Below are 364720 nucleotides of genomic sequence, written 5' to 3' on the forward strand. Positions count from 1 at the left end.
TGGGTTACCTGAACCAGCCGCGGTTGAGCGAACAGCGCTTCGTGCCCCATCCCTTCGACCCGACGCCGGGCGCGCGGTTGTACCGCACCGGCGACCTGGCCCGCTGGCGCGCCGACGGCGTGTTGCTGTTCCTGGGGCGCAACGACTTCCAGGTCAAGATCCGCGGTTTCCGGATCGAGCTGGGGGAGATCGAGGCGCAGCTCAAGGCCTTGCCATCCGTGACCGAAGCGGTGGTGCTGGCCGACGCCCAGCAGCGCCTGCTGGCCTACTTCACCGCCACCAGCGCCCAGGACCCCAGCGAATTGCGCGCCCGGTTGGCCGCGGTGCTCCCGGACTACATGCTGCCCGCCGCGTTCGTCCAGGTGGACGCGTTCAGCCTCACCGCCAACGGCAAGCTGGACCGTCGCGCCTTGCCCGAGCCGGGAGAAGCTCACTTCGCCCTGCACCGCTACGACGCGCCGCAGGGACCGGTGGAAACCCGCCTGGCCGAGCTCTGGGCCCAGGTCCTGGGCGTACCGCGTGTCGGTCGCCAGGACAATTTCTTTGCCCTGGGCGGTCACTCCCTGCTGGCCGTGCAGATGGTGGAGCAACTGCGTACGCAAGGCTGGTCCCTCGACGTGCGCACCTTGTTCGCCACGCCCAATGTCGCCGCGCTGGCCGTCGCCCTGGCGCAACGCCCGCAAGCTTCTGACCAGGCCCCCGTTTCGGCGGGCACCGCCATTGCCCCGGGCTGCACCCGCATCACACCTGAAATGCTGCCCTTGGTGGACCTGACCCAGGCGCAGATCGACCGTATCGTCGCCAATGTCGAAGGCGGCGCGGCCAACGTGCAGGACATCTATCCGATGGCTCCCCTGCAAGAGGGCCTGTTCTTTCATTACCTGCTCCAGGACCAAGGCGATACCTACCTGCTGCACACCACCCTGGCGTTCACCGACGAGGCGCGGCTGGATGGGTTCTGCCTGGCACTGCAGCAAGTCATCGCCCGCCACGACATCCTGCGGACCGCCCTGGCCTGGGAGGGCCTCGACGAGCCGGTGCAGGTGGTCTGGCGCGAGGCGCCGTTGCCCATCGAGGTCCTGCGCATCACCGAAGCCGATGCGCTCACCCAACTGCTGGCCCACACCGACGCCCGCACCCGGCGCCTGGACATCCGCCAGGCGCCTCTGCTGCGGGTGGTGAAGGCATTCGACGCCCGGGAGCAACGCTGGTTACTGCAGGTACTGCACCACCATCTGGTGCTGGACCACACCACGCTGGAACGCATGGTCGAGGAGATCGTCCTGATCCAGCAGGGCCAGGCAGCGCAGCTGCGTGAGCCGGTACCGTTCCGCCATTTCGTGGCCAACGCTCGACGTGGCCAGGACACCGACCGGCAGCAGGCTTTTTTCCAGCGCATGCTGGCCGACGTCAGCGAACCCACGGCACCGTTCGGCCTGCTCGACGTTCAGAATACCGGCGCCCTCGACGAGGCCCGCGGGACATTGGAACCGGAACTGGCGCGGGCCCTGCGCCAGGCGGCGCGACGCCACCAAGTGAGCGCCGCCAGCCTGTTCCACCTGGCCATGGCCCTGGTGCTGGGCAAAGCCACCGGACGCGCCGACGTGGTGTTCGGCACGGTCTTGCTGGGTCGCTTGCAAGGCGTGCCGGGGGCCGACCAGGCGCTGGGGGTGTTCATCAATACCCTGCCCCTGCGCATCGACTTGGCGAACAGCCCGATCGGCGACAGCCTGCAGCACACCCACCAGGCGCTGATGGCCTTGCTCGAACACGAACATGCGGCCCTGGCCCTGGCCCAACGCTGCAGTGGCGTGCCGGCGGGGACCCCGCTCTTTTCCGCGCTGCTGAATTTCCGCTACAGCCTGCAAGACACGCCCCACCAGAGTGTCGAAGGCATGCGCGTGCTGAGCACCGCCGAACGCACCAATTATCCCTTCACGTTTTCCGTGGACGACCTCGGCGAAGGTTTCAGCGTGACCGCACAGATCGCCGGGGCAGTGGGTGCTCAGCGAGCCTGGGACTTCATGCACCAGGCCCTCGCCAGCCTGGTGGATGCCCTGGAAAACAGCCCGCAACGGCTCGCCCGGACCCTGAATGTCCTGCCGGCACAAGAACACCTGCGGCTGGCGCGTTTCAATGCCACGCAGCGCCCGCGGCCGGAACGGGCCTTGCTGCACGAACGCTTCGAAGCCCAGGCGCGTCTCACTCCCGCGGCCGACGCGGTGCGCTGCGACGCGCGCGTGCTCAGCTATGGGCAACTCGATCAGCAGGCCACTCGCCTGGCCCGGCACCTGCGGGCGCTGGGGGTAGGCCCCGACGCTCGGGTCGGCATCCACCTGCGACGCAGCCCGGAACTGATCGTCGCGCTGCTCGCCGTGCTCAAGGCCGGCGGCGCCTATGTGCCCCTGGACCCGGCCTATCCCGCGCAACGCCTGGCCTACATGCTCGATGACAGCGCGCCGGTGGCGATACTGACCATGAGCGATGCGCCACTGGACCTTGTCCTTGCCGCTGACTGCCAGCGCCTCGATGTGGACCGCGCACTGCGCAGCGACGAGACGGACGCCGCAGCGTTGGCACCGGCATTGGAGGCACCGGCATTGGAGTCCCGCCACCTGGCCTACATGATCTACACCTCCGGCTCCACCGGCCAACCCAAGGGGGTGATGATCGAGCACGGTAACGCCCGCAACTTCCTCGACTGGGCCTTGCGCAGCTTCGACCCTCAGACCCTGGAACACAGCCTGTTCAGCACCTCCATCAACTTCGACCTGTCGGTGTTCGAATGCTTCGTGCCGTTATCCTGCGGTGGCGTGCTGGAACTGGTGGACGACGCCCTTGCCCTGCTTGAACGGCGCCCGGCGTTGAGCCTGCTCAACACCGTGCCGTCGGCTGCCGACGCGTTGCTGCGGGCCGATGCCCTGCCGGCTTCGCTGCAAACCCTCAACCTGGCCGGCGAAGCCCTGCCGCGCCACCTGGTGGAACGGCTGTTCGCCGACAGCGAGGTGCGTCGGGTCAATAACCTCTATGGCCCCACCGAAACCACGGTCTACTCGACCTGGGTGTCGATGGACCGCGAACAGGGTTTCGTCCCGCACATTGGCCGGCCCATCGACAACACCCAGGTGCATGTCCTGGACGAGGCCTTGCAACCGCTGCCGATCGGCGTGATGGGAGAGCTGTACATCGGCGGCGCAGGTGTCGGGCGCGGCTACCATCGCCGACCGGAACTGACCCGCGAGCGCTTCCTGGCCGATCCGTTCAGCGACGATCCGGCGGCTCGCCTGTACCGCACCGGCGACCTGGGCTTCTGGGACGCCGACGGCCAGCTCCATTACCTGGGGCGCAACGACTTCCAGGTCAAGATTCGCGGCTTCCGCATCGAACTGGGGGAAATCGAAGCCGCCCTGCTCGCCCTGCCTCAGGTGGCGGCCGCCGCCGTGCTGGCGGTCCGGCGCGGCGCTCGCGAACCGGCCCTGGTGGCTTATGCCGTCGCGGCCGAGGACAGCGCGCCGCTGGTGCCCGGCGCCTTGCGCGACGCCCTGGCGAGCCGTCTGCCGGGGTACATGGTGCCGGCGCTGATCGTGCCCCTGGATGCCCTGCCCCTGACCCCCAACGGCAAGCTCGACCGCGCGGCCCTGCCGGCACCTGGGGAAGAAGCCTGGGCCGTCCAGGCCTACGAGGCGCCGCGGGGGGAACAGGAAACGCTCATGGCCGAGATCTGGTGCGACCTTTTGGCCGTCGCCCGGGTCGGTCGCCACGACAACTTCTTCGAATTGGGCGGACATTCGCTGCTGGCGGTGCAATGGGTATCCCGGGTGCGCCAACGCCTGGGCCTGGAGTTGTCCCTGGCCACCTTGTATGCCCACCCCACCGTGGCCGAACTGGCCACTCTCATGGGCAGCGCCTCACGCTCCGCGCTGGCACCGATCGCCGTGCTGCCGGAAGCGGCCGTCCGGCCCCTGTCCTTTGCCCAGCAGCGCCTTTGGTTCATCGCCCGCCTGGACGCCCAGGCGAGCGCCGCGTACCACATCAGTGGTGCCCTGCGCCTGGACGGCGAACTGGACGAAGTCGCCCTGCGCAACGCCCTGACCCGCATCGTCGAGCGCCACGCCGTACTGCGCACGCGCTTCATCGAGCAGGACGGCGAAGTGAGGCAAGTCGTCGACCCGCAGCCGCGCTGGAGCTTCTCGCGCCTGGAGCCGGAAGCGAGCGATCTGCAGGCGGTCCTGGCGAGCGATGCGGCGCAGCCGTTCGCCCTGGACGAAGGCCCCTTGCTGCGAGTGTTGCTGGCGAGCCAGAACCCCGGCAGTCATGTGTTGCAAGTGACCCTGCACCACATCGTTGCCGACGGCTGGTCCATCGGCGTGCTGATCGACGAACTGTCGCTGTTGTACCGGGCGTTTCGCCAAGGTGCGCCGGATCCACTGCCGGCCCTGGCGATCCAGTACGCCGACTATTCCGCCTGGCAGCGGGAATGGCTGGTGGGCGAGCGCCACGCCGAGCAACTGGCCTATTGGCTGGAGCATCTGCGCGACGCACCGCAACGGTTGGACCTGCCCAGCGATCGGCCACGGCCGCCGCGCCAGGATTTCTCCGGGGCACGCCTGGCCGTGGCGCTGGACGCGCCGTTGAGCGCCGCGCTCAAGGCCTTGAGCCGCCGCCATGGCACGTCGCTGTACATGACGCTGCTGGCGGCCTGGGCGATCGTGATCGGGCGCCTCGCCGGACAGGAACGCGTGGTGATCGGCACGCCGGTGGCCAACCGCACCCGCAGTGAAGTCGAGCCATTGATCGGCTTCTTCGTCAACACCCAGGCGCTGTGTATCGACCTGGGCGGACAGCCGGACGTCGGCCAGTTGCTGGCCCAGGTGCGCCAGCATGCGTTGCAGGCCCAGGCCCACCAGGACGTACCTTTCGAACAGGTGGTCGAAGCCCTCAACCCGCCGCGTTCCCTGGCCCACAGCCCGGTATTCCAACTGATGTTCGCCTGGCAGAACGCGCCCCGCGGCGCCCTCGACCTCGACGGGCTGAGCCTCGCGCCCTTGGCTGCCGAGCAGACCACCGCGCCGTTCGACGTGTCCCTGGAACTCTACGAAGCCCAAGGGTGCATCGTCGGCGGGCTCAACTACGCCACCGCGCTGTTCGATGCCGACAGCCTGCAACGGCACTGGGGTTACCTGGTCAACGTGCTGCGCCAGTTGTGCGCCGACGATCGGCAGCCGCTGGCGCACCTGTCCCTGGTGGATGCACAGGAGCGTGAGCGCCTGCTGCACCAGCTCAACCCGGCCCCGACCCCGTTCCCCCAGGCGGGCTGGGTGCATGAACCGTTCGAACGCAGGGCACTGGAGCAGCCCGACGCTATCGCGGTCGAGTTGCATGGGCGCGGGCTGAGCTACGCCGAGCTCGACCGTCAGGCCAATCACCTGGCCTGGCGGATGATCGAACAAGGGGCCGGCACCGGCCAGCGGGTGGCCATCCACCTGCCGCGCAGCCTGGAGATGGTGCTGGCAGTGGTTGCCACGCTCAAGACCGGGTCGGCCTATGTGCCGCTCGATCCCAGTCAGCCCCTGGCTCGTCGCCAGGGCATCGTCGAGGATTGCCAGCCGTGCCTGCTGCTGTGGGATGACCAGCGTGTCGAAGGGCTGCGAGTCGGCGACACGTGCACGCCGCTGTCGGTTCGACTGGCGGCTACGGCGGACCAGGCCCTTGCCGCGCCGCCACTTGGACAACCGTCCCTTTCGGACCTGGCCTACGTCATGTACACCTCCGGCTCCACCGGATTGCCCAAGGGCGTGGCCATGGGTCACCTGGCCCTGAGCAACCTGTTGGCCTGGCAAGCCGCACAGGCGCTGCCCGGGCCGGCCCGGACCCTGCAATTCGCCGCCTTGGGGTTCGATGTCGCGTTCCAGGAAATCTTCTCGACCCTGGGCAGCGGCGGTACCCTGGTGCTGCTGGAAGAAGCCCAGCGCCTGGATCTCGCGGCGTTGCCGCACTGGCTTGCCCAGGAGCGCATCGAGCGGCTGTTCCTGCCCTATATCGCCCTGGCGGGCCTGGCCGACAATTGGGCCAGCGACCCCGTGGAACTGCCCGCCCTGCGCGATGTGGTGGTCGCCGGCGAAGCGTTGCGCATCACCGGCCCGTTGCGCGAGCTGTTCAAGCGCCACCCGCGCGCGCGGCTGCACAACCACTACGGCCCGACCGAAACCCACGTGGTGTGTACGCACACCCTGCCCGACGCCCCCGAGCAGTGGGCAGACGTGCCGGCGATCGGGCGCCCCATCGCCAACACCCAGGTGTGCCTGCTCGATGCCAACGGCCACTGGGTCCCCCAAGGCGTCGCCGGCGAACTGCACGTCGCCGGCGTGGCCCTGGCCCAGGGCTACCTGAATCGGCCGGACCTGACCGCCGAGCGCTTCATCGCCCATCCGTTCGATGCCGCCCCTGGCGCGCGTCTCTACAAGACCGGCGACCTGGCGCGCTGGACCGCCGAAGGTACGCTGCAATACCTGGGACGCAACGACTCGCAAGTGAAGATCCGTGGCTATCGCGTCGAACTGACGGAGGTGGAAAGCCGCCTCGACCAGGTACCCGGTGTGCGCGAATCGGTGGTGGTGATGCTGGCGGGGGACGGGGGCCATCCGCGTCTGATCGCCTACTTCAGCGCCACCGAGCCACTGTCGCCCCTGGCCTTGCGCAGCCAGCTGAGCGAACGCTTGCCCGAATACATGCTGCCCAGCGCCTTCGTACAGCTGCAGGCACTGCCGCAGACCGGCAATGGCAAGGTCGATCGGCAGCGCCTGCCGGCACCGGCTCCCGAGGCGTTTGCGCAGACCGAGTACAGCCCGCCCCAAGGCGAACTGGAGACCACCCTGGCGGCGATCTGGAGCGAACTGCTGGGGGTCGAGCCCATCGGCCGCCAGGACGACTTCTTCGCCTTGGGCGGACACTCCTTGCTGGCCCTGCGATTGCTGGCTCAAGTGCGTCACCGGCTGGGCCTGGAAGTGCCGCTGTCGGCGGTCTTCGCCCAACCGAGCTTGCACGCCCTGGCCAGCGTGCTGCAGGACGCCGGGCACAGTCGCCTGGGCCCCTTGCAGGAGGCCGACCGCAGCCAGCCCTTGCCCCTGTCGTTCGCTCAACAGAACCTCTGGCTGATCCAACAGCTCAATCCGGATTCGACGGCAGCCTTCAACATGCCGGCAGGCTTGCGGCTGCGTGGCGAACTGGATATCGAGGCGTTGCGTCGTGCCCTGGATCGTATCGTCGCCCGTCATGAAAGCCTGCGGACCCGGTTCGTGAGCCTCGCCGGCCAGGCGCGTCAGGTGATCGACCCGCCACGCTCGCTGGCCCTGGAGGTCGTCGACCTGAGCGTGCCCGGCGCGGCGGACTGGCAAGCGCTGTGCGCCGAGCAGGCCAATCAGCCGTTCGACCTGACGAGCCAGTGGCCGATCCGCGCCCGCCTGTTACGCCTGGGCGCCGATGACCATGTCCTGCTGGTGACCGTGCACCACCTGGTCTCGGACGGCTGGTCCATGGGCGTGCTCACCGAGGAGTTCTCCGGTCTTTACCAGGCCTTCAGCCAGGGCCGGGGCGATCCCCTGCCGCCCCTGGCCCGCCAGTATGGCGACTACACGCTGTGGCAACGCCAATGGCTGCAAGCAGACGAACTGCAACGCCAACGCACCTATTGGACACGACACCTGAGCGGCGCGCCGACTTGCGTCACCCTGCCCACCGACCGCCCTCGTCCGGCCCGGCAGGACTACGCCGGGGCCAGCCTGCCGGTGCGCATCGAGCCCGGACTGACCCAGGCGCTCAAGGCCCTCGGACGGCGCCATGGCACGACCCTGTACATGACTTTGTTGGCGGCCTGGGCCGTGGTGGTCAGCCGATTCTCGGGACAATCGGAGGTGGTCATCGGCTCGCCCGTGGCCAATCGCAACCGGGTCGAGCTCGAATCGATGATCGGCTTCTTCGTGAACTTCCAGGCCCTGCGCATCGACCTGGACGAAGCGCCCCGGGTGGACACGTTGCTGGCCCAGGTCAAGGGCCTGGCGTTGGCCGCCCAGGAGCACCAGGACATACCGTTCGAACAGGTCATCGAAGTACTCAACCCGCCTCGCTCACTGGCCCACAACGCCATTTTCCAATTGATGCTGGCCTGGCAGAACGCTCCCCAGGGCAACCTGGACCTGGGCAATGGCCTGCAGTTGCACAGCGTCGGCGCGCCGGTCAGCACGGCCAAGTTCGACCTGGCCCTGGATGTCCATGAAGTGGGCGACGCCATCGAGGGCGGATTCAACTACGCCACCGCCCTGTTCGATGCCGATACCGTGGACCGTCACTGGCATGCGTTGCTGGCGGTATTGCGGGCGATGGTGGACGACGATCGGCAACCCGTGGCCGGCATCGACCTGCTCAGCCAGGCCGAGCGCGACCAGTTGCTGCACGGCTTCAATCCGCCGCCGCCCGGCTTGCCGGCGCCGGTCGGTGAGCGCCTGCACCAGCGCTTCGAGGCCCAGGTGGCTAGCCGTGGCGACGCGGTGGCGGTTCAGTTCGGGACGCAGAGCTTGAGCTACCGGGCGCTCAACGAACGGGCCAATCGCCTGGCCCATCGCCTGCGCGAGCTGGGCGTGGGCCCGGATGACCGCGTGGCGATCCTGGCCGAGCGGGGTCTCGACCTTTTGGTCGGCATCCTCGCCACCCTCAAGGCCGGAGGCGCCTATGTGCCCCTGGATCCGGTCTATCCGGCGCAGCGCCTGAATTTCATGCTCGACGACGGCGCGCCGCGGGTGCTCCTGGCCCTCGAAGCACTGCCGGCAACAGTGCGGGCTCCGGCATCGTGCGTCACCGTTTCGCTGGACCCGGACGCCGGTGGCTGGAGCCATCTGCCTGGGGCGAACCCGGCAAGCGATCCCCGGGCCAGCGACACGGACCTGGCCTATATCATCTACACCTCGGGTTCCACCGGCGAACCCAAGGGCGTGATGATCGAACATCGCGCGGTGCTGCGGCTGTTCAGCGCCACCGACGCCTGGTTCGGCTTCAACGACCGGGACGTCTGGACGCTGTTCCACTCCTTCGCCTTCGATTTCTCGGTCTGGGAAATCTGGGGTGCGCTGCTGCATGGCGGCCGCCTGGTGGTGGTGCCCTACCTGACATCCCGCAGCCCGGAGGATTTCTACCGCCTGGTGGTGGAAACCGGCGTCACCGTGCTCAACCAGACCCCCAGCGCGTTCTACGCCTGGATGAAACACACGGGCGGCGAGCCCCACCGCCTTCGCTACGTGATCTTCGGTGGCGAAGCCCTGGACGGCGCGGCCTTGAGGCCGTGGTTCGACCGGCCGGACAGCCAGGCCACACGCCTGGTGAACATGTACGGCATCACCGAGACCTGCGTGCACGTCACCTACCAGTTGATCGAACCCGCGCTCTGCGCCACCGACGCCGGGCTGGTGCCCATTGGCCGGCCGATCCCGGACCTGCGCGTCTACCTGCTCGACGCCGAGGGCGAGCTGGTGCCCCGGGGCGTGGTGGGCGAATTGCACATCGCCGGGCCAGGCCTGGCGCGTGGCTACCTGAATCGGGCAGTCCTCGATGCCGAGCGTTTCCAGCCGGCGCGCTTTGCCGGCGGCCACGGCGAGCGCCTGTACAAGACCGGAGACCTGGCACGCTGGACCGCCGACGGCGTGCTCCAGTACCTGGGCCGCAACGACCAGCAGGTCAAGGTGCGCGGTTTCCGCATCGAACTGGGGGAAATCGAAGCGCGGCTCGCGGGCTTGGATGGCGTGCGCTCGGCGGCGGTCCTGGCCCGCCAGGACGAACCCGGCGACCCGCGCCTGGTCGCCTACCTGCTGGCCGAACCAGGCCAGCACCTGGAACCCGGGCAATTGCGCGCGGCACTCGCCGAGCAGTTACCGGCCCACATGCTGCCCGGTGCCTATGTCCAGCTACCGCAGTGGCCACTGACCGCCAACGGCAAGCTCGACCGCCGCGCCTTGCCGGCGCCCGACCGGCAAGCCCTGCAACGGCAGCCCTATGCTGCGCCACAAGGCGCCACGGAGCTACGCCTGGCGCAACTCTGGTCGCGATTGCTGGGCGTGGAACAGATCGGCCGGGACGACAATTTCTTTGCCCTCGGCGGCCATTCGTTGCTGCTGGTGCAACTGCTCGATGGCCTGCGCGAACAGGGCATGGACGTGGCCGTGGGGGCCTTGTTGAGTGCCGAAAACCTAGCCGCGCTGGCCCGACAGGTGGTCACCCCGGAGACCTCCCGCGCAACCGCCCAGGGGCTGCTGTGCATTCGTGCCGGCTCGCCGGAGCGGGCACCGCTGTTTTTCATCCATGAAGGCACTGGCGAAGCGCTGCCCTATGCCAGGCTGGCACGGCACCTGGATCCGGAGTTGGGCCTCTACGCCGTGCAGGCGGCCGCCGAACTGGAGGATGGCATCGACAACGTGAGCCTCGCCCGCCGCTACATCGACCTGCTGCGCAGTGTCCAACCCCAAGGCCCGTACCGTTTGGCGGGCTGGTCGGCAGGCGGCGTGCTGGCTTATGAAATGGCTCGCCAGTTGCTGGGCGAGGATTGCCCCGTGGCCTTCCTCGGGCTGATCGACAGCAGCGAGCCGGGCGCCTTGCGCGCCGCGCCGTTGGCACTGACGTTCGATGAAGCCGGCCTGCGTCAGCAACTGATCGGCTACCTGGCACAGCATTGGAGCGGTGAAGACGCTAGCGGCCAGGCTGCGTGGCACACCGGGCTCGACCTGGATGCGCTCATCGCCTCGGCCCAGGCCCGGGGCTGGCTGCCATCGGGCTTCGACCGTGAGGAACTGACCCGTCGGGCACGCCTCAACCTGAACCTGCGCAACGCCATGGTTCGCTACCGGCCGGCGCCCCTGGGCCTGCCCGTGCATTTGTTCCGGGCCGCGTCGGGGCATCCGGGGGCCGACCCGAGGGACCTGGCCGCCGACTGGCGTGCGCTGCTGGGGGTCGACCTGATAGATCGGCGCGTCGAAGGCGACCACTGGTCCATCATGCGCGACCCCGAGCACCTGCGGCAGTTGGCCCAGGCCTTGGAGCAGGTCCTGGCGCAGACCGAGGGGCAGCCTGCGCAAACGGCCGGCGTGCGTGCCAGCCTGGTGCTGCAGACCGGCGCTGCGCATGCGCCTTGCCTCTTCATGATCCCGGGGGCCGGCGCCAACGTCGCCAGTTTCGTGCCCCTGGTCCGGCACCTGGGCCCGCACTTGACCGTGATCGGGTTGCAGGCCCGCGGTTCCGATGGCCGGCGCGAGCCCCATGCCTCGGTACAGGCCGCGGCGAGCGCCTATGTCCGCGAGATCCGTGCCCGAGTCCCCCAGGGTCCCTACTACCTGCTGGGCCATTCCTTCGGCGGCTGGCTGGCTTTTGAGGTCGCCCGTCAATTGCAACTCGAAGGGGCAGCGGTGGCACCGGTGATGTTGATCGACAGCCGCCCGCCAGGTTCGCGCATGGCCAGGGATCGGCGCGCGGCCCTGGGCCGGTATGTGGCGTTGCTGGAGATGGACACCGGGCGCGACCTGAACCTGGACATCGACACCCTGGCAAGCCTGGAAACGGACGAGCAATGCGCCCAATTGCTGGCGCGCATGCAAGCCGTCGGCCTGATGCCGACGCAGGCTCGTCCCGAAGCCTTGCGCGGGCCGTTGCGAGTCTTCCAGGCCAACCTGGCGACGGACTATCGACCGGCACCGGCCTACACCGGCCCGGTGGTGCTGTTCAGCGCCGCAAAAGCTCGCGTCGAACCAGGTCCAGCCGAGCCCGGCTGGGAGGCATTCGCTGCGGACTGCCGACGCCATGTGCTTGCAGATTGCGACCACCTGTCCATCCTCAAGACGGGGGCGGCGTCGACCTTGGCCGAACACCTGCGTCGCTACTGGCCCGCCCTGGAGAAATCCCATGCTCATGAGGGTTGAACCGGCGATGCGGCCCTGGCTGTGGGCGTGGGGCGGCCAGGTCGCCTCGACCCTGGGGGCGGCGCTGGCGGCGTTCAGTCTGGGTATCTGGTTGCTGCAGCAGCATGCCAGTGTCACCGACTACGCCTGGGTCATTGCGCTGTCGGCCCTGCCCGGCCTGTTCCTGGCCCCATTGGCCGGTTGGCTGGTGGATCGCTGCGAGGCGCGGGCGCTGCTGCTGGGTGTCGAGGTCTGCGGCGGCCTGGCGGCGCTCATCCTCTGGTGGCTGTTCGAACACGACGCACTGGAGCGCTGGCAGGTGTACACCTTCGCGGCGATCAACTCGAGTGGGCAAGTGGCGCGCATGCTGGTCTGTCAGGCGGCGATCCCGCGGATCCTGAGCAGCCCGAAGGCGATCGGCCGGGCCAACGGCCTGATGCAACTGATGGTCGGCTTGCCGCAACTGATCGCCCCGACCCTGGCGGCGCTGTTGCTGACCCGCGTGGGAGTGCCCGGCGTGTTATTGCTGGACCTGGGGACCGTACTGTTCTGCGCAGGTGTGCTGGGCTGGCTCGCCGTGGTCGCCCCCCCCGTACGCGCCAGCCGCCAGGCAGGCGCCCTGGTCACAGACGGATTGCCCGCGGTCCTGATGGTACTGCGTACGCGCCCGGCACTGGGGGTACTGCTGGCCTACCTGGGCCTGGAGCACCTGATGCTCGGCCTGGCCTCGGCCCTGCTGTCGCCCCTGGTCCTGGAGCGTCATTCGGTACTGGTATTGGGCACGCTGATGACCTGCGGCGGGCTGGGCATGCTCGGTGGTTCATTGTGGGTGGTCATGCGCCCGCCGGTGCGGCTGATCCGCACGGTCCTGGTGGCCGACCTGTTGCTCGGCGCCAGTGTCCTGAGCATCGGCACCAGCACTTCTCCGGCGGTCCTCTACGTGGCGGCCTTCGTGGCGTTCGGGTGCTTCTCGCTGAGTACCAGCAGTGACCAGAGCTTCTGGCAGCGCAGCCTGCCCGGAGCCCTGCTGGGTCGGGTGTTGTCCGCACGGCAGATGGTCTGCCTGCTGGCGATGCCGATGGGTGCCCTGGGGGCTGGCGCGCTGGCGGACCACTGGGCGATTCCCTGGATGAGCGAAGCCGGCGACATGCAGGCCAGGCTCACCCTGGCGATGGGCACCGGCAAGGCGGGCGGCCTGAGCCTGCTGTTCGCTGTGGCGGGCCTGCTGTATGTGCTGCTCGCCAGCCTCGGCCTGGCCACCACGCCGCTGCGTCGGCTGGAACCCGGGTGGACAGAGCCTCGCCCGGCCGTTGTCGGCAGCGGATGAGTGTGCCGGCCCCGTCCAGGCTCTGTACAAAAACTCTATGGAGCCCAGGGCCGCTCGGCCTCCGGGGAGATAGCACCGCGTCGGGGCACATCGCACCTGTCCATGCTGGCGGACTCCCGCGCCAGGGCACCCATCAGTTGGGGCAGCAGGTAGCCGCTTTCATATTCGCCCTGCGTCCTTTGCGGCGCATCCGTCCAGGACGTCGAGGCGTAGCAATCGTTTGTGTCGTACATGGGGTGGACCTCCTGGCGGGTGGAGAAACCGCAACGCCTCACCCGGCCATTGCTTGATCGCAGTCTGAACCTTGGGCCGCCGTTGGAGAATGACCAGCAACGGCATGACTCGATTGCAGCGGATGCAACAATGACGGCTTGCTTGCATCAGGCGCCGCCCTGTCATGAAAAGCCCCGGGACCTTGAAGTGCCCGGGGCCTGGTGTGCGCGGCAATCGACTAGTTCTTCAAAGCGTCGAACGCCTCCAGGGAATGCAGCGAGTAGATGTACGCAGCGCCGGCGTTGAGGGATATCGCGGTGGCCAGTGCGGCGGCCACTTCTTCCCGGCTGGCGCCGGCCTTGATCGCCGCTTGCGTATGGGTCGCGATACAGCCGTCGCAGCGGGTGGTGACGGCGACCGCGATGGAGATCAACTCTCGCGTCCGGGCATCGAGCACATCATTTTCAGCCGCCGCTTCGCCGAGTGCCATGTAGGCCTTGGCCATTTTCGGATTGCTTTTGCCCAGCGCGCCAAAGGATTTCTTGATGGTGGGCAGCAATTGGGACCAGTCATTGAACATCGTGTTAACTCCTGAGCAGGTTGGTGTACTGTTTCGACGTGCTCAGTTTTTCATCACCACGCGAACCGGTTTTGTTCGATCCGCTCAGTTTTTTTCGCGAAGCTCTCAAATGAATGCAATCGATAAACTCATCAGCCTGGCCAACGTCCGCGGCAGCCTGGACCTGCGTTGCCAGTTCCAGGGCGACTGGGCACTGGAGCATGGGCCGCAAGCCCTGGGCAAGGCGCCGTATCACATTGTCCTGGCGGGGGAATGCCGGGTGGAGTTCCCCGATGGCCAGCGATTGCCCATGCGCGCCGGCGACATCCTGCTGTTGCCCCGGGGCAGCCGGCACGTCATGCACAGCCCCGGCAGGACCGTCGCGCCAACGGTGCCTGAGACCGTCCTGGGCGGCGTATTACCGATACACCGCATTGGTCGTGCCAGCCCGGACCTGGACATGATTTGCGGCGGCTTTCATTTCAACCGCGCGTCGCTGCTGTTCGCCGCCCTGCCCGATTACCTGGTGATTCCCAGCGCCGCCTTGCCGGCCAACGGAGCGTTGCCGGCGCTGGTAGACGTCATTCGCGCAGAAGCGGACGGGGATCAGGCGGGGGCGCGTTTTTTGCTGGATGCGCTTTCCCAGGCATTGTTCACCCTGATTTTGCGGGCGCACCTGGCAAGCCGGGGGCCGGACGCCGGTTCACTGGCCTTGCTGGGGGACAAGCGCCTGGGCAAGGCCTGGCGGGCAATGCTGGACGACCCGGCCCATGAATGGGCGATCCAGGACCTGGCCGAGATGGCCAGCATGTCCCGGGCATCGTTCATGCGGGCATTCGTGCGGGTGGCGGGTGTTTCGCCATGGGTACTGCTGACCCAGTTGCGAATGGAGCTGGCGTTCAGCCTGCTGAGTCAATCGCACCTCGGTTTGAGCGACATTGCCCAGCAGGTCGGCTATCAGTCCCAGGCGGCGTTCAGCAAGAAGTTCAAGGAGATCTATGGCGAGGCGCCCGGGAAGGTGCGCCGCGCAATCTGATGGACTCCGAGAGGGACAGTCCCTTCACACCTCCAGCACCAGCGTCTCGCTGCCCTGGGCCGGTACCGCACAGCAGATCAGTACTTCATCGTCTGCCAGCGGCATGGCCGGCGTGTTCAGGTAATGCACTTGGCCACGGGTCATGCGGGTCTTACAGGTGCCGCAGGAACCGCCCCGGCAACTGAATTCCGGGCTCAGGCCCCGTGCCTCCGCCAGTTCCAGGAGCGTTCCGCTTCCGGGTTCCCAGCGGCCTTCCTTGGCCGAAGTGGCGAACAACACCTTGACCGGCTCACTCGCCACCGGCACTTGCTGCGCCGCCGGAGTACTGATCTCGACGTCCCGCACCAGGGTGGAAGGACCGAAGGTTTCGGCGTGGATCCGGTCGTCCGGGATACGCAACCCCCGCAAGCCGTCATACAGGGCCTGGGTAAAGCTGCCGGGACCGCACAGGTAGTAGTCGTAGTCGTCGAGGGGCAGCAGTTGCTTGAGCAGTTCGATATCGATCCGGCCCTGTGCGTCGTAGCCCTTGCCGGCCTCGCCCCCACTGGGCGGTTGGCTGACCATGCGCAATACCCGCACCTTGCCGCCGGCCCGGGCCGCCAGTGCGTCGATTTCCTCACGAAAGGCCAGGTCGGCCACCGAACGGGCGCTTTGTACCACCCAGACCGGGCGCATCCGATTGATGCGCAGCCCCTGGTAGACCACCTCGCGCAGCATCGACAGCAGCGGCGTCACACCGACGCCCGCCGCCAACAGCACCAGGGGCCGCCGTTCGCCTGGCTGGACGGTGAAGTGCCCCTGCGGTGCCCGGGCTTCAAGGGCATCGCCGACCTGGATCCGGTCATGCAGATGGGAGGACACCGACCCGTCGCGCTTGACGCTGATGCGCAGGAAATCATCCGAAGGCGCGCTGGAAACGCTATAGGTCCGGATCACCGGGGCATCCTGCCCATCCAGCCCGACCCGCACGGGCAGGTGCTGGCCGGCCTCGAAACGGGGCAAGCCGACACCGTCGGTGGCTTGCAGGTAGAACGAGCGGATGTTGTGGCTCTCGTCCACCACCCGGGCGACCTGCAATGCGCGCCAGCGGGTACGCAAGGCCTCGGCCTGCAGACGCTCATTGGCCTGTTCCCAGCTGCCGGTCATCAGCGAGTTGGGCGAGTCACCGTCGGCCTGCTCTTTCCAGCGCAGCGCGATGGCCGCCCGGCGCAGGACAACGCGCTGCGGCGTGAAGCGCCACAGCCGCTCGGCGCCCTGGAACGCGGCGATCTCGGGCGCATCCAGCAGGACCTCGGCGGTCCCGCTCATTTGCAAAAGGTCACCGGTGGAGAAATCGATGAACACCAGCCCCGCGCGCGGATTGACCAGGATATTGCCCAGTGTGTTGAAAAACAGGTTGCCGGAGAAATCCGGAATGGTCAGGGTCCCGGCTTCATCCATGTGCACGAAACCGGGTTTGCCGCCGCGGTGGGAAACATCGACCTGGCGTTCGCCGTCGCGCTCGACATAGGTGGCGACATGGAACGAATCGGCTGACGTGACCAGGGTGCGCACCGCCGGATCCGCCACCGTCAGTTCGAGGGCCGCCGAGGGCCGCTCATCGACAAAGGAATACTGGCGCAGGTTGATGTAGCGCGGGCAATTGCCATAGGCCTGGCGAACCGTGATGTCCACGCCGCGGTCGCGACGACGGGCGATGGTGCCGTTCATGCGGTTGCGTCGGCGAGTGTGCAACTCGATGCCCAGCAGGCCGATGGCGTCGCCCTCGTTCAGCCCGGCCTGGGCCGGATCTTCCGGTTGCGGGGTGAGGTCGATGTGCAGTATCTGCGGATCGGGTGAGTGCATGAAGCCCGGTTGCCCCGTGCGCAGGGTGGCCCACGCATCGCCTTGGGGATCCACCGCACCGAGCACGACGAAAGGCAGTTGGGCATAGAACTCCCGATGCTGGTCCGGCATCCATGTCCGGGACATCTGCCGCTGGCCGACCCCGACCATCATTTCCACTGCGCCGACGGAGCGTTGCAGGGTCAGTTCACCTTCGTGCCAGGGGGAGACGGTTGATTTCGAGGCGTTGTCCATGGGTCTGTCCTCGCGGCCGCAGGGATGCCCGCTGCGGTGTGGGTGGGTTCGCGCCTCATGCAGAGGTGCCCGTTGTCGTGGGCTCATCTTCTGCCGTTCGCGGGCACGGCGGAATACGCACGAACCGCAATCCACCCTTTCATGAAATGCAATAGCGCCGCTCGGGAAGCCGCGCCATCGCAGGCAGCCATGGCCTACCAGAGCGTCATCGTATAGCTGACGATCAAGCGGTTCTCGTCCAGGTCGTTGCCGAAGTTCGAGCGTACCGAGGCGTTGCGCCACTTCAAGCCCAACCCCTTGAGCGTGCCGTCCTGCACCACATAGGCGATGTCCGTGTTGCGCTCCCACTCGCGACCCTCGCCCGGTGCGGCGCGTTGTACGTTGTCGCCACTGATGTAGCGCGTCATGAACGTCAGTCCAGGCACACCAAGGCCGGCGAAGTTGTAGTCGTAGCGAGCCTGCCAGGAGCGCTCGTCGACGTTGGCGAAGTCACCGATCTGGACGAAGTTGACCAGGTAAGGGTCGCTGCGGCTGATATACGGAAACGGATCGTCACCGCTCATGCGCTGGTAGCCCAGGCCCAGCGCATGCGCACCGAGGCTGTAGGTGAACAGCGCCCCGAATGCCTGGTTGTCGAGGTCGCGGAAACTGCCGTCTTCGGTGCTGCGCGAATAGCGCACGTCGCTCTTGAGCGCCTGGCCTGCCCCCAGGTCCAGGGTATGGACGAAGCCGAGGTAGTTCTGGCGATAGATGTCCTCCAGCTTCCCATAGCGATACTGCGCCGTGAGGTTCGCCAGGAACTGATAGTCCGCCCCGGCGAACTGGAACCGGTCGCTGGTGCCGCCGATACGGTTGGCGGTCAAGTCCTGGTAATCGGTGGAATCGACGAAGTTGATCCGGGTGAGCTGTCCACCGGTCAGTTTCAGCCGGTCGATTTCCTGCACGTTCACTTGGCCGCCCTTGAACGTCCCCGGTAGCAGGCGGGTGTCGTTGGAGTTGACCACCGGATCCTTGATTTGCAGCGTACCCAGCTTGAGGGTGATGTTGGACAGACGCACCTTGGCGCTCACGCCCAGTTCGCCATAGCGGTCCTGGGAACCGCCCGACGAGTCGGCAGGCAGCAGATTGGTACCGGCCGTGCCACCACCTGAGTCCAGCTTGAAACCGGCCATGCCCAGGGCGTCCAGGCCGAACCCCAGGGTGCCGGCGGTATAGCCTGACTCGATGCGCAGCAAAAAGCCTTGCGCCCATTCCTCGGCCTTGTCCCGTGCACCTTCCTGGCGGAAATCGCGGTTGAAGTAGAAGTTGCGGGCTTCCAGGGTGCCCTTGCTGTCGGCGAGAAAATCGGCATGGGCGGTCGGCACGCCCATCAGGTTCAGGCCCAGCACGGTGCCGATGGGAAGGTGAAGTGGAATGAATCTGCAATAGCGCATGCGTGCTCCCTTTATCGGCGCGAGCGAACCCGCTCGGGGTGCGTTTGCGCGCGCCTCGTTATTGTTGTGTGAAGACGTGGTTCTGGGACTCGGCGCAGTGGGCTGCGTCGTGGGGCGGATTCTTCGCGGGGTGGTTTGCAGGCGTCAAACGGGAAAAAAGCCGGATCGGACATAAGAAAATTTGATGCCTGCCTGGCGCCGATCTGGAGTAACAATTGCAATGAACAAGAACGTCTGCGCCAAGAGAGCCGTCATGAACCTCAAGTTCCTCGAAACCTTCGTCTGGGTTGCCCGCCTGCAGAGCTTCAGCCTGACCGCCGAAAAGATGTTCAGCACCCAGGCAGCGATCTCCAGCCGGATCGCTTCCCTGGAGGATGAACTGGGCCTGCGCCTGTTCGTGCGCGACTCGCGCGGTGTCTCGCTGACCCCGGAAGGTTTCAAGGTGCTCACCTACGCCGAACAGATGCTGGAGGTCCAGCGTGCGTTGAAACAGTCGCTGGACGACACCAGTCCCCAGCAGGGCCTGGTGCGCATCGGCGTGATGGACACGGTGATTCACACCTGGCTCAGCCCGTTGATGTCGATGCTGATGCAGGCTTTCCCGGCGGTGGAAATCGAAATCACCGCGGACGCGGCGCGCAATCTCTGCGAACAATTGCACAAAGGCTACCTGGACATCGCTTTCCAGACCGATACGGTACGCCACGAAAGCGTGCGCAACCTCGACCTGGCGCATTACCCCATGCACTGGATCGCTGCCAGCCAGTCGATCTACGCCCGCCCCTACGGATCGCTGGCGGAAATGGCCGGCGAGCGCATCATCACCTTCGTCAAGCATTCCCGACCGCACCAGGACGTGCTCAACCTGCTGTATGCCCATGGGGTGAATGCACCGCGGGTCAGTTGCGTCAATTCGGTGTCGGCGATGACCCGGCTGATCCGCGATGGCTTCGGCATCGGTGCCTTGCCGGCGGCGCTGGTGGCCAAGCCCCTGGCAAGCGGCGAGTTGATCCAGCTGGAGCCCGGTACATCCCTGCCCCAACTGGACGTGGTGGCCTCCTGGCGCGTGGGGGTGGGGCTGGAGCTGATCGAGAGCATCGTGCAGATGAGCCGTCAGGTGGTGGGACAATATGCCCTCGATGTCGGGCCGCAACGGATGGTGGCGGCACCCGGCCTGGCCAGCGCGACGCTGGAATAACTTTTCCTTGTCGGGGGGTAACAGGATTCCTTGTTGGACGTCGACACCCCGGGGCTCTTAGGGTCTGTACGCAATGTCTTGAGACGAAGGTCAGGCAGTTTTCAACGCAGCCTGAACGAGTTCAAGGCTTTTCCTACAGACCCGACTTGAACGCCCCGACGTGCCCATGGAGCCCCTTCGATGACCCATCCCACCCCATCCTTCGAGCAACTGCAGCGCTACGAGCCCCTCGCCCTGCGCCAAAGCATCGCCGCCGGTGCCTACCAGGGCCATACCAGCGGCCTGGGCCAGGGACGGGTGCAAGCCAACATCGTGATCCTGCCCCTGGACTGGGCCAATGAGTTCCTGCGCTACTGCACCCTCAACCGCCAGGCTTGTCCGGTACTGGACGTGACCGCACCCGGGGATCCGTTTTTCCGCAACCTGGGCACCGCCATCGATATCCGCCACGACGTCCCTCGCTACCGGGTCTACCGGCACGGCGAGCTGAGCGAAGAGCCGCTGGACATCGGGCACCTGTGGCAGGACGACATGGTCGCCTTCGCCATCGGCTGTTCGTTTTCCTTCGAGCAGCCGCTGCTGGAAGCCGGCATCCGACTCAGGCACATTGAACTGGGGCGAAATGTGGCGATGTTCCGTACCGACATCGACACCCGCCCCACTTCGCGGCTGTCCGGCAAGCTGGTGGTGAGCATGCGCCCCATGAAGGCCGCCGCGGCGATCCAGGCGATCCAGATCACCAGCCGCATGCCCGATGTCCATGGCGCCCCGGTGCACATTGGCGATCCATCGCTGATCGGTATCCATGCCCTGGATACCCCGGACTTCGGTGACGCCGTGCCAGTGGCGGCGGATGAGATCCCGGTGTTCTGGGCCTGTGGCGTGACCCCGCAAGCGGTCATCCAGGCTTCTCGCCCGCCACTGTGCATCACCCACGCGCCGGGTTGCATGCTGGTGACGGACCTGTGGAACAGCGCGTTGTAACCTTGAAAGCGGCCCCTACCTATGACAGGACACCCGATGACCACCGCACGGCAATCGATCCAGCGCTACATAGACGCCAAGGACGGCAACCGCCCGCACCTGCTGGCCCAGGCCTTCACGCCCGATGCCACGCTGGACATGGACATGGACATGCGCACCGCCACCCTCTCGTTTCCGGCCCACACCGAGGGCCGCGACGGCATCGGCGACGTGCTGGTCCGCGGCTTTGGCCAGACCTTCGAAAACGTGTACACCTTCTGCCTGGAATCCGCGCCACCGGCAAATGTCGCCACCTTCCAGTGCAAATGGCTGGTGGCGATGTCGGACAAACACAGCGGCGAAGTCCGCGTCGGCTGCGGTGAATATGACTGGCGGTTCGAAGCCGAGTCGGGCCTGGTACAGCGCCTGGCGATCACCATCGAACACATGAAGACCCTGCCGGCCAGCGAACTGGCGGCGGTCATGGCCTGGGTCTCGACGCTGGACTATCCCTGGTGCAGCCCGGCCGCCGCCGTCCGCCATGCTCCGGACTCAGGCGAGCTGGATGAAGTGATCCGCTACGTGACGGCCAGGCGCATTCAACCGCGCGCCGACGCGTTCGGATAACCTACGCTGGCAACAAGCCCCATGACATCGCCCTGCGTCATCGCACCAAGGAATCGCCACGTGAACATCAAGTTTCTGGAAACTTTCGTCTGGGTCGCCCGCCTGAAGAGCTTTCGTCTCACCGCGGAAAAACTGTTCACCACCCAGGCGTCCATCTCCAGCCGGATTGCCGCGCTGGAGGATGAAATGGGCGTGCGTCTGTTCGTTCGCGATTCCAAGGGCGTGTCGCTGACATCCGAAGGGCAGCGGGTGCTGGAATATGCCGAGCGCATCATGGACACCATGCAAAGCATGAAGGCGGTGATCAAGGATCCACGCCAGGTGCGCGGCCGGATCCGCATCGGCGCCATGGACACCGTGATCCACACCTGGCTCAGCCCGCTGGTGACCCGGCTGATGCAATGCTACCCGGCCCTGGAGATCGAATTGTCGGCCGATACCGCAAGCAACCTGTGCTCCCAGCTGGAAAAAGGCTACCAGGACATCATTTTCCAGACCGATATCCTGCGCCTGGACAGCGTACGCAACGCCCTGCTGACCCGCTACCCGATGCATTGGGTGGTCCGCACCGGCTCGGTCTACGATCGGCAATACGCATCGCTGGAGGAGCTGTCCCAGGAACGCATCGTGACTTTCTCGCGCAACTCCCGGCCTCACCAGGACATTCTCAATCTGCTGCACTCGGCGAACATCGTCTCGCCACGCATCAATTGCGTGAACTCCGCCTCCGCCATCACCCGCCTGGTTCGCGATGGCTTTGGCATCGGCGCCATGCCCGCGGCCCTGGTACAGGGCGAACTGGCCCAGGGTTCGCTGACGCTGCTGAACGGCGTCCCGCTGCCCTCGGTGATGGACATCGTCGCCAGCTGGCGCACCGGCGCCGGCATGGAACGGGTGGAAGATATCGTCAGCCTGACGCGGGATGTGGTGGGTGACTTCGTTGCGCAATTACCTGAGGGGTACAGGTTGATTGCAGAGTAAGCGTGCAGGCTCGCTTCCACATGGCAGTGACAGGGAAGCTCGCGCGCCTCACTTCTTGGCCGAAACGTGTCCCCAGGTCCTTTTTCAACCGAAATAACGCGCTATCCCAACACCGGTTCCGCGGTCCGGGTCCAATTCAACCCTACCCAACTGCACGATTTTTCCATCTGCTTGCAAAGCTATAGTGTCTGCTTTATCCATCCCGCCAGTCAGTTTATTCATGACTTTGCCCTGCACACCGAACGTCAAATCCAAAGCGCCGCTGGAAAGATAACGCATCAAATGGAATGCCCCGCCTGTGTAACTGCCCACCAGAATTTTATTGTCGGGTTGAATGGCCACGCCTTCGCCACGAGAGTAATACGGAGGCCCGGTCAGGATGGGCACTCCATTATTGAAGGTACTGTCCAGACTTCCATTGATATTGATCCGGGTTACCAAGGTAAAATAACCCTTCTCTTCTACAATTACGGCCCCCACTGCCACGATTTTTCCATCTCGCTGCTGTACAGCACTTAAAACGTATGCATATTGCGTATTCTTCAGATCGATTGTAATCGTGCCATCCTCACCAAAATCAGGATCTATTGCTCCATTATTAAGATAACGTACGAAGCATATAACGCCAGTGCCTGAACCCGTTGAATTATCTGATCCTGCCACCAGCAATCGTCCATCCGGAAGCACGATCAGAGAAGGGTTTTGCACCTGTTTTGCACGGGCAATACCGCCACTGCCAAAGCCAGGATCGAAGTCTCCCCTGGTGTCGAGGCGAACAAGCAGTTTTTCGTAACTTGATACCGATAGCAGGATTTTTCCGTCCGCTTGAATCGCCAGTTCATCAGCCACATCGCCTCCGGGGGAAAAATCCAAAAAGACAATTCCCCGCGAACCAAATGAAGCGTCCAATTCCCCATTCGGTAGCACTTTGCAAACAAAGATCGTTTGGGCTCCGATATCCCCGAAGCTGCACGATATAAATGCACTGTCATCCGACGCAAGTTCAAGGACACACCTGACTATGCGGTAGCCAGAGACAACGCTGACGACTTTCACACCGCCTTCACCGAAAGAATCGTCCAATCTGCCATTACTTAAAAATCGCACCAAAACAAGGTCACCTCGGTTGTGATAGTACCCCGCACTGAATATCTTTCCGTCCGTGCGTAAGCGCGATGTACTCAGCAAGCGAAGTGTGGGAACCGTGACGGGAGGAAAATAGAACGCGTTACCTTCCTCACCAAAGCTGGGATCAAGGCTGCCCGGCGCTTGAGTGGCTTTTTGCGTAGTCATGTCTGCCTTCTCTCAGAAGAACAATGAGCTGACAGTATGAGGCCATGATTTTGTATCTCTACTGTCAGAGTTGACAGTAGAGATAAAAGGTTTATGGCATTGAGTTGTCTGAAAGCTCAGACACTGGGACGTGGGATATTCACATTGAGTTTGCCTGATGCACCATTATCGCGGGCAAACCCCGGCTGAGCGATTTGCTGCAACCGATGCAATCCATCAGCCAACGGCAGAAGCGAAAGTTGTTCGAGCGGAATTCAGGCCTCCCTTTCCACGAGCTCATTTATCGGCGTCATCCCCAGCTACTTTTCTCCCATCACCGCCCTGCCAGTCCAGGCTGTCAGTGAACTGCAATATCGGCGACTTATCCTGAGATGCGCGTACGGCGGCGAAACGCTGTTCGTACAGGCCGCCCACTTGGAACTGCTCAGGGAGTCCGCCATGAAAATCAGTGTGTTCGGAAGTGGGTACGTGGGATTGGTGCAAGCTGCCGTCATGGCTGAAGTGGGCCATGATGTGGTGTGCATGGACATCGACGAGCGCAAGGTCGAGCAGCTTCGCCAGGGCCAGGTCAGTATTTTCGAGCCTGGACTGGCAGCGCTGGTACGTGAGGGGCTGGAGGCCGGACGGCTGCATTTCACCAGCGACGCAGCACTTGCCGTGCAACATGGTCAGGTGCTGTTCATCGCAGTGGGTACGCCCTCCAGAGAGGACGGAGCCGCAGACCTGAGCCAGGTACTGGCCGTCGGCGAGGCGGTAGCACGTCATCGTAAACAACCGATCCTGCTGGTGGAAAAATCCACGGTCCCCGTGGGTACCGGCGATCTGCTGAAGGCGCATATCGACAAGAACCTGGTCAAGGAAGGCCGCTTGCTGCAATTCGATATCGTATCCAACCCCGAATTCCTCAAGGAGGGATCGGCAGTGGCCGATTGCCGCCGGCCGGACCGCATCGTCATCGGCTGTGAGCGCGACGAGGTGAGGGAAACCATGCGCGACCTGTATGCTCCCTTCAACCGCAACCACGACCGGATCCTGTTCATGGACCTGCGCAGCGCCGAGCTGACCAAGTACGCTGCCAACGGCATGCTGGCGACGAAGATCAGCTTCATCAACCAGATGGCCGAGCTGGCTGAACACCTGGGCGCCGATATCGAGTCCGTGCGCCTGGGCATCGGCGCCGATTCGCGCATTGGCTACCACTTCATCTACCCCGGCTGCGGTTACGGCGGCTCATGCTTTCCCAAGGACATGCGTGCCCTGATCCATACCGCCGAGCAGGCGCACTGCTCCAGCGACCTTTTGCAAGCGGTGGAAACCATCAACCAACGGCAGAAGCAAAAGCTGTTCGAGCGCATCAAGGCGTTTTACCAGGGCGACCTGCGAGGCAAGACCTTCGCCTTGTGGGGCCTGGCTTTCAAACCCAATACGGATGACATGCGCGATGCACCGAGCCGTACCCTGCTCGAATCGCTCTGGGCCGCAGGGGCCAGTGTCCGGGCGTTCGATCCCGAAGCCATGCAGCAGACCCAGCGGCTTTACCCCAACGAATCGAAGCTGATGCTGATGGGCACGCCGGAATCAGTGCTGCCGGGTGCCGATGCGTTGATCATCTGCACCGAATGGCAACCGTTCAAGGCGCCGGATTTTGACCTGATCCAGCAAAAACTCAAGGCGGCGGTGATCTTTGACGGGCGCAACCTGTATGACCCCGACCGCATGGCAGACAAGGGCTTCACTTACTTTCCCATGGGCCGTGGACAGTCACACAACCTGCCTATCGCCCGACAAGCCTGGTTCCAGTCGTTCAAAAGCGCTTGAAGAGTTACCTCAAAATAAATGCATTGAAACTGCATTAATATGAATTTGTAACTCAGGGGGCCCGGGGGCAGACTGTGCATGTTCCTCACCCCCAACTGTTGGAACACTTAAAGGGCTTTCTGGGATTTTCCCGTAAGCCCATTTTTTTGTTCGTTTTTTGGATTTTTGCTGAATGCTTGCCCGCTGGTTCCCCGCTGCGATCAATACCCGTCCCACCGAATGGAGCCGCGCCGCCATCGGCATGGCGTTGGGAACGATGTTCAGTGTCTGGCTTTGCAGCCAGGTGTACGGCCTCGAAGTGGCGCAGCACCTGATCGGGCCGCTTGGCGCCTCGGCCGTGCTGCTGTTCGCGGTGTCCTCGGGCGCCCTTGCCCAGCCCTGGTCGATTTTTGGCGGATACCTGTGTGCCTCGGTCGTGGCGCTGCTGGTGGCTCATGTACTGGGACGCACGCTGGGCAGCGCCTGCCTGGCGGCCGGCACTGCGCTGGTATTGATGTGCTGGCTGCGGTGCGTGCATCCTCCGGCGGGTGCGCTGGCCGCGACCATGGTACTGGCCGACCCGTCCATCGTTGCCCTGGACTGGCAGGGCGTGGCCGCCGCCATGCTGGCCGGCTCCGGCCTGCTGGCCAGCGCGCTGGCCTACAACAACCTGACGCAGGTGCGCTACCCCAAGCGCGCCAGTGAGCCGGTGGCGGTCATCCCAGCCGATCATCCCCCGGTCGATCGACATGCCATCACCGCCGAAGACTTGAAGCTGGCGTTGGCGGAAATGGAAGCATTCTTCGACGTAACCCCCGAAGATCTCGAACAATTGATCCACGCCAGCGAGCGAAATGCCCGGCGCCGCAGCATCACGGAGGTGCTGTCGGGTCGCGGCTGACCCTGTGGCTGCTATAAATATGCAGAAAGGACCTGCACGTATGCCGGTTGTGCGATGCAAATTTGCACTGTTACGATCCCGACCGGGTACGCGCGACATCATTTATAAAGAACAATAAAAGCAGGGAGTTAGCGATGACAGCTCAGGTTTCATCCAAAGCCACAGGGACTGTAGAAGTGATGGCCTGTGACGTATTGGTCGATGTGCGCAACCACATCGGCCACTTGACCCTGAACCGGCCCGCTGGCCTCAATGCCCTGACCCTGGACATGGTGCGCAGCCTGCAGCGACAGCTCGACGCCTGGGCCCTCGATCCGCAGATCCGCGCGGTCGTCTTGCGCGGTGCCGGCGACAAGGCATTCTGCGCCGGCGGCGACATCCGTTCGCTGTACGACAGCTACAAGCAGGGCGATTCGCTGCATGAAGACTTCTTCGTCGAGGAGTACGCCCTCGACCTGACGATCCACCATTACCGCAAGCCCATCGTGGCCCTGATGGACGGGTTCGTCCTGGGCGGCGGCATGGGCCTGGTGCAAGGCGCAGACCTGCGGGTGGTCACCGAACGAAGCCGACTGGGCATGCCGGAAACCGGCATCGGTTATTTCCCGGACGTGGGCGGCAGTTACTTCCTGCCGCGCATTCCCGGCGAGCTGGGTATCTATCTGGGAGTCAGCGGCGTGCAGATCCGGGCGGCCGACGCCCTGTACTGCCGGCTGGCCGACTGGTACCTGGAAAGCCGCAAGCTCACCCAGCTCGACGAGCGCCTCGACCGCCTGGAGTGGAGCGACATGCCGCTCAAGGACCTGCAAAGCCTGCTGGCGAAACTCGCCGTGCAGCAACTGCCAGCCCCTCCCCTCGATGCCCTGCGCCCGGCCATCGATCATTTCTTCGCCCTGCCCGACGTACCGAGCATGGTCGAACAACTGCGCCAGGTGACGGTCGCCAACAGCCATGAATGGGCCCTGGAAACCGCCACCCTGCTGGAAACCCGTTCCCCCCTGGCCATGGGCGTGACGCTGCAGATGCTGCGCCGGGGCCGGCACCTGAGCCTGGAAAACTGCTTTGCCCTGGAGCTGCACCTGGACCGGCAATGGTTCGAGCGTGGCGACCTGATCGAAGGTGTACGCGCGCTGCTGATCGATAAAGACAAAAAACCGCGCTGGAACCCGCCCACCCTGGAGGCGCTGGACGCCGGCCACGTGGCGAGTTTCTTCGACGGCTTCGACGACCTCGGGAATTGAGTCCATGCACGACCTCGAACTGACAGAAGAACAAGTGATGATCCGCGACATGGCCCGGGACTTTGCCCGTGGTGAAATCGCGCCCCATGCCCAGGCCTGGGAAAAGGCCGGCTGGATCGACGACAGCGTCGTGGCAAAGATGGGCGAACTGGGACTGCTGGGCATGGTGGTGCCCGAAGAATGGGGCGGCACCTACGTCGACTACGTGGCCTATGCGTTGGCGGTGGAAGAGATTTCTGCAGGTGACGGCGCCGTCGGGGCACTGATGAGCATCCATAACTCGGTGGGCTGCGGGCCAGTACTCAACTACGGCAGCGACGAACAGAAACAGACCTGGCTGGCCGAGCTCGCGAGCGGCCAGGCCATCGGTTGCTTCTGCCTGACCGAGCCCCAGGCCGGCTCCGAGGCCCACAACCTGCGCACCCGCGCCGAATTGCGAGACGGCCAGTGGGTCATCAACGGCGCCAAGCAGTTCGTCAGCAATGGCAAGCGGGCGAAGCTGGCGATCGTCTTCGCCGTGACGGATCCTGAACTGGGCAAGAAAGGGATCTCGGCGTTTCTGGTGCCGACCGATACGCCAGGCTTCATCGTGGATCGCACCGAGCACAAGATGGGCATTCGCGCGTCGGATACCTGCGCGGTCACCCTCAACGACTGCACCGTTGCCGAGGCCAGTCTGCTGGGCGCCCGGGGCAAGGGCCTGGCCATCGCCCTGTCCAACCTGGAAGGCGGTCGCATCGGCATCGCGGCCCAGGCCCTGGGCATCGCCCGGGCGGCGTTTGAAGCGGCCCTGGCCTACGCCCGGGACCGGACGCAGTTCGACAAGCCCATCATCGAGCACCAGAGCATCGCCAACCTGCTGGCCGACATGCACACCCGCCTGAACGCCGCCCGCCTGCTCATCCTCCATGCCGCCCGCTTGCGCAGCGCCGGCAAGCCCTGCCTGTCGGAAGCCTCTCAGGCCAAGCTGTTCGCCTCGGAAATGGCCGAGAAAGTCTGCTCCTCGGCGATCCAGATCCATGGCGGGTATGGGTATCTTGAAGATTATCCGGTGGAGCGCTACTACCGCGACGCGCGGATCACCCAGATCTATGAGGGGTCGAGCGAGATCCAGCGGATGGTCATCGCCCGGGAACTCAAGCACTACCTGGTTTAACAGCAGGAGAAGCATTGCGAGCAAGCTTGCGATGCAGGGGTGCAGTTGATGAAGACGTCGACTGCGCCGCCGCTCATCTGGAAAATTCGCTACCTGTAAGCTCCTACAGTAGCCACCTCCCGCCATCCAGGTCCTAATGATTTCGTCGCTGCATCAGTCCGTCCCTGCTCGGCTTCGGTCGCCGGCTGGACGGGCCTGTCCAGCCTTGGCCGAACAGGAGCCGAATCATGACAGACCAAGCAGGAGATGTACTTGTCGAGAACCACCGAGGCGTGGATATCTGGCGAAGACAATACGACCCTTATGGCGGTCCAGCAAATTACTTTTATGTTTACAGAGGCCGCCAGAGCCCGATGTATAGCGACCCGGGCACGCTGAAAAAGGACCTGGATATTGAAATTGACAAGGACCTAACCGCAAAAAAATAGAAACCGCTTGCCCGGCTGAACGGCCCCCGCCCATCGCGAGCAAGCTCGCTCCTACAGGGCCTGGCGGTGTACACACATGTTCCGTACACCCTGGGTCCCCTACAGGAGCGTGCTTGCTCGCGATGGCGTCAGTCAGGGTTACGGTTATTTGTCCTGGAACTGGGGCGCGCGCTTGTCCACGAACGCCGCCATGCCTTCTTTCTGATCCTGCGTGGCGAACGCCGCGTGGAACACCCGGCGCTCGAAACGCACGCCTTCGGACAGGCTCACTTCAAAGGCGCGGTTGACGCTTTCCTTGACCATCATGCTGACAGGCACCGACTTGGACGCGATCAGGGCGGCGGTCTTCAGGGCGTCATCCAGCAGTTCGTCGGCCGGTACGATCCGCGCCACGATGCCGCAACGCTCGGCCTCCACCGCGTCGATGAAACGCCCAGTCAGGCACATCTCCATGGCCTTGGCCTTGCCCACCGCGCGAGTCAGGCGCTGGGTGCCGCCCATGCCTGGCAATACGCCCAGGTTGATTTCCGGCTGGCCGAACTTCGCATTGTCGCCCGCCAGGATGAAATCGCACATCAACGCCAGCTCACAGCCGCCCCCCAGGGCGAAACCGTTCACCGCCGCGATGATCGGCTTGCGCCGGTTGGCCACGCGGTCGCTGTCGCTGAACAGGTCGTCGAGGTAGATCTGCGGATAGGTCAGCTCGGCCATTTCCTTGATATCTGCACCGGCGGCGAAGGCCTTCTTCGAACCGGTCAGTACGATGCAGCCGATCCTGGGGTCCGCTTCCAGGCTGTCCAGGGCGTGGTTCAGTTCGCTGACGATCTGCGCGTTCAAGGCGTTCAAGGCCTGGGGACGGTTGAGGGTGATCAGGCCGACGCGGTCCTGGATCTCCAATAGAATCGTTTCGTAGTTCATGCAGCACTCCTGTTCAAAGATTGCGCGAAATGACCATGCGCTGAATGTCGCTGGTGCCTTCGTAGATCTGGCAGACCCGTACGTCGCGGTAGATGCGTTCCAGCGGGAAGTCGTTGAGGTAACCGTATCCACCCAGGGTTTGCAATGCCATGGAGCAGACTTTCTCGGCCATTTCCGAGGCGAACAGCTTGGCCATGGACGCTTCCACCAGCGCTGGCTGGTCGTTGTCCCGCAAGGTTGCGGCGTAATGGACCATTTGCCGGGCCACGGCGATCTGGGTCGCCATGTCCGCCAGGCGGAACGCCACGGCCTGATGCTCGATGATCGGCTTGCCGAAACTCTGCCGTTCGCGGGCATAGTCCCGGGCCGCTTCGAACGCGGCCCGGGCCATGCCCACCGCCTGGGCGGCAATACCGACGCGTCCGCCTTCCAGGTTCGCCAGGGCGATGCGATAGCCTTCACCCTCCTCCCCCAAGCGATTGGCCAGCGGCACCTTCACGTCCTCGAAAAGGATCTGGCATGTGTCGGATGCGTGCTGGCCGAGCTTGTCCTCGACCCGCGCCACGCTGTAGCCCGGCGAGTCGGTGGGCACGATAAAGGCACTGATGCCGCGCTTGCCGGCGCTCGGATCGGTCACCGCGAATACGATCACCACCCCGGCATTCTGCCCCGAGGTGATGAATTGCTTGCTGCCGTTGAGCACGTAATGGTCGCCCTCGAGGCGCGCCCGGGTCTTCAGGCTGCTGGCGTCGGAACCGGCCTGAGGCTCGGTCAGGGCGAAGGCGCCGAGCATCGCGCCGCTGGCCAGGGGAACCAGGAACCGGGCCTTTTGCTCATCGGTGCCGAACTTGAGGATCGGCACGCAGCCCACCGAGTTATGCACGCTCATGATGGTCGAGCAGGCCCCATCGCCCGCGGCGATTTCTTCCAGGGCCATGGCATAGGCCAGGTAACCGGTGTCGCAACCGCCCCACTGTTCCGGCACCAGCATGCCGAAGAAACCCAGTTCGGCCATCTCGGCGATGGCCTCCCTGGGAAAACGGTGCTCGCGGTCCCAGTCGGCGGCAAATGGTTTCAGGCGTTCCTGGGCGAACTGCCGGGCCATGTCGCGGATTTGCGTCTGTTCTTCAGTGGCAAGCATGGTCACTCCTTAATACAGGCATTCGACAGCCATGGCCGTGGCTTCGCCGCCACCGATGCAGATGGCCGCGACGCCGCGCTTGAGGCCTTTCTGGCGCAGGGCCGAAAGCAGGGTCACCAGGATCCGCGCGCCGGACGCACCGATCGGATGCCCCAATGCGCACGCACCGCCATGGACGTTGACTTTGTCGTGGGGGATTTCCAGCTTGCCCATGGTCACCAGCCCTACCACCGCAAAGGCTTCGTTGACCTCGAACAGGTCGACTTCATCCAGCGACCAGCCGGTTTTCTTCATCAGCTTCTTCACCGCACCGACCGGTGCCGTGGGAAACAGGCTCGGGGTGTCGGCGAATGCCGCATGCCCATGGATCACCGCCAACGGCTTCAAGCCGCGCTGTACAGCCTGGCTCTGGCGCATCAGCACCAGGGCGGCGGCACCGTCGGAAATGGAACTGGCATTGGCCGCCGTCACGGTACCGCCCTCGCGGAAAGCCGGTTTGAGGGAGGCGATCTTGTCGATCCGCGCCTTGGGCGGCTGCTCATCATGGCGCACGGTCACCTGCTCCTTGCCGACCATCACCTGCAACGGCACGATCTCGGCATCGAAACTGCCGTCCTTGATTGCTTGCTGGGCACGGGTGGTGGACGCAATGGCGAAGGCATCCTGGGCCTCACGACTGAAGCCGTTGGCTTCGGCACAGTCTTCGGCGAAGGTTCCCATCAGGCGCCCCTTGTCGTAGGCATCCTCCAGGCCATCGAGGAACATATGGTCGAGCACCTTGCCGTGGCCCATGCGCAAGCCGCTGCGAGCGCGATCGAGCAGGTACGGCGCGTTGGACATGCTCTCCATGCCGCCGGCCACGACCACATCGGCGCTGCCGGCCACGAGCATGTCATGGGCCAGGATCGCCGCCTCCATGCCCGAACCACACATCTTGTTGAGGGTGGTGCAGCGGGTCGACTTGTCGAGCCCCGCCCCCAATGCCGCCTGGCGTGCCGGCGCCTGGCCCTGGCCGGCGGCGAGCACGCAACCGAACAGCACTTCCTCGACCGCGTCCGGCGAGATATCGGCACGCTCAACGGCGGCCTTGATGGCGGCAGCCCCCAACTGTGGCGCGGTCAGGCTTTTCAGTTCGCCCTGGAAGCCGCCCATGGGGGTGCGGACAGCGCTGACGATGACAATCGGATCGTTGGACATGGAAAACCTCCTATTTGGCTGCCATGCGCAAGGCACCGTCGAGACGGATCACCTCGCCATTGAGCATGCTGTTTTCAATGATATGCCGGACCAGCGCGGCGTACTCGGTCGGTTTGCCCAGCCGCTGCGGGAATGGCACGCCGGCGGCCAGGGACTGGCGCACTTCGGGGGTCATGCCGGCCATCATCGGTGTTTCGAAAATACCGGGGGCGATGGTCATCACCCGGATGCCGAAGCGCGCCAGCTCCCGGGCTGCCGGCAGGGTCAGGCTGGCGATGGCGCCTTTGGAGGCAGCATAGGCCGCCTGGCCGATCTGGCCGTCGAAGGCAGCCACCGAAGCGGTGTTGATGATCACGCCACGCTCGCCGTCGGCATTGGCCTGCGTTTCGGCAATGACAGCCGCGGCCAGGCGCAGCAGGTTGAAGCTGCCGATCAGGTTGACGTTGATCACCTGGCTGAAACTGGCCAGGGCATGCGGACCGTTCTTGCCGAGGATTTTCTCTGCGCGCACGATGCCTGCGCAGTTCACCAGCCCGTTCAGGCCGCCAAAGGCATCCACCGTGGCCTTGACCGCCGCTTCGGCCGCGGCCTCGTCGCTGATGTCCGCCACCACGCTGTGGCAACCGAGTGCCTGGGCCTGAGCGGCCACGGCGTCGGCATTGAGGTCCACCAGCATCACCTTGGCACCGGCCTTGACCAGCATTTCGCCGGTGGCCGCGCCGAGGCCGGACGCACCGCCGCTGACGAGGAAAATCTTGTTGTCGATCTGCATCATGGTTTCCTTTGGTTCAAGCTGTAACGTTCTGCGCCGCAGCCCAGGGGGTGTTCTCAGTTGCTTTCCCCATCGCGTTGTCGCCTTAAAGCGGGCCAGGCAAGGCGCAGGCCGCCGGGAATGGTTGTTCCCTTCCCAAGGCCAGCCACGAAGCCTGGCCCGCTTTAAGGCACAACCCGAAGGGCTGGCGCGGTGGGGGAACTAACTGAGACCCCCCCCTAGGGCCTTGGCAATCTCTTGGTTGCGCAAGATAAAGCGCTGCAACTTGCCGCTCGGGGTCTTCGGCAAATCACTGACAAATTCGATTTCACGAGGATAGGCGTGCGCCGCCAGGCGCTTGCGCACGTACTGGCGCAACTCTTCGGCCAGTTCCGGCGCGGCACGGTACTGGGCGCCCAGCACCACGAAAGCCTTCACCAGTTCGGTCCGCTCCGGGTCGGGCTTGCCGATCACGGCCGCCTCCACCACCGCCGGGTGCTCGATCAACGCGCTTTCCACGTCGAACGGGCCGACGCGGTAGCCGGACGTGGTGATGACGTCGTCGCTGCGTCCGACGAAACTGATGCTGCCGTCGGCGTTGAACTCCACCGTGTCGCCGCTCAGGTAGTAGTCGCCAACGAAGGACTTGGTGGGACCGCCCTCGTAACCGGCGAACCAGCACATCGGCGACTGGCTGCGGTCGATGGCGAGGATGCCTGGCTGCCCCACCCCCAGTTCCCGCTGGTTTTCATCCAGCACCACGATCCGGTGGCCCGGCGAGGCGAAGCCGGCCGCCCCCAGGTGCACCGGATGCTCCAGCCCGTGGTGGTTGCACAGCACCATGCCCAGCTCGGTCTGGCCGTAGTGGTCATGGATCACCACATCGAGGTGATCGGCGAACCAGCGGATCACTTCCGGGTTCAGCGGCTCGCCGGCACTGCTGACGACCCGCAGACGGCCCTTGATCGAACGTGCGAACTGCTCGCCTCCGGCAATCAACAGGCGATAGGCCGTGGGCGAGCCCGTCAGGTTAGTGATGCCGTACTTGTTGATCACCCGGCAGGTGCTTTCCAGGGTGAACGGGCCGTCGTAGAAGGTGATCGGATGCCCCATGGCCAGCGGCCCGGTCACACCGAAATAGATGCCATAGGCCCAGCCCGGATCGGCGACATTCCAGAAAGCGTCCTCGGGGCGCAGGTCCACGGCGTCACGGGTGTAGCTCTGGAAGGCCACGATGGCCTTGAGCGGCACGGACAAGGCCTTGGCCGGCCCGGTGGTGCCGGAGGTGAACATCATCAGGAACGGGTCTTCGCCGGTGAGCATCACCGGTTCGCACTGGCTGGAATGGTTGTCCACTTCGGCCCAGAAACTGTAGTCGCCACGCACGATGCCCCGGCCTTTCTCGCCGCCCACCGTCACCACCGTGGGGCAGCCATCGACGTCAGCGAGCTTGGGACGGTTGACCGCGTCGGTGACCACCATGCGTGCCCCCGAGCTCCCGAGGCGGTGCTCGATGGCCTTGGGGCCGAACGCGGTGAATAGCGGTTGATAGACGGCACCGATACGCCAGGTGGCAAGCACCACGATCAGCAATTCGGCGGTGCGCGGCAGCAGCCCGGCCACCTTGTCGCCCTTGCCCACGCCCTGGGCCAGCAGGAAATTGGCGAAACGCGCGGCGTTGTCCTGCAGGTCTCGGTAGGTCCAGGTCGCGTCGCTGCCGTCGCGTCCCTCCCAGAACAAGGCGATGCGTCCCGGCAAGGCATGCCGGTCGCAACATTCGACGCAAGCGTTCATCGCTTCGAGCGAGCCGTGCAACGCGGCATTGACGGTGTTCAGGTAATCGAACTGCGACGTGGCGGACGAGTAATCGCGCATGACCAGAATCCCTCTGTACTTTTTATTGGTGGGGGAACCGTAAACAGGCAAATACTCGCGCCGAAGGGAGGGGGCGGCAATGGTCAAAGCCATCAAGTTGCATGACTGGTTTGGCCATGGTCCGGATCGCCAGCACGGGCGCACCGCGAGAACGCCCTGGGGTAAGCGGATTCAATGCGTCCAGGCCGATAGTTGCGGGATCGACGATCAGTGAGGTTCGTTGAGGATCAGGCTTCGATAATGCCCGGGGTTGGACCCGGACCACTTGCGAAACGCCTTGTAGAACGAACTGGCATCGGCAAACCCCAGGCGCGCGGCGATCTCCACGAAACTGATGGAAGGCTCGGCCAGCCAGGCAATCGCCAGTTCCTTGCGCACACTGTCCTTGAGGCCCTGGTAGGTCTGCCCCTCCTCCGCCAGGCGTCGACGCAGGGTCGAGGCGGAAACGCAAAGCTGCTGGGCCAGGGCCTCGGTTTCCGGCCACTGTTCGGCGGGCAGCTGGCGCAGGTCGTGCCTGATACGGCTGGCGAGGCTTTGCGGGTCGCGGTATTTGACCAGGATATTGGCCGGGGCGCGGGCGAGAAAGCGCTTGAGCTCATCGGCATTGCGCCGGATGGGCTGGTCCAGGCATTCGGCGGCAAAGATCATCCGGGTCCGTGGCCGGTCAAAGCGCAGGTTCTGGGAAAACATCACACGGTAGTCGTCGCAGAAATCCGGCGCCGGGCAACGCAGTTCGATGGAAAGAATCGGGATGCGCCGCCCGGCCAGCCAGCAGGTCACACCATGGACGATCATCCAGTACGTGAAATAGGTGAAGGCCCGGCGTGGCTCCCGGTCGTCCTCCAGCAGGACGATTTCCGCCAGGCTCTGCTGGCGGGTCCACTGCGCCGGCAAGTGTTCGAGCATCAGCGACAGGAACCCCAGCCCCGCCGTCAACCCGGCGGCCAGGGTGGGCTGGGCCATGGCGCACTGGCAGAGAAAGGCCAGGCTGCCGGACTTGAGCCGGCGCGGGTCCATGCCGAAGAACTCGTCGTCCAGTCGCTTGGCCAGCAACCGCCAGAGCCGCGCATAGGCATCGGCTGGGACCCGGGCCTGGGGATCGTCCAGCGACATGGGCTCGATGCCGACCTTGTTCAGCACTTCATCCGTGGCCGCTCCGGGGGCGCAGCTTTGCAGCAGCGCTTCGCGCACCAACTGGATGGAGATGGTGTCTTTTTCGGACATGGCGCCAGTGTTCACAGGATCCGGTAGAGCAGCCGTTCTATCCGCACACGGCTGACCCGCTTGAGGAACTTGGCCACCGCCGCCGGGTAATCCGGCAAGGCTTCCAGGTCCAGGTAGCGCTCGATCCGATGAGTGTGCCGGTAGATCTGTTCGAGTTCGGCCTGGCGTGGTGCCAGCAGCTCGCCCTTGGGATCGTCCAGCAGCAAGGCGTTTTCCAGGTCCAGGCGAAAGGCCCGGGGGTTGAGGTTGTTGCCGGTCAGCAAGGTATAGCGCTCGTCGACCCACATGCCCTTGAGGTGATAGCTGTTGTCGCCATCGCGCCACAGGTGCAGGTTCAACAGGCCGCTGTCGATGTAGCGCTGGTGCCGCCTGGCGAAGCGCCGCAGGCTGATCTCATACAGGTAGGGCAACGCGGCGATGATCTTGAACGGCTCGCTCGGCGGGATGAAGAAGTCGTTGGCGGTCTTGTCGCCGACGATGATGTCGATCCTGACGCCACGGGCCAGGGCTCGGTTGATCTCGCGGGTCAGCGCCAGGGGCAGGTTGAAGTACGGGGTACAGATCGTCAGTTGGCGACGACTGCTGGCGATCAGCTCGACGATGACCCGGCTCAACGGATTGTTCTTGCCCACCCCCAGCAACGGACTGACCGACAGGCCGTGCCTGTCGAGGCTGCCGGCGCTGGTGTCGTAGGCCGCGTGCTTGAGCCGGCTGCGCAGGTCGCCGATGTCATTGCGCAGGCTGCGGGTGCTGGGCAGGTTCGGCAGGTCCAGGCGGTGCACGGCCTTGGACGCGATCAGGCCGTGCTGCACCAGATGGTGCATCGAGTCGGCCAGGGCGGCGTTGTGCAGCAGGTGATAGCGGTCGTAGCGATACTTGTCGAACTTGTGCAGGTACACATTGTTCAGGCTCGCGCCGCTGTAGAGCACGCAATCGTCGATCACGAACCCCTTGAGGTGCAGCACCCCGAACAGTTCGCGGGTCTGCACCGGCACGCCGTAGATCGGCACTTCACTGGCATGGGTGCGCGTCTGCTCCTGGTACCACGCCGAGTTGCCCGGCTGTTTCTTGGCGCCGATCAGCCCGCGCTGGGCCCGCAGCCAGTCCACCACCACGACCACTTCCAGTTCGGGACACGCGGCCTTGGCGGCATGCAGGGCATCGAGGATTTCCTGGCCGGCCTCATCCTGTTGCAGGTACAGGGCGACGATGTAGATGCGCCGGGTAGCCTGGGCGATCTTCTCCAGCAGGCAGCGGCGGAATTCGGCCGGGCCATCGAGGATGGCCACGGCATCGGCAGGCAGTGCAAAGCTGCGCAGCTTGGGCAGCAAGGGGCGTTTGAAAAGCGACGGCATAGGGCTCGCAATAAGATCGATTCCAAAGAACGGATGAGCTTACACCATGGACGAGGCCGGGTCTTCCCGTCGTCATGAAAAAAACATTTGACCAAGGAGAACGATCGTTCTACTGTCTATCCCATGAATGAAATCATTAGCAATGACACACGAGACATCATCCTCGATGTCGCCGAAAAGTTGATCTATAAAAGTGGCATCGCGGCCACCGGCATGGATCTGCTGGTGAAAACCGCCGGCGTCTCCAGGAAAAGCGTTTATCGCTACTTCGCCAACAAGGACGACCTGATCGTGGCCGCCCTCAAGCGACGGGACGAACGCTGGATGCACTGGTTCAGCACCGAGGTCGACAAGGCCCCGACCCCGGCCGCACGCCTGTCCAACCTGTTCACCGTGCTCAAGGCCTGGTTCCAGAGCGAGGGCTTTCGCGGCTGTGCGTTCATCAATACCAGCGGCGAAACCGGCGACCCGCAAGACCCGGTCCGCCTGGTGGCGAAGCTGCATAAACAGAAACTGCTCGACTACGTCACCCGACTTTGCACCGAACAAGGCGTCGAGCACCCGGACGCCCTGGCCCGGCAGCTGCTGATCCTGATTGATGGCGCCATTACGGTCGCGCTGGTCATGGGCGATCACAGTGCCGCCGATGATGCCCAGGACATGCTGCACACGTTGTTGTTGGAAAAGAAGCAATAAACCTGCCCCGTTGAACTTTGTGAACTTGATTCATCACCCCACTGGAGATTTGCCATGTCATCTTGCGCTGAAGTTCGTCCACCGTTGCCGCCCTTTACCCGTGAATCGGCCATCGAGAAAGTCCGCCTGGCCGAGGATGGCTGGAATTCCCGTGACCCGCAGCGGGTATCCCTGGCCTATACCCTGGATACCCAATGGCGCAACCGCGCCGAGTTCGCCCATAACCGGGAAGAAGCCAAGGCATTCCTGACGCGCAAATGGGACAAGGAACTGGATTACCGCCTGATCAAGGAACTCTGGGCCTTTACCGACAACCGCATCGCCGTGCGCTACGCCTACGAATGGCACGACGATTCGGGCAACTGGTTCCGCTCCTATGGCAATGAGAACTGGGAATTCGATGAACAGGGCCTGATGAGCAACCGGTATGCCTGCATCAACGACATGCCGATCAAGGAAAGCGAGCGCAAGTTCCACTGGCCGCTGGGACGCCGCCCGGACGATCATCCGGGCCTGTCCGAGCTGGGGCTGTAGTCCTTAAACGCTGCTGCGAGGGACCGTTGCTCGCGGGCAACGGTCCCTGGCGGCCGGCCAGGAAGCCAGCAACGTAGCGGCTGGCGGCACACGCCTCGACGCCGCCCCCACCATCAGTTCGTTGCCGTGGATATACTCGATGGAGGGCGCAATGCAGCCGCCCATGCCGAGATACTGGGGTCGCTGCCGCGCAAGGATTCGCTCGAATCGAGGCAGAAACAGACGAGCGGATCGTGCCCGGCGACAGACAAGCGGCCTGATGACGGGGTTGACCCCGATACCATCAGGCATCACATTGCCTGGGCCGCCGGCAGATCCGGCGGCAGTTGCGTTGTGTCGCAGAGTTTGTGGAGCCCATGACCGCGTCGATTCCGATCCGTCCCCCCTGCCCGCCCGGCGTTTGCGATTGCGGCCGCGATGCGTTGCTGGAAACGCCCGGCGCAGACTTGCGCATCCTTTGCCTGAACCGCCAGGAAGAAAAGCGCCTGCTCGAACGCCTGGAAAGCATCCAGGACCTGGCCGAACTGGAACGGTTGCAGCAGCGCCTGTATGAGAATCTCGGGGTACGCCTGACCATAGAGCCGGGCTACAACGAAGTCAGGACCATGCGCGGCATCGTCATCGAATTCCAGCAGCAACCGGGGCTGTGCCGCAAGATTCGCCAGTCGATCCCCGCTGCCATTCGCCGCGCGCTGGAGAAACGTCCGCAAATCGCCTGGCGACTGCTGGACGCCCACGACCTGTTCCGCGACACCTGATTGACGGGGTGCCTGGCGGGCCTGTTTCACGCCGCGACCGAACAGCCCTCCCCCCATGCTGACGCCTGGAAATGGCTCCCTCCCTGGAGCTCTACGACGGGTCAGAAATCGACGGTCGCTGACAGCAGGTAGGTGCGCGGCGTCGACAGCGTCAAGCCTGGTTCGCTGTCGTCCGAGGCACCGGCCGAGCTCCAGTAGCGTTTGTCCGCCACGTTCTCGATGTTGGCGCGCAAGGTGATGTTCTTCTCGTCGACCTTGAATGTATAGCGGGCGCCCACGTCGAAACGGAACCAGGAGTCGATTTCCTTGACGTTGGACTGGTCCAGGTATTGCGAGCTGGAATAGATGCCGCGACTGGTCAGGGCCAGGCCCTGCATCGTCGGCACGTCCCACTCGGCTCCTAGGTTGACGTTGAATTTGGGGGTGGCCGGGGCCCGGTTGCCATCGAAAGCGCCGCCCGTGGTATCGGTCAGCTCGCTGTCGATGTACATCACACCTCCGAGCAGGCGGGTGCCCTTGATTGGCTCACCGAAGACACTCAGTTCCACGCCGCTGTTCTCGCGCTTGCCATTGGGTCCGAAGACACGGGTGGTGGCATCGGTGGCATAGGCCGGCTGCTTGATCCGGAACAGCGCCGCCGTCAAGGCGAATGGACCTGCGTCATACTTGGCCCCCACTTCGACCTGGCGACTGATGAACGGCGGGAAAATCTCGTCCTCGTTTATCGAGGTCGACGGTGCGATCTTGCCCTGGCTCAGGCCTTCCATGTAGTTGGCATACAAAGACAGTCTGTCGGTGGCCTTGAACAGGAGGCCACCCGACGGCGAGACCTTCTCTTCGTCGTAGGCCGTGTCGCCTTTGACATGGTTGGTCCAGTCATCCACCTCCACCCGCTGCCACCGGGCACCGAGGGTCAACAACAGCCGGTCATCGAAGAAGCCCAGGGTGTCGGACAGTGCCACGCCGCTGAAGTGGTTCTCGGTGTAGACCTTGTCGTCCTGTCGCGTAGGCCTGCTGGGGGTCGGGGTCTGTACCGGGTCGTACAGGTTGCTGCGGCCGTTGGCATAGCGGGCGCCGCCATTGGTGAAGTCCATGTAGAAATAACTGGCGGCCAGGTTGACCTCATGGCTCACCGGCCCGGTGTGGAACCAGTTGCGAACCCCGGCCGTGGCCGTCCGGACATTTTCGTCCCGGGTGAAATCCCGTGGCTGAACGGTGAAGTCGCCGGCGTCATTGCTCACCGAGACGTTATGGCGAAGGAAGTCATGGTTGCTTTTACGCGCTCCGACACCGCCATACAGCATCACGGCATCGTTGACATCGAATTCGGCGTTCACCGTACCGAAGGTGTCTTTGGTCCGCGCCTTGGTCCAGGGCTGCGCATAGTTGTCGCGCACGTCGCTGGCATGGGGAACCTGGGCATTGGCGCCCACTTGTACGCGCTCCTGCGGTGCATCCGTATCGCGCTCGGTATGACCAATGTCGGTGGACAGACGCAGGCGTTCGCCGCGGAAGTCCAGGCCCAGCACGGCCATCTCCCGATCCACGCTCTGGTGGTCCCACTCGGTGTCGCCGGACTGCTTGACGCCGTTGAAGCGGATGCCGAACTTGTTGTCTTCGCCGAACCGCCGACCGACGTCCACCGCACCGCCCAGTTGGTTGTTGGAGGCGTAGTTGCCGGTGAACGAGGTGATGGGCTTGTCGCTCGCGCGCTTGGGCACCACGTTGATGCCGCCGCCCACGCTGCCACGTGGCGAGATTCCGTTGATCAGTTGGGTCGGGCCCTTGAGGATATCGACCCGGTCGGCCATTTCCATGTCGATGGTGTATGTCGGCAAGACACCGTAGAGATCGTTGTAGGCCACATCACTGTTGAACAGACTGAAACCACGGATGGTGAATTGCTCATAGCGGCCACCCGCCGGGTTGGTGGAACGAACCGAGGGGTCGCTGGCGATCAGGTCGCCCAGGGTCCGCGCCTGTTGGTTCTTTACCGTCTCGCTGGTGTAGGTGGTCATGCTGAACGGCGTTTCCATGAAATCCCGCGAGCCCAGCAAGCCCTGTGAGCCACGACGCGCCACCTGGCCGCCGGCATACACGTCGCCTCCCGAGGTAGCACCGGCTCCGAGAATCGAGGTGGGCGCCAGTTGCAGGCTGCTGCCTTCCGGCGCGGGCACCAGGACATAGGCCTGTTCACCCACCGGTTGCAATTGCAGGCCGGAGCCCTGCAGCAGACGGGCAAAGCCCTCCTCAACACCGTATTCGCCCGCGAGGCCGGGGCTGTTGCGGCCGCTGACCAGGGACGGATCCACCGACAGGTTGACCCCCGCCAGACCGGCGAACCGGGTCAGTGCGGCGCTGAGGCTGCCGGCCGGCACCTGGTAGCTGCGCCGGGACGCATCCTCGGCCTGGCTGGTGGCGATGAAGAATGGGCTGGCACTCAGGCTCAGCATCAGGCTCAGGTTCAACAGCGGACGCCAGCCGGCAACGGCCGGGCGAAAACGCAAAGGTACTGCTACGGACATTGGAGGGAGCTCTCGTTTTTGTTCACTTGCCTTGAATGACAAGCGAGACAAAAAAAGGGGACAGGCTTCAGGCGATATTTTTACGGGGGACCAGCGTGACCCAGTACCGGGTGCGCATTTGCACATCCAACGGCAGGCTGGCCGCCAGCAGCGCAAGGATCTGATCGGTGTTTTCCAGGCGGAAGCTCCCGGTCACCCGTAGCGACTCCAGGCTCTGGTCCCAACGCAACACGCCCGGACGATAACGGTCCAGCTCTCGCAGAAAATCCCCCAACGGCTGGTTCTGCGCCACCAGCACGCCGTCACGCCAGCCCAACTGAGCCACATCGAAGGCACTCACAGGCCCTGCGCCGGCGGCCTGTAAACTGACCTGCTGGCCTTTCTCCAACGTCAGCGACAGCCCATACAGCGGCTGCAGTTGCGCTGAACCGCTGAGCAACGACACCTGGCAACTGCCCTGGCTCAACCGCACGCAGACTTCGCCATCCCTGAGGGTGATCGTCCCATAAGGTGCCTGGACGGTCAGCGGCATATCGCCCGCGACCTTAAGGGCCATCTCGCCTTGGACCAGAAGCACTCGCCGTGCCTTGAGATCCAGGTCCACGGCGCTGTCGGTGTTCAACTGCAATACGCTGCCATCCACCAGCGACCAGCGCCGCTGTTCTCCGGTGGCGGTATGCAAGTCGGCCCGCCAGGCTTGCAGCGGCAGCTCTCGTCCCAGCATCCAGGCGGCCGGCACCAGTGCAGCGACGCCCAAGGCCCGCTTGAGTACATCGCGCCGAGGCAGGGATGGCCGATCCAGGGTCGCCATGCCCAACTCGGGAGGCACACCGGCGAATCGCTGACGCAATCGCAGGGCCTTCTGCCAGGCCGCCTCATGCTGGGCACAGCTGTCCCGCCAACGCTGCAGGCCGGCGGAATCGAATTTACCGTCACCAACGTCCATCATGGCCAACCAGCGAGCCGCCGCCCGGGCCACTTCCCGGGCTTCGGGGCAAGGAGCCGGGTTCATCAGAAGTCCACCAGCAGGCAATGCTCGTAGGCCTGGGCCATGTAGCGCTTGATGGTGCGCTCGGACACCTGCATGCGCTCGGCGATTTCCCGGTAGCCCAGCCCTTCGAGCTGGCTCCACAAAAAGGCCCGCCGCACCAGGGGCGGCAGGCCATCGAGCAACTCATCCAGGGCGTGCAGGGTTTCGAGCAGCAACCAACGTTGTTCGGGAGACGGTACGCACGCTTCGGGCAAGCTCGCCAATGCGTCGAGATAAGCCTGCTCCAGGTTGCGCCGGGTGTAGAAATTGCTCAGCAGCCGCTTGCCGATCGTCAGCAGATAGGCGCGAGGCTCGTGCAGGTCGGCCAGGGGCTGGGCGCTGGACAGCACTCGCAGGAAGGTATCCTGGCGCAGGTCCGCGGCATCCCAGGCGTTGCCCATGCGCCGCCTCAGCCAGCCTTCCAGCCAGCTGCCGTGATCACGGTACAACGTATGTAGGGACTGCTCCGCCGGCGTAGCTGCATCAAACATGTCAAGAGGCCCTGCGCATGGAATGTCTCAAATGAGACTGATTCTAATTAATATTCATGCGCTAATCCAAGTCCTTTATGCCCCATGAATGCATAAAGCCCTGCTCGCCGGGCGATGACTCGGCCTTGCCGAGAAACGACAACGCCCTTGCAAGCAAGGGCGCGGGTGCGGCAAGACGGGTCAGTGGCTGGCGTGCAGGACTTTCGGCACCTCCGGCATGGCCGAAGAGTGATGGTTGATGATCTTCCACTGCCCATCCAGGCGTTCGTAGAGGAAGGTATAGCGGGCCTGGACATCCCGCTTGCTGCCGTCGGCGTTGGTGAGCGTGAAGGTGTAGACCCCACTGTCCATGGCCGCATCGGGGCCCATATGACGGATCTCCCGGTAATTGATCGTTCCCACCGGCTTGCCGGTCAGGAAGTGATCGAAGTAGTCCTGGATCTGTGCCGGTGTGGTGCGCACCTTGTTGGACAGCGTCGGCTGCAGGATGGCGTCCGGCGCATAAAGGCTGGTCATTGCCCTGGCACTGCCGGTCTTCAGCGTGGTGTTCCACTGGTCGAAGAGCGCAGCGATTTCGCGATCACCCACGTCTTTCGGCTGTTCGGCCACGGTACGATACACGTAAGGCGTGGCATCGGCCGCATGGACCAACGGCGAGGTCAGCACAAAAAAGGCGGCAAGGGCGAAGGTTTTCATTTTCATCGTGGGGCTCCTTTGGGTTTCAATGACCCCACTTTGCCGGCCGCCCGCACCGCCGCCATCGGCCAACCGGTGCCGATCGACTATGCCGTTCGGCAGATGGGCCCCGCCACCGACACGCTCTAGGCTGTACATGCAAAGCCAACGATTGACGACCAGGCAAGGCGGTTTTCAACGCAGCCTGATCGTCGCGCAGGTACTTTTCATGCAAGGCTTGATACCGCCTCGCGACCGAATCGGTCCCTTTGATACCGGAGCCCCCATGCAAAGCCCTCCCCATGATCCCGGCAGCGCCCTGGCCATTCGGACCCAGTATCGCCAGTCGCAAAGCCGTGCCGCGCGCCTGGGCCTGCTGCTGGGCACCGGCCATGAACTGACCCGGCTACCGCTGGCCCAGATGCGCCAGCGCGTGGTGCAACGGGCCTGTGCGTTCATGGCCATGGATCACGGCCTGCTGTTGGAGTGGACGGCGGATGACCCGCTGCGCACCCTCGCCAGCCATGGCAGCGGCGAGCGCCTGGAACGGCTCGCCAGCCTCGCCCATTCGCCTTCGGCCGACCCGCAATGGCTGGAGTGCCCCGGCAGCGTCCTGCCGCAAGTGCTGCGCGTGCCCTTGCGCACCTCCGACGGCGCGGTATCCCGAGTCTTGCTGCTGGGCAACAGCGTGACCATCACGGCGCCGGACAACGAAGACATCGACTCGCTGCAACTGCTGGCGACACTGTTGGCCGCGCATCTGGAGAACCATCGGCTGCTCGAAGCGCTCCAGGCCCGGGAGCGCACCATGTCGGAGCTGGTCCATCGCCTGTTCAGTGCCCAGGAGGACGAGCGCAAGCGCGTGGCCTACGACCTGCACGACGGCCTGGCGCAGAATCTGGCCGGCCTGCATCAACGCTTGCAGGGCTTCGCCGGGCGCTGCCCCTCCCTGCCTCCGGAGCTGGCGAACGAGTTGCAGACCATCCTGGCCCTGGCCAAGGGCTGCGTCGGTGAAGGCCGGCAATTGATCGGCGGCCTGCGCCCCCATGTGCTGGATGACTTTGGCCTGTACAAGGCTGTCGACAAGGAAGCCGATCGCCTGCGCGAGGCGGGACTGGCGGTGAGCTGGGACGATCACAGCGCCGCCCGCCTGCCCGGCGCGGTAGAGATCGCCCTGTTCCGCATCGCGCAGGAGGGTATCAACAATATCCTCAAGCACGCCCAGGCCAGCCATGCGCGCCTGGGCTTGTCGGTGAGCGACGGCCAGGCCTGCCTGCGGGTCGAGGACGACGGCCGTGGCTTCGCCCTGCGGCAACCTGTCGAAACCAATGGCCGCTGCCACCTGGGGCTGGCCGCGATGCAAGAGCGCGCCAGCCTTCTGGGAGGGCAATTGAGCTGTTCGAGCGACCCCCTGGGCGGGACCCGACTGCTGATCCGCGTACCACTGCCCGCCCATGGAGAGCAGCCATGACCGCGCCCATACGCCTGTTGCTGGCCGACGATCATGAAGTCACGCGCACCGGGTTCATCGCCATGCTCGCCGCAAGCGAAGGTTTCGAGGTGGTCGGCCAGGCCCGAGATGGCCAGGAAGCCCTGGACCTGTGCGAGCGGCTGCGCCCGGACATCGCCATCCTCGACATCCGCATGCCGGTGCTCAACGGCCTGGGCGCGGCGCGCCTCCTGCGACAACGCCAGCCCTTCATCAAAGTCATGATCTTCACCATGGACGACAGCCCCGACCACCTGGAAGCAGCCATCGATGCCGGTGCCGTTGGCTACCTGCTCAAGGACGCCAGCCGCGAGGAAGTGCTGGATGCCCTCCGGCGGGTGGCCCGGGGCGAAGAGACCTTGAACAGCGCCGTCAGCGCCCGCTTGCTGCGGCGCATGGCCGAGCGCGGAGGCAGCGCCGCCGCTCAATTGCAGGCCCTCACGACCCGGGAACGCCAGGTGCTGGGCCTGGTGGCGGGCGGTTTCAGCAACCGGGAAATCGGCGAAAAGCTCGGCATCGCCCCCGGCACCGCCAAGGCCCATGTGGAGCGGGTCATCGGCAAGCTGGGCGCCGCCGACCGGACCCAGGCCGCGGTGCGCGGCATCGCCCTGGGCCTGGTGGCGCAACCCGCCGGGCAATGGCCATGAAGCTGCGGATCACGCGTCGCTGGGACGACTTGCCCCTGCGAGGCAAGGCCCTGGTGGTGATTTCCCTGCCGCTGGTGGTGCTGTTGCTGTCGCTGGTGCTGATCTACTTCACCGAACGCCAGACTGCCCGCGCCGAGGAGGACGTTCGCCGGGTGTTGCGGGTCCAGGGTGATATCCAGGCGGTCCATACCCTGCTGGCCGAAGCAGCGGCCAGCGTGAGGGGCTACCTGTTGACCCGCCGCGAGGACTTCCTGCCCGGCTACGAAAAGGCCACGTCGCTGATCCAGGCCGCCCTGCAACGCCTGGACCACAACATCCGCGACGCCAGCGTGCGCGATCATCTGCAGACCATCACGCCGCTGATCGAGGAGAAACTCGACGGATTGGCGGCGCTGCGCAACGGCAGGACCGATGACACCGAGGCCATCACGGCGATCCTGATCGAAAACAAGCAGGTGCTGGACGTGCTGCGCGAACAGATCAACGCCATGCGCATCCGTGAGGACGCCCTGCTCGACGAACGCAGCGCCGCCGCCTCGGCCACCCGCATGCGCCTGCTGTTCGCCACGTTGCTGGCGGCGGTGTGCGGTCTGTTCGGTGCGATAGTCGCGGTGCTGTTCCTGTCCAAGGGCATCGTTGCCCGGGTGCAGCAGGTGCAAGGCAACGCCCAGCGCCTGGCCCTGGGCCAACCCTTGCTGCCGCAACCACCGGAACAGGACGAGATCGGGCAGTTGGGCACCCGCCTGGTGGAGGCCGGGCAACTGCTGGCCGAGCGCGAGCGGGCGCTGCGGGACAACGAGGAACGGCTGCGGCTGATCATCGACGGCGTGAAGGACTACGGGATCTTCGCGCTGGATGCCCAGGGCCACGTGATCACCTGGAATGCCGGCGCCGAGCGGATCAAGGGCTATACCGAACAGGAAATCCTCGGTCGGCATTTTTCCCTGTTCTACCTGGCCGAGGAATGCCCGGCACATCCGGACATGGCCCTGCGCGAAGCCACCCGCGACGGCCATTACATGGAAGAAGGCTGGCGCTGTCGCAAGGATGGCAGTCGCTTCTGGGCCAGCGTGGTCATCACGGCCCAATACGACGCCACCGGCGCCCTGCGCGGTTTCTCCAAGATCACCCGGGACATCACCGACCGGCGTGCCGCCGAGATCGCCCTGGGCACTGCCCGCGAAGAAGCGGAAAGCGCCAGCCGGGCCAAGAGCGAGTTTCTGTCGCGCATGAGCCATGAGTTGCGCACGCCCCTCAATGCCATCCTCGGCTTCGCGCAGTTGCTGGACATGGACTCCACGGCCGGGCAGCGCCCCCAGGTCAGCCATATCCTGCGCGCCGGCCAGCACCTGCTGGCGCTGATCAACGAGGTGCTGGACATCGCCCGCATCGAGGCCGGCCGCCTGCCGCTGAATATCGAGCCCATCGCTCTGTCGGCGGTCCTGCACGAGGCCCTGACGCTGGTTTCGCCCATGGCCGCCGACGCCGGCATTCGTCTCGTCGAACTGCCGCCGCTTCCGGAGGGCACTGGTGTGCGGGCCGACCGTCAGCGCCTGGTCCAGGTGCTGCTCAACCTGCTGTCCAACGCCATCAAGTACAACCGTCCCGGCGGCGAGGTGCGCATCGAAGTGACCGCCCAGGCCCATCAGGTCAGCATCGCCGTCAGCGATACCGGGCACGGCATTGCCCTCGATCAACTGGCGCAGTTGTTCAAGCCGTTCGAACGCCTGGACGCCGATCCCCAGGTCGAGGGCACCGGCCTCGGACTGTCCCTGAGCAAGAGCCTGCTGGAAATGATGCAGGGCAGCCTCCAGGTGCACAGCGTGCCGCAACAGGGTTGCTGCTTTACCCTGCTGTTGCCGGCCGCCCAGGTGAGCGACAGCCATTCGGCGCCCATCGCGCCCCTGGCGGTGGCCCGCCCACCCGTCCAGTACCACGGCAAGGTCCTGTGCATCGAAGACAACCTTTCGAGCCTCGCGCTGATCGAGACCCTGATGCAACGCCGTCCGGGCATCCAGCTGCTGTCGAGCATGCAGGGCCAGATGGGCCTGGACCTGGCGCGCCAGCACGCGCCGCAACTGATCCTGCTGGACGTGACCCTGCCGGACCTGGAGGGCCTGGAAGTCTTGCGTCGCTTGCGCCAGTCCCCCGCCACTGCCGCGACGCCGGTGCTGATGATCACCGCCGACGCCAGCGACCTGACCCACCGAGCCCTGCAGGATGCCGGCGCCACGGCGATCCTGACCAAACCCATTCACATCCAGGCCTTCCTGGCCCATCTTGAGCACTATCTGCCGGAGCCCGCATGAACCGCGACCTGCGCATCCTGATCGTCGACGATCAGCGCCCCAACCTGGACCTGATGGAGCAATTGCTGGCCCGCGAAGGCCTGCATAATGTGCTGAGCAGCACAGAACCGCTGCGCACCCTCGACCTGTTCAACAGCTTCGAGCCGGACCTGGTGATCCTTGACCTGCACATGCCCGCCTTCGACGGCTTCGCCGTACTGGAACAGCTCAACCGCCGCATACCGGCCAACGACTACCTGCCGATCCTGGTCCTGACCGCCGACGCGACCCGGGACACCCGTCTGCGGGCGCTGGCCCTGGGCGCGCGGGACTTCATCAGCAAGCCCCTGGATGCGCTGGAAACCATGCTACGCATCTGGAACCTGCTGGAGACCCGCGCGCTGTACAAGGCGTTGCGCACCTTGATCCCATCCCAGCAGATCGAACTGCTGCGCCAGCATCGGCCCGCCGACCCGGCCTAGGCGCTGTACCGCGAACCTTGCGTGGACGGTTGTCCGCAGCTCATTTGATCCGATAGTGGAAGGTATTGCGCACCGCCGGCACGGTCACCGCCTTGCCATCGATGATCCGGGGCTGATAACGAAAGCCCTGGGCCGCGGCCAGGGACGGACGGATGAACAGTGGATGGCAACCGTCGAGTACCTTGGGATTATCGATGCGCCCATCCGGCGTCACGCTGTATTCCACCGTGCAGTCGCCTTCCAGGCCTTTGTCCAGGGCACGCTGCGGATAATCCGGGGCTTGCTTGCTCAACGGCTGGTAGCTGCGGCTGTCGGCGGCAGCCAGGCGGGCCTGCTCGGCCTGGTGTTGCCGGGCCAGTTCATCGGCCTGCCTGGCCTGGCGTTGTTGTTCGGCGGCCTGCTGGGCTTCCTGCAAGTGCCGCTCATGCTCCGCACGCCGCTCGTTCTCTACGCGCTCGCGTTGCTGTCGGGCCTGTTGCTCGCGTTTGTGCTCCTCTACCCGTTTGCGCGCCAAGGCTGCCTGTTCCAGTTTTCGCGCCTGGAGGCTCGGGTCCGGGATGGGCTTGGCCGTTTCGGGCCGGGGCATCTCGGCCGGCGCCGGGACGGACTCCACCGGTTGCGCTGCCACAGGTTCCAGCGGGGCCGGGGCGGCCGCCTCGGGCGCGGGGGCCAGCATCACCCATTGCGTGCGTAGCACCCGGGCTGCCTCCGCGGCAGGCTTTTCCACGCTCCAACCCAGTACCAGCAAGGCCGCCACGGCAGCGTGCAGGGCCACGGCGAGCCCGGCCGCCAGGCTGTTTTGCCAGAAACGGTGGCTGGCCGCTACCGGCAGGTTCATGGAAGAACTGTGCATGATCATCGCCGTCATTGCGGCGCCTCGGTCACCAGTCCCAGGTTGCTCACGCCGCCCTGCTGCAAGGCGGCCATGGCGGCGACGACCCGGCCGTAATCGGCATGATCGTCGGCCCGGATATACACCTGGGTGTCGCTGCGCTCGGCAACCACCTGGGCCACCTTGGCCCGCATCTGCTCAAGGTCCACGGCGCTGTCGGTCTGGTGTCGGGTGTCCAGTTCGTCGCCCAGGTTCCAGTAGTAGCCGCCTTCGGCCTTGACCGACAGGGTCAGGATCCGCTGGCGACTGTCGTTGGCCAGTGCCTCGCTCGCGACCTTGGGCAGTTCTATCTTCACACCCTGGGTCAGCATGGGCGCGGTGACCATGAAAATCACCAGCAGCACCAACATCACGTCGATGTAAGGCACCACGTTCATTTCGGCCTTGGGCCCGTGCTTGCGTTGTGGCTTGACTAGCATCTGCCCTCTCCTTTCAAGCGACCGAAGCCAGGTTCACCGGGGCGCCGTGCAGCTTGCGATGCAGACGGGCCTGCAACTCGTTGCCGAAGGCGTAGTAGCAGGTCAGCAGGGTCTGGCCACGGGCGGCGAACCGGTTGTACGCGATCACCGCCGGGATTGCGGCGAACAGGCCGATGGCCGTGGCGATCAGCGCTTCGGCGATGCCCGGCGCTACCGTGGAGAGGCTGGCCTGCTGTACCTGGGACAGGCCGAGGAATGCGTTCATGATCCCCCAGACGGTGCCGAACAGACCGATGTAGGGGCTGACCGAACCGACGGTGGCGAGCAATTGCAGGCCCTTTTCCAGTTGCACTTCCTGCTCGCTGATCGCCACTTGCAGCGAACGCTCCACCCCTTCGAGCACCACCTCGGGTTGGCAGGAAGGCTGGTGGAACTGAGTGAAGGCCAGCAGGCCTGCCTGGAAAATCGGCGTGATGCCGCCGTCCACGTCCCTGGCCTGGGCACTTTCGCGGTACAGGGGCAACAGGTCCTGGCTGCTGCGAAAACGCTGCATGAAACCCTTGAGCTGTCGCTCGTTGCGTTGCAGCACCGTGCTGCGCTGGATGATCAGGTACCAGCTCGACAGCGACGCCAGCAACAGCGTGAGCATGACCGCCTTGACCAGCAGACTCGCGTCGCCGATAAGGCCCCAGATCGTCATGTGTTCCAAAGTGGCTTGCATGGGTAGAACTCCTGTCTGGCTGCTATTCGATGAAATGTTCGTGACCGGTTGATGACAGCGTCGCTCAAGGCAGGCGCAGCGCCCTGGCGATATCGGCCCAGGGCACGAACTTGAAGTTCTGGGCCTGTTCGGGCATGCGCTTGCGTCCGTCCTGGACCACCAGCATCCCCTGGCTCCAGGGCCCGCCGAGGTTGACCGAAGTGACTTCCAGGCCGTCGGTTTCCGAGGCGCCGTCGATACCCGCCGCCGCATTCAAGCCGACCCGGAAAGCACCGCGTACGGCGAAAGGCGGCGCGGCATCGAGCACCAGGTAGCTGTCGTTGCCCTGGCTGGACACCACCAGGTAATCGCCGCCGTCGCCTCGGTACAGGGCCATGCCTTCGACGTCGGCGTGCAGTTGCGGGCCGACTTCGATCACGCGGGTCAAGGTGGCCGGCTGGTCGGCCCGGGCATCCACGGCCCAGACGCCGACGTCTTCCTCCCCCAGGAACAACCGCTGATGGCGCTCATCGGCCACGCAGCCTTCAGGCTGGCTATCGACGCTGAACTGGCGCACCAACTCGCCCTTGACCAGCCCATCCGGGGCGCTGAGGCGATATTGCAGGTAGCGGCCGTCCTTGCCGTTGACGAAGGCATACAACTCGCCCTCGGCGGGCTGGAACAGGCAGATGCCGTAGATGTCCTCCAGCGGCGTGGGGACCTCGCCCGCTTCGCGCAGCTCGCCACTGGCGCGGTCGATGCTGAACAGGCTCAGGCTGTTGCGGTCGCGGTTACTGGCCACCGCCAGGTCGACGGTTTGCATGCCGAGTTTGAAATTGGCCCGCAAGTCGACGTTGTTCAGACGCCCCACCGACAGCTCCTGCAGCAATTTGCCTTGCAGGTCGTAGGCGAGCAGCCCTTGCTTCTTGTTGGTGCCCAGCACCCGGCTCGCCCCGGGCGTCGTCGGGTGCACCCAGATCGCCGGGTCATCCGCGGCGTCGCCCTGGCGAGCCACCGGTTCGCTCTGGGCGACGGCAGCCACGCTGGGCAACACCGGCGCCAGCGCTACCGGCGCCGGTTGCCAGCGGATTTCGCCCTGGTACAGCTGGCCGTTGTCGTCGTCCCGCAGTAGCACTTCGAGCGCGTCTTTTGTCAACCGTGCCGCCAGGCCTTCCGGCTCTTTCAGGCCTGCCAGGGCCAGGATGCCCTGGGACGTCCATCCCGCGTCCGTTTGCTGGTACAGATGCAATTGCGCGGCGTCGGGATCGAGGCCCAGCATGCCCCCCGGCATCACCGCCATGGCACCTGCCGTCTGCCGGATATCCCCGAACGGCGTGCGCATCGCCACGGGCATCCGCACGGTCTCGGCTTCAGCGGACGCCGGATAGGCCCACCAGCCGACCCGCTCTTCGTTGACGAACAACTGGCCGGCGGCGTCCTGCACCTGGCAGGTCTTGGCGTCCGGTGGCAATGGCAGACCGCGCACGCGCTGGGGCTTCGCACTCAATTGCCCGTCGGCGCCTACCAGCCATTGTTCGCCCTTGCCCTCTTCGCCCACCAGGAACACGAACAGGTTGCTCGCCTCATCGCGGTACAGGCACAGGCCGTTGACCGGAAAGTCCCGGGTGGGCAGGTACACCGGCGCCCCCCATCGGCGGCCCTTGGGGTCGAGGTTGACCAGTACCGCCTGCTGGCGCGTGCTGTCGAGGCTGGCGACCAGCACGTCGGTGCCGAGGGTGCGGCTGTCGAGGCCTTCGAAACGACCCTTCAGGCGCGCCAGTTCGCGACCTCGGGCATCGAGCAGCAGCAGCCCGTCGCGCCCGGCGGCCAGGCGTTCGCGGGTCTGCTCGCCGGGCAGGAACGTCAGCGCATCCAGGGAAAGTGCCTGGTTCGGCGCCCAGGGTTGCAGCGTCAGGCCGGGGCTGGCTGGAGCCGCCAGGGCCGGGCCGGTGGCCAGGCCGATCAACATTGCCAGCCAATAGTGCTTGGAAAAACCGATATTCATATCCAACGCAAAATCCTTGTCATCGAGCCGGGCTCAAAGTGGTTTTTATTTACCTTGTGGCGAGAGGGTTTCGCTGAGTCCCCTCGCCACAGAAAGATCAGCCCCGTCATTCAGAAATGCGTGAAGGTCAGCCCCAGCTTGTAGGTCGGGCCGTACTCCTCGTACTGGCCGTTGTAGGAGCGATGCCCGGTGTAGACGAAATACGGCTCGTCGGTGAGGTTCTGGGCCTCCAGGCTGACCTGCAGGTTCTTGGTCAGCGAATAGCGGGCGCTGAAGTCGACGAAGGTCTGGGCATCGACGTGCAGGTCGTGATCGCGGTCGCCGATGGACGCCAGTTCGAACAGATACGCCGACTTGTAGTTGGCCGACAGGCGCAGGCTCAGCTTGTCGTCTTCCCAGCCCAGCATCAGGTTGCCAACCGTGTCGGACTGGTTCGGCAGATCGATGCTGCGCTTGCGCTGGGTACCGCTGGCCTGGTCGAAGCCTTCGATTTCGGCATCCGAACGACTGAAGGTGGCATTGGCACCCAGCAGCAGGCCGTTCCAGGGCGCCGGCAGCCAGTCGATTTTTTGTGAGTAGGCCAGTTCCAGGCCATACAACTTGGCGCTGTCGCCGTTGGCATAGCTGTGGGCTTCGGCAAAATCCGTCCAGGCGCCGGTGCCGGCCAGGTCGGTGTTGTAGACGAAGTGCTTGATGTCCTTGTAGAACACGAAGGCCGAGACGGTCCCGGCATGGCCCATGAAATGCTCGATGCCCAGGTCCAGGTTGCTCGACTCCAGCGGCTTGAGGTCCGGGTTGCCGAAGGTTGCCTCGTCATCGTCGATGACGAAGCCCGGCGCCAGTTGCCCAAAGGTCGGACGCACCACGGATTTGGTCCAGGCCGCACGGACCTGGGTGTTCTTGTCCAGCTGGTAGCGCGCGTGCAGTCCTGGCAGCCAGTGGTGGTACTTGCGACGGGTCTGGGTGTCAGTGAATACGCCGTCGGTGGCGCCGGTGCCCTTGGCTTCGAATTCGGTGCCTTCGTAGCGCATGCCGGCGATGAAGCGCCAGTCGTCGATGTCGACGGTGTTCATCAGGTACGCGGCATTGATGTCTTCGCTCATCTTGAAGTCGTTGACCCGGGACTCCTGCTCGTCGAAAAACGCATCGCGATCCAGGCCGCCCAGCAATTGCTTGATGGCACCGGGGCTGATGCCCGGTCCGTAATGCCCGAGGCGGTAGTCCACATTGCCTTTCTGGAATTGCCCGAGGTTGAGCTGTTCGTCGGTGAAGCCCAGGTCATCGAAGTCTTCATAGACCCAGGCGTCCAGGTCGTTGTCCTTGTCGCGCCGGCTCACCTTGCCGCCGAACTTGACCTGGGAGGCATAGCCGCTCAAGTCATAGTCCCGGGCCAGGTCCAGGCGCAGGTTTTTCTCGGTGTCGGTGGTTTTCTGTTCCTCCCAGTCCACCTTGTCGAGGCTGAAGTTGGTCGGGTCGTAGAATCCCGGGCCGATGATCGGCCGCGGCTTGTCGCTGTCGTAGAAACCACCGTCGAAACCGTCGATACCCTTGAAGGTGGCGCCGGCGATATGGCCCGGGCTGTCCTCGCTGGAGCGGCTGTAGCCGCCCTGGCCGCTGAGGGTCCAGAGGCCGAACATGCGCTCGCCACCCAGCACGTAGGACTGGATTTCCTGGGTTTCCTCCCGCTGCTTGAGTTTGCGCTCGCCTTCGGCAGCCCCCACCTCGCCCGGCGCTTGCGGGTCGTCGAAGGCAATGCTGGCGGCATTGCGCACTTCGCTGTCCTTGTAGCGGCTGTACAGGGTGCGCAGGTAATAGCTGCTGAAGTCGTCGGGCTTGTAGTCGAAGTTCAAACCGCCCCCGGCCCGTTCACGGCGGATGTCGTAGTCGCGCTGTTCGAACTCTTCGAGCCGCGAGCCTTGCTCGAAATCCCAGGCGCCCCCGGTTTCGACGTTGTCCGAACCGAAGTCGCGCTTCTGCCAGCTGAGCGCGGCGGCCACACCGAAGTTGTCGATGCCATCGCCCAGGCTGAAGCGGTCGCTGGCGGCACCGGAGAATTTCGGGCTGGTCTGGCCGGTGTTCTTGTCGTAGCTGGCTTCGCTGCTCCCGGTATAGAACAGGCCCTTGTGGTCGAAGGCCGAGAGGCTTTTCACATCCACCGTGCCGCCGAGGGAGTTGGCGTCCATGTCTGGCGTCAGGGTCTTGATCACCGACAGCGACTGCACCAGCTCCGATGGCAATACGTCCAGCGCCACGGCCCGTCGTTCGCTTTCCGGGGCCGGCACCAGCGTGCCGTTGATGGTCACACTGTTGAGGTCCGGCCCCAGGCCCCGCACGCTGACAAACCGTCCCTCGCCCTGGTCGCGCTCCACGGCGACACCGGGCAGGCGCTGCACCGCCTCGGCGACGTTCTCGTCCGGCAACTGCGCCACGCCGTCGGCATGCACCACGCTCTTGATGCTGTCGGCGCTGCGCTGTTCCTTGAGGGCCTGATCGATACTGGCCGCCTGCCCCACCACTTCAACGTGTTCCGTGGCGCCGGCGGACTGCTCTGCGGCGTTCAGTCGTTCACTGGCGATGGCCATCGCCAACGCGGTGAACGTGAAGCCCACGAGCCCGGCAGTGCTTGTGCGGTGATGCATGATGGTCCTCCCCGGAATCCGAAATCCGCCAGGCAATGGCCCGGCAACTGGGAGGGCACGCTAGGGCCGGGCAATGACGGTTCTGTGACAGCGGGGCCGAGCCAGAGGACGATATCGGCGATTCAGACGGGTTGGTCGGCCGAAGTGAGCTGAAATGACCTCTTCCCTGCGGCCCGATGAAGCTGAAGACGCTGACCTCGTGGCGAGGGGATCGATCCCCGTTGGGCTGCACAGCAGCCCTGTAGCGCTGATTGCATGGCGCGACAGGTATGCCGGCCGGGAGCGCATCGCCTCCCAACGGGGATCAATCCCCGCGCCACAATGGGAGAGATGCGGCCTCCCTGCAGCAAAAAAACCGGACAACCGATGAGCTGATTCGACCTCCCCCAGGCATTCGCCCGTCGTCACCGCACTGTCACATTCATCTGCTGTGCTGGGCCGCATTCCGCTTCTGGCAAAGGATTCCGGCCATGTTCTGCGTGCTCCGCCCGCATCGTTTCAAACTCGCCCTGCTGCTCTTGGCCGCCAACCTCGGGTTGATCCTGCACCTGGCCTGTGGCGAGCTCAAACCCGTCGCACAATGGGTCTGGCTGGACATCCTGGGCGAAGGCGGCTCGGCGCTGCTGGCACTGGTCTGGCTGGGCCTGGTGCTCAAGAGCCGGCCGGCCGGCCGTGTGACCAACTACCTGATCCTGGGCCTGGGCTGCATCTTCTTTTCCTGGTGGATCGACAGCCTCGACGAGTTCATCCATCTGCCCGACAGCATCACCTGGGATCATTGGCTGGAATCCGGCCCGATGCCGGTGGGCATGATCCTGCTGACCCTCGGCATCTACCACTGGCACCGCGAGCAACTGGCAATCAACGGCCAGATGGAAAAGCGCGAACGACTGTTCCGCGAGCACCGCTTGTTCGACAAGCTCACGCCCCTGGGCGGCGCGGACTTCCTCAAGCACGAATTGTCCGCCTGCCTGGAAGATAGCCGGCGCCGCCAGCAACCGCTGTCGCTGCTGGCCCTGGACCTGGACAACTTCACCGCCATCAACCAGCGTTTCGGCCACGGCGAGGGCGATGCAGTGCTTCAGGCCGTCAGCCAGTTGCTGGTGCTGAACCTGCGCCGCCAGGACCTGCTGTGCCGGCTGGCTGGCGATCGTTTCGTGGTGCTGTTGCCCGACACCGGCGAAAGCCAGGCCCGGCGCCTGGCCGCAGAGTTGCAGGACGCGGTGCGCAGCCTGGCTCACAAGACCCGGCAACACGGCGAACGCCTGCAACTGCTGGCCAGTGCGGCGGTGGTGATGGCGTTCGACGAATCCCCCGAGGCCCTGCTCAAACGTCTCAACCTGGCGCTGGCCCAATCCCGGCCCACCCTGGCGAAAAGCGCCTGAGGCTGCGCCATGACCATCAAGACCTGCTGGTACGAGACCGACTGCCGCTTCATTCCGGGGCACTATCAGCCTGCCGCGCTGATCGACCTGGCGCTGTCGCGGGACATCGACAGCCATCGCCTGCTGCGCGGCACCGGGTTGTTCCATGACGATATCCTGGCCGGCCGCAGCCGCATCAGCCCGCAGCAGTTTCTTGGCCTGATCGAGAACAGTCGGCGCCTGCTGGATGCCAGCGACAGCAGTTTCCTCTTCGGCCAGCGGCTGTTACCCGGGCACTACGGGCCGGCCAGCCATGCCTTGCGCCATGCGCCGAACCTGCACCAGGCCCTGCAGACCCTGATCGAGCAACAGGCGCTGCTCAGTCCGCTGGCCGCACCACGCCTGCTGCTGGATGAGCATTACGCCTACGTCCACTGGCTGGACAGCTGCGGCGCCCATGACCAGTGGCGCTTCGTGCTGGAAGCGAGCATGACCTCGATGATCGCGATGAGCACCTGGCTGAGCGGCGAACGCCTGCCGTGGCAATGCAGCTTTCGCCACAGCGAGCCGCGTTATGTGGAGCAATACTGGGTGCATCTGGGGGAACAGACACAGTTCGACCGGCCCCTGGACCTGATGCGCCTGCCCCGCCACTGCCTGGCCCAGCCCTGGCCCGACGCTTCGGCCACCGCCGGCCAGGTGGCACGGATCGAAGCCCGGGAACAGCTCGATCACCTGGGCTTCACCGCCAGTTTCCTCGACTGCGTCTACGAGTACTTGCGTGCCCATGTGCGCCAGACCCCGAGCCTGGAGCAGACCGCCCAAGCGTTTGCCATGAGCCCGGCCACCCTCAAGCGCAAGTTGCACAAGCACCACACCGGGTTTCAGCAACAGGTGGACCGGGTGCATACCCATGTGGCCTTGTACCTGTATCAGGTCAAGGGCTTCAGCAATGAAGAGGTGGCGCAGTACCTGAGCTTCAATGACACCGCGAACTTCCGGCGCTCGTTCAAGCGCTGGACCGGCAGCACGCCCAACCTGATTCGCCAACTGCTGATGCTGGGCTGACACCTATTGGTTGCCAAGGTCGGAGCGACCTGTGGCAAGGAGCTTCATCCCCTTGCCACAGAGGTGATGCCGGACGGTGCCGGCAATGATTGTGCGAGCCTCAGTGCCCGCGGATGTAGTGTTCCAACTGCCGGATCAGATCGGCCTGTTCGACGATGGCCTCTTTCACCAGGTCGCCGATGGACAACAGCCCGATCAACTGCCCATTGTCCAGCACCGGCAGGTGCCGCAGATGGCTGTCGGTCATGACCTCCATGCAGCGATCGATGCTTTGCTGGCTATCGGCGGTGATCACCGGCGCACTCATGATCGTGCGCACCGGCGTGCCTACCGAGGAGCGTCCCTGCAGCACCATCTTGCGTGCATAGTCCCGTTCGCTGAACACGCCCACCACCTGGCCGTCTTCGATCACCGGCAGCGCACCGACATTTTTCTCGGCCATGATCCGCAGCGCCTCAAGCACCGTCTGCTCCGGCGCGATGCTATGGACCTGCTGGTTCTGCACGCTCTTGAGTCTTACCAGTTGAGCTGCGGTTTTCATTGCTTCCCCCCGACCTGCGGCTTGGTACGTTCGCTTAAGGGCCCTTGTGGCGAGGGAGCAGGCGCCCTCGCCACAAGAGCGGATCAGTGCTCGCCAATCTCCACCACGTCGCCGTTGAGTCGCACCGGCCATACCCGCAGGCGTTGTTCCGGGTACTCCAGGCAATGGCCGTCCTCCAGACGGAAATGCTGCTTGTACATGGGCGATGCGATCACCAGTTCACCCTTGATACTGCCCAGCAAGCCGCGACCGATGACGTTCGCGCCGGACTTGGGGTCGCGGTTGTCGATGGCGTAGAGCGGCCGGTCCACCTGCTCCGGCAAGTACAGCAGCGCCACCTGGCTGCCGTCGTGCCAGGCGACCACGCCGGAATTGGGCACCAGGTCCTGGCGACTGCACAGGGGCCGCCACTGCACCTGGGTCTGGGCGACGGGAATACGGACGACATTTGACTGGCTCATCAGAGCACCTCCTCGGTGACGGGAATCAGGTGAAGTTCGCCGGCATGAACCGGCCGGCGCTGGCCGCGTTCCCTGACGAAATGGACATCCGGGTCGCCGCGGCCATCGTTGACGAAGGTACGGAAACGCTTGAGCTTTTCCGGGTCTTTCAGGGCATTGGCCCACTCGCATTCGTAGCGGTCGACCACCAGTTGCATCTGGGCTTCGAGCTCGGTGCCCAGGCCCAGGCTGTCATGGATGATCACGTCCTTGAGGTAGTCCAGGCCGCCCTCCAGGCTTTCGCGCCAGACCGATGTGCGCTGCAGCTTGTCGGCGGTGCGGATGTAGAACATCAGGAAGCGGTCGATGTAGCGGATCAGGGCTTCGTCGTCCAGGTCGGTGGCGAACAGCTCCGCATGCCGTGGACGCATACCCCCATTACCGGCCACGTAGAGGTTCCAGCCCTTCTCGGTGGCGATCACGCCGACGTCCTTGCTCTGGGCCTCGGCGCACTCGCGGGTGCAACCGGATACGGCGAACTTGAGCTTGTGAGGCGAACGCAGGCCCTTGTAGCGATCTTCGATAGTCAGGGCCATCTGCACGCTGTCCTGCACACCGTAGCGGCACCAGGTGCTGCCGACGCAGGATTTCACCGTACGGGTGGATTTGCCGTAGGCATGCCCGGTTTCGAAGCCGGCCTCGATCAGCTCGGCCCAGATGTCCGGCAGCTGGTGCAACTGGGCGCCGAACAGGTCGATGCGCTGGCCACCGGTGATCTTGGTGTAAAGGTCATATTTCTTGGCGACCACGCCGATGGCGATCAGCTTGTCGGCGGTGATCTCGCCACCGGCGATCCGGGGCACCACCGAATAGGTACCGTTCTTCTGCATGTTCGCCATGAAGGTGTCGTTGGTGTCCTGCAACGGCACCAGTGACGGGTCCATGATCGGCTGGTTCCAGCAGGAGGCCAGGATCGAGCCAACCGCCGGCTTGCAGAGGTCGCAGCCGGTGTGCCCGCGACCGTGCTTGGCCAGCAGCTCCTCGAAACTGATGATGCCTTCCACCCGCACCAGCGCGTACAGCTCCTGCCGGGTGTAGGCGAAATGTTCGCACAGGCTCTTGTCGACGCTGACGCCACGGGCGACCAGCTCGTGTTCGAACACCTGCTTGACCAACGCGGCACAGCCGCCGCAACCGGTGCCGGCCTTGGTGTCGCACTTCAGTTGTCCGAGATCGGTGCAACCGCTGTCGATGGCCGAGCAGATCGACCCCTTGGTGACGTTGTGGCACGAGCAGATCGTGGCGGTTTCGGGCAACGCCGCCGGGCCCAGTGTCGGAGCGCCGGCAGACGACGGCAGGATCAGGCTGGCGGCATCCTTGGGCAGCGCGATGCCGTTCTGCATGTATTGCAACAGCGTGTCGTAGTAACTGTTGTCACCCACCAGCACCGCGCCGATCACTCGCTTGCCGGCGGCGTCCACCACCAGTCGCCGATAGCTGGCGCTGGTTTCGTCGATGAACTGGAAGCTGCGCGAGCCTGGGGTGTTGCCATGGGCATCACCGATGGAACCGACGTCCACGCCAAGCAGTTTCAGCTTGGTGGACATGTCGGCACCGGTGAACGGCTCGGCATTTTCACCGCACAGTCGTGCCGCGACACTGCGGGCCATCTGGTAACCCGGAGCGACCAGGCCGAAGATGCTGCCGTTCCAGGCGGCGCATTCGCCGATGGCGTAGATGTCCGGATCGCAGGTCATGCACTGGTCATCGATGACCACGCCACCGCGTGGGCCGATGGGCAATCCGCTCTGGCGCGCCAGGGCGTCCTGGGCACGGATACCGGCGGAGAACACGATGAAATCGGTTTCCAGGAAATCATCGTCACCGAAATTCATCCGGTAGCGATACTGCTCACCGGCGGTAATGGACTGGGTTCCCTTGGACAGGTGCACACCGACACCCAGCATCTCGATACGGGCCTTGAGCGCCAGGCCGCCCCGCTCGTCCAGTTGCACCGGCATCAACCGTGGCGCGAACTCCACCACATGGGCTTCCAGGCCGAGGGTCTTGAGGGCATTGGCCGCTTCCAGGCCCAACAGGCCGCCACCGACCACCACGCCGCGACGGGCATTGCCGGCAGCGGCGCGAATGGCATCGAGGTCCTCGAGGGTGCGATAGACCAGGCAGGCATCGCCTTGGGCACCCTGGATCGGTGGCACGAACGGGTAGGACCCGGTGGCGAGTACCAACTTGTCATAGCTGATGCGATCCCCGGCAATCACCACCTGGCGCGCCTGGCGATCGATCTCCTGGACCGGTACGCCCAGGTGCAGGGTGACGCCTGGCGTCTGGTACAGCGACGCTTCGCCGAGGGCCAGGGACTCGGCATCACGACCTGAAAAATACTCGGACAGGTGCACACGGTCATAGGCACGCATCGGCTCTTCGCTGAACACGTGCACGCGGTAATGGTTGAGGGCACCGCGCTCGATCAGTTGCTCGACGCAGTGATGGCCGACCATGCCATTGCCGATCACGATCAGCGTTTGCAGCTTGTTCAGGGAAGCGACGTTGGAATTCATATAAAGCACCCGACAAAAGCCCATCACGGTTTTTGAAAGCAAAAAAAAAAGACGCCTGAAACCTTGCGGTTCCAGGCGTCTTTGCCTGTTCTGTGCGGTATCGGCCCGGCGACTGCGCCTCGACCTACCGTTATTTCCCCGACCTGCTGGCGTTCGATCTTCGTTGACCGACGGGGCTGCCCACTCGATTGCATTCGCGGTGGGCCTGGTCACCCTCCTGCAGCGAGCGTGCCAAACCTTGCGTGCAACGCCTCGGTCATGCCCAGAGTGCCCAGCCGCCCCTTGTGGAATCGGGTCCTGCAGCGAACCTGTCGCCTTGGTGAGCCATGGCCAGGACCTGCGCCGCCACCGCCGACGCCTGCCTTCCCATGGTGCGAATCCTCACCTGCGGCTTCATAAAAGTGCAGCTATCCCTGCCTGGGCAAAAAATGCTGAACCATCGCCAACTCGGATTTTCACAATAGACAGGAGCCGGCCACGGCACTGCCCAGACCCAGCGCAGCCGCCAGGCCAGGTTACTGTCCAACCCGAAAGAGGAGATCAACGATGAAAGTCAATGAAATCATGAGTCGGGAAATTCGCACGGTTTCACCCGATACGCCGCTGCGCGAGATCGCACTGATCATGCGCCAGGCCGACATCGGCGCGCTGATCATCAACCAGGACGACCGCATGGCCGGGATGATCACCGACCGCGACCTGGTGATTCGCGCCATGGCCGACGGCATGGACCTGAACACCCCGGTCAGCCGGATCATGAGCGACGAGGTGCGCTACTGCTTCGAAGACGAAGAAGTCGACCATGTCGCCAAGAACATGGCCCAGCTGGAAAAACGTCGCCTGCCGGTGGTAAACCGCGACAAGCGGCTGGTGGGCATGGTGTCGCTGGCCAACGTCGCCAGCTGCAACGCCGACAAGCTCAGTGCCAACCTGCTGCGGGGCGTGGCGCGGCCTCACTGATGCTACCGCACCGGCCATCGGGCAGAGATCATTGAATTGGAAGAAACGCAATGGATGAGCCAAACCCGCCGGTGGTGGTGATCTGCGGCGGCAGCGCCGGTGTCGGTCGCGCGACGGCCCACCGGTTCGCCGCCGCCGGTTATCGGGTCGGCCTGCTGGCCCGGGGCGCCCAAGCCCTGGCCGACACCGAAGATGAACTGCAGCAGCGCGGCACGCGGACCCTGGGCATCGGCGTCGACGTGGCCGACGCCGCGGCCGTGCTCGAAGCGGCGCGACGCATCGAGCACGAGCTGGGCCCGGTGCAGGTCTGGATCAACTGCGCCATGACCACGGTGTTTTCCCCTGTCCGCCAACTCAGCGCCGAGGAAATCCAGCGGGTGACGTCGGTGACCTACCTGGGCACCGTCCACGGCACGATGGCGGCACTGGCGCTCATGGAGCCGCGTGATCGCGGGGTGATCATCCAGGTCGGCTCGGCACTGGCCTACCGCGCCATTCCGTTGCAGGCGGCGTATTGCGGGGCCAAGTTCGCCGTCCGCGGGTTTACCGACTCACTGCGCTGCGAACTGCTTCATGCCCGCAGCGGTATCCGCGTCTGCATGGTCCAGCTGCCCGCCATCAATACCCCACAGTTCGATTGGGCACGCAATAAACTCGACAAGCGCCCGCAACCGGTTCCGCCCATCCACGATCCGGACGTCGCCGCCCGGGCGATCCTCAGCGTGGTACGACGCACGCCCAGGGAACTGTGGTTGGGCGCGGCGTCGGTGAAGGCCATTGTCGGTACTTGCCTGATGCCCGGCCTGCTCGACCGCCTGCTTGCCCGCAGGGCCTGCACCGGCCAGATGACCCGGGAAGACGACGACGGGCAACGGCCGGACAATCTGTTCGAGTCGCAGCAATCGCTGCACCGGATCCAGGGCCGGTTCAGCGGGCAATCACGGGCAGACGCACTGGCCTTGAGCTCCACCCAAGTGTCCGCATTGCTACTGGTGGTCTGCGGTCTCCTGGCGGTCACCCTGCTGCTGTTCTGAGCCTGCGTAGCGAAACCAGCGATAACCATAGCCACAAAGACTCATGCTGGCACCCTCGGGCGCGGGATATGGGCTGTCTGAAACGATTTCCTCGAAGCCCTCCAGGTCCGTCTGCAAACGTACCTCGACAGTCTCTGGGCCGAGATTGGCCAGCATCACCGAAGTGGCCTGGCCGACATGGGCAATGGCGAATACGGCGCGATGGTCTGCCGTCAACAACTGCGCCTCGCCGTTCCCCACTTCCGACAGCCCTGAGCGAGCCCATAGCAGGCGACGTGTGCGAGCCAGCAGCGACTCGGGGTCGTCCTGCTGCCGTGCGACGTTCAGGTGCGTATAGGCGAACGGCCCGTGTTCGATCAAAGGAGCAGCCAAATGATGGGCCGAGGAAAATCCCGCGTTGGCTTCGGCGTTCCATTGCATGGGAGTGCGCACCGAAAGCCGCTCGGGGCGCGACAAGTCATCGCCCATGCCGATCTCCTCGCCATAGCGCACGATTGGCGTACCGGGAAGCGACAACAATAGCGACTGGGCCAGTGCCTGGCGGCGCACGTCACCTTCGAGCATGGGGGCCAGGCGCCGGCGAATCCCGCGCCCATACAGGCGCATGTCCGGCTCCGGCGCGAAGGCCTGCATCACTTCCTCACGTTCCTCTTCGCTCAGACGCTCCAGGTCCAGCTCGTCGTGATTGCGCAACCACACCGCATAATGGGCGCCGTCCGGCGGGGCGGGGCGGCGGGCAATGGCGCGTTGCAACGGTTGCGCCTCGCCCCGGGCCAGCGCCAGGAAAATATGGTTGTTGACCCAGAAATCCAGCACCAGCCCCAGACGATCCCCCGCTCCGAAGTAGTGGCTGTAACGTTCTGGCTCGACATCCACCTCCCCCATCAAGATCCCTTCGGGGTTGATACGGATCATGCATCTGTAAAGCCTTTCGAGCAGCCAGACCCCCTGCTCCTCGTCACCGCCGCCGGCCTGTTCCACCAGGTGCGAAGCGGCATCCAGGCGAAAACCGGCGATCCCCAGCTCCAGCCAGTGGACCATGATCCGTTCGATGTCCTCGACAACTCGCGGGTTGGCAAGGTTGAGGTCCGGCTCATGCCGATAGAACAGGTGGCGATAATACTGTCCGGCCTCTTCGTCCCACTGCCAGATGCTGTCCTCCACCGAGGGAAAGATCGGCTGGTTGCCATCGTCCACGGGGGTATCGGACCACAGGTAATAATCGCGATAGACACTGTTTCTATCGCGCCGCGCCCGCTGGAACCAGGGATGCTGGTCGCAAGTGTGCTGCACCACCAACTCGAGGATCACCCGTATGCCGCGCTCCCCGGCCTTGACGATCAACTGGCGCAAGTCCTCTTCGCTGCCGAAACGAGGGTCCAGCGCCAGGAAGTCGCTGACATCGTAGCCTGCATCCTTGAATGGCGAGCGGTACAGCGGCATCAGCCAGAGCGCCCCTACCCCCAGTGCCTGCAGATAATCGAGCTGGCGGATGATGCCCTTGAGGTCGCCCCGGCCATCACCATTGCTGTCGTAGAACAAGGAAGGATCGATCTGGTAGATCAAGGTGTTGCGGTGCCAATTGGCTTTCATTGCAGGCTCCTCAACGGCACAGGATCAGCGCCTGCTCAGGGTTCAATCGACCGCTGAACGGCTGGCCTTCGCCCTGCCCGTCGCTGGCGATTTCCACTCGCCAGGGGGTGGCCAGGGGAAAGGCGTGTTCACTGTCGGCGAAATTGATGCACACCAACCTTTCGTCAGCCTCGTGATGGCGCCGGTAGGCCAGGACCTGTGGATGCGACGGCAGCTCTTCCCAGTCCCCCAGGCACAAGGCCGTGCTGCGCCTGCGACAAGCCAGGAGCCGTCGGTACAGCGCCAGGGTGGAATCGGCGGCGCTCTCCTGGGCTTGTACTGAAAGAACGTCGGCATCCGCGGCAAAGGGCAGCCAAGGCGTCGGTCCCCAGCCATGGGGTGCCTGGACGGTCCATGGCAATGGCGCCCGGCTGCCGTCCCTCCCGCCAGGGTCGACGCGCGTCCGGGCGGTAACGACGGTATCCTCCAGGCCCAGTTCCTCGCCCTGGTAGATGAAGGGCGTGCCGCGCAAGGTCAACAACATCACGGCGGCCGCACGGGCACGGCGCAGGGAGCCGCCATAGCGGCTGCGATGACGGCTGTTGTCGTGATTGGACAGCACCCAGGTCGGCCAAGCCTGCAACGGTCCGAGGTCGGCTTCCACCTCGCGTATGCACATGCGCAACACCACCGGATCCCAGGGGGCGTCCAAAGGCGGAAAATTGAAGGACATGTGCAATTCGTCGCTGGCGCCGTAATAGGCAGCCACCCGGGCGGTGGAGCGAATGTTCACCTCACCGATCAGGACGCGGTCTCCGGGGTAGCTGTCCACCAGCCGGCGCAGGCCGCGCAGCACCTCATGGCTGTATGGCTGGTCGTTGATCTTGACCATGGGTTCGCCGGCCAGGCAGCGCGGGTCGTCGGCGAAACTCTGGTCCTTGCCCACGCAATGCACGACGTCGACGCGAAAGCCGTCCACCCCGCGCGCCAGCCAGAAATGCAGCACCTGGTGCATGGCCGCCACCACTTGGGGGTGGTGCCAATTGAGATCGGGCTGCTGGGGCAGGAAGAAGTGCAGGTAGTACTGCTGACTGGTTTCATCCCAGGTCCAGGCGCTGCCACCCTCTATGGAAGCGCGCCAGTTGTTGGGCTGGTCGCGCCAGATATACCAGTCGCGCCTGGGATTATCACGACTGGCCCGGGACTCGATGAACCACGGATGCTGGTCGGAGGTGTGATTGGGCACGAAATCCAGGAGCACTTTCAGGCCGCGCTCATGGGCCTGGGCGATCAACTCGTCCAGGTCGGCCAGGCTGCCGAACAACGGATCGACATCGGTGTAGTCGCATATATCGTAGCCGGCATCGCACATGGGCGAAGGGTAGATCGGCGACAACCACAGGGCGTCGACCCCGAGGCGTTGCAAGTGATCCAGGCGCGTTATCAGTCCGGCAAGGTCCCCTACGCCATCGCCGTTGGCATCGGCAAACGAGCGAGGATAGACCTGATAGACCACAGCGCTCTTCCACCAGGGCGAATGGAAGGAGTTGGGCATGTCGCCTCCTTTTATCGCGATGTCGGGAGCGCAAGACCGCAGCCCCGCCTGGCGTCCCCCGTGTCACAGACCGTATTGCAGGCCTTGGTTAAGAACCGGGAAACGAACCGAGGGTTCATTTTTTGATGGGCAGGCCGGGTTGCGAAGGGGCAAGCCATCCGGACAATCCCCGTGGAACGCGGCGGCTCCGGATGGTGATCCGATGAGGCAGCGGGTCAGCTTGCGGGCGCGTCAAGGGTCCGCGTGACCATCGCGACGATGTTCACGAAAAGCTCCTCCTTGGCCTGCGCCGCGCTGAGCTCACCGCCGGCCGCCGCGTTGGACAACGCCTCCGCGGCCCCGAGCATGGCCCGCAGGGCCGCCTGGCCGATGCCCCGGGGGCCGGCGTACGGCGCCAGGACATCACGGCACTTCTTAAGGAAAACCGCCTCGTACTCGCGCTTGATGCGCTCCAGCTCAGGCGAACTTTCCAACGCCGCCACCACCCCGGGAATCTCCCGACCCTGTTGCTGTACGCAGTCGACATAGGCAGAAGCGATCACCGCCGCCCGGCCCTGCAGGGTGGGTTCGCTCGCCTCCAGGGCCGTCTCCATGAGGGCGCTCTGGCGCGCGTCGTAATCCTGGTAAAGCGCGGCCAGGAGCCCTGGCCGGGTGACGAAGTGGTCGTACACGATGGGCTTGGTCACGCCGGCCTGTTCCGCGAGTCGCGCCAGGGTCAGCGCTTCGCTGCCCTCCTCGCGCACGAGCCGCCAGGCGACATCCAATAACTGCCGTTGCCGGTCCTCCCGGGAAAGACGGCGACGGGGAGGAACGGAAGATGAGGGTTGTTCAAGGCTTGACATGCTTACTTTACCAACCGTAACTTACCAAAGGTAACTTAACCGAAGCATAACGCGTTCCCGTCCTTACCGCAGCAGGAGATTGACCATGCATGCACTCATTGTCGTTGCCCACCATGATCCCCACTCCCTGACCCATGGCCTGGCGGCGAAGATCGCCGAAGGCATCACCCTCGCCCATGACACCGATACGTTCGAGATCGCCGACCTGGCCGCCGAAGGCTTCGATCCACGCTTCGGTTTCGCCGACCATGCGGTCCATCATCGCGAAGCCTTGCCCCCCGCGGACGTGCTGGCCGAACAGGCCAGGATCGACCGGGCCGATGCGCTGGTATTGGTGTACCCCATCTACTGGTGGTCGATGCCGGCATTGCTCAAGGGCTGGATAGACCGGGTATTCTCCAACGGCTGGGCGTTCGACTTCAGCCTCGACAAACCCTTTGTCAAGAAACTGCAGCGCCTGAAGGTGCATCTGGTGGCGGTCGGTGGTGCCGATGCCGACTCGTTCCGGCGTCACGGCTATGACGAGGCCATGACCGTCCAGATCGACCACGGCATCTTCGACTACTGCGGTGCGCGGGTGATCAGTTCCCAGCGCTTGCTCGAATCGGAAACCCTGGATCCGGCGGCGCACCTGGAGGCTGCCCAGGCCCTCGGCCAGCGCCTGTTCGCCCGGTCAGGGGAAACCGCACGGGAACAGGCCGACGCCGAATGTGCCTGATCACGGGCCGGGATCAGAGCGTGCGACTGCCGGCGGCGGACAGGGCGGCATCGCGCTTGTAGATATCCGGAATGTACACCGGCTGCCCCTGGCTGTCCGCCTGCACGGTCCAGTAACCCATCAGGATCGGCACGGGCTTGGCCAGCCTGAACTCATGGGTCTGTTCGCTGGCCAGCAGCGTCTCGGTGCGGGCGCGTTCGGGGGGGCTGAGCAACCAGTCGCGCAGGCGCATCACTTGTTCGATGCGCACGCAGCCCGAACTGAACGCCCGCGGGCCTTTGCTGAACAGCGCCTGGCTGGGGGTGTCATGCAGGTAGACGGAAAACGGATTGGGAAAACGGATCGCCATCTTGCCCAACGGGTTCCTCGGCCCGGGGTCCTGGCGCAGCATCAGATCGCCAGGATGGTCCCAGTCGATATCGGCCGCCGCCAATGGCAGGCCGTCCCGGTCGATCACCCTCAGGTTCTGCCGCCCCAGGAATTCCGGATCGCGACGGATCTCGGGCAGTTTGTCTTCCCGCAGTATCGTCGGGGGAATGGTCCAGGTGGGGTTGAGCGTCAGGCGCGTGACCCGGGATTTGAGCAACGGCGTTTCCCGCCCCGCGCGACCGACCTGGGTCCGGGTCTGCCATACCGGCACGCCGCCCTGGTAAACCGTCAACTGGGCTGCGGCCACGTTGACCAGCACGCTGTCCGGCTCCAGGTCCTGGGCCATCCAGCGCATGCGCTCCAGATTGATGCGCAACTGTTCGCGGCGCATGGCCGGGCTGATATTCAACTCGGTGACGGTCCACGGTCCGACCACGCCGTCGGCCTGTAGCGAATGCTGCAGCTGGAAACTTTTCATCGCCGCCACCAGCTCGGGGCTGTAATGCTCGTCGACATCCGGCGGCAACGCGCTCAGGTAACCTTCGTTGAACAGCCGCTGGGCCAGCGCCGGGACGCGGGCGTCGCGTTTGTCCGGCTGCAACAGAGCGCCGCCGGGCACCGGTTGCCAGTCGGCCAGGGGTTGCTGCCGTTGCAAGGCGTAGGCCTGACGCAAGTTGCGATACAGCGCCAGGCTCGGCCGGGCTTGTTCGAACGCGCCGGCCAGGTCGTGCAGGCCGACCACGGCAATGTTCAGCAGGACCGCCTGACGGTCCAGAGGCTGCGGGTCGGCTTTCCATACCGGCTCCAGGCGGTCCTGGGGCAGATAACCGAAACGCAGATCCCGCAGCGCTTGCAGGTAGCGCTGGCTGATGGCGATGTCAGCGCAGGCATCGTTCGAGGAGGCTTCGGCCGGCAGGCTGTAACGAGACGGGTCCAGGCCGTCGTCGGCCAGTTGCTGAAGCTGCGTTCCCAGCGCCGCGCGTCGTTCGTCGCTCGACCAGACTGCCTGGCCTGCGTTTTGCTCATAGAACGCCTGCAGGTTCATGATCGTCGGAAAGTCGACAGCCGCCGCCAGAGCCGGGCAAGTGACCGATAATTGCGCCAGCGTGGTGTGTACAGGGGCCGGATCGCCGAACGAAACATCACCGGCCGTCGCGACCAATGGCGAAGCGAGGCATAGGAAGCTCAAGTAACATGCGGACTTTTTGAACAACTGCTTAACTCCAATCCATGGCCGTCTCGATGACGGTGACTTTTGCGACAGGTAAGACCCGCCATCATGATACAAACCAACAAATACGGACGGGATGCCGCGAATAAATACCTGCGTGGACATTTTTCGTCGGCGCTGACCTTCACTCGTCGATTCTGTCTGCTCGTGACCGGCCTGGGCGTCCTGTGCAGCCCGGCGCTGGCGGAGAAGGCAAAGGCTCAAACCCTTTACAACAGCCTCGCCCACGCAGCGCCGGAACTCAATCCCCAGGCGCTCAAAAGTGCCTTGAGCGCCATGCAATGCGCGGTCGCCAATGGTGCGCGCCAGGCCCGCCACCTGGCTGTGATCGATTATTCCCAACCCTCCACGGCCCGGCGGCTGTGGATCTTCGACCTGAGTCAGAAGAAGCTGGTGTTGCGCGACCTGGTGGCCCACGGGCAGAAATCCGGGGAAAACTTCGCCACTCAGTTTTCCAATCGCCTGGGCAGCTACCAGTCCAGTCTCGGACTGTTTCGTACCCAGGAAAGCTACCAGGGCGCCCACGGCTATTCGTTGCGCATGGACGGCCTGGAACCTGGCTTCAACGACCTGGCCCGGGACCGTGCCATCGTGATCCATGCCGCCGACTACGTGAACCCGCTGTGGAGCGCGCGCCAGGGCCGTATCGGACGCAGCCAGGGCTGTCCCGCCGTACGTCCCCAGGTGGCGCGGCAGGTGATCGATCGACTCAAGGGTGGGCAGTTCATGTTTTCCTGGTATCCGGATCCGGGCTGGCTGAAGCGTTCGGCGTATCTGAACTGCCAGCCGCAACAGGTTGCCAGCATCCTGGCCAGCAGTGGCGGCTGACCCGCACAGGCTTGCTCGGGCCAGGGTTGCAGTCGAACGGCCGGTGGTTAAAATGCCGGCCTTTCGAATCCCTGGCGTTGTCCGATGAACCCTGAAGCCCTTCACACCCTTCAAACGCATTTGCTGACGGCCCTGGCCTCCCTGCCCGACGAAACCCGGCGCCTGTTCCATGGCCGCGGACGCTGCTGGCCGGGGCTGGAACAGGTCACGGTCGACTGGCTGCAAGGGGTGGTGCTGGTTTCGTTGTTCAAGGAGCCCGAGCCGACGCAACTGGACGATCTGATGTCCATGTTGCTCGCCCTCGCTGCCTCGTCCACCTGGCAGCACAGCACCGCCCATACCCTGGCGGTCCAGCACCGCTATCTGCCCCAGAGCCTGACCCAGTGGCTGGTGGGGGAACCGGTGGATGAGTGGACGCTGACCGAAGGTGGCCTGCGCTACCGCATCGACCTGGGCAAGAAGCAGAACAACGGCTTGTTCCTGGACATGCGCTATGGTCGAGACTGGGTTCGCGCCCATGCCAGCGGTAAACGCGTGCTGAACCTGTTCGCCTACACCTGTGGTTTCTCGGTGGCGGCCATCGCCGGCGGTGCCCGGCAGGTGGTGAACCTGGATATGTCGCGGGCGGCACTGAGTCGCGGACGCGACAATCATCGCCTGAACGGCCATGACCTGGGCCAGGTCAGTTTCCTGGGCCACGACCTGTTCAAATCCTGGGGCAAGGTCATCAACAGCGGCCCCTATGATCTGGTCATCATCGACCCACCGACCTTCCAGAAAGGCAGCTTCCTGTTGACCAAGGACTACCAGCGCGTCCTGCGGCGGCTGCCGGAGTTGCTGGCACCCCACGGCACGGTGCTGGCGTGCAGCAACGATCCGGCCACCGGCCCGGACTTCCTCATCGAAGGGGTCACCCGGGAAGCGCCAGGCCTGGCGTTCGTGCAGCGCCTGGACAACCCACCGGAGTTTCCCGACGCCGATATGGCCTGCGGCCTCAAGGCCCTGGTGTTCCAGGCCCCCTGAGGACAATTGCCCACTGGCGCCGCCCCGCAAAGCCGTTGCGGCGAAGGGGCTCGCCCCCCTTTCGCCACAGGATCGATCAGACGCTCGCCGTGGGCGGCGATGGCGGTCGCAATGGCCACCAGGGATCGACCAGATCAGTGGTCAGGCGGCGTGCCAATACTTCGATCTCCCGGCTCTTGACCGAACGATAGATCGCCATGGTCCTGCGCAACTGGTCCTCGGTGAGCATCACCGGCTCGCCAGCCGCCCAGTTCACATCCGCGACGCCTTCGAGCGCGACGCGTCGCCAGACCGTGCCGTTGGCTTGGGGTATCTCTTCGAGAGCGCTGGGCAGGCCAGCTTCCGGCCGGGCTAGATTATCCAGCAGTACCCGAGGCCAATGGGACGGGTCCACCGGCTCGCTGAAAGCATCCACCAGGTCCTCCTCCACCCGGTCCCATATGGCCAACCCTTCTGACCATTCGTGAGACATCAACCCCAGGTAGGGACGCCAGGTCATCTCTCCTACCCGAGGTGCCTGGTCGTTGCTGTTGAAGGTGTCCTGGGCGTCGCTGAGCCAATCGATGAACCCTTCCCGGGTGATGGCTGCGTAACGCTGGGCATCGTCCGGATAACGGCCCCTCAATACCTGGTTCCAATAGCTGTAGTGATCACTCACGAACCTGGCGAAAGGCACGCCCTGGTGTTCGAGGCGAGCCCGCTGGATCGATTCGAACGACAGGAAGTGCAGCTCCAGTTCGGCGACATCCGGTTGTTGCCTGTCCAGAATCCGCGCTTGCAGGCGGGTACGCAACTGCCCCAGTTGCAGATCGAAGTCCGGCAGCCGGGCGGCCAGATCGGCATAGAGCGCTGGTGAGCCGATATAGAACTGCAGGATGGCCGCCGCCCGCTGGCGATCGCCCAGCGACAGCCCATCGGGCGCATCGGCATCGGCATCGCGGATGGCTCCGGAGAACCAATCGATGAACCGGCGCCCTCCAGCATCGTCCCGGGCGGCTTCCAATGAGCGCTGAAGGTCGGGAAAGATATTCAGCCAGTCATCGGCGGTATAACGGAAAGCTTCGGCGTCCAAGGCACGCAGCGCCTGGATCTGCGCGCTGGGCAATGGATTGTCTTCCAGCCACAGACCGAGGGTGTTTTCCCTCGGCATGTTCGCAAGGGTCGGGATCAGGTCATCCTGGATGTTGGTGATACGGTTGCCTTTCAAGTCGACGAAAATCGGGTCGGCCGAGGGCCTCGAGAGTACGGCGAGCGCCAGGGGAGGCACCCGATCGAGCCCGGCATTGGACAGTTCCAGCTCGGTCAGGGACGCGAGTTCCGGCAGGTCTGGCAGTTCGCGGCAGTTGTTGCCACTCAAGCGCAGGTCTTGCAGGCCGGTGGCGGTACGCAGGAACGCGCTGCCCTCTTCATCCAGGCGCAGGCCACAACGCACCAGGTCCAGCCCTCGCAAACCGGGTAACGCGGTGATGGCCCGCAGTTCTTCGAGGGTGAAGCTCAGGTTGTCCGACCATACCAGCTCACGCAGCGCGGGCAACTCGGCCAGGCGGCCGATGGCTGCGACCAGGTTGGCGCTGGCCATGGCATCTCCTGCGCTGCCTATCTGCGACAGGTGCAGCTCCCGCAGGCTGACTGCACGCCCTTCGCCCAAAAGCGGGGCAAAGACATTGGCGTCCATGACCAGGGGATTGGCCCCTAACGAAAGCTCCATCAAGGACGAGAACTCGCCCACGGCCACGGGGACCGCGGTGAGTTGATTGCCGTGCAGGCGCAAGGTATCGAGATTGGGGAACAACCGCAGGAAATCCGAAGGGTCCTCATTCAGGTTCATATGGGCCAGGTTCAGTTCCTCGATATGTTCGAAACGGACGCTGATGGGAGGAAGCCGGCCGATGTCCCACCCGGACAGGCGCAATATCAGCTCGCTGTCTTCCCTGCCCGGCTCGGGCTCACGCCGCCACGCCCGCCGGATTTCATTCGCCACGCCGCGGCGCGAAAAGAGCACGTCTGCCCGCTGGTACTGGCTTTCGGCAGGATGATGGATGCCCTCGAAGCCCTCCCATTGCTGCAATCCCGTGTCCAGCGTGACCCACTCGGTGCCTAGCCGGATGACCAGGTCGTCCAGGCTGATGCCTTCGCGTTCGGCCTGTTCGGTCAGGCTCCACTGGAGTCTTTCGAGGGCCTCGCCTGCGTAAAAGGGAAACAGTTGCTCCAGACGCGCCGCCAGGCTGGCGCGCCAGCGCAGCAATGGCAAACGCCCACGGCCGCTGAGGGGATATCCCAGCCCCCCGTTCATCCATTGCGGCCGATAGGCGCCGCTGTCGAGGTGCTTGAGCGCCAGATAGGGGCGCAGGCCCTGGCGATCTTCAAGGGCAAGGTCCAGCAGTTTCCTGCGAAGCCGTGCCGCCTCCCAGATATTCAAGCCCAGCGCCGTTCGAGCCCCGTCCGGCATTGCCCTGAGCAATGCTTGCTCCAGGCTCGAGGCTCCGGCCAGCTCGGCCCCCTCCTCATCGAAAGGCCAGTATTGTCCGTTTTCCTGACGGATCACTTTCAGAGGCCCATCGCTGCCCATCACAAGCGGCTGTGCCAGTTCCCCGGACGCCAGGCTCAGGTGAAGCTTGCCCTGCAACTCAGGCATGTCGCCCAGCAGCCCCATGACGATCCGGTCCCGGTCAGCACCGCTTTCACCGCGTTCCAGGTCGCGCAGGGCCTGGGTCAGGCGCAGTTCGCTCTGGGCCTGCGCACACTGCTTGCCCAGGCTTCCCGTCACCCGCCCCTCCCGCAGTCGCATCCGCTCCTGGCCATGGGATTGACGCGCAAGTTCGTTGGCCATGGCGCGCGAAAGTCTTGCAAAGGCCCGCCCCACCGGGGCTGCCAATGGATCAAGCTCAGGGGTCGGGACCATGGCCGTACTTATCCGCCCGGCATGGCGCTCCAGATGATCGGCCCAGCGTTCAGCCAACAGGTCGCTGAGCTCGGCCGGCCGCGGGCCGATGGAGCTTTGTCCCAGCAACCTGTCCCGCTCCTCCACGCTCAGGCCAACCAGGATGCACTCGGCCCAGGCGTCCTGCTCCAGGTCCAGGTTGCTCAAATCCAGTAGACGCGTCGCGCTCGCTTCGCCCGCGATGTGAACGCCCATGCCGTCGCGATAGCGCAGCGCCAGTTTTCCCGGCCAACCTGGCAAGTCCATCAGCGTGTGGACGATCTGATAAGGCAGGTTATTCCCTGGCGCCTCGCCGCGACGCAAACGTGCGATGGCATGCTGCACCCACTGCCAGTTTCGGGCCTCGTTCAGGGCCTCGGCAAGCAGGGCCGGCATCGGATGCCCACCCACTTGCAGATAACGCAGGTGATCCTCGCTGATGCCAGCCTGCCGCTGTACGGTCAGGATCGTATCGTCGTCCAGTTCGCCCGGGGTTTCGGCAAAGTTTCGCAGCAATTGGAGATTGCCCCGCTGCAACGGATTGCGGTGCGCCCATTGCCAGCCGCGACTACGGCTCCATTCCAGAAGTGGCGTCACGCCCCGATGGTCAGCAGGCAGACGCAGGTGCAGGGCATCGCCGGTGCCCTGCACTTCGTAATAGTGGCCGTCGACCTGTACCCAGGCTTCGTCTTCGTTACGCCAGACACCCCAGGCGTCCTGCTCGGCCTCCACGGGCGGCAAGCGCCGCGCCCGATATGGCGTGACATCGCCATTCCACAGCCGCGTGCTGCCATCACGCACCGGCATGGGTTCCACCGCGCCGCCGACGAACCCCAGGTAAGCGCCCTGGGCGACTCCGAACAGCACATTGAAAATGTGTTCGATCCCCTCCTGGGCGTGCCCTTCGTTGAAAGCCTGGATACCCTCGAATACCTCATAGATCAGGCGGACCCCGCCGACCGCCGCCGCAGCCATCCCCACCGGGGCACAGAACGGGATGAAGCTCGCCGCGAGCATCAGCGAGCGCTCGGCCAGGCTTTCCCAGTATTCAAGCCGGGCCAGCCAGGCCTGCCAGTCCTGGTCGCGGGTCGGCACCATCAGGGCCGAAGCGTTGCCCAGGGTGTGGGCCCGCCATTCGTGGTAACGGCCATGCCAGTGGTCTCCTCGCAGATGACCGACGTTCCAGGCCACGCGGGGCGCAGGCACCCGAATGCGACGCGTGTCCCGGTCCTCCCCAGGCTCGCCGTCGCGCCAGCCGACGATACGGGCATGGATCTCCTCGAAGAGGTTGGGGTTGTCCTTGATTTCCCACTCCACCTGATCATGCAGGGTTGCGCCAATACTGGCCTGCAACCGCACCGGGAAGTACCGCATCAGGCCCTGGCGGTAGCTGCGCTTGCGGACCCGTTCGGTCAGTTCTCTGGCCATGGCGTGGATGCTGGGAAACTGCTTGAGGGGCGCGACCTCATCATGGGGCAGGTGCAAGACCACCGGCCGATTGCCCTTGGCGTCCCCTTCCAGGCCCCAATACACCCGGGCACCGAACAGTGGCGCGGACAGCACCTCCAACGCCTTGACCTCGCAGGCCAGGGCGACGACGGTGTCCTCCAGCCGTACACCGGCATGGGCCAGCAGGCGCTCGCCGGTTTCATCCAGGCGACCATCCAGCTTCGCCTCATAGGCGTCGTAGGCAAGCAGGCTGCGGGCATAGGTGATGTACGCCTGGGCGACCGCTGGAATGCCGGTGGCGATGCGTGGCAGCCACTGTTCCAGCAAGCGCTGGTAGGCGCCCCCCACATCCACCCGTCGGCACAGGCTCGCGAAGCTGGCCGGCGTGATGGGCAACGCCGTGGTGTCCGACGCAATGCCGTCGCGGGAGAACTCGCCGCGCCGCCCCTGGATATACAGACGGCCGTGCTTGTCGAACTCGCTGCCCTGGCGGGCGTCCGCCGGCGGATAGTTGCGCATGGCTGCCTCGACCACCGACAGCGCCGGATCGGTCACGTAGGGGCCGCGCCTGACCCGTGCCCGACGTACCGCATCCGAAGCATGCCGGCTGCCATTGACCGGGCGCCACGCCCGCACCTCCGGCTGGGCCTGGAGCAAGTGGCGCGCGAAAATCTCGGGGGGCGGCAGGTCGATCAGTAGCGCATTGAGCGCATCGCTGTCGCGCTGCAGTTGCCGGACCAGCACCTTGAAGCGTTCCTGCCGGGGCCGCGAAGCGTTTTTCAGCCAGGCGGGCAGCCTGGCCTGGATAAACTCGACATGAGTATCGAGGGTAGACATGGTGGACCTCCATCCTTGGGGGCGATTGGGATATCGACATGCAACGAACCCAGGATCCTCGCGAAAATGATCGGGTATTGAAACCGTTCAACCGTTGCAAGGGGTTGCGGGTCCGTGTCCATCGTCACACCAGCAAGGTCAGCCAGGTCGACGCCAGCAACAACAGCGCCATGACCCGGTTGAACCGTCCCATCGCCACAGCGGAGCGGCAGAATCTCGCGGCCCCGCGGCCCAGGAATGCCCAGACGGTCATGCATGGGACCGAGATCGCGAAGAACGCCAGGGACAACCACAGCACCCGGGTCGTGCGATCGATCTCGGCGCCAGCGAACACGCTGACCACCGCCAGGGCCATCATCCAGGTCTTCGGGTTGACCAACTGCAAGGCAGCCGCCCCGGCCAGGCCAAGCCGAGGCCCTTCCACCGGGCGGTCGGGGTCGATGGCCTGGGCCGGCGCGCTGAAAATCTGCCAGGCCATCCAGCTCAACCAGGCGATGCCGGCCCAGGACAGCAGTGCCTGGAGGGTGGCATGGCGCGCCAGCACGTCCCCCAGGCCGGTGCCCACCAGCAGCACCAGCAGCGCCGCTGCGGCGCAGGCACCCAGGATGATGGGCGCGGTGTTGGAAAGGCCGAAGCGCGAGCTATGGCTCAACACCAGGATATTGGTGGGGCCCGGGGTGATGGAGGCAACGAAGGCGAACAGGGCAAACGGCAGCAACTGGTCCATGGGACAACGTCTCGGTGAATGATCGTGAGTCGATCATCCCCAAGGGCGCGATGTTCAGTCTGGAACGTTTGAGCAGCGCTTGCGGTAGTCCGCCGGGCTCATGCGATAGGCCCGCTGGAACCAGCGGCCCAGGTGGCTCTGGTCGGCAAACCCCAGCGACGCCGCCACCGCCACGGCACTGTCGCCACGGGCCAGCAGGCGCCGGGCACGGGCCAGCCGCAGTTGAATCAGATAGGCGTGCGGCGCCAGGCCGAATGCCGCCTTGAAGGCACGGGTCAGGCGAAAACGATCCACACCAGTGACCCGCGCCAGGTCATCCAGGCCGATGTCTTCACTCAAGTGGGCGTGCAGGTAGTCGCGGGCCTGCTGCGCCACCAGCGGCAACCGTGGATCGGGGTTGATCCGTGCCCGCCAATGCAGATGTCCGGTGAGTTCGGCCAGCAGGGTGTCGAGGGCAGTCTGGCGAACGATGCGGATTTCCTGCTGGTGCAGGCTCTGGAAGGCCATGGCGGTGGCATGGGCCAGTCGGGTGTCCTCGGCCAGCGTGGTGGCGAACCCCAGCTGCGCGTTGTCTGGCGCCACGTCGAACAACGAACGCAATTCACGCTCCAGCCAATGGGGCTCCAGGTACAGGGTGCGATAGGTGAAACCGTCGATGTGGGGTGCATTGCCGTCGTGCAGCTCCCCCGGTTCGAGGAGGAACACCTTGCCCGGCGTGCTGTTGTGCTGCTGGCGACGACAATGAAACTGCTGCACGCCCTGCTCGGTCACCCCCACCAGGTAGGTGTCATGCCAGTGGGGATCGTAGGCATGCCCCTCGAAATGCGCGCGCACGGTCTCGATACCGGACGTGACGTCCTGCTTGAGATCGATCCAGTTGCGCGAGGTCATGGGCTGGCCCTGTCGTGTGTATTGGCCCGGAACAGGTTAAACGCCACGGGCGACGGCGTCTGGAAGATTTGTGCAGCGATCAGGCATCCGGGGCAAGCGCCGGCAGCACCGTTTCCACCGCCAGGCGCGCCAGCTCGGCGTCCTGCTCGGCCTTGACCCCGGACACGCCAATGGCCCCGATGCACTGTCCGTCATGGCGGATGGTCACCCCGCCTTCGAGCATCCCCTGCAGGTGCGGTGCGCTGAGAAAAGCCTGGCGACCGCCATTGATCATGTCTTCGTAGAACTTGCTGTCACGTCGGCCCATGGCGGCGGTGCGGGCTTTTTCGGTGGCGATGTAGGCCGACAACGCCGAAGCCTCGTCCAGGCGCAACAGCCCCAGGGGGTGGCCGCCGTCATCCACTACGCAAACCGACACTGCCCACTGGCGCTGGTGAGCCAGCTCCTTGGCGGCAACCAGCAACTGCGCAACGTCTTGCTCGGTCAGAACAGCTTTGATCTTCATGAAACACTCCGATGGCAACGCAAGGGTCCGCATCGAAGTATGTCCTGTGAGGACATTGGAGCCAACCCATTGCCGCCCATAGGTTCGATTCAGGATCCCTCCCCGCTAATGGATCCATTGATCAGAAAGTTATCGCAACTCAGTCAATAATCATTTGACAGAAAAACTAGTTAAGAGAGTTAATGGATCCACAGAACAACAAAATCAGCCTGGAGATCCATCATGTACCCTAAGAATGCCTGGTACGTTGCGTGCACCCCCGATGAAATCGCCGACAAACCACTGGGTCGTCAGATCTGTGGCGAGAAAATGGTTTTTTACCGAGGACAGGCAGGCAAGGTCGCCGCCGTCGAAGACTTCTGCCCACACCGCGGCGCCCCGCTCTCCCTGGGCTACGTGGAGAATGGCAACCTGGTGTGCGGCTACCACGGGCTGATGATGGGAGGCGATGGCAAGACCGTCGAGATGCCCGGCCAGCGAGTACGCGGCTTCCCCTGCAACAAGACTTTCGCAGTGCAGGAGCGCTACGGGTTCATCTGGGTCTGGCCCGGTGACCAGGCGCTGGCCGACCCGGCATCGATACACCCACTGGAATGGGCGCAGAACGCTGAATGGGCCTATGGCGGCGGCCTGTTCCACATCCAGTGCGACTATCGCCTGATGATCGACAACCTCATGGACCTGACCCACGAAACCTACGTGCACGCATCCAGCATCGGTCAGAAGGAGATCGACGAAGCGCACCCGGTCACCACGGTCGAGGGCGACGAGGTCATCACCGCCCGGCATATGGAGAACATCATGGCCCCGCCGTTCTGGCGCATGGCCCTGCGCGGCAACAACCTGGCCGACGACGTGCCGGTGGACCGCTGGCAGATCTGCCGCTTCACGCCCCCCAGCCACGTCATGATCGAAGTCGGCGTCGCCCATGCCGGTCACGGCGGTTACCACGCGGCGCCCCAGTTCAAGGCGTCCAGCATCGTCGTGGATTTCATCACACCGGAAACCGAGACCTCCATCTGGTATTTCTGGGGCATGGCCCGGCATTTCCAGCCGCAGGACGAGGCGCTGACGGCGAGCATTCGCGAAGGCCAGGGCAAGATCTTCAGCGAAGACCTGGAAATGCTCGAACGCCAGCAACGCAACCTGCTGGACCACCCGCAACGCAACCTGCTCAAGCTCAATATCGACGCTGGCGGCGTACAGTCGCGCCGGGTGTTGGAGCGCTGGATTGCCCGAGAGCGTGAGGCCCGGGCCGGACTGATCGCCAGCACTGCCCAACCCCAGCTCGCGGAGGGCCGGTCATGATCGAAGTCCTGGTCGCCGCACGGCGCGAAGAAGCCCTGGACATCTGCAGCTATGAGCTCAGGCGTGTCGATGGCCAGCCACTGCCGGCGTTCACTGCCGGTGCCCATATCGATGTGCACTTGCCCGACGGCCTCGTTCGCCAATACTCGCTGTGCAATCATCCCGAGGAGCGGCACCGCTACCTCATCGGCGTGCTCAAGGACCCGGCGTCACGCGGCGGCTCCCGCGGCCTGCACGAGCAGGTTCAGCCGGGTACGCGGTTGACCATCAGCGAACCACGCAACCTGTTCCCCCTCGCGAGCCAAGCCCGCCGTCATCTGCTGTTTGCCGGCGGCATCGGCATTACACCGATCCTGTGCATGGCCGAACACCTTGCCCAGGACGGTGCGGACTTCCAACTGCACTATTGCGCCCGGTCCCTGGATCGGGCGGCCTTTGTCGAGCGTCTGCGGCAATCGGCGTATGCCGATCGGGTGTTCCTGCACTTCGACGAAGCGCCCGAAACGGCGCTGCAGGCCGCCCAGGTGCTGGCGATGCCCGACGATGATCTGCACCTTTATGTGTGTGGCCCCGGCGGCTTCATGCAACATGTGCTGGACACGGCAAAAGCCCAGGGTTGGCAGGAACCCTGCCTGCACCGAGAATACTTTGCCGCGACGCCTGTCGACACCGGCGATGACGGCAGCTTTTCGGTGAAGCTGGTCAGCAGCGGTCAGGTGTTCGACATTCCGGCGGACCGCAGTGTGGTTCAAGTGCTGGAAAGCCATGGCATCGAGATTCCGATCTCCTGCGAACAGGGCGTCTGCGGCACCTGCCTGACCCGTGTGCTGGAAGGCGTGCCGGAACACCGGGACATGTTCCTGACCGAGGCGGAGCAAGCCTGCAACGATCAGTTCACCCCCTGCTGCTCCCGCTCGAAGACTTCCTTGCTGGTGCTGGATCTCTGACCTGCCGGACAACCCCGCGCCCCTGTGGAAGCGAGCCTGCTCGCAATGGCGTCCCATCAGTCGACGAGGCGGCTGGATGCGCCGCCTCGGTCGGCTTGTCGCCCGGTGCAAGACCCCAGGGGCTGCTTTATTCAGGACGCAGTATCACCGTCATCCGCTCATCCGCCGAGGACGAGCCGAACACTTCGGCGTAACGCAAGGTGGCATTGGCATGTTCGCGCATGATGGCCTCGGCCCGGGCCCCCTGGCGATGAATCAAGGCGTCGAACACCGAATGGTGCTGCATGTGGGCATAGTTGAAGCGCCGATACTCGCCGGCCATGTTCTGTCGGTCTACCGCCAGGGCGGTGACTGACGCGAACGGTAAGTGGTCGTTGCGCGCCAGCGCATGGGCAATCGCCGGGTTGTGACTGCCTTCGACGATAACCCGGTGAAAGCGCATGTTGAGATCGTGATAGACCTCCAGGTCCTCCTCGGTCACATAGCCCTTGGCGAACAACGCATCGCCTTGGGCCAGGCATTGCTCCAGGGTGGCACGGTCCTCGTCACTCAACCCCCGCTCGGCCGTCTGCCGCGCGGCCAGGCCCTCCAGCACACCACGCACTTCCACGGCCCCGGCAATGTCCTGGGCGCTGACCGAGCGCACCTGGAAGCCCCGCCCGCCAAAACGCACCAGCAGCCCTTCCTGCTCCAGGGTCCGGAACGCCATGCGCACCGGCATTCGCGAGACACCGAACAGTTGCGCAGTAGGGATCTCCATCAACCGTTCACCGGCCGCCAACTCGCCAGAAGCGATCATCTTGCGCAACGCAATCAGCACCGTTTGGCCGGGCTTACTCATCCAGGGACTTCCAGGCAATCAGACAGCCGCCATAGTAGAAGGCCCGGGACAGTGTGTCACGGCGGGACTGAACTGGATCGGAAAAACACCTGGACCGAAGGCCCATTGAAGATCCCTCTACAGGAACATTGGAGATGTCCACCTTCGCGAGCCAGCCCGTTCCTCCAGGTACGGGCATAGCCTCATGCCCGCAGGATCGCAGGGTCCTCGCCGCGATACAGCGCCTCGACCTTCGCCGCTCGCCACTGCAATACCGCCCGCTGATTGAGCGACCCCTTGTCGGTGATCTCGCCGCGGTCGATGGAGGCCGGCTCATCGAGCAATGCGATCCATTCCACGCGGCTGGCGTTGCCGCTGGCCTGGCGATTCAAGCGCTGCAACCAGTCGGCGAACCATTGGCGCACCGGTGCGCTGGCAAGCACCTGGGCATCGCTGGCGGCCGAGCCCAGGCCCGACAGGCGCCGGCATTCGGGCAACCGCGGGAAGACCAGCGCCCCCAGGCACTCGCGATCCGGCGCGGTCACCACCAGGTCCTGGACGTAAGGCGTCCCTTCCAGGACCGCGCGGTTACGCAACGGCCCCACACTGACGAAGACCCCGGAAGACAGCTTGAAGTCCTCGGCGATGCGCCCATCGAACATCAGCCCCAACTGCGGGTTGCCGGGATCGGCCAGCTTGATGGCATCTCCCGAGCAATAGAAGCCGTCCTCGTCGAACACCTCGGCGGTCTGCTGCGGCGAGCGCCAGTAGCCCGGCATGATGTGCGGCCCGCGAAAACGCCCCTCGAACTTGCCGTCCACCGGTACCAGCCGTACCTCGCAACCCGGTGCCGGCAGGCCGATGTAGCCGGCCACGGACAGCGGCCCGGTGGTGAAGGTGCAGGACGGCGACGCCTCGGTCATGCCCAGCCCCGCCATCATGCGGATCCGTTCGCCGCAATGCTGCTCGGCCACCTTGTCGAGCCGGTCCCAGGTGCTTTGGGACAATCCCGCCGCTGCAAAGAAGAACAGGCTGATGCGGTCGAAGAAACGCTCACGCAAATCGCCGTCCTGCTCCAGGGCGCTGACCAGCTCTTCCCAGCCCTTGGGCACGGTCAGGTAGGCGGTCGGGGAGATTTCCTTGAGATTGCGCAAGGTCTCGGCGAAGCCCTGGGCGGTGGGCTTGCCGTCGTCCAGGTAAAACGTACCGCCGTTGTACAGCACGATGCCGACGTTGTGACTGCCGCCGAAGGTATGGTTCCAGGGCAACCAATCCACCAGCACCGGCGGCTCCTCGCCGAACACCGGGAACGTCTGCAACAGCATCTGCTGATTGGCGCAGAGCATGCGCTGAGTGGTGATCACTGCCTTGGGCAGCTTGGTCGAACCGGAGGTGAAGAGAAACTTGGCAATGCTGTCGGGCCCGGTGGCGGCAAAGGCGCGCTCGGCCTCGACACCACCGGGTTGCGCCAGCAGGCTGGCGAAACGAGTCCGGGCGCGCCCGGGGATTTCTCCACGCGCGGTAATCAAGGGAACGCCGGCGGGTAACACTGCATTGATCGCGCGTTCGAAAGGCGCCGCGTCGCTGACGTACACCAGGCCCGGCTGCAACAGGTCGCAGACGTGCCGCAGCTTGGCGAAATCCTGGGACAGCAATGAATAAGCCGGTGACACCGGGCAATAGGGAATACCGGCATACATGGCCCCGAGGGCCATCTGCAGATGCTCGATGTCGTTGCCCGATAGCAACACCAACGGTCTCTCGGCGGACAAGCCGTAGCCCAACAGGCCTTGGGCGATGGCCCTGACGCTGTCGAGCATCTCGGCATAGCTGACTCGACGCCAGTCACCACCGGCCACGCGGGCTGCGATGAACGTCTGTTGCGGGCGGGCCTGGGCCCAATGCACCAGGCGGTCGAGCAGGCGCGCCGGCAAGGGCTCCAGGGCCTCCAGGGAGCGCATGTGCAAGATGCCCTGCGCCTCGCTGACCTCGACGGCGGGATGACCGATCGACACCTGGCGATAACGCCCGGCGTCGGGTCGGGAGGACGATCTGGACTCGGAACTCACGTGCATTTCCTCCACCAAGGCACGCTCGGGTCGCGCTGAGCGAGCGGAGCGTGGCAGCGTCTGGCTGCGGCCTTGTCATTATTATTGGCCTGCGTCGCGGCGGTGGTCTTCAAGCCTGCCCGCCGGCGACGCAACGGATTTCAGATCGGGTAATGCCGAGGTCCGTTCTGCAGCGTCACCCAGCGCAACTGGGTGAAGTGCTCTATGGAGGCCTTGGCACCAAAGCTGCCGTAGCCGCTGGACTTGACCCCACCGAAAGGCATCTGCGCCTCGTCGTGCACAGTCGGGCCGTTGATATGGCAGATGCCGGACTCGATGCGTTGTGCCAGGGCCAGCGCACGGCTGGTGTCGCGGCTGAAGATCGCCGCCGACAGGCCGAACTCGGAGTCATTGGCCAGGCGCAGCAATGCTTCATCGCCCTCGCCGCGCAATACCACCGCCACCGGACCGAAGGACTCTTCACGGTACAGGCGCATGTCGGCGGTGACGTCATCGAGCAGGGTCGGTTGCAGGATGCAGCCGTCCAATTGCCCGCCCGCCAGCAGCCTCGCGCCTTTGGCCAGGGCATCGTCGATCAGGCCCTTGATGCGCTGGCCGGCACTGGCGTCCACCAGGGAACCCAGCACCGAGCCGTCGGCCGCGGGATCGCCGGCACGCAACGTAGCGATCTTGGTCGTCAATCGGCTGATGAAAGCCTCGGCCACGCTCGCATCGACGATCAGCCGCTCGGTGGACATGCAGATCTGGCCCTGGTTGAAATACGCACCAAAGGCTGCCGCTTCCACCGCGGCGTCCAGGTCGGCATCGTCCAGCACCAGGAACGGGGCCTTGCCTCCCAGTTCCAGCAACGCCGGCTTTAGATGACGTGCCGACAGCTCGCCGACGATACGCCCGACGTGGGTCGAGCCAGTGAAATTGACGCGACGTACCGCCGGGTTGGCAATCAGCCGCTCGACAATGGCCGGCGCATCGGCCGGTGCATTGCAGATGACGTTGACCACACCGTCCCCCAGGCCGGCGTCCTGCAGCACCTGGCCGATCAGCCGGTGCACCGCCGGGCTGACTTCCGAGGCCTTGAGCACCACGGTGTTGCCACAGGCCAGGGGCATGGCGATAGCGCGGGTGGCGAGGATCACCGGCGCGTTCCACGGTGCGATGCCCAGCACCACGCCACAGGGTTGACGCAAGGCCATGGCAAAACTGCCGGGCACGTCCGAGGGGATGACTTCGCCATTGATCTGCGTGGTCATGGAAGCGGCTTCGCGCAGCATATTGGCCGCCAGGTGCACATTGAAACCGTACCAGTTGGCCATGGCTCCGGTTTCGCCGGCAGCGGCGATGAACTCGGCGCTGCGGGCCTGCAACTGTTCGGCCGCGCGCAACAGTCGGGTGCGTCGCTCATTGGGCGACAACGCCGCCCAGCCCGGAAACGCAGCGTGCGCGGCAGCCACCGCGGCGTCGGCGTCTTCCAGGGTAGCGGCGGCCACGCGCGACACCACTTGGCCGGTAACCGGGTTGCAACGTTCGAAAGTCCGACCGTCACGGGCGGGGCACGACTGGCCGCCGATCAGCAGGGGCACGTCCAGCATGGTGATTCCTCTTTATTGTCTTTATCGGGAATACGTTCACAGTAGCGTCGAGGGCCCTCGGCGAACAGCCGCCGGGCCCTGCTCGTTCAGCGCTTGTAAGCCTGCAGGCCCGGCTTGATGCTCTTGTCGTCCAGGAACTGCTTCATGCCCTGCTCCCGGCCGCCCTCCTTGTCCAGCAGGCGCGACTGGTCGAGCTTGGCGTACAGGTAGTCTTCGTTCTGCTCCCAGGTCAGCTCGCGGCAGCGCTTGAAGCCATGCTTGGCCGCTCGCAGCACCACCGGGTTTTTCTCCAGCAGGTTGCGCGCCAGCTCCACGGTGACTTCCCGCAGTTGCGCCAGGGGCACGCTTTCGTTGACCAGGCCCATTTCGGCGGCTTTCTGCCCGCCGAAAGTCTTGCCGGTCATGATGTAGTACAGCGATTGGCGATGCCCGACGGTATCGGCCATGGCCTTGCTGACCAGGTTGCCAGGCGGGATGCCCCAGTTGATTTCCGAAAGGCCGAAGGTAGCTTCATCGGCGCAGATCGCCAGGTCGCAGGCCACCAACGGGCTGAAACCGCCGCCAAAGCACCAGCCATTGACCATGGCGATGGTGGGCTTGGCGTACATGCGCAGCAGCTTCCACTGCCATTGGGACGCCTCGCGGCGGATTTTTTCCTGGAGGATCTCCGGACCGGCATCCACTTCGCGGAAGTATTCCTTGAGGTCCATGCCCGCGGTCCAGGAGTCCCCGGCGCCGGTCAGTACCAGTACACCGGCGGCCGGGTCCTGCTCCAGGGTTTCCAGCACGTCGACCATCTCGCGGTTGAGGGTCGGGCTCATGGCGTTGCGTTTTTCCGGGCGATTGAGAGTGACCCAGGCGATGCCCTCCTCGATCTCGACCTTGACGGTTGTCCAGCGACCTTCGTAGTTGCTCATGACACGTGCTCTCTTGTTCTGGGCTGAAGATGAGCTGAAACTAAACCGCAAATTTAGTTATGTCAATTAACTATTAATCAATTTATCAGTGTGCCGTTCTCAGGATCGCTGCAGGCCGGATCAACAAATCTGTAATCCACCGTAGCCAGGGCCGCCTAACCCCGGCAAACTGGATAGCCTTGTTAATCACTCACCTTGAGGATGCTCTTTTCAATGGCCAAGTCTGCAAAACTTGCCGAAGCCGCCGAGGCCGTGACCGATGTCGCTGCCGTGCAGGCGCCGCTGGACTCCGCGCTGGACGAGCTGATCGGTTACGCCCTGCGCCGCGCTCAGTTGAAACTGTTCCAGAACCTGATCGGCCGGCTCGCCGTTCACGATCTGCGGCCTGCCCAGTTCTCGGCGCTGGCGATCATCGATCAGAATCCGGGCCTGATGCAGGCCGACCTGGCCCGGGCCCTGGCCATCGAACCACCACAGGTGGTGCCGCTGCTGAACAAGCTGGAAAGCCGGGCGCTGGCCGTGCGGGTACGCTGCAAGCCGGACAAGCGCTCCTATGGGATCTTCCTGAGCAAGACCGGCGAAACCCTGCTCAAGGAACTCAAGCAGATCGCCGCCCAGAGCGACCTGGACTCCACGGCGGCCCTCTCGGGCACGGAGCGCGAAGAACTGCTGCGGTTGCTGAAGAAGGTCTACCAGTCATGAAGAACGCACTGTGGCGAGAGGCTGAACGGTCTCGCCACAGTGGCCTGGAGCCCTACCAGATCGGCACGCTGTAGGTCACCAGAAAGCGGATCTGGTTCTCGTCGCGAAACGCCGCAGCCGCGGGAAAATCATTGCGATAGATGGACTTGCGCGCCAGCAGCCCGACGTTTTTCAGCGGGCCACTCTGGATCACATAACCCAACTCCATCTGCAATTCCCGCTCCTTGCGATCCTCGGCATTGTAGGCGGCCAGCTCGATGTGATCGCCGCGCACGTAGCGCAATCGGGTCCGAAGGCCCGGCACGCCTACTGCGGCAAAATCATAATCATGGATCGCTTGCCAGGTGCGTTCACGGGCGTTGAGGAAATCCGAGCTCATGGTCATTTCACTCAGGCCCATCAACTCGGTGCCGGACACATAAGGCGTGGCGGTATCACCACTGGCATGCATATAACCCAGGCTGACGCTGTGCCCGCCCCAGCGGTAGCCGAACAGAGCCGAGACGTTGCGGTTATCCACCTTCCCGGCCTTGGCGGCGCCGTCTTCGCCACTGAAGAAGCTGCGCAGGTCGGTGGTCAGTACGCCGTCGCCAAGGGGCAGCTTATGCAATAGCGCCAGGGTCTCCTGCCGGTACAGGTCCGCCACTTCGGCGTGATAGACCCGCAGGCTGAGCGCCTTGTCGACCTGGTAGTCCCCCCCGGCGTAAACCAGGTGCGAGGAAGTGGCCGCGCCATTGAAGCGCCGGTTGGGGGACGCGATGCTCATTGCCTGGTAGTCGGTGGAGTCGCGCCGGTTGATGCGATCGATATAGCCAGTATTGAGTGTCAAACCGTCGATGTCCTTGGAACTGAGCGTCGTTCCTCGGAAGGTCTGTGGCAGCAGCCGCGACGGGCTGGCGAACGCAAACGGCAGGAAGATCGACACATCGCCTGTCTTCACCGTGGTCTGGCCGAAACGCAGCTTGCCGGTCAGGGCCAGGCGCGAATACTCATCCGGTGCCCGCCTGTCGCCACTGGACACCGGCAACAGCTCGGTACCGCTGCGGTCCGGCGAGGAGTCCAGCTTGATGCCCATCAATCCCCGGGCATCCAGGCCGAACCCCACCGTGCCGGGGGTGAATCCCGACTCCACGTTCATGATCACCCCTTGGGCCCACTCCCTGGCGGCGGTCTTGGCGCCGTCATCCTTGTAGTCGCGATCCATGTAGTAATTGCGCAGTGTCAGGGTGCCATGGCTGTCGTCGATCAATCCTTGGGCTGACGCGGTGACCGAAGACAGGCTCAGCCCGAAACAGGCCAGCAGATGAGCGAAACGTGTGACAGGGGCCGCTACACAAGCGCCCCGGGCAAGATTGGGCATGTTCGACGTCCATTATTGTTGTTGTTTTGTTCGCACCCCTCCGGCTGGAAGGGATGCCGGACAAGAGAATGGAAACCCCTCGGCATTCTCGTCAATCCAGAATGACCGATAATCGAACATTAATATCGTTAACTTGTTTTGCCGTTTTAGTGCCTTTTTCCCTCAAGGCCATGATTTAACGGAAAAAATATCGATTTCCAGCCCGTTTCTTCAGGCCATTCATTTTTTAGTTAGCTTTGTTAATCTAAATCCCGCTGCCTCGCCGGCTCCATCACCGGCCCCCGACAAAAACAATAAGAGGACTTGTCATGAACCATCCGGCGCGTCGTGCAACGCTGACCATTGCCTTGTGTTTCATCGTTGCGTTGATCGAAGGTTTCGACCTGCAATCGGCCGGCACCGCTGCCGCCGGTCTGCGACAGACGTTTGCCCTGGACCCGAAAATGATGGGCTGGGTATTCAGCGCCGGCATCATCGGGCTGCTGCCAGGCGCCTTCTTCGGCGGCTGGATCGCCGATCGCATCGGCCGCAAGAAAATCCTGGTGGGTGCTGTGCTGCTGTTCGGGGTCTTTTCCCTCGGCACAGCCCATGTCGAAAGCGTATCCAGCCTGCTGCTGGTGCGCTTCATGACAGGCCTGGGCCTTGGCGCCGCCCTGCCCAACCTCATTGCCCTGTGTGCCGAGGCGGTGGGCGAACAGCGACGCGGCACCGCCATCAGCGTGATGTACGCAGGCGTTCCGCTGGGAGGAGCGCTGGCGGCGGTGGTCGCCATGCTGTCGGGCGAACATTGGCAGATGACGTTTTTCATCGGCGGCCTGGCGCCGCTGCTGGTGGTGCCATTGATGCTGCTGTGGCTGCCGGAATCCAGTGCCTTTCGCCAGGCACGGGCTGCTGGCCCGCAAACTCGCGGCTCCACTGGCCAGGCGCTGTTCGGTGAGGGTCGCAGCCGGACCACCCTGTCCCTCTGGATGAGTTACTTCTTCACCCTGACGGTGATGTACATGTTGCTCAACTGGCTGCCTTCGTTGCTGCTGGAACAAGGTTTCAGCAAGCCCCAGGCCGGCCTGGTGCAGATGCTGTTCAACATTGGCGGTACCCTCGGGTCGTTGCTCGGTGGTTGGTTGCTGGACCGCTGCAACGGCATCAAGGTGGTGCTGTTCGTCTATGCCGGCTTGTTGAGCGCACTGGCCGGAGTGGGTTTTTCAGTCGGCATCGTGCCGATGACCATCGCCGGATTCGCCGCCGGACTGTTCGTGATGGCGGCGCAACTAGTGCTCTATGCGTTGGCGCCGCCCTCCTACCCCACCGCCGTGCGGGCGACAGGCGTCGGGGCGGCGGTGGCCATCGGGCGCCTGGGCTCGGTGGCAGGCCCCTTGGCCGCCGGGCAGATCCTGGCGGCCGGCGCAGGAACGACCGGCGTCCTGTTGGCGACGTCCCCCGGATTGGTGATCGCCGCCCTGGCGGCCATCGGTGTGATGACCCGCGCGGTGTCGGCAGGTGAGGTGCAAGCCGCGCGCTGACAAGGAGGCAGGACGAGGGCCGATGGAGTCAATCCGTGGTGCTGGCCGCCAGCACGCTCAGCGTGCGGCGCCGGGGATTCCAGATACTGAGGCACCACACGCCCCACCACTCCAGCCCATCTTCGAAGTAATTGCTCCAGGGATCACGTGCCGGATCGGGCTCGTCGCTGGCCAGCCAGTCGAGGTTGAAGTTGTCGACCCAGGTCAGCACCTCGGCCCCCTCCTCGAGCCCGAGCACATCGAGCCAGTCCTTGAACAGCGCCTGTGGGCTGTCGTCGACGAAGCGAGTGCCGTAGGGCGGCTCGCAAAATGCTTCGTACAAGGCAAAAGGCGGCGGGTCGTGCGCCGCCTTGTCGGCATGCAGGAGTTGCTCGATCTCTTGCCGGTCCAGGGGCCTGGGCCTGGCCTTGTCCAGATCCCAGCGCATATCGGGAGGCGTGGCGCCGGCAAACCGAGGATCAAGGATCAACTGGCGATGGCGCTCCAGCCACTGGTTCATGATGGACCGGAACAGCAGGTCCACCGCCTCGCGGTGGAGCGCTGGGGTGACCGCCTCACCCGGTTCGGGAGCGAGCACCAGGAAATCGAAGGCGCAGCCGGCCTTTTCCATCCGCTGGCGCAAGGCGGCGCTGGCTTGCCTTTCAACCACATTCAACATGACGGGCTTCCTCAACCTTTGACACACACCACCTGACGCAAGGTGTGCACGACCTCGACCAGCTCACGCTGGGCGTGCATGACCTGATCGATATCCTTGTACGCCATGGGGATCTCATCGATCACCGCCTCATCCTTGCGGCACTCCACATGAGCGGTGGCGCGAACCTGGTCTTCGACGCTGAAGCGTTTTTTCGCCTGGGTGCGGCTCATGACCCGGCCCGCGCCATGGCTGCAGGAGCAGAACGATTGCTCGTTGCCCAGCCCCCGGACGATAAAGCTCTTGGCCCCCATCGAACCTGGAATGATCCCCAGCTCGCCCTTGTGCGCCGACACCGCGCCCTTGCGAGTGACCAGGACGTCGCGCCCGAAATGGCGTTCCTTCTGCACGTAATTGTGATGACAATTGACCGCTTCGAGCGCCACCTCGAACGGCTTGGTGATGACCTGGCGGGTGGCGCGTATCACCGCGTCCATCATCAGCGCGCGATTCTGCCGGGCGAAATCCTGGGCCCAGCCCACCGCTTGCACATAATCGTCGAAATGCCGACTGCCCTCCTCGAAATAGGCCAGGTCGCGGTCCGGCAGGTTGGCGAGGTGTTGGCGCATGTCGGCCTGGGCCAATTGGATGAACAAGCTACCGATGGCGTTGCCCACGCCGCGCGAGCCGCTGTGCAGCATGAACCAGACCCGGTTGGCTTCGTCCAGGCATACCTCGATGAAATGATTGCCACTGCCCAGGGTGCCAAGGTGCTGGCGATTGTTGCTCCGGGCCAGCTTCGGGTACTTGTCGGTAATCGCCTTGAACCGCTCGGCCAGCGCGCCCCAGGCCTGGTCGGCCTGTGGGGGAACGCTGTTCCAGGCGCCTTTGTCCCGCCCGCCGTGACTGACCGTACGCCCGTGGGGCACGGCTTTCTCGATGGCGCTGCGCAGGCCATGGAGGTTGTCCGGCAGATCGGTCGCGGTCAGCGAGGTACGGGCGGCGATCATGCCGCAACCGATGTCTACCCCGACCGCGGCAGGAATGATCGCACCCACGGTGGGAATCACGCTGCCTATGGTGGAGCCCTTGCCCAGGTGCACGTCGGGCATCACCGCCAGGTGCTTGAAGATGAAGGGCATCTTCGCCGTGTTTATCAGTTGCTGGCGGGCCTCGGCTTGAACCGGCACGCCCTGGGTCCAGAGCTTGACGGGCTTGCCATTGGCGACTTCCAGCAGTTCGTAGGTTCTTTCTTCCATGGTCCGGCTTCTGTTCGATGGGCGAGCCGCTTTCATGGGCGGCTCACGACTTTGACAGCCAGCATGAACGCAGATTCAGGGGGATTTGTCGAAGGTCGGCGTCCCAGGGCGCTTTCAACAGCCGCCGCTGCAGTCGAATCCTTTATGATTGGCCGGCTAAAAACCACGGAAATGGACTTATTTGGCACAAAATCGATCCCATACGATGAGGAGTGTCCCAAGCGGTGCCGGACGGTATCGTGCCAGGGACTTCAACAGAGCGTGAAACCGTTGCCCCAGCGGGGCAAAAATTGCGCATCATAGGCGCCGTCCGCTCAAGGGAGATTTACATGCGTGCCATTTCATCCGCCATGCGTCTTGTGGTGCTGTCGCTGGGCCTGGCCTTCGCCGCCGGTGCCGCTGCCACCGAAGAGACGCAACTGGTCGAGTCCATCAATCTCTACCGCAGCCAATCCCAGAGCTGCGCCGGCCAGGCCTCGCTGGAGTTGCCGCCGCTGGCGATGGATTCGCGACTGATCCTGTCGGCCAATGGCATTGGCGATCTGCAGCAAGCACTGGCGCGGGCGGCCTATCCGATGGTCAACGTGCAGGCCATCAGCCTGTCGGGCCCGCGGGATGCCCAAGCGGCGATGAAAGCCGTGCAGGAGAGTTTCTGCCAGGTAGTGCTCGACCCGCAGTTCGTCGACATCGGGGTCAGCCGCATGGACCGCGAATGGCGAATCGTACTGGCGCGCCCGCTGCTGTCGGCGCGCCTGGGCGACTGGCAGGCCGAAGGCCAGAAACTGCTGAAGCTGATCAACAGTGCCCGCGCACAGCCGCGCCGCTGTGGCACGCAAGCCTTCTCGGCCACCACACCGCTGTCGTGGAACGCCACCCTGGCCCTCGCTGGCGTGAGCCACGCCCGAGCTATGGCCAACAATAACTTCTTCGACCACAAGGACCGAGACGGCCGCATGCCCGGCGACCGCGCCGAACTGGCCGGCTATCTCGGCCAGCTGATCGGCGAGAACATTGCTGCCGGACAGGACACCGCCCTCAAGGTGGTGGACGGCTGGCTGGCGAGCCCAGGACACTGCGCCAACCTGATGAACCCGCAATACCGCGAGCTGGGCGCCGGGTACGCCACCGATCCGAAAAGTGATGCGGGAATCTACTGGACGGCCATGTTTGGCACGCAGTAGGGATTGGCCCGGGCGCCGTTATCGCGTACCCCGCGCAACGGCATCCCACCCCATCAAAGCGGCTCCTGCCGCAACGTCTGCCGCAAATGCTGCATGAACCGGCTCAACGACGGTGACTGGGCCACCGGCTTGCGCTGCAGCAGTCCGATGGAGCGCTTACCGGGCTGGTCGATGGCAATCACCGAGCATTGCTCACCGATGTTGAACACCGCCGTGCAACTGGCCGGCAGCAGGGAAAATCCCAGGCCTTCGCGCACCAGTCCAGTGGCCGTGCTCATGTGGGCCACCTCCCACGCCGGTTCCGGCTCGACATTCAAATAGCGCAACGCCGCATCTGCCAGGGGACGGATGCTGGTATCGGGTGTCAGGGCGATATAGGGCTGGCGCTTCCAGCCGTCCAGACTGTCGCGTTGATGATCCTTGTGCGCCAGCAATACCAGGTTGTCATCCAACAGGCGTACGAAGCTCAGCCCGGACAGGTCGTCCGGCAATGAGGTGATGCCTGCGTCCACCTCGCCGCGCTGAACCCAGCCCATGATTTCCCCCGCACGGCCGTCCAGCACACTCACTCGTATTCCCGGGTGCTCGCGCTGGAACGAGGCAATGACCACGGGCAGGAAGGACGCGGCAGCGGTGGGCAACGCCCCGAGGCGCAGGGTGCCGCGGCTCAGGCTGAGAGTATCGCGAGCGTCGCGCACGGCATCGTCCATGTCCCTGAGCATCCGCCTGGCCTGGGGCAGGAAGTGTTCGCCGGCCGGCGTCAACTCGACACTGCGGGTGTTACGCGCCAATAACGCCAGCCCCATGGTTTCTTCCAGCCTGCGGATGCTGTAGCTCAGGGCTGGCTGGGACAGATGCAACTGCTCGGCGGTACGGGTGAAACTGGAGGTTTCGGCAATCAGGATGAAGGCGCGAAGCTGTCTGAAGGAAACGTTCATGGGCGCACTTATAAAGATACTGGATCAATTTATCTTACCTTTAAAATTCACAGAACAATGCGTTGCAGCCACCATGAGCCATCGCCTCAGTGGACATGGACATGACAAAAACAATCCTCGTCGGGTGCGGCGCCGGTTTCGCCAATGACCGTCCAGATGCCGCGCTGCGCCTGGCCCAGGACCTGGCGCAACGAAGCGGCCAGCGCTACATCATGCTCGAGCTGCTGGCCGAGCGGACCCTGGCCGAGGCGCAACTGCGCAAAAGGCTCGATCCCCAGGCTGGATACGCGTCCCGGCTGTTCGACTTCCTCGAACCGATGATGCAGGTGTGCATCGAAGCCGGGATCCCCATCATCACCAACGGCGGCGCCGCCAACCCCAGGGCGGCGGCACAACGGTTGCGGGACAGCCTCGGGGGACGCTACCCCGGGTTGAAAATCGCCTGCGTGCTGGGCGACGACCTGCTGGAGCAAAAGCCAGCACGCTACGATCGCTGGCTGTCCCTGGCTCCGGCGGAACACGACCCGGTGTCGGTGAATGTCTATACCGGCGCCGACGGCATCGCGACGGCGCTGGCCGAAGGCGCCGGTGTCGTGCTCTGCGGTCGGGTAGCCGATCCGTCGCTGGCGGTGGGGGCGATACGACACGGGCTGGGTTGGGCCGCCGACGATTGGCAGAAGATGGCGGTTGCGACCGCGGCCGGGCACCTGCTGGAGTGTTGCACCCAAGTCACCGGCGGCTATTTTGCCCATCCAGGGATGAAAGATGTTCCGGATCCGGCCAACCTCGGCTGCCCGATCGCCGAGATCCATGAGAACGGTCGCCTGATCCTCGGCAAGACCCGCCATTGTGGTGGACGGGTCAGCGAACAGACAGTCAAGGAGCAACTGCTGTATGAAGTGCACGACCCACAGCGATACCTGACACCAGACGTCGTGCTGGACCTGGGCCAGGCACAGGTGCGGTCGTTGGGCGACGACCGGGTGGAAATCAGCGGCCTGCTCGGGCATCCGCGTCCCGACACACTCAAGGGCCTGGTGGGCGTGCGCGGCCTCTGGTTCGGCGAGGCGGAAATCTCCTATGCCGGCCCTGGCGCCGTGGCCCGTGCGGCCCTGGCCCGGGAAATCCTGTTGCAGCGCTTCGACAGGTTGGCACCCGGCGTGCAGCCCTGGATCGACTTATCCGGCATCGCCAGCCTGTTCAACGACCATGATGGCCGCTATCTGCAACAACGCCTGGCCCAGGCCCCAGCGCTCGACGATGTACGCGTGCGGGTTGGCCTGACCCATTCCCAGCGATCTCTGGTCGAAGCTCTCCTGGCCGAGGTGGAGTCGCTCTATACCAACGGACCGGCCGGTGGCGGAGGCGTTCGTCGCCACCTCAGCGAAGCCGTCACGACCCGCAGCTTCCTTCTGCCGCGAAGCGAAATCCATACGACCTTGGAGTGGCACTGATGAACACGGTCCTGCTCGCCGACTACGCCCACGCCCGCGCCGGAGACAAAGGCAACATCCTCAGTGTCGCGGTGTTTCCCCACGATCCGGCGCACTACCCATGGTTGGTACGCGAGCTGAGCGCGGCGCGCGTCGCCGCGCAATTCGCCACGCGACGGCCCTCCCGGGTCCATCGCTACGAGCTGCCGAACCTCAAGGCACTCAACTTCGTGCTCGAAGATGCACTGGAGGGGGGCGTGAACCTGAGCTGCGGCCTCGACCGCCACGGCAAGAGCCTGAGCTACCTGTTATTGGCCCTGTGCCTGCCCGAACCACCGGGCTGACCGCTCTTCCACCCGAACCGCCGACAACAATAAAAAGCGAGGTCGCAACATGATCACTCTCCTGGGATTCACGATGATGCTGGGCATCATCGGGCTGATACTGATGCGCCGGATCAGCCCCGTGGTGGCTTTCACCACCCTGCCCGTCGCCATCTGCCTGCTGGCCGGTTTCAACCTTGGACAGATCGGTGAATTCATCAAGGCCGGGCTGGCCACGGTGGCCCCGACGGCCGCGTTGTTCCTGTTCGCCATCCTGTTTTTCGGCATCATGCGCGATCGTGGATTGTTCGACCCGCTGGTCAACCTGCTGATCCGCAGCACCGGCGGCAAGCCCCTCGCCGTGGCGTGGGTCACGGTACTGGTGACCTCCGTCGTGCACCTGGACGGGGTCGGCGCCGCCACTTTCCTGCTGACCATTCCGGCGTTGCTGCCTTTGTACAAGCGGCTGAACATGAGCCCCGCCATGCTGCTGTGCCTGGTGGGTACCACGGCGGGGGTCGTGAACATGGTGCCTTGGGGCGGCACCACGGCCCGGGCCGCCGCTGTCTCCGGGTTGGATGCCACCGAGCTGTGGCTGGGGCTGCTGCCGGTGCAGATGGTGGGTCTGGCCTGCATGCTGCTGGTGGCGACAGTGCTGGGGCTGCGGGCCCAGCGCCGTCGCCCCCTGTCGTTGGGCGCGGCGGCCACATGCGACCTGGATGAACTGCAACTCCAGGGCCGTGAGTTCAGCCTCTCTCCCCGGGACCTGCGCTACTGGCTGAATGTGATCCTGACCGGCGGGATCCTGGCGTGCCTGTTCACCGGCATCTTTCCGCTCTATGCCTGTTTCATGGTCGGCCTGGGTATCGCCTTGCCATTGAACTTCCCCTCCCTGGATGCACAGGCCGAGCGTCTCAAGGCCCATGCGTTCGATGCGCTGCAAATGGTGCTGGTGATGATGGCCGCCGCCGTGCTGCTGGGCGTGCTTTCCGGCGCCAAGATGTCCGATGGCATGGCCTTGGCATTGATCGATATCCTGCCAGCCGGTTCGGCCCAGTACCTGCACGTGATCATCGGTATGTTCGGCGTCCCCCTGGGCATGATCTTCTCGCCGGACGCCTACTACTTCGCCCTGTTGCCTGTGATCAAGGACGTGGCCGCCGCTGCCGGGGTCCCCCTCGAGGCCGTGGCTCGCGCCATGCTGATCGGCGAGAACACCGGTTTCTCCATCAGCCCGGTGGTACCCAGCGTCTACCTGGCACTGGCCCTGAGCGGCGTGGAACTGCGCAAGCACATGGCGTACACCTTTTTCTGGGCCTGGGGCGTCAGCCTGGTAATGCTGGCTTTCGCCGTGGCGACCGGGGCGATCCAGGCGTGAGCCCAACCAGGCGTGCCGATTTCAATGCGTGTCGAAAATCAGCGACCGGTGCACCCCCGACCCCGCCCGCACGCCATCACCGACGGCCAGCGCCACCGAGCCGAAGGGCATGGCCGCATCACCACAGACGAACACCCCCGGCACGCTGGTTTCCCGGGTCATGTCGCTCTGGATGAAGGCGCCAAGCGGGCCGTCTTCGAAATCGCAGCCCAGGGTCGCGGCCAGGGTGCCGGCGACGCGGGTGCGCGGCAAGACGAACAGGCCATCGAGGGCCACCACACACCCATCGACCAGTACGGCGTCGGCCCGCTCGCCCTCGATGCGCCGCACCCGTTGCGATACCAGTGTCACGCCGCGCCGCTCGAGGCTCGCCCGTTGTTCGGGGTCAGGCTCGAACGCGCCGTTGAGCAGGAAGGTGGTGGGCCCCCAGTCCGGCAGCATCAAGGCGTGGTGCAGCGACATTTGCGAAGTCGCCAGCACGCCTATGGGCCCTTGCTCCAGCTCGTAGCCGTGGCAGTACGGGCAATGGAAAACACTTCTGCCCCAGCGCTCGGCCAGGCCTTGCACCGCCGGCAGCTCATCGGTCACTCCCGTGGCCAGCAGCAGGCGCCGGGCGCTGTAGCATTGCCCGCCGGCGGTTTCCAGGCTGAAGCCATCCCCTTCCTTGCGGGCGCTGACTGCGCAATCGGCAAGCCATTGCACCGTTGGATAGGCCATCAACTGCCGACGAGCATCCTCGGCAATGTCTCCGGGGGCACGACCGTCCTGGCCAAGGAAGCCATGGGACGTCGCGGCGAAGCGGTTTCGACGCTGGCCGGCATCGATCACCAGCACCCTGCGCCGGGCGCGAGCCAGTTGAAGACCTGCGGACAGACCGGCATAGCTGCCGCCGGCGATGATGACGTCGTAATCCATGGTCGTTCTCCAGCGTGATTTGGAAGGCGTTGCAAAAGTCTCGACACATCGTATGTTTCTTGAAAAGCAGCTGTCAACGATCTCGTAACTTTTGCAATTACAGGCGATACTCGGCACCGCATCGACTTCAGAACCCCAAGCGATCATGAGAAACGACACCCGCCTGTCCCGCATGCTTCACGTCCTGATCCATATGGATCGCCATCAGCAATCGGCCACCTCCGACACCATCGCGCAGATGCTGGGTACCAATCCCGTCGTGGTGCGCCGCACCATGGCCCTGCTCAAGGAGCAGGGCTACGTCACCTCGGAAAAAGGCCACCGTGGCGGCTGGACCCTGAGCAAGCTCTTGTCGGAAATGACCTTGCTGGACATCCACCAGGCCCTGGGCAACACCACGATCTTTGCCATCGGCCTGTCCACCGATCACCCGCAGTGCCTGGTGGAGCAAGCCGTCAACGCGGCGCTGACGGATGCGTTCGATGAGGCGCAAGCCTTGCTGCTCAAGCGCCTGGGAAGCATTACCCTGGCGCAGTTGGCGGAGGATTTCGACCAGCGTTTTCGGGAGGGTTGCGGGGCAGGCACCGATGGCCTTTCCCCTGTGGAACGCAACGGGCATTGAGAAGGCTGAGCGCCGCTGTCACGATCGCGCCGCCATCGCCCATAAAAAAACGCCGCTCGATGAGCGGCGTTTTTTTCCTGACCAGACAGCGTCCGGTTTACAGCGCCATGTCGGCCGCCGGATTGGCTTCACGGGCGGCAGCCGGTTTGGCCGGAACCACGGCAGCGCCTGGCTTGCCGATTGCCGGCGGCGGGTCCAGTTGCAGGACCTCGCTGGTGTACGTCCATTCCTGAGCGACGCGCTCAGGGCTTTCGTTGAGCTTGGTGCCGTAGCTCGGCACGATCTGGCGCAGTTTTTCCTGCCAGGCCGGGGTGGCGACCTTGTCCTTGAAGACTTTCTCGAGCACGGTCAGCATGATCGGCGCAGCGGTCGAAGCGCCTGGCGAGGCACCCAGCAGGCCGGCGATGCTGCCATCCTGGGACGCGACCACTTCGGTACCGAGCTTCAGGACACCGCCCTTCTCCTCGTCACGCTTGATGATCTGTACGCGCTGGCCGGCTTGCCACAGGCGCCAGTCTTCCTGCTTGGCCTCAGGGAAGTATTCCTTGAGGGCATTGAAACGATCTTCATCCGACAGCATCAGCTGGCCGGCCAGGTACTCGACCAGAGGGTACTGCTCGATACCGACCTTGGTCATCGGCCACACGTTGTGGGTGGTGGTGCTGGTCAGCAGGTCGAAGTACGAACCGTTCTTGAGGAACTTGGTGGAGAACGTCGCGAACGGGCCAAACAGGATCACACGCTTGCCATCGAGCACGCGGGTGTCCAGGTGCGGCACCGACATCGGCGGCGCGCCGACCGAAGCCTTGCCGTAGGCCTTGGCCAGGTGCAGTTGGGCGATGGTCGGGTTCTCGGTCACCAGGAACGAGCCACCTACCGGAAAACCGGCGTATTCACGGGCTTCCGGAATGTCGGACTTCTGCAGCAGGTGCAGCGCACCGCCACCGGCGCCGATGAAGACGAACTTGGCGTCGGTCTCGGTTTCGGTACCGTCCTTCAGGTTCTTGTACGAAACGCGCCAGCTGCCGTCTTCATTGCGGGTGATGTCTTCCACTTCGCTGGACAGCTTGAGGGAGAAGTTCGGCTTGGTTTGCAGGTAGGTCGCGAACTGACGGGTGATCTCGCCGAAGTTCACGTCGGTGCCCAGGGGACTCCAGGTGGCTGCCACTTTCTGGCTCGGATCACGACCTTGCATCATCAGCGGAACCCATTTGCTGATCTGCTCGGGATCTTCGGAGTACTGCATGCCGGCGAACAACGGGCTGGCCTGGAGCGCTTCGTAGCGCTTCTTCAGGAACGCGATGTTCTCCTCGCCCCACAGGAAACTCATGTGCGGCGTGGAGTTGATGAACGAGCGCGGGTTCTTCAGTACACCGTTCTTGACCTGCCAGGACCAGAACTGACGGGAGATCTGGAAGGCCTCGTTGATTTCGATGGCCTTGGAGATGTCGACCTTGCCGTTCTTGTCTTCCGGCGTGTAGTTCAGTTCAGCCAGCGCAGAGTGGCCGGTACCGGCATTGTTCCAGCCGTTGGAGCTCTCTTCGGCAACACCGTCCAGGCGCTCGACCATTTCCATGGTCCAGCCCGGCTCCAGCTCATTGAGCCAGACGCCGAGAGTCGTGCTCATGATGCCCCCACCGATGAGCAAGACATCCACTTTTTTTGGCTCGGCGGCGTGCGTGGTCGCAAGACCCATCGCCATCGCCAGGCCCAGTAGCGCCGTGTGTGTTTTCTTCAACATGTGTGTATCCCTAGGATGGAACGCCATTCCGTCCTCCCGTCTGCTCAAGGATAGACCACGCCCATGGCCGGCTGCGCCAGCATGGCGGTTATCGAGAAGGACTGGAGGAAGGACCTACAGGGCCGAGCAGTGCGTCGGCCTCTCATTTATGTCTCTCCGGCGCTGACTTCTTGTAGGTCTTGGCTTCAGCTGGGTGAGGGACACTGCAAAACGGTCGTCATCGGGCCTGGCGTGGCCGTGCCCGATTGTCGCAGCGGGGGGAGTTTACATAATGAAATAACGAGACCGAAGCCCCTTTTTCATATTCCTGACAAAAGCGCTGGGTAAAATCGGGCATTTTGATGGCCCAGCGGGACTGGCATTGACGCGCAAGCCCCGCAGATCCCGGCCTTCAGAAGTATTTCAGGATCGCGATGTCACGGCGGCGCTGTTTGACCCCTGCGAACCAACGCGTGGGGAAAAACAGCACGACCGCCAGCAGCACGCTCCACAGCCAGACCATCGGCAGGTGGTCGAAGCCGTAATAGGCGCCCTGGTTGGTCCCCCAGATGGCCACCGCCACCAGGTACAGCGCCTTGAGCACGTAAAGATGCAGCAGATAGAAAAACATCGGGGCGCCGCCATAGATCGCCAGTAGCGCGATGCTGCCCCGCTGCCGGGCTTTCTCGAAAAGCGCCAGCAGTATCAAGCCCACGCCCAGGGTCGGCAGCAGGAACATCAGGGACGGCGGATACTTCGTCGCACTCAGGAAGCTCATGACGGTACGCAGCGCATCACCGGTCTGGACCCAGGGCTTGTCGCCATACACGTTCAGGTAACGGATCAAGACAAAGGCCAGCAGCAGGCCGATGCCGACCTGCAACAGCCGGCGCAGCCGCACCGCAGGCGCAGTGTCCTTGCCGAACCACGGCCCGATGGCCCAGCCCAGCAGGATCACGCCGATCCATGGCAATACCGGATAAGTGGTGCGAGCCCGGGTGAATTCGGTGATATCGATGAACGCGCGCTGGTGAAGAATCGACCAAGGCACGAAAAATGGCGAGTCAGGCCCCAGCACCACGCCATCGAGCAGGTTGTGCCCCGCGACGATGACCACCCCCAGGGCAATCAGCCAACTGCGCTTGAGGTGCAACAGAGCGGCCAGGACGATCATGCACAGGCCAATGCACCAGATCACCTGCAGCCATAAGGTCCTGGGCGGGAATTCGGCGTTCCAGGCGAAACAGACAAAGGTCAGTTCCAGGAACACCAGGAACAGGCCGCGCTTGAGCAGGAACAACGACGTCTGGCCCGCGGTGTGTTTCTGGCTGTAAAGCCACGCCGACAGGCCGGTGAGGAAAATGAACACCGGGGCGCAGAGCGTGCTGAGCAGGCGGGTGAAATACAGGTCCGGGGTGACGCTCAGTGCGTCGATGGGGTCGCTGACCTGGCGGTGCAGCAGAAAGGTCTCGCGGACATGGTCCACCAGCATCAACAGCATGACAAAACCGCGCAACGCATCGATGGCGAGCATGCGGACGTGGGTGGCGGCGGCGCTGGAGGCCAGGGTGGGCGCGCTGACGCCGGACGGACTCGTCGCGCGTGGGAATAGGCTCATGGCATTACTCGGATGCAAAGGGATCGTGGGGGTCCACGCCTGGCGAGGATGAGAATCCCTGCCAAACGAAAGCGGATAACATAACATGAAATCCGCTTAACCCATCAACCCTGGGCCTTACCCGAGCATCTGGCTCAACACCGCCCGCAGCTTGCCGGGCTTGACCGGCTTGTTGAGCAGCGGTGCGTTCAGCTTGCGCAAGGCGCGACGACACTGGTCACTGCGGTCGGCGGTGATGATCACCGCCGGGATCGGCTGCTGGAAGTGCTCACGCAGGTGCTTGACCACTTCGCAGCCCACCACGTCATGATCCAGATGAAAATCCGCCAGGATCAACTCCGGTGCATGCCCTTGCAATACATCCAGGGCCCCGGCTTCGTCTGTCGCGATCAACACGTCGCAACCCCACTGCCCCAGCAATGCGGCCATGCTCTGCAGGATACTCAGTTCATTGTCGATCACCAGCAAACGGCGGCCCGGCAACGGGTTGCCGGCCATCGCCTGTATGGGCATCTGCGACACGGGCAGCGGTTTGTCCACGGACAGCGGCACCTCGATGCTGAACACCGAGCCGCGTCCCGGCCGGGAGCGTACCTGGACCCGATGACCGAGGATATTGGCGATCCGTTCGACGATCGCCAGCCCCAGCCCTACCCCTTTGCGATCGGCGGCCCGCCCCACGTCCAGTTGGTTGAACTCGAGGAAAATCGACTCCAGGTTATCCGCCGCGATGCCGCGTCCCGTGTCCCAGACCTCCAGGCTCACCCACCCGCCCCTGCGCCGTGCCGCCAGGAGAATGCCGCCATGATCGGTGTAGCGACAGGCGTTGCTGAGCAGATTGCGCAGGATGCGCGTTATCAGCCGCAGGTCGGTCAACACCGCTTCATCGATAAAGCGCACCCGCAGCTCCAAGCCCGCGGCGCCGGCCACCGACTGGAACTCCGACACCAGCGGTGCCAGCAACTCATCCAGCCGATACGACGCCGGGTCGGGACGAACCGCCGCCTGGTCCAGCCGGGAAATGTCCAGCAAGTCGGTGAGCAGGTCTTCCGCGCCTTCCAGGGCCTGATGGGTGCGCTCCACCAGCAATTGCTCGGTGGTGGGCAACGCGCGCTCGCGCAAGGTGGCGATCAACAGGCGTGCGGCATTGAGCGGCTGCAACAGGTCGTGGCTGGCGGCGGCGAGGTATTTGTCCTTGCTGCGATTGGCGGCCTGGGCGGCGTCCCGGGCCTGGCGCAGTTGCTGCTCCACCAGCTTGCGCTGGGCGATCTGCTGCTGCAGGTTGTGGTTGGCCTCCAGCAGTGCATCGGTGCGCTCGGCCACCCGCTGCTCCAGCTGGTCGTTGAGCTGCTGCAGGCGGTACTTGGCCTGCTCCAGCTCCTCCAGGCGTGCCGCCAGCTCCGGATAATGGCTCTTGCGTGTCGAGTGGTTGCCCAGGCCCAGCAGCCCTGCCAGGGCTTTCTGTTGCTCGTCAGAGGGCTTCGCCATAGACGACCTCGACATCCCGCTGGCTCGACTCCCGAGGGTTGGTAAGGATGCACGGGTCATCCATCGCGTGTTGCGACAGGAACGGAATATCCGAGGTGCTCACCCCGTGCAGCCCCAGGGTTTCGTGGAAACCGATGGTACGCTTGAGAGCAATCAGGTGCTCCACCAGCCGGGTGCGGATCTGCCGGTGGTTGAGCCCCCGGCAATCGATGCCCAGTGTCTCGGCAATCACCTTGAACCGCTCCGGCGCCGAGGTGTAGTTGAATGCCACCACATGCTCCACCAGCACCGCATTGCACAGGCCATGGGGCAGGTCCAGGAAACCGCCCAGGCTGTGGGACATGGCGTGTACTGCGCCGAGGATGGCGTTGGAGAAGGCCAGTCCGGCCTGCATGCTGCCGAGCATGATCTTTTCCCGCAGCGCGATATCCGCCGGGTTGGCGATCATCTGCACCAGGTTGTTGTTGATCAGGCGCATCGCCTCCAGCGCGTGGGGGTCGGTCAGCGGTCCGTGCCCGGTGGACACGAAGGCCTCGATGGCGTGGACCAGCGCGTCGATACCGGTACAGGCCGACAGGAACGGGTCCATGCTCAGGGTGGTTTCCGGGTCGATCAGCGACACGTCCGGCACCGCCGCCTTGCTGACGATGGAGAACTTCATCCGCTCCTGCTGGTTGGAGATGATCACGAACTGCGACACGTCCGCCGAGGTGCCGGCCGTGGTGGGAATCAGGATCAGCGGTGGGCTGGGTATGTGCAGGGTGTCGACACCTTCGAACTCGAGGATGTTGCGACCATGGGCAACGACGATGCCGATGCCCTTGCCGCAATCCATGGGGCTGCCGCCACCGACCGCGACGATGACATCGCAGTGGTTCTCCCGGTACAGCTCGGCACCGAGCATCACTTCCTCGACCCGGGGATTGGGTGAAACGTCACTGTAGATGCAGTAATCGATGCCCAGGGCCTGGAGGCTGGCCTCGACGTCCCCCACCCAGCCGGCGGCGATGACGCCTGGATCGGTGACCACCAGCACCTTGCGCGCGCCGAAGGTCTTGGCGTAATTGCCGACATTGTGCCGACAGCCGGCACCGAACATGATTTCTGGGGATACGAACTTGCGCAGTGGACTGAGGCTCATCTTCACAGGTGCATGGCTCATTGGTAAGCCTGTTGTTATTGTCTTGGGATACCCTGAGCCTAAAGCATCCCACCGTGATTGCAATCAGACCATTGGGTAGCCCGGCCTGAACGCGTCAGGCCGGGCCCGCACTCATCGGTTGGCGAAGTACATCGTCACTTCGAAGCCGATACGCAGGTCGGTGTACGCGGGTTTAGTCCACATGGGTCTTTCCTCTTCTTGTACCGGGCGATTCCGGCAAGGTCATTAAGGCATCCAGCGCCCCAGGCTCGAATGCTACTTTCGAAGCGGTGGATGGGGTGCGTTGGTATGGGGTGGATGACATGCCACTACCTACCCCTTGTGGGAACGAGCTTGCCCGCGATGAAGTCGAGACATTCAACACGCAGGTTGACTGATCGGCCGCTATCGCGAGCAAGCTCGCTCCCACAGGTGCAGCTGTGCTATCGGGTTAGAAGAACCCCAGCGGATTGATGTCGTAGCTCACCAGCAGGTTCTTGGTCTGCTGGTAGTGGTCGAGCATCATCTTGTGGGTTTCACGGCCGACACCGGACTTCTTGTAGCCACCGAACGCGGCGTGGGCCGGGTACAGGTGGTAGCAGTTGGTCCAGACGCGCCCGGCCTTGATGGCCCGGCCCATGCGGTAGGCCCGGTTGATGTCGCGGGTCCACAGGCCGGCACCGAGGCCGAACTCGCTGTCGTTGGCGATCGCCAGGGCTTCGGCTTCGTCCTTGAAGGTGGTGATCCCTACCACCGGGCCGAAGATTTCTTCCTGGAACACGCGCATCTTGTTATGACCCTTGAGCAGGGTCGGCTGGATGTAGTAACCGCTCGACAGGTCGCCTTCCAGGCGCTCGGCCGCGCCGCCGGTGAGCAGCTCGGCGCCCTCTTCCCGGGCGATGTCCAGGTAGGAAAGGATCTTGTCGTATTGCTGCTGGGAGGCCTGGGCCCCCACCATGGTCTCGGTGTCCAGCGGGTTGCCGCGCTTGATCCTGGCGATTTTCTTCATGACTTCGGCCATGAACGGCGCGTAGATCGATTCCTGCACCAGGGCCCGGGATGGGCAGGTGCAGACTTCGCCCTGGTTGAAGAACGCCAGCACCAGACCTTCGGCGGCCTTTTCGATGAAGGCCGGCTCGGCCTGCATGATGTCTTCGAAGAAGATGTTCGGTGACTTGCCGCCCAGTTCCACGGTGGACGGGATGATGTTTTCGGCGGCGCATTTCATGATGTGCGAGCCCACCGGGGTGGAACCGGTGAAGGCGATCTTGGCGATACGCTTGCTGGTGGCCAGGGCCTCGCCCGCTTCGCGGCCGAAACCGTGGACGATATTCAACACACCGGCCGGCAGCAGGTCGGCGATCAGCTCGGCAAAAACCATGATGGACAGTGGCGTCTGCTCCGCCGGCTTGAGCACGATGCAGTTACCGGCGGCCAGGGCCGGCGCCAGTTTCCAGGCCGCCATCAGCAGTGGGAAATTCCACGGAATGATCTGCCCGACCACGCCCAGCGGTTCATGGAAATGGTAAGCGGTGGTCAACTCGTTGATTTCTGCCGCCCCGCCTTCCTGGGCGCGGATGCAGCCGGCGAAATAACGGAAATGATCGGCGGCCAGTGGCACGTCGGCGTTGAGGGTTTCGCGAACGGCCTTGCCGTTGTCCCAGGTTTCGCTGACCGCGAGGATCTCCAGGTTCTGCTCGATACGATCGGCGATCTTGAGCAGCACCAGGGCGCGGTCCTGGACAGAAGTCTTGCCCCACGCGTCGGCGGCTGCATGGGCGGCATCCAGGGCCTTGTCGATGTCGGCGGCACTGGAGCGTGGGAATTCGGCGATCACTTCGCCATTGACCGGCGAGGTGTTGGTGAAATATTCGCCATGGACCGGCGCGACGAATTCGCCGCCGATGAAATTGCCATAGCGCGGTTTGAAGGAAACGACGGCGCCTGGGGTTCCGGGTTGTGCATAGATCATGATTGGGCCTCTGCCTGGTCGATGCCTGTCACGGGACAGGCGATAGGCCGATGGTAGAGAGCCCCGGAAGCCGGACGAATGCGTCGTTGGCAGGGGGGGCTCTCGTTATTTGGTCGTAGGTTTTGCTGCGATCCGAGGATGAGCGGGGCTTCTTTGTGCGAGCGAGCTTGCTTGCGATGAGGTCGGCAGCTCCAGCATGGAGGGTGGCTGATCGACCGCTATCGCGAGCAAGCTCGCTCCCACAGGTTCTGCATTTACCAAGGTTGGCTCAGCGCTTGGCCACCAGGTCCTTCGGCAGCTTGAAGGTCCAGAGCATGCCGCCCTGGTTGAAGTCCTTCACCCGCTTGGCCACTTCGCCGCCCCACAGGGGAACCGCGCCGCCCCAACCGGAAACCACGGACACGTATTGCTCGCCGTCCATCTCCCAGGTGATGGGCGAGCCCAGCACACCGGAACCGGTCTGGAATTCCCAGACCTTTTCCCCGGTCTTGGCGTTGAAGGCCTGCAGGAAACCTTCAGGCGTACCGGTGAAGACCAGGTTGCCCTTGGTGGTCAGCACCCCGCCCCACAGTGGCGCGAAGTTCTTGTGGCGCCACACTTCCTTGCCGGTCTTGGGATCGATGGCACGCAGCACTCCGATATAGTCATCGTTCAACGGCTTGATGGTGAAACCGGCGCCGAGGAAGGCCGCGCCTTTCTTGTAGGCGATGCCTTCGTTCCAGATGTCCATGCCCCACTCGTTGGACGGTACATAGAACAGCCCGGTGTCCTGGTTGTAGGCCATGGGCATCCAGTTCTTCGCGCCGAGGAAGGCCGGAGCGACGAACACCGAGCTGCCCTTCGCTTCACTGCCCGGCGCCCCCGGACGACTGGCCTCGTTGTAGATCGGCCGCCCGTCCTTGTCCAGGCCGCTGGCCCAGGTGATCTTGTCGACAAACGGGAAGCCACGGATGAACTTGCCGTTGGTGCGGTCCAGCACGTAGAAGAAGCCGTTGCGGTCGGCGGTGGCCGCGGCCTTGATGTCCTTGCCGCCTTCCTTGTAGTTGAACGAGATCAGCTCGTTGACGCCGTCATAGTCCCAGCCATCGTGAGGCGTGCTCTGGAAGTGCCATTTGATGCTGCCATCGTCCGGGTTCAGGGCCAGGCGCGACGAGGAATAGAGGTTGTCGCCAGGGCGCAGGTGGGAGTTCCACGGGGCCGGGTTACCGGTGCCGAACAGCAACAGGTTGGTTTCCGGGTCGTAGTAGCCGCCCAGCCAGGGCGCCGCGCCACCGGTCTTCCAGAGGTCGCCCGGCCAGGTCTTGCCGGCCTCGCCACCGGAAATGCCATTCTCGACCGCCTTGCCGTTCTTGTAGACGTAGCCCATGTGGCCTTCCACGGTCGGACGGGTCCACAGCAGTTCGCCGTTCTTCGGGTCGAAGGCACTGATCTGGCCCACCACGCCGAACTCGCCACCGGCCACGCCGGTGATCAGCTTGCCATTGACGATCAGCGGAGCGGCGCTGATGGAGTAGCCTTCCTTGTGGTCGGCCACCTTCTTGCTCCACACCACCTTGCCGGTGTCCTTGTTCAGGGCCACGAGCTTGGCATCCAGGGTGCCGAAGAACACCAGGTCACCGTACAGGGCCACGCCACGGTTGATCACATCGCAGCAAGGGCGGATGTCGTCGGGCAGGCGCGCATCGTACTGCCACAGTTTCCGGCCGGTGCGGGCGTCCACTGCGAACACCCGCGAATAGGAACCGGTGAGGTACATCACCCCATCCTTGATCATCGGCTGGGCCTGCTGGCCGCGCTGCTTTTCGCCGCCGAAGGAGAACGCCCAGACCGGACGCAGGTCCTTGACGTTGTCGACATTGAGGGTATCGAGGGGACTGTAGCGCTGACCCTGGACGCCCAGTCCGTTGGTCACGACCTGCTGTGGGTTCTTGGGATCCTGGAGGATTTCCTGGTCGGTCACGGCGGCCAGGGCCGAACCGGACAGCAGCATGGCACTGAGCAGCAGGCTGATGGCGAAGGGTTGGCGACGTGCGGGATGAGTCATGACGGCTACCTCTGCGGTTATTGTTATACCCGGGAAATTTTCCCGGTCTGCCGCAGATTCTTGGGCCCGGCGGCGCCGCCAACAATTGCCCGCTGTGTTGAGTTTCCTAGTTCCTTGGTACATGTGGGGCCATTGCCTGTGCCCACAACTCCTGCGACGGCCCCCTCGCCACAGAGGGTTTGCTCAGCCGAGGGTCATCGGGCATCGACCCGCTTCATCCCCGCGCGTTCATAACGCGGATAAAGATGGCTGACACTGCGGATCAGCTCATAACGGGTCAGGCTGATCCCGGCAAATCGCTCGGGGATGGGGCTGCGGATCATCTCGGCCATGTCGTCGCCCCGGGCGGCGCCGTCGCGCATCAGTTGGTCGAGCCAGCCCAGGTAATCGCGCATCTGCGCAAAGGGCCGGAGGTCGCCTGCCACCGGACCATGGCCGGGCACCAGCAGTTTCCAGGGCAAGGCCTGCAAGGTGTCCAGGTCCTTGAGCCAGACCTCCAGCCCCGGGCTGTTGGGGGTGGTCAAGGCTCGCTCGTAGAACACCAGGTCGCCGGCGAACAACACGCCGGTGGTCTCGTCCAGGATCGCCAGGTCGGCCCCGGTGTGCCCGGCCAGTTGCAGAAGGCGCAGGGAATGATCGCCCACCACCAGCCTGCCGGGCTCCAGGACCTGGGTAGGCAATACCACCTCGGTACCGCGCATCCAGTCGCCTACCAGCCGGTACATGTTCTCGGCCATCGCGTCGCCCTGCTGGCGCAACAGCTCCCCAGTCCCCGCCAGGGCGGCGATGGGCACGTCGGTGAACGCCTGGTTTCCCAGGACATGGTCGGGATGATGATGGGTCAGCAGTACGCGAATCACCGGTTTATCCGTGGTCGCCGCGATGGCCCGGCGAAAGGCCTCGCCATAACGCCTGGACGGCCCGGTGTCGATCACCACCACCCCCGCATCGGTCACGATGAAACCGGTGTTGACGATGTTGCCGCCATTGCCCTTGGCAAAATTCTCCGTACTGCCTTCCAGCAGCCAGGTGCCCTCGGCGATCCGCCGGGGCTGGAGGGTATAGTCTGCCCCGGCCCAGGCTGGCCCGTTCAGGCAGATGAAGATCAGCAGCAGCCAACGCATGGCGCGCTCCTTGTGGTCAGGGGATCGCCGCCTCGAACGTGTTGCCGCTGTTGTCGCGCAACGACAGGCGGGTCTGTCCGGGGCCCTGGATGTCGAAGCCCAGGTTGGGGTTTTCGCTGACCGCCGGGAACAATTCCAGGCGCGCCAGCACCCGGCCTTCGGCGTCCAGCAGTTGGGCCTGGTCGAGAAAGAATTCCGGGATGCCGCTCACCAGGCCGTTGTCCATCGGGTGGGCCACCTGCAGGCGCAGGCGGCTGGTGTCGCCCCGGGGGTAGCGCGCCCCGAGCACTTCGCCCAGGTGTTCCTCCCACCCCGGCTGGGTCCGCACCACACTGGGCGCGGTGCAGCCGCCCCCGGCCGCGTCGATCAGGGTCGAGCCGACGTGCCACAGGCCGTCGCGGGTCTGTACGGCGGCCCGCAGTGGCGTGGCCTGTTCGATACGGATGCGAATCGACAACCAGGGCAGCACCCGCTCTCCCGGTTGGAAATCGACGATCTTCGGCAACGGGTTCAGCTCGGCCCAGGCCAGTATCCGAACCACGTCTGCGGCAAAAGCCCGCGCATCGATTTCCAGCGGTACCTGGCGCGCATCTTCGGCAAAGGGCGGCGCCAGCAGCCGGACCCGGTCATCGAACACGAACGGTGCGTCACCCAGCAATTGCTTGTGATAGAAGGCCCACATCACCGAGGGCACCGGATCCTTGCCGGGCTCGACCGCCGCCTGCGCCATCAACGACAGGCCGCACCACAGCAGGCAACACCCCAAGCGATAAGCAGGCCATTTCATCCTGGTGCTCCTATTGGTACATCTCGGGCACTTCGTAACGCAGGCCGTAATGGGCGTAGACAGCCTTGAGGCTGCCGTCGCGGATCAAGCCTTCCAGTGCTTCTTCCACCGCATAGGCCAACTGGCGATTGCTTTCATGCACCGCCATGCCGATTTCCCACCGCTGCTTGCCCATGTTCGGGTAGGCATTCTCGGCGAGGGCCAGCTGCGGGTCGCGCGCCTGGTGCACTTGCCAGTCCACTTCGCCGCGCATGGCCATGACGGCATCGACCTCCCCGGCGTGCATGGCCTTGAACGCCTGGCCGACACCAGGGTAATGGCGGGTCCTGGCGCTGAGCATGCCGTTGAATACCGAAGTCAGGTAGAACGACGGCACGCTGTCGACTTCGACACCGATAGGGTGCTGCTGGAATACCGCGACGCTGCCTACCGAGTCCAGCCGACGGCGGTCATAAGCCACCTGCCAACACTCCTGCTGATAGGGTCCGAACATCACCACCTGGGCATTTTCCAACTCACCGACATCGTTACGCCTTTGCACGTAATCGTGATCGTAGGGCACCCGCATCATCAGGTCGGCCAATTGTCGGTCGTGGAGCGGGCTGCTGCGCCAGATGTAATCGCGCAGGTCGTCGTCGAGCTTCTCGCCGGGGGGCGCCCAGATCAGTTTCAGCCGCACACCCAGCGCCTTGGCCAGGGCCTGGGCCAGTTCCACATCGACGCCCCTGGGCTGGCCGTCGTCTTCGAAGCTGTAGGGCGCGAAGTCCTTGTAGACCGCCACCTTCAACTCCCCGGCGGCAATCATCTGGTCAAAGCTGCGCACCTGGGCCTGAACCGCCTGGGCACCCAGCAAAACATAGCAGATTACCCAGGCGAACCAGCGCATGGCGGTCACTCCTCGACGTGCACGCTGTCGAGGTAGGTGCGCACCGCCCAGAGCGCTTCCTGGCTCAGGTAGTCGGCCATTTTCGGCATGTAGACCCGGCCATCGCGCACCGCACCGTGGCGCACGCGCTCGACGAACCACTCGTCACCGGCTTCGGCGGCGTCCAGCATGCGCAGGTCGGGTGCGATCCCGCCGGACTTGGCTTCCAGGCCATGGCACGCGGCACAGTTCTGGTTGTACGCCGAAGCGCCGATCTCCACGGCCTTTTCACGTTCGGGAGAATTGCGATAAGGGTTCTGCGAGGCCCAGCCATCGCCGTCCAATGGCAGGTTGGTGTCCTTGATCGGGGTCAGGCCCTTGGTTTCCACTGCCTGGGGCACTACGTTGCCATGGGCCCATGCGGAGCCTGCGCCGGTCAGCCCCATCAGCAATGCGGTAGCGATGATGGCGTTGCGTTTTGTTGTCATTGTTATGCCCTCTGGATTGCACGCCGACCTCTCTGCAGAGGCCGTGCCGTCATCTTAGGAACCGTGCCGCACCAGCCGAATGCTGCTTTGGTGGCCGGGTCCTAGTTCCTTGGTATCGGGTCATCCGACGCAGGTCGCAAAGACAGCCGGTTCAGGAAGTCTTCCCGGCAAGGGCGGGACTTTTTCCGTATCGGCCGGCCCCCGGCGCGACCGAACCTAGTCAGGCCAAAACCTCCACTGGGAACCGCCACCATGACAATAAGAACGCTACCCGCCCTCTCCCCCCTGACCGTGGCCTTGCACGCCTTGCTGCTGGCCGGCAGTCTCTCGTTGAGCCCCATGGCCAGCGCCGCCACGCCGGGAGTCAGCTGGGAGGACATCGCCAACGACCACCTGACCACCCGCGACGTGCTGCAATACGGCATGGGCACCAACGCCCAACGCTGGAGCCCGCTGGCCCAGGTCAATGACAAGAACGTCTTCAAGCTCACGCCCGCCTGGTCCTATTCGTTCGGCGACGAAAAGCAGCGCGGCCAGGAATCCCAGGCCATCGTCAGCGACGGCGTGGTGTACGTCACCGGCTCGTACTCGCGGGTGTTCGCCCTCGACGCCAAGACCGGCAAGCGCCTGTGGACCTACAACCACCGGCTGCCGGACAACATTCGTCCTTGCTGCGACGTGGTCAATCGCGGCGCAGCCATCTATGGCGACAAGATCTACTTCGGTACCCTGGATGCGCGGGTGGTCGCCCTGGACAAGAACACCGGCAAGGTGGTCTGGAACAAGAAGTTCGGTGATCACTCCGCCGGCTACACCATGACCGGCGCCCCGGTGCTGATCAAGGACAAGACCAGCGGCAAGGTGCTGCTGATCCACGGCAGTTCCGGCGATGAGTTCGGCGTGGTCGGGCAATTGTTCGCTCGCGATCCGGACACCGGCGAGGAAGTCTGGATGCGGCCCTTCGTCGAAGGCCACATGGGTCGCCTCAACGGCAAGGACAGCACGCCCACCGGCGATGTGAAGGCCCCATCCTGGCCAGACGACAAGACCACCGAAACCGGCAAGGTCGAGGCCTGGAGCCACGGCGGTGGCGCCCCGTGGCAGAGCGCCAGTTTCGACCCCGAGACCAACACCATCATCGTCGGCGCGGGCAACCCCGGCCCGTGGAACACCTGGGCCCGCACGGCCAAGGACGGCAACCCCCACGACTATGACAGCCTCTACACCTCCGGCCAGGTGGGCGTCGACCCGAGCACCGGCGAAGTGAAGTGGTTCTACCAGCACACGCCCAACGATGCCTGGGATTTTTCCGGCAACAACGAGCTGGTGCTGTTCGACTACAAGGACAAGGACGGCAAGGTGATCAAGGCCACCGCCCATGCCGACCGCAACGGTTTCTTCTATGTCGTGGACCGCAACAACGGCAAGCTGCAGAACGCCTTCCCCTTCGTCGACAACATCACCTGGGCCAGCCACATCGACCTCAAGACCGGCAGGCCGGTGGAGAATCCCGGCCAGCGTCCGGCCAAGCCGTTGCCCGGCGAAACCAAGGGCAAGCCGGTGGAAGTCTCGCCGCCGTTCCTGGGCGGCAAGAACTGGAACCCCATGGCCTACAGCCAGGACACAGGACTGTTCTACGTCCCCGGCAATCAGTGGAAGGAGGAATACTGGACCGAGGAAGTGAACTACAAGAAAGGCTCGGCCTACCTGGGCATGGGGTTTCGCATCAAGCGCATGTATGACGATCACGTCGGCAGCCTGCGGGCGATGAACCCCACCACGGGCAAGGTGGTCTGGGAGCACAAGGAGCCGCTGCCGCTGTGGGCCGGCGTGCTCGCCACCAAGGGCAACCTGGTGTTCACCGGCACCGGCGACGGCTTCTTCAAGGCCTTCGATGCCAAGACCGGCAAGGAGCTGTGGAAATTCCAGACCGGCAGCGGCATCGTCTCCCCACCCATCACCTGGGAGCAGGACGGTGAGCAGTACATCGGCGTGACTGTCGGTTATGGCGGCGCGGTGCCGTTGTGGGGCGGCGACATGGCCGAGCTGACCAAGCCGGTAGCCCAGGGCGGGTCGTTCTGGGTGTTCAAGATTCCGAGTTGGGACAAGGCGACGGCGCAGAAGTAGCCCGTCCCCACCTGAACTGCGATCGATATACCAACCCTCTGTGGGAGCGAGCCTGCTCGCGATAGCGCCGCGGCAGTCAACATTACTGCCAGCTCATGCTCCGCCATCGCGGGCTAGCTCGCTCCCACACCGCTCTGCGAGCTAGCCGCCATGAACTACCTGCCTCTTGTACTGCTGCTGATCGCGGCATGTACCAACGCCGACGACCTCGACACCCCGCTCACCCTCAACGGCTGCGTCATTGCCGAAGCCAGCCAATGCCCCGGCGCCAACCTGCGGGGCGCAAGACTGGCGAACCAGGACTTGCGCAAGATGAACCTCAGTGGTGCCGACCTGCGTGACGCCGACCTGCGGCACGCGCGCCTGGACCTGGCGAACCTTGAGAAAGCCCAGCTACAAGGCGCCAACCTGACCCGTGCCAGCCTGCAGCAGAGCAATCTGCGCCTGGCCGATTTCAGCGGCGCCACGCTCAAGGCGATCCAGGGATGGGGGCTGTTCGCCCAGGGTGCGCAGTTCCAGCGTGCCGACCTGACCGGCGCGTATCTTCAGTTCGCCCGCTTGTCCGGCGCTCGCCTGCACGATGCCAACCTGCAAGCCGCCGACCTGGAAATGGCCTGGCTGAGCAAGGCCGACCTCAAGGGCGCCGACCTGCGCGACGCCAATCTGCAAGAGGTCAAGCTGGGAGAAAGCAACCTGGAGCAGGCTGACCTGAGTGGGTCGCGTCAGCATTACGGGAATTTCCAGGACGCCAACATGCAGGGTTGCAAGGGATGCCCGCAATCCTGGGATCGATGAGAGCCTTTCGGCACACACCTGTGGCAAGGGGATTTTTTATCTCCGTTGGGCTGCGAAGCGGCCCCAGTTCGGTTAACTCGGCGAACCGACTGAAGAGGGGCCGCTTCGCAGCCCAGCGGGACGTTGCGACGTTCCGCCAAATCCCCTCACCACCGTTGACCGTCGCAGTGGAACCCGGGATTCATCCCGCCACCCGCACCACCCCCATATCAATCCCCAAGTGCACCAGCTCGGCATGCGAGCTGACCTGCAACTTGCTTTTGAGCAGCGTGAGATGGTTGGACACCGTCTTGGCGCTGATGCACAGCTGTTCGGCGATGGTGCGCGCAGGCGTGCCTTTGGCGAGCATGACGAAGATCTCCAGCTCTCGCTGGGTCATGCATTGCAGGCGCGGGTCGGCGTCATGCCGGGAGCTGGCGCAGGCCAGTTGTGTCGCCAGGGACTGTTCGATATAGGCATGGCCGGCCAATACCCGTCGCACCGCCTCCACCAGCACCTGGGGCGCCGAGTTCTTGGTCAGGTACCCCGAGGCGCCGGCATCCAGCGCCTGGCGTACCAATGGCAGTTCGTCATGCATGCTGAAAAACAGCACCCGCAGTTGCGGCAGGCGCTGACGCAGGCGCCGGGTGGTTTCCAGCCCGCTGATGCCAGGCAGGCCGAAGTCCATGATCACCAGATGCGGCACCTGCTCCTGCACCTGGCTCAACGCCTCTTCGCCGGTGGTCGCTTCCCGAACCTGCAGGTCCGGCATCAAGGCTCGCAGAAGGCTGGCGTAGCCCTGCCGGACCACCGCGTGATCATCCACCAACAAAATGTTCATCGTGCCTCCAGGGGAATATTCAAGGCCAGCGCCCAGCCGGCACCGGGCTGGCAGATCACCCGCAGCTCGCCGCCCAGGCTGCGGGCCCGTTCGCACATCGAATGCAGGCCGACACCCGGTCGGGGCGGCTGCTGTGCCCCTCGGCCGTTGTCCCGCACCAGCAGGCGCAAGCGGCCGGCACGCTGGCCCAGGCGGATCCTTACCCGGGTGGCATTGGCATGGCGGGCGACATTGGTCAGCGCTTCCTGCAACAGGCGATACAGGTGGGTCTTGTCCGAGCCGGACAATGCCGGCAAGGCCCCTTCGATGCGCAAATCACAGGCAATGCCATGGGTGTCGCGGCATTGCCGTGCCAGCAATTCGACGGCTTCTTCCAGCGGCAAGTGCTGCAGCACCACCGGATACAAGTCGTGCACCAAGGCCCGGAAGCCCTGTTGCAGGTGTTCGCAATCCGCTTCGAGCTGGCTGACGGTCTGCTCCAGCACGGTCGGCTGGCCGGTGACCAGGCGCAGCAGGCAGGCCCGGGCGCGGATGCCCGTCACATACTGGCCCAGGTCGTCGTGCAGCGCCTGGGCCAGATGCGTACGTTCCTGCTCCTGCACGGCCAGCAGTGCCTGGGTGAGCCGGGTGTTATCGGCCTGGGACTGGGCCAGGGCGGCGGTCATCCGATTGAAGTGCCCCGCCAGTTGCCGCGCCTCCGGTATGCCTTCGGCGGGCAAGTGCACATTCAGGTCGCCGTTGGACACCTGGCGCAACGCCCCCAGCAGTTGGTCGAGCATCGACATGACCCGGCGCACCGCCCAGCGAATCACCAACAGGCTGAGCAACAGGGCCATGGCGCAGACGCCCAGCAGTTGCACCAGTGAATCGAGGATTTCGTCGATTTCGTCCCGCGGATCGACAGCGATCCAGGCCCGCCGCCCATCACGCAGATCCACCACCTGCGGCGCCGGGCCATCGGCGAGCAGTCGATGGCCGAGCCAGGCCTGCAGCCCGCTGTCGGCACCTGCCGGAAATTCTTCCCCTGGTGCCAGCCAGCGTATCCGTACATGCCGCAGGCTGCCGGTCAGGCGTGTCTGCAGGCTGGCCGGGTCGCGCTCGGCGGTTTCCTTGAGGTAATGCACCACCGATTCGGCCGATTGCAGCTCGCGCTTCACATCGGTCATGGCCTGCTGCAGCGACAACAGGGAGCACGCCAGGGTCACCAGGGCGAAAAACACCGTGACCCAGAGATTGATGCGCCAGAGGGCCGACATGACTAGCGTTCCGCCCCGAAGTTGACACCCATACCCTGTGGGAGCGAGCTTGCTCGCGATGACGGCGGCACAGCCAATACCGAGGCCGACTGAACCACCGCTATCGCGAGCAAGCTCGCTCCCACAGGAGGGCCTGGGCGGTGACAGGCTTTGGGACGATCCACCCCGATCAGACTCAGGATCAGCAGAAACGGCAGCAGCAGGGCCTTGAAAATCCGCACGGTCTGTCCACTCCTGGTCGATGACGATTGCCTGCATCCTAAAACCCTGGCGGCGACGGCGAGCTACTACCTTGGTACTGCCCCGGCGGTACTTTCTGCATATTTCCCCATGCCCCCGGCCTTCCTATGCTGGCGCTACCCGCAATGGAGGATGTCATGCGCCGGCTCGTCAGTTACGCCCTGGTTTCACTGCTGGCAGCGGCAACCGCTCACGCGAACGATGCCGCGCCACTGCAAGTGCGCATCGGCTACCTGGGTTATCGCCCCGATCCAGGACCGTTGTTGTCCAATGTGATTACCGAGCCTGCCGACGCCGGGCTGCGCGGCGCCGAGCTGGCGATCGTCGACAGCAACAGTACCGGGCGTTTCCTGAAGCACGATTACCGCCTGCAAAGCGCCAGCGTCGACAGCCCCGAAGCGCTGGTGCAAGCCGCTCGCGCGCAACATGAACAGGGCCTGCGGCTGTTCGTGGTCAACGCCCCGGCCGACAGCCTGCGCCAGCTCAGCGCCGCCCTGCCCGACAGCCTGCTGTTCAATGCCGGCAGTCCCGACGACAGCCTGCGCACCACCGATTGCCTGGGCAACGTGCTGCACAGCCTGCCCGACCGGGCCATGCTCGCCGATGCCCTGGTGCAGTTCAGCGTCGTGCGCAAATGGCAGCGGGCTTTGCTGATCGTCGGCCAGACGCCCGACGACCAGGCCTACGCCGCCGCCCTGCGCCGGGCCATGAAACGCTTCGGCATCAAGACCGTCGCCGAAAAAGCCTGGCAGTTCGATAACGATCAGCGCCGCAGCGCCCAGGCCGATATGCCGTTGTTCACCCAGACCGCCGAATACGACGTGGTGCTGGTGGCGGACGAACGCGGGGATTTCGGCGAATACCTGCCCTACCAGACCTGGTACCCGCGGCCGGTGGCCGGCACCCAGGGGCTGGTGCCCACCGGCTGGCACAAGACCGTGGAAACCTACGGCGCGGCGCAACTGCAGAAGCGCTTCGAGGCCCTGGCCGGCCGCTGGATGAACGACCGTGACTTCGCGGCCTGGATCGCCGTGCGCAGCATCGCCAGCGCGGTGAGCAAGCTGCGCCAGGACGACCCGTCGGCAATCCGCCAACTGGCTCTGAGCGATCAATTGCCGCTGGACGGCTTCAAGGGCCGCAAGCTCAGCTACCGGCCATGGAATGGCCAACTGCGCCAACCGATTCCCCTGGTCCAGCCGCGGGCCCTGGTCAGCACCTCCCCCCAGGACGGCTTCCTGCACCCCTCCAACGAAATGGACAGCCTGGGCTATGACAAACCCGAAGTGAGCTGCCGTTACCCCTGATCGATAACAACAATAAGGAAACCGCCATGCCTCGCCCCTTGCTCCAAGCCTGCCAGGTCCTCACCCTGGGCATGGCGTTGTTCGCCGCCGGTCCCGCCGCCGCGAGCATCGCCTGGGTCTCCAACGAGAAGGACAACAGCCTGAGCCTGATCGACCTGCAGCGCCTGGAGGTCATCGAGACCCTGCCGGTGGGCCAACGTCCACGGGGCCTGTTGCTGTCCCACGACAACCGTCTCCTGTACATCTGCGCCAGCGATTCGGACCGGGTCCAGGTGATGGACGTGGCCACCCGCAAGATCGTCAAGGAGCTGCCCTCCGGCAAGGATCCGGAACAGTTCGCCCTGCATCCCAACGACCGCTGGCTCTACGTCTCCAACGAGGACGACGCCTTGGTGACGGTGATCGACACCCAGACCTCCGAAGTGCTCGGCCAGATCGGCGTGGGCGTCGAGCCGGAGGGCATGGCCGTCAGCCCCGACGGCAAGTGGGCGGTCAACACCAGCGAAACCACCAACATGCTGCACTGGATCGACACCAGCACCCAGACCCTGGCCGACAACACCCTGGTGGACCAGCGGCCGCGTTTCGTCGAGTTCAGCCGCGATGGCTCGCAACTCTGGGCGTCGGCGGAGATCGGCGGCACCCTGACCATCCTTGATGTCGCGACTCGCCAGGTGCTCAAGACCCTGACCTTCCAGATCAAGGGCGTACACCCGGACAAGGTGCAACCGGTGGGCATCAAGCTCAGTGCCGACGGCCAGCTCGCCTTCGTCGCCCTGGGCCCGGCCAACCATGTGGCGGTGATCGACGCCAAGACTTTCGAAGTGCTGGACTACCTGCTGGTGGGCCGCCGGGTCTGGCAACTGGCGTTCACCCCGGACCAACGCCAACTGCTGGCGACCAACGGCGTGAGCGGTGATGTCTCGGTGATCGATGTCCAGAGCCGCAAGGTGCTCAAGTCGGTGAAAGTCGGGCGCTATCCGTGGGGCGTGGTGGTCACGCCATGAACGCCTTGCAGGTCAGTGACCTGAGCTTCGCCTATGGCGCCCGCGAAGCCCTCAGGCAAGTCGGTTTCGCGCTGCCCGCCGGGCAGTTCGCCGCGCTGTTGGGCCCCAACGGAGCTGGCAAGTCGACGCTGATCGCCCTGCTCACGCGCCTCTACGATGTGCAGCGAGGCGAGATCCGTGTCGGCGGCCACTGCTTGCAGGCTTCGCCTCGGGCGGCCTTGCGTCAGTTGGGCGTGGTCTTCCAGCAGAGCACCCTGGACCTGGACCTGAGCGTCGAGCAGAACCTGCGTTATCACGCCGCCCTGCATGGCCTGTCGCGGCGCCAGGGAGGTTCCAGGATCGACGCCGAGCTGGCCCGCCAGGGCCTGGCTGAGCGACGCGACGAACGAGTGCGCAATCTCAATGGCGGTCACCGTCGTCGGGTGGAAATCGCCCGGGCACTGCTCCATGAACCACGCCTGTTGCTGCTGGACGAGCCCAGCGTCGGCCTGGATCCGGGCAGTCGCCAGGCCCTTGGCTTGCATGTCCGGCAACTGTGCAGCGAGCAAGGCATCAGCGTGCTCTGGACCACCCATCTGCTGGATGAAGTGCAGCCCGGCGACGCACTGCTGATCCTGCATCAAGGCCGCCTCGTCGCCAGTGGCCGAGCCGATGCCGTGAGCCAGGCCCATGGCGGTGACCTGGGCTCGGCCTTTACTCGCCTGACCACGCCGGGAGTTTGCTCATGAATGCGTATTGGCAATGTTTCAGCGGCATCGTGATACGCGAATGGCTGCGCTTCATGCTGCAACGCACGCGCCTGCTCAGTGCGCTGGTCCGCCCGCTCCTGTGGCTGCTGGTCTTTGCAGCCGGCTTTCGGGCGGCACTGGGCATCGCCATCATCGCCCCCTACGACACCTACATTCCCTATGAGGTGTACATCGTGCCTGGGCTGGCGTGCATGATCCTGTTGTTCAACGGCATGCAAGGCTCGTTGTCGATGGTCTACGACCGGGAGATGGGCAGCATGCGGGTGCTGCTGACCAGCCCCCTGCCCCGGGCATTCCTGCTGGCGAGCAAGCTGCTGGCGACCTCGCTTATCTCATTGCTGCAGGTCTATGCCTTCCTGGCCATTGCCTGGCTGTATGGCGTCCAGCCCCCGGTCGAGGGCCTGCTGCTGGCATTGCCGGCGCTGCTGCTGGTGGCCCTGATGCTCAGCGCCCTGGGCTTGCTGCTGTCCAACGCTATCCGGCAGCTGGAGAACTTCGCCGGGGTCATGAACTTCGTGATCTTCCCGATGTTCTTCCTGTCTTCGGCACTGTACCCGCTATGGAAAATGCTCGAGGCCAGCCCCTGGCTGTACTGGCTCTGCGCGGTGAACCCGTTCACCCACGGGGTGGAACTGGTGCGGTTTGCCTTGTACGGGCAGTTCAACCTGCTGGCAATGGTGGTGTGCCTGGTGCTGACCCTGGTGTTCGCGCTGCTGGCGGTGTGGACGTTCAATCCGCAGCATGCGGCGTTGCGCAAGGCAGGTTAACCGTGCCTGTCCCTCTGTGGGAGCGAGCCTGCTCGCGATAGCGGTGGTTCAGTCGGCCTCGGTATTGGCTGTGCCGCCGTCATCGCGAGCAAGCTCGCTCCCACAAGGTCCGGTGGCGATCCCCAGCCTGTGACAGGAGCATTTTTACGACTTTAGTACTGGTTTTCCTGTCTATGGTCGCATTCACAAGACCGCGACCCTGGCATGTAATGCACCCATAACAACAAGGATCAATCCCCATGCTCCGTTTGCTGGCAATCGTCTTGCCGTGCCTGTGGCTGAGCGTCGCCCAGGCCGACGACACGCTGTTCTCGCCCCAGGGCTATCGCATCGACCGGTATCGCAGCCCCACGCCCGCCGAGGTCCAAGGCGCGCAGACCATCGATACCCAGGCGTTGCAGCGACTGCTCCAGCAAGCCTCGCCTCCCGTGCTGGTGGACGTCTACCGTCGGCCCTGGGTCCAGGGCCGGTTCATCGACAACGAACCCCACGCCAACCTCCCCGGCAGCCTGTGGCTGGCCAATACCGGCGACGGCCACCTGGATCCGACCTGGCAGGACTACTTCGCTCATTACCTGCGCAAAGCCACCGCCGGGCGCATGGACCAACCGTTGGTCTTTTATTGCCGCTCCGATTGCTGGTTGAGCTGGAACGCGGTAAAACGCGCCGCTGCCATGGGCTATAAGCATCTGTACTGGTATCGCGATGGCCTCGATGCCTGGGAAGCGGCCAACCTGCCCTTGCAGGCCGCCCGACCCGAACCTTTTCCCTGATGCACAAGTGCGAGTCAAAAGCGTGCTGCAACTGCCCCACAACAATAACGAGGTGAATGGCCATGTATAAAATCCTGATAGCCGACGATCACCCACTGTTTCGCGAAGCCATCCACAACGTTATCAGCGACGGCTTCCCTGGCAGCGAAGTCATGGAAACCGCCGACCTGGACAGTGCCCTGGCACTGACCCACGAGCACGACGACCTGGACCTGATCCTGCTGGACCTGAACATGCCCGGCATGCACGGCCTCAATGGCCTGATCAACCTGCGCAACGAGGCGCCGACGATCCCCGTGGTGATCGTTTCCGCCGAACAGGACAAGCAGATCGTCCTGCAGGCCATCACCTACGGTGCGGTGGGGTTCATTACCAAATCCTCGCCACGTTCGCAGATGACCGACGCCATCGAACAGATCCTCAACGGCAACGTGTACCTGCCACCGGACATCATCCGCACCCAGAAGAACCCGGTAGGCCGGCGCCTGAGCGAAACCCCGGCGTTCCCGCCCGAACTGCTCCAGGCCCTGACCCGCAAGCAGCTGCTGGTACTCGAGCGCATGACCAAGGGTGAGTCGAACAAACAGATCGCCTACACCCTGGACATCGCCGAGACCACGGTCAAGGCCCACGTCTCGGCCATCCTGCGCAAGCTCAATGTGCACAACCGGGTGCAGGCGATCCTCAGTGCCGGGGATATCGATTTCGGGGCTTATCTGCGGCGTTGACACACATCCCTGTGGCGAGGGGATTAGCGAAACGTCGCACCGCCCCGCTGGGGCGCGAAGCGGCCCTGAAAACTGACAACCGGGGTCTGCCAGGCAGACCCGGGGGGAACAATCCCCTCGCCGCAACAGCGTTCGGCTCAATGGTTGCGGGGCTGGCCCAACAAATGACTCATCGCCGTCTTGAGCTTCATCGGCCGCACCGGCTTGTGCATCAAGGTGTGGCCGCGCTCACGGATCTGCTGCTTGAGCTCGTTGCTGTAGTTGGCGGTGATTAACATGGCCGGGATCGCCGAAGCCCGTTGAGCGTTGATACGGGCCACCGCGTCGACGCCGTTCTGATCGTTGTCCAGGTGATAGTCGGCGATCAACAGGTCCACCTCGGCGTGGGCGCAGTCCACCTGGCCCGCCAGGTCCTGCTCCGACAGCGCGGTCACCACCTGGCACCCCCATCCTTGCAATAGCGTGCGCATGCCGGCGCAAATGGCCGCGTCGTTGTCCAGCACCCAGATCCGCGCGCCGCGCAAGCGTTCGAGCATGGGTTCGCTCATGTCCAGGCAGGGCTGCGGCGTGGGCGCGGTGGCGCTCAGAGGCACGTCGATGGAGAACATCGAGCCCTTGCCCGGCCACGAACGCACCTGGATCCGGTGCCCGAGGATACCGGCGATCTTTTCGACGATCGCCAGCCCCAGGCCCAGGCCGCGGTCCTGGTCCGGGCGCTGCACATCGCCGCGCTTGAACTCCTGGAAGATTTCCTCCAGGCGTTCCTCGGCGATGCCGATGCCGCTGTCCCAGACCTGGATCGAGACCTGCCGTCGATGCCGTCGGCACCCCAGCACCACCCGGCCGCTGGGGGTATAGCGGATGGCATTGCTCAACAGGTTGCGCAGGATCCGCGCGAGCAACTGCATGTCGCTGCGCACCAGGACCGAACACGGTACGAAGCGCAGCCCCAGCCCTTCGCTACGGGCCACCTGGGCGTATTCGGCGGCGAGGTTGTCGAGCAGCTCGCTGAGGGCGAACGGGGCGACATCCGCCTTGATCACCCCGGCGTCCAGCTTGGAGATATCCACCAGGGTGCCCAGCAGGTTTTCCACGTCCTGCAGGGAATTGCTGACGTTGCGCACCAACTGCGCGTTCGCCACCGGCTCGCGGCGTTCGAGCAAGGCGCTGGTGAACAATCGCGCGGCATTGAGGGGCTGCAGCAAATCGTGGCTGACCGCCGCGAGGAATTTGGTTTTCGACAGGTTGGCCTGCTCGGCTTCGCGCTTGGCCTCGCGCAAGCGCACCTCCACCCGACTGCGCTCGTCGATTTCTCGCAACAGTTGGTCATTGAGGGTGGTCAGTTCGGCGGTGCGCTCCTGCACCCGTTGCTCCAGGTTCTGGTAGGCCTGGTGCAGCGCCTCGGCGGTGCGCCGCCGCTCGGTGATGTCGCGGATCAGCACGAAGATCCCCACCACTTCGCCGTTGGCCAACCGGTTCGGCACGTAGGAGCGCAGCATGTAGCGCTCCTGGTTGTTGATGTTGGTCTCGGCGAATTCGAACGTTACGCTCTCCCCCGCCAAGGCCCGGACCACATAGGCCTCCAGGCGCTGGTAATGCTGCTCGCTGTGGGCCTCGCGCAGGCTCTGGCCGAGCATCACGCCCCGGGGCCAGCAGTACCATTGCTCGTAGACCTTGTTGGTGAACTCATAGACCAGGTCGGCATTGAGGTAGGCGATCAATGCCGGGACATGGTCGGTGATCAGACGGATCCAGCGCTCGCTTTCACTCAGCGCCTCGGCATGCTGGTAACGCTCGGTGATGTCGGTGAAGGTATTGACGTAGCCGCCGGTGGGCAGCGGATGGGTACGGATCTCCAGGACCCGGCCATCGGACAGGCGTTGCTCGCACTCGTGGATCAACCGACCGTTGCCGTCGCGGCTGGCGGGGGTCAGCAGTTGCAGTTCGCTGTCGGCGATCACCTCGTTGAACGGCCTGTGGGCGGCTACCGGGGCCAGGCCGCTGAGTTCCAGGAAACGCCGGTTCCACAGTTCCAGCACGCCTTGGGCGTTGACCATCGCCACGCCCTGGGACAGGTTGTCCACCGCCCGCTGCAACAGATGGGACTTCTGCGCCACGGCCTGTTCGCGACGCACGGTTTCGCTGAGCTTGACGTCGGTGATATCGGTGAACAGTATCACCCGCCCGCCTTCCTGGGTCGGCCGTTCGCTGACCTGCAACCAGCGCCCGTTCTGCAGCCGGTAGAGCACATGCTCGTCATCCTGCCCGCGGGTTTCCTCGCTGAACAGGCCGTTGGCGGTCATCAGGCGCTTGACCTCGCCAAGACGCATCCCGGCGATGATCCTCACCCGGCTGTGGGCCCAGAACGCCTTGAAGCGGCTGTTGAACAGGACGATGCGCTGCTGTTCGTCGAACAGCACGAAGGCATCGGAAATGCTCTCGATGGCGTCGATCAGGTGCCGGTGGGCCATCTCCGCGCGCAACCTTGCCTCGCCCAGCAAGTGATTACCGGCCTTGAGCTCGGCCATGGCCTGGTTCAGGGCGTCGGTGCGTTCGCGAACCTGCTCGGCCAGGACCACCGAATGCTGGAACGCCGCATACGGGTCGCTGCCTCGGGTCACACCGGACTCCACGCGCTCGATCAGGGCATCGTTGATACGCCGCAACTTGCGGTTTTCGTGCTGCAGCTTGGCGAGCTGCGCCTGCAGCTCAGCGATGGCCGGGGACGCGATGTCGGGCAATGGCAACTCCGGTGAAGGTCTGGTTGATATGCATGCCATTGAACTGTTCTCCATAGGTGTTGAAGCCCATCACCCGTTGTTCACGCAGGAACTGCCCGATCGGCTCCAGGCCGCCACGATCCTCCAGCTCCAGGCGCCGGAGGAAGCAATCGCAGCCGATGGTCAGCAAGAGGTCGCCGAGGCGCGACTTAAGGCCGTCGAACAGGTCTTGCAGGTTGTCCAGCAGAGGCCCCGGGGTCATGGCCGTCAGGACGATGCCGTTCTCCACCGCGCAGTAAAAACTCAGGCTCAGGTCCGGATGCACCTGCTGGATGGCGCGCACGTAGTACTGGTCGTTGATGCGCACCGCCAGCGGATGGGCGGCGAACACCCGGTAATCGAGGTCGCCGACCGGCACGCCGATGTGCCGGGCGTATTCCTCGGCGGCGGGTTCGGCGTTGAGCTCATAGACCCGCCGGGAAGCGCTGTCGGCGCCGGTCACCACCAGTTTCTCCTGGCGGGGCAGGATGTGATGGGTGGTGAACACTTCGAACTCCAGCCAGGTGTTGACCAGCACCACCACGGCGGCGCCGCTGTGGAACTGGCCTTCGAAGTACACGTGGGTGTGGGTGAGGTAATTGTCGTCTCCGGCCGAGCCGCCGAAATGCGGGATGTCTCCCAGGGCGGCACTCAACGCCGCCAGCACCATTTCCTCGCGGCTCGACAGGCCATCGAGCAAGGTCAGCGCGAAGCTGTGGCCCTTGATCGGCGCCAGGGCATTGCTGCGACAACCGCCAGCCAGTCGTTCGACCATCTGCTGGGCGTCGATCAGGCTGAAATGCTCCATTTCACCGATCAACTCGGCGGCGATGGAAAAGTGCCGGTGGTCGAAGCCCACCGCTGTCACGCAGTTGCGCCCGTAGCCCAGGGACGTGATCTCCCCGGCGCTGGTGCACCCCACCAGGCGAATGCCACCGAAACTGCGCGAAAGCGCCTGGCCGAGGGCCGGCAGATCGTATTCGGCTGAACAGAAGAACAGTACGAACCCCAGATAGGGATGCAGCAACTGCCGCGCCAGCTCCTGGGCCACTTGCTGGACGTCCGTTGCCTGGGACATTGCGCTGACCACGCCTTCGTTCCGGGCCTGTGGCATCTTCGCCTCCGACGGGTGCGTGATAGGAGTCTTGAGTGTACGAAGCCGCGCCAGGGCGACGAATGCTACTTGGGTAGCGGGTGCACGCTTCCATGGGAGGAGAACGGTGGCGGTCCCGACCGCGATGCGCACGGTGGGACCGCCACGAAACTGGCTCGATGACTGATCGCTCCCACGCTCCGCGTGGGAGCGATCATGACCTCAGTGTCTCAGGCGCATCGTACAGCCCCGCGGGGTGTGCTTTTCGCCCGGCGAATCGGTGTCACCAGGTCAACACAGCGCCCACCGCAAAGGTATCGGTGTCCTCGTTCTGGGCGCTGGTGTCGTGGCCATTGATTTCGAACTGGTTGTACTCGGCCACGAGCTTGAGGTTGTCGTTGATGTCGTGGAACAAGGCGATGCCACGGGTTTCGTAATCGGCGCCGCTGCCCACCACCCCGTTGCCGTCGTCATCGGTCTTGCCATAGGACAGCGCCAGGCGATTCTTGCCCAGCTTGTACGAGCCCTGCAGCAGGTAGCCCTTGCTGTCGACATTGCGCAACGTGGCTTCGCCCGCGTTGTTGGTGAAGAACGGGTTGATGCCCTTGGCCTGGAATCCGGAGCCGGTGAGCGACAGCCCGCCCATCTTGGCCTGCACGCCATAGCCCACCCCCTTGGAAGTCACGGACTCGACGGTGGTATCGGTGTTGTCCGAGGTCTGGTAGCTGCCGTTGAGCCAGCTGTAGATCTTGGCTCCGGCGAGGTCGAACTGGTAGGTGATCTCGCTCTCGGTGCGTGGGTTTTCCTGGTAGGCCTTGCCGGTGGCGCTGTTGTCGTTGGTGTCCACCGGGTCCATGATCCCCACCGCCATGCGCAGTCCGTCCACCACCGGCGTGCGATAGGTGATCTGCGAGGTGGGGAACGGATAGGGATAGCCGCTGCCGATGTTGCCGAACGACACGCCACCACCGTCCACCAGGCCCAGGGTATCGCTGACCTGGCCGTAGCCGGCCAACAGCTCGTCCAGCAGGATGTTGGAACGGGCGAACAGGCCGAAGTCCTTGCCGATCAATACCTCGCCCCACTCCGGGTTGGCCACGGTGCCGTAGAACTGGCGCACGTCGATGGCGGTGTCGGTGCCGTTGGTTTCGCTGTCGTTGATGGTCACCCAGAACGATGCGCGGGCGCCTAGCTTGAGGTCATCGACCTGCTTGCCCATGTTGAAGCCCAGGTAGTTGGGCAAGAACCCCATCTTGACCCGCGACTGACGACGGTCGAATTGCTCGCCGGCACGATCCACGTCGCTGTTGACGTAGAAAGCATTGATATAGCCGTCGGTGGAAAAAGTGGTCTGGTCCTTGTCGTACAGCATGATTTCAGCCTGGGCCCACGGCGTCAGGCCGAGGGTCGAAAGGCCGGCGATCACCGCAGGCAAAAAACGGTGGCGGGTATTGTTATTGTTGTGCATGGCGCGCTCCGCAACAGGGGACAGGATGTCGGAGGCGATTATCGAAAGGCTGCAGGCCCCGCCATACGCTGCCTTGGGGGCAATTGGCGAGTGCTTTGGAAGCGCCGGGCTGGCGCGGCATTTTGGATGTAAGACGGCGAGGCTGACGGGCGCGGCAGTTTGGGCGTAAGACTGCGTTGTCGGCGGGCGCGGTACTTTGGGCGTGGGCCACTGGATGGCCTGGGAGGGTATAAGGTGGGTGCTCAATACCACCGACCTTGTGGTGAGGAGATTTATCCCCTCACCACAAGGGCCTGCTTTCGCTGGCCTGCGCGGCAGGCCCGCCGCCGTCGCCTCAGAACCTCGGCTTGACGATTTTCCAGTCCGGCCGGTAGCGCTGCATCTGCCGCACATCGTCACGCTGACGAATGCCGCAACGCAGGTACTGTTCATGCAGCAGGCCCAACTGGTCTCGGTCCAGCTCCAGCCCGAGCCCCGGCGCCCGGGTAATTTTCACGCAGCCATCGACGATGGGCAGCTTGCCGCCCTGGATGACTTCTTCGTCCGGCTCCTGCCATGGGTAATGGGTGTCGCAGGCGTAGTCCAGGTTCGGCACCGCTGCCGCCACGTGGGCCATGGCCATGAGGCTGATGCCCAGGTGCGAATTCGAATGCATCGACACCCCAAGGCCGAAGGTGGCGCACATCTTCGCCAGCACCTGGGTGTCGCGCAGCCCGCCCCAGTAATGGTGATCGGCCAGGACGATCTGCACGCTGTCCTGGGCGATGCTGCGACGCAGCTCGTCGAAGTCGGTGACCACCATGTTGGTGGCCAGGGGCAGCCCCGTGCGCCTGTGCAGTTCGGCCATCCCCGCCAGCCCTGGCGTCGGGTCTTCGTAATATTGCAGGTCATCGCCCAGTAACTCGGCCATGCGAATGGAAGTCTCCAGCGACCAGTTGCCATTGGGGTCGATGCGCAAGGGATAACCGGGAAACGCCTGCTTCAACGCCTTGATGCACGACACTTCATGCTCCGGCTCCAGGGCACCGGCCTTGAGCTTGATGCTCTTGAAGCCGTAGTCCTGGATCATGCGCCGGGCCTGGGCGACGATCTGCCGTTCATCCAGGGCTTCACCCCAGCTGTCCGGCGGGTACGGTGAATCGATGTGCTCGGCATACTTGAAGAACAGGTAGGCACTGAACGGCACTTGATCGCGAATCGCCCCGCCCAGCAGGTCCACCAACGGTACGTTCAGGTAACGGGCCTGAAGATCCAGGCACGCCACCTCGAAGGCCGAATAGGCATTGCTCACTGCCTTGCTGGCGTGGGATCCCGGCGCCAGCTCCGCCCCCGCGACGCTCGCCGGGCGGTGGGCCGCCACGGTGGCCTGGACAATGGCCCTCAGCTGATTGAGGTTGAACGGATCCAGGCCGATCAGCTGGCTTTGCAGCTGTTGCTGGATCGCCAGAGCCGGCGCATCGCCGTAACTTTCTCCCAGGCCGATGTAGCCGTTGTCGCTCTCGATTTCGATGATCGAGCGCAGCGCGTAGGGTTCGTGGATGCCGCTGGCGTTGAGCAGCGGCGGATCACGGAAGGCGATGGGTGTGACGGTGACGCGTTTGATCTTCATACAGCGGCTCCCGATGGGCCAGGGTTCAGGGCTTGTGATTTTTCCGATGAGTCGGCGTGGGTCGCTGCTTCGGGCCGACCGGACAACGAGTCAGGCTTGTCCCGACGCGGCGCGGTGCGGGCGAAAAAGATCACCACGGCCGCCACGAGCGAGGTGATGGCCAGCCCGTACAGGCCGCCTTCGATGGAACCGGTGGTCTGTTCCAGGAAGCCGAAGGCCGTGGGCGCGACGAAACCGCCGAGGTTGCCGATGGAGTTGATGAGGGCGATCACCGCCGCTGCGATGCGCGCGTCCAGGTAGCCCTGGGGGATGGGCCAGAACAGTGCCGAGGCCGCCTTGAAACCGATGGCCGCGAAGCAGATCGCGACGAAGGCGAACACCGGACCACCGGTGGTGGACATGAACATGCCGAAGGCAGCGATCACCAGGGTCACCGCGACCCAGGCCTGCTGGAACTTCCAGCGGCTGGCCAAGGCGGCGAAGCCATACATCGCCACGATGGAAATGATCCACGGGATGGAGTTGAGCAGGCCCACCTGGAAATCCCCCAGGCCGCCCATTTTCTTGATCATGCTCGGCAGCCAGAAGGTGGCGCCGTAGATGGTCAGGGCGATGGAAAAGTAGATGAAACAGAACAGCGCGATCTGGCGGTCGGCGAGCAACTTGAACACCGACGGCTTGATGACCTGGGCGGCTTCCCTGGCACGTTGCTCCTCGGCAATGGCGGCGATCAGTACGGTCTTCTCTTCAGCGGTCAGCCACTTGGCCTGGCTGGGGTGCGATTGCAACCAGAACCAGACAAACCCGCACAGGGCGATGGAGGCGAAACCTTCGATCAGGAACATCCATTGCCAGCCATGCAGGCCCATGCCGCTGATGTGCAGCAAGGCACCGGACACCGGTCCGGAAATCACCGAGGCGATGGCCGAGCCGCTGAGGAAGATCGCCATGGCCTTGCCGCGTTCGTTGGCGGGCAGCCATTGGGTGAAGTAGTAGATGATGCCGGGGAAGAACCCTGCTTCCGCCGCGCCGAGGATGAAACGCAAGACATAGAAACTGGTTTCGCCGCGCACGAAGGCCATGGCCATCGCCGCCGCGCCCCAGGTGAACATGATCCGGGTCAGCCAGGCCCGGGCGCCGTAACGTTGCAGCAGCATGTTGGATGGCACTTCGAACAGCGCATAGCCGACGAAGAACAGCCCGGCGCCCAGGCCATAGGCAGCGGCGCCGATGCCCAGGTCGGTTTCCAGGTGGCTGCGCACGAAGCCGATGTTGACCCGGTCGATGTAGTTGACGATGAACATCACCACCACCAGGGGCAGGACATGACGTTTGACCTTGGCGGCAGCGACCGCGAGGGTGCTGTCATGCGTGGAGTCCGACAGGTTGTTCAAGGGAGCCTCCCATTCATTGTTTTTGTGGAGAACGGCCCGATGATGGACGGCTGGTATTGTTCCCGTCTAATCTAACTTGGCACTTGATTGATACCTGGATTGAATCAATGTTTGAACTGGCCCAACTGCGCTGCTTCACCACCGTGGCGACCGAGCTCAACTTCCGTCGCGCCGCCGAACGGCTGAACATGACCCAGCCGCCCTTGAGCCGGCAGATCCAGTTGCTGGAGCACCACCTGGGGGTCGAGCTGTTCACCCGCAGCACCCGCAGCGTCGCGCTCACGGCCGCCGGCCGGGCTTTCTTCATCGAGGCGCAGAATCTCCTGGAGCAGGCGCAACAGGCCGCCGTGGCCGCCCGGCGGTTCGCCCAGGGCGATATCGGTTCGGTGACGATCAGCTTCGTCGGCAGCGCCGTCTATGAGTTCCTGCCCAGGGTCATTGCCGAGGCACGACTGAAACAGCCCCAGGTCAAGATTGTCCTGTCGGAAATGAATACCTACCAGCAGCATGAGGCCCTGCGGGCCCGGCGGATCGACCTGGGCATCGTCCGCTCCCCGCTACTGGAGACCGGCTACGCCACCGAGTGCCTGGTACGCGAACCCTTCGTCCTGGCGGTGCCTGCCGGCCACCCGCTAGCCCGCGCCGACTCCGTGAGCGTCCAGGATCTCGACGGCCAACCGTTCCTCATGTACTCCCATACCGCCTACCCGCCCTTCAACGAACTGCTTACCGGCATGCTCCGCTCGGCCCGGGTCGCGCCGCAATTCGTGCAGTGGCTGGGCTCGTCGCTGACGATCCTGGCGCTGGTCAACGCCGGCATGGGCCTGGCGCTGGTGCCGCGCTGCGCCACCAGCGTGGTGTTCAAGCATGTCGTATTCCGTGAAATCGACCTGGGTGAAGGGGTGCAGAGCGAACTGCACCTGGTATGGAGAGAGGACAACGACAACCCGGCGTTCACCATGTTGCTGGACGGCATTCGGGGAGCGGTTCGCGAGGGGCTGTGAATGCGCCGCCAGCCCAGGAAGGCCCTCGCAGTATCGTTGTCCCTCCCCGGTGTCCTCTGACCAGACCTCGCCGATTTCACAGATGGCCCGGCTGTACGACTATTCCCGTAGCCTTCGGCAAGTTGTACGATGACCGACGAGCACAATTCAAGCAAAGTGCTCGTGCATTGCCGATACCTACAACAACAAGGAAATCTTCATGAAAAAAGCGACATTGATCGTCAGCTTCTTATGCCTGTTCAGCGGCTACGCAGCGGCAGCCACCTCATCGGCCGAACAGGAAGTGGCCCAGGCCGTCGACCACCTGACCCAGGCCATGCTGCACAAGGACATCCCGCAACTCCAGGCCCTGGCCGCCGAGAACCTGACCTATGGGCATTCCAGCGGCAACATCCAGGACAAGAAAGCCTTCATTGCCGACATCGAAACCGGCAAGAGTGCGTTCAAGACCCTGGAAATGAAGAATCAGAAAATCATCCTGTCGGGAGACACCGCCCTGGTGCGTAACCACTTTTCGGCCCAAGCGCTCAAGGGCACCGAAGTGGTCCCAACGGAAATCGAGAACTTCCAGATCTGGCAGAAGCAGAAAGACGGCAAGTGGTTGTTGATCGGTCGTCAGGCATTCCGGTTCTGATCGCTGACCGAACGCAAACCTGATCGCTTCATTGTGGCGGGGGGGATTTATCCCCTCGCCACAGGTTTTTGCTTCAGGCTTCGGCCCACTGCTGCCGGTACGTCAACAGGAAGTCCACGAAAGCACGCACCCGTTGCGGCACATACCGGCCGTGAGGATAGAGCAACGTAAACGGACGGGATCGGCCACTGTAGGGTTGTAGCACCTCCACCAGGCTCCCATCCGCCAGTTCCTTTTCTACAATGAATCGATACGTCTGAAACAACCCTGCCCCATGCCTGGCCAGGCTGACCCCACCCAGCACATCATCCGAACAGCAGTAGCCGCCCTGGCCGAACACTTCGCGCTCCCGGCCGTCGACATTGAACAACCAGGAGATGCGACGACCGCTGCTGGGCAATTCGAACTGGATGCATTCGTGAACGTCCAGGTCTTCCAGGGTCTGTGGGGTCCCGGCCCGACGCAGATAGTCCGGGGAAGCGATGACCACCAGCTTCGCATCTTCCAGCAGGCGGGCGATCATGGAGGAGTCCGGCTGGGCCCGCACCCGGATAGCCAGGTCGTACCCTTCGGCCACGAAATCGATGTTGCGGTTGCTCAAGTGGACGTCCACGCTGACTTGCGGATACAGCGCCCGAAAGGTCGGCAATAATGGCAGGATGCGGTGGTGACCATACGTGGTGGGCAAGCTGATGCGCAGTTGCCCGGACGGTACCGACTGCGCCCCCATCATTTCCTGCTGCGCCTCCACCAGTTGCGTCAACGCCTGGCGGCATTGCTCGAAGTAGGTCCTGCCGGCTTCGGTCAGGCGGATGCTGCGGGTGGTACGCACGAAAAGCCGGGAGCCCAGGCGCTCTTCCAGGCGAAAGACCGAACGGCTCACCGCCGCGGGGGTTACCCCTGCCAGTTGCGCCGCAGCGGTGAAACTGCCCGCCTCTGCCGCCAGGCAAAACAGTTCTATGCTGCCCAACTGCAGGTCTTCGAAATGACGTTTCATGATTGATTACACCGCGTATCAACTGAATATGCCGAGGCCCTGTTTATCAGCCTGTGGCGTATAAATACAGTGAGTTCGTTGACGTGGGAATTTCTCCTGCGTCTTTTTGATCAGCAGGAGTGCGACATGCCTTTCGTCAATGTGCGAATTACCCGAGACGGCGTTACCCGCGAACAAAAAGCCCAGGTGATCGCCGAAATCACCGATACCCTTCAGCGCGTACTGGGCAAGGATCCACACCTGACCCATATCGTGATCGAGGAAGTCGATACGGATAACTGGGGGTACGCGGGAATGACGACGACCCACTATCGAAGTCTTCCCAAGGAATGACAGATCCCTTCCGAGCCCGGTCCATTGACCGGGCTTTTTTCTGCCTGCCAGTCTGACAAATCCATGGGAACGAGCTTGCGTTGCCCTTGCCACTCATTACATGAGGTATCAACTCAAGTACCAGAACCCATATTTATCAAGCATCGATGCAGCAATACCCTGACCACAACCACCGCCCACACGGGCGCCCGGTTCCATTCAATGTGATCAGGAGTCAATCATGAGCATCAACAAAACCGTCATCGTCACCGGCGCGTCCAGCGGGATCGGCCTGGGCCTGGTCAAGGCATTCCTGGACCGGGGTTATAACGTGGTGGGCAATGCGCGCTCCGGGGCCGGCCTGGACAATGCCGCCGCCCTGCTCGGTCATCCGGCCGCCTTCATCGGCGTGGTGGGCGATATCGCCGATCCTTCGACCGCAACGGCACTGGTCGAAAGAGCCATCGAGGCGTTCGGCGCCGTCGACGGATTGGTCAACAACGCCGGCTTCTTCCTGCCCAAGCCCTTTGTCGAATACAGCCCCCAGGACCTGGACGCGTTGCTGGACACCAACCTCAAAGGGCTCGTCTTCGCCAGCCAGGCCGCGGCCGCCCATATGATCAGCCGCCAGCAAGGTTTCATCATCAACATCTCGGCCGCCGTGGCCCTGCAGCCCAACATCCAGGTACCGGCGGCGTTGCCGGTGCTGATCAAGGGCGGCGTCAACCAGATGACCCGCGCCCTGGCCCTCGAGCTGTCGCCCTACAACATCAAGGTCAACGCCGTGGCCCCCGGGATCGTCGACACACCGATGCATGATCCGGCGCACCGCGAGTTCCTCAACGGCCTGGCCCCGGCCGGACGCGTAGGCACCATCGAAGAGATCGCCCAAGCCGTGCTGTACCTGGCCAGCGCAGACTTCACCACCGGCGCGATACTGCCAGTGGACGGCGGCATGAGCACGGGCAAGTGGTAATAAAGAAAAACCCCGGAGGCAGGACCTCCGGGGTTTTCATGACGCACTGGATTCAGAGCGTGTAGGAGATGCCGGCCTGCACGGTCCGCGGAGCGCCCGGGTAGGCGTAGACGCCACCGAATGCTCCCTCTTCGTAGTCGGCATCAAACAGGTTCTTCAGATCCAGGTTGAGGCGGATCCGCTCGTTGACCTTGTAGAAACCGAGCAGGTCCACGACGCTGTAGCTGTCCATGCTAAAGGTACTGGCCGCGGTATTGCCGGCCCGCTCGTCGACGTACCGGGCACCGACACCAAGGCCTAGGCCCTTGAGGCCACCGTCCTGGAACTCGTAGACGTTCAACAGGCTGAAGGAGTTCCTGGGCACGTTGAGCAAGCGGGTGCCGGACGGGATGCTGGTGTCCTTGGTCACTTCGGCATCCACATAGGCGTAGCCACCGATCATTCGCCATTGTGGTGTCAGGTTGCCCGCCACATTCAAGTCGAAACCGCGGCTGCGCACTTCGCCGGCCGCCACTTTGAAGTCCTGGTCCAAGGGATCGGGGGTCAGTACGTTACGCTTTTCGATCTGGTACACCGCCGCATCGACACTCAACTGGCGGTCCAGCGCTTCCCACTTGACGCCCATTTCGTAGGACTTGCCCTCCTCCGGCTTGAACCCACCGCCTGCACGGCTACGGCCAGTGTTAGGTTTGAACGAACGGGCGGTATTGGCATACACCGCCACGGTGTCGGTCAGGTCGTAGATCACGCCCAGTCGTGGAGTGGTCGCGTTATGGCTGGCATCCCAATCCCCATTGCGGGTGGTGAAATTCTCGTACCGATGCTCGAACCGCTCGATGCGCGCGCCGGCCAACACCTTCAAGCGCTCGGTCAGCGCCACCTGGTCCTGGATGAATACACCCAGGGTCTTGAGGTTTTCCTGGTCATTGGTCGGCGTGCGGGTCAACGCCGGGCGTGGCTGGCCGTACACCGGATCGAAGATGTCGATCGGGTAGGCACCGGCGGCGCCGGAGGAACGCTGGATGATGGACTGATAGTCGTAGTCTTCGTACTCGATACCGGTCAACAGTGTGTGTTCGAACCCTGCGGTGGAGAAATGCCCGGTGAGGTTGAGCTGGGTGTCACGATCGGTCCACTCCAGCTTGCGGTAGTTGAAGTTGCGGCCCAGGGTGCGCCCGTCGGCAGCGATCCCGTTGCCCTCCACCGCGTTGCCCTGCAAGGTGCCGTCGAGCCACTGGGTTCCGCCAGCGAGGGTCCAGTCGTCGTTGAGCATGTGCTCGAAGCGTACCTGCAGCATGTTGTTGTCGTTGTGCAGCTTGCCGGCGTCCTTTTCGCCGAAAAACGTATCCCGCGACGCAGTGCCGCGCTGGCCGGCGTAATGGGTCAGGCCACGGTCCAGCGGCGCATTGTTGCGCATGAAATCGCCTTCGAAGGTCAGGCGCGTGGTGTCGTTGACCTGCCAGGTGACCACGGGCGCAATGCCATAGCGCTCGGTCTCGACGTGATCGCGGAAGGTATCGCCGCCCTCGCCGATCACGTTCAACCGGTAAGCCAGGCGGCCCTCTTCGTCCAGCGGTCCGGAGGCATCCAGGGTGCCACGACGCATGCCCTGGTCATTGACCTGGCTGCCCAGGGTCACCGTGCGCTCGGCCAACGGCTGCTTGGACACCACGTTGAAGGTACCGCCCGGATCGCCACGACCGTAAAGCATGGTGGCCGGGCCACGCAGGACCTCCAGCCGCTCGATGGTGTTGGCGTCGGGCATGTTCGGGTAGCCACGGTTGATGGGGAAACCGTTGCGGTAGAACTCCCCCGTGGTAAAGCCGCGCACGGTAAACGTGGTCAGGCCCTGGCCACCGAAGTTGTTGGCCCGGCCTACGCCGCCGGCGTAATCGAGGGCATCCTGCAGGCGCGTGGCACTGAGGTCTTGGACCACGTCGCGGGATACCACGGAAATGGACTGTGGCGTTTCATGAATCGCGGTGTCGGTACGGGTGGCACTGGCCGAACGGGTGGCGTGATAGCCCTTCACCGGTCCCTGTGCCGATTCATAGTCGGCGCTACCGACGATATCCGTGGCTTGCAACTCAAGGGAAGCCGGCTTGGCAGGGACTGGCTGTTCAGCCCAGGTGGAAACGGAATAAGCCTGGAGCACACACAGTGAAACGAGAATCCGACGCATCGATGCACAATCCTAATGGAAAAAAGCCTCCGCATCGGGAGGCTGACAAGAATGTGTCGCGAACGATACAGCAACTCATTTCTGTTTGATATCTATTCCCATTAGCGAAAATATTTTTTTGTGACCGGTCAGTCCGTCATCGCGAGCAAGCTCGCTCCCACAGGGATCTTCGGTGCCCCCCGGCTCTGCTCCGTGGGAGCGAGCTCGCTCGCGATGGCGCCAGAACAGTCTCCCCATGCTCTACTGGCCCGCCACAATCGATTCCTGCTCCACCCGCTGGAAGAACACCTGCGCACGATGATCCTGAGTATGGGCCACATTCAACCGCAACCAGTCGCACGCCTCCCCTTGGGGCAGGAACGTCGAACCCAGGGACAACTGGATCTGCAATTGCCGGGCGATCTGCTGCACCCGTTGTGCCGTCAGGTACCGAGGCCTGGCCCAGACGAACATCCCCCCCATCGGCTCGGCAAACACTTCCCAGTGGGCCGGGTCCAGGTGGCGCAGCGTACTTGCCATCTGCTTGTTCAGACGCTGGCGCAAGCGCTGGATCAGCTTGCGATAGGCACCGTTGGCCAGCAATGTCGCTACCACGTTTTCCGCCAGCAGTGAGCAACCGATGCCGGTAATCATCTTGACTTCGGCCAGACGCCGGATGATGTCGGGCTGGGCGACCACATAACCGATGCGCAGCGAACTGGACAAGGTCTTGGAAAAACTCGCCAGGTAAATCACCCGGTCCAGTGCATCCAGGGAGGCCAGGCGGGACGTCGGGCCATTCTGGAAATCGGCGTAGATGTCGTCTTCGATGAGGCGAAAGTCATGGGCCGTCGCCAGTTGCAACAGACGATAGGCCACGCTCGGCGCCAGGCTGGTGCCGGTGGGGTTCTGGTACATGCTGTTGATGAAGAAATACGAGGGTTTGTGCTCGCCGAGAAGCTGTTCCAGGCGGGCGATGTCCGGGCCTTGGGCGGTTCTCGGCACCGCCACGGTCCTGACCCCCTGCAACTTCAGCAGATTGAACAGGTTGTAGTAGCCGGGACTTTCCACCAGTACCAGGTCGCCGGGCTTGAGCAGGGTTCGCACCAACAGGTCGAGGCCCTGGCTGGCGCCTTGGGTGGTGATGATCTGTGCCGGGTCGACGTGAATGTCGATCAGGCCCAGGCGTTTTTGCAGTTGCAGGCGCAGATGATGCGAGCCCAACGGGCTGCTGTAGTTGAACAATGCGTGGTTGTCGCTGCGCACCACCTGGCGGATCGCCTGGCCCAGGTCGGTATCGTCGCGCCAGGCGTCGGGCAGCCAGCCGCAACCGAGCTTGAGCTGCGTCGACGCGTTGTCGAACAGCGACCACGGCCCATCCCCCGGCTCTGTGTCCGGCTCGGCGGCGCGGGCCGCCTGTTGCGCCACGAAGAATCCCGAGCCGTGGCGGGACTCCAGCACCCCACTGGCGACCATCTGGTCGTAGGCCTTGATCACGCAAGACAGGCTCACGCCGTTTTCCCGGGCCAGGGAACGAATGGAGGGCATCCGCGCGCCAGGACGGATGTGCTGGGCGTGTATCCACTCCCCGAGGTGTGTCACCAGTTGCCGGATCACTGGGGTCCCGGCATTGCGATCGATGTTCAAGTCCATGGCGCGTGCCCTTGGCGGTCTCGTGGCTCAAGTGTTTCCATAATTCGAGGGAACAGTTAAACACAAAAGGCACCGTTCTGTTCCTTGTCCGTCTGCGGCCCGGACTTGATAGTCCCTCACACGTGCAGACCATCAGGACATACGCTTGAACACACCGGATCGACACTCATGGGGACTGGCCTTCGGCCTTTGCCTGATCACCCTGGCGGTCAACCTCCAGGCGCCGCTGTACACCACCTATGCGCAAGCCTCCGGCCACGGTGCCGGGGCCACGGCGGTGGCATTCTCCTGTTATGTGCTGGGGGTGCTGCCGGTCCTGCTCGCCCTTGGCGGCTTGCCCGACCGGGTCGGGCGCAAGCCGCTGATCCTGGTCGCCCTGGGCCTGTCGATGGTGGCCACCGTGATGACCTCGCTCTGGCCGAACCTGATCGCCCTGGGACTGGCGCGCCTGATGATGGGACTGGGTACCGGATTGGCCTCGGCGACTTCCACCGCCTATATGAGCGAACTGCTGGCGAATGGCGACCCACGCGCCTTCGCCAATCGGGTCACGGCCAGTACGTCCCTTGGGTTCGGCCTGGGTGCCGCCCTGACCAGCCTGTTCCTGTTGGTATATCCCAGCGTGGTCCCCGGCAGTTTCTGGTTGCAGCTGGCCATGGCCACCGTGGCGATCGTGGTGGTATGGCGACTGCCGGACCCTGCCGCAAGGAACCGCCATGCGCCAATGCTACGCCTGCCCCTGTTCCCGGCCGGCAGCCTGCCCTACAGCTTCTCCATGCTGCTGGCCTGGGCCACCTCGGGCCTGGTCATCGCCATCCTGCCGTCGGTGCTGGCAACCCATGATCTGCAGCGCTGGTCGGGCCTGTCGACGTTCACCGTGATCAGTTGCGGCCTGCTTTTCCAGCCCTGGGTACGCCGCCTGCAACCGGCCAGGGCCACGAGCCTGGGCCTGTTGATCCTGCCTGCGAGCTACGCGTTGCTGGCCTGGGGCGCGAGCGTCGGCTCCCTGCTCGCCGTGTTGGCGGGAGCATTGGGTGCCAGCAGTGCTTGTTACGGTTTCCTGTACCTGGGCGGGTTATCAGCCGTCACCGCCATGGCCGGCATGGAAAAGGCGCGGGTCACCGCGGGGTTCTTCCTGTTCGCCTATGTTGGCTTCAGCATCCCGGTCGTGGTGACCGGGCTGTTGGCGGATGGCTTCGGCGCCAATGTGGCGTTGATACTGTTTGGCATAGCGTTGAGCGTCGGAGCGTGCGTCACCGGGCTGGTCGTCGTTCGGACGCAGGCCAGCGTGGCCAGTTTCTCCCATGGATAACGCAGAAACCCTGTGGCGAGGGGATTGATTCCCGCGCCACACGGTGGGGTCGACTTGACGGCTGATAGTCCCAACGACCGTCTCGGTAAAGTCGTATACCATATCCCCATCTCAGCCATCCGACCGCCGCCGTGACTTTATCCAAGTTCAACCTGCCCGACCTGGGCAATACTCCCTCCACCTCGGAAATCATCACCCGCCACCTGCGCGATGCCATCGTGGCCGGGCATTTCGCCGAGGACGAACCGATCCGCCAGGACGACATCGCCCGGCAGTTCAACGTCAGCAAGATTCCCGTGCGCGAAGCCCTCAAGCGACTGGAGGCCGAAGGGCTGGTGATGTTCCAGCGTAATCGCGGGGCAATGGTGACGCGCATTTCCGAGGCAGAACTGGCACAGATGTTCGAGGTGCGGATGCTGCTCGAAGACAAGGTGCTGCGCCTGGCGATTCCCAACATGACCGAAGAGACCTTCGCTCGGGCCGAGGGCATCTGTCGCGAATTCATCGGCGAAGACGACGTGGGGCGTTGGGCCGAACTCAACTGGCAATTGCATGCCTGCCTGTACGAGCCGGCGCAGCGGCCGTTCATGGTCAGCCTGATCCGCTCGGTGCACGACAAGCTGGAGCGCTACCTGCGCATGCAGATGAGCCTGTCGGCCGGCAAGGAACGCGCCGACCACGAACACCGGGAGATCGTCGACGCCTGCCGGGCCGGGGATGTAGAGCGGGCCGTGAAACTGCTGGACGAACACATCGCCGGTGTCTGCAAGACCCTTTTCGAGTTCCTGCCGTCCAGTCATTGAGGGACCGGCGCTGTGCCGATTTCGTCATCGGCGGCGGATAAAAGCATCAAGCCGCCGGCCCCCGGCACGGGCGACGCTTGCGTTCACTCATCTGAATGGACGTGGCCCACCCATGAAGCGCATCACCGTGATCGACTCCCATACCGGCGGCGAACCGACCCGACTGGTCATCGACGGGTTTCCCGACCTGGGCCAGGGCAGCATGGCCGAACGCAAGCAGCGCCTGGCGAGCCTGCACGACGCCTGGCGCACGGCCTGCGTGCTGGAGCCGCGCGGCAGCGACGTGCTGGTGGGCGCGCTGCTCTGTGAGCCGCAGGACCCCAGCGCCTGTGCCGGAGTGATCTTCTTCAACAACAGCGGCTACCTGGGCATGTGCGGCCACGGCACCATCGGCCTGGTGGCGTCGCTGGCCCACCTGGGACGGATCGGGCCCGGCGTGCACGCCATCGAAACCCCGGTGGGCACCGTGCAGGCGACCTTGCACGAGGACCGCTCGGTCAGCGTGCGCAACGTGCCCGCCTATCGCTACCGCAAGGCGCTGACCCTGGAGGTTCCCGGAATCGGCCCGGTGACGGGTGACGTGGCCTGGGGCGGCAACTGGTTTTTCCTGATCGCCGACCACGGCCAACAGGTGGCGGGCGATAACCTCGACGGGCTGACCGCCTACACCTATGCCGTGCAGCAAGCCTTGGAACAGCAAGGCTTTCGTGGCGAAGACGGCGGCCTGATCGATCATGTCGAGCTGTTTGCCGATGACCCTGACGCTGACAGCCGCAACTTCGTGCTCTGCCCCGGCAAGGCCTATGACCGCTCCCCTTGCGGCACCGGTACCAGCGCCAAGCTGGCGTGCCTGGCCGCGGACGGAAAGCTGCAAGCGGGCCAGACCTGGCGCCAGGCGAGCGTCATCGGCAGCCAGTTCGAAGGTTGCTACGAAACGGCGGGCGAACGCATCGTACCGACCATTCGCGGCCGGGCATTCATCAGCGCCGAAGCCTCGCTGATCATCGAGCCGGACGACCCGTTCGCCTGGGGCATCCGTCCGTGAGCGAGGGCGCCGTTGCCGACGTGATTGTCATCGGTGCCGGCATCATCGGCGCCGCCTGTGCCCGGGCGCTGGCCCAACGAGGCGTGCGGGCCCTGGTGCTGGACGCCGGTTGGCACGGCGCCACTGCCGCCGGCATGGGCCATTTGCTGGTGCTGGACGACAACCCGGCGGAACTGGCCCTGAGCCAATATTCGCTCGGCCGCTGGCGCGAGCTGGCCGATGCCCTGCCCCCAGGCTGCGCCTGGCGCAACAACGGCACCCTGTGGCTGGCGGCCAATCCCGAGGAAATGGCGGTGGCCCACAGCAAATACCTGAACCTGCTGGCCCATGGCGAAGCCTGCGAGTTGATCGGCCAGGCCAGCCTGCAGCAGCGCGAACCTGGGCTGCGCAAAGGCCTCGAGGGTGGCTTGCTGATCAACGGCGACGCCATCCTCTACGCTCCGGCGGCCGCCCGCTGGATGCTGGACAATCCGCTCATCGATCAGCAGCGCGCTCAGGTCGTCGAAGTGGATGGCCGGCGGGTACGCCTGGACGACGGTCGCTGGCTGCGCGCCGACGCGGTGATTCTCGCCAACGGCATCCAGGCCACCGACCTCTGCCCGGAACTGCCGATCGAGCCGAAGAAAGGTCACCTGCTGATCACCGATCGTTACCCCGCCACCGTTACCCACACCTTGGTTGAACTGGGTTACGTCACCAGCGCCCACAACGCCAGCGGCCCTTCCGTGGCGTGCAATATCCAGCCCCGACCGACCGGCCAGTTGTTCATCGGTGCGTCGCGGCAGTTCGGTACCGTCGACCCGCAGGTAGAAGGCTGGATGCTGGCCAGGATGCTCAAGCGCGCCGTCGAGTACCTGCCGGGGCTGGCGCAACTCAACGGCATCCGCGCCTGGACCGGTTTTCGCGCCGCCAGCCCGGACGGCCTGCCACTGGTGGGGCAACACCCGCAGCGCAAGGGCTTGTGGCTGGCGGTGGGCCATGAAGGGCTGGGGGTCACCACCGCACCGGCCACGGCCGACCTGCTGGTGGCTCAACTGTTCAACGAAACGTCACCGCTGGCGGCACGCCCCTACCTGCCGCAGCGTTTCCTGGGAGAACCGGCCCATGCCTGAATTATTCCTCGATGACCGGCCGCTGTCGGTCGCCACTGGGACCAGCGTCGCGGCCGCCCTCGCCCTGGGTGCGGACGGCTGCAGCCGGACCTCGGTCAGCGGACAACGCCGCGCGCCGTTGTGCGGCATGGGCATCTGCCAGGAATGCCGGGTGCTGATCGACGGCCAGCGGCGCCTGGCCTGCCAGACGCTGTGCCGCGATGGCATGCAGGTGCGAACCCGACCATGAACCAAACCACCGACCTGCTGATCATCGGCGCCGGCCCCGCCGGCATGGCCGCAGCCCTGGCCGCCGCCGGCAGCGGCGCACGGATCGTGCTGCTGGACGACAACCCGTCACCGGGCGGACAGATCTGGCGCGACGGGCCCCAGGCCAACCTGCCGTCCGCGGCGCGACGCCTGCGCGCCCGACTGCAGGCCTGCGCCAACGTGCACTGCCATGCCGGCACCCGGGTGATCGCGGAGGTTGGCGACAAGACCTTGCTGCTTGAAGATGCCGAACGTGGCTGGCAGATCACCTATGAGCGCCTGGTCCTCTGCACCGGTGCACGCGAACTGCTGCTGCCCTTCCCCGGCTGGACGCTGCCCGGGGTGACCGGTGCCGGCGGCTTGCAGGCATTGATCAAGGCTGGCTTGCCGGTACGCGGCGAACGGCTGGTGATCGCCGGCAGCGGGCCGCTGCTGCTGGCCAGCGCCGCCACAGCCAGGCACCAGGGCGCGCAGCTCGTGCGGATTGCCGAGCAAGCCAAGCGCAGCGCCGTGGCCGGTTTTGCCGCACGACTGCCGCGCTGGCCGGGCAAGTGCCTGCAAGCTGTCGCTCTGTTCGACCGACACTACCGCACCGACAGCCATGTGCTGCAAGCCTATGGTCATGATCGGCTCGAAGGCGTGCGTCTGCTGCAACAGGGCAAGACGATAGAGCTGGCCTGTGATCGCCTGGCCTGTGGTTTCGGACTCATCCCCAACACCCAGCTCGGCCAGGCCCTGGGCTGCGAGCTGGCTGGCAATGCCCTCGCGGTGGACGCCTGGCAAGCCACCAGCCGCCCCGAACACTACGCCGCCGGCGAATGCACCGGTTTCGGCGGCAGCGAGCTGGCGCTTGTGGAAGGCAGCATCGCCGGGCATGCGGCGGTGGGCGATACCGTCGCGGCCCAGGCGCTGTGGACCCGTCGCCGCTACTGGCAAGGTTTTGCCACGACCCTGAACAAGGCGTTCGCCCTGGATGACAGGCTCAAGTCATTGGCCCAGGCAGACACCCTGGTCTGCCGCTGCGAGGATGTGCCCTTTGGCGAGTTGACGGGCCATCGGAACTGGCGCGAGGCGAAACTCGCCAGTCGCTGCGGGATGGGCGCCTGCCAGGGCCGGGTCTGCGGTGCCGCCCTGGAACACCTGCTTGGCTGGACCCCGCCGGTGCCGCGTCCGCCTTTCAGCCCGGCGCGAATCGAAACACTGCTGGACCTGGGGGCCTCTTCGAGCGACTGAGCCTGCCTGCGATTGCGGCGTGACAGCCACCCGATTTTCGAACGACACTGCGCTATCGCGAGCGTCCTCGCGCCCACTCCAAGACGATGCCGGCCATGTACCCCTCGTTCACTTCTTTCCCGCCCTGCGACCTGGACACCCTGCTGCACAGCCTGCAACCCATCGCACCGTTGCTCGATACCCTTTCGGACGTGGTGTTCTTCATCAAGGACAGGCAGGCACGTTATGCCTTCGTCAACCAGACCCTGGCCAGACGCCGCGGCTTCAAGCACAGCGGCGATCTGCTGGGGCTCACCGCCGAACAAGTCTTCCCCGAACGATTCGGGCCGCTGTACACCGAACAGGATCGGCGGGTGCTGGCAAGCGGCCGAGAGCTGGCGGACCAACTCGAACTCCACCTGTACTACGGCAACCAACCGGTATGGTGCTTGACCCACAAGCTTGCCCTGCGCGATGCCGATGCACGGATCGTAGGCCTGGCGGGCATTTCCCGGGACCTGCAATTGCCCCAGTCCAGCCACCCGGCGTTCCAGAAACTGGCGGCGGTGGATGCCCATATCAAGCAGCACTTCGCCCGCGCCGTCAGCCTGGCGGAACTGACCGCAATCGCCGGCTTGTCGGTGGCGCAACTGGAGCGTCACTGCAAACGCATCTTCCAGCTCACGCCCCGGCAGATGATTCACAAGGCGCGCCTGGAAGAAGCCTCGCGGCTGTTGCTGGACAAGGACCTGCCCATCACCGAAATCGCCCTGCGCTGTGGCTATACCGACCACAGCGCCTTCAGCCGTCAGTTCCGCGCCTTGACCAGCCTTTCGCCCAGCCAGTATCGGGAGAACCAGCGCTGAATTGTTCCCTCTCGGGGCACGAGCGCGCCGCGCTGCTCCTATCTGTAACACCCTGGACCAGGTTCGCCCACGGCCTTGTAGGGCGCCTGTTTGAGCGAAAGCCCTCTAGATCAACCCTCTGACGCGTCGCCAGGCGACACAGCCTGAACAGGCATGGGGATTGCTTATTTAATATCGTATACGAAATCCTCAATACGATATTTCAACGCACCCATTCGACAGCGAGGCATCTATGAAGAACCCTGCATTGGCCGTAGCGTTAAGCGTTGTACTGACCCCTCTCCTTGTTTCCCCGGCCCAGGCCGACAAGCTCGACGACATCATCGGTTCGGGCAAGCTGCGTTGCGCCGTGACCCTGGACTTCCCGCCCATGGGCTCGCGCGATGAAAGCAACAAACCGGTAGGCTTTGACGTGGACTATTGCCACGACCTGGCGAAAGTCCTGGGCGTGGAAGCCGAAGTGGTGGAGACGCCCTTTCCGGACCGCATCCCGGCGCTGATTTCCGGCCGCGCCGATGTCATCGTCGCATCCACCTCCGACACCCTTGAGCGGGCCAAGACCGTTGGCCTCACCGTGCCTTACTTCGCGTTCCAGATGGTAGTCCTGACCCGGGACAACACCGGCATCAACAGCTACGCCGACCTCAAGGGCAAGGCCCTGGGCAATACCAGCGGCACCTACGAGGCCATCGCCCTGGAAAAGGACCAGAAGAGTTGGGGTAGCGGCAGTTTCCGCGCCTACCAGTCGCAGAACGACACGCTGCTGGCCGTTGCCCAGGGGCACATCGATGCCACCGTGGTGACCAACACCGTGGCGGCCGCCACCATCAAGTCGGGTAAATACAAGAACCTGAAGATCGCTGGCGACGCACCTTATGTCATCGACTACGTCTCCCTCGGTGCCAAGCGCAACGAGTATGGCCTGATCAACTACCTCAACCTGTTCATCAACCAGCAAGTGCGCACCGGGCGGTACAAGGAGCTGTTCACCAAATGGGTCGGCACTGACATCCCGCCCACCGACCTGACCGTTCCCCAGGTCTATTACTGAGGAGCGGCGCATGCCAAGCACGCCTGTGCGCATCGAAGGACGTTGCCTGGTGGAGGGAGCCGCCCAGGGCACCCTGCTCTTCGCCGACGTGGGCCTGAGTTTCTGGGGCGGTGTCGACCCGGCCAGCGGCGAGGTCATCGACCGCCATCATCCGCTGAGCGGCGAGCGCCTGGCCGGGCGCGTGCTGGCGATTCCCGGCGGACGCGGCTCCTGCACCGGCAGCAGCGTGTTGATGGAACTGATCAGCAACGGTCATGCCCCCGCCGCCCTGGTGCTTGCCGAGGTGGACGAGATCCTGGCCTTGGGCGTGCTGGTGGCGCAGGTGATCTTCCAGCGTTCATTGCCGGTGGTCTGCGTTGGACGCGAAGCGTTCGAGCGCTTGCGGGGCCAGGGTTTCGTGCGTGTCGAAGACAACCGCCTGACCCTGTCCGGCCGTCGTCCCGACGATGGCTGGCAAGGCCGCGAGGGATTTACGCCGTCCTGCACACCGACGCACATCCAGCTCACCGAACGGGACCGGGCCTTGCTCGATGGCACCCACGGCAAGGCCGCCCAGGTGGCGATGCAGATCGTGCTGCACATGGCCGGGATCCAGGCTGCCACACAACTGCTGGACGTGACCCAGGCCCACATCGACGGTTGCATCTACACAGGCCCGGCGAGCCTGCGTTTCGCCGAGCAACTGGTGCAGTGGGGGGCAAAGGTCTGCATCCCCACCACCCTCAATGCCATTTCCGTGGACCAGCGCCGCTGGCGAGAACTGGGGGTCGATCCGGCGCTGGGCGAGCCGGCCAGCGCCCTGGGGGATGCCTACATGGCAATGGGCGCGCAATTGAGCTTCACCTGCGCACCCTACCTGCTGGACACCGCTCCCAAGGTCGGCGAGCAGATCGTCTGGGCCGAGTCCAACGCAGTGGTCTACGCCAACAGCGTGCTGGGCGCCCGCACTCAGAAGTACCCGGATTTCCTCGACATCTGCATCGCCCTGTGCGGCCGCGCGCCGTTGTCCGGCTGTCATCTCGACGCCCAGCGCGAGGCTCAACTGATCATCGACGTGCCGGCCATGGAGGTCGCCGACGACAGCTTCTATCCGCTTTTGGGCTATCACATCGGCCACCTGGCGGGCCGGCGAATCCCGTTGATTCGTGGCCTGCAAAATGCCGCTCCGACATTGGACAACCTCAAGGCCTTCGGCGCCGCGTTCGCCACCACCAGCGCCGCGCCGCTGTTCCATATCGCCGGGGTGACCCCGCAAGCGTTGGACCCCGACGCATGGGATCAGGCCTTGCCGCTGGAAACCGTGGCCATCGCCGGCCTGCTTGCCAGTTGGCGCGAGCTGAACAACGCCAGGGACAACCACGTGGATGTGGTGTCCCTGGGCAACCCGCATTTTTCCCTCAGTGAGTTCGCCGCACTGGCGGCGCTGTGCGCGGGACGCCGCAAACATCCGCACGTGGTGCTGGCGATCACCTGCGGCCGCACCGTGCTGGAACAGGCCCGGGCCGCGGGGCATATCGAGCCCCTGGAGGCCTTTGGCGCAACGCTGGTCACCGATACCTGCTGGTGCATGCTGGGCGAACCCGTCATCCCGCCACGGGCCACCACGTTGATGACCAATTCCGGCAAATACGCCCATTACGCGCCAGGCCTGGTGGGACGCGGCGTGCACTTCGCCAGCCTGGCCGAATGCGTCGAGGCAGCCTGCACCGCCGCCACCGGCGGACAGCCGCCGCGCTGGCTGCAACCTGCCACTGGCCGAGGATCCCGCCCCCATGTTTGACTACAGCTTCCAATGGCGCCCCGCCCTGCGGGCCCTGCCCGACATGCTCGCCGGCGCCTGGGTGACGTTCGAGACCGCCGCCCTGTCGATGATCTTCGGCGTGCTGATCGCCCTGGTCCTGACCGTGATGCGCCAGGCGCGCAACCCTCTGCTGCGGGGCGTGGGCAATGGCTGGGTGTCCATCGCCCGCAACACGCCCTCGCTGTTCCAGATCTACATCCTCTACTTCGGCCTCGGCTCCCTCGGCCTGCATGTCAGCTCATGGCTGGCGCTGCTGGCCGGGATCACCTTCAACAACGCCGGCTACCTGGCGGAAAACCTGCGCGGCGGTCTCAAGGCGGTACCCGATACGCAGATGCGCGCGGCCCGCTCCCTGGGCATGAGCGCGTCCCAGGCCTACCGGATGATCATCGTCCCGCAGTTGTTGCGCATCGTGTTCTATCCGCTTACCAACCAGATGGTCTGGGCGGTGCTGATGACCTCCCTGGGCGTGGTCGTCGGCTTGAACAACGACCTCACCGGCGTGACCCAGGAATACAACGTCAAGACGTTCCGGACCTTCGAGTACTTCGCCCTTGCGGCGCTGCTGTATTACCTGATCGCCAAGGCGATCGTCGGATTGGCCCGGCTGCTGTCCTGGCGTCTGTTCCGTTATTGAGGGTTCGTCATGTTCGCCACCAGCCTCACGCTCAACGACCTGCTGTTCCTGCTCGACGGCGCCTGGGTCACAGTGCAGTTGACCGCTTGGTCGATCCTGCTGGGCACCCTGGCCGGGCTGCTGTTCGGCCTGCTGCGCGCGCTGATGCCCCGAGCCAGCCTGCCGCTGGCCTGGGTGCTGGACGTGTTTCGCAGCGTGCCGTTGCTGATCCAGTTCGTGCTGTTCAACTCCCTCAAGAGCATCGCCGGCCTGGACCTCAGCGCGTTCGCAGTCGGCTGCATCGTGCTCGGGATCTACGCCGCGGCGTACTTCACCGAAATCGTGCGCGGCGGCGTGCTGGCGGTGCCCCTCAGCACTCGGCGGGCCAGCCGTTCACTGGGCCTGAGCTACCTGCAGGACCTGCGCTTCATCGTCCTGCCCATCGCCACGCGGGTCGCGTTTCCCGGCTGGCTGAACCTGGTGCTCGGGGTCATGAAAGACACCGCCCTGGTGATGTGGATCGGCATCGTCGAACTGCTGCGGGCCTCCCAGACCATCGTCACGCGCATTCAGGAACCCCTGCTGGTGCTGTGCATCGCGGGCCTCATCTACTACGTCATGAGCCTGGTGGTCGCCCGCCTTGGCGCACGCCTGGAAAAAAGGTGGCAGGAAAATGATTGAGATCGAAAACGTACACAAATCCTTCGGCCACCTGGAAGTGGTCAAGGGGGTGAGCCTGACGGTGGACAAAGGCGAAGTGGTGTCGATCATCGGCGGCTCGGGCTCCGGCAAGTCGACCTTGCTGATGTGCATCAACGGCCTGGAACCGATCCAGAAAGGCAGCATCCGCGTGGACGGCGTCGAGGTCCATGCCCCGTCCACCGACCTCAACCGCCTGCGGCGCAAGATCGGCATCGTCTTCCAGCAATGGAACGCCTTCCCCCACCTGACCGTGCTGGAAAACGTCATGCTGGCCCCGCGCAAGGTACTGGGCAAGAGCAGGCAGGACGCCGAGGCCCTGGCGGTTCGCCAACTCGAACACGTGGGCCTGGGGGACAAGCTCAAGACGTTTCCGGGCAAGCTTTCCGGCGGTCAGCAACAGCGCATGGCCATCGCCCGGGCCCTGGCCATGTCGCCGGACTACATGCTTTTCGACGAAGCCACCTCGGCCCTGGACCCGCAGCTGGTGGGTGAAGTGCTGGACACCATGCGCATGCTCGCCGAAGACGGCATGACCATGGTGCTGGTGACCCACGAAATCCGTTTTGCCCGGGACGTGTCCGACCGGGTGGCGTTCTTCTGCAACGGCCGGGTCCATGAAATCGGACCGCCGGACCAGGTGATCGGCAATCCGGTGCAGCCGGAGACGGCGGCGTTTCTCAAGTCGGTGAAATAGCGGATGGCCCTGTCGCGAGCGAGCTCGCTCCCACACTGTTTTGTGTACACGACAGCCCCCCCTTTTGGGAGCCAGCTTGCTCGCGATGAAACCCAGCCAGACAACACAAGGACTTGATCCATGCGCTCATCGAAAATCATCCATGTAGTCAGTTGCCACGCCGAAGGCGAAGTCGGCGATGTCATCGTCGGCGGCGTCGCCCCACCACCCGGTGCCACGGTGTGGGAGCAGTCACGCTGGATCGCCCGGGACCAGACCCTGCGCAACTTCGTCCTCAACGAGCCCCGTGGCGGTGTGTTCCGCCACGTCAACTTGCTGGTGCCGGCCAAGGACCCGCGGGCGCAGATGGCCTGGATCATCATGGAGCCGGCCGACACCCCGCCGATGTCCGGCTCCAACTCGCTGTGCGTCGCCACCGTGTTGCTGGACAGCGGCATCCTGCCCATGACCGAGCCCCAGACCCGCCTGGTACTGGAGGCCCCTGGCGGCCTGATCGAAGCGGTGGCCGACTGCCGCGACGGCAAGGTGCAACGGGTCGAGATCAAGAACGTGCCCTCCTTCGCCGACCGCCTCGATGCCTGGATCGAAGTCGAAGGCCTGGGCTCCCTGCAAGTGGACACCGCTTATGGCGGCGACAGCTTCGTCATCGTCGACGCCCAACGCCTGGGCTTTGCCATTCGCCCCGAGGAAGCCGCCGAGCTGGTGGCCGTGGGCTTGAAGATCACCCGCGCCGCCAACGAACAACTGGGCTTCGTGCACCCGTTGAATCCTGACTGGTCACACATCTCGTTCTGCCAGATCGCCGCGCCCATCGTCCAGGAGAACGGCATTGCCACTGGCGCCAACGCCGTGGTGATCCAGCCCGGCAAGATCGACCGCTCCCCCACCGGCACCGGCTGCTCGGCACGCATGGCGGTGCTGCACGCCAAGGGCTTGATGCAGGTGGGCGAGCGATTTATCGGCCGCTCGATCATCGGCTCCGAATTCCACTGCCGCATCGACTCACTGACCGACGTGGCCGGACGCCCGGCGATTTACCCGTGCATCGCCGGACGGGCATGGGTCACCGGGACCCATCAGCTGTTGCTCGACCCGGCCGATCCGTGGCCACAAGGCTATCGGCTTTCAGATACCTGGCCTGGCGCATGATTTTCCGATTGTGCAAGTCCTCTTGCCACATACCGCTAACCACCGGAGACAACCCATGAGCAAACGCATCAACTGGAGCGGCGTATTCCCCGCTGTCACCACTCAATTCAACGAAGACTTTTCCATCAACCTGGAAAAGACCCACCAAGTGATTTCCAATGTTATCCGCGACGGCGTATCCGGCCTGGTGGTGTGCGGCTCGGTGGGCGAGAACACCTCCCTGAGCGCCGAGGAGAAGATCGCCGTGACCGAAGTGGCGGTGGACGCCTCCCGTGGCCGGGTCCCGGTGATCTGCGGCGTAGCCGAGTTCACCAGCGTGCAGGCGGCCAAGGTCGCCAACGCGGTGCGCAAAGTCGGGGTCGACGGGGTGATGCTGATGCCGGCGCTGGTCTACGGCTCCAAGCCGTTCGAAACCGCCGAACACTTCCGCTATGTGGCCCGGCATGCCGACGTACCGCTGATGGTCTATAACAACCCGCCGATCTATAAGAACGACGTGACGCCGGACATCCTGATCTCCCTGGCCGACTGCGACAACGTGGTGTGCTTCAAGGATTCCTCCGGCGACACCAGGCGCTTCATCGATGTGCGCAATGAGGTGGGAGACCGCTTCGTGCTGTTCGCCGGCCTTGACGACGTGGTGCTGGAAAGCCTCGCCGTGGGTGCCGAAGGCTGGGTCTCGGGGATGTCCAATGTGTTCCCGAAGGAAGGCGAGACCATCTTCCGGCTGGCCCGCGCCGGACGCTTTGCCGAAGCGATGCCGATCTACGAGTGGCTGATGCCGATCCTGCACCTGGACGCCCGCGCCGACCTGGTGCAGTGCATCAAGCTGTGCGAAGCCATCGCCGGTCGCGGCAGCGCCCTCACCCGCCCACCGCGGCTGGCCTTGCCGGAAGAGGACCGGGTGTATGTGGAACAGATCATGGCCAAGGCCATGGCCAATCGGCCGGCGTTGCCGGATGTGGGGCTTTGACCCCGGGGCATGGCGCCAACTGGCGGTGACTGGGACGCCGCCATCGCGAGCAGGCTCGCTCCCACAGGGTTCTATGATGAATACACGATAGTGGGCGCATGGGACTCAAACTGTGGGGGCGAGCTTGCTCGCGATAGCGGTCGGCCTGAACCGGCTATGCTGGATATGCCGCCTTCATCGCGAGCAAGCTCGCTCCCACGATGTCTGTGGCGGACACCACAGGGAGACCGCCCATGAACTATTTCCTGGCCCAGGCCCTGAACAACCAATGGGCCAATCACCGGCTGCTCAGCACCTGCGCGCAGTTGAGCGAGGCTGACTATGCCGCGCCGCGCACGGGATTCTTCCCGTCCATCCAAGCCACGCTTTGCCACATCCTGGAAGTGGACCGCTATTACCTCACCGCCCTGGAAGGCGACCGAGACGGCCAGATAAAGGATTTCTCCGAAACCCTGGCCTTTGCCCCACTGGTGCATAAGCAGACCCAGACCGACCAGCGGCTGGTGGCGTTCTGCGAAACCCTGCGGCAAACAGACCTCGCCCGCTGCGTCGACCTGGTCCGGGCCGACGGTATCGTGCGCGAACGAATCGACCGGCTGCTGTTGCACCTGTTCGAACATCAGATTCATCATCGTGGGCAGGTCCACACCATGCTCAGCGCCACCCATGTCGAGCCGCCACAACTCGATGAGTTCTTTCTCGATTGCGACCGCCCCTTGCGCAAGGACGAGGAACAGCGGCTTCAGCTCGATGAACGGCGGGTCTGGCGCGCTTACTTGCCGGGTTGAACCGCCCCCACAGGAGACCTTGCCATGAACGTTATCCTTCGCTGCATCGGTTTGGCGTCGATGCTGATGGCCACGGCAGCACTCGCTCACCACGGCTGGAGCGAATATGACGCCAGCACCCCCTTGGAACTCGACGGCACCATCAAGGAATCCGGTTACTCCCATCCCCACGGCTACGTGCGCCTGCAAACCACCGACAAAACCTGGACCGTCGTGCTGGCCCCGCCGTCGCGCATGGAGAATCGGGGCCTGACCAAAGACAGGCTCAAAGCGGGTAACCGGGCCACCGTGGTCGGCTATGCAAACCGCAACAAACCCGACGAATTGCGCGCCGAACGCATCACCATCGACGGCAAGACCACCGAGTTGCGCTGATGCAGGCCTCCCCGGCGGGTGCGACCCAAGGCTGGATGGACCAACTGGCGGATTCATCCCTGGCGGTGGCCATGCGCGGCGAGCTGTGGCTCTACCCGCTGGTGGAAGTCGTGCACATCATCGGCTTTTCGGTGCTGGTGGGCGCGGTGGTGATGTTCGACCTGCGCATCCTGGGGTTGTCCAAGGGCATCGCCGTGACCGCCCTGGCCCGTCATCTGCTGACCTGGGCCCTTGCGGCCCTGCTGCTCATCGTGCCTGCCGGGCTGATGATGTTCAGCGCGCACCCCCATGACTTTGCCGGCAACGACGTCTTCGTCCTCAAACTCTGCCTGATCGCGACGGCGGGCCTCAACGCCCTGGTGTTCCACGTTGGAACCTACCGCGGCGTCCAGCAATGGAATATCGGCCACAAGGCACCCGGCCTGGCCAGAATCCAGGCACTGCTGTCCATGGCGCTATGGTTCGCGGTGATCTGCTGTGGCCGGCTGCTGGCCTATACCTGAAAAAAGGCGATGGCCACTCCGACCATCGCCAAATCGCCCCACCTCAGGCGCCCTCAGATCCGTGCGGGTGACACGATGATCTTCACGTTGTGCTCCTTGTTGTTGACCAGTTCCTCGAAGCCCTGCCCAACGATCTGCTCCAACTTGATACGTCCGGTCACCAGGGGCGAGATGTCCAGGCGTCCGTCGGCGATAAAGGCGATCACGTCGGCGAACTCGCCGTTGTAGGCCAGCGCCCCGAGCACCTGCTTCTCGGTGGAGACCAGTTCAAAGAAGTTGAATGAACTCGGCTCCTCGAAGATCCCCACCAGGACGCATTTGCCGGCCTTGCGGATCAGGTCGATGGCCAGCTTGGCGGTGTGCTTGTTGCCGATGCACTCGAAGCTGACGTCTGCCCCCAGGCCGGCGGTCAACCGCCGCACTTCGGCCAGGGCGTCGCATTCGTTAGGATCGATCACGTGGCTGGCCCCGACTTCCAGGGCCTTGGCCTTGCGGGCGCTGGACATTTCCAGGGCAATCACCTGGGCCGCGCCGGCAGCCTTGGCACACATGATGGTGCACAAGCCGATGGTTCCGGCGCCGACCACCACCACGTTCTGCCCCAACAGGCTGCCAGCCTTTTTCACCGCGTGCATGCCCACCGCCAGCGGTTCGATCAGCGCACCGGCCTCGGCCGGGAATCCGGCGGGCAGCTTGTACAGCAGGTTGGCGGGAACATTGACCAGCTCGGCGAATGCGCCGTTGTTCATCAACCCGGTGAAGGCCAGGTTTTCACAGATGTTGTAGAGCCCATGGGTGCAGTAATAGCAGGTGCCGCAATGCTGGCAGGCATCGGCCGCCACCGGTTCGCCGACACTGAAACCCTCCACACCGGCCCCCAGTTCGACGATTTCGCCGCAGAACTCGTGGCCAAGGATGCACTGGCCCTTGATACCGGTCAGCGGATGCGGTGCATCCACCGGGATGAACACCGGCCCGGCCACGTATTCGTGCAGGTCGGAGCCACAGATACCGCACCACTGCACCCGAATCTGCACCCAGCCGGCGGGCGGCGAAACCGGCAACGGTACGTCCTCGACGCGGATATCGTTGCGACCGTGCCAGACGGCGGCGCGCATGCTGCGGGCAGGCGTGATTGAAACATTCATGATAGTGCCTCCAAGGCTTGGGGCGACGACCCGGTCGGCGCCCGCTTGATCAGTTCTGTTGAACGAATTCGAGAATCAGCCGGTTGACCTGCTCGGCCGCTTCCATCTGCACCATGTGGCCCTGCCCGGCGAGCACCTCGACCCGCGCCGCCAGCCCTTCGCTGTGGGCCGCCGGAATGATTGCGTCGTCGCTACCCCAGATCACCAGGGTCGGTACATGGCCGGCCTGCACCACTTCGCGCAGGTCCACCTGCTGGCGGCCGTCGGCGAACAGCGTCGCCGACAGTTGCCGCAGGGCGGCGTCCACGCCTTCCAGGCGCTTGTACTTGAGCATGTCGTCGAGCATCTGCCGCGTGACCAGCTCGGCATTGGAGAACAGTTGCACCAGTGGCGGCTTGAGGGCGTTGCGGTTGGCCGCCTCGACGAAGCCCTGCAGGTAGCTGCCATTGATCTGCGTGCCCAGCCCGGCGCTGCCGATCAAGGTCAAGGACCGTATCCGCTGGGGCATCAGGCGCGCGGCATTCAACGACACCGCCCCACCCATGGAATGGCCCACCAGATGCACAGCATTGATATCCAGGTGATCGAGCAAGGCCAGCACCACGCCGCTCAGCTCGTCCAGGTCGCCACGTTGCAGGGTTTTCGACGATTCGCCATGGCCCGGCAGGTCCAGGGCAATGACCCGACGCCCGACGGCCAGTGCTTCATGGTTGAACAGCCAGTTGTTCAAGTCGCCGCCAAAACCATGCACCAGCACCAACGGCACACCGCCCTCGCCGCGTTCGAAATAGCGAATCACCCGTCCGTCCAATTCGACTTTCTGAGGTGCCGGACCGCTGTCTTCATCGGCTGCGTCACCGGGCACGAAGCTGGATTGGAACTGCTCGATGACCGCGTCGATCTCGGCGTCGCTGGCCTCGCCTTCCACGACGATGCCGAGCAAGGCGCCCACCGGCAGGGTTTCGTCCTGGCGGGCGACTTGCCGGCGCAACACACCGCCAAACGGGGCCTCGACACTGCTGGAGATCTTGTCGGTCTCCACGTCCAGCACCTCGTCGCCCTTGGTGATGGCCTGGCCCTCTTCCTTGAGCCAGGCATCGACCCGGCCCTCGGTCATCGACAGCCCCCACTTGGGCATGGTCAGGGTATGAATCTGGCTCATCAGCGCTTGCTCCACTCGATCACATTGAGCACGGCGCTCTCGATCTTCGCCGCATCGGGGATGTACAGGTCTTCCAGGGCATCGGAGAACGGCACCGGAGTGTGGGGCGCGGTGACCATTTCAATCGGCGCCTTGAGCGCCCCGAAGGCTTTTTGCGCCACCAGTGCCGAGATATCGGTGGCCATGGAGCATCGCGGGTTGGCCTCGTCGATGACCACCAGCCGCCCGGTCTTTTCCACGCTTTCCAGGATGCTGTCCTCGTCCATCGGGCTGGTGGTGCGCAGGTCGATGACTTCGCAGTCGATACCCCGCCCCGCCAGGCTGCGGGCCGCATCCATGGCGATATTCACCGTGCGGCCATAGGAGACCAGGGTCACGTCCTTGCCATCGCGCAGGAAATTGGCTTCGCCAAAGGGAATGGTATAGAGCTCTTGCGGCACCTCGCCCTGCATGCCGTACAGCAATTTGTGCTCGCAGAAGATCACCGGGTCGTTGTCGCGAATCGCCTGGATCAGCAGCCCCTTGGCGTCGTAGGGTGATGACGGGCAGACCACCTTCAGCCCCGGGATATGCGTCCACAGCGAGGTGAGCATCTGCGAGTGCTGGGCCGCGGCGCGCAGGCCGGCACCCACCATGGTGCGGATCACCAGGGGCGTGGAGGCCTTGCCGCCGAACATGTAGCGAAACTTCGCCGCCTGGTTGAGGATCTGGTCCAGGCAGCAACCGGCGAAGTCGACGAACATCAGTTCGCACACTGGCCGCACGCCGCAGGTGGCGGCACCGACGGCGGCGCCGACATAGCCGATTTCCGACAGCGGGGTATCCAGCACGCGTCCGGGAAACTGGTCGTAAAGCCCCTTGGTGACGCCGAGCACTCCGCCCCAGGCGTCGTTTTCACCGGGCGCACCGGCGCCGCCGGCCACGTCCTCGCCCATGATGAAGACACTGGCGTCGCGACGCATTTCCTGGGCCAGGGCCTCGTTGATTGCCTGCTGGTAGCTGATTTTTCTCGCCATGATGGGATTCTCTATTCTTGTTTTGAGGAAGGCGTTCAGGGATAGGAGACGTACACGTCGGTGAGCAGGTCCGCGGCCGTGGGCTTGGGATCGGACTTGGCCTTGTACACCGCGTTCTCGATCAGCAGCTCCACTTCCTTGTCGATCTGGTCCAACTGCTCTGCCGACAGCAAGCCGGCCCGGGTGGTGCGCTCGCGGAACTGCATCAGGCAGTCCTGGTTTTCGCGAAAATGCTTGACCTCATCGGGTGCCCGATAAGTCTGGGCATCGCCCTCGAAGTGCCCGTAGTAACGGGTCAGCTTGACCTCGATCAGCGACGGTCCTTCCCCGGCCCGGGCCCGCTCGATGGCGGCCCCGGCGGCTTCGTGCACGGCAAAGAAGTCAAAGCCGTCCACGGTCACGCCCGGCATCCCGAACCCGGCCGCGCGGTCGGCGATGTGATCGCAGGCCACCGACCAGTTGGACGCGGTGGCTTCGGCATAGCCGTTGTTTTCCGCGATGAACAGGCACGGCAGGTTCCACACCGACGCCATGTTCATGGCTTCGAACACCGCGCCCTCGTTGGAGCCGCCATCGCCGAAGAACACCACGGCGACGCTGTCGGTGCCCTTGAGCCGGGCCGCCAGCGCCGCGCCCACCACCAGGGGCGCGCCGGCACCGACGATGCCATTGGCGCCGAGCATGCCTTTCTCGAAATCAGCGATGTGCATCGAGCCGCCCTTGCCTTGGCAGACGCCGGTTTTCTTGCCGTAGATCTCGGCCATCATCCCGTAGACGTCCACGCCCTTGGCGATGCAATGGCCATGGCCACGGTGATTGGAGGCGATGCAATCGTCATCGCCCAGGTGGGCCATGACCCCGGCGGCCGAGGCTTCTTCGCCGGCATACAGGTGGACGAACCCAGGGATCTCGCCCGTGGCGAATTCCACGTGCAGGCGCTCTTCGAAGGCGCGGATGGTGCGCATGACCTGGTAGGCGTGCAGCAATTGATCGTGGGTGAGGGTTGTCGACATTTTTATTCTCCAGGGGTGTCTTGAAGGTTTTGGGGGTGTTGCGGGTGTTCGCGGCCGATGGCCAGCAGACGGTGCTGCGCGGCGTAGGCCAGCACCGCATTGACATCGATACTCAGCGGGCCGCCGGCATCGAGGGTGACCGTGGGCCGGTCGTTGACGTTGAATTCGATTTCCCGTTCGCCATCCAGGGCCAGGGTGCCGCTGGACAGCGACAGCCCGTGGGCAATGCCAGGCTCCAGCGGGCCGGCGGCCAGTACGCCGCAGCCCTGCAGCAGACCGGGAGCCAGCGGTACCAGCAGCGCCTCGGGCGATTGCGGGTCCAGGCGCATCCAGGCCCCTCCCGGCGCCTGGCGCGACACCGGGAACCACAGGCCGCACAGCGCCGACAAGCCCACGGACTGCGGCTCGGCGAAGGTCACGAAGACCTCGGCCAGGTCCGCCGCCCGGCTGATGGCCCGGGCGCCGACAAACCGCAGCGGCGACACAGCCACATCCACCAGGGCGACTTCCCGCAGGCCACGCTGGGCCTCGCAGACCAGAAGCCGCTTGTTGCGGCGCAAGCCGATCTGCGCGGGGATCCGGCCGCTGGCGTACAGGCCGCCGGCCAACCCGGCGGTGGTCGCCTCGCGCAGCTCGGGGAATGCATTGTTGGTACCGGTGGACAGGGTCAGCAGGGGGATGTCTCCCACGTGCGCCGCCACCGCCTTGTGGGTGCCGTCGCCGCCGAGTACGGCGATCAACGCCACTCCCCGCTCGGCCATCAGGCGCGCGGCATTGCGCGTATCCTCGACCGTCTGGCGCAGGGTCAGGTCGAGGAACTCCAGGGCCGGCCAGTGGCTGCCACGGGCCTGCCGGCCATGACTGTTCTTCAGTACGGCGGCGGCGATGCCGGTCATGTCGGTGGGCATCAGCACCTGCTGGATGCCGGTGGCACCGAAGGCCGCCAGCAGGCGCTGGATCACCGAGACCTTGTCGGTGCTGGAAAACAACCCGGCATTGGCGGTCAGGCGACGCACGTCCCGACCCGAAGCGGGATTGGCGATGATGCCTACGGTCAGGGGCGGCCGGTTCATGGCGCCACCCCGTTGCGGGCAGGAAAAGAACCTGAGCGATAACCCATGCGAACCTCGTTTTTATTATTGGAAGACCCGTCGGGCGGGTTGAAGGGGATAGAGCAAGGGCGGTGCCAGAACCGCGCAGAAGCGGCGAGACAGGCGAGCCAGAGCGGCCGGCTTCGGATCAGCCCGGCCACGGATCCGGTCTGGGTGAGACGTGGCATGTCAGCCTGCACGAGCCAGCCGTGAGACTGTGAGACGTGGCGTCTCACAGCGGGCCTGTCGTCCGTCGTGCTTGTCTGCGCCAGGGGAACGGCGCTTAATGAGCGCACAACGATAAGAAGCTGAACCGGAGGCCCGTATGCTTTCCGCTCACTCCCGGGCGCATGTGGATTGCGTCAGCCGCGTGGTGAAGAACGCGGACCAGTTGCCCCAACGTCCCGTCCCGGACCTGATCCTCGATTCCTGGCGCCGCTCCATGGAGCAACACCACCTGGACCCTGGCTCGCTGCAGGGTCCGCGCATCCTGTCCGAGGACGTGCTCCGGCAGTGTCGCGAGCGCTCGGAGCTGTTTCTCAACATCGCCAGTGAAGAAGTGACCCGCCTTCACGGCCGGGTGCGCGATGCCGACTACTGCGTGCTGCTGACCGATGCCCAAGGCCAGACCATCGACTACCGGGTGGAAACCACGATCCGCAACGACTGCCGCAAGGCCGGGTTGTACCTGGGGACCTGCTGGTCGGAAGGCGAAGAAGGCACCTGCGGCGTAGCGGCGGTGCTCACCGCCCGGGCCCCGGTGACCGTGCACAAGCGCGACCATTTCCGAGCCGCATTCATTGGCCTGACCTGTTCCGCCGCGCCGGTATTCGATCCCCAGGGAGAACTGCTCGGGGTGCTGGATGTGTCGGCGGTGCGCTCACCGGATGATCGCCGTTCCCAACACCTGATCCGCCAGATGGTGGTGCAGAGCGCCCGGGAAATCGAACAGGCGTTTTTCATGAGCAGCGCCCAGGGCTACTGGGTGTTGCGGGCTCATCACAACGCCGGCTATGTCGACAGCCAGCCCGATTTCCTGTTCGCCTGGGACGACGACGGTTGCCTGCAGGCCCTCAACCCCGCCGCCCGCCAGTATCTGCTGCAACACTACGGCCAACTGCCGCAGCACATCAGCCAGGTCTTCGATCAGCAGCAATTGCACCGCGCCCGTGACGAAAGCCTTTACCCACTCGATCATGCCCTGCATGGCCGCCTGAGTGCGCCCCGCCATCGGGCGGTTCCGCGACCCAGGGTGGCGATGGCTCCTTCCGAGCTGGATCCGCGCCTGGCCGACAGCCTGCGCCTGGCGGTGCGCGTCAAGGATCGCAACCTGCCGGTGTTGATCCAGGGTGAAACCGGTTCCGGCAAGGAGGTCTTCGCCCGTCAGTTGCACCAGGCCAGCCAGCGCCGAGAGCGCCCCTTCGTGGCATTGAACTGCGCGGCGATCCCTGAAAGCCTGATCGAGAGCGAACTGTTCGGGTATGTCGCCGGGGCGTTCACCGGCGCCTCGGCCAGGGGCATGCAGGGCCTGCTGGAACAGGCCGATGGCGGCACGCTGTTCCTCGACGAAATCGGTGACATGCCCCTGGCCTTGCAGACCCGCCTGTTGCGGGTGCTGGCCGAAGGTGAAGTGGCGCCCCTGGGGGCCTCGCGGCGCAGGGCCGTGGACATCCAGGTGATCTGCGCCACCCACCGCGACCTGGAAACCCTGGTGGCTGCCGGCGAGTTTCGCGAAGACTTGTATTTCCGCCTCGGAGGCGCCCGCTTCCAGCTTCCGCCGTTACGCGAACGCACCGACCGGCTGGCGCTGATCAATCGCATTCTCGAAGAAGAATCGATGCGCTGCTCAGGCTTGCTGCAGCAGTTGAGCGGCCCGGCCCTGGAATGCCTGCTCGGCTATCACTGGCCGGGCAACATCCGCCAGTTGCGCCATGTGCTGCGCTACGCCTGCGCGGTATGCGAGGCCAGCGTGATTTTGCTCAGCCACCTGCCCGAGTCGTTGCAGGGCCCGGGCGCTATGGCCGATACGCCGGAACCGGTGGCCTGTGCGCAGCGCCAGGCCTTGCTCGACGCGCTGGTGCGTCATCGCTGGAAGCCCACCGCCGCGGCCCGTGCCCTGGGCATTTCCCGGGCCACCCTCTATCGACGGGTGCACCAGCATGGCATCGAGATGCCCGGCAGAAGCCCGGCATGAATCCATTCGCGACACCGCCTAGCGTTGCGCCAGTTCATGGCGCACGCATTGCTCGTAATAGGTCTGCTTGACCGCGGCCGGCTTGAGGCGCGAAGCGCTGTTGTAGGTCTGCTCGGTAATGCCCAGGGCCGTCATGCGCATCCACGGCCGGGGAAACTTGCGCACCTGCAGTTTTTTCCGGGCGCCGTAAAGGGTGATCCCGGACAGCTTCGAGGCCTGGGCCCCGGCCGCGATATCCGAACCCCAGCGGCACACCGACAGCTGGTTTTTCGTCAACGCCCTGGCCTGGGCTTCGAGCGAGACGATCGCCAGAAGAAATGTCGCCACGACCCACATAGAAATGCGCATAGATTTGTCGCCCAACGTTCTGAAATAGAAGAAGTTTGACGACCTTGCCATGAGCAAGGGGCCAGTATTCGGCCGAAGCGGTTCATGGTGACTGCACGCCTGGGGGGCTGCCAAACCAGCCGTTTCTGCTGCCTGGCGCCTGAGCGCGACACATCACCCAAACAACTGTAGATTAGATCTATAACTTATTGAAAATAATGGAAATTTATTAAAAAAGACGACCCTCTCAGAGGCCGTCTTTTTTCTATAAATAACTTTATGTTTTAAAAACAAGATATTGAAATATAACGACTTTACATAGAAAGGCCTCAAGCCTGACGCCCCATGGCAAGGGAGCACGCTCCCTCGCCACGGCTCACTGGCCTGCCTTCGCCTCTTGCAACAGTTGCTGGATCACCTGCTCCTGCTCACCATAACGCCCTTCGCCAAAATGGCTGTAACGCACCTGGCCCTTGGCATCGATGAAATAGTGGGCGGGCCAGTACTGGTTGTTGAAGGCGCGCCAGATCGCATACTGGTTGTCGATAGCCACCGGGTACTGGATATCCAGCTTGCGCACCTGCTGGCGCACGTTGTCGATGATTTTCTCGTAACCATATTCCGGTGTGTGGACGCCGATCACCACCAATCCGTCCTTCTCATACTTTTTCGCCCAGCCGTTCACATAAGGCAGCGTGTGCTGACAGTTGATGCAGTCATAGGTCCAGAAATCCACCAGCACTACCTTGCCGCGCAAGGACTCGCTGCTCAGCGCAGGCGAGTTCAGCCACTGCACCGCGCCGTCCAGCGAAGGCATGGCCCCCTGGGATTGAAGGTTCGGCATGGGTGCGGCGTTGGCCTTGCTGACCACGTAGTCGATCGCCTTGGGCACGTTCTCCAAAAGGCCTTTCTCCAGAGTGGCTGCGCCCTGGGAGGACGTATTGGCCAGCAGACGATCATCGACACCCGTGCCAATCGCCACGGCAGCCAGCAACACCACGGCTCCGGTGCCGCGGCGCAACCAGGTCGTCACCGGGAGGGAGAGCTTGAGGCGTCCCACCAGCCCGCGTCCGGCGAGGATCAGCACACCCAGGGACAAGGCGCTGCCCAGGCCGTAAGCCAGCAATAACAGGCTGGTCTGCGCATTGGCGCCTTGCAGCATGGCCCCGGTCAGGATCACGCCGAGTACCGGACCGGCGCACGGCGCCCAGAGCAATCCGGTGGCCACCCCGATGAACACGGACGCCAGCGGCCCGGCCACCTGCCCGGCACCGGCATCGATGCGATTGCCCAGGTTCACCAACGGCCGCGCCAACCAGGTGCCGACCCGGCTGAACATCAGCGACAAGGCGAACAGCACCATCACCCCGAGGGCCACTTGGCGGCCGACGCTGCTGGCGCGCAGTACCCACTCACTGCTGACCACCGCCAGGCTCGACACCAAGGCGAAGGTCAACACCATGCCGCCCAGGGTCAGCAATACCGAACTGCGGGACCGGTCGGCACGGGCGAACAGAAACGGGACGACCGGAAGAATACAGGGGCTGAGGATCGTCAGGATCCCGCCAAGAAAAGCGATCAGAAGCATGGCATCACCTAATAATGGATGAACGGATAAGCAGCCAGGTCGGATCAATCAACCGGACATGATGTGGCCTGCGGGGCTGCGCAACAGCCCCTGGAGAGGCCTGAAACAGCGTTGCGCAGCCCCAAGGCCCGTGGCGATCCAGTGACATGAATCCAGTTGCAACAAACGGTTGGAGAGCATTCCTGATCTTTTTCATCAGTTTTCGTTATTGCAGTTTTCGGAAATTTTGCGGTAGTCCAACGCCTGCTTGTGGCCCGCTGAGTCCAGGTAGGTCATCCGGGCGTTCACCACACCGCAGGTCGGGTTGGCGTCTTCGGTGAGCGACAGCACCTTCTGGATATCCAGGTGGGAGCCGTAGGCGTAGGTTTGCGCCGGAACATTGCTTTCGGCTCGGGCCGACAAGGTGCAGATGTTCAGTGCGGCGAAAAGACAGGCGGCGTAGATGGCTTTGGTGTTCATGGTGCGTTCCTCGATTCGTTCAATGGGCTGACTTGTGTCGAGGCTCGTGGTGTCGCCTCGTTGGAAGCCATTGAATGCCACCGAGGTATCGCGCCTGTATCGAGCCAGGCGGCTTTTTGCATCGCTGTGTATCCGTCGCGCGCCAGATACACTGCAATACAAACCGTCGCGAGCCAGGCCGGCCGGTGTCTGTAGACTGACCACCAACGAAACGCCATAAGGGGCTGTACACCATGGATCATGTCGACCATGTGTTGATCGTGGATGACGATCGCGAGATCAGAGAGCTGGTGGGCAACTACCTGAAGAAGAACGGCCTGCGTACCACCGTCGTCGCCGACGGCCGGCAGATGCGCACCTTTCTGGAAACCACCCCGGTGGACCTGATCGTGCTGGATATCATGATGCCGGGCGACGACGGGCTGGTGCTGTGCCGGGAGCTGCGTGCCGGCAAGCACAAGGCCACGCCGGTGCTGATGCTCACCGCGCGCAACGACGAGACCGACCGCATCATCGGCCTGGAAATGGGGGCCGACGATTACCTGGTCAAACCCTTCGCCGCCCGGGAGTTGCTGGCCCGCATCAACGCGGTGCTGCGCCGTACCCGCATGCTGCCCCCCAACCTGGTGGTGACCGAAAGCGGGCGCCTGCTGGCGTTCGGTCGTTGGCGCCTGGACACCACGGCCCGCCATCTGCTCGATACTGACGGCACCATGGTCGCCCTGAGCGGCGCCGAATACCGGTTGTTGCGGGTGTTCCTCGACCATCCGCAGCGAGTGCTCAACCGTGACCAGTTGCTCAACCTGACCCAGGGCCGGGATGCCGACCTGTTCGATCGCTCCATCGACCTGCTGGTCAGCCGGCTGCGCCAGCGCCTGCTGGACGATGCCCGCGAGCCGGCCTACATCAAGACCGTGCGCAGCGAAGGCTATGTGTTTTCGCTGCCGGTCGAGATCCTCGAGGTTTCGGCATGAACCTGTCATTGCGCTGGCCGCGGACCCTCGCGTCGAGGCTGTCGCTGATCTTCCTGATCGGCCTGATCCTGGCCCAGGGCCTGTCTTTCGGTGTCCAGTACTACGAACGCTACCAGAGCGCCAAGACCACCATGCTCGGCAACCTGGAAACCGACGTTTCGACCTCGGTCGCCATCCTCGATCGCCTGCCCGCTGCCGAGCGTCCGGCCTGGCTGCCCCGCCTCACCCGGCGCAACTACAACTACCTGCTCGATGAAGGCCTGCCCGGCCAGCCCATGGTCCCGGAAGACGCACCGATATCGGTCAGCTCGATCCAGGACGCCATCGGCCAGGCCTATGCGCTGACCTTCACCGACATTCCCGGCCCGCAAAAGCACTACCAGGCCCATCTGCGCCTGGGCGACGGCAGCCCGCTGACCATCGACGTCCGTCCGGCCATGACGCCCCTGTCTCCCTGGCTGCCGGTGGTGTTGCTGGGGCAGCTGGCATTGTTGATCGGCTGCACCTGGCTGGCCGTGCGCATTGCCGTCAGGCCCTTGACCCGCCTGTCCCAGGCCGTGGAAACCCTTGACCCCAACGCCCACGGCGCGCGCCTGGACGAAAAAGGCCCGACCGAAGTGGTCCATGCCGCCAAGGCGTTCAATGCCATGCAGGAGCGCATCGCCGCTTACCTGAAAGAGCGCATGCAACTGCTGGCGGCGATTTCCCACGACTTGCAGACGCCCATCACCCGCATGAAGCTGCGCGCGGAGTTCATGGACGATGGCATCGAAAAGGACAAGCTGTGGAGCGACCTGGGCGAAATGGAACACCTGGTGCGCGAAGGCGTCGCCTACGCCCGCAGCATCCATGGCGCTACAGAAGCCAGTTGCCGCATAAACCTGGATGCGTTCCTCGACAGCCTGGTGTTCGACTACCAGGACACCGGCAAGGACGTTCAATTGTCGGGCAAGAACGCCGCCGTCATCGACACCCGCCCCCACGCCCTGCGCCGGGTGTTGGTCAACCTGGTGGACAACGCACTGAAATTCGGCGGCTCGGCGCAGATCCACGTGCAATTGACCGGCAATGGCCAACTGGCGATCCAGGTCCTGGATCGTGGCCCCGGCATCAGCGAGCACGAATTGAGCGAGGTGCTCAAGCCGTTCTACCGCGTGGAAAGCTCGCGCAACCGGGAAACCGGCGGAACGGGCCTGGGATTGGCTATCGCCCAGCAACTGGCGATCGCCATGGGCGGTTCGCTGACCTTGAGCAATCGCGAGGGCGGCGGCTTGTGCGCCGAGCTGCGCTTGAGCCGCGAAACCGCTCCGGCCAGCTGAACGCCCACAAGGCCTGGCATCCGGGTTTGTATGCCAATGTGTCTGCCGTCGCCGGGCACACACGAACTTGCAATCCCCCGCGTTCCCGACACAACCCGCTTACACCCGCTTGAAAGACTCCCCGAGCCCCGGCCACTGAAAGGGTCGGGAACCACACCTCAAGGAGTCTTGCCATGCCTGCCACCACCACGCCATCCACCCTGCGTTTCCAGGGTCGCTTCCCGATCTTTGCCTGCTCTGACTTCAAGGGCGTCCCCACGAGCGACGGGTACGTACTGCCGTTTGGCCTGACCTGCGCCACCACCATCATCCGCCTGGTCGGCACGCCGGGCCGGGCCAACACGCGTGCCCAACCTCTGCAACACGCAGCGTAATCGGGGAGATCGTCATGTATCCAAGCATCCTTAAAGCCCTGCCCACTCGTCTCGATCACGCCGGAGCATGGCTTGCGCCACTGGGCCTGCGCCTGTTCCTGGCTTGGGAGTTCTTCGAGTCCGGCCTGGAAAAATGGAACGGTACGAACTGGTTCAGCGAAATCCAGTCCGCCTTCCCATTTCCCTTCGACCAGTTGCCCGCCAGCTGGAACTGGGAGCTGTCGATGTGGGCCGAACTGCTCTGCGCCATCGCCCTGCTGATCGGCCTGAGCACCCGTCTATCGGCGCTGGTACTGATTATCGTCACCGTGGTGGCCACCGCCGCCGTGCATTGGCCCGCGGACTGGTCAAGCCTCAGCGAGCTGGCCCAGGGCTATGCGATCACCAATAAAGGCCATGGCAACTTCAAGCTCCCATTGATCTACCTGGTGGCGTTGATGCCGCTGCTGTTGCAGGGGGCGGGGAAACTGAGCGTGGATGCGCTGCTACAGACTGGCCTGAACCGTCGAAACGACGCCTGAAAACAAACCTTGTGGGAACGAGCTTGCTCGCGATGGCGGCGTATCGGTCACGGTTGATGGCGACCCGTTGGCATCGCGAGCAAGCTCACTTCTTACAGGGTTTGCGTTTCAATCGGCGGCGAGTGTCTTGCGCCCACCACACCTTCCTCTCCCATGCGCTTGAGCAGCGCCAAGGCGCTGTCCATGAATTCGAAGGCATTCGCCCCCGCTTCTTCGGCCAGTCCCAGCAATTGCGCCCGTGCCTTCAGTTCCGGAAATTGCTCGATACGCTGCAACAACCGCCAGGCCAAGGGGCTGAGTTCAGAAAAGCGCACGTCGAGCCCAGGGGTACGCCTGACCAACAGCAAGGTTGGCTGGGATGGCGGTGTCGACGGCTGGTAATCCGGCGCCAGGCGATGCACCGGCCATTCATACGCCAACGGCCAGGCCAGGGGCGAAAGCTGCAAGGGCCGGTCGAGGCACAACGTTTCGTCATCGTTGGGCAAGGCTTGGGCCGGCGATTGCAACAGTGCCATTTCGACCCACTCGTAATGCGCCAGGTCAGCCATGAACGGCGGTTCCTCGGACACCGGCCGGGCCGACAGATAGTCCACGAACTCCCTGGCGATCTCTGCGAACCTGGGCGTGACGCAGCGATGCTCGCGCAGGAAGCGGCGTACACAGGCACGCCAGCGGTCCTGCCCCAGCACGCTCACCAGCACCGGAAAGGTGCCACTGAGTAACGAGCGCATGTTCTCGAAGATCAGGTCGCGATAGACCTGGGCCCGCTCCACGTCCATGCCGGACGGGACCGGACACCGCTCCGGATCGCGCAGGTAGCCGGTCAATGCCTGCTGCTGTTGGTGCAGGGTCTGCCGGAGTTCAGCCATGGATCACCGCCTGCCGGTCGGCGGTTTGCCGCTGCAACTGGCGGATGATCTGCAATTCGGCTACCAGCGCGGCGTAGGGTGGGAAGTTGAAATCCCGTTCGAGCAAGGTCGGCTGGATGCCGAAACGCGCATAGGCCCTGGCCAGCAGCGTCCAGACCACCGGCTTGACCGGCGCGCCGTGGCTGTCGATTTTCAGTGTGTCGGATTCGTCGTAATGCCCGGCCACATGCATCGCCACCACCCGCCCGGGATCCAGGCCGTCCAGGAATGCGCAGGGATCGAAACCGTGATTGACCGAATTGACATAGACGTTGTTGACGTCGAGCAACAGGTCGCAATCCGCCTCGCGCAGCACTGCCTGGGTGAATTCCAGCTCGCTCATGTCCTGGTGGGGGGCGGCGTAGTAAGACACATTTTCCACCGCCAGGCGTCGCCCCAGGACATCCTGGGCCTGTCTTATGCGGGCCGCGACGTGATGCACCGCCTCCTCGGTGAAGGGCAGCGGCAGCAGGTCATACAGATGCCCGTCATCGCCGCAGTAGCTCAGGTGCTCGCTGTACAGCGGCACATCGAAGCGCTCCAGGAAACCGCGCACCTGGGCGAGAAACGCCAGGTCCAGCGGAGCCGGCCCGCCCAGGGACAGCGACAGGCCATGGCAGGACAGTGGAAAACGCTCGGCCAACCCATGCAAAGCGGCGCCATGGGCGCCGCCGATGCCGATCCAGTTTTCCGGCGCGACCTCCAGGAAGTCGAAATCACCGGCAGGCGCCTCGCGCAGTTCATCGAGCAAGGCCCGGCGCAAGCCCAGGCCGACAGAGGTCTGGGGGAATGAAGCACCAGCGGCAGGACGGTTGAAGCTATGGCAAAACTCTCGGGACATGGCACATCTCCTTGAAAAACAAGAGAGGGAGAGCCACGACGGATGGGGGCACGTCGCCACCGACCTGTGGCGAGGAGCGTCAACCCCTCGCCACACAAACACGCCTGCCCCATTCATGTGCCAGTCGGGGCTCCCCAAAGGCGGAGGATCAGGACTCGATTGCCGCCCCGCACTTGCCCTCGCCGCATTTGCCTTCGGCGCTCTTGGCCTGGGCCGACAGGTATTGCTTGGCTTCCGGCAGGGATATGCCGCCGTCGTGGTTGGCGTCGATCTTGTCGAACTCGGCCGCGCGCTCCGGTGCGGCGGCGATGAACTCGTCCCGCGAGACCTTGCCATCGTGGTTGGTATCGGTCTTGGCGAACTTGTCTTCGCCGCACTTGCCTTCGGCAGGTTTCTTCACCGTATCGGCCGCTGCCAGGGTATAGCCCTGGGCCAGGTCGTTCATGGTCAGGGCAGAAGCCGCCGAGGACAGGCCAAGGCCACCGACCAGGGCCAGGCCGAGTGCCAGGGACGAATTGCGCGAGAAGTTGAGCATGGGGTATTTCCTCCAGGGATTCGATCGCCAGTCACCGGCACCGCGTATGGGTCCCGGCTGGCTGGCGTAGTTAATCGTCGGTGTGTATCCGGCCTGTGTCCCGGACCCGCCCCTTCGTCAAGCAGATGTATCCGCCCTGCCCCGGTACACACTGAGATACACGCCCGGCCCTGGCACCCGCCCCGGAAAAAATCTAAACCTTGCGCGGCCTGTGTCGGTCAAGTCTGTAAGCACGCCAACCGCTGCACGCCGCTCCAAGCGGCTCGCGGCCTGAAACGAGGGACAGACATGAGCATGACCGTCGGTGATTTTCTGGTGGAACGTCTTTACGAATGGGGGGTTCGCCGGATCTACGGCTATCCGGGCGATGGCATCAACGGCGTCTTTGGCGCGTTGAACCGGGCCAACGGGAAAATCCGTTTCATCCAGGCCCGACACGAAGAAATGGCAGCCTTCATGGCCTGTGCCCACGCCAAGTTCACCGGCGAGCTGGGGGTATGCATCGCCACCTCGGGGCCTGGCGCGTCCCACCTGGTGACCGGACTCTACGACGCCCGAATGGATCACATGCCGGTGCTCGCCATTTGCGGCCAGCAGGCCCGCGCCGCCCTGGGCGGGCATTACCAGCAGGAACTGGACCTGGTCAGCCTGTTCAAGGATGTCGCCGGGGCGTTCGTGCAGCAAGCCAGCGTACCCGCCCAGGTCCGCCATCTGGTGGACCGCGCCGTGCGCACGGCCGTGGGCGAGCGCCGGGTCACGGCGTTGATCCTGCCCAACGACCTCCAGGAGATGCCCTACGCGGCGCCAGCCCACAAGCATGGCACCGTGCATTCCGGCGTCGGCTATCGCAAACCCAGGGTCGTGCCCTACGAAGAAGACTTGCGCAAGGCCGCCGATGTGCTGAACGCCGGCAAGAAAGTCGCCATCCTGGTGGGCGCCGGAGCGCTGCAGGCCACCGATGAAGTGATCGCCATCGCCGAGAAACTCGGTGCCGGCGTGGCCAAGGCCCTGCTGGGCAAGGCGGCGGTGCCGGACGACCTGCCCTGGGTCACCGGCTCCATCGGCCTGCTCGGGACCGAGCCCAGCGACAACCTGATGGCCGGTTGCGACACATTGCTGATGATCGGCTCCGGCTTCCCCTACGCCGAGTTCCTGCCGCCCGAGGGCCAGGCCCGGGGCGTGCAGATCGACATTCAGGCGGACATGCTCAGCCTGCGCTACCCCATGGAAGTCAACCTGCACGGCGACAGCGCCGATACCCTGCGGGCCCTGCTGCCACTGATCGAAGAGAAGACCGACCGCAGTTGGCGCGAGAAAATCGAGCACTGGCGCCAGCGCTGGGACCAGACCCTGGAGAAGCGCGCCCTGGTCAGCGCCAAGCCGATCAATCCGCAGCGGGTCACATTCGAACTGTCGCCCCGGCTGCCGGATCGCGCCATTGTCACCTGCGACTCAGGCTCCTGCGCCAACTGGTATGCCCGGGACCTCCATATCCGTCGCGACATGATGTGCTCGTTGTCCGGCGGCCTGGCGTCCATGGGCGCCGCCGTGCCTTATGCCATCGCCGCGAAATTCTGCCATCCGGACCGACCGGTGATCGCCCTGGTGGGAGACGGCGCGATGCAGATGAACAACATGGCGGAACTGATCACCGTGGCCAAGTACTGGCGGACCTGGGGCAATGGCGCCTGGGTCTGTGCGGTGTTCAACAACCGGGACCTGAACCAGGTGACCTGGGAACAGCGGGTCATGGAGGGCGACCCCAAGTTCGAAGCCTCCCAGGACATTCCCGACGTGCCCTACCACCTGTTCGCCGAATCCATTGGCCTCAAAGGCATCCTGGTACTGCATGAGGATGATGTGGCCGGCGCCTGGGAAGCCGCACTGGCGGCGGATCGCCCGGTACTGATCGAATTTCGCACCGACCCCGACGTCCCGCCGCTGCCTCCCCATATCAAGTTGGAACAGGCGAAGAAATTCGCCAGCACCCTGCTCCAGGGCGATCCGAACGAGGCAGGCATCCTGGCGCAGACGGCCAAGCAGGTGCTGAGCGGGCTCCTGCCGGGGCACCGCAAGGACAAGCAATAGCGCCAAGCGCTCGCGCAGCGCGCAATCCGCGGCTGTACATCGGCTGTCGGGCAATTAAGTTAATTGTCCGACAGCCGATACAAAGTCGTGCGGGATATTTCGCGTTTTGCCGATGGCTTGTTTATGACTGAAGATGCTGGTGACCATTCCACCGACCTGTCCCCGGGGCTGCCGACCCGTAGCTTCACCCGACGCACCTTCCCGGCCATCATGCTCCTGCTGTTTGTCATGTCCGCCCTGGCGATTGGCGTGCTGCTCAACATCACTCAGAACCAGGATGAGCGCGCCCGGGAACAGAGCCTGTTCTTCGCCCAGCGGGCCATCGAGGGGATCCGCACCGCAATTGCACGTGACCTGAGTGACTACTCCAAGTGGAGCGACGCCTACCGGCACCTGCATGTGACGGTGGATAAGGAGTGGGCCTACGACCAGGAGAACGTTGGTAGCAGCGTTTATTCGCTTTACGGCTACCAGGCGGTATTCGTCGTGTCCCCGAGCGGGAAAACCGTGTATTCGGTGATCGACGGGAAAATGGACGAGGTCGATGCCGATACCTGGCTGGCCGGTGACCTGCGAGGGCTTGCGAAACTTGCCAGGGCCCCGGAAAACCACGATGAGGTCGTGGTCAAGTTGTTGCATCACAACAATGCGCCGGCATTCGTCGCCGCCTCGGCCATCACCATCGGCACCGACAACAGCGTGCCCGAGATACCAGGGCCGCCCAGCCTGCTGTTATTCGTGAAAGTCCTGGACGCGGCTTCCCTACAGGCCCTGGCCCGGGATTTTGCCTTGCCCGATGCGTTCATCACCGCAACCCAGGGGCCGCAGGGCACCGCCCAGCTAGCCCTTGATGACCAGGCCCTTGACGGCCAAGGCCAGGAAGCCCTCGCCTGGCGACCGGCCACTCCCGGCCACGACCTGCGCAAGGTCTTGCTGCCGCTGCTGATCGTGGCGTTGCTGATCCTGGGGATCCTGGCGCTCGCCGTGTTGCGGCATGCGCTGATGATGCTCCGTGCCCAGCAGCGCCAGTACGACAGCCTGCTGGCCCACCGCAAGGCCCTGGAGCGCAGCGAAGAACGCTTCCGGGACATTGCCGAAGTGTCGTCCGACTGGCTATGGGAGGTAGACGCCAAAGGGACATTGACCTACCTCTCGGAACGCTTCGAACAGGTGACCGGTTTCAGTCCCGGCGAATGGCTGGGTAAACCCTTGCACAGGCTGCTGCATCCACACGGCGGCAGCATTTCCATCGCCCAATGGTTACTGGGCGGCGCCAGCAGCGGTTCGTCTTCCCCGCTGCTGTGCGAGTACACCGCGCGCAACCAGCGCATGCGTACCTGCAAGCTCTCGGTGCGGGCCATCGAAGCCGGCGCCCTGGGATTTCGCGGCACCGCCACCGATATCACCGATGAGCTGCGGGCACTGGCCCAGATCAAGCATCTGTCGCTGCACGACCCGCTGACCGGGCTCGCCAACCGCAACCGGTTGTTCGACTGCCTCAACGAACACCTGGATCCGGCAAGCGGCGTCCCGCTGGCCGTGTTGAACCTGGACATGGACCGATTCAAGCCGGTCAACGACTCCCTGGGGCATGCCGTGGGCGACAAGGTGCTCAGGGAAGTGGCGCATCTGCTTGTGCAGAACGTGCGCGGCACCGACCTGGTGGCTCGCCTGGGGGGCGATGAATTTGTCATCGTCATGCCTGAGCCGGGCGATTCGCAGGACCTTGAGCAACTGTGCGCGCGCCTGATCGACTGCATGCAGCGCCCCATGCACCTGGACGGCAATACCCTGTACCTGGGGGTGAGCATCGGCGTTGCCTGGGCGCAAGCCGGTGAAACCCGCGCCGACGAGCTGCTGCGACAGGCCGACATCGCCCTGTATGCGGCCAAGGCTGCCGGCCGCAACACCTGGCGCGTGTACGTGGAAGCGATGGGCAACGTGGCCCGGGACCGCCGCCGCTATGAGCAGCAATTGCGCGATGCCATGCACCACGGCCAGCTGGAGTTGCGCTACCTGCCCCGCTTCGATGTGAATGCCGAGCAGTTGCATGGGTTCGAAGCCCAGATGTTCTGGCACCATCCCGAAAAAGGTGAACTGAGCGGCAGCGACTTCATACCCGTCGCCGAAACGTCAGGCCAGTTGGAAGAGCTGGGGACGTGGATGCTGACCAATCTCTGTGAGGAAGCGGCAAGCTGGCCGACGCCGGTCAACGTGTCGCTGGCGGTTTCGCCCAAATGGTTCAGCAGCGGCTTCCTGCTCAACCAGGTGCAAACGGCCCTGGATACAAGCGGCCTGGCACCCCATCGACTGACCCTGGAAGTGGCCGAGGGCATCCTGCTGGTGGACCACAAGACTGTCGCCACGACCTTGCATGCCCTCAAGGATGTCGGTGTGCTGATCAACATCGACAAGTTCGGCACCAACATCGCCTCCCTGCGCGAAGTGCTGAACCAGCCGTTCGATGGCATCCGTTTCGATCGCAACATCCTCGCCCAGCTGGGCCTGGAGCACGACGAGGCCGGAGTCCTGGCGATGATCCGCCTCAGTCGCAGCGTCGGCCTGATGGTCACTGCCGAAGGCATCGAAAATGCCCGGCAATTCAGGCAACTATGCAGTGTGGCCTGCGACCACGTCCAAGGCCCCTATTTCGGCTCCGCCCTGGCCCGCTCGGAAATGGCCTCGTTCTTCACCACACCGCGCTGGCTGTAACCCTCCCACCGCTATCGCGAGCCAGCTCGCTCCCACAATGGGCTCTGTGGTGCATGCAAACGAACACCCCGCTTCCCTGTGGGAGCGAGCTTGCCCGCAATGACGCCAGCACAGCCCACCTCACTGCAAGCTCAGCCCCCTACAAACTCAACCGCCCCCGCTCTTCCTCGGTCAGACGCTGCCTTGACTGCTCGTCCAGGGGGCCGGCGCCCAGTACCTGCACCGGGCTGGCCGGGTCGTAGGCCCTTGGGGTTTCGCGGCTGGCGCCGTCCCGGGACGGCGCCAGTTGTTCGTTACCGAAGCTCACCACCTGCACGGTGAACACCGATGCCTGGTTCTGCCGCGCCGCATTCTGTTGCTGGCGGGCCACATCTTCAGCCGCCTGGGTGGCCGAGGACGCCGCCGAGCTGGCCGAGGTGATCGCCCCGGTGTTCACCGAGGCCGCCAGCGGCACCCCGGTGGACTTGCCCTGGGTCTGGATGTTGGCCGCGTTCACTACGGTCAGCGCCGCGATGTTGACGTTGCCCGATACCCGGATTCCGGCCTCGCCCGCATCGATGGTGCCCAGCGGCGCGATCAGGTCGATATCCCCCGGCGCCACCTCGGGAATCGGGTTGAGGGTGGCGATACCGGCACCCGTGCTCGGCACTGACGGCGACAAGGACACATTGCCCCAGGTGTCGTACAAGCGCTTGGGCGGCGTATAGACCACGGTGGTTTTCGAACCCCGGCCGGCGTTGATGTCGCCCTGGGCCGACCAACCGAGGATCGAGCCGCCGAAGGTCGTCATGATCCGGCTCTGGCCCAGCAGGATGCTGTTGCGGGCGTACAACTGGATATCCCCCTCACCCTGGGTGATGACCCCGGCGGTGGACGGCGGTGCGTTGCCCTCGATGCCGAATGTCTGCCCGCCACCCGGTGTGAGCATCTGGATACTGCCACCGAAGTCGGTGTGCACGCCTGCCCCGCCGAACAGGGTGATGTCGCCCTTGTAGGTGATCGGATTGCCCGCCACGTCCTTGGTCGGGAACAGCCATTCGATCGCTTCCCGTCCCCGCAGGTAGCTGCCTTGGCGCACACCGCCGGCTTCGTTGTACTCACGGCCTGCGGCCTTGAGCTCGGCGAAGTACACATTGCGGGCAAACACACGCTGCTGCTCGGCTGGCAGCGCCGCGAAATAGGCGCGGGCCTGCTCGCTGTCGCCGCTGAAGCCGAAGCGCTGCTCCAGCCAATCCACCAATTCAGCTTCATAGGTCTTGGCGACCTTGCCGTCCTGGTTCGCCAGGGGCACGCCGGCCAGGGCCTGGTTTGCCGGGTCCAGGTACGCCTTGACGAAGCGCTGGTAGTCCGCCCCGTCGAGACCCGTGCCGGCTTGCAGCACCAGGCTCGCCCCAGGGCGCGAATCACCCGGTACCACGGCGCCGAGGCTGGTGATGCTGACCTTGTCTTCCATCAGGATATTGCGCCCGGCGGTGATCTCCAGCAGGCCGGGGCCGGCGACGTTGAAGTTGCTGTAGAGGATGTCGCGCCCGGCCGAGACGATGGAGATGTCGGTGGGGTTGTTGTGGATCAACAGATTGCCGGTACTGGTGTAGTTACCCAGGAAGAAGTCGCTGTTCAGCGAGCCGCCCAGCGGTATACCACTGCTTACAATGTCTCGTCCGGCCCTCATCCAGACAGCCCCCATGCCTTCATAGGCAATTTGCCCGAATCGGCTATCGTTCTCGGAGGTGTACCTCATCGTTCGTCCGCTCGCGACGGCCAGCAAATCGCCGGTGAGTGCATAGAAGCGAGCAGGATCTGCGTTGCCGGCCCACTCGCTGGAAGCGCTGCTGGTATCGAACGCAAGCAACGGCAGGATATTCGCGCTGGGACGCGCACGATTGGCATCGGCGGAGAGATTGCTGAGCGCCACACTACCATTGACGAGCCCGGCAAAAGCCGGTCGCAACGGTGTGGCCAGGGCCTCGGAGGCAGCACCGGAACGACTGACCGACATGTCGCCACCGTAGATGGAATCGCCGGCCATGAACTGCAGCTCACTGTTGATGCCGGGAGCGAGCAGCAGCGCTGGGCGGTCGTTGCCGTTGTAGCCATTATCATAGAGCGCTGAGGACTTCCCGTAATAAAGGCTGCCGCTGGCTGCCACAGCCCTCAGGATGGACGGATATACCACCGCCAGGTCGGTTGCGATGCTGGATGTCAAAGGTGTCAGGTTGCCTCCCGACGACCACAAATCGACCGCAGTATTGGCCGTCCACAACGTGAACCAGCTCAGGCCTGATCCGTCAGTCGCAGCGTTTTTGAAGGGCGACCCACTCATCATCGGCGCCCGGCCCGGATCGGCGACATCCATCACGACAAGGTCGCCCGAAGTTGCCAGATCAAAGGTAGCGTCCCCCGGCATGAGGGTCAGTCCACCGGTGGCAAAGCCTCGTGTGGATTTGAAGGAGTCGTAGGCTCGGGTTTCTCCAGGTGACTGTGCCGAGACGGCGTCGCCGTATTGAAGGTCGATTCGACCGATGGCGCCGCTGTCGACCTGCACGTGGCCCCGCAGGTTGATCACCGCACCGTTCAGATGCCCGTTGGCGATCAGACTCTCGGGGTTCAAAGCCCCCCCCACTCGCAGATTGAGATCGCCACCGCCTGTCAGTTGCAGCCTGCCATCGGCGCCTACACGCCCGGTACTGCCCACGGCAAGAACCAGCCCTTGACTGCGGCTGTTGCTGCGCGGTTCGAGAAGACTCCCCGTCAGTCGATCGAGTATCCCGGCATCGCCTGCCACTTGAACATTCAGGTCGCCGCCGCCAAGCGTACCGAAACCGGTAAAACCGACCATCAGATCGGCCATGCTGGGGTCCTGCGCAGCGGTGTAGCTGCCAAAATTGATCCACCAGGCGGGCGGTTGTGCCCCGGCACCCGTGGCAACTGAGCCGTTGCCTTGGCGCCACAGCCAGTTACCAACGTTGACCGTGTCGTAACCGGTATCGAATGAGTTGGGCCGCCCATAACTGCTGCTGGAAACATCCATGGCGTTGCCGGTCATGTCACCACCGACCTTCAGGGTCAGGTTACCGCCAGAGTCAGGGTACCAGGCGCGATAGACACTGTTGACGCCGCCGTCCACGAATTGCTCGTTTTCGCCTGTCTCGTCATTGAGCACCGTACCTCCTGCCCCCAACGCCTTGGGCTGGTTGTACGGATCGCCGGCGTAGGTTGCGCTGGCCGAGCTGCCGGCGGTGTAGACCCCGTAAAGAGAATCCATCCTCAAGTCACCTGCCGACAGCAACTCAAGGTCTGCCGTGCCGGTGCGAATGACGCTCCAGCGCTGACTGCCCGGCTTATAACCCGGAGGACCTCCCACTTCACAGCGAGACGGATCGTCGATGCACAGGTTCGGATCGCCGAACCCTGCGAAGTCCACGGGTTGCCCCACCATGCTGGTGTCACCAAAAAACTCCAGCGATCCTGCTTCGGTCCACACCATATTCGGCACGCCAAACACGCCGTAATGACTGTCGGCCAGATGCAGATCGCCTCTGGCCGACACGGGCTTCACGACCCGGCTGTCAGCCGCCTGTGTATCGGCCCCCGCCACGAGGCGCAACGACCAGGATTGCGAACCCTCGGCCAGCATCGGGGCGATGGCCCAGTTGCTCCCCGCCACTTCCGGACGCAACTGCACCGACTCCACACCGGCCGGCAGCTTGATGTCGGTACCTGAAGGGATTTTCGAGCCCACGCTCAGTGCCAGGGCGCCATTGAGACGCTGCACATTGGTCAAACCGTTGCTCGCGTCCGCAATGCCTGGCAATGCAACGCCTTTAGGCCAGATCAGGCTGCCTATGGTTGCGCTGGTGCCCAGCAGGCTGCCAGCCCCCAGGACTGTTCCTGCCTCAAGGGTCTGAGCCGAAGCCAACAAGGTGCCGGCTGCGAACAACAGGTTACCCGAGGCGTCATGCACCGCCGCGGCCAGCACCGTACCGGCCGGCAGCTCCAGTGGTTGATCAAGCGTCGCGGCGACCGGCAGGCGTGTTCCCGCCGCCAGGGTGGCACCCTTGAGTGGCACATCGAAGTTGAGCACCGAGCCTGCCGGAAACGCCGTGTCGTCCGCCAAGGTCACACCGGTACCGGGCACGACGATATCGCCCGCGGCGAAATCGATGCCCGGCAACAGCACCCAGCCCTTGTCATCGTTGGTGGCGGGCGGCCGGGCGAAACCGTCGGTGATGCTGCCATAGATGTTCAGGTCCCCTCCGGCGCGCAGGGTCAGTGCACCCGACTCACCGGAGCCGTACACGGCGGTTTTACGAGCGCGCGGATTCACACTGGCGTAGCGATAACCGGACAGGTCCAGGTCACCCCGCACCACCAGGTCACCGTCGGCCGTCGCGCTGACAATCTCCACGCCGGGCCGCAGGTGGAACGCATCGGCATATCGAGCGTTGTTCAGACCGGCGAGCTTGCGTTGCATCAAATCGCCGTTGGCCAGGGCCGCGTTGATGAAAGCGATACTGTCCTGGTGCTTGCCATCCAGGTACGCCTGGTCGATGACCTGATAAGGCCGACCGCTGGCCGCCGGATCGCTGCCGTAGGCTGCGTCGTTGTACTGCCAGGTACCGTTGACGGCAATCGAACGAGCGCCCTGGATATCCAGGCCACCGCGGGCGTCAATGGCGATGTCGCCCTGGGTCGGAGCCGAGCCGGCACGTCGCGCATTGAGTTCCAGCGTGCCACGGGCACGGCCGTCGTGCTGCCCGGCGGGCGCCGCAGTGCCATGCCGCAGATCGATACGTGCACCCTCGGCCAGGGTCAGCACACCGCCGCGGGAAGTCAGGTCGACGATGGCACGGTTCGGTGAATCGATGATCTTGCCGTAGCTGTCCACCCGCAGACGGGCGCCGTGGGCATCGAGCACCGCGTTGCTGCCCAGGGTCAGGGAACGCCCGGCCGCGAGCCGGATGCTGCCGACCCGCTCGCCACTGGCGTCGACCTTGCCGTTGACCAGCAGGCTGCCATTATCCAGCGACACGCTGATGGCCGAGGCCCTGAGTTCGTTGCCGATCACCAGGTCGCCTTGCTTGAGCTGGAAACCACGGGAACCGAATACCTGTCCTTCGTTCAACCGTTGGTTCAACGCAGCGAACTGCTCACTCAGGCTACCGCCCCCGCCCAGGCGCTGGGCCTGGATTTCCACACCGCCGGCCAGGTACGGCATGGCGGTGCCTGCAGCGTCATATTCGCCTGTGCTGCCACCCAGAATCCGCCCCTGCAAATCAACGATCCCGGCGGCCTCGTCCAGGGCCACCGCGCTGAGCCGGCCAGCCTGGTTGTTGCGAGCCGAGAAGTCGATGCTGGCCCCATCAGCCTGGCGGATGATGCCGTTCTGGCTTTGCAGGATCACCTCGCCACCGGCGCTGTAGCGTGTCACGTCGTTGAAAGTCACTGCGCGACCAGCCACGTCGATCAGCGACTTATCGGCCAGGGTCAGGTCATCCGTCGCGCTGAGGGTGAGCTTGCCGCCAGGCAGCACCACGGCACTGGCCAAATTGAGGCTCGCGCCTTTGATGGACAACTCGCCCCCAAGTCCGGAGACAGTGCCCTGCCTGGCGGTCGTGCCGGTCACGTTGACCGCCCCGCCCGCCGTGATGCGGTTGACCGAACCGGCTTCACCGGTGAGCAACGGGGTGAGAATATTCAAATTGCCGCCGCTATAGGCGTAGCCTGTTTTGGCGTCATAACTCCCCTGGCTTCGATACACCGCCAGGCTGCCCTTGTGGTTGGCGGTCAGACGCTCGCTGGCGCTGAGGTTGACGTTGGCGAATCCCAGCGCCAGGCGATCCAGGGTAGTGACCGAGCTGGGCTGGGCAAAGTCGCCGTAGCCCAATTCGATGCGCTGGGCCTGGATGTCCAGGCGACCGGCACCGGTACCGGCCCCACCGGCGATCACCGAACCCGGCGCGCCGACGGCACCGTTCCAGATCAGGTTCGCGGTGCGGATGGTCGCCACGTCGTCGACACTGCCGGCGCCATAGATGGCCGGGGTGCTGAGCATCAGGTTGCTCAGGCGTGACTTGCCTGTTGTCAGGTCATAGGTGTCCAGGCTGACGGTGCCGTAGAAATTCAGCGCCTGACTGGCCGTCAGTTCGAGGGTTTCCAGGGACGGAGCGCCATACTGGGTGTCGCCACGCAACAGGCGATCGAGCACCGTCTGGCTCAGGGTCAGGCCGGCAGGCAATACGTTGCGTCCCGCCGCATCGCTCAATGCCTGGGCGGTGCCGACATTGATGTTACTCAGGGCCAGGGTCAGGTGACGGGTGCCGTAACGCACCTGGTCGTCCAGTTCCAGGCTGCTGCCGGAGGCTGCAACGATGCTGCCTTCGGAGTGAATCCGGGTCACGCCGCTGCACGGTGTCAGGCTGCACCCGCCGATGTTGACCGAGCCCATGGAGCCTGACTGCGGAGCCAACACGTTGAGCAAGCCGTTGGAGGCCGCCAGCATGTTGTAATTCTGGTTCCTCACATTGAGGTTATAGATAAAGCCATCACGGGCATCGTATGCCGCCTTGCCCTGCCCGATAGTGTTGATGGCGGCGCCTTGCTCCACCAACAGCTCGCCGCCGTCGGCCAACAGGAAAACCTCGGGCGCTGCCAGCGTCGCACCTTCACGCAAGGTCACGCTGCGCGATACCCGCTGTGGCGTGATGTAATTGCCACCTTGGCCATATAGCACTGAAAACTGGCCGCCAATCACCTGCCGTGACGCATCCAGCGCATTGAGACTCTCGGCATCGAGGGTCACACCCTCGAAGCCGGTCGTGGCCCCCCGCCCTTCGGCGACCACCTCCAGTGCGGTACCGTTGCTGGCAACCACCGCGACGGTGCCGCCGAATCCCCCGGCCTGAGGCGCGAACCTGCCGACGCCCTTGAAGGTGAAGGCCTGGTCTCCAGCGCCCGTCGCCAGGTTCAACTTCAAGGTCTTGGCATCGACCGGCAACAGGGCCCTGGGGACGCCCAAGCGCGTGGCGTCGGCCACGGCAAACTGGGCGTAGCTGGTTTCGTTGTATTGCGAGTAGCGACGCAGCACATCGCCCGACGTCAGGATGAGCTGGCTGGACAGACTGTCACGCTGCCCGGTATTGGCCACCGATAACACACCAGCGGTAGTCCAGGAGCCGTTGCGCATCTGCTGCGCGCCCATTGTGACGCCTTGCCCCGCCAAGCCATTGACCTCGACCCGGAACGCCCCCGGCAGCAAGGCATAGGTGGACGGCATCAGGGTATACGTACCCGCCGGCAACCCAGGAACGCCGGCGCCGATGGTGATCTGCTGCCCTACCCTCGGATCCACGGCGCCGCCCTCCGGAGCGACCGGCGCGTACTGGCTCTGGTTGCCTGGCACGATGGCGTAGACCGGGTTGCTGGACAGGCCAGGCAAGGTGAATCCGCCGTTGGCACCCATTTGCACCAGCGGATTGAAACGCGCATCGGTCGAGCCACCGCGGCCGGAAATGAAACCGGCGCCAAGCAAATCACCTCCACCCGAAAGATCCAGTTCCGAACCCGCCTCGGCCGCCACCGACCTGCCACCGAGAATCACGCCGATTTCGAGATCACCGTTGGCGGAAGGAACCCCTCCTTGCCCCAGCAACACGACTTTCTTGCCGGCGTACTGATAATCTTGACCATCGACGGTGCCACCATACGGCAGCACCAATCCCTTGCCACTGACCGACGTCAGACTGCCTGGCAACAACTCCACCCGATCGGATACCCCTTCCGAGCTGTTCGTGCCGATTTCCAGCAACCCCAGAGGTGCCCGGACGACACCACCTTGTTCGATCTTCGCACTGCCCAATTGCAAGCGGCCAAATACCGAATAAGGCACTTGGGGTGCGATCCGGGTCGTACGGCCGATGACCAGGCTGCGCGCCGGATCATAGAGTTTGGTGCCACTTCCGGACTCAGCGCCCCAGCCATATCCCGCCAACACCCGTGCGCCAACCCCGGTCGCCGGATACAGTTGCGCGGCCCGCAGGATCATGTCCGAGGGGGTCAATAACTGAGTGGTGAAGCCCTGAGGCAAATCGTCGCCGGAGAACCCGGCCAGCAACCGCATATCGCCCCGACTGTTCAACTGCACCCGGTCAAAACCGCCGCGCTCCATCTCGACGGAGCTGCCATCGGCCTGCAGCACAGTGCCTTTGCTGCTGAACATCACGTTGCCCTGCACATCCAGCAGGTCGGCATTGACTGCAAAGACCGATTTGTTCGCCAACAGCGATACACCGCCCTCGATCACCGGTCGGCTGTAGTTGTCCTTGTTCGGTTGACGTCCCGCCAGACCCGATAGCAGCACGTGCGAGGCGTTGAGCCGGACTTGGCTATGGGTTGGTGCAGTTGCACCCAACCCGAAGCTGCGGGCATACAGACTCAGGCTCTGCCCCAGAGACAGCGAAACGTCACCGTCGACACTCAACAGCCCATTGCTCAGCAGGGCCAGGCTGTCGAAACCGCCCGACCGGACCTGGTCCACACCCAACCGCCCATGACCATAGACCAATGAATCCGCCACGGTCTGGGCACTGCCACCCGGCAAACTTGCCTGAGCGGACTGCCCCAGCACCAACTCACGCACCTTCAGCACTCGATCATTGACGGCATTCTTCACGTAGTAGGGCGTTTCCAGCGCCACCGACAGTTTGCCACCCGCCGCCCCCGCCCCACCCGAACGGGCGCTGAAGGCGCCATCCAGGTACAACCCGTTGGCCGATGCCAGGGAAATACTGCCGCCATTGCTCGCCACCGTCGTGCGGCCCTGGCCGGGAATATCCAGCACGGCCTGGCTGCCATCCGCCTGCAGGCGCGCGCCCTCGCGCACCACCACGAACAATTCGGACGCCGAGGCCGATCCTTTCGCGACATCGATCTGGCCACCGATGACAATCTGCCCGCCATCGCGTACCAGGCCGTAGGTCTGGCCACGCATATCGCGGGCGGTCACGGCCCGACTGGAGACGTCGATCAGCGCCTGCTCGCCAAGCCAGATGGAACGGCCATGCCCCTGGGCATTGACCGGGTCGCTGACCGTTTCATTGACGCCCAACCCGGTAAGGCTGACCCGCCCACCCCAGGCATTGAGCGTGCCATTGGCGGTCAATTGCCCGATGCTTCGCACATCGATGCCCTGGCCGGGATCGACGCTGATCACGCTGCCTGTGCCAAGGTTCAATACGGTATCGGCCATGTCGGCGGCACTGGCATTCGCGGTACCGGCATTGAGGCTCAGGCTCGCGCCGCGACGCTGGGTCAGCACCCCCTTGATCGCGTCTTCCTGGTACAACTCAGGCGTCCAGCGCTGCAAGGCACCGGCCGGGTCTGCACCGCTGCCGGTGCTCAACGCCTGCTCGTCAAAACGGTACACTGGCATCGTCACATCGACCCGGGTCCCGTCTGCCACGGTCAGGCCCTGGTTGCCGGTGATGTCATAGGCTGAAAAGCCCTTATCGAAGAAATCGCCGTCCAGTTGCAAAGTGCCGGGTTCAAGGGACGAACCGCTGTTGCCGATCAGCACCTTGTTGGCCGCCAGTTTCAAGGTCCCGCCACCGCTCACCCCGGTGCCACGCAACTCACCGTCCAGGTTCAGATCGCCGTTGCCGGACGACGCCCCCGTAGCCGCCATCAGGGTCAAGTCACCGCCCTTGCCGCCCCGGGTCTTGCCATCGGCCATGATCGCAGCGCCGGAACTGACGTCGATCAGGCTGCCCCGGCGCACATCGATATCACCACTGCTACGCACGGACACGCTGCCGCCGTTAATGAACGGCAGGCCTTGGCGGTCGTGGCCGTCGAGCAGCAGATTGCTCCAGCGTCCGGCGGTGTCCAGCTTGACGCCTTCGCCCAATGTGACCGTCGCCCGCTGTCCTGTAACGGGTGAAAGCGTGACGTCTCCCATCTGGAAGTTGTCGGTCCTGACCTGCTTGAGGATGTTACCCAATACAATGCGACCACTGCGGGCCGTCAGGTCGGCGTTCACTTCCACCTGCGGCGCATAAAGCGTGATATCCCCGCCGTCGGCTACCGTGAGTGCGCCGTCGATCTTGATGCCTTCAGCCGCCGCTACCTTGACTGCGCCGAGCTGGAAGCCATTGAGCAGCGCGTTATCCAGCACCAACTTGCCTTGCCGGTCGTTGCCGACCGCCGAGGTCAAGTCCAAGCCTGCGGCAATCTTGTCGGTCACCTTGCCGACGGTGACCTGATCGAAGGTGGGGTTCAAGCCACTGTTGATCACGCCACTGGCCTTGTCATAGATCGGCGTGTAGCTGCCCACCCACAACTGGGCCCGACGGGCCACGGCGTTTTGCGATTGCTGGTAGCCGTCGAGGTTGAGGTTCGGCGCCTGGGTCTGGCGCTCGCCCTGGTAGACCTCGCCGACGATCTGGCCTTCCAGTACCGCGTTGCGGGTCGACACCACCAGCTTGCCGGCGTCGCGGCCGACGGTGTAACCGGCCTCGAAGCGCTCGCGGGGGGCGATCAGCGGGTTGTAGTAGTAATCGGTCTGGCCCCAGCGTTGACTGTGGTCTTCGTAGCCCTTGTAGATGCCGGTGTAGAGGATGTCACCCGGCGCCCTGGACAACTCATACAAACGCCCGTCAGCGCCCTTGAGCCAGGACTGGCGCAGGTAGCCGCTCTGTACGTCCAGGGTACCGCCGGACAGGTTCAACTGGGCCGCCTGCTGGGTCACGACATCGTTGCCGGTAAACGTCAGGCTGCCACCCTGGGCCGCCCATTCGCCGACACTGTGCCCTCGGGTGCCCAGGTAGCCGCCGACTTCCAACAGACCACCCGCTGTGTACCAGCGGTCAGTTGCGTAACCGTTGGTGCCCGCCGGCACGTAGACCAGGTCACGCACGTCGACCCAGACATCGTTGTTGGTCAGCTTGCCGCCGTCGCGGTTCACCGGTGCGTCGCGCTGCTCGTTGCCCTGTACATTGACCTTGATGGAATTGGACTCCATCGCCACCTTGACGCCGATGGCACCGGACACGTCGATCACCGCACCATCGCGCACCAGGCTGCGCCCGGCGGCGCTGACGGCCACCTGGCCGCCGGTGGCCAGGGTGATGGAGCCGTTCTGGAAGTCGACACTGGCGCCACTGACGATCTCGACCCGGGACTGGTCGCTGCGGTCCACTACGCTGCTGAGGTTGTTGAATTGACCGGTGATCAGGTTGTTCGGCGTGCCATCGAGGCCTGCCGGTCCGGCATTGCGCTGGCTGTCCAGGGCGCTGCCGCCCGCAGCATCGAGCAGCACCGCCGTGGCGCTGCCCTGGCCCAGCGTCACGCTGCCGGTGCTGTCGTTGAAGGCGTTGAGCAAGTGCACGGTGCCGCGGGTGTCCACCGAACTCGTCGCGATGGCCACGCCGTTCTGCTCAACCCGGTGTCCGGTGAGGGTGATATCGCCAGTACTGGCCTGGATCAGTCCGCTGTTGATCACCGTGCCGGCGCTGCTGCCGGGCTTGAGGGACGTCGCCACCTCGTTGCCACGGGTGGTGGAACGCAGGTTGCCGCTGGTGCCCTGGCCCCGGCGGATATAAAAACTGTCGCCCGCCGCCAGGGTGGTCTGGCCCTTGGCGGTGATGATGGAACCGGCGTTCTCCACCTCGGAGCCCAGCAACAAGGCATAACCACCACCGGCCGTGGAGGTAGCGGCGCGGTGGGTTTCGATCAGCGCGCCCTGCTGCACTTCGACCTTGCCCGCCGCGTCGGTGAAGGTCGGTTGGCTGCCGGTGGCATCGACGTACAACCCACGCTTGCTGAATTGCTCATCGCTGATATTGGCCGCTACCGCCGCCAGATTGCGCACGTTGACCTGGCTGCTGCCGCTGAAAATGATGCCGTTGCGGTTGACCAGCATTACCGTGCCGTCGCCCTTGATCTGGCCCTGGATCTGGCTGGGTCGCGCTTGAGGATCGTTGACCCGGTTGAGCACGGCCCAGTCCGCATGCTGCTGGAAATCCACCGTGGTGTTGCGTCCGACGTTGAAGGTTTCCCAGTTGAGAATCGCCTTGTCGGCGGTCTGCTCGATCGTCACCGTGGTCTTGCCGCCGGCCTGGGTCTGCTTGGGCCCCTTGGCGTTGAGCCAGCCCTGGGTCAGGCTGTTATCGACCTTGAGGCCGCCCTCGCCCAATCCATCCGGCACAGTCTGCACCTGCCCGAACGCCGCTTGCCGCCCCGCCGCTTGCGCCGCCTGCTGGGCCGCGATGGCGGCCACGGTGTTGTTGAGGTTGGTCAACGAACGCTGCAACTGCGCATTGGCCCGTTGCTGTTGCGCCAAAGGCGGCGGCATGCCTGGCTGCGCCGTCGCGGGCCGCCCCGCGCCACCGGCCTGGGAGGCGCCCTTGGCGGCAAACCAGGCCGAACTGAACGCCGTCGCCGCCTGGGCATTGCTGGCCACCATCAGCAGCGCAATGGCCTGGGCCAGCGGCTTGAGTCGCAACATCGACAATTCGCCATCGCGACGTGGAGCCTTCAGGTTCGTCTGGGGTTTGCAGCGCAGCATCCTACTCATCCTTTCGGGTTCGCTCTAAGGGGTCGCAAGGCATTGCCATCAAGCTGCCAGCCTTGGTTATAGGGGTTAGGCGGTTACAGCCGCTCGGGACCGAACGGTTGTCATGAAAATTTCATGTGGCTGTGTTGGTCGGGGCCTGACGCAGAAGATCAGCAACGGCTTGCGCCGTTGCTGATCGTGTTGCATGGAGCTAGCGCGATTCGTTACAGCGGACGACCGATGCCGTTGCAGACGTTCGCATTGCCGATGCTCAGGGCATTGGTTGCGGTTACGAAGCTGCTGCGAATGGCGGTTTTCCAAGTCGCTGGAAGCGGTACAAAGCGATTGGCGGTGATGGCGGCGTCGTTGCTGCTGGCTGCCGTGGCGTTGTAGTGACGGGTGAAGAAATCACGCACCTGGGTGGTCTGGGTTGCATCGGCGTAGCACTGACTGAAGATCAGGTTGGTGAAGCCCAGGATCGGATAGCCGGAGGATGGGTAAGCCACTACGCTTGGGTCGTTCGGGTTGGTGGTTGCGGCGAACACGGGCACCCAGGCGTTCGGGTTGGCGCGGTTGGCAGCGGCAGGAACTGGAACAGCAGCGATGGCAGTCGAAACGTTGGCTGGGGCTGGGGACACACCGGCAACGCGAGCGACCTTGGTGGCGTCATCCAGACCGGCCAGGGAGGTAGCGGCGTAATCCGGGCTCATGTAAGTGATGCGACCTTGGGCAGCGTTCAACGCAGTCATCACAGCCTGGCTGCCGGTGGCAGACACGGCGCCGGTTGGCAGACCGCCGCTGTAGCTGGAAGCGAAGTTGGTGGTGACGGCGAAGGTGCCGGTTTCAGCGCACTTGGCGTTCAGGAAGCGGGTGAACAGCTCGGTGGTGCCGCTGCTCTCGGCACGGTAGACCACGGTGATCGCACCGGTACGACCCGAGCCGGTGATCTGGCTCCAGTCGGTCAGGCGGCCGGAGAACACGCCGCACAGCTGGTTGACGCTCAGGTTGACGTTGGCGGTGCCGGTCTTGTTGAACGGAATGGCGACCGAGGTAGCCACCGAAGGCACCTGGATCAATGGACCCCAGGCGGCGCCGTGGGCAGTGACGTAGTTGCTCAGCTCAGTGGCGCTGAGCTTGGAGTCGCTGCCAGCCCAGTGCACGTTCTTGCTGGTGTTGCCCGCTACGAACTTGGTGTAGTCGTTGTTCAGGAAAGCAGCCTTGCCAGCACCGCTGCCCACGCCGATGTAGGGAGCAAAACCAGCGGTCAGTACGCCGGAAGTCTGGTACAGGGGCTGAGGCAAGGTCGCACCACCGCCGTTGACATCAGCCATGGCGGCCTGGGCGGCGCAGAGGCCGGCGAGGGTCAGGGATACCGCGAGAACGTTGCGCTTAAACATGAAGAATCTCCTTTCATCGTGTTCGTACGTAGGTTGATTGACGCGTGCTTGCCGTCATGGCGCTCCGTCCTGTGCCAGTGGCGATGGGGTGAGGCCATGGGTTAGAAATTCGCAGTTTCCGGTGACAGATAAAGGAAAAAACCTCGGGAGCCGAGGGCTGTTTTTCGAGTTTTTTCCTCGGGTGTTCGGGGGCTCTGCGCCGTGGGTTCAGGCGGTTTTTCCAGGGGGACGACAAGGGTTGGCCGTGGAGTGGCGGCGAATGGTTGCCGAACGGCGGAAGATGACAGAACGAGGAACCCGAGTTTGGCGAGAGCGAGGCTCGGGAGGTGTCGACGGCGTCTGTGTCTATTTTGCTCGGTGTGCTTTTCTGGCGAGGGGATTTATCCCCCTTGGGGTGCGAAGCGCCCTTCACAACGCGCGCGGGTGTGCCAGGCGGGTTGGCTCGGTGACATGGGGCTGCTGCGCAGCCCTGCGGTGAAAGATCCCCAGAGCAGCGGTGCTTGCCACAAGGTTTGTGTCAACCAGACGAGGACGGTTTATTGAACCAGTTGGTTGATCTCGATAATCGGCAGCAGCACCGCCATGACGATTACCAATACCACCCCGCCCATGACCACGATCATCAGCGGCTCCAGCAACGCGGTCATGCCCATGGCCCGACGTTCGATGTCCCGGGACAGGGTCTGCGCGGCGCGTTCGAGCATCGGGGGCAGGCAACCGGTCTTTTCGCCGCTGGCGATCAGGTGGATCAGCAACGGCGGAAAGACCTTTTCCACCCGCAGGGCGGCCGCCAGGTTGACCCCTTCGCGGACCTTCGCCGTGGCATCGCTGACACTCAGGCTCAGGCGGTCGTTGGACAGTGTCTGTCGCGCCGCTTCCAGCGCCCGCAGCAGCGGCACCCCGGCGGCGCCGAGAATCGCCAGGGTGGAGGCGAAACGTGCCGTATTGAGCCCCAGCACGAAACGCCCGATCAACGGCAGGCGCAACACACGCGCGTGCCAGTTCAATCGTGCCCGAGGGTTGCGCAGGTATATCCGCCAGCTCCAGAACCCGCCCGCCAGCACACCGAAACACAGCCACCCCCAGGCGCGGATGAAGTCGCTTGCGGTGAGCATGGCCAGGGTCAGGCCGGGCAGGTCCTGGCGCGCCTGGGAAAACGCGCTGACCACCTGGGGCACCACATAGCTGAGGAGGAAGATCACGATGCCGATGGACACCAGCCCCACCACCCCCGGATAGATGAACGCCGTCAGGATCTTGCCCCGCAGGTTGTTGCGCTCCTCGATGTAGTCGGCCAGCCGCTCCATGACCTGGGCCAGGTCACCGGACTCCTCGCCGGCGGCGATCAGTGCTCGATAGATGTCCGGAAAGTCCTTGGGACGCGCCGCCAGGGCTTCGGCCAGGCGCATGCCGCTGCGCACATCGGCCCGGACTCCACTCAGGGTCTGGGCGATGTGCTTGCGCTCGGCCTGTTCCACCGTGGCACTCAACGCAGCTTCCAAAGGCAGGCTCGCCCCCAGCAGGCTCGCCAGTTGCCGGGTGGCCCAGGCCAGGTCGTTGTCCGAGAGCCGGGCCGCGAATAACCCGCCACCGTGGGCTTGAGGTGTGTTGCGTTCCAACTGCACCTGCAATGCGGTCAATCCACGACTGCGCAGCAGGCTGAAAACAGCACCCTGGCTATCCGCTTCCAGGTGTCCGGTCTCGATCTTGCCCTGGGCGTCGGCCGCCTCGAAACGATAGCGATTCATCAGGCGTCCCGTGTCACGCGCAGGATTTCTTCAGGAGCGGTCACGCCGCCACGAACCCAACGCTCGCCATCCTCGCGCATGCTGAACATGCCGGCCTGGCGAGCGGAGGCGCGCAAGGCCTGCTCCCCTGCCCCCTGGTGGATCAGCGTGCGGATGTCATCGTCGATGCAGAACAGTTCATGGATCCCGGTGCGCCCGCTGTAGCCGGTCTGGCTGCAGGCGGCGCATCCTACCGGGCGCCAGGTGCCGGGTGCCGCCGGATCGGGTTGTTTGCACTGCGGGCACAGCCTGCGCACCAGTCGCTGGGCCAGCACCCCGAGCATCGACGAGGCCAGCAGGAACGGCTCGACTCCCATGTCGATCAGACGGTTGATGGCCGACACGGCGTCGTTGGTGTGCAGCGTGGCCAGCACCAGGTGACCGGTCAGGGAGGCCTGCACCGCGATCTGCGCGGTCTCCAGGTCGCGGATCTCGCCGATCATGATGATGTCCGGGTCCTGGCGCAGGATCGCCCGCAGGGCCAGGGCGAAGGTCATGTCGATCTTGGCGTTGACCTGGATCTGGCTGATGCCCGGCAGGTCGTATTCCACCGGGTCTTCCACTGTCAAGATGTTATGAACGCTGGCGTCCAACCGGGCCAGGGCGGCATACAGGCTGGTGGTCTTGCCACTGCCGGTGGGGCCGGTGACCAGGACGATGCCGTGGGGCTGACGGATCAGGTGATCGAGCTTGCCCAGTACATTCGGGTCCATGCCCAGGGTCTCCAGTTGCAGGCGCCCGGCCTGCTTGTCCAGCAGCCGCATCACCACCCGTTCACCATGGCCCGTGGGCACGGTGGAAACCCGGATATCGATAGGCCTGCCGGCCACCCGCAAGGCAATGCGGCCGTCCTGGGGCAGGCGTTTTTCGGCGATATCGAGCTGGGCCATGATCTTGATTCGCGACACCAGCGCACCGTGCAGGGCCTTGCGCGGCGAAACCACGTCCCGCAGGGTACCGTCGACCCGGTAGCGCACCACCGAATGGCTCTCGTAGGGCTCGATGTGAATATCGCTGGCCTCATCCCGGGCCGCCTGGGTCAGCAAGGCGTTGATCATGCGGATCACCGGCGCGCCGTCCTGGGTATCGAGCAGGTCGGTGATCTCGGGAATGTCCTGCATCAAGCGGTCGAGGTCCACCTCGTTTTCCGCCGCGCCCACCACGGCGGCAGCGCTGCCGGTGTCGGCGTAGGCGCTGTTGAGCAGGCCTTCGATGTCGTCTTCGCGCACCCGCTCCAGCCGCACCTCGCCGAACTGACGACGGACTTCGCTGATGGACCAGCCCGGCGTGGAAGGACACACCATCAGCACGGCCCCCTCTTCGCCCTGGCGCAGCACCAGGCGTTGGGCCTTGGCCCAGGCGTATGGGAGAGTGTTCATGCCGACACCTCGCCCCCAAGAAACACACATGCCGCCTGTGGGAGCGAGCTGGCTCGCGGTAGCGGCGGGACGGTTGCAATGAGGTTGAGTGAACTGCCGCCAGCGCGAGCCGGCTCGCTCCCACAGACTCTTGGGCTGGCCTCAGCCTTGCGCATGCCGCGAACACTCAGAGGGCTGATGTTCATTGACGAGAATCTCCCTCGACCGGCACCGCCTTGATCGCCGCCCTCGGGGTTTGCAGCCCGACCGGCGCCGCGCCGGGGATCGCCTTGGCCGAGGCCGGCAGTTGCGGCGCCTGCATGTCCGGCATGGCCCAACTGCGCTCCGGTTGCAGCAGGCCCTGGGCGCGGCGCATGAAGTCGTAGCGATTGAGGGTGATGCCGCGCCCCGCCGCCGTGTCACGGATAATGTAGGGCCGCAGGAACACCATCAGGTTGGTCTTGGTGATCTGCCGCCGCTCATTGCGAAACAGCGCACCGATGCCAGGGAGGGTCGACAGCCATGGCACCGCGTCGTTGCTCTGGCTGTAGCCATCCTGAAGCAACCCGCCCAGGACCATGATCTGCCCGTCGTCCAGCAGGATACTGGTGTCGATGGCGCGCTTGTTGGTGACAATCCCGGTGGTGCCGGAGGCGCGGTTATCGACGCTGCTGACCTCCTGATAGATATCGAGCTTGACCGTGCCGCCCTCGGAAATCTGCGGCCGCACGTTGAGCTTCAGGCCCACTTCCTCGCGTGTCACGGTCTGGAACGGGTTGTTGCTGGTGCCGCCGCCCCCGGTGACATAGCTGCCACTGACGAAGGGGATGGTCTGGCCGACGAAGATACTCGCGGCTTCGTTGTCCAGGGTCAGCAGGTTCGGCGTCGACAGCACGTTGGTGCCGCCCTTGCTTTTCAAGGCCCTGGCCAGGACTTTCAGGTCGAGGATCTTGCCAATGCCGGGAATGTCCACGGTGCCGTTGGCCACCCCCAGGTTCAGGCCCGGGGGCAGTACGTCGATGCTGGTCTTGCCGTTGAGGTTGAGCCCCGTGCCGCCGAGATTGACGCCTCCGATCACGCCGCTGCCACCGAGATCGCCGGTCTGCCATTGCACGCCGAATTCGCTGGCGTCGTCCTCGCCGACCTCCACGATCAGGCTTTCGATCACCACCTGGGCCCGGCGCTGGTCCAGCAGGTCGATGACTTCCCGCAGGTTGCGGTAGAGCGGATCCGGCGCCGAGATCAGCAAGGTGTTGGTGGTGGCATCGGCCTGGATGGTCACACCGCCGGCGCTGAACGCGGTGCTCTGCTCGTTCTGTGTCGAGGCTGAAGCCTGCCCGCTGCTGCCCTGGCCGTATCCGCCGCTGGTGGGGGCGACCGCGCCGCTGTTCCCGCTGCTGCCATCACCGCTGCTGCCCTGGCTGCCCTGGCCGTTGGTGCTGGCGCCCATGCCGCTGAGCACCGAGCGCGAGTTGTCGTGGCCCTCGGTTTCGCTCTCCCCGGTCAGCAGGCCGCGCAGGGCCTGGGCCAGTTTGCCGGCCTGGGCGTTGCGCAGGTACACCACGTGCAGGTTGCTCGGATTGTTCTGGGCATTGTCGAGCTTGTAGATCAGGTTGCGCGCCAGCTCGGTGCGCTCGGGGCTGCCAGCGCGAATGATGATGGCGTTGGAGCGCGGGTCGCCGATCACGTTGATCTTCTGGGTCTGGTCACCGCCCTGGGTTTCCAGCAGGTCGGAGACCATCTGCGCGATGTCCACGGCAATGCCGTTCTGGATGGGCACCACGTCGGTGTCGATGGCGCTGGGGGTGTCGATGCCTTCAATGAGCTGCGCCACCCGCGTCAGGTTCTCGGCGTAGTCGGTGACGACGATGGTGTTGTTGCCGGGGTACGCGTTGATCGGGTTGTTGGGCGAAACGATGGGCCGCAACACCGGGATCAGGTTCACCGCGTTCTCGTATTGCAGGCGAAAGGTGCGGGTCAGCATGCCGTTGCCGGCCGGTTTGTCGGCACTGTAGATCGGCCCGCCCAGCAGCTTGGCATCGGCTTCGGGCACCACTTGGGCCACGCCGCCCACGTCCACCACACTGAAGCCCTGCATGCGCAGCGCCGCCAGCAGCATGTCGTAGGCCTGATGGGCGGGCACCTGGCCCTCGGATACCAGGGTCAGGTTGCCCTTGACCCTGGGGTCCACCAGGAACTGCTGCCCGGTCGAGCGGGACAAGGCTCGCACCACGGCCTGGATATCGGCCTCGACGAAGTTCAGCGTGACGGGTTGATCCCCCAGCGGATTGCGGCCAGGCGTGTTGGCGCGGGCTTCGCGACTGCGGGACGTGAGATCGACCGGATGCCTCGCCGCAGGTTTCTGTTCCCGCGAGGCCTGGGCCCGCTGCCGGTCCAGCAACGCGTCGCCCGTGCGCTGGGTATTGCCCAGCGGCATGCCCAGCTCACTGTCCACCAGCAAGGGTGGCTGCGAGGCTGGCGGCGTGCTGTTGCAGGCGCTCAGCGCGAGCAACAGCAACGGCGCGGCCTTGTGCCAATGACGTGGATATCTGGCCCCCTTCATGAAGCTTCCTTAGCGCCTTGCGCCTGATCCATGCGAACGGTTCCGGACAATGTGCCGGCGGTGTCGGTGTCGTCGGAACTGGCCGGGCCCGTGCGTTGCAAGCGGGCCTCGATCACTTCCAGGGAAAATCGTCCGGGATAGCTCAGCAACCAGTCGATCGCGCCATCGGCCGGAGCGTCCTGGAGGGTCAGTTGCCAGGCGTTGTTACCCGGGTCGGCAGCCTGCAGCTGGTAATGTTCGCCCAGTCCGCTGGCCTCCAGGGTCTGACGCAATGCCGACTCGACCGACTGCCCCTGGGCAGGCCCGCCGACATCCCGCAGCAGCACCTCCAGCGCTTCGGTCTGCGAACGCAGCTTGGGGGTTTCGGCCTGCCAATAGGCGATGGTCTTGAGCGGCGGCTGGATCAGGACCAGCCAGACCAGGCAGCTGCCCACCACCAGCGCCGCCAGGGACACGGCGCGCCGCTCTCTCAACGCCAGGCCCTGCCAGGCGCCCTTGAGACGCGAACGCAGGGTCTGCCAGCGAACCTTCAGTCGGGTCAGGGAGGGGTTACTCATCGTCGGCTTCCGAGGTGTCGTCGGGGGTGTCCGCGGCACCCGTACCGTTCGAGGCCGTACGCAACAACCAGCCCTGCTCGATGGCGACGACGTCGATGCCGGCCTGGGCCAGGGGCATTTTCCAATCGTCCGCGGCGGTGGCTTTCTGCGCATCGGCGACGACGGTCAGGCGTAGCTCACCGTTATCGAAGACCAGGGTTTGCACGTTGCCGCCCATGAAGGGCATGGCGCTGCCGGCCTGTCGCACAAGGGCAGCGAAGCGCCGGGCCGGATCGGTGGCCGAGCCCTCGCGACGGGCAGCGATCTGCTGACGCGCCTGTTGCAATGGGTTGAGGACCACCGGCAACTGCGGAAACGCCTGCTTCACCCGCTGGGTCATCTGCGCCTTGAGCCGTTGCCCCTGGGCTGCGTGGCGGGCGGCGTAGAGATTCAGACCAACGACCCAGACCACCAGGGCCAGCGCGCAGATCGCCGCCGCCCGGCCCCAGCCCCCACGTCCGGTCGTGCGCTGGTTCAGCCCCCCATGCAAGCCCCAGCCCGGCACGGCACCCGCCAGGCGCTGGCTTGCCGGCAAGGTCGCGATGGAAGGCTGCGGCGGCGACTCTCCCACCCAGTGCAAACCCGGCCCGGCGTCCATCAGCCATGGGTCCGCGCTCTCCCCGACCAGCGGCTGTATCTCGGCATGCTGCGGGCCATGGCGCACCAGCAGATGTCCGTCTTCGATACAGGCCACCGGTCCGGCCAAGGCCGGCAAGGCGTAGGCCGCCGGGTAAAGGCCGCGCAACCTCAGGCCGGCCTGTTGCAGGAGGCCGCCGAGCAGGTTGAGCGACTCGCGGTCCAGCCAGGCAATCGACACCTGTCCATCGGGGTCCCGAGGGCCGTGGGCGACCTGCATCCGCTCGCAGGCCCCGAGCATCAGGGCCTGGGCCGCGCAGGTCACCGCCGCGCTGATTTTCGCCGCCGGTAGCGAAGGCAGTTCCAACCGGGTCAGCAAACTGTCCCGGGGATGAAGGAAGCATTCTACCGACAGGTGTTTGGCGCCCTGCCCCAAGGCCCGGAGGCTGCTGCGCCCGTGTTCGCTCACCCGCCCCTGGCGGTCCAGCCAGGCAAACGCCAATGGCGTGTCGAGGTCCAGGCTCCCCAGCGGCGCCAGCGCTACCCGCAGCCGCTTCATACACCCACCCGTGACCAGATCACCTGGGGCAGCCGATCCGGGCTGCGCTGCAGCAACGCGTCCAGTTCGACCCGACGCTGACCGCTGCGGGCCTGACCGCGCAAGCGGAACCAGTCGCTGGTGATGCCGACCTTGACGGCGGTGGTTTCCAACTGCGGCATGCGCAGGCGATTGACGAAATCGCCGCGGTTGATGAACCAGTGGCCACCGTCGCGCTCGGCCACCAATGCCTGGGCCTGTTGCAGCGACAGTCCGGGTACGTAGGCAGCCAGCACCTGGGCGCTGGCGGTATTGCCGTTGAGCCAGGTGTTGGCCGGCAGCACGGTGACATGGGGCGCCAGGGTTTCCAGTATCTTGGTCGTGACCCCCTTGAGGCCGTGCAGATCCTGCAACGTGCGTATCATCGGCCGCGTGGGCGCCAGCGGCTTGCCGCCGGCGTGGGGCGAGGTGTCGCGACCGCTGTCGAAGGTGTGAGCCGTCGTCGCGGCATCCGTGCGCTCGGTGTCCGGCAATCTCGGGTACCCCGCGATGACGCGTTCGACGATGCGCCCGCGTACCGCCGCGGCAACACCCAGTTGCTCGCACAGCCGTTCGAAGGCCCGTAGTTGCTCCGGGTCCACCCGCTCGTTGGCGACGAGGTTGCGCAGGTTGAACTTGCCTTGCTCGTCTTCCAGGTGTCCTTCGAACGGCGTTTCGACCGCGCTCGAACCCGGTAGCACGATGGGTTTCGCCCAAGGCTGGCCGAAACGCGTCAAGGGATCACGCTGGCGGGCCTCCCACAGCAGTTGGCGGCTCCATTGCAGGCCGTCTTGCAAGCGTGCCGTTCCCTGGATACGTAGCTGTTCGGCCTCCACGCTACGGGTGAAGAGGGTCTGGCGGGCCAGCATGCCGCCAGCGATGACTGCCACCACCGCGGCGATCAACAACGCGCTGATGACGGCCATGCCACGCTGCTTCGCGCCGTTGGGCGAATCCGTGCGCATCACGTTCCTTACAGCTGCCAGGAACCGATGTCGGCGTTGACCCCGTCGCCGTCGGGCTGGCCGTCGGCGCCCAGGGAAAACACATCGACTTCACCATTGGCACCGGGGTTGAGGTAGTTATAGGGACGACCCCACGGATCGTTGGGCAGGCGCTCCAGATAGGAACGCCAGGTGCTGTTCTTGGCATCGGCCGGCCGCTCGACCAGGACCTTGAGGCCCTGGTTCATGCTCGGGTAGCTGCCGTGGTCCAGACGATAGAGCTTCAAGGCCTGCATCAGGCCGCCAATGTCCTGTTTGGCCGCCGTCGCCCGCGCCTGGTCAGGCCGGTCGAGCACCTTCGGCACCACCATCGCCGCCAGGATGCCGAGGATGACCACCACGACCATGATTTCTATAAGGGTGAAGCCGCACTGCCCGCTGGGGCCTTGGGGACGGGCAGTGTAACGGGCGATCTGCATCTCGACGGTCCTTCGCTGGATTCGATTCGAGGCGCAGTGTTGCAAGAAAATATGTCAGTGATATTGAAATTGGTCAGGAGCTTGCGTCTTCAATCGGTCACGAACCCCGGCTAGCCTTGCAGGCTTGCCTTCACCGATCGAGTCCTAGCCATGTGCCGCCCCGCTCCGCAAGCCGGCTTCACCCTGATCGAAGTGCTGGTGGCCCTGGCGATCATTGCCGTGGCCATGTCGGCCGCGGTGCGCGTGGCCGCAGTGATGACCCAAGGCAATGGCCTGTTGCGCGACAAATCCATCGCCCTGCTGGCCGCCCGTACCCAACTGGCGCAGTTGCGTCTGCAAGACCGCTTCACCCCGGGCACCCGGGTATCGGACTGCGACCAGGGGCGACTGCTGCTGCGCTGCGAGCAGAGCCTGCGCCCGGCGGAGAACGGGCGGATGCTGCGGGTCGAACTGAGCGTGTCCGACCGCAGCCGCGAGGCGCCGCCACTGGCCCGGCTGGAGACGCTGGTCGGTCGGGAAAAATGAGCGCCGGACCTGCGTCCGCTCGCTGTTCAACGACGTATCAGGGAAGGCAGGCTCACCGAATCCGGCAGTCGGGCCAGGGGTAGTCGGGTCTGCTGGTTGCCGCGTTCGATCACCACCGCTTGCGCCTCGATCGACACCAGGCGTATGCCGGGGGCCACTCTCTCGCCCACCAGGAAACCGCGGGGTGGCCCGTCGTTGAGGCTGAGGATCGCCACAGCCGCGCGGGCACCGGCCATGACGCCGCTGACCTTGATGTCCACTGATGCCGGCTGGCTGGAAAACCACTGCAACGCCGGGTTTTCGGAACGCTCGGCCATGCGTTGCGGCGTCACGTCCGGTGTGCGGGATTCGGCGGATGTCGTCAATAACGAAGACCAGGTCGCCACCCCGGCCAGCGCCGCCAACAGGCCTAGCGCCTGGACGATCTGCGCCGGCGACACACGCTCTATGAGGGACATGACCTGGCTCTCCTTGTATTGATTCCGGCGTTCAGCGTACGCGTCAATTCTCTCCGTTTTATTTCACATGCTTATCATCTTCGCCGTGCAGGATGACGCTCAACGCAAAGGAGCGCGCCATGGGCCGGGACAGGCTGCGGGGATTCACCCTGATCGAATTGATGGTGGTGCTGGTGATCGTCGGAATCGCCAGCGCCGCCGTGAGCCTGAGTATCCGGCCCGATCCGTTGAAGTTGCTGCGCCAGGACGCCGAACGTCTGGCGCAATTGCTGCAACTGGCCCAGACCGAAGCCCGCGTCGACGGGCGCCCTATCACCTGGCGCGCAGATGCCAAGGGGTTCGGCTTCAGCCGTCGTGCCGACCAGGGGACCGGCCTGGACCGTTTCAAGGACGATCCGCAACTGCGCCCGCGTCGCTGGCAGAGTTCCTCCCTGCAAGTCGATATCGAACCGGGGCCACGTGTCGTCCTGAACGCCGAATGGATTGCCGAGCCCCTGCAGATTCGCCTGTCGGATGGCCTCAACAGCCTCACCGTGCAACGCAGTGACGCCGGACGGATACAGGTCCGATGAACAACCGGGAGACAGGTTTCACCTTGCTGGAAGTCATGGTGGCGATCCTGCTGATGGCGGTGGTCAGTCTGATCGCCTGGCGCGGGCTGGACAGCGTGACCCGGGCCGACAGCCACCTGCAGGCCAGCACCGAACAGACTGAAGCGCTGCTACGGGTGCTGAACCAGCTGGAGCGCGACGTGGCCCTGCGCGCCAGTACCGAGTTGAGCGAACCGATGAAGCCCGGCGTCGACGACGAACCCTCCACCGCCCCACCCGCCCTGACCGTGCGCAGCACCGAGGGTCGGGGGTTTCGCCTGGATGTCATCCGTGTCTCCGCGACCCAGGAAGGCCAGCTGCAACGGGTGCGCTGGTGGCTCAAGGGCGACACGCTTTACCGCGCCCAGGGCCCGGCCCGCAGCCACTACCCACTGCCCGCCCCCGGACCGGGGGTGGCCGTGCTCAGCGAAGTCAGCGATGCCGCATTGCGGTATTGGGACGTGGAAAAAGGCTGGCGCAAGCTCAGCGGCAACCGCCGGGACAACCCGACGGGCATCGAAATCAGCCTGACCCGCCGGACACCCCAGGGCCTGGAGAAATACCGGCAGGTGCTGGGGCCTTTGGAATAAGCCCCTTGCCATCGCCTGGACGCTCGATTTCGCGGGCGCGCGCCCATAGGGATAGAGATGGCGCCGAGATCTTCACCCGGATTTCCGTGGCAGCGAGCCTGCTGGCGATAGCGGTAGGTCAGTCAACCTCTTCGCCCACTGAACCCCCTTCCCGGGCAGGCTCGCACACGGTCCTCCTCACAGATCAGCTGATGGCGCCATCCACGAGGGCTTGCGCCTCGCTCACCAGTTGCTTGAGGTGTTCATCGCCAATGAAGCTTTCGGCGTAGATCTTGTAGATGTCCTCGGTACCGGACGGACGCGCCGCGAACCAGCCATTTTCGGTCATGACCTTCAGGCCGCCGATGGCCTGGTCGTTGCCCGGGGCATGGCTGAGGATGCTCTGGATCGGCTCACCGGCCAGTTCGGTGGAAGCGACCTGCCCTGGCGAAAGCTTGCTCAACAAGGCCTTCTGCTGCGGGCTGGCCTTGGCGTCGACGCGCACCGAGAACGGTTCGCCCAGCTCATCCGTCAGGGCGCGGTAGGCCTGGCTTGGATCACGACCGGTACGGGCGGTCATTTCCGCCGCCAGCAGCGCCGGGATCAGGCCGTCCTTGTCGGTGCTCCAGACACCGCCGTCCTTGCGCAGGAACGAAGCCCCGGCGCTCTCTTCGCCACCGAACCCCAGGGAACCGTCGAACAGGCCATCGGCGAACCACTTGAAGCCCACCGGCACCTCATAGAGACGACGACCCAGGCGCCGGGCGACGCGGTCGATCAGCCCGCTGCTGACCACCGTCTTGCCTACCGCCGCATCGGCGCGCCATTGCGGGCGGTTCTGGAACAGGTAGTCGATGGCGACGGCCAGGTAGTTGTTTGGAGCCAGCAGTCCACCGGACGGCGTCACGATGCCATGGCGGTCATGGTCCGGATCACAGGCGAAGGCCACGTCGAACCGCTCCTTCAGGCCGATCAGCCCCTGCATGGCATGACTGGAAGACGGGTCCATGCGGATCTGCCCATCCCAGTCGACGGTCATGAAGCGGAACGTCGAATCCACCTGGGTGTTCACCACCTCAAGGTCCAGGCGGTAATGCTCGGCAATGGCCGGCCAGTAGCGCACCCCCGCTCCGCCCAGCGGATCGACGCCCAGGCGCAAGCCGGCGGCGCGGATGGCGTCGAAATCGATGACGTTGACCAGGTCGGCCACGTAGGTGTTGAGGAAATCATGGCGGTGAGTGGTTGGGGCTTTCAGCGCCTGCTCGTAGCTGATGCGCTTGACGCCGGCCAACTGGTTGGCCAGCAATTCATTGGCCTTGGCTTCGATCCACTTGGTGATGTGGGTATCGGCCGGACCGCCGTTGGTAGGGTTGTACTTGTAGCCACCGCTTTGCGGTGGGTTGTGGGACGGCGTGATGACGATGCCGTCCGCCAGGCCGCTGGTGCGCCCGCGGTTGTAGCAGAGGATGGCATGGGACACCGCGGGCGTCGGGGTATATTCGTCGCCTTCGGCGATCATGACGGTCACGCCGTTGGCCGCCAGCACTTCCAGGGCGCTGGCACCCGCCGGGGTAGACAGCGCATGGGTGTCGATACCGACGAACAGCGGCCCGTCGATCCCGTGGGCTTCTCGGTACAGGCAGATCGCCTGACTGATCGCCAGCACGTGCCACTCGTTGAATCCCAGGTCGAATGAGCTGCCACGGTGACCGGAGGTGCCGAAAGCCACACGCTGGGTGGCAACCGAGGCATCGGGCCGGCCGGTGTAGTAGGCCGTCACCAGTCGCGGGATATCGATCAACAACTCTGCCGGCGCCGGCTTGCCCGCAAATGGACTGACTGTCATGCAAAACCTCTGAATGGAGTGGCTTGGGAAATGGAATGCAGTTTACTGACAGTTCGACCGTGGCGCGATGGGTTCGATCCATCGCCCTGCATTACGATTGCTCGAGCCTCAAGGCCTCGGCCAGCGCCCAGAGCGCGCCGTCCATCTCATCCGATCCGCCCAGGGCATGGGTCAGGCGCAGATGCTGGGCATACAGGCCCTGGAGGCTGAACAGCTCCCCCGGGGCAATGACGATCCGCTGGGCAAGCAGGCGCTGGAACACCCGCCGCGGATCCACCCGTCGCAACGAGCGCACCCAGATCGTCGCACCTCCCTGGGGCTGCACCCATTGCACGCTGTCCCCCAGCCGCTCGCCCAGCAGCTGCGTCGTAGCGCCCGCGCTGTCGCGCAACAGACGCCGCAGGACCAGCACGTGCTGATCGATCCGACCATTGCTGTACAGCCGGGCGATGGCTTTCTGGCGAATCGGCGACAGACGAAACGCGCGCAGCAGGAAATGCCGTTGCAGCGGCAGGGTCAGCTGACGCGACAGCACATAACCGTACGGCGCTTCAGGGCCCACGGTCTTTTCGAAGGTGGAATAGACGATCAGCCGGTCCGGGTCCAGCAGGTCACGAAAAGGCGTGGCACCCGTTTCGAATGCCAGGTCCGTGTAGCTGTCGTTTTCCAGCACCCAGGTGCCATGCATCTCCAGCAAGCGAGCCACGGCGCGACGATTGCCTTCGGACGCGAGCGTGCCCATGGGCATGTTCAGCACAGAGGAGAGCACCACCAGGCGCACCGACTCGTTGGCCAGCAATTGTTCCAGTAGCTCCAGGCTGATTTCGCCATCCCCCAGCAAGGGCAACTCCACCACCCGGACCTCAGCCGCTTGCAACAGGCGAAGGAGGGTCCAGTCGCAGGGCGATTCCACCAGGACCGTCGCGCCCCGCAGTTCCAGGACCGCAATGAGGATTTCCAGCACGCCCCTCGGATCGGCACCGATGTAGACATCATCGGCATTCCAGCAGCGGGCCGGCGAAGAGGTATAGCGGGCCGCCAGGGCGGTACGCAGTTCCTGTTCACCCCAGGGTTGCGAAGGCATCTGGGAGGAGCGTGGATACTGGCGCAACAATTCGCGCTCAAGCAGTAGCAGCGGACTGTCCAGGGGCTGCAGCGCGGCAGGCTCGTCGGCGCTGAGTACTCGCATGCCCGGTCGCCGTGCATTGACATACAGCGTCTCGAGCAAATCGTCGCCCCCCTCCAGGGTCGCGACGCAGGGCACCGGCGAGGCGTAATACCCGGACTTGGCGATGGAATAGACCCGCCCTTCCTTCTCCAGCAGCGAATAGGCGTACTGGATGGTGGAGATCGACACGCTCAGGCGGTCGGCCAGTTGCCGCAACGACGGCAGGCGCACCCGGGCATCGGCGCCCAGTTCGTTGATCAACGTCGTCAGGTAGCGATAGACCGCCTGGTAGGCGAAATCCGTTTCCCGCCCTCCTTTCATGACTTCAGGCTCGCCATTGATGCGAGCACCGAACCGGCCGGGCAGTCGTTGAATAAATCCGTCAAGCCGCGCCCCTCAATGCCTGGCCGAGCGTTCGCGCAGGCCATCGGCGTCCAGTCCCGGCGCGTCATCGTCGGTGTCGTCCAGGCCCTGTTGCGGATCGACTCCGGACGCGTTTTCCTGGTCCGGCGCCGCGATGCTCGCCCCATAGAGCCTGCTGAGCATGTCGATGGACAGGCCGCTGACATCCACCATCCACTGCGCCACCTGGTCGGCGATGGGCGCGCCCTGCATGGCCTTGTGCAAGTCCGGCATCGCCACCAGCATGCCGGGATGGCAGCAGCGCAGGAAATGCTCGAGGCCTGCGCCTTTTTCGACAAAGGGCGCGAACAGCATGCACACCAGTTGCGCTTCGTTGAGCCCCAGCGTCTTCTGCGCTTCGAGGGCGGCCAGGGCACGCCGCTCGGCAATGGCCGAGGGCGGACCGAACAGCTCGTTGGCCTGCGCGCAGGCATGCTCCGGCAGTTGCTTGCGGTGCATGATCATGACAGCCCGTTGGACATAGTCGCCATAGCCCGTCTCGTAGCTGCGCCCCTGCAGGTAGCAGGCCTGCAGGCCATGCAGATGAGCCGACAGCAGCGGGCTGAGGTATTCGTTCTCGGGGGAAGACGCGATGAAGTCGTCGGTTCGCACCCGCAGGAATTCGCTGAACAGCGGCCAGTTGGTTTCCTCGGAGCGCTCGACGATCAGGTCGTCGATACCGATATGCCCGACGCGACGGCAGGCCTGGAAACAGCCCTCGGGTTTCCACGCCCCGACCCGGTGCGCCCCGTAGAAATGCTGGAAGAGATCGCCGCCAAGACCATCGAGCTGCGCGAACAGACTGTCGAAGGTGCCGGTTGGCTCGGTGACCAGGCCGATCTTGCGGGTCGCCCGTCGAAGGCCCGCCATGAACTGCTTCTGCTGGCGTGGCGTATCGCTGCTCACCAGGGAATCGACCCCCGCCTCCCAGCGCGCCATGTGCCGATAGAACTCCGCCATGGCCAGATAGCCATCGTCGCCGATCTCCAGGGGGCTATCGGGGGAGCGAAGGTGCCCCAGGACCAGCATGTCCATGCGATTGGATTCGTGCCCGGCCACCGACAATGGCTGGCGGTGATTGAACGGCACCACTTCGCGGTTATCACTCATCAGCAGTTCGACCCGGGGATCGTCGTAGACGAACAGCGCGCTATAGCAGCGGTGGATGTTTTCCAGGGTCGACTGGGTGGTCTCGCCCAACCGCGGCGTGGCGACACGCAGGTCGAAGGTGACCGGATGCCGGCCGGCAATGCTCAATTGCGCCGCCCTCAGGGCCGTCAGGACATAGAAACTGTCCCGGCTTCCGTTCTGGACCGTCAGCACCCGGTAATCACCGATCCGCTCGATGCCGCCGGCGGCGACAATCAGGCGTTGTATCAAAAGCTGCAACGCCGTGCGCTCGGCACGGGAATAGAAACTTAACAGTCGCTGCAATATCTGTTGATACACGTGAACCATTGCCTGCTCATGAATTGCACTCATAACCATTTACCTGGAAATTCGAATATCGGCCTCGCACCCACTGATGTGACCGCGCGACATGTTGGGCTGGAGGATCTGTTCTACTACTGCGAAGAGTATTGTTAATACGCTTGAACTTTGCTTGCCGTAATTATTTGACACATACATTGAGCGCCAACCAACTTGCGTCCAGGGTCCGGCTCAAACCCGCACAATCATTGGCTTTCAACAAGCCACGGGCGCGTCCTAGGAGATTTCCGACAACGTCCCACAGATAATGAGTACAAAAAACAAAGAACATGCTGAACTTTAGTGAACAGTCTGCCCCACGCTGTTCTTCTGACAATCGATAGAAGAACCCGGACCCAATAACGGCCAAAGCATCTTGAACAGGTATTGAAGGACGAAGACCTTCCGAAAACGTGTATTGCACCACGACTTCTTCCTTGAGCTGAAAACCAGCGTTCAATTATCAGGACTTCATTAATGATTAGAAGATACAGATTAAAGGCAAAAACCAGCTCAGTTGTCCGGGGCACAAACGAAGTGGGTTCGAACGAAAGGCAGGCGCAAGCAACCGTGTCAGCACGGATTCACTGGCCTGATGGCGGGGATGACCGGGTCGGGTCGGAGGATGCGCAAGAGCCCGTTGCGACGACTCTTGCGCGGGACGGACGTCAGGCGGGATCGACCACCTGGAGGGCAACACGCTCGCGGCAAGGGCATTCGTCCATGTAGCGGTGCGCCTCGACAAACTCGGCGAACGGGAAAACACGGGTCTTGAGGGGCAACAGGACGCGATCGGCCGTCAATTGGTTGATATCGCGCAGAGCCCGTTGCAACGCTACGTGGTCCTGGACGATACCCAGTTCCGGCTTGCCCGTGAAATTGCCAATGCAATGCACGAAGAACTGGATGTTCTTCTGGAACGCCGCACAGGCCGGGAATGGCGTCTGATTGCCACCTTGCAGGCCGTACAACACCAGGCTGCCCCGTGGCGCCAGCACGTCGCCCAGCAAGGACATCTGCGGTCCGCCAAGGCCGTCGAACACCACGTCGACACCGCGATTGTCGGTAAGCTTGTTGATTTGCATGAGCAAGTCCTGCTCTTCCGTGACGATGACCTTCTCGGCCCCCAGGGACAGCAGGTACTCACGCTCATCGGAGGTCTTGGTGGCCGCGATCACCCGCACCCCCAGCGCCTTGCCCAACTGGACAAAGGACGGACCGGCGCAATGGCTGGCATCCGTCACCAGGGCGAACTGCCCGGGCTTGACCCGCGCCAGGTCGACATAGGCGAAATAGGCGATCAGCAGCGGCGTGTAGTGCACGGCGGCTTCGATCGGGCTCAGGACGTCGGGATATCGGGTCAGCGCGGTGCGCGGCAGCACGATGAGCTCGCCGTACACCGGATAGTCGTTCGGGCTTTCGGCGGGGAAGCTGGCGACCTTGTCGCCTACGGCCAGGTCGTCGACACCGTCGCCCACGGCGGTGACCACCCCAGCCATTTCATGGCCCAGGCCAGAAGGCAGGCGAGCCTGGGACGACGCCAGGTTCTGGCGCCAAAGGGTGTCATACCAGCTGATACCGATCGCTTCTACGCGGACCTGCACTTCTCCTGGCGCAGGAAGAGCCGTCGTCTGCTCTTCGCATTTGAGCACCTCGGCACCACCAAACTTGTGAAAACGGATCGTGCGGGACATCGCAAACCTCGTCAAAGTAACCTCTAATGCCCTGAACTCTATCCGGGCTTTGTGCCCAAGACCATCAGTGGCTATTAATAGTCGACATGCCTGTCATTGATTCCGCCATCAGAAAACCACCAGCCCTGCAGGCCCGCCCCTAGGCTACGAAACGTCTTGGGACCAAGCTCAGGCAAGGCGAACACAGCCGGGCAAGCGCAGCGTACCGGGGTACATGAGCCTTGCGAGGCCGTTTTCAACGCAGCATGAACGAGTATCAGGGCTTTCCCTACAGAGCCTAGGAAAATTCAATTAGCCGGTGCAGAGTACCAGCCTTTACCCGTAAGATTCATGCCGGCCATTGTTCCCATATGGCCGCCCACGTCAAGCTTGCCGAATCTGCCAGGACCCCAGATGAATCGTAATGACCTGCGTCGTGTCGACCTGAACCTGTTGATCGTGTTCGAAACACTGATGCATGAACGCAGCGTAACCCGCGCCGCCGAGAAACTGTTCCTCGGCCAGCCGGCCATCAGCGCCGCGCTGTCGCGGCTGCGCAGCCTGTTCGATGACCCGCTGTTCGTGCGCACCGGCCGCAGCATGGAACCTTCGGCACGGGCCATCGAGATCTTCGCCTTGCTCTCCCCGGCCCTGGACTCGATTTCCACGGCAGTCAGCCGGGCGGCGGAATTCGACCCGGCCACCAGCACCTCGGTGTTTCGCATCGGCCTTTCGGACGATGCCGAGTTCGCCCTGCTGCCGATGCTGCTCAAGCGCCTGCGCGCCGAGGCGCCGGGCATCGTGCTGGTGGTGCGCCGGGTCAACTACCTCCTGATGCCGAGCCTGCTGACGTCCGGCGAAATCTCCATTGGTGTCAGCTATACCGACGACCTGCCGGCCAACGCCAAGCGCAAGGTACTGCGGCGCAGCTCGCCCAAGGTGCTGCGGGCCGATACCGCGCCCGGGCAATTGACCCTGGACGAATTCTGCGCCCGCCCCCATGCCCTGGTGTCCTTCGCCGGTGATCTGAGCGGCTTCATCGACGAAGAGCTGGAAAAGCTCGGCCGCAAGCGCCACGTCGTACTGGCCGTCCCGCAGTTCAACGGCTTGAGTACGCTGCTGTCGGGCACCGACATCATCGCCACCGTGCCCGACTACACCGCCGAGGCCCTGACCTCCGCCGGTGGCGTACGCGCCGAAGACCCGCCCATCCCGGTACGCAGCTTCGAGCTGCACATGGCCTGGCGCGGCTCCCAGGACAACGATCCAGGCGAGCGCTGGTTGCGTTCGCGGATTCAGATGTTTTTCGGCGACCCTGAGAGTCTATAGGCGTCGTCAGGAAGGCTGTTAATCCTGATCATTTCTGCCTTTTGATAGACCATGGAGATCCATCCACCTCCAGTGGATTGCTACATTAGGGGCAATTAGGGCTTGCGCTGATAGGCATGGCTGCACTGGTTGGGATGCTAGGGATGAGCGTTGGCCATTTTTGGCTTGCACTGGTATTGCTTGGCGTTGGCTGCAACTTCGGTTTTCTCGGGGCCTCTGCCTTGGTGCTGACCTGTCACACCTCAGAAGACGGGCCGCGCGTACAAGCGATCAACGACTTCGTTGTATTCGGCACTATGGTTTTCGGTTCATTTCTATCTGGCGGACTGCTCGACGCCTATGGCTGGACGACCGCCTCCGGTCTAATTCTGGTTCCAATGCTGCTGGCTATGTTCGGGCTCCTTTGGCTACAGCGTCGCCCATCTAACGTAGGCGTCCAACCTCAAACCTTACAGGTCGGCTCGGCACTGGCCTGCTTGCAGCCAGAAGGTCAATGCCATGTGGTTCAGCCTGTTAGGTAGTAAAGCACTTCGGGGCGAGCGCCGTCCTCAAGCGGCTAACTATTGGTAGCCGCTCCGAATGTCAGTTCCTTTACTTCGACGCTGCCTCCTCGAATAGCCAGTCTCGAAAAGCGGACAGTTTTGGCAAACTCGAGCACTCTGCTCGATACACGACGTAATAAGCCAATGGCGAAATGCACGATATCTCGGGGAACAAACGTATTAAACGTCCCGTCGCGAGATCATCGGCTGCCATCACGCTTCGAGCGAGAGCGATACCGTGACCGTCGATGGCAGCCTGTAGAACCGCCGCTGAATTGTTGATTTGCATTCCGCGTGTCGCAACGTTGGGGACGCCAGCCGTCTGCAACCACATGTCCCAAGATAGAAACCCCGTAGGCCTATCCATCGACAAATCATGAATCAAGGTCTCGCTTGCCAGATCGCTTGGCTTTTGCAAACGCCAATGTTCGCTAAGCAGTTTTGGCGAACATACAGGGTAGACCTCTTCCCCCATTAGCTTTTCTGCCACCAGGCCTGGCCAACTACCTGCGCCGTATCGCACCCCGATATCAATACGCTGAGCGACGAAGTCCACAGGCTTTAGGTTGGTATCAAGTCTCACATCAGTATCAGGTCGAGCGTTGTGAAAGTGCTCAATCCTTGGCAGCAGCCACTTGGCAGCAAATGCAGGACTTATCGCCACGGTGAGTACGCCTGAAGGAGATGCCTCCTGGAGTCTCTCCATGCCAAGAACCAACCTGTCGAAGCCGGCCCGAATATCCGGCAGTGCACGCTCAGCAGTTTCAGTAGGTATTAACCGCACCCGTCCACTGCTACTGCGCAGAAACAGTGGTGCGCCCAGCCAATCCTCCAAGGTGCGTACGAGCTGTCCGACTGCGGCGGGTGTGACGTTCAACTCCGCCGCTGCCGCTGAAAAGCTTTGATGGCGGGCGCTGGCTTCAAACGCGCGTAGAGCATTCAGATGAACGGGCGTTTTCATGTCGGTAAAGATTTTCTTTTAAAAAGGAACACTTTATCTCGTTTGTCGGCGTATGCAAATCAGCGAAGAATCCATCCCATATCGAAGCCGGAGCAAAGTCCCTGCTCTGGAAACTCGAAGTCTGACGTAATGATTCTGTCAGAAAAAGCGCATCCATCGATGAAGCGGTAAATGGACGCCACGAGGCTACATGCAGTTTAGCGTAAGGGCATGAGCTGGATGCTCCGAGATATTTTTTCTTTTACTGAGTCCTGTCGTCGACAGGCGTAAATCGAGGTTTTCAAAATGAGCATTGAATTCAAAGGCAAAAAGCTGTTGGTCGTCGGTGGCACCAGCGGTATGGGTTTGGAATCGGCACGCATGGTGCTGGCTGGCGGTGGTAGCGCTGTAATTGTAGGCAACCGCCCGGATAAGACCGAAGCGGCGCGTCAGGAGCTGGCGAAATTGGGCCAGGTATGGGCAGTGACCGCTGACCTATCCAGCAGCGAGGGTTTGAACGCATTGCTCAAAGCCATTGATGAGCAGCATGCAGATGTCGATCTACTGGTGAACGCGGCTGGCGTTTTCTTCCCTAAACCATTTCTGGAACACGAGGGTGCAGATTACGACCAGTACATGAAGCTGAACAAAGCGTTCTTCTTCATCACTCAGAAAGTAGCCGCCAACCTGGTCGCCAAGAGCAAGCCTGGTGCGATCGTCAACATCGGTTCGATGTGGGCCAAACAAGCCATTGCAGCCACTCCATCGTCGGCCTACTCGATGGCCAAGGCCGGTCTGCATTCGCTGACCCAACATCTGGCGATGGAATTGGCCCCCAAGCAAATTCGCGTCAATGCGGTCTCCCCTGCGGTGGTACAAACCCCGATCTACGAAGGCTTTATTCCTAAAGCTGAAGTTCATAGCGCACTGCAAGGTTTCAACAGTTTCCACCCAATCGGTCGTGTCGGCACTCCACAGGACGTGGCCGAAGTCGTCTCGTTCCTGCTTTCGGATAAAGCAGGCTGGGTCACTGGCGCGATTTGGGATGTCGACGGCGGCGTGATGGCTGGCCGCAACTGATCACCTCGGGCAGGCGCTCGCGCCTGCCGACATTGCTGCACCACTGGTAAGGAGAAACGCATATGGTCTATCTGCAAATCAACCTCAAGATTGCCGCTGCCAAACGTGCTGAAGCCGCCGGCATCTACCAGACGTACAAGGCGCCCTTCCTCGAAACCATCAAGGGTGCGCAGTCCAAAGAGCTGCTTGTACGCGATGAGGATGTGCAAGTGCTGCACGGCTTTGACACCACAGAAAACGCACGCGCATACCTGCAAAGCGAGCTGTTCACAGCGGACGTCGTCGAAGCTCTGAAACCATTACTCGATGCTGCACCCGATGTGCGCATCTACCTAGCCGCTTAAGCCGCGTTACAAGCGCAGCACGGCGACGCATGCCCAAATTTTCAAGAGGAATACCGTCATGATGCAAGACTGGAACGCTTACCGTGAAACCCTTCTGGAACGCGTAGGCGATTACGCAAAACAGAGCCCCGACGTTATGCGCGGCCTGATGACTATCGACAACGCTGCCGCCAGGACTGGTCATTTGGAAGCCAAGTTTCATGAAATGATCGCCCTCGCTGTGGCCGTTACCACGCGCTGCGACGGCTGCATTTCAGTGCACACCAAAAAGGCTGTCGATGCTGGTGCCACTCTCGAAGAAATCTCCGAAGCCTTGGGCGTCGCTATTGCTCTCAATGCTGGTGCAGCGCTGACCTATTCGGCGCGTGTCATCGAGACCTACCAACAGCTTCCAAAGGACTAAGCCGCAGCGACAGGTGCCCGCGTTCCTAGGGGGCACCTGTCAGCGCGTTATTTGGAGAATCCCCATGCTGATCAATTCAGATTTCTCGCGCCGCGCGTTCGTGGCACCCCACAAGTATGAATGGGTCTCCTCCCCTCAAAACGGTGTCGAGCGTGTGATGCTGGATCGCGTGGGGGCAGAGAAAGCTCGTGCAACCAGCATAGTGCGGTATGCACCCGATTCGTACTTCCCACACCACATGCACCCAGGCGGTGAGGAAATCCTGGTGTTGGCCGGTACTTTTTCTGAGGACGACGAACATTATCCTGCTGGCTGGTATCTGCGTAACCCACCTGGCTCTGGACACCGCCCCTCCAGCAGTGAGGGCGCGACTATCTTCGTCAAACTTCAGCAAATGCGCGACGACGAAGCCCAACACGTGCGGATTGATACCAGTGACCCAAACAATTGGCTTCGTCACGGTAATCGAGAGATATGCCCCTTATTCTCAGATCAATCTGAGGAAGTATGCCTAACTCGACTGCCAGCATCTGAAGCACTCCTCTCCACGCCCGTACAAGGCGCGGAGTTGTTGGTGCTGGAAGGTGAAGTGGTTGTGAGTGAGCGCTCTTTTACCTCCGGTAGCTGGGTGCGCACACCCGCTGGAGAAATCCCCCCGATCACCGCTGGTGAACAGGGTGCCACCGTCTATCTCAAAACAGGTCATCTGGCCGATCTGACGGCAGGAATTTAAATGCCAAACGTACGCACTGTCATCGTCGGAGCAGGTTTGAGTGGCCTGTATGCCGCTTATCTGCTCGAACGTCAGGGTCGCCAGGATTACATCCTTCTGGAGGCGCGTGATGTGCTCGGAGGCCGAATCGCATCAGTCAGAGCGCCCCACGACCGGGCGTCGACACATACCTCTGATCGATTTGATTTAGGGCCCACTTGGTTCTGGCCCGACTTCCAAATTGAATTGCATCAACTGATTGTGCAGCTAGGCCTGGAATACTTCGAGCAGTTCGACACTGGCGACATGATGGTGGAACGCGCGTCGAGTGAATCGCCGGCACGCACGCGCGGCTATGCCAGCTCACCGGCCTCTATTCGCTTGAAAGGTGGCATGTCGGCACTCATCGACGCACTGAGCAGATCGCTGGACTCAAAACAAACGCTTACCGATCAGACCGTCCTCTCGATTCGCGCCACACCGGCCAATGTAGAAATTGATAGCACAGACTCTGCCGGAAACCTCACGACCTGGTGCGCAGAGCAGGTCTTGCTGGCGATGCCTCCGCGTCTGGTAGAGCGAAACATCAAGTTTGAGCCAGCATTGCCAACCGAGTTGGCTCGACAGTGGCGAGACACTGCCACTTGGATGGCGCCTCATGCCAAATACCTTGCGATCTACGACAGACCATTCTGGCGTGAGCAGGGGCTGTCCGGTGCCGCGCGGAGTGCGCGTGGCCCATTGGGCGAGATACACGATGCTTCCATGCCTGATGGCAGCGCGGCGCTATTTGGCTTCTTCGGTGTACCTGCGTACGTCCGTAAAGCGGTTCCCGAGGATGTGCTGCGCGAACACAGCCGTGCACAACTCGTACGTCTCTTTGGATCACAGGCAGCGGAACCACGCGCTGACTTCATCAAGGACTGGGCGCAGGATCCTTTGACCGCTACCGAAGCTGATCTTGGCTCGGCTGGCCACCCCACAAGCACTCCCCAAGCTGCGGCGAGCTCAGGGATTTGGAAGGGGCGACTCACCGGCATCGCCAGTGAATGGTCACCACAGTTCCCTGGATACGTTGCCGGTGCCATTGAGGCCACGTCGCTGGCAATTCGGGCTTTATCGCCATTGCCGGACTAAACGAATACTTCCCCATTCGTTGAGGATGAGAACATGCCAGATCAACGTTTTGACTTTCACGGAGCACTTGGAACAGTGCTGTCTGGACGAATTGAGCGTCCACAGACCACACCTCGTGGGTGGGCTATTTTTGCCCATTGTTTCACTTGTGGAAAGGAAAGCCTCGCGGCAGCGCGAATTGCACGAGCCCTTGCACTGAACGGGATTGGTGTACTGCGTTTTGACTTCGCAGGACTCGGGGGTAGCGAAGGAGAATTCGCTCACTCAACTTTCGCCGCTGATGTGGGTGATCTCATCGCCGCAGGCCGCGCCATGACTGAAGCAGGCCATCCTCCTTCATTACTGATTGGCCACAGTTTGGGTGGGGCGGCAGCGTTGAGTGCCGCCGCCGAAATGCCCTCCGTGCAAGCAGTGGCAACCATCGGTGCTCCTGCCGATGTGAAACATATCCTTCATCAGTTCGACAATGACGCTCTCGCGCAGATCGAGACAGAGGGCGAAGCGCAACTTCTACTGGGTGGTCGCCCTTTCACAGTACGCAAATCATTCGTAGACGACGCTCGACAGCAGAATCTGGAAGAGCGCATTGCCCAGATGGGCAAGCCGTTGTTGGTCTTGCATGCTCCTGGCGACAATGTGGTCGGAATCAACAACGCTTCAAGGATCTTCCTCGCGGCGCGCCACCCGAAGAGTTTTGTTTCGCTGGACGATGCCAACCATCTATTAACACGCCGGGCTGACTCGGACTATGCAGCATCAGTAATCGCTGCTTGGGCCGCCCGCTACCTGCCCAAATGGGTCGATGACATCGCCGATATCTCTACGGGCGAAGGTGTAACTGCAGAGGAGGCAGGAGCGGGATTGTTCCAGCTCAGATTGAGCACCGGCGCTCACCATTTGCTCGCGGATGAACCGAAATCCGTGGGAGGGCTCGCAAGCGGACTGTCACCCTATGAGCTCGTTTCTGCAGGTTTGGCGGCATGTACGGTTATGACCATGCGCATGTATGCCCGCCGCAAAGGAATTCCGCTCCAACGTGCCAGTGCCCACGTCACGCACGCCAAGCGAAACGACCAGTCACCTGCGGAACTTTTCACCCGTTCGATCACTTTGAACGGGCCTCTCGACGATGAGCAGCGCCGAAAGCTTCTGGCCATCGCCGATAGATGCCCCGTCGATATGACGCTGGTTCGCGGTTCAGACGTCAGCACTTCTCTAGTTGAGAGCGACGCTTTAGTGGATGACGAAGAACCCCTCATTAAGCCGATCTCCTGAGGAACTGAACATGAGACTACGAGGCAAAACTGCTTTGATCACTGGCGCAACCAGTGGCATTGGTCTGGCGACTGCACAGCTGTTTGTCGAAGAAGGAGCCCGGGTGGTCATTACTGGCCGAGACGCAGAACGTCTTAAACGGGTTGGAGCAGAACTGGGCGGCGCAGTGACAACGATTCAGGCCGATGTACGCAGCCTCAATGATATGCAACGCATGGCTCGAAAGGTTGCCGAGACGTTTGGTGAAGGTGGTTTGGACATTTTCTTCGGCAATGCTGGCGTGGCGTTCTCCACACCCCTGCTCACTACCGAAGAGGCTCGCTTTGACGAGCTTATGGCCGTCAACGTCAAAGGTCTGTTCTTCTCCATGCAAGCCATTACACCTGTGCTGCGTGACGGCGCCTCCGTTGTACTCAACTCGGCCTGGCTAAATGCGGTCGGCATGGGTGGTTTCTCTGCCTTGGCCGCGACCAAGTCAGCCGTACGGTCATTTGCTCGTTCGTGGTCATGCGAATTAATGGATCGAAAAATTCGCGTCAACGCCGTAAGCCCTGGTGCAGTAGACACGCCAATCTTCGAATTGGAAGGTGCCACGCCTGAACAATTGGCCGAGACAAAGCGGCAAATGGCGCTTCGAATTCCTGCTCGCCGCTTAGGGGATCCACACGAGATTGCCCAAGCCGTCCTGTTTCTTGCCAGTGATGAGTCGCGCTACATGTTGGGTGCGGAGATTGTTGTTGACGGGGGCTTCGCCCAGCTTTGAATCGATGAAGCGCTGAACCCACTCACGTCAAATCTGACCTACCCATAGGACACAAGACCATGAAAAATACTTACCAAGCAATGCAAGTGACCCGGCCTGGAGTCCTCGAAATGGTGGATCGCCCGATACCTACTCCATGTACCGGAGAGGTATTGATTGAAGTCGAAGCGTGCGGCATCTGTGGTGCCGACATAAGCGACATCGAAGGTGCAGATCCAACGCTGCAAGCACCACGGGTACCAGGTCATGAGGTGGTTGGCCGTATAAAGGCGCTCGGCGCTCACACCTCTTCCATCTGGAAGATTGGCCAACGCGTAGGGGTGGGCCGACTCGGCGGACACTGTAACGAGTGCGCCCAATGCCGTCAGGGCAACTTTCAACTTTGCCCTAACCAACATTTCGTTGGTGCTACCTGTGACGGTGGCTATGCCGAGCTGATGATCGCTCGCAGCAGCGGACTGGTGTCGATCCCCGACGAGCTCGACGCCGTGGAGGCCGCCCCGCTCCTCTGCGCAGGTATAGCGACCTTCAATGCCCTAAAAAAATGTGGTGCCAACGCGGGTGACACCGTGGCCATTCTTGGTATAGGAGGCCTCGGACACATGGCGCTCCAGTATGCGCGCCGCATGGGGTTTAGAGTCATCGCCGTGGGCCGAGGTCAAGACATTGCAGATGATGCGCTGGCATTGGGGGCGCATCTTTATATCGATACCAATAACGAAGATGCTGCAGCAACGCTCAACAGCTTGGGCGGTGCTCAGGCCATCGTCAGCACCGTCGGTCATCCCGACGCGGTGTCTGCGGTGGTGGGCGGATTGGCACCTCAAGGAAGGTTGATTCTGCTTGGAGCACACAAGTCACCCCTGCCCGTTTCGTCTGGACAGTTAGTCGTCGGCGAACGCAGTGTGTGCGGATCCCTCACAGGCACACCCTACGAAAATGAGCGCACCTTGGATTTCAGCGTGCTCACGGATGTACGTCCGAGAATCGAGGTCATGCCACTCGAACAAGCCAATGAGGCCTTTCAGAAGTTGAAGTCTGGTGAAGCCAAATTCCGGATTGTGTTGACTGTCGCAGGTGAAAGTGTGGCACAGAAAGGTTTGCCCTAAGCGTCATCGCTCTCGTGCGCTAACACCTAGCGCACATTGTCGCACTTGCGATTGCATTGAAATCGGTGATGGAGATTCAGAATGACGTTCAAGAGCTCAGGCCAGAGCACTGACACAGCGGCTAGCAACGCATCAGTCGCGCCTTTTATCGTTCTGATGACGAGCCTTGCAATGATTGCGTTCGCAGCCAACTCATTGCTCACCAGGGCAGCTTTTCAAACGACCGACATCGATGCGGCTTCATTCAGTGGCATCCGAGTGATATCGGGCGCACTGACATTACTGATAATTTTCCTGGCTCAGGGCGGAAGAATTAAACAGCTCAAAGCGCAGTGGTGGGCCGCAATCTTCCTGTTCACATATGTCGCCGCCTTTTCCTTCGCCTACCGTGACATCAGTACCGGCGCAGGCGCATTGATACTCTTTGCATCTGCACAAGTCCTTATGATTTCTTATGGGCTCCGGAGGGGGGAACGCACAAGCATCTTCGGGCTGTTCGTTGCTCTCGGCGGAATGATCGCTTTTCTCGCCCCATCCGCATCGGCACCACCTGCGTATGCTGCCGCGTTGATGGCGGTTGCAGGAATCGCGTGGGGCGCTTTCTCAGTGGCGGGAAAGGCTAACGAGTCTCCACTCGTCAAGACTGCGAGCAGTTTTCTTGGGGCAATTCCCTTTGCTGTTGTGCTCGTGCTTTACCAACATGATCATCTGCGTGTCGATACTACCGGGGCGTGGTATGCAGTGATTGCTGGAGGTTTAACATCAGCCGTTGGATACGCGATTTGGTATTGGGCACGGGTTCGAATGACCACTATTACTGCCGGGGCCGTTCAGCTTTCAGTTCCCATCTTGAGCATGGTACTTGGCGTTCTCATCCTCAGCGAGGACATCACAATGCTCAGCGGCATTTCGGCCTTAGTGACATTGAGCGGTGTCGCGTGGGTCTCATTGACCACCAAGCAAAAGAAACTCTGACGACGCACCGATACGGGTGTTCCCCCCCTTCTTTCAAAAGTTGGTGACGGTGATTAGGCATGCCCAGCCACCGGAGGTAGCTGGACACCGTTCATCAGCGAAGATTGATCAAGCCGTCAATACAGGTAACGGCTTCGCCTCCGACCTTGATGACCTCATCGCTCACTTCGAGATTGATGAAACCCGCGCGGCCCAAAATTTGACCCTGACTGGCTCGGAATTGACTGCCAAATGCTTCGGCCTGCCCGGTATGTCGGATAAAAGCCGCCATGGCTCCGTTTCCACTGCCGCAAACGGGATCTTCGCTAACACCGCAAGCTGGAGCAAAAGCGCGTATTTCTACATCTGCAGTGCCGTCAACCGGGTACTTGCCGAACACAATTACCCCAGTTGCTCTATCGCGTAGATTGCTTACCTTCATACTCTGCAAATCAGGCTTATTCGCAATCACCTGCTGAGCACTGGCGAGCTGGACGACAACCCAACGTGCACCGACGTCAACAAGAACAGGTGGATACTCACGTGATATGGATGTGCCCAAACAGGCCTCCAATTCATCAATACGTTGAGCATCAAATGGCTCGAATTTCGGATGGGGGAGCTCAAACGAGATTAACTGCTTTCCGGCCTCGTCAATGGTGACATCAAGCCGCACCAACCCAGCACCGCATTCTTGAACGACGACGCCGTCGGTGGGAACGATGGCGCCGGCCTCTATAAGAGCGTGTGCGGTGCCGATAGTGGGATGGCCCGCGAACGGGAGCTCTGATCCAGGCGTGAAAATGCGAACGCGATAATCGGCCTGCTCTTGAGTTTTCGGTAATACGAAAGTGGTTTCGGAAAGGTTCGTCCAATTGGCAATCTGTTGCATCTCGGCGTCCGACAGCCCCTTCGCATCGAGAACGACTGCCACAGGGTTACCTTTGTATCGCTCGAAAGTGAACACATCAACTTGCTTAAAACTGACGCTGTGCATGATTGGTCGTCCAATAGGGTTGAGAGTCACTGAATTTTAGTTTCCTACCCTTTTTGGATACAGCTACAGTCAGCACATTGATTTATGAGTACAATTCAAAGCCCCTCATGTGCATATCTTTTAAATATCCTGCTAGGTACAGCAAATAGCACCGAAGAGTCGAATTATTCTATCTGAGCGAAGTAATTTGCCCAGAGCCCCCGTCATGTCTGTCAGTTCAAAGCCCGATTTATTTAGCTCGTTCAACACATAGAGGATCTCTTAGGGAACCCACGATCTCATCGTACAGCGTATCCACGGCACGAGATCCCTTTGAATCCCGGCTCCGCATCAGCACGACTTCAATTACCGGAAGCTCGGGTAAACCTTGCCGCGCATCGAGCATCTTTAGAGTGGGAGGAAGGCTGCACCGCGTAAGCACAGCAACTGCCATTCCGCTTTGAGCAGCAGCTATTTGCCCGCTGACATTAGGACTGTTGTAGACAACTCGATACTCACGTTGCTGAGCCTCAAGCGCTGCCAGTATCTCGGTACGCAACCGTCCGCCTAATTCATGCACTGCAATCGGTAGCGGGCTGCGCTTCCAGATCTCGTGCTGTTCAGCGGCGCCCCACACCAAGGCTTCCCTGAAGAGCAACTCACCACGTGAAGGTGCATCACGGGTCACCAGCGCCAAATCGATTTCACCTCGATCAACCTTTGCCAGCAGCGCTGTGGACTCTTCACACACCAACGTGACCTCGACCTCACCGAAGCGCGCAGCAAAGTGCCTGAGCACCGGCACCAGGTACGGCACTGCATAGTCGTCAGGAACGCCAAAAGACACCCGCCCGGAAAGAGCCCCACCATGCATAGCAAGCACCAGGGTCGAGTGAGACGCTAGTAACTTGCGCGCATGGCCCAGCAGATCGAAGCCAGCGGGCGTCAGAGACAGTTGCCTAGGCTCGCGGTTGAGCAACGGGCGACCGATGCTATCTTCTAGCTTCTTTAATTGCATGCTCACCGCTGACTGCGAGCGCGATACCTGTCGCGCCGCCGCCGTCATGGAACCGGTATCAACCACCGCCAGGAAGGTTCGTAGCCAGTCAATCTGCAAATCCTTGGAGTGCATCACTAAACCTTAGCAATTCGAAACTCGAATGGCGATTATAAAACTTATTCGCTTTTCTTGGATCGCTCAGCGCCCCCAAAATGGCGCCTGAATAGAGGTACAACCTGATCCAGTGAGGTGGAATGGTGTTAAGTGTCGATGCAAGCTCCGTAGAGTTGGATAAATACGAAATATGGAGCGGCTTCAAACAGCTCTTGCCGATCTCCATGTTCGTTGTGGTCTTTGCGATTGCCTTCGGGCTTGCTGCCGCGCAGACAGGGCTGAGCGAAGCGTCAACTCTTCTAATGAGTATTCTGGTATTCGCTGGCGCAGCACAATTTGCAGTGCTTGACCTCTGGGGTCAGCACGTCCCGGTAATACCGTTGGTGATCACGGTATTCGCGATCAATGCCCGCCATCTGTTGATGGGAGCAACCCTGTACCCCTGGTTACGCGAACTACCACGCGCCAAGCGTTACGGCGTGATGATGGTGGTTTCCGACGCCAACTGGGCGATGTCGATGCAGGCGTTCAACAGCGGCAAGCGAGGCATGGGACTGCTGTTTGGGGGCGGTCTTGCGCTGTGGTCGGCTTGGTCGCTTGGCAGTTGGCTGGGGCTGAAGTTTGGAAGCGTCATTCAAAACCCAGTGAGTCTGGGCCTCGACATGGTGATGGGCTGTTTTCTTCTCGCGATGGTGCTCGGAGGCCAAAAAAACCTGCGCATGTTGATCATCTGGAGTGTGGCGGCCGCAGCGTCCTTATCGGCCTACTTGTATTTGCCTGAAAACAGTCACGTTGTTACTGGAGCATTGGCCGGCGGTTTACTGGGCGCCTTCTGGCCGGAGAAAAAGAATGAGCATTGAAACTTCAGGCTTCGGCACGCTGTACATCATTCTGATCATGGCAATTGTCACGCTCGCCACCCGGTGGGGCGGCGTATTCGTGATGTCATTTGTGCCCATCAACTACCGGGTGCAGCAATTCATCAGTGCCATGTCCGGATCGGTACTGGTGGCGGTGCTGACACCGATGGCAATTACGGGTGATAACGGCGCGCGACTCGCATTGCTAACGACCGCCATCGTGATGCTAACACTGCACAAATCTCTTCCGGCGATTGCAGCCGGGATTTTGATGGCAGCATTGTTCAGGCAGCTTCAGGTCGTCTTGTAATATGCCCCCTCTCAACCACCTATGGACATGAAATATGGATCCGCACTCAGTTTTGGCTTTTACCCTAGTCGCAGCGATTGCCATCGCAAGCCCTGGCCCTGCGACCGTTATGGCGATCAATAACAGTTTGGCATTTGGGCCGCGTTATGCCGTATGGTCATCATTGGGCAACGCTTGCGGATTGTTCTGCTTATCGGCTGCTGCGGTGTCTGGCTTGGGCGCCCTGCTCGCAAGCTCCGAATGGATGTTCAATGCGGTGAAAGTCCTGGGTGCCGGTTACCTCTTATATCTGGGCGTGAAGCAGTTGTTCAACAAGCATCCAATCCTCATTCAGGAAGTGCAGCCGGATGGCAAAGCGATTACACCGTCACGTATGAAACTCTACAAGTCGGCTTTCCTGACCGCCGTCACCAATCCTAAGGCAACGATATTCTTTACCGCCCTGTTCCCGCAGTTTATTAACAAGGACGTCGCGCTGCTGCCACAATTCCTGCTACTCACCTTCATCTTCATGGGTTTGTCGCTGGCTTCATTGAGCGTTTATGCCGCCGCTGCGGCTCAGGTCAAAAGTGTACTGACCCGCCCAGCACTCTCCATATGGATCGGCAGGCTCGTAGGCTCAGCATTCATCTGCTTCGGCGCTGCCATTTTGACGGTACGCCGCCCAGTTTCTTGAGATAAACCTGCGCCTTTGGCCTAGCTTAGCTGGGCCGCTCGGAGGCCGGCTAAGACACTGCGCAACAGTCCGCTTTTGGCCGAGGCTGTGTAAAAACGCTTTTGAGCGCGGCAGGTACTCAAAATAGAACTGAAAATTACATTGCCACCCCAGTCCGTGTCAGGAATCGTCATTCGTGATCGCTCGTGTACGGCATAGGATTAGGGGCAAAATTGGGGGCACATCAAGACTTTTTCAAACTGAAACTACCGTCCTAGAGCCAAGTCAAAATGTTCTTTGGGGACCCGGACAGCTTGTGACGCTCCATGGCCTGCGCGTAAACGCCCGGGCCACAGGCTGCAAGAGAATCCTATTCACAGGTGTTGAGTGGCCTCAACGTGTTCAACCATTAACAGTCAGGGCACACTCGACAACGGGTCACGGTCTCGACCTCGCAACATCCGAGGCCAGACCGCTGCTGTCTTCAGGCTAGGACCTTTGTGGCGTCACGCTCTCCACCGCCCGATGAGGCTCAAACCAATTCAGCCAAAGATGCCGGATTGAAGCCCTTCAGGCCTGCGTAATCGCCTTTTTCCACTTTGGCGACCCAATCCATGTCACTCAGCAGGACACGCCCTACGGCGATCAGATCGAACTCTTCGCGCTCCATGCGTTCAACGAGCCGATCCAGGCTGGCCGGGAGCGATCCCTCGCCGGCAAAAGCGTGAGTGACATCGTTATCCAGCCCGACCGAACCGACGCTGATGGTCGTGGCTCCCGTGACCTTCTTCGCCCACCCCGCGCAGTTCAGCCCGTTCTCACCGTCAATGTCGGGAAACTCAGGTTCCCAGAAACGTCGCTGCAAGCAGTGCAGGACGTCGACACCGGCCTCGACCAGTGGCAGCAGCCAGTCCTCCATCACTGCGGGTGTCTCAGCGATGCGCACGCCGTAGTCCTGCTGCTTCCACTGGCTGACACGCATGATGATCGGGAATTCAGGACCCACCGCCTGACGAACAGCAGACACGATCTCGCTGGCAAAGCGCGAGCGTTCCTTGATGGACGGGCCGCCGTAGCGGTCGGTGCGCAGATTGCTGCCAGACCAGAAAAACTGGTCGATCAGATAACCATGGGCTCCGTGGATCTCCACGGTATCGAAGCCCAGTCGCTTGGCATCTGCTGCGGCCTTGGCGAACGCTGCTACCGTGTCGGCAATGTCCTCTTCACTCATCGCCACGCCACGCGGATCACCTGGCGAAACGAGGCCCGAAGGGCTCTCCACTGGCGCATCCGGCTCCCAGTCGTTGATGTAACGCGTGGAACCGGTGTGCCAGATCTGTGGGGCCATGCGTCCGCCCGCGCCGTGGACCGCATCGATCACGTTTTTCCATCCCGCCAGCGCCGCGTCGCCATGAAAAAATGGGATGCCGCCATCATTACGCGATGCCGGACGATCGATCACGGTGCCTTCCGACAGAATCAGCCCGACACCTCCTTCTGCTCGTCGCCGGTAATAGGCAGCACTCGCTTCACTCGGAATGCCATCGGGTGAGAACAGACGCGTCATGGGTGCCATGACAATACGATTCTTCAGTTCGAGCGACCGGATGGAAAAAGGACGGAATAAGATGCTGGTATCGGGGATCGACATCGGATGGACTCCATTTGTTTTCGGAGGCCATAAAGTATATTTTGTAAACCTGATGTCAATTAGGCACTTAAAGTCGCCTTGGTATACATGAGGAAACTTCGATGCTGGAATTGAAGCCGCAATGCTTTTCGTCGGAGTGCCCAAGCCGGGCGCTGTTCGACCAGATCGCGGACAAGTGGTCAATGATGGTTTTGGCGGTGCTCGATGACGGACCGCATCGCTTCAACGCCATCAAGCGCCGCCTGGAGGGCGTCACCCAGAAGGCACTGACACAGTGCCTGCGGCGACTGGAACGAAATGGTCTCGTCTCGCGCCAGATCATTTCGTTCTCACCTGTGGCGGTGCAGTATGAGATCACCCCACTGGGTCAAACGCTGCAGCAGCCATTTCGCGAACTGCATAAATGGACGCTCGACAAATTACCCGAGGTCGAAGCGGCCCGGTCGAAGTTCGACGAGGCCGCGGAGCAAAAGCCGGCGGTGTGATTGCCGAGTGACTTGTCACCACTGCCCATCTGCAACGCATGACTTCGCAGACTTGCCTGCGGTATCCCTGAACCTGCCAACCGCTACATCAAGTGCCAGATTTCACTCTCGCAGCAGGGGAAATTTCCGGATCGTGGCCCGGAAGTGGCCATGAAACAGCCGCCCTTGATCGGCACATCATCGAGGGCTGCCCTCAATTCGACATCCTGATCTGCGGCAACGACCGCATCGCCTTTTGCGCCTATTGCTGCTGGGCCGTGGCCTGAAGATCCGCGGCTATGTGCCCGTGCTTGGCTACGACCACATGATCGGCATCGCCGATCGCTCATCCCCGCTCCTGATCCACGGTACGACTGCCGTACTACGAGATCGGTCGAAAAGCGGCCCGGCATCTGATCGAGACCCTGCAAGTCGCGGGGCCCCAGTGGATGGCCCATTGGTGATCAGGGCGTCGCTATAAGCCAGGCCCTGCCGGCTCCGTACTTCACGCGACGCTGTCCAACTGCTCGCAACGGATCGATGGTTGGCAGGCACTTGAATCGTTTGTCAGGCAACCAGATCGTTGGTACCGAAGGTATTGACCCCCACCAGCTGAATCTCGAAATCCGCGTCCAGGTCGTCGTTGAGGTTGCCGTAGAGCACGTGATCAACGAAGCGCAACTGCCCGGCGCCGCTGAAAACGTTCGAACCTATGAAGTTGAATGGGTTGTCTGCCGTGGTCAGGATATTGGCATCCAGTTTTGACAGGTCAAGTTTGTCGCCCTGCAGGCTGTTGAAGTCGAGGATGACATCGCGAATACCTCCGGTGCCCAACTCGTTCAACGCATCGAAGACGAATCGATCAGCGCTCTCTCCGCCCGTCAGTAGATCCGTGCCCAGCCCACCGATCAACGTGTCGGCGCCCGCGCCGCCATTGAGCTGATCGTTGCCTGCACCGCCGTTCAGCACGTTGTTGCCGGCATTACCTGCCAGCACGTTGTCCAGGGCGTTGCCGGTGCCATTGATTGCGGCAGTGCCAGTCAGCGTGAGGTTTTCCAGATTCGTTACCAGGGTGTAGCTGACAGACGAGAGGACGCCATCGATTTCCGTCAGAGAGGCACTTGCCTCGGTGATCGTATCAGCGACATTGTCAACCACGTAGACGTCATTGCCGGCCCCGCCATCCAGGATATCCGCACCGCCCAGGCCATTGAGCACGTTATCGGCGGCATTACCGATCAGGCTGTTGTCCAGGGTATTGCCGACAAGGTTGAGCTCAGCCGTGCCGAGCAACTGGCCGTCCTCGACGTTGGCCGACAGGGTGTAGCTGACCGCGGTGAGGATCACGTCCCGGCCTGCACCGGCAAGTTCGATAACCTTATCACCCAGGTTGTCGACGACGTAGCTATCGTTTCCCTCGCCTCCGACCAGCGTATCCAGCCCAACCCCGCCGTCCAAAACGTTGTCGCCGACGTTGCCGGTCAACACGTTGTTCTGGGCATTGCCAGTGCCGCTGATAGCCGCCGTACCGAGCAACGTCAGATTCTCCAGGTTTGCGCCCAGGGTCCAGTTCACCGCAGAAAGCACCGTGTCGATTTCGCTGGCCAGGGTGCTGGTTTCGCTGATGATGTCACCGAGATTATCGACCACATAAATGTCGTTGCCCGTATCTCCGATGAGCGTGTCGATACCGCTACCGCCGCTCAGAGAGTTGGCACCCGCATTGCCGGTGATGCGGTTGTTCAGCCCGTTGCCGGACGCGCTGATGGAAGCGGCGCCGATCAGCGTAAGGTTTTCCAGGTTCGCTCCCAAGCTGTAGCTGACGGACGAGAGGACGCCATCGATTTCCGTCAGAGAGGCACTTGCCTCGATGATCGTATCAGCGACATTGTCAACCACGTAGACGTCACTGCCGGCCCCGCCGTCCAGGATATCCGCACCGCCCAGGCCATTGAGCACGTTATCGGCGGCATTACCGATCAGGCTGTTGTTCAGGGTATTACCGACGCCGTTGATAACCGCCGAACCTAGCAGTGTCAGGTTCTCCAGGTTTGCGCCCAGGGTCCAGCTCACAGCAGACAGCACCGTGTCGATTTCGCTGGCCAGGGTGCTGGCTTCGCTGATGACATCACCGCTGTTGTCGACCACATAAATGTCGTTGCCGGTGCCTCCGATGAGCGTGTCGATACCGCTACCGCCGCTCAGAGAGTTGGCACCCGCATTGCCGGTGATGCGGTTGTTCAGCCCGTTGCCGGACGCGCTGATGGAAGCGGCGCCGATCAGCGTGAGGTTTTCCAGGTTTGTTCCCAGGCTGTAGCTGACGGACGAGAGGACGCTATCGATTTCCGTCGGTGACGCACTGGCCTCGGTGATCGTATCAGCGGCGTTGTCAACCACGTAGATGTCGTCGCCTGCACCGCCAATCATGGTGTCGTTGCCAGCAAGACCATTCAGAATGTTGCTCAGCGCATTACCTATCAGGGTATCGTCATTGACTGAGCCGACTGCGTTTTCGATCTTGGCGCCGTAAGCGATCGCCAATCCTTCATTAAATGCTTCCTGGGTATTCAGGTTCAGAAAAGCCTTGCCGATTTTGCTGAACTGTCCTTCATTGAGGTCGATACGGACCGCTGCCGCCTGATTGCTTGCGTCGATGGTATCAATGCCACCAGCGTCCCAGATAGTCTCGAAAACCGACTGGTCAGCGGTCCAGCGATAGTTGTTATCGCCCGTCTGCCAAAGCATGTTGGCGCCATAGAGGCTTTGGATCGCCGCAATATCGAGCAGCATGGGCGAGGTGGGTTCATAGGAATACGCGTTGCCGTAACTCATGATCGTATAACGAACATCGTCGTACTGATCTGCAAGCACCGTGTTGTTTGTCAGCCCTTGGGAGAACGGATGTTTCAAACCCAGCGCATGACCGATCTCATGCATAAACGTCAGGTAGTCGTAGGTGCCCGGGGTGGGAGCCGGCTCGTTGGTCACCGGTCCGATCCAGACATCCCCTGCGGCGGCGCTTTGCCCGGGGAAATAGCCCCAGGCGGCGGTGTCGGAATCCATCCAGGAATAGCCGCCAAAGCGCAAGTCACCGACATTCGTGGAGGTTTCGCTCACTTGGGTGAACTTGATATTGGCAACCGAGCTCCACTCGGCGAGCGAGCCGACAACGGCGGTTTTCTGCGCTGACGTCAGGGCATAGCTAGCACCGTACTCGTTTTCGTCGCTGTAGGAGCGGGAGAATAAAGAGCCGATGTTTATGAAACTGTATGTCAGGGACGTGCCACTGCTCGTGCCTGACCAGTAGGTGCCATAGATCAAGCTATCGATTTGCGCATTGCCCGTCAGCTTTGCAGATAAAACAGGTGAATAACCGAGTGGACTAGGCATGCGAAACTTCCTGTGTGCAAACCTGCAGCCCTTCTTGGATGGGGCCGCAGCAAGAGATCATGATGTGGAATGGCGGCATTGATATCATCTAGCCATTGTTTTTTCAAATTTTGACGCTATTTACTTGGCGCAACAAGCCACTCGTTGGCCTTGCGAATATCCCCGTCCCCCAGCCTTCCGCTCCAGCGGTGCAGCACCAGTAGGCTGGTAACGAACCGGTACTGGGACTGGTAGAAATCACGCCGTGCACGAAACTCATCCTTGATGCTGTCCAGCACATCGACGGCGTTCTTGACGCCATAACCGAAGGCTTTTTCCGTGGCCGTCCGTGACTTCTCGGCGGACTCCAGCGCGCGGCGTGTCGCCTTGATCCGGCTGAGTTCGGCCATCATGCCGAGGTAAGCCGTGCGGGTTTCCTTGACCACCTGGCGCCTCAGCGCCTCCAGCTCTTGCTGGGCGACCTCCCTGTCGCTCTCGGAACTCGATACCCGGGCGCTGGTGGAGCCGCCACTGTAGAGAGGGACCTGCAAATCGAGGGAGGCAACGAGATTGTCCGAGCGTGGCGTCAACGCGCCCTCATAGCCGATATCACTGCGCTGCGCGGTCAGGTTCAGGCCCAGGCGCGGCAAATGGCCCGCCTTGGCTTCGCCGATGGCGGCCTCGGCGGCACGGATATTGTGCTCCCGGGCATGCAAGGCCGGGTTGCTGTCCAGGGCCATCCGTATCCAATCGTCCGGGGTCTGCGGCGGCAGAGTGAAGGCTGGGTTGTCGCCGATACGCTTGAGAGGTTCCTGGACGTCCCGCCCCACCAATTCGGAAATGGCTTCGCGGCTGACCTGGACCTTGTTGCCGGCCTCGATCTCGTCGGCCTTGAGCGCATCCACTCGCGCCTCAAGGTCGAGGGTATCGGTCACCATCGCCATCTGGCGTGCATACAGCGCCTTGATCCGCTTGAGGTTGCGCTCGGTGGCAGCCAGTTCGCTGCGCACCAGGGACAGTTCATCCTCCGCCGCCAGCACGGCGAAGTAGCGTTCGGACAAGTCGATGCTGGACTGCACCTGGGTGTCGTCGGATTCGTACTGGCTTTTCTGGGCCAGCTCGACGTACTTCTGATAACTGCGCCAGACCTGCGGGTCGTAGAGCACCTGATTGAGTACCACGGCCATGCGTTTGCCGTTGTACTGGATTCGCCCCAGGTCATCGTCCCGCCGGCTGCGGTTGACACTGCTGCTGGCATTGAGCTGCGGCAGCAAGCGGCCCAAGGCCGCCCGCTCATTGCCGTCACCGCTACGAGTCAGGGCCTGTGCCCGCAGGATACGGGGATCGGCCCCTTGCGCCTCCTGGTGCAGTTGCCAAAGATCGACATAAGGCAGCGCCGCTTCAGTGTCAGCCAAGGCGCTCATCGACACGGCGAGCAGGCCGATCGCGATCAGAGACTTCATGTCAGTCCTCGATCAACGAACGGGCAAATGCATTGCTGGCGGGCTGCATCAAGTACTGCAACAGCGTCCGCTCCCCGGTATTGAGCAGCACTTCGACCGGCATGCCCGGCACCAGGGTTAGGCTGCCCAGCGTGCGACGCCCATTGTCTGTCAGCGCCACCCGCGCCAGGTAGTAGGCCGCACCGGTGTCCTTGTTGGTCAGGCGGTCAGCGGACAGCTGCACCAGTTGCCCTTCGATCACCGGCGTGGTGCCACTCTTGAACGCACTGAAACGCATGCTCGCCAGCTTGCCGAGGGCGATGCGATCGATGTCCATGGGCGAAACCTGCGCCTCGACGATCAGTTCTTCGTTGGCCGGGACGATATCCAGCAACGCAGTGCCCGGGCTGACCACCGCGCCCAGGGTGTGCACCGTCATGCCCATGACCATGCCCGACTCAGGCGCGACGATGTCAGTGCGCTGGTCGCGGTCCTGCAGGGTGGCGAGGCGCTCGCGCAACTCATACACCTTGCTCCGTGTGTCACCCAGCAGGCCTGCCACCTCACTGGCGAAGGTTTTCTTCAATTGCAGTATCTTCAGCTTCGCTTCGTCGGCATGGACGCGTGCCTGGGCAATCCCGGACTGGCTTTCGGCGATTTCGGCCCGCAGGCGCGACAGGCTGCGTTCCTGTTCCCGCAGGCGCTGCTTGTCCACGTAGCCTTCGGCGAGCAAGGCCCGCAAATCGACAATCTCTTCTTCATAGGACGCCGCCAGCGCCTGCTTGCTGGCGATGATGTTCTTGAGTCCGCGAATCTGTTCCTCGATCTGGCCGATCGTCGTCTCTTGCAGGCCGACTTCGCCCAGCAGCGAGGTCCGTCGCGTCTGGAAGATCCGTGCTTCGCTGTCCCGAGCTTCGCGCACGCGCGGGTCGGAGGGGTCAAGGGAGTGCACGGCGACGGGCTCGGGCAGCCCGTCCCGCTCAGCTTCGAGGCGGGCCTGCAGTTCAAGCGCCGCCACCAACTGGCTGCGCATGGCTTCCATTTCCGAACGTGCCTGGGTGTTGTCCAGCACCATCAGCACATCGCCGGCTTTTACCAGGTCGCCGTCATGCACCCGCAGTTCCCGCACGATGCCGCCTTCCAGGTGCTGTACGGTCTTGCGGTAGCTCTTGACCGTGACCACCCCCGGGGCCAGAGCCGCGCTGTCCAGGGGCGCCAGGGTGGCCCAGCCGCCGAACAGGCCAAAGATGACCAGCAGCATCAGATACCCGATGCGCCGTGCCGGAGCGTCATCGATCGGCAGTGCGGACATGTCGACGGATGAGGACTTATTGCTTGGCATAAAGGTGCTCATCCGCTTCTTTCGATGGGGTCGTCGCCTGCTGGGCGGCGGGGGCAGCGCCCCGCAACCGTGCCAGGACCGGGTCGCGCGGCCCGAACAGGCTCAACTCGCCCTGGTTGAGGACCAGCAGCTTGTCTACCTGCGCCAGCACACCTGAGCGGTGCGTGATGACAAACACCGTGGCACGGCTCTGCCTGAGTTTGTGCAACGCCTCGGCAAGCATTTTTTCCCCGGCGTCGTCCAGGTTGGAGTTCGGCTCATCGAGCACCACCAGGCGTGGCTCACCGTACAAGGCGCGAGCCAGGCCGATGCGTTGCCGCTGGCCGCCGGACAATCCGCCGCCATTGGCGCCGATCACGGTGTCGTAGCCGTCGGGCAATTGCAGCACCAGCTCATGGACGCCCGCCATGCGCGCGGCGGCGACCACTGCTGGCGCATTGGCCGGGCCAAAGCGTGAGATATTCTGGCTGATGGAGCCCTCGAACAATTCGATGTCCTGAGGCAGATAGCCGATATATTGGCCCAACTCCTCCCGGCGCCATTGGCTGATGTCTGCACCGTCCAGGCGCACGGTGCCGGCCTGGCCTGGCCAGATACCCAGCAACGCCCGGGCCAGGCTGGACTTGCCGGCGCCGCTGGGACCGATGATGCCCACCGCTTCGCCGGCGGACACCTGGAAACTCAAACCCCGGACAACCGGCTTGCGGCTGCCCGGCGCACTCACCGAAAGCCCCTCGACGCGAATCGCCCCTTCGGGCGCGGGTAACGACATGCGTTCTGGCTCAGCGGCCACCTCGATCAGCAGCGTCTGCAACCGGGCATATTGCGAGCGTGCTCCCAGAAAGCCTTTCCACACGCCAATCAACTGGTCGATGGGCGCCAACGCCCGCCCCAGCAGAATGGAACCGGCGATCATCATCCCCGAGGAAATTTCATGGGTAATCGTCAAATAGGCCCCCAACCCCAGCACCAGGGACTGGAGGACCTGGCGGAACGTCCTGGACACCGCGGCAATGCTCGCCGCGCGATCACTGGCCAGACTCTGCAAGGCCAGGACCCGATGGATGCGCTCGTTCCACTGCTGGCGCAGGCTGGCGAGCATGCCCATGGACTCCACCACCTCGGCATTGCGCAGGCTCTTGGCGACAAAGGCGCTGGCGACCATCTGCTCACGATTGGCCGTCTGCAACGGCCCACGGGTCAGTTGCTCGTTGGCGAAGGCCAGTGCCCCCAGCAGCAACGCGCTCAATAGTCCCATCCAGCCGTACCAGGGGTGGAACATGAACATGACCGCCAGGTAGATCGGGATCCAGGGCGCATCGAAAAACGCAAACAGACCGTTTCCGGTCAGGAACTGGCGCAACGCGCTCAGGTCGCTCAGCGGCTGGCCCGAAGCGTTCATCCCGCTGCTATTGAGGGCCTGCTTGAAACTGGCGTCGAACAGACGCTGGCCCAGCAGCGTGTCCAGACGCGTACTGACGCGCACCATGATCCGCGAACGAACCCACTCCAGCCCGCCCATGGTGGCCATCAGCAGCAACATGATCAGCGTCAGCATCAACAAGGTCGACAGACTGGCGCTTCCTACAGCGCGGTCATACACCTGCAACATGTAGAACGACGGAACCAGCATCAGCAGGTTGACGAAAAAACTGAAAAAACCAACGGAGAGGAAACTGCCTCTGCATACGGCAAGGGCGCCTTCCAGATCGGTCTTCGGGTGGGCTGACATGGTTCGTTACCTGGGCCGGCTTGGGGCTGACTGCAAAAACGTGGGGGACCGGTACCCGGATGCTTGTGATTTTTCAGCAGGGCACTGCCGACGCATCCGGGCAAAAAGGGTCTACGGCGGCATATCGGCGGCGGCAGATATTTCTGAAGGGGCGGCTCCCGAGGAAATCGTCAACGAATGCAAGCCGGCAGTGCTCCCCTGGACTACCCTGTCTTCAGGATGTGCTGCATTGCACATATTCATCGTGCGCAAGGCGCTGTTTCACCCACCCGCGCGACGTAGAATGGCGCCGCCTTTCATGCCTGAAGTAATCGATCATGAGCCGGATCACCTGCGTGTCGAATGCTCGCGCCAAAGTGCTTTGCCGGCTTAGCCTGTTGCTGACATTGCTGGGCTTGTGCACTGCGCATGGCGCCCCTCTGCCCATCGAACTGCACATCCTCGATGCGCCTCCACTGACCTTCGTCGACGACCCCAAGGGGCATGGCATCGTTGGCGATATCGCCATTGAGGCGATGATCCGCGCCGGCTATGCGGTGAAAATCCATGTCTTGCCCTGGGCCCGGGCACAAAAACATGTCAGCGAGGAGGAGGATCAGATGATCGCCCCGCTGTCGCGCATCCCCGTGCGGGAGGATCGCTTTACCTGGATCGCCCCGATCATGTCGATGGAGCGGGCGTTCTTCACCCTCGACCGGCAAGTGACCAGCTTTGCCCAGGCCAGGGAGACCTTCCGCAAGATCGGTGTCGGCCTGGGAAGCGCCCAGGAGGCGATCCTGCGTGCCGAGGGGTTCGACGACGATCAGATCTACACGCTGACCATCGGCGACAACCCCGCTCAGATGCTCCTGATGGGACGCATCGATGCCTGGTTCAACGGCGTCCCGGAAAGCCGCTACATCTGGCCCAAGGTGTCCGACCGCAAGCTTTTGATGAGCTCGGTGGGCAGCAGCGCCGACATCTACCTGGCCTGCTCCAGGAAGTGCTCGGCCAAGATGGTGAGAGACTTGCGCCAGGCCGTCGAAGCGATGCGCCAGGACGGCACCTTCAGCCGTGTACAGGCGATCTATCAGCCCCGGTAATGCCTGCGGGACCGAAGCCAGGCTTATATCATTCCGGATGATAGTTATCTTTGCTTCATTCGATTCGTTCCGTTGCATCCCGCCACGCATCATCCGCCCATTCTCAATACATTGGCGGAGCTATCCATGGAACATTCACTTTCAAAATTGCGTTTTCCCCTCGCACTGTTGGCAGTGCTGGTGATAAGCGCCTGTGGCAAGACTCCCGATACCGCGGCTTCCATGCCGGCCGCCAAGGTGAGTGTGGCCAAGGTGCTGGAACAACCGGTCAACGAATGGGACGAGTTCACCGGACGCCTCGAGGCACCGGAGACTGTCGAGATTCGTCCGCGGGTTTCCGGTCAGATCGACGAAGTGGCCTTCACCGAAGGCGCGCTGGTCAAGAAAGGCGACCTGTTATTCCAGATCGATCCTCGTCCCTTCCAGGCCGAAGTCCGGCGCCTCGAGGCCCAGCTGGCCCAGGCCCGCGCCACGGCCACCCGTAGCGAGAACGAAGCCCAGCGTGGCGAACGCCTGCGTCAGAGCAATGCCATTTCCGCCGAGCTGGCTGACTCGCGCACCAGTGCCGCCGCCGAGGCCCGTGCCGCCGCAGCGGCCATCCAGGCGCAACTGGACCTGGCCAAGCTGAACCTGAGCTTCACCCGCGTCACCGCGCCCATCAGCGGCCGCGTCAGCCGGGCGGAAATCACCGCCGGCAACCTGGTCACCGCCGACGTCACCCGGCTCACCAGCGTGGTTTCCACCGACAAGGTGTATGCCTACTTCGACGCCGACGAGCGAGTCTTCCTCAAATACACCCAACTTGCCCGCCAGGGCCAGCGCGGCCAGGCCACGCCGGTCTACATGGGCTTGTCCAACGAGGACGGCAACCCGCACCTGGGCCAGATGAACTTCATCGACAACCAGGTCAACCCGCAGACCGGCACCATCCGCGGTCGCGCCGTGTTCGACAACAAGGACGGCGCCTATACCCCAGGCCTCTATGCCCGGCTCAAGCTGGTGGGCAGCGGCACCTACTCCGCCGTGCTGATCAACGACGAAGCCGTGGGCACCGACCTGGGCAAGAAATTCGTCCTGGTGATGGATGCCGACAACAAGCCTGCGTATCGCGCCGTCGAGCTCGGACCGAAGATCGAAGGCCTGCGCATCGTGCGCAACGGCCTGAGCAAGGACGACACCATCATCGTCAAGGGCTTGCAGCGGGTTCGCCCGGGATCGCCGGTCACACCTGAAACCATACCGATGGCCAGCGAAGAAACCCTCGCCGCCCTGGCGCAACATCGCAAAGCGCTCGAAGCCAGCAATCTGCCCCAGGTCGCGCCGTCCAAGGCGACAAACGGAACGGCGGGCAAACTGGCCGCTGCGACTCCACGCGGTTAAGGAACTGAACCAAGATGAAATTTTCCCAGTTCTTCATTTCACGGCCGATCTTCGCAGCGGTACTGTCGCTGCTGATCCTGATCGCCGGCGCCATTTCGCTGTTCCAGTTGCCGATCAGCGAATACCCTGAAGTCGTGCCGCCGACCGTGGTGGTGCGGGCCAACTTCCCGGGCGCCAACCCCAAGGTCATCGGCGAAACCGTGGCCGCTCCCCTGGAGCAGGCCATCACTGGTGTCGAGAACATGCTCTACATGTCCTCGCAGTCCACCGCCGACGGCAAGATCACCCTGACCATCACCTTCGCCCTGGGCACCGACCTGGACAACGCCCAGGTGCAGGTGCAGAACCGCGTCACCCGGACCGAGCCCAAGCTGCCGGAAGAAGTGACCCGGATCGGCATCACGGTGGACAAGGCTTCGCCCGACCTGACGATGGTCGTGCACCTGACCTCGCCGGACAAACGCTACGACATGCTCTACTTGTCCAACTATGCCCTGCTCAACATCAAGGACGAGCTGGCACGCCTGGGCGGCGTGGGTGACGTGCAACTGTTCGGCATGGGTGACTACTCCCTGCGGGTCTGGCTGGATCCGAACAAGACCGCCTCGCGCAACCTGACCGCCACCGACGTGGTCACCGCGATCCGCGAACAGAACCGCCAGGTGGCCGCCGGTGCCCTGGGCGCTCCGCCAGCCCCCAACGCCACGGCCTTCCAGCTTTCGGTCAACACCCAGGGGCGCCTGGTGACCGAGGAAGAGTTCGAGAACATCATCATTCGCTCCGGCGAGAACGGAGAGATCACTCGCCTGAGAGACATCGCGCGGGTGGAACTGGGCTCCAGCCAATACGCCCTGCGCTCGCTGCTGGACAACCAGCCGGCGGTGGCCATCCCGATCTTCCAGCGGCCAGGCTCCAACGCCATCCAGATTTCCAACGATGTTCGCGCCAAGATGGACGAATTGAAGAAGGGTTTCCCCGCCGGGATGGACTACAGCATCGTCTATGACCCGACGATCTTCGTGCGCGGCTCCATCGAAGCGGTAGTCCATACCCTCTTCGAAGCGCTGATCCTCGTGGTGCTGGTGGTGATCCTGTTCCTGCAGACCTGGCGCGCCTCGATCATCCCTCTGGTGGCGGTACCGGTGTCGCTGATCGGTACGTTCGCCGTGATGCATCTATTCGGCTTCTCGCTGAACGCGCTCTCGCTATTCGGCCTGGTACTGGCCATCGGTATCGTGGTGGACGACGCCATCGTGGTGGTGGAGAACGTCGAACGGAACATCGGCCTGGGCCTCACGCCCGTGGAGGCCACCAAACGCGCCATGGGCGAAGTGACCGGTCCGATCATCGCCACGGCCTTGGTACTGTGTGCGGTCTTCGTTCCCGCGGCGTTCATCAGCGGCCTGACCGGGCAGTTCTATAAGCAGTTCGCCCTGACCATCGCCATCTCCACGGTGATCTCGGCGTTCAACTCCCTGACCTTGTCACCGGCCCTGGCAGCGGTACTGCTCAAGAGCCACGACGCGCCCAAGGACCGTTTCTCCAGGTTCCTGGACCGCATCCTCGGCAGCTGGCTGTTCCGCCCGTTCAACCGCTTTTTCGACCGTGCCAGCCACAGCTACGTGGGCGCCGTGGGCCGCGTGATCCGCAGCAGCGGCATCGCCCTGTTCGTCTACGCCGGCCTGATGGTGCTGACGTTCTTCGGTTTCTCCAGCACGCCCACCGGTTTCGTGCCAGGCCAGGACAAGCAGTACCTGGTGGCCTTCGCGCAACTGCCGGATGCCGCGAGCCTGGACCGCACCGAAGATGTGATCAAGCGCATGTCCGACCTGGCCCTCAAGCAACCCGGCGTCGAAAGCGCGGTGGCCTTCCCTGGCCTGTCGATCAACGGGTTCACCAACAGCCCCAATGCCGGCATCGTGTTCGTGACCCTCAAGCCTTTCGACGAGCGCAAGGACCCGAGCCAGTCGGCCGGTGCCATTGCCGGCGCCCTGAACGGGCAGTACTCGGAAATCCAGGAAGCCTATATGGCGATCTTCCCGCCGCCGCCGGTACAGGGGCTGGGTACGATCGGCGGTTTCCGCCTGCAGATCGAGGACCGGGGCAACCTCGGTTACGACGAGCTGTACAAGGAAACCATGAACATCATCACCAAGAGCCGCAGCGTGCCGGAACTGGCCGGCCTGTTCACCAGCTACACCGTGAACGTGCCCCAGGTCGACGCCGCCATCGACCGTGAGAAAGCCAAGACCCACGGCGTGGCCGTCAGCGACATCTTCGACACCCTGCAGATCTACCTGGGTTCGCTGTATGCCAACGACTTCAACCGCTTCGGCCGTACCTACCAGGTCAACGTCCAGGCCGAGCAGCAGTTCCGTCTCGAATCGGACCAGATCGGCCAGCTCAAGGTGCGCAACAACCGTGGGGAGATGATTCCACTGGCCACCTTCATCAAGGTCAGCGATACCTCGGGGCCGGACCGCGTGATGCACTACAACGGTTTCATCACTGCGGAAATCAACGGCGCGGCCGCACCGGGCTACAGCTCCGGCCAGGCGGAAAAGGCCATCGAGAAACTGCTCAAGGAAGAACTGCCCAACGGCATGACCTACGAGTGGACCGACCTGACCTACCAGCAGATCCTCTCGGGCAACACCGCGCTGTTCGTGTTCCCGCTCTGCGTGCTGCTGGCGTTCCTGGTGCTCGCGGCGCAGTACGAAAGCTGGAGCCTGCCGCTGGCGGTGATCCTGATCGTACCGATGACCCTGCTGTCGGCCATTACCGGAGTGATCCTGTCCGGTGGCGACAACAACATCTTTACCCAGATCGGCTTGATCGTACTGGTGGGGCTTGCATGCAAGAACGCGATTCTGATCGTCGAGTTCGCCAAGGATAAACAGCTGGAAGGCATGAACCCGCTGGCGGCGGTCCTGGAAGCCTGCCGTCTGCGTCTGCGGCCGATCCTGATGACCTCCTTCGCCTTCATCATGGGCGTGGTGCCCCTGGTGTTCTCCAGCGGCGCCGGCGCGGAAATGCGTCATGCCATGGGTGTGGCGGTGTTCTCCGGGATGCTGGGCGTAACCTTCTTCGGCCTGCTGCTCACGCCGGTGTTCTATGTACTGATCCGCAACTTCGTCGAACGCAGCGAGGCCCGCAAGGCGGCCCGGGCTTTGAAACTGGAGGCGCAACAATGAGTTTGAAAGCGTTCGTTCCGAGCTTGCTGGCCCTGGCGCTCAGCGCCTGCGCGGTGGGCCCGGACTACAAGGCACCACAGACCGAGGCGGCGAATATCATCACCGCCACCGAAGGTGCCGCCGGCCAGAAGAACTTCGACCGGGCCCGTTTCGAAGGCATCTGGTGGCAGCAATTCGATGACCCGACACTCAATGCGCTGGTGAGCCGGTCCCTGGAAGGCAACCGCGAGCTGCGCGTAGCCTTCGCCCGCCTGCGGGCAGCCCGGGCGATTCGCGATGACGCCAGCAACGACGTCATGCCGACCATCACCAGCCGAGCCAGCAGCAACCTGGGCAAGGGCCAGATTCCCGGGCAAACCACCGACCGGGTCAATACCGAGCGCTATGACCTGGGCCTGGACATGGCCTGGGAGCTGGACCTGTTCGGACGCATCCAGCGCAACCTGGAAGCCACCGATGCCGACCAGCAGGCCGCCGAAGCCGATCTCTATCAGCTGCAGGTGACCATGATCGCCGAGTTGGTGGACGCCTATGGGCAACTGCGCGGCGCTCAACTGCGGGAAAAGATCGCCCTGGCGAACCTCGAGAACCAGCAAGCCTCACGCAAGATCACCGAAAGCCTGCGCGATGCCGGCGTCGGCGATCAGCTCGACGTGGTACGCGCCGATGCGCGCCTGGCCTCGGTGGAAGCCAGCGTGCCGCAGCTGCAGGCCGAGCAGGTCCGCCAACGCAACCGCATCGCCACCTTGCTGGGCGAACGCCCGGACAAGCTGAGCGTCGACCTGAGCCCCAAGGAGCTGCCCGCCATCGCCAAGGCCCTGCCCATCGGCGATCCGGGTGAACTGCTGCAACGGCGTCCGGACATCCTGAGCGCCGAACGCCAGCTGGCGGCTGCCACGGCGCGCATCGGCGTCGCCAAGGCCGACCTGTTCCCTCGGGTCAGCCTGAGCGGTTTCCTCGGCTTTACCGCCGGGCGCGGCTCGCAGATCGGCTCCTCGGCGGCCAACGCCTGGGCATTGGGGCCGAGCATTACCTGGGCCGCCTTCGACCTGGGCAGCGTGCGGGCCCGCCTGCGCGGTGCCAATGCCGAAGCGGAAGGCGCCCTGGCGTCCTACGAACAGCAAGTGCTGCTGGCCCTGGAGGAATCGGAAAACGCATTCAGCGACTACGGCAAGCGCCAGCAACGCCTGATCTCGCTGATTCGCCAGAGCGAATCGAGCCGCGCCGCCGCCGACCTGGCCGAAATCCGCTATCGCGAAGGCACCGTGGACTTCCTCGTGCTCCTCGACGCCCAGCGTGAACGCCTGGCCGCCGAAGACACCCAGGCCCAGGCCGAAGTGGATCTGTATCGCGGCATCGTCGCGATCTACAAGGCCCTGGGCGGTGGCTGGCAACCGGAAACCGTCGCCAGCAACTGACCGATCCCGGCCGACAGAGCTCCTTTGGTTGGCCGCAACCAACCAAATATTGGCCTCGTATCCCATCTGGATGCGGGGCTTTTTTTTGGTTCTTCACCGATTGCCTGGCCGCCCTCCTTTGCCCCTACGCGCCGGCGCCGTCACACCGACGGCCCGAACACGATCGCACAGGCCGAAGCCCACGAATAATGGCGAAATGGCACAGGGTTTGACTCAGGCTCTTGCCTGGTCGAAGCTTGCGACATTTCACGCTACCTGGTCATGGATTTCCTGTATGCCCTCGCTTCGCCGCTATGCGCTTATCAGCCTGCTCGTGCTATTGGTCATCGTTGTGGGCACCCTGTGGCTGCGCAGCACCACCCCGCAGATCCCGGAAGCGGTCAAGCGTGGCTACAGCGAGGCGCTGGAACAGGCGCGCAACGGCCAGCCTGGCGCGGCACGGATGCTATACCAGCAACTGGGTCGCCCTGACCTGTCGCCCAAGCGCCGGGTATGGCTGCACGCCGAACTGCTCAACTACCCAAGCCCCCAGGCCCTGAAACTGGCGGATGCGGACCTGCACAGCGAATCGGCGGACGTGCGTCGGGCAGCCATCGGCAGCATCGTCGGGCTGGTGCCGGCGAACCAGCGCACCCTGCTGCTGGGGCCATTGCTCGAGGACAACGAGCCTGAAGTACGGTTTGCCGCCGTGAATGCACTGCTGGGCCTGTCACCCGATGACCTGGGCTTGTATTTCGGTGCCATGCAGCTGGCCATCGACACTTGGAAACAGGTGCTCCAGGACGGCCCGCTCACCAGTGAATCCCTGTATCAGCTCGCCCGCCTGTACCTGCACAACGCCCAGCTGGACAAGGCCCGACAAGCCCTGGAACAGGCCTTGAAGCTCAAGCCGGACAACCTGCCGGCACTGGTCATGCAGGTCGAAGTGCTGGACAAACTGGGCCAGGGCGATGCCGCGCGCAAATTGCTCGCCCGAGAGTTGCAAGCCCAGCCGGAATCGGCTTATCTGCAACATGCGCTGGGCATGTGGTTGCTGCAGCATGGCCAGACCGAATACGCCGTGCTCGGCTTGGCGAAAGCGGTGGAGCTGGAACCGGAAAACCGTCATTACCGTTATGACCTCGCCACCACTCTTCACGCCGAGAATGAGGTGGAAGCGGCGCAAAAGCAGTTGCAGGAGATCGTCCAGCGCTACCCCGCCGACCGCAAGGCGCGGGTCCTGCTGATCAATTACTGGAAGGAAACCGGTCAGTTGCAGCATGTCCAGGTTCTGTTGGCGAAACTGGAACAACTGAACCCCGACGACCCGGCGTTGCAGCAGGCGTGGTGAGGGTGCAAGCCATGATTCCCTGGCGGGCGATCGGGTGATGTCCGACAGCCGGAAACACCGAATCAAGACTCGAAGTCGTCGACAGTGTCACACAAGCAAGCAGAGGAAGCGGAACCGCTATCGCCGCCAACGGTCAAGTAATGAGGCGGTTCATTTCAGGCTCTACCCGGCCTGCCGCCCACTTCCCTGGTCATGAGAGGGCTCTTTTTGTCTACATCCAACGAGTTGATCAGCGCAAAAGCCGCCACCGGCATTGAAGGGCTGGACGATGTCCTTTGCGGTGGCCTGTCCCGCGGTCATGTGTTCCTGCTTGAAGGGGAACCGGGGACCGGCAAAACCACGGTCGCCTTGCATTTCCTGCTGGCGGGCGCCCGGGCCGGCGAGCGATCCTTGTACATCACCCTATCGGAAACCGAACGGGAACTGCGTCAGGGTGCCGCCTCCCACGGCTGGGAGATGGATGACAACATTGTCATTTTCGAGCTGACCCCGCCAGAAAGCCTGCTCAACGCCGAGCACCAGCAAAGCCTGCTGTATTCTTCGGACCTCGAGCTTGGGGAAGCCACCCGGCAGATCTTCGAAGTGGTGGAACGGGTCAAGCCGACCCGGGTGGTGCTCGACAGCCTGTCGGAGATCCGCCTGCTGGCCCAGAGTTCGTTGCGCTATCGCCGCCAGATCCTGGCGATCAAGCATTACTTCGTGCGCTACGACGCCACGGTGCTTTTGCTCGACGACCTGACCACCGAGTCCCTGGACAAGACCGTCCACAGCGTTGCCCACGGGGTGATTCGCCTGGAAGAACTGACCCCCACCTATGGCGCCGAGCGACGCCGGATCCGGGTGGTCAAGTATCGCGGACAGAAGTACCGCGGCGGTTACCATGATTTCACCATCATGACCGACGGCGTGCACGTCTTCCCACGACTGGTGGCCGCCGAACACCGCGGGCAATACAACCGCCGGCAACTCTCCAGCGGCATCGCACAAATGGACGCCTTGCTGGGCGGCGGTATCGAAACCGGTTCCAGCACCTTGATCCTGGGCCCGGCAGGTACCGGCAAATCGCTGATTGCGCTGATCTTCGCTGCTGCCGCGGTGAATCGTGGCGAGCACGCCGCGCTATTCATCTTCGACGAGGAACTGGGCCTGTTGTACGAGCGGATGAAAAACATCGGCATCGACCTGCAGGCACTCCAGGACACCGGCAGGTTATTGATCGACCAGGTGGACGCCGCCGAACTGTCTCCCGGCGAGTTCTCTCACCGAGTGCGTCGTTGCGTCGATGACGGCAACATCAAGACCGTGGTGATCGACAGCATCAACGGCTATCAGGCAGCCATGCCGGAGGAAAATGCCCTGGTGCTGCATATGCATGAGCTGCTGCTCTACCTCAACCGCAAGGGCGCGGCGACCTACATGACCGTCGCGCAACACGGCCTGGTGGGCGACATGCAGGCGCCGGTGGACATCACCTACCTGGCCGACACGGTGATCCTGCTGCGTTACTTCGAAGCGCTGGGCAAGGTTCGCCGAGCGATCTCCATCATCAAGAAACGCACCGGCAGCCATGAGTCCACCATCCGCGAATACCGTATCGGCAACCAGGGCATGACCATCGGCGAGCCGCTGGAGGCCTTCCAGGGTGTATTGCGCGGTGTGCCAACCTACATGGGAGCGGACAATCCGTTGCTCAAGGACGATATCCAGTGACGTTAGCGGAACCCTTGTCCGAGCGGGCGTTGATCCTCGCCCCGCTGGGAAGGGACAGTCAGATTGCCTTGATGATCCTCAATGAAGCCGGTTTTGCCGGCCTCATCTGCCGTCATCTGGGGCAATTGTGCGAAGAATTGGAGAAAGGCGCCGGCTTGTTGGTGATTTCCTCGGAGGCCCTGGTGGGGCCGGACCTGGAGACGCTGTTCCTGCAGATCGAACAACAGCCCGCCTGGTCCGACCTGCCCATCGTCCTGCTGACCCATCACGGTGGCCCGGAACAGAACCCGGCGGCACGCATCGGCGTGCAGCTGGGCAACGTGACCTTCCTGGAACGCCCTTTCCACCCCGTGACCCTGGTCAGCCTGGTGACCACCGCCCTGCGCGGCCGCCGAAGGCAATACGAAGCCCGGGACCGCCTGATCGACCTCAGCAACAGTGAATTGCGCCTGCAAAATACCCTCGAAACCCTCGAGCAGCAGGTAGAGGAACGTACCGCACAACTGCGCCACAACGAAGAAGCCCTGCGCCAGTCACAGAAAATGGAAGCGGTGGGCCAGCTCACCGGCGGCATCGCCCACGACTTCAACAACATGCTCACCGGCATCATCGGCAGCCTGGAGCTGCTGCGTCGCCGCCTCGCCCGCGGCCGCACCGAAGACCTGGACAGCCTGATCGACCTGGGCGTGACCTCCGCCAACCGCGCCGCCGGCCTGACCCATCGCCTGCTGGCTTTCTCGCGTCGCCAATCGCTGGACCCCAAGGCCGTACAGATGAACACCCTCGTACTGTCCATGGGAGAACTGTTGCAACGCAGCCTCAACGAAAGCATCCGGCTGGACATGCAACTGGACAATCAACTGTGGATCGCCGAAGCCGACCCCAATCAATTGGAAAGCGCCCTGCTCAACCTGGTGCTCAACGCCCGGGACGCCATGCCCGATGGCGGTAAACTCGTGGTGCAGACCTACAACCAGTACCTGGATACCGGGTTCACCGACGCCTACACCAACCTCGAACCCGGCGACTACGTGGTATTGAGCGTCCAGGACACCGGTTGCGGGATGCCCGAGGCGGTCGTCAGTCGCGCCTTCGACCCCTTTTTCACCACCAAACCCATCGGCCAGGGTACCGGGCTGGGCCTGTCGATGATCTATGGCTTCAGCAAGCAATCCCACGGCCATGTGACCATCGACAGCGTTGTCGGCCAGGGCACCACGGTCAACCTGTACCTGCCGCGCTTCAAGGGTGAAGAGGTGCAAGAGCCCAAGGTCGATGCCCAGCACACCCCCCATGCCCAGGATGGCGAGACCGTGCTGATCGTCGAAGACGATCCGGCGGTTCGGGTGCTGGTCAGCGCGGTACTGAGTGAATTGGGCTATACGTTCCTCGAAGCTGCCGACGCCAATGGCGCGATACCGATTCTCCAATCAGACCAGCGCATCGATCTGCTGGTCAGCGACGTGGGCCTGCCGGGCATGAACGGGCGGCAACTGGCGGAAATCGGCCGGCAGATACGCCCGGACCTGCGGGTGCTGTTCATCACCGGTTACGCCGAACATGCCGCGGTAAGGGGTGGTTTCCTCGATCCGGGCATGCAGATGATCACCAAGCCGTTCACCTTCGACTTGCTGACCGCCAAGGTACGGGAAATGATCCGGGCCTGAGCGGCCCGGACTTACCAGCGATGCATGAAGATCAGGACAGCATGGTGCGCATGATGGCCTGCAGCTCATCCAGCTTGAAGGGTTTGCCCAGGATGGGGGCCGTGCGGGTGATGGGACTGTCGGTTTCCTGGATCTCTGCGGCATACCCGCTGATGAAGATCACCTTCAGGTCGGGGCGCAACCTGACTGCAGGCTCGGCGATCTGTACCCCGGAAATGCCGCCTGGCAGACGAAAATCAGTGATCATCATGTCCAGATGGGGCTTGCTTGCCAGGATCTCGAAGGCCTTTTCACCGTTCTCGGCCTCCAGCACCCGATACCCTTCGCCCGACAGGTAGGCGGACAACACCGTCATGATCGACGGGTCGTCCTCGACGATCAGTACAACATCTTGCGCATCTTCACTCATGAGAAGCCTTTGTTCGATCAATAGCTGCTGATACGACCGTAGGGTCACTCAGAGGTTGCGTCGGCCCGACAGTTTTCTGCAGGGGCAGACAAACGCGAAACAAGGCCCCTTCGTTGAGGCGGCTGTCGACCGTGATGGTGCCACCGTGGGCGGTCACGATCTGCTCGGAAATGAACAGCCCCAGCCCCAGGCCGGCGGAGACAGCCTTGGACGTCACCCGCTCGAACTGCTGGAAGATGCGCTTCTGGTTCTCTTCGCTGATGCCGATGCCGCGGTCCTGGACTTCGACGCAGGCATGCTCAGGCGTCTTGTAGACACGCACGTCGATGGGACCTTTGCCGCCATAGCGCAACGCGTTGGTCAAAAGGTTCGACACCACCTGTTCGATCCTGAACTCATCCCAATGGCCTTCCACCGAGGGTTCGGCGGTGTAGGTCAACGAGCATTCAGCCGCCATGAGCTGCGGCTGGAAGTTACGCAGCAGGTTTTCCACCAGCGTGCCCAGGTTGAAACGAGTCGGACGGATGGACAGTTTTCCGGTACGAATCCGCGACACATCCAGCATGTCTTCGATCAGGCGGATCAAGCTCTTGATCTGACGCTCGTCGCGCTCGACCATCGCCCTCACCTTGTCCAGGCTGAATGCTGCGGCATTGTCCCGGGCCAAGTGCATCTTGCGCAGTTGAGTCTCCAGGATCAGGCCATTGAGGGGCGTACGCACCTCATGGGCCACGATGGACATGAAATCGTCACGCATGCGCACCGCCTGTTCGAGTTCGCCGCGGGTGGCCTGCAACTGCTGCAGCAGGACTTCCTGTTCCCGGCGACTCTCTTGCAGGGCAACGACCTGCTCCTTAACAGCCTTTTTCTGGCGATAAAGCTCCACGAACACGTTGACCTTGCTTCTGACGGCATGGGTGTCCAATGGTTTGTGCAGGAAATCCACCGCGCCGTTCTCATAGCCGGTGAACGCATAGTTACGCTCACGACCGGCGGCGCTGACGAAAATGATGGGAATGCTGCGGGTCTTCTCCGTGCCGCGCATCAGTTCGGCCAGTTCGAAGCCGTTCATCTCCGGCATCTGCACATCGATAATCGCCAATGCGAAGTCGTGTTGCAGCAGCAGGGACAGCGCCTGGTCAGCCGACAGCGCCTTGAAGACCTCGCGGTTGTCCCCCTTGATCAGCGCCTCCAGAGCCAACAGATTTTCCGGCAGATCGTCGACGATCAGCAGTTTGGCTTGAATCTCTCTTGGCATCTCGTTCATTCCAACCCGGCCAGCAATTCGCTGATGCCTTGTAAAGTAAGGATGTGGTCCGGCTCGTGCAGCGCCAACGCCGCCTCGGGCATGGTCGGGACCTGGGCTTGTGCGGGGTCCTGGACAACCGTGACGCCGCCCAGGGCCTTGACCCGGGCCAGGCCCTGGGCACCGTCGTCATTGGCCCCCGTCAGCACGACCGCCAGCAGGTTCGGGCCGTATACATCGGCGGCGGATTCGAACAGCACGTCAATGGACGGCCGGGAATGATGCACCGGTGCCTCCAGGCTCAACGACAGGCTGCGATCGGCCTCCACCGACAAGTGATAACCCGGCGTGGCGAAGTACAGGGTGCCAGGCTGGATGTCCTGCTTGTCCCGCGCCTCCTCCACCGGTATCGCCAGGCGATGGCCGAAGACCTGGGCCAATTGGCTGTCACGCTCGTCGGGCAGGTGCAATACCGCCAGCACAGGTATGCCAAAGCCCGGGCGCAATTGCCCGAACACCTTGAGCAGCGCCTCGACCCCGCCGGCTGAAGCACCGACCACAATGGCCTCGACCGCAGGCCAGGACCCATCCCTCGTCTGGTTCATAACTTGCGATAGATCCGTTCCTGTTTGACCAACGGCTCGAATTGCTTGCCGAACGTTGAAAAATCCAGGGTTTCCTTGCTGCCCAACACAAGAAAGCCTCGGTGGCAGAGCGACTCGTGGAATAACCCAAAGGCGCGATCTTGCAACTTCTTGTTGAAATATATCAATACGTTACGACAGGAAATTAACTGTGTTTCTGAAAAAACACTGTCCGTCGCCAGGCTATGGTCAGCGAAAGTCACGTTCTCGCACAGTGTCTTGTCGAACATGGCGTAATCGTAGGCAGCAGTGTAGTAGTCGGCAAACGATCGACGCCCGCCGGCACGCTGGTAATTCTGGGTGTAGCTCCTGACGCTTTCCAGGGAAAAAATGCCCTGCTTGGCTTTTTCCAGCGACCTGGGATTGATATCGGTGGCATAGATCAATGTACGGTCCAGCAAGCCCTCCTCCCGCAGCAGGATCGCCATGGAGTAGACCTCTTCCCCCGTGCTGCAACCGGCAATCCAGATCTTGATGGAAGGATAGGTCTTGAGCAGCGGCACGACTTCCTCGCGGATAGCCAGGAAGTGCGACGGGTCGCGGAACATCTCGCTGACCGGAATCGTCAGCAACTGCAAAAGCTGCATGAAAATGCCCGGGTCGTGCAGCACCCGTTCCTGGAGCGCCGAAATGGTCCGGCATTCGAACTGGCTCAGGGCATGCAGTACCCGGCGCTTGATGGAAGCACCGGAGTAATCCCGGAAATCATAGCTGTACTTGAGGTAGATCGCTTCGATCAACAACCGAAGCTCAATGTCAGTGTCACGTTCCACTAAATTCTTTCCATATTCGGCAACCACACGCGAATCAGTGAAAACAGACGGTCCAGGTCGATCGGCTTGGCCAGGTAGTCGTTGGAACCCGCCGCCAGGCAACGCTCCTGATCATCCTTCATGGCCTTGGCCGTCACGGCGATGATGGGCAGCTTGCGCCAACGCGGGTCCTTGCGGATCAGCGCGGTGGCTTCGAAACCGTCCATTTCCGGCATCATCACGTCCATCAGCACCAGGTCGATGTCCTCGTTCTCATTCAACCGCTCGATCGCCTCGAAGCCGTTGCGACCGATGACCACGATCGCCCCTTTTGCCTCCAGGGCACTGGTCAACGCGAAGATATTGCGCACATCGTCGTCCACCAGCAGCACCTTGCGCCCCTCGAATACCTTGTCGCGGCTGCGGGCAGCCTTGAGCATGCGCTGTCGTTCATGGGACAACCGGGATTCGACTTTGTGCAGAAAGAGTGTCACCTCGTCCAGCAACCGCTCTGGCGAGCGGGCACCCTTGATGATGATCGAGCGCGAATATTTGCGCAGCTCGGCTTCTTCATCGCGGGTCAGGTTGCGTCCGGTGTAGACGATCACCGGTGGGAAGGAACAGATTTCCTCGGTGGACATGCGCTTGAGCAGATCGTTGCCCAGCATGTCCGGCAGCTTGAGGTCGATGATCATGCAGTCGTAGACGTTGTCCCGCAGCAGGTCCAGGGCTTGCTGGGCCAGGCCTACGGCCGTGATCTCGATGTCGTCGTCGCCGATCAGGCGGGTGATGCTGTCGCGCTGCAGGTCATCGTCCTCCACCAGCAGCACTCGCTTGACCTTCTGGGTCAGCTTGGCTTCCAGGCGCGCGAACACGTCCTTGAGCTCTTCGCGGGTGGTCGGCTTGACGGCATAGCCGATAGCCCCCATGTGCATCGCGGCCTCGACGCGATCTTCGACGGAAATCACATGCACCGGGATATGCCGGGTCTCGGGTTGTTCCTTGAGCCGCTGCAGCACGGTCAGGCCGGAGTGATCGGGCAGGCGCATATCCAGCAGGATCGCATCGGGCTTGAGCTGCAAGGCCAGGTCGAAGCCTTCGTCGGCAGCGTGGGCCACCAGGCACTGGTAGCCCAGTTCGTGAGCCAGGTCGAAAAGGATCCGGGCGAACCGGGCCTCGTCTTCGATCACCAGGATGCAGCGGGTGGCGAACGGGGCCTTGTCCCGGTCGTCGGCGAACCGGGCGATGGGGCTTTCCACTTCGGCCACCGGGGGAGCCGTCACAGAAGCAGGCGCGGCGGTCACGGGGGCAGGCAGGCTGGACGAGGGGATGAACGTCGGTGGCTCCACTGGGGCGTTCCCAGGCTCGACATAGCGCTCGGGCAGGACCAGGGTGAACACGCTGCCCTGTCCCGGCTCGCTGGACACCGAGATCGAGCCGCCCAGCAGGGTCGCCAGGTCCCGGGAAATCGACAGCCCCAGGCCGGTGCCGCCATACCGGCGGTTGGTGGTGCCATCGGCCTGGCGGAACGCTTCGAAGATACTCTGCTGCTGGTCCGCGCTGATGCCGATCCCGGAGTCACGCACCATGAATGCGATGCCCGAGTCCGGCTGGCCGCTGACGGTCAGGCAGACCGAACCCTGCTCGGTGAATTTCACCGCGTTGGACAGCAGGTTCTTGATGATCTGCTCCAGGCGCTGGCGGTCGGTGTACAGCATCGACGGCGCGTCCGGCAGCAGTTGCACCTCGAAGTCCAGGCCCTTGTCGGCCGCCAGCGGCGTGAACAGGTCCCGCAGGCTGTCCACCAGGCGCGGCACGCTGGTGTTCTCCGGGCGGACTTCCAGCTTGCCGGCTTCCACCTTGGAAATGTCGAGAATGTCATTGATCAGGTTCAGCAGGTCGTTGCCGGCGGAGTAGATGGACTCGGCAAACTTGACCTGCTCTTCACTGAGGTTCTGCTGCGGATTCTCTGCCAGCAATTTGGAGAGAATCAGCGAGCTGTTGAGCGGCGTGCGCAGCTCATGGGACATGTTGGCAAGGAACTCGGACTTGTATTTGCTGGAGCGCTGCAACTCTTCGGCGCGTTCCTGCAACTGCAGCTGGGCCAGGTTCAGCTCGCTGTTCTTCTGGTCCATGGCGTCGCGTTGCTCGGCCAGTTGCTCGTTGGTCTGTTCCAGTTCCTGCTGCTGGGCTTCCAGGTGCGCCTGGGACTCCTTGAGGATGCGCGACTGCTCCTCCAGCTCCTCGTTGGCCGTCTTGAGCTCTTCCTGCTGGACCTGCAACTCTTCATTCAACTGCTGGGTTTCAGCCAGTACTTCCTGCAACCGCTGGCGATAGCGGGCGGCTTCTATGGAGGTACCGATGCTGCCGGAGATCCGCTCCAGCAGTTCAACGTCGCGTTCGGTCAACGGACGCAGGAATCCCAGCTCGATGGCGCCGTTGACCCGGTCATCGTCGCTGGTCGGCACCACCAGCACGCTGTTGGGCAAGCCTTTGCCGAGCCCCGAGCTGACTTTCAGGTAATCCTTGGGCACGTTATCCAGGCGGATAAGGCGCCCCTGTTGGGCGGCCTGGCCGACGATGCCTTCTCCGGGAGCGATCAACTGCTCCTTTTCCGCGTCCTCTCGGGACAATCCATAGCTGGCGACCCGCTTGAGCACGCCATTCTCTTCACGGGCATACAACGCCGCGACGGCGCAATCCAGATAACGGGCACAGAACTGCAGGATGTTGCGACCCAGCAGATTCAGGGTCAATTGCCCCAGCACCTGCTCGGCCAGTTGGGTCTGGCCGGTACGCAACCAGGCCTGCTTCTCCAGGTGCAACGCGCTCTGCTGCTGAATCTTGAGGCTGGCGGCGTACTGACTGGACAGATTCAACAGGTCGCGGCGCCCGACATAGGCCAGCAGACCACTGACAGCGGCGACGAACATCAGGTACAGGGTGATGCTCCAGAGCGTGGTGGAACGGACCCTGTCGTTGCGCTCCGTGCGCAATCGCTGCTCGGTATCGATGATTTCTTCGAAGGACTTGCGGATTTCATCCGTCAGGCGCTTGCCACGCCCGGCCTTCACCGCACCGCGATAATCGCCACTGCTGCGCTGCAGGTCGATCATGCTCTGGGCGTAGTTGGCCCACTCCGTCTGCAACGCTTGCACCTTGTGCAGGCGATCGGTCTGGGTAGGGTTGTCGGCTGTCAATTCCAACAACGTTTCCAACGCCACGGCGATGCGCGGCTTGGCGACTTCATAAGGGTCGAGAAAATGCTCGTCACCGCTCAGCAGGTAACCGCGCATGCCCGTTTCCAGGTCCACGCTGAGCTTCAGCGCTTCGTTGGCATTATTGATCACCCGGTCGGTATGACCGACCCACTGGATCACCGACAGCAGGTAGGTCACCAGCACGATGAAGAACACCGCACTGAGGGCACCGATGCCCAGCGGCAGGCTGATATTGCGGCTCAGGAGCTTGCGAAAACTTTGCTCGTCGACCGAAGACGAAGGAGTCATGGAAAAAGGCCTTGGCAAACAGTTGAAAACCGTGGAGTGTGCCCGAAAGTGATGGCTTGGATCCACATTTCTGACGAGGCAAGGACGCAGTTCCCAGGGCGAGCCGCCCAATGGCAAGGAAGCGACTATCCTTGTCGGCTCTTGTACTATAGATCCTTTCTTGTACACCCCAGGGAACTTGTCACACCTCGCCATTTACTCATGCATAAGGCCTTTTTGCCGCTTCCGATTTATTTTCCGAGAATAATGACCATGTCCACCCCCGCTCCTGGCACCGCCATCACCGTTCTTGTCGTCGAAGATGACGACATTGTCCGCATGTTGATCGTCGATGTGCTGGAAGAACTCGAATACCAGGTGCTCGAGGCTGACGGCTGTGAACAGGCGCTGGAGCAGCTTCGCAACCCCGACCAGGCCATCGACCTGATGATGACGGACGTCGGCCTGCCCGTAATGGATGGCCGCGAGCTGGCCAAACAGGCCCGCGCGGTACGCCCCGGCCTGCCGATCCTGTTCGCCAGCGGCTATGCCGAAAGCATCGACGTGCCTGACAACATGGCGGTGATCGGCAAGCCATTTTCCATCGACCAGCTACGCGACAAGGTCAAAAGCATTCTGCCTTGAGCCGCAAGGGATTTCTGGTCACTATCGGCGCCCCCTGCGCCGTTGTGCCTGATTGCCAAAGGAAATGCCCTGCTCATGCCTCTCCCTCCCTCCTTGAAGGTCCTGGTCATCGGCTACGTCTGGCCCGAGCCGCGCTCATCGGCCGCCGGCGGACACGTCATGCAGATCCTCGAAGCGTTTCTCGGGCAAGGTTGGGAGATTACTTTCAGCAGCCCCGCCAGGCCTGGCGAGAACCGCGCCGACCTGTTGGCATTGGGCATCCGTGAGGTGGCGATCGAACTCAACCACAGCAGCTTCGATGCATTCATCAGCGAACTGGCACCGGATATCGTGCTGTTCGACCAGTTCATGATGGAAGAGCAGTTCGGCTGGCGGGTCGAGAAACATTGCCCCGATGCCCTGCGGGTACTCGAGACGTCCGATCTGCAGAGCCTGCGCCACGCCCGGCATCACCGCCTGAAGGAGCGTTTGAAGACGGACAGTGCTTCCCAGGATTTCAGCGACCTGTTCGCACCGGCCCTGCATGAAGAATTCCAACTGATGGCCGACACGGACATGGCGAAGCGGGAAATCGCCGCGCTGTACCGCTGCGACCTGAACCTGATGGTGTCCGAGTTCGAAATCGAGCTGCTGGTTGAACATTTCGGACTGCCCCGCGACCTGCTGCTCTGGTGCCCGCTGATGCTGGACCTGCCAGCCGCGCCGGCCGTGCCCTACGAAGACCGGGCGCATTTCCTCAGCATCGGCAACTTCCGCCATGCACCGAACTGGGACGCCGTGCTCTGGATGAAAAATGCCGTCTGGCCGCTGATCCGCCAGCAATTGCCCGGCGCGCAACTGCACCTGTATGGCGCCTACACCCCGCCAAAGGCAGCCGCGCTGCACAATCCGGCCCAGGGCTTTCATATCATGAACTGGGCCGAAGATGCCCTGCAGGTGATGTCGGCGGCACGCATCTGCCTGGCGCCGCTGCGTTTTGGCGCCGGCATCAAGGGTAAGCTGATCGATGCCATGCTGTGCGGCACGCCGAATGTCACCACCCCCGTCGGCGCCGAAGCCATGCACGGCGGCCTGCCGTGGCCCGGGGTGGTGGCCAGCAGCGCAGAAGCGCTCGCCGGGGCTGCCGTGCAGCTGTATAGCGATCCGGCGCGCTGGGCTCAGGCCCGGGACGATGGCTTCGCGCTACTGGCGAGCCGTTATTGCCGGCAGGTCCACGCCCCGGCGTTGATCGAGGGCATCCAGGCCTGCCGCTCCAACCTTGCACAACGGCGTCGGGACAACTTCACCGGCAGCATGCTGCGGCACCACCAGCATAAAAGCACCCAATACATGTCCCAGTGGATCGAGGAGAAGAATCGCAACCAGTGAAGGCCGCTGCAGATCGAGAGTGTCCTGCATGAACCTTTTCGACCGCGTTTCGATCATAGGCAACTGTGCAACCCTCTTTCGCCACGTACATGACCCAGCGACCACCGGTACCCTCGGCGGGCTGGCACCGCTACGGCGATAGGGGCATTATCCAGCAGCGATAAAAACAAAAGCGCAGGCCTATGACCCGAACAGCGAGAGTCACCGACCCTTCCTATGAGTTGATGGATGACCATAACGGACTGTCCATCATCTATCGCCAGCATGGTTTTCCGTGCCCCTTGGTGCGTTGGCATTTCCATAAGGAATATGAGCTGCACCTGATCGTTGCCAGCTCCGGCAAGGTGTTCATTGGCGACTACATCGGCAACTTCTACCCGCAGACCTTGTTTCTCACCGGCCCCAACGTGCCCCACAACTGGATCAGCCAGGTGGCCGAGAATGAAGTGGTGCCCAAGCGTGACATGCTGGTGAATTTCACCGATGAGCTGTTCGACAGCGGCCACCAGGTATTCGCCGAGCTCAAGACCATCGCCCCGCTGCTGGAACGGGCCCGGTACGGTATCGAGTTCCGCTGCAAGCGCACCATCCGCCAGGCGACGATCCTGATGCAGCGGATCGCCGATTCCCAGGGCATGAGCCGCCTGGGCTATTTCTTCATCCTGATGGAGTTGCTGGCCACCTCGGATGACTATCAGTTGCTCTCCGGCGCCACCTCTTCGCAGATGGCCGACGAGCACAGCGTCGACCGCACCAACCGCGCCGTGGATTACATCTTCGCCCACTACGCCCGGGAGTTGACGCTGGAAGAAGTCGCCGAACACCTGGGCATGAAACCCACCTATTTCAGCCGGGTGTTCAAGCAGGCCACCGGTCGTTGTTTCATCGAGTTCGTCAATCGGCTGCGCATCAGCAAATCCTGCGAGTTGCTGGCCGATGGCGACAAGCCGGTGACGGAGGTGTGCTTCGAATCGGGCTTCAACAACATTTCCAACTTCAACCGCAGGTTCCAGCAGCTCAAGGGCATGACCCCTTCCCACTACCGACGGTTGGCGGTACAGCGGCTGACCGAGCAGAACCAGGGCTGACACTTTCCTGCCCCGGTGAGGCAGGATCAGGGGCCGGAGTGACCTGTGGCGAGGGGATTTATCCCCGCCGGGGGCGCGACAGCGCTCCCCATATCAATCCAACACTGAGGTGGGTCAGAAAGAACCGGGGGCCGCTTCGCAGCCCAGCGGGGATAAATCCCCTCGCCACGCCACAGATTTATCTCCTACACAGATTTAATCTCCTACATACAGATTCAATCTTCCGCACATGGACGAATCCTTCCCGACAGACAAACTTCGCTGAAACCGCATGCACTGCAAAAAAGTATCAGCATAAGTGCGACGGATGATTTGTCACGCCGCCCATTGAAGGCTGTAATCAGCGCACATCCTTCCTTTCATCGGAAGACTAAAAACAATAACTGTCCTTCTGCAGCCTGCCGGGCGCAGAAAAGGAGTGCGCGATGAAACCTTTGGCAAAAACCCTGCTTGTCTCCACTTGCTTGACCTTCAGCAGCGTCAGTTTCGGCGCACAGACCCTCACCATTGCCACCGTCAACAACAGCGACATGATCCGCATGCAGAAACTCTCGAAGACCTTCGAGACAGAGCATCCGGACATCAAGTTGAATTGGGTGGTGCTTGAAGAAAATGTCCTGCGCCAGCGCCTGACCACCGACATCGCCACCCAGGGCGGGCAGTTCGACGTCTTGACCATTGGCATGTACGAAGCCGCACTGTGGGGCGCCAAGGGTTGGCTGGAACCCATGAAGGACCTGCCGGCTTCCTACGACCTGGACGACGTCTTCCCTTCCGTGCGCGATGGCCTGTCGGTCAAGGGTACGCTGTACGCCTTGCCGTTCTACGCCGAAAGCTCGATCACCTATTACCGCACCGACCTGTTCAAGAACGCTGGGCTGACCATGCCCGAACGCCCGACCTGGACCCAGATCGGCGAGTTCGCGGAAAAACTCACCGACAAATCCAAGGAACAGTATGGCCTGTGCCTGCGGGGCAAGGCCGGTTGGGGCGAGAACATGGCCCTGATCACGACCCTGGCAAACGGCTTTGGCGCGCGCTGGTTCGATGAGAAATGGCAGCCACAATTCAATGGCCCCGAGTGGAAGGATGCGCTGAACTTCTACGTCGACAACATGAAGAAATCCGGCCCGCCGGGTGCTTCCAGCAACGGTTTCAACGAGAACCTGGCGCTGTTCAACAGCGGCAAGTGCGCGATGTGGGTCGATGCCAGCGTGGCCGGTTCGTTCGTGACCGACAAGACCCAGAGCAAGGTGGCCGATCACGTCGGGTTCACTTTCGCCCCCCAGGAAAAAACCGACAAGGGCACCTCATGGATGTACTCCTGGTCCCTGGCCATCCCCACCAGCTCCAAAGCCAAGGACGCGGCCAAGGTCTTTACCACCTGGGCGACGTCCAAGGAATACGGCCAATTGGTCGCCAAGACCGACGGCATCGCCAACGTACCGCCAGGCACCCGCACCTCGACGTACAGCGATGAGTACATGAAGGCCGCACCGTTTGCCAAGGTGACGCTGGAGTCGCTGAAAGTCGCCGACCCGAAAGCCCCTACCCTCAAGCCCGTGCCTTATGTCGGCATTCAGTTGGTGACCATCCCCGAATTCCAGGCCATTGGCACCCAGGTAGGCAAGTTCTTTTCCGGCGCGCTGACCGGACAACAGACCGTGGACCAGGCCTTGACGGCCGCGCAGTCCACCACCGAACGCGAGATGAAACGCGCTGGGTATCCCAAGTAGTCAGCTCATTGAGGCCCGCTCCCGATTCCTGTGGGAGCGAGCTTGCTCGCGATAAGGGCCACCCGGCCAATATCACGAGTGACTGATACGACGCTATCGCGAGCAAGCTCGCTCCCACAGTGGATCTACACAGGCCCGCAAAAATCGGTTCAATGCCATGAATAGCTCAACGACAACTGTCAAAGCCCCACTCGAGATAGCCCCACCGGTACGCAAGGTCCGTGTGGCCAACCCCGGCTGGTTCCTGGTCAGCCCTTCGGTGGCCCTGTTGCTGCTGTGGATGATCGTGCCACTGGGCATGACTGTCTACTTCTCGATGATCCGCTATAACCTGCTCTACCCCGGCGAAAACGAATTCGTGGGGCTGGAGAACTTCACGTACTTCCTGACCGACTCGGGGTTCATGCCCGGCGCCACCAATACATTGCTGCTGGTCGGCAGCGTGCTGCTGATCAGCGTCGTGTTCGGGGTATTGATCAGCGCATTGCTGGAGGCCAGCGAATTCTTCGGGCGCGGGATCGTGCGGGTGCTGCTGATCTCGCCGTTCTTCATCATGCCCACCGTGGGGGCGCTGATCTGGAAGAACCTGATTTTCCATCCGGTCTCGGGGATCCTCGCCTCGGTGTGGAAGCTGTTCGGTGCCCAACCGGTGGACTGGCTGGCCCATTACCCGTTGCTATCGATCATCATCATCGTGAGCTGGCAATGGCTACCCTTTGCGATCCTGATCCTGATGACCGCCATGCAGTCCCTCGATCAGGAGCAGAAAGAAGCTGCCCGCCTCGACGGCGCCGGGCCGATCGCGATCTTCTGGCACCTGACCCTGCCGCACCTGGCCCGTCCGATCGCCGTGGTGCTGATGATCGAAACCATTTTCCTGCTGTCGGTGTTCGCCGAAATCTTCACCACCACCAACGGCGGTCCCGGCTATGCCTCCACCAACCTGGCCTACCTGATCTACAACCAGGCGCTGGTGCAGTTCGACGTCGGCATGGCGTCGGCCGGTGGCTTGATTGCCGTGGTCATCGCCAACATCGCCGCCATCATCCTGGTTCGGATGATCGGCAAAAACCTCACCGACAAGCACTGAGGCCGCCGCCATGACTCTTCAACAATCCCGTCGGCTGCAAAGCCTGCTGCTGGGTACGCTGGCCTGGGCCATCGCGATCGTGATCTTCTTCCCGATCTTCTGGATGGTGCTGACCAGCTTCAAGACCGAAATCGACGCGTTCGCCACGCCGCCGCAATTCATTTTCGCGCCGACTCTGGAGAACTACCTGCACATCAACGAGCGCAGCAACTACTTCAGTTTCGCCTGGAACTCGGTGGTGGTGTCCTTCAGCGCCACGGCCCTCTGCCTGCTGATCGCAGTACCGGCGGCCTACTCCATGGCGTTCTACGAAACCCAGCGCACCAAAGGCACCCTGCTGTGGATGCTCTCCACCAAGATGCTGCCGCCGGTGGGCGTGCTGATGCCGATCTACCTGCTGGCCAAGCAGTTCGGCCTGCTGGATACCCGGGTCGCACTGATCATCATCTACACACTGATCAACCTGCCCATCGTGGTCTGGATGATTTACACCTACTTCAAGGACATTCCCCGCGACATCCTCGAGGCCGCGCGCCTGGACGGCGCCACCCTTTGGCAGGAGATGGTCCGCGTGCTTCTGCCGATCGCCAAGGGCGGGCTGGCATCCACTGTGCTGCTGTCGCTGATCCTGTGCTGGAACGAGGCGTTCTGGTCGCTGAACCTCACCTCGTCCAAGGCTGCGCCGCTGACGGCGCTGATCGCTTCCTACTCCAGCCCTGAAGGTCTGTTCTGGGCCAAATTGTCGGCCGTCTCGACCCTGGCCTGCGCGCCGATCCTGATTTTCGGCTGGATCAGCCAGAAACAGCTGGTGCGCGGTTTGTCCTTCGGCGCCGTCAAGTAACGCGCCTTACATCTTTATCAAGCGGAGGCTCATCATCATGGCCAACCTGAAAATCAAGAATCTGCAAAAAGGCTTCGAAGGCTTCTCCATCATCAAGGGTATCGACCTTGAAGTGAACGACCGCGAGTTCGTGGTCTTCGTCGGCCCGTCGGGCTGTGGCAAATCCACACTGCTGCGGCTGATCGCCGGCCTGGAAGAGGTCAGCGACGGCACCATCGAACTCGATGGCCGGGACATTACCGAAGTCAGCCCGGCCAAGCGCGACCTGGCCATGGTGTTCCAGACCTACGCCTTGTACCCCCACATGAGCGTGCGCAAGAACATGTCCTTCGCCCTCGACCTGGCCGGCGTGCCCAAGGCCGAGGTGGAAAAGAAGGTCAACGAAGCGGCGCGCATCCTTGAACTGGGACCGATGCTCGAGCGCAAGCCCAAGCAACTGTCCGGTGGCCAGCGCCAGCGCGTGGCGATTGGCCGGGCCATCGTGCGCAACCCGAAGATCTTCCTGTTCGACGAACCCCTGTCCAACCTCGACGCCGCACTTCGGGTGCAGATGCGCCTGGAGCTGGCGCGCCTGCACAAGGAGCTGCAGGCGACCATGATCTACGTGACCCATGACCAGGTCGAGGCCATGACCCTGGCGGACAAGGTGGTTGTACTCAACGGCGGTCGCATCGAGCAGGTCGGCTCGCCGCTGGAGCTCTATCACCAGCCGGCCAACCTGTTTGTCGCCGGCTTTCTCGGCACCCCGAAGATGGGTTTCCTCAAGGGCAAGGTCACGGCGCTCAGCGGCCTGGGCTGCGAAGTGTTGCTGGATGCGGGCACGCGTATCCAGTTGCCCGTCAGCGGGGCCAGCCTGGACGTCGGCAGCGCGGTGACCCTGGGCATCCGCCCGGAACACCTGAACCTGGCACAACCGGGCGAATGCACCTTGCAGGTGACGGCCGACGTCAGCGAGCGGCTGGGCAGCGACACCTTCTGCCACGTCACCACGGCGTCCGGCGAAGCCCTGACCATGCGCGTTCGTGGCGACCTGGCGAGCCGTTTCGGCGAGCAGTTGAGCCTTCATCTGGACGCCGACCACTGCCACCTGTTCGATGCCGATGGCGTGGCGCTGACCCGCACGCTGCGCGCCGCCGCCTGATTACCGAGATCCGTGATGAAACTCAACCGTCAAAACCTGCACAACCTCGCTGCGCACGTCGCCCTGCCCGCCTATCCCTTGAGCGATATCCGCCAGGGCATCGCCCACATCGGCGTCGGCGGTTTCCACCGGGCTCATCAGGCGTACTACACCGATGCGCTGATGAACACCGGCGAAGGCCTGGACTGGGCCATCTGTGGCGTAGGCCTGCGGCCCGAAGACCGCCGCGCGCGGGACGACCTGGCCGGCCAGGACTACCTGTACACGCTGTATGAACTGGGTGACACCGACGACACCGAAGTGCGGGTCATCGGCGCCATAGCCGACATGCTGCTGGCCGAAGACAGCGCCCAGGCGCTGATCGACAAGCTCGCCGACCCGCAGATCCGCATCGTCTCGCTGACCATCACCGAGGGTGGCTACTGCATCGACGACAGCAACGGCGAGTTCATGGCCCACCTGCCGCAGATCCAGCACGACCTGAGCCACCCGGACCATCCGAAAACCGTGTTCGGTTTTCTCTGTGCAGCCCTCGCCAAGCGGCGTGCCGCGGGCATCCCGGCATTCACCCTGATGTCCTGCGATAACCTGCCCCACAATGGCGCCGTGACGCGCAAGGCGCTGCTCGCCTTCGCCGCGCTGCGCGATGCCGACCTCGGGCAATGGATCGACCGCAACGTGAGCTTCCCCAACGCCATGGTGGACCGCATCACCCCCATGACCAGCGTGGCCCACCGCCTGCAACTGCACGACGAACACGGGATCGACGACGCCTGGCCGGTGGTCTGCGAACCGTTCGTGCAATGGGTCCTGGAGGACAAGTTCGTCAATGGTCGGCCGGCCTGGGAAAAGGTTGGCGTGCAATTCACCGACGATGTTTCGCCTTACGAGGAGATGAAGATCAAGCTGCTCAATGGCAGCCACCTGGCCCTGACGTACCTGGGCTTTCTCAAGGGCTATCGCTTTGTCCACGAAACCATGAACGATCCGCTGTTCGTGCGTTACATCCGCGCCTACATGGACCTGGACGTGACACCGCAACTGGCACCGGTGCCCGGTATCGACCTGGGCGAGTACAAGGACACCCTGGTGGAGCGTTTCTCCAACCAGGCCATTGCCGACCAGTTGGAACGGGTCTGCTCGGACGGCTCGTCGAAGTTTCCGAAGTTCACCGTTCCCACCATCAACCGCCTGATCGCCGATGGCGCTGAAACCCGCCGCGCGGCGCTGGTGGTTGCGGCCTGGGCCGTGTACCTCAAGGGCGTGGACGAGAACGGCGCGACGTATTCGATCCCGGACCCTCGGGCGGCGTTCTGCCAGGCCCTGGTGGCCGACGATGCGCTGGTGACACAGCGGATGCTGGAGGTGGAAGAAATCTTTGGCACCGCGATCCCCCGCTCGCCGGAGTTCGTGGCAGCATTCGAATGGTGCTGCAACAGCTTGCGCGAGCACGGGGTAACACGAACACTTGAACGGGTATTGGCTGACGCAGACTGAACCTGCGGACGCGGTCGCTTTTTTGTGGCGAGGGGATTTATCACCTTGCCACAGGTTCCAGGTTCCAGCCTGTCCCGGTCCGAACAGTTCTGTGCTGACGGTTCATTGATATCAAGGATTTCCATGGCAAACCAACAACTGTTCCTGGGCATCGACTGTGGCACCCAAGGCACCAAGGCGCTGATCCTGGATGCGATCAGCGGCCAGGTACTTGGCCAGGGCGCCGCTGCCCACAGCATGATCAGCGGGGCCAACGGTCGCCGTGAACAAGACACTGGGCAATGGCTCGATGCCTTTACCCAGGCGACTCATCAGGCGCTGGCTGCGGCCGGGGTCGATGGCCAGGCCATCCTCGGCATCGGCGTGTCCGGCCAGCAACACGGCCTGGTCCTGCTTGACGACCAGGGCCAGGTCTTGCGCCCGGCGAAGTTATGGTGCGACACCGAGACGACGCCGGAAAACGATCGGCTCCTGGCGCACCTGGGCGGCGAGGACGGCAGCCTGGAACGCCTCGGCGTGGTCATCGCGCCCGGCTACACGGTGTCCAAGCTGCTCTGGACCCGCGAACGACACCCGGATGTCTTCGCCCGCATCGCCCGCATCCTGCTGCCCCATGACTTCCTCAACCATTGGCTCACCGGCCGCCATTGCAGCGAATACGGCGACGCCTCGGGCACCGGTTATTTCAACGTGCGCACCCGCCAATGGGATGTGCGACTGCTGCAGCACATCGACCCCAGCGGCCGATTGCAGGCGGCCCTGCCGGAACTGATCGAGGCCCACCAGCCCGTCGGCCGCATCCTGCCGGCCATTGCCGCGCGCCTGGGCATCAACCCCGAGGCCGTGGTGGCAAGCGGTGGCGGAGACAATATGATGGGCGCCATCGGCACCGGCAACATCCAGCCAGGCGTGATCACCATGAGCCTCGGCTCTTCCGGCACCGTCTACGCCTACGCCCGGGAACCGGCGGTCAGCCCGCAGGCATCGGTGGCGACGTTCTGTTCATCCAGCGGTGGCTGGCTGCCATTGATCTGCACCATGAACCTGACCAACGCCACCGGTGCGATCCGCGAGCTGCTGGGGCTGGACATCGAGGCTTTCAACACCCTGGTGGCCCAGGCACCCATCGGGGCCGAGGGTGTCTGCATGCTGCCGTTTCTCAACGGCGAACGCGTGCCTCCCCTGCCCCATGCCAGCGCCAGCCTGCTGGGCCTGACGACTACCAACCTGAGCCGGGCCAACCTGTGCCGCGCGGTGGTCGAAGGCACGACGTTCGGCTTGCGCTACGGCCTGGACCTGCTGCGGGCCAACGGCCTCGAGGCCCGCAGCATTCGCCTGATCGGCGGCGGCTCGAAAAGCGCGGTCTGGCGGCAGATCGTCGCCGACATCATGGACACCACCGTCATCTGCACCGAGCAGAGCGAAGCGGCCGCCCTGGGCGCGGCGATCCAGGCCGCCTGGTGCCATTCAGGATCGCCGCAAGGCCTGGACGAGCTGTGCGAGCGTTGCGTCAAGCTCGATCCGGCCAGTGAAACCCGGCCGATCGCCGAGCACGTCGCGGCATCGCAACAGGCCTATGAACGTTACCGACAACACGTCGCAACCCTTTGAGAGCAGGCAATTATGTTTCTGGTGTGTGGTGAAGCACTGTTTGATGTCTTCAGCGAAGACGAGGCTGGCGGTCCGGTCGCGCAGGTCAATTTCAAGGCCATCGCCGGCGGCTCGCCGTTCAACGTGGCGGTGGGGCTGCGCCGCCTGGGGAGGGAGTCGGCGCTGTTCGGTGGTTTGTCCACCGACTATCTCGGCCGGCGCCTGCGCCAGGTCCTGCTCAGCGAGGGCGTCAGCGCAAACTACCTGGTGGACTTCGATGCACCGACCACCCTTGCGATGGTTGCCGTCGGTGCCAATGGCTCACCCCATTACAGCTTCCGTGGCGAGGGTTGCGCGGATCGTCAACTGACTCTGGAGCATCTACCCGCGCTGGGGCCGGAGGTCCGCGGCCTGCATTTCGGTTCGTTCTCCCTGGTGGTACAACCCGTCGCCGACGCGTTGCTGGCACTGGCGCAACGCGAAAGCGGCCAGCGCCTGATCAGCCTCGATCCGAACGTGCGACTCAACCCGCAGCCGGACATCGAACTCTGGCGTGCCCGGATCGGGACGCTGGTGCAATTTGCCGACCTGATCAAGGTCAGCGACGAAGACCTCGGCCTGCTCTACCCTGAGCGCGATCCAGGCACGGTGATCCAAAGCTGGCTTGAACACCGCTGCCAATTGGTCTTCCTGACCCGGGGTGGCCAGGGCGCAACGGTGTTCAGTCGCCGCCATGGCAGCTGGTCGATGCCCGCCCAACCGGTCAAGGTGGCCGATACCGTGGGCGCAGGGGACACCTTCCAGGCCGCCCTGCTGACCTGGCTGTCGGAGAACGAACTGGATTCGGCCGAAGGCCTGCAGACACTGGAACGGGATCAGGTCAGCGCCATGCTGCAATTCGCCATGGGCGCGGCCGCCCTGACGTGCGGCAAGACAGGTCCGGACCTGCCGTACAGGCACCAGCTGAGCTGAGGGAAACGAGGGGAAACCGGACGCCGGGCCTGGGCTTGAGCCCCAGCCCAACGTCTGCGTGACTGACTATGGGCTATTAACGCCCGGTCATTCGATGCTGCTGGTGGAATTGATTACCGGTGACATGACTGTGGTCAAGCTCGGTACGCAGGTCGGCGATCAGATCGTTGATGGCCCGGCAGCTGGTGAGCTTGTTGGCATCGATATCGGTTCTGAGCAAGGCGACACGATCGGTTACATGGTCATCGAAGACCTTGATGGTCATCGACAGATCGGGTGACAAGGTGCATTGGGAGCGCTTGGGTAACAAGCTGCTTTCAATGATGCTGCGCATTTCGAGGGCAGATAAAAACATGGCGACTCTCTCCTGTTGAGGCGTCCAACTTATGTTCACGACGACGGTGATTCTTGTCCGTGTTCTTCCGTGCGGACTGGGACGATAAAAAAACCGTGCCGTTCGTTTTTGGCGTTTTAATCAATAGGCTCGTACAAACGAATTCTTGGATCATCCCGCAAAAAATATGCCTGCAATTGCCACGTTTCTGTTTGATGTAAATCAATGACTTAGCGTGCCAGCGTCGAGACTTCCTCGGGCAAAATGCAAGGAAGCGGCGTATTGCTCTTGCAAACTGCAATTGCTCATTGCGTCGGAAGCTAGATTAGCCCTAATTGCCATCATGCAAAGGGGCGTCCGTCGGCTGGCATGAAAAAAGCGATGACAGGTCATGTCACGCCGTTTCCAGGGCGGCTCGCTGCGCGACCTGCCCCAGGCTATCGAAGTTGATATTGGCACCGGAGTCAATGGCCACCAGCGTCTGGCCCCGGATGCCGGTACGGGCCACATACTGCTTGATGCCGGCCACCGCCAACGCGCCGGAAGGCTCGGTGATCGAGCGGGTATCGTCGTAGATATCCTTTATAGCGGCGCACAATTGGCCGTTGCCGACCGTGATCACCTCGTCCACGCAGAAGCGGCAGATCTCGAAACCATGGACGCCGATCTGCGCCACCGCCACACCATCGGCGAAGGTACCCACGCTTGGCAGGATGATTCGCTCCCCTGCGGCCAACGCCGCCTGCAGACAAGCGGAGTGTCGGGACTCGACACCGATGATGCGCACCTGTGGGCGCAGGTACTTGATGTAGGCGGCAATCCCGGCGATCAGCCCGCCTCCGCCCACCGGAACGAAGATCGCATCGAGCGCGCCGGCATGCTGGCTGAGGATTTCCATGGCGACCGTACCCTGGCCGGCGATCACATCGGGGTCATCGAAAGGAGAAACGAATTCTCGTCCGGTCTCACGGGCCAGGTTCAACGCATGCTCCAGGGCATACGGAAAACTCTCCCCGTGCAGCAGGGCTTCGGCGCCCCGGTCGCGTACGCCCGATACCTTCAACCCGGGTGTGCTCCTGGGCATCACGATGCAGGCCGAGATGCCCAGCTCCCGCGCCGCCAGCGCGACGCCCTGGGCATGATTGCCGGCCGATGCGGTGATGACACCACGGGCCCGCTGCGCCGGGGTCAACCGGACCAGCTTGTTGTAGGCGCCGCGGATCTTGAATGAGAACGTCGGTTGCAGGTCTTCGCGCTTGAGCAGGATCCGGTTGCCCAGGGCCTGGGACAGCGCCGGCGCCGCTTGCAGCGGCGTGCGTACGGCCAGTTCGTATACCGGCGCGGCGAGGATCTTCTTGACGTAGTGTTCCAGTAACGTTTGCTCGTGGCGGGTCGCGGTCATGGCGTGCTCCTGGTGAGGTGGAAGCCCAGGAGACAGAAAGAAGAAACCCGCCTCGAGGGCGGGTTGGGTACAGTCGTCAGCTAGCCCGCCAGATAAGGAATGGCGGTAATAATGCTTGGCTGGTTGCGCAGTACGGTGTTAGTCATGCCTGGAAACTAGCCGGGTGTCGAGGGCAAGTCAATCACCAATGTGCGGTAGACCGAATCAAGGCCACCGCCCTGCGGATCACCCGGCGCTGTTTACTTGAGCCCGACCTTGTACAACGCACCGTCGTCTTCATCCGTCAGCACATACAGGTAACCGTCCGGCCCCTGGCGCACGTCCCGGATGCGCTCCTTGAGTTCCCCCAGCAAACGCTCTTCGTGGACCACCTTGTCCCCCTCCAGTTGCAGGCGGATCAGGTCCTTGGACACCAAGGCGCCGATGAACACGTTGTGCTGCCAGGGCTTGAAGCGGTCACTGTCGTAGAACGCCATGCCACTGAGCCCCGGCGAAACCTGCCATACATGATGAGGGCCAAGCGCACCGTCGACGGTCTTGCCCTGGGCTTCGGGAATCGGCGAACCGGAGTAGTTGATGCCATGGGTCGCCAGCGGCCAGCCGTAGTTCTTGCCACGCTCGATGATGTTCAGTTCATCGCCACCCCTGGGCCCGTGCTCGTTCTCCCACAGCGTACCGGTCCAGGGATTGAGCGCGGCGCCCTGGGGATTGCGTACACCGTAGGACCAGATCTCGGGCCGGACATCTTTCTGCCGGATAAAGGGGTTATCGTCCGGCACCTGGCCGTCCGGGTAGATACGCACGACCTTGCCTTGCAGCTTGTCCAGGTCCTGGGCCGTCGGACGCTGGTTGTTCTCCCCCAGGGTGATGAACAGATAGCCGTCCCGGTCGAACACCAGGCGCGAACCGAAGTGATTTCCCGTCGATAGCTTTGGCTGCTGGCGGAAAATCACATCGAAGTTCTCCAGGCGCGTCAGGTCCTGGGACAACTGCCCGCGCCCCACCGCAGTGCCGGCCTTGCCGTCCTCACCGGCCTCGGCATAGGACAGGTAGACGGTACGATCCTGCTTGAAGTCCGGCGACAGCACCACATCCAGCAATCCGCCCTGGCTCCTGGCCCAGACCTCGGGTACGCCGCCCAGGGGCGCCGATAATCGGCCTTCGGCATCCACCAGGCGCAGGTTGCCGGACCGCTCCGTCACCAGCATGCCCCGCTGGTCCGGGAGGAACGCCACGGACCAGGGATGCTCCAGCCCCCTGACCACGGTGGTCACCTCCAGGGTGCCCTCCTCGCTCTTCAACGACTGGGTCTGGGCGGCCGTGGCCACGGTGGCGAATGTCAGGACAGTGCTGGCGCAGAGCGCAGCGATGAATGTCTTATGCAACATGCACAGCTCCTTCTGTTATCACTGGCGATTACCGTTGTTCATGTTCCGGTTGGGCGTGCCGGACTCGATGGTGGGCCTGGGTGAACCAGGCGGCGGCCCCGAACGCGGATAACCGTTGCCGATACCGCCATTTTCCAGGGTCGGGGGTCGAGGTGCTGGGATCGTCGGATTGTGGCGGATCGTCGGCACGTTGGGCTGGGTGCCCTGCATGCTGTTGGGATTGGCCCGCCGTATCGGATTGCTGTAGGGGTCATTGTTGCCCGGCAGGTTCTGGGCCAGGACCAGCGCCCCGGGGTCCGGCGTCGCCTGGGCGGCCCCGGCCAGCAACAGCGTGGAAACGGCGAGCATCAGCCTGTTCATGGGTTTCTCCTGCGTCGCGAAATCGCTCAGGGATATCGAAAGCACGCTACTGCTCTGGTTCGCCGTTGTTAAGTGAAAGTCCCGGTAAAGATGTAACGAGGCATCTCCGGGCAAATCGACAGGCGCTCCCGTCACGGCTTGAACTCGCTTCCAGGGAAACTTTTGCCGGGGCCGGAAGGTCACCAAGAGAGACTTCATCACTGGCAAGGAACCCCCACCATGGCACGGGCAATCTGGAAAGGCGCTATCAGTTTCGGGTTGGTGCATATCCCGGTTGCACTGGTGTCGGCGACGTCATCCCAAGGGGTGGATTTCGACTGGCTGGACAAGCGCAGCATGGACCCGGTGGGCTACAAGCGGGTCAACAAGGTCACCGGCAAGGAAGTGACCAAGGAAGAAATCGTCAAGGGCGTCGAATACCAGAAAGGCCAGTATGTGCTGCTCAGCGAAGAGGAGATCCGCTCCGCACACCCCAAGTCCACGCAGACCATCGACATCTTTTCCTTCGTCGACAGCGAGAAAATTCCGCTGCAGAACATCGACACCCCCTACTTCCTTGCCCCCGACAAGCGCGGCGGCAAGGTCTATGCGCTCTTGCGCGAGACCCTGGTCAAGACCAACAAGGTGGCCCTGGCCCATGTCGTGTTGCATACCCGCCAGCACCTGGCGGCCCTCATGCCCCTGGAATCGGCTTTGGTGCTGGTGATGCTGCGCTGGCCCGCCGAAGTGCGCGACCTGGATATCCTGGAACTGGGCGACGAGGTGATTCACCCGACGCTGGCCAAGGGTGAGCTGGAAATGGCCAAGCGCCTCGTGGAGGACATGAGTGGGGATTGGGAACCCCAGGCATACCGCGACAGTTTCGAGGACAAGATCATGGAACTGGTGGAGAAAAAAGCCAACGAGGGTCGGCTCGAAGCAGTGGAAACCGACCCGGGCGAAGAACAACGCAAGAGCGCCGATGTCATCGACCTCACCGAACTGCTCAAACGCAGCCTGGGCAGCAAGGGCAAGGCGGCCGACAAGCCCGGCGGCAAGACCGCCGAGAAAGCCGCCAAGCCTCGTAAATCCACCCCTGCCAAAAAAGCCACCAAGGCCTCCCGGGGCTAATCCCCGAAGCCAGTACTGCAAGGGAATCTGTCATGGCCAAGGCCGATAGTGAATATGCCCGTTCGTCCGGCACCGAACCGGACACCGTCACGACTCGCGACGACAACCGGCGAGACGACAGCCTTACCGATGACCGGTTACCCGAACGCCTGTCCCCACAACTCGCTACGCCCGTGGAGCAACCACCGGCCGGCGAGTGGCGTTATGAAGTCAAATTCGATGGCTATCGACTGCTGGCCCGCATCGAGCATGGCGCGGTCCGCTTGTTCAACCGCAATCACCAGGACTGGACCGAGCGCCTCAAGCTGCACGCCGATGCCCTCGCCGCCCTGGGCCTGGGGGACAGTTGGCTGGACGGTGAACTGGTGCTGCTCGACGATACCGGGCGATCCGACCTGGCGGCCCTGCGGCAGGCTTTTGAGATCGGTCGCACCGTGGACCTGCTGTATTTTCTGTTCGATGCGCCATTTCTCAATGGTCGGGACCTGCGCCAAGTGCCGGTGGAAGAACGACGAGCTGCGCTGAAAAAGGCCCTGGCCAACAATGCCAGCAAACGCCTGCGGTTCTCCGAAGCATTCTCCGCCAGCCAGGACGAGATCTTCGAGAGTGCCAGCGCCCTGTCGCTGGACCGTGTGGTCGGCAAGCGCCTGGGCAGCCCCTACGCGGGCCAGCGCAGCGTCGATTGGGTCAAGCTCAAGTGCCGGCTGCGCCAGTCCTTCGTGATTGTCGGCTTCACCCGTGCGCAAGGCACCCGCAGTGGTTTCGGTGCGTTGCTGCTGGCGGTCAACGGCCCTGCGGGGCTGACATACGCCGGTCGGGTTGGCACAGGGTTCAATCAAGCCCAGCTCAAGGGCTTGCACGAGCAGCTCTTGAGGCAGGTGCGTGACACTTCGCCCCTGAACGCTCCCCTCAATACGGCACAAGGGCGCGGCGTGCAGTGGGTCGAGCCAACCCGCGTCTGTGAAATCGAATTCGCCGAGTGGACCCGCGACGGCCTCGTGCGCCAGGCAGCCTTTCTCGGCCTGCTGGCCGACACGCCAGTCGACCAGGTGGTGCGAGTGCAACCCTTGCCGATCAAGGCCATGGCACCTGAACCCAAGCGCGGCGCAAAACATCGCGCGGTGCATGTCGGCGGCGTGAAGATCTCTCATCCCGAGCGGGTCATCGACAGTGTCAGCGGCGTGCATAAGGTGGAACTGGCGCAATACTACGCGGACATCGCGCCATGGATCCTGCCCCATCTGAAACAGCGCCCGGTGGCCCTGCTGCGGGCACCGGATGGAATCGGTGAAGAGCAGTTCTTCCAGAAGCATGCCGACCGCCTGGAAATTCCCCATATCCGCCAGCTGGATCCGGCCCTGGACCCTGGCCATGCCGCGCTGATGGAAATCGACAGTCCACGGGCACTGATCAGTGCGGCTCAGATGGGGACGGTGGAGCTGCATACCTGGACCGCGACCCACGACCGGATCGAAACCCCCGACCTGTTCGTCCTGGACCTGGATCCGGACCCGACACTGCCCTGGAGCGCCATGCTGGAAGTCACCCGCCTGACATTATCGGTGCTCGACGAATTGGGGTTGCAGGCATTCCTCAAGACCAGCGGCGGCAAAGGCATGCACGTTATCGTGCCGCTGGCGCGCAGTGAAGGATGGGACACGACCAAGGCGTTCGCCAAGGCCATCTCTCAATTCATGACCCAGCAGATGCCCCAGCGGGTGACCGCCACCATGGGGCCCAAGAACCGGGTCAGGAAGATCTTCATCGACTACCTGCGCAATGCCCGGGGCGCCAGTACGGTAGCCGCCTATTCGGTACGCGCCCGGCCCGGCCTGCCGGTGTCGGTACCGATTGCCCGGGCGGAACTCGATGGCCTGCGTAACGCCCAGCAATGGGATATCCATACCGCACTGGAGCGAGCCAGGGGGCTGGGCGCCGATCCGTGGGACGGCTACAACCACCGCCAGCGGATCACGGCCCGGATGTGGCAACAACTGGAGGCCGAGAAGCCCGGAGAGTGAGCTGCTCGCGTCCCGACACCGTGCAGGAACGGGACTGCGGCAGCCCCCTCAGATCCAGACGAAAATCGCCAACAGCCCACCGAAGAACGCCCATTTTTGCAGGTAATACAGGGTACGGTTGCGCTTCTTCAGGGCCTTGCCTTGCAGGCGGATCCTGTAGAGCCTGGAAAACGCCCGGTTCAGCCCGCCGGTCCTGTCGCCAGCATCGTTCGGTGCACCGGCGGCCGCCATTACGGTGCGACTGAACCAACGGTTGAAGGCACTGGCCCAGCGGAATTTCATCGGCCGCTCCACGTCGCAGAACAGGATGATGCGGTTGTGAGGCGTGGTGTTCTCGGCGTAATGGATGAACGTCTCGTCGAACATCACCGCCTCGCCATTACGCCAGTGGTATTGCTGGCCATCGACATTGATGTAGCAGCCAGGATCGTTGGGCGTATCCAGGCCCAAGTGGTACCGATACGAACCGGCATACGGGTCGCGGTGCCGGACCAGCTTCGAGCCTGGCGGCAACTCGGCGAACATCGCCGCCTTGATCGACCCGATGCCCTGTACCAGCTCGGTAGTGCGCGGACACAGCTTCATGGCCGAAGGATGGCTGTCGCCGTACCACTTGAGGTAGAAGCGCTTCCAGCCCGTCTTGAAGAACGAGTTGAAACCGACATCGTCATATTGATTGGAGCGCTTGATTTCTCCTGCCTTCAGCAGGTTCTGGCCTTCGGCGCGAATTTCTTCCCAATGGGCCTGCAAGGGGCTCAGGTCGGGAAAATCGGCCGTTTCCAGGTAAGGCCTGTTGGGCAGTTTCGAACACAGGTACAGCAGGCAATTGATAGGCGCCAGGAAGGAAGAATGGTCGCTCAACTGGCGACCGAGCTTGTGCCGCACACGCCCACGCAAGTGCACATAGCCGATGGAGAGGATATAGATCGCAACAATGATGAGTTTCACGCGATTCGTCACACAGCTTAAGTGAACGGACTGCTCTCCCCACCAAGCGGCAGCGTGAGGGCATCTGAAAGATGGCATTTTAGCCACACTTTGTAACTGAAAGTTACCCTCAATTGTGAAAAACTGTCATGCCCGGCCCCCCTCCCCAAGCTCCCCTCGACCCAGCCACGCCCCCAGACAATGACATAAGGACTGAATCAGAAGCGACGATGCACTCCAGGCATCAGCTCCCTAGAAAAAATGAATTAGTCACTTGCCCGCTCGGTCAAGAATTATGAACGCAGTAATCTGACGAGGTAACAGAGATGACTATCGAAGCAGAGACACTCGTGCAACTGACCGAAGCGCTTCAAGAGCAAGGCATGGTTCTGGTCTCGGACGTGGCATTCACCCGTGCACCCTACCGGCAGAATCATCGCTGGATCTGCATCGTGGAGTAGCGAGCGCCATGACGGGTGGACCCGTCCTGCGCGCGGGCGATCGCCAGCTGTTTTCGCCTTGCCTGACCTTCATCTCTCAAGACTTTTGTACAGAGCCTAGGGTGACGGAGTACCACCTTCGACCGGTCGTCCATCAAGGGCAGGCATCGGGTCCGTCTGGACCCCGGTGGATAGACAAGCCCAGGCTTCATATGCACGCCTATGGCGAGAGACCGCCTCATCCCAGCGAACCCCTGAAACTTCGCGAGAAACGACGAGCATCATGAGATGATTCGTGGCTGCATCGAGATCGAGCAGCAGGTGATGGGCGTTGAAGCGAAAATCGTCAATCGAAGGCATGAGGTCACACATGAAATCGGCGGATTACCAGGGATCAGGTGCCCTGCCACGTAGAATCATTGTGACACCACTTCGATTGACGATGTGAAAGCCCAGACGATCGGTGGCCTGGGCTACTTGTAGTACACGTCAAAGATAGCGCCGGCATTGAAGCTGCCCAGCTTGGGTTTATCCGTGCGCCACTTCAAACGAGCCTCGAATTGCTTGCTGTTACTGGTCGAGCTGACTTGAGGAATCACCACGAACGCGTTGTTGAAGCGCAGCGGGGTGTGGTTGTCGGCATCCAGGATTTCGATACCGACCGAATCATTATCCTTGGGCACCAGGGTTCCCATACTGTCGTATAGACTCGCGTTCTCCGCGGGTCGCAGAATCCCGTTCAAACCATACACGGCGGTACCTTGACAGGTACGTTGTTCAAAGAGCGAGAAGGTGGCACGCTTGATTTCAAGCCCGGGAGTTGCGCCAGCACTGATGATATTTCCGAAACTCATGGTAGTAGGATTCACGGTAACCGTGGACGAACAGGGGATGAGGTTGGCGGTGAGGCCTTTGACAACTACAGAGAGCAACCCCGAAATAGGCTGCCCCTCCTTCCCAATCGTATAGGGAACATAGTTGTTCAGGTCTACTGTCCTGGTCTGTGAAGTCGTGCTTGCAGCGGTCTTTTTTAAAATAAACAAAGAGGCCTTGTAATATCCGAACTCATTGACATTTATCTGCCCTACCGACGTACTGTTCGTAGGCATGGTCCTTGCGCGCACAGACTTGGTAACAGACGGGCGATAGTCAGTGCCATTCAACGTCACCCCGACTTCTATATCCGGACCAAAATCCCGGCCGAGGGGATTAAGAAAAAAATAGGTCGCAAACGTCGAAGGTCCTAACCAGCAGTTGTAGTTCAGGTCCTGGGCGGGCATCCGCCATACTACCGTTCCTGCAGGTGCCGAGTCGGGTATCGTTACAGAGGCATTGATTTGCAAGGCTTGCGTAGTTGCATGAGTGTAGGTGTTGTCACAGGTGTATTGCACCTCGCTCTGGGCCTTGGACTCAGACACATTGAAACTCAACGAAAGCGCTGCCAGGATACTTATTGCTTTATTCATATCGGCGATCCTGAATTAGGTGTGGAACGCGTCACAGCCATCACATGCGGAGTTCTATCGCCCTCATCCGTGATGAACGTGCTGGTAATCCTGGCTATTGGCTTTGCACAATCGGCCAGCTGTACATCCCGTGTAGAAAAGGGGGGCAACATCAGGTGCGCCACGGGTTTCCCACACACCCGCCCCTGCCGATCAAGGAATTGGACATCCGTGAGAGTCTGGAAATAAGGCGAATCATTGTGAGCATCGAGGATGGCATCTTTTGATTGGGTCGCCTGCCGCCAATACAACCTGGTAAAAGCTTCTGTCGGAGACATAGGCAACGCGGGGCGGAAAAATACCTTCAGGCGGTGACGCAGGACAATCTGCAACCTGTTCTGCTCCGCAGGAACCTTTGGAATATCCATCACACTCAATAGAAAACAGGACTCCCGATCCCGAGGAAGCCCAACCCCTTGATACAGAATATCAACCGTCTGCTTGTCTCCGGGCTGAATCTCAATTAATGGTCTTGAAAGCGCAAGCGGCAAGTCGTCCAGAGCTTGCTGATCATCGCCATCACCAAATGTGACCTGGGCCAGCACGGCTTGCTTGCCAACATTTTCGATTGTAATTGTTTTTGCCTTGTCCCTGGCATTGAAGACGAACCGGGTCGTCCCACCGAAATCAACATCTGCCGCCGCCAGCCCAGTAAACGTTATCGTTTGAGACAGTAGCCAGACCAAGGCACCGAACTTGATAAACCGCATAAAACAAACCATCCCTGCCACAAACAAAATCATTCATTGAAATTGCAAACTTCCCGCCAACGACCAGACAGAACCATCAATACTCCCAATATTCGGCTGCAGCCCGGCACTGGTTTTTTATAACATCGAGCATCGATTCATTCCAGGAAATGGCCGCTCTTTAAGAATCGTCTTAATTCCGGCAATCGATCTATAAAACAATAACCAGGTGTTGGGCTCAGCTATATAACATCGGCAAGCGAAGGGCCGCAGTTACGCAACATCGTAAACTGGAAAGACGAATCACCACTTGCAGTTGATGAAACCTGATCTGGCACTGATCGGCGGATAGCGCTTTATCGGTTACATGCGGATCGATCGATGTGCCTGTCAACAACCTCCCGCGAGCGACCTTACGTACGCAAGGAGACGGCAGGCCATTTACAGCGCAGCTCCATGAAAGCCAGGCCGGCAGCTCTGGCCCTCCAACCCTCCTGCGAAGCGATCACGCGCTCCCGCAAGGAAGCCCGCTGATGAAGGGTCAGGTGCGGATGCGCTTTCGGCTGCCATACAACTGCCGTCATACTTATGCGACAATGCGCGCAACGTCCAACATGCCCCCCGCATTCATCGCTCAGCAGCTTGGCCACAGCGTCCAATGTTGCTGGCGACGTATGCGCGTTGGCTCAACCTCAAGCTCGGACTGGGCGGAGCTGGAGAAGCTCCGAATGGATACCACATCGGTATCAGGGAAAATGACCAGCTCTAACCCATTGATAGGTAAGGTAATTGATCTCCACAGCTAACATCACCATGCAGTTCGGCGCCAAGCCGCTGTTCGAAAACGTTTCGGTCAAGTTCGGTGCGGGCAACCGCTATGGCCTGATCGGCGCCAACGGTTGCGGCAAGTCGACCTTCATGAAAATCCTCGGTGGCGATCTCGAGCCGTCCGGTGGCCAGGTGATGCTCGAACCGAACGTACGCCTGGGCAAGCTGCGCCAGGACCAGTTTGCCTACGAAGCCTTTACCGTGATCGACACGGTCATCATGGGTCACGAGGAACTGTGGAAGGTCAAGGCCGAGCGTGATCGCATCTACTCGCTGCCGGAAATGACCGAAGAAGACGGCATGGCCGTGGCCGAGCTGGAAACCGAGTTCGCCGAGATGGACGGCTACACCGCCGAGTCCCGTGCCGGTGAGCTGCTGCTGGGCCTGGGCATTCCGCTGGCACAGCATTTCGGTCCGATGACCGAGGTGGCGCCGGGCTGGAAACTGCGGGTCCTGCTCGCCCAGGCGTTGTTCTCCGATCCTGAAGTACTGTTGCTCGACGAACCGACCAACCACCTGGACATCAATACCATCCGCTGGCTGGAAAACATCCTCACGGCGCGTAACAGCACCATGATCATCATTTCCCACGACCGGCACTTCCTGAACAGTGTCTGCACCCACATGGCCGACCTGGACTACGGTGAGCTGCGCCTGTTCCCGGGCAACTATGACGAGTACATGATCGCCGCGACCCAGTCCCGCGAGCAGCTGCTGTCGGACAATGCCAAGAAAAAAGCCCAGATCGCCGAGCTGCAGACCTTCGTCAGCCGCTTCTCGGCCAACGCCTCGAAAGCCAAGCAGGCCACTTCCCGCGCCAAGCAGATCGACAAGATCCAGCTCGCCGAGGTCAAGCCGTCGAGTCGCGTGAGCCCATTCATCCGGTTCGAGCAGACCAAGAAACTGCATCGCCAGGCAGTCACCGTCGAGCGTATGTCCAAGGGCTTCGACGGCAAGACCCTGTTCAAGAACTTCAGCTTCACCGTCGAAGCCGGCGAACGTGTGGCGATCATCGGCCCCAACGGTATCGGCAAGACCACCCTGCTGCGCACCCTGATGGGCGAACTGACACCCGATAGCGGCTCGGTGAAATGGACCGAAAGCGCCGAGCTGGGCTACTACGCCCAGGACCACGCCCATGACTTCGAAGACGACGTCAGCCTGTTCGAATGGATGGGCCAATGGACCCAGGGCGAACAGATGATCCGGGGCACCCTGGGTCGCATGCTGTTCTCCAACGATGAGATCCTCAAGTCGGTCAAGGTGATCTCCGGTGGCGAACAGGGCCGCATGCTGTTTGGCAAGCTGATCCTGCAGAAGCCCAACGTACTGGTGATGGACGAACCGACCAACCACCTGGACATGGAATCCATCGAAGCGCTGAACCTGGCGCTGGAAAACTATCCGGGCACGCTGATCTTCGTCAGCCACGACCGCGAGTTCGTGTCGTCCCTGGCCACCCGCATCATCGAACTGAGCGCCGACGGCGTCGTCGACTTCAGCGGCACTTATGACGACTACCTGCGCAGCCAGGGTGTGATGTTCTAGGACCGTCCCCAACGGCCAATGAAAAGCCCTGTCCAATGCGACAGGGCTTTTTTGCATTCGGCATCCCTATAGGCGCGAGCCGGGTTCAAAGGCCTTGGCCTGGCCATTTAGTTAGCCTGCTTTCTTTTCTCCCCATCTCGCGCCATCATGGACCTCTCCCGCCGCCGCCCGCGAACGAGCTCCATGTCAACGCCTCAATCCGCCCCCAGCGCCCTGTCGGTCACCCTGCAGATCGTCTCCATCGTTTTCTACACGTTCATTGCCTTTCTCTGCATCGGCCTGCCGATTGCCGTATTGCCGGGCTACGTCCACGAGCAACTGGGCTTCAGTGCGGTGGTGGCCGGATTGACCATCGGCTCGCAGTACCTGGCGACCCTGCTCAGCCGGCCCATGGCCGGGCGGCTGTCGGACAGCGTCGGCACCAAGCGGGCGATTGTCTACGGTTTGTCGGGTATCGTGCTCAGCGGGGGGCTGACCCTGCTCTCCACCTTGCTGCAAAGCCTGCCACTGCTGAGCCTGCTGATCCTGATCGGCGGCCGGCTGTTGCTGGGGGTGGCCCAGGGCCTGATCGGCGTAGGCACCATCAGTTGGTGTATGGGCCAGGTCGGAGTGGAACACACGGCCCGTTCGATTTCCTGGAACGGCATCGCCTCTTATGGCGCGATCGCCATCGGTGCCCCCCTGGGAGTGGTGATGGTGGGCGACCTGGGTTTCGCCAGCCTGGGGATCGCCTTGTCGCTGCTGGCCGGTGGGGCGCTGTTGCTGATTCGCAATAAACCGTCGGTGCCGGTGGTTCGTGGCGAGCGCCTGCCTTTCCGGGCGGTATTCGGCCGTATCGCGCCGTTTGGAACGAGCCTGTGCCTGGCCTCGATCGGCTATGGCACGCTCACGACATTCATAACCCTGTTCTACCTCAGTCGCGGCTGGACCGGCGCGGCCTGGTGCCTGACCGTCTTCGGCATCTGTTTCATCCTCTCGCGCTTGTTGTTCATTTCCAGCATCGGCCGCTTCGGAGGGTTCAACTCTGCCATTGCGTGCATGAGCATCGAAACCCTCGGGCTGGTGTTGCTGTGGCTGGCGCCTTCCACAGGGTTCGCCCTGGTGGGCGCGGGGCTGGCCGGTTTCGGGCTGTCGCTGGTGTACCCGGCGCTGGGCGTGGAGGCCATCAAGCAGGTGCCGAACACCAGCCGCGGCGCGGGATTGAGTGCCTACGCCGTCTTCTTCGACCTGGCCCTGGCGATTGCCGGGCCCATGATGGGCGCGGTGGCGTTGAACCTGGGTTATTCATGGATCTTTTTCAGCGCCGCTGTACTGTCGATCAGCGGCCTGGCCTTGACCCTGCTGCTACGCCAGCGTGCCGGAAAAGCCGCTTATTGATCCGCGGTCCTCAGGCCGGCGCGGGTCGGCCTACCCAAGGCCTGGCTGAAAAAGCGCCCTGCTTCGGAGATCATGGTGCGGTGGATGTCCTTGCGGTCGACGCCATCGGCATCGGTGCAGAGCGCAGGCATCGCGGCGATCTGCTCTTCAGTGCAAGGGGCCATGAACACGAAATGCCCGGCCCCGGCCAGGGTCTTGAAATCCGGCGCGGTGGGCAGTTTGCGGGCCAGGGCGGCGGCATTCTTGTCAAAGGCCACCAACTTGTCGCCATCGCCGCTGTACAGCAGCACCGGCACATGGACGTCGGCCAGGGTATGACGGCCGAACTTCAGGCTCAACGGCGCCATCAACAACAACGCCCGGACCCTGGGGTCGGCCACCGGATGCAGGTCGTCGCGGTCGGCAATCAGCTCGCCCTGGGTGTTGCAGGCATCGCGATCATCCGGCCGCTCATGGCAGTAGCGACGCAGGCGATCGAGATCCGGGGTGGCGCCCGACAGGATCAACGCGGTTTCGCCGCCGGCCGAATAGCCGATCACGCCCACCTGCCCGGCATTGACGAACGGCGACAGCATCGGGTCGCTCAACGTTGCGGTAATGGCTTCGGAGATCTGGATGGGCCGTCCGTACAGATTGCTCAAGGTGCCGAGCCGGCTGTGGTCCTGGGCGTTATCGCCCGGATGAATCACCGCCACCACCACGAACCCCTTGCGCGCCAGGGACGTGGCCAGGTCATGCAAGGCCAGCGGCGTACCGGTGTTGCCATGGGAGAGCATCAGCATGGGAAAGCGGCCGATGGCGATCCGGGCGTCCGGCGCGGCATCGATCTCATAGCCTTCCAACCGGCTGGTCTGCTCCCGGGCGGTCGACGGATAGAAGGCGATGGCACGCATGGGCTGGTGGTCCAGCGGATCGAGGAAGCTCAGCTCATGGAAACCAGCACTCCAATGAGGCTCCAGCCCCGGTGCGGCCTGTACTGTCACCAGGCTGCCGAGCAAACCAAGCAGTAACCCTGCACCAAGACGCTTCATCGACTCTTCCACCTTCACCAGCGAACGACAGAGACCTGTCCGCTCGCCGCCCTGACGTGCACCCGGCGGCCAGAATACAGCGTTTTACAAGGGTTTCGATATGCACGGTAAGAACAAGTCCGCCCACGACAGCGATGTATCGCCCGGCATCGCTGCTGGATGACACACCGCTATCGCGGGCGGGCCGCTCCCGGAGGATTCAACAGCGTTATGCGGCGGCGAACTGCTCGCCGATCTGCAGCTTGGCTTCGCCCATGGCCTTGGTGCGCATGTCATCACCGTAAGCCAGGCCTTCGGCCCGGACGATCTCAATGTCGGTGATGCCGAGGAAACCGAACAGCAGTTTCAGATACGCTTCATGACCCACGCCGCTTGGCTGGCCGGCATGCAGGCCGCCGGCAGTGGATACGATGACCAGTTTCTTGTTGCCGCACAGGCCTTGCGGACCGGCTTCGGTGTAGCGGAAGGTCTGGCCAGCGACGGCGATACGGTCGATCCAGGCCTTCAATTGGGTCGGGATGGTGAAGTTGTACATCGGCGCAGCCACTACCAGTGCATCCGCCGCCAGGAATTCGGCCAGGGTGGCGGCGCTGAGCTGCGCCTCATGCTGCAGGGCGGCGTCGCGCAGTTCGGCGCTGGTACCGGCCGCCACCAGCGTCTGGGCGGAGAAGTGGCTGATGGCGTCGGCGGCCAGGTCGCGATAGGTCACCTCCACGTCCGGCTCGGCGGCTTTCCAGGCCTGGACCACTTCGCGGCTCAGCTGGCGAGAAGCGGAGTTGTCTCCGAGGATGCTCGAATCGATGTGCAGAAGTTTCATGAAGTGCTCTCCAAGTGGAATCGCTACCGAGGCGATCGATTGGTGACAATCCTACCGATGAAACCAATGGCCGATTAGCCAGCATTGATGCGATAGTTCGTTCCACTGACAGGACAATCGGGCTTTACATGCAAGACCTCAACGATCTGTACTATTTCGCCAAAGTCGTCGAAGCCGGTGGTTTCGCCGCCGCCGGACGGGCACTGGGCATTCCCAAGTCACGGTTGTCCCGGCGCATCGCCGAGCTGGAAGAACGCCTCGGTGCCCGCCTGCTTCAACGCACCACCCGGCAGTTGAAGCTGACCGCCGTGGGGGAACGCTACCTGCGCCATTGCCAGGCCATGCTGCTGGAGGCCGAAATGGCCGATGAAGCCGTGGCAAGCATGTCCAGCGCACCGCGAGGCAGGCTGAGGGTTTCGAGCCCGGTGGGGCTGGCCCACGAGATGCTGCCCGGCGTGGTGGCCGACTTCCTGGAGAAATTCCCCCAGGTGCAGCTGGAAATGATCCTGCTCAACCGTCGCGTGGACCTGGTGAGCGAAGGCATCGACGTGGCGCTGCGGGTGCGCGACCTGGGGGACGAGGACCCGCTGCTGATGACCCGGCGCCTGCGCCAGGCACGATTGATCATGGTGGCCAGCGCCGCCTTCGTCGAAGGGCACCGGATCGAGACCCCGGAAGACCTCAGGCAACTGCCCGTGCTGGGTGCCCTGGAAGCCGACCGCCTGGTGCACCTGCGCTTGCTCGATGCCGATGGGGAAAGTGTCGACCTGGCCCTGGAAGCGCGCCTGGGCATCGACGATTTCATCGTCCGTCGCGCCTGCGCCCTGGCCGGCCTGGGCTTTACCCTACTGCCCAGCATGTATTGCGAACAGGAGTTGAGGGACGGCACACTGGTGGAACTATTGCCAGGCTGGTCGCTGCCCGATGGCTGGCTGCAGGCCGTCTACCCCCACCGACGCGGGCTGCTGCCGGCGGTGCGGGCTTGGATCGACCATCTGGTGGAAGCCTTTGCCCGTTGTGGAGACAGGACGCTATGAGTTTGAGCGAAGAGGACGTCGCCCGCTTCTGCCTGGGCCTGCCCGGCGCCAGGGAAGATTACAAATGGGGCGGCGTGCGGGTGTTCTCCATCGCCGGGAACAAGATGTTCGCCTTGCAGGGATTGCGCGGTGACTCCCTGGCGTTCAAGGTCGACAAGGACCTGTTCCTGGGCCATTGCGATCGACCGGGCATCCACCCGGCCCCCTATCTGGCCCGGGCCCAGTGGATCATCATGCAGACGCCCTACCCGCTGGGCGCCGAAGAACTGCGGGGCCTGCTGCAACGCTCCCATCAACTGGTGGTCAGCAAGCTGCCCAAGCGCACCCAGGTCGGCTTGCTGTTGCCCTGATTCAGAACAGCGCCAGCAGATGGCCGCCCAGGAACAACTGATCGATCCAGAACACCTGATGCAGCACCACGATGAACCAGAACACCACCTGGAACGATACCTTGCGGGTCTTGTGGCGGAACATTTGCTGGGCGAGCAATGCCCCGGGCCAGCCGCCCGCCAGTTCCATGGCGTGCAGGACGTTCTCCGGGGTGCGCCAGGCCTCGGTGCGGGCCTTGCGCTTGTCATTCCAGTAGAGCAGAAACGTCATCAGGCTGACGGCCCCGTAGGCCGCCAGCGGCAGCCACGACGCCTCTTGCAGCCAAAGCAGCAAGGAACCCAGCAGTGGCAAGGCGCACAACAGCGCAAACACGATCCACTTGAGCCGCAGGTTCTGCACGCCACCCGCCGCCTGACGCGTAGCAGGCTTGCGCAGGCCCGGACCGTTCATGGCCGGCCCTTTCATGGCTGGACTGTCGCCCAATCCACCCAGCCGAATTGCCAGGTCGCCAGGATCAACAGGCCGAACGCGATCCGGTACCAGGCAAACACCGCGTAACTGTGGCTGGCAATGAACCGCAGCAGCCCCCTGACCGCGATCATGGCGAAGATGAAGGCCGTGATGAAACCGATGGCGAAGACCGGAAAATCCGCCGGAACGAAGAGCTCGCGATACTTGTAGCCCGAGTAGACCGCCGCGCCGACCATGGTCGGCATCGCCAGGAAGAACGAGAACTCTGTCGCGGTCTTGCGCGACAAGCCGAACAGCAAGCCGCCGATGATGGTCGAAGCCGAGCGCGAGGTGCCGGGAATCATGGCCAGGCACTGGGCAAGTCCGACCTTCAGCGCGTCTTTCCAGGAAATATCGTCAACGGTTTCGGCGTGTACTTCATGCTGGCGCCGCTCGGCCCAGAGCATCACCAAACCGCCCAGCACCAGCGCAGTGGCCACCGTGATCGGGTTGAACAGATAGTGGTGGATCAGGTCGGCGAACAGCACGCCCAGCACCACCGCGGGCAGGAAGGCGATCAGCAGGTTCGCGGTGAACCGTCGGGCAGAGGGTTGGGTGGGCAGGCCCAGTACCACGTTGAAGATCTTGCGTCGGAACTCCCAGACCACCGCCAGGATCGCCCCCAGCTGGATGATGATATTGAACGCCATGGATCGTTCGCCACCAAACTGCAGCAAGTCGGCTACCACGATCTGGTGCCCCGTGCTGGAAATCGGCAAAAACTCCGTCAAGCCCTCTACAACGCCAAGAATCAGTGCCTGTAAGGCGGTCCACAAATCCATTCATCCCCCAAAAAAGACCTGGTATGCGCAGGCCTCATCGATATTCAAGTGTCAAGCCAGTGCAAAAGCAGCGGGAGCACGATAACGGCGACCGTTCAAAAAAAACCAATGAAAGATCGACGCCAGGCTCAGGTTTTTCGCCGCGAGGCCGAAATCCTATCAGACAAGCCCTGATAACGCCGCCGCGTTATGGCCCAAGCGCCGCGGACGACAAGAACAAGAAACCGGAGTGACAGCGTATGAATAGTTTGCGCAGTGTATCGATCAGTCGACGCTTGTGGCTCATCCTGGGCGTGGCCATCGTGATGATGTTCATGTTGGGCGCCTTGATGCTCAAACAGATCCACACCGACCTCCATCAGGCAAAGGTGCAGAAAACCCAGCATGTGGTCCAGACCGCCAGTGGCGTGCTGAACTACTACCATGGCCTGGAAACGGCCGGCACGCTGACCCGGGAGGCCGCGCAGAAGCAGGCGCTCAATGCCGTGCGGGGCCTGCGCTATGACCAGAACGACTATTTCTGGATCAACGACCTGACCCCGGTCATGCTCATGCACCCCACCAACCCCAAGCTCGAAGGCCAGAATCTCTCGGCGATCCGCGATCCGAACGGGTTCGCGCTGTTCAACGAAATGGTGTCCATCGCCAAGACCAAGGGCGCCGGCATGGTGAACTACCTGTGGCCGAAACCGGGCGCGGAGGCACCGGTGGGCAAGACTTCCTACGTCACCCTGTTCCAGCCCTGGGGCTGGATCATCGGTTCGGGCGTGTACGTGGATGACGTACAGGCCGAATTCCTCGCCCAATTGATCAAGGCTTCGGTGATCGGCCTAGTGATCGCGCTGATCATGGGCCTGCTGTTGGCGCTGATCGTGCGCAGCATCGTGCGGCCGTTGCAGGAGACAGTCCACGCCATGGCGAATATCGCCAGCGGCGAAAGCGACCTGACCCGGACCCTGGACACCCACGGGCAGGACGAAGTCACCCAGCTGGCCCGGCACTTCAACGCCTTCACCGCCAAGCTGCGGCAGGTGGTGAGCCAATTGCAGGCCTCCGCCGGTGCCCTGGGGCAATCGTCCAATGAACTGGGCAACGACGCCGCACAAGCCCAGGAACGCAGCCAACAGCAATCGCAACAGATGGAACTGGTCGCCACGGCGATCAACGAAGTGACCTACGGCGTGCAGGACGTGGCCAAGAACGCCGAACATGCCGCCAGCGAAATGCGCGACGCCGAATCCCAGGCCCAGCAGGGCCAGGTCAACATCGACGGCAGCCTGCAGCAGATCGACCGTCTCTCCCAGACCATTGACCAGGCCGTGGAAGTGATTCGCACCCTGGCGAGCGAAAGCACCCAGATCGGCAGCGTGCTGGAGGTGATTCGCTCCATTGCCGAACAGACCAACCTGCTGGCCCTCAACGCCGCGATCGAGGCCGCTCGCGCCGGGGAACAGGGTCGTGGCTTCGCGGTAGTGGCCGATGAAGTGCGGTTGCTGGCCCAGCGCACGCAAAAGTCCACGGCGGAAATCCAGTCAATGATCGAGCGCCTGCAGAGCCATTCCGAAGCCGCGGTGAAAGTCATCAGCGACAGCAGCCGTGCCTCGCAACTGACCATCGAACAGGCCGGCCTGGCCGGCGCCAGTCTCAACGCCATCGGCCAGGCCCTGCGCAACCTCAACAGCCTCAACGCCTCCATCGCCAGTGCCACCCTGCAACAGGCCCACGTGGTAGAGGACATCAACCAGAACGTGACCCAGGCCGCCGGCCTGTCCCACAGCACCGCCCTGGCGGCGGAACAGTCGAGCCTGGCCAGCGCCCGGCTCAGGGAACTGAGCGAACAATTGAACGGACTGCTCAAACAGTTCCGCGTCTGACGACCACCAGGGCGGGACAACCGCCCGTCCTGGACCTGTGTGGGAGCCAACCTGCTCCCACACAGGTTCTATGCAGTTTCCCCGGAATCGATGCTGGCCCCCACGGATGGAGGTTGGAGCTATCCCCTGCATACCGTTTACAATCCCCGCCCCTTCCACTCCCTGAGGAACCGCCATGTCCGGGCTCGAACTGTTTGCCGCAGTCCTCGGCGTGATCGCTGTCTGGCTGACCGTCAAGCAGAACCCCTGGTGCTGGCCGATCGGCCTGGTCATGGTGTTGCTGTACACCTGGATCTTCTTCGGTGTGAAGCTGTACTCCGATATGTTGCTGCAAGTGGTCTACGCCGTGCTGCAACTTTACGGCTGGTGGCAATGGACGCGTGCCGGGCAGCATCATGACGGCCGGCAGGTGACACGCCTGGGAGGGCCTTCGGTGATGCTCGGGCTGGCCATGGGCGCAGCCGCAAGCCTGATGCTCGGCGCGGCAATGGCGCACTGGACGGACGCGGCGCAACCCTGGCTCGATGCGGCGCTCACCGGCTTCAGTCTGGTGGCTCAATGGTGGATGGCGCAGAAACGCGTACAATGCTGGCCGTTGTGGATCGTCCTGGACGTGATCTTCGTGGGCCTGTTCATCTACAAGGGCTTGTACCTCACCGCCGGGCTTTATGCCCTGTTCACCCTGCTGGCCGTGCAAGGCTGGCGGGAGTGGCGTGCCGACCCGGCCTTGCGCGCATGAAGGTGGTGGTGCTGACCGGCCCGGAGTCCGCCGGCAAAAGCTGGTTGGCCAAGCAACTGCAGGAACAGTTCGGCGGCTTGCGGGTGGATGAATACGTTCGCCACTTCATGGAACGACACCGGCGCGATACCTGTCTGGCGGACATCCCTGATATCGCCGCCGGACAACTGGCCTGGGAAGACGCGGCACGCGTCCGGCAACCGACCCTGCTGATCCTCGACACCCATCTGTTGAGCAACATCCTCTGGAGCCAGACGCTGTTCGGCGATTGTCCGCACTGGCTCGAACCCGCCCTGCTGGCGCGCCACTACGACCTGCACTTGCTGCTGAGCCCCGAGCAGGTCGACTGGACCGGTGACGGCCTGCGCTGCCAACCCGACCTGAAGGAACGCATGGCGTTCTTCGAAGCCATCGAGCAGTGGCTGGTCCGTCACCACCGTCCTTACCAGGTGATCGAAGGTGACTGGACGCAACGTCGGGACCAGGTCTTCGCTGCCGTGGCTCGACTACTGCGTACCTGAACGCCGGATTGTCCCTGAACCCGCGCCACCCTTTACAACCGGGCCTATTCCCATCGTTGTGTTTCATCGATGCAACACCTGCCTGGCGCCAAACACGGATCCAAGGCTGTTTCATCATTTTGCCATCGCGACTGTCAATTTTTCGGACACTGCCGCCAGACACTGGATCCAGAGCCAGCAGACCGCCTGCCGCCCGTCGGGCTCTGCCGGCCTTGTCTCAGCAATGAAACAGGTTGCGTAGGCGGCCCTCTCAGCTCGCCAACAAGCCATTGAATACAAAGGTTTTTCAGAAACCGGCACAACTACTGCTCTGCCCCCTTCGCAGCGCTGGACCAAGGCCAGCCCACCGAAGAAGGAATCGATGCCGTGGGGACTTTCAAGAGACGCTTGACCTGCCTGTTGCTGATCGGCTGCGCCACCAGCGCAACCCTCAGCCTGCCGGTACAAGCCGAAGAAAATGGCGTCATTGTGCTCGACCGTGACGTGCAGCCCATCCACATAGGTCGCAACGGCGGCAAAGACCCCTACCCGACCACTGTCAACGCCAACCCCTCCGATCGAATCCATCAGGCTACGACCAGTACCGAATTGAGCGACGGCGACTTCGCCAGCGTCGCCAGCGGCTCGTCGATCCGCAACACGGTCAATACCAATACCGGCGTGCAGGGCCTGAACGTCGTGACCAACCCCAATGGCATGCCCGGCATGAGTGCCGGCCACGGGGGCGGTAGCGGTGGTGCGATTTCCGGCACCATCAACCGCTCGCTGAGTTCCGGCCTGGCCCCGCTGGGTCGATTGGCGGGAGGACAGTGACATGAAGCCGGCCCTGTTGCTGCTCGCCCTGCTCGGCCCTTGCGCCGCGTTCGCCGATCCGGGTGCAGCGCTGGTCAGCCATGCCAACCTGCAGGACTCCGGCGGCCGCTACACCGGCAACCTCAACGTCAACCAGGCGGCCGGCGACCAGACCCAGCAGACCAACACCCGGGCCATCGCCATCGGCACCGGGGCACAGGCGACCACCCGCGTTCACCAGCGGCTGGATACACCGGCCAATGCGTCCATGAGCGCCACCGCCCGCATCGGCGGTCATTCATTCACCAACGGCAACGGAGTACTGGGCGTCAACCAGTCCGCCGGTGCCAACAACCAGATGGCCAATGTCATGCGGGTGGGCATCAGTGCCCAACCGCAGGGCATGGACGACAGCGCGCTTTCTCAGCAGAACGTGGCGTTGTCATCGAACTCAGGAGCAACTGGCGCCCCAACCGGAAGCCGCCAGGTCGTCACCAGCGACCAGGCATTCACCGGCAGCCGTGGGGTCATCCAGGTGAACCAGAGCGCCGGGGTGGGAAACCGCATGGCTAACACCCTGAGCATACGGGTCGCTGACTGACCCGGAATAAAAACAAGAAACAAAAAACTGACACTTCACCGACGACAAGCAAGGAGAAACACCATGAAACCTGCAATGGCACTCAAACCATTGGTTTTCGCTCTCGCCGCTGTCATGGCAATGGCCGCACAGGCCGGCGGAAACGGTAATGGCAACGGCAACGGCAACGGCCATGGTCACCATGGCCCTCAAGGGCCGACGCTGGATCAACTGCTGTCCATCAACGCCGGAGCTGGGGCTACGGTGATGGACGAGCAGAACAGCGACGGCAACGTGGTGACCAACCAGGCCACCCGAAACACCGCGCAAGCCACTGACTCACTCAATGGCAGCAACGGCAACATGGGCGCCAACATCGCCGCTGGCGACGGCAACCAGCAGGACAATGCCGCCGCCCTGGCCACCGCCGACGAAAGCTTCATCTTCGGTTCGGCGGTGGCCGCCTCCAGCGCCACGCAAACCAATAACAACAACTACGTCAAGAACAACTCGACCCATAACACCGCCTCGCTCACCAATGCAGGCAACAATGGCTCCGGCAACATCGGCATCAACGTTACTGCCGGCAACTTCAACCAACAGAAAAACAACCTGGCCATCGCTGTATCAGGAGGTCGCATCGCAGAAGCGTCCGCCTCGGCTGATCAGTCCTCCACCGGCCTGCAGGTCGACAACAAAGGTGTGCGCACCTACAAGACCGATACCCTCACCAGCACCTACTCCGCTTCCGGCACCTTCAAGGCCAAGGGCACCGGTACCGCCGAAGACGATCATGGTGGCTGGGACAACAGGGGCGGCTACGGCGGCGGCCACGATGACGACAAGTTCAAGTTCTCCGCCGTGGGTACTTTCGAACTGGCCGGCAGCAACACTCAGCAAGTGCTGACCCGCGATGGCTGGAAAACCCCAGTGATCAATAACGCCACCATGAGCAATTCCATGAACGGCTTCTCCGGCAACGGCGGGGCCAACGTGTCGGCAGGCGTGGGTAACCAGCAAAGCAACTCGCTGTCCATCGCTGCCGGCTGCAAGGCCTGCATGTAGTCGCGCATGAAACGAAGCCCCGGCAACGGGGCTTCTGTTCCAGGATTTCCATAAGGCGTATCCATCATGCGCGCGATTGCCCTTTCCCTGCTGCTGTGCATGGCCTTCATGGCCGAGGCTGCGCAGATCCCCGTGGCCGCCTTGCCGGGCGGCATGCTGGTCTACAAGCCGGTGCAAAGCCTGCGCGAGCGCAAGTTCCGCGACATCGTCGAGCAGAAGACCGACTTCAGTTGCGGTGCCGCCGCCCTCGCCACGGTGCTGCGCCAGGCCTATTGGCTCGATGTCGATGAGGAGCACGTCATCAAGGGCATGCTGGTCAATGCCGACCAGGACCTGGTTCGCACCCAGGGCTTTTCCATGCTCGACATGAAGCGCTACGTGGAAAGCATCGGCATGCGCGCCCGGGGTTACCGGATACCCGCGCAAAAGCTCGAAGCCGTGACGATCCCCGTGGTGGTCCTGATGGAGATACGTGGCTACAAGCACTTCGTGGTGCTGCAGCGTGCCGACAAGCAATGGGTCTACATCGGCGATCCGGTGCTGGGGCACAAGCGCTACGCCCATGACGATTTCGTCAAAGGCTGGAACGGCATCGTCTTTGCCATCGTCGGTCCCGGCTATGACAAGGCCAATGCGCTGCGCAGCCCTCCGCAACCTTTGACGGCACGCAACAAGCTGGACGGGTTCAACCCGGTCAAGGATGCGGAACTGATGGATTTCGGCTTCATACAGAGCGACTTCTTTTAATCGCCGACCACTTGCCAACAAATAAGTACAAAAGGAGCAGGATGCTCCGGGAGCAGTACATGAAAACTTCATACTGGCTGTCGCTTGCCTGCCTGGTCGCGACGGTCTCGGGCTACGCCCATGGCGGATTCAAACCCATCGAAGTCAAGGACCAGGAGCTTTCCGAGCTGCGTGGTCGTTATGTCATGCCCGGGCGAGTCATCAGCTTCGGCATCGTCATGAGCAGTACCTGGCGCAACGCCAGCGGTGATCTGATCGGCGCCACCAGCTCCATGCAGATCCAGGCCGCAACCGTCAAACCCGAGTTCTACGTCTCCACCATCAAGCAGGCCGGCAACGGCCACACTGCCGAACAAGGCAACGGCACTATCTCCGGCGGTGCGGGCCTGGGCACGGGCCAGGGCGTGACTCAGAGCGTACGCGCCGCGGGCGACGGCAACACGGCCTACAACACTGTCAGCATCAACGTGAAGGAAAGCAGCCAGGCTCCTGCCTTGACGCCATCCCAGGGCCAACTGCTGAGCAGCGGCCAGACCATCACCGGCAGCAACGCCGCCGGCAGTGTCGCGGTCAAGGCCACCGGCAGCGGCGTGCAGATGGCGATCCAGGCGAGCCACAACCAGGGCAGCACCCTGCAACAGGTAGCCCAGGGCGGCTTGCTGCAGAACACCCGCCTGCTGGGCAACAGCAACCTGGTCAACAACATGACGCAGCTCAACGTGGTGCTGAACAACAACGGCCCGAGCGCCGGGACACTGGACTGCAACCTGACCCAGTTGCGCGGCCTTCGCAACCTTGGCTATTGAACGGCGCTGCTTGCGACCACTGGGCTTATAGGGATGGCATACCTCATGTATCGATCCGTATCGTTGCGCGCTGTGATGTGTTTGAGCACGCTGTTGCCTGCCCCTCTGCTGCAAGCGGCACAGGATGCGGAAATCGAAGCCCTGAAACAGGAACTGCTGGAGCTCAGGCAACGCTATGAGGTCCAGCAGAAGGCCCTGGCGGTCCTCGAACAGCGGGTTCGCCAGGTGGAAGACCAACCCGCCGCCCCGCCGCCCAAGCGCCTGGTCAAGTCACCGGCCGACATGAAAGGCAATCAGACTGTTGCCGGAAGCGGCACGACTGCCAGCGGTGGCAGTGGCTACGGACAATCCCTCGCCGCAGACTCCCAGCCCGCCCAGAGCGTCTCCAACCTCTACGACGAAGCCAGCGGCTTCTTTGGCGGTGGCAAGTTCAGCTTCGAGACCGGCGTGACCTATTCGCGTTATGACACACGGCAACTGATCCTCAACGGTTTCCTGGCCCTGGATTCGATTTTCCTGGGCAACATCAACCTGGACCGGATCAAGGCCGACACCTGGACACTGGACCTGACCGGTCGCTACAACTTCGACAACCGCTGGCAGTTCGACCTGAACGTACCGGTGATCTATCGCGAATCCACCTACCAGTCCGGCGGCGCCAACCAGGGCGCGGCCGGGGTGACCAGCGAAGAAACCGTCACCCGCGACCCGACCATCGGCGACGTCAATTTCGGCATTGCCTACAAGTTCATGGACGAGTCCATCGATACCCCCGATGCGGTGGTGACCCTGCGCGTCAAGGCGCCCACCGGCAAGGATCCGTTCGGCATCAAGCTGCGCCAATCCCAGGCCAACACCAATCTGTTCGTGCCCGAGGACCTGCCCACCGGCAATGGCGTCTGGTCGATCACCCCCGGGATCTCCCTGGTCAAGACCTTCGATCCGGCCGTGCTCTTCGGCAGCCTGTCCTATACCCATAACTTCGAGGAGTCGTTCGACGACATCAGCTCCACCGTCAACCAGGAAGTACCTGGCAAAGTGCGCATCGGTGACAGCTTCCAGATCGGCGCGGGCATCGCCTTCGCCTTGAACGAAAAGATGAGCATGTCGTTCTCGGTGTCCGACCTGATCCAGAAGAACAGCAAGCTCAAGCAGGACGGCGGGGATTGGGAGTCGGTGGTCTCCAGCGACGCCAACGCAGGCTATTTCAATATCGGCATGACCGTGGCCGCCTCCGATAACCTGACCATCGTGCCCAACCTGTCCATCGGGCTGACCGACGACGCACCGGATTTCTCCTTCAGTCTGAAATTCCCGTATTACTTCTAAGGCGTACGAAAAGTCGCCGAGCGACGCTCAGGCAATACAAGATAGACGAGCAATGCCCTTGTGGGAGCGAGGCGGCTGCATCATCCGCGGCCGCCCCCGCTGCCACAATTACTTTCAGGGCCTAGCGGATCTGATGCTTGTGCAGCAGGCGGTAGAACGTCGGGCGAGACACGCCCAACACCCGGGCCGCCACGCTCAGGTTATCGCTGTGCCGGTTGAGGACATCGCTCAGTGCCTGGCGCTCGGCGCGAGTCTTGTAGTCTTCGAGGGTGCCCATCGGTGCCACGACGCCCTGGTGGCTGGCCAGGCCCAGGTCCCGGGCTTCGATCTGCCGCCCCTCGGCCAATACCAGCCCGCGACGAACACGATTGGCCAGTTCCCGGATGTTGCCCGGCCAGTCATGCATGCCCATCGCCACCAGCGCGTCCTCGCTGAAGCTGCGCGGCCGGCGGCCGGTTTCCTGGCTGTAGAGATGGGAGAAGTGACTGGCCAGCATCGATAAGTCGCCGTGGCGCTCACGCAAGGGCGCCATCACCACTTGCAGCACGTTCAGGCGGTAGTACAGGTCTTCGCGAAACCGCTTGTGCTCGATGGCCGCCTCAAGATCCACATGGGTGGCGGCCAGTACCCGCACGTCCACGGGGATGGGCTGGCTGCCGCCGACCCGTTCGATGTGTTTCTCCTGCAGGAAACGCAGCAGGTTGGCCTGCAGTTCCAGGGGCAGGTCACCAATTTCATCCAGGAACAATGTCCCGCCGTGGGCGGCTTCGATGCGCCCGATCTTGCGCTGATGAGCGCCGGTGAAGGCCCCTTTCTCATGGCCGAACAGTTCCGACTGGATCAGATGCTCGGGAATGGCCCCGCAATTGATGGCAATGAACGGCTTGTTGCGCCGCTGGGACTGGGAATGCAGGGTGCGCGCCACCAGCTCCTTGCCGGTGCCGCTCTCACCGCGAATCAATACAGGCGATTCGGTGGGCGCCAGTTTGTGCAACAACTTGCGCAGCTCGCGAATGGGTTTGCTGTCGCCCAGCAGCTCATGTTCGGGCTGGTCAACGTGGACAGAACCCTGCCCCCGCAGCCGCGCCATGCCAAACGCTCGACCCAGCGTCACCTGGACCCGGGATACGTCGAAAGGCAAGGTATGGAAATCGAAGAACCATTCGCAGACGAAATCCCCCACGTTCTTGAGGTGCAGCACTTCCTGGTTGAGTACCGCGATCCATTCGGCGCCGCTGCGGCTGATCAGCTCCTTGACCGCCTCCGGGCGCTCCAGGTGAAAGGGCTGCAGCCGCAAGAGGCCGACATCGCAGGAGCGATCGCCTGCATGCTCGAGGGAGCAACTGTCCACTTCCCAACCAATGCCGCGTAACCCCGGCAGCAGGCGATGACAATCATCGCAGGGATCAACCACGAGCAGACGACGCAACGTACTGGCTTCGATCATGACTGATCCTTGGCGCCAAAAATAAGAAAAATGAGTAGAAACAGGCGTTTGGCGAACCTGCATGTAACAGTAGCAAGAAGTTGACACCCCCTTGTATCAATTAATTATTGATTGGGCATTAAAGCGGTTATAAGCGAGCGTTTCGTTAGTTGCCACTTGCCGGAATCTTTCACGAGGCTTTCAAACAAAAGCCTTTTTGCCCTGTCTGAAAGAAAATCGAAATTTATTCAAGGAATGTGTGACCTGATCCCGGGTTCGGGACATCAGTACAAGTAACCCGCCGCACGGTACGCCCAACCGACGGCACATCATTTGATTGGGCACTTTTAAGAGAAAACGCCATGAACGCCCCGCTCCGTATCAACGAAGCTCTTTTGATTGCCGACCGCGCATTTAAGCCTTTCCAATGCGTGGCCTGGGCCCCACAAGACGGTAACGGCGAACTGAGCCTGACCGTCGTCGACCGCACCAATACCCATATTGGACGCACCCAGATCCCCAGCAGTGCCTATACCGATCCAGCCCAACTGGCCGACCTGTTGAAACAGGCACGCGCCGAACTGAGCCAGGAAGGTTACAAACTGCAATCCTGGTCCATGCCTGAATAACTGGCTGTCAGGCTCTGTACGAAAACTCTTGAGACGAATGCCAGGCGAGGCTGTTTTCAACGCAGCATGAACGAGTACCAAGGCGTTTTATACAGAGCCTGAAGGCTGTTTATTGAAAGCAGGCTTTGCACTGGGTCAAAAAGCCATTGTTCTGGCACAAGACGCTTCTATATCTGTAGAAGTTGACAGTTGTACGCCATCACTTTCAGGGATTGAATGTTGCCCTCATGCAGTCATCGCCCCTCCGGGCCGGTCGACGCGCAAGGAGAGGCATGCATGCTCAATCACTTCGCCCCTGGACTGCCGAAGACGGTAGCCCACGCCGGACAGTTGGACTCAGGCTTTGCCAATGGCGGCAAGGTGTCGGTTCAGTTCCGTGACAGCACGTCGAGCCTGACCACGGGAATGGCCGTCGACCGCCACGGACGCATCCTGGTGGCAGCCAAGGTCGAGACCGCCCAAGGCAGCCGTTTCGGGCTTGCCCGCCTCAACCATGACGGTTCGCCGGACAAGGGGTTCGGTACCCTGGGCTGCGTCATCGGCGCTTTCGAGCAGGGCTTTGAAGCGACGGCGGGCAAAGTCATCGTGTTGCCCGACGCAAGCATCCTGTTATCGGGTCTTCACTACGAAAGCGCCGACCGCACCCTGCCCGCCCTGGCGTTGTTCGACCAGCAAGGCCGCGCGGTGCCAGGCTTCGGCCACGCCGGGCGAACAATCATCCGGCTTTGCGGCAATCTTTCCCAGGGCCTGCGCGATCCCTGGCTGCCTCCCGGCGTACCAGGCCTTGAAGCCTGCGACATGCGCGTGCAGGCCGATGGCCGGATCCTGTTGTTGGCCAACCATCATTTTCAGTTGTCCGATCATGTCGGCATCCTGATCCGCCTGCTGCCGGACGGCAGCCTGGACAGCACATTCAACAGCGGCGGCTTCGTGATGGTCCGGCGCCTGTTGAAAAACACCTGGCTGAGCTGCCTCGCACTCCAGGCCGACGGCAATATCCTCGCAGGCGGTGCCATCGACCTGCCCCAACAAGGCCTGATGGCCCGCTATGACCCCAGCGGCAGACTCGATGACAGCTTCGGCGACAACGGTTTCCTGTCCATCACGACCCAGGAGCGCAGCGTGATGATCAGCCAGATCGTCCAGCATGAAAACGGCGACCTGCAGGCGTTCGGCAGCAGCCGTGACCCGATGCAGTGCCTGTCACTCAAGGTACGCCCGGACGGCCAAGCGGACCTCCAGTTCAACCAGGGACAATGCCGGCTTCTACAGATCGGGCGCAGCGCGAGCCAATGGACCGCCGCGCAGCTTCAATCGGACGGGAAGCTGGTGACCGCCGGCGCCACCATCGGCGGCATCGAGGCTGACTTCGTTCTGGCCCGGCATCTGCCGGACGGCTGCCTCGACCCGTTTTTCGGCCAAGGCAGAGGCTGGACTCGCACCCGACTCGGCTACAGCCTGGATACCGCCACCTCCCTGGCATTGCAGGCAGATGACAAAATCCTGGTGGGCGGCTATTCCCTTCATGGCAACTACAGGGCAGTCGTGGCGCGGTATTGGGCCTGAGTCGCAACAGTATCTTTTCCTACGCTTGATATTCCGCATTGCTTACGGCAACTTGCGCGCTTCTAAATAAAAGGAGCAGCCGATGTCCGGTTCAATGGCTGAAGCTTTCGCGCATAACTTTCTTGGGCATTCGCCTCGCTGGTACAAAGCGTGCATCGTCGCCTTCCTGATCCTCAATGCCCTGGCGCTGTGGACCCTCGGGCCGGTCGTTGCCGGCTGGATGCTGGTGCTGGAGTTCATCTTCACCCTGGCCATGGCGCTCAAATGCTATCCCTTGATGCCTGGCGGCCTGCTGTTGATCGAGGCCCTGGTCCTGGGCATGACTACGCCCAAGGCCCTGTACGACGAGTTGACCCATAACTTTCCGGTGATCCTGCTGCTGATGTTCATGGTGGCCGGGATCTATTTCATGAAGGACCTGCTGCTGTTCCTGTTCTCTCGCCTGCTCCTTGGCGTGCGCTCGAAGGCACTGCTGGCCTTGATGTTCTGCTTTCTCTCGGCGTTCCTGTCGGCATTTCTCGACGCACTGACCGTCACCGCGGTGATCATCAGCGCCGCGGTGGGCTTCTATTCGGTGTACCACCGCGTGGCATCGGGCAACGACCCGCGCCAGGACAGCAGCATCGATGAAGACCATGACCTGCCTTCGCTGCACCATGGAGACCTGGAGCAATTCCGGGCGTTCCTGCGCAGTTTGCTGATGCATGGCGCCGTGGGCACCGCCCTGGGGGGCGTATGCACGCTGGTGGGCGAGCCGCAGAACCTGCTGATCGGCCATGAAATGGGTTGGCACTTCGCGGAGTTCTTCCTGAAGGTCGCCCCTGTATCGCTGCCAGTGCTGGCAGCCGGACTGGTCACTTGCGTGGCATTGGAGAAACTGCGCTGGTTCGGCTACGGCACGCTGCTGCCAGACAATGTACGAGCCGTGCTGGCCGATTACGCCGCCCAGGACAACCACGAGCGCACCTCACGCCAACGCGCAGCCCTGGTCGTGCAGGGTATCGCCGCGTTGATCCTGATCGTGGCCCTGGCCCTGCACATTGCCGAAGTCGGCCTGATCGGCCTGATGGTCATCGTACTGATCACCGCGTTCACGGGGATCACCGACGAACATCGACTCGGCAACGCATTCAAGGATGCCATGCCGTTCACCTCCTTGTTGGTGGTGTTCTTCGCGGTGGTGGCGGTGATTCATGACCAGCAATTGTTCACGCCGCTGATCCAGTGGGTACTGGCCCTGCCCGCCGACCAGCAGCCAGGGATGCTGTTCATCGCCAACGGCCTGCTGTCCGCCATCAGTGACAACGTGTTCGTGGCGACCATCTATATCACCGAGGTGAAACAGGCCTTCGTTTCCGGTCACATGAGCCGCGAGCAGTTCGAGACCCTGGCCGTGGCCATCAATACTGGCACCAACCTGCCCAGCGTCGCGACTCCCAACGGCCAGGCCGCGTTCCTGTTCCTGCTGACTTCATCGATTGCACCGCTGATTCGCCTGTCCTATGGCCGGATGGTCTGGATGGCGGTGCCTTATACCGTGGTGATGGGCGGCCTGGGCTGGTTTGCGGTGACCTACTGGCTGTGAGGCCTGGCGATGGCCCTGCCAACGGTCTGCACGTTGGCAGTCACTTTCGCGGGCAAGCCTGCTCCCACGGGAGAATCCGCTGATCCGGATTGCCGACTCATCGGGTTCGTGCGGGAGCGGCATTGCCCACGAAGACGGCGACCGGGCCGATATCAAGGCAAGCCTCCCCCTCGTGGCTTCACCGGGGCAGGATGAATCGCTCGATCGCCAATGCCGCGCCATCCTCGGTCACGGCGGCGGTAATCACGTCCGCTTGGCGCTTGATCGTCTCGTCCGCCTGGCCCATGGCAATGGACAGGCCCGCGCGATGAAACATCGCCGGGTCGTTACCGCCGTCCCCCATGGCCGCCGTCTGCTCCAGCGGCACGCCCAGGAACGTCGCCAGCGTGGACAACGCCTCCCCCTTGTTCGCCTTCATCGCCGTGACGTCCAGATAGATGGGTTGCGAACGCGACACCTGGGCCTGGCCCTTGAGCAGCGGATGCAAACGGGCTTCCAGCTCAATCAGTAGATCGGTGTTGGCGCTGGTGGCGACGATCTTGTCGATGCGCTCCAGGTAGGGCTCGAAACTCTCCACTTCCACGGGTGGATAACCCAGGCCACGGGTCTCTATCGGCACCATCGGACCGTTGGCGTCACGCACCAGCCAGTCACCGTCGGCAAACACCCAGACTTCGATGCCGGGTTGGTCGGCATACAGCGCCAGGGTGGTCAGCGCCGCCTCGGGGGGCAGGTAATGCACGGCAAGGAAACTGCCGTCGGGATGAACCAGGGTGCCGCCGTTGAACGCAGCGGTGGGCAGGTCGACACCCAAGGCCTCGATCTGTTGCAGCATGGCCCGCGGCGGTCGCCCCGTGGCGAGGCTGAACAACACACCTGCTTCACGTAGCGCGCGCACCGCCTGGATGGTGCGTTGATTGAGGCTGTGATCGGGCAGCAGCAGCGTGCCATCCATGTCGCTGAGCAAAAACCGGATGGGCTGTTTCAACGACTCGCTCATCCGAGGCCATGCCAGACACGACCGTCGCGTGTCAGCAGGTCGTTGGCAGCGGCCGGGCCGTCTTCCCCGGCCTGGTAGGGCTGCACCGTCGCGTCCTGCTGCCAGGCATCCAGGAACGGCTGCACCGCGCGCCAGCCGTTCTCGATATTGTCGGCCCGCTGGAACAAGGTCTGATCCCCCGTCAGGCAATCGTAGATCAGGGTTTCATAACCCGTTGATGGCTGCATTTCGAAAAAATCCTTGTAGGCAAAGCCCAATTCTATGTTGGCCATGTCGAGGGCCGGCCCCGGCCGCTTGGCCAGCAGGTCGAACCACATGCCTTCGTTGGGCTGGATCTGGATTCTCAGGTAAGTGGGTTGCAATTCATCGACTTCGGTGTCGCGAAACTGTGCATAGGGCGCCGGCTTGAAGCAGATGACGATTTCCGTATCCCGCACGCTCATGCGCTTGCCGGTGCGCAGGTAAAAAGGCACCCCGACCCAACGCCAGTTGTCGATCATGACCTTGAGGGCCACATAGGTCTCGGTGCTGCTGTCGGCGGCGACGTTGGCTTCCTGGCGATAGCCGCTCACCGGATTGCCGGCGATTTCGCCGGCGGTGTACTGGCCTCGTACCGAGTTGGCGCGGGCCTGTTCCACCGACCAGGGCCGGATCGCCCCCACCACCTTGGCCTTTTCGCCACGTACCGCATCGGCACCGAAGGCGGCCGGCGGCTCCATGGCCACCATCGCCAGCAGTTGGAAAAGGTGGTTGGGCACCATGTCCCGCAGGGCACCGGTGCGCTCATAGAAACTGCCACGGGTTTGCACACCGACGGTTTCAGCGGCGGTGATCTGCACGTGGTCGATGTAATGGTTGTTCCAGAACGCTTCGAACAGGCTGTTGGAGAAACGGCTGACCAGGATGTTCTGCACCGTCTCCTTGCCCAGGTAATGATCGATCCGATAAATCTGTTTCTCGCTCATCACCTTGAGCAGGCAGGCATTGAGGGCTTCGGCGGTCTGCAGATCGGAACCGAACGGCTTTTCGATCACCACGCGCCGGAAGCCATCCTCCTGCTCCTGCAGCAGTCCGGCCGCACCGAGGCGACGGACCACTTCACTGAAGAAACGCGGCGCGGTCGCCAGGTAGAAGACCGCATTGCCAGTACCGCTGGCAGCGATTTTCGCTTCCAGCGCCACATAGGTACTGTCATCGAGGAAGTCACCCTGCACGTAGCTGATGTTCCTGGCCAGCCTGGCCCACAGCTGCGGATTAAGTGCCCGGGCGGCATCGCCGCCCTTGCTTGCCGCTTCGTTGCGGATGAAGTCCTCGAGTTTCCTGGCGAAGTCCACATCACTGATAGCGTTGTGGTCAACACCGACAATCCGCAGTCCATCCCCCAGCAGCCCATCCCGACAGAGATGGTAAAGCGCTGGCATCAGCAGGCGCTTGACCAGATCACCATGGGCACCGAACAGGAACAACGTGGTCGGTGGTGCGGGCTCCGCCTTGGATTTCCTGCCGATCGAGGTCATTTTTTTGGTGTCTCCACATGGCCGCCGAAGCCGAAGCGCATGGCCGACAGCATCTTGTCGCCATAGGTGCTCTGCTGGCGGGAACGGAAACGGGCGAACAGCGAGCTGGACAACACCGGAACCGGCACTGCCTGCTCGATCGCGGCCTCGATGGTCCAGCGGCCTTCCCCGCTGTCGGCCACTTCACCGGAAAAACCGTCCAGCTTCGGATCGCTGGCCAGGGCATCGGCCGTCAGGTCCAGCAACCAGGACGAAACCACGCTGCCACGCCGCCAGACTTCGGCGATATCGGCCAGGTTCAGATCGAAACGCTGCTCCGGCGGCAGGCTTTCGCTGGATTTGGTCTTGAGGATATCGAAGCCTTCGGCGAACGCCTGCATCATCCCGTATTCGATGCCGTTATGGATCATCTTCACGAAATGCCCGGAACCGGCCGGGCCCGCATGGATGTAGCCACGCTCGGCGCGGTCATCGTCGGACTTGCGGTCACGGGTGCGCGGAATATCGCCCATGCCAGGCGCCAGGCTGTCGAACAGCGGGTCCAGGCGCGCCACCACTTCGGCGTCGCCGCCGATCATCATGCAATAGCCACGCTCCAGCCCCCATACGCCCCCGGAGGTGCCGACGTCGATGTAGCTCAAGCCCTTTTCCGACAAGGCCTGGGCGCGACGGATGTCGTCCTTGTAATACGTATTGCCGCCGTCAATGACCACGTCGCCTGGCTCGAGCAGCTCGCTCAACGCGTTGATGGTGTCTTCGGTGGGTGCGCCGGCCGGCAGCATGACCCAGACCGCCCGTGGCGCCTGCAGGCCGGCCACCAGGGCCGCCAGGTCCGCGACGCCTGTGGCGCCTTCCTGGACCAGGTTTTCGACAAAAGCGCTGTTGCGATCATAGACAACGGTGGTATGCCCGTTGAGCATCAGGCGCCGCGCAATATTGCCGCCCATGCGGCCCAGTCCAATGATCCCGAGTTGCATGTGCTGATGCTCCCTACTACAAATAAAGGTATGTCAAAGGTTTAGCTCACGACTATGAGGAGGTTAGTCCAGAGCATTGCTGCATAGTTTCCGGTTAATTCGTGCAATCACAAGGGATAACGCTCCAAATCCGGTCGAAGACACGGCGACCATGAAAAATAAAAAAGTTCCATTCACGAGCAAAAGAAATCAGAATCGGCGCCGATAGTAGAGGTGTCGACCAAAAACTGGCGACATCTCTATAGTTGATGTACGCCATTTGCGAGGTGAGCAATGGACCCAGTCGTTACCGCACGTCCCCCACAGACCCTTTATGTGACCATTCGTCGCGATGAATTACGCCTGCTCAAAGAAGAGCGTGATCTGCTGCTCGATGAAGTGACCCAGTTGCGCCTGCAGCTGCAACACGCACAGCTGGCCCACCAGGGTCAGGCGCTGGCTCGCTAGACCTGCTCCAGTCGGAAGTGACGCTGAACATACCAGTGTCACTTCCATGAACCCTGGGCATCCCCACAGGAAAATCGGCTCGGTTCGAAGCATTCGCGCCCCCCTATCCCCTCGCGGTCTCCCTTCGCGACACCACGCCCCTGCGTCCCGTAGACAAAAAACTCACGAAGTTTTCACACCCTCATCGCAATACTCCGCGCCTTTGAAGAGGGTCGGTGCACGCCCGCGGATGCCGGATCGGCCCCTGCGGCAGCGCCGACAAAAGGCTGGAGAGCTTGATGAGTGTGTTCAAACGCAGCAAAACGACTGCGAAAGGTTTCGATTGGGCCGGACTTGGCTGGCTGTTCCTGTTCTTCTGGTATTTTTCGGGCATTACCCAACTGCTTATCCTGGTGACCGACACCTCCGGCTTCACCGGGTTTCGCCAGGCGCTGATCATGAGCGCCGTGTGGCTGGCGCCCATGCTGCTGTTCCCGGCCCGGACCCGCCTGCTCGCCGCCTTGATCGGCGTGGTGCTGTGGGCGTGTTCCATGGCAAGCCTGGGCTATTTCTTCATCTACCAGCAGGAATTCTCCCAGAGCGTCATTTTCATCATGTTCGAATCGAACGTGTCTGAAGCCGGTGAATACCTGACCCAATATTTTGCCTGGTGGATGGTGCCGACCTTCCTGGCCCATACAGCGGTCAGCTATTGGCTATGGACGCGCCTGCGCCCGGTGTACCTGCCGCGGGGCCGGGCCATGATGGCCGCCGCCGCGATCATGGTGGCCGTGGTGGGTTACCCATTGGTCAAGCAAACCTTGCGTACCGGCACCCTGGCCGGGGGCCTGGAGAAATTCGAAGACCGCATCGAGCCCGCCGTGCCCTGGCAGATGCTGGTGGCATACCGTCGTTACGGTGAACAACTGACCAATATGCAGGGCATGCTGCACAGCGCCAGCAAGATCGAGCCACTGCGCAACCTCAAGGACGCCATGGCGACCCAGCCGGCGACCCTGGTATTGGTGATCGGCGAATCCACCAACCGTCAGCGCATGAGCCTCTACGGCTACCAGCGGGAAACCACGCCGGAACTGGACAAGCTCAAGGACCAGCTGGCGGTGTTCGACAACGTGATCACTCCACGTCCGTACACCATCGAAGCGCTGCAACAGGTCCTGACCTTTGCCGATGAGCAGCATCCGGACCTTTACCTGAGCACACCCTCGCTGGTCAGCATGATGAAACAGGCGGGCTACAAGACGTTCTGGATCACCAACCAGCAGACCATGACCAAGCGCAACACCATGCTCACGACCTTTTCCCAGCAGGCCGACGAGCAGGTCTACCTGAACAACAATCGCAACCAGAACGCCGCGCAATACGATGGCGACGTGATCGCGCCGTTCAACAAGGCCCTGGCCGATGCCGCGCCGCGCAAGCTGATCGTGGTGCATCTGCTTGGCACCCACATGAGCTATCAGTACCGGTACCCGCCGACCTTCAACAAGTTCACCGACCGCCAGGGCGTACCGGCAGGGGTGCGCGACGATCAGGTCCCCACCTATAACAGCTACGATAACGCGGTGTTGTACAACGACTTCGTGGTCTCCAGCCTGATCAAGGATTACGCCCGGACCGACCCCAACGGCTTTTTGCTATACCTGTCGGACCACGGTGAGGATGTATTCGACTCGGCGGGGCACGACACCCTGGGACGCAACGAAGGCAAGCCCACCGCGCCGATGTACACCATTCCGTTCATGGCCTGGGCCTCGCCAAAATGGCGCGAAAGCCATGACTGGAACTTTGCCGGCGACCTGTCACGGCCCTACAGCAGTTCTCAGCTGATCCATACCTGGGCAGACCTGGCAGGCCTGAGTTTCGACGAGCTGGATCGCAGCAGGAGCCTGGTCAGCGATGACTTCAAGGCCCGGCCCCTGTTGATCGGCAATCCCTATCAACGCCAACACAAGGCGCTGATCGACTTCAGCCTGATGCAACCCAGGAAACCGGAGCCCCGGCTCGTGCAGAAATAACCCAGGCCCGGGCGCGGGCCAGGGTTCTACAAAGACTTGGTCCAGAACAGCATCCGGCCATGGGCCGGGTCGAACATGCCGGCGGCGAAACCGAATTTGCCATAGCTGGCCTGGGCCACGGCGTTGCCTTCAAGCACCTCCAGGGTCATCTTGCAGCAGCCGCGCTGGCGGGCGATGTCTTCGACCTTCTGCAGCATCTTCTGGCTCAGGCCCAATCCGCGAAAGGCCTGCATCACCGCCACATCATGGATATTCACCAGGGGACGGCAGGCAAAGGTGGAAAAACCTTCGAAGCAGTTGACCAGCCCCGCCGGCTCGCCATTGACGAATGCCAGCACGCTGAACGCATGGGGGCGCTTGGCCAGTTCTTCCGGCAGGTGCAACAGCACTTCGGCCGGCAGGGGCCGACCGCCCCCCATCGGGTCTTGCGCATAGCCGTTGAGCACATGACAGATCGCCTCGGCGTGAACCGGGTTGGTGTAGCTGGCTTGCAATACAAGGATGTCCCTGGCTTCTTCCATGACCTTCCATCTCTCTTTGAATGCCGATCGCCCTTGGCTATCGGCGGATACAGGTCAGGCTGGCTGACCGAAACGTTGCAACTGCATTTCCTGGAGGCGACTGAGGGTACGGCGAAATGGAAATTGCAGATAGCCCTCGGTGTACAACCGCTCCATCGGCACCCAGGCCGAAAGATACAGCGGTACCTTGCGGTCGTAGCATTCGTCGATCAGGGCGATGAAGCGGCGCACACCATCGTCGTGAATCGACAACTGCGGCAGTTCCCTGTCCCCCGCCTCGACCCGCTCGACGCCGTCTTCCGTACCACGGGCAATGCGGCCCTCGCGCTGCTCGGCGCTCAGGCTGGGCACATCGCTGAGCAGAATGACGCTGAAGCGGTCGCAAAGCGCCATGAAATCCAAGGCTGAAAAAGGCTGCTCGCACAGGTCCGCGTAGCGGGTCCAGAGCACTGTCTCGCTGGCCTGGACCGGCTCAAGCAGGCGATGGCCCACTTCTATCGGTCCGTCACGCAGCGCTTGCCCCGCAGTCAATTGAGCGAAGACTGCGGCCAACGGGTCAGGCCGAGCGCGTTCCCGTAGCCAGTAGCGCTGTTGCAGCGCACCCGGATGCTGGCGGTGGTCTTGCCATCCATTCACCGGCACGATCTGCATATGTTCCTTGATCGCGCTGATGGTGGGCAGGAAACGCTCGCGGTTGTGGCCGTTGGCGTAAAGCTCTTCGGGAGGCAGGTTGGACGTGCTCACGATCACCATGCCCCGCTCGAACATCACCTGGAAGAGCCGGCCGAGGATAATGGCATCGCCGATATCGGTGACGAACAGTTCGTCGAAACACAGCACCCGCACTTCGGCGCTCAGCTCCCGGGCCAGGGCCTGCAAGGGATCCGGCGTGCCGGTGAGCTGGAATGAACGCTGGTGTACCCAGGCCATGAAATGATGAAAGTGCTGGCGGCGCGCGGGGACCTTGAGACTTTCGTAGAAACGATCCATCAACCAGGTCTTGCCGCGCCCCACCGGTCCCCAGAGATAAACCCCCTTCACGGGCTTGCGCCCCTCATGCAATGCCCGGTGGCATTGCTCCAGGGCCATGATGGCGAGCTCCTGGGCCTCGTCCTGGACGAAGCCATGGTGTTGGATGGCGTGCTGCCAGGCGATCAAGGGTGAGTCGAAAATCATACGGCCCGGGTCCGGAAAGCGAAGTCGCCGAGTATGCCATGAACCGGCACTTCGCCGTGTGACGGGAGGTCTCCCTCGCCGTCACTGGGCTCGCGTCAGGTTGCCGGGTTTCTAGACCGAAATATCCAACCGGCTGATTTTCCCCTGCTCGTTGAGGCGGAAGGTGTATCGCAGCTCCAGCGGGCTGCCGGGAAAGGTCCCGGAGATCAGGTTGTGGACCAGCACCTTGCCGGTGCGCTGCTGCACGTTCAGCACCTGCACCCGCGGCTGGTAGCGCCGGGCGGTGTCCTCCATCCATTGGGCAATGGCCTGGGTACCGGCCCGGTGCTGGCCTTCATCGAATACGTTGGCATCCTCGGCGAAAAAACGCGGCACCGCCGAACTGTCACGGGCATTGGCGGCCGCAATGTAACCGGCTATGGCCGGGGCCAGGGAAGAGACGGGATTGGACATGGTACGGCTCCTTGTTCTAGCGATCTGACATCATGCTAAAACAGCGCCATGTCAGTTTTTGTCAGGAGTGAAACGTCCGGTTTCATCCAGCTGCATCGACTTCATCCAGGCCCGCAACAGATCGCTGCGCCTGCCGGGGTAGCGCCCCCCCTGCTCGATGGCACACGCGATCCGATCGGTGCGAAAGGTCCGATAGGCGTCGCGTAATTCACACCATGCCACCACGACCCGCGCCTCGTTGAAAAACCCCAGGGCCAGGGGCCAGATCAGTCGCTGGCTCGGTGTATTGTTCACGTCGGCGTAGTCGATGCGCAGCTTCGCCTGGCTGCGAATGGCCTGGCGGTAGACATTCAGTTCCACCCTGTTCTGCGGGTAGCCATAGCCCGGCGGACCGGGCAGCACCGTCGGGTTGCGCAGGGCGTCCCGGACGTCGGGAGCCAGCACCGCGGCGACCTTCGCCAAGGCATCGGCAGCGGCCTTGCCCAGCACATCGTCGCCACGCTGGTCGACGTAGCGCAGCCCCAGCACGATGGCCTCGATTTCATCGGCAGTGAACATCAGCGGCGGCAGGAACAACCCGCTGCGCAGTACATAGCCGATGCCCGCCTCGCCCTGGATCGGAGCGCCAAGGGCCGTCAACTCGGCTATGTCCCGGTAGAGCGTGCGTTCAGACACGTTCAGCTCGGCCGCCAGCGTCGCGGCAGTGACCGGGCAACGCTTGCCCCGCAAGACTTGCAGCAAAGTGAGCAGCCGGGTGGTACGCGACACGATGGCGATCCGCAAGAAAAAAGTTGACGCAGATTAGCAGAGCCTGATGTCAGAAACTGTCAGGAGCCCTTTATGGAGCGTGTTGTGGGTTATGGTGTCCTCGGTTTCCGCGTTTCCCGACTGCATCTTTATCTTGAGAGCGTGCCATGCGCAGAATCATCGGTTTATCTTTCTTTCTGATGCTCTTGAGCCTGAACGCCTGCACGCTGCTGCAGCGTCACGACCCGCTGAACATCAATGTGGTGGGCATCGAACCCTTGGCCAGCCAGGAACTGGAGATGCGCTTCGCGGTGAAACTGCGCTTGCAGAACCCCAACGACATCGCCATCGATTACAACGGCGTGGCCCTGGACCTGGAGGTCAATGGACGCACCCTGGCGTCGGGGGTCAGTGACCAGGCAGGCACCATCGCGAGGTTCTCCGAAACGGTGCTGAGCGTGCCGGTGAGCATCTCGGCTTTTTCGGTGCTGCGCCAGACGCTGGGCCTGAGCCAGACCCAGCGCCTGGACAACCTGCCCTACGTGCTCAAGGGCAAGCTGGCGGGTGGATTGTTCGGTACCGTGCGCTTCGTCGACCGCGGCACCCTGGACTTGCCGAGCTCCACGGCCAACTGGTGATTCATGGGATAAAACGCACGCCGGGCCTGGCCCGCTCGTCCACCACCAGCTCGAACACATCCGGACGGGCGTAATGCCCGACCACGTCATAGTCGTAGCGCGCCCCCACCAGGTCGTCGGTGTCGATTTCAGCGGTCAACAGGCCGGCCTTGTCCTTCAACGGACCGGCGAGCACGTTGCCCATGGGCCCTACAATCACGCTGCCGCCGGCGATCAGCGGCCGCTCGGCCGGCCAGTTCGCGACTTCGATCCCCAGCGCCTGGGGCGAGGCCTGGACCTGGCAGGCACTGACCACGAAGCAGCGGCCCTCGTGAGCGACGTGGCGCATGGTCACTTGCCACATGTCCCGCTCATCCACCGTCGGCGCGCACCACACCTCGACGCCCTTGGCGTACATGGCCGTACGTAACAGGGGCATCATGTTTTCCCAGCACACCGCCGCGCCCACACGCCCTACCTGGCTGTCGACCACCGGCAGTGTCGAGCCATCGCCCTTGCCCCAGATCAGCCGCTCCGTACCGGTGGGCATGAGCTTGCGATGCTTGGCCACAAGGCCTGCCTCGGGCTCGAAATACAGGGCCGTGCAGTACAAGGTGCTCCCGGCGCGCTCGATGACGCCCAGCACCAGGCTGGCGCCGGTGCGCGTCGAAAGCCCTGCCAGTGCCTCGGTCTCGGCGCCGGGCACGTCGATGGCATTGGCGAAATAGCGAGCGAAGGCTTCTCGCCCTTCCGGCAACCGATAGCCCAGCTGGGTACCGAATCCTTCGCCCTTTGGATACCCGCCCAACAGGGCCTCGGGCATTACCACCAGCCGGGCGCCGGCCTGGCGTATGGCCTCTTCATAGGAAAGGATCTGCGCCAGGGTCTCGCCCTTGCCGCCGGGCAAGGAACCGATCTGCAGGGCGGCCACGATGGATTTTGGCATGGGGTTGCAACTCCTTGGTTCATCAGGTGTTGCCGATTCTCAAGCGTCGACCGATCATGAATAAAGCCCTGATCACTGCTAAATGATATGAGCCAAATGAATATCGCCGATATCGACCTCAACCTGCTCAAGACCTTCGAAGCCCTGCACGACGAATCCAGCGCCAGCCGCGCCGCGCTGCGCCTGGGCGTGACCCAGTCGGCCATCAGCGCCGCCCTGCGCAGGCTGCGCAGCCTGTATGACGATCAGCTATTCGTGCGCACCGGTCGCGGCCTGGCACCGACACTGCGGGCCGATCAATTGAAGCCGGTGATCAGCGACGCATTGAACAAATGCCGCCAGAGCCTGGCGATGATCGATCCGGATGCCAGCCATTACCAGGGGCGCTCGGTCATCGTCGGCCTGTCCGACGACTTCGAGATCGCCTATGGACGGCGCTTGATCGAGGAAGTGGCGCAACGTGCACCAGGGTTGAGGTTGATCTTCCGCCAGACCCATAGCCAGATCGTCGGCCGTGATCTGATGGAGCGCCATTTTGACCTGGCGATCACCGCCGGAGGTTTCGCGCAGCGGCTGCTCAGTCGACGAGTCCTGGGTGAAGGGGACTACGCGTGCCTCGTCGATCAGGCCAGCCTGAAGGAAGGCCAGGCGCACCTTGCGCTGGAAAGCTTCGTGGCGCGGGAACATCTGCTGGTATCTTCCGGGGGGTTCATCGGCATCACCGACGAGGGGCTGGCTGGGCTCGGCCTGAGCCGGAGGGTCTGCGCCTCCACCACTCATTTTGCCGCCCTGCCATTCCTGCTCAGGGGCAGCCAGGCCGTGGCGACCATTCCGGCACATGCGGCCCGGGCCATTGCGTCCCTCAGCGGCTTGGCGCTGTTACCCTGCCCCCTTGCCTTGCCGCGCTACCCTATCGAACTGGGCTGGCGAACCCACGCGCAGATGGATCCGGCCGTGATCAAGGTTCGCGAGGCCATCCTGGCGACCTTCAAATGAGGTTCATTTATTGGCCGCCATCAGGCGATTGACTTCACTGCGCACCATGTTGGCGTACTCAGGGGGCGACATGCCATCCAGCTCCGCCCGCACCCACTCGGCCCACTTGCCCTTGCGCTTGGAGCGCTCGCCGAACAAGCGGGCCGCTTCGCCCTTGGCCTTGCCCAGGTTGTTCTGCCACAGTTCGAACAGTCGGGATTTTTCGTCTTCCAGCGCAGCGCGCTCGGCCAGGGGCTTGTCAGCGAGATTGAAGCTCATGGAAATTACCTGTTGCGTAAATAGGCGACATCTTACACCTTGCAAGGAAACGTCTTAACACCCATTTTGGCTGTGCGGCGCTTGCAACTTTCCCCCAGGCGCGGCACTCCACTGTTCACTGCCATCATCTGCAAGGAGTCATTCAATGCCCCGTAAAAGCCCAGAGCAAGCGAACGGAGAGCAAATCAAGGACCAGGCCTTCAGCGAATTGAAGGCCTTGATTGAAGAATCGGAAAAACTGCTCAAGAGCAGCGCTTCACTGGTGGGCGAAGATGCCGAGAACCTGCGGGGGCAGATCGCCCATAAACTGCAACAGGCCCTGGACTCCCTCGCCAGCGCACGGGATCGCACCCGCCCCATGGTGGACGCCACCGAGACCTACATTGGTGGCCACCCTTGGCAAACCGTGGCGATTTCCGCCGGTTTCGGGCTGGTGGTGGGCTTGCTGCTGGGACGACGCTAAGCCTGCCCGTGGCAAGGGGCTTCCCCCTTGCCGCGCTGAGTCCGACACCCGCCCAGACGGGCCTTACACGCCGGCCAATTCCCGCAACTGCGCCAGTGTCTGTTCCTCCAGCACAATCCCCCGCTCGCTGGATTGACGGCGCTCGCGATGCCGGCGATCCCCCGGCAACCGTTGCAACCCCACCCCCTGCATTTGCCTGACCAGTTCCTGGCTGCGCTCGGCGAAATCCTGCCCGGCGGCCTTGCTCGGGTCGATCACGATCAGCAACTGGCCGGTCCATGGCGTCTTGGCACCGGGATGATTGCTCCAGTCGAACTCGAAGGAAAAATGCCCCCCCGTCAGGGCCGCCGCCAGCAACTCCACCATCATCGACAAGGCCGACCCCTTGTGCCCGCCAAACGGCAGGAGTGCCCCGCCGTCCAGGATTGCCTTGGGATCGCAGGTCGGCTGACCCAGACTGTCCACCCCCATGCCCGGGGGCAACAGTTCGCCCTTGCGCGCGGCAATCTGCACATCGCCATGGGCGATGGCGCTGGTCGCCAGGTCGAAGACAATCGGCTCCCCGTCAGCCCGTGGCGCGGCAAAAGCGATGGGGTTGGTGCCGAACAGCGGGCGCTGTGCGCCATGGGGCACGACACACGTCATGCTGTTGACCACACTCAAGGCCACCAGCCCTTCATAGGCGAACGGCTCGACATCCGGCCAGAGGGCGGCGAAGTGGTGAGAGTTACGGATAGCCAGCACCGCAATGCCGGCGCTGCGGGCCTTCTGCACCAGTAGCGCACGCGCGGCAGCCAGGGCCGGCTGGGCGAATCCGTTGCCGGCGTCCACCCGCACGAACCCCGAGGCAACATCTTCGACCACCGGCACGGCCTGGCCGTCGACCCAACCGCTATCGAGGGTCGAGACGTAACCGGGGATGCGAAACACCCCATGGCTGTGAGCTCCGTCGCGCTCGGCGCCGGCGCAGTTTTCAGCCAGGATCCGGGCAACGTCGGCCGAGGTGCCGTGTCGCAGGAAAATCTTCTCCAGCAAACCCGCCAGGGCATCGAAGGACAAGGCGCCGGAACCGGCGTGTTCGGATAGCGCAGACATCTGAAGCTCCAGAATGATTGTTGGAGGTAGCAACAGCGTAAGACAAACCAGCGCGCCGATTAAACACCGCTTCATGAGCGCGCTGTCAACCTTTGCGCCGGCGCCTGAGCCTGACAGGCACCGGGGGCCTGGCGTGCGGTAACTATCTACCACCTTCGCCCTTCCATGGCGTCCTAGCCTGACCGCTTCATCCACGGCTGCCTCACGGCGCCTTGATCGAGAAGCGACGATGACCGAGACCACCCCACTGCTGTTTTCCCACGTGCTGGATGCCAGGCGCCTGGACGAACTGAGCGCACCCCACGGATTGACGCAGGCGGACCTCGACTGGTTGCATCACGCTGCACTGCCCAGCCACTCGCTGCGTGCAGCGCAGACACCGCCGATGTCTGTCGAAACCATCCTGTTCGAAGCGACCGGCCGAACCCCGATTCCCCTGGCCGGCTGCCTTAGCCTGACGGCCTCGCCAGCGACCGGCGCTTCGCAGGCTTGGCCTGCGTTTCTCTATACACCACAAGGTGGCATCAGAAAGTTCGCCAGCCGCCGAGCCCTCGAAACAAAGATCGAGCACATGCTGGCGAGCCCCGTCGAACGTGACGATCTGTTTCAACTGCTCTCGATTTCACAACGGGCCGAACTGAACGGCTCCCCCGGCATCCGACAGACCCGCTCGCTCATCGAGGGCGATGTCTTCGAAGCCCTGGTCGCAAGCATCGAGCATGCACAGAGCCTCAATGCCCGGACAATGGTGGACGAACTGATGAAACTGCCTTCGTTGCAGGCGATGCTCGACCAGGTATTGAACGAAGCGGCGTCGAACTTCGACCACAGGCAGGGACGCGTGGCGATCAGCACCTATGCCGGCGCCGGGAGCCCGACAGCCGGCCGGGTCATCAACACCATGTCCCTGGCTGACGCGGTCCTGGTCTATTTCCACCACCAGGGACGACCCAGCGGACATGACGTGGAATTCATCCATCCGGGGATCACCCCATCATCCGGGAACGCCCGGCAGTGGGAAAACCTGCTGAAGGTCGCCGCTGGACACCTGATCCCACGGCTCATCCAGTGCATCGAGGGTTACTGGGACGCCACCGGCCCCTTTCATATTTCACGCCGCAAGCTTCTCTCGCAGGTGCTCAGCGACACGTTGCGGGCGAACATCCTGATCCAGCGGGAACAGAGGCAACTGACGCATGCACAGAGCCGGGAGCTGTTCCGGGTCCTCGGGCCGTCCGGTCGGGATGAAACGCTTCTGTTCATCGAAACGGTGCGACTCTGGGAATACGAACCGCTCTACGTGGAGCTCGCCGGCTCGTTGATGATCAGCGGCAAGGGGCACTACCTCTACACGCCCAGCCACGGTCTCCAGAAAGTCGACGACTATCTGAGCTTCAAGCAGACATTGCTCGGCACTCCGACCCGGGCCACGCGAAAAGAAGCCCTCTACGGCCTTCTGAGCCTGGAAGAGCGCAACCGCTTCCTACGCCTCGACGAGCCAAAGGTGTCGGGGCACCCCGTGGCCTTGCCGGTGTTCGAGTCCCTGGCCAACACCATCATCGGCAAGCAGACCAGCAACCTTCATTACGCCTTGGAGATGTCTCGCCAGGGCAAGGTCGACCTTCACGCCCTCGTCGACAAGGCGCTGGACATACGCACCTTGATCGACAAAAGCCTGTTGAAGCAGGGGATCCAGGGCCATTGGGGTGCCCAACCGGTGTTTTACGGAGACTTGCGCCCTTCCAACTTCATGGCCGACCAACTGGAAAGGAAGATCAAGAGCTATGCCAGCGTCGAAGAGGCTTTCACCACGCTGTTCGCCCGAGTGCCGATGTCCAGTCCCCACGAGTTTTCCAAGGACCTGAGAGCGCTGCTGCCAAAGCTCACCAACGTTTTTTCTCTGGGAATACGTGCCGAAGCCGAACTCAGGGAGCTGGACGGAACCCTGCCGCCAGCCGCCCACGACCTCATCAGGACCGTGTTCGCCTACGACCCCGATTTTCCCGACCGCACCCAACGCATGGGGGTCAAGGGCTTCCGGCCGGACGTCTATTCGCTGAGGCTCACCTGTACCGACGAAACCCGAACGGTCCACCTTTGCCTCGCCAACTGTTTTTTCCTCACCGAACGCGGCGGGCTGGATACGCCCTATTCAGGCCTGGGTATTCTGTGGACGCCTTCGGACGGCCTGCAGGTCTTTTCTTCCGTGGAGATGGCCGCCGGGCAATTGAACCGCTACCTGCTCGACCCTCGAAGACGTTTCAGCCTGCTGGAAAACCTGCCCGCTGCCCAACGCAAGCCCCACGGGCATTACCGGCTCGAGGCATTCGAGCTGATCGAAGACAACGTCCTGTCGAACCGGATGAGTTCCTTCATCGATCTTTTCGAAGCCGAACACCGGTACCTGAGCAGTCTGAAAATCGGCCCATGGAAACTGAGCGGGATGGCCTTGGCGAAAAGCCTCGAGGCGCTGCAGAACAAAGGCGCTCCGACCAATCTGCCGCGTGCGATGCGCATCGCCCAGGCGAACCGGTGGCGGCAGAAACTGCCCGCCTGGCTCGGCACGGCCGCCCTGGAAGATCAACGCTTGCATATCGATCTGCTCGACCAATACAAGAACAGCGTGGCCGACGGCAAGGACTACCTGGACGGTATCGAGCCGCTTCGCACCTATGTCGGTAAAAAGCTCAAGGCATTAATGGATGCACGCCTTGGCGAAAAGGATCTCGACCCGGCCAGCATCCTGATCACGCCGAACCTCGCATTGGCCGGTCCTCCCGCTTCCTTGATCGATTTCGCCTTGAACCATGTCGAGTTCACCCAGAAGACCGGCTTGCATGTCTCCTCCACGTCCGGAAAAAAACTGCCGGACAGTCTGAACGAAGCCACTGTGAAGCAGATGCTGCTGTCCCTGGATATCTCCACTTCGTATAAAAAACACGTCAGGGACAAGCTCTCCGGCACGGGAGCGGACGCAGAAGCGAGAAAGCAGCGTTTTCGCCGCCAGTTGCCCTGGCAACTGTTGCAGCATGCCCACGCACGGCACCTGCAACAGTACCTGTCGGCCACGGCATTCGACTTGATTCGCCAGGTCCTGGATATGCCGGACGGCATCGCGCGCCAGGCAGTGAAAGGTGCCAGCGCCCTGATCCGTCCACTGGAACTGATAACGACCGGCGGCGCCGCGGCGGTCAAGACACTGGGACTCTACCTGATCGGATCGAGCACCGACGCGACGGCTCCTCATGTGCTGTATGCGCCCTACCGCGCGGGGCCGAACCTCATCGAATTCAAGGACGAGGCCAGCCTCATCGCTGCGCTCAACCTGCCCGGGGCGCTTCAGGATCTGCTGATCAGCCGGCTCCCCACGACCCATCAGGGGCTGTTCCGGAACCTGTTCGTGTCCACCCTTGGAAAGCTGTCGGACATCACCCTGGCCTCGAACCCGATTCAGACGAACCTGCTCGACACACTGTTCAACGATAACCTGGACCTGCTATCGGACCTGTTGAGCACCCAGACCGACCGCAAACGCCAGTTCGACTGGCAAACGGTCCTGCATCTGTTCAGCACCGGGGTCAGGTTTGCTGGACGCCAGCTACCGGGCAAATTGACGTTTTTCGAGACCCTTTGGGAAAGCTACCAGGACTTCAAGGCCTCTGCCGAAGCGCTGCAACAGCATGACTGGAAAACCGGCTTGCATGACTTCATCGCCGGCGCCGCGGAAATGGTCTCGCTGGGCATGCTCAATCGCGACGATACGTTCGGCCTGCTCGCCCCTGCCAGCCCAGCAACGCAGGTGCCCCGGACGACGACCGAAATGAGCTGGAAAGATATCGCGTCCACGGCACCGACCCGTACCAACCTGCACGCCTTCGAAGCCACGGATGCCAGCCTTTTCGACCTGCACGCAAACCTGGCCGACGGCACCTACGGCGCAGCGGGATCCGGCAAGCTCTATGCGAGCGTGGCCGGCAGGGTCTTCCAGGTCGCCAAAGCGAACCAGGTATGGCGTGTCGTCCATGCCCATGGCGAAGGACCGATACTGGCTCGATCGTCCGACGACCAGCAGTGGGCGATCGATCCGCAGCGACACACCATTCGCTACGGCAAGGTCATGTCCACACTCGCCAATTCCTACAGTGACTACCAGGCCGGCGCCTCGTTGAACATCGAAGCCCGGGGCATGGCTGAAATACGCAGGAAATACCCCTACCATGCCAATGCCATCGTCCAGGCCCTGGAGACAGCCAGGTTCTACTCGATCAACGCCCTCCATAACCTGGAGCACGCCAGGCAGCAACGTGCGCCGGCCTCTCGACTGGAAACGTTTCTCCAGACGTTCCTGGGCGTGGAACACGTCGATGCCGGCCTGATCGAGAAGGTCCACACGGCGATTGCGCCGATCTGCCGGGCACTGGCCGATCCTTCATGGGAAGCGCAGAACGCCAAGCGCATCGTCATCGGCAATCTCAAGGATATCAACGATATCGCCACAGCATTTGTCGTGGAACCCAACGCCAAGGGACGGATTTACCTCACGCAGCTGTTCTTTGAAATAGGCCTGGACCGATACCAGGAGCTTGTGCCGCAATCATTCAATGTCGACGCCCATGCCCAGGGGGCGACTCTTATCCATGAATTGACCCACCAGTTGTTCGACACGTACGACATCGTTTACCTGGATGCTTCATTGCCCTTCTTCGACCTCATTTCCCAAGACACCGAATTCGGGCGACGCAAGTCGAGGGAGTTGAAAGAGCAACAACTCAAAGGGTTTTCGCTGGGTACGCCGCGATCGAAACTGTTCATGGCCTGGGACCATCGGGCCGGGATGCTCAAGAGCCTGGAACAGGTACGTCAATTCAAGGACATGACCAGGGAAATACTGAAAATCACGGGGGCTACCAGCATCAGCGAAGCACGGGATATTTTCCTCGACCCCGCTTCGGCCGATAAACGCATCGACCTGATCCTTCGAAACGCCGACTCCATGACCTTGCTGATTTGCATGCTGGGACGCCAGCTCGACGCCGTGCTGCCCGCCGCTGGCTCTTGAGTGGCTATTCTTCTGCCATGCGCGACCCGTTGATCTTTTTTTCACCCGGCCCATGGGATGCTAGGGGGCAGCCATACGGGTGCAAGCACCTTTGGCGGAAAAAAACCGGCCTATTTGACATGTTATCGCCATGACGGCAGTTCTCGACAGCTCATGCCGAAGGTTAGAATGCGGCAAACCAGGAAGAGTCAATGACCGAACATACACTCTCGGAAGCCGAATACGACGCCATTACCGATGCGGCCGCGCACTGGTGCATGCGTATGCATGCTGCCGACTGTAGCGATGCCGAACGGCTGGCCTTCAAGCAGTGGCACGATGCCGATCCCCTGCATGCGTTCGAATACGCCGCCATGCTGGAGATCTGGGACGTCGCCGATCACTTGCCGCGCGTCGAACCCGCGCCGCCGGTCCCGGTGTCTCGTCCCCGGCCGCGGGCGCGCTGGCGTCCCCTGGCCGCTGCCGCCGCGGTGCTGGTGCTGGGGCTGCCACTGGCGGCCTATACGGGCTGGAACCTGGGCTGGCTGGCCAATTCCTACGAGCGCTTCGAAGCCGACGCAAGCGTACGGCGCATCATCCTGGGCGATGGCAGCCAGGTAGAACTCAACCTGGGCAGCGAGCTGGTATTCGCCAATTACAAGAATGAGCGTCGCGCGACCCTGAAAAAGGGCGAGGCGTTTTTCGAAGTCAGCCACGATACCCAGCACCCGTTCATCGTTCGGGCCGGCCAGGGCCAGGTACGGGTGACCGGGACCCGCTTCAACGTCTGGATGTATCAGGACCAGGTGCGCGTCACGCTGGTGGAAGGCTCGGTACTGGTCGCCAGCAACCATGCACTGACGCAAAACGGCTCGCGCCTGACACCCGGCATGCAGGCGAGCTACAAGGCCGGCGATTTCCAGCCGCAGGTCCGCGAAACGCCTGCCGATGACAGCTCACTGGCATGGCGCAGCGGCAAGCTGGTGCTGGATAACCTGACCCTCACCGATGCGCTGCCGCTGATCAACCGCTACCTCGACCGTCCCGTCATGCTGGCCGACAACAACACCGGCGCCCTGCGCATCGGCGGTATCTACAACGTCAGTGAAGTGAAGAACCTGGTGCCGTCGTTGCCAAAAGTACTGCCGGTCTACCTGACGCAGAACAAGGACGGCAACCCGGTGCTCAATGCCGTCGGCCAGAGGCCGACCAGCACTCAGAAAACTGCTCCCCGTCAATGACAAAGGGCCTGCGATGGCGTCGGCGTTGACGCTATCGCAGGCTGTCTTGCGGCTCCAGGCTTATTGCGTGGCCACCCTGCCGGCCTCATCGCGCTCACGAATGATCAGCGCCTGGTAGTGGGGATCGGCCTTGATCTGCTGTTCGGTGAATGGCAGCACGCTCCAGCGTTTCTTCGAGAACGCCTCGGTCTGGTCCGCCGAATGAGGGGATGCCGGGTCGCTGGAAATGGAGAATGCCAACAGCCCTTGTGCCTGGGGCCCCTTGCTGTCGAATGTCACCACTTGCAGGTAACTGGTGCCGCTGACCACTTCGCGCTTGCCGTTTGCCCCCGGCACACTCTGAATCGCATTGTAGATCCCCAGCTCCCCAGGCCCGCCGTGGATCGGTGTCTGCCGGCCACCGCTGCTGGCGACCTGAAGATCCTGCCAGCGGCTGGAGGATGGCAGCCCGGCGGCCTTCACCGCCTCCACCGAGGCGACCATGGCCTGGCGCACTGCCTCGCTGACTGCCGGCTTCTCGACAGCCAGGCCTCGTGGCGTATGTTGTGGGTCCTTTGGGTCGAAGGCCACGCGCCAGGCATCAGGCACGGCCTGCAGCCGCTCCATGATGCGCTGGAAATGAACGAACCCCAATCCGCTGTCCAGGCCAGCAGTACGGTCCCACGCCTTCAGGCTGGCACACGCCTGAGCCAGTACCGCTGCAGCGGCGCCCGATTCGGCCGAACAGAACGCCAGCAGGTCTGGCATCACCTGGTCGGCCAGGTAGACCTGGTCGTCCATTACCATGCGCTGCAAGTCCTCCACCTTCACCGGTCCTTGCTGGGCCAGCCTGCCGAGCCGGTCCAGGGCAAAACGCGACCGCTGGCCCAAGGGCTGGCCTTGCTGGCTGATCAAGGGCGAATAGCCGGACAATGGTTGTGACGGGTTGACCATCCAGGCCGAATCGTTGGAATTCTGCACAAAGTCGCGGCGCAACAGTTGCGGAAGTTTTTCGGCGGCGTAGATGCCTTTCTGCGCAGCTTTCGGGTCCACATCCCAGGCGCATTCGCTACGCGAGCCGTCCAGGACGATCAACTTCTGCCCGGCCCGCGGGTCGCTGCAGCGGGCCAGTTTATCGGCCCCCACGTTCGGCACCACCGACAGGTTCATGTACAGGCTCTGCCCCTGGTCATCCACCGCCAGGGTGTTGACCCACGGAATGCCCTGGATCTCATGCACGGTATTCTGGAAATCCTCGAGGGTGACAGCCCGGTTCATGGCGTACCACTGGGCCAACACCCGATCGTTTTCCAGGTTGGCATCCCGCAGGCTGTAGGCAAACTGGCCGTCCCAGTCCAACCGTCCGGGCCACTGCACCACCGGCCCGAACCGGGAGCCGTAGACCACCCGCGAAATCGACTTCACCTGGCCGTCGGGCTGCCTGATTTCCACCGTGACCGTCTGCTGGCTCATCGGTACGGACTCACCATCGATCAGGTAACGGGTCGGGTCCTTGGGATCGAGCTGCAGGCGGTACAGGGTGAAATGCTTGGAAGTGTCGACAGTGTGGGTCCAGGCCAGATGCTGGCTGAAACCGATGTTGATCACCGGCAGCCCCGGCAACGCGGCGCCCATGACATCCAGCTTGCCCGGGATGGTCAGGTGCATCTGATAGAAGCGCATGCCCCCCAGCCAGGGAAAATGCGGATTGGCCAGCAGCATGCCGCGTCCGTTGAAGGAACGTTCACTGCCGATGGCCAGCCCGTTGCTGCCGCGCTCCAGGGCGAAGCGCTGCTGTCGCTCGGCGGCGACCACAAAATCCGCCACCGGCACGGCGGCGTCCGCCGAAGCCCTGGGCGGCTGTGCACCGGCCAGGGCTTCGGCGAACTGGCCAACGCCGCCTTCCACCAGCAGGCGACGGGTCAACTTGACCAGGTCCAGCGCGGTGATCGGTCGTACCCATTCGCTCGCGCACTGCTCAGGCAGCCCTTTGGCCCGGCGCTCGGACAAGGCACGGTTGTAGCCCACCGCATACCCCTCGACCAGCTGTTTCACCTCGGGCGTCTGTGCCTGCCAGAAACCGGAGACCGCCCGGGGGGTGTTGAGCCAGCTGAAAAACAGGTCGCTGGCGGTGTTTTTCCGCTGTTCGACCGTGACCTGGTCGGGCCCGAAATACCGCGAGCGCTGGCCATTGACCGTGACGATTTCATTGGCGAGCAGGCAGAGATTGTCCTGGGCGTAGGCATAACCGATGCCATAACCCAGGCCACGCTCATTCTCGGCACGGATATGCGGCACGCCAAACTGGGTACGACGGATCTCGGCGCTGGCCTGTTGCGCATCGCCCTGGGCGCTGGCAACGGCGGCAAGCCCCAGCCCCACGCCCAGAACCGCGCCTGTGAGGCAAAACCTCGATAACTGCCCGGATATCTTCACGTTCACTCCTGATCGAAAACCTTGAAAAACCGGGACGGCTACTGAAAGGACAGCAGGAAAAACGTCATATCCGGCCTGGAAATCACATCCCTCGGGCATGAAGCCGGGAACGCGCCTTCCTTGGAAACGAACCGGATTAAAAAAAATTAATGACCAGCCAGAGGCCTGATCACGGGGCTTGCGCGACATTGCCGCATTTTTTTACAACCGCGCCTTCATGATTGGCCGCTCTCGTTCGTCCTATCAGGAGAGTATTTGCAATCTTTTCTTCTGTTCAGGCTGGTAAGGAGTTTCTGCATGCATAACGCGCAACTGCCCAGGGAGGGTAAGCCGGGGTCAACCGGCATCGCGATAAAGACCCCCGACAACGTGTTCGCCAGGCCAACGGAACGCGGCAGCAATGAGCACATCAGGCGCCTGCTAAAGAGCTTCGGGCTCAGAACCAGCCTGATTCGCCTCAAGGTCATCGATGCGCTGCTGACGGCGGCAGGGGAAAACCGCAGCCTGGGTGTACGAGGGGTACACAGCCAGTTGGTGGGGCTGGACATTCCGTTGTCCTTCCTCAGCGTACGCGAGGTCTTGAAGCGCTTGTGCAGCGAGGGGGTACTGACACTCAACCCCGACAAGAGCTATAGCCTGCACCACAGGGCAATGGCTGCGCTCGAGGCTGGAGACTGACGCCAGGCGCTCCCTGCGAAGCGCTAGGGCTTGACCTTGCGTCGCATCACCCCGTTGATCACGACGACGATGACCGCCACGGCAATGGCGATGTATTGGAACAGCTGTTCGCTGATCATGCCTTTGTTCTGCATCCAGGACAGCCCGAGCATGATTGCCAGGACCACGAGGACGATCAGGATCGAGTATTTCAAGCGTTGCGAATGAGTCATTGCCAGTTCCTGAATGTATCCGTTCTGTATCCGTCTGCTTGCCAGGTGCCTACCCGATTCCAGGGACAAGGGGCAGCACACGGGGTCCCATGGTACAGCCGAAGGCGCGTTTGCACGCAACCCGGTGCTGTTCATCATGAGGATTTATTTATGTTTCGTCGTATAACCCTGCTGCTCGCACCGTCGTCCACCCTGATGCTGGGCGGCTGCCTGTTCTTTCCTCACGACCGGGGTCATGGCGATGGGCCAGGGCGCCACGGCGGTCCAGGCTTCGACCCACACCGTTGACTGACGTGGCTGAATCGTCAGAAACCGACGGGCCGCCTGCCAGGCCAGCGGCATCAGACTGATTACCCAAAGCAGGAACAAATGCCCACACGGCAGGGCATTTGTTCGTACAACTTTAAGTCAGGTTTCCTCCGCAAACTAAGGGCAACGCTTATTTCGGCCCTGAAACCCGCCCACGTATTCTCGAATAAGAGGCACTTACCTCCTTATTGAAAATAACGTTGGAAACCATGCAAAACTTGCTGACAACTTCCTCACCCAATCGATTGACAGGTTTTTGCCTGGCTATCGCGCTTTTCGAACTCCTCACCTACATGGCCAGTGACCTGGTCATGCCCGCCATGCCTGCAGTCACCGAAGAGCTCGGTGCAACTGCGGACCAGATACCCTATGCCTTCAACCTCTACCTGCTGGGCGGCGTCATGCTGCCCTGGCTGATCGGCCCCCTGTCGGATCGCCATGGGCGGCGCCCCTTCATGCTCGCCGGCTGTGCCGGCTTCGTGCTGGCGTGCGCGGCGATTACCCAGGTCACCCACATGCCGGGGTTCAATGGCCTTCGCCTGATCCAGGGCATGGGCCTGGGCTTCGTGATTGCCGTCAGCTATCCCGCCATACAGGAAATGTTCAGCGAATCGGACGCCGTGAAGGTCATGGCGCTACTGGGCAACCTCGCCCTTCTCTCTCCCTTGCTGGGCCCTTTGCTGGGGGGGCTGATGCTGCAATGGCTGTCCTGGCGCGAGCTGTTCCTGCTGCTGGCCGGCCTGGGGGCGATGAGCTGGCTGGCCTTGTGGGGGTTCATGCCGCACAAACCCGGACCGGCTTATCGCCAGTCGGCGTCCGAGCCCTTCGAGCTACCCAGGCTGCTCAAGCGTTATGGCGCCTTGCTGGGCCATGTCGGTTTCCTCTCTGCCAGCGTGGCGCTGGGCCTGATGAGCCTGCCCCTGATTGCCTGGATAGGCCTGTCGCCGTTGCTGTTGATCGAGGGCCAGGGCCTTTCTCCGCTGCTGTACGGGCTGTGGCAGGTTCCGGTCTTCACCGCGGTGATCCTCGGCAATCTCCTGCTCAATGGCCTGGTGGAGCGGGCTGGCGTGCGCGGTGTGCTGCGCTACAGCCTCTGGCCCCTGTGTGCAGGCCTGATCGCATTGGTGCTCGCCAGCCGCTTGCCGCTTTCCCTGCCGGTTCTGGTCGGCGCCCTGTCGCTCTATGCCCTCGGGCTGGGCATGGGCAACGCAGCACTGTATCGACTGGCCCTTTACGCCAGCGACGATAGCAAAGGCCTGGTCTCGGCCATGGTCGGGATGATTTCCATCGCGGTGATGAGCTCGGCCGGTTCGCTGCTGGCACTGTTGGGCGCCGGATCAAGCCTGGAATCCTTTGCGCTGAAGACCGGCGTCGCCGGGCTCAGCTGTCTTGTGGTGTTGCGCCTGTTCATGACCCGTCCGGTCACTCAAGCCTGATTTGCCGTCCTGAGGAAATCCAATGATCCATTTCCCCCATGCCGATGCGCTATGCGCATCGCGCCATCCCTATAGCCCCGAATCGATGCCCACCGGACTGTTCGATCGTGCCATGGCAGAGATCAGCCTGTTCCATAGCCACCACACGCCGGGTTATGAAGACTGGCTCAACGCCAACGGCCTTGGCGCCGCAGACCTGGAACATTTGACCGACTGGTCGCGCCTGCCGCCCATCTACGCCAATTACTTCAAGCAGCGACTGCTGCTCAGCCCCACCGCCGGGGATGCCCTGGAACTGACCTCCTCCGGCACCAGTGGGCAGAAAAGCCGCATGCGCTACGACGAACGCAGCATGGCGGCCGCCCAGGGGATGGTGGCGCGGATCTTCGAGCACTACGGCTGGTTCACGCCGGATTCGCCTTGCAATTATCTGTTGCTCGGCCACGAACCCGAACCTGACAATCGCCTGGGCACTGCCTATACCGATCAGTTCCTGTGTCGCTTTGCCCCGGTCAATCGCGTTGCGTATGCGTTGCGGCGCACCGGAAAAGGCCATGAGTTCGATGTCTTTGGCGTCATCCGCGCATTGCAGGAATTCGCCGAGCAGGGCCTGCCGGTCAGGATATTCGGCTTCCCGGCGCTGCTTTGCCATGTACTTGAGCGCATGCGCGAAACCGCCGTCCCGGACCTGAAGCTTGCGCCCGATTCCCTGGTGTTCCTGGGAGGCGGCTGGAAAAAACAGGCCGCCCAGGAGATTCCCCGCCAGCAGGTCTATGAGCACATCCGCCGGCAGTTGGGTATCGACACCCAGCGTTGCCGGGACGGCTATGGCGCGGTCGAACATGCCGTGCCGTACATCGAATGTGCGCACCACCGCTTCCATGTACCGGTGTACTCCAGAGTCTTCGTCCGCCACCCCTCGGATTTCAGCGTCCAGCCATTCGGCGCACCGGGTCTGCTGTCTTTCGTATCGCCCTACATCTCTTCCAGCCCGGCCCATGCCGTGGTGATGAGCGACCTCGCGACCCTGCACCCCGCCGATTGCGAATGCGGCTCGGCTACCCAGTGGTTCGAGCTGCATGGCCGTGCCGGCACCAGCGCCAGCCGAAGCTGTGCCATGGCGGCCGCCGAAATGATCAAGGAGAACTGACATGTACCTCATCAACGGCCAACTGCATGGGGAGCTGCCCCTGGACGAGACGCTGCAGCGGTTGCAGGCACGGCTGCCCGACCTCCTGGCCTCGCCACCCTCGAGCGACAGCGTGCTCGAATGCGCCGAGACGTTCGTAGAAAAGCTGAGCTCTGCCGGTCGAGCCCCATTCCTGACCGAGGATCAGTGCCAGGCGCTGATCGCCTTCTGCAGTCGCGATCACCTGGGCGTGAAGCTGACGCGTGAACTGGGACCGTCCCCTCGCTCGATCAGGCGCATCGACTACAGCGATGGCCCCTTCGAAAGCTGGCAGCCCCTGGGCCTGGTGGTACACGTCACGCCGGGCAACGCACCGCTGCTGGCGTTCTGCGCCGCCCTGGAAAGCCTGCTGGCGGGCAACATCAACTGGATACGTCCAAGCACCCGTGACGAGGGCCTGACGGCGCGGGCGCTCAAGGCCTTCCTCGATTGCGATCCAAGCGGCCGCCTGCGCGAATACCTGGCGGTATTGCCGCTGCCGTACCACGAGAACAATCGTCTCTTCGCCCTGGCGCAAGGCGTCAGCGCGTGGGGTGGAGAAACGGCCCTCAGGGCCATGCGCGAGCAGATCCCCGGCGGGTGCCGCTGGATCGACTGGGGCCATCGCATCAGCTTCGCCTATGTCACGCTCCGCGCCGCCAGCCCACAGGCACTGGACTGCCTGGTGGACGAAATCTGCCGCCTGGATCAGCAAGCCTGCTCCAGCCCGCAATGGCTGCTGGTGGACAGCGATGAACCTGCTGCGTTGCAGGCATTGGGCAATGCGCTCGCCGCTGCGTTCGAACGACGGTCCGGGCGCTGGCCGGCGCTGGCGGTCAGCACCGCGGAGGCCTGCGAGATCACTACCCGGACGGCTCTTGCCCGACTGGACCAGAGCTTCGCGCAAGTCACCGGCCAGGTCTGGGACGGCAGCGGCTGGCGCATTCTGTGGGAACATCATCGCCAGTTGTCGCCATCGCCGCTGTTCCGCACGCTATTGCTGCGCCCCGTGCCTCGGGCGGCATTGATCGAAACCCTGCTGCCCTGGCGCAATGTACTGCAAAGCTGCGCGCTCATGTGTGAAGCGGACCAGGCCGCGGAACTGACCCGCGGCCTGCTAGCCGCTGGCGTAACCCGTGTTTCAGCGACCGCGGCCGTCCAGCAAGGCTATGACGGCGAGCCCCATGACGGCGTCTATGCGCTGCAACGGTTGAGCCGTCGGGTGTCGGTCAGTCTCGAGGCGGATATCGCACCTCATCGGGTCACCCTGGACCGGCCGCCCCCCGCTCTGTCGGTCGACGCCTCGACCCCCATCATGGACAAGGCGGCTTTCGCCGCATTACCCGTCAGTGCCCAGGCACAGCTGTTCTTCCGCTCCGGCGGCAGCAGCGGTGCGCCTGTGCTGGCGTCCTACAGTCATCGCGACTTCGATCGCCACATGCGCGCGGCAGCCGACGGGTTGCGCGCCGCCGGACTCGATCCCGCACGGGACCGTGTCATGAACCTGTTCTATGGGGGCGGCCTCTATGGCGGTTTTTTCAGCTTTTCGAAAATTCTTGAACAGATGAACGTCGTGCACTACCCCATGGGCGCTCCCTCGGACAACGATTTCGATGAAATCGCCCGGTTGATCGTCGCCCATGACGTCAACACCGTGGTGGGCATGCCGAGCACCCTGCACCGCTTGTTCTCCAGCCAGCGGCCCGCGCTCCAGGGTTACGGTGGCGTACGCAAGGTACTGCTCGGTGGCGAGCACCTGGGCCAAGGCAGTCGGCAACTGCTTCAGGACTGCGGCGTCACGAGCATCCGCTCAGCCATCTATGGCACCGTGGATGCCGGCCCACTGGGCCATGCCTGCCTCGCCAGCGACGAGGGTGTCTTCCATCTGATGGCCGACATCCAGCACCTGGAAATCGTCGCCCTGGACCAGGACATCCCGCTAAGGCGTGGGGACACCGGACGGCTGCTGTTCACTTCCCGCCTGCGCCAGGCACAACCCCTTCGCCGCTATGAAGTCGGCGATTGTGGACGCTGGTTGACCACCCCTTGCCCGTGTGGCCTGGAATCGCCCCGGTTCGAATTGCGCCAGCGTCACGGCCGCCTGGTTCGCATCGCCACGGAGTTCATCAATACCCAGGAACTCACCGAACGGGCGCAAGTGGCCATCCAGGTGGTTCTCGATCACGACACAAGTGGCTGTGAACGCTTGCTGATTCGCGCCGACGGTGATGCCCGGGCGGTCCGCCACAGGGTCCTGGGCCTGCGGCCATTGTCCACCTCGGTCAATGCCGCCCTGCTGGTACTGGAAGTCCAATCCTGTCCGGCCGAGTGCTTCGAACATAACAGGCACAGCGGCAAGGTCCCGCTGGTGATCGACGTCAGAAAACACGGCTGATTGCCTTTTGCCTGTCCGTCACCCCGTGAATTTTTCCAGAGAATCCCGATGAGCATTTCCTTCACATTTGAACCCTGGCTGGCCCATGTCCGCCAGCATTCAAGGTATTACCAGAGACACCTGGGACATCTACCGTCCCAGGGCTGCGCCTTGCAGGACATACCTGTTGCGGACGTCAACGATTACTGGTCCGACAGCCAGGACCTGGACACCTGGGAGGTACTGACCGATCGGGTACAGGACGCACTGGTCTTCAAGACCGGGGGCACCACCGGCCAGGGGAAACTGTCGGTCTATACCCATCAAGAGTGGCAATGGATGCTCGACTGTTTCGGTCGCAGCCTGTCCACGCAACTCAAGGCAGGGGATCGAGTCGCCAATCTGTTCTTTTCCGGGGACCTGTATGCCAGTTTCCTGTTCATTCACGGCGCCCTGTCTCGCATTGAAGCAGCCATCACCGAGTTCCCCTTCACCGGCTCGGTCGAACCCGACATCCTGGCGGACGCCATTACCGCGCACCATATCAATGTGCTGGCCGGGGTTCCGGCGCACTTGCTGGCATTCGCCAGCCACCTGAATCAGCAGGGACGGACGTTGCCCCAGGTCACCACGGTGCTATTCGGTGGAGAGCACCTGTTCGAAGGTCAGCTGCCATCGTTGAGAAGCGCCCTTCCGAAGGCACGCTTCACATCGATCGGTTATGCCAGCGTGGACGCCGGGCTGGTGGGGGCCAGTACCCCGGACTGCAATCCAGGGGAACACCGGGTCTTCGACGAACAGACTCGGGTGGAAATCATCGATGAACTGAGCGGGGATGTCATCGAGGCGTGCGACCGACCCGGTAACCTGGTGGTGACCAACTTCACCCGTACCTTGATGCCGATCCTACGCTACCCGGTAGGCGACCGTGCCTGCTGGCGTGAACCGGTCGGTACGCCGCGCCGCAAGTTCGCGCTTCAGGGACGCAGCAGCCACAGTCAACGGGTACGGGTGGGCGTGCTTTCGCTGTCTGCGCCGCAGATCAATGAAATCATCCAGGGCATGGCCGGTGACGCTCAATGGCAACTGATCATCGAGCAGGTGGCAGGCAACGATCGCGTGGTGCTCAAATGGACCCCCGGCGTTCCCCTTCAAGCATATGAATCATTGTCACTGGCGCTGGAGGCCGCTCTCACCAGGCTGTATCCGGGCATCGAGCGGGTTGGCCTGGAGGTCCGGGCCTGCCATGCACGGGACCTTGAGCGCCATCCCCGCTCCGGCAAGCACCTGCCGGTCATCGATCGGCGATCCTACGGCCCGACGGGCCGCAGCCAATGAGCGCCCTGGTCATCAGGCCGTTCAGGCCTGCGGATGCCGTCGGCACAAGCGAACTGTTCCGCCGGGTGTACGGGTACCACTACGTTTCGCCGGACGTCTACCTGCCCCACATGATCTGCCAACATAACCTGCACCAACGGTGGCGTTCCATGGTGGCGGTGCTGGATGAACGTGTCGTCGGCCATGCTGCGCTGTGCCAGGCTGCCCCCCGTCATGAAGATGCGGAACTGGCGCTGATGGCGGTGGATCCCACCCTGCAAGGCAGTCAGATTGCAACCCGCCTGGGTCGGCAGTTACTGGAGCGGTGCCAGGACCTCGGACTCGCCAGGCTGTCGATCAAGCAAGTCACCAGCCATCCCTACAGCCAACGGCTGGCACAACGACTGGGTTTCCATGACACCGGGCTGATGCCCGACCATGTGCCTTCGCCGTTCGACGTTGCCCTGGCCGAAACCGTGGTGGTCGGCTGCCAGATGATCCAGGGCCATCGCCGGCCATTGCCCTCGATCCGATGGCCTGCGACATGCCAATGGTTCATGGCCCCAATGGCATCGCGGTTTGGCGTCACGCTCGATGACGCCCCGTGCTCGGTGCAACCTCTGCAACTCAGGCAGTTGCCGGGGCGGGTCGACGTCGTGGCTGGACACATCGGCCGTCACCTGGCCAGGCAACTGCAACAATTGCCTGCCCACTGGTCCATCTCAGTGAGGCTCAGCCTTCGCCGGCAATTCAACGACGATTACCGGCGACTGATGGCGGCCGGATTCATCTTCACCGGGCTGATGCCCGGCGAGGCAGATATCAGCTGGCAGGCGCTGTTCCACCGAGGGGCGCTGGCCCGCCGGCTCGACCTGATCTCAGCACCGATGCAACGTTTGCATGAGCAACTACAGGCCCATACCGAGAACTGGAGAGGATCGATAACAAGCTCGGCGGCATGATACCGGCGACCAGCGCACACCCGTACCAGGGGCAAAGATCGAAGAAGCCTTGATCGCCGCCGCCTCCCGGTCATGGGCCGGGAGGCGGCGGGTCCTCCAGCAAAGTGACGATGCTGGGTTCAATGGCGTTTGCATCCACCTCCAGCAAGGCCAGGGTCACCGGCAGCTTGAAACGCCGACGCCCTGCACTACCCGGATTGAGGTACAGGCGCTCGCCGCGCCAGTCGATGCCGGGCTTATGGGAATGGCCGGTGATCACCAGTTTCACGCGCGGGTCGAGTGAAGCCGGGACATCGGCGATGTCGTGCACCAGCAAGACCTGCCACCCGCAGAGGTCGAACTGCAGGCGATCGGCCAGCCGGCCAGCCCAGTCGGTCCCCAGGTCGTTGTTACCGCGCACTACCTGCAAAGGGGCGATCTCGGCCAATCGCTCAAGAATATCGAGCCCACCGATATCACCGGCATGGATGATCCGTTCGCAGCCGCGCAATGCCTCGAGCGCTTCGGGGCGGAGCAGGCCGTGAGTATCGGAGATGACGCCAACCTTCATGCCTGCCCCCTCCCCCGCATTGCGGCAATGGCTTGCGTGACGCGACGCATGGACTATTACTGGACTGACGCCCGACGAGTACCTGTCACAAGCCCATGCGTCTTTACTCTATCTTTTTTTTCGCCCCACGAGTGCCACCACCTGTACCGGCCCTACCGTAGTCAGCTAACGTGCCGGTTTCGGATAAGGTAGGCTGCGCACCGCAAGATGCGCAGAAAAGTCGCCAAAGGATATGTAATGCTCGGACGCGAACAGCCGGAGCCAAAGATAGACAGTACCGACGAGGCCTTTTCCCACCCGGCTGTGAAGGCTGGGGCTGCACTGCGGCTTACGGTCAGTTTCATGCTGGTGGTGGTTGTGGCGTTCCTCAGCGTTGAAGGCTGGCGGACATGGCGTGACTATCGTGCGGCCTTCGCGGCCGCCCGCGACTCGGTGACGAACCTGGCGCGGGCAACGGCGCAACATGCCGAGGACACCATCCGGCAAGTGGATGTGGTGACCGCCGCGCTCAGCGAGCGCGTGGAAGGCGACGGACTCCAGAACATGGACATCCCGCGCATTCACAAACTGTTGGTACAGCAATCGGCCATCATGCCGCAGCTGCACGGGCTGTTCATCTACGGTCCCGACGGCAGATGGCTGGTCACGGACAAGGCAGTGATACCGGAGGAAGCGAACAATTCAGATCGTGACTATTTCCAGTACCACCGCACCCACAAGGATCGAAACGTGCGCATCGGCCAAGTGATCAGGAGCCGATCGACCAACGATCTGATCATTCCCATCTCCCGCCGCCTGAACAATCCCGATGGCTCCTTCGCCGGGGTGTTGCTGGGCACCGTCAAGGTCAGTTATTTCGTCGATTACTACGGTGATTTCAAGATCGACGACAAGGGCGCCCTGGTCCTGGCCATGCGCAATGGAACCATCCTGGTCAGACGCCCCTTTGTCGACTCGGTGGTGGGCAAGAGCCTGGTCAACAGCGTCATCTTCAAGCACTTCCTGCCGAACTCGAACCAGGGCATCGCGGAAGCCAGGGCCGTCGTCGACGACACCGAGCGGCTCTATGGCTACCGGGCCCTGACCACCTACCCATTGGTGGTGGAAGCCGGCCTGTCCCGGGAATCCATCATCGCCCCCTGGCGTCGCGACCTGCTCAAGACCGGTTTCGTGCTGGTGTTCCTGATCCTGACCCTGGTCAGTTTCGGGCTGATCGTGCTGAGCCAGTTGCGCTATCGGATGGCCATGGAACAACAGATCCTCGATGCGCACCAGACCATGCGGGCCATGGCCCTGACCGACAGTCTCACCGGGTTGTACAACCGCAGGAAACTGGACATCACCCTGGCCGATGAGCTACGACTGGCCAGGCGCCAGGGCTCTTCGCTGGCGCTGATCATGCTGGACGTGGATTACTTCAAGCGCTTCAACGACAAATACGGGCACGCCGCGGGCGATGACTGCCTGCGGGCGATCGCCAGTGCGATCCAGCATGCGGTCAAGCGGCCGAGCGACCTGGCCGTCCGCTATGGCGGTGAAGAGTTCACCGTCCTGCTGCCCAGTACCGACAGCGTGGGTGCCGCCAAGGTCGCCCAGACGATACTGGAATCCATCAGGGCGCTGAACATCGAACACGGCGACCATCCATTGGGAATCGTCACCGCCAGCGCGGGAATCACCAGCTGTCGGCCAGGCACCGAGGACGTGACGCCCGCCATGCTGATCAAGGCCGCCGATGCCTTCCTGTATCTGGCCAAGAACACCGGGCGCAACCGCTGGTGCAGCGCCGAACCGGCGCAGCGCTAGCCCTCCGGGTGGCGGCCGCGGTACCGCCGTGCATCGGTCCGCGCACACAAATCCAAGTCCACAGGTGCCGGGCAGCCGCCTGACGGCTACAATGCGCGCTTCGACCGTGACCAGCCTGATTAGAAAAACACATGTCCTTGCCCAAGCATCATCTGGAATTGCTCAGCCCTGCCCGCGACGTGACCATCGCCCGCGAGGCCATCCTGCACGGCGCCGACGCCGTGTACATCGGTGGCCCGAGTTTCGGTGCGCGTCATAACGCCTGCAACGAGGTGGGCGATATCGCCCGGCTGGTGGAGTTCGCCCATCGTTACCACGCCCGGGTGTTCACCACCCTCAACACGATCCTGCACGACAACGAACTGGAGCCGGCCCGCCAGCTGATCCATCAGTTGTACGATGCTGGTGTCGACGCGTTGATCGTCCAGGACCTGGGGGTGATGGAACTGGATATTCCGCCGATCGAGCTGCATGCCAGTACCCAGACCGACATCCGTACCCTGGCAAGGGCCAAGTTCCTCGACCAGGCCGGGTTCTCGCAACTGGTACTGGCCCGGGAATTGAATCTCCAGGAAATCCGCGCCATCGCCGACGAAACCGATGCCGCCATCGAATTTTTCATCCACGGCGCCCTGTGCGTCGCGTTTTCCGGTCAATGCAACATTTCCCACGCCCAGAACGGCCGCAGCGCCAACCGTGGGGACTGTTCCCAGGCCTGCCGCCTGCCCTACACCCTCAAGGATGACCAGGGCCGGGTGGTCGCCTATGAAAAACACCTGCTGTCGATGAAAGACAACAACCAGAGCGCCAACATCCGTGCCCTGGTGGAAGCCGGTGTGCGCTCCTTCAAGATCGAGGGGCGCTACAAGGACGTGGGTTATGTGAAGAACATCACCGCCTACTACCGCCAGCGCCTGGACGATGTCCTCGAAGACCGTCCCGACCTGGCCCGCGCCTCCAGTGGCCGTACCGCGCATTTCTTCGTGCCCGATCCGGACAAGACCTTCCACCGGGGCAGCACCGACTATTTCGTCAGCGAGCGCAAGATCGACATCGGCGCCTTCGATTCGCCGACCTTCACCGGCGTACCGGTGGGCGTGGTGGAAAAGGTCGGCAAGCGCGACCTGCAGGTGGTGACGTTCGACCCGCTGTCCAACGGCGACGGCCTCAACGTGCTGGTCAAGCGGGAAGTGGTGGGCTTCCGGGCCAACATCGCCGAGCCCAGGGGCGAGTTCGAAGAGGACGGCCAGAAGCGCTACCGCTACCGCGTCGAGCCCAACGAGATGCCAGCCGGGATGTACCAGCTACGTCCCAACCACCCGTTGAGCCGCAACCTGGACCACAACTGGCAGCAAGCACTGCTCAAGACTTCGGCTGAACGCCGGGTGGGCCTGTCCTGGGTCGCGCACCTGCGCGAGGAACGCCTGGAACTGGTCGCCACCAGTGAAGAAGGCATCAGTGCCAGCGTCAGCCTCGACGGCCCCTTCGGCCTGGCGAACAAACCGGAACAGGCACTGGAGCAGTTGCACGACCTGCTCGGCCAACTGGGCACCACCGACTATCACGCCACGTCGATCAAGCTGGATGCGCCCCAGGCGTTCTTCATCCCCAACTCGCAGCTCAAGGCGTTGCGGCGCGAAGTCATCGAAGCCCTGACCGCTGCCCGTGTCGCCGCCCATCCACGCGGTGGCCGCAAGGCCGAGACCGACCCGCCGCCAGTGTACCCGGAGTCGCACCTGTCGTTCCTGGCCAACGTCTACAACCAGAAGGCCCGGGATTTCTATCATCGCCATGGGGTCGAGCTGATCGACGCAGCGTTCGAGGCCCACGAGGAGACCGGCGAAGTACCGGTGATGATCACCAAGCATTGCCTGCGGTTTTCGTTCAATCTCTGCCCCAAGCAAGCCAAGGGCGTCACCGGCGTGCGCACCAAGGTTGCGCCGATGCAACTGATACACGGCGACGAGGTGCTCACCCTGAAGTTCGACTGCAAGCCATGCGAGATGCACGTCATCGGCAAGATCAAGGGGCATATCCTCGACCTGCCATTGCCAGGCAGCACGGCGGAGCCGGTGGTCGGCTACATCAGCCCTGAAGACCTGCTCAAGACCATCCCGCGCGCACCGCACTGAGCCACGCCCTGCGCAAGCGAGCGGCTCGCGACGACGGCAACCGGATCAGCCTGGATGCAAACTGATCCACCGCCATCGCGAGCCTGCTGGCCAGTCGTGGACCCGCTTGGCGTTCCCCGGGTCCTGCATCAGGCTCGGATCAGGTGAATACCCGCTCACCCACATCGTTTTTCAAATCTGCGCCGTTTTTGCTTCGCTGTGCGACACAATCCCCTGCAAGACTCCCCCGCCCCTCGCTCGCCTGTTAGGTTGTAAGCGTTTGTGTCACAAAATCAGACACTTGTCTCCCAACCGCCTGCAAAGGAATGCCCAGCAATGGACTTCTCGCTCAAACACCTGGCCGCGGCCACCCTGATGCTGTCCAGCCTCGCCTCGCTGACCACGCCCGCCTTCGCCAACATCACCGCCCAGCAGGGCTCGACCATCGTCAAAACCTTCGCCAGCACGCCGGTCTCCAACTTCAGGCAGTTCCTCGCAGAAGTCGCCAAGAGCGACCTGGCCAAAACGGCCAATCTGGCTCCGGCCATCAGTGCCTTCCAGGGCAACAAACCCCTTTCGGCTGAGCAGCAGAACGAAATCCATCGCCTGCTGGGCCTCTATGCCCGGGTGAAATACGGTGCCGCGGCCACCGAAACCCTGCGCGAGCTGGTGGCCATCCCGACGTACCGCCAGGACGGCGTGGCCCAGCATGAGAATCCCGAGTTCCTCAAGATCGCCGACAAGATCAAGAGCCTGGCCCAGTCTTTCAACCTGAACTTCCGCAACGTCGATAACCGCGTCTACGAAATTACACTCGAAGGCAGCGGCAACGAGGTCGTGGGCATCCATGCCCATGCCGATGTGGTACCCGTGACGCCGCAGAACTGGGTGCTGAAGGACGGCACCCGACTCGACCCGTTCAAAGTCACCCTGGTGGGCGACCGCATGTACGGCCGGGGCACCGAGGACGACAAGAACGGCATCGTCGTGGCGCTCTATGCCATGAAGATCATCAAGGAAGAACAACTGCCGCTGGCGAGAAACTTCAAGCTGCTGGTGGACACCACCGAGGAAACCACCGGCGACGCCATCCCCTACTACTTCGAACGCAACCCCACACCCGACTACAACCTGGCGCTGGATGGCGGCTATCCGGTCGTGATCGCCGAGAAAGGCTATGGCACGGTCATGGCCAAGTTCCCCCGGCGCACCGCAGAGGGCAAGGGCGCCGAAATCACTGGATTGACCGGAGGCCTGGCAACCAACCAGATTCCATCCACTTCGGTGGCCACCTTCGCCAGCGACAGGCCGACCGAGCTGGCCGCCAGCCTGCTCAAGGCCGCAACCGAGTACGCCAGGCGCAATGGCGGCGATTTCGAAGTGGCTACCCAGGTGGCCGGCCCGGATGTCCAGTTGACCTTCACCGGGGTTTCCGCCCACTCCTCCGAACCCGAGTCGGGCGTCAACCCCGTGGCGAGGATGCTGGACTTCATCAACGGCCTCGACGCACAGGTGGCGCTCAAGCACAACCACATCACCGATGCCGCTCGTTACGCCGCCGAAAACTGGGGCCTGGACTACCTGGGCAACAAGCTCGGGATCGGGTTTTCCGACACCTTCATGGGCCCGTTGACCGCCTCCCTGACCTACGTCGGGATGGATGACAAAGCCTTCAAGCTCGCCGTCAACCTGCGGGTGCCGGTCGGCAAGCCTACGGCAGCGCTCAAGACGGAAATCGCTGACAAGCTGGCGGCCTGGAGCAAGAAGTCCGACGTTGCGGTGGCCTTTGACTATTCCATTGACGATCCGATGTACCGCAACCCCGAAGGTGAATGGGTCAAGGCGCTGCTGGCCGTGGCCACCGAGAACCTGGGCATGGAACACAAGTTCGGCACCTCGGCGGGCGCTACGTCGGTCCATGACCTGCCCAACGGCGTGCAATTCGGCCTGGCGATGCCTGACGTCAAGTACACCGGTCATAACGACAACGAGTTCAAGACCGTCGAGCAATTCCTGCTGGACCTGCAGATCGTGACCGAGATGATGGGGCGGATCGGGCAGATGCCGAAGTTGTAGACATCCCTGCTCGGGGGCCAGTGAGCTTTGCTGGCTCCCCGGGTCTGTACGAAAAGTCTTGAGAGAAAGCTCAGGCGAGGCAGTTTTCAACGCAACATGAACGAGTATCAAGGCCGTTCGTACAGGACCTGATAAGGCTGCTTCATTCCTTCAGGTGAGTGGCGCTTGGGTCGATGACCTTGGCGGTGATGTCCACCAGCTCCAGGCCCCAGTCACCTTGCAGGTACCAATCCTCCCCGCTCATCTCCGCCGGGTGCATGGTGCGATCGGCACCGTTGCCGCACGCCAGGGCAGTCGATGCGCAATACCGATCGCACCCCCAGCAGATACGTTCAGGGTGTTTGGGGCTGATGGGAAAGGGCTTGGCCATGTCGATACCGCTGACGGATGGGTGTAGGTGCACCCTATCGCTGTACCGCCAGGGCACATTTGATTTCGATCAAGAACGGCCGATGAACCACGATCCGGCCCGGCGCAATCGCGCTGGAAATTGACAATAATCATTATTATTCGCAGCGAACATTCCTAGACTCGGCCGAACTCCAAGCCGTTCAGGAAATCGTCATGCGCACGCTTGCCCCACTGTCTCTCGCCCTGCTGTTCATCGCACCGCTGTCCCAGGCCAGGGAATACCCCATCGGCGAACCGCAACTGTGCCCAGGACTCGAGGTCGGTGCCGTGTACCTGCAACCGATCGAAATGGCCCCCGCCGGCATGATGCGGGCCACGGCGGATTCCGATGTGCACCTGGAAGCCGACATCCGTGCCACGGCAGACAATCAGCAAGGCTTCCAGGAAGGCAGCTTCGTGCCTTACCTCAACGTCTCGTTCAAGCTGAAGAAACAGGGCAACGACACCGAGCTCAAAGGCGACTTCCACGCCATGGTGGCCAACGACGGACCGCATTACGGCGACAACGTGAAACTGCTCGGCCCCGGTAGATATCAACTGACCTTCACCGTCCTGCCGCCCGGTGGCCATGCCTCCCTGGGCCGTCATACCGACAAGGAAACCGGCGTGGCGCCGTGGTTCGAACGTTGTGAATTGAAGTACGAATTCGTCTATGCCGGCATCGGCAAGAAAGGCGGGTATTGAAGATGAACCGTGCACCCCGCACGCCCCACGCCGCCAGCCATCGCCGCCTGGCGTGGCTGATGCTGGCCGGCCTGGCACTGCCTTCGGCGGCCCATGCGCAATTGCCGACCTACGAGCTGAGCATTCGTGATGGCCACTTCACCCCCGCCCTGCTGGAAGTGCCCGCCGGACAACGTTTCAAGATCGTGCTCAAGAACGTCGGCCAGGGTCCGGCAGAGTTCGAGAGCACGCCCTTGCGGGTGGAAAAGGTCCTGTCGCCGGGCGTCACCACGTTCGTCGTGATCCACCCGCTGCGCCCCGGGCACTATCCGTTCTTCGATGAATTCAATCCGCAACTGCCCGAGGGCGGCATCCTGGCCCGGTAACGGCCAGCAGGAGGCGTTTGCATGACTCAATCGATGTTCATTGTCTGGCGCGAAAGCGTCGAGGCGCTGCTGGTCATCGGGATTCTCCTGGCCTGGGTCGGTCGCCGGCCACAGTCCCGACGACTGTCGCGCTATGTATGGAGCGGAGCCGCGCTGGGCCTGCTGGTGTCGGTGCTCCTGGCCGGCCTGATCCTGCTCGCCGGCGAGGCCATGAGCGGTGCCGCGAACGAGTGGTTCCAAGCCTCCCTGGCGTTGATCGCCAGCCTGCTCATCGTGCAGATGGTGGGCTGGATGCACCGAAACGCCCGGACACTCAAGCAGGACCTGACACGCCACGCCGGTGAGCGCCTGGACCGCCAGGGTGGCCTTGGGCTGTTGGTCCTGGCACTGCTGGCGGTCAGCCGCGAAGGCAGTGAAACCGTGGTCTTCCTGTACGGAGCCGGTGCGAGGTTGCAAGGCACGTCACTGGGCCTGTTCGCCATTGGCGCAGTAGCCGGCCTGGCGCTGGCGCTGCTGACCGTCACCCTGCTGCACGGCAGCCGCCGGTTCATCTCGTGGCCACATTTCTTCGCCATCAGCGAAGCGATCCTGCTGCTGTTGGGGGCCGCGCTGCTGGTCAGCGGCATGGAGCGGATCGCCGGGCAATGGCTCGCCATGGACTGGCCCGAGCCGGTGTATCGCGCCATCGGGGACGCCCTCTGGGACACCGGCGCGGTACTCGACGACGACCATGGCCTGGGCGGCCTGCTGGCCGACTTCGCCGGCTATCGGGCGAGCCCCAGCATGCTGACCTTGGTCGTATGGCTGGGCTACTGGCTGCTGGTGGCCGGATGGCTGCGGCCGCGCAAGACGCGAAGCCTGCCATGCCCGACCTGAACCCGTGGCTCCAGCGCCTGGGCGATCGCATGCGGCGCCACGGTGCGACCATTCGCGCCGTGCAATGGGGGGTGGTGCTGTTCTATGCAGTGCTGTTGGTGCTGCCCGCCGTGGCGCCATTGCCGGCGAGCCAGGCGCGGCTGTTCGACAATCTCACCCTGCTGGCGCAGTTCCTGTTCTGGGGAATCTGGTGGCCGTTCGTCTTGCTGTCGATCGTACTGTTCGGTCGGCTCTGGTGTGGCGTGTTATGCCCTGAGGGCGCGTTGAGCGAATGGGCCAGTCGGTATGGCAAGGGCTTGGGCGTGCCCCGCGGGATGCGCTGGGCCGGCTGGCCCACCCTGGCGTTCTGCCTGACCACGATCTATGGCCAGCTGATCAGCGTCTATGACTACGCCCAGGCGGCACTGCTGATCCTGGGAGGCTCGACCGTCGCGGCCATGGTGGTCGGCCTGCTGTTCGCCCGAGGCAAGCGGGTCTGGTGCCGTTACCTGTGTCCGGTCAGCGGCGTCTTCGCCCTGCTCGCCCGCCTGGCGCCGGTGCATTTTTTTGTGGACGAACAACGCTGGCTGGAGAACTCCGGCCCCCGCCGCCCGCCGCCCAATTGTGCGCCGCTGCTGGATATCCGCCGCCTGCGGGGCGCCGCGGACTGTCACGCCTGCGGTCGTTGCAGCGGCCAGCGCGATGCGGTGCGCTTGATTGCCCGTTCCAGCAGCCAGGAAATCCTGGAGGCGACGCCGGCCACCGTCTCGGCATGGGACGTGCGCCTGCTGCTGTTCGGGGTCATCGGCCTGGCCATGGGCGCCTTTCAATGGACCGTCAGCCCCTGGTTCATCGCCTTGAAGCAAGCGCTGGCACAATGGTTGGTTGCCCACGAGCTGTTCTGGCCGCTGCAGGACAATGCTCCCTGGTGGCTGCTGACCCATTACCCCCAGGCCAATGACAGTTTCAGTTGGCTCGACGGGTTTTGCATCCTCGCTTACCTGGGCACGAGCGCCATGCTGCTGGGCACCTCATTGCTGTTGCTGATGCGCCTGGCGGCGAGATTCGTGGGCGATCCCGCCCAATATTGGCCCTTGGCCATCACCTTGACGCCCCTTGGCGGTGCAGGATTGTTCCTCGGCCTGTCGGCCACCACCGTCAAGCTGTTGCGCTATGAAGGGTTGTTGCTCGAGTGGGTGCAGCCGGCTCGCGCCGGGCTGCTGGTGGCGGCGATCGCCTGGAGCCTCTGGCTGGGTTACCGGCGCCTGGAACAGAGCGCAGCGACACCCCTCCAACGATTGCCCGCCATGGCCTGCCTGGTATCGGCCAGCGGGCTGGTGGGCTATGGCTGGTGGTTACAGTTCTGGGGCTGGTGACACACCGCCCTGTGAAAGCGAACCTGCTTGCGATGACATCGGCACGGCCCCTTTTGCCATAAGCTGACTCACCGCCATTGCGAGCTGGCTCGTCCTCCGGGACCAGGGACATCGCTCGATGTCCCTGGGCATCGCCTGCTGGCTACACCTTGAACCGCGCCACTGTTTCATGCAGCGAACCCGCCATCTGGGCCAGGTCCTGACCGGCCGTGTCGGTGTGACGGGCGCCCAGCAGCACCTGCTCGGACAGATTGCGAATCCCCGTCAGGTTGCGGTCTACCTCCCGGGCCACCAGCGCCTGCTGTTCCGTGGCGCTGGCGATCATCAGGTTGCGCTCGTTGATCTGCGAGATCGAACGGGCGATTTCATCCAGGGCATCGCCCGAGCGCTGGGCCACTTGCAGGGCGCTCTGCACCCGCTCGCTGTTGCTCTGCATGGCACTCACTGCCTGGCCGCTGTCCTGGCGGATGTTGCCGATCATGTCTTCGATTTCCCGGGTCGAATCCTGGGTGCGATGGGCCAGCGCCCGGACCTCGTCGGCCACCACCGCAAAGCCCCTTCCGGCGTCGCCGGCACGGGCCGCCTCGATGGCGGCGTTCAACGCCAGGAGATTGGTCTGTTCGGCGATGCTGCGGATCACGTCCAGCACCGAGCTGATGTCCTCGACCCGTCCCGCCAGTTGCTGGATGCGAGAGGAGGAATCCATCACGCCATCGGCCAATACGCCGATGGACGCAACCGTTTCCTGGACCTGCTCGCGCCCGCGCTGGGCGGTCTGTTCGGAGAGGCGCGACGCCTCGCTGGTGCTCACCGCATTGCGCGCCACTTCATCCACCGCGGCTGTCATCTGGTTCACCGCCGCCGCGGCCTGTTCGATTTCCATACCCTGCAATTGCAAGGTGCTGTTGGTCTGGCTGCTGACGGCACTCAACTCTTCGGACGAGCTGGCCACCCGGTCCACCGAGGCCGCGATATGGCGGACCATGGCGTTGAGATTCTGCTGCATGTCATGCATGTTGCTCATCACGCTGTCATTCGCACCGACGCCCACGGGAACCCGGATCGTCAGGTCGCCCTGGGCGATGAGGTTCAGCACCCGTGCCGCATCATCGGGTTCACCGCCCAGCGGACGGGTCACGCTGCGCGTCACCAGTATCGCGACAGTGCTCACCAGGGCCAGGCACATCAGCACCAGGGCGAGCATGTTGCGTCGTGCATCGCTGTATCGTTCCTGGGCCAGGCGCTCGCGCTCGGCGAACAGCTTGCCCTGCATCGCCATCAGCCCTTCCAGGCTCTTGTACACCTCCAGCTCCGCCGGGATCACCCCTTGGCGCAGCTGCGTCATCGCCTCGTCCCTTGCGCCCTGGCGGATCAGCGTCTGCACCTGGACGAACGCCGCCACGTAGGCTTCGCGGCGCTTTTTCAGTTCAGCGTATGCGGCCTTGCCTTCGGGCTGGACCAACAGCGGTTCCAGCGTGGCAAAGGCCTGGGTGATGCGTTGCCGGGTGGCATCGATGGACTGTTGGACCTGGGCGTTGTCCTTGTCGATCAACAGGTCCCGGGTGTTGCGGGCGTTATCGCGCACGCCCGTGGCAATCACCATGATCGGATCGATCCTGGGCCAGTCCTGGCGGACAATCTGCTCGGCCTGGTCACGCAGTGTCGCCAGGTCGTGCAAGGCATAGAACGCCAGGGCGATCAACGCCAGGGGCGCGATGGCAAAGCCGATGACGATACGTTGGGCAGTGGTGAGTCTGGTCATATCAAATGCTCCCTGTTCAACTACCTGCCATCCGGCAGCGCATTTGAAAACCTTGAGAAAATGCCCGGTCAGGCCGGGCCGATGAGCCTCAGCGTGGCAGTGAGTCAACTGCGCAACACGAACGAGGGGAACAACTCGCGAAGGGCTCCCCACAGCTCGGGCTGCAAGGCTTGTGCCGAAACGCTGGAAAGATGGGGGTCGAGCATTCGGGCGGTGCGCACCAGTTGCACGGCGAAACGCTTGACGCCCTGCTCGCTCAGGCGCCGGGCCAGGGTCAACAGTCGATCGGGATCGAACAGGTGCCAATGCACGGTGGTGCGGCATTCGTAATCCACGCCACTGGTCAGCAGGTGGTCGAGGCTGCGCCAGTTGGCGGCACCGCTGCCCTCGACCCGGGTGACGTCCAGCGCGTCCTCGGGCAGGGCCTTGATGTCGAAACCCACCCAGTCGGCCAGGCCCACCACCTTGGCGAAAGCCGCCGGCTTGATACCGGCGCTGTGCAGGCCGACGCGAAACCCCATCTGCCGCACTTCTTCCATGGCCAGGGCCAGGCCGTCCTGCAGAGTCGGCTCGCCACCGCTGAAGACCACGGCATCGAGCAGGTCCTGGCGGCGCTGCAGGAATGCCAGTACCCGGCACCAGTCCACCTCCTCGCTGCCGCGCGGGGGGATCAATTGCGGGTTATGGCAATAGCGACAACGCCAGGCACACCCCTGGCAGAACAGGACGCAAGCCAGTTGGCCCGGATAATCGAGGGTGGTCAGGGGCACCATGCCCCCGACCCGCAGCACTCGACTCATGGACGCCCGGCCGCGCTTTCGGTGAAGTGCACCCGCTCGCGGTGCTCGGACTGTTTGCCTGGGTTGAACGCCGCCACCGGGCGGTGATAGCCCATCACTCGGGTCCAGACTTCGCAGCGTTGGCGCTGTGCCTGTGGAACGGTCTGTGATGCAGTCATGGATGTAGCTCCTTGCGGTCGATGGATCGGATCAGTGAACGCTGCCCTGGCGCTGTTGTTGCAGCAGCAAGGCCTCGTCGCATTTGGGGCAGAACTCGTGTTCGCCCGCCAGGTAGCCGTGCACCGGGCAGATGGAGAACGTCGGCGTGACGGTCAGGTACGGCAGCCGGAATCGCCCCAGGGCCTTGCGCACCAGTTGCTTGCAGGCCTGGGCGGAAGAAATCTGTTCGGCCATGTACAGGTGCAGCACGGTGCCGCCGGTGTACTTGCATTGCAGTTCGTCCTGCAGCTCCAGGGCTTCGAACGGATCGTCGGTGAAGCCCACCGGCAGTTGCGAGGAGTTGGTGTAATAAGGCGCGACCGGACTGCCGGCCTGCAGGATGCCGGGGTAGCGCTTGAGGTCTTCCTTGGCGAAACGGTAGGTGGTGCCTTCGGCGGGCGTGGCCTCCAGGTTGTAGAGGTGGCCGGTTTCCTCCTGGAAACGCAGCAGCGTGGCCCGTACGTGATCCAGCAGCCTGAGCGCGAAAGCCCGGCCCTGCTCGGTGTGCAGGCCCTGCTGGTCGTCGGTGAAGTTGCGCAGCATTTCGTGCAGGCCATTCACCCCGATGGTGGAGAAGTGATTGCGCAAGGTGCCCAGGTAGCGCTTGGTGTAGGGATACAAACCGGCATCCATGTGATGCTGGATGACCTTGCGCTTGACCTCCAGGCTCTCCTTGGCCAGTTCCATCAAGGTATCGAGGCGTTGCAGCAACGCACTGGTGTTGCCCTTGTAGAGGTAGCCCAGGCGCGCGCAATTGATCGTCACCACGCCAAGGGAACCGGTCTGCTCCGCCGAGCCGAACAGGCCGCCGCCGCGCTTGAGCAGTTCGCGCACATCCAGTTGCAGGCGGCAGCACATCGACCGCACCTGGTTGGGTTGCATGTCCGAATTGAGGAAGTTCTGGAAATACGGCAAGCCGTAGCGGGCGGTCATTTCGAACAGTCGGTCGGCGTTCTCGCTATCCCACGGGAAGTCATGGGTGATGTTGTAGGTGGGAATCGGGAAAGTGAACACCCGTCCTTTCGCGTCGCCGGCCTGCATCACTTCGATGTAGGCCCGGTTGAGCAGGTCCATTTCCTGTTGCAGGTCGCCATAGGCGAACGGCATTTCCTCACCGCCGATCACCGGGATCTGCTCGCGCAGGTCCTGCGGGCAGACCCAGTCGAACGTGAGGTTGGTGAACGGCGTCTGTGTGCCCCAGCGCGACGGGACGTTGAGGTTGTAGATGAACTCTTGCAACGCCTGGCGGACCTCGTCGTAGCCGAGCCTGTCCTTGCGCACATAAGGCGCCAGGTACGTGTCGAAGGAACTGAAGGCCTGGGCCCCGGCCCATTCGTTCTGCAAGGTCCCGAGGAAATTCACCATCTGCCCCAGGGCACTGCTCAGATGCCTGGGAGGCCCGGCCTCGACCCGTCCCGGCACACCGTTGAGGCCTTCATGCAACAACGTGCGCAAGGACCAGCCGGCACAGTAGCCGGCGAGCATGTCCAGGTCGTGGATATGCAGGTCGGCCTCGCGGTGGGCCTCGCCGATGGCCTGGCTGTAGACCTCGTCGAGCCAGTAGTTGGCGGTGACCTTGCCCGATACGTTGAGGATCAGCCCGCCGAGGGAGTAACCCTGGTTGGCGTTGGCCTGCACACGCCAGTCCTCGCGGTCCAGGTATTCGTTCATCGAGGTGGCGACTTCCACCAGGGTGCGACGATCCCGACGCAGGCGTCCGTGTTGTTCGCGATAGACGATGTAGGCGCGCATGGACAGGAAATACCCGGCGTCCATCAGAACGCGTTCGACACGGTCCTGGATCTGCTCGACGTTCAACCGTGTCTGTCCTTCCAACCGGGCCAGCACCGCCTGCAGCAGCCCCTCGGCCTCGGCCTCGGCATATTCGCCCGTGGCCTTGCCGGCGGCGATCAGCGCCTGGCGGATCTTGTCCGCGTCAAAGGCAACCACGCTGCCATCGCGCTTGTGCAAGCGGTTACAGCCCACAGCGATCAACATACTTTGCATTTTGGCTCCAGACACTACATATAGGATTTTTTCTTTATAAAAACACAATATGCAGTGTAGATTACGGCCAAACGATCGAGTTGCAATTGATCGATATCAAGAATCCGGGGCGACTATCCATCAGGCTTGAAAGGTCATTTTGGCAGCCCCCTTATCCCTGTGGGAGCGCGCTTGCTCGCGATAGCGGTGGGTCAGTTGAGATCGATGTTCAATGGGCCGCCGTCATCGCGAGCAAGCTCGCTCCCACAATTGGATCGGGGTACGACCGTGAGACCAAGAACAGGCCTGCGGCGCCCCCCCCAGCGGGAGCAAGCTCCCGCGCCACGGGGTTTGTGCAGGCCCTTAGCCTCCAGTCATGTTCATGAACCGTACGATCTGCACTTCTGCACCGGGGTCGAAGTCATGCCGCAATGGCTTGCCGCGCAACGCCTGTCGCACCGCCTGGATGACCGGTTGGTCGTCCAGCGGATACCGGCGCAGCAAGCCGCGCAGGTCCAGGGAGTTTTCCTGTCCCAGACACAACAGCAAGCGCCCTTCGACGGTCATGCGCACCCGGTTGCAACTGGCGCAGAAGTTGTGGGTGTTGGGGGAAATGAAACCGATCCGGGTGTCCGGATGCTGTTCCAAACGCACATAACGCGCCGGGCCGCCGCTGTTTTCGGTGCTGTCCAGCAGCCGGTGATGGCGAGCGATCTCGGCCCGGACCTCATCGCTGGAACAGAACGACTCGCCCCGGGAACGCCCGACCTCCCCCAACGGCATTTCTTCGATGAAGCTGATATCGATGTGTTGGTCGATGGCGTACTGCGCCAACGCCGGGACTTCATCGAAGTTGCGGCCTTTCATGACCACGCAGTTGAGCTTGATCCGCTCAAACCCGCCGACCTTCGCCGCTTCAATCCCTGCCAGCACTTGATCGAGGTTGCCGTTACGGGCGATCGCCCGAAAACGCTCACCGTCGAGGCTGTCGAGGCTGATGTTCAGGCGCTTGACTCCGGCCTCCACCAACGGCCGGGCCAGTCGCGCCAGTTGCGAGCCATTGCTGGTCATCACCAACTCCCGCAGGCCGGGCAGTGCGGCGATGTCGCGACACAAGCCGACGATGCCGGGACGGATCAGCGGCTCGCCGCCGGTCAGGCGGATTTTCTTCACCCCCAGCCCGACGAACAAGCGCGCCAGCCGATGTATCTCTTCCAGCGTCAGTACCTGCTGGCGCGGCAGGAAGGTCATGTTTTTCGCCATGCAGTACACACAGCGAAAATCACAACGATCGGTCACCGACATCCGCAGATAATCGATCTGGCGCCCAAATCCGTCCTGCAACACGGCGTTCATGGATACCCCCTGGTTGGCCCGGTGTTCACTGCACCAACGGCGAGTCGGCGCCCTGGAGATGGATGCCACGGATGTCCGCCGCACCGACCAGGGTCTGCAGGTACTGCACCAGCGCCTTTTGCCACACGCCCTGCTCCAGCTGGGTGCGGATTGCGGTCGCCACGGCTTCGTAAGGCAGCGGCTGGCCTTCGATGCGCTGGTCGATGCTGATCACGTGCCAGCCATAGCGACTTTCCAGCGGCTTGCCCGCCAGGCCCGCCGGCAGCGTGAACAACTGGCGCTCCAACTCGGGCACGGTCTGGCCCTTGCTGATCTGCCCCAACGACCCGCCCTGCTCCTTGGACGGGCACGCCGAATACTTCAGCGCCAACTCGGCGAAGCTGCCGGGAAACTGGTCCAGGCGCTGGAGCAGCAACTCGGCCTGGGCATGGGCCAGGCTGCGGGCCTCGGCGTCATCCGGCGCGCATTCGAGCAGGATGTGTCGCACCGCCAGCAACGGCGCGCTGTGGAAACGCGCCCGGTTGCTTTCGTAGTAATGCCGGCAGGTGGCCTCGTCACATTGCGGCACCTGCACCTCACGTTCGAGCAACAGCCGCGTGGCTGCCTCTTCTTCGTTTTCACCGGCAGCGACCTGCAACGCCAGGCCCAGCTCGGCGATGCGCTGCTGGAGCAATTGGCGAATCACCAGGGCCCGTGCCGCCTGGTAGACCGCCTCCTCGCGACTGTCAGCCGGGTGATATTGCAGCTCCTGGGCCATCGCCTGCGGGGTGATGGACACCCCGTTGACGCTGATGATCGGCCATTGCTGCTCACTGCTGGCAATCAACTGCGGCGCTTCATCTACCGCCACCGGCCCAGCCTGGGCCGGCTCGAACTGCGCCGCCCCGACGGGGTCCACATCGACCACCGGCGGCACTTTTGCCGAGGAGCCGCAACCACCGCCACCGCTACCACCGCCACATCCGCATCCACTGGCCATGATCTTCTCCTCAGAACTTCTGCCGAACGATTTGATAACGACGTCCCAGGTACCAGACCGGCGCACTGACGATGTGGACCAGACGGGTGAACGGAAACAGCACGAACAGGGTCAGGCCCAACAGCACATGGAGCTTGTAGACCAGGCCCACCGGTGCCATGGCGGTGGCCGCCTCCACCGGACGCAGCAGCACGGTGTTCTGGGCCCAGTCGGCCAGCATCACCATCACCGAGCCGTCCATATGGGCAGTGGACGCCACGATGGTCATCAAGCCCAATACCAGTTGCACCAGCAGCACCACCAACACCAGGATGTCCGAAGTGTTGGACGTGGCACGCACGCGCGGGTCGGTCAAGCGGCGGTTGAGCAGCATCAGCAGGCCGATCAGCCCCAGCACGCCGAAGAAACCGCCGGAAACCATCGCCAGCAACTGCTTGTTCTCGGTGCTCAACACATGGTGGTAGATCGCCGAGGGCGTCAGCAGACCAACGAAGTGGCCGGCCAGCACGAACAGCACGCCAATGTGGAACAGGTTGCTCGCCACGCGCATGCCGCGGTTGCTCAGCATCTGGCTGGAGCCCGCCTTCCAGGTGTACTGGGACAGGTCGAACCGTGCCCAACTGCCGATCAGGCAGACCGCCAGGGCCACATAGGGATAGACCCCGAACAGCAACAGATCCCATTTAGACATTGCCCACCTCCCCGGCTGGCGCTGCGGCCCGCCCTTCGTGCTGAAAATCCACCCAGTGCAACGGCACCGGACCTTCTTCCCGGATCTTGCCCGGCGCGCTCGGCAGCGAACTGCAACGCTGCTGCTGCTCGGCCTTCATGAAATCCACCGCCTCTTCTTCCCAGACCCTGTCCAGGGCTTCGAGGGAGTCGTCCCGTGGCTCGGCTTTCACCTGCTCTGCCAGCCCGGCGACCGCCGTCTGGGGTTCGGCCCCGGCAATCTGCAACAGGGCCCGGAAACAGCTGGCGTAGGCGCTTTCCCGCTCGTCCAGGCGCGCCGCCAGCAAGGCCAGCAAGTGCGCCACGTCCGCCAACCCTTCACGGGCCTCGATGTCTTCGCGGGTGGACAGAAACTCCAGGTACAGGGGGATGTAGTCGGGCAGCTCCTTGACGCCGACGGCGAAGCCGGCTTCTTCGTACTGGGCCATCATGTCCACCATGGCCTGGCCGCGGTCGCGGGACTCACCGTGGACATGTTCGAACAACAGCAGCGACAGCGAACGGCCGCGACCGAACAGCGCCCCGTAGTGTTCCTGGCCGTCCATCAGATCCTGGCTGCAGATCAGCTCCAGCAGCTCGAACAGCCCGGCACGCTGGGCGGGACTGATTTCCCGGGCCTGGAGAATCGCCTGTTCGAGTTCGTCACGGGCGGCCACCAGGGTTTCGGTCGGGTAGTCGAGGAGCAGCGAAATCACCTTGAGAATGCGCATGTTCATTCCTCCCACAACTGCACGGTCTTGATCACATCCCGGCGGTTGGCCTTCTTGCCGCCGAACATGTTGGTGTCGGAACTGCCGCTGCAACCGCTGCCGAAGCTGAAGCCGCAACCGGAGCGCTCGGCGAATGCGTCGCTCATGGCGTCTTCGCGGTGGGCGCTAGGCACGACGAAACGATCCTCGTAGTTGGCGATGGCCAGGTAGCGGTACATCTCCTCCACCTGGTTCACGCTCAGGCCGACGTCGGCCAGCACTTGCAGGTCCTGTACGCCATCGACCTGCTGGGAACGCTTGTAGGCGCGCATTGCCAGCAGGCGCTTGAGGGCATGCCTGACCGGCTTTTCGTCACCGGCGGTGAGCATGTTGGCCAGGTAACGCAATGGGATGCGCAGGCTGTCGACGTCCGGGATCACCCCGTTCATGCCCACGGTACCGGCGGCCGCAGCGTTCTGGATCGGCGACAGTGGCGGCACGTACCAGACCATCGGCAAGGTGCGGTATTCCGGGTGCAGCGGGAGCGCGAGCTTCCAGTCCACGGCCATCTTGTAGACCGGCGAACGCTGGGCCGAGTCGATCACCGACTGCGGCACACCATCGGCCAGGGCCTGGCGGATCACCGCCGGGTCGTTGGGGTCGAGGAAAATCTCCAGTTGCTTCTCGTACAGGTCCTTCTCATCGGCGGTGCTTGCCACTTCGCTGATGCGGTCGGCGTCGTACAGCAGCACGCCGAGGTAACGGATCCGGCCGACGCAGGTTTCGGCGCACACCGTCGGCATCCCCGCCTCGATGCGCGGGTAGCAGAAGATGCATTTTTCCGACTTGCCGCTCTTCCAGTTGAAGTAGATCTTCTTGTACGGGCAGCCGCTGATGCACATGCGCCAGCCGCGGCACTTCTCCTGGTCGATCAGGACGATGCCGTCTTCCTCGCGCTTGTAGATCGCCCCGCTCGGGCAGGATGCCGCGCACGCCGGGTTCAGGCAGTGCTCGCACAGGCGCGGCAAGTACATCATGAAGGTGTTTTCGTACTCGCCGTAGATGTCCGCCTGGACCTTGTCGAAGTTCTTGTCCTTGCGCCGCTTGGCGAATTCGGTACCGAGGATCTCCTCCCAGTTCGGGCCCCACTCGATCTTTTCCATGCGCTTGCCGGACACCACCGAACGCGGCCGTGCGGTGGGTTGATGTTCGCCCAGTGGCGCGGTGTGCAGGTGCTGGTAGTCGAAATCGAACGGCTCGTAGTAATCGTCCAGGCTGGGCAGGTCCGGGTTGGCGAAGATGTTCGCCAGCACACGGAACTTGCCGCCGATGCGCGGATTGATCGAACCGTCGGCGTTGCGGACCCAGCCGCCCTTCCACTTGTCCTGGTTCTCCCATTCCTTTGGGTAGCCGATGCCCGGCTTGGACTCGACGTTGTTGAACCAGGCGTATTCCATCCCTTCGCGGCTGGTCCAGACGTTCTTGCAGGTGATGGAGCAAGTGTGACAGCCGATGCATTTGTCCAGGTTCAGGACCATGCCGATTTGTGAGCGAATCTTCATCTCAGTTCTCCTCGATATCGGTTGGCAGTGGACGCGGCAGATCATCGCCACTGGAACCGTCGAGCCAATCGACCTTGGCCATCTTGCGCACCACGACGAATTCGTCGCGGTTGCAACCGACCGTGCCGTAATAGTTGAAGCCATAGGCCTGCTGGGCATAGCCACCGATCATGTGGGTGGGCTTGAGCACCACGCGGGTCACCGAGTTGTGGTGGCCACCGCGGGTCTTGGTGGTTTCGGAACCTGGCACGTTCACGATCCGTTCCTGGGCGTGGTACATCATCACCATGCCCTCCTTGACCCGCTGGCTGACCACCGCCCGGGCGGTCAGCGCGCCGTTGGCGTTGAAGCATTCGATCCAGTCGTTGTCCTCGATGCCGGCGCGCCTGGCGTCGATCTCCGAAAGCCAGACAATCGGCCCGCCGCGGCTCAAGGTCAGCATCAGCAGGTTGTCGCTGTAAGTGCTGTGGATGCCCCATTTCTGGTGCGGGGTGATCCAGTTCAGAACGATCTCGGTCTCGCCATTGCCGCGCTTGCCCTTCACGCCGGCGATGGTGCGGGTGTTGACCGGAGGCCGATAGCTCATCAGCTGCTCGCCGAACGCCTGCATCCACGGGTGATCCTGGTAGAACTGCTGGCGACCGGTGATGGTGCGCCATGGAATCGACTCGTGGACGTTGGTGTAGCCGGCGTTGTAGCTCACATGGTCGTCTTCCAGGCCGGACCAGGTCGGGCTGGAAATGATCTTGCGCGGCTGGGCCTGGATGTCGCGGAAGCGAATGGCCTCATGCTCCTTGGAGACGGCCAGGTGGCTGTGGTCGATGCCGGTGAATTCCGACAGCGCCGCCCAGGCTTTCACCGCCACATGGCCGTTGGTTTCCGGAGCCAGGGACAGGATCACTTCGGCGGCGTCGATGGCGCTGTCGATCTTCGGCCGCCCTTGGCTGATACCGGCGTCCACTTCATGATGATTGAGCTCGCCGAGGAATTTCACCTCAGCGTCGGTGTTCCAGTTGATGCCCTTGCCGCCGTTGCCGAGTTTTTCCAGCATCGGGCCCAAGGAGGTGAATTGCTTGTAGATGTTGGGGTAGTCGCGCTCCACCACTTGCAGGTTCGGTGCGTTCTTGCCCGGTACCGGCGCCACACCGGCGCTTTTCCAGTCGGTCCCGCCAAACGGCTGGGCCAGTTCGCCAACGCTGTCGTGCATCAACGGTACGGTCACCAGGTCTTTTTCCACGCCCAGGTGTCCGACGGCCATGGCGGAAAACGCTTTGGCGATGCCCTTGTAGATTTCCCAGTCCGAGCGAGATTCCCAGGCCGGATCGATGGCGGCGGACAGCGGGTGGATGAACGGGTGCATGTCCGAGGTGTTCATGTCGTCTTTTTCGTACCACGTAGCGGTCGGCAAGACGATGTCGGAATACACGCAGGTCGAGGACATGCGGAAGTCCAGGGTGGTCACCAGGTCGAGCTTGCCAATGGCACCCCCGTCGACCCATTCGGCTTCAGTGGGCTTGCAGTCGCCGACCTGGCCGATGTCTTCGTTCATCACGCCGTTCTTGGTGCCCAGCAGGTACTTGAGCATGTACTCGTGGCCCTTGCCCGAGGAGCCCAGCAGGTTGGACCGCCAGATGAACATGTTGCGCGGGAAGTTCACCGGGCTGTCCGGTTGCTCGCAGGCAAAGCGCAGGGAGCCGTCCTGCAGCGACTTGACCACATAATCCTTGGGTTCCAGGCCCGCGGCGGCGGCATCGCGGCAGATGTGCAGCGGGTTGGTGTTGAGTTGCGGCGCGCTGGGCAACCAGCCGGCCCGTTCGGCGCGGATGTTGTAGTCCAGGGCGTGCTCGGGGAACTGCGACTTGTCGGCCAGGGGCGAAAGCACGTCGTGCATGCTCATCTTCTCGTGACGCCATTGCGAGCTATGGCCATAGAAGAAGCTGGTGCCGTTCATCTGCCGGGGCGGACGGTTCCAGTCCAGGCCGAAGGCCAGGGGCAGCCAGCCGCATTGCGGACGCAGCTTTTCCTGGCCGACGTAGTGGGCCCAGCCGCCGCCGGTCTGGCCGATGCAACCGCAGAGCATGAGCATGTTGATCAGCCCGCGGTAGTTCATGTCCATGTGGTACCAGTGGTTCATCGCCGCCCCGACGATGATCATCGAGCGGCCCCGGGTCTTGTCGGCGTTGTCGGCGAACTCGCGGGCGATCTGGATCGCCTTCTCGCGGCTCACACCAGTGATCTGCTCCTGCCAGGCTGGCGTACCGGGTACCGAGGCGTCGTCGTAGTCCTTGGCGACGTTGGCGCCCCCCAGGCCACGGTCGATGGCCAGGTTGGCCGCCGACAGGTCGAATACAGTGGCGACTTTCGCCACGCTGCCATCGGCCAGCACCACGCTGTGCACCGGCACCCGACGGAACTGCACCGCATCACCGGCCACGTGCTGGAAGTACTCCTGGGCTTCGCCGGCGAAGTACGGGAACGCCACCTCGGCGACGTCACCGCCGATCAGGCTCAGCTTGAGGTCGATTTCACGCCCCTCGCCGCCTTCACGGGGCAGGATGTTCCACTTGCCCTTCTCGCCCCAGCGATAGCCGATGGAACCCTGGGGGGAAACCAGCTCGCCGTTGGCATCCAGGGCGATGGTTTTCCATTGCGGGTTGTTGTCCTGGCCGAGGTTGTCGGTCAGGTCGCTGGCCCGCAGGAAACGGTCCGGCTGGTAGCCCGCGCCTGGTGCAGCGCCAAGCATCGGCTTGAGCATCACCAGTACCGGCAGGTCGGTGTAGCGCTTGGCGTATTCGGTGAAATAGGCGCTGGGCTTGTCCAGGTGGAATTCTTTGAATATCACATGGTTGAAGGCCTGGGCCAGGGCGGCGTCGGTGCCCTGCTTGGGGTTGAGCCACAGGTCGGTGAGCTTGGCGACTTCCGAGTAGTCCGGGGTGATCGCCACGGTCTTGGTGCCCTTGTAGCGCACCTCGGTGAAGAAGTGGGCATCAGGGGTACGGGTCTGCGGGACGTTGGAGCCCCAGGCGATGATGTAGTTGGAGTTGTACCAGTCGGCCGATTCCGGCACGTCGGTCTGCTCGCCCCAGACCATCGGCGAAGCGGGCGGCAGGTCGCAATACCAGTCATAGAAGCTCAGGCACACGCCACCGATCAGCGAAAGATAGCGCGAGCCGGCGGCGTAGCTGACCATGGACATGGCCGGGATCGGCGAGAAACCCACCACCCGGTCAGGGCCATGGGTCTTGACGGTGTAGACGTTGGCGGCGGCGATGATCTCGTTGACTTCTTCCCAGTTGGAGCGGATGAAGCCGCCCATGCCGCGCTTGCTTTTATAGGCGTCGGCCTTGGCCTTGTTCTCGACGATGCTGGCCCAGGCCTCCACCGGCGGCAGGGTCTGCCGGGCTTCGCGCCACAGCTTGAGCAACGGCTTGCGGATCTTCGGGTACTTGAGCCGGTTGGCGCTGTAGATGTACCAGCTGTAGCTCGCGCCGCGAGGGCAACCGCGAGGTTCGTGGTTGGGCAGGTCGTTGCGGGTGCGCGGGTAGTCGGTCTGCTGGGTTTCCCAGGTGATCAGGCCGTTCTTGACGTAGATTTTCCACGAGCACGAGCCGGTGCAGTTCACTCCATGGGTCGAACGCACGATCTTGTCGTACTGCCAGCGGGAACGGTAGACGTTTTCCCAGTCGCGGGACTCCTTGCGGGTCTCGCCGTGACCGTCGGAAAACTCGCCTTGCTTGCGGTTGAAGAACCGCAGTTGATCCAGTAAATGACTCACAGTGTCTTCCTCTCAGGCTTGCTCCGCGGGGTCTGCGCCCCGCCCAGGCAGGTTTAGGTTCGGCTTAGCAAGGTGTCGCGGCGCCCTTGCGGGCATACCACCACCAGGTCACCACGATGCAGCTCAGGTAGAAGCCGACGAACATGTAGAAGGCCATCTCCGGACCGCCCGTCAGGGCCATCGAAGTGCCGAATGATTTAGGAATGAAGAACGCACCGAAGGCGCCCATGGCCGAGCTGAAGCCCAGCACCGCGGCCGACTCCTTGCCGGCGTTCTTGAGCGCTTGCTCGCGCACCTCGGGCTTTTTCCCCAGGGCGGCTTTTTCATGCAGGGTGCGGAAGATCACCGGGATCATGCGGAACGTGGAACCGTTGCCCACGCCAGTGGTGATGAACAGCAACATGAACAGGCCCAGGAAGCCGTAGAAGTTGCCGCCCTGGCCACCTTGGGGCAGAAAGTGCATGACGCCGAACACCATCGCGATCATCAGCACGAAGTTCCACAGGGTGACCTTCGCACCGCCGAGCTTGTCCGCCAGCCAACCACCCAGCGGCCGCACCAGGGCGCCCACCAGCGGGCCGAGGAAGGCGAATTTCAGGGCGATGACTTCCGGGAACGAAGTCTTGATCAGCAGCGGGAACGCGGCGGAGAAGCCAATGAACGAGCCGAAGGTCGCCAGGTACAGCCAGCACATCAGCCAGTTGTGCTTGCGCTTGAAGATCACCGCTTGTTCGCTGAACGAGGCCCGGGCGCTGGACAAATCGTTCATGCCGAACCAGGCAATCAGGGTCACGGCCAGGATGAACGGCACCCAGATGAAACCGGCGTTCTGCAGCCACAGCGAGCTGCCGTCAGCCAATACCTGGGGTTCGCCGCCCATGAAGCCGAACACCCCGAAGGAGATCACCAGCGGCACGCAGAACTGCATCACCGAGACGCCCAGGTTGCCCAGCCCGGCGTTCAGGCCCAGGGCGGTGCCCTGCTGGGACTTGGGATAGAAGAAGCTGATGTTGGACATGCTGGAGGCGAAGTTGCCGCCGCCAAAACCGCAGAGCAATGCGATCAGCACGAAGACGCTGTAGGGCGTGCCCGGATCCTGTACCGCGAAGCCCATCCACAGCGCCGGCACCAGCAGCGATGCAGTGCTCAGGGCGGTCCAGCGCCGACCGCCGAAGATCGGCACCATGAACGAATAGAAGATGCGCAAGGTGGCACCGGACAGCCCCGGCAGCGCCGCCAGCCAGAACAGCTGGTCGGTGCTGAAACTGAAGCCGATGGCGTTCAGGCGCACGATCACCGTGCTCCAGACCATCCACACGGCGAAGGCCAGCAGCAGCGCCGGGATCGAGATCCACAGGTTGCGCCGTGCGGTCTGTTTGCCACTGCTGCCCCAGAAGGCGGGGTCTTCCGGGCGCCAGTCATGGATGACCGGGCCTTTGTCAGGCGTTTGCAGAACGGACATGTTCTTCTCCTTGGGCAATGCTGGAAAACGGGGGTTGGCTGGCGGGCTGGCGCTTGCCTAGCAGCGGGCGCTTGCGCATTTCGCTGAAGTACATCCAGATGAGGGAGACCCAGACCACGCCGTACAGCAACATGAAGCAGGACGAGCGCACGCCGGTGAGGTCCACCAGGGCGCCGAACATGATCGGCAGCACGAAGCCGCCCAGGCCGCCGGCCAGGCCGACGATGCCGGACACCGCGCCCATGTTTTTCGGGTAGTCGTTGGCGATGTACTTGAAGACCGAGGCCTTGCCGAACGCGAAGGCGATGCCCATCACGAACAGCAGCACGGTGAACAGGGTGGCGTTGAGGCCGATGTGGAAGTCGACGATGTCGTTGACGGTCTGCACTTGCAGCTGGGTCTGGGGATAGGACAGCAGGAACAGACAGATCCAGCTGACCCACAACACCCACCAGGTCACGCTCTGGGCACCCCAGCGGTCGGACATCCAGCCACCGACGGCGCGCAGCACACCACCGGGCAGCGAAAAGCACGCCGCCAGCAGCGCCGCGCTCTGCAGGCTGAAACCGTATTCCTGCACGTAGTATTTGGTCATCCACAGCGCCAGGGCCACATAGCCGCCGAACACGATCGAGTAGTACTGGCAGTAGCGCCACACGGCCGGCTCTTTCAGGGCCTTGAGCTGTTCGCGCAGGCTGGCGCCGTTGGCGCTGCGGTGCTCTTTTTTCTCGGCGGTGAGGAACCAGAACGACAGCGCGGTGAGGAACAGGATCGCGCTGAACACCTTCGGCACCAGGTGCCAGGAGCCCAGGGCGATCAAGGCCGGCGCAAGGAACTTGGTCACCGCCGCACCGGCGTTGCCGGCACCGAAGACGCCCATGGCAAAGCCCTGGTTCTGTTTGTCGAACCACTTGGCGACGTAGGCGATGCCCACCGAAAACGAACCGCCGGCCAGGCCGACGAACAGCCCCAGGACCAGGAACTGCCAGAAGGCCGTGGCCAGGGTGATCAGGTATAACGGCAGTACGCAGGACAGCATCAGCAGGAAGAACACGATGCGCCCGCCGAAACGGTCGGTGAGCAGCCCCAGGGGCAGGCGCACCAGCGAACCGGTCAGTACCGGCGTGGCGGCCAGCAGGCCAAACTGGGTTTCGTTGAGGGCCAGCATTTCCTTGATGGGAACGCCGAGCACCGCGAACATCATCCAGACCATGAAGCACACGGTGAAGGCCAGGGTACTCATCCCCAGTACCAACCCTTGTTGCACTTGCGCTCGCATCACGATGCTCCCATCAGTTCGATGAGCGCAGACTAGTGATGCCTACCCCGCAAAAACTTGACGTGAGTCAAAGAGCCTCCCGGGGGTATGGGCCTATGCTTGGCCCACCTACCTCCAAGGAGGTAGTCCCTGAAATTGATTGAACCCTTTGTTTATCAATAGCTTGAACGAATTGGCCGAAGCTTTTATGGAAACGGAACGGCCAACAACTCTTTAGAGGTAGTGCGCCCGGGATCGGCTGCAACACCCTCGATCCGAGGCACCCTATGCTCGTTTTACCGCTGTTGCGCCAGGGCCAGCCGCAATGATGGGCTGGCTGCGCAGCTCCCTGCCCGCGCGCGCCGCGGTAGCAGTCATCCTGATTGCCATCCTTGCCCTGGCCAGTTCCCTGAGCGCCGGATTGATCGCCTGGTTCAGCCAGGGCGATGCGGCAGCGATCAACACCGCCGGCTCGGTGCGCATGGAGACCTATCACCTGAGCTGGAAACTGGCGGCGGGCGACACCGCCGCCATCCCGGCCATCGTCGACAGCCTGCAGCAACGCCTCAATAGCCCTTCCCTTCGCGCCGTGCTGGAGGACGGCCCGACAACTGCCCTGAACCAGAGCTATCGTGACCTTCTGCAACGCTGGGACGAGACCCTGCGCCCCGCCGTCGAGCGCGGCGACTCGGCGCTCTTGCAGGCCAGCGCGGATTCCTTCGTCGCGCAGCTGGACCAGTTCGTCACCCTGCTGCAACGCCAGAGCGAGCACAAACAGGGCTGGCAACAGACGATCCAGGGCATGGCGCTGTTCAGCACCATGATCATCCTGCTGATCGGCTTGTACGAACTGCAATACAGCGTGGTCACGCCGTTGCAGGAACTGGTGGAGGCGACCCAGCGTTTTCGCCGTGGTGAATTCCAGGTCCGGGTCAATCACCAGTCCGAGGATGAACTGGGCCAACTGGCGACCAGCTTCAACACCATGGCCGAAACCATCGAGCAGTCCCACCGGACCCTGGAAGAACAGGTCCGCCAGAAAACCCTGAACCTGCAACACGCCAATGCCGCCCTGGAACTGCTGTACCAGAGCAGCCGCAGCCTCGCCACGCGCCAGGCCAACGCCCAGGGCCTGGATGAGCTGATCGGTCGTTTCCAGCAGCGGCTGCCGGGCCTGCGCCTGTCGCTCTGCCTGCAAGGGCAACTGCAGGCCCCCGCGCGGCAACTGCTGGCGATTCATGGCGCCAACAACCGCGAAGTCTGTGCCAGCAGTGACTGTGCCACCTGTCAGAAGCATCATGGTGCCCGGCCACAGACCTTCAGCATCAGCAACCAGGGCAACGAACTGGGCGAGCTCAAGGCGCATTTCGTCGACGGCCATACGGCGCAACCCTGGGAGACCGAACTGATCCAGGCCCTGGCCAACGTGATCGGCACGTCACTGTCCCTCAAGCGCCAGCGCGAGCAGGACCATCGCCTGTTGCTGCTGGACGAACGCACCATCATTGCCCGGGAGCTGCATGACTCCCTGGCCCAGGCCCTGTCGTACATGAAACTGCAGGTCAGCCGCATGCAGACCCTGATGCGTCGTGGCGAACCGGTGCAAACCCTGGAAGCGGTGACCGGCGAGCTGCGCGAAGGACTCAACAACGCCTATCGCCAGCTACGGGAATTGCTGACCACGTTTCGCCTGCAGATCCACGACGACGGCCTGGTGGAAGAGCTCAAGGACACCGCCGCGGAGTTCTCCAGCCGCGGGGACTTCCAGGTCCATCTGTTCATCGACACACTGGCTTTCGAGCTGTCGGCCAGCGAACAGATCCATATCCTGCAGATCACCCGTGAAGCCTTGTCCAACTGCCTGCGCCACGCCCACGCCGAGAATGCCTGGCTGCAGTTGCGCCAGGAAGGCGAGACGGTGCAATTGTCGGTCGAAGACGATGGCCGTGGTTTCAGCGGCGAAGTGGACCAGCGCGAACACCATGGCCTGAACATCATGAACGAACGGGCCCGCAGCCTGCGCGGCCAGCTGCAGATCCTCTCCCGGACACCCCAGGGCACCCGTATCCAGGTGTGCTTCCAGCCGGAATTCCTGGGCCAACACACCGAAGGCACCGTCACATGAACGCCCCCCTGCGCCACACCCTGCTACTGGTCGACGACCATCCGATGATGCGTCGCGGGATTCGCCAGATGCTCGAACTCGAAGACGACCTGCAGATCGTCGGCGAAGCCAGCCATGGCGAAGAAGCCCTGTGTTTGATCGAACCGCTCAAGCCCGACCTGGTGCTGCTGGACAACAACATGCCGCAGATGAACGGCATCGAAACCCTGCGTCGGCTGCGCGCCATGAACTACAGCGGCAAGGTGTTGCTGTTCACCGTGTCCGATGCCGAGGACGACATTCGCGATGCCCTGCGCCTGGACGCCAATGGCTACCTGCTCAAGGACATGGAGCCCGAGCTGCTGGTGCAGTACATCCGCGATGCGCTCAAGGGCGCCCTGGTTATCAGTCCCGGGCTGACTCGCGTCATGGCCCAGGCCCTGCGCTCCCCGCCCCGCCAGGCCGACGTGGACCTGACCGAGCGCGAACGCCAGGTGCTCAAGACCATCGCGGCCGGCTACAGCAACAAGGTCATCGGCCACAAGCTGGGCATCACCGAAGGCACGGTGAAGGTCCACGTCAAGAACCTCTTGCACAAGCTCGGCCTGCGCTCGCGGGTCGAGGCCGCCGTATGGGCCATGGAGCACCTGCGCGGGGTCGGTTAGGCTGCAATGCCCGGGCAGGTCTCCCCGCCCGGCTCCCCAGCCGCCATTTGAAAAGTCCTCAGAGACAAAGGTCAGGCCAGGCAAAAACCGCCAGGGAAGCTGAATTTACTGGCGTAAACGAGCATTCCGAGGCGGTTTTCGACGCCGCATCACCGAGTATCAGGGCTTTTCGAACAGCACTTAATGTTGGACCTGGACCATGGAGCTCACCTGCACCCGGGCCTGCATCTGCTCCGCCCCGCCTCCACGACGCATGCCCCGCACCGGGCAGGCATCGAGGTAGTCCAGGCCGACCGCCAGCTTCAGGTGCCGGTCCGGGCGGGTCAGGCGGTTGGTCACATCGAAGCTGTACCAGCCATCGCCCAGCCAGGCTTCGGCCCAGGCGTGGCTCGCCAGGTGACTTTCATCCTCGGTGCACAGGTAGCCCGAGACATACCGTGCCGGAATCCCCAGGCTGCGGGCGCACGCCAGAAAGGCGTGGGTATGGTCCTGGCAGACACCCGAGCCGCCGGCAAACGCCTCGGCGGCCGTGCTGTTGACCGCGGTCGTACCCGGACTGTAGGGCATGCGGGCCACCAGGCCGTCCATCAGGGCGGTCAAGGCGGCACGATCGCGTCGGCCCGCGCATTGTTCCTCGGCGAAGGCACCGAGGGCGTCGTCCGCCTGGGTGAGACGGCTGGTACGCAGGAACGGCAATGGCGACTGGTCATCCGGCTCCACCTCCACCGCCTGGTGGATCTGCACCTCACCGTAGGCCGTGAGCACCAAGGCGCCGTGGGGCTCGTCCATGGTCATCACATGCAGGATGTTGCCGTACGGGTCGAGCTGGCTGCGCACCAGGCGCGGCAACTCCAGGTGCCATTGCAGGATGCGCTGGCGCTGGCTGTCCTTGGGCGTCAGGCGCAGGAACTGGATGCTGGTGCACACCTCGTCGGTGTAGCGGTAGGTGGTGTCATGGCGTATGGAAAGTTTCATACGACCTCCAGATAGGATTCGTGGACGGTCTGGCCCAGGTGGCGGATCTGGTCGATAAGGTCGGTCAGCCACAGATGCAGGCCCGAGGCCAGGATCTCGTCGATCCCGGAATAACGCAGGCGTGCGTGCAGCTCCGCGGCCAGGCGCTGGGCCGGGCGCCCATTGTTGCCCGGCAGGCTGGCCAGGATGTGGTCGAGTTCCTCGATGCAGGCGAGCAACGAGCGCGGTACATCGGCGCGCAGCAGCAACATTTCCGAGACCTGCTCGGCATTCGGCGCATTGCGGTAGATCTCGTTGAACGCCTCGAAGGAAGACAGGGCCCGCAGCAACGCGCTCCACTGGTAGTAGCCGCGCGCCGATTTGTCGCTGACCTCCTCCGACTCCTCGCCATACATTTCGTAGCGGGCGTCCAGCAACCGCAGGGTGTTGTCCGCCCGCTCGATGAAGGTGCCCAGGCGAATGAAACAGTAGGCATCGTTGCGCATGATGGTGCCCGACGTCGCCCCACGGAACAGGTGCGAGCGTTCCTTGACCCATTCGCAGAAATGACTGATGCCGTAGCGTCCCAGGCCATTGCCGGCGATGTTGCGCATTTCCAGCCAGGTGGCGTTGATGTTTTCCCACATGTCGGCGGTGATGCGTCCGCGCACGGCGTGGGCATTGGTCCGCGCCGCCCGCAGGCAGCTGTAGATGCTGCCGGGGTTGGTGTCGTCCAGGGCGAAGAAATGCAGCATGTGTTCGCTGTCGAGCGCCCCATAACGAGCGTTGTAGTCGTCCAGCGTACCGGCGGCCAGCAATGACATCGCCAGCTCGGCGTGCCCGTCGCTACGCCCGGCCTGGGGCATCAGCGACAGCGAGTAGCTGACCTCCAGCATGCGCGCCAGGTTCTCGGCGCGCTCCAGGTAGCGGGACATCCAGTAGAGGTCCGAAGCGGTTCTTGAAAGCATGTCTTAATCCTCCACTACCCAGGTGTCCTTGGTACCGCCACCCTGGGACGAGTTCACCACCAGCGAGCCCTCGCGAAGCGCCACGCGGGTCAGCCCCCCGGGCACCAGGCGCGTCTCCTTGCCCGACAGCACGAACGGACGCAGGTCGATATGACGCGGGGCGATGCCGTTCTCGACAAAGGTCGGGCACGTGGACAGGCTCAGGGTCGGTTGGGCGATGTAGTCTTGCGGCCGGGCCTTGAGGCGGGCGCGGAAGTCTTCGATCTGCGCCGCGGTCGCCGCCGGCCCCACCAGCATGCCGTAGCCGCCGGAGCCCTGGGTTTCCTTGACCACCAGGTCGGGCAGGTTGGCCAGCACATGGGACAGGTCCTGGGGCTTGCGGCACTGCCAGGTGGGCACGTTCTTGAGGATGGGTTCTTCGGTGAGGTAGAAGCGGATCATCTCGTCCACGTAGGGGTAGATCGACTTGTCGTCGGCCACGCCGGTGCCGACGGCATTCGCCAGCACCACATTGCCGGCGCGGTACACGGCGATCAGCCCGGGCACGCCCAGCATGGAGTCGGGGTTGAACGACAGCGGATCGAGGAACGCATCGTCGAGACGACGGTAAATCACGTCCACCTGTTGGGGACCTGCCGTGGTGCGCATGTAGACATGGTCGTCGCGCACGAACAGGTCGGCCCCTTCCACCAGTTCCACCCCCATTTCCCGGGCCAGGAACGCGTGTTCGAAATAGGCACTGTTGAAACGGCCGGGGGTCAGGACCACGGCGGTGGGGTTGTCCAGCGGGCTGGAGCTCTTGAGGGTGTCGAGCAGCAGGTTCGGGTAATGATCGATGGGGGCCACGCGCTGGGCCGCGAACAGTTCGGGGAACAGGCGCATCATCATCTTGCGGTCTTCGAGCATGTAGCTCACGCCGCTGGGGGTGCGCAGGTTGTCTTCCAGCACGTAGTAGCTGCCATCGCCGTCACGCACCAGGTCGACACCGGCGATATGGGCATAGATGCCCCGGTGCAGGTTCAGGCCCTGCATCGCGATCTGGTAACCCTCGTTGGCCAGCACCTGCTCGGCCGGGATGATGCCCTCCTTGAGAATGCGCTGGTCGTGATAGATGTCGGCCAGGAACATGTTCAGGGCCTGGACCCGCTGGATGCAGCCGCGCTCGACCGTCTGCCATTCACTGGCCTTGATGCTGCGCGGAATGATGTCGAACGGTATCAACCGCTCGGTACCCTGCTCGTCCCCATACAGCGTGAAGGTGATCCCGGCGCGATGGAACAGCAGGTCGGCTTCGCGCCGGCGTTGCTCGAGCAGCTCGGTCGGCGTGTCCGCCAACCAGCGTGCGAAGGCTTGGTAATGCGGGCGGCAGTCACCCTTGGCGTCATACATTTCATTGAAAAAAGCTCGGGGCATAGCCAACTCCCAGCCGCGTTCTACACGGCATTTCTTATCACTGCGTCATTCCAATAGTGCGGCCTTGCCTGTTTGGGTGAGCCTTGTTTGATGAGCCCTGGTTCTATGAGCACCTCATGGATGTCGGTCGCTGATCTGGCCTTTGCGTCTGGAAGACGTGCGCCCCCTTCAACTCTGCGTAGTGCCCCTCTCCTCTGTTCTGTGGGTGTCTGTTCTGTAGGAGCCTGTTCCATGGAAGCCCCCGGTTCGGTGGCCACTGACTCAAGCCGTAGCAAAGGCTGTGCCCAAGCTCGAGGTTAGGCGCTTTCGCTGGAAAAACCGGCGCAAAATGGCGTAACCGTGAAATTTTTATTCGTTTGAGCGGCGAAAAGCACCTGATAAGGCTGCAAAGCCCTGCACGGCGCCTGACCAGGACATCGCAAACGGGTCGAATCGGTGCAGCGAAACGGATGAAGGGCGCTTGATGCCCTGAAACGGGGAAATTACTACCCACTGGCGATTTCGGCCTCCCTGCAAGCCGGCAATCGAACCAAGCCCATGTGTGTCAAAAGTGACAATTGTCCCCACTGGCCCGCCGCCGTCGCGCAAACGGCTGTCAACTGCCCGCAAAGCCCAATAACGTATCGCGCAAACGGATCAACTCTGATTAAGGATGATGCACGTGGGGGTCTTTCGGTTGCTGCTGGCAATGCTGGTGGCGATGTCTCATATGGGCGTGACGTTCATGGGCTTCAATCCCGGCGTGGTGGCCGTGATTTCCTTCCTGATCATCAGCGGCTTCGTGATGACCTCCCTGATCGAACGCAACTACGGCAGCGATGGGCAGATTGGCCTGTTCTACATCGACCGGCTGTTGAGGTTGTACCCTCAGTTCCTGCTTTACTTCGCCCTGTCCTGCGTGGTGATTCATTTCCTGTTGCCCGGCACACCCCAGGCCGCGGCCCTGACCCTGGAAAACGTCGCCACCAGCCTGCCGATCGTACCGCTGGGTTTCTATATGTTCGGCATCACCGTGCCGCAGATCCTGCCGCCGGCCTGGTCCCTGGGCATGGAAATGTGTTTCTACCTGCTGATCCCGTTCCTGATCCGCTACAGGGCGCGGGGCATCGCATTCGCGGCGTCCGTGGCGATCTTCCTGGTTGCCTCGCTGGGCTACCTCGACACGGATATATACGGCTACCGGTTGCTCCCGGGCGTGCTGTTCATTTTCCTCTGTGGCAGCTACCTGTACCGGGCCCAAGCCAAGGGCCTGTGGATCGCGTCGATGACCGCGGCTGTGGCTGGGTTGATGTGCCTGGGCATTGCCATGGGGTTCATTCCCCGCCGTCCTTTCAACGCGGAAGTCACCCTCGGCATCGCCCTCGGCCTGCCGTCAGTATTCCTGCTCGCCAGGCACAAGCCTCATCGGCTGGACGAACTGCTGGGCAATATCAGCTACGGGGTGTTCCTCAACCACTTCGTGGTGATGTACGTACTGCGGGCGTTCTGGCCGGTGGAGTACAACGCGCTGATCATCACGGCGGTACTGGTGCTGTCGTTCGCATTGAGCGGCGTGTCCTATTACCTGGTGGAGCGACCGGCGCTGAAGCTTCGCCACGCCCTCAGGTCAGGCGTCAGGCAGGACGCGGCGAAGCCCCCCGTCGGCGGCACCCCGGCTTAGCCTGCGACACCATGAAAAAGCCCGGGACAAAACCCGGGCTTTTCGGTTTCAGCGCAGCGCGATCAGAATGTCACGCTGGCGCTCAGGCGTGCGGTACGAGGCTCGCCGACGTTGACCTGCAGCTCGCTGCCGGTGGAGGACGGGTAGTACTGCTTGTCGAACAGGTTGTCCACGTTCAGCTGCAACGAGGTCTTGTGCCCCAGCACCGGAGATTCCCAGCGCAGGAAGGCATCGGCGACGGTGTAGCTGCTCAGCCAGAAATCGTTGGCATTGTTGGCGGCGCGTTCGCCGACGTAACGCGCCCCTGCTCCCGCATGCCAGGCGCCGAATTCGGCCGGCACGTTCAGGTGGTGGCTCAGGTAGAGGCTGGCGGTGTGTTTCGGAGCGTCGGCGAGACGGTGACCTTCGTCATCCGGATCGTCGAGGATTTCCGTATGGGTGTAGGCGTAGGTGCCGATCAGGTCCCAGCGGTCGGAAAGGCGACCGGTGATGTCGAGTTCCAGGCCTTGGGAGCCGACCTTACCGGCGGCTTCCGACAGTGTCACAGCGTTGACGGTGGTGGACGTCACGACGTTCTTCTTCACGATGTCGAACAGCGCAAGGTTAATATTCAAACCCGGCAACGGATCGTACTTGGCGCCAATTTCATAGCTGCGGCCCTCTTCCGGATCGAAGGTATTGCCGGCGTCGTCAACCGTATCATTTGGCTTGAACGACCGGCTGTAATTGCCGTACAGCGACAGGGTGTCGGTGGCTTTGTAGACCAGGCCAAGGAAGGGTACGAAGGCGTCACCGTTGTCATCGCGGTTGACTTGGTAGTCACTACCAAGTCCCTGGTCGCTGTATTGATCGTAATGCTGATAACGACCTCCCAATACCAAAATCCAGCGATCATCGAGGTGCCAGTTGTCCTTCAAATAGACCGAACTGGAATTCAACTGGTTGCTCAGGTCGCTTTGAGTTGGACTGATCACACTGGGCTCAGCCAGGCCACCATAAACCGGCGATGTGATATCGAAACCAGCCTGAGCCTTTCCACGGTAAGTCTTGCCACGGAACTGATCGGAAACCTGATTATCAACGCCTAACAACAAATCATGACGTTGACCAAGCAGCTCTTGTTTACCGATGAAGTCCCAACTGGCATAACGAGTTTCGTCGTCGTAATGAGCGCCATTGGCGGCTCGCTGAAAAACACCGGTTTTCGACAGACTCGGCTGCGCAATCGAAAGACTGTACCGATCATTGTTCCAACCATAGGTAACCCGCGTTTTCCACGCGTCGCTCAACTCATACTCGAACCGCGCCGTCGCCGTTTCGCGAATCCCCACGCTCTTGGCCCAAGGCTCATCGAGGCGCTTGTCGTAGTCGATGTCCGCCGGGTGCCCGTTCCTGAACACCGTACCCCGGTCAAACGGACTGGAGTATTCGTTGTACTCATAACTGAGGTTCAACGAAGCACGCTCCCCCGTCCAAGCCAGGGATGGCGCCACCAGCGTGCTCTCGTTGACCCCATAGTTGCGCCAGTAATCTTCATGGCCGCGCTCGGCGATCAAGCGATACGCCAACCCGGTATCGCCCAGCGGTCCGGTGGTGTCCAGGGCCATGGTGCCGCCACCTTCGCTGTAGGCCGAGCCGCTCAGCGTGGTGCCCTGGGTATATTCGGGCTTCTTGCTGATCACGTTGATCAGGCCGCCCGGCTCCAGCGCGCCATACAGCAACGAGGCCGGCCCCTTGAGCACCTCGACCCGCTCGGTGGTGGCGCTGAAATTGTGCCCCAGGTTCGAGCGCACGCCATCGCGCAGGATCGAGCCATCGTCGTTGGTACCAAAGCCGCGCTTGACCAGTGAGTCCCGCGAGCCGCCCAGGGTGTTGCCCTGGCTGACACCGCTGACGAATTTCATCGCATCGTTCAGCGAGCGCACCTGATAGTCATCCAGGGTCTGCTGGGTGACGACATTGATGGACTGCGCCTCTTCCTTGATCGGTACATCGCTCTTGCTCGCCGTGCTGGCTTGCGATGCCGTGTAACCCTCCTCCTGAGTGATGCGGGTGCCCTGGATATCCGTGGTGGGCAGCTCAAGGGAATCCTGCGCCCACAAGGGGCTGGCGATGAGGCAGCAGGACAGCGTGGGCAGCACACGCTTGAAGAATGCGCTGCGGTTAGCGAAAGGGATGGAACGCTTCAAGAAAGGGCACTCATGGGAGGGAACGTTAATGAGAGCGAATATACTTTGAGAATAATTCCCAGTAAATCTTTTCCATCAAACCCATCGCCTTCCAACCCTATGAATCGGGCCGACTTTTGCAGAGTGATATCAAATAGCCCTTCCCCGCCTAAAGCTTTGGCGCTTTCGGTCGAATGTATTCCATTAAAAGATTTTTCCGCCCAGGAGCGACGGTATGCAGACGTTAAAGGACTTGTACGAGTCTATCGAAATGCGTTTTTTCGATACCCTCACTAAAAAGCTGTCGAGCCTTTTTCTACTGGTCGTGGTCAGCGGGTTGCTGTACTGGGTCGCCCTCAGCGCCCGTGCGGACATCGTGCTGCAGTTGCGCAATGCCCAATTGGACGCCGCCTTGCTGGGGCAGATCGAGGGGCGACTCGACAGCCTGACCCACGCGCTGCTGTTCGGTACGTTACTGACGGCGGGCATGATCAGCTTCATGGTCTGGTACTTCCGCCATCTCATCGTGCGCCCGGTCACAGCCATGACCAAGGCCCTGGAGGAAATCGCCAACGGCGAAGGCGACCTGTCCAAGGACTTGCCCCTGGTGACCCACGACGAAATCCGCGTACTGGCAGGCACGTGCAACCGTTTCCTGGCCAAGCAGCGGGAAATCATCAGCAACGTCCAGGCCCTGACCGTACACATCGCCGTGGAATCGGCGCGTTCGCTCAAGAACATCAGCGATTCCAGTGACAGCGCTACCCACCAGGCACGCTTCGCCAAGGAAGTGATGGACCAGAGCAACAGCGCCGTTGGCCGCATCGAGGAAGTCTCGCGCCAGACCCAGGGCATCTCCAGCACCACCGCCCAGAACCTGAGCATGGCCCGCGACTCCTACGCCGAGTTGCTCGAAGTGACCGGCAACATCAGCGAAATCTCCAGCAGCCTCAACGAGTTCGCCACGCTGGTGAACGCCTTGAACCAGCGCTCCTCGAGCATCAAGTCCATCGTCGGGTTGATCCAGCAGATCTCCGCCCAGACCAATCTGCTGGCGCTCAACGCCGCCATCGAAGCCGCCCGGGCCGGCGAAAGCGGCCGAGGCTTCGCCGTGGTGGCCGATGAGGTGCGGACCCTGGCGCAGAACGTCAGCCGGGCCACCGACGATATCTCCCGCAACATCGACGCCATGCTGGAAGAAGTCAGCTCCACCCATCAACAGACCACCCAGATCAGCCACAGCGCCCGGGAAACCCAGAAAGTCGTGGAGCGCGCCTCCGGCCATTTCGAAAGCATGATCGGCGACTTCGAGTCCACCAATGGCAAGCTGGCGGACATCGCCGAGCATATCCAGCAGTTCGCCGATGCCAACACCGGCATCAACGAGCGAGTCACCCAGATCCACGCCGACAGCCAGTCCATCGATCAGCGCATGCAGCATTCGGCGACCGCCACCCGCGACCTGTCCGGCGTGGCCGAGCGGGTGCAGGCGTTGCTGGGCCGCTTCGTGCTCGGCCATGGCAAGCTGGACGCCGCCATCACCCGGGCCAGCGAATGCCGCGACACCCTTCAGGTCCGCCTGCAGGCACTGCTGGACGAGGGGCTCGATCTGTTCGACCAGAGTTATCAGCTGATCCCGGGCACCGATCCCAAGCAGTACATGACCCGCTACACCGAACGCTTCGCCCAGGTCTGCCAGGAAGCCTGCGACACCCTCACCCGCAGCACGCCGGGGGGCAAGGTTTCGTTCATTGTCGACAGCAAGGGGTATTGCCCGGTGAACAACAGCTGGGTTTCGAAGCCACCGACCGGTGACCGGGCGGTGGATCTGCCGGTGTGCCGCAACAAGCGAATCTTCAACGACCCCATTGGCCTGCGTGCGGCAGGCAACGTCCAGCGCTTCCTGCTGCAGACCTACCTGCGCGATACCGGGGAAATCATGACCGAGATCGACGTCCCGTTCTTCTTTGGCGGTCGTCACTGGGGCAACTTGCGCGTGGGCTTCGATGCGGCGGTGTTGCTGGCGGAGTGAGGGTGCGCTTACACGCCCCCCTTCCCCGGAAACGACTGATGTTGGGGGGAAGTCTGCTCACAAGCGGTGGATCAGCGACATCATCGTCAACTGACCCACTGCCATCGCGAGCAGGCGCGCTCCCACAAGGGATCCGTGGCGTAAGCAAATCCTGAGGTCATCCTACAAAGGGGTCTGAGGTGTATGCACCTCTTGAGCCCCCAGAAACAACTGTGGGAGCGAGCTTGCTCGCGATAGCGGTGGATCAGCGACATCATCGTCAGCCGACCCACTGCCATCGCGAGCAGGCTCGCTCCCACAAGGGTTGCATCATCCGCCGGCAATCAGCGGTTCAACAGCACTTGGGCCCGGCCTTGCCGCCGTAGCGGGCTTCCTGGCGTTCGCGGAAGAACGCCTCGTAGTCCATCAGCGGCTTGTCCGGGTGCTTGGTTTGCATGTGCTCGACGTAGTTGTCGTAGTCGGGCATGCCGACCATCAGGCGGGCGGCCTGACCGAGGTATTTACCGAGGCGACTCAAGTCATTGAACATCGTTGCAATCCTCTGGTTACGCGTCCGGCAGGGCCTGGAATGGCGCTTCTTTGTCCGTGCGCTCTTTCGTGCCCCAGGCGGCGATGCCGACCTTGAGCGCGTAGAACAGGATGCTGAAGACCACGAACAGGAACAGCACCGTCAGCGTGGCGTTGGTGTAGGCGTTGAACACCACGTGCTGCATCTGCTCCACGCTCTTGGCCGGGGCCAGGACCTGGCCGGCGGCCAGGGCATCGTTGTACTTGCGCGCCAGGGCCAGGAAGCCGATCGCCGGGTTGGCGTCGAACAGCTTGATCAGGCCCGCGGTGGTGGTGCAGATCAGCAGCCACGTCGCCGGCAGCAGCGTGACCCAGACGTAGCGCTGGCGCTTCATCTTGATCAGCACCACGGTACCGAGCATCAGGGCGATCCCCGCCAGCATCTGGTTGGAGATGCCGAACAGCGGCCACAGGGTGTTGATGCCACCCAGCGGGTCGATCACGCCCTGGTACAGCAGGTAGCCCCACAGTGCCACGCAACCGGCGGTGGCGATCAGGTTGGCGGGCCAGGATTCGGTGCGCTTGAGGGCCGGCACGAACGAGCCCAGCAGGTCCTGCAGCATGAACCGCCCGGCACGGGTGCCGGCGTCCACCGCGGTGAGGATGAACAGCGCTTCGAACAGGATCGCGAAGTGGTACCAGAACGCCATGGTGTTCTCACCCGGCAGCACCGAGTGCAGGATCTGCGCGATACCCACCGCCAGGGTCGGCGCACCGCCGGCGCGGGCCAGGATGGTGGTTTCGCCGATGTCCTTGGCCACCGCCTGCAACGCGTCCGGCGTGATGGCAAAGCCCCAGTTGCTGACGGTCTGCGCCACGGCCACCACGTCGGTCCCGACGATGGCCGCCGGGCTGTTCATGGCAAAGTACACGCCCGGCTCGATCACCGAAGCGGCGACCATGGCCATGATCGCCACGAAGGACTCCATGAGCATGCCGCCGTAGCCGATGTAACGGGCATTGACTTCGTTATCCAGCAGCTTGGGCGTGGTGCCCGATGAAATCAGCGCATGGAAGCCCGACACCGCGCCACAGGCGATGGTGATGAACAGGAACGGGAACAGCCCTCCCTTCCACACCGGGCCGGTGCCGTCGGTGAACTGGGTCAGCGCCGGCATCTTCAGCTCGGGCATGGTGATCAGGATGCCGATCGCCAGGGCGACGATGGTACCGATCTTGAGGAACGTGGACAGGTAGTCCCGCGGCGCCAGGATCAGCCACACCGGCAGCACCGCCGCGACAAAGCCGTAGCCGATCAGCATCCAGGTGATCTGCACGCCGGTAAAGGTGAAGGCCTTGGCCCAGACCGGATCGGCGGCCACCTGCCCGCCCAGCCAGATCGAACCCAGCAGCAACAGCACGCCGATGAGGGAAATCTCACCGATGCGGCCCGGACGGATGTAGCGCATGTAGATGCCCATGAACATCGCGATCGGGATGGTCGCCATCACCGTGAAGATCCCCCACGGGCTCTCGGCCAGGGCCTTGACGACGATCAGCGCCAGCACCGCGAGGATGATGATCATGATCAAAAAGCAGCCGAACAGCGCGATGGTGCCGGGGATACGGCCCATTTCCTCGCGCACCATGTCGCCCAGGGAGCGACCGTTGCGGCGGGTGGACAGGAACAGGACCATGAAATCCTGCACCGCACCGGCCAGCACCACGCCGGCGATCAGCCAGAGCGTGCCGGGCAGGTAGCCCATCTGCGCCGCCAGCACCGGCCCGACCAGCGGCCCCGCGCCGGCAATCGCCGCGAAGTGGTGGCCGAAGAGGATGTGCTTGTTGGTCGGGACATAGTCCAGGCCATCGTTATTGAGCACGGCGGGAGTGGCCCGGCGCGCGTCGAGTTGCATCACGTTGTTGGCGATGAAAAGGCTGTAGTAGCGGTAGGCGACCAGGTAGATGGCCACGGCTGCGACGACGATCCAGAGGGCGTTGAT

Annotated in this window: 294 protein-coding genes and 1 pseudogene; 151 read left to right on the plus strand and 144 right to left on the minus strand. The window is 63.0% G+C overall.

Annotation, left to right across the window (positions count from 1 at the left end; translation table 11 throughout):
* Window positions 1-8: 8 nt before the first annotated feature.
* Together BT179_RS10505 and BT179_RS10510 are read left to right on the plus strand one after the other, a co-directional pair.
* Window positions 9-11951, plus strand: a complete 11943-nt coding sequence (locus BT179_RS10505) for a non-ribosomal peptide synthetase (protein WP_256343836.1) — start codon at window positions 9-11, stop codon at window positions 11949-11951.
* Window positions 11935-13257 carry an MFS transporter gene (locus BT179_RS10510; RefSeq protein WP_072391676.1) on the plus strand — a complete coding sequence of 441 codons (1323 nt, stop codon included), beginning with the start codon at window positions 11935-11937 and terminating at the stop codon, window positions 13255-13257. Before BT179_RS10505 ends, BT179_RS10510 begins: the two co-directional genes overlap by 17 nt.
* A 35-nt stretch (window positions 13258-13292) precedes the next feature.
* Here the strand turns inward: BT179_RS10510 and BT179_RS10515 are convergent, their stop codons facing one another.
* Both BT179_RS10515 and BT179_RS10520 read right to left on the minus strand, forming a co-directional pair.
* Window positions 13293-13490 carry a hypothetical protein gene (locus tag BT179_RS10515; protein WP_072391673.1) on the minus strand — a complete coding sequence of 66 codons (198 nt, stop codon included), beginning with the start codon at window positions 13488-13490 and terminating at the stop codon, window positions 13293-13295.
* Window positions 13491-13708: 218 nt separating this feature from the next.
* Window positions 13709-14050 (minus strand): carboxymuconolactone decarboxylase family protein, encoded by a 342-nt coding sequence (locus tag BT179_RS10520; protein WP_072391670.1) that lies wholly within the window; start codon window positions 14048-14050, stop codon window positions 13709-13711.
* A 109-nt stretch (window positions 14051-14159) separates the two neighbouring features.
* Between BT179_RS10520 and BT179_RS10525 the strand changes: the two genes are divergently transcribed.
* On the plus strand, window positions 14160-15065 hold the full coding sequence (locus BT179_RS10525; RefSeq protein WP_072391667.1) for an AraC family transcriptional regulator: 906 nt from the start codon (window positions 14160-14162) through the stop codon (window positions 15063-15065).
* A gap of 24 nt (window positions 15066-15089) precedes the next feature.
* On the opposite strand, the gene BT179_RS10530 is transcribed toward BT179_RS10525, so the two are convergent.
* Window positions 15090-17144 carry a 2Fe-2S iron-sulfur cluster-binding protein gene (locus tag BT179_RS10530; protein WP_072430984.1) on the minus strand — a complete coding sequence of 685 codons (2055 nt, stop codon included), beginning with the start codon at window positions 17142-17144 and terminating at the stop codon, window positions 15090-15092.
* Between the two features lie 194 nt (window positions 17145-17338).
* A complete protein-coding gene (locus BT179_RS10535) occupies window positions 17339-18577 on the minus strand; it encodes an OprD family porin (RefSeq protein ID WP_072430985.1) in 1239 nt (412 codons plus the stop codon).
* Window positions 18578-18830: 253 nt separating this feature from the next.
* Here BT179_RS10535 and BT179_RS10540 point away from each other — a divergent pair, with 253 nt between their 5' ends.
* The 4 genes from BT179_RS10540 to BT179_RS10555 all read left to right on the plus strand — a co-directional run bounded on the left by BT179_RS10540 (window position 18831) and on the right by BT179_RS10555 (window position 22346).
* A complete protein-coding gene (locus BT179_RS10540) occupies window positions 18831-19775 on the plus strand; it encodes a LysR family transcriptional regulator (protein WP_072391998.1) in 945 nt (314 codons plus the stop codon).
* Window positions 19776-19955: 180 nt separating this feature from the next.
* Window positions 19956-20759, plus strand: a complete 804-nt coding sequence (locus BT179_RS10545) for a putative hydro-lyase (RefSeq protein ID WP_072430986.1) — start codon at window positions 19956-19958, stop codon at window positions 20757-20759.
* A gap of 36 nt (window positions 20760-20795) precedes the next feature.
* Entirely contained in the window at window positions 20796-21365 is a 570-nt protein-coding gene (locus BT179_RS10550) for a nuclear transport factor 2 family protein (protein WP_072430987.1), read from the plus strand.
* Window positions 21366-21425: 60 nt separating this feature from the next.
* Window positions 21426-22346 (plus strand): LysR family transcriptional regulator, encoded by a 921-nt coding sequence (locus BT179_RS10555; protein WP_072430988.1) that lies wholly within the window; start codon window positions 21426-21428, stop codon window positions 22344-22346.
* Between the two features lie 84 nt (window positions 22347-22430).
* On the opposite strand, the gene BT179_RS10560 is transcribed toward BT179_RS10555, so the two are convergent.
* A complete protein-coding gene (locus BT179_RS10560; RefSeq protein WP_072430989.1) occupies window positions 22431-23639 on the minus strand; it encodes a hypothetical protein in 1209 nt (402 codons plus the stop codon).
* A 438-nt stretch (window positions 23640-24077) separates the two neighbouring features.
* Between BT179_RS10560 and BT179_RS10565 the strand changes: the two genes are divergently transcribed.
* The 5 genes from BT179_RS10565 (at window position 24078) to BT179_RS10585 (ending at window position 29162) form a co-directional block, all read left to right on the plus strand.
* On the plus strand, window positions 24078-25457 hold the full coding sequence (locus BT179_RS10565) for a UDP-glucose dehydrogenase family protein (protein ID WP_072430990.1): 1380 nt from the start codon (window positions 24078-24080) through the stop codon (window positions 25455-25457).
* A 172-nt stretch (window positions 25458-25629) separates the two neighbouring features.
* Window positions 25630-26337 (plus strand): HPP family protein, encoded by a 708-nt coding sequence (locus BT179_RS10570; RefSeq protein ID WP_072430991.1) that lies wholly within the window; start codon window positions 25630-25632, stop codon window positions 26335-26337.
* A 134-nt stretch (window positions 26338-26471) separates the two neighbouring features.
* Entirely contained in the window at window positions 26472-27578 is a 1107-nt protein-coding gene (locus tag BT179_RS10575) for an enoyl-CoA hydratase/isomerase family protein (protein WP_072430992.1), read from the plus strand.
* 4 nt (window positions 27579-27582) lie between these two features.
* Window positions 27583-28734, plus strand: a complete 1152-nt coding sequence (locus BT179_RS10580) for an acyl-CoA dehydrogenase family protein (RefSeq protein ID WP_072391645.1) — start codon at window positions 27583-27585, stop codon at window positions 28732-28734.
* A 227-nt stretch (window positions 28735-28961) separates the two neighbouring features.
* Window positions 28962-29162, plus strand: coding sequence for a hypothetical protein (locus tag BT179_RS10585; RefSeq protein ID WP_072430993.1), 201 nt, complete (start codon window positions 28962-28964; stop codon window positions 29160-29162).
* A gap of 144 nt (window positions 29163-29306) precedes the next feature.
* Here BT179_RS10585 and BT179_RS10590 read toward each other — a convergent pair whose 3' ends face one another.
* The 7 genes from BT179_RS10590 to pssA form a co-directional block, all read right to left on the minus strand.
* Window positions 29307-30080, minus strand: a complete 774-nt coding sequence (locus tag BT179_RS10590; RefSeq protein ID WP_072391639.1) for an enoyl-CoA hydratase — start codon at window positions 30078-30080, stop codon at window positions 29307-29309.
* Window positions 30081-30093: 13 nt separating this feature from the next.
* A complete protein-coding gene (locus BT179_RS10595; protein ID WP_072430994.1) occupies window positions 30094-31221 on the minus strand; it encodes an acyl-CoA dehydrogenase in 1128 nt (375 codons plus the stop codon).
* A 9-nt stretch (window positions 31222-31230) separates the two neighbouring features.
* Window positions 31231-32418 carry an acetyl-CoA C-acyltransferase gene (locus tag BT179_RS10600; protein ID WP_072391633.1) on the minus strand — a complete coding sequence of 396 codons (1188 nt, stop codon included), beginning with the start codon at window positions 32416-32418 and terminating at the stop codon, window positions 31231-31233.
* Between the two features lie 10 nt (window positions 32419-32428).
* On the minus strand, window positions 32429-33190 hold the full coding sequence (locus BT179_RS10605; protein WP_072391630.1) for an SDR family NAD(P)-dependent oxidoreductase: 762 nt from the start codon (window positions 33188-33190) through the stop codon (window positions 32429-32431).
* Between the two features lie 201 nt (window positions 33191-33391).
* Window positions 33392-35044: an AMP-binding protein gene (locus BT179_RS10610; RefSeq protein WP_072391627.1), complete on the minus strand. Its 1653-nt coding sequence runs from the start codon at window positions 35042-35044 to the stop codon at window positions 33392-33394.
* A gap of 207 nt (window positions 35045-35251) precedes the next feature.
* Window positions 35252-36268 (minus strand): AraC family transcriptional regulator, encoded by a 1017-nt coding sequence (locus tag BT179_RS10615; protein ID WP_072430995.1) that lies wholly within the window; start codon window positions 36266-36268, stop codon window positions 35252-35254.
* 11 nt (window positions 36269-36279) lie between these two features.
* A complete protein-coding gene (pssA, locus tag BT179_RS10620; RefSeq protein ID WP_072430996.1) occupies window positions 36280-37623 on the minus strand; it encodes a CDP-diacylglycerol--serine O-phosphatidyltransferase in 1344 nt (447 codons plus the stop codon).
* A gap of 123 nt (window positions 37624-37746) precedes the next feature.
* Between pssA and BT179_RS10625 the strand changes: the two genes are divergently transcribed.
* The 3 genes from BT179_RS10625 to BT179_RS10635 all read left to right on the plus strand — a co-directional run bounded on the left by BT179_RS10625 (window position 37747) and on the right by BT179_RS10635 (window position 39611).
* Complete coding sequence (locus tag BT179_RS10625; protein WP_072430997.1) at window positions 37747-38319, plus strand: TetR/AcrR family transcriptional regulator; 573 nt, start codon at window positions 37747-37749, stop codon at window positions 38317-38319.
* A 54-nt stretch (window positions 38320-38373) separates the two neighbouring features.
* The gene (locus BT179_RS10630) at window positions 38374-38853 is read left to right on the plus strand and encodes a nuclear transport factor 2 family protein (RefSeq protein WP_072430998.1); all 480 of its coding nucleotides are present in this window, start codon (window positions 38374-38376) and stop codon (window positions 38851-38853) included.
* Between the two features lie 356 nt (window positions 38854-39209).
* Complete coding sequence (locus BT179_RS10635; protein ID WP_072430999.1) at window positions 39210-39611, plus strand: hypothetical protein; 402 nt, start codon at window positions 39210-39212, stop codon at window positions 39609-39611.
* A 101-nt stretch (window positions 39612-39712) separates the two neighbouring features.
* Here the strand turns inward: BT179_RS10635 and BT179_RS10640 are convergent, their stop codons facing one another.
* From BT179_RS10640 to BT179_RS10655, 4 genes are all read right to left on the minus strand, one after another.
* Window positions 39713-42136 carry a TonB-dependent receptor gene (locus tag BT179_RS10640; RefSeq protein ID WP_072431000.1) on the minus strand — a complete coding sequence of 808 codons (2424 nt, stop codon included), beginning with the start codon at window positions 42134-42136 and terminating at the stop codon, window positions 39713-39715.
* Window positions 42137-42203: 67 nt separating this feature from the next.
* Window positions 42204-43148, minus strand: coding sequence for a FecR family protein (locus BT179_RS10645; RefSeq protein ID WP_072431001.1), 945 nt, complete (start codon window positions 43146-43148; stop codon window positions 42204-42206).
* Window positions 43148-43657, minus strand: a complete 510-nt coding sequence (locus BT179_RS10650; RefSeq protein ID WP_072391603.1) for a sigma-70 family RNA polymerase sigma factor — start codon at window positions 43655-43657, stop codon at window positions 43148-43150. Before BT179_RS10650 ends, BT179_RS10645 begins: the two co-directional genes overlap by 1 nt.
* 180 nt (window positions 43658-43837) lie before the next feature.
* Window positions 43838-44359 (minus strand): SgcJ/EcaC family oxidoreductase, encoded by a 522-nt coding sequence (locus BT179_RS10655; RefSeq protein ID WP_072431002.1) that lies wholly within the window; start codon window positions 44357-44359, stop codon window positions 43838-43840.
* A 259-nt stretch (window positions 44360-44618) separates the two neighbouring features.
* Between BT179_RS10655 and BT179_RS10660 the strand changes: the two genes are divergently transcribed.
* The 4 genes from BT179_RS10660 to BT179_RS10675 are packed head-to-tail and all read left to right on the plus strand — an operon-like array spanning window position 44619 to window position 49238.
* A complete protein-coding gene (locus BT179_RS10660) occupies window positions 44619-45803 on the plus strand; it encodes a sensor histidine kinase (RefSeq protein ID WP_072431003.1) in 1185 nt (394 codons plus the stop codon).
* Window positions 45800-46468 (plus strand): response regulator, encoded by a 669-nt coding sequence (locus BT179_RS10665; protein WP_072431004.1) that lies wholly within the window; start codon window positions 45800-45802, stop codon window positions 46466-46468. Before BT179_RS10660 ends, BT179_RS10665 begins: the two co-directional genes overlap by 4 nt.
* Window positions 46465-48777, plus strand: a complete 2313-nt coding sequence (locus BT179_RS10670) for an ATP-binding protein (protein WP_072431005.1) — start codon at window positions 46465-46467, stop codon at window positions 48775-48777. Before BT179_RS10665 ends, BT179_RS10670 begins: the two co-directional genes overlap by 4 nt.
* Window positions 48774-49238 (plus strand): response regulator, encoded by a 465-nt coding sequence (locus tag BT179_RS10675; RefSeq protein ID WP_072391594.1) that lies wholly within the window; start codon window positions 48774-48776, stop codon window positions 49236-49238. The genes BT179_RS10670 and BT179_RS10675 overlap by 4 nt, the downstream gene beginning before the upstream one ends.
* Before the next feature lie 40 nt (window positions 49239-49278).
* Here the strand turns inward: BT179_RS10675 and BT179_RS10680 are convergent, their stop codons facing one another.
* The 5 genes from BT179_RS10680 to BT179_RS10700 form a co-directional block, all read right to left on the minus strand.
* Window positions 49279-50106, minus strand: a complete 828-nt coding sequence (locus tag BT179_RS10680; protein WP_072431006.1) for an energy transducer TonB — start codon at window positions 50104-50106, stop codon at window positions 49279-49281.
* Window positions 50103-50549, minus strand: coding sequence for a protein TolR (gene tolR, locus BT179_RS10685; RefSeq protein ID WP_072391587.1), 447 nt, complete (start codon window positions 50547-50549; stop codon window positions 50103-50105). Before tolR ends, BT179_RS10680 begins: the two co-directional genes overlap by 4 nt.
* A 13-nt stretch (window positions 50550-50562) precedes the next feature.
* The gene (gene tolQ, locus BT179_RS10690; RefSeq protein WP_072391584.1) at window positions 50563-51270 is read right to left on the minus strand and encodes a protein TolQ; all 708 of its coding nucleotides are present in this window, start codon (window positions 51268-51270) and stop codon (window positions 50563-50565) included.
* Window positions 51271-51334: 64 nt separating this feature from the next.
* Window positions 51335-53254, minus strand: coding sequence for a phytase (locus tag BT179_RS10695; protein WP_072431007.1), 1920 nt, complete (start codon window positions 53252-53254; stop codon window positions 51335-51337).
* A 110-nt stretch (window positions 53255-53364) separates the two neighbouring features.
* A complete protein-coding gene (locus tag BT179_RS10700; protein ID WP_072431008.1) occupies window positions 53365-55893 on the minus strand; it encodes a TonB-dependent receptor in 2529 nt (842 codons plus the stop codon).
* A gap of 470 nt (window positions 55894-56363) precedes the next feature.
* Here BT179_RS10700 and BT179_RS10705 point away from each other — a divergent pair, with 470 nt between their 5' ends.
* Window positions 56364-57278 (plus strand): GGDEF domain-containing protein, encoded by a 915-nt coding sequence (locus BT179_RS10705; RefSeq protein WP_072431009.1) that lies wholly within the window; start codon window positions 56364-56366, stop codon window positions 57276-57278.
* 9 nt (window positions 57279-57287) lie between these two features.
* A complete protein-coding gene (locus BT179_RS10710) occupies window positions 57288-58325 on the plus strand; it encodes an AraC family transcriptional regulator (RefSeq protein WP_072391573.1) in 1038 nt (345 codons plus the stop codon).
* Window positions 58326-58425: 100 nt separating this feature from the next.
* On the opposite strand, the gene BT179_RS10715 is transcribed toward BT179_RS10710, so the two are convergent.
* The 3 genes from BT179_RS10715 to nirB form a co-directional block, all read right to left on the minus strand.
* The gene (locus tag BT179_RS10715) at window positions 58426-58866 is read right to left on the minus strand and encodes a CBS domain-containing protein (protein WP_072391571.1); all 441 of its coding nucleotides are present in this window, start codon (window positions 58864-58866) and stop codon (window positions 58426-58428) included.
* Between the two features lie 83 nt (window positions 58867-58949).
* Window positions 58950-59327 carry a nitrite reductase small subunit NirD gene (gene nirD / locus BT179_RS10720; protein ID WP_072391568.1) on the minus strand — a complete coding sequence of 126 codons (378 nt, stop codon included), beginning with the start codon at window positions 59325-59327 and terminating at the stop codon, window positions 58950-58952.
* Window positions 59327-61888, minus strand: coding sequence for a nitrite reductase large subunit NirB (gene nirB, locus BT179_RS10725; protein ID WP_072431010.1), 2562 nt, complete (start codon window positions 61886-61888; stop codon window positions 59327-59329). The genes nirD and nirB overlap by 1 nt, the downstream gene beginning before the upstream one ends.
* Before the next feature lie 546 nt (window positions 61889-62434).
* On the opposite strand from nirB, the gene BT179_RS10730 reads away from it, so the two are divergent.
* Window positions 62435-62848, plus strand: a complete 414-nt coding sequence (locus tag BT179_RS10730; RefSeq protein ID WP_053156782.1) for a CBS domain-containing protein — start codon at window positions 62435-62437, stop codon at window positions 62846-62848.
* A gap of 50 nt (window positions 62849-62898) precedes the next feature.
* Complete coding sequence (locus BT179_RS10735; RefSeq protein ID WP_072391561.1) at window positions 62899-63882, plus strand: SDR family oxidoreductase; 984 nt, start codon at window positions 62899-62901, stop codon at window positions 63880-63882.
* Here BT179_RS10735 and BT179_RS10740 read toward each other — a convergent pair.
* The 3 genes from BT179_RS10740 to BT179_RS10750 form a co-directional block, all read right to left on the minus strand.
* Window positions 63835-65475 carry an alpha-amylase family protein gene (locus BT179_RS10740; RefSeq protein WP_072431011.1) on the minus strand — a complete coding sequence of 547 codons (1641 nt, stop codon included), beginning with the start codon at window positions 65473-65475 and terminating at the stop codon, window positions 63835-63837. The two genes, BT179_RS10735 and BT179_RS10740, sit on opposite strands and share 48 nt — an antisense overlap.
* Window positions 65476-65485: 10 nt before the next feature.
* On the minus strand, window positions 65486-67009 hold the full coding sequence (locus tag BT179_RS10745; RefSeq protein WP_072431012.1) for an alpha-amylase family glycosyl hydrolase: 1524 nt from the start codon (window positions 67007-67009) through the stop codon (window positions 65486-65488).
* 215 nt (window positions 67010-67224) lie between these two features.
* A complete protein-coding gene (locus tag BT179_RS10750) occupies window positions 67225-67851 on the minus strand; it encodes a TetR/AcrR family transcriptional regulator (protein WP_072431013.1) in 627 nt (208 codons plus the stop codon).
* A gap of 85 nt (window positions 67852-67936) precedes the next feature.
* Between BT179_RS10750 and BT179_RS10755 the strand changes: the two genes are divergently transcribed.
* Window positions 67937-68569: an NAD(P)H-dependent oxidoreductase gene (locus tag BT179_RS10755; protein ID WP_072391548.1), complete on the plus strand. Its 633-nt coding sequence runs from the start codon at window positions 67937-67939 to the stop codon at window positions 68567-68569.
* 13 nt (window positions 68570-68582) lie between these two features.
* Here the strand turns inward: BT179_RS10755 and BT179_RS10760 are convergent, their stop codons facing one another.
* Window positions 68583-70151, minus strand: coding sequence for a L,D-transpeptidase family protein (locus tag BT179_RS10760; RefSeq protein ID WP_072431014.1), 1569 nt, complete (start codon window positions 70149-70151; stop codon window positions 68583-68585).
* A 165-nt stretch (window positions 70152-70316) separates the two neighbouring features.
* Between BT179_RS10760 and BT179_RS10765 the strand changes: the two genes are divergently transcribed.
* Window positions 70317-70997, plus strand: a complete 681-nt coding sequence (locus tag BT179_RS10765; RefSeq protein ID WP_143148696.1) for a murein L,D-transpeptidase catalytic domain family protein — start codon at window positions 70317-70319, stop codon at window positions 70995-70997.
* Between the two features lie 84 nt (window positions 70998-71081).
* On the plus strand, window positions 71082-72020 hold the full coding sequence (locus tag BT179_RS10770) for a class I SAM-dependent methyltransferase (protein WP_072391542.1): 939 nt from the start codon (window positions 71082-71084) through the stop codon (window positions 72018-72020).
* Window positions 72021-72096: 76 nt separating this feature from the next.
* On the opposite strand, the gene BT179_RS10775 is transcribed toward BT179_RS10770, so the two are convergent.
* The 4 genes from BT179_RS10775 to BT179_RS10790 all read right to left on the minus strand — a co-directional run bounded on the left by BT179_RS10775 (window position 72097) and on the right by BT179_RS10790 (window position 79349).
* On the minus strand, window positions 72097-77226 hold the full coding sequence (locus BT179_RS10775) for a leucine-rich repeat domain-containing protein (RefSeq protein ID WP_072431015.1): 5130 nt from the start codon (window positions 77224-77226) through the stop codon (window positions 72097-72099).
* 124 nt (window positions 77227-77350) lie between these two features.
* Complete coding sequence (locus BT179_RS10780) at window positions 77351-77953, minus strand: LysE family translocator (protein WP_072431016.1); 603 nt, start codon at window positions 77951-77953, stop codon at window positions 77351-77353.
* A gap of 54 nt (window positions 77954-78007) precedes the next feature.
* A complete protein-coding gene (locus BT179_RS10785; protein ID WP_072391532.1) occupies window positions 78008-78844 on the minus strand; it encodes an AraC family transcriptional regulator in 837 nt (278 codons plus the stop codon).
* 79 nt (window positions 78845-78923) lie between these two features.
* A complete protein-coding gene (locus BT179_RS10790; RefSeq protein ID WP_072391529.1) occupies window positions 78924-79349 on the minus strand; it encodes a GlcG/HbpS family heme-binding protein in 426 nt (141 codons plus the stop codon).
* A 222-nt stretch (window positions 79350-79571) separates the two neighbouring features.
* Here BT179_RS10790 and BT179_RS10795 point away from each other — a divergent pair, with 222 nt between their 5' ends.
* On the plus strand, window positions 79572-80657 hold the full coding sequence (locus BT179_RS10795; protein ID WP_072431017.1) for an aromatic ring-hydroxylating dioxygenase subunit alpha: 1086 nt from the start codon (window positions 79572-79574) through the stop codon (window positions 80655-80657).
* Window positions 80654-81604 (plus strand): PDR/VanB family oxidoreductase, encoded by a 951-nt coding sequence (locus BT179_RS10800; protein ID WP_072431018.1) that lies wholly within the window; start codon window positions 80654-80656, stop codon window positions 81602-81604. The genes BT179_RS10795 and BT179_RS10800 overlap by 4 nt, the downstream gene beginning before the upstream one ends.
* A gap of 127 nt (window positions 81605-81731) precedes the next feature.
* Here the strand turns inward: BT179_RS10800 and BT179_RS10805 are convergent, their stop codons facing one another.
* The 4 genes from BT179_RS10805 to BT179_RS10820 all read right to left on the minus strand — a co-directional run bounded on the left by BT179_RS10805 (window position 81732) and on the right by BT179_RS10820 (window position 86999).
* Entirely contained in the window at window positions 81732-82445 is a 714-nt protein-coding gene (locus BT179_RS10805) for a GntR family transcriptional regulator (protein ID WP_072431019.1), read from the minus strand.
* A 182-nt stretch (window positions 82446-82627) separates the two neighbouring features.
* Window positions 82628-84493, minus strand: a complete 1866-nt coding sequence (locus tag BT179_RS10810; protein WP_072431148.1) for a feruloyl-CoA synthase — start codon at window positions 84491-84493, stop codon at window positions 82628-82630.
* 140 nt (window positions 84494-84633) lie between these two features.
* Complete coding sequence (locus BT179_RS10815; RefSeq protein WP_072431020.1) at window positions 84634-86082, minus strand: aldehyde dehydrogenase; 1449 nt, start codon at window positions 86080-86082, stop codon at window positions 84634-84636.
* 86 nt (window positions 86083-86168) lie between these two features.
* A complete protein-coding gene (locus BT179_RS10820) occupies window positions 86169-86999 on the minus strand; it encodes a p-hydroxycinnamoyl CoA hydratase/lyase (RefSeq protein ID WP_072391514.1) in 831 nt (276 codons plus the stop codon).
* A 213-nt stretch (window positions 87000-87212) separates the two neighbouring features.
* Between BT179_RS10820 and BT179_RS10825 the strand changes: the two genes are divergently transcribed.
* Complete coding sequence (locus BT179_RS10825) at window positions 87213-87701, plus strand: MarR family winged helix-turn-helix transcriptional regulator (protein ID WP_072431021.1); 489 nt, start codon at window positions 87213-87215, stop codon at window positions 87699-87701.
* Between the two features lie 52 nt (window positions 87702-87753).
* Here the strand turns inward: BT179_RS10825 and BT179_RS10830 are convergent, their stop codons facing one another.
* On the minus strand, window positions 87754-89061 hold the full coding sequence (locus tag BT179_RS10830; protein ID WP_072431022.1) for an OprD family porin: 1308 nt from the start codon (window positions 89059-89061) through the stop codon (window positions 87754-87756).
* Window positions 89062-89369: 308 nt separating this feature from the next.
* On the opposite strand from BT179_RS10830, the gene mhpT reads away from it, so the two are divergent.
* A complete protein-coding gene (gene mhpT / locus BT179_RS10835) occupies window positions 89370-90581 on the plus strand; it encodes a 3-(3-hydroxy-phenyl)propionate transporter MhpT (protein WP_072431023.1) in 1212 nt (403 codons plus the stop codon).
* Window positions 90582-90609: 28 nt separating this feature from the next.
* Here the strand turns inward: mhpT and BT179_RS10840 are convergent, their stop codons facing one another.
* Together BT179_RS10840 and BT179_RS10845 are read right to left on the minus strand one after the other, a co-directional pair.
* A complete protein-coding gene (locus tag BT179_RS10840; RefSeq protein WP_072431024.1) occupies window positions 90610-91239 on the minus strand; it encodes a hypothetical protein in 630 nt (209 codons plus the stop codon).
* An 11-nt stretch (window positions 91240-91250) separates the two neighbouring features.
* Window positions 91251-92477 carry an RtcB family protein gene (locus tag BT179_RS10845; RefSeq protein ID WP_072431025.1) on the minus strand — a complete coding sequence of 409 codons (1227 nt, stop codon included), beginning with the start codon at window positions 92475-92477 and terminating at the stop codon, window positions 91251-91253.
* Between the two features lie 329 nt (window positions 92478-92806).
* Between BT179_RS10845 and BT179_RS10850 the strand changes: the two genes are divergently transcribed.
* Window positions 92807-93658: a CAP domain-containing protein gene (locus BT179_RS10850; protein WP_072391494.1), complete on the plus strand. Its 852-nt coding sequence runs from the start codon at window positions 92807-92809 to the stop codon at window positions 93656-93658.
* A 53-nt stretch (window positions 93659-93711) separates the two neighbouring features.
* On the opposite strand, the gene BT179_RS10855 is transcribed toward BT179_RS10850, so the two are convergent.
* Window positions 93712-94596, minus strand: a complete 885-nt coding sequence (locus BT179_RS10855) for a LysR family transcriptional regulator (RefSeq protein WP_072431026.1) — start codon at window positions 94594-94596, stop codon at window positions 93712-93714.
* A gap of 101 nt (window positions 94597-94697) precedes the next feature.
* Here BT179_RS10855 and BT179_RS10860 point away from each other — a divergent pair, with 101 nt between their 5' ends.
* The 3 genes from BT179_RS10860 to BT179_RS10870 are packed head-to-tail and all read left to right on the plus strand — an operon-like array spanning window position 94698 to window position 97730.
* Entirely contained in the window at window positions 94698-96050 is a 1353-nt protein-coding gene (locus tag BT179_RS10860) for an acyclic terpene utilization AtuA family protein (RefSeq protein WP_072431149.1), read from the plus strand.
* A complete protein-coding gene (locus tag BT179_RS10865) occupies window positions 96050-96373 on the plus strand; it encodes an AtuA-related protein (RefSeq protein ID WP_176776514.1) in 324 nt (107 codons plus the stop codon). The genes BT179_RS10860 and BT179_RS10865 overlap by 1 nt, the downstream gene beginning before the upstream one ends.
* A gap of 49 nt (window positions 96374-96422) precedes the next feature.
* A complete protein-coding gene (locus BT179_RS10870) occupies window positions 96423-97730 on the plus strand; it encodes a CitMHS family transporter (protein ID WP_072431027.1) in 1308 nt (435 codons plus the stop codon).
* Window positions 97731-97751: 21 nt separating this feature from the next.
* Here the strand turns inward: BT179_RS10870 and BT179_RS10875 are convergent, their stop codons facing one another.
* Window positions 97752-98645, minus strand: a complete 894-nt coding sequence (locus tag BT179_RS10875; protein WP_072431028.1) for an NAD(P)/FAD-dependent oxidoreductase — start codon at window positions 98643-98645, stop codon at window positions 97752-97754.
* Between the two features lie 145 nt (window positions 98646-98790).
* Here BT179_RS10875 and BT179_RS10880 point away from each other — a divergent pair, with 145 nt between their 5' ends.
* Window positions 98791-99267, plus strand: a complete 477-nt coding sequence (locus BT179_RS10880; RefSeq protein ID WP_072431029.1) for an Rrf2 family transcriptional regulator — start codon at window positions 98791-98793, stop codon at window positions 99265-99267.
* Between the two features lie 97 nt (window positions 99268-99364).
* On the opposite strand, the gene mqo is transcribed toward BT179_RS10880, so the two are convergent.
* From mqo to pedF, 11 genes are all read right to left on the minus strand, one after another.
* Window positions 99365-101008, minus strand: a complete 1644-nt coding sequence (gene mqo / locus BT179_RS10885) for a malate dehydrogenase (quinone) (protein ID WP_072431030.1) — start codon at window positions 101006-101008, stop codon at window positions 99365-99367.
* A gap of 391 nt (window positions 101009-101399) precedes the next feature.
* Complete coding sequence (locus BT179_RS10890) at window positions 101400-102605, minus strand: acetyltransferase domain-containing protein (protein ID WP_072391472.1); 1206 nt, start codon at window positions 102603-102605, stop codon at window positions 101400-101402.
* A 117-nt stretch (window positions 102606-102722) separates the two neighbouring features.
* A complete protein-coding gene (locus BT179_RS10895) occupies window positions 102723-104093 on the minus strand; it encodes an ATP-binding response regulator (protein WP_072431031.1) in 1371 nt (456 codons plus the stop codon).
* On the minus strand, window positions 104077-105234 hold the full coding sequence (ercA, locus tag BT179_RS10900) for an alcohol dehydrogenase-like regulatory protein ErcA (RefSeq protein WP_371128607.1): 1158 nt from the start codon (window positions 105232-105234) through the stop codon (window positions 104077-104079). The genes BT179_RS10895 and ercA overlap by 17 nt, the downstream gene beginning before the upstream one ends.
* Before the next feature lie 132 nt (window positions 105235-105366).
* Window positions 105367-105438 carry a pyrroloquinoline quinone precursor peptide PqqA gene (gene pqqA / locus BT179_RS10905; protein ID WP_003243383.1) on the minus strand — a complete coding sequence of 24 codons (72 nt, stop codon included), beginning with the start codon at window positions 105436-105438 and terminating at the stop codon, window positions 105367-105369.
* 247 nt (window positions 105439-105685) lie between these two features.
* Window positions 105686-107206 carry an acetaldehyde dehydrogenase ExaC gene (locus tag BT179_RS10910; protein WP_072391467.1) on the minus strand — a complete coding sequence of 507 codons (1521 nt, stop codon included), beginning with the start codon at window positions 107204-107206 and terminating at the stop codon, window positions 105686-105688.
* 268 nt (window positions 107207-107474) lie between these two features.
* Window positions 107475-109250, minus strand: a complete 1776-nt coding sequence (locus BT179_RS10915) for a PQQ-dependent methanol/ethanol family dehydrogenase (RefSeq protein ID WP_072431032.1) — start codon at window positions 109248-109250, stop codon at window positions 107475-107477.
* Between the two features lie 194 nt (window positions 109251-109444).
* Window positions 109445-110374, minus strand: a complete 930-nt coding sequence (locus BT179_RS10920; RefSeq protein WP_072391465.1) for a quinoprotein relay system zinc metallohydrolase 1 — start codon at window positions 110372-110374, stop codon at window positions 109445-109447.
* 16 nt (window positions 110375-110390) lie between these two features.
* Window positions 110391-111161 carry a quinoprotein dehydrogenase-associated SoxYZ-like carrier gene (locus BT179_RS10925; protein ID WP_072431033.1) on the minus strand — a complete coding sequence of 257 codons (771 nt, stop codon included), beginning with the start codon at window positions 111159-111161 and terminating at the stop codon, window positions 110391-110393.
* A 10-nt stretch (window positions 111162-111171) separates the two neighbouring features.
* Window positions 111172-112047 carry a substrate-binding periplasmic protein gene (locus tag BT179_RS10930; protein ID WP_072391463.1) on the minus strand — a complete coding sequence of 292 codons (876 nt, stop codon included), beginning with the start codon at window positions 112045-112047 and terminating at the stop codon, window positions 111172-111174.
* Between the two features lie 5 nt (window positions 112048-112052).
* Complete coding sequence (pedF, locus tag BT179_RS10935) at window positions 112053-112514, minus strand: cytochrome c-550 PedF (protein ID WP_072391462.1); 462 nt, start codon at window positions 112512-112514, stop codon at window positions 112053-112055.
* Window positions 112515-112766: 252 nt separating this feature from the next.
* Here pedF and exaA point away from each other — a divergent pair, with 252 nt between their 5' ends.
* On the plus strand, window positions 112767-114641 hold the full coding sequence (gene exaA, locus BT179_RS10940) for a quinoprotein ethanol dehydrogenase (protein ID WP_072391461.1): 1875 nt from the start codon (window positions 112767-112769) through the stop codon (window positions 114639-114641).
* A gap of 150 nt (window positions 114642-114791) precedes the next feature.
* On the plus strand, window positions 114792-115436 hold the full coding sequence (locus BT179_RS10945) for a pentapeptide repeat-containing protein (protein ID WP_072391458.1): 645 nt from the start codon (window positions 114792-114794) through the stop codon (window positions 115434-115436).
* A 181-nt stretch (window positions 115437-115617) separates the two neighbouring features.
* Here BT179_RS10945 and BT179_RS10950 read toward each other — a convergent pair whose 3' ends face one another.
* Both BT179_RS10950 and BT179_RS10955 read right to left on the minus strand, forming a co-directional pair.
* Complete coding sequence (locus BT179_RS10950; RefSeq protein WP_072391455.1) at window positions 115618-116256, minus strand: response regulator; 639 nt, start codon at window positions 116254-116256, stop codon at window positions 115618-115620.
* On the minus strand, window positions 116253-117512 hold the full coding sequence (locus BT179_RS10955) for a sensor histidine kinase (protein WP_072431034.1): 1260 nt from the start codon (window positions 117510-117512) through the stop codon (window positions 116253-116255). Before BT179_RS10955 ends, BT179_RS10950 begins: the two co-directional genes overlap by 4 nt.
* 377 nt (window positions 117513-117889) lie before the next feature.
* On the opposite strand from BT179_RS10955, the gene BT179_RS10965 reads away from it, so the two are divergent.
* From BT179_RS10965 to BT179_RS10990, 6 genes are all read left to right on the plus strand, one after another.
* Window positions 117890-119056 (plus strand): ABC transporter substrate-binding protein, encoded by a 1167-nt coding sequence (locus BT179_RS10965; protein ID WP_072391447.1) that lies wholly within the window; start codon window positions 117890-117892, stop codon window positions 119054-119056.
* A gap of 26 nt (window positions 119057-119082) precedes the next feature.
* A complete protein-coding gene (locus BT179_RS10970; RefSeq protein ID WP_072391444.1) occupies window positions 119083-120063 on the plus strand; it encodes a YVTN family beta-propeller repeat protein in 981 nt (326 codons plus the stop codon).
* Window positions 120060-120791 carry an ABC transporter ATP-binding protein gene (locus BT179_RS10975; protein WP_072431035.1) on the plus strand — a complete coding sequence of 244 codons (732 nt, stop codon included), beginning with the start codon at window positions 120060-120062 and terminating at the stop codon, window positions 120789-120791. The genes BT179_RS10970 and BT179_RS10975 overlap by 4 nt, the downstream gene beginning before the upstream one ends.
* Entirely contained in the window at window positions 120788-121579 is a 792-nt protein-coding gene (locus BT179_RS10980) for an ABC transporter permease (RefSeq protein ID WP_072431036.1), read from the plus strand. Before BT179_RS10975 ends, BT179_RS10980 begins: the two co-directional genes overlap by 4 nt.
* A 239-nt stretch (window positions 121580-121818) precedes the next feature.
* Window positions 121819-122352, plus strand: a complete 534-nt coding sequence (locus BT179_RS10985; protein WP_072391434.1) for a PQQ-dependent catabolism-associated CXXCW motif protein — start codon at window positions 121819-121821, stop codon at window positions 122350-122352.
* 62 nt (window positions 122353-122414) lie between these two features.
* Window positions 122415-123080, plus strand: a complete 666-nt coding sequence (locus BT179_RS10990; protein WP_053151254.1) for a response regulator transcription factor — start codon at window positions 122415-122417, stop codon at window positions 123078-123080.
* 137 nt (window positions 123081-123217) lie between these two features.
* Here BT179_RS10990 and nahK read toward each other — a convergent pair whose 3' ends face one another.
* The 5 genes from nahK to BT179_RS11015 form a co-directional block, all read right to left on the minus strand.
* Window positions 123218-125860: a hybrid sensor histidine kinase/response regulator NahK/ErcS' gene (nahK, locus tag BT179_RS10995; RefSeq protein ID WP_256343726.1), complete on the minus strand. Its 2643-nt coding sequence runs from the start codon at window positions 125858-125860 to the stop codon at window positions 123218-123220.
* Window positions 125790-126953 (minus strand): nitric oxide-sensing protein NosP, encoded by a 1164-nt coding sequence (nosP, locus tag BT179_RS11000; RefSeq protein WP_072431038.1) that lies wholly within the window; start codon window positions 126951-126953, stop codon window positions 125790-125792. Before nosP ends, nahK begins: the two co-directional genes overlap by 71 nt.
* 262 nt (window positions 126954-127215) lie before the next feature.
* Complete coding sequence (locus BT179_RS11005) at window positions 127216-128400, minus strand: porin (RefSeq protein ID WP_072431039.1); 1185 nt, start codon at window positions 128398-128400, stop codon at window positions 127216-127218.
* Between the two features lie 334 nt (window positions 128401-128734).
* Window positions 128735-130009: a glucarate dehydratase family protein gene (locus BT179_RS11010; RefSeq protein WP_072391422.1), complete on the minus strand. Its 1275-nt coding sequence runs from the start codon at window positions 130007-130009 to the stop codon at window positions 128735-128737.
* On the minus strand, window positions 130006-131403 hold the full coding sequence (locus BT179_RS11015; protein ID WP_072391419.1) for an MFS transporter: 1398 nt from the start codon (window positions 131401-131403) through the stop codon (window positions 130006-130008). Before BT179_RS11015 ends, BT179_RS11010 begins: the two co-directional genes overlap by 4 nt.
* A 107-nt stretch (window positions 131404-131510) precedes the next feature.
* Here BT179_RS11015 and BT179_RS11020 point away from each other — a divergent pair, with 107 nt between their 5' ends.
* Window positions 131511-132407 carry a LysR family transcriptional regulator gene (locus BT179_RS11020; protein WP_072391416.1) on the plus strand — a complete coding sequence of 299 codons (897 nt, stop codon included), beginning with the start codon at window positions 131511-131513 and terminating at the stop codon, window positions 132405-132407.
* 199 nt (window positions 132408-132606) lie between these two features.
* Complete coding sequence (locus BT179_RS11025) at window positions 132607-133041, plus strand: nuclear transport factor 2 family protein (RefSeq protein WP_072391413.1); 435 nt, start codon at window positions 132607-132609, stop codon at window positions 133039-133041.
* A gap of 73 nt (window positions 133042-133114) precedes the next feature.
* Here the strand turns inward: BT179_RS11025 and BT179_RS11030 are convergent, their stop codons facing one another.
* A complete protein-coding gene (locus BT179_RS11030; protein ID WP_072431040.1) occupies window positions 133115-134038 on the minus strand; it encodes a LysR family transcriptional regulator in 924 nt (307 codons plus the stop codon).
* A gap of 126 nt (window positions 134039-134164) precedes the next feature.
* On the opposite strand from BT179_RS11030, the gene BT179_RS11035 reads away from it, so the two are divergent.
* Together BT179_RS11035 and BT179_RS11040 are read left to right on the plus strand one after the other, a co-directional pair.
* Complete coding sequence (locus tag BT179_RS11035) at window positions 134165-134371, plus strand: tautomerase family protein (RefSeq protein ID WP_072391406.1); 207 nt, start codon at window positions 134165-134167, stop codon at window positions 134369-134371.
* A gap of 220 nt (window positions 134372-134591) precedes the next feature.
* A complete protein-coding gene (locus tag BT179_RS11040; RefSeq protein WP_072391403.1) occupies window positions 134592-135326 on the plus strand; it encodes an SDR family NAD(P)-dependent oxidoreductase in 735 nt (244 codons plus the stop codon).
* A 52-nt stretch (window positions 135327-135378) separates the two neighbouring features.
* Here the strand turns inward: BT179_RS11040 and BT179_RS11045 are convergent, their stop codons facing one another.
* Together BT179_RS11045 and BT179_RS11050 are read right to left on the minus strand one after the other, a co-directional pair.
* Window positions 135379-137508, minus strand: coding sequence for a TonB-dependent siderophore receptor (locus BT179_RS11045; protein WP_072431041.1), 2130 nt, complete (start codon window positions 137506-137508; stop codon window positions 135379-135381).
* A gap of 240 nt (window positions 137509-137748) precedes the next feature.
* Window positions 137749-139140 carry an aminotransferase-like domain-containing protein gene (locus tag BT179_RS11050; RefSeq protein WP_072431042.1) on the minus strand — a complete coding sequence of 464 codons (1392 nt, stop codon included), beginning with the start codon at window positions 139138-139140 and terminating at the stop codon, window positions 137749-137751.
* A gap of 145 nt (window positions 139141-139285) precedes the next feature.
* Here BT179_RS11050 and BT179_RS11055 point away from each other — a divergent pair, with 145 nt between their 5' ends.
* The 17 genes from BT179_RS11055 to BT179_RS11135 all read left to right on the plus strand — a co-directional run bounded on the left by BT179_RS11055 (window position 139286) and on the right by BT179_RS11135 (window position 154391).
* Window positions 139286-140452, plus strand: coding sequence for an MFS transporter (locus tag BT179_RS11055; RefSeq protein WP_072431043.1), 1167 nt, complete (start codon window positions 139286-139288; stop codon window positions 140450-140452).
* 131 nt (window positions 140453-140583) lie between these two features.
* Window positions 140584-141255 (plus strand): GntR family transcriptional regulator, encoded by a 672-nt coding sequence (locus BT179_RS11060; protein WP_072391391.1) that lies wholly within the window; start codon window positions 140584-140586, stop codon window positions 141253-141255.
* A 112-nt stretch (window positions 141256-141367) separates the two neighbouring features.
* Window positions 141368-142300, plus strand: coding sequence for a 4-hydroxyproline epimerase (locus BT179_RS11065; protein ID WP_072431044.1), 933 nt, complete (start codon window positions 141368-141370; stop codon window positions 142298-142300).
* Window positions 142297-143412: an NAD(P)/FAD-dependent oxidoreductase gene (locus tag BT179_RS11070; RefSeq protein ID WP_072431045.1), complete on the plus strand. Its 1116-nt coding sequence runs from the start codon at window positions 142297-142299 to the stop codon at window positions 143410-143412. The genes BT179_RS11065 and BT179_RS11070 overlap by 4 nt, the downstream gene beginning before the upstream one ends.
* Window positions 143405-143641: a 2Fe-2S iron-sulfur cluster-binding protein gene (locus BT179_RS11075; protein WP_072391381.1), complete on the plus strand. Its 237-nt coding sequence runs from the start codon at window positions 143405-143407 to the stop codon at window positions 143639-143641. The genes BT179_RS11070 and BT179_RS11075 overlap by 8 nt, the downstream gene beginning before the upstream one ends.
* A complete protein-coding gene (locus BT179_RS11080) occupies window positions 143638-144894 on the plus strand; it encodes an NAD(P)/FAD-dependent oxidoreductase (RefSeq protein ID WP_072431046.1) in 1257 nt (418 codons plus the stop codon). Before BT179_RS11075 ends, BT179_RS11080 begins: the two co-directional genes overlap by 4 nt.
* A gap of 95 nt (window positions 144895-144989) precedes the next feature.
* A complete protein-coding gene (locus tag BT179_RS11085; RefSeq protein WP_072431047.1) occupies window positions 144990-145739 on the plus strand; it encodes an AraC family transcriptional regulator in 750 nt (249 codons plus the stop codon).
* Between the two features lie 232 nt (window positions 145740-145971).
* On the plus strand, window positions 145972-146790 hold the full coding sequence (locus tag BT179_RS11090) for an ABC transporter substrate-binding protein (protein WP_072391372.1): 819 nt from the start codon (window positions 145972-145974) through the stop codon (window positions 146788-146790).
* 10 nt (window positions 146791-146800) lie between these two features.
* Complete coding sequence (locus BT179_RS11095) at window positions 146801-148570, plus strand: cis-3-hydroxy-L-proline dehydratase (RefSeq protein ID WP_072431048.1); 1770 nt, start codon at window positions 146801-146803, stop codon at window positions 148568-148570.
* The gene (locus tag BT179_RS11100; protein ID WP_072391361.1) at window positions 148563-149228 is read left to right on the plus strand and encodes an amino acid ABC transporter permease; all 666 of its coding nucleotides are present in this window, start codon (window positions 148563-148565) and stop codon (window positions 149226-149228) included. The genes BT179_RS11095 and BT179_RS11100 overlap by 8 nt, the downstream gene beginning before the upstream one ends.
* Window positions 149229-149237: 9 nt before the next feature.
* Entirely contained in the window at window positions 149238-149888 is a 651-nt protein-coding gene (locus BT179_RS11105; RefSeq protein WP_072431049.1) for an amino acid ABC transporter permease, read from the plus strand.
* Complete coding sequence (locus BT179_RS11110; protein WP_072391355.1) at window positions 149881-150603, plus strand: amino acid ABC transporter ATP-binding protein; 723 nt, start codon at window positions 149881-149883, stop codon at window positions 150601-150603. Before BT179_RS11105 ends, BT179_RS11110 begins: the two co-directional genes overlap by 8 nt.
* A gap of 120 nt (window positions 150604-150723) precedes the next feature.
* The gene (locus tag BT179_RS11115) at window positions 150724-151752 is read left to right on the plus strand and encodes a trans-3-hydroxy-L-proline dehydratase (RefSeq protein WP_072431050.1); all 1029 of its coding nucleotides are present in this window, start codon (window positions 150724-150726) and stop codon (window positions 151750-151752) included.
* A gap of 55 nt (window positions 151753-151807) precedes the next feature.
* Entirely contained in the window at window positions 151808-152725 is a 918-nt protein-coding gene (locus tag BT179_RS11120; protein ID WP_072431051.1) for a dihydrodipicolinate synthase family protein, read from the plus strand.
* Window positions 152726-152958: 233 nt separating this feature from the next.
* Window positions 152959-153513: a DinB family protein gene (locus tag BT179_RS11125; protein ID WP_072431052.1), complete on the plus strand. Its 555-nt coding sequence runs from the start codon at window positions 152959-152961 to the stop codon at window positions 153511-153513.
* 24 nt (window positions 153514-153537) lie between these two features.
* Window positions 153538-153888: a DUF6152 family protein gene (locus BT179_RS11130; RefSeq protein WP_072391343.1), complete on the plus strand. Its 351-nt coding sequence runs from the start codon at window positions 153538-153540 to the stop codon at window positions 153886-153888.
* A complete protein-coding gene (locus tag BT179_RS11135) occupies window positions 153888-154391 on the plus strand; it encodes a DUF6644 family protein (RefSeq protein ID WP_072391340.1) in 504 nt (167 codons plus the stop codon). Before BT179_RS11130 ends, BT179_RS11135 begins: the two co-directional genes overlap by 1 nt.
* 53 nt (window positions 154392-154444) lie before the next feature.
* Here BT179_RS11135 and BT179_RS11140 read toward each other — a convergent pair whose 3' ends face one another.
* From BT179_RS11140 to BT179_RS11160, 5 genes are all read right to left on the minus strand, one after another.
* Window positions 154445-155509: a 2,3-butanediol dehydrogenase gene (locus BT179_RS11140; protein ID WP_256343838.1), complete on the minus strand. Its 1065-nt coding sequence runs from the start codon at window positions 155507-155509 to the stop codon at window positions 154445-154447.
* 79 nt (window positions 155510-155588) lie between these two features.
* Complete coding sequence (locus BT179_RS11145; protein ID WP_072431054.1) at window positions 155589-156701, minus strand: acetoin dehydrogenase dihydrolipoyllysine-residue acetyltransferase subunit; 1113 nt, start codon at window positions 156699-156701, stop codon at window positions 155589-155591.
* Complete coding sequence (locus BT179_RS11150; RefSeq protein ID WP_072391330.1) at window positions 156701-157717, minus strand: alpha-ketoacid dehydrogenase subunit beta; 1017 nt, start codon at window positions 157715-157717, stop codon at window positions 156701-156703. Before BT179_RS11150 ends, BT179_RS11145 begins: the two co-directional genes overlap by 1 nt.
* A gap of 35 nt (window positions 157718-157752) precedes the next feature.
* A complete protein-coding gene (locus tag BT179_RS11155; RefSeq protein ID WP_072391327.1) occupies window positions 157753-158730 on the minus strand; it encodes a thiamine pyrophosphate-dependent dehydrogenase E1 component subunit alpha in 978 nt (325 codons plus the stop codon).
* A gap of 2 nt (window positions 158731-158732) precedes the next feature.
* The gene (locus BT179_RS11160) at window positions 158733-159803 is read right to left on the minus strand and encodes an ATP-NAD kinase family protein (protein WP_072431055.1); all 1071 of its coding nucleotides are present in this window, start codon (window positions 159801-159803) and stop codon (window positions 158733-158735) included.
* A 343-nt stretch (window positions 159804-160146) separates the two neighbouring features.
* Between BT179_RS11160 and BT179_RS11165 the strand changes: the two genes are divergently transcribed.
* Window positions 160147-162015 (plus strand): sigma-54-dependent Fis family transcriptional regulator, encoded by a 1869-nt coding sequence (locus BT179_RS11165; protein ID WP_072431056.1) that lies wholly within the window; start codon window positions 160147-160149, stop codon window positions 162013-162015.
* 18 nt (window positions 162016-162033) lie between these two features.
* Here the strand turns inward: BT179_RS11165 and BT179_RS11170 are convergent, their stop codons facing one another.
* The 3 genes from BT179_RS11170 to BT179_RS11180 all read right to left on the minus strand — a co-directional run bounded on the left by BT179_RS11170 (window position 162034) and on the right by BT179_RS11180 (window position 164389).
* On the minus strand, window positions 162034-162363 hold the full coding sequence (locus tag BT179_RS11170; RefSeq protein WP_072391317.1) for a hypothetical protein: 330 nt from the start codon (window positions 162361-162363) through the stop codon (window positions 162034-162036).
* 355 nt (window positions 162364-162718) lie between these two features.
* Window positions 162719-163930, minus strand: a complete 1212-nt coding sequence (locus BT179_RS11175) for a cytochrome c biogenesis protein DipZ (protein ID WP_072391314.1) — start codon at window positions 163928-163930, stop codon at window positions 162719-162721.
* Between the two features lie 195 nt (window positions 163931-164125).
* Window positions 164126-164389: a DUF2790 domain-containing protein gene (locus BT179_RS11180; protein WP_072431057.1), complete on the minus strand. Its 264-nt coding sequence runs from the start codon at window positions 164387-164389 to the stop codon at window positions 164126-164128.
* Between the two features lie 233 nt (window positions 164390-164622).
* On the opposite strand from BT179_RS11180, the gene BT179_RS11185 reads away from it, so the two are divergent.
* The 4 genes from BT179_RS11185 (at window position 164623) to BT179_RS11200 (ending at window position 167577) form a co-directional block, all read left to right on the plus strand.
* Complete coding sequence (locus BT179_RS11185; protein ID WP_072391308.1) at window positions 164623-165363, plus strand: response regulator; 741 nt, start codon at window positions 164623-164625, stop codon at window positions 165361-165363.
* Window positions 165360-166682: an ATP-binding protein gene (locus tag BT179_RS11190; protein WP_072431058.1), complete on the plus strand. Its 1323-nt coding sequence runs from the start codon at window positions 165360-165362 to the stop codon at window positions 166680-166682. The genes BT179_RS11185 and BT179_RS11190 overlap by 4 nt, the downstream gene beginning before the upstream one ends.
* A 173-nt stretch (window positions 166683-166855) precedes the next feature.
* Window positions 166856-167056: a hypothetical protein gene (locus tag BT179_RS11195; RefSeq protein WP_072431059.1), complete on the plus strand. Its 201-nt coding sequence runs from the start codon at window positions 166856-166858 to the stop codon at window positions 167054-167056.
* Between the two features lie 14 nt (window positions 167057-167070).
* Window positions 167071-167577 (plus strand): HvfX family Cu-binding RiPP maturation protein, encoded by a 507-nt coding sequence (locus tag BT179_RS11200; protein ID WP_072431060.1) that lies wholly within the window; start codon window positions 167071-167073, stop codon window positions 167575-167577.
* A 92-nt stretch (window positions 167578-167669) separates the two neighbouring features.
* On the opposite strand, the gene BT179_RS11205 is transcribed toward BT179_RS11200, so the two are convergent.
* The 3 genes from BT179_RS11205 to BT179_RS11215 all read right to left on the minus strand — a co-directional run bounded on the left by BT179_RS11205 (window position 167670) and on the right by BT179_RS11215 (window position 169861).
* The gene (locus BT179_RS11205; protein WP_072431061.1) at window positions 167670-168446 is read right to left on the minus strand and encodes an HvfC family RiPP maturation protein; all 777 of its coding nucleotides are present in this window, start codon (window positions 168444-168446) and stop codon (window positions 167670-167672) included.
* Window positions 168439-169326, minus strand: coding sequence for an HvfB family MNIO-type RiPP peptide maturase (locus BT179_RS11210; protein ID WP_072431062.1), 888 nt, complete (start codon window positions 169324-169326; stop codon window positions 168439-168441). Before BT179_RS11210 ends, BT179_RS11205 begins: the two co-directional genes overlap by 8 nt.
* A gap of 148 nt (window positions 169327-169474) precedes the next feature.
* A complete protein-coding gene (locus BT179_RS11215; protein ID WP_072431063.1) occupies window positions 169475-169861 on the minus strand; it encodes an EF-hand domain-containing protein in 387 nt (128 codons plus the stop codon).
* 288 nt (window positions 169862-170149) lie between these two features.
* Between BT179_RS11215 and BT179_RS11220 the strand changes: the two genes are divergently transcribed.
* The gene (locus tag BT179_RS11220; RefSeq protein ID WP_072431064.1) at window positions 170150-171949 is read left to right on the plus strand and encodes a thiamine pyrophosphate-requiring protein; all 1800 of its coding nucleotides are present in this window, start codon (window positions 170150-170152) and stop codon (window positions 171947-171949) included.
* A gap of 123 nt (window positions 171950-172072) precedes the next feature.
* Window positions 172073-174661: a bifunctional diguanylate cyclase/phosphodiesterase gene (locus BT179_RS11225; RefSeq protein WP_072431065.1), complete on the plus strand. Its 2589-nt coding sequence runs from the start codon at window positions 172073-172075 to the stop codon at window positions 174659-174661.
* Between the two features lie 139 nt (window positions 174662-174800).
* Here BT179_RS11225 and BT179_RS11230 read toward each other — a convergent pair whose 3' ends face one another.
* The 9 genes from BT179_RS11230 to gspG form a co-directional block, all read right to left on the minus strand.
* Window positions 174801-187223, minus strand: a complete 12423-nt coding sequence (locus tag BT179_RS11230; protein WP_072431066.1) for a filamentous hemagglutinin family protein — start codon at window positions 187221-187223, stop codon at window positions 174801-174803.
* A 212-nt stretch (window positions 187224-187435) separates the two neighbouring features.
* Entirely contained in the window at window positions 187436-188608 is a 1173-nt protein-coding gene (locus BT179_RS11235; RefSeq protein WP_072391271.1) for a substrate-binding domain-containing protein, read from the minus strand.
* Window positions 188609-189144: 536 nt separating this feature from the next.
* Complete coding sequence (gene gspF, locus BT179_RS11240) at window positions 189145-190356, minus strand: type II secretion system inner membrane protein GspF (RefSeq protein WP_072431067.1); 1212 nt, start codon at window positions 190354-190356, stop codon at window positions 189145-189147.
* Window positions 190356-191774: a type II secretion system ATPase GspE gene (gene gspE / locus BT179_RS11245; protein WP_072431068.1), complete on the minus strand. Its 1419-nt coding sequence runs from the start codon at window positions 191772-191774 to the stop codon at window positions 190356-190358. Before gspE ends, gspF begins: the two co-directional genes overlap by 1 nt.
* Before the next feature lie 181 nt (window positions 191775-191955).
* Window positions 191956-194316: a type II secretion system secretin GspD gene (gene gspD, locus BT179_RS11250; protein WP_072431069.1), complete on the minus strand. Its 2361-nt coding sequence runs from the start codon at window positions 194314-194316 to the stop codon at window positions 191956-191958.
* Window positions 194313-194873 (minus strand): type II secretion system protein GspM, encoded by a 561-nt coding sequence (gene gspM, locus BT179_RS11255; RefSeq protein ID WP_072431070.1) that lies wholly within the window; start codon window positions 194871-194873, stop codon window positions 194313-194315. The genes gspD and gspM overlap by 4 nt, the downstream gene beginning before the upstream one ends.
* Window positions 194866-196047: a type II secretion system protein GspL gene (gspL, locus tag BT179_RS11260; protein WP_072431071.1), complete on the minus strand. Its 1182-nt coding sequence runs from the start codon at window positions 196045-196047 to the stop codon at window positions 194866-194868. Before gspL ends, gspM begins: the two co-directional genes overlap by 8 nt.
* A complete protein-coding gene (gspK, locus tag BT179_RS11265) occupies window positions 196044-197030 on the minus strand; it encodes a type II secretion system minor pseudopilin GspK (RefSeq protein ID WP_072431072.1) in 987 nt (328 codons plus the stop codon). Before gspK ends, gspL begins: the two co-directional genes overlap by 4 nt.
* 8 nt (window positions 197031-197038) lie before the next feature.
* Window positions 197039-197488, minus strand: coding sequence for a type II secretion system major pseudopilin GspG (gspG, locus tag BT179_RS11270; protein ID WP_072431073.1), 450 nt, complete (start codon window positions 197486-197488; stop codon window positions 197039-197041).
* A 150-nt stretch (window positions 197489-197638) separates the two neighbouring features.
* On the opposite strand from gspG, the gene gspI reads away from it, so the two are divergent.
* Complete coding sequence (gene gspI / locus BT179_RS11275) at window positions 197639-198013, plus strand: type II secretion system minor pseudopilin GspI (RefSeq protein ID WP_072431074.1); 375 nt, start codon at window positions 197639-197641, stop codon at window positions 198011-198013.
* 26 nt (window positions 198014-198039) lie between these two features.
* Here gspI and BT179_RS11280 read toward each other — a convergent pair whose 3' ends face one another.
* The gene (locus tag BT179_RS11280) at window positions 198040-198471 is read right to left on the minus strand and encodes a general secretion pathway protein GspC (RefSeq protein WP_072431075.1); all 432 of its coding nucleotides are present in this window, start codon (window positions 198469-198471) and stop codon (window positions 198040-198042) included.
* Window positions 198472-198590: 119 nt separating this feature from the next.
* On the opposite strand from BT179_RS11280, the gene gspH reads away from it, so the two are divergent.
* Window positions 198591-199043: a type II secretion system minor pseudopilin GspH gene (gspH, locus tag BT179_RS11285; RefSeq protein ID WP_072431076.1), complete on the plus strand. Its 453-nt coding sequence runs from the start codon at window positions 198591-198593 to the stop codon at window positions 199041-199043.
* Window positions 199040-199651 carry a type II secretion system protein GspJ gene (locus BT179_RS11290; protein ID WP_072391238.1) on the plus strand — a complete coding sequence of 204 codons (612 nt, stop codon included), beginning with the start codon at window positions 199040-199042 and terminating at the stop codon, window positions 199649-199651. Before gspH ends, BT179_RS11290 begins: the two co-directional genes overlap by 4 nt.
* Before the next feature lie 184 nt (window positions 199652-199835).
* Here the strand turns inward: BT179_RS11290 and pgm are convergent, their stop codons facing one another.
* From pgm to BT179_RS11310, 4 genes are all read right to left on the minus strand, one after another.
* Entirely contained in the window at window positions 199836-201476 is a 1641-nt protein-coding gene (gene pgm, locus BT179_RS11295; protein WP_072431077.1) for a phosphoglucomutase (alpha-D-glucose-1,6-bisphosphate-dependent), read from the minus strand.
* A 91-nt stretch (window positions 201477-201567) separates the two neighbouring features.
* A complete protein-coding gene (locus BT179_RS11300) occupies window positions 201568-202965 on the minus strand; it encodes an aminotransferase-like domain-containing protein (protein WP_072431078.1) in 1398 nt (465 codons plus the stop codon).
* Between the two features lie 75 nt (window positions 202966-203040).
* Window positions 203041-204528: a hypothetical protein gene (locus BT179_RS11305; protein ID WP_072431079.1), complete on the minus strand. Its 1488-nt coding sequence runs from the start codon at window positions 204526-204528 to the stop codon at window positions 203041-203043.
* 656 nt (window positions 204529-205184) lie between these two features.
* Entirely contained in the window at window positions 205185-206210 is a 1026-nt protein-coding gene (locus BT179_RS11310) for a zinc-dependent alcohol dehydrogenase family protein (protein WP_072391226.1), read from the minus strand.
* Between the two features lie 393 nt (window positions 206211-206603).
* Here BT179_RS11310 and BT179_RS11315 point away from each other — a divergent pair, with 393 nt between their 5' ends.
* Window positions 206604-207518 (plus strand): LysR family transcriptional regulator, encoded by a 915-nt coding sequence (locus BT179_RS11315; protein WP_072431080.1) that lies wholly within the window; start codon window positions 206604-206606, stop codon window positions 207516-207518.
* Between the two features lie 110 nt (window positions 207519-207628).
* Window positions 207629-208039, plus strand: a complete 411-nt coding sequence (locus tag BT179_RS11320; protein ID WP_331717120.1) for a hypothetical protein — start codon at window positions 207629-207631, stop codon at window positions 208037-208039.
* Window positions 208040-208109: 70 nt separating this feature from the next.
* Here BT179_RS11320 and gcvA read toward each other — a convergent pair whose 3' ends face one another.
* Complete coding sequence (gene gcvA / locus BT179_RS11325; RefSeq protein ID WP_072431082.1) at window positions 208110-209021, minus strand: transcriptional regulator GcvA; 912 nt, start codon at window positions 209019-209021, stop codon at window positions 208110-208112.
* A gap of 285 nt (window positions 209022-209306) precedes the next feature.
* On the opposite strand from gcvA, the gene BT179_RS11330 reads away from it, so the two are divergent.
* From BT179_RS11330 to BT179_RS11370, 9 genes are all read left to right on the plus strand, one after another.
* On the plus strand, window positions 209307-210080 hold the full coding sequence (locus tag BT179_RS11330) for an SDR family NAD(P)-dependent oxidoreductase (RefSeq protein ID WP_034138527.1): 774 nt from the start codon (window positions 209307-209309) through the stop codon (window positions 210078-210080).
* 62 nt (window positions 210081-210142) lie between these two features.
* Window positions 210143-210424, plus strand: coding sequence for a hypothetical protein (locus tag BT179_RS11335; protein ID WP_072431083.1), 282 nt, complete (start codon window positions 210143-210145; stop codon window positions 210422-210424).
* Between the two features lie 61 nt (window positions 210425-210485).
* Entirely contained in the window at window positions 210486-210827 is a 342-nt protein-coding gene (locus BT179_RS11340) for a carboxymuconolactone decarboxylase family protein (protein ID WP_218124375.1), read from the plus strand.
* A 64-nt stretch (window positions 210828-210891) separates the two neighbouring features.
* Entirely contained in the window at window positions 210892-211560 is a 669-nt protein-coding gene (locus BT179_RS11345; RefSeq protein WP_072431085.1) for a cupin domain-containing protein, read from the plus strand.
* A complete protein-coding gene (locus BT179_RS11350) occupies window positions 211561-212676 on the plus strand; it encodes a flavin monoamine oxidase family protein (protein WP_072431086.1) in 1116 nt (371 codons plus the stop codon). It abuts the gene before it with no gap.
* A 33-nt stretch (window positions 212677-212709) separates the two neighbouring features.
* Window positions 212710-213951, plus strand: a complete 1242-nt coding sequence (locus BT179_RS11355; protein WP_072431087.1) for a bifunctional alpha/beta hydrolase/OsmC family protein — start codon at window positions 212710-212712, stop codon at window positions 213949-213951.
* 10 nt (window positions 213952-213961) lie between these two features.
* Complete coding sequence (locus BT179_RS11360; protein WP_072431088.1) at window positions 213962-214714, plus strand: SDR family oxidoreductase; 753 nt, start codon at window positions 213962-213964, stop codon at window positions 214712-214714.
* 59 nt (window positions 214715-214773) lie between these two features.
* Window positions 214774-215823 (plus strand): alcohol dehydrogenase, encoded by a 1050-nt coding sequence (locus tag BT179_RS11365; protein ID WP_072431089.1) that lies wholly within the window; start codon window positions 214774-214776, stop codon window positions 215821-215823.
* Between the two features lie 81 nt (window positions 215824-215904).
* Window positions 215905-216798 (plus strand): DMT family transporter, encoded by an 894-nt coding sequence (locus tag BT179_RS11370; RefSeq protein WP_218163089.1) that lies wholly within the window; start codon window positions 215905-215907, stop codon window positions 216796-216798.
* A 94-nt stretch (window positions 216799-216892) separates the two neighbouring features.
* Here the strand turns inward: BT179_RS11370 and BT179_RS11375 are convergent, their stop codons facing one another.
* Together BT179_RS11375 and BT179_RS11380 are read right to left on the minus strand one after the other, a co-directional pair.
* Window positions 216893-217774, minus strand: coding sequence for a PhzF family phenazine biosynthesis protein (locus BT179_RS11375; RefSeq protein ID WP_034138534.1), 882 nt, complete (start codon window positions 217772-217774; stop codon window positions 216893-216895).
* Window positions 217775-218003: 229 nt separating this feature from the next.
* Window positions 218004-218885: a LysR family transcriptional regulator gene (locus BT179_RS11380; protein WP_072431090.1), complete on the minus strand. Its 882-nt coding sequence runs from the start codon at window positions 218883-218885 to the stop codon at window positions 218004-218006.
* Between the two features lie 122 nt (window positions 218886-219007).
* Between BT179_RS11380 and BT179_RS11385 the strand changes: the two genes are divergently transcribed.
* Genes BT179_RS11385 through BT179_RS11395 form a run of 3 tightly spaced genes read left to right on the plus strand, consistent with a single transcriptional unit; the run spans window position 219008 to window position 220713 of the window.
* Entirely contained in the window at window positions 219008-219727 is a 720-nt protein-coding gene (locus BT179_RS11385; protein WP_072431091.1) for an AzlC family ABC transporter permease, read from the plus strand.
* Window positions 219717-220037 (plus strand): AzlD family protein, encoded by a 321-nt coding sequence (locus BT179_RS11390; RefSeq protein WP_072431092.1) that lies wholly within the window; start codon window positions 219717-219719, stop codon window positions 220035-220037. Before BT179_RS11385 ends, BT179_RS11390 begins: the two co-directional genes overlap by 11 nt.
* Window positions 220038-220071: 34 nt before the next feature.
* A complete protein-coding gene (locus BT179_RS11395) occupies window positions 220072-220713 on the plus strand; it encodes a LysE family translocator (protein WP_072431093.1) in 642 nt (213 codons plus the stop codon).
* Between the two features lie 511 nt (window positions 220714-221224).
* On the opposite strand, the gene BT179_RS11400 is transcribed toward BT179_RS11395, so the two are convergent.
* Window positions 221225-222343 (minus strand): NADH:flavin oxidoreductase, encoded by a 1119-nt coding sequence (locus BT179_RS11400; RefSeq protein ID WP_072431094.1) that lies wholly within the window; start codon window positions 222341-222343, stop codon window positions 221225-221227.
* A gap of 101 nt (window positions 222344-222444) precedes the next feature.
* Between BT179_RS11400 and BT179_RS11405 the strand changes: the two genes are divergently transcribed.
* Window positions 222445-222828: a winged helix-turn-helix transcriptional regulator gene (locus BT179_RS11405; RefSeq protein WP_072391217.1), complete on the plus strand. Its 384-nt coding sequence runs from the start codon at window positions 222445-222447 to the stop codon at window positions 222826-222828.
* 146 nt (window positions 222829-222974) lie between these two features.
* Window positions 222975-223288 (plus strand): annotated as a pseudogene (locus BT179_RS11410) (substrate-binding domain-containing protein); the annotation flags it as partial.
* 86 nt (window positions 223289-223374) lie between these two features.
* Here BT179_RS11410 and BT179_RS11415 read toward each other — a convergent pair.
* From BT179_RS11415 to BT179_RS11430, 4 genes are all read right to left on the minus strand, one after another.
* Window positions 223375-226197 carry a M10 family metallopeptidase gene (locus tag BT179_RS11415; RefSeq protein ID WP_072431095.1) on the minus strand — a complete coding sequence of 941 codons (2823 nt, stop codon included), beginning with the start codon at window positions 226195-226197 and terminating at the stop codon, window positions 223375-223377.
* A gap of 116 nt (window positions 226198-226313) precedes the next feature.
* Window positions 226314-227639, minus strand: coding sequence for a TolC family outer membrane protein (locus BT179_RS11420; protein WP_072431096.1), 1326 nt, complete (start codon window positions 227637-227639; stop codon window positions 226314-226316).
* Window position 227640: 1 nt separating this feature from the next.
* Window positions 227641-228960, minus strand: a complete 1320-nt coding sequence (locus BT179_RS11425) for an HlyD family type I secretion periplasmic adaptor subunit (protein WP_072431097.1) — start codon at window positions 228958-228960, stop codon at window positions 227641-227643.
* The gene (locus BT179_RS11430) at window positions 228947-230692 is read right to left on the minus strand and encodes a type I secretion system permease/ATPase (protein WP_072431098.1); all 1746 of its coding nucleotides are present in this window, start codon (window positions 230690-230692) and stop codon (window positions 228947-228949) included. The genes BT179_RS11425 and BT179_RS11430 overlap by 14 nt, the downstream gene beginning before the upstream one ends.
* Before the next feature lie 317 nt (window positions 230693-231009).
* Here BT179_RS11430 and BT179_RS11435 point away from each other — a divergent pair, with 317 nt between their 5' ends.
* The 7 genes from BT179_RS11435 to BT179_RS11465 all read left to right on the plus strand — a co-directional run bounded on the left by BT179_RS11435 (window position 231010) and on the right by BT179_RS11465 (window position 242473).
* Window positions 231010-231774, plus strand: coding sequence for a substrate-binding periplasmic protein (locus BT179_RS11435; protein ID WP_072431099.1), 765 nt, complete (start codon window positions 231010-231012; stop codon window positions 231772-231774).
* A 126-nt stretch (window positions 231775-231900) separates the two neighbouring features.
* Entirely contained in the window at window positions 231901-233154 is a 1254-nt protein-coding gene (gene mexE, locus BT179_RS11440) for a multidrug efflux RND transporter periplasmic adaptor subunit MexE (RefSeq protein WP_072391198.1), read from the plus strand.
* 14 nt (window positions 233155-233168) lie between these two features.
* On the plus strand, window positions 233169-236348 hold the full coding sequence (locus tag BT179_RS11445; RefSeq protein ID WP_072391195.1) for an efflux RND transporter permease subunit: 3180 nt from the start codon (window positions 233169-233171) through the stop codon (window positions 236346-236348).
* The gene (locus BT179_RS11450; RefSeq protein WP_072431100.1) at window positions 236345-237766 is read left to right on the plus strand and encodes an efflux transporter outer membrane subunit; all 1422 of its coding nucleotides are present in this window, start codon (window positions 236345-236347) and stop codon (window positions 237764-237766) included. The genes BT179_RS11445 and BT179_RS11450 overlap by 4 nt, the downstream gene beginning before the upstream one ends.
* Before the next feature lie 274 nt (window positions 237767-238040).
* Window positions 238041-239096 (plus strand): tetratricopeptide repeat protein, encoded by a 1056-nt coding sequence (locus BT179_RS11455; protein WP_072431101.1) that lies wholly within the window; start codon window positions 238041-238043, stop codon window positions 239094-239096.
* Between the two features lie 207 nt (window positions 239097-239303).
* Window positions 239304-240806 carry an ATPase domain-containing protein gene (locus tag BT179_RS11460; RefSeq protein ID WP_072391187.1) on the plus strand — a complete coding sequence of 501 codons (1503 nt, stop codon included), beginning with the start codon at window positions 239304-239306 and terminating at the stop codon, window positions 240804-240806.
* Entirely contained in the window at window positions 240803-242473 is a 1671-nt protein-coding gene (locus BT179_RS11465; protein ID WP_072431102.1) for a response regulator, read from the plus strand. Before BT179_RS11460 ends, BT179_RS11465 begins: the two co-directional genes overlap by 4 nt.
* A gap of 31 nt (window positions 242474-242504) precedes the next feature.
* Here BT179_RS11465 and BT179_RS11470 read toward each other — a convergent pair whose 3' ends face one another.
* The 5 genes from BT179_RS11470 to BT179_RS11490 are packed head-to-tail and all read right to left on the minus strand — an operon-like array spanning window position 242505 to window position 249033.
* Window positions 242505-242882, minus strand: coding sequence for a response regulator (locus BT179_RS11470; protein ID WP_072391181.1), 378 nt, complete (start codon window positions 242880-242882; stop codon window positions 242505-242507).
* A complete protein-coding gene (locus BT179_RS11475; RefSeq protein ID WP_072431151.1) occupies window positions 242875-244140 on the minus strand; it encodes a hybrid sensor histidine kinase/response regulator in 1266 nt (421 codons plus the stop codon). Before BT179_RS11475 ends, BT179_RS11470 begins: the two co-directional genes overlap by 8 nt.
* 5 nt (window positions 244141-244145) lie before the next feature.
* Entirely contained in the window at window positions 244146-244733 is a 588-nt protein-coding gene (locus BT179_RS11480) for a chemotaxis protein CheB (protein ID WP_072391178.1), read from the minus strand.
* A complete protein-coding gene (locus tag BT179_RS11485) occupies window positions 244730-245545 on the minus strand; it encodes a CheR family methyltransferase (protein ID WP_072391175.1) in 816 nt (271 codons plus the stop codon). The genes BT179_RS11480 and BT179_RS11485 overlap by 4 nt, the downstream gene beginning before the upstream one ends.
* Entirely contained in the window at window positions 245545-249033 is a 3489-nt protein-coding gene (locus BT179_RS11490; RefSeq protein WP_072431103.1) for a response regulator, read from the minus strand. The genes BT179_RS11485 and BT179_RS11490 overlap by 1 nt, the downstream gene beginning before the upstream one ends.
* A gap of 252 nt (window positions 249034-249285) precedes the next feature.
* Between BT179_RS11490 and BT179_RS11495 the strand changes: the two genes are divergently transcribed.
* The 10 genes from BT179_RS11495 (at window position 249286) to BT179_RS11540 (ending at window position 260980) form a co-directional block, all read left to right on the plus strand.
* The gene (locus BT179_RS11495; RefSeq protein WP_072391167.1) at window positions 249286-249657 is read left to right on the plus strand and encodes a response regulator; all 372 of its coding nucleotides are present in this window, start codon (window positions 249286-249288) and stop codon (window positions 249655-249657) included.
* Window positions 249658-249732: 75 nt separating this feature from the next.
* The gene (locus tag BT179_RS11500; RefSeq protein ID WP_072431104.1) at window positions 249733-251025 is read left to right on the plus strand and encodes a glycosyltransferase; all 1293 of its coding nucleotides are present in this window, start codon (window positions 249733-249735) and stop codon (window positions 251023-251025) included.
* Window positions 251026-251207: 182 nt separating this feature from the next.
* On the plus strand, window positions 251208-252113 hold the full coding sequence (locus BT179_RS11505; protein ID WP_072391160.1) for an AraC family transcriptional regulator: 906 nt from the start codon (window positions 251208-251210) through the stop codon (window positions 252111-252113).
* A 425-nt stretch (window positions 252114-252538) separates the two neighbouring features.
* The gene (locus BT179_RS11510; protein WP_072431105.1) at window positions 252539-253849 is read left to right on the plus strand and encodes an ABC transporter substrate-binding protein; all 1311 of its coding nucleotides are present in this window, start codon (window positions 252539-252541) and stop codon (window positions 253847-253849) included.
* Window positions 253850-254006: 157 nt separating this feature from the next.
* The gene (locus tag BT179_RS11515) at window positions 254007-254939 is read left to right on the plus strand and encodes a carbohydrate ABC transporter permease (protein ID WP_072391153.1); all 933 of its coding nucleotides are present in this window, start codon (window positions 254007-254009) and stop codon (window positions 254937-254939) included.
* 10 nt (window positions 254940-254949) lie between these two features.
* Window positions 254950-255780 (plus strand): carbohydrate ABC transporter permease, encoded by an 831-nt coding sequence (locus BT179_RS11520; protein ID WP_072391149.1) that lies wholly within the window; start codon window positions 254950-254952, stop codon window positions 255778-255780.
* 37 nt (window positions 255781-255817) lie between these two features.
* Window positions 255818-256921: an ABC transporter ATP-binding protein gene (locus BT179_RS11525; RefSeq protein ID WP_072391145.1), complete on the plus strand. Its 1104-nt coding sequence runs from the start codon at window positions 255818-255820 to the stop codon at window positions 256919-256921.
* A 15-nt stretch (window positions 256922-256936) separates the two neighbouring features.
* The gene (locus BT179_RS11530; protein WP_072391142.1) at window positions 256937-258418 is read left to right on the plus strand and encodes a mannitol dehydrogenase family protein; all 1482 of its coding nucleotides are present in this window, start codon (window positions 256937-256939) and stop codon (window positions 258416-258418) included.
* Between the two features lie 123 nt (window positions 258419-258541).
* Complete coding sequence (gene xylB, locus BT179_RS11535; protein ID WP_072431106.1) at window positions 258542-260029, plus strand: xylulokinase; 1488 nt, start codon at window positions 258542-258544, stop codon at window positions 260027-260029.
* Between the two features lie 12 nt (window positions 260030-260041).
* Window positions 260042-260980 carry a carbohydrate kinase family protein gene (locus tag BT179_RS11540; RefSeq protein ID WP_072431107.1) on the plus strand — a complete coding sequence of 313 codons (939 nt, stop codon included), beginning with the start codon at window positions 260042-260044 and terminating at the stop codon, window positions 260978-260980.
* Between the two features lie 76 nt (window positions 260981-261056).
* On the opposite strand, the gene BT179_RS11545 is transcribed toward BT179_RS11540, so the two are convergent.
* The 4 genes from BT179_RS11545 to BT179_RS11560 form a co-directional block, all read right to left on the minus strand.
* Window positions 261057-261335 carry a DUF1652 domain-containing protein gene (locus BT179_RS11545; protein ID WP_072391133.1) on the minus strand — a complete coding sequence of 93 codons (279 nt, stop codon included), beginning with the start codon at window positions 261333-261335 and terminating at the stop codon, window positions 261057-261059.
* Between the two features lie 373 nt (window positions 261336-261708).
* Window positions 261709-262716 (minus strand): threonine ammonia-lyase, biosynthetic, encoded by a 1008-nt coding sequence (gene ilvA / locus BT179_RS11550; RefSeq protein WP_072391130.1) that lies wholly within the window; start codon window positions 262714-262716, stop codon window positions 261709-261711.
* 239 nt (window positions 262717-262955) lie between these two features.
* A complete protein-coding gene (locus BT179_RS11555) occupies window positions 262956-264104 on the minus strand; it encodes a PQQ-dependent sugar dehydrogenase (RefSeq protein WP_072431108.1) in 1149 nt (382 codons plus the stop codon).
* Window positions 264105-264122: 18 nt separating this feature from the next.
* Window positions 264123-264464, minus strand: coding sequence for a hypothetical protein (locus tag BT179_RS11560; RefSeq protein ID WP_072391124.1), 342 nt, complete (start codon window positions 264462-264464; stop codon window positions 264123-264125).
* Between the two features lie 219 nt (window positions 264465-264683).
* On the opposite strand from BT179_RS11560, the gene BT179_RS11565 reads away from it, so the two are divergent.
* Both BT179_RS11565 and ligD read left to right on the plus strand, forming a co-directional pair.
* On the plus strand, window positions 264684-265574 hold the full coding sequence (locus tag BT179_RS11565; protein WP_072431109.1) for a non-homologous end joining protein Ku: 891 nt from the start codon (window positions 264684-264686) through the stop codon (window positions 265572-265574).
* A 32-nt stretch (window positions 265575-265606) separates the two neighbouring features.
* Window positions 265607-267595: a DNA ligase D gene (gene ligD, locus BT179_RS11570; protein WP_072431110.1), complete on the plus strand. Its 1989-nt coding sequence runs from the start codon at window positions 265607-265609 to the stop codon at window positions 267593-267595.
* Window positions 267596-267643: 48 nt separating this feature from the next.
* Here the strand turns inward: ligD and lpxO are convergent, their stop codons facing one another.
* On the minus strand, window positions 267644-268543 hold the full coding sequence (lpxO, locus tag BT179_RS11575; protein ID WP_072391114.1) for a lipid A hydroxylase LpxO: 900 nt from the start codon (window positions 268541-268543) through the stop codon (window positions 267644-267646).
* Window positions 268544-268848: 305 nt separating this feature from the next.
* On the opposite strand from lpxO, the gene BT179_RS26980 reads away from it, so the two are divergent.
* Window positions 268849-268983 (plus strand): hypothetical protein, encoded by a 135-nt coding sequence (locus BT179_RS26980; RefSeq protein WP_256327893.1) that lies wholly within the window; start codon window positions 268849-268851, stop codon window positions 268981-268983.
* 452 nt (window positions 268984-269435) lie between these two features.
* Here the strand turns inward: BT179_RS26980 and BT179_RS11580 are convergent, their stop codons facing one another.
* Complete coding sequence (locus BT179_RS11580) at window positions 269436-270428, minus strand: fimbrial protein (protein ID WP_072431111.1); 993 nt, start codon at window positions 270426-270428, stop codon at window positions 269436-269438.
* Window positions 270425-271177 (minus strand): fimbrial biogenesis chaperone, encoded by a 753-nt coding sequence (locus BT179_RS11585; protein WP_168199565.1) that lies wholly within the window; start codon window positions 271175-271177, stop codon window positions 270425-270427. The genes BT179_RS11580 and BT179_RS11585 overlap by 4 nt, the downstream gene beginning before the upstream one ends.
* A gap of 768 nt (window positions 271178-271945) precedes the next feature.
* Here BT179_RS11585 and BT179_RS11590 point away from each other — a divergent pair.
* Together BT179_RS11590 and BT179_RS11595 are read left to right on the plus strand one after the other, a co-directional pair.
* Complete coding sequence (locus BT179_RS11590; protein ID WP_072391104.1) at window positions 271946-273532, plus strand: ABC-F family ATPase; 1587 nt, start codon at window positions 271946-271948, stop codon at window positions 273530-273532.
* A gap of 183 nt (window positions 273533-273715) precedes the next feature.
* Window positions 273716-274909 (plus strand): MFS transporter, encoded by a 1194-nt coding sequence (locus BT179_RS11595; protein ID WP_072431112.1) that lies wholly within the window; start codon window positions 273716-273718, stop codon window positions 274907-274909.
* Here BT179_RS11595 and BT179_RS11600 read toward each other — a convergent pair.
* Together BT179_RS11600 and BT179_RS11605 are read right to left on the minus strand one after the other, a co-directional pair.
* Window positions 274903-275940: an alpha/beta hydrolase family protein gene (locus BT179_RS11600; RefSeq protein WP_072391098.1), complete on the minus strand. Its 1038-nt coding sequence runs from the start codon at window positions 275938-275940 to the stop codon at window positions 274903-274905. The two genes, BT179_RS11595 and BT179_RS11600, sit on opposite strands and share 7 nt — an antisense overlap.
* Before the next feature lie 208 nt (window positions 275941-276148).
* Entirely contained in the window at window positions 276149-276757 is a 609-nt protein-coding gene (locus BT179_RS11605; RefSeq protein WP_072391095.1) for an FMN-dependent NADH-azoreductase, read from the minus strand.
* Window positions 276758-276885: 128 nt separating this feature from the next.
* On the opposite strand from BT179_RS11605, the gene BT179_RS11610 reads away from it, so the two are divergent.
* Together BT179_RS11610 and BT179_RS11615 are read left to right on the plus strand one after the other, a co-directional pair.
* Entirely contained in the window at window positions 276886-277794 is a 909-nt protein-coding gene (locus BT179_RS11610) for a LysR substrate-binding domain-containing protein (RefSeq protein WP_072431113.1), read from the plus strand.
* Window positions 277791-278144, plus strand: coding sequence for an MmcQ/YjbR family DNA-binding protein (locus BT179_RS11615; RefSeq protein WP_072391089.1), 354 nt, complete (start codon window positions 277791-277793; stop codon window positions 278142-278144). Before BT179_RS11610 ends, BT179_RS11615 begins: the two co-directional genes overlap by 4 nt.
* Window position 278145: 1 nt before the next feature.
* Here the strand turns inward: BT179_RS11615 and BT179_RS11620 are convergent, their stop codons facing one another.
* Entirely contained in the window at window positions 278146-278574 is a 429-nt protein-coding gene (locus BT179_RS11620) for a DUF1294 domain-containing protein (RefSeq protein WP_072431114.1), read from the minus strand.
* A gap of 11 nt (window positions 278575-278585) precedes the next feature.
* Complete coding sequence (locus BT179_RS11625; protein WP_072431115.1) at window positions 278586-279416, minus strand: undecaprenyl-diphosphate phosphatase; 831 nt, start codon at window positions 279414-279416, stop codon at window positions 278586-278588.
* Between the two features lie 239 nt (window positions 279417-279655).
* Here BT179_RS11625 and BT179_RS11630 point away from each other — a divergent pair, with 239 nt between their 5' ends.
* The 9 genes from BT179_RS11630 (at window position 279656) to BT179_RS11670 (ending at window position 287869) form a co-directional block, all read left to right on the plus strand.
* Window positions 279656-281290 carry a methyl-accepting chemotaxis protein gene (locus BT179_RS11630; protein ID WP_072391079.1) on the plus strand — a complete coding sequence of 545 codons (1635 nt, stop codon included), beginning with the start codon at window positions 279656-279658 and terminating at the stop codon, window positions 281288-281290.
* Window positions 281291-281465: 175 nt separating this feature from the next.
* The gene (pnuC, locus tag BT179_RS11635) at window positions 281466-282029 is read left to right on the plus strand and encodes a nicotinamide riboside transporter PnuC (protein WP_072431116.1); all 564 of its coding nucleotides are present in this window, start codon (window positions 281466-281468) and stop codon (window positions 282027-282029) included.
* A complete protein-coding gene (locus tag BT179_RS11640) occupies window positions 282026-282550 on the plus strand; it encodes an AAA family ATPase (RefSeq protein WP_072391072.1) in 525 nt (174 codons plus the stop codon). The genes pnuC and BT179_RS11640 overlap by 4 nt, the downstream gene beginning before the upstream one ends.
* 366 nt (window positions 282551-282916) lie before the next feature.
* On the plus strand, window positions 282917-283363 hold the full coding sequence (locus BT179_RS11645) for a hypothetical protein (protein ID WP_072431117.1): 447 nt from the start codon (window positions 282917-282919) through the stop codon (window positions 283361-283363).
* Window position 283364: 1 nt separating this feature from the next.
* On the plus strand, window positions 283365-283943 hold the full coding sequence (locus BT179_RS11650) for an adhesin (RefSeq protein WP_072431118.1): 579 nt from the start codon (window positions 283365-283367) through the stop codon (window positions 283941-283943).
* Window positions 283944-284006: 63 nt separating this feature from the next.
* Window positions 284007-284987 (plus strand): heme utilization protein, encoded by a 981-nt coding sequence (locus tag BT179_RS11655; RefSeq protein WP_072431119.1) that lies wholly within the window; start codon window positions 284007-284009, stop codon window positions 284985-284987.
* A 66-nt stretch (window positions 284988-285053) separates the two neighbouring features.
* Window positions 285054-285734, plus strand: coding sequence for a C39 family peptidase (locus BT179_RS11660; RefSeq protein WP_072431120.1), 681 nt, complete (start codon window positions 285054-285056; stop codon window positions 285732-285734).
* Window positions 285735-285793: 59 nt separating this feature from the next.
* Window positions 285794-286540, plus strand: a complete 747-nt coding sequence (locus tag BT179_RS11665) for a hypothetical protein (RefSeq protein ID WP_072391976.1) — start codon at window positions 285794-285796, stop codon at window positions 286538-286540.
* Window positions 286541-286585: 45 nt separating this feature from the next.
* The gene (locus tag BT179_RS11670; protein ID WP_072391056.1) at window positions 286586-287869 is read left to right on the plus strand and encodes a hypothetical protein; all 1284 of its coding nucleotides are present in this window, start codon (window positions 286586-286588) and stop codon (window positions 287867-287869) included.
* A gap of 121 nt (window positions 287870-287990) precedes the next feature.
* Here BT179_RS11670 and BT179_RS11675 read toward each other — a convergent pair whose 3' ends face one another.
* Entirely contained in the window at window positions 287991-289316 is a 1326-nt protein-coding gene (locus BT179_RS11675) for a sigma-54 dependent transcriptional regulator (RefSeq protein ID WP_072391053.1), read from the minus strand.
* Between the two features lie 341 nt (window positions 289317-289657).
* Between BT179_RS11675 and BT179_RS11680 the strand changes: the two genes are divergently transcribed.
* The 3 genes from BT179_RS11680 (at window position 289658) to nhaB (ending at window position 293075) form a co-directional block, all read left to right on the plus strand.
* Window positions 289658-289924: a hypothetical protein gene (locus BT179_RS11680; protein ID WP_072391050.1), complete on the plus strand. Its 267-nt coding sequence runs from the start codon at window positions 289658-289660 to the stop codon at window positions 289922-289924.
* A gap of 276 nt (window positions 289925-290200) precedes the next feature.
* Window positions 290201-291490: a delta-60 repeat domain-containing protein gene (locus BT179_RS11685; RefSeq protein ID WP_072431121.1), complete on the plus strand. Its 1290-nt coding sequence runs from the start codon at window positions 290201-290203 to the stop codon at window positions 291488-291490.
* An 82-nt stretch (window positions 291491-291572) separates the two neighbouring features.
* A complete protein-coding gene (gene nhaB / locus BT179_RS11690; RefSeq protein ID WP_072391045.1) occupies window positions 291573-293075 on the plus strand; it encodes a sodium/proton antiporter NhaB in 1503 nt (500 codons plus the stop codon).
* Between the two features lie 178 nt (window positions 293076-293253).
* Here nhaB and BT179_RS11695 read toward each other — a convergent pair whose 3' ends face one another.
* Genes BT179_RS11695 through gnd form a run of 3 tightly spaced genes read right to left on the minus strand, consistent with a single transcriptional unit; the run spans window position 293254 to window position 296593 of the window.
* Entirely contained in the window at window positions 293254-294075 is an 822-nt protein-coding gene (locus BT179_RS11695; protein ID WP_072391042.1) for a Cof-type HAD-IIB family hydrolase, read from the minus strand.
* Window positions 294072-295592 carry a glucose-6-phosphate dehydrogenase gene (zwf, locus tag BT179_RS11700; RefSeq protein WP_072431122.1) on the minus strand — a complete coding sequence of 507 codons (1521 nt, stop codon included), beginning with the start codon at window positions 295590-295592 and terminating at the stop codon, window positions 294072-294074. The genes BT179_RS11695 and zwf overlap by 4 nt, the downstream gene beginning before the upstream one ends.
* Window positions 295589-296593, minus strand: coding sequence for a phosphogluconate dehydrogenase (NAD(+)-dependent, decarboxylating) (gnd, locus tag BT179_RS11705; RefSeq protein WP_256327894.1), 1005 nt, complete (start codon window positions 296591-296593; stop codon window positions 295589-295591). Before gnd ends, zwf begins: the two co-directional genes overlap by 4 nt.
* Before the next feature lie 249 nt (window positions 296594-296842).
* On the opposite strand from gnd, the gene BT179_RS26745 reads away from it, so the two are divergent.
* Both BT179_RS26745 and BT179_RS11710 read left to right on the plus strand, forming a co-directional pair.
* Entirely contained in the window at window positions 296843-297016 is a 174-nt protein-coding gene (locus BT179_RS26745; RefSeq protein WP_165887561.1) for a DUF6026 family protein, read from the plus strand.
* A gap of 278 nt (window positions 297017-297294) precedes the next feature.
* Window positions 297295-299034, plus strand: coding sequence for a phosphoethanolamine transferase CptA (locus BT179_RS11710; protein ID WP_072431123.1), 1740 nt, complete (start codon window positions 297295-297297; stop codon window positions 299032-299034).
* Between the two features lie 26 nt (window positions 299035-299060).
* Here BT179_RS11710 and BT179_RS11715 read toward each other — a convergent pair whose 3' ends face one another.
* The 4 genes from BT179_RS11715 to BT179_RS11730 form a co-directional block, all read right to left on the minus strand.
* Window positions 299061-299555 (minus strand): GNAT family N-acetyltransferase, encoded by a 495-nt coding sequence (locus BT179_RS11715; RefSeq protein WP_072391028.1) that lies wholly within the window; start codon window positions 299553-299555, stop codon window positions 299061-299063.
* Between the two features lie 54 nt (window positions 299556-299609).
* Window positions 299610-300731: a cell division protein ZapE gene (zapE, locus tag BT179_RS11720; RefSeq protein WP_072431124.1), complete on the minus strand. Its 1122-nt coding sequence runs from the start codon at window positions 300729-300731 to the stop codon at window positions 299610-299612.
* 111 nt (window positions 300732-300842) lie between these two features.
* Entirely contained in the window at window positions 300843-301184 is a 342-nt protein-coding gene (locus BT179_RS11725; RefSeq protein WP_072391022.1) for a nuclear transport factor 2 family protein, read from the minus strand.
* Window positions 301185-301235: 51 nt separating this feature from the next.
* Window positions 301236-301952, minus strand: a complete 717-nt coding sequence (locus BT179_RS11730) for a helix-turn-helix transcriptional regulator (RefSeq protein WP_072431153.1) — start codon at window positions 301950-301952, stop codon at window positions 301236-301238.
* 146 nt (window positions 301953-302098) lie between these two features.
* Here BT179_RS11730 and BT179_RS11735 point away from each other — a divergent pair, with 146 nt between their 5' ends.
* A complete protein-coding gene (locus BT179_RS11735) occupies window positions 302099-302569 on the plus strand; it encodes an LEA/WHy family protein (RefSeq protein ID WP_072391019.1) in 471 nt (156 codons plus the stop codon).
* A gap of 1 nt (window position 302570) precedes the next feature.
* Here the strand turns inward: BT179_RS11735 and BT179_RS11740 are convergent, their stop codons facing one another.
* A complete protein-coding gene (locus BT179_RS11740; protein ID WP_072431125.1) occupies window positions 302571-303494 on the minus strand; it encodes a carbon-nitrogen hydrolase family protein in 924 nt (307 codons plus the stop codon).
* 87 nt (window positions 303495-303581) lie between these two features.
* Here BT179_RS11740 and BT179_RS11745 point away from each other — a divergent pair, with 87 nt between their 5' ends.
* On the plus strand, window positions 303582-304490 hold the full coding sequence (locus BT179_RS11745; RefSeq protein WP_072431126.1) for a LysR family transcriptional regulator: 909 nt from the start codon (window positions 303582-303584) through the stop codon (window positions 304488-304490).
* Window positions 304491-304493: 3 nt separating this feature from the next.
* Here the strand turns inward: BT179_RS11745 and BT179_RS11750 are convergent, their stop codons facing one another.
* A complete protein-coding gene (locus BT179_RS11750) occupies window positions 304494-304748 on the minus strand; it encodes a hypothetical protein (RefSeq protein WP_072391008.1) in 255 nt (84 codons plus the stop codon).
* Window positions 304749-304893: 145 nt separating this feature from the next.
* On the opposite strand from BT179_RS11750, the gene BT179_RS11755 reads away from it, so the two are divergent.
* Window positions 304894-305211, plus strand: coding sequence for an ElaB/YgaM/YqjD family protein (locus tag BT179_RS11755; RefSeq protein WP_072391006.1), 318 nt, complete (start codon window positions 304894-304896; stop codon window positions 305209-305211).
* A gap of 63 nt (window positions 305212-305274) precedes the next feature.
* On the opposite strand, the gene BT179_RS11760 is transcribed toward BT179_RS11755, so the two are convergent.
* Entirely contained in the window at window positions 305275-306306 is a 1032-nt protein-coding gene (locus BT179_RS11760) for an Ldh family oxidoreductase (RefSeq protein WP_072391003.1), read from the minus strand.
* Window positions 306307-306535: 229 nt separating this feature from the next.
* Here BT179_RS11760 and BT179_RS11765 point away from each other — a divergent pair, with 229 nt between their 5' ends.
* Together BT179_RS11765 and BT179_RS11770 are read left to right on the plus strand one after the other, a co-directional pair.
* Window positions 306536-311365 carry a dermonecrotic toxin domain-containing protein gene (locus tag BT179_RS11765; RefSeq protein ID WP_072431127.1) on the plus strand — a complete coding sequence of 1610 codons (4830 nt, stop codon included), beginning with the start codon at window positions 306536-306538 and terminating at the stop codon, window positions 311363-311365.
* Window positions 311366-311556: 191 nt separating this feature from the next.
* Window positions 311557-312585, plus strand: a complete 1029-nt coding sequence (locus tag BT179_RS11770) for a FecR family protein (RefSeq protein ID WP_072431128.1) — start codon at window positions 311557-311559, stop codon at window positions 312583-312585.
* 60 nt (window positions 312586-312645) lie between these two features.
* On the opposite strand, the gene BT179_RS11775 is transcribed toward BT179_RS11770, so the two are convergent.
* Complete coding sequence (locus tag BT179_RS11775; RefSeq protein WP_072431129.1) at window positions 312646-315000, minus strand: bifunctional acylase PvdQ; 2355 nt, start codon at window positions 314998-315000, stop codon at window positions 312646-312648.
* 297 nt (window positions 315001-315297) lie between these two features.
* Between BT179_RS11775 and BT179_RS11780 the strand changes: the two genes are divergently transcribed.
* Complete coding sequence (locus BT179_RS11780) at window positions 315298-315678, plus strand: fe2+ zn2+ uptake regulation protein (RefSeq protein ID WP_072390994.1); 381 nt, start codon at window positions 315298-315300, stop codon at window positions 315676-315678.
* A gap of 23 nt (window positions 315679-315701) precedes the next feature.
* Here the strand turns inward: BT179_RS11780 and BT179_RS11785 are convergent, their stop codons facing one another.
* On the minus strand, window positions 315702-315890 hold the full coding sequence (locus BT179_RS11785; RefSeq protein WP_024780171.1) for a hypothetical protein: 189 nt from the start codon (window positions 315888-315890) through the stop codon (window positions 315702-315704).
* Between the two features lie 150 nt (window positions 315891-316040).
* Between BT179_RS11785 and BT179_RS26750 the strand changes: the two genes are divergently transcribed.
* The 6 genes from BT179_RS26750 to BT179_RS11810 all read left to right on the plus strand — a co-directional run bounded on the left by BT179_RS26750 (window position 316041) and on the right by BT179_RS11810 (window position 323456).
* On the plus strand, window positions 316041-316178 hold the full coding sequence (locus tag BT179_RS26750; protein WP_176776526.1) for a hypothetical protein: 138 nt from the start codon (window positions 316041-316043) through the stop codon (window positions 316176-316178).
* Between the two features lie 230 nt (window positions 316179-316408).
* Complete coding sequence (locus tag BT179_RS11790; RefSeq protein WP_072390991.1) at window positions 316409-317635, plus strand: MdfA family multidrug efflux MFS transporter; 1227 nt, start codon at window positions 316409-316411, stop codon at window positions 317633-317635.
* 22 nt (window positions 317636-317657) lie between these two features.
* The gene (locus tag BT179_RS11795; RefSeq protein ID WP_072431130.1) at window positions 317658-318785 is read left to right on the plus strand and encodes a LuxE/PaaK family acyltransferase; all 1128 of its coding nucleotides are present in this window, start codon (window positions 317658-317660) and stop codon (window positions 318783-318785) included.
* Window position 318786: 1 nt separating this feature from the next.
* Window positions 318787-321198: an acyl-CoA reductase gene (locus BT179_RS11800; protein ID WP_072431131.1), complete on the plus strand. Its 2412-nt coding sequence runs from the start codon at window positions 318787-318789 to the stop codon at window positions 321196-321198.
* A gap of 48 nt (window positions 321199-321246) precedes the next feature.
* Window positions 321247-322515, plus strand: a complete 1269-nt coding sequence (locus BT179_RS11805; protein ID WP_072431132.1) for a phenylacetate--CoA ligase family protein — start codon at window positions 321247-321249, stop codon at window positions 322513-322515.
* The gene (locus tag BT179_RS11810; protein ID WP_072431133.1) at window positions 322512-323456 is read left to right on the plus strand and encodes a GNAT family N-acetyltransferase; all 945 of its coding nucleotides are present in this window, start codon (window positions 322512-322514) and stop codon (window positions 323454-323456) included. Before BT179_RS11805 ends, BT179_RS11810 begins: the two co-directional genes overlap by 4 nt.
* A gap of 70 nt (window positions 323457-323526) precedes the next feature.
* Here the strand turns inward: BT179_RS11810 and BT179_RS11815 are convergent, their stop codons facing one another.
* Window positions 323527-324006, minus strand: coding sequence for a metallophosphoesterase family protein (locus BT179_RS11815; RefSeq protein WP_072431134.1), 480 nt, complete (start codon window positions 324004-324006; stop codon window positions 323527-323529).
* Window positions 324007-324243: 237 nt separating this feature from the next.
* On the opposite strand from BT179_RS11815, the gene BT179_RS11820 reads away from it, so the two are divergent.
* The 3 genes from BT179_RS11820 to BT179_RS11830 all read left to right on the plus strand — a co-directional run bounded on the left by BT179_RS11820 (window position 324244) and on the right by BT179_RS11830 (window position 329999).
* Window positions 324244-325812 carry a sensor domain-containing diguanylate cyclase gene (locus tag BT179_RS11820; RefSeq protein ID WP_072431135.1) on the plus strand — a complete coding sequence of 523 codons (1569 nt, stop codon included), beginning with the start codon at window positions 324244-324246 and terminating at the stop codon, window positions 325810-325812.
* Window positions 325813-325943: 131 nt separating this feature from the next.
* The gene (locus tag BT179_RS11825) at window positions 325944-327944 is read left to right on the plus strand and encodes a peptidase U32 family protein (protein ID WP_072390970.1); all 2001 of its coding nucleotides are present in this window, start codon (window positions 325944-325946) and stop codon (window positions 327942-327944) included.
* A gap of 315 nt (window positions 327945-328259) precedes the next feature.
* Window positions 328260-329999: a dipeptidase gene (locus BT179_RS11830; RefSeq protein ID WP_072390967.1), complete on the plus strand. Its 1740-nt coding sequence runs from the start codon at window positions 328260-328262 to the stop codon at window positions 329997-329999.
* Between the two features lie 142 nt (window positions 330000-330141).
* On the opposite strand, the gene BT179_RS11835 is transcribed toward BT179_RS11830, so the two are convergent.
* Entirely contained in the window at window positions 330142-330369 is a 228-nt protein-coding gene (locus BT179_RS11835) for a DUF3079 domain-containing protein (protein WP_072390963.1), read from the minus strand.
* A gap of 194 nt (window positions 330370-330563) precedes the next feature.
* Between BT179_RS11835 and BT179_RS11840 the strand changes: the two genes are divergently transcribed.
* The 4 genes from BT179_RS11840 to BT179_RS11855 are packed head-to-tail and all read left to right on the plus strand — an operon-like array spanning window position 330564 to window position 333690.
* Window positions 330564-331094, plus strand: coding sequence for an iron transporter (locus BT179_RS11840; RefSeq protein WP_072390960.1), 531 nt, complete (start codon window positions 330564-330566; stop codon window positions 331092-331094).
* Window positions 331095-331096: 2 nt separating this feature from the next.
* Window positions 331097-331459, plus strand: a complete 363-nt coding sequence (locus BT179_RS11845) for a cupredoxin domain-containing protein (protein ID WP_072390957.1) — start codon at window positions 331097-331099, stop codon at window positions 331457-331459.
* Window positions 331460-331480: 21 nt separating this feature from the next.
* Complete coding sequence (locus BT179_RS11850; RefSeq protein WP_072431136.1) at window positions 331481-332335, plus strand: FTR1 family iron permease; 855 nt, start codon at window positions 331481-331483, stop codon at window positions 332333-332335.
* Window positions 332323-333690, plus strand: a complete 1368-nt coding sequence (locus tag BT179_RS11855) for a 4Fe-4S binding protein (protein ID WP_072431154.1) — start codon at window positions 332323-332325, stop codon at window positions 333688-333690. The genes BT179_RS11850 and BT179_RS11855 overlap by 13 nt, the downstream gene beginning before the upstream one ends.
* Window positions 333691-333832: 142 nt before the next feature.
* On the opposite strand, the gene BT179_RS11860 is transcribed toward BT179_RS11855, so the two are convergent.
* The 12 genes from BT179_RS11860 to BT179_RS11915 all read right to left on the minus strand — a co-directional run bounded on the left by BT179_RS11860 (window position 333833) and on the right by BT179_RS11915 (window position 350267).
* The gene (locus tag BT179_RS11860; RefSeq protein ID WP_072390951.1) at window positions 333833-335452 is read right to left on the minus strand and encodes a methyl-accepting chemotaxis protein; all 1620 of its coding nucleotides are present in this window, start codon (window positions 335450-335452) and stop codon (window positions 333833-333835) included.
* 104 nt (window positions 335453-335556) lie between these two features.
* Window positions 335557-336252, minus strand: coding sequence for an anaerobic ribonucleoside-triphosphate reductase activating protein (locus BT179_RS11865; protein ID WP_072431137.1), 696 nt, complete (start codon window positions 336250-336252; stop codon window positions 335557-335559).
* On the minus strand, window positions 336249-336410 hold the full coding sequence (gene nrdD, locus BT179_RS11870; RefSeq protein WP_072390945.1) for an anaerobic ribonucleoside-triphosphate reductase: 162 nt from the start codon (window positions 336408-336410) through the stop codon (window positions 336249-336251). Before nrdD ends, BT179_RS11865 begins: the two co-directional genes overlap by 4 nt.
* Before the next feature lie 31 nt (window positions 336411-336441).
* Window positions 336442-338457, minus strand: coding sequence for a ribonucleoside triphosphate reductase (locus BT179_RS11875; protein WP_072431138.1), 2016 nt, complete (start codon window positions 338455-338457; stop codon window positions 336442-336444).
* Window positions 338458-338799: 342 nt separating this feature from the next.
* Window positions 338800-339792, minus strand: coding sequence for a GTP 3',8-cyclase MoaA (gene moaA, locus BT179_RS11880; RefSeq protein WP_072431139.1), 993 nt, complete (start codon window positions 339790-339792; stop codon window positions 338800-338802).
* A gap of 25 nt (window positions 339793-339817) precedes the next feature.
* Window positions 339818-340771, minus strand: a complete 954-nt coding sequence (locus tag BT179_RS11885) for a peptidylprolyl isomerase (RefSeq protein WP_072431140.1) — start codon at window positions 340769-340771, stop codon at window positions 339818-339820.
* Between the two features lie 10 nt (window positions 340772-340781).
* Window positions 340782-341462, minus strand: a complete 681-nt coding sequence (gene narI / locus BT179_RS11890; protein ID WP_072390933.1) for a respiratory nitrate reductase subunit gamma — start codon at window positions 341460-341462, stop codon at window positions 340782-340784.
* Complete coding sequence (gene narJ / locus BT179_RS11895; RefSeq protein WP_072431141.1) at window positions 341455-342210, minus strand: nitrate reductase molybdenum cofactor assembly chaperone; 756 nt, start codon at window positions 342208-342210, stop codon at window positions 341455-341457. The genes narI and narJ overlap by 8 nt, the downstream gene beginning before the upstream one ends.
* A 2-nt stretch (window positions 342211-342212) precedes the next feature.
* The gene (gene narH / locus BT179_RS11900; RefSeq protein WP_072390927.1) at window positions 342213-343751 is read right to left on the minus strand and encodes a nitrate reductase subunit beta; all 1539 of its coding nucleotides are present in this window, start codon (window positions 343749-343751) and stop codon (window positions 342213-342215) included.
* A gap of 1 nt (window position 343752) precedes the next feature.
* On the minus strand, window positions 343753-347526 hold the full coding sequence (locus tag BT179_RS11905) for a nitrate reductase subunit alpha (protein ID WP_072431142.1): 3774 nt from the start codon (window positions 347524-347526) through the stop codon (window positions 343753-343755).
* Window positions 347527-347590: 64 nt separating this feature from the next.
* Window positions 347591-348988: a NarK family nitrate/nitrite MFS transporter gene (locus tag BT179_RS11910; RefSeq protein ID WP_072431143.1), complete on the minus strand. Its 1398-nt coding sequence runs from the start codon at window positions 348986-348988 to the stop codon at window positions 347591-347593.
* Window positions 348966-350267 (minus strand): MFS transporter, encoded by a 1302-nt coding sequence (locus BT179_RS11915; RefSeq protein WP_371264389.1) that lies wholly within the window; start codon window positions 350265-350267, stop codon window positions 348966-348968. Before BT179_RS11915 ends, BT179_RS11910 begins: the two co-directional genes overlap by 23 nt.
* 304 nt (window positions 350268-350571) lie before the next feature.
* Here BT179_RS11915 and BT179_RS11920 point away from each other — a divergent pair, with 304 nt between their 5' ends.
* Both BT179_RS11920 and narL read left to right on the plus strand, forming a co-directional pair.
* Window positions 350572-352371: a HAMP domain-containing protein gene (locus BT179_RS11920; RefSeq protein ID WP_072390915.1), complete on the plus strand. Its 1800-nt coding sequence runs from the start codon at window positions 350572-350574 to the stop codon at window positions 352369-352371.
* Entirely contained in the window at window positions 352368-353015 is a 648-nt protein-coding gene (narL, locus tag BT179_RS11925; protein ID WP_072390912.1) for a two-component system response regulator NarL, read from the plus strand. Before BT179_RS11920 ends, narL begins: the two co-directional genes overlap by 4 nt.
* 180 nt (window positions 353016-353195) lie before the next feature.
* Here the strand turns inward: narL and BT179_RS11930 are convergent, their stop codons facing one another.
* From BT179_RS11930 to BT179_RS11940, 3 genes are read right to left on the minus strand one after another with little or no spacing between them, the layout of a single operon-like run.
* Window positions 353196-353990, minus strand: coding sequence for a transglutaminase family protein (locus BT179_RS11930; RefSeq protein ID WP_072390909.1), 795 nt, complete (start codon window positions 353988-353990; stop codon window positions 353196-353198).
* Window positions 353987-354937 carry an alpha-E domain-containing protein gene (locus tag BT179_RS11935; RefSeq protein WP_072390906.1) on the minus strand — a complete coding sequence of 317 codons (951 nt, stop codon included), beginning with the start codon at window positions 354935-354937 and terminating at the stop codon, window positions 353987-353989. Before BT179_RS11935 ends, BT179_RS11930 begins: the two co-directional genes overlap by 4 nt.
* 3 nt (window positions 354938-354940) lie before the next feature.
* Window positions 354941-356350, minus strand: coding sequence for a circularly permuted type 2 ATP-grasp protein (locus BT179_RS11940; protein ID WP_072390903.1), 1410 nt, complete (start codon window positions 356348-356350; stop codon window positions 354941-354943).
* A gap of 661 nt (window positions 356351-357011) precedes the next feature.
* On the opposite strand from BT179_RS11940, the gene BT179_RS11945 reads away from it, so the two are divergent.
* The gene (locus BT179_RS11945; protein WP_072431145.1) at window positions 357012-358010 is read left to right on the plus strand and encodes an acyltransferase family protein; all 999 of its coding nucleotides are present in this window, start codon (window positions 357012-357014) and stop codon (window positions 358008-358010) included.
* 62 nt (window positions 358011-358072) lie between these two features.
* Here BT179_RS11945 and BT179_RS11950 read toward each other — a convergent pair whose 3' ends face one another.
* On the minus strand, window positions 358073-360199 hold the full coding sequence (locus BT179_RS11950; protein WP_072390900.1) for a TonB-dependent siderophore receptor: 2127 nt from the start codon (window positions 360197-360199) through the stop codon (window positions 358073-358075).
* Window positions 360200-360413: 214 nt separating this feature from the next.
* Between BT179_RS11950 and BT179_RS11955 the strand changes: the two genes are divergently transcribed.
* Entirely contained in the window at window positions 360414-362210 is a 1797-nt protein-coding gene (locus BT179_RS11955) for a methyl-accepting chemotaxis protein (protein ID WP_072390897.1), read from the plus strand.
* Between the two features lie 331 nt (window positions 362211-362541).
* On the opposite strand, the gene BT179_RS11960 is transcribed toward BT179_RS11955, so the two are convergent.
* Both BT179_RS11960 and BT179_RS11965 read right to left on the minus strand, forming a co-directional pair.
* Window positions 362542-362739: a YbdD/YjiX family protein gene (locus BT179_RS11960; RefSeq protein WP_072390895.1), complete on the minus strand. Its 198-nt coding sequence runs from the start codon at window positions 362737-362739 to the stop codon at window positions 362542-362544.
* Window positions 362740-362755: 16 nt separating this feature from the next.
* Window positions 362756-364720, minus strand: a 1965-nt coding sequence (locus tag BT179_RS11965) for a carbon starvation CstA family protein (RefSeq protein WP_072431146.1), incomplete at its 5' end; no start/stop codon positions are given.

This window comes from Pseudomonas sp. NFACC43 (assembly GCF_900119645.1).
GTDB lineage: Bacteria > Pseudomonadota > Gammaproteobacteria > Pseudomonadales > Pseudomonadaceae > Aquipseudomonas.

What these genes read in the sequence shown, in the direction of transcription:
- BT179_RS10510 (WP_072391676.1), top strand. Translation starts at nt 11,935, where the DNA reads ATGCTCATGAGGGTTGAACCGGCGATGCGGCCCTGGCTGTGGGCGTGG.
- BT179_RS10515 (WP_072391673.1), bottom strand. Translation starts at nt 13,490, where the DNA reads ATGTACGACACAAACGATTGCTACGCCTCGACGTCCTGGACGGATGCG.
- BT179_RS10520 (WP_072391670.1), bottom strand. Translation starts at nt 14,050, where the DNA reads ATGTTCAATGACTGGTCCCAATTGCTGCCCACCATCAAGAAATCCTTT.
- BT179_RS10525 (WP_072391667.1), top strand. Translation starts at nt 14,160, where the DNA reads ATGAATGCAATCGATAAACTCATCAGCCTGGCCAACGTCCGCGGCAGC.
- BT179_RS10530 (WP_072430984.1), bottom strand. Translation starts at nt 17,144, where the DNA reads ATGGACAACGCCTCGAAATCAACCGTCTCCCCCTGGCACGAAGGTGAA.
- BT179_RS10535 (WP_072430985.1), bottom strand. Translation starts at nt 18,577, where the DNA reads ATGCGCTATTGCAGATTCATTCCACTTCACCTTCCCATCGGCACCGTG.
- BT179_RS10540 (WP_072391998.1), top strand. Translation starts at nt 18,831, where the DNA reads ATGAACCTCAAGTTCCTCGAAACCTTCGTCTGGGTTGCCCGCCTGCAG.
- BT179_RS10545 (WP_072430986.1), top strand. Translation starts at nt 19,956, where the DNA reads ATGACCCATCCCACCCCATCCTTCGAGCAACTGCAGCGCTACGAGCCC.
- BT179_RS10550 (WP_072430987.1), top strand. Translation starts at nt 20,796, where the DNA reads ATGACCACCGCACGGCAATCGATCCAGCGCTACATAGACGCCAAGGAC.
- BT179_RS10560 (WP_072430989.1), bottom strand. Translation starts at nt 23,639, where the DNA reads ATGACTACGCAAAAAGCCACTCAAGCGCCGGGCAGCCTTGATCCCAGC.
- BT179_RS10565 (WP_072430990.1), top strand. Translation starts at nt 24,078, where the DNA reads ATGAAAATCAGTGTGTTCGGAAGTGGGTACGTGGGATTGGTGCAAGCT.
- BT179_RS10570 (WP_072430991.1), top strand. Translation starts at nt 25,630, where the DNA reads ATGCTTGCCCGCTGGTTCCCCGCTGCGATCAATACCCGTCCCACCGAA.
- BT179_RS10575 (WP_072430992.1), top strand. Translation starts at nt 26,472, where the DNA reads ATGACAGCTCAGGTTTCATCCAAAGCCACAGGGACTGTAGAAGTGATG.
- BT179_RS10580 (WP_072391645.1), top strand. Translation starts at nt 27,583, where the DNA reads ATGCACGACCTCGAACTGACAGAAGAACAAGTGATGATCCGCGACATG.
- BT179_RS10585 (WP_072430993.1), top strand. Translation starts at nt 28,962, where the DNA reads ATGACAGACCAAGCAGGAGATGTACTTGTCGAGAACCACCGAGGCGTG.
- BT179_RS10590 (WP_072391639.1), bottom strand. Translation starts at nt 30,080, where the DNA reads ATGAACTACGAAACGATTCTATTGGAGATCCAGGACCGCGTCGGCCTG.
- BT179_RS10595 (WP_072430994.1), bottom strand. Translation starts at nt 31,221, where the DNA reads ATGCTTGCCACTGAAGAACAGACGCAAATCCGCGACATGGCCCGGCAG.
- BT179_RS10600 (WP_072391633.1), bottom strand. Translation starts at nt 32,418, where the DNA reads ATGTCCAACGATCCGATTGTCATCGTCAGCGCTGTCCGCACCCCCATG.
- BT179_RS10605 (WP_072391630.1), bottom strand. Translation starts at nt 33,190, where the DNA reads ATGCAGATCGACAACAAGATTTTCCTCGTCAGCGGCGGTGCGTCCGGC.
- BT179_RS10610 (WP_072391627.1), bottom strand. Translation starts at nt 35,044, where the DNA reads ATGCGCGATTACTCGTCCGCCACGTCGCAGTTCGATTACCTGAACACC.
- BT179_RS10615 (WP_072430995.1), bottom strand. Translation starts at nt 36,268, where the DNA reads ATGTCCGAAAAAGACACCATCTCCATCCAGTTGGTGCGCGAAGCGCTG.
- pssA (WP_072430996.1), bottom strand. Translation starts at nt 37,623, where the DNA reads ATGCCGTCGCTTTTCAAACGCCCCTTGCTGCCCAAGCTGCGCAGCTTT.
- BT179_RS10625 (WP_072430997.1), top strand. Translation starts at nt 37,747, where the DNA reads ATGAATGAAATCATTAGCAATGACACACGAGACATCATCCTCGATGTC.
- BT179_RS10630 (WP_072430998.1), top strand. Translation starts at nt 38,374, where the DNA reads ATGTCATCTTGCGCTGAAGTTCGTCCACCGTTGCCGCCCTTTACCCGT.
- BT179_RS10635 (WP_072430999.1), top strand. Translation starts at nt 39,210, where the DNA reads ATGACCGCGTCGATTCCGATCCGTCCCCCCTGCCCGCCCGGCGTTTGC.
- BT179_RS10640 (WP_072431000.1), bottom strand. Translation starts at nt 42,136, where the DNA reads ATGTCCGTAGCAGTACCTTTGCGTTTTCGCCCGGCCGTTGCCGGCTGG.
- BT179_RS10645 (WP_072431001.1), bottom strand. Translation starts at nt 43,148, where the DNA reads ATGAACCCGGCTCCTTGCCCCGAAGCCCGGGAAGTGGCCCGGGCGGCG.
- BT179_RS10650 (WP_072391603.1), bottom strand. Translation starts at nt 43,657, where the DNA reads ATGTTTGATGCAGCTACGCCGGCGGAGCAGTCCCTACATACGTTGTAC.
- BT179_RS10655 (WP_072431002.1), bottom strand. Translation starts at nt 44,359, where the DNA reads ATGAAAATGAAAACCTTCGCCCTTGCCGCCTTTTTTGTGCTGACCTCG.
- BT179_RS10660 (WP_072431003.1), top strand. Translation starts at nt 44,619, where the DNA reads ATGCAAAGCCCTCCCCATGATCCCGGCAGCGCCCTGGCCATTCGGACC.
- BT179_RS10665 (WP_072431004.1), top strand. Translation starts at nt 45,800, where the DNA reads ATGACCGCGCCCATACGCCTGTTGCTGGCCGACGATCATGAAGTCACG.
- BT179_RS10670 (WP_072431005.1), top strand. Translation starts at nt 46,465, where the DNA reads ATGAAGCTGCGGATCACGCGTCGCTGGGACGACTTGCCCCTGCGAGGC.
- BT179_RS10675 (WP_072391594.1), top strand. Translation starts at nt 48,774, where the DNA reads ATGAACCGCGACCTGCGCATCCTGATCGTCGACGATCAGCGCCCCAAC.
- BT179_RS10680 (WP_072431006.1), bottom strand. Translation starts at nt 50,106, where the DNA reads ATGACGGCGATGATCATGCACAGTTCTTCCATGAACCTGCCGGTAGCG.
- tolR (WP_072391587.1), bottom strand. Translation starts at nt 50,549, where the DNA reads ATGCTAGTCAAGCCACAACGCAAGCACGGGCCCAAGGCCGAAATGAAC.
- tolQ (WP_072391584.1), bottom strand. Translation starts at nt 51,270, where the DNA reads ATGCAAGCCACTTTGGAACACATGACGATCTGGGGCCTTATCGGCGAC.
- BT179_RS10695 (WP_072431007.1), bottom strand. Translation starts at nt 53,254, where the DNA reads ATGAATATCGGTTTTTCCAAGCACTATTGGCTGGCAATGTTGATCGGC.
- BT179_RS10700 (WP_072431008.1), bottom strand. Translation starts at nt 55,893, where the DNA reads ATGCATCACCGCACAAGCACTGCCGGGCTCGTGGGCTTCACGTTCACC.
- BT179_RS10705 (WP_072431009.1), top strand. Translation starts at nt 56,364, where the DNA reads ATGTTCTGCGTGCTCCGCCCGCATCGTTTCAAACTCGCCCTGCTGCTC.
- BT179_RS10710 (WP_072391573.1), top strand. Translation starts at nt 57,288, where the DNA reads ATGACCATCAAGACCTGCTGGTACGAGACCGACTGCCGCTTCATTCCG.
- BT179_RS10715 (WP_072391571.1), bottom strand. Translation starts at nt 58,866, where the DNA reads ATGAAAACCGCAGCTCAACTGGTAAGACTCAAGAGCGTGCAGAACCAG.
- nirD (WP_072391568.1), bottom strand. Translation starts at nt 59,327, where the DNA reads ATGAGCCAGTCAAATGTCGTCCGTATTCCCGTCGCCCAGACCCAGGTG.
- nirB (WP_072431010.1), bottom strand. Translation starts at nt 61,888, where the DNA reads ATGAATTCCAACGTCGCTTCCCTGAACAAGCTGCAAACGCTGATCGTG.
- BT179_RS10730 (WP_053156782.1), top strand. Translation starts at nt 62,435, where the DNA reads ATGAAAGTCAATGAAATCATGAGTCGGGAAATTCGCACGGTTTCACCC.
- BT179_RS10735 (WP_072391561.1), top strand. Translation starts at nt 62,899, where the DNA reads ATGGATGAGCCAAACCCGCCGGTGGTGGTGATCTGCGGCGGCAGCGCC.
- BT179_RS10740 (WP_072431011.1), bottom strand. Translation starts at nt 65,475, where the DNA reads ATGAAAGCCAATTGGCACCGCAACACCTTGATCTACCAGATCGATCCT.
- BT179_RS10745 (WP_072431012.1), bottom strand. Translation starts at nt 67,009, where the DNA reads ATGCCCAACTCCTTCCATTCGCCCTGGTGGAAGAGCGCTGTGGTCTAT.
- BT179_RS10750 (WP_072431013.1), bottom strand. Translation starts at nt 67,851, where the DNA reads ATGTCAAGCCTTGAACAACCCTCATCTTCCGTTCCTCCCCGTCGCCGT.
- BT179_RS10755 (WP_072391548.1), top strand. Translation starts at nt 67,937, where the DNA reads ATGCATGCACTCATTGTCGTTGCCCACCATGATCCCCACTCCCTGACC.
- BT179_RS10770 (WP_072391542.1), top strand. Translation starts at nt 71,082, where the DNA reads ATGAACCCTGAAGCCCTTCACACCCTTCAAACGCATTTGCTGACGGCC.
- BT179_RS10775 (WP_072431015.1), bottom strand. Translation starts at nt 77,226, where the DNA reads ATGTCTACCCTCGATACTCATGTCGAGTTTATCCAGGCCAGGCTGCCC.
- BT179_RS10780 (WP_072431016.1), bottom strand. Translation starts at nt 77,953, where the DNA reads ATGGACCAGTTGCTGCCGTTTGCCCTGTTCGCCTTCGTTGCCTCCATC.
- BT179_RS10785 (WP_072391532.1), bottom strand. Translation starts at nt 78,844, where the DNA reads ATGACCTCGCGCAACTGGATCGATCTCAAGCAGGACGTCACGTCCGGT.
- BT179_RS10790 (WP_072391529.1), bottom strand. Translation starts at nt 79,349, where the DNA reads ATGAAGATCAAAGCTGTTCTGACCGAGCAAGACGTTGCGCAGTTGCTG.
- BT179_RS10795 (WP_072431017.1), top strand. Translation starts at nt 79,572, where the DNA reads ATGTACCCTAAGAATGCCTGGTACGTTGCGTGCACCCCCGATGAAATC.
- BT179_RS10800 (WP_072431018.1), top strand. Translation starts at nt 80,654, where the DNA reads ATGATCGAAGTCCTGGTCGCCGCACGGCGCGAAGAAGCCCTGGACATC.
- BT179_RS10805 (WP_072431019.1), bottom strand. Translation starts at nt 82,445, where the DNA reads ATGAGTAAGCCCGGCCAAACGGTGCTGATTGCGTTGCGCAAGATGATC.
- BT179_RS10815 (WP_072431020.1), bottom strand. Translation starts at nt 86,082, where the DNA reads ATGCTGGACGTGCCCCTGCTGATCGGCGGCCAGTCGTGCCCCGCCCGT.
- BT179_RS10820 (WP_072391514.1), bottom strand. Translation starts at nt 86,999, where the DNA reads ATGAGCAACTACGAAGGTCGCTGGACAACCGTCAAGGTCGAGATCGAG.
- BT179_RS10825 (WP_072431021.1), top strand. Translation starts at nt 87,213, where the DNA reads ATGGCCAAGTCTGCAAAACTTGCCGAAGCCGCCGAGGCCGTGACCGAT.
- BT179_RS10830 (WP_072431022.1), bottom strand. Translation starts at nt 89,061, where the DNA reads ATGCCCAATCTTGCCCGGGGCGCTTGTGTAGCGGCCCCTGTCACACGT.
- mhpT (WP_072431023.1), top strand. Translation starts at nt 89,370, where the DNA reads ATGAACCATCCGGCGCGTCGTGCAACGCTGACCATTGCCTTGTGTTTC.
- BT179_RS10840 (WP_072431024.1), bottom strand. Translation starts at nt 91,239, where the DNA reads ATGTTGAATGTGGTTGAAAGGCAAGCCAGCGCCGCCTTGCGCCAGCGG.
- BT179_RS10845 (WP_072431025.1), bottom strand. Translation starts at nt 92,477, where the DNA reads ATGGAAGAAAGAACCTACGAACTGCTGGAAGTCGCCAATGGCAAGCCC.
- BT179_RS10850 (WP_072391494.1), top strand. Translation starts at nt 92,807, where the DNA reads ATGCGTGCCATTTCATCCGCCATGCGTCTTGTGGTGCTGTCGCTGGGC.
- BT179_RS10855 (WP_072431026.1), bottom strand. Translation starts at nt 94,596, where the DNA reads ATGAACGTTTCCTTCAGACAGCTTCGCGCCTTCATCCTGATTGCCGAA.
- BT179_RS10860 (WP_072431149.1), top strand. Translation starts at nt 94,698, where the DNA reads ATGACAAAAACAATCCTCGTCGGGTGCGGCGCCGGTTTCGCCAATGAC.
- BT179_RS10865 (WP_176776514.1), top strand. Translation starts at nt 96,050, where the DNA reads ATGAACACGGTCCTGCTCGCCGACTACGCCCACGCCCGCGCCGGAGAC.
- BT179_RS10870 (WP_072431027.1), top strand. Translation starts at nt 96,423, where the DNA reads ATGATCACTCTCCTGGGATTCACGATGATGCTGGGCATCATCGGGCTG.
- BT179_RS10875 (WP_072431028.1), bottom strand. Translation starts at nt 98,645, where the DNA reads ATGGATTACGACGTCATCATCGCCGGCGGCAGCTATGCCGGTCTGTCC.
- BT179_RS10880 (WP_072431029.1), top strand. Translation starts at nt 98,791, where the DNA reads ATGAGAAACGACACCCGCCTGTCCCGCATGCTTCACGTCCTGATCCAT.
- mqo (WP_072431030.1), bottom strand. Translation starts at nt 101,008, where the DNA reads ATGTTGAAGAAAACACACACGGCGCTACTGGGCCTGGCGATGGCGATG.
- BT179_RS10890 (WP_072391472.1), bottom strand. Translation starts at nt 102,605, where the DNA reads ATGAGCCTATTCCCACGCGCGACGAGTCCGTCCGGCGTCAGCGCGCCC.
- BT179_RS10895 (WP_072431031.1), bottom strand. Translation starts at nt 104,093, where the DNA reads ATGGCGAAGCCCTCTGACGAGCAACAGAAAGCCCTGGCAGGGCTGCTG.
- ercA (WP_371128607.1), bottom strand. Translation starts at nt 105,234, where the DNA reads ATGAGCCTCAGTCCACTGCGCAAGTTCGTATCCCCAGAAATCATGTTC.
- BT179_RS10910 (WP_072391467.1), bottom strand. Translation starts at nt 107,206, where the DNA reads ATGATCTATGCACAACCCGGAACCCCAGGCGCCGTCGTTTCCTTCAAA.
- BT179_RS10915 (WP_072431032.1), bottom strand. Translation starts at nt 109,250, where the DNA reads ATGACTCATCCCGCACGTCGCCAACCCTTCGCCATCAGCCTGCTGCTC.
- BT179_RS10920 (WP_072391465.1), bottom strand. Translation starts at nt 110,374, where the DNA reads ATGCGTTGGCTGCTGCTGATCTTCATCTGCCTGAACGGGCCAGCCTGG.
- BT179_RS10925 (WP_072431033.1), bottom strand. Translation starts at nt 111,161, where the DNA reads ATGAAATGGCCTGCTTATCGCTTGGGGTGTTGCCTGCTGTGGTGCGGC.
- BT179_RS10930 (WP_072391463.1), bottom strand. Translation starts at nt 112,047, where the DNA reads ATGCGCTGGTTCGCCTGGGTAATCTGCTATGTTTTGCTGGGTGCCCAG.
- pedF (WP_072391462.1), bottom strand. Translation starts at nt 112,514, where the DNA reads ATGACAACAAAACGCAACGCCATCATCGCTACCGCATTGCTGATGGGG.
- exaA (WP_072391461.1), top strand. Translation starts at nt 112,767, where the DNA reads ATGACAATAAGAACGCTACCCGCCCTCTCCCCCCTGACCGTGGCCTTG.
- BT179_RS10945 (WP_072391458.1), top strand. Translation starts at nt 114,792, where the DNA reads ATGAACTACCTGCCTCTTGTACTGCTGCTGATCGCGGCATGTACCAAC.
- BT179_RS10950 (WP_072391455.1), bottom strand. Translation starts at nt 116,256, where the DNA reads ATGAACATTTTGTTGGTGGATGATCACGCGGTGGTCCGGCAGGGCTAC.
- BT179_RS10955 (WP_072431034.1), bottom strand. Translation starts at nt 117,512, where the DNA reads ATGTCGGCCCTCTGGCGCATCAATCTCTGGGTCACGGTGTTTTTCGCC.
- BT179_RS10965 (WP_072391447.1), top strand. Translation starts at nt 117,890, where the DNA reads ATGCGCCGGCTCGTCAGTTACGCCCTGGTTTCACTGCTGGCAGCGGCA.
- BT179_RS10970 (WP_072391444.1), top strand. Translation starts at nt 119,083, where the DNA reads ATGCCTCGCCCCTTGCTCCAAGCCTGCCAGGTCCTCACCCTGGGCATG.
- BT179_RS10975 (WP_072431035.1), top strand. Translation starts at nt 120,060, where the DNA reads ATGAACGCCTTGCAGGTCAGTGACCTGAGCTTCGCCTATGGCGCCCGC.
- BT179_RS10980 (WP_072431036.1), top strand. Translation starts at nt 120,788, where the DNA reads ATGAATGCGTATTGGCAATGTTTCAGCGGCATCGTGATACGCGAATGG.
- BT179_RS10985 (WP_072391434.1), top strand. Translation starts at nt 121,819, where the DNA reads ATGCTCCGTTTGCTGGCAATCGTCTTGCCGTGCCTGTGGCTGAGCGTC.
- BT179_RS10990 (WP_053151254.1), top strand. Translation starts at nt 122,415, where the DNA reads ATGTATAAAATCCTGATAGCCGACGATCACCCACTGTTTCGCGAAGCC.
- nahK (WP_256343726.1), bottom strand. Translation starts at nt 125,860, where the DNA reads ATGGCATGCATATCAACCAGACCTTCACCGGAGTTGCCATTGCCCGAC.
- nosP (WP_072431038.1), bottom strand. Translation starts at nt 126,953, where the DNA reads ATGCCACAGGCCCGGAACGAAGGCGTGGTCAGCGCAATGTCCCAGGCA.
- BT179_RS11005 (WP_072431039.1), bottom strand. Translation starts at nt 128,400, where the DNA reads ATGCACAACAATAACAATACCCGCCACCGTTTTTTGCCTGCGGTGATC.
- BT179_RS11010 (WP_072391422.1), bottom strand. Translation starts at nt 130,009, where the DNA reads ATGAAGATCAAACGCGTCACCGTCACACCCATCGCCTTCCGTGATCCG.
- BT179_RS11020 (WP_072391416.1), top strand. Translation starts at nt 131,511, where the DNA reads ATGTTTGAACTGGCCCAACTGCGCTGCTTCACCACCGTGGCGACCGAG.
- BT179_RS11025 (WP_072391413.1), top strand. Translation starts at nt 132,607, where the DNA reads ATGAAAAAAGCGACATTGATCGTCAGCTTCTTATGCCTGTTCAGCGGC.
- BT179_RS11030 (WP_072431040.1), bottom strand. Translation starts at nt 134,038, where the DNA reads ATGAAACGTCATTTCGAAGACCTGCAGTTGGGCAGCATAGAACTGTTT.
- BT179_RS11035 (WP_072391406.1), top strand. Translation starts at nt 134,165, where the DNA reads ATGCCTTTCGTCAATGTGCGAATTACCCGAGACGGCGTTACCCGCGAA.
- BT179_RS11040 (WP_072391403.1), top strand. Translation starts at nt 134,592, where the DNA reads ATGAGCATCAACAAAACCGTCATCGTCACCGGCGCGTCCAGCGGGATC.
- BT179_RS11045 (WP_072431041.1), bottom strand. Translation starts at nt 137,508, where the DNA reads ATGCGTCGGATTCTCGTTTCACTGTGTGTGCTCCAGGCTTATTCCGTT.
- BT179_RS11050 (WP_072431042.1), bottom strand. Translation starts at nt 139,140, where the DNA reads ATGGACTTGAACATCGATCGCAATGCCGGGACCCCAGTGATCCGGCAA.
- BT179_RS11065 (WP_072431044.1), top strand. Translation starts at nt 141,368, where the DNA reads ATGAAGCGCATCACCGTGATCGACTCCCATACCGGCGGCGAACCGACC.
- BT179_RS11075 (WP_072391381.1), top strand. Translation starts at nt 143,405, where the DNA reads ATGCCTGAATTATTCCTCGATGACCGGCCGCTGTCGGTCGCCACTGGG.
- BT179_RS11080 (WP_072431046.1), top strand. Translation starts at nt 143,638, where the DNA reads ATGAACCAAACCACCGACCTGCTGATCATCGGCGCCGGCCCCGCCGGC.
- BT179_RS11085 (WP_072431047.1), top strand. Translation starts at nt 144,990, where the DNA reads ATGTACCCCTCGTTCACTTCTTTCCCGCCCTGCGACCTGGACACCCTG.
- BT179_RS11090 (WP_072391372.1), top strand. Translation starts at nt 145,972, where the DNA reads ATGAAGAACCCTGCATTGGCCGTAGCGTTAAGCGTTGTACTGACCCCT.
- BT179_RS11095 (WP_072431048.1), top strand. Translation starts at nt 146,801, where the DNA reads ATGCCAAGCACGCCTGTGCGCATCGAAGGACGTTGCCTGGTGGAGGGA.
- BT179_RS11100 (WP_072391361.1), top strand. Translation starts at nt 148,563, where the DNA reads ATGTTTGACTACAGCTTCCAATGGCGCCCCGCCCTGCGGGCCCTGCCC.
- BT179_RS11105 (WP_072431049.1), top strand. Translation starts at nt 149,238, where the DNA reads ATGTTCGCCACCAGCCTCACGCTCAACGACCTGCTGTTCCTGCTCGAC.
- BT179_RS11110 (WP_072391355.1), top strand. Translation starts at nt 149,881, where the DNA reads ATGATTGAGATCGAAAACGTACACAAATCCTTCGGCCACCTGGAAGTG.
- BT179_RS11115 (WP_072431050.1), top strand. Translation starts at nt 150,724, where the DNA reads ATGCGCTCATCGAAAATCATCCATGTAGTCAGTTGCCACGCCGAAGGC.
- BT179_RS11120 (WP_072431051.1), top strand. Translation starts at nt 151,808, where the DNA reads ATGAGCAAACGCATCAACTGGAGCGGCGTATTCCCCGCTGTCACCACT.
- BT179_RS11125 (WP_072431052.1), top strand. Translation starts at nt 152,959, where the DNA reads ATGAACTATTTCCTGGCCCAGGCCCTGAACAACCAATGGGCCAATCAC.
- BT179_RS11130 (WP_072391343.1), top strand. Translation starts at nt 153,538, where the DNA reads ATGAACGTTATCCTTCGCTGCATCGGTTTGGCGTCGATGCTGATGGCC.
- BT179_RS11135 (WP_072391340.1), top strand. Translation starts at nt 153,888, where the DNA reads ATGCAGGCCTCCCCGGCGGGTGCGACCCAAGGCTGGATGGACCAACTG.
- BT179_RS11140 (WP_256343838.1), bottom strand. Translation starts at nt 155,509, where the DNA reads ATGCGCGCCGCCGTCTGGCACGGTCGCAACGATATCCGCGTCGAGGAC.
- BT179_RS11145 (WP_072431054.1), bottom strand. Translation starts at nt 156,701, where the DNA reads ATGAGCCAGATTCATACCCTGACCATGCCCAAGTGGGGGCTGTCGATG.
- BT179_RS11150 (WP_072391330.1), bottom strand. Translation starts at nt 157,717, where the DNA reads ATGGCGAGAAAAATCAGCTACCAGCAGGCAATCAACGAGGCCCTGGCC.
- BT179_RS11155 (WP_072391327.1), bottom strand. Translation starts at nt 158,730, where the DNA reads ATGTCGACAACCCTCACCCACGATCAATTGCTGCACGCCTACCAGGTC.
- BT179_RS11160 (WP_072431055.1), bottom strand. Translation starts at nt 159,803, where the DNA reads ATGAACCGGCCGCCCCTGACCGTAGGCATCATCGCCAATCCCGCTTCG.
- BT179_RS11165 (WP_072431056.1), top strand. Translation starts at nt 160,147, where the DNA reads ATGCTTTCCGCTCACTCCCGGGCGCATGTGGATTGCGTCAGCCGCGTG.
- BT179_RS11170 (WP_072391317.1), bottom strand. Translation starts at nt 162,363, where the DNA reads ATGCGCATTTCTATGTGGGTCGTGGCGACATTTCTTCTGGCGATCGTC.
- BT179_RS11175 (WP_072391314.1), bottom strand. Translation starts at nt 163,930, where the DNA reads ATGCTTCTGATCGCTTTTCTTGGCGGGATCCTGACGATCCTCAGCCCC.
- BT179_RS11180 (WP_072431057.1), bottom strand. Translation starts at nt 164,389, where the DNA reads ATGAACACCAAAGCCATCTACGCCGCCTGTCTTTTCGCCGCACTGAAC.
- BT179_RS11185 (WP_072391308.1), top strand. Translation starts at nt 164,623, where the DNA reads ATGGATCATGTCGACCATGTGTTGATCGTGGATGACGATCGCGAGATC.
- BT179_RS11190 (WP_072431058.1), top strand. Translation starts at nt 165,360, where the DNA reads ATGAACCTGTCATTGCGCTGGCCGCGGACCCTCGCGTCGAGGCTGTCG.
- BT179_RS11195 (WP_072431059.1), top strand. Translation starts at nt 166,856, where the DNA reads ATGCCTGCCACCACCACGCCATCCACCCTGCGTTTCCAGGGTCGCTTC.
- BT179_RS11200 (WP_072431060.1), top strand. Translation starts at nt 167,071, where the DNA reads ATGTATCCAAGCATCCTTAAAGCCCTGCCCACTCGTCTCGATCACGCC.
- BT179_RS11205 (WP_072431061.1), bottom strand. Translation starts at nt 168,446, where the DNA reads ATGGCTGAACTCCGGCAGACCCTGCACCAACAGCAGCAGGCATTGACC.
- BT179_RS11210 (WP_072431062.1), bottom strand. Translation starts at nt 169,326, where the DNA reads ATGTCCCGAGAGTTTTGCCATAGCTTCAACCGTCCTGCCGCTGGTGCT.
- BT179_RS11215 (WP_072431063.1), bottom strand. Translation starts at nt 169,861, where the DNA reads ATGCTCAACTTCTCGCGCAATTCGTCCCTGGCACTCGGCCTGGCCCTG.
- BT179_RS11220 (WP_072431064.1), top strand. Translation starts at nt 170,150, where the DNA reads ATGAGCATGACCGTCGGTGATTTTCTGGTGGAACGTCTTTACGAATGG.
- BT179_RS11225 (WP_072431065.1), top strand. Translation starts at nt 172,073, where the DNA reads ATGACTGAAGATGCTGGTGACCATTCCACCGACCTGTCCCCGGGGCTG.
- BT179_RS11230 (WP_072431066.1), bottom strand. Translation starts at nt 187,223, where the DNA reads ATGCTGCGCTGCAAACCCCAGACGAACCTGAAGGCTCCACGTCGCGAT.
- BT179_RS11235 (WP_072391271.1), bottom strand. Translation starts at nt 188,608, where the DNA reads ATGTTTAAGCGCAACGTTCTCGCGGTATCCCTGACCCTCGCCGGCCTC.
- gspF (WP_072431067.1), bottom strand. Translation starts at nt 190,356, where the DNA reads ATGAATCGCTATCGTTTCGAGGCGGCCGACGCCCAGGGCAAGATCGAG.
- gspE (WP_072431068.1), bottom strand. Translation starts at nt 191,774, where the DNA reads ATGAACACTCTCCCATACGCCTGGGCCAAGGCCCAACGCCTGGTGCTG.
- gspD (WP_072431069.1), bottom strand. Translation starts at nt 194,316, where the DNA reads ATGAAGGGGGCCAGATATCCACGTCATTGGCACAAGGCCGCGCCGTTG.
- gspM (WP_072431070.1), bottom strand. Translation starts at nt 194,873, where the DNA reads ATGAGTAACCCCTCCCTGACCCGACTGAAGGTTCGCTGGCAGACCCTG.
- gspL (WP_072431071.1), bottom strand. Translation starts at nt 196,047, where the DNA reads ATGAAGCGGCTGCGGGTAGCGCTGGCGCCGCTGGGGAGCCTGGACCTC.
- gspK (WP_072431072.1), bottom strand. Translation starts at nt 197,030, where the DNA reads ATGCGCACGGATTCGCCCAACGGCGCGAAGCAGCGTGGCATGGCCGTC.
- gspG (WP_072431073.1), bottom strand. Translation starts at nt 197,488, where the DNA reads ATGCAGATCGCCCGTTACACTGCCCGTCCCCAAGGCCCCAGCGGGCAG.
- gspI (WP_072431074.1), top strand. Translation starts at nt 197,639, where the DNA reads ATGTGCCGCCCCGCTCCGCAAGCCGGCTTCACCCTGATCGAAGTGCTG.
- BT179_RS11280 (WP_072431075.1), bottom strand. Translation starts at nt 198,471, where the DNA reads ATGTCCCTCATAGAGCGTGTGTCGCCGGCGCAGATCGTCCAGGCGCTA.
- gspH (WP_072431076.1), top strand. Translation starts at nt 198,591, where the DNA reads ATGGGCCGGGACAGGCTGCGGGGATTCACCCTGATCGAATTGATGGTG.
- BT179_RS11290 (WP_072391238.1), top strand. Translation starts at nt 199,040, where the DNA reads ATGAACAACCGGGAGACAGGTTTCACCTTGCTGGAAGTCATGGTGGCG.
- pgm (WP_072431077.1), bottom strand. Translation starts at nt 201,476, where the DNA reads ATGACAGTCAGTCCATTTGCGGGCAAGCCGGCGCCGGCAGAGTTGTTG.
- BT179_RS11300 (WP_072431078.1), bottom strand. Translation starts at nt 202,965, where the DNA reads ATGAAAGGAGGGCGGGAAACGGATTTCGCCTACCAGGCGGTCTATCGC.
- BT179_RS11305 (WP_072431079.1), bottom strand. Translation starts at nt 204,528, where the DNA reads ATGAGTGCAATTCATGAGCAGGCAATGGTTCACGTGTATCAACAGATA.
- BT179_RS11310 (WP_072391226.1), bottom strand. Translation starts at nt 206,210, where the DNA reads ATGTCCCGCACGATCCGTTTTCACAAGTTTGGTGGTGCCGAGGTGCTC.
- BT179_RS11315 (WP_072431080.1), top strand. Translation starts at nt 206,604, where the DNA reads ATGAATCGTAATGACCTGCGTCGTGTCGACCTGAACCTGTTGATCGTG.
- gcvA (WP_072431082.1), bottom strand. Translation starts at nt 209,021, where the DNA reads ATGAAAACGCCCGTTCATCTGAATGCTCTACGCGCGTTTGAAGCCAGC.
- BT179_RS11330 (WP_034138527.1), top strand. Translation starts at nt 209,307, where the DNA reads ATGAGCATTGAATTCAAAGGCAAAAAGCTGTTGGTCGTCGGTGGCACC.
- BT179_RS11335 (WP_072431083.1), top strand. Translation starts at nt 210,143, where the DNA reads ATGGTCTATCTGCAAATCAACCTCAAGATTGCCGCTGCCAAACGTGCT.
- BT179_RS11340 (WP_218124375.1), top strand. Translation starts at nt 210,486, where the DNA reads ATGCAAGACTGGAACGCTTACCGTGAAACCCTTCTGGAACGCGTAGGC.
- BT179_RS11345 (WP_072431085.1), top strand. Translation starts at nt 210,892, where the DNA reads ATGCTGATCAATTCAGATTTCTCGCGCCGCGCGTTCGTGGCACCCCAC.
- BT179_RS11350 (WP_072431086.1), top strand. Translation starts at nt 211,561, where the DNA reads ATGCCAAACGTACGCACTGTCATCGTCGGAGCAGGTTTGAGTGGCCTG.
- BT179_RS11355 (WP_072431087.1), top strand. Translation starts at nt 212,710, where the DNA reads ATGCCAGATCAACGTTTTGACTTTCACGGAGCACTTGGAACAGTGCTG.
- BT179_RS11360 (WP_072431088.1), top strand. Translation starts at nt 213,962, where the DNA reads ATGAGACTACGAGGCAAAACTGCTTTGATCACTGGCGCAACCAGTGGC.
- BT179_RS11365 (WP_072431089.1), top strand. Translation starts at nt 214,774, where the DNA reads ATGAAAAATACTTACCAAGCAATGCAAGTGACCCGGCCTGGAGTCCTC.
- BT179_RS11370 (WP_218163089.1), top strand. Translation starts at nt 215,905, where the DNA reads ATGACGTTCAAGAGCTCAGGCCAGAGCACTGACACAGCGGCTAGCAAC.
- BT179_RS11375 (WP_034138534.1), bottom strand. Translation starts at nt 217,774, where the DNA reads ATGCACAGCGTCAGTTTTAAGCAAGTTGATGTGTTCACTTTCGAGCGA.
- BT179_RS11380 (WP_072431090.1), bottom strand. Translation starts at nt 218,885, where the DNA reads ATGCACTCCAAGGATTTGCAGATTGACTGGCTACGAACCTTCCTGGCG.
- BT179_RS11385 (WP_072431091.1), top strand. Translation starts at nt 219,008, where the DNA reads ATGGTGTTAAGTGTCGATGCAAGCTCCGTAGAGTTGGATAAATACGAA.
- BT179_RS11390 (WP_072431092.1), top strand. Translation starts at nt 219,717, where the DNA reads ATGAGCATTGAAACTTCAGGCTTCGGCACGCTGTACATCATTCTGATC.
- BT179_RS11395 (WP_072431093.1), top strand. Translation starts at nt 220,072, where the DNA reads ATGGATCCGCACTCAGTTTTGGCTTTTACCCTAGTCGCAGCGATTGCC.
- BT179_RS11400 (WP_072431094.1), bottom strand. Translation starts at nt 222,343, where the DNA reads ATGTCGATCCCCGATACCAGCATCTTATTCCGTCCTTTTTCCATCCGG.
- BT179_RS11405 (WP_072391217.1), top strand. Translation starts at nt 222,445, where the DNA reads ATGCTGGAATTGAAGCCGCAATGCTTTTCGTCGGAGTGCCCAAGCCGG.
- BT179_RS11415 (WP_072431095.1), bottom strand. Translation starts at nt 226,197, where the DNA reads ATGCCTAGTCCACTCGGTTATTCACCTGTTTTATCTGCAAAGCTGACG.
- BT179_RS11420 (WP_072431096.1), bottom strand. Translation starts at nt 227,639, where the DNA reads ATGAAGTCTCTGATCGCGATCGGCCTGCTCGCCGTGTCGATGAGCGCC.
- BT179_RS11425 (WP_072431097.1), bottom strand. Translation starts at nt 228,960, where the DNA reads ATGCCAAGCAATAAGTCCTCATCCGTCGACATGTCCGCACTGCCGATC.
- BT179_RS11430 (WP_072431098.1), bottom strand. Translation starts at nt 230,692, where the DNA reads ATGTCAGCCCACCCGAAGACCGATCTGGAAGGCGCCCTTGCCGTATGC.
- BT179_RS11435 (WP_072431099.1), top strand. Translation starts at nt 231,010, where the DNA reads ATGAGCCGGATCACCTGCGTGTCGAATGCTCGCGCCAAAGTGCTTTGC.
- mexE (WP_072391198.1), top strand. Translation starts at nt 231,901, where the DNA reads ATGGAACATTCACTTTCAAAATTGCGTTTTCCCCTCGCACTGTTGGCA.
- BT179_RS11445 (WP_072391195.1), top strand. Translation starts at nt 233,169, where the DNA reads ATGAAATTTTCCCAGTTCTTCATTTCACGGCCGATCTTCGCAGCGGTA.
- BT179_RS11450 (WP_072431100.1), top strand. Translation starts at nt 236,345, where the DNA reads ATGAGTTTGAAAGCGTTCGTTCCGAGCTTGCTGGCCCTGGCGCTCAGC.
- BT179_RS11455 (WP_072431101.1), top strand. Translation starts at nt 238,041, where the DNA reads ATGCCCTCGCTTCGCCGCTATGCGCTTATCAGCCTGCTCGTGCTATTG.
- BT179_RS11470 (WP_072391181.1), bottom strand. Translation starts at nt 242,882, where the DNA reads ATGAGTGAAGATGCGCAAGATGTTGTACTGATCGTCGAGGACGACCCG.
- BT179_RS11475 (WP_072431151.1), bottom strand. Translation starts at nt 244,140, where the DNA reads ATGCCAAGAGAGATTCAAGCCAAACTGCTGATCGTCGACGATCTGCCG.
- BT179_RS11480 (WP_072391178.1), bottom strand. Translation starts at nt 244,733, where the DNA reads ATGAACCAGACGAGGGATGGGTCCTGGCCTGCGGTCGAGGCCATTGTG.
- BT179_RS11490 (WP_072431103.1), bottom strand. Translation starts at nt 249,033, where the DNA reads ATGACTCCTTCGTCTTCGGTCGACGAGCAAAGTTTTCGCAAGCTCCTG.
- BT179_RS11495 (WP_072391167.1), top strand. Translation starts at nt 249,286, where the DNA reads ATGTCCACCCCCGCTCCTGGCACCGCCATCACCGTTCTTGTCGTCGAA.
- BT179_RS11500 (WP_072431104.1), top strand. Translation starts at nt 249,733, where the DNA reads ATGCCTCTCCCTCCCTCCTTGAAGGTCCTGGTCATCGGCTACGTCTGG.
- BT179_RS11505 (WP_072391160.1), top strand. Translation starts at nt 251,208, where the DNA reads ATGACCCGAACAGCGAGAGTCACCGACCCTTCCTATGAGTTGATGGAT.
- BT179_RS11510 (WP_072431105.1), top strand. Translation starts at nt 252,539, where the DNA reads ATGAAACCTTTGGCAAAAACCCTGCTTGTCTCCACTTGCTTGACCTTC.
- BT179_RS11515 (WP_072391153.1), top strand. Translation starts at nt 254,007, where the DNA reads ATGAATAGCTCAACGACAACTGTCAAAGCCCCACTCGAGATAGCCCCA.
- BT179_RS11520 (WP_072391149.1), top strand. Translation starts at nt 254,950, where the DNA reads ATGACTCTTCAACAATCCCGTCGGCTGCAAAGCCTGCTGCTGGGTACG.
- BT179_RS11525 (WP_072391145.1), top strand. Translation starts at nt 255,818, where the DNA reads ATGGCCAACCTGAAAATCAAGAATCTGCAAAAAGGCTTCGAAGGCTTC.
- BT179_RS11530 (WP_072391142.1), top strand. Translation starts at nt 256,937, where the DNA reads ATGAAACTCAACCGTCAAAACCTGCACAACCTCGCTGCGCACGTCGCC.
- xylB (WP_072431106.1), top strand. Translation starts at nt 258,542, where the DNA reads ATGGCAAACCAACAACTGTTCCTGGGCATCGACTGTGGCACCCAAGGC.
- BT179_RS11540 (WP_072431107.1), top strand. Translation starts at nt 260,042, where the DNA reads ATGTTTCTGGTGTGTGGTGAAGCACTGTTTGATGTCTTCAGCGAAGAC.
- BT179_RS11545 (WP_072391133.1), bottom strand. Translation starts at nt 261,335, where the DNA reads ATGTTTTTATCTGCCCTCGAAATGCGCAGCATCATTGAAAGCAGCTTG.
- ilvA (WP_072391130.1), bottom strand. Translation starts at nt 262,716, where the DNA reads ATGACCGCGACCCGCCACGAGCAAACGTTACTGGAACACTACGTCAAG.
- BT179_RS11555 (WP_072431108.1), bottom strand. Translation starts at nt 264,104, where the DNA reads ATGTTGCATAAGACATTCATCGCTGCGCTCTGCGCCAGCACTGTCCTG.
- BT179_RS11560 (WP_072391124.1), bottom strand. Translation starts at nt 264,464, where the DNA reads ATGAACAGGCTGATGCTCGCCGTTTCCACGCTGTTGCTGGCCGGGGCC.
- BT179_RS11565 (WP_072431109.1), top strand. Translation starts at nt 264,684, where the DNA reads ATGGCACGGGCAATCTGGAAAGGCGCTATCAGTTTCGGGTTGGTGCAT.
- ligD (WP_072431110.1), top strand. Translation starts at nt 265,607, where the DNA reads ATGGCCAAGGCCGATAGTGAATATGCCCGTTCGTCCGGCACCGAACCG.
- BT179_RS26980 (WP_256327893.1), top strand. Translation starts at nt 268,849, where the DNA reads ATGACTATCGAAGCAGAGACACTCGTGCAACTGACCGAAGCGCTTCAA.
- BT179_RS11580 (WP_072431111.1), bottom strand. Translation starts at nt 270,428, where the DNA reads ATGAATAAAGCAATAAGTATCCTGGCAGCGCTTTCGTTGAGTTTCAAT.
- BT179_RS11585 (WP_168199565.1), bottom strand. Translation starts at nt 271,177, where the DNA reads ATGCGGTTTATCAAGTTCGGTGCCTTGGTCTGGCTACTGTCTCAAACG.
- BT179_RS11595 (WP_072431112.1), top strand. Translation starts at nt 273,716, where the DNA reads ATGTCAACGCCTCAATCCGCCCCCAGCGCCCTGTCGGTCACCCTGCAG.
- BT179_RS11600 (WP_072391098.1), bottom strand. Translation starts at nt 275,940, where the DNA reads ATGAAGCGTCTTGGTGCAGGGTTACTGCTTGGTTTGCTCGGCAGCCTG.
- BT179_RS11605 (WP_072391095.1), bottom strand. Translation starts at nt 276,757, where the DNA reads ATGAAACTTCTGCACATCGATTCGAGCATCCTCGGAGACAACTCCGCT.
- BT179_RS11610 (WP_072431113.1), top strand. Translation starts at nt 276,886, where the DNA reads ATGCAAGACCTCAACGATCTGTACTATTTCGCCAAAGTCGTCGAAGCC.
- BT179_RS11615 (WP_072391089.1), top strand. Translation starts at nt 277,791, where the DNA reads ATGAGTTTGAGCGAAGAGGACGTCGCCCGCTTCTGCCTGGGCCTGCCC.
- BT179_RS11620 (WP_072431114.1), bottom strand. Translation starts at nt 278,574, where the DNA reads ATGAACGGTCCGGGCCTGCGCAAGCCTGCTACGCGTCAGGCGGCGGGT.
- BT179_RS11625 (WP_072431115.1), bottom strand. Translation starts at nt 279,416, where the DNA reads ATGGATTTGTGGACCGCCTTACAGGCACTGATTCTTGGCGTTGTAGAG.
- BT179_RS11630 (WP_072391079.1), top strand. Translation starts at nt 279,656, where the DNA reads ATGAATAGTTTGCGCAGTGTATCGATCAGTCGACGCTTGTGGCTCATC.
- pnuC (WP_072431116.1), top strand. Translation starts at nt 281,466, where the DNA reads ATGTCCGGGCTCGAACTGTTTGCCGCAGTCCTCGGCGTGATCGCTGTC.
- BT179_RS11640 (WP_072391072.1), top strand. Translation starts at nt 282,026, where the DNA reads ATGAAGGTGGTGGTGCTGACCGGCCCGGAGTCCGCCGGCAAAAGCTGG.
- BT179_RS11650 (WP_072431118.1), top strand. Translation starts at nt 283,365, where the DNA reads ATGAAGCCGGCCCTGTTGCTGCTCGCCCTGCTCGGCCCTTGCGCCGCG.
- BT179_RS11655 (WP_072431119.1), top strand. Translation starts at nt 284,007, where the DNA reads ATGAAACCTGCAATGGCACTCAAACCATTGGTTTTCGCTCTCGCCGCT.
- BT179_RS11660 (WP_072431120.1), top strand. Translation starts at nt 285,054, where the DNA reads ATGCGCGCGATTGCCCTTTCCCTGCTGCTGTGCATGGCCTTCATGGCC.
- BT179_RS11665 (WP_072391976.1), top strand. Translation starts at nt 285,794, where the DNA reads ATGAAAACTTCATACTGGCTGTCGCTTGCCTGCCTGGTCGCGACGGTC.
- BT179_RS11670 (WP_072391056.1), top strand. Translation starts at nt 286,586, where the DNA reads ATGTATCGATCCGTATCGTTGCGCGCTGTGATGTGTTTGAGCACGCTG.
- BT179_RS11675 (WP_072391053.1), bottom strand. Translation starts at nt 289,316, where the DNA reads ATGATCGAAGCCAGTACGTTGCGTCGTCTGCTCGTGGTTGATCCCTGC.
- BT179_RS11680 (WP_072391050.1), top strand. Translation starts at nt 289,658, where the DNA reads ATGAACGCCCCGCTCCGTATCAACGAAGCTCTTTTGATTGCCGACCGC.
- BT179_RS11685 (WP_072431121.1), top strand. Translation starts at nt 290,201, where the DNA reads ATGCTCAATCACTTCGCCCCTGGACTGCCGAAGACGGTAGCCCACGCC.
- nhaB (WP_072391045.1), top strand. Translation starts at nt 291,573, where the DNA reads ATGTCCGGTTCAATGGCTGAAGCTTTCGCGCATAACTTTCTTGGGCAT.
- BT179_RS11695 (WP_072391042.1), bottom strand. Translation starts at nt 294,075, where the DNA reads ATGAGCGAGTCGTTGAAACAGCCCATCCGGTTTTTGCTCAGCGACATG.
- zwf (WP_072431122.1), bottom strand. Translation starts at nt 295,592, where the DNA reads ATGACCTCGATCGGCAGGAAATCCAAGGCGGAGCCCGCACCACCGACC.
- BT179_RS26745 (WP_165887561.1), top strand. Translation starts at nt 296,843, where the DNA reads ATGGACCCAGTCGTTACCGCACGTCCCCCACAGACCCTTTATGTGACC.
- BT179_RS11710 (WP_072431123.1), top strand. Translation starts at nt 297,295, where the DNA reads ATGAGTGTGTTCAAACGCAGCAAAACGACTGCGAAAGGTTTCGATTGG.
- BT179_RS11715 (WP_072391028.1), bottom strand. Translation starts at nt 299,555, where the DNA reads ATGGAAGAAGCCAGGGACATCCTTGTATTGCAAGCCAGCTACACCAAC.
- zapE (WP_072431124.1), bottom strand. Translation starts at nt 300,731, where the DNA reads ATGATTTTCGACTCACCCTTGATCGCCTGGCAGCACGCCATCCAACAC.
- BT179_RS11725 (WP_072391022.1), bottom strand. Translation starts at nt 301,184, where the DNA reads ATGTCCAATCCCGTCTCTTCCCTGGCCCCGGCCATAGCCGGTTACATT.
- BT179_RS11735 (WP_072391019.1), top strand. Translation starts at nt 302,099, where the DNA reads ATGCGCAGAATCATCGGTTTATCTTTCTTTCTGATGCTCTTGAGCCTG.
- BT179_RS11740 (WP_072431125.1), bottom strand. Translation starts at nt 303,494, where the DNA reads ATGCCAAAATCCATCGTGGCCGCCCTGCAGATCGGTTCCTTGCCCGGC.
- BT179_RS11745 (WP_072431126.1), top strand. Translation starts at nt 303,582, where the DNA reads ATGAGCCAAATGAATATCGCCGATATCGACCTCAACCTGCTCAAGACC.
- BT179_RS11750 (WP_072391008.1), bottom strand. Translation starts at nt 304,748, where the DNA reads ATGAGCTTCAATCTCGCTGACAAGCCCCTGGCCGAGCGCGCTGCGCTG.
- BT179_RS11755 (WP_072391006.1), top strand. Translation starts at nt 304,894, where the DNA reads ATGCCCCGTAAAAGCCCAGAGCAAGCGAACGGAGAGCAAATCAAGGAC.
- BT179_RS11760 (WP_072391003.1), bottom strand. Translation starts at nt 306,306, where the DNA reads ATGTCTGCGCTATCCGAACACGCCGGTTCCGGCGCCTTGTCCTTCGAT.
- BT179_RS11765 (WP_072431127.1), top strand. Translation starts at nt 306,536, where the DNA reads ATGACCGAGACCACCCCACTGCTGTTTTCCCACGTGCTGGATGCCAGG.
- BT179_RS11770 (WP_072431128.1), top strand. Translation starts at nt 311,557, where the DNA reads ATGACCGAACATACACTCTCGGAAGCCGAATACGACGCCATTACCGAT.
- BT179_RS11780 (WP_072390994.1), top strand. Translation starts at nt 315,298, where the DNA reads ATGCATAACGCGCAACTGCCCAGGGAGGGTAAGCCGGGGTCAACCGGC.
- BT179_RS11785 (WP_024780171.1), bottom strand. Translation starts at nt 315,890, where the DNA reads ATGACTCATTCGCAACGCTTGAAATACTCGATCCTGATCGTCCTCGTG.
- BT179_RS26750 (WP_176776526.1), top strand. Translation starts at nt 316,041, where the DNA reads ATGTTTCGTCGTATAACCCTGCTGCTCGCACCGTCGTCCACCCTGATG.
- BT179_RS11790 (WP_072390991.1), top strand. Translation starts at nt 316,409, where the DNA reads ATGCAAAACTTGCTGACAACTTCCTCACCCAATCGATTGACAGGTTTT.
- BT179_RS11795 (WP_072431130.1), top strand. Translation starts at nt 317,658, where the DNA reads ATGATCCATTTCCCCCATGCCGATGCGCTATGCGCATCGCGCCATCCC.
- BT179_RS11800 (WP_072431131.1), top strand. Translation starts at nt 318,787, where the DNA reads ATGTACCTCATCAACGGCCAACTGCATGGGGAGCTGCCCCTGGACGAG.
- BT179_RS11805 (WP_072431132.1), top strand. Translation starts at nt 321,247, where the DNA reads ATGAGCATTTCCTTCACATTTGAACCCTGGCTGGCCCATGTCCGCCAG.
- BT179_RS11810 (WP_072431133.1), top strand. Translation starts at nt 322,512, where the DNA reads ATGAGCGCCCTGGTCATCAGGCCGTTCAGGCCTGCGGATGCCGTCGGC.
- BT179_RS11815 (WP_072431134.1), bottom strand. Translation starts at nt 324,006, where the DNA reads ATGAAGGTTGGCGTCATCTCCGATACTCACGGCCTGCTCCGCCCCGAA.
- BT179_RS11820 (WP_072431135.1), top strand. Translation starts at nt 324,244, where the DNA reads ATGCTCGGACGCGAACAGCCGGAGCCAAAGATAGACAGTACCGACGAG.
- BT179_RS11825 (WP_072390970.1), top strand. Translation starts at nt 325,944, where the DNA reads ATGTCCTTGCCCAAGCATCATCTGGAATTGCTCAGCCCTGCCCGCGAC.
- BT179_RS11830 (WP_072390967.1), top strand. Translation starts at nt 328,260, where the DNA reads ATGGACTTCTCGCTCAAACACCTGGCCGCGGCCACCCTGATGCTGTCC.
- BT179_RS11835 (WP_072390963.1), bottom strand. Translation starts at nt 330,369, where the DNA reads ATGGCCAAGCCCTTTCCCATCAGCCCCAAACACCCTGAACGTATCTGC.
- BT179_RS11840 (WP_072390960.1), top strand. Translation starts at nt 330,564, where the DNA reads ATGCGCACGCTTGCCCCACTGTCTCTCGCCCTGCTGTTCATCGCACCG.
- BT179_RS11845 (WP_072390957.1), top strand. Translation starts at nt 331,097, where the DNA reads ATGAACCGTGCACCCCGCACGCCCCACGCCGCCAGCCATCGCCGCCTG.
- BT179_RS11850 (WP_072431136.1), top strand. Translation starts at nt 331,481, where the DNA reads ATGACTCAATCGATGTTCATTGTCTGGCGCGAAAGCGTCGAGGCGCTG.
- BT179_RS11855 (WP_072431154.1), top strand. Translation starts at nt 332,323, where the DNA reads ATGCCCGACCTGAACCCGTGGCTCCAGCGCCTGGGCGATCGCATGCGG.
- BT179_RS11860 (WP_072390951.1), bottom strand. Translation starts at nt 335,452, where the DNA reads ATGACCAGACTCACCACTGCCCAACGTATCGTCATCGGCTTTGCCATC.
- BT179_RS11865 (WP_072431137.1), bottom strand. Translation starts at nt 336,252, where the DNA reads ATGAGTCGAGTGCTGCGGGTCGGGGGCATGGTGCCCCTGACCACCCTC.
- nrdD (WP_072390945.1), bottom strand. Translation starts at nt 336,410, where the DNA reads ATGACTGCATCACAGACCGTTCCACAGGCACAGCGCCAACGCTGCGAA.
- BT179_RS11875 (WP_072431138.1), bottom strand. Translation starts at nt 338,457, where the DNA reads ATGCAAAGTATGTTGATCGCTGTGGGCTGTAACCGCTTGCACAAGCGC.
- moaA (WP_072431139.1), bottom strand. Translation starts at nt 339,792, where the DNA reads ATGAACGCCGTGTTGCAGGACGGATTTGGGCGCCAGATCGATTATCTG.
- BT179_RS11885 (WP_072431140.1), bottom strand. Translation starts at nt 340,771, where the DNA reads ATGGCCAGTGGATGCGGATGTGGCGGTGGTAGCGGTGGCGGTGGTTGC.
- narI (WP_072390933.1), bottom strand. Translation starts at nt 341,462, where the DNA reads ATGTCTAAATGGGATCTGTTGCTGTTCGGGGTCTATCCCTATGTGGCC.
- narJ (WP_072431141.1), bottom strand. Translation starts at nt 342,210, where the DNA reads ATGCGCATTCTCAAGGTGATTTCGCTGCTCCTCGACTACCCGACCGAA.
- narH (WP_072390927.1), bottom strand. Translation starts at nt 343,751, where the DNA reads ATGAAGATTCGCTCACAAATCGGCATGGTCCTGAACCTGGACAAATGC.
- BT179_RS11910 (WP_072431143.1), bottom strand. Translation starts at nt 348,988, where the DNA reads ATGTCCGTTCTGCAAACGCCTGACAAAGGCCCGGTCATCCATGACTGG.
- BT179_RS11915 (WP_371264389.1), bottom strand. Translation starts at nt 350,267, where the DNA reads ATGCGAGCGCAAGTGCAACAAGGGTTGGTACTGGGGATGAGTACCCTG.
- BT179_RS11920 (WP_072390915.1), top strand. Translation starts at nt 350,572, where the DNA reads ATGATGGGCTGGCTGCGCAGCTCCCTGCCCGCGCGCGCCGCGGTAGCA.
- narL (WP_072390912.1), top strand. Translation starts at nt 352,368, where the DNA reads ATGAACGCCCCCCTGCGCCACACCCTGCTACTGGTCGACGACCATCCG.
- BT179_RS11930 (WP_072390909.1), bottom strand. Translation starts at nt 353,990, where the DNA reads ATGAAACTTTCCATACGCCATGACACCACCTACCGCTACACCGACGAG.
- BT179_RS11935 (WP_072390906.1), bottom strand. Translation starts at nt 354,937, where the DNA reads ATGCTTTCAAGAACCGCTTCGGACCTCTACTGGATGTCCCGCTACCTG.
- BT179_RS11940 (WP_072390903.1), bottom strand. Translation starts at nt 356,350, where the DNA reads ATGCCCCGAGCTTTTTTCAATGAAATGTATGACGCCAAGGGTGACTGC.
- BT179_RS11955 (WP_072390897.1), top strand. Translation starts at nt 360,414, where the DNA reads ATGCAGACGTTAAAGGACTTGTACGAGTCTATCGAAATGCGTTTTTTC.
- BT179_RS11960 (WP_072390895.1), bottom strand. Translation starts at nt 362,739, where the DNA reads ATGTTCAATGACTTGAGTCGCCTCGGTAAATACCTCGGTCAGGCCGCC.